Source organism: Shouchella miscanthi (assembly GCF_007725405.1).
GTDB lineage: Bacteria > Bacillota > Bacilli > Bacillales > Bacillaceae_D > Shouchella > Shouchella hunanensis.
The window spans coordinates 576717-1038089 of record NZ_CP042163.1; the positions used below are offsets into that span (position 1 = coordinate 576717).

A 461373-nucleotide genomic window follows, 5' to 3' on the forward strand; every position below is an offset into this window, starting at 1 on the left:
CAACGTTAACTCAACTAAGAGAAGCGAATGAACTACCGGAACTCTTTATGAAATCCAAAGAAGAGGCGCTCATTTGGAAACTACTAAGAAGAGTGTCGGATAAAGTGAAAATAGAATTAACCGAAAATGAACTTGATCAAGCTACAGGAATAAGGCATTTTACGGTTAAGGATATAGAAGTGAAGGTTAAAGGGACTAAGGTTCAATTCAGACGAGCGGGAGTAATAAAGATATTTGAACGAGATGAATTAACCAAATCGCTCTATAAAATATTCCGGAGCCTGGTTACGATGATGAAAGAATAGTGGATCTTGTTGACTACATTCAACTGGAATATGTAACGACACCCATGTAAATGAACGAATGAATTTATAAATTTATAGAATTTGTTAACTGCATTAGGAATGATCTTTTGCGTTACTCTATATTAACTTTTACAATTCTTTTAACGTTGTCTAGCTGTACTTTTGGTAAAGAACAATCGGTTTTTAACTTGGAATTTATCGTATCTGAAAATAAAGCGACTCAAAATGAGTACATGTTAGAAATGATCCTTTTGGAAGAGATGCAAACCTTTATTTAACTGAAAACAGATCTGTAAATGTGCCAGTGGAAATAGATATGCGTTATTCCATCACTGTATTTGAAACCACGTTAACAGAAATAGGGGAGGAAATGAATTTGCATCAAAACAAGGGCAATCCATTATGGGTAGGAGAAGTTCTAATAAATGATGATACGAAACAATTGATAGACTTAAATTGATGCGGGTAGTAAGAATTTAAAGGAACGAACGTGCATGGATAGTCAAAAAAGGTAGACTGTAGAGGGTCTGAAAATAAGATTGCTTGAAAGAGAGAAGGGGTTGTTATGAGGGGAATGCAAATAAGCAATAGAGAGAAATGGATCAAATGCATAGGCTGGATAGCCATTATCCATGTTGTATTTATCCTTATCTGGTTGATCATAAATATCATACTTTCGATTACCGTTCCAGCTACATTTGACCAAGGTGTTCCCTCGATGGAAGCAGGATTAGAGTATCACTCGACATTGGTTGGCTATGTAGCAATGGATCATGGGAGTAAATCAATTGTTATGCTAGTAACAATCCTTGTTCCAATAGGTATGTATTTTCTTTTACCGAACAAGTCCTTTGCCAGTGTGACGGGTCTGATTGCTGGTGTGTCGGGTTTTCTTATCTATTCGGTTTCATTCATGTTACAAGCGGTAAGTGTGGCTTATGCCATTAACCTGTATCAGACTCATACAACGGAGTACGGAAGGCAGTTTGCGATGCACGTATTTGAGTGGACGATGCTGGAAGGTGGGTTTTCAACAAGTCTTTACGTGCTGTCGAATTTGTTACTGGCAGGCTGGGTCATTCTTTATTCAAAACAGCTTTTTAACGAGAACAAACGGTTACGTTTATTTGGTTACATTGTAGGTGGATCACTTATTATTGGTTATCTCACTTCGTGGGTCTTTTTGATGTTCGGGCATCATGCGTTACATCTAGTAACCGAAACCATTGGTATGTTGTTTTTACTCTGGTTAGGATTAATCGGAATGAGGCTTGTCAGAGGTCAAGTGAATTTGAATTCATGACGAATATAGGTAATCATATTTATGATGGCTGCGGGTTTGCTTTAAAATTATGAAAAAGGTTAGAATATAAAAGTAAATCTTATATTCTAATCTGTTAAACCTTTTATCAGCCCAAATAATGCAACTCCTACAATACCCGCAATTAAGAAGGGTATTATTTCGCCGAAACTAAACGACCCAAACCAAAATATTAGAATAAAAACAATGATAATTAAGATTGTTATAATTGATTTCATGATGTTCTCTCCCCTAACTAATATTTTTCTTTATTAATGCTATTCTAAAAAAGAAGATGATGCAAACCATCTTCTTTTTTAGAACGAATTATTCATAGATATTGAAATAATAGAAAACTTCTTCTTCATTTAAAAGATCAGTCAATTGGGCGTCTGAGAATGCTCTAACATCCATTCTATGTTGATCAATTGAGCCGAAGTGAGTACTCCATGAATTAGACCATGCAGTATGGGAAATCCAAATAGAATCGTAGTTAAAGAATCTGTTAGTTACCATTCCAGTAATTCCAGATACTAAAATTGATGCAGTTACACCAAGACCACCGGCTCTACTTGCAACCCCACTTGCTATAGCTGATACCCAACTAACGGCATCGGGTTCAATATAGGATTCAAATGAACCAGTATCGACCATATTCCAAATCGGATTTGGCGGTAGATCTGGATGTTGACCCGAAGCGATAGCCATTATACTAATGTCATCATTTTGGAAATTATTAACAGAACCGGTTTTGAGATTAGTATTTGTTCTATCTGTCATTCTTTCATTTTTATAAGACTCAATAATAACCTCATCTTCTGTAGATCCTTCATAAATTAAAAGATGAGCTTCCTCATTAATTATTACTTTGTTACCTTCAGTTGTTGGTACAATATCCCCAGTTGTTGCTAATTCTTCATCGGTAACTACATTAACGTTTGGGTTATTATAATCTGTGTTAGGTAAATTTTGAGCATTTGCATTATTGCTACTAAAGATCGTACCAGAGATAAGAGCAATAGAACAGAATACGGGTAAGTATTTTTTCATATAATGATCTCCTTTAGAATTTAAATTTGTTGTATTATACAACTATGTAATTTAATACCACAAAAGGATAAATTTAAACACGAAAAGGATCAAAAAATATAAAATTTTAAATTTATATTAAAAATTATGTTAGAGATCAAAACTAAAAATGTATGCCTGCATCACGAATCAGGTTGTGGAAAAGTAGTGAACAGATACATACATTCAGGGGGACACATGAATAAAAGAAATGATATTTTAGATGCATGGATCATGGTCGAACAGCTGTCGGAAGGTTCTATTAATAAAAAAGATTCTTCTTTAGTGCCATTACGTACTCAAGAAGAAGACTGGCATAGCTTTTTCTTACGCTTTTTAGAAAAGCAAAAAGTAGAACGAAACATTACTGAAAAGGGCTTTAAGAAATCGGGTCTCGTACTTTATTTTGGCATTTTCAATTTTGAAGAAGTAATTGAATTGTTGAGAAGTCAATTTAAGATTGAAAAATCGTATGAAGAGGTGAGTAAATCTGACAAGTTCACCTTCTTATTAAGCTTTGATAACGAACTCAATTTCAAAGAAGACGAGTTATTCTTTACAATGAGTGGCTATATTCAACAATACAAAAAATTCCCTAAAAACTTCACCGGGTTTGAAGATAATTTTAAAGCGGATTTGAAAAAGAGATTTGAAGAAGACTTTAATCAAACCATGAAGGAACTTTTTACGAAATACGTGGTGTCTAAGGAACATTTTCGTTATCAATTCGTGAACGATGTCACGAATAGTGATCCTAATCTCCATTCGTTTTTTATAGAGGATTTGAATAAGGCAAAGAAAAAATCGAATCAGAACTTGGATCGCTATTTTAAAGGGTTTGTAGGATCTCGCCAGAATCTTGACAGTAATAAAGAGTCCCCTCACTTTAATCCAAGTGCTTTTGAGAGTATTTTACAGCCGAAATTTTATCCTCTTGGACGTTTCCCGAGTAATCCGAAGTTTGCGTTGTCCTTTATGCAACAGGTTGCGGTTAATCTCGCCTCAAATGATCGTAACCCCATTCGTAGTGTAAATGGTCCACCAGGTACAGGTAAAACCACCTTACTTAAAGATATTTTTGCGGATTTAGTTGTACAGCAAGCATCGGAAATCGTCGCTTTATCTACAAAACGTATAGACGGTAGCTTACCGTACTGGAAAAATGCCAAATTGGGTGTTTTGCCACACATTATTTCTGAGAAGAATCTCGTTGTTGCCAGTTCAAATAACGGTGCGGTTCAAAATATTGTTAGAGAATTGCCGAAGAACGAGCAAATCTCAGAAGAATTTCAAAATCAGCTTGCTGAGGCCGATTATTTTAAGCAATTATCCAACTCTAAAGTAAAGGTGGAAGGGGTTGGAAAGAATCGTGCTCTTACCCTTGAACATGTAGAAGATGAGAATTGGGGGACCTTTTCATTGGAGGGTGGCACCTCAAAAAATATGAATAACGTTCTCTTACATATCGAATCAATTGAGGAAAATTTAGAAGATGACTACCAAACGAATGAAGATGCCTATAAGGAATTTATGCGTCTTACTGAACGATTAAAAAAAGAAAGAGAAACGATACAACAATTCAGTGAAAAGGTATCTCTTTTTCAAAAGGTAACCATTGACTATACTGAGCAACTTGCTGCTTTTAATGAAAAAGAAAAGCAGAAGCATGAAGCCTTAGCGTCCGTTAAGAAAAGAGAGAGAGACGACATGGAAAGAGTCGAACAGGAAATGGCTCATCTTAAAAAGGAACATGATAGCACATCTATCGAACTCGAAGATCTAAAGAATGTACAAGCTCAAGCTGAAAGGAATTATGATGTCATTAGGGCAAAAAAGCCGAGCCTTTTCTGGGTGAAAAAACTGTTAAAGGTGCCGGAAATGAACGAATACATGAAAGAGCTTACAAGCGCAAATGACAAACTGAATCAGATGACTCAACAGCAAACAGACTTAAAAAAGACGCAGTCGAAGTTGGAGAAGCAACTACATAATTATGAAAAAAGAGTAAAGAGCGCAGTGAAAAGGATTGAAGAATCACAGGCTGAATTCAATCAATGGATTAGTACTGAACAAACGATTTTGCGAAATTTAGAGCAGCAAATAACAGCCTTGAGAGAAGATTTGGTGAAAAGTGATAGGAAGGTACTTGATTTTTCACTCTCCTATGATCAACTCCAAAAATCCAACCCATGGTTTTCTGATCATTTCCGTACCTTACAATCAGAGCTCTTTATTTCAGCGTTAAAAGTAAGGAAACAATTTCTTTATGAAAACAGAAAGAATGTAAAAAAGGCGAGGATGATTTGGCAAAAGCAGTCTGATTACATTGCAAAAGAAAATGGGCTTCTAATACTTGCTGAGTCGTGGCAATGGATCAACTTTACGATCCCTGTCATTAGCACAACGTTTGCTAGTTTTGGTCGGATGTTTAAACACCTGAATGAAAACTCAATCGGGAATTTATTTATAGACGAAGCGGGCCAAGCACTGCCGCAAGCGAGTGTCGGGGCCATCTTAAGAAGTAAAAAGGTGATGGTCGTGGGAGACCCATCGCAAATCAAGCCTGTATTAACATTAGATTCGCCTGTTTTGAGCTTGATAGGGAGGCATTACAAAGTAGATGAAACCTTTGTCTCCGCTGATGCATCGACTCAAACGCTTGTTGATGCAACGAGTCAGTTTGGCTTTCAAAAAGACGATGAAGAATGGATTGGTATCCCTCTTTGGGTGCATCGACGGTCAAATTACCCGATGTTTACCATTTCAAATGAGATCTCGTATAACAACTTAATGGTTCAAGGTAAAGAAGGGGATGCCGCACAGGGGAAATCAGATTGGTTTGATTCAACAGGAAATGCCATTGACAAGTATGTGAAAGAACAAGCTCTCTTACTTAAAAAGCTAATTACGAATCGTTTGCAAGATAACCCGGAGTTAGCTGAAGAGATCTACGTCATCACGCCATTTAGAAACGTTGCTTTTAAAGTGGCACGTGTGTTAGATGACATTGATTTTACAAAAAGAGAAAATGGAAAGCCAGTCAATGTCGGTACAGTACATACGTTTCAAGGGAAAGAAGCAAAGATAGTTTACTTTGTGCTAGGGGCAGATTCTACTAGCAGTGGTGCAGCTAGTTGGGCCGTTTCTGAAGCCAATATTATGAATGTGGCAGCAACTCGTGCGAAAGAGGAATTTTACGTCATCGGTGATAAGGACTTATATGGATCTCTCGGAAGTAACGTGGCAGATAGTACTATCTCCATTATTGAGAAGTATAACGAAAAGGCACAACAGCTTACTTAACCTACGTTAGTCTCATTCACATCTGGTTGATAAAAATTTCATGATTTCGATTACGGTTCCATATACATGTACTAGATTGATGTGATTCTCAGTCAACACATAGCTAAGCAAAATATGGATATAAATACTGAGGCTGGGACAAAAGTCGATAGATAGACAGACCAAAATGACGAACATTCCTGAAAATAGGAATGTTCGTCGTTTATTTTATATGAAAAATAGCGGAAGGAGAATCCGAAGACTCCTGGGGGATCAGCACGTGTCTGAAGACTCTGGAGTGGCGGTTTTCCACGGAGGAGGCTGAGGCCGTGTCCCCGGAAAGCGAAGGATTCTCCTGTAGCGGTGCTACTCAGCATATTTTAGACTATTCGTTTTTTCAAATACTACTTTTCGTTATGTCCCAGCCTCTTTTATAAAATGTAAAAAGCTCAAGATGAGCTGTAAACCGATCAAGATTGATTCATATCTGATTTTCCCCGTGACACTCTGAATTGCTTGTACCACTCTGGCTATATCGTTAAGTATACTTATTAAGTTACTTATTCTTTGAGAAATAGAACTAATCCATATTCGTAAATTCTGAATAAACTTTTTATATCAGGGTAAGTGATTCTAAAGACAATTTTTAAAGGGAATGGTGACGATGCCTGGTCATTGGGGAAAGTACGTAGTGTTACTGATTCTATACATTCTTATTGGTATTGGGATGTATTACTTTTTTGATGGAAATCCATTTCCGATAGTCTTTTTATCGTTAGGAATAGCTTTTTGGTTGATAATATTTATATGGATAAAAATAAGCCGAAAAAAGGCTCAAAGAAAGCGTTAGACAATTTGTTTCATTTTAATTTGAACGGCACACACACTAATCAAAGGAGAACATATGACTATATCGATCGTGTATGGAAAGACAGAAAATGTCATGAACAATTTAAGTGGGATGGATATAAGACTGAATCAAGAGGAAATGGAAAACTACAATCGATTCCGGTTTCCTAATGATCAGAGAGATTACCTAGCCGCTCATTTACTTGCTCGTTACTGTATACACCATCTTACGGGTGTAGCGATTCATGAAATAGAATTGACTCAGCATTGTGCCACTTGTGGTGGGAATCATGGCAAACCAGAAGTGATGTATCCTGCAACGACGTTTGTCTCTTGGTCACATACGAGTGGTTATGTGGCAAGTATTTCAGCTCATAAACCAGTAGGCATTGATATTGAGAAAATGGCATCATTGGATAGAGCATTTGGAGACTCATTCTTATCCCCATTGGAGAAGGAAGCGATTTCTTTAGCAGATGGGGATGAAATCAGCTCTACCTTATACAAGTTGTGGGTTAAGAAAGAAAGCATAATTAAGCTAGGGTTGTTTCGAATTGATGAGATGAGAGACATCTGTTTGGCTTCTAGTAACAGTTTTTATTCTCATAATAGAAAGAAATACGCGTTTATTGATATTCATTCGAATCCCTTGATGGGAGCTGCTGTATACGAAATAGAAGATGGTGCCATAGAAAAGGTCTCGCTCACACATTTATAAATCGTCTACCTGACTCACTTCCTGTTCCTTTGCGTCATCGGTAAATGACACATTTCCCAATATCGGTCTAGCATATTGAAAGGTATACTTGTTAAAAGGTACAAATAGAAGCAATGAGATGCAGTATCTTTGGGAACGTGTATGTTAAAAACAAAAAGGAGCTATTTTATGATGCAGCGCAGTCTAAAGGAAATTTTCTCAATGCAGGTAGACGAAAGACCAGAGGATATCGCGTTAACGTTTGGTCATTCGCACATGACGTATGGAGAGCTAGATCAAGCTAGTAATCGTCTCGCCAATTATCTTCTGGATCAAGGTGTGAAGAAGGGTCAATTAATCGGACTGTCCCTAGATCGATCGCCTCAACTGATTGTAGCGATAGTAGCTACAATCAAGATTGGTTGTGTTTATGTCCCTATTGATTCAAAATACCCTCAAGAACGTATTGAATATATGATCGGTGATTCATGCGTCACGACTCTTATCACGACATCTACCACTCTAGCCCAAATGCCTTACCTTCAAATAGCTACCATCTTACTTGATCAAGAAGCAAGTCAAATTGATTTAATAAAAGCAACTCCTCCAGCTATGAACGTTGAACCACTTGATTTGGCTTATATTATGTACACTTCTGGATCGACTGGAACACCAAAGGGTGTAGCGATCCCACATCAAGCTATTATACGACTAGTGAAAGAAACAAATTATTTTCAAATTGATCACCAGCAAACCGTCGGTCACTTTGCGTCCACTTCTTTTGATGCAGCCACCTTTGAGATATGGGGGGCTTTATTAAATGGTGCGAAGTTAGCCATTAGTAACCCGGAACCAATTACACCGGAAAGTGTTGCTAAGGTGGTACGTGATCACAATGTATCGATTCTGTTTTTAACCACAGGCTTGTTTAACCTCATGGTTGATGAAAGGATAGACGATTTAATCGATGTTAAATATTTAATCAGTGGTGGGGAAGTGATGTCGCCTACCATTGCCAAAAAAGCTGTGGAACGATTGCCAAATACTCGGGTTTTTAATGCTTATGGTCCAACGGAAAACTGTGTCTTTAGTACGGCATTTGAATTGACGAATCGAACCAATTTCGATACGAGCATTCCGATTGGTAAGGTTCTCAATGGAACCTCCATGATAGTCGTAAATGAGGAGTTGAACATTGTCGATGATGGTCAAATTGGTGAACTTCTTCTAGGCGGTCTCGGTCTTGCGAGTGGTTATTGGAATCGTGAGGATGTCACAAAAGAAATGTTTATTTACTTGAATCGTGAGCGTTTTTATAGAACAGGGGATCTCGTACGTAAGCTTCCAGATGGAACTATTGAGTATTTAGGTAGGATGGATCATCAAGTTAAAATTCGTGGTTTTCGAATAGAGCTTAATGAGATCGAAAATCACATTATACTAAATGATGAGATTAAGCATTGTTCCGTTAGTATTCAAGAAAATACGCCAGGAGATAAACGCCTTGTGTCCTATCTTGTCCCGTTGAATCAAAAAACCTTTCACCTTAAAAATTTAACAGCCTATCTAAAGCAAAAATTACCTGAATATATGATCCCCTCTAATTATGTCATACTAGATAGCTTACCCTTAACAACTAATGGGAAAGTAGATCGCGCGGCATTGTCGAATACACTGTTCACTCGTCCCAACTTTGGCGTGCCTTATAAAGCGCCACAAACAGAAAGGGAGCAACAGCTGGTACACATATGGCAAGATCTATTACAAGTCGATCAGGTCGGCGTGGACGATGATTTTTTTGAACTTGGAGGAAACTCTCTTCTTGCAGCTCGAGCGATAATTCGTATGAAAGAAGCACTCGACACTTTCTTACCGTCAAGCGCGTTGTATAAGTATTCCACCATTTTCAAGCTAGCTAGCTTCCTAAAGAATCAATCTACAGAAACCGATTTAACTACAGTAAATTTAGCCAATGAGATTCAATTAGACGAACGCATTTCACCATCAACTACATTCAGCCCTTCATTCTATAAACAAAAAGCCATTTTCTTAACAGGAGCAACTGGATTTTTAGGGGCATTTTTAATCAAAGAATTTCTGGAGCATGATGAGGAAGCGAATATTTACTGTCTAGTTCGTGCATCTAGTGTAGCAGAAGGTCTTCGACGCATTAAACAGAATATGGAAAAGTATCATATTTGGTCTGATGCGTATGAGCCGAAGATTCTACCGATTCCTGGTCACTTAGATCGACCAATGTTCGGGCTAACCCGAGAGGAATTCGATCAATTAGCGAAAACCATTGACGTCATTTATCATAATGGGGCAAAAGTAAACTATGTTCAAGCTTACGATTTGCACAAAAGTGCAAACGTAACTGGTACACAAATAATCCTTGAACTTGCATGCACGTCAACTCTCAAACCGGTTCATTATGTATCAACGATTTCTGTATTTGGTCCGATTGGTTATTTTACGGATGTTAAAGAATTAAAAGAGGATAGTCGTTTGGAGATAAGTGAACCTTTTGTTTATAAAGACATGGGTTATGCGCAAAGCAAATGGGTTGCTGAAAGCGTAATGTGGGAAGCAAACAAAAGGGGTATTCCTATGACGGTGTTTCGTCCAGGCTTTATCATGGGTGATCGTCATACAGGTGTAAATAACACCGAAGATTACGTTGCTCGAATGATCAAAGGTTGCATCCAATTAGGGACTTATCCTCATTTACCTAGACAAAGAAAAGAATTTGTACCTGTAGATTTTGTGGCTAAAGCGGTACGAGAAATTTGTCTCGATCCAATTAACTTTGGAAAAGCATACCATCTAACGCCGCCGACAGATAGTATGGATCTTGAAGATTTCTTTGCAGAAATGAATACCACACTCGGCTATTCCCTTAAGGTGGTTCCTTATAAAGACTGGGTTCAGCAACTTATCGAGGAAACAAAGAATTCGAGCGATAATGCGTTGACACCATTTCTTACACTTCTCTCTGAAGAGCTTTATAATGGGAAGACAGCCTTTGAGCTTTATGAAAATATGCCCACGTACAATTCGAACAATGTGGAAAAGGCTCTTAGCGAGAGCGGGCTGACTTTTCCCATAATGGACAAGAAGTTGTTACGCACTTACTTTCATTATATGAAGAAGATAGGGTTTATTCCAGCACCACTAGTACGAGTTTAAAGATCGACTAAAGCCCAATTTGCTTTAGAAGAAGTGTTACGTTAACGACCAGATAAAAGTCTGGTCGTTTTATTGATTTTTGACGTGCTTAAGGAGGATAGATGATTTACTGTTAAGTTTAAACGTGCCAATGAATACACTAGAAGTAACGTAACACTGGGAGGTTTTTTAGAAGGTGATTACGTGGAAGTCTTATAGTATTTTAATCACAAGTCTGTTCTTATTGTTGCATGTCATTTTTTTAGATGCAGTATCCCAAATAAGTTTTATATATGATGGGATCTTGTGGTACTTGTATACCAGTTATATACCGATCTCGGTTATTGTAATGCTTCTATTAATTATTAAAAGCTTGAGATCAAGTAGTGAAAATAAAGTGATCCCCATTATTGGCCTTTCGTTGTTGTTCGTATTAGCCATGATTTTCATGTTTTTTGCCTATCTTGGTGCTAATTTTGCTTAACAAGAAGAGTCCTTTAAGCTACTCTCTAAATGTAAAGAACTGACGTCCACCATTAAACATATTGGGATGGCGTTTAAGACCACCAAGTAGTTCAATTAAATGTGTTTGGAAATGGTATGAATCGTTTGAAAGTGTATTCCTTCATGAAAAATGGTTCGAATTAAAACTTGTTCGATGGTTTGCATGCCCATTTCAATAGGCGGATGAACGTCTTCTAGACGATCTTTATACCTTTCCATGATCAAATCTGGCTGCGAACGAAGCAATTCTTTTAATTCTTGATAGGAAGGGGTTTCAGTAGAAAAATGACTTGGATTTGTCCCATAACCAAACCATTTATGATAAGCATGTGGATAGGGTATTTTTTCCTTTATTAATGTCTCGATCCACACATATTGATCGAGGTAAAGATGCCCCAAATTCCATCTAATATTATTATGAAAGCCATTGGGTACGATGTCAGCCTCTTCTGCACTTACACTGTTTAAACTAGTTAGAGTCTCTTCTCGGTAAGTCTTTAATTGTTTAAAAAGATTTTCATGAAATTTTTTCACTTTATCTCTCTCCTGTCAGATTATTCTGTATTGTTATCTAATTATACCGTTAGAGGAATAAAAAAGCTTCACTTCCTTAAATGCATAAGGTCGCTGAATGGAACGAATGAGCATTAGCAACCCAAAAAACGGCGATGACACGCAAAAAATGAAAAGTGCAACCAGGAATGGCGAGGTTGCAACCGCTGGTAGGTAGAGGGAAAGTGGTCATTGGATTACGATAAGAATGAGGTGAGGAGAATGGAATTTTATCAAAAACTAAAAAAATTGAGAGCCCAAAAAGGATGGTCTCAAGAGGAATTTGCTGAAAAGCTTCAAGTCTCAAGACAGGCAATCAGTAAATGGGAGAATGGTCAAGGGTTTCCAGAAACAGAAAAACTGGTGAAGATGAGTAGGTTATTTCACGTTTCCCTGGATTACCTATTAAAGGAGGAAGATCAATCTTTTGGAGAACAAGGAACGGAAGAAGGTTACTATGCCAGTCAGGAAGTCGTGGAAGCCTATCTTCTAAATAAGAGGCAGGGCGCTAAAAAAATCGCAACTGGAGTGGCGATTCTTATAGCTTCGGTCTTATTACCGATGTATTTTCAACATGCGTTTAGCTATGTGTTGTTTATCGTAGTGATTGCTAGTGGAGTAGCCATCTTGGTATGGCAAGGATTAAGTGTGAAAGCATATGAAGAACTCGAAACACAACCATTAATTTTTGATGATTCGTTTATTCAACAGTTTAAACAGAAAAGCTTGGCTAATCGTAAAAAGTTTGGACTCTTAATTGTCACGGGAATTGTCATCATCATATTAAGTTTTGGGATACCTTTTTTAGCTAGCGACACAAGTCATGCAAACAGAGATCCCCTCTTAGCATTAATGCCGTTAATATGGGCCTTTGCTGTGTATTTGTTTATTATTGCTGGTTCTGCAATGGACGGGGAGCGGTTGGTTACCCACAATAAAGAATACCTAAAGGAATATAAAGAATATGAGGAATCAACTAAACATGAGTGGATTCATGCGGTCATGTGGCCATTGGCAACGGTTGTTTTTTTGGCCATCGGTTTTATTTGGGATGCCTGGCATCCTGGATGGTTAGTATACTTGGCTGCAGCAGTTGTTACAGTCGCTTATACGACTTGGAAAAGTAGTAAAGAGTAAAAGGATTGCACAAATTTTGTTGTTGGTATAAGAATCCCATCTTGCCCATTCGCTCGGGGTGTTGTATAGAAAAGAATCGCACTTTACTCTACAATTAGGTGCTGGAACATGTCTCTACCCTGTGACATCTCCCTTATGAAGAAAAGTAGTTAAAAAAGCTATGAGGAATAGGTTTCCTCATAGCTATGCTAACGTTTCAAGGAGGTTCGGAAATGGGAAATTCATAAGAAAATCGTAATGTCACAGATGTCTTAAGTAACAGTTTGATGTTTATTCTCTATTAATGTCAGCTCTTCAGATTGATTTTCTACTTACTCCAAGATAATTGGATTAGAGAACTATGTTAAATGAAAAATTTAACACTTTATTGTGTAACGTAACTCCATATAGTGTTAACATTAGCTTTGTTGATACTACATATTGATATGGGGGATGGATATGACGAGTGAAGAGTTTCAAAATTGGATTCAAACTTATTATGAAGAACGAGGCTGGCACGATTTAGATATTTTTATTCGAATTGGTTTTCTATCTGAAGAAACTGGAGAAGTAGCTAGAGCAATTAGAGCTCTTGAAATTGGTAGAGATAGACCGGAAGAGGAAAGAGGAGATTATCAACAAAATAAGGTGGCTCTTACTGAAGAACTAGGGGATGTTTTAGGCAATATAGCAGTCATTGCTAATAAATATAATATCTCTTTAGAGGATGTTTTTACAGTACATAGAAATAAATTAGAGGAAAGATACGCGGAAAAAGGCTAACACTAATTGAAAGTTGATCGAGTAAAGGCAAGGAACAAAATAAGGAGGATTTTATTATGGCTCATGTGTCAGGTAACAGGAGAACAGATTCTGCTTCAAGAATAATAGTGGCATCACCACAAACCATTTATCAGTCATTCTTGCATGCAGAAGCACTCGTTTCGTGGCTTCCACCGGAAGGGATGTCGGGTCATATTGACATGTTTGATCCTCGCGAAGGCGGAACGTATCGATTGACCCTCACGTACGAAATGGATCACTCGAACCCTGGCAAGACATCAGAAAACACCGATGTGTCCCAAGTGAAGTTTTTAGAGTTGGTTCCGAACAAGCGAATTGTTCAATCAGTAAAATTCCATTCCGATGATCAAGAATTTTTAGGTGAGATGAAACAGACATGGCTCTTAGAATCCATTTCGGAAGGCACAAAGGTCACGATTATTTGTGAGAACGTACCTGAAGGTATTCGTAAGGAAGATCACGACACGGGTTTACGGTCCACTTTAGAGAATCTAGCTACCTTTACTGAATGACAAACTGTAAAAGCCATTTTTGATACCCTTCTTTATAGAAAGCATTGTTATTAGCAATCAGACGTCCTGAGGAATGATGTAGAGCAAAATCAGCTATTCCTTTGAAAATTTAATTGATTAAATAATTAGACTGATCCATATCGAGTTCAAAAGTTTTGTATAGACGAGAAGAAAGAAGTTCTGATGCTTAAGCTTAATCCCATGATTATAGGTGTTTCACTCGTCTGCTCTACAATGATTTTTGAGAATACGACAACTACAACAATATATACAATGCTAATACAATGATTTCCAACCAACCAGGCTTTGCTTTTTCACTGTTATTCCGCTCCTATTTGCTATTTACTTCTTACCCTTTTTAAAGTTACTCAGTAAAAAGAATATGGCAGGAATTTTTAGTGGAATAGGAAAAGAGCCTAGACAGAGGACTAGGCTCTTTCTTATGATAGCAATCATATGTACGAGTCAACACCATTTGTTATGGAGCGGAGGAGATGTGCTAACTAATTAATCTGGTGCAAACTTAATAAATTCCTTTAATTCACTATCTGAGATAAACCGGCGTTTGTAGTCTAACACTGTGTATTTACTATAATCGTTTCCTGGTATGCGGATTGTCATATGGATTAACGTATAAGGTGGGTTCATAGGTCCTTCATATCCGATCACTCTCAGAGTAATATCATAAAAATCATTGGCTTCATTTCGAGTGATTTTTTCAATACGAGGTGCGAAATAGAGTTGATTATCGCCTTTTGTGGACATGATCTCCAAAATGATATTTGTACCAAGTTCTCTAGGGAAAGCCCGTTCTAAAATGCTTGGTTGCTGTTTCTGATCAATTGTTTGTGTTTCTGCACTTGCGGGGTGAACGTTAGTCATAAATAAGAAACAAATCACAACCATAATTGAAATTGACTTCCACAAAGGACATACCTCTTTTCACTTTAATTAGTTACTAATTTGCTTCAAAACAACATCAATTATGTAAACTTAGTTTTTAGTCAGTCTGATCATTAAAACAATATAACGAAAGAATGCCTTATGTTACTATTAATTGGAAGGGGTGTTAGAATGATTATTCGCAACGTGGTCAGCACAGATTACTATACATTATCGCCATTAATTAATGAATGGTGGGGTGGTAGAGACATGTCTGGTATGTTACCAAAATTATTTTTTAATCATTTCAACAATACAAGTTTTGTAGCCGTAGATAAGGACATGATTATAGGATTTTTAATTGGCTTTCTGTCTCAATCTCACCCAGAGGAGGCATATATCCATTTTGTAGGTGTTCATCCAAACTATCGTAAACAAAGAGTTGGTGAGAGCCTTTATCAAGCCTTTTTTGAAGAAATTCGCAATGAAAACCGTTCAAAAGTTCGATGTATTACTTCCCCAGTAAATAGAACATCTATTGCCTATCATACAAAAATAGGTTTTTCTATTGAAGCAGGCGATAAAATCGTTGATGGGATATCCGTACAATCAAATTATGATGGCCCCGGGCAAAACAGAGTGCTTTTTATGAAAGAACTTACTTAAATGATTTATTATTTGAACTTTTTCAGATAATTAAAGCGTAAGAAGTTAAATTTAGGAGGGATTCTTTGAAGGTTAAATTAACTTTTGATAATGGCATTAATGAGATGATTACACCAAAAGGTAGTAGAGCTGATGTTATAGCCTTCTTATATTTAATGATAACTAAAATTGAAGATAACGCTAGAATTGGAGTCATTGATAGTGAAGATACGTTTTCAGAAACGACATGGCAAAACGTTAAGTCTATAGAAATTGAAATTGATGAAAATGACAAGATGACTTCTTTATTAAGGTAAACGACGAGTTATCAATTATAGAGTATTATACCGAATCTGCTCAGCGTGGAAAGGTTGAAACAAAAGTTGAACCCCCCCCATACGGGTCAGAGATTGTAGGTACACCAGTTTCAGAGGTTGTACGGAAGAAATGCTATGATACATAAGTGATAGCTGTGAGGAAAAATGGTATGGAAGAATTATACTTACTATATATCCCGATGGCAACCTTAGCCTAAGAAAATAAGGTGGGTTTTATTATGTTAAGATATGGCATAATTGCAATTGGTGTTTTTCTGCTAATTAAGCTATCTGATAAATCAAAAGTAACATGGAGAGATACAATTATATGCATGATAGCTTTTAGTGTTATTAATCGTGTGAGAGATGTTTATTTTCGCCTAATATAAATGAAATAGAATAGGCTTAGATACAACAAAAAGGTGCAAGTTAATATTAGAATCGCACCTTTTTAGTAGGGTTAAAAGTTGTAAAAAAATACAAGCTTATACTACCCTATATAGAACTTAAATGAAAAAATCTCAAAACTAAGATTAGTTAAAATTTTGAGATATAATAAAATTTATTTTTAACCTAAGTCTGTTTTACTTTTCGTATCAAGAGTTGAATTGTCACTTGAATTTGCACTTATATCCATTGAGACAGGTGTTACTGTTAACAAAGTAATTGTAAAAAGGGCAATCAAATACTTTTTCATCCTTGACCATCTCCAATCATTTCAGGTTTTAGTTTCGCATTATAAGCAATCTCAAAGTATATTATTACAGCTATACCACTCTACGATCTTAGCACCAACTTGCGATGATGGTATTTTGTCGTTCATATGTTCAACTACTTCACCTATTGTTAACTAACTAGGATAATATTACCATATAAAGGGGATTATGTGTCGAGATTAACTTATTTCCCAACATATAGATATGAGTTGGGAAACATAAAAAATAGATGCCTAAATGCTTATAAGTGTATTTTTGAAATAAATCGCAATACACCTTTTATTTTCCAATAAAGCCGGGTATCTGAACACAAAGGAGATGGTGGCGTGTGTACAAGATGAGTGTATTGTTCTTATTAGTGTTTTTAGTTGCTGGTTGTCAAGGTTCTAATGATGAATTGAATGGGCAAAATCAAGATACGATTGAAACGGAGGAAGGAGAATTAGAAGAACTAGATACTGAAAGTGAAGCCTTGGAGTATAAAAAAATCGAAGTGGACGAAAGATATGTACTTAATACTCATTTGATAGATGAGGATCAGGCGTTTTATACGGCTTTCTCTATTAATCGCAACGAAAGTGAAGAGATAGATTCATTGGAAAAGCAAGTAACAAATTCCCTTACTGATAGCGATCCGTCTGAACAAGATATTTTGAGCTCTTTTACAAGTTTATCTCTTGAATCACGAGAGTTAACCATCCAATTTAATGAAGAGGGAAATCAATTATCCACAACAACAGCACAAACGACGTTGTTTTATGACTCGTTGTTTGGGATTAGTGACCTCTATGGGATAAAAGAGATTGTTTTTATCAATCCTGACGGTGGAACAGATATCATCGTTGCAGAAAGAGAGGTTAATAAACCTCTAGTAGTTGAAGAAGAAAGAGAGGCAACACGTGGGTATTATACAGTCTATGATGAAGCGTTAGAGGAGACTTTATTTTTAGCTGGCCAGGCACTTGAAGAACAGGTTGTAAATGAAGAGGGTGAGCTTTTATCGTTTTCAGACACTGTGGATAAGATGGAAATCATTGATGAAGAAGGTGCATTTTACGCTTCTGCCGTTGTGAAGGGAATTGACATTGTAAATGCAACACTCGTTAATGGAAGGGCATCTGTTCAGTATACAATGGACGAAGATATGGTAACAGACGCGGATCGTGTTGTGTTCGAAAATGCCATCCAGCTTGCCGCACTTGATTTCCAAGCGTCAAAAGTCGAATTGGTCAATGATACGTTAGAAGAGCATGTGATCTATTCATTAATTGAAGAGTGAAAAGTAAGACGAATTAGCTTCTTTAAGTCATTTCATCTTCTTATAGATCTAAATTTCAAGCACATGTATGAACATTAGACACATGGTAAGAATGATGGCTTGGCGCTAGATTTAGTAGATAGTAATAGCGTATTGGGGGCTATGTTAACGCATCTCTATATGGAATACTAGTTGAAACTCTAGTCTTAAGTATATGAAAAAGAAGTGTTGAAAGGGATACCAAGAGTATCCCTATTCGACGTGTTCAAGATTTATTATTGTTTTTATAAGTTAACTCCTTTGGGCACTGGCCCTGTTTTGAAAAGAATCAACAATTGAAGAACCTTAACACAAACCCAAAATATAATGATTAGAAAAAGTTTTCTTCCAACATTGTAAAGGGTGAGTAGGTTGAGTGAATTTCATAACTGCAACAATATCCAATATTTTAGGCGTACGATACGTAATGGTGGATCAGGTCAATTTGAATGTGAGTGTGATTTTAATGGTGCTACGGGTGCTCCTGGTCCAACAGGTCCAACGGGAGCAACTGGAATTGGATTTGATAGCGAAATAGTGGTATATGATCCAGCGTTAGCACCGGGTTACGCAGTTGGACAGTTGGTAAGTTTTGAGGGAAGTTTGTATGTAGTCAATACGGCACCACCGACAGGAGAGCCAGGGACATCAGCGGACTATAGCTTAGTTGCATCAAGAGGGGCGACGGGAGCGACTGGAGCTGGAAGTACGGGAGCCACAGGTCCAACAGGAGCCACCGGAATCGGGTTTGATAGTGGAATAGTGGAATACGATCCAGCGGTCGCGCCAAGTTATCCAGTCGGTCAGCTGGTAAGTTTTGAGGGAAGTTTGTATGTAGTCAATACGGCACCACCGACAGGAGAGCCAGGGACATCAGCGGACTATAGCTTAGTTGCATCAAGAGGAGCGACCGGAGCGACTGGAGCTGGAAGTACGGGAGCCACAGGTCCAACAGGAGCCACCGGAATTGGATTTGATAGCGAAATAGTGGTATATGATCCAGCGTTAGCACCGGGTTACGCAGTTGGACAGCTGGTAAGTTTTGAGGGAAGTTTGTATGTAGTCAATACGGCACCACCGACAGGAGAGCCAGGGACATCAGCGGACTATAGCTTAGTTGCATCAAGAGGAGCGACCGGAGCAACGGGAGCTGGAAGTACGGGAGCGACCGGTCCAACAGGAGCCACCGGAATAACGGGAGCAACGGGAATAACAGGAGCGACCGGAGAAACAGGAGTCACGGGAGTCACTGGGGTAACTGGAGAAACGGGATCCACAGGAATAACAGGAGAAACGGGAATAACAGGGGCGACCGGAGTAACCGGAGCCACGGGAATAACAGGAGTAACTGGAGCAACCGGAGTCACTGGAGTTACAGGAGTCACCGGAATAACGGGAGCCACTGGGTTAACAGGAGTCACGGGAGTCACTGGGGTAACCGGAGAAACGGGAGCCGCAGGAATAACAGGAGCCACCGGAGAAATAGGAACTACGGGAGAAACAGGAGCCACGGGAATAACAGGAGTAACAGGAGTAACAGGAGTAACAGGAGTAACCGGAGCCACGGGAGAAACAGGAGCCACGGGAGCCACAGGAGCAACGGGAGAAACAGGAGCCACAGGAATAACAGGAGCCACGGGAATAACAGGAGTAACCGGAATAACTGGAGAAATAGGAGCCACGGGAGAAACAGGAGCAACCGGAGAAACGGGAGCAACCGGAATAACGGGAGTCACGGGAATAACAGGGGCCACAGGAGCCACAGGAATAACAGGAGCCACGGGAGTCACTGGGTTAACAGGAGTAACGGGAGCCACAGGTGTAACCGGAATAACGGGAGAAACGGGAGCCACAGGAATAACCGGTGTAACAGGAGCGACGGGAGAAACAGGAGCCACCGGAGCCACAGGGCCTGGTACTGGAGCGACTGGGGTAACCGGAGCCACAGGAGCCACGGGGGCCACAGGACCTGGTGCAGGAGCCACGGGGGCCACAGGAGAAACCGGAGCGACTGGGGTAACTGGAGAAACAGGAGCCACGGGAATAACAGGAGCGACGGGGGAACCCGGAGTAACCGGAGCAACAGGAATAACCGGAGCAACAGGAATAACCGGAGCAACAGGAGCCACGGGAATAACGGGAGCCACAGGAGTAACCGGAGCCACGGGAATAACAGGAGCAACAGGAGTCACCGGAGTAACGGGAGTCACCGGAGTAACGGGAGTCACAGGAGTCACAGGAGCCACTGGGTTAACAGGAGCCACTGGGTTAACAGGAGCCACTGGGTTAACAGGAGTCACCGGTGTAACGGGAGTAACCGGAGCCACAGGAGTCACCGGAATAACGGGAGTAACCGGAGCAACAGGAGTCACAGGAGCCACGGGAATAACAGGAGTCACAGGAGAAACGGGAGCAACCGGAGTTACAGGAGTAACCGGAATAACGGGAGCCACTGGGTTAACTGGAGCCACTGGGTTAACAGGAGCTACGGGAGTCACAGGAGTAACCGGAGCCACAGGAGCCACCGGAGTAACGGGAGTAACCGGAGCAACAGGAGTCACAGGAGCCACTGGGTTAACAGGAGCCACTGGGTTAACAGGAGTAACTGGGTTAACAGGAGTAACCGGAGTAACGGGAGTAACCGGAGCAACAGGAGTAACCGGAATAACGGGAGCCACAGGAGAAACGGGAGCCACAGGAGTCACAGGAGTAACGGGAGTAACGGGAGTAACCGGAGCAACCGGAATAACGGGAGTCACAGGAGCCACTGGGTTAACAGGAGTAACCGGAGTAACGGGAGTAACCGGAGCCACAGGAGCCACAGGAGCCACAGGAGCCACAGGAGCCACAGGAGTAACGGGAGTAACCGGAATAACGGGAGCCACAGGAGTAACCGGAGTAACCGGAATAACGGGAGCCACAGGAGTAACCGGAGTAACGGGAGCCACAGGAGTCACAGGAGTAACCGGATCAACAGGAGTAACCGGAGTAACCGGAATAACAGGAGCCACAGGAGTAACCGGAGCAACCGGAATAACGGGAGTCACAGGAGCCACTGGGTTAACAGGAGTAACGGGAGTAACCGGAGCAACGGGAATAACGGGAGCCACGGGAGTAACCGGAGCAACAGGGATAACAGGAACGACTGGTTCAACCGGGGTGGCTGGATCAGGAGCGGTTGTACCATTTGCTTCTGGATTACCAACAACCTTAACAACTATTGCTGGTGGATTGGCAGGAACAACGAGCTTAGTCGGGTTTGGTAATTCGGTTGTAGGCGTCAGTTTAGTGGGTGGAAATGCAATTGATCTTACTGGTGCAGCTGGAACATTATTAAACTTTGCTTTTGTTGTTCCAAGAAGTGGGACGATTACAGCGTTATCAGGGTTCTTTAGTGTGACAGCGGGACTTTCCTTAATTGGTTCCACCGTCACGATTACGGCTCAAGTCTTTCGATCTCCAGGTCCAACACCAACGAACACGTTAACAGCAATTCCTGGTGCAGTCGTAACGTTAGCACCAGCGTTGACTGGAGCGATCACGCTAGGTGCCACATCAAGCGGGATCACATCGGGGTTAAATATTCCAGTCGCGGCTGGCGATCGATTGTTGTTAGTATTTTCGGCGACAGCAACGGGATTAACACTACTAAATACTGTAGCGGGTTATGCTAGTGGGGGCTTAGCGCTAAACTAACGATACCAAACAAACTGCTGGAGATAAGTCCAGCAGTTTGTTTCTTTATGTTTCTGTATGGTTTCATTCTCGTCGTTTAGTGCAATGATCTTTCTTCTATTAATTGCTTGGCCCACTGACACCATTCTATATACATTTTTGCGTACCGAATGCCGTATTCAACAGTTAATAGAGCCCCAAGGTCTTGCTTGTTTTCTTGTTTGAAATGGTCTCTCCACGCTTCTGTCTTTTCTAACGTAATGCGTTCCCTTTCTATCACCTCATCTAAAAGAGTGAGCACTTCTTTGTGAGTTAAGATTGGGAAGATAGTGGTTTTAATAAGAAATTCATCTTTTATTTTGGCTGACTTTAATGGTTCTTCTACAGCCCATCTAATGAGTTCTTTTCTCCCTTTATCGGTAAGGGAATAAATTTTTTTATTAGGCGACGATTCTTGAATCACAAGCTCGTGGTCTACGAGTTCTTCTTTTTCCATTTTGTGAAGCTCTGTATAGATTTGACTGTGGGTTGAACCCCAAAAATGAACCATCTGTTGCTTAAAAATGTGGACAACATCATAACCAGTCACGCGTTGTTTGGAAATGATTCCTAAAAGGGCATATCGCAGACTCATATCTTATTCATTCCTTAAAGTTTGTCAATATAAAGAAACTATACCATATCTTCTTGACCAATGTCTGACGAGTGTTTATTATTACTATAGTTTCATATGTCAAAAAAGACATATGGTGCAGAGGGGAGATTCATATGGATAACGTTCTTTATCAAACGCACATTGGAACATGGGCGATTCTATTATTAGTCGTAATCGTCAGTCTGTTCTATCGTTCTTTCTATTTAAAGATCTTCTTTAGAGTTCTTGCAGTGTTGATGTTAACAAGTGGAATTGGTTTAGCCATTTCTCTTTCTTTCCCACTCGTCTTCGTAATGAAGTTGATTATAGCTGTACTGTGTATAGGCTTAGTAGAAATGTTGTTAAAGCGAGAGAAGCCTATTAAATCCTACGTTCTGTTAGGTTCAACCTTTATCAGCTTTTTATTGTTATGCCTGATCGGTTTTGGGGTGATTCGATTCTAATGAAGAAAAAAAGAATGAAACTCGTATTGCTCATTATCCTCGCTCTTATTATATCTAGTATTCTAGGCTTTTATATCTGGTCACAAAATACGTATAGTGCTATTGGAGACCTTCCTGAAAGCGTAAAGGAACAAGATGGTTGGCTTTTATTTGAAGCGGATGATCCGCAAAATGGGCTCGTCCTCTATCCAGGAGCCAAAGTAGAACCAGATGCTTACGCCTTTTTAGGTGAGGAATTAGCCAGCCAAGGCATCACGGTAGCCATTCCATCTGTCCGCTTGAATTTACCTATTTTTGACCTTTCTAAAGCGGATGAGTTATTTCAAAGGGAGGGCGTTGACTCGTTGAACTGGTATATAGGTGGTCATTCCATGGGAGGAGCGGCAGCTGCTATGTATGCAGATGCAAACTTGGATAAGGTTTCTGGTTTAGTGTTACTAGGTGCTTACGCTGCTGATAATGATTACTTACGAACGTCTCAGCTTCCGGTTCTGTCGATTAGTGGTTCTGAAGACGGCTTAAGTACACCTGAAAAAATCAATCAGTATCGCCCAAATCTTCCTGATACTGCTCAATTTATTGAGATAGAAGGAGGAAATCACGCTCAGTTCGGGGTATATGGGCCACAATCTGGAGATAATGAAGCCGCTATTTCTGTTGATGAGCAACAAGAGATGATTCTAACAACTATTTTAGAGTGGATAGACGATCAGGGGGATGTATGAAGAAGCTACGAATTTTTGCCATCGTAACAACTATTGTTGTACTGTTTGTGCTACTTCAAGGTTCCATTGTCACGAAGACCGGCTCCGGGCAGGGATGTGGAACAACCTGGCCGCTCTGTTTTGGCGATGTTATTCCGTACAATCCAACGTTAGAAACCATTATTGAGTACACACACCGCTTACTATCCAGTATTGCCGGCATGCTTGTGTTCATCTTATCCTTTTGGTCTTGGAAACAGTTATCCTATGTAAAAGAGATTCGCTTTTTTGCTCTTTTAGCTTCAGCGGCTATTTTACTTCAAGGCTTAATGGGAGCTGGTCAAGTTGTTTATGGGCAACCGCCGTTAATTATGGCTCTTCATTTCGGTTTTTCTGCCATTTCATTAGCGGCTGTTTCTGTTATTACGCTGTTTACATTTGAGAAGCGGTGGAATCCAGTTAAGGTGACTGTAGGAAAAGCATTTCTTCGGTATGTGATAGCCCTCACCATTTATTCGTACTTGGTTATTTATACAGGGGCATTTGTGAAGCATATGGGTGCTGCGACGGCATGCTCTGGATTTCCATTATGTAATGGTGAATGGATCCTTTTTAGTGAAGGGACGATTGTGTTTGCCCAAATGTTTCATCGGCTTGCAGGAATGACGTTAGCCTTGCTCGTACTTCTGTTTGCCGTTTGGGCCATTCGTATGTACAAAAAGCAACGATCCCTCGTTATCATTAGTTTGATCAGTATAGGGCTGATCGGCATTCAACTTGCCAGTGGGGTTGGAATGGTACTGACGTATAATCAAAACTTAACAATTGGAATAATCCATGCGCTAACGATTTCTCTTTTATTTGCTTTGTTTACGTATACCATCGTTTTATCGAGAAGAGGATGATTGAAGATGACTGATTTAGATGATGCCTATGCGCTATGCTATGAAAGAATGAAAACACATTCTGCTACGTTTTCGAAAGCTTTTCATTTTCTGCCAGTAAAGCAGAGAAGAGCTGTTTGGGCGATTTATGCTTTTTGCAGACAAGCAGATGACATTGTTGACGATGAAGGCGAGATGTTTACGAAAAGGCGTAAACTAAAAGCGTTTGAGCAACAGTTCGATCAGATGCTTGTAGATAAAGATGTTTCCCAGCCCGAGTGGCTAGCGCTAAAAGATGTGTTTAACCAGTTTCATGTGAATCCATCCGATTTTAAAGATCAACTAAAAGGACAAGCGTTCGATTTGCGAACAAAGCGGATCGTCACTGTAGAAGAGTTGGAGCAGTATTCGTACTTTGTAGCCAGTACTGTCGGGTTAATGCTCTTACCTATTCTTGCGCCAAAGGATCATCACGCATTGAGGGAAAGCGCTATTGCCCTTGGAAAAGGAATGCAGCTTACGAACATCCTACGTGATGTGGGAGAGGACCTTCAAAGAGGCAAAATTTACTTGCCTCTTGATCTGATGAATGAGTACGGGGTGACCGAGGAGCAGTTAAAAGCAGGGGGTGTCGACCAATCGTTTATTGATCTGTGGGAAGCAGTAGCTAGAAAAGCTGAACACTACTATGACCAGTCTTTAGAACAGTTGGATGTGTATCCTAATGAAGCTAGATTTAGTGTATATGGCGCTACTATCATGTACAGAGAAATTTTACAAGCAATTCGAATGGAAAAGTACGATGTGTTTTCCCGTAAGATTTATGTAGATGACCAGCGCAAAAAAGAGATATTAGCCGAGTTACGATTAACGAAAGATGAGCATTCCTTGTGAAGGGGATGCTCTTTACTATTGAAGTCAGCGAATTGATGGGAACATCGTTTTAAGATTTTGTAAAGTTCCTCTTAATAAGAAGGATTTCGTATACTGTCGTGATAGTATTTTAAGATACATTGTAACAAAAAGCTTTCGCAAGAGGTGATTGTGGTTGAATCACAATAAAGAAAAAAGCAAGGTCCATACGTGGTGGGAGATCCTCGTTGTGTCCACAAAGTTAGGGCTAACCTCATTCGGAGGGCCTATTGCTCATTTAGGGTATTTTCACGAGGAATATGTACGGCGAAAAAAGTGGATCAATGAAAAAAGCTATGCAGATTTAGTCGCATTGTCTCAATTCCTTCCTGGTCCTGCCAGTAGCCAAGTAGGGATTGGAATTGGCGTCCTTCGTGGTGGCGTTCTAGGAGGGGTTCTATCGTTCCTCGGCTTTACACTTCCGTCTGTTTTTGTTCTTATTCTGTTCGCTCTATTTATGCAAACAATTGGTGTTGAGTTGACTGGTTGGATTCATGGTCTTAAATTGGTGGCAGTAGCAATTGTAGCTCATGCCATCATAGGAATGGCGAAAAATTTAACCCCCGATTTAAAAAGAAAAGCGATTGCCCTTCTCGCGTTGGTCGTTACCTTATTGTGGCATACACTGGCTGCACAAGTTGGTATCATACTGTTGGCTGCTTGTCTAGGTTATGTGATGTACAAGCATCAAGACGATCATGTGAAGTCTGAGATGTCCTTTCCGTTATCGCGTCGATTTGGCATGATTTGCTTATCACTCTTTGGGGGCTTGCTTCTACTATTACCGCTAGTAAGAGAACTAACGTCCATACAATGGATTGACATGTTTGATCGTTTTTATCGATCAGGTTCATTGGTTTTCGGCGGTGGCCATGTGGTACTGCCTTTACTGGAACGAGAATTGGTGCCAACTGGATTGGTAAGTGAAGAGGCATTCCTTGCTGGGTATGGAGTGACCCAAGCCGTACCGGGACCATTGTTTACGTTCGCTGCTTATTTAGGAGCCACAATGAACGGATGGCTAGGCGGCTTAATCGCAACAGTGGCTATATTCTTACCAGCATTTCTTTTAATACTAGGGGCGATTCCATTTTGGGATCAGTTAAGACGAAATCCTAAAGTAAACGGTGCATTAATGGGTGTAAATGCAGCTGTTGTTGGTCTTTTACTTTCTGCTTTTTATCAACCGATTTGGATAAGTGCTGTTTTTGAACCAATTGATTTTGCGCTTGTAGCGATTTTGTTTAGCATGTTGGTTTATTGGAAGCTACCGCCTTGGGTGATTGTTGTAACAGGGGCAATCTGTGGTGCTATAGTAAGTGTCCTCTAACTAGTGAACACCCTTTTGTCATGTTTAAGTGAAGAGCTGCATCTAAGCCAAGGCTGTGAAGTCTTGGCTTTATTGATGTATTCCTTCTTAATGTGGTCCTAAGAGAATTATTTTTAAAAATAGTATTGACAATAGAAGACGGTTCATCCTATATTATTGATACGTCAATCATTTCAATATCAATGATTGAGTAGTCAAGTAAAGGAGGCCATTAATGAATTCGTGTGCACTTAAAGTAGAGCTGTTCTTAAAGTTACAGTCTGTAAATAAAGAGTTAAGTTCAGGTTTTGAATCTTGTTTTGGAGCCAGTACGTCACGTATTCAAATACTGCATGCCCTTCTTGAAGAAAACGAAATTCTTCAAGCGGACTTGCAGAAGCAATTGAATATAGATCCTGCCGCCATTACGAGACATTTAAAGCAATTGGAAAAATCGGGTGTCATTAGTCGGTATCGAAAAGATAACGACCAACGTGCCACATGGGTTAAGTTAGAAGAGGTAGCAAAGATAGAGATAGAGAAGTCATACAAGGAAAAGAAAGAGTTTATTGATCAACTGTTTGATCGCTTTACAGAGGAAGAATTAAGTTTGTTCCATAAAATGATACAGCGCGTCGAGCTGAACATTGAAGAAGCCGTTCGTGCAAAGGAGAGTAATGAAAATGGATAAAGTGAAAAACGAAATGACAACGAAGGAACACTTTTTAAACGTACTTGAAAGTAGAAAATCCATTCGTATTTATGACGAGAACGTTAAAATCTCAAAAGAAGAAATGACTGAACTATTGGCAGCAGCTGTGAAAGCACCTTCTTCTGTTAACTTACAACCTTGGCGATTTGTTGTAATTGAAAGCGACGAAGCGAAATCAACATTAGCACCACTTGCTTCATTTAACCAAAACCAAGTAAAGACGTCGTCAGCGGTCATTGCCGTTTTTGCTGATATGAATAATTTAGATTATCTTGAAGAGATCTATGGCAAAGCGGTTGAACTAGGGCTGATGCCTGAAGAGGTGAAAGAAAATCAAGTTCCAGCTATCAGAGGTCTTTTATCAGGCATAAGTGACCAACAAAACAAGGAAAGCATCTTAATCGATGGCGGACTCGTTTCGATGCAAATTATGCTAACAGCGAAAGCCTTTGGCTATGACACCAATCCAATTGGCGGGTTCGATAAAGAGAATATTGCTGAAGCATTTGGCTTAGAAAAAGAACGATACGTTCCGGTTATGTTAATTTCGATCGGTAAAGCGAACGAAGCTGGGTATAAATCGTACAGAATGCCAGTTGAACAAGTAACAGAATGGAAATAAGCTTCAATAAAAAGGACGTCCTCTAGGAGCGTTCTTTTTGTGTTAGCGATTAACGTGACGGTAATCTGTAAATGTATAAACATCGGAAAGAAAGGGTACAGACAAAAGAGAACCCTAATTTGTTTAGTGAAAACGGAAGGAGTTACGTGACATGAATACACAGCAGATGGAAAAAATCAAAACCGGTAAAGGATTTATAGCGGCTCTTGATCAGAGTGGCGGGAGTACACCAAAAGCGTTAGCTGAATACGGTGTACCAGAAGAAACGTATGCTTCAGAGGAGGAGATGTTTGACCTCGTTCATGAAATGAGAACCCGCATTATTAAGTCTTCTGCCTTTCATTCTGATAAGATTCTTGGGGCGATTCTGTTTGAACAAACAATGGACCGTAAGATTGACGGTGATTATACAGCCGATTATCTCGCAAATAAAAAAGGCATTGTTCCTTTTCTAAAAGTGGATAAGGGATTAGCAGATGAAAAAGATGGCGTTCAATTAATGAAGCCAATCGATCATCTTGAGGAAACCCTCAAGCGTGCGAATGAGCGGCATATGTTTGGTACAAAGATGCGTTCTGTTATCAAAGAGGCCAATCAAGAGGGGATTCACAAGGTTGTCGAGCAGCAGTTTGAAATGGGGAAGACCATTATGGGAGCAGGACTTGTCCCGATCATTGAACCAGAGGTGGACATTCATAGCGCTGATAAAGAAACGATAGAGAGCCAATTAAAAGAAGAGCTACTCACCCACTTGAACATGCTACGTGACGATGAACAGGTAATGTTGAAGCTCACCATTCCATCAAAAGAGGGATTTTATCAAGAGCTGGTTGATCATGATCGTGTCGTTCGTGTTGTCGTTCTTTCTGGAGGGTACTCTCGTGATGAAGCCAACACGAAGCTGAAACGTAATCAAGGGTTGATCGCGAGTTTTTCCAGAGCTCTTAGCCAAGATCTAAACGCCGATCAGTCTGAATCGGAATTTACCCATGCGCTACAAACAGCTGTTGATTCTATTTATGATGCTTCAGTAAACAAAACACAGTAAAAGGTCGGAACCCCATGCTCTCAGTGCATGGGGTTTTTTCGTGAAGGTTTGAATCTGCTACATCGTTCTTTACGTATAGAGAAATGTATGGATGGAATTGCCCTTAATCCACACCTAAGCCAATGGTTATGTAAAAAAAATATAAAGGCGTTGAAATCTAGAGAAGGAGTGGAACGAACATGATAGTAGAAGCTGCACTATTACAAGTTATCCCAGGGAAAGAAAAGGAGTATGAAGAGGCCTTTCGAGAAGCGTCTGTTCTTATTTCTTCAATGAAAGGTTACCTGTCACATGAATTGCAACGTTGTCATGAAGTAAAAGGTAAATACTTGTTACTTGTGAAATGGGAAACCATAGAAGATCATACCATTGGATTTAGACAGTCGCTTGAATATATTCAGTGGAAGCAACTCCTTCATCATTTTTATGACCCGTTTCCGGTTGTGGAGCATTTTGAGGCTGTCTCGCTAAATTGAAGTAGAAATTTGTGTAAAAAGAGGAGCGAGGTTATGGAAGAAGTGAAACCTTTACAAAAGAGGTCATACCCTTTTTGGTCTACTATTTGTTTTTTGCTGTGTGTAGCTGTTTGGGTTCCTAATATCGTTTTTCAAGTGGCAAGTCCGTTATTTCTCCTAACGTTTATTATTGGACCAGTTGGCATGATTCTAGCTCTGTGGAGAAAGTATTTTTACTAGCTGCTCTCAATCTATTTGGGACGTTAAGTTTTTTTATCCTTATGTTTCTTGTATACTGGTTAAATTCATTCTGAAAAGAAGCATCTTAAAAAACGTATAAGAATGGAACGAATTTACTACCCTGATTTAACAGGGACACTTGTTGGAAGTGTTTAATCGAATTAACAGAATTTACTCGATATGAATAGAAAGATAGTCTGAAAGCAAACAGTGAGGAGCGGGTGATGTTATATTTGAGGTTCGCATCTCCTGTTTGGCTTTACCTGTCAGCATAAACGTCGAAGGGTGGTGAAAAAAGTTCAGGAAGGCAAATAGACATAGATTGAAACAGTATTGAATTTGGCATATCTTTACTCATGCGTTAATCCAATTTTTTTTAAAAAGATAAGTCAATTAAGATAAAAGTAGTCAGCAAATTGATCTTTTTGACAACTATAAATATTTATCATTTTTTTTTTCGCAATAAATTCATGTGATTCATTTTAAATTTTGGAGTGTGTGTAAAATGTTGAAGAAACTAGTTGGTATTTTAGTGTGTGCTTCCTTTCTTACAGCTTGTAGCTCATCGGATGAACAATTATCAATTGGAAAGTACGATAATGAAAATAATGTGGTATTCTCAGATGTGGTTACCAATGAAGAAGATATTAACCAGTTTAAGTCGATTATAAATGAAGCAGAAAGTTTAGGTAATCAACCTAATGAAATACCTAATGAAGAACCTGTTCGTGTTGTTATGGTTAATAATCATGCTGATTCAACAATGGTAATGTATGTATCTATTTGGGAGATCGATGATAATACGGTTGTAATTTCTAGAGGTTTCAATACCAATGAAGATAGTTATTTACTATTGAATGCGGATTCTACAAAACAATTAAATGAGGTAATAAAAATAAATGACTAGTAACCATTATCCACCCGGTAGTTACGCTTCATTAAGTTGTAGGTAGAAGCAAGCACTGCCAAGAAGTTCGTTAGCTGTTCTTGCTGCTACCAGTGGGTTTAGATAGTGAACATTAAATAAAGAAAGACCTATAAAATGTAGTTTTACAGTTTGGTCTAACAGCATATTTCACTCTGTAAGATCTCTTTAACGATGGGAGCTTCGAGGTAGGCTCCTAGCCATAGAGCTCGCACTCATGCTGTGAAGTCATTGGGTAGTTGATATAGAAACAAGTGGATGGGACCGTGAAGAATGAGGAGTGACGATTAAAAAATAGCCCTGACAGCTTACGTTCAGAGGGCTATTTTTCGTGTGTGCGTGGCGTGTTTATGAAGTGGCTAGGGTATCTTTATTGCCATAGTCTTTTTTTACTTTTTGTTTAATGGTAGGGGTGAAGCGGTCTATTCCAAGTTGTCCGGCGTTTTGTTTACTGATAAGAAGGATAATGGCCATAATAAGCATGAGCGGATTCGTTGATACGGTTCCTGCTAAGAGGAAAGAGGTATTCATCATACCACCGAAAAACGCTGCGCTTTTTGTGAAGAGACCAACAATAAGGGCGATTCCGATGAGGACTTCTCCCCACATAACGAGAAAGCTAAAAAGGTCGGCATAAGGGATGGCTACATGTTCTAAAAAAGCGACGTATAGCGGGTAGGCGACATCTTCCCCTTTGAGCACAGGATTTGCTGCAGCAGCCTGTAAAAATCCACCTGCATGAAACTCTCCCCCAACTACTTTTCCAATACCAGAACTAAACCACATCCAGCCAAGTGATACACGAAGAATGGTTAAAAGCAACTGCGCCATTTTAGATGATTGTAAAAAATGTAACATAGGAAACCCTCCTTAGTTTGTGAATGTTTTCACATTATCTTTATACTCTTAGTATACACCTGATTATTTAATTGTGAAGTATTTCACAAACTAATTCACCGATTGTTCATATTTTGAATAGAGCGTTAGTACAAAGAGGCTTAAGTGGTTTCCTACAGACTCCACAGGAGCTGTTTTCAAATAGACGATCTTGCTCCTTTGTGTTATTGTAAACCAAATAATTTATAAGTTTACAATTGAATGGAGAGGCGGTTTTTTCGTGTATATTGGGAAACAGATTCATCATCATGCTTTGGCGCTACCAGACAAAATCGCTGTTATCTACAATAAAAAACAGATTACTTACAGTATGCTTCAAGAAAAAGTGGAGCAATACCGTGGAGAATTATATTGTGAAGCGCTAAAAGATCAGAAGAAAGGTCTCTTATCAGTGGCAATTGATGTGATGCAACAAGATGAGCAATTGTACTGGTTTTTAGCGGTGACAAGCCTTGGCTGGAATGGCGTACTTTGTCATCCGAATTGGTCTGAATGTGATGTGATTAAAATGGCTAAAAAAGCGACAGCAGACGTTATTTTGAGCAATCGTTTCCAAACAGCAGAAGCGGACATCCCCATTTGGAGAATGTCTAGTTTCGCTACGTCAGACGAAAAACAAGCTATTCCGTATGCAAAAGGAACGGAACCGTTTTACACAGGGTTTACCTCTGGAAGCACTGGGGAACCTAAAGCCTTTGTTCGGAACCATTTGTCGTGGTCAGGGAGCTTTGACGATGTGCAACAAGGTTTTGCGCTAAGCCAGTCAGATCGTGTTTGCATACCAGGATTGCTCTTTCATTCATTGTTTTTATTTGCAACCATTCATACACTCCATATTGGGGCAACGGTTTGTTTAGAGCAAGAATTTCAAGTGAAACAAACAAAGAATACAATTGAAGCTTTTAGAGTGAACGTTATTTATGGAGTGCCAACAATGCTGTATGCCCTGTCCCTGGAGGGAATAGATGCACAGCTTGTTGAAAAAGTCATTGTTTCTGGAGCGGAATGGCATGAAACGAATCGAGCTCAAGTAAAAGCGATCTTTAACCAAGCAACGCTTTATGAGTTTTACGGTGCATCAGAACTAAGTTTTGTTTCGTACCTAAACCATTCAAATGGAAAACAGCTGAATGCTGCTGTTGGGGAACTTTTTCCCAGTGTAGAGGTTGAAGTAAAACGAGGTGGCCAACTTGTTGTTCGTAGCCCATATTTATTTACTGGCTATGTAGGACAAGCGCCAATTGGGGAATCATTTTCAGTTGGGGACATCGGCTATTTCGACGAACACAACATCTTACATGTTAAAGGGAGAATAGGGAATATGCTGACGATTGGGGGCCATAATGTCTACCCAGAAGAGACGGAAAGAGTGGTAAAAGCGTTGCCGTTTGTAGAAGAAGCGGTAGCGGTTGGAACGTATCATAGGTATTGGGGTAATCAAATGGTGCTTTTCGTGCAAACTGCTCAAGCTCAGGAGTTTGCATTGGTACAGATAAAAGCAAGACTGAAAGAATGTTTACCTACACTCAAACGTCCAAGAAGGATTTACGTCGTAGAAGCATTGCCCTTATTAGCAAATGGAAAAGTCGATCGACAAGCGTTGGTAGGTGAAACGAGATGAATGCAGTCTATGTGGTGAAAGCAAAACGAACGGTTATTGGCAAAAAAGGGGGCATCCATAAGAAGGTTACACCTGAAAAGTTAGCGGCGGCAGTTTTGGCAGAACTAGGGAAGGCGCTACCAGTTGATGGGGTTATAATGGGTAATGCAGTTGGCGAAGGAGGGAATATCGCCCGGCATTCGTTACTTGAAGCAGGCTTTCATCCTAGCGTTCCCGGATTGACTGTCGATAGTCAGTGTGGAGCAGGATTAGAAGCCATTGTTACCGCTGCTCGTTTTATTCAAGCAGGTGCTGGAGATTGTTATCTAGCTGGTGGTGTGGAAAGTACGAGTTTTGAGCCTGCTCGCTTTCGAGTTGGAGAAAAAACGCCAATTCCCCGGGCCTCGTTTGCCCCTGCCGACATCGGTGATCCTGATATGGCAGCATCCGCTGAAAGAGTGGCCGAGGGATTTCGTATTTCCAGAGCTCAGCAAGATGCGTATGCACTAGAAAGCTATAGGCGGGCTTATGAAGGGGATCTGGAAGGTCGCTTTGACGAAGAAAAAATTTTAGCACATCAAGGGATACGAGATGAAGGCATACGTAAGCTTTCGGAGAGGTTAGTTAAAAGAATGCCGCCTCTTACAATGCCATCTGGTACCATTACGGCGGCAAACTCGTGTGAAAAATCAGATGGGGCAGCAGCAGTGATCCTGATGTCTGAAAAAGCCTGTCGAGAAGCAGGTGTGAAACCGTGGCTTCAATTCGTTGATAGCGTAAGCGCAGGTGATGATCCAAATTACGCTAGTATAAGTCCAATTCGTGCAATTCAAAAACTTCTCTATCGGAACTCTTTGCACATAGATGCTATCGGACGAATGGAATTTAATGAGGCCTACGCGGCGCAACTGATTGCTTGTGGAAAACACATCCCACTCTCATTTAGCCGAGTGAATGTATCAGGCGGTGCTCTGACTCTTGGTCACCCATATGGTGCTTCTGGTGCAATCAATGTCTGTCGCTTGTTTCATGAATTACCCCGCTGTAACATGAAGTATGGCATCGCCACAGTCGGTGCTGCTGGTGGTGTTGGAACGGCGGCTCTTTTTAAGAAGGTTTCAGTTACATGAGCAAAATCGCTAAACATAAAATGAACGCCAAACCAGAAAGCGGCGTCATGACCTTTCTTTCTTTTGCGCTTTTAGAAGCGAAGTTGGCTAATGTATTTACTGCCAGAAATAGTGTAAATAGCCAAGCAAGTAAATGAACAGGCAAAAAAGCAAAGCCAGTTAACACGTTTGTGTACGTTAAAAAGGTGACGGCCATCACGAGCAAGATCAATGCATTGGCAACACTAACAACACGCATGGGAAGTGGTAATACGCGATAGAAACCACCCATTGCATAGGCACCTAGCGGGAAACCTAAAGCTAAGAAGATTTGAAAAACACTAATAATAATGAAGAGAATGCTCACTAATATGGCTAAAATAACGTCCAATGTTTTTTCTGCCTCCTTTAAAAACAAATTGTATTTCCCTTGTCGGTGTGATACGATCATAAGCATTCGAGGTGAGTATGGATGTTACTATACCAAATGAAAATACCTGTAAGCTCACAACTTCATCATCATAACAAGTAGTCTTGCTAGCCGATTTCTAAAAAATCGCACATAGGAAGACTATTTCTCATGAAACCGTATTTGATTAAGTGTACCACTAATCAAGTGCGGTTTTTTATGTTTACTAAAAAAAGGAGGAAAGAAAAATGAAGAAAATGGATTACCAAAATGTAAGAGGCACACAGGATTATTTACCAGCAGCGGAAGGTATACGACGGAATATGAAGAGAACCCTTGAGGACGTGTTTAGTCAATATGGCTGTAAACCGCTAGAAACACCTATTTTGAACTATACCGATTTAATGGCTTCTAAATACGGTGGAGGCGCCGAAATTTTAGAAGAAATGTACACGTTAACAGACCGAGGAAAGCGTGATTTGGCACTGCGATACGATTTAACCATTCCGTTTGCAAAGGTAGTGGCGATGAATCCAACGTTGACCATGCCATTTAAACGTTATGAGATTGGGAAAGTTTTTCGAGATGGTCCTATTAAAGCTGGGAGATTTCGGGAATTTACCCAATGTGATGTCGATATTGTTGGCGTTGACACCCAAGTTGCAGAAGCAGAATGCATGTTAATGGCGGTGGATGCGTGTGAAAAACTCGGATTACCAATGGTGATTCACTATAACAACCGTAAGCTGTTAACAGGTATGCTTGCATGTATAGGAGTAGAAAAGGAAAAACAAAGCAGAGTGATCCTCACTATCGACAAATTGGAGAAGATTGGTGCGAGCAACATTGTGAAGGAGTTACACGCGCAAGGCCTATCTCAACAGGTAACAGCCACGATTGAGGCGTTTTTACAAGCAGGACATTCAATGGACTACTTCAAACGATACGCGGAAGAAAGTGTAGACGTGCAACAGGGAATAGCAGAAATAGAAGCACTACAGTCGTTTCTTACATCTTTAGCCATTGAGAAACAATGTGTCTTTAATCCTTTTCTTGCTAGAGGACTAGAAATCTACACGAGTACGGTATACGAGCTATTTTTAGAAGATGGAACGATTACGTCAAGTATTGGCAGTGGTGGTAGATATGATCAAGCGATTGGTGGATTAATTGGTACAGATGAAACGTTCTCAACAGTTGGCATATCCTTTGGCCTTGATGTTATGTATGAAGCGATTCGTTCTATGAACCAGCCAACTACTCCATTAGTGGATTATTACATTGTTCCATTAGGCAGGCAAACAGAAGCTCTGTTAGTAGCGCGTGAATTACGAGAACAGGGCTACCGTGTTGAATGTGAATGGACCAATAAGAATCTTCGAAAAGCCTTAACGAAAGCGAATAAAGAGGGAGTAAAGTATGTCATTATCATTGGGGAAGAGGAAGTGGAACAGAATCAGTACAAAAGAAAAGATATGCAATCAGGTGAAGAACAGAGGATTGCCTTTCGATTTGCGTAAACTGGACCTACGTATACAATCCATTTGGTCGCTATGGAGACAGAGTTAGATCAATTAGTGTGTATCCATCTAAGAAAAGAATGGTTTTGAAAACATTCTTTTTTAGTGGCTTTTTCCATCTATAAACAACGTAATTGATGTAACTTAATAGTTGCTCAATTTAAAAGCCCATGATTTTAAATTTTCTTGCGTAATACCAATATAATCAAATGCCCAAGTAGTCGTCTCTTTGTTCTCTATTAATAATGCGTCTTTCTTGAAAGAACATCCAAATAGACAGATATGTAATATGAGAACAACAACAGAGAATTTCCTAATTATTCTTCTCTCCTTATCAAATTAGAATATTTCATTGCAAATTCCTTATGTAATTTTTCATCATTAAACAGCAAAAACGCACCTCTATCATCATAAATGTGAAAAATTATACCTTTATCTTTATTAATAAAAAATACTTCTGGATAAGTGCTCAGTAACTTATCGTTAAACCTGGGAGTTAGATCTTTAAAATCTTGATTACAGATTGCTTTTATAATCTTGTTGTAATGTAAAAATTTTTTTTGTGTTTGTAGTGAATACTGTACCAATCTACCAAATTCGTCGTTCTCTTCAAAAGTGTGGAGTTTGTATTGATTAATTCTATTTATAAATTTATTAAAGAGTCCAATTGGTTTAGATATTGCTTTTTCACTTCGAGCAACTGTTACAAAAAACAACTGGTCTTCATTAATAAAAAGATCTTTAAATATGTCCGTTGCGCGGCTATAAATGGTATCAAAGTAATCAAAATTAATATTTCCTGAATCATCTAACTGATATAAGCTTTCTTGAAGTTCGATATGTAAGCTTAAGGGTAGGTCATGAAAAGTTGAGTTAATTAAATCAAGTTCTTTAAATTCATTCCGTAAATAGATTAAATGATTCATGTATACTATCCTTCCAATGTTTAGGTTGATTATTGTCTTAATATTTTACCATCCTTACTCAAGGGGAAGCATACCGATATCTGAGAAAAAACGATTAGAGAGCCGTTAATGGCTGTGATCAAACCTCTAACTGTTTGTAGATAATGGAACGATTGTTTTATTTAAGAAAGAAAATAGAATGAGGACGACATCAATTCAGTAAAAGATGTCGTCTGTATCGTTTAAGCGGAGGTTGTTTTGGTGTCTTGCTCAAGAAATAGATGAATGTGCTTGAGGTCATCATAGGGTAAGCGTTTTCCTTTAACGATCTGATAATTTTCCATGCAAATACCAGTAATGAGGATAAGATCGCCTTCATCTGCTAATGACAGTGCTTTTTGAATGGCTTCGCCTCTTTCTCCTACTAGGTGTAGGTGCTCAGGTTTATTTATAAAACCAGAGATAACATCTGCCATGACGGTTTCTGGGTCTTCATCGCCAGGATGGTCAACAGTTACAACGATTTCATCCGCTTTTCCTTCAACAGCCTTTGCAATTTCTGGTCGTAAATAGGAAGGTCTGACGCCGATACCAGCAATAAGAAGTATTAATCGTTTATAGGAAAAGGGTTTTATGGTATGGAACAGTTTTTCAAAAGCGAAAGGACTATGAGCAAAGTCAAAAATTAACTGCCTTCCTGGATAATCGGTTAGTAATTGGAAGCGACCAGGAGCTCCTTTAACAAGTGGAAAACAACAAATAATTTCCTCTATAGCGTATCCTTTTACCAGACAAGTCGTGACGGCAGCTAAAAGGTTTGCAACATTGTGTTCTCCGAATATCGGTGCCATAACGGAGTAGCGTTTCCCATGGACGATTAAGTCGAATGAGGTACCGGATTGCTGCGTTTGTAGTTTTTGTGCCATGACGGTCGCTTCCTGTTCAATGCTATAGGTCCAAAGCTCTCCTTGAAACGAGTTAATAATGGCAGCTGACATCCCTGCATCATCAAGGTTCACAACCGCTTTGTTTGCTTGTTGAAAAAGCTTCAGTTTTGCGTTTCGATAATGCTCCATAGTGTTGTGAAAATCAAGGTGCTCTGGTCGTAAGTTTGAATGAACCGCGATATCAAACTGTAATCCATGAAGGCGCCCTTGTTCAAGGGCAATGGACGTGGCTTCCATCGCAACGTGAGTTGTTTTGTTTTCTCTAAGTTGATCAAAGAGCGTATAAAGATCAGATGATTCTGGTGTAGTAGGTGTGGTTGTCTCTACATTGACTTTTCCGTATTGATCCCAAACTCCTGCTGTTCCAATGGATGCGGTTGGCTCTCCAAGCGCGTTGACTAATGAGCGTATGTAAGCCGTAATGGTTGTTTTTCCGTTTGTGCCGGTAATTCCCGTTAAGGCAAGTTCCTTATGTTTGTTTTGATAAAAAGCAGATGCAAAGCTAGCCAGCGCTTTTTTGCTATCATGAACCACTACAAATGTACGGTCAGGTCGTTTGAAATACCAATCCATCATAAGTTCTTTTTCACTTCCAACGATAACTTGAGCGCCATTTTTTATGGCAGAGTCTATATATTGATGACCATCCACGTGCTGTCCTTTTATACAAATAAAACAGCTATTGGTTGTGACTTTCCGTGAATCGTACGTGATAGAATGAACGGTGGCAGGGGAGGGGCCGACAACAAAAGCGATGGTTTCAAGCACGTTTGACTGTTTAAATAAATTCTCCAAAAAAGTACCTCCATAATTAGGTAATGAGTGAGTCGTGCTTGTAGTCAATAGACTAGTACCTACTCATACCTTTTAAAAGGTAATTTGAAACCCGATTTATTAAAATAATTATTTATGGAGAGAAAGTAGAGGAAAAAAATAGAGGGAGGTTGAAGAGGATATGGTATCTATTAGGACCTTTCTAACGATACTAGATGTTTCATAATTAGGTTGTTCACCTGTACAGGATTATCAAGATTTGTCGCATGGTGAGCGTTTTCGATGTAAACAAGTGTTGCTTGAGGAATCTTATTTGCCATTTCTTTTTGTTGGCGCGCTGTCATCGTATCATGATCCCCTTGTAGAATAAGGGTAGGGCAGCTTACTTTGTGAAGATCCTCCTTGCTTTCCATTCTGGATACGGCATCCCAAATACGTACCCACTGCTTATGTGGGATAGAAAGAACGGATTTTTTGATATAGTCAGCATTATTCTTATTAAAGGTTGATAGGGTTTTTGCTTGTATAGAAGCCATTAGGCTCATGGGGATGAACCTACTAGAAAGGCGGTTAAGCGGAATAGCTAGTTTTTCGAACCAGTTATACGTATTGGTAAAGGGCGTGCCGATTAATAGTAAGGATTGTACGTAAGAAGGATAACGAATAGCTGTGTGCAACGAAATATGGCCCCCCATAGATAAACCGCAAAGGTGGGCTTGCTTTATACCTAAATGTTGGAGAAGCGCGATTAAATCACTGCTAAATTCTTCAGAGTCCACTTTTCTATCCGGTAAAGTAGATTTTCCATGTCCCCGTACATCCCAAACGATTGTTTTGTAGTCATTAGAGAGGTCCTCTACTTGTGGTCGCCACTGTGCATGATCCCATGAAGCCCCATGGGTAAAAAGAATTGCGTCACCAGAACCAGCGACTTCATAATAAATCTCGCTATTATTATGAGAAAAAAATGGCATAAAGACCTCCTAGATAATGTGTAGAGTAAATGAATAGAGTATGTATCTATCATTACGTTTCGAAAGGGCTTTGTCAACGAGAATAAGCCATTTCAAATCATGATTGAATGAATCAAACGTTTAATTAATCGTGTATAACACCCTTCAAACGAATAAATTGCTAAACTATGAAACAATGTTTCTCATTCAAGGTTTTATTAGCTAATTTCGGGTAACTGAAAATAGCTAGTGGTTTTTTCATTTTTTGTAAATGGTGGGTCATAGCACTAATCATCATTTTGAAGAACTTGTTTTTTTATGATTGGGTATTTTTAAGGTGAACCAGCGGTCATACCCAGTCATTTGAAGCTCGTATTTGATAAGAGCTATTGTCTAGACATTTTTGATCATGCTCGATTACACTGTAGTGACAGTGTAAAGGTTACGTTAAAGTTTGGTTAATGGAATTTCATTACTATAGCGATTTTGATACGCTCTAAGAGTATTTAAGAGTGATTAAAAAATGGATACTTCATTCTTTTTATTAAAATGATTATTTTTTCTTCTCCCTATTGATTGACAGTTTTGGTTTTTATATTTATGATATTTTAAATAGTAGGTCAATTCTTTTTTTTGAAATAACATTTGAGAGGGGAAGCTTATGTGAAAACGATCAATCCTTCAATTTCCAAGATTATGACCATTTTTCATATGGATAAGACCTATATGAAAGGAAGGCGCAATCGGCTTTATGATGCGAATGAAACTGAATATGTGGACTATACCTCACAATACGGAGCACTACCTCTTGGTTACAACCCTGAAGAAATATGGCGGAGTATTAAGACTTTTAAAGAAAATCAATACCCAAGTTTGTGTCAGCCATCAGCCCCTTTTTTTGCAGAAGAATTAGCTATCCAACTAACTAACCTTTTTGTTGATGATCTTAATATTTGTACATTTGCACAAAGTGGTGCGGAATCGGTAGAAGCAGCAATAAAGTTAGCAAGAGCTTATTCGAAAAAAGAGAAAATTCTTTCTTGTCACAAAAGTTTTCATGGAAAAACACTTGGGGCCTTATCCGCTACTGGGCAAAAAGTGTATCAAGAGCCGTTCTTTATTCACCATGAATCCTATCCTAAAATTCCTTACAATGATCTTCAAAGCTTGTTAAAAGTGTTGGAAACGAGTGGGGACGAGATTGCTGCGTTCATTGTCGAACCAATACAAGGTGAAGGTGGCGTTAATATCCCGGACGCTGAATACCTATCAAAAGCCATTGCTTTGTGTCATTCCTACGATGTATTGGTCATTGTGGATGAAATTCAAACGGGTCTCGGTCGATTGGGCAATTGGGCGGTGACATCGGAAGAGAAGCTGTTGCCAGACATTGTTTTGTTATCGAAGGCGTTAGGTGGAGGGTTAGTACCGATCGCAGCTTGTATTAGTCGAGAAGTGCTATGGACGGATCGATTTGGTTTAAATCACAGCTCTACGTTTGCGAATAACAATTTTACCTCATGCGTAAGTTTATCCTTTATTCAAGCGATAAAAAAACAAGATCATTTCTTCGAGAATGTGCTTGAACTAGGGGATGAACTTCGACGAAAGCTTGAGCGAGTAAAGGAAAAGTGGCCGGGTGTCATAAAAGAAATTCGAGGTAAAGGTCTTCTTTCAGCTATAGAGTTTGAGCCAATAGATGCAAGTGATTCCTTCGAAATGGCGAACCTCATTTCATTCGGCGGATATGGGTACATGATTTCAGGCTACTTATTAAATGTCCATCATGTAAGGATCGTTCCTTTTTTAAATGATCCATTAACATTGAGGATGCAACCACCGTTGAACGTTGATCGAACCGATATTGATTTTTTCTGTGAAGCATTTGATCGTTTATGCGAAATCCTATGTAAAAAAGATTTCTATTTATTGTATCGCTATACAGTAGGGGATTGTCGAAAACCAGTTGAAGTAAACGATTATCGAGACCGAAACCTTCCGATTTTGTCATCAATGGTAGATGAGACGAGTCAGCTAGTAGGTTCGTTCGCGTTTCTTTGTCACTATCCTTCGACAAATGATTTGATAAAAAATACACCTTCGTTTGAACAGTTTAGTGAAGAAGAGTTAAAGGCCATTTTGAAATGGGAAGCAGACTTCTCCGGTGCAGGTGTCATTTGTAAATTGCCAGCAATCAAAGGGGCTGATGGCAATTATGCTGAAGGTTGGCTCATTGGCATTACATATGGCGGTGAAGAAATTCTTGAACGCCCAAAAGAAGAAGTCTTGAGCACGATTAAAGATGGTGTGAAGCTGGCAAAAGAGTTAGGGGCTGATGTCATTGGTTTAGGCGCATATACATCGATTGTTACAAGGGGGGGCTATGATCTACTCGATGAGGGTGTCACCTTAACAACGGGGAATACACTCACGATGATTAATGCGACTGAAGCAATGCTAAAAGGAGCGAATTTATTAAAGCATCGTGTTGCAGACTCCACTATTGGCGTAATCGGAGCGAACGGAGCTATTGGAAGAATTGGTTCATATCTATTAGCGAGGAAAACGTCAAAATTGACGCTAATCGGGAAAAATGGCAACAATCCTATTGCAAACTACAAGCGACTAAAGAAATTGGCTAATGGAATTTACCTTGATTGTCTAATGGAATGCAAAGAAAACACAGGAATTCGCAAGCGGTTGTTAGAGGTTCTCCATACTGCCCAACTGACAGACCGATTTGAAGAAGAAGTATTATTCCTGGATAAGTGGCTTGATGGTGCGTCTGTTACGAAATCATCTGTTCCAAATGTGATTGATCCAATCGAACGGCTTTTTGAGGAATTAAATGAACGAATTCCTATTAGGTACAGTGTTTATTTGGAAGAAGAATTAGCTGATATGGATCTCATTCTGACAGCGACGAGTTCAATGAGTGCGTTTGTTCCTGTTCAGTTAATTAAGGCAGGAGCCGTCATTTGCGATGTGTCTCAGCCTCCAAATGTCGGAAGGGATGTGCAAAAAGAACGGAAGGATGTTCTGATTATTGAAGGAGGACTTGTTCAGTATGCTGATCCAATTCGATTCGGACAAAACTTAGGCTATGAAGCAGGTCAGAACTTAGCTTGTTTGTCAGAGACGATGTTGCTTTCACTCGATCAAGCGAGTAAAAGTTATGGGATAGGCGGACGAATTCGAATGGAAGACGTGTATTACATTCAACGATTAGCAGAAAAACATCAATTTAAACTTGCAGATTTACAAAGCTTTGGGAAAAAAGTAACCAATGAAGAGATCTTGAACATTCGAGCAGAAATAGTGCTTCGTCAAGAAGAGATTGCTTATTCGTCTAGTACGATAAAGGAGGCTGGCAAATGAGTGGAGTCGATACTATGCAGCGAACTCAAGCACCATCGGTAGAAGATAAGCTTAAAGAAAGTATTTATCAAGATGAGTGGCTTTTATACACAACGAGTGATGAGGATTCGGATTCGGAAATAAGAGCACTTGATATTCAAAGAGACGATGTTGTTTTGTCTGTTACAGGCAGTGGTTGTCGAAGTTTAGCTCTACTTATAAAGGAACCGAATAAGCTGATTTCAATTGATGCCAATCCTTATCAGAACTTTTTACTCGAACTTAAAATAGCAGCGATTCGGCATTTTAAAAGAGAGGACTGTTTAGCGTTTTTTGGTATAACGGAAAGTGAGAACCGCAAAGAGATGTTTCAACAGTTAAAAGAAGATTTATCCGAACAAGCACAAACATTTTGGGTTAGGCACATTGAAAAGATTGACACAGGATTTATTTACTTAGGTAAACATGAGATGTTCTACAAAAAGTATATGGGTTCATTTTTGTTTCGTTTTAGACGGAAACAATTCAAAGAATTATTGGAATGCGAGACGATTGAACAGCAAAGAGACTATTACGAAAAAAACTGGAATAATTTTTTATGGAAACGAGCGGTTAAGCTGTTGAGTCAAAGAGTGTTCTTTGAAAAATTCTTAGGTGATCCAAGCTATTTTAATCAAGTCAAGAAAGACTTTTCCATAGGTGATTATTTATTGTCGAGGTTTGAACATACCTTTAAACACCATTTGGTCAAAGACAATCACTTTCTTACCTTTCTATTTTGTGGGCAATATCTAAATGAGAAGGGTCTTCCTGTCTATCTACTAGAAGAGAATTATGACATTATCAAACACAATCTTCATCGAGTCGAGATCGTTACTGACCGGATTGATCCTTATTTAGCATCCTTACCAGCGCAATCGATTGATAAGTATTCACTTTCTGATATCTCTGGGTGGATTCCGTTAGAAGAGTTTCGCTCTATTCTTGAGGATGTGAAGCGGACGATGAGTAAGAGCGGAAGGCTATGCTATCGTAATTTTCTAGCGAAGCGTACTCTTAGTGAGGTGAGTATTTCTGGACTACGGCAAGATCGTGCAATGATGAATGAATTAGATGCGGCGGATCGTGCGTTTGCTTTTAGTTTTGAAGTCGCACAAAAGGAGGACACTCATGAATCCGTATTATGAAGTTGAATGGTATGATGATGAAACAGACACTCGGGTTTTTATTGTAATTGATCAATTAATAGGTGGATTAGCTGCTGGAGGCATACGAATGAGTCCAACGGTAACAATGGAAGATATTCGTAGTCTTGCTCATTTGATGACGAAGAAAAACAGTGTGATGGGCATTCCACTTGGTGGTGCAAAGATAGGGATTGTTGGTGACCCGGAAGGTGTTGATAAAGAAGAGAAATTAAAAGCATTTGGTCGCATGGCAGAATCTTTATTAAAAACAAAGCTTTTAATTGGAGAAGATATGGGAATATCCAGCCAAAACGTCAAATCAATCTACGAATCCATTCAATTTAATCCAATTGAACTGGTTGCTCAAATAAGAAAACAACAAGGAATGCACATCCAGATGCCTGAAGGGAAAAGTATTGATGACTTATTAAGTGAAGAGTTTATGGACTACCTTGCTGGCTTTGGTCTAATGGAGGCAATGGAAGAGGCTGCTCAACTGATAAATCTTGATCTGAACCAAGCTCAGGTCGGACTTCAAGGTTTTGGAACGGTGGGTAGTGGGATTGCGATGCTTTTGCTAGAGAAAGGGTCAACTATAACAGCGATTAGTGATGCCCATCGTTGTATGTACAGACAAACAGGTTTTTCTCTTGCTGAACTTCAAGTATTAAAAGAGCACGGAGGAGTCATACAGCCTGAGCTATTTAGAAATGTTAAGATCGTACCATCTAGCGAGATCGTTGGATTACCTGTAGATATTTTTATACCTGCATCGATTTCAAATGCTATACACAGAGACAATGCAGGTAGTTTAAAGGCTAGCCTCATTGTGGAAGCTGCGAATTTTCCAACAACGAATGAAGCAGAGCAAATTTTGTTGAAGATGCATAAGATGATCCTCCCTGATTTTGTTGTGAACGCCGGATCGGCGACAGGTTTTGGCTTACTAATAACAGGGCAAGCAGAGTATCAGGATGTCTTTCAAGCATGTGCTCAGCGAATTAGAGAAACAGTGAGAACAATTTTAACAGAGAGTTTAAAGGGCGAAAAAACGCCGCGGGAGATCGCAGATGAAATGGCTTCTTACAACTTAAACGAAATGGTAACAAACGAGCAAGCTAAAGTGGAGACCAAATAAATCATGTAAGGCATTTGTGTTTCGATAGGCATGATTGACACCTGCTATCGATCATTATAAGCTTTTAGTTATATAACTAACTTAATAATGAGGGGGATAAGCATGGCTGAACCAAATGTGATTACGAAACAAGATTTAATTGAATCTGCGAAAACGTGTATCGTTGAAAATGGCGTCAATAAATTAACGCTTAAAGCAGTTGCGCAAGGAGCAGGAGTAACGCAAGGCACTGTTTATTATCATTTTAAAACGAAAGACCAGCTAATGGTTGAAGTCGTAAGTGATATGTGTCAAACGTCATGGAATCGTTTAGAAAAAATGAAAAAAAACTCGGACCAACAGGCGAAAGAATGGATTCAAACCGGTCTAAAATCTGCAACTGAGAGAAATTCAAGCGATTCGTCCTACCACTCTTTATTTTCATCATTGGTCACAGCTAGTTTGCATAACGATAAGATACGTGAGCAAATCAGTGAACTACTAACCTATGAAAATCAAGTGTTACAAAAACAAATTGAAGCTGTAGTAGGTGAAAGGCTTTATGGTGTATCGGCAGAGACATGGAGTGTGTTAATGAACGCTTTAATTGATGGTTTAGCCATTCAGTCTATGATGATTGAAGATTTCGACGCAGCAAAAGTGTTTAAAGGACTTGAAACACTCCTTCTAAAACAGATGGAAGACAATCAAACATCCTAGTGATTAAAGAATAAAATGGTACACAGGAGGTGATGACGCTTGTTCTTTCTATTTTGGGGTTTCTTAGTATGGTTAGGGGCAACGGCTATCTTTCGATTTTTAGGCCAATTCTTCTTCATCCCGGATAATACCTTTTTTCTAGTGGCAGCGTATGTCATTGTTATTCCGTTAATTCTTGTTATTACGCTACCCCTTTATCGGTATAAAAAGCTGAACGCTTTTAATCAATTGAAAGCAGCAATCTTTATTGCGTTACCAGGAATGCTGTTCGATGTTATTGTGTTAATTTATTTCGCAGAGTTTTTTGTGAATTTGGAGCCGGAAATGGACCGGTTTTTTGCATCGTGGTTATTATTGGCTTATTCTGTCATTTTGCTTACAGGATTGATCCCTAGTGGAAAACAACGTTCTTAAAAATGAGGAGGGATTGGAATGTCATTGTTTTTAGAAAAGGAACGACAAGTATTTCGTCAATATTTTCCAACGATTGATGAAGCGTTTGGAAAAGATTCTTTGTGGGATCGTGAAAAGCATACAGACGAACTTCTTCAACAAGCGAAAGAATCAGGAATGACCGCATTAATGATTCCAAAAGAGTATGGTGGCAAAGGAGCGACGGCTCTGGATGCCATCTATATCCAACGTTGGATTGCGAGTAAATCTCCTTCTCTTGCTGTTTCGTTAATGATGCACCAATTCTCAGTTGCGTCTCTAATTGAAGCTGCAACCATACAACCTAATTTACAAGAAGTCCTTAAACAAATCGCTGAAAACAATCTATTGTTAGCCTCTGCATTTGCAGAAGGGGTAGAGAACACCCTTTTTACACCAACTGTTCAAGCGAAGGGAGTAGATGGTGGCATCGTTGTAAATGGAACAAAAAAACCATGTACGAATTCAAGGACAATGGATCTCTTAACGGCCAGTGTTGGTCTTCCAAACGGAGATTTGGCGGTTATTACCATACCTTCAAACACAGATGGTATTCATGTGAATGACTTTTGGGAACATTGGATTTTGAAAGGTACCCACACGGAAGAGGTAGTATTAAAAGATGTGTTTGTCCCTAACGCTTGCATCTATCGTGCTGGGCCACCTGAAAGTGTAGATTCGACTATTACAAACGGGTTACTCTGGTTCGAACTTTTTATGATTGCTACATATATAGGTGTTACATCAACCCTTGTTGAGAAAGTAAATAAGGCGAATCGTGTGCCTTTGGATCGATTGTTTGAGCTAATGGCTGAGCTGGAAGGCGCGATGACTTCGTTAGAAGGGATTGCCTTTAAGTTTGAGAGTAAGCAGTATGAAGAGTCTATTCTTCAGGAAACCCTTTTTGCTCGCCATGCAATCGACAAGACGTTGGAGCGACTTTCCACAAAAGCCGCAAAAATGCTTGGTGGCCTAAACTACCTAACGTCTAAAGAAACCTCTTATTTGTTGCTTGTCAATCAGTTAATTTCGTTCCATCCGCCTTCTAAAACGGAAACGCTACAGATGTTTGAACTGTATGCACGAGGAATTGAACAGGAAGTGACTGTTCAGTGATAATAGAATGAATCCCTTGCTACTAGGATTTTACTCCTAGTAGCTTTTCTCTTTATAGGAAATCGATCTAGGATACAACCTTTAAACTAATAATACACGCAATAATCCCACCTACTAACGCGAGCTTCTTCCAATTCTTTGGTTCGTTAAACAGAAACATCCCTAAAAGGACACTTCCAGATGCGCCTATTCCTGTCCAAATCCCGTAGCCAATGCTGATGGGGACCTCAACAAGAGAGAGGGACAGAAATAAAAGACTAAGCCCCATAAAGAAAAAGAAAAAAAGAGTAGGCTTTAATTTGGTAAAGCCCTCTGTTAATTTAAGGTTAATGACGCCGCATACCTCAAAGCAACCAGCTAAGACTAAAAACATCCAATACATTAGATTTTGCCTCCAGCTTGAGAGTCTTGCGGTTCGTCTTTTACTAATTTAAGACCAATAATACATGTGATGAGTAGTACGACAATAATCACTTTCGGTAAGCTAACAGGATCACCTAATAATGCCATGCCAATTAGCGCTGTTCCAAACGCTCCAAGTCCGGTAAAAACGGCATAAGCAGTTGATACTGGCAACGTCTTTAAGGTTTTCGCAAAGCAAAAAAAGCTTAAAATAAACAAGATGACGGTTGGTATGACAAATTCTATTTTGGTGAATCCATCTGAGTAATCAAGACCGAGTGCCCAACCTACTTCCAGTATCCCTCCGATGACTAAATACACCCAAGCCATATGAACGCTCCTTCACAACTCTATTTAAGAAAATGACGAATCAGAAACGAAGTCATTACAATTTTCCTAGGTCCTATTGAACCCGAAATTGATTTTATGACAATTAGTCAGTATGTGCAATAGAAAAATGATCCAGTATGTAATGATACCGATTACTTTGTGAACGTTTTGTTGCCAATAAAAAAAGCTGTCTATTAGAATCAGACAGCCTGTTAAAATTTATTTGTTTTCATTTTTTTCATGAACCACCACATAAACACCATTACGACAATGATCATCCAAAGGTAAGGGGTGAGTAAATAAGGCAGTAAGGTGTCGCTCGTTACGCCATAATACAAGTGATAATTGGGAAACACAGCAATCCATTGCATGTAACCTAATTGGTGATTCATAAGCAAGCCTTCGAGAAACAAGTAAAACAAGGCAATAGGAGTACCATACAAGCTCACTTCAATGGTATTTTTTGCTTGTAACCCTATAAACGTTCCAGCAAGTAGCATGATGATAATAATGGGAAAACTAAGAACAAGTAAGTTGAAGCTAATCGTTGGATCGAATCGATAGAAGAGTAAAAAGAGAAAAACAAGAACGGATGTAACGAGAAATGATACAAACATTTTTATAATAAGGACATCTTTAATGGAAAAGCCAACTTGTTGCAAGCGTCTTAGCGTCCCTTGTTCTCTTTCTTCAACTACAAGATTTCCTTGCGTAAACATCGTTACCATAGCAAAGGTAAACCCGATCACAAAGGAAATCGGAAGTTCTTGTCGCGGGTACCATAAGAAAATAAGCGTAACGAGAAGGCAGATGAAAAAGTTAAAGAGAACTTGCCCATTCCAACGTAAATCTAATAGATCTTTGTAAAATAACGCTTTTTTCTGTTCTTTTGTGAGTCTGTTCATAGTTGAATCAACTCTTTCAACTTACTATAATTTCCTTTTGATAATGGAATCGTACTCTTGGACGTGTTATCTAGACTAAGACTATAGCTATTTTTACTCCACACGATAATCTCCCTGACTCGTTGAAGATTAACTAAGTACGAGCGATGACACCTGAAAAACCCTAACGGTTGTAAGCGTTCCTCTAGCGCTTTAATGGTCGTTGAAGAAGAGAACTCCTCATGGTTAACAAATAAATACGTTTGCCCATCCCGTGCTTCAATATAATCAATTTCCATTGGATTAAAGAGCATAATTTTGTCGTCAATCTTGGCACTTACTTTATTGAATTGGACTTGCATATCCGTGCTATCTGGAGAAGGTTTTTCCTCTAGTATTCCTGACTCTTCGTTATCTTGTTCCACTTCATGTAAGCCACGTTCATTGTACCGGTATACTTTGTTCCCTAATCGGATGGCATCTTCTAGCGTTGTGGTGAAGATAAGGATAGTGCCACCGTTTTCAGCTAAATGGGTAAGTAAGGTATGCAGTACTTGCTTTGATTGTAGATCAAGCATAAGCGAAGGATCTTCAAATAGATACACTTCGGCCTGTTGTATCAGAGCTGAAGCAAGTTGTAAGCGACATTTTTCGGAATGTGTCAGGAACTTTGTTTTTTTGTGTGCACATGTTTGCAGTTCACACATCGTTAAAATCGTGTTCAACTCAACGTCTTGTTGATACAATCTGCACCAAAATTTTACGGTTTCGATAACGGTTAACCGCCGATATAAGCCATCATCACGCTGAAAAAGATACACGTTGTGTTCAGGAAATGTTATCGTACCACTCTTTAGTTGTTTTGGATGATGAAATAGCTCAAATAGACGCTGAATGTACTCATTCTCGCTTTGAATAGCAAGGATATCCCCTTTTTCAGCAGTGAGCGTCAAAGGGGGTAACTTTACGATGTTTCCTTCAATTTTTGTTACATTATTAAAAGAAAATGCCATGGTTGATTAAGGCTCCTTTGTCATCTTGTTCTTAGTGTATACGGTAGGGAGGGAAATTCATAATGGTTTGTGCTTATCTCCGCTTCCTAACGTGATTGCAAGAATGACAATTCCTAAGATGCTTATAAAGCCAGCCGGAACGAACCATGAGGGAGAATCGTAGTTTGGCAGGAAAGGGACGGCTTTTGATAATGGATCATAAATGACTAAAAAAGGTAACACAGCTAAAAGAAACATGAGCAATGCTAAAAAAAGTTTAACCGATGCTTTCAAGACGAACAAATCCTTTCGTTTTAAGAGAATGGATTCAAGTTCGGTACATATTCAAGGAGGTTTATGCCATAGTGGAACGCAATGCCTAAAGCAATGGACCATGTACCAATGGCGATTCCTTGCCATAGACTGACATATGATTTTTCAGCTCCTGACGCAATGGAGATTGCTGCGCAAACATGATAACAAATGATCGGACCAGCAAAGGAAAGGCCGGCGACCCCATATTTATTGAAGATTCCTTGTGCCCGTGCATAGCGCTTTGTTGATTTCTTCCCATTCGATTTGCGGAACTTCGCAATGAGCCAGATAAAGATCATAACGGATAACCAGTTGGCGATAGCCGCAATAAGAATGACGGGGATACTCGGAAAGCCAAAAAGAATACCGATTGGTACGGCCACATAGGATTCGAAAAAAGGAATAATTGAAATAACAAATACACTTAGATATTGTACCCACGTATCTGCCTCAATTAAGGTAATTAAAAGATTTTGGAAGGTTTCCATGTTCATCACTCCTGTTTAATTTGTCTTCTCCATCATATTGGCTGCTTGCTTTTACCGCATTCAAATACTGGTGAAAAGAGGCAGAATTCTGATGGAAGGAGAATAATCGGTGTGAATGGTACTTGGTAATGCGGTAAGGCTTGCTTTGGATGGATTCAAACTTACGTTTCTTCGTGAATGGAGTTGTAGGGTTGCTGAATGGAGACGGTGAATGTAATCATTTAGACAATCTCTTAAAGAAAAATTCTGATAAGTACTGTTTTTTTCTTTATACATGATTTATGATAATTATGTAGACTGGTCTAATTAAAAATAGGGGTGTGGGAGGGAAACATGGTCGAAGTATTATGGGGATTGGCTGGCTGTTTTACGATTATCGGCATACTGTTTTTACTATCAGAAAACAAAGCGAAAATTAACTTTTACACAGTAGGGGTTGGTTTTGCTCTTCAGATTTTATTAGGTTTCGCCGTTCTTCGCTGGGAGTTTGGTCGCGAGGCATTACTTGTTGTATCGGATTGGATTATAACGGTTATTGGCTACGGGAACGAAGGCTTGGCATTTGTGTTTGGCCCACTGGCTCAAGGGGGAGAGTTTGCCATCTTTGCGGTAACGGTTCTTGGCATGATCATTTTCTTAACAGTTCTTATTAGTTTGCTTTATCATATTGGTGTTATGCAATGGGTCGTCCGAATTCTTGGTGGTGGTATTGCGAAGCTCATGCGTACATCCTATACAGAATCCGTTGCAGCAGCAGCAAATATGTTTTTAGGTAATACGCAAACGCCATTAACCATCAAACCCTATCTACATACGATGACACGCTCACAAGTATTTTCATTAATGGTTGGCTGTTTATCGTCTGTGTCAGGTGCTGTAATGATTGGTTTAAGCACAATGGGTATTCCGTTAAACTATCTGTTGACGGCTGCGGTCATGTCGGCTCCAACAGGTATTATGCTTGCTAAACTGATGGTTCCAGAAACAGAAGTGACACAAGAACGCTTTTCTGACATTGCCGCAAGTGTAGATGAACGTAACAAAGACACGAATCTTCTTGATGTGATTCAAGAAAGTTCCAGAGACGGTCTTCAATATGCGATAAATGTTGGATTAATGCTAATCGCGTTTATTAGCTTAATTGCGTTATTGAATGGATTCATTGGTGGTTTAGGTGGACTTGTGGGACTGGAAAACGTTACGCTAGAAAAGATGCTAGGGTTTGTATTCGCTCCAATTGCGTTTCTTATTGGCATACCATGGGGGGAAGCGGTGCAAGCGGGTAATTTAATTGCTCAGAAGTTATTAGTGAATGAATTTGTTGCATTTAGCAGTTTTTATTCATCAATGGATGCATTTTCGCCTAAATCCATTGCGATTCTCACGTTTGCCTTAAGTGGATTTGCGAACTTTGGCGCAGCTGGCAGCTTAATTGGCATGCTTTCACGTATGGTTCCAGATCGGAAAAAAGAATTTCAAGGCATGTTTGGAAAAGCGTTGTTTGCAGCCACTTGTGCAAACCTCTTAAATGGCGCAGTGATTATGATTATATTATAATTTTGTTAGCTGACAGAACAATAAGGGATTGGATAAGGTGTCTAAATCGACAAAAACAAATATGATTGAAACAATGGCAAAGCTTTTGCAAAAGCAAGGGTATCATGGTACTGGACTAAATGAAGTCATTCAGGTGAGCGGCAGTCCAAAAGGCTCTATTTACCATCATTTCCCAGGCGGGAAAGAAGCATTAGCAGTGGCAGCAATCCAATGGACGCAGGAGCAAGTGCATACGTATTTAACGACGCAATTAGCAAAAGAAAAAACAGCCAATACCGCTATTGCACAGCTCATTGAGGATAGTGCGAATCAATTTGATGAAGGTACATATTTTCGCGGTGTGCCGATGATTGCTCTAACCCTTGAAAACGCTTCATCAAGTGAAGCGATACGGTTAGCTTGTAAAGAGGCATTTGAAGATTGGGAACGCCTCATTGCCGAAAAATTAATGGAGGATGGTCTTCATGAAGCAGAGGCACTGAGAACGGCATCAGTTATTCACTCCATGATGCAAGGTGCAGCCGCAGTCAGTTTTGCCAAGCAATCAAGTGAACCACTGCGATTAGTCGCAACTCATATTTCTATTTAGGAGGAAGAAACATGAATCTAATTGAACAAATAAAAGAAGCAACAAGCTATATTCAATCAAAAACAAGTACGGTTCCAGAAGTAGGCATTATCCTAGGCTCTGGGCTTGGTAACCTAGCAGATGATTTAACAAATGCGGTAGAAATCCCATATGAAGACATTCCACATTTCTCAAAATCAGCAGCCATTGGCCACGCCAATAAGCTCGTTATTGGTGAATTAAATGGCAAGACGGTTGCGGCAATGAAAGGGCGCTATCATTATTATGAAGGCTACACTCTCGGTCAAGTTACCTTCCCGGTTCGTGTGATGAAGGCATTAGGGATACAGACAGTTATCATTACGAATGCGTGTGGCGCTGTTAACACATCCTTTAATCCAGGTGAACTTATGTTGATTAACGACCACATTAATCTAGTAGGATCAAATCCGTTAATTGGTGAAAATGAGAATGAACTTGGACCACGTTTTCCGGACTTATCAGAAGTATATAGCGGGCGCCTTCGCAGTATTGCGAAAAAAGTTGCTGAAGAACAAGGCACAAAAGTAAATGAAGGCGTGTATAGTTGGTGGAGTGGGCCTGCTTATGAAACCCCAGCAGAAATTCGCATGATTCGTACTCTAGGAGGAGACGCTGTTGGGATGTCGACTGTTCCTGAAGCGACGGTGGCTACTCACGCAGGTATGGAAGTGTTAGGGATTTCCTGTTTAACGAATATGGCTTGCGGAATTTTAGATGAGCCGCTAAGTCATGACGATGTAATCGTGGTTGCGGGTAAAGCGAACCAAGCGTTTACGTCGCTTGTTAAAGGCATTTTAAAAGAACTGTAAAGAAGAGGAAACCTGTCGATTGGACAGGTTTTTTTAATTGGTATGGTTGGAGTGCTTTTCTTTTCGAAGGTGTGAAAGTTCTTCTAAAATGTGCTCTTGGGTCTCTTTTATGGCGGTTAGATCTTGACGAAATTGTGCTTGCTCCGATTGATTCTGTTTAATCGTCTCTGCATGTTTCTTTCGCTGTGTGTTGATTTTTGGGATGAGAACAATAAGGAAAATAAGCGTGAGCAGTAAGGATACGAGCGGGATAAGTAGCATAATGAGGTTAATAGTCATCTTCTCCAAGACCTCCTTTTCTTTCACTTTAGCATAAAGATGGAAAGGTTTTCTATTAAAGGTTGTAACGAATACTAGTTGACATCGGTTACAAAAAGCAGTATGGTGTAATCATAATACAATACGGGATTGTTACTGATTCGATCAGGCATTACCTATGTTAAGAGCACGCAAGCATTTTTTGTGTTTCTTAAGATGGGATTTTTGTTGTTTTTGGATAGGTGGAGGACGTAGTATGAAATTCATAAAAGCATTCAATAACAATGTTGCATTGGTGAAAGATGATTCTGAGTTAGAGTGGATTATCATGGGAACAGGCGTCGGTTTTCAGAAAAGCAAGGGCGACCTCATTCCTGAGGAGGACATTCGTCGTAAATTTGTTGCGGAACAATCTTCTACTCGAAAGCCTATTATGCAAGTGTTGAATGAAATTGATCCTAAAGTCCTCGACGTATCAGTAGAAATTATTAAAAATGCTGAATCCAGTTTAAAGGTTACATTTACGAACTCTATTTATTTAACCCTTGCCGATCATTTAAGTTTTGCAATCAAACGCTCAAATGAACGAATTGATTATGCTGAAGCGAGCCGCTGGGAAGTGAAAAATCTCTATCCTAAGGAATATGAAGCAGCGAAGGAAGCCATTCGTCAAGTATTTGACAAGCTTGATGTGCTGTTACCGAAAAGCGAAGAGACGTTTCTAACCTATCATTTTGTGAATGGTCAGCAAGAAAACAAAACGAAAATGGAAGAAACATTAAAGATGACAGAGTTGATTAATCGTGTGATTGAACTTGTTCAATACCATTTTCAGATTAAATTAGACGAGGATTCTTTGAACTATACAAGGTTTGTTACTCATCTACGCTATTTTTTAATACGACAAATGAAGCAAGACGCACTTGAACAAGAGGAAGTGGATAAAACCCTTCTGGAGCTAGTGAAAACGAAGTATGAAAAAGCGTATCAGGCGGTTGAAAAGATAGCAAAACTACTGGAAACAAAATACGGTTGGACACTTTCATCCAATGAAAGGCTATATCTTACTTTACATGTTTGGCGTGTGACCAAACGTTAATTGAATAATGAAGAGTCATAGAGGATTGTTACTGATTTGATCAGGCATTACCCAAACGGTACGGCATACGTCGACTGTTTGGGTATTTTTTATGCTCAAAATAGGAGGAAAACAATGACAAAGCATAAGGAACTAGCAGAAAAAGTCCTTAGTCATGTAGGCGGAGCAGGAAACGTTTATCAAGCATGGCATTGCGTTACCCGTTTACGCTTTAATTTAACAAACAAAGACAACGTTGACATTGAAGCCATTAAACAAATAGATGGCGTATTAGGCGCTCAATTTTCAGGCGATCAGTTTCAAGTCATTATTGGAAACAAAGTGGCTGATGTTTACGCAGAGTTAGAACCACTAGTAGAAAATGAAGGTGGGGGAAAAAACGACCAAAAGAGTGGAAAGTCAGGCGTCATCTCGTCTGTTATGGACTTTATCTCTGGTGTGTTCACTCCTATTCTTCCGGCTTTAGCAGGCGCCGGTTTACTTAAAGGGTTTCTGGCTTTATTTGTAACCGTTGGCTGGATGACAAATACAGGTGATACGTATGCGGTTTTAAATGCGATTGGCGATAGTGTCTTTTATTTCCTGCCGTTTTTCCTAGCTGTTTCTACAGCTCGTAAAGTAAAGACAAATGAGTATCTTGCTTTAATTGTAGCTGGGACGATGATGTATCCAACATTTATTGATGCTGCTAATGGACTGACGGATCAAACAAGTTTTACGTTGTTTAATCTTTCGTTCATTTCCATCCCTGTCTTAAGTTATGCATCGAGTGTTATTCCCATTATCTTATCTGTTCTACTTTTAAAATATGTTTATAACGGCGTTAAAAAAGTAGTACCGTCTGTTATTTCATTAATGTTCTCGCCTTTACTTACATTCTTAATTGTTTTGCCTATAACGTTATGGATTATTGGTCCACTTGGATCGAATTTAGGGGAAGGACTTTCAACTGTTTTTGTTTGGCTTTTTGATGTCGCAGGTCCTGTCGCAGGGTTGCTACTAGGTGGTCTTATGCCGCTCGTTATCATGACGGGGATGCATTATGCGTTTGTTCCAATTGCGATTCAGAACATTAACTCCAGCGGAACCGATACATTTTTGCAACCTATGATGTTCATTAGCAATTTAGCTCAATCAGGGGCAGCTTTTGGTGTTGCAGTTCGATCGAGAAATAAAGCGTTAAAACAATTAGCTGCCTCTTCAGGTATTTCAGCGATGATCGGTATTACGGAACCAGCCATGTATGGAGTGAACATGAAGTTAAAGAAACCGTTTATTTATGCCATGCTTTCAAGTGGTGTACTTGGTGCCTTTGCAGGGTGGTATGGTTTTAAAGCCTTTGCTCTTGGTGGTTTAGTAGGTGTATTTTCGATTCCTGTTTTTGCAGATCCTAGTGGTGCGGTTGGCGCGATTGTCGTAGCGGTTCTTCTGTTTGTTCTTTCGCTTGTCATTCCGTTTGTGCTCGTATTGGTCTTAGGTTTTAAAGACATACCAGAAGAAAACGATTCAACGCCAGTAGTAGAAAATAAAAAGGAAATCGTTGCTTCAGGTAAAGAAAAAGCAATCAACTCCCCATTAAAAGGAGAATTAGTACCTTTAAAAGACTTATCTGATCCTACGTTTGCCCAGGAAATTATGGGAAAAGGCGTCGCGATTGAACCGACAGAAAATCGGATTATTGCTCCTATATCTGGAGAGGTCATGGTTCTTCCTGACTCTCAACATGCGATTGGGATTAAAGGAGACGAAGGCGAAGAAATTCTCATTCACATAGGAATTGATACCGTGTCCCTCAAAGGAGAGCACTTCGAAGCATTCGTACAAGTAGGGGATCGGATTGAGGTTGGGGAACCGCTCATAACGTTTGATCGTGAGGCCATCAAGGAAGCTGGATTTCAAACGGTAACGATGATCATTGTAACGAATACACCAGATTATCTAGATGTCCTTCCTATGAACGAATCTGGTCTTATCTTTGAAGGGGAACAACTGTTAACCATTATTCGCTAAACGTTTTGGGGGCTGCAGCGCAGTGGCCCCCAAAGAAATGAACAGGAAAGGGACGATGAGAAAATGAAAAACGAAATAACTGGATTTGATTCACATTTTCTATGGGGAGGCGCAACAGCTGCCAACCAAGTAGAAGGTGCATTTGATAAAGATGGAAAAGGCCTTTCAACTGCTGATATGGTCCCGTATATTCCAAAATCAAAACGGGGCATGAATATGGCGATGGATGTCACGTCAGAATACATTGAAGATGTGTTGGCTGGGAAAAGAGAAGATCGCTTCCCGAAACGAGATGGTGTTGATTTTTATCACCGTTACAAAGAAGACATTGCCCTATTTGCAGAACTAGGTTTTAAAGTATTTCGTCTGTCCATAAATTGGGCACGTATTTTTCCGAATGGAGATGATGCGGAGCCGAATGAAAAGGGATTGCAGTTTTATGAAAATGTCTTTAAAGAGTTAAAAAAATACAAGATCGAACCATTGGTTACACTTTCACATTATGAAACACCACTTGCGCTTACGCGAAAGTATAATGGGTGGTACAGTCGTGAAGTCATCGGCTTCTTTACACGTTATGCAGAAACGGTGTTTACGCGTTATAAAGACCTTGTTAAATATTGGCTAACATTTAATGAAATTAACGTTATGACGCATAGCCCTTATACAGGTGGCGGGGTTTTAATTGATCGTGTTCCGAATAAAACAAGCGACCAAATTGCTTACCAAGCGGTTCACCATCAGTTCGTAGCAAGTGCTTTAGCGACGAAATTAGCGCATGAGATTATCCCAGGGTCCCAAGTTGGTTGTATGCTGGCAAGAATGCAGACTTATCCAGTAACCAACCATCCAGACGATATTTTAAAAGCGCAACGAGATAATGATTTGAACTTGTTCTTTACAGACGTTCACGCTAAAGGTGAGTACCCTTCCTATATGAATCGGTTCTTTGCAGAGAATGAGATTGTGATTGAAAAAGAAGCAGAAGATGACACCATTTTGAAGCAGTATCCAGTCGACTTTATCTCATTCAGCTATTACATGTCTATTTCAGTTACGACCCACGGTGATCACGAGGATACGGTTGGAAACCTAGTCAAAGGTGCTGTGAAAAATCAGTATCTTGAATCATCCGATTGGGGCTGGCAAATTGATCCTAAAGGCTTACGTGTTACCCTGCGTGATTTCCACAACCGATATGGTAAACCATTATTTATTGTTGAGAACGGTTTAGGGGCGTACGACACGGTTGAAGCGGATGGCACGATAAAGGATACGTATCGAATTGATTACTTGAAGCAGCACATTGAACAGATGAAAGAGGCTGTTAAAGATGGTGTGAACTTGCTTGGGTATACGGCTTGGGGGCCAATTGATTTAATTAGTATGTCAACATCGGAAATGTCAAAGCGGTATGGCTTTATTTATGTCGATCAGGATGACGAAGGAAATGGTACGTTAAATCGCTCCAAAAAAGCTTCATTTGCTTGGTACAAAAATGTGATTGCAACGAATGGGGAAGAATTATAATAAAAGCGAAAAGGAGATAGAGGCTAATTAGCCCTTATCTCCTTTTTTTATCATCGTGCAGATAGAGAACGGCTAACTGAATGCTAGAACGTCGAATGCCTCTCATTTGTTTGTACATAGATGGTTGCTAAATACTCAAGATAGTCATGTAAGGTGTCTTCGTTTTCGCTCATATTGGTCAAGATAGGGAATAATATCTCCATTTCCTCTTCAGAAGCCGTAATAATTTCATTTACAATGAAAGCTGTATCCATCATGTGAAGATCTTGATCAATAGAAAAGCGATAGCGCTTATGTATAGTAAGTTTTTCTGCAAATAATTGCTGTAACTGTGAAGGTAAACTCATAAAATGTATCCTCCTTTTTAAAACGTAATGATTACGTTTTGTTAAGTAATAGTATACAGAAATGTGCTGTAAGAAGCAAGTAGCCTACAAAAAACAAAAAACTGCCCCTAAAAGGACAGTTTTACTTATTAAATGGCAAGTGTATCTTTATAGGTGTTACCGTCTTTCATCACAAAAGTAATGTGTTCAGGGTTCTCCAAAATGTGTATGTCATCAAGTGGATTACCGTTTACGATAATGACATCAGCCCATTTACCAGCCTCAATCGTACCTACTTTTTCTCCCCAGCCCATACATTCTGCAGCGGTTTTCGTTGACGCAACAATGGCTTCCATTGGCGACATGCCAATTTCACACATCAGACCAAGCTCTCGGAGATTAATGCCGTGTGGAAAAACACCTGCATCGGTACCCATTGCGATTTTCACACCTGCTTTGTACGCTTTTTCAATGCTTTTCTTATGAATATCAATCACTTCTTTTGACTTTTCAATGGCATAAGGAGCCATCGTGTTTGATGTTTCTGCAGCTTCTAAGACGGCGAGAGGAGCAAGCAGGGTTGGGACGAGATAGGTACCATGTTCAAGCATAAGCTCCAAGGCTTCATCGTCAATAAAAATGCCATGCTCGATGGAATGAATGCCGGCACGAACAGCGTTTTTAATCCCTTCTGCACCTTGACCGTGAGCCATTACTTTCACACCTTTACGAAACGTTGCTTCTTCGACCATCACTTCAAGTTCTTCCTGAGAGAACTGAGTGAATTCTGGATGATCGGTAGGGCTTGACACGCCACCAGTCGCATGGACTTTCACAACATCAGCTCCGGCACGCAACATTTCACGAACGGTTTTGCGTACTTCTTCACGACCGTCACATTTTCCATCAGGCATGCCAGGATAAACAGGTGGTGTCGTATCAATTCCTGAAATGTTCCAACTATCGCCGTGGCCGCCTGTAATCGTAAGAGGGTTAATGCTTACTTGCATTCTAGGACCCGCTACTAACCCGTCTTCTACGGCTTTTTTTATACCTGCATCAGCAAAACCTGCGTCGCGAACAGAAGTAATTCCTGTCTGAATCGTCGTTTCTAGTCGCTTGGCTGCTTCAAAGAATCGATACGAGAAAGGTGTTAATAACGATTCTTGCACATTTTTAATTTCAAGTGCCATATGAACGTGAGTATCAATGAGTCCTGGAAGGAGGTATTGACCACCTCCATCGATAATCGTTGCGTCTGAAGGAATGGTAATGGTTTGAGAAGTGCCTACCGCTTTAATGTGATTCTTCTCCACAAGCACAACTGCCTGTTCAATGGCGTCATTGCCTGTACCGTCAATCATTGTTACGTTTGTAATAGCTGTTATCGTCATGTAAACCGTCTCCTTTTAAAGTGTTGATATTAAAATACTTGCGATTGCTACAGAGCCGACTGTTACGGAGGTAAAGCCACCAATTAACATTGGCGCCATTAGCTCATCCATAATTCGTTGACGTTCGGCCTCGGTTCGACCTTCGCTACGACTAATCTCCTCAACGATGAGGTAATCTCCAGGGAAACCATAAAGGGCTGTAAGCACAACCGGAATCGATTTATTCGTATCCCATTTAAAAAGCTTTGCTCCGATAATGGCACCGAGCATGAGCCCAGCAATGCCGACAATCATAATAACCATAACCGGTAGTAGGGAAGCGACAATTTGATCCCAAGTGACACCGATGAGGGAATTAATGACAACGAATATTAACGCAATCATCGTGATACCTGAGCTATTTGCTTTTTCCATTGAACGTTCTGGTAAAAAGCGAAGGGCCGCTGCGGCTACACCGATAGCGAGTGCCCAAAGGCTGGCGTTAATACCTGTAAACTGTCCTAAAAAGACGGCAAGAGCACCACCTGCGAAAAGGAGAAAAATAATGACAAAATGGCTTTGCATCCATTCTTTTGGAAGCACATAGCTTTTTTCTTTTTCTGTTGAATCAGGCGCTAACCCTTGAGCAGCGTCTGCAGCGGTTTCATCCGCTCGAATTTTTTTCGCATAGCGAGCGAGAAAAATAGATGTTAACGGCATTCCAAAGAAATTTTGAATAGTAAAAACAGTAATAGGAATAGCAATAATGGCTGTTAAGCCAGCTTCTCTTAATCCATCTGCCGTTACAATATACGCAATGATTCCGCCTGTAATGGGACCGGCGCCTGCCACAGCCGTTGCATAGTCAAAAAGAAGCGTGACAATAACGATGACACCAATAACAGAAAAGGCTAAACCAATTAATGTAATCAATACAGCTTGATATTGTTTGAACATGGTTTTTAATGGAATCATTGTCCCTAAATGAACAATTAATACAGGTACAAGGACGCCGCCGACAGCAACGAATGTTGAGGCAGCAATGTACTCTTCAGGTAAGATCCCCGTTTGTAACAAAGCGAACACTGTTGCGACAACCACAAGTAATGTTGGAATTCTTGCTCGAGATTTAATGGAAATGACCTCACCGATGGCAATGATCGCGATGAATAAAAGTGCTAAATAAATAGGTTGCAAACCGGTTCCTCCTCTGTCAAAGTCTTGCACTGCTCGTTGACAAAAGAGTCTGAACAAATGCTTACATCTGACTATAGTCTAAAAAGACAGACAATTCTATAGTCTTATTCGACAAAATTCACGGCTTATTTTTGTCTTTTGTGGCTAAATGAATTTATTTCTAAATAGTTTGCGATTTTTAAAGCTAAATGGGTATTAAAGGCTTCTTCTACTGTAAACCCTTTTATTTTAAGGAGTTCATAGATTTTTTTTAACCGGTACTTTACGGTATTTACATGAACGTAAAGCACAAGGGCTGTTTCTTTTAACCGCTGACCTTGTTCCATATAGACAAAGAGAGTGTTGAGTAATTCACCTGATGAGTCATGTGTCATTAGTGTGCCTAGTTTATCAAAAACGTAGTCTGTTAGTTCTTCTTCGTTCATATTCAAAAATAAGCGGTAGGGGCCAAGTGAATCAAAGTCGACCAGTTCATTCGGACGTTGTTTACGCTGCAAATAGTGAATGACCCGAACGGCTTCCATATAGGATTCTTTTAGAGCTGTTGGCTTGGATACATGGCGACCAAGACCTACATAACCAGATAGGTTCCACTTAGACTGTGTATAGGATAGCAATTCGTTCAAAAACGCTCTAATAGTTAAGGGCATGGTTGCGCTTGAAAACGTAAAAAGAAACGTCAAATCAAAATGGCGTTCGTAGACAATGGTGACATCGCTTAGTTTAGATTGTTCATAATACACTTTACGCATAAGCTGTTGCTTCATACGATTATACATCGGAACCGGTACACCTGAATGCTCTAACTGTAGCTTTCCAATCACATAACGCTGATGCGAACCTGTGGGAATGTGCATGAGCAATTCTTGAGTCGGGGCTTCAGGTTCTGATGAATGAATAACCATTTCTAGCAGTCTTGCAGTATACATAAGATCGTCGACATCTTGTTTTTCTCGTTGGTGAAGCTCCATCACGAAAATAGGTAAAGCCTGTTCAATCGCTACTTGATCAAGTGGATTTAACATGGCTTCTTTACTTCCAATGATAATGAGAAGCCCAATTGGTTCTGTATCAATTTGAATTGGAAATGTGTACAGCGCTGTTTGATCGTTATCCATTGTCCATGTTTGTACACCTTGATGTTTTTCAATATAAAGTGATGTTAGCATGCTTTCTAAGAGAGTAGACGGAAGAGCAAATGGTGATCGTTCTGGATAACTAGACAATTCTTCAGCAAATTCGTTCACAACGACGACATGCTTTGATAGTAAATGAGCTAAAGCACCTGTAATGTCATTCAATCCTCCATAAGAAAGGGACACCCGAGAGAGTGCTTGGTGGATTTCTTGCGTTCGCTTATTTTGAGAATACAAGCGCGCATTCTCTACAGCAATAGATGCTTGCCGTGCAAACGTTTCTAATAGGTCGAGGTCGTTTGGCTCGAATGTATGCTTTCGTTCAAAGATATCAACCGTCAATACGCCAATACACGTCCCATCTGATAGATAGAGAGGGACAGAAAGAGCGCTAACTGGGTATGCTAACTCAGGCAAGGATTGTTCATAATATAGGGCATTTTGAGTGCTTAAGTTGGCCATGCCTGTTTTAGTGTCGTGAAGATGAGAATAAATGTTGCCTCGTTTCTGTTGAAACGTTTTACCACTCATGCCTTCCCCTGGCTTTAAGCGGACTTTTCCTAATGTTTCCATGTTGAAGCCGATTGCGCTCTCTGCATAAAGAACGTCTTGTTGTTCGTCATATAAAAATAAAACGCCAGCCGTTGAGCCATCAATGACATGTAAGGCTTCTTGTAAGAGTTGGCGTAAGACATCAGGCAATTCCCGGGTCGAGCTCAACACACGAATGGAAGCCATTAAGCTCGTTAGTTGTCGATCTGTTTTCATAGAGCATCTCCTTACTTTTGTTCTGTTAAGCATAAGGGAAGGATGAGGGATTGGCTAGTGTTTTGGCGGAGAGTAATTGTTTCCAATATCTTAATTCGAGACTACTAGATCTTAAGGGAGCAGGAATATAGAAATGATGCGACCACGCTATACTAAATAGAACAATAAGAGGAGGGATGTCATGAAACGCATTTTGAAAGCGTTTGCTTTTTTGGTTGTTTTTTTATTTGGAAGTTTGATTGTGACGGGTGCTCATGGAAAGACACATGAATTGCCATTATTCTATTATGAACAAACGATCATTGATCCAGATGATTTGGTGTACAATCCCACAGGAGAATATGATTTCCCGACAGTCATTCGAGCTGAAGATTATTTTGACCAACCTCTTGGAACCTATTACATGTACTATGGACCTCATGATAGACCTGGTGGTATTGCGCTTGCTTATGCGGATTCTATCAAAGGTCCTTGGATGGAATACAGTGGGAATCCAATTATCGCAAGAGATTGGCAACCGCATTACAGTGTATCCCACGTTGCTTCAGCACATCCAATATGGAATGAAGAAGAAGAGAAGTTATTTCTCTATTTCCATGGAGAAAATTCAGTGACACGCCTTGCTACATCAGAAGACGGCATTCATTTTGATTATGAGCAAGTGGTCATTCGCACGAGTGATTATACAGGAATTAATGAAGCCTCTTATGCGCGGGTGTTCGAGCATGAACTTGAAGGGAAAGACAATCGTTACGTCATGACGTTAATGGGAAATAACAATGGCACGAGGAAAATCTATTTAGCGTGGTCGAAAGATGGCCGTGAATGGGAGACACAGCAGGAACCGCTAATCTCACCTCAACCGGGCCAAGGAGGGAATCTATCTGGTGCGTATTACTTTCCTTATAACGGCAATCATTACGTAACGGTTCATGGAGGATCCGGCAATCAATATGTAGTCGATGTTGGTGAAAATTTTGATCAAGAAATTCATTTAGGCGCTTATTATCAGCCGGCACAAAATGCTCCAGAGAACGGACGAGCGGCTTCTCGTTCGTATATTTATTCGGAGAATGAGCTTTACATGATCTATGAAGCAGGACAACGCGGGTCAACAAAAATTGCGCTTGCTCGTGCCATATATGATGAAGAAGTACGAGACATGGCTAAAGCCACACTACGTTCCACGGATGTAGTTGTCACTATAGGTAGCGAAATTGAGTTCGAAATAATAGCCGAACGTTACGACGGATCCCTCATTGATAAGCAGGAATTAGACGTTGAATTCACATCAAGTGATCCAACAATTGTGCGCATAGATCAAGGGAGGCTCTACTCAGGTTCAGAAGGATTTGCATCGGTTCAAGCCGAAGTGTATTACAAAGGAAAACGTCTTTCGACAAATTCCGTGTTATTTGAGGTTCGTGAAGGAGAGGTCTGGAATGTCATTGACGAATCCTTTGTCGATTACACGAGACGTTGGCAAGTTGCTAAGGGAAGCGCGGCTCAAGGAACCATTGAGCAAGGGGCTGGGTTCGTTGACATTCAAGAAGAGCGAAGAGGGAGCGGTTCTTTTCATTACCTCACACATAGCGGGTTTTACTTGCCTGATTTTCACTTTACCCTTGAAGCAGATCTCGCTGTTCTGGGACCAAGCCGAGGAAACGAGATGAGTATTAGACATGGCAACCAACAAAAATCAATTTTTATTCAGTATGATGGTGAGAGAGGGTGGATCCAAGACAGACTAAATCAGCCGACTGTTTCAGTGGAAATGAATCCAACTGCTCAAGCACGGTACACGCTTGTTTCAACAGGAAGAACGACGTACGACGTGTATCGTGAGGGTGAGTTTTTATTCCATTCGACATCGATCGCACAAACGGGTCAAGACCTGTTGAAAATTGGAGCGGATTCACAAGGTGATGCTGCCATGCGAGTAGAATCACTTAGAATGCAAACGAATCTTACTGAGTAAGCGAAATGGAACCTTCTGATCAAGAAGGTTCTTTTTCTATAAAAGGGAGGGATGGAAGTGTATAAAGTTGTTATTGCAGAAGATGAGAAAATGATACGAAAAGGACTGGTAACAATTGTGAATCAGCTTGTTAGGGATTTTACCGTTATTGGTGAGGCCGATAATGGCGAGACGGCGCTCCATTTGCTCGCTCATGATTGTCCTGATGTCTTGGTAACGGATATTCGAATGCCGAAACGAGATGGATTATCGTTAATGAAACAAGTCCGTGCTTATTTTCCACAGGTGCGCATTATCGTTGTGAGTGGTCACGAAGAATTTTCGTACGCTCAGCAAGCTATTCAGCACGGGGTGAGTCGCTATTTATTAAAGCCGATTGATCGAACAGAAGTGGTAGCTGCTTTCGATGAAATTAAAGCCGGATTAAGTGAGGTGGAAGAGAGCTATCACGAAGATCCGTTCATTCAGCAAGTGGATGACTATATTAAAGCGCATATAGATCAAGACATTACGTTAACAGATGTAGCTAAGCTTGTGCACTTACATCCGACTTATTTCAGTCAATGGTTTAAAGACAAGAGTGGAAAGAACTTTTCTACGTATGTCACTGAAAGAAGGTTGAAACGGGCTGAGACGTTACTTCATCAAACCAACTTGCGCATTTACGAGATAGCGAGAATGTCAGGCTATCAAAGTCAGAAACATTTTATGAAGCTATTTAAGAAAGAAAAACAGTGTACACCGACGCAGTACAGGAAGAAAACGTTTATGCAACAAAAGTGAGGTGGGAAAAGCATGTCACTGAGACAGAAAATCATCGTGTTGTTTCTCGCTATTGTATTGGTGCCTTTAAATCTACTGGGAATGATTACCTATTCCTATTTTTCGAAAACGTTGGAGGATCAAACGTACCATTACACGGTACAAGTGATTGATCAATTGAATCAGAACGTCAATGCATTTATTGATGAAATGCACCGATTATCCCTTCTTCCTCTATACGATCGAGAAATTTTAACGATTTTAAAGAACCGAACCGAGGATTCTTATTCTTATTATCCACAAACGGAAGAACTTGAACGCATGAGTTCGTTTCTATCTACCCTCTCCTATAATCGAAAAGAGCTTTCTGGGGTTCATATTATTGCAAGAGATGGAAGTTTGTTTAGCGATCTCGGTTCACCTCGAACGGTACATCGTTTTAGTGATGAATCTAGCTTCTGGCATCAGAATATTCAACAAGGAGAAGGTGCTTCTTTGCTCGTGCCTGCTCACGAGCCAGCCTATATGGTTGGGAACGAAAAGACCGTTTTCTCAGTTGGCCGCTTACTCCGAGATCCAGATGGGTTCCGTCCCCTTGGCATGATTAAAGTCGATATCGAAATGAGCTATATTGAATCCCTGTTAACAGATGTGGATTTGTCAGAAGAAGCGTCTATCACAATGGTTGATCGTCATGGACAGCTCATTTATGAAACTGGAAAAGCCATTACGCCTATTTTAAAGAAAGTAGACAAAGAGGGACAACCCCTTGTTGAACGTGAACGAGTGACGGCTGATGGCGTAAATTATTTACCGGTGCTCCGGCAATCGAGTGGAGAGGTTCAGACGATTGTGCTGTTACCAGAAAATGAAATTGTCGGTGCCTCCCAGTCACTCCGAATCGTCACCATTGGATTAATGGTAGCGGTGTCAGGGGTCATCCTTTTATTAGCGCGAGTCGCTGAGCGTTCATTAACCAAGCCAATCTTTGAGCTACGCCAAATGATGGAAAAGGCTGAAAAAGGAGAATTTCAGCACCGTATGACGCCTTCTTCGAAAGACGAGCTGGGTCAACTTGCTCTTAGCTATAATCATATGATGGAGCAGATTAACGAGCTGATTGCAAAAGTGTATCAAACCGAAATACGTGAAAAAGATGCCGAAATAAAAGCACTGCAAACGCAAATGAACCCCCACTTTATTTACAATACATTAGAACATATAAATATGATTGCGATTACAAAACATGAATACGAACTTTCCGATATGGTCGCTTCTCTCGGACGCCTTATCCGCTACAGCATCGATCAGAAAACCCGGTTTGTTCCTTTGCGAGATGAACTGTTATTCGTTAAAGCGTATATAGCCATTCAAGAAAAACGATTAGAAGGAAAAGTAACGTTTGATATCTCCATACCAGAGAAGATGTTGACGCTCTTCATCCCAAAATTGATTCTTCAACCGTTGCTTGAAAATGCCATCGTGCATGGACATCAACATGGTGAAATAAAAGGAAGAATTGGAGTAAAGGGGTGGCAAGATCACACGTTTTCTTACTTGGAAGTGAGAGATCAAGGGCAAGGAATGAAGCAGTCCATGAGTATTGGAACTGGAAACCGTGTGGCGCTTAACAATATCGCAGAGCGACTTGCGCTGCTTTTAGGAGAACAAGCTGTGCTGACCATTAAGAGCGAGGAAGGAATAGGGATGTCCGTCACAATCACTTTACCAAAGACCTGAATAAAAGATACCAAATCAAAAACGAGCACCCTCCCGAATTGTAAGCGCTTTATTTAAACTGAGAATAAGAACAAAAAAGGGGGATCTAAGATGAAAAGATGGGGTGTTAGCGCGGGATTTTTGCTTATTGTGGCAGGCTGTTCTTCCTCTGGTGGGTCGGCGACAAATGATGGAGAAGAACAAATTGAATTGACCTTTTCAACATGGGGCAATGAAAACCACATTGCCGTTTATGAAGAATTATTAGAGGCCTATTACGTCGATCATCCAAATGTAAACGTTACGATTCAAACAACACCATTTCCAGATTACCAGCAAAATATGACGGTATTAGCGGCTGGACAAGAACTTCCAGACATCGGCTGGGCGGCTGAACGGATGGTGCCACAATTTATCGAGAATAACATTCTTGCAGACATTGGGGTTCTTCGACAAGATGAATCATTTAACTTCGATGATATCTTGCCAGGCACGATTACCCAGTACGAAGTGGACGACGCCCTCTATGGTGTGCCGTTTTCTAGTCCACCTCATATCATTTATTACAATAAAACCCTGTTTGAAGAAAAAGGTTTAGACACACCACAAGAACTTGAAAGTCGAGGAGACTGGACGTGGGAGGCTTTTGAAGAAGCCGCAGCTGTTATTGCCGAAGATGAAGGTGTTTACGGTGCCAATTTCTTTCGGGCTTGGGAAACGTGGGAAAACCTACTTGCTCATACGCGAGCTGAGGGAGGCGACCTTTTTAACGAAGAGACAACCGAGTTTACGTGGAACAGTGATGCTGGTATTTCGACATTAGCGATGCTCGATCGAATGATGTTTGAAGATCGCTCTCATCCACGCGCAGGCGATCAGGTTGCATTTGAAGCTGGTAATGTAGGGATGTTCTTTGATGTCTATAGCTATGTATCAACGGCTAGAGGCATTGACGCATTTGAGTGGGATATTGCGCCAGTTCCCCTTGGCTCAGCAGGACGCGCGCCCATTCTTGGTCAGGCAGGTTATGTGATGTTTGAAGGAACCGAGTATCCAGAAGAAGCGCTTGATCTCATTCGCTACTTTGCGAGTGAGACTGGAATGGAAGCAACCTCTACTTATTTTGCACCACCACGCGCATCGGTACTTGAATCGGATGCATTTATTGAACAACCTGGTAATCCTCCTCGGGAAAGCATGGAATCAACGATCTTAAGCTTAAGCGAGGAAGCACGTGTCTTACCGATTCACCCTGAATGGCAAAACATCGACAATCACATTCTACAAGGGTTTGACCGGTTATTTGGGCAGACTGCGGAACCAGCCGACATTCTTGAAAAGATGGAAGCGAGTATTAATCCGCTGGTGCAAGAGTGAGCTGCGGAGGGATTAAGAAATGAATGTAGATACGCAACCTGAACAAAACCAAACAAAACGGCGGAAGCCATTTTTCAAACAAGATACCCTCGCAGGCTGGTTGTTTCTTAGTCCGATGCTCATCGGGTTCACTGTTTTTATGTTCGTGCCAATCGGCTTTGCCTTTTATATGAGCTTTACAGACTGGCCGTTGCTTGGTCAGTCGGAGTTCATTGGAACGGCGAATTATCGAGCTATTGTCCAAGACCCAGAATTCCAACAAGTGATGGGCAATACGATTTTGTTTACTGCCGGGCTTGTGCCTTTTAATATTTTTCTTGCTCTTGGATTGGCACTGCTACTGCGCCATCCGCTACCACTGATGGGCATGTTCCGAACGATTGTCTTTGTACCGGTAGTCACAACACTTGTTGTATGGGCGATTGTCTGGCGCTATATGTTTGCGACTGATTACGGATTTATTAACTCCATCCTTGGTTGGGTTGGAATTGAACCACAAGCGTGGCTCTATAGTAAGGACTTGGCGATGCCAGCAGTTATCGTCACAAGTGTGTTGAAAAATGTAGGACTAAACATGGTCCTGTTTTTAGCTGCATTACAGATGGTCCCAAGAAATCTATATGAAGCGGCAAGAATTGATGGAGCTGGAAGCTGGCGTCAATTTCGCAACATTACGCTTCCCATTATTTCCCCAACCGTGTTTTTAGCAACTATTATTACAATCATTGGGGCGATGAAAATCTTCGCCCAAATCTTTGTGATGACACGTGGAGGTCCGGAAAGTAGCACGAAAGTGATCGTCTACTATATTTGGGAAAAAGCGTTTCGGTTATTTGATATGGGCTACGCTTCGGCAGCTGCATTTATCCTATTCTTTCTTATCTTTGCATTCACATTGATTCAATGGTGGCTACGAAAAAGGTGGGTTTACAATGAAGATTAATTCCATGTCCACAGGTATTCGTTACATGCTCTTAACGATTATCTCAGCAATTATGCTGCTTCCCTTTATTTGGATGGTGACGACGTCATTAAAAGATCCAAATCAAATCTTTTCACTGCCACCAACGTTCATTCCAAACCCAATCCAGTGGGACAGCTATGTCAATGTGTTAACTAGTACGTATTTTTTGAGACAAATGTTCAACAGCATCTACATTGGTGCCGCCGTCACCATTGGGACCGTGTTCCTTGCCTCTCTAGCAGGCTATGCGTTTGCTCGGATCCCTTTTAAGGGAAGAAATCTTGTTTTTCTCGCATTTTTAAGTGTGATGATGATCCCCGGCGAAGTCACGATTATTCCGCTTTTTCTGTTTATGAGAGAACTAGGGTGGATTGATACACATTGGCCGTTAATCATCATTCCAATCTTTGGTGCTGGTGGAGCATTTGGCATTTTTGTGATGCGACAATTTTTTAAGCAAGTTCCTGCTGAATTAGAAGATGCAGCCCGAATAGATGGCTGTTCTCGCTTTCGAATTTTCTTGCAGATTATGCTACCGCTATCAAAACCGGCATTAGCAACGGTCACCATTTTTACCTTTTTAACGAACTGGAACGAGTTTTTGGAGCCTTTAATTTTTATTAACTCAAGGGAGTTAATGACCTTGCCGCTCGCGCTCTCCTTATTTACAGATGAAGCAGGAACCGATTGGAGCTCGCTCATGAGCGCATCTGTTCTAGCGACGTTGCCTGTGCTAGTCATCTTTTTTTTCGCACAGAAGCAATTCATCGAGAGCTTAGCTATGTCTGGTTCAAAAGAATAAGAAAAACGGAGGTCCTATAAATGAGACAGATCACAGAAGTAGAAAAACAAGTGCGCGTACGAGGAGAGGCAGACGTTGTTGTATGTGGAGGAGGTCCTGCAGGAATTGGTGCTGCTTTAAGTGCTGCACGTAACGGTGCCAAAACGATTTTACTTGAATCCCACGGTTTTCTTGGCGGCATGGGAACAGCGGGGATGGTGACATCTTTCGCATATGGCTATCATGACAAAGAGCGCTTTATTACCGGTGGCATCTTTCAAGAAATTCGACAAAAGCTCTATGATAGAGGTGGTCTCATCATGACCGATCGCAAAGGCTGGGAGCCCTTTAATGCAGAGCAATACAAAATACTTGCCTTTGAGCTCCTCGCCGAAGCAGGTGTCGAGCTTCTTTGCCACACGACGATTGTTGATACGATTACGAAAGACGGCACCATCGAAGCGATTCTCATTGAAAGCAAGGCAGGTAGGGAGGCGCTGCTGGCGACTCATGTTATTGATGCAACAGGTGATGGAGACGTGGCGGAACGAGCCGGGGCGACCTGCAAGATTGGTAGAGATAAAGACGGAGGTACCCAGCCCTCCTCCCTCATGTACGTGCTCGGCAACGTTGATACAGCCGCTCTCGGCCATAAGCTTGACGAAGAAGGACGCCGTGGTTATTGGAAAACCGATGATGGCTATCACTATTTAAATGCAACAGGCTTCGCACGGGAAATTGAACAAGCCAAGCGAGATGGCTTTCTAACGAAAGTAAACCGAGATCATGTCGCGGCCATCTTTACCGTTCCATGGATGGACAACGTTGTCGGCATTAACTTTGGCCGAATTCAAGGAAAAAATGCCCTCGATCCGCGTGATCTGACAGATGCGGAAGTGCTCGGACGGGAACAAGTGCTAGACGGAATCGCTTTTCTAAAAGAATATGTCCCGGGCTTCGAGCGAGCAGAACTTCTACAAACGGCGCCACAAGTGGGTATACGTGAAACGAGGCGCGTCATCGGAGACTACGTTATGACACAAGAAGATATTGTCGACTTAAAGCAGTTCGACGACTGCATCGCGCAATCTTGTTATATGATTGACATTCACTCACCAGACTCAGCTACAACCGAAATCTACAAATTACCGAAAGGAACCCACTACGACATCCCCTATCGCTCACTCCTACCAAAGGGACTGAACAACCTTCTTGTTGCCGGCCGCTGCATCTCAGCGACTCACGAAGCCCTCGGCTCTTTCCGGGTTCAAGCAATCTGCCTCGCAATCGGTGAAGCTGCTGGAGCCGCCGCCGCTCTTGCTGTAAAAGAATCTTGCTCTCCACGAGAGATTAACGTGAAGCAGTTGCAAGACACGCTCGTTGGACAAGGTGCGATATTGAGTTAATGGAGGAGCCCCCTGCGCTGGGGAAGTTCTGAAAAAAAAGGGAACCCTTTATATACTATAGGGGGGTTCTTTTTTTTTTGTGTACACTTTTTACTATAGTCTGTAGGGAACAAATAATCTAGTAAACGTAATTTGACTTTAATAGACAGTTTCTTTATGTTCCTATAAAATGGAAAAGGAAAAAGTGAATGGTAGCTATTGAAGGAACATTGCAAAAACCATAAGTAGAAAAGGAGGGTCGTTTTTACTGTGGCTGACTTGACGAAAATTCTTAATTTGCAAACGAAACTTGGCACGATGCGCACACAGCTCGGAAATACAGAAGATAAGATTGAGCGGTTAAAAAAAGCAAAAAATGCCCTAAGCACTGAACAAGAAATGCTCCATAACCATAAAGCGAGAATGAACGAGCCAGAGATTGATGGCAACGCTTGGCGCGGCAATGCAGCATCCGAGCATGAGGATATTCGAAGTGAGTTGCACGCATCGTACGTAGCTGCGCAGGATCGTGCTGAGGGAATGCTTAGCTCTATCGAATCAGAAATTTCCAATCTGCAAGGTGAGGCGTCTAGGTGCTTAACCTCTATACTAACAATGGAAACGTCTTTGCAAACATTGCGGAACCGTCTATCAACGTAAATTGAGAGGTGATCCCCTTATGCCAGAAATTAAAGTGAATGAAGAAGAAGTACTAAGCGTATTAAGTGAAGCAGGTGAAAAAGCAAGTTTCATAGTTTCAGATAGTGAACCGGCGATTGAGACATCATCAATGGCCTTTCTTTCAAAATTGGCCGAGTTCGAAAGTGGATACGCTACTCAACTCAAGGCGTTTTTAGATGTGTTCAAAAGCGTGCAACAAGAAAGTGAGGAGCTTGTTAAAACATACGGAGAAGTCGATCGCTCACTCGCAAGCCATAGATAATGATAGGAAAGGATGCCGAACGAATGAAAGTTCTTGATGTACAAGAAGTGATGGATGCGATTGACAAAATCAAAATTTCCAAGCAACAGGATTCTGACAACATTGAAAGCTTGCGAGCGAGCATCCAGAAGATTGAACAACTAGAGACCTTGCAAGGCAAAGGCGGAGAGGCGTTAAAAGACCATTTTAGGAGGCTTCATTTACCTGTTCTCGAAGCGTTTCATTTACTCATTCGTCAATACATGGAACAATTAGATAGAGTAAAATCGAACTTACTAGGCTTTGAATCAAGCTCGGCCATCGTTAGGGAGGAGTTTCTTTCTGGTGAGCTAAAAAACGGGCTCGATCGCATCGCCACAACGGCAACAGAGGATGCCAACGAAATTGAATCAATCCGCACATCCATCAGTGATATTCTCCCGCTTACGCCTTTTTCAATGGAAGAGGTCTTAAGACAGGTAGACCGTGGCAAAGACCACGCAAAAGAAACGATTGAGACATTACACGCCCTCGACGAACAAAATGAAGCATTGCTAGCCCAAGCTGAAAGCACGCTCCGAGAAGTAACGAACGTCGTCTCTCAAGTCGCAAACTGGTCGAGCGGCGGGGCAATTCTATCAGCAGGAACGCTTGCCGAAGTCGATTCGAATGTAGAGGCTTTATACGCGAACCTCGTTACCGAAGCGATCCAGATGACGCCACCAGATCCATTTGACCTGACAGGACATGAAAGCGTGATGTACCAGACCGCGTTACCACTTGAGTTCCTCTACACGGGTGCCTATGCCAACATCCCAGGTGGACTCAAGGCAATGAGTTGGTATTACATGAATCGGTTCCCAGTTAGTGCGATGATGAATGACGAACAAGCGATTCAGGCATGCGTGGCGCCCCCAATTGAGCAAGATGTGGATGAAGGCGGGGGATGGTTGAATGCAACGTTCAACTTTTTTAAAGGTGTAGGAAGCGGAGCTGTAAATGCGGTAGGGGATGCAGTCGAAGGTGTTGTTAATCTCGTAACAGACCCGATAGGCGTGTACAATGACACGGTCGAATTTATTGGTGCGATTGTGGATGATCCTGCGTTGGTAGGGGAAATCGCAACTGAACTATGGCACGCATTTGAGGACGATGTGATTAATGGAGATGCTCAAAGTAGAGGCGAGTGGACTGGCTATGCTCTGGGCCTTATTGGTACAGCGGTTGTCGGCGATAAAGGAGTCTCGAAAATAGCGAATGCAAGTCGGGTTGGCACGGCGGGCCGACTTGGCGGCGTGCCGGGCTATGGGACGCAGCATCAACTTGGGTTGAGTTTGAGGACAACGCAAGGAATGGATCACTTTAGAATCGGGACGAGCACTGGTCCAGCTCTAGCATTAGTTGGAAATGGGAACAGGGTGATGCCACCATATAATACGTTAAATACCGCGCAGATCCGGTCAGATGTTGGGGATATGAGTCAAACAAATGTCAAAAGAGTTGAAAGCCCTACAGGAGCGACGGAAACGCAAAGAGCAGGTTCTGGAGGTCAAACGAGTACGAGCAGCGGTACCAACCGGGCAAATCAAACGCAAGATGCGACCACCATTAACCCTACGGATAAGGCTAAAATTGATGAGTGGAAGTTTCGTCCTTCGGACGATAAATATTTGTCGAACAAAAAGACATTTGATAATCCTCAATATTATAATCAAGAAACAGGTGATATTAATTGGCCGCCTAATAACGGATTTGATGGGGACGTAGTGAGAACGGAGTTAAAGCCGGGGCAAGTAATTGATCGTTATGGAGAGCCTGGGGGGAATTTTCTTTCTCCAGATGGGACGCCTTACGAACAAAGAGCGTTGGCGTTGCATAGTGACGATGCTAAGTATTATCAATATAGAGTTTTAGAAGCATTTGAAGTTGACAGCGGTAAGATTGCGCCATGGTTTGACCGGCCTGGTGGAGGGATACAATATCATACTGCAAATTCGAGGATTTATAATTCAAATGGTGAGCTTATAAAACCGACTGTAAAGGATTTATTGGACAACGATTATATAATAGAGATTAAATAATAGAGGTGGAATAATATGACTTTCTCAATCAAACAAGCTCAGGAAATATTAGAAAAAGAAAATTTTCCTGTTATTGCGACTACAAATGGAGTGAGAGAAAATAGTCATCCATTTGATAATTATTATCAATTAATAAAAACGGACAAGGGTTGGGAGTACAGTTTGTTCATGCAAGAAAAAACAAATTCACCAGAAAAGGCGGATTTGAAAGAGTTTCAAAATGAATCCGATGGAGCGATGTATTTTCTTCTAAAACAGTTATCGAATGGTTATAGCAGAACATACATTGATTCATATCGTGGAGACCTACCTGACAACCTTTCTATTAATGATCTTATAAAAGGTCTACAAAAAGTAGGCGTTTCGGCTAGGAAGTTCGTGTATGGGAAGAAAGAGCTCAATGGTACATTTATTCAGCTTGAAAAAGTAGATGACGAGCATTGCTCATTTTCTCTCTATGTAGATGGAGTGAAAACGAAATCATCAATTCCATTAAGTAATAGGAGAGGCTTAGGAATTACCTTTAGAAAAGTGATTTTATTGTATTTCTTTGAAACAAAAGTAGAACCTATCCTTAAAAGAGAACACATTACTTATGGAACAGATGAATTAGTTACATTTGTATTTAATTAAATAACGGCCGTAGCTTAATTAAGCTGCGGCTGTTCTATACGGTTAGTAAGATATAACAGAAAAGTATAATAAAATCTCTAAATAAATCGTTTCTCAAAATGAATTGGGACAATATATGATCAAAGGCGATGTCCATACCTTCGATTAAGTGTTATCCGCTTTTCCTATTAAGTAATGTAAAAAAAGGAGTTGAGTTTGAAAGTGGAAAATTTAAACATCAAAGAAATATATTTCTTGGTAGATGAGTATTTTGGTCATAAGTTAACACATAGATCTTTAAATGTAGACGAAAATGAACTGCAAATTTTTTGTAGATTCTTTTGTATTTGAGTTTAGCATTGATGACCGATACGGAGTTTTTGGTGCAGGCTTGAAATTATTGGAAGAGAAATTATTGTTAATTGTGTTTGGAGAATCATTAGCTATTAACAATGACAAAGAATCAATCATTTGTACATTCAAAAAAGCAGACAAGTACTGTAGACTAAGGCTACCAGAGAAATTCCTTACAGCTTACGATGAAGCATACAGGATTTAATAGTTCTCTGATCAAAAAAAATAAATCTTATATGCGTGGGCAGTTGTGCAACTGCCCACGTTTTTCAAATTTCATTAAGGCTATTATTAGTTATAAAACAGAGTAACACGCGAACCAGAGGAGTACAAGCACTCAACACCTATGCAAAAAACATGAAAATGAGCGCTACAATAGCCACTGGCCAAGCGAGCCTTGCCGTAAAAGGCGCCACTGGCCAAGTGAAAAACAGCCTTGCCCGGGGAATGGACAATCTTCAAACCAACCTCAATGGTAGTTCGCCTGCTCTTGCGCCAGCCGGAGGCACAGGGATCGTGTGCCATATAATGCGATGGATTCGCGAAGGATTCAACAAGATGTTGGCGCGGTAAAGCAGGAGCAGTTAAGGAAGATTGAGGTAGGGAGTGGGGTTAAACCTAAACTCAAAGGATCGTTAATTAGAGAGTATATTCGGGATATAGAAGGAAGAACTGGTAGAAAACTTGATAAATTGCAGGTTGAAAATTTAAAAGATGCTCTAAGAAAAAAGATTACACACCTCTTACAAAAGAGCAAACAAGGGTCCATAGACGAGAGTTTAATAAAGTAAAGGACAAACTTGTTAGTGAATGGGAGTTAAACACTGGTCAAAAGTGGCCAACATATACTGAAGATATTTTTTCAGAGAAGACTGGTTTATTGGTAAGAAATAAAGGTGATAAGTATGATGCTCATCATATCATTGAAAATAATTACGCCGTAGATCATATGTGGTGGAATGTACACCCAGCCAAGTTTCCAAATGAGCATCAGGCGGGAATTCATGGATCTGGTTCACCTGCCAGGGAGTTATTTAGAGGAGGGAAATTATGAAATACGAATTCTTAAAAGCGAATAAAAACAATCAATTCTATCCATTAGACGAAACTGTTATTAAACAAGCAGAAAATGATTTGGGCATCACATTCCCAAAGGAGTTAAGAGAATTTTATATGGAGCTAGGTTATGGATTTTTAAAGGGAGACAGTGGAAATATAAATCGTCTGATGGATCCATTGTCAGTTCGAGACTTTAGGTTAAAACAAAATGATTTTGAATATTTTCCTGACATAGATCTTTATGATGACCTTGTTGATGAGTACGTTTTTTTTGAAGTAAATGAAACAGTTCTATTCACAATAAAACGATTAGATGATGGGAACCCTATATTTTACGATGAAATCTTAATTGCAAATTCTCTAGAGGAATTTTTAATACAATTTTCTAAAGATGATTCGTATTACATGGAATTTGTTGACTAGAATGAATTAAACCGTTTTAGTTTTATTGAGAAGGCTATATTGATGCAAAAGTAGCCTTAATAGGGTGAAAAGTAGAATTTAATTGCTTTTCATGGAAGATGCCTGTGATGAATAAACTCAAACATCGTATAGATTACTAAGCATTATGGTGTTTTTGAATCGTTTTAATGGAAAATGAAAATAAACTAAGAGTCATAGTTCCTTAAGGGGCTATGACTTCTTAAATTACTTTCGCCCGAGTATATACAACCTTCAAACCAACCTCAATGGCAGTACGCCTGCTCTTGCGCCAGCCGGAGGCGCAGGGAACCGTGTGCCATATAATGCGAAGGATTCGCGAAGGATTCAACAAGATGTTGGCGCGGTAAAGCAGGAGCAGTTAAGGAAGATTGAGGTAGGGAGTGGGGTTAATCACTATACGAGGGTCGATGGAAAGAAAGCGTTAAGACCGAATGTAAGTTATTTTAATGAATATGGATACAGGTACACGACTGATTCACTAGGAAGAATTGGCAAGGTAGATGCCAACTTACAGGTGGGATTAGCAAATCGAAATAGTTATGCACAAAGAAAAGCCGGCGGACCTGATAGACTCCCTGATGACGATGGTGGACATCTAATTGCTAGCATTTTTAAAGGGTCTGGTGATATAGATAATTTAGTACCGATGAACGCAAACCCCAATAGAGGTGAGTGGAGAAAACTTGAAAAAATTATGGATGGAACATTTACAAAGAGGGGATGAGGTGAGGGTAAGTATAACGCCAATCTACAATAACGAATCATTGAGACCGGGTAGTTTTAATATAAGATATAAAATTGGAAATGACTCATGGTTTGATGAACGCTTTAATAATGTATCTGGAGGGAAGTAAGGATGAATAATGAACGATTAAATCAGTTATATGGAGAAATTGCTCAGATTGTGGCAGAAACAATTCCAGAAAAGTGGGAAAAATTTTATCTGTACGGGGAAGTTTTAGAAGCCAAACACGCATAAGGGGAGGCTCTACGGAGCCTCTTTTATTATGAAAGGAGTGAGGGAATGAGCAAATATGTTATTCCAAATGACATCAAAACGGAATTAAAAATGTATAAAGAAATCTATATGTTCGACTTTTGGATGGCACTCGCAACAGTGGGCGTTTCCTGGGGACTGGCGCGGTTCATTGAACCAGGTTTTAAGATACCGTTTTACCTCTTTATGACGGTTGTAATTATCACGTTATTATGTCGACCGCGATCAAACCCTAAAAAGCGAATGTATCAAGCGATGTCTTACGCGCTGAATCGATCGAGACAGACCTATCAATCCGTAGATGAACCACGGAAGCGAGAGGAGAGCTAATATGTTTGATGAAAAACAAATGAAGTCAAAACGGCCAAAATGGTTCCAAAAGAAAAGAAACCAGGAACAAGCCGTTTGGTTCGATGAATCCAGCAAAGGAACGCGCGAGTGGAACAAACGATTTGGAGCGACAAAAGAGAAAAAAGTAAAACATAAAATTGAGCCTTCAATTCGAGATATATTGCCGATTATTGACTACACAGACGGTGTATATAAGCTGCGCGACAACGGCGGTTATCTTGATATATTTCAAGTGACAAGTAAGGATTTATACGCTCAGAACGAACAAGACACGGACTTGGATGTGTATACGTTTGATAAGCTCATACGATCGAACAGTGAGGATATGAAGATTGTTGGCTTAACGTACCCCGTAGATACGGGAGGACAACAAGGGCATTTGATTCGCAAACGTGATAAAGCGACGGACCCGATACAGATTCAGTTTTTACAACAAAAGATCGACGAGCTGGCGTATCTACAAGAAAACCGAACGAATAAAGAGTTTTTCTTATTCATCTTTGGCGAAACACGCCAAATCCTCCAGGAGCGCGTGAAAGTGGCCAAAAACATTACAAGTGTTAGTTTTCCCTTAGAGGAATTGACCAAGAGTAAGCGCGACAATCTTTTATATAAGCTCGGTAATCAAAATTCTAAACTAGCCATGAGGTGATGATATGAGTCTTTTACAAGAACACAATAATACAATGACACAATCACACAATGATACAAAGAAAAAAGGAAAGAAAAATCAACTTAATCAGTCATTATTAGCGGCTGTACAACCAGCTGGTGGCGTGAAGTTTGAAGAATCATATCTTAAAAAGGGCGATGGATACGAAGCGTGCTTACATGTCTATAAGTATCCCAAGCGCGCGAATGACTTTTGGCTCGCTCCATTGTTTGATTTAGAAAACTGCATTACTACGCTTGATTTTGCCAGGGAAGATACGTTTGAGATTCGCGAAGCGATGAACAAATCAATGGCCGAACAAAACGCCCGGTACATTCAAGAGACGGATAATATCAATAAGATGGAGGCCCGCGATGCGTACGACGAGTTAGCGAGTGTCTATAACTCTATTCGTGACGGTGGGGATGTGATCAAGAGTATTACGCTTAGAATGTACGTGCATGGACGTACACTCGTTGATTTAGAGCAAAATCTAGCTGAAACGCTTAAGACCTTAGAGAACTTAGACTTTCGCGCTACGGTGTTACTCAATGAACAAGAGTATGAATGGAAAGCCCTGTTTCAAGGCTATAGTACACAACTGAAAGAGTACAACAAACGACAAGGTAAGCAACTCCCATCCAGTGTGTTGGCGGGTAGCTTGCCTTTTTATTTTACCCAACTTCATGACCCGCACGGGTCTTACTTTGGTCAAACGAATACTAACGGCTACGTGATTTTAGACATTTTTCATAAGGATAAAAAGCGACTATCGTATAACGGTGTTGTAATCGGAAGTATGGGAAGCGGGAAATCAACACTGCTCAAAAAAATTGCTTCTGATCGCGCCGATCGAGGCGATGTTATACGTGGATTTGACGTGACCGGCGAGTTTCGTCCGATGGTGGAACGTAGAGGCGGAAAAGTAATCAGCTTAGACGGGTCAAGCGGAAGTATTAACCCGATGCACGTCTACAAAACGGACGAAGATCAAGAAACATGCTTCACACAGCATCTATCAAAGATGGCGAACTTTTACTGCTTTATCGCGCCGGATGCCAACGACAAAGAGATCAAGGAATTTGAGAATATCACGAATACCCTTTATGTCGAGTGGGGGTTATGGGCGGATGATCGAAGCGAAGAAACGCCAGTCATTACCGATCGACCCAATGATGCGTACCCGCTTTTACAAGATCTATTAGAGCGTGTGAAGAGAGAATTGTACACGGATGTGGAGGCAAAACAAGTCGATGAAACGTTGAGTTCTAATCGTCAAGATCGTCTAGAAAGTATCATGTTAATTCTTCAAAACACGGTACGCAATTATGGCCGTTTGTTTAACCAGTATACGTCATTGGATAACTTCCAGGCGCAACAGATGGTCTACTTTGAAATCAAGAGTTTGGCGCAAATGAAAACGAATATCTTCCAAGCGCAGCTCTTTAATGTGATCAATCTTCTGTGGGACGAACTGCTGCAGAAAGGCCTTCCTCAATATGAAGCCTTTAACCGAGGCGAACTGTCAGTAGAGGATGTTATGTATTACTTGATTGAGATTGATGAAGCTCATGCGATCGTCAATACCAATGAAGAATCCCAGGAAGCGTTGAAAATGCTAATTAACTTCGCGCGGCAAGCTCGTAAGTATTTTGGTGGCATTATCTTCGCCTCTCATACGATTCGAGATTTCGTGCCGGAAGGCTCGTCGCTCTCTTCAATTACAGCGATTAAAACGTTGTTCAATCTTTGCTCATATAAATTTCTCATGAAACAGGACAGTGAGAACGTCCAGCAGCTGCGAACGGTCTTTAGTGGTGGATTATCCGATCATGAAGTACATTCAATTCCGCTTCTTGAAACAGGAGATACAATCTTGACGATTGCGGGAGCGGGCAATATTCGCTTCTCCATTGAATGTTCGCCGGAGGAGCTGGCCCTATACGGAGGAGGGTTGTAAGTGTGGCTTTTAACACTCATACCACCCAAGTGGTGGGCGGTCATTATTGGGTTAGTCTTGGCTTGTTTGTTCCTTATAGGTGCGACAAGTTTTTTCTTCTTTTCGGCCTTACAAGATGATCAGAACGAAAGTGAATTGGTCAGTGAAGAGGGCGGTCATGATGGGATAGCGCAAGTCAGCGCAGAGCTTGAAGAGTTACGTCCCATCTTCGAGAAATACGCCGAAGAACACGATATGGAGGACCATATTGATGTGTTAATGGCCATGGCGATGCAAGAAAGTGGGGGACGGTTAGAGGACGTTATGCAGTCTAGCGAGTCGCTTGGCCTCCCCGTCAATTCACTCAACCAGGAAGAGTCGATTGAGCAAGGTGTGAAGTATTTTAAGGAAGTGTTAGGCCAAGCCAATGGCGATGTGAAGCTCGCACTTCAAAGTTATAACTTTGGTTCGGGCTTCATTAATTACGCCAATGAACATAACGGAGGCGCGTACTCAAAGGACATCGCGATCGACTTTTCGCGCATGATGTATAACAAACTAAGTCATACAGGAGCCTTTTCATGTATTCGACCGGAGAGTGAATCAACAGGCGCGTGTTACGGAGACATTGGCTATGTCGATGCGATTTTTTCGTACCTATCAACCCATAATATGGGTGGTGGTACTGGCGACGGAGATATGGTGTTTCCGGTCGACGGAGAAGTACGAAAAACGTCTGACTTTGGTTATCGTACCGACCCTTTTGATGAAGAACAAATCGTGTATCACAAGGGAACGGATTATGCGTGTACGGAGCATATCACGCCGATTTTATCCATTGCCGATGGACAGGTAACGAACGTCGAAGTCCAAAGCGGCTACGGGAATATCGTCATTATTGATCATGGAGATTACTATAGCGCGTACGCTCATTTATCATCCTTTGATGTCTCACCAGGTGACAGCGTATCCGCTGGAGATAAAGTGGCCACATGTGGGAATACAGGGACCTCAACTGGAGCACATTTGCATTTAGAAGTGCGTCAAAGTCAGTACGGAGATTTTGTGGACCCGGTTGAATTTATGGGAATCGCGTCTTAAGAAAGGAGAGAAAAATGGATAAACGGTATCTCATTTTTGGGAGTGGACTGGTGGTATTAGCTGGAGTCACGGTCCTTAATTTGTGGGCGATGAATCAAACGAATGACCCCGTTGATGTGGCTCCACTTCAAGAGCAAGTACGAGAATTAAACGAAGATAACGCGCTCCTAACGGAGCGGATGGAACGAATGGAACCGGAGCAAATTGCAGCTGAACGTGAAGCGATTACGAACGTCGCTTATGACTTTATTCAGTTAGCCTACAATCGAGATTTTGACAGGTATGAGGAAGAGAGTGCAGAGGGGCGAACCATCATGAATGATGAATTATATCAACGCTTTTTCCCCGCCGATCAAATCGAAGCCAATGAATATATTGAAACCGATGTAACGATGAACCACTTGTATTTAGAAGATAAAGAACCGACTTCCGATGTGTTATATGCGGTAGCCGACTTTCACCATATCATCGATGATACCGAGATTGATCGCCAGGAAGAGCGCGACGTTCTGATCTCTATTACCATCGAACAGATCGAAGAAAATGAATGGATTGTCACGGATTTAGAGACGATTCAATCCGAGGTTTCAGAGTCATAGAGAGGAGGAAACTCAATGAAATCACTTAAGAAACTCATGCAACAAAAGCTACGAACCAGCCGGAATAAATCCCTTGTTTATATCGTCGTCTTAGGCTTTTTCGTTCTTGGTTTCTCCGTTTTTATGTCCTCTAGGTTATGGGCTGGAGGGGAACACGAAGTGGTCGAAACGCCACACCAAACAGCGATCTCACTAAGCAATACAGGCGATGTGTACGTTGAAGAATGGGTCTATAATCCGACGACTCGTAAGGCATATCTGACTTTACAAACCGATGGGATGCGAGCGGAAGAATCACTTTCATTTGTCCCCCAGGAAGCAGCTAATCCACGGTAAATGTTGCCTCATAACGTGGTCTATGAATCACGTCATGGCTTGGTGCTAGAGATTGAAAACTTAAGTTCTGAATGGGACATTTTGGCGGTTGGTTTGGTCGTGAACCGTCCAACTTACTCAACGATCGATGATGAAAACGAGGACGAAGAATCAACACAAAAAAGTCCTTTGGATGATGTCGTTTATTTCTTACAAACTGATCAGCGCGTCGTTGAAACAGACCCGACGATGGAGATTAAAAGTGATGAAGAATACGCCGTTTCTTTCGTTCAATTTGAAATCGACCAAGCCGAACGAGACGTAGAAGCGGAAGAGAATCAGAGACAAAAAGCACAAGAACATCGCGACAGACTGTATCGTACATTGACTGAATTAGAAAGTGATCAAGAGTATCAAACGGCCGAAGAGAACGAGGACACACAGGTTGAAATTGATCGAATCAAAGGTGACATCCGAACAATCGATGATACGATTTACGATCACAATATAGCGATTCAAAATCATGAAGCAAAGATCGAAAATCTTCAAGAAAAGAAACAAGAAACAGCCGTTTCTTCAACAGAATAGGGTACACACACTGAACACGTAGGGTACACAAGGTAAGCACATTCGGAAGATTTATTCCAGCTTTTATAAAAAAAAGGGTACACACACTGAACACACTTGACGATTTTCTTGTACCCACAGTTTTGTTAGGCTCTGCCTAACTTCCCACGCAATGTGGGAACAAAAACCCCTTATGCTCTTCACTCAATCTTGCTTTTTTCAGCACTAATCACTAGGAGGTTCAACGAATGGAGATACGAGTACGAAAGATGGATGCGGCCGCTGTCAGTAAAATTGATCAACTCGCAAAGGAAATAGGGGTCTCGCGTGAAGAGTTTTTACGCCGTCAATTGAACACGATGGCGTTCCATCACTTTAATCAAGACAAGGAAACGAAGTACAACGAGATCATTCAACAGAACATGTTAATCATGGAACATTGTATTGAAGTGATGCAACAGTATCACGAAACCATTCAAGAGTTGATGGGTACTCATGAGCGTAACTGAACAGGCTCCGGGGGTCGTACTCAAATCACGATTCACGACAGCCGATTCACGATCGTTCCAGAACTACGTGGACTATGTTGATCGTGAAGTCGCCACGATGAAACAAGATGGCGCAAACAAAATGTTTTCACTCTACCAGGACTATATGAGCGACCAGGAAAAAACATCATCTTTGTTCACGAAAGAGAGTGATCACCTATCAAAAGCCGATAAGGGAAAAATGAAATCGCTGTTTGAACAGGCGCAATCGAATGGGAGTGTTATGTGGCAAGACGTGATCAGTTTTAACAATGATTGGTTAGCCGAGAAAGGCATCTATAATCCCAAGACAGGTTCACTGAATGAAGAGAAGTTAAAGGACGTAGTAAGAAAATCCATGCACAATATGCAAGAGAAAGAAGGGCTTTCCGGTAGCGCGGTTTGGTCGGGAGCGATTCACTACAATACAGACAACATTCACATTCATTTGGCGATGGTCGAACCGAACCCGACACGTGAACGAGGCAAGCGCAAACCACTCACCTTAGACAAGATGAAATCAACCGTCGTGAATGAAATATCGAATCGGCAGCCACACCAGGAACGCATCAATGACATGATCAGAAAACACATGGTTCATGGCAAACAAAAGAACTCGACATTGAGGTTTCGCAACCGTGAGTTAAAGGAAGGATTCTTACAAGTGATGAAGCAATTGCCCGCTGATAAGCGACAATGGCAATACGGGTATTCCACGTTAAACCCGGTGAAGAAACAGCTTGATCAATTGACGACGGATTATTTGAAAAAGTATCACGGGCAAGACCTTCAATCGTTGAACAAGATGCTTGATAAAGAGGTCCTAGAAATCAAAAAAGCGTATGGAGCTGGACCAAAAGATTCCTTTCGGTTTGATCGCTATAAACAGACCAAACTTGATGATCTGTATAAGCGAATGGGGAATGGCTTCTTAACCGAAATGAAAGAGTTTGCGAAGGACCAAGAACACATGAAGAAGCTCGCTTATCGATCAGATAAATGGCAAACGGCGTATGAAAATTCACGCACCTATCAATCACTACGACAAGCCTCTTATCACATGGGGCGTGATTATGAGGACTGGAAGGAACAGCGAGCGTACGAACAACTACAACGCGACATTGATCAATCAAAAGAAAGGGAGTAATCAAATGGCCACACGACAACGACGCAATTTGAAATTAACGGAAGAGTGCAGCGAGTATGTTGATCAGTTAATGGAGGATAACCACTTTCAATACCCATTCCAAGCGATTGAAAAGATTGTGTTAGAGCATAAAGAAATGAAAGAAAAAGAATGGAATCTTGAATATGTTTCGCGAGTGTTTGGGGAAACAATGAACGACTTCTTTAAAGAAGAATTGAGTCGTATACGTATGGCGGCTAACCATGCAGATAAGGTGTCGCAGATCAATTTGGAAGTGTTAAACACAATGATGTTATCTCAACGAGAACTAAAAAGTGTAGATGTATGTTATGTAACAGATAAAGACAATGGACTCTTTCAAGCACCAACCGTTAAGTACGCAAAGGAAGCGGTCGAAGAACGCATATCCACGAAGCGTCAGAAGCGCATTGACGCACAGAAAGGAGCCGATTAAATGACACTCATTACTCATGGGGTTGAAGAGATTAATGAGGAACTGCGCTTCATTAAATCACACAGTGGTTTTCCTTATGTGTTTATTCATCCAGGAAGTAATGTGGGGTTAGAGGAGGGGCAAACGGTTCCTGTTTTAAGTGTTTCATCCGATAGTTTGTTAGTTCAAAATGGAGAGAAGAAAGACCACACGAACGCGTTTGATTATGCCTATGGTGAACTACTAAACCCTCACCAATTTGTAGCGGGTGTGTGTTCGTTCTTGCCTGGTCCTGGACCGTATCATATTGGAGAATGTCTCGCTTGCAACAAAGAAAATCAACCACTCGAAACACCAGGTCAAGTGTGCGCGACTCACTGCACACCGTTACGAGATATGAACGCGTATGGTTCCGTGAAGAATAAGAGATTGTAAACGCGTCAACGTGCTATACTTCCTTTAAATAGAAATAAGATAGAAGGGAGACTGATTTCATGGACTATGTAATACCAATTCTTTTAGCGGTCTTACTTGTTGGAAGCGTTACTGTTGTTGTTTGGACGCTTAGAGAGAAAAATACAGAGTTTGTTGTGAATTTAATACCTATTTTCATTTTAGAGTTAGTTGCGGCTGGGTTTATTTTTTACGGTTTAATTGTTCAGAATGATATTAGAAATCCATTTGCGGTACTTGGAATAAGTATGATTTTGTTAGCGTTCTTTCCTTTACTGATTATCGTTAAATCACTCAATAAAAGGTCGAATAGTAACGAGAGAGATTTCAATTGAAATCTCTCTTTATTATTCCATAAAGGAGGTGACATACATGAGTTTATTCTTCGGAGAAGATATGGAAGTGGGGATTGTTCAATCCGTCTATCAAGACGAAACGAAAAACAGTATTGTACTCATGGTCAGAGAAGAAGAGTACACGTTATTTCTATCAGATGAAGAGTTTCGTAAACTACAAATTCATTTTCAAAATCAAGAAAACCTCGTCATTCCTATTAATATGAAAACAAAAGAATTGTTCCTAGATACCGACCAAACGGAACTAGAGGAAGCCCTAGAGGAGCTTGTCGAGGCAGCCGATCGAGGAGGCGAATGAACACATGGCCAAGTATAAAAAGAAAACAGTAGAAGAAAGAAAACAAGAGATTGAACAGATCACAAGTGGGATGCAAGATCGAATCGACTCCTACTTTCATACACCGGACCAGGTGAAAGACTATCTGTCCTTTATGGGGAAATTTCATCAATACTCGTTGCGAAACTCGGTGTTGATCGACAACCAGTTTCCTGGAGCCGAAGCGGTTGGGTCGTTTAAGTTTTGGAAAGATAAAGGCTTTCCCGTCAATAAAGGAGAGAAAGGGTTAAAAATCCTTGTCCCGAATCGATTGGAGAAAGAATTTAAGGACGAAGAGGACCAATGGAAAGGCTTAAAAAAAGCGACCGCTACACAAAAACAGAAGATAGACAAAGGCGACCTTCCAACACGTGAGGGTCGCCTTTACTTTTCCATCGGATCGGTGTTTGATGTGTCGCAGACGAGTGCCGCAGCGAAAGACTTGCCACACATCTTCCCCAATCGGTGGCTAGAAGGCAGCGTTCCCAATATGAATTCGTTGCAGCGTGGCATGGAGGACGTGGCCAAGGAAAATGGCATCAAGATCATTCCACCTAAAGAGGAGCTTGGAGCAGCTAAAGGAGTCAGTTACACACTGACGAACGAAGTGGCCTTGAACCCACGGAACTCGGATAAACAAAACGTGAAAACATTGCTTCATGAGTTGACTCATGCGAAGCTTCACACGAAAGAAACCCATCACAAATACACCGCACCGGAGAAAGAGTTTCAAGCCGAAATGACGGCGTACACGGTAGCCAAAAAGTTTGGAATTGATACAAGCGATTACTCATTGAATTACCTTCATAGCTGGACCAGTGGCCGCAAGATGGAGGATAAGGAACAGCTTTTAAAGGAAGTGCACGAAACGGCGCATAGCTTCATTGATACGATTGAAAAACGATTAATGAGTGATCGAGAGAAGGAGCAAGGCCAGGAGAAACAACAACCCGCCCAGGAGGGCGTGTATTACGATGCTTTTCCGCACCAGTTGAACGAGAACACCCAACCTCAACCAACGAAAGGGAGCGATCAGATGAACACGAACCAACTAGAAGCCATGAGAATGTACGCGTTTGAACGAGTGAAGGCGGTTCACGACCCACGCGATTTAGACCAGGATTATAAACAAGCGACTTCTACTAAGGACACAGAGAAAGAGGCCACATTCCGCCTGGAGTCAAAAGTGAAAAGTCGTCCCGATTTCGAGTTGGTTCATGATAAAGAAACCAACCAGTTGACGGCGTATCAAGTCAACGAGCGAGACGATTCAAGAACGCGGTTAAATCGGAAACCTGTTTCCATGGATTACATTTCAAGTAAGCATGAGCGAGGTACATTTGAGTTACAACAACTAACCCCATTGAAAGAAGAGCCAGTCAAAGAGAAAGCCGAACCGACCCAGGAGAAACAAGACCCGTCCTTATCCAAAGAGGACTATAAAGAGTCGTACAAAGACCAGGTGGCCGCAGCTGTCACGCCAGCCGGAGAAAAGCCGCTAGAACAAGAAACCGACCAACGCGAAGAGTACAAAGCCTTATTTAAAACGAATGTCTTAAACGTGTTGGAAGGAAAGAAGCCGGAGGCTAAAGAGGCCAAAGAGCCGGAAAGGGAACATGGCGAGCGCACCAATCCATTCCCGGCGGTATCGAAGGAGCAGCGTCAACAAATGAAGGACTTTGAAGCGTCTCATTCGTACCATGACGTGTACAAGTTGCGCAAAGAAGCCTTATCCGAGATTAAAGAGATGGATTTGTCACCAAAGGCAGCGGAGAACTTGAAAAAGCTCGAAGCGCAGCTTGATAAGGAGTATAAGCAAGACAAGAAAAAAGACCCGAATGAGAAAGGATTTTTTAAGTTCCGAGGCATGGGTCGTTCAGAGTCCAATGAACAAGAGTTAGAACGAGCGTAACAATGAAAGACCCCCTTCCCCATTTAGGAAGGGGGTCTTTCATACATCAAATCACATGAGAGGATGATGAACATGAAAACGGTCATTTTAGCGGAGAAACCAAGCCAGGCGCGTGTGTATGCGGAGGCCTTTCAGAAAACGAGTAATAAGGGGAAATATATTGAAGTCCAGGACACGGAGCTCTTCCCAAATCAAACGGTGGTCTTAACGTGGGCGATTGGCCATCTTCTTCAACCGCAGCCACCAAGTGGCTATAAAGAAGAATGGGAAAAGTGGTCCCTAGATCAATTGCCGATGTTTCCGGAATCGTTCGTGTTAGAAGTGGCACCGGATAAGAAAGATCAGTACCAGGTTGTTGAGCGCGAACTAAAAGCCGCTGATCATATCATCATCGCGACGGACATCGACAGGGAGGGTGAAAACATCGCCCGCAGCATCATCCATAAAGCGGGCTGCATGACCAAAAAAATCTCACGCTTATGGATTAATTCCCTGGAGGCGGAGGAAGTACAGCGAGGCTTTTTAAACCTTCAACCCGGCGAACAATCAGAACGTTTATATACGGAAGCACAGACGCGTCAGATCAGCGATTGGTTAGTCGGCATGAACGCCTCTCGCTTATACAGTTTGAGCCTACAACAACGCAGCGGGAAGGGTGATCGTTATTCCGTCGGTCGCGTACAGTCGAGCCTTCTCATGTTGATTTATCAACGTCAATTAGAAGTGGAGTCGTTTCAATCGAAGCCGTTCTTTGATGTGAAAGCGGAGATTCAGACCAAGAATGGTTCGTTTGAAGCGAAAGTCCATGATCGTTTTGAGACGAATGAGGAAGCCAAGAAGCTGCTTACTTCTCATGGTGTCACAGCTGATCAAAAACAAAAAGGAGCTATTGACCGTGTTCAACGCGACATGAAAGAACAGAAAGCACCGAAGCTCTTTTCCCTTTCGGGCCTTCAATCAGCGATGGGGAAACGGTACGGCTACTCACCGGACAAAGTGAAACAAATCACGCAATCGCTTTATGATCAGAAGGTTTTATCGTATCCACGAACAGGTTGCGAGTACATTACGAAAAATGAATTGAGCTACTTAAAGGCGCAGCGTTTCGCGTATCAAGAATTACTGAACGTCGTCGTCGACGTGGCGCATCCGGAAGGGCAAAAACGCCATGTGAACGGTGAGAAGGTCCAGGAACACTATGCCATTGTGCCAACGAAAACGATTCCAACGGATGCGCAGCGGGCGAAATGGAGTGAGGAAGAATGGATTGTGTACCAGGAAGTAGTGGCCACAACCCTTACGACGTTTGCGCCACCTTATGAGTATGAAGAAACGAGTGTGGAGGCTTCTATCAACAGGCTTTCCTTCTCTGCATCGGGAAAGGTACCAAAAAAGGAAGGCTGGAAAGAGCTGTTTTCCTTCCGGACATCGCTTGACTCCAAACGAGAAGAATCCGCGGAGCAAGAACCAAAGCTACCTCCTCTCCAGGAAGGGGAAAACGCGAATGTGAAGCCATTCATCCATGAAGGGAAAACGAAGCCGCCTCGTTTGTACACGGAAAGTCAGTTGATTAATGTGATGAAAACATGCGGGAAAGCCGTTGACGATGAAGAACTGACGGGGATTTTAAATGACATTGAAGGCATTGGAACAGAAGCCACACGCGACGAAACGATTAAGAAGATCAAAAAGGGTCGGTACATTGAGATTAAGAGTAAAAAGGTCCATATCACGGCGAAAGGTCGGGTCTTGTGTGCAGCGGTTAAAGGGTCCTTACTCGGTAGTCCGGATATGACGGCCAAGTGGGAACAATACCTGGCCAAAATCGGAGAAGGAACAGGAAGCCAAGACACGTTCCTGGCGAACATTCGCAAATTTATTCGTCATGAGATTAAAGAAGGTAGCTCACGGGTTGTGGGTGACACGCTGGTTGGCCAATATCTTCAAACGATTGAACAAGAGACGTATGTCGGCAAATGCCCGTCGTGCCAGGATGGAAAAATGGTTGATCGTAAGACGTTCTATGGATGCGATCAATACAAAAATGGCTGCAAGCAGACGTTGCCAAAAACGATCTTTGAAAAGAAGTTGACGCAGAACCAAATTCAAACGATTTTATCTGGCCAAACGACCGGAAAGCTCAAAGGCTTTAAAAGCAAGCAAGGCAAGTCATTCCATGCCAAATTGACGTTAGAAAATAACCGCATTAAGCCTGTATTTAACTAATGACAAGGGAGGTGGAGCTGCATGGCCAAGCGTGCTGGTGCAGACCAAATTATGGAGGCTCGAAACGTTGATTTAATCGACTATTTGGAGAGTAAAGGGGAAACGTTCACGAAAGAGGGGAACTATTACCGCCATACCGAACATGATTCGTTGTTGATTCGTGACAATATGTATGCCTGGAACTCCCGTGGCGAAAAGGGTCACGGAGCGATCGATTTTGCGATGATGTATTACAATATGAGTTTTCCGCAAGCCGTCATGGACTTAACAAATGGAGACTACCGATCTGTAGAGAAACAAACACAACAAGAAAAGGTAGAACCCTATAAGTATCCAAAGCATTACGAAGTAGACTCGGCCAAAGAGCTGAAATCCTACTTGATGGAAGAGCGAAAGATTCACCCGAAAGTTGTCCAATGGGCGTTGAAAAACGAATACATTGTCCAGGACCAAAAGAAAAACATCGTCTTTCCCTGGAAGAACGAAAAAGGAGAGATTGTTGGAGCCAATCGTCAAGGAACCGTCGACATGGGAAATGGTCGTCGGTTTAAAGGCGTTGATAAGCATAGCCAGCAACCAGGAGGCTTTCACTTTGATGTCGGAAAGCCGGAGAAACTGATCGTGTTCGAGGACGCGATCGATGCGCTTAGTTACTACTCGATTAAACAAAAGGATGTTCAGAACGCGCGCCTAGTGAGTATGAGTGGGGTCAAACCGGATGTCATTACGCAGCAAGTCAAACAAATGGTAGCCGAAGGCCACCAGGTGAAACAGGTTGTGCTTGCGGTAGATAACGATAAGGGCGGTAATGAGTTCGTTGAGACGATTACAAGTAAAATGCGGCCGAGCGATAAGCTAGTCAAAGACGATGCGGCTAAAGAACAGTTCTTCCAGGTGGAGCAGCCAACTAAGAAGGATTGGAACGAGGATTTAAAAGCCAAAGTGAAAAAGCAAACGGCCCATAAGGAAAAAGAGGCCGAGTATGAGCATCCATAAAACAGTAGGCTACACAATGGTGAAAGTACCATAAAGGGGAATGGTTCTATACTGTTTCCCTTTAATGTTCGTAATGTGTTTGATTGATAAGTTGGAGATTCTCTTTTGGAACCCAACCTTCTTCGTGGTTGTTCATTCTCTTTACCCATAACCAACCGTTTAGTTCTCTATGCTCTAGGACGTATTCGCCAAATCGAACGTTTAGTTCTTTAACAATATAGTCCTCTAGTAGAATACCTTTTTCACCATTTATTCTAATGATTTGTTTTGGAACCCAGCCTGAAATTAAGTTACTTGTTTGACAAAATATCCAGTTTGTCCATTTTGAATTTTATCATAGAGGGTTCCAACTATAATTTGATCACCTTTTTTTAAAGTAATCGGGTTTGGATAATCGCTTTTGCGAGGCTTAATCACTTCGTATAAATTTGTTGATTTCATAAATCGAGCACCTTTCGTTAGGGGTTATTTTCATTTATTGGAAGTATATCATTCGGAAGATATATTTGTACTCGTAATCAAAATTTCACAATAGAAAACATTTCAGAAGGGAAAAAGATGCCGAGCATGAACGCTAATCATAGACTATAGAAGGCGGTAGGATGGTGTTAGAGAGCTTGTTTAGAGTGATTATGTGGGTGTTTTTCCTTTGGGTGGGGTGGAAGCTGGCCAAGTTCCTCTTTCGCACCATCCGTCGCCGTCGTATCCTCAAACGTATAAGTAAATCGGGGACACGGGACATTGATAAAATGGACGGTTTTCAATTTGAGTTTTACCTGGTTGCGTTGTTTAAAATGCTTGGGTATCGTCCGGCTGAAACGCAGCAAAGTCATGATTATGGAGCCGATTTGGTGTTAAAAGGACGAAACAAGATCGTCATTCAAGCCAAACGCTACAAATTTAAGAATCGGGTAATCGGGTAGGGATTGATGCCGTTCAGCAAGTCTACGCGGCCCAAGCGTATTATAAGTCGCAAGAATCCTGGGTGATTACCAACAGTCGCTATACCTCCGGAGCCAAAAACTTGGCCAAAGCGTGTGGGGTGAAGCTGCTTGATCGGGTCGAGTTACAAGAGTTTATCAATAAGGTGAATCCGGAAGTGAAAGCGGCCGACGTGTATCACCACGTCCAGCCGGATGTGCGTGTTTGCCCGGAATGTGGCCAAGCGTTAGTCGTTCGTCATAGCCGAGACAAAGGGAGTCGATTTTTTGGGTGTACATCGTTTCCTCAATGCCATCATACGGAGCACATCAACGCATAACACCCCTTGAATGAGCGTCAAGGGGTGTGTAGAGTAAAAGTAAGAGGAAACACGAAACGCATGTATTAATGTATCGCATGCATTATGTTTCAATTAGGTATAGCGAAGTGCACATTCGTGTAGAAATGGGTCTGAAAATTCCCTGATATAGTATAAGGTATTGTTTATGGTCATGATTCAATTGCGGAGCATTATAAAATGAGTGAAGAGCAATAAAAAGTAAGAGCTATTAAAGCAAATAACCAAGACGGTTAAGCTATTTGAAAAAGTGAATCAGAAACCTAAATTAGAAGTAAACGCAAAATGTTAGTTTTCAACAGATTAATCAGCTCATAATATTCACAAGTAATATTCCATAATATTGAGCTAACTATTATTATTTTTAAAAATAAACCCTCGCATGATTTAGCCCGATGAAACTTTTAGAGTTTCATCAAGTCCTGAGTGTGACCATATCGAACCATGTAGAAATCTATGTCAAGGGAGAGAAGGTCATCATAAAAAATATTCTCTTTCTAGCCAATAATACACGTGAAATATGCGTTGATTACTTAAAATTCGCTCATAGAAAGGTTGTACCCAGTCTCCTGTGGGTGCTAAAAAAATAGAACAGTATTTAAGGTAAAGAAGAGATCATAATTATCTTTCTGTATATTCATGTGTGTTAAGAAGAGTCGAATTCCTTGAATATAGGAATTCGGCTCTTCTTAAATATATTTTGCAGAGTTTAGAGATCGGAAAAAATTTGAAATACATTTTATAACAAGCCACCCTGATGGTATCCAACTTTACTTTGGTCACAATGTATCCATATTTTTACCTGAAATAGATTAGTACATTTGTAAGATGAGAACGATATGACCAGCATATAAATCGGCATTATTATTCTTTATTCACCAATTAAAACAGATAAAAAAAGCATAATTAGTAAAAAAATATGACTGCTATAATAGGTATAAACTACTAACTTGAATTATTTTGTAAAAAAAGAAGGAAAAATGACCGTTTAATATAATATAGTATTATAAGATAAATATGGAAATGAAATAAATTGTAATTTCTGAATAAAAAGGGGTGAGTAAATGGAAGCCTATATGTTTCCAGGTCAAGGTTCTCAAAAAAAAGGTATGGGAGAAGAATTATTTACAGAGTACGCTGATTATGTCCGAGTATCAAATGAAATTCTTGGTTATTCGATCGAAGATCTTTGTCTAAATGATGAAGAAAGTAGGTTACAACTTACACAATATACCCAGCCAGCTTTATACATTGTAAATGCACTTACCTATTTTAAATACTGTCAAGAAAATGAGGAACCAGATTATCTTATAGGTCATAGCCTGGGAGAGTATAATGCTCTATTAGCAGCCGATGTTTTTAATTTCGAAACAGGTTTGAAATTAGTAAAAAAACGTGGTGAGTTAATGTCAAGAGTAACAGGTGGAGGAATGGCAGCGGTTGTAGGAATGTCCCATTCTAAAATTAAGACTATTCTTGAAGATCATGAATTAACGTCAATAGATGTTGCAAACATAAATACCCCTAGTCAAATTGTTCTTGCCGGACCAAGAGAAGATTTACTTCAAGCCCAAACAATATTTGAGAACTCTGGTTCGAAGCTGTTTTTGTCCTTGAAGGTGAGTGGGCCTTTTCATTCTAGGTATATGGAAAAAGTACAAGGTAATTACAAAGAATATGTAGATAATTTTCTATTTAACGAACCTCGTATTCCGATTATATCAAATGTAGATGCACTCCCTTATGCGGAAAAAAACATCAAGAGTAACCTAGTTGAACAATTAGTAAGTTCAGTAAAATGGGATCAGACTGTCCAATATTTAATGGAAAAAGGAGTCTCAGAATTTAAAGAAATAGGGCCAGGTAGCGTATTAACTGGTTTAGTTACAAAAATTAAATCTGAAAAACCTGAAAGAGTTCATCAACTAAAAGAAAAACAAATAGCCATTTCTGATCAAGTGTCTACTAAGCAAAGTCCTGTAAAAAAAAGAGTTTTGATGGGCGACCAAAAATTCTGTGAAGACTATAATGTAGTCTATCCGTATGTAGCTGGTTCAATGCAAAAAGGTATCTCATCTCCTCAACTAGTATCGAGGATGTCTCAGAATGGTTTTTTATCTTTCTTAGGTACAGCATCATTAAAAATTAATGAAATTGAAGATATTATTTTAGATACTAAACGATTACTTCGAGATGGACAGAGTTTCGGCTGCAATTTATCAGCTAATTTACATAATCCACAAAAAGAAAATGAAATTATTGAAATATTCCTTAAATATAATATTAACTCAATAGAAGCGTCGGGATTTTGGGCAATTAGCTCCTCATTAATAAAGTTTCGCGCTAAAGGGTTACATCGTTCTGAAAGTGGAAAAGTAATTGCTAAAAATAAGATTCTCGTTAAGTTATCTAGGTGTGAAACAGCTGTGGAGTTTATGAGTGAGATTCCTCAGTCTTTAATTGATCCTTTACTTAAAAAAGGAGAAATTACATTTGATGAGGCAAAAATGCTTGAGGAGGTTCCCATTGTCGATGATATTTGTGTAATGGGAGATAGTGGGGGTGAGTCCAGTCTAGCTAACTTATCACTTCTTTTACCTACTATTGTTAAGTTAAGAAATGAAGCCTCAAAGGAAAATATATTCGACAGACGAATAAGAATTGGAGCAGGAGGAGGAATTGGGACCCCTGAGGCAGCCTCAATTGCTTTTATACTAGGAGCAGATTTTGTTTTAACTGGTTCTATTAATCAATGTACAGTTGAAGCTAAGACGAGCGATTTGGTGAAAGACATTCTTCAGAATATTGACTTACATGATCTGAGCTATGTTCCTAGCGCGAATGACTTAGAAGTAAGAGGTCAAACACAAGTAGTTAAAAAAGGAATGTTTTTCCCAGCTAGAGCCAACAAACTGCATGATTTATTGAAGCAGTACAAAAAAGTTTCAGAAATCGACTTTAAAACTAAGGAATTGATAGAAGAAAGATATTTAAATGAAAAGATCATAAATATTATACAAACCAATGAACACCAATCTTCTAGTAGTAGAAGAACTCCGAAAAGCCAAATACAGGAGGTTTTGAAATTCTATCTGAAAAATACTGTTCAATTAGCCATAAAAGGCGAGGCTTCTCAAAAAGTTAATTTTAATATTTATTGCGGTCCAGCCCTGGGTGCTTTTAATAGATGGATAAAAGGAACAGAGTTGGAGAATTGGAGAAATAGAAATATAGATGTTATAGCTAAAAAATTAATAACTGAAACAGAAAAAATATTAGAGGAAAGAAGTCCATTATTAGAGACAATTCAAAGGTGAAATAATGACAAAGATGACTATTAATTTAACAGATACTTTGTATAACTATATACTAGAACACTCAAGTCAAGAGCCGTACATTGTAAAAAAGCTAAGAGAAGAGACAGCAAAATTACCTATGGCAGCAATGCAAACTCCTTCAGAGGAAACGCAGTTTCTCGCACTGCTAATTAAACTGATGGGTGCCTCAAAAATATTAGAAATTGGTACTTTTACAGGGTATAGTACTCTATGGTTTGCTTTGACTATACCAGAACATGGGATTGTCACTGCCTGTGATGTTGATGAAGAATGGACTTCAATTGGAAAAGAATATTGGAAGGAAGCAGGGGTATCACACAAAATTGATCTCAACATTGCTCCTGCACTAGAAACAATGAACTCTCTTATAAGTAATCATAAGTCTAATTATTATGATTTAATTTTTATAGATGCAGATAAAGAAAATTATTTAAACTACTATGAAAATGCACTACTTCTAATAAGACCTGGAGGGATAATTGTGATTGACAATGTGCTTTGGGGTGGTAGTGTAGTTGACCCCTTAAATCAATCACGGGATGTAAAAGCAATTAGAGAACTAAATAAGAAGATTATGAATGATGATAGAGTTAGCATTAGTCTCCTTCCTATTGGAGATGGAGTAACATTTGTTCTACCAAAAAAATAAAAATATGATTTGTGAGGAGAAATAATTATGAATTTTCCGTATGAAAGACTAATTTTTAAGAATGAAAACAAACCACTCTCATCTATTCCATTCCACAAGGACGTCCCATGTATTGAAAGATTCTTCTCAGACGAATTTCCTTTTCACTTAGCAATACATCATATAACAAATGCAAATGGATTAGATGAAGACTATACTAACCCCCATATCCATGACGATCTGGATGAAATAAATATTATCGTAGGAAAAGAGAATGAGCTTGAGTATAAAATCCAATTAGGTGAGGAAGAATTTGATGTTTCATCAAATTCTACGATATGGATTCCAGCAGGTGTTAAACATTCAGCAAATGTAATAAAAGGTGACGGTTATTTCATAGCTATTAGGATGGATGCAACACGATTTAATAAAGAATACATGCAAACACAATTCAATATGAATTTTGCATAACAAGAGCTAATGAAAGGAGGGGGAAAATGGATTCTAGACATAAAGATCTTATTTCTCGGCTAAGAGAAAGAGGGACAAACTTATTTCTGGAAAATGGGAATATTACATTTGAAGGAGAATTAACAGCGGAGGAAGAGTATTGGGTAAGGAACTTTTCTGAAGAAATTATTGGAGTATTGATTCAAGAAGGAAAAGAATTTTGGGCCACTTGTTTTTCTGATTCATCGTTAAACTGTGATCTCCCGACCTTTTTAAATAAAAGAAAGAGTGATAGCCCTTCTAATTCTTCTTACAGTTTTAAACTTACTACAAGTGAGCTTAAAGACCTAAAAAATTTAGATGAAAAAGGTACTTGGAGCTATCCTACTATGTTTTTAACAGCTTGGAGTGTACTACTTTCACGCTATACTTCTCAAGAGAAAATAAACTTTGTTACGGATGTACCTTCTAGGCATTCTGAAGGTGGCGCTGGTAAACCTATTAATATTAAGGTAACGAAGGAAACATCTTTCTTAGATATAAATGAAGCATTATTATATATTGATATCCTCTATAAAAAGAATTATTTTCCCGGTGTTGATTGGCTCGAAAATCAGATGCCTGAAGAATACGCCTCTAAATTTAATGTTTCCTTTTCATATTTAAATAACGAAGAAAATAATAACTATAACTCTGATTCAGTAGAGCCTCCTTTAGATTTATCTCTTCAAGTAATTAAACATTCCAAAGGGTTAAAGCTTAAACTTTTATCAAAATATGAATATTTTAAAAAGAAAGACCTTGAAAGAATGAGCAGGCATTTCAGGAATATTCTGATGGAATTAATTTTAGATGATAAAGCGAGAGTCGTGAACTGTTCCATGATGTCTAGTAAAGAGAAAAGAAACTTAGCGCATTACCATGGTGAAAAAAGAGGCTATCAGATCGAGAAGAATATAGTAAGTTTATTTGAAGAAACAGTTGAAAAAAATCCAAACAAGCTTGCTGTCATTACTGATGAGGATAAGGTAGATTATGACACATTAAATAGCATGTCTAATTACATAGGGGAGCAATTGATTGAATGTGGAGTAAAAGAAGGCTCCTCTGTTGGTGTTTATGTTGATAGATCAATACATACTTATATTGCGATGTTAGGAATTCTTAAGATAGGAGGCGTTTATGTCCCTTTAGATGCTTCATATCCAGCGGAATACATCACACAAATAACTGAAGATTTAAACATAAAGCAATTTATTAGTAAAGAGAAACTTTTGAAGTTTCTTCCTAAACAAGATGGAAAGATCATACTTGTTGATAATATTGAAAAAAATAATCTAACACACAAAAAAGGTAATCTAGGTGTGAAATTAAACAGTCATAATCCGGCTGTTATTATGTATACGTCAGGTTCAACTGGTATTCCAAAAGGTGTAATACATAAGCAAGTACAACTCCTAAATCGCTTAAATTGGATGTGGGAAAATTATCCTTTTAATGAGGATGATGTGATGTGTCAGCGTACAGCCTTAAATTTTATGCCCTCCATGTGGGAATTATTAGGTGGACTCCTTCAGGGGATACCAACCGTTATTATCCCTGATAAGATAGTAGCTGATCCTAATAGGCTATTGGAATTTATAAGCGAGTATAAAATTACTTATATGATGACTGTTCCATCATTATTAAAAATGATGTATCAATCTAATTTGGATACCAAACAATTCCTATCATCTATACGTCTATGTATCACTGCGGGAGAACCCCTAACGAGTGATATATTTAATAAATTCCGAGACAAATTCCCTAACGCTATATTACTAAATGATTTTGGTTCAACAGAAACTAATGGAGTTCTATATTACGATTCAAAAGGGCAATCAAATTCATCTACATTACCACACTTTAAAACAATCGCTAATACAGAAATATATTTGTTAGATAAGTATCTAAATCAAGTTCCTGTGGGTGTTTTAGGTGATATATACATTAGCGGAGCTCCTTTAGCCTTAGGATATGTCAACAACATCAATCTCAACAAGCAAAGCTTTCTCACTGTTCCACAAATATCAGCAGAGAAGACACTCTATCGTTTAGGAGATAGAGCAAGGTTTCTAGATGATGGTACGATTCAATTATTCGGAAGAATGGACCACCAAGTCAAAATTAGAGGTAAGCGTGTTGAAATAGGCCATATCGAAACTACTATAAATAAGCATAATAAGGTAATAGAGAGTGCAGTGGTGGCTAAAAAAACAAAAAACAGCAGTAACCAATTGTACGCATATGTAGTTAGCAAACAAGAAGTAAGTGAAAACGAATTAGAAGAGTTTTTAATGAAATTACTTCCTGATTACATGATTCCTTTTAAAATTGAGATAATTGATTCCATACCAAAAAAACCAAATGGAAAGAAAAATCTGACAGAACTAATTAATCGAAGTAGTTCATTAACAAGCACTACGCATAATAAAAATACAATTTTAGAAAGCTTAAAGGGAATTACATCAAGGGTTTTAGAAGTAGATATTAATTCAGTTAATACTACAAAGAAGCTTTATGCAGTTGGATTTGATTCAGTTTCAATAGTTGATTTATCTAATCAAATTACTAAAAAAATGAAGATTTTAATAGAAGTAACGGAACTATACGACTGTAATAACTTGGAGGAGCTAGCCAACCTTATTGTTGAGAAAGAAAACAATACGTATCAAATTGATAAAGACATAAGAAAAACTGATTCATCTTCTAAAGAAATGAAGGAAGTAATAGTAAATCATAAACCGGAAAATCTAAAAATACATAAAGTGGATAACCACTTTGAAACTATTTCACAACATAGCCTTACTGCAAATAAGGTCATAAATTGTGCTGCTTTGATATTAGAAATTGAAAGTAAAAGTATAAACATTAACAAGAAGATATATGAAGTTGGATTTGATTCGGTTTCTATTGTAGAGTTTGCAAGAAAACTAAGCGATATGTTTAATATACAAGTTACTACAACAGATCTTTTCAATACGCCTACGTTACTCGATGTTATCCAACTGTTAGAGAAAGAAAGTCAAGTTTCAGTGTTAAAAGAAAAAGAAGAATTTGTTGTAAAAGTTAAAACTGAAAATAATATGTCAAAAACTGAAAATAATAGCGGAATTCCTTCAATATTAAAAAAACATGCAGCTGATATATTACAATTTGAATTGTCAGATATAGATGATGATCTAAGTTTTGAAGATTTAGAATTTACACCAACAGACTTAACTAAGTACATCAAAGCTATAAGCCATAACAATAATTGGTCTATATCTTTTACTGACATAATTGAACACAACTCTATTGGTTCACTTGCTAAATATCTAGAAGACAAACAAACGAACATTCTTGGATTTATTGACCAGAAGAAAGACGATGTCAATGAGTTCCATTCGAAAGATAAAGAGTCAGTTTCAAAAAAGAATGATAATGGTGTTGAATTAAATAACAGAGAAATCGCTATTATCGGTTTTTCAGGTAAATTTCCAAATGCATTAGATATAAATGAGTACTGGAAAAATTTAACCGAGGGAAACAATGCTATATGCGAGGTACCAGAAAACAGGTGGAGGATAGAGGATTACTTTGACTCAAACCCTCAATCGCCTAATAAAAGCTATAGTAAATGGGGCGGATTTATTCCAAATGTTGATAAATTTGATGCTCAGTTTTTTGATATATCCAAACATGAGGCTAAATTAATGGATCCCCAGCAACGCCTTTGTTTAGAAGAAGCATTCAAGTCTTTAGAACATGCAGGATATTCAGATCGTTCTCTATATTCTCGAAATATAGGAACCTATGTAGGCATAAGGAAAGGTGATTACTCAACAAGATTAATAAGAAGTGGTATTGAGAATAGTTCATTTAATCTAACTGGAAATGACTCAGCGATACTTTCAGCTCGATTAGCATATATCTTAAACCTAAAAGGCCCAACTTTAGCAATTGATACCGCCTGTTCTTCATCGCTTGTCGCTATTCATTTAGCCTGCCAGAGTATCTTAAATGGGGAAGTAGAAATGGCAATTGCTGGTGGAGCTCATATAATGAGCTCATCAGATCTACATGTAACATCTAGTAAAATGGGTATGCTTTCTCCCAAAGGTCTATGTAAAACATTTGATGATGAAGCTGATGGATTTGTTCCAGGAGAAGCAGTAGGATTTGTAGTGATCAAAGAGCTACAAAGAGCTATTACTGATGGAGATTATATTCATGCCGTAATTAAGGGCTCTGGAATAAACCAAGATGGTACCACAAATGGTATTACGGCACCAAGTGTAGATTCCCAGTCAGAACTTATTAGTACAACTCTTGAAAAAATCAAGGTAGATCCAGAGACTATTACTATGGTGGAAGCGCATGGTACAGGGACTAAACTAGGTGATCCCATTGAAGTTAAGGCTTTAACGGAAGCTTTTAAGAGATCTACTAAAAAAGTCCAATATAGCGCTATTGGTTCTGTGAAAACTAACATTGGACATGCAGTGGCCGGTGCTGGAATAGCTAGTTTGCTAAAAGTGATTATGTCACTCAAACATCAGCAAATTCCTAAAACATTGAATTTTACAAATGGAAACGAACATATTAATTTCAAAGAAAGTCCATTTTATGTAAATACTCTTACCGAGAACTGGAGAACTGACGCTCATCTGAGAAGAGCAAGTGTTAGTTCCTTCGGTTTTAGTGGGACAAATTGCTTCATGGTAGTTGAAGAGGCATTGAAAGCTCATGTAGGGAATAAACATCAAGATCCGTATTATTTAATTACTCTTTCTGCAAAAAATGAAACTTCATTGAAACAAAAAGTAAAAGATTTATATCAATGGACTAAAAAAGATGGACATTTGTATGAGATGGGAGACATTTCATATACATTAATTAACGGCAGGAGTTTCTACCAATATCGTATTTCATTTATTGTGTCTAATATAAGTGAATTAGAGAAGTCGTTATTACAAATTATGAATGATAGTTATGAGGAAATTAATTATGCAAAATGTAATGGTGATCATAATTCATTTAAAGAAGAGCATGAAAGTATAGTTAGGATTTTTGAGAGTGTAAAACACCAAAAATATTCCTCTACAGAAGAGTTTAAATTATTACTATCCTCATTATCGAGGGAATTTGTGGAAGATAATGATTTACAGTGGGACAATTTATTTGAAAGGCGCTTTTGGAAAACTATACCATTGCCGGTTTATTCATTCTTAGAAGAATATTTTTGGATTGAAGAACCAGAGAAAGAAGAGATTCTTAGCTATAAGGAAATAAAAAAAGAGGTACAAGACAAACGTTCGTTTGTTACAACTATCAATAGTACTGATGTATGCGTTAAAGAACATAAAATATCGAACAAAAAAATTGTACCAGCAGCAATGTATATAGAATTTATCAGAAATTGTATAGAACATTACTATAAAATAAATACATTTAGAATAGAAAATTTTGTTTGGTTGAGACCAATTGAAGTTCAGAGTCAAGTAGAGGTTATAGTTGAACTGACGCCAAAAAATCAACATTGTTCGTCTTTCATTATTAAAGTTGGCAATGAAAGTCATGCTTCAGGAATAGTCTTCATGGAGAGTATTAAAAGATCAAGTATTGATTTAAATAGCCTTTTATTAACGGATTCAAATACAAAAATTGATAAATTGTCTTGTTACAGGAAGTTTGATGAGAGAGGTATTAATTATGGTAGTTCATTTCAACTGATAGATTCTTTATCGATTGGTGAAGATTATATTATTGGTAAGCTAGCTTCTAAAGATATTGGTTCTAACGCAACTTTTCTAATTGACTCAGTTTTTCAGACTGCAATAGGACACAGTTTTAATCATTTTGATCCATATCCTTATATGCCTTATACCATAGAAAAAATTAAGATTACTGAAGACTTTCGTTCAGGGGTTAAGGTTTTAGTACACAAAGTAGATAGTAAGGAAAAGTCAAAAATGAGAAAGTACAATATTTCTCTTTTAAACAATGAGAATAATGTTGTCATGGAATTTAAGGGATTTACTCAGAGAGAATATAAAGTGGAACCACATACGTCGTCTCAGCAAATGGTTAAATTATATAACCCCAAATGGGAAATTTCTGAATTGAATTATACTGAATTATATTCAGGTAATACACTTCTTATTGATGTTGACAATATATTAACAGGTTTACAAGATAACCACTCAAGCTCTAATAAAGTAGTTCTAGTAAAGCCTGGAAAAGCCTATAAGCAAGTTGGCCAAAATGAGTTCATTGTAGACTTGAACAATAAAGAAGAACTTAGAAACTTATTAAAGAAGACTGGTTTTGTAAAAATAGAAAGCATAGTGTACTTAAGTAAAACATCAATTCAATCTAAATATAATTCAAGATCAATTCTCGATTTGTTTACAGGAATTCAAGGATTATTAGAAATTGGCTATCAACGGAAGATCAAATTTTTATACACCTATGTAAATATTTCGACAATACCGCAACCCCAACATGAAGCTGTTTCAGGATTCTTAAGAGTGTTGGAGAGAGAATATAGTGGATTAAAAGGGAAAGTTATAGAGATTAGACATAACGATGTTCTGAAAACTGAAAATGTGCTGTTTGACATTATTAATCAAGAGCTATCTAACTATGATTCTTCTCATGACATCATATATCAAAAACAAAACAGATTAGTTAAAAGGTACGAAGAGTCAAGTTTAAAAAGATATAATTCGGAGTACTTAAATACCGAATTAATAAAACAAGGAGTCTATATAATTGCTGGTGGGACTGGTGGATTAGGAGAGATTTTCGCGCAATATTTATCCAGAAAAATGGAAGCTAAGATAGTACTAGTTGGTCGGAGACCATACGATAATAGTGTTGCACTAGCAGTTGAAAAGATTCAATCTGGTGGAGGAGAGGCTATATATTATCAATGTGATATTTCTAATCGACAACAAGTAGCAAATCTAATTAACTTCACCAAAAATCGCTTCAATAAAGGCATTAGTGGTATTTTTCAATCTGTTGGAGTTATAAAGGATAGTCTTTTTAGAAATAAAGTTCCAAACGAAATCGATAAAGTGCTTAAACCAAAGATTGAGGGAACTCTTTATTTAGATGAGTTAACTAAAGATGAGGACATAAAGTGTTTTGTTCTATTTTCTTCTATCTCTCCTATAATGGGGAACATTGGACAAAGTGATTATGCTTATGCCAATAGTTTTTTAGATGCTTTCGCTCACAAAAGAGAGCTTATGAGAAAACAAGGGAATCGTTCTGGAAAGACAATATCATTAAATTGGCCTTTCTGGAAAGATGGTGGCATGGGAATCGATAGCAATAAAAAGGATAGCATGGAAAGAGAATTTGGACTATATGATTTAGAAAGTATAGAGGGTATTGAAGCATTTGAAATTGCTATGGGGCTAGAACATCCTCAACTTATTGTGATAAAAGGTGAAGTAAATAACTTAGATATTTTTTTAATGGACAAAGAAGTCGAAAATCCAGTTACGAATATACAGACTAACATATTAGAAATAGAACACGTGCAGAAGGACCTAATCACTTTAGCGCAACAAATCCTTACTTCTAATGAAGTAATAGATGTAAAAACAGACTTGACTGAGTATGGGTTGAATTCAATTACCATAACAGAGTTCAGTGGATTAGTTAGCAATTTCTATGGAGTTCAAATTCCTCCATCGGTATTTTTCGAGTACACTTCGTTAAATTCCATATCAGAGTATTTGTGCGAACAGCATTCTGGAGTGATCCAAAAACGTTATCATGGAAAGCCAACTGAAAACATTAAACATTTCTATTCGCCGGAGCTTATTAGATCAAATGAAGATGAAACTGGGTTAGAAAGTCTTAATGATGAGTCCACAAATACTTCAGCATCTATAGAGACAACAGATATTGCGATTGTGGGAATAAGTGCGAAATTCCCTGGTGCAAATACCTTAGAAGATTTTTGGAACAATTTAATGTCGGGTAAGTCAGCCATTACTGAAATTCCTGCTGAAAGAGGAGATTGGAAACATAGTTATAAGGATCTCGAAGAAGCAGATAAGAATCCAGTAAATATGGGGGGAGTCATATCAGATATAGATAAATTTGATCCTTTATTCTTTAATATTTCACCTAATGAAGCAAAACTTATGGACCCGCAGCAGCGAATTTTATTACAAGAAACATGGAGGGCGTTAGAGGATTACGGTCAAAAGCCTTCAAGACTATCAGGTGAAGATGTGGGAGTATTCATTGGAGCCTTTACAAGCGATTATAACGACTTACTTATTAAAGAAGGTATTAATGAAGGTCATAGTGTTGCGGGTAACGATCATTCTATTTTAGCTAATAGAATTTCTTACTCATTTAACTTCAAAGGTCCTAGTGAGGCAATCGATACGGCATGCTCAAGTTCGTTGGTAGGTCTACATCGTGCTATACAATCATTAAAATTTGGCGAGTGTAAATTGGCTATAGTAGGAGGAGTTAACGCATTACTTTCTCCTGATGGATTTATTCGGGCAACAAATTCAGGCATGTTATCAGAGGGGAATAAAATTAAAAGTTTTGATAATTCAGCTGATGGTTACTTAAGAGGAGAAGGCTGCGGTGTAGTCGTAATAAAACCTTTAAGGAATGCGATTGAAGATAACGATAACATTTATTCTGTAATAAAAGGAAGTGCTATAAATCATAGTGGTAGAAGTTATGGACTCACGACGCCAAATATAAATGGACAATCTGATGTTATAGTCAAGGCGATGAATGTATCTAGAATTCCGCCTGAGTCTATTAGTTATATTGAGGCTCATGGGACTGCTTCTAAGTTGGGAGACTCAATAGAAATCGATGCTTTTAAGAAGGCTTTCAGTCAACTTTCAGACACCACCAACCTTCAAAGTTATTGTGGGGTTGGTAGCGTTAAACCAAACATTGGCCATTTAGAAGCAGCATCTGGAATGGCATCTCTTTTTAAAGCGATATTAGTTCTAAAGCACAAACAAGTACCTCCTACTATCAATTTTGATCAATTGAATGAGGACATTAATTTAGAGCAGTCACCTTTTTATATTGTCGATCAATCGAAGGATTTACGATCAAAAGCAGTAGACGTTAATGGTGAAGAATCGACTTTGAAAATTGGTGTACATTCGTTTGGATTTGGTGGGACTAATGCACATATTATTCTCGAAGAGCATATATCAAAAACTAAACAAAATTTAAATCCTAAGTACAAGCATTTAATACCGATCTCTGCAAAAACAAAGTATTCATTATTCACCTATGTATCTTCTTTTGAAAAATGGTTGGACGGTAATAGAACCATTTCTATAGAGGATATAGCATATACATTACAAAATGGCAGAGAAGATATGCCAGAGAGACTTATCATGATTGTTACTGATATAGAAGACTTAATTGATCAGTGCCAAAAGTATTTAAATGAAGAAAAGTTAGATTATTGGTATGAAGGGCATGTCACTAATAGACAAAGAGATTTAGATTGGATATTAGATAAGGAGATCCTTGAAAAGGTTATACGGAAGGCTATTGAAGAAGAAGACCACAAAAAAATAGCAAGATTGTGGGTTAGTGGATATTCAATCCAGTGGGAGGGATTTTATAAATTCGATTCAGTAAGCAGAATTTCCTTACCTACGTATGAGTTTGCTACCCAAAGTCACTGGTATAAACAACTTGAGGAAGAAATTGAGCGAGATATTAATCATGTTAGTTCTAAAATATCTAATGATCAGGAGACTTTAGTTTATGAAGAGAGTAATAAAAATTTATCTTCGGGAATTAGTCTAGTAAGTAATCAAATTAAACAATTACTAGGAATACAAAGTATAAACCCATCTGAGAAGCTGTTGAACTATGGTTTTGACTCTATTATGGCTATAAAACTTAAGTATCTATTAGAAGAAGAATTATTATTAAGTATTCCTCTAGAGATATTAGGAAAATCAACAACAATACAAGAAATTCAATCTTATCTAGACAGAGAAATTAATAATTTCAATGAATTGGTTAAGACATCTGGTCAAGAGAAACATTCGGCGATTTTTCAAGATGATTTAACAAATGCCGATGAAGAAACCTTAATAGCACTATTTGAAAAAATAACTAATAAGTAAAAATAGGTATAAGGAGAGGTCATGTTGCATAAAGAAAAATTTTTAAAGTTGTCACAAGACCAAAAAAGACAATACCTTTTAGATATTCAAAATAAGGGAATTACAAATGACAATTCTCATTACGAGATTACAAAGCAACATAGATATCCAAAATTAAAAAAGAATGTTAGTCAAAAATTTGATAACTTTCCTTTAACAGATATCCAAGAGTCTTTCCTAATAGGAAGATTTTATGGAGCTAGTCAAGATATGATAGGATGTCACATTTACTGTGAGTTCGAGAAAAAGAACCTTAGTATTAAAAAGATGAAGCATTCGTGGATGGAATTGGTCCGCCACCACGAAATGCTTCATACCATAATACATTCTTCAGGAGAGCAGAGTATTCAATTCGAAGTACCGGAGTTCGACATGCCAGTTCATGACTTTAGAATGGCTGAACATAAGGATGTTGAGGTGCATAAAACAAAGGTTAGAGACGAGCTTTCTCATAAAGTGTATAAAGCAAGTCAGTGGCCTTTGTTTGATCTCCAGTTCACCTTACTTCCCGAAGAGAATGTGCTTATTCACTTGAGTATTGATGAATGGATTGTAGATGCCGCCAGTGTAGATTTACTTTTGGACCAATGGTATCAGTTATACCATGATCCTAGTTATACATTACCAAGTTTAGATGTCTCTTTTCGTGATGTAGTCATGGCTTGGAAAGAATTCGAGGAATCGTCAGTTTTTCAACGAGATCTTACTTATTGGATGGGCAAACTTGAAAATGCGCCAGGCGGACCATCGCTTTCTATTAATAGAGCTCCGAAGCCTAGAGAAGGGTATTCATACTTTCCGCGCTACCGTTTGGCGGGAGAATTAGAAGAAGATCTATGGGATAGGCTTAAAGAAAAAGCCAAGGAACTAGAAATTTCACCAACCGTTCTTTTGGTCACTTTATTTTCTCAGACTTTAGAAGAATATAGTGAGTCGGACTCTTTTTCATTAATTCAGACTTACTTTAATCGCTTGCCACTTCATCCAAAATTGGATCAAGTGGTGGGGCCGTTTATCTCAACGAATATTTTTATCTCAAACCAAGAAACTAATGATTGGAAAAAGCAAGCTCAAGCTAACCAAAAACAAATGTGGGAGGACTTAGACCATAGTTCTGTTAGTGGTGTTCGTGCTATGCGCGAGTTACGAGTAAAATCCAAGAATAAAGCTGTTCCTAATTTTCCAGTCGTATTTACTAGTATGTTAAATAATGTTGGAAAAGCAGGTCAAGGACGTACCAACTGGTTTCACTACATGACATATAACATTACACAAACACCGCAGGTGTATTTAGATCATCAAGTATCTGAACGAAACGGAGTACTTCACTTTAATTGGGATGTTGCGGAGGGATATCTTTCCCGTCAACTAGTAGAGGACATGTTTAAAAGGTATCAAGATCGTTTGCGAGACATCGTAAAGGAGGATGAAGAAGATACTTCTTCCATGATTTTTTCTTCATTTGAGCTTACAGATTTACAACAAACCTATGTCATAGGACGCCTTCAAGATGGAAATGAACAAAGCTGTCAGATATATCAAGAGTTTCAGGTTGAACAGCTAAATGTTTCTCGTCTCCAAAAGGCATGGCAACAACTTATTGAACACCATGAAATGTTACAAGCAGTTGTTCACGAAAATGGGACACAAGAGATTTTAGACCGTGTACCGGTCTATGACATTCCAGTTCATGTTGTGCAAAGCGTTCCAGAGATGGAAGTACGAGTTCAGCAGGTACGAGAGGAATTACAGGAACAAGTTTTCCCATTAGGGAAATGGCCATTGTTCGACCTCCGTGTCACACAAGGTTCAGAGGCCTCTTATGTACATTTGTGTACCGATGCGTTGATTGCCGATGGGGCAAGTCTATCTTTACTATATCAACAGCTTATGAACCTTTATAACAATCCAAAGACCGAGCTTCTGCCACTAGAGATGTCTTACCGTGATTATTGCAATCATATACGAGAAGAGCGTCAGTCAATAAAAGGACAAAAGGCGCGTGAATATTGGGAAAGGAAAATGGACACGATTGTATCGGGTCCTCAACTATCGTCACAAATTGATGCCTCTCGTACCGTCATGCAAGGAGTGGTATCAGACTGGCAAGCCTTGAAGGAAAAGGCGACCCGACGTGACGTAAAACCAGGAACAGTTTTACTTACAGCTTTTCAAGAAGTTCTGGCTGCTTACTTTGGAGAGGCCTTCACTACTGTTGTAGTAAATTGGGACCGTCCTCCTATTCATGAACAGGTAAAGGATATTATAGGAGATTTTACGACGCTTAGTTATGTTGAATCGCGATCAACCGAACAATCATTCACACATAAAGTGCTGTTAAACGAAAAAGAAATAAAAGAAGATCTCTCACATCGCTCGGTTAGTGGAATGCATGGGCTTCGAAAACGTGCGATGAGTCAGAAGAGCGGGGGCTTTCTTTCTTTTCCTATTGTATTCACGAATCTTGTGGATGACGATAAAATAAGCCTCGCTCCTGGATGGGAGATGGGGAAAAGCTTCTCTAAGACACCAGGGGTATACCTAGATATGATCCCTGTAGAAAAAAATAACGCACTTCATTTTCATTGGGACCTAATGGAAGGGCTACTACCATTAAATGTTGTACAAGCGCTTTTTAGTCGGTACAGCGAACGATTAGCTGAGCTAGCTTCAGATGAAGAAAAATGGGAGGAACAGGCGTTGGAAAGACAAACAAGTACCTCCGGTACAATCCATGAGTGGTTTGAGCGACAAGTGACCACGTATTCACAAAATATTGCGCTCAAATGGAATCAAGAAGTGGTGACGTATCAAACGCTCAATGAACGTTCTAATCAGTTAGCTCGTTACCTACAGTCTCAAGGTGTCGGCCCCGAAGTAATGGTAGGTGTTTGTGTGGAACGCTCACTAGATATGATGGTCGGAATATTGGGGATTTTAAAGGCGGGAGGTGCGTATGTACCTCTAGATCCTGCTCAACCGAAGGACCGACTTGCCTATATCTTGGCGGATTCTGATGTTTCTCTAGTATTAACCAAGGAAACCGTTCTTTCCTCTCTACCTGAAACGAAAGCGACTCTTATTTGTCTGGACAAAGATCGTGATCTTTGGTCAACTCGACCAATTACGAATTTGCATGTGCCTATGAATATAGATAACCTAGCCTATGTTATTTATACGTCTGGTTCAACAGGAAGACCTAAGGGCGTGTTAGTGACGCATCAAAACGTCGTTCGTCTGATGCGGGAAACTGAAGAATGGTATCACTTTAATGAATCCGATACCTGGACACTGTATCATTCGTATGCGTTTGACTTTTCAGTATGGGAAATATGGGGAGCTTTATTGTATGGGGGAAAATTAATTATTGTTCCTTATAAGACAAGCCGATCTTTTGAGTCTTTCTATAGGTTATTAATAGAAGAAGGAGTGACCGTCTTAAATCAAACGCCAACGGCATTTCGTCAGCTAATGAGGATAGATGAACAGCAGGATTCCAAATCTCTTTCTTTACGATATATCATTTTTGGAGGCGAAGCGTTAGACCCACGTATCCTTGAAGGTTGGTTTGAACGTCATGGAGACCAAAGTCCTCAGCTAGTAAATATGTACGGGATTACAGAAACTACAGTACATGTCACGTATCGTCGAATGACAAAAGGAGACGTTACTTCACCGACTAGTGTTATCGGTAGTCCTATACAAGACCTGCAGGTCTATATCTTGGATGAAGATCTCCAACCAGTGCCGAGAGGTAGCGTGGGGGAAATGTATATAGGCGGAGCTGGGGTAGCAAGAGGCTATTTGAATCAAGATCAATTGACAAAAGAACGATTTATTTCAAGCCCATTTAAATCGACAGAACGTCTTTATAAAACAGGAGATCTCGCTCATTATACAGAAACTGAGGAACTAGCTTTTGCGGGCCGAAACGATAATCAGGTTAAAGTACGAGGATTTCGGATTGAGTTAGGAGAAATTGAAGCTGCATTAAAAATGAATGAGCTTATAGAGGATGCTGTAATAATAGTAAAAGATGATTTAGATGAACAACATATCATTGCCTATGTTGTCGCTAATAATTTATTATCTACTACTACTATTCGGCAAAAGTTACGTAATTTACTTCCTGAGTATATGATCCCTAATTTGGTTATTCCAATAACCAAAATACCAATAACTTTAAATGGAAAACTAGACTATGCGAGTCTTCCGGATTATGAAATCAAAGAAAAAAAGGCTAAACATTCATTCTACTTAAAAGATGCAGAAATTCTTAATTGCTTTACAGAAGTAATAAATAGAGAAGTAAGTCTTCGCGATAATCTTTTTGATTTAGGAATCACTTCTATTCAAATCGTTAAAATTGCACAAAATATAAAAAATAAATTCGGAGTATCTGTACCAATAGAAATTTTTCTAGACAGTAATGCTATTAATGATATTACTAACTATGTCATGGCAAATAATACACAATGTATAGAAGATTTTTCTACAAGCTCTTCTACTACTCAATACTTAATGCAAATAATTGAGGGGCTAACAGGATGTAGATTGATCAATGAAAATGAAAATATTTTTGATGCAGGCGTTACCTCGCTGACTATTATGAAAATTTCACAAAAAGTAAAAGAGGAGAAAGGTATTGATTTACCTGTAGAAGTATTTTTAGAAAATTCAACAGTTAGTGACATATCTAAATATATCAGCGATAAAAAGTTTAAAGTCGAGAGTGAAATAATTGACAGTGTTCATCAAAATCAATCTGTTGCATTAGAAAATATAGATTTTCAAGACCAACACTATATTTTAAGAAGAAATTCATTAAATGGTAATGAATTCTGTCCAATGTCAATTGATAAGCTTAGTGAGCTGTTAGGACTACTTAAAACAAAAAATTCAAAAGAGAAAAGTCGTTACTTGTATCCGTCAGCAGGAGGAAAGTATGCTGTTCAAACCTATGTGTTTATTAAAAATCGTGGTGTAGAAGGGATAGATCCAGGGATTTATTACTATCACCCTGAGAAGCATGGCTTGGTGTTAATTCAAAAAATAGAAGATATTAAAGAAAGAATATTTGAAGTGACTGATCAAGTTTATTTTGAGGATTCTAATTTATGTTTATTTTTTATAGCCCAGTTAGAATCTCTTACACCTTTTTATGGTGATTTTAGTAAGGGTCTTGCTTTGTTAGATGGAGGATATATAAACCAGCTTTTATTAAGTCGTATGTTTTCTCTAAATTTAAAAGCTAGGGTAATCAACGCTATGGATTTTTCAAGTATAAGAGATCTTTTTAAATTGGATGATACTCATTTGTATATTCATAGTATTTGTATTGGTCATAATAATGAACTGGTAAATGAATACAAATCTGATGATATACAAAGTACATTAAAAAACTATCTACTTAATAAGAAACATGAAATTGTACCTGTTACAGATATGGATAATACTATTCAATATCCGACAATTGATTCTCAAACCTTAGAGAAAATTATAGAGAACAAAGTTCATATTAGGCATGTAAGAGGGTATGAAGATATTATTTTGCTAAAAGAAGATTCTTTGGGAGATGAAGAGTATTACGTCCGAGCTTCTCAAAGGGTTTACGATAAAAGTACGATAACATTCAAGAACTTCAGTAGGTTCTTATCCCTGTTACAGCCTAACAAGTCTGTTAAAGATCAGTATCTCTATTATAACTTGTTACCAGTGGGCTCTATTAAGATGTATTTATACATTAAAAAAGGAGTCGTACAGGATGTAGAGCAAGGGTTTTATCGCTATGATCAAGAAAATCATCAGCTATTACTTGTTAAAAAAGAACTTGAAATTGACCTAGAGCAAACGCATTCTCCATTTAATAGAAAACATTATAGGAATTCTGGATTTTGCTTATTTATAACGACTGATAAGAATGAGATAGCGGATCTTTATATGAATTATGCTAAACAATTTGCTTTATTTGAAGCAGGAAATATTGGTCAATTATTAATGGATCGTCAAGCTGAATTTGATATTGGTTTAGTTCCAATTGGAGGAAACAATTTTGAAAAGATAAAAGAAGATTTCTCATTTACTGGTAGTGATATTTTACTTCATAGTTTCTTTGGAGGTCCTTATAAACATACTTACCTTAGAAAATCAGAAGATCTTTTAAAAGTGAAAACCTCAAACAAAGTGGAACTAGTAGAACCAGAACACAATATAAAGCAACTCCCTACTTCTAAAGGTATTGCCATTATAGGATTAAGTGGACGTTACCCAGAAGCTATTAATATGGATGAATACTGGTTGAATTTAAAGAATGGTAGGCACAGTATAACTCGCCTATCAAAAGAACGCTCTCGTCTTTATGACAACGATGATAGAAGTAGAGAGCAATGGGGGGGATTTGTTCAAGATATTGATCAGTTCGACAGTTTGTTGTTTAATATATCTCCATCCGAAGCAAAAAACATGGATCCTCAAGAGCGTATGGCGCTTCAGACTGTTTGGGAATGCTTTGAAGATGCTGGTTATACAGTAGAGTCATTAAAGAAAAAAGCTCCAGAAGTCGGAGTTTTTGTAGGGGCTATGTGGAATGACTATCAGAACTACGGAGAAAAAGAGTGGGAGAATAATCAGCAAGCCCGAGTAGCATCCATGCATTCCTCAATAGCAAATAGAATTAGTCATTTTTTTGGTTTAATTGGACCTAGCATCTCGGTTAATACATCCTGCTCCTCTTCTTTAACAGCGATTCATTTAGCTCAAGAAAGTATAAAAAGAGGAGAGTGTGATGCAGCTATAGTAGTGGGGGTTAACCTAATTTCTCACCCTTACCACTATGATTCTCTGCAGCAGCAAGGATTGCTCTCTATTAATGATAAGAGCGCGGCCTTTTCGGCTGAGGGTACTGGGTTAATTCCTGGTGAGGGTGTAGGAGCTATATTAATTAAGCCCATAGAAGATGCGATTATTGATAAAGATCAAGTATATGCGCTAATAAAAGGTAGCGTACTTAATCACTACGGAGAAGATTCTAGGTATGGATCACCGAACAAAAAAATGCAAGTGCAATCTATTCAGAAACTGTTGAGTAAAACACAGACACCTGTGGATACAATTGATTATATCGAGTGCGCCGCCACAGGTTCTAGTTTGGCAGATGCTACAGAATATGATGCCATTAAAGAGGTTTTTCAGAAGCAATCTCTGAAAATAGGATCGGTTAAGCCTAATATTGGGCACTTGGAATCAGCATCATCTATGTCACAACTTTCTAAGGTATTACTACAATTTAAAAACGAGAAGATTGCACCTACTATCCATTCTAAGCCATTAAATCCTTTTTTAAAGTCAGAGGATGGGCAGGTAGAAATCATAAATCAGTTAGAGACATGGAAAACAAGCAAGCCTAAGCTTGCCCTCATCAGCTCTTATGGAGCAATGGGATCTATTGGTCACTTACTGGTTAAAGAATATAAGAGAAAGCACACTCGAGAACTAAAAACTTCTCGTCCAGAAGTATTCTTATTTTCAGCAGAATCTAAAGAACAGTTAAAAACATACGCTAAAAAGTTCTTGTCTTACCTGGATCTCTCTGGGATAGATAAAAATATTCATGATATTGCTTTTACTCTTCACGTAGGCAGGAAAAAAATGAAAGAAAGAATGGCCATAATTGCTGAAAACAAAGATGATCTAAAAAACAAGTTAGAAGCGTACATGTCTAATCAATATGTAAATGATGTTTATACTGACAGCTTTGAAGGAGCTGAAGATAGAAACGAATGGACTGGAGAATTCTATAATGCAGAGCAAATTGCGGCTCATTGGATTAAAGGATTGGATGTAGATATTGAAAAGTTTTTTGAAAAAGGACAACGAATATCTTTGCCAACCTATCCATTCGAGAAAGAAAGTCACTGGTACAAAAAAGATACATTGATAAGTCGCAAGGTAGTTGATAAGGATATTTCTAATTATGAAGATATTTCAATGGAAACCTCCAATGAAATTGAAGCCCTAGAGGAGTACCTTTTCGAAATTATTTCTGAGATTACAGAGATCCCTTTTCATCGATTAGATAAAGGAAGTAGTTTTGAAAGTTATGGAATTAATTCGCTTCTAATTACTGCTTTAAATGAAAAATTAGAAAAAGATTTTGGAATAACATCTAAGACCTTATTCTTTGAAAACAGAACTATTGAAGACTTAGCAATTAGTATGAATTCTTTTAAAGAAAAAGCTATCTCAAAAAAGAAGAAATTCAAACCGGCAAACAATGAAAATCAGAACAATTCTCAGATTGAAAATAATGCTGACGAAATGGATAACTACTCTAATAATGATATAGCCATTATTGGAGTAAGCGGAAAATATGCTCAATCAGATGATATAAGTGAATTATGGAAGAATTTGAAGGCAGGAAAAGACTGCATAACTGAAATTCCTTCAGATCGATGGGATAATGAACAGTTCTTTAATAGTGATAAAAGTATTAAAGGAAATATATATGGTAAATGGGGAGGATTTATAAAAGATGTTATTAAATTCGATCCATTGTTTTTTAACATATCTCCTAAAGAAGCGGAGAGAACAGATCCTCAAGAACGATTATTCTTGCAAAACACTTGGGAGTGTATTGAAGATGCTGGTTATACACGGAGTTCTATACAGAGAAAATATCAAGGGGAAGTAGGCGTATTTGTTGGCTCAATGTATCAGGAATATCAATTGTATGGTCATTTAGAAAAGCAGAGCAGTGAGAATGTGGCGCTGGGTTCATCTGCAGGTTCAATAGCAAGCCGTGTATCTTACTTTTTTGATTTTAATGGACCGAGCTTAGCAATTGATACGATGTGTTCTTCAGCTTTAACTAGTCTACATTACGCGGTTGAGAGTGTTAAGCGTAAGGAATGCAAAGTTGCTGTAGTTGGAGGGGTAAACTTACTTTTACACCCTAACAAATACCTTATGCATTCTCAAATGAATATGCTCTCATCTGATGGTCGATGCAGGAGTTTCGGAAAAGGAGGAGATGGTTTTGTACCAGGTGAAGGAATTGGATCTATACTCATAAAACCTCTTAAAGAAGCAATCAAAGATGGAGATAATATTTATGCGGTAATAAAAGGAACAGCTATTAATAATGATGGAAAAACTAATGGCTATACTGTACCTAACCCCAAAAAACAAACGGATGTTATAAAAAAAGCATTGGATAAAGCTCAAGTAAATCCAAGAACTATTACTTATTTAGAAGCACATGGTACTGGAACAGAGCTAGGCGATCCAATTGAGATTCAAGGTTTAACTGATGCTTATAAAGCCTATACAGAAGATAACCAGTTTTGTGCAATTGGTTCAATTAAATCTAATATTGGTCATTGTGAGTCAGCTGCAGGCATTGCAGGATTAACGAAGGTAATTCTTCAACTTAAACACAGTAAATTATTACCTTCCATTCATGCTGATGAAATCAATCCAAATATTGATTTCAAAGAAACCCCCTTTTTTCTTCAAACTAGTTTTAAAGAGTGGGATCAACCTAAAGCTGTAATAGAAGGTGTAGAAGTTCAGTTTCCAAGGAGAGCAGGTATTAGTTCATTTGGTGCAGGGGGAGTAAATGCTCATATAGTTTTAGAAGAATATGTACCAGTTGAACATAATCAAACGAAAATAGAAGATGAACAAGAAGAGCGGTTAATTTTATTATCTGCTAATAGTAATAATGAATTAACAAAGTACGCTGAGAGTCTTTTTAATTTCTTAGAAAGACCATTAAAAAGACTCTCAAAAATTAATAAAGAGGATCTCAGGCAGTATGTGACGGAACAAATTTCAGCCTTGATTGAGGTAGAGTCAACAAGCTTAGATTTTACTGAAGATCTAGGACAAGTACTTGACCCATTTTCTTTCAAGGAATTAGATGAACAACTGAAGAAAAAATATGGTGATGATATTGAGATCCCACTTACTTTTGATGAAGTTAGTATTAATACTATCGTAAATAGTATTTTAGAAGTTCTTGAGCGAGAATGTGAATGGCAAAACGAACTTGAAAATTCTAAGGAAGAGATAACGCGTTTAAAAGATATTTCCTATACTTTAATGGTTGGAAGAGAACCAATGCCTCATCGGTTAGCCCTAATAGTTTCTAGTACAGATGAATTAGCTAAGCAACTGAGTAAATATTTGAGTAATCCAACAGATGTACGCAGCTCGTCGTCTTTACTGGCAGGAGTAAATCAGAATAAGGTAGATGCAATATGGGAAGACAGAGATATAAAAAATGTAGTAACAAAATGGATTAATGAAAAAAGGTGGAAAAAATTAGCGCATTTGTGGATTAAAGGTGTTGATATATCAGGGTCTGAATCGTCACTAGGCTGTAAACGAATTTCATTACCTACGTATCCTTTTATAAATACAAACTCTTACTGGCCATATAGTATAAGAGAAAAAAGAGGAGAACAGGAAAATTTAGAATTAATACATGAGCATAAAGCTAATATGGTAGAGCAATTATCAAGTACAGAAAGCACTCTCACTGCCAAACAAGATACTATAGATACGTGTGTAGAAATAATTTGTGATGCAATAAAATTAACAAAAAGTGATCTCAATGTCTTTAAGTCTTTTAATGAATACGGTGTTGATTCTATACTTATAACCGAAATCTCAGAAAAGATTAAAGATGTTGTAGGTCTAGAAATAAGAGCTGTTGATTTCTTTCAAGCTGCTACTATTGAAGAGTTTTTAAATTCTTTGCCTATAGAAAAATCCATCAAGAAAACCAAAGCTACAATTGTTTGTACTCCAGAAAATATAAGTCCCGAACGACAAGATCGGATAGATGGTGAGTTTTATGAAGAAAAACAACCTAAAGATCATCAAAGTGAGAATGTTCCATTAATTGAGCCTATCGCTATCATCGGGATGAGTGGAAAGATGCCAGGAACGGAGACATTAGATGAATTTTGGGAGTCGATTTGTGACGGAGATTCTCAGATCAGTCTTATACCAAGGGAACGATGGGACTGGGAGCAATATTATGGGGATCCTCTTAACGAAGGGGACTTTACTGATGTTAAATATGGTGGTTTTATCAAAGACATTGATAAGTTCGACAGTAGTTTCTTTGGTATATCCCCTAAAGAAGCTGTATTAATGGATCCTCAACAGAGATTATTCCTAGAAACAACATGGAAAGCCATTGAAGATTCTGGTTACAAATCCTCTGATATAAAAGGAAGTAAAACAGGTGTTTTTGTAGGCGTATCAAATAAAGACTATGATCAATTATTAGCAGAAAATAATGTACCGGTAGAAGCTCATTTGGCTACAGGGAACTCTCACGCTATTTTAGCAAACAGAGTATCATATTTTTATAATTTTAATGGTCCGAGTGAAGCTATCGATACTGCATGTTCTAGTTCAGTTGTTGCTATCCATCGTGCTATAAACTCAATTCACTCTAATGAATGTGATATGGCAATAGCAGGAGGGGTAAACGTTTTATTAACTCCTAAGGACTTTATAACCTATAGAAAAGCAGGGATGCTCTCTCCTACAGATAAAGTGAAAACATTTAACGAAAATGCTGACGGCTATATTCGTGGTGAAGGGGTTGGAGCAATAGTCCTTAAGCCGCTAAGCAAAGCAAAGGCAGATGGAGATAATATCTATGCTGTAATTAGAGGAAGTGCGGTGAATCATAGCGGTAAAGGATATGCTTTGACTGTTCCAAGTGCAGATGCTCAAGCAAAGGTAATTAAAGAATCTTGGCATAAAGCAGGAATTGACCCTTCGACCCTTAGTTATATTGAGGCACAAGGTACAGGAACAAAGATGGGCGATGCAATTGAAATTAATGCATTTAAAAAAGCATTTGAAGGTACGGTTTTTCAACAAAAGTGTGGAATTGGGAGTGTAAAACCTAATATAGGACACTTAGAATCAGCGTCAGGAATGGCATCCATGTTTAAAGTAATTAAATCAATAAACAACAAGGTCATTCCTATGACAGCTAATATTACTGAAATTAATAAGGAAATAGAATTAGCAGATACTCCATTTTATATTTCTGATAAAACGATTCCTTGGGTCACTGAAGTCAATGAAAATGGACAGGACTTTCCAAGAAGAGCTTCGGTCCATTCATTTGGGGTAGGGGGAACTAACGCTCATTTAATTATCGAGGAATATATCCATAGGCAGGAAGGATTAAAAAGTACTAACAATGATGAACATTTACTATTTCTTTGTTCAGCGAAATCAGAAGATCAACTATTGAGTTATGTACGAAAAATAAAAGATCATGTGAAGTGCAATGAAACATTAAGGATCGAGGATTTGATCTATACGTTTCATGTTGGAAGAGAAGATATGGAAGAGAGGATTGCAATAATTATAGATGGCAAAGAGGATTTTCTTAATAAATGCAATCAATTTTTAAGTTCGCCTGATGAAACCTTTGAATCCATTTATAGAAGTTCTCTAGACATGTCTTCATCAAGTTCATTGAATTCTTTAAATAAGCTAACAGTCAGTCCCGACCCTAAATCTTATAATGGTTTAGTAGCTATTGCTAAACATTGGGTACAACTTACTCCTATTAATTGGGATGATTTTTACAACATGAAAGAGGTAAAAAAGGTACCCTTACCTACGTATCCTTTTAAAAAAGTAAAAAGGTGGATTGATTTACCTACCAATAGATCGAATCAACTGGTCAACTCTAATAGAAAGACTGAGGAAATTGGAGATTCCCATAAGATGCATGTTGATACTTCTTTCTTGCGCCATCAATTGGTTAAAGCAGTAGCTGATCTACTTGGATACGATGTTCAGGAAATAAAACCGAATATTTCCTTAGCCTCGATAGGTATGGACTCTGTTAGCGTGATGAAATTACAATACATCCTTGAAAAAGACTTTAATCTCTCTATATCTCTTAAACTATTAAATAACAACTTATCAATTGATGAAATTTTTAAGAACATTTCGGACTTTAAGGTAGATCAAGAACCATTTGACATAGATAAGTTAACTGATAATCAGCTAAATGAGTTATTTTTAGCATTAAATTCCTAAATTTTGTACAGAGAAGATATTCCTTCTCTGTACAAAAACTAGATAAGAAGGAGGGATACGGTGGATTTTATAGAGTTTAAAGACCTCCCTGAGAAAGAGAAGAAACATTATTTAGCTAAACTGCTTTTAGATAATGATAGTGAACTAGATAATAGATTTCCGATAATTAAAAATTCGTTAAAAGATCTGTATAAACCGTTTCCCCTAACCGATATACAAGAATCTTTTTTGGTAGGCAGGAAATTAGTAGACAGTGATAAAATTGGTTGTCATTTTTATTGCGAATTTGAAAAGGGAAATCTTAATGTTAACAGGTTGAAAGATGCTTGGATAAAGTTAGTTCACCATCATATGATGCTTCATACGTCAATTAAATCATCAGGTACTCAAGTTGTCTTGGATGAAGTGCCGGAGTTCGACATGCCAGTTCATGACTTTAGAATGGCTGAACATAAGGATGTTGAGGTGCATAAAACAAAGGTTAGAGACGAGCTTTCTCATAAAGTGTATAAAGCAAGTCAGTGGCCTTTGTTTGATCTCCAGTTCACCTTACTTCCCGAAGAGAATGTGCTTATTCACTTGAGTATTGATGAATGGATTGTAGATGCCGCCAGTGTAGATTTACTTTTGGACCAATGGTATCAGTTATACCATGATCCTAGTTATACATTACCAAGTTTAGATGTCTCTTTTCGTGATGTAGTCATGGCTTGGAAAGAATTCGAGGAATCGTCAGTTTTTCAACGAGATCTTACTTATTGGATGGGCAAACTTGAAAATGCGCCAGGCGGACCATCGCTTTCTATTAATAGAGCTCCGAAGCCTAGAGAAGGGTATTCATACTTTCCGCGCTACCGTTTGGCGGGAGAATTAGAAGAAGATCTATGGGATAGGCTTAAAGAAAAAGCCAAGGAACTAGAAATTTCACCAACCGTTCTTTTGGTCACTTTATTTTCTCAGACTTTAGAAGAATATAGTGAGTCGGACTCTTTTTCATTAATTCAGACTTACTTTAATCGCTTGCCACTTCATCCAAAATTGGATCAAGTGGTGGGGCCGTTTATCTCAACGAATATTTTTATCCCAAACCAAGAAACTAATGATTGGAAAAAGCAAGCTCAAGCTAACCAAAAACAAATGTGGGAGGACTTAGACCATAGTTCTGTTAGTGGTGTTCGTGCTATGCGCGAGTTACGAGTAAAATCCAAGAATAAAGCTGTTCCTAATTTTCCAGTCGTATTTACTAGTATGTTAAATAATGTTGGAAAAGCAGGTCAAGGACGTACCAACTGGTTTCACTACATGACATATAACATTACACAAACACCGCAGGTGTATTTAGATCATCAAGTATCTGAACGAAACGGAGTACTTCACTTTAATTGGGATGTTGCGGAGGGATATCTTTCCCGTCAACTAGTAGAGGACATGTTTAAAAGGTATCAAGATCGTTTGCGAGACATCGTAAAGGAGGATGAAGAAGATACTTCTTCCATGATTTTTTCTTCATTTGAGCTTACAGATTTACAACAAACCTATGTCATAGGACGCCTTCAAGATGGAAATGAACAAAGCTGTCAGATATATCAAGAGTTTCAGGTTGAACAGCTAAATGTTTCTCGTCTCCAAAAGGCATGGCAACAACTTATTGAACACCATGAAATGTTACAAGCAGTTGTTCACGAAAATGGGACACAAGAGATTTTAGACCGTGTACCGGTCTATGACATTCCAGTTCATGTTGTGCAAAGCGTTCCAGAGATGGAAGTACGAGTTCAGCAGGTACGAGAGGAATTACAGGAACAAGTTTTCCCATTAGGGAAATGGCCATTGTTCGACCTCCGTGTCACACAAGGTTCAGAGGCCTCTTATGTACATTTGTGTACCGATGCGTTGATTGCCGATGGGGCAAGTCTATCTTTACTATATCAACAGCTTATGAACCTTTATAACAATCCAAAGACCGAGCTTCTGCCACTAGAGATGTCTTACTGTGATTATTGCAATCATATACGAGAAGAGCGTCAGTCAATAAAAGGACAAAAGGCGCGTGAATATTGGGAAAGGAAAATGGACACGATTGTATCGGGTCCTCAACTATCGTCACAAATTGATGCCTCTCGTACCGTCATGCAAGGAGTGGTATCAGACTGGCAAGCCTTGAAGGAAAAGGCGACCCGACGTGACGTAAAACCAGGAACAGTTTTACTTACAGCTTTTCAAGAAGTTCTGGCTGCTTACTTTGGAGAGGCCTTCACTACTGTTGTAGTAAATTGGGACCGTCCTCCTATTCATGAACAGGTAAAGGATATTATAGGAGATTTTACGACGCTTAGTTATGTTGAATCGCGATCAACCGAACAATCATTCACACATAAAGTGCTGTTAAACGAAAAAGAAATAAAAGAAGATCTCTCACATCGCTCGGTTAGTGGAATGCATGGGCTTCGAAAACGTGCGATGAGTCAGAAGAGCGGGGGCTTTCTTTCTTTTCCTATTGTATTCACGAATCTTGTGGATGACGATAAAATAAGCCTCGCTCCTGGATGGGAGATGGGGAAAAGCTTCTCTAAGACACCAGGGGTATACCTAGATATGATCCCTGTAGAAAAAAATAACGCACTTCATTTTCATTGGGACCTAATGGAAGGGCTACTACCATTAAATGTTGTACAAGCGCTTTTTAGTCGGTACAGCGAACGATTAGCTGAGCTAGCTTCAGATGAAGAAAAATGGGAGGAACAGGCGTTGGAAAGACAAACAAGTACCTCCGGTACAATCCATGAGTGGTTTGAGCGACAAGTGACCACGTATTCACAAAATATTGCGCTCAAATGGAATCAAGAAGTGGTGACGTATCAAACGCTCAATGAACGTTCTAATCAGTTAGCTCGTTACCTACAGTCTCAAGGTGTCGGCCCCGAAGTAATGGTAGGTGTTTGTGTGGAACGCTCACTAGATATGATGGTCGGAATATTGGGGATTTTAAAGGCGGGAGGTGCGTATGTACCTCTAGATCCTGCTCAACCGAAGGACCGACTTGCCTATATCTTGGCGGATTCTGATGTTTCTCTAGTATTAACCAAGGAAACCGTTCTTTCCTCTCTACCTGAAACGAAAGCGACTCTTATTTGTCTGGACAAAGATCGTGATCTTTGGTCAACTCGACCAATTACGAATTTGCATGTGCCTATGAATATAGATAACCTAGCCTATGTTATTTATACGTCTGGTTCAACAGGAAGACCTAAGGGCGTGTTAGTGACGCATCAAAACGTCGTTCGTCTGATGCGGGAAACTGAAGAATGGTATCACTTTAATGAATCCGATACCTGGACACTGTATCATTCGTATGCGTTTGACTTTTCAGTATGGGAAATATGGGGAGCTTTATTGTATGGGGGAAAATTAATTATTGTTCCTTATAAGACAAGCCGATCTTTTGAGTCTTTCTATAGGTTATTAATAGAAGAAGGAGTGACCGTCTTAAATCAAACGCCAACGGCATTTCGTCAGCTAATGAGGATAGATGAACAGCAGGATTCCAAATCTCTTTCTTTACGATATATCATTTTTGGAGGCGAAGCGTTAGACCCACGTATCCTTGAAGGTTGGTTTGAACGTCATGGAGACCAAAGTCCTCAGCTAGTAAATATGTACGGGATTACAGAAACTACAGTACATGTCACGTATCGTCGAATGACAAAAGGAGACGTTACTTCACCGACTAGTGTTATCGGTAGTCCTATACAAGACCTGCAGGTCTATATCTTGGATGAAGATCTCCAACCAGTGCCGAGAGGTAGCGTGGGGGAAATGTATATAGGCGGAGCTGGGGTAGCAAGAGGCTATTTGAATCAAGATCAATTGACAAAAGAACGATTTATTTCAAGCCCATTTAAATCGACAGAACGTCTTTATAAAACAGGAGATCTCGCTCATTATACAGAAACTGAGGAACTAGCTTTTGCGGGCCGAAACGATAATCAAGTTAAAGTACGAGGATTTCGGATTGAATTAGGCGAAATTGAAGCGGTACTAAAAACACATCATTCCATACAAGAAGCGGTAGTAACAGTCATAAATGATAAACCACAAGAAAATAGTATTGTTGCTTATGTAGTCTTAAGAGAACCATTTACTTCAAAAGAAATCAGAAAATTCATGAGGAGAAAAGTTCCTCAATATATGGTTCCAAATATTATTACAGAAGTACAAGAAATTCCGTTGACTTTAAATGGAAAGCTAGACTATAAAGGTTTATCGAAAAAAATGATAGCAAGTGAAGGGAAAGAGAATGATGAAAAGATGAATATCAAATCAATTCTTGACAAAGTTGCTGACTGTTTTAAAGAAATTTTAAACGTTCCTGAAATTGATATAAATGCCGACATTTTTGATCTTGGGGCGACTTCACTTACAATCGTAAACGTTGCAGAAATTCTTAAAGAAAAACACAATATATCATTACCTATTGAGGTGTTACTAGAAAATTCAACTGTAAAAGAGATAGCAACATACTATTCCAAGAAAAAAAGTCCGGAATCTACACGCAAAGTAAAGGAGAAGAACGATAATAGATCACTAATAAATCACGATGTTCAAACTAATTCCACTCCATCCATAATTAATCTTAACGATGCGAATATTCATCCGAGTTATCTTACGGCTTATTCAGCAAAACAAGAATTTACAAACAAATCTGTAAAAATTGACGAACTTAATGAACTTCTAAGTCTACTTCAAGTTCAAAAAATAGGTGGAAATAACAAATATTTATATCCTTCCGCAGGAGGTAAATATCCTATCCAAACTTATGTACACATTAAAGAAAACGGAGTAACTGGTTTGGACGCTGGTGTTTATTATTACCATCCACAGCTTCATAAACTTTATATGATGTCTGAGGGCGATAATATTAAGGGAGATGCTTTTTCTTCTTATCACCGGGATATCTATAAGTCTTCTAAATTTGCTATTTTCTTTATTGCTGAAATGGCTGCAATTCAGCCTTTCTACAAAAAGTTTAGCGATAGTCTCGTTATATTAGACACAGGGTATATGAGTCAACTATTAATGAGCAACCAATTTCATTCTAATATTGGAATTAGTCCAGCTTTTGGTGTGAATTTTGATTCAATATCAAGACACTTTAATCTTAGTCACACTCATAAGTTTGTTCATTGTTTATTAGGTGGTCAAGTGGACTACGAAGAGTATACAAATAAAGAACTACTTAAAATTAATGAGACCACTTTACTTAAACATACCAATACCTCTTTAATTAATCCAAATGATATTAAGAAGTTATACGGGCAAATGGATTACCACAGGTTATCAGAAGAAGAAATTCAAGTCATGTCTAAAGAAAAGCTTCACATTAGAAAGGATATTTCCACAAGCGAACATGTTAAATTAAGGAAAATCGAATATAATGATGCTGATTATCTTGCTCGTTCTAGTCAGAGAGAATATGAAAATAAAAAAATTTCATTAGATAAAATTGGTAAACTATTATCTCTAGTAAAGAATTATGGAAACCAAGGACAAAGACTCTATTCTACTCTAGATCAAGACCCCTTACTACAAATATATATATATGTAAAAGCCAATAAGGTCGAAGGGCTTAATGAAGGGGTATATAAATATAATAAAGATACACACTGTTTAACTGTAATTAACAGCTCTCACAGCATTCCTGTTAATAAAAGTTATACACCTTTTAATAGACCACACCTTAGTGACGCAGCTTTTTGCATGTATCTTACAATGGATTTACATAATAATGTTTTTCCAAAGGTGTCTTTGCATGCTTCACTATTAGAAGCGGGGCAAGTAGGGCAATTATTAATGGATAGACAAGCTGACTTTAATATAGGGTTGGTTCCAGTCGGTGGAGTAAATTTCGATGCTTTAAGTGATTACTTTGAAATTCCCAAATCAAATTTTTTAGTCCATAGCTTTATCGGCGGATATTTTACTTCTGCACATAAAAAAACCAATTCTCTCTCAAGTTTCAAAATGAACAACATTAGCTCAGAAAAAATACAAAATGAAGAAATAACAAATACTAAAGATCATGACGTTGCTGTAATAGGTATGAGCGGAAGGTACCCACAAGCATCTGATTTAGAGACTTTATGGCAAAATCTTATTTCATCAAAAGACTGCATTGAAGAAGTTCCTAAAGAACGTTGGAATTCAAATGAATTTTATAATAGCGGTGAGAAGAATAAAAATTCTAAGAGTAAATGGGGAGGGTTCTTGGAAGATATTGATAAATTTGATTCTTTATTTTTTGCAGTACCACCCAGTGAGGCAAAGTATATGGATCCTCAAGTACGTTTGTCACTTGAAATGGTATGGCATACACTGGAGGATTCTGGATACACAGTTAGTAGGTTGAGGGAACTACAAGAAAAGGGTGAGAAAGTAGGAGTTTTTATAGGAAGCATGTACCAACATTATCACCTACTTGCAGATTCTAACGATCTTAAAGCTATGTTGTCTATTCAGTCCTATTCTGCAATAGCGAATAGAATATCACATTTTTATAATTTTCAAGGACCTAGTGTTGCAGTCGATACAGCGTGTTCTTCTTCATTAATGGCTCTTCACTTAGCAAAGGAAAGTATTCAAAGAGGCGAATGTACGACAGCTATTGTGTTAGGGGTAAATTTAAGTCTTCATGCTGGTAAATACGTATCCCTATCTGATTTAGGTTTACTAGGAAGTAGTCCACAAAGTAGGAGCTTTCACAATGGCGATGGATTTGTTCCAGGGGAGGGGATTGGAGCCGTTCTCTTAAAGTCTTTACCAACAGCAGAAAGTAGACGAGATCGTATTTACGGTGTCATTAAAGCTTCTGAAACAAATCACAGTGGAAACGCGGGTGCATATTCTTCTCCTAGCGTTACTGCACAACATAACCTAATCAGAGAAACTCTCCTCAATAATAACCTCTTACCAGAGAGTATTAGTTATATTGAATCTGCTGCTAATGGTTCTCCTATAGGAGATGCCGCAGAAATGGAGGCCTTAACAAAGGTATTTTTAGAAACTAAAAATGAAAAGCAATACCCAATAGGAACCATTAAGTCTAATATTGGACATTTAGAGGCTGCTTCAGGAATATCACAATTAACAAAAGTCATGTTGCAGTTAAAGCACAAAAAAATTGTTCCTACTCTTCAATTTGAGAAACTTAACCCGTTTATTGAATTAGAGAATAGTCCTTTCTATTTTCAGTCTGCAGTCGAGGAATGGAAAAGACCAATTATAGAAGAGGATAGTACGAAAGAATATCCTTTACGAGCAGGTATATGTTCATTTGCTGCTGGAGGTACAAATGTTTTTATGGTTGTAGAAGAATATCAGCAATCTGCACTAACACAAATAAAATCTGGAGACATTAGTGATAGACTGGTTGTTCTCTCAGCTAAGAGTGAACAGCAGCTTATACAGATAGCAAAACAACTTCAAGTCCATTTAGTTTCTAATCCAAATATACAATTAGAAAGTCTAGCTCATACTCTTCTATATGGACGGGAGCACATGGAGAATAGAATAGCTTTTATTGCAGATTCTATCACCACACTTACTCAACAATTAGAATTTTTCCTCTCGGAATCGTGGGAATCAAAAAACATTTTTAAAGGAAGTTTTGCTTCTCAGAAAAGCGATCTGGAATTATTCGAAGATGATTCTGACTATCAATCACTTCTAGATATATGGATGAAAAAAGGAAATTTAGAAAAAATAGCTACACTATGGGTTAAAGGTATTTCATTAAACTGGGAAATTTATCGTTATGTTAAGGAAGGTACAGTCATTTCACTTCCAGGTTACTCATTCTTAAGGGAGTCACATTGGATTACTGAGGATTACTCTTCTAAAGAACTTATGGACGTAGATTTCGATAAATCTAAAGAAGTCATTTCAGTAATTGAAAAAAACAATACGCTTAATTCTATTCATAAAGGAGAAGAATTCCCTAAAAAAAATCTCCAAGAAATAGTGACAAATGAGGTATGTAAGCTATTAGAAATAAGTAAAGAAAAACTTGATTTTAATAGACCTTTAATGCAGTACGGGTTTAATTCTTTATATGCTATGAAGCTAGTTAACGTACTTAAAGAATCTAATATTAATGTAACGGTTAAAGAGCTTTTTGAAAAATCTACTTTAGACAATATTGTTAATTCGTTACCTCAACAAAAATTTGAAGATGATTTGGTTATTGCTTATAAAGAATCGGCAGCTGTTTCAGAAAGAGAGTCGCTGGAAGACAGAATTATTTATACGTTAACTTCTGAAGTCGCAAAAGGTACATTTACTGCAGAAGAGGCAGCAGAAATTGACCGTAAAATCTTTAATAGTGATTGGAGAGAAGACAATGAAATATCCAAGTCGCGAAGGAATATATAAAAAAGTTGAGCATAATGAGATGGAAATAGGTACTGCTATTAAGCATTTAAATACTAAATTTCCCTCTGCTTCTAATGCGGAAAGTAGTCAACTAGCAAATTTTGATCTGTCTAAAGGGCAACAAGCCCTTTGGACTGTTTATAAATTATTTCCTAATGCCACAGCTTATAATATCCCAATGGCATATCAATTAAATTTAGATTTTGATGCAGAGGCATTTTTTCATGCTTTACAGTCAGTAGTAAATAAGCACCCTTCATTACGAACTATATTCAAGGATGATGGTGATAACTCGAGTGTTCAGCAGTATATCCAAGAATCTCTGGAGGTTCCAGTTCATCATGTGACTATAAATGATGATAGTAACGAAGCTTTAATGAATAATATGAAAAGAGAGGCATATAAACCTTTCATTTTAGAAGAAGGTCCATTAATTAATGCTTCCGTATACTATGTTGAAAAAAAACCAGCAGCAATATTAATCAATATTCACCACATTATTTTTGATGGAATGTCCATGCAAATTTTAATGAAAGACCTACAAGACTTCTATGTACAATGGAAAGCCAATAATGAAATACCACAATTTCAAAAAGAATCAAAGTCCTTTAAAGATTTTGTGATTTGGGAGGATGGTTTAATAGGTAGCGATAATGGAAAGAGTTCAAAGGAATACTGGTTAAATTCTTTAAAAGAGACTTTACCCCAAGTCGATCTTCCATTTACTAAGAACGAAAAAGAGACTATAAAATTTAAGGGAGCTAATTATTCTATACCGATTGAAAAAGACTTGCTAGAAGACCTTAAAGACTTTTCTTTTGGTCATTCTCACTCCTTATACAGCATAATGTTGTCTGCATATTCATTATTATTAAAAAAGTATACAGAGGAAACCATTGTAATTGGTATCCCAATGGCAAATAGAGTAAAAGCAAAATTTGAAGACGTAATAGGATTATTCATGAATATGACTATATTGGAGAATAGAGTGGAGAATGAGGATACATTTCTTTCATTAGTAAAGAGAAATGAGTCTAAGTTATATGAAGTTATGGAGCATTGTTCTTATCCGTTACATCAGTTATCGATTGATGCAAATAAATCCAAGTTATTTAACACTGCTTTTTATTATCAAAATTGGGTTGGAGATATAGAAAAAATTAATACAAAAGAAAATTCTTTTTTAGGAGAACCAATTTTAGATATCCATCAACAAGGAGAGTTTGACTTAACGTTAGAGATAATTGAATCGGATGAGAAAAGTAGTATTTGTTTTAAATATAACCCTTCAGTATACGATAGATTGATTATTGAGAAATTAGCTCAACATTATATAAATTTACTTAAGAACGTTCTTGTTAGTCCAGATCATAAACTGTCTTCTTTTCAGGTTTTAACACAAGAAGAAATAACAAACACTATATATAAATGGAATGATAATGAATTCAATTATGATTCTAATTGTTGTACACATGAGTTATTTGAAGAGATGGCTCTCTTACACCCTAATGCCAAAGCTATTTCTGTTGGAGAAGCAACTATGACATATAGTGAACTTGATAATTATTCCAATCGATTGGCCAACCATTTAAATAGACTTGGAGTTAAACAGGGTGACCTAATTGGTGTCTATTTGACCAGAAATCCTAAACTACTTGCCTCATTGTTTGCCATACATAAAGCAGGAGCTGCATATGTTCCTCTAGATCCCATTTATCCAAAAGATCGTTTGGAGTATATGATAAATCACAGTGAATTAAAATATGTTATTACTGAGTCGCAATTATCAAAAGATCTAAGTATAGATGGAATAACGCAAATAAAATTGGATTCGAGTAGTATAGACATTGATACTGAGAGTGCGATTGTCTTAAATAAATATTCAATTGCAATGGAGGATACAGCCTATGTTATATATACTTCAGGATCAACTGGTCAACCAAAAGGTGTAGAAGTTTTACATAAAGGCTTGTCAAATTTTCTGTCCTATATGAGAAAGAAGCTTGACATCCATCCAAGTGAGAAATTCTATTCTTTGACTACCATATGCTTTGATATCGTAGGCTTAGAATTATTTTTACCTTTAATAAGTGGAGCTTCTGTAGAGGTAGGTACAGATGAGGATATTAGAGATGGTTTAGCTATAAAGAAGATAGTTGAAGAAAAAAATATTGATGTAATGCAAGGGACGCCATCTAATTGGCGAATGATTAAAGAGTCAGGATGGATACCAAAATCTCACATGAAGTTACTTGTGGGTGGGGAAAGAGTAGATGAAGATATTAAGCAATTCTTAACTCAACAAAATTCGAAAGTATGGAACGTCTACGGACCTACAGAGACAACAATCTGGTCTACCATTAGCTCTCTTACAAATCATAGTCCTATCACTATAGGTCGTCCAATAGGCAATACCAAAGTCTATATATTGAATTCTAGCTTAATTCCAGTTCCAAACGGAGCGGTAGGTGAGCTATATATTGCAGGAGACGGCTTAGCAAAAGGATACTATAAAAATAATGAGTTAACACAAAAGAATTTCATCCCAAATCCAATGATCCCTAATTCGATTATGTATAAAACGGGTGATTTAGTACGCTATTTAAAAAATGGTGAGATTGAATACATCGGTAGAAGCGATCAACAAGTTAAGCTAAGAGGATTTCGTATGGAATTAGGTGAAATAGAAACATTAATAAAATTAAATTCAAACATAAACGAAGCTGTTGTCGTATTAAGAAATAACAAACAAAATGTACCTCAACTAGTAGGATTTATAAAGCAGGAAAAGATCGGATATAAAGAGTTTGTAGAACAACTACTACAAAGTCTATCCTCCAAGTTACCTGAATATATGATTCCTTCAAAAATTATTACAGTTAGTCAATTCCCTCTTACTCTGAATCAAAAAATTGATCGAAAACTATTAAGAGATTTAGATGAAGACACTATCAGATCGACTTTCGAGATAAATACAGATTTAGAGAATTTAACATCTGAGGCTCCAGAGGTTATTACAGACAGTTATCTTCAAAAGGCTATGGAAAATTCATTAGTTGAAATAATCTCTTCTACGAACAATATAGAGCGGCTTGATGTAGATACTTCACTGAACATAGGTGAATATGGTTTTGACTCTATATCATATACAAAATTGGCTAAGATAATTTCTGAAAAATATGAGATAGATATAAAACCAAATATCTTTTATCAGTATTCAACTATTGAATCTTTAGCTCAGCACTTTGTCAGTCACTATCAAGAGAAGCTAGAAGCCCCATTATCGCTATTACTTAAAAGTGAGGCAAGAATAGGGTCAAATAGTAAATTAAAAATGAAAATAAGTAAAAATGCGCCGACTTTTACAGATGAACCAATTGCCATTGTAGGAATGTGGGGGAAAATGCCTAAGAGTCACGACCTTGATGAGTTTTGGGATTCACTTATTAAAGATAAAGATTTGATCGAGGTAGTACCCGCTTCAAGATGGGATTGGAGAGTGTACGAAGGAAATCCATTAAAAGAAGAAAATAAAATTAGTTCGAAGTGGGGAGGATTTATACCCGACATTGATAAATTTGATCACACTTTTTTTGGGATTTCTCCTTATGAGGCCAATTCAATGGACCCACAACAAAAACTAATTTTAGAAAGCGTATGGAAAACAATTGAAAATGCAGGTCATAAACCATCAGATCTTTCGGGCTCTGCTACTGGTGTCTTCATAGGTTCCAGTGGTTCTGATTTTATGGGTAATATCGGAACCGAAATAGGAAACTACACCTTAACTGGGATCGCACGAAGTGTTTTAGCTAATAGGGTCTCCTATTTATTAAATTTAAGTGGTCCTAGCGAACCCGTTGATACTGCCTGCTCTAGTGGCTTAGTAGCTATACATAGAGCTATTACAGCGATCCGGAACGGAGAGTGTGAGCAAGCAATTGCAGGAGCAGTTAATGTAATCACAAGTCCATTTGCAAGTATAGCAGCTAGTAAAGTAGGTATGTTAAGTGTAGATGGTAGATGTAAAGCTTTTGACTCTAGCGCTAATGGTTATGTTAGGGGTGAAGGGGTAGCAACTGTACTTTTAAAACCACTTTCAAAGGCTTTGGAAGACCATGACTATGTTTACGGTGTTGTCAGAGGTTCTGCGGTTAACCATGGAGGAAAAGCTAATTCTTTTACTGCGCCAAACCCTAATGCGCAAGCTGATTTATTACTAAAAGCTTATCAAAAAGCAGGTGTTAATCCGTCTACTGTTTCATACATTGAAGCACATGGAACTGGTACAGAGCTTGGAGATCCTATCGAAACAGATGGGTTAAGATCTGCTTTCAATCTGTTGTATAAAGAATGGGGTATTGAAGGCTCTAATCAACCGCACTGCGGAATTGGATCAGTAAAGAGTAACATAGGGCATTTAGAAGCGGCAGCTGGAATGGCTGGTTTCATTAAGATCTTATTAAGTATGCAAAATGAGATGTTGACATCTAATATTCACTTAAAGGAGAAAAATCCTTATATTAATTTAGACCAGAGCCCATTTTATTTAGTAGGTAAAAAAGAAAAATGGGATGCACTAAAAGACGATAATCAAAATGATGTTCCACGTATTGCCGGAGTAAGTTCTTTCGGTTTCGGAGGAAGCAACGCACATATTGTTCTTGAGGAGTACGAGCATAAATTGAAACTTAATAATGACGAAAATTCATATATTGTACCAATTTCTGCTCAAAATGAAGATGAGTTAAGAGTTGTAGCTAGTGACTTAAGGAATTTTTTAACGAATGAAAAACCTGCTAAACAAAAGACTCTCTATACTATTAGAAATATATCGTATACCCTTACGGTTGGTAGGCAAAGTATGAAGTCAAGGTTTTCTACCGTTGTATCCACTGTGGAAGAGTTAGTAGATCGTTTGGATCAATTTTTAGAATCAAAAGATAACGATTTATTTTTCACTTATACTCTGAAAAAAAGAGAGTCCCATACAGGTCTACTAAAGAAGCAAGAAATAGACGATTTGGTATCAGAGAAGAAACTAGAAAAGATAGCTTATCAGTGGACAAAAGGTAACTTTAATTTGAACATTCTTTATAAAGTAGAAGAAAACAAATCATTTCAGAGACTTCCATTGCCAGCTTATGCTTTGATGGGGGAACCATATTCTTTAGTACGAAGTAATCAAAAAAATGAGAGTGTAGAACGTCATGATGCAAAGCATCCAATGTTAAATCAATATGAATTATTAACTGAGAATGTTTATTCACTTTCTCTTACTGGAGATGAATACTTTATAAGAGATCATGTTGTTAATCTCCAAAAAGTTATGCCTGGAGTAGCTTATTTAGAGACGTCCTTAGCAGCTTATAAGAATATATCTCCCCAAAATAAAGTTAACTTAATTAAGAACATTGTTTGGTCAAAGCCCCTTATTTTTAAGGGAGAAAGTCATCAAAATTTAGAAATTCATTTTGATGAAAATAAACAAGCAGATTTTTCTTATATTTTCAAGTCACAAGAAGATATTCTTACAAGTGGAAAACTCGCTTATAAAGAGAATTTAGAAAAACACCCTCCTTTAGATCTAGCGGCTATTGAAGAGCGTTGTACACATAAGAAGAATGGTGATGACTGTTATCAATTATTTAAAGAAAATGATTTTGACTACGGTCCCTCATTCCAGGTAATTGAAAACATAAATCATAGTGATACTGACTCATTAGCGCTTATTAATTTGCCAGCTGATAATAAACAAATAAAAGGTTATACGCTACACCCTTCTATAATGGATGGGGCTCTACAAACCATTATTTTATTGTTAGGGGAAAGAGATAACCAGGAGTTACTTCTGCCTTTTGCAATAGAAGAAGTACAAATACACCAATCACTCTTAGAGAAATGTTATGTCTATGGAGTCTTAAGAAAAGATACAGGTATGGTTCGTAAATATGATATTTATCTAACAGACTTATCTGGGAATATATTAGTGTATATCAAAAATTACTCACTACGTATGCTTAAAAAACCGGAGAAAGATAAAGTACAACCAATCCATTACTATCAGCCAACTTGGATAAAAAGTATCGGAGAGACGAAACAAGATGCTTACACAAAAAATGAGATAGAAATTGTCTTTGATAATAATCCATCTCGATATTCTGAATGGATAAGCAAGGATAACGTTATATTAGTTAAATGGGGGGATAATTTTAATCAAGAAGATTCAATGATTTATTCTATTGACCCTATGAATTATAAGGACTATGAACTTCTAATAGAAAATATAAAAAAAGAACTTTCGTATATACCTGAGAAGATAAGTATTTTTTGGGCGTTGTCTTCAGCGGGTTTTACACTTGATCAAAAATTGACTTATAGTGCTGAGGGGGTATTTTTACTAGCCAAAACAATTATAAGTCGAGGGGTTAAACGCGCTGATATTTCATATGTTTATGATTGCGAATCTAGTGATCAAAGCGTTTTATTTGATCAGGCATTGAGTGGGTTAGCAAAAACCATCAATATTGAGCAACCAGGAGTCAGTGTTAGGTGCATAGGAATCGAGAGTATTACTGAAAATGCAAATAAATTATATGCATTAATACAAAAAGAAAGAGCACTTAAATCTAAAGAGGTTCGATATATAAATGGCGAGCGGTATATAAGTTCTATTGTAAAGGTTAAAAATCAGAAACCTCTTAACAATGATTCATTATTTATTGATGATGGTGTATATGTTATTTCTGGCGGTACAGGAGTGATAGGGTTATTCTTGGCAGAAAATATAGCTCAACAAGCCAAACGTCCAAATTTATTTTTATTAGGTAGATCAGAACTATCTTTAGAGCTTAAAGAGAGACTCGAGTATCTAGAAAAATTAGGTGCGAACATAAATTATCTACAAATTGATGTATCAAAAAGCGAAGAGGTTCAACGTGCTTTTGAGATTATAAAGGATAAGCATGAGCAAATAACTAGTGTTTATCATGCTGCGGGCATGATAAAAGATTCTTTTATTTTGAACAAGCCTTTGAAAAACTTTAGACAAGTCATAAAACCAAAAGTGTTCGGTGTTATAAATTTAGAGAAAGCAATCAAAGCTTTTAATGTAGAGTATTTTATTCTTTTTTCCTCAATTACAAGTATTACAGGGAACATAGGTCAGAGTGATTATGCATATGCAAACAGTTTCCTTAACGAGTTCGCTGAATGGATGGAAAATAGGAAGGATACCACAGTAAAGACAATCTCAATTAGTTGGCCATTATGGAAAAATGGAGGCATGAAAGTTGATAACACTATAACTGAGATGATGGAGAAAGAATGGGGCATTTTACCTTTAAGTGACGAACATGCATTAAATACGATTAACATTGCAACTAAACAAAATATGAATCACATAATACCAATGGAGGGCGATGCAATGAAAATTGAAAAATCTTTGCAAATAGAAGAGGTTAAAGAGGATAAAAAGAATGAAACTCCTGACATAAATCATGAACCAGTGTTTAATCAACAAGAATTACAAAAATTAACGGTAGATTATTTAAAAGAAATTATTTCTAATGCTACAGAAGTACCGAAATTTAAAATAGATGAAGAAGAACCTTTTGAAGTGTACGGTATTGACTCTGTCATGATCCTAAAGCTTAATTCAGAGCTTGAATCATTATTTGGTGATATTTCAAAAACACTATTTTTTGAGTATCAAAATACTGCTGATCTTGCTAATTATTTTATTGAAGATCACAGTACTCAATTAGTTGAACTTTTAGGTCTCAATAACAGTAGTGAGAAAGTGAGTGAACAGATAGAAAGAGCTGAACAAGAAGGCCACTCTAGAGACAATAAGACTACTGATGTAATACAAACAAAAAAGACAGAGAATCTAGAAAGCGAGCAAATAGAAAAACCTAAAGAGCATGTAGAAAATAAGAGTTCTTCTAGTTTTAATCATCAAACACTCGATGATGATATTGCTATCATTGGGATTGACGGTCAGTACCCAATGGCAAAGAATTTAGATGAGTTTTGGGAGAATTTAAAAGAAGGAAAAGATTGTATCACTGAGATACCAAGCGATAGATGGGATTACAAAAAATATTACACTGAACTAAAAGGGGAGAGAGGAAAAACATATTCAAAGTGGGGAGGTTTTTTAGAAGATATAGACAAGTTCGACCCGTTATTTTTTAATATTTCACCTTTAGAAGCCCAAATGCTCGATCCTCAAGAAAGATTATTTATTCAGACGGTCTGGCATACAATTGAAGATGCGGGATATACACGAAAAAAATTAGTGAATAAAAATGTTGGTGTATATGTAGGCGCGATGTGGGGACAGTATCAATTATATGGTGGAGAAATTGAAGAAGGTGTTGTAGTAACACCAACTTCTTCTTATGCGTCCATCGCAAATAGAGTATCGTATTTCTTTGACTTTAATGGTCCTAGTCTCACTCTAGATACAATGTGTTCATCATCTCTAACTACTATTCACTTAGCATGCGAAAGTATTCGAAATGGTGAAATAGATATGGCTATTGCTGGTGGTGTTAATCTAACAGTGCATCCTAATAAACATATTTTCCTCAGCCAAACCAAATTTGCTTCTTCAGATGGATTATGCAGAAGTTTTGGGGAGGGTGGCGATGGTTACGTTCCAGGTGAAGGAGTGGGCGCTGTTTTACTAAAGCCTTTAAAAAAAGCTATTGAAGACAACGATCAAATTTATTCAGTTATTAAAGGATCTGTAGTCAATCACGGTGGCAAAACGAATGGCTATACAGTTCCTAATCCTAAAGCACAGGAGAGTCTCATAGAAAAAGCATTAATTAAATCTGGTGTTGATCCGAGAACAATTAGTTATATTGAAGCCCATGGAACAGGGACAGCTTTAGGGGATCCTATAGAGATAAATGGTATTAGTAAAGCTTTTGGTAAATACACAAACGATAAAAATTATTGTGCAATTGGTTCTGTAAAATCAAATATTGGGCACTGTGAATCTGCTGCAGGAATTGCTGGTATTACAAAAATGATTCTTCAATTAAAACACAAGCAATTAGTTCCATCTATTCACTCTGAGGTTCTGAACCCTAATATTAATTTTAAGGAAACACCATTTAGCGTTCAACAAAAATTAGAGGACTGGATCCAGCCTGTGGTTACTGTGGATAATTTAGAAGTATCGGTTCCTAGAAGAGCAGGGATTAGTTCGTTTGGAGCCGGCGGGGCCAATGCTCACATTATTCTAGAAGAATATGTACCAAGCATTGTAGAAATTGAGGAGGAACCATCGCGACAGCTATTAGTTCTCTCAGCACGGAATAAAGAACAACTTAACGAATATGCGAAAGAAATGGTTGATTTTTTATCACAGCAACAAAATCCGATTAGACTTTTCCAGTTTTCTGAAGAAAATGATTCAAAAGGACAGGCTATTCTTAACATTAAAAATGCGATATTTGAGGAATTATCGAATGTTTTAACAGTCTCACAGTCAGACTTAGACATTTACAGCTCTTTTAATGAATATGGGATGGACCATTTCGAACTAAAGGCTTTAAGCAAAACACTCAAAGCAAAGTACAATCTTAATTTAGATATTAATATAGAAGACAATATTTCTTCCATATTAGAACAAGTAAATCCGCCTAAGACTATGTCACGTAAAAACTCTTCTTCTAAGGTCTTATTTTCTGATTTAGCTTACACTTTACAAAGTGGTCGTGAAGAGATGGAAGAAAGGCTAGCTATTGTGGCATCTTCTGAAGACGAGGCAATAGAAAAATTATTAGAGTACTATAAGGGGAATAAAAATAGTACTGACTTCCATCAAAATAATATTAATCAATCCATTGGAGAAACAGGATTTTTATTTTCTGGAAAAGAAGGTATGAACTTCATTAAGGATTTAATTCTAAATAAAAAACTAGATAAATTAGCACATCTTTGGGTGTCAGGTATTCAGATTGATTGGGATTTACTGAATGGGAAATTACCAAAAAAGAAGGTGACAGCACCAAAATACCCTTTTGCTAAAGAAAGGTGCTGGGTAACAGATGACTTCCCATTAATAAAAGGTAATACCAATATTCATCCATTTGTTCATGAAATTGATGCGAATCAAAGTTTAATAAAAGGTGGGGTCGTTTACAAAACATCGTTATCAGACGGTATTAAAGAAAAGATAACCAACCGTTACAGTTTTAAAGTATTAATATTAGAAACAATTAAAGCTTCTCTTGAACATGTTAACGAAAACGTTGCAATACAAGATCTAGAGTTATTTCAACCCAACATAGTAAGTAGTGAAGACAACTATCTTTACATTCATCTAGAAAGAAAGGATGGACTAACGAAATTCAATATAAGTCTATATAAAGAGGAAAAGACACTTGCTAGAGGTATTGCTAAGTACGATGGACAATTGCTTGCTGATAATCCCATTGCTATTTCTAATCTGTTCGATAGAACAAAAGATGGGATTACAGAAACTTACTCTAAAGACGGTTTAAAAATTGAAAGTAAATACACCGATCGAGAAATGGTAATAGAATGGAAAATTGATAATAAATCTCAAGATTATTACTATGACTCTACTGTCGTATCTGAGGTACTGAAAATTATCGAGAATTGTTTTGGTATGAATATAGAGGAAGGATTAAGAAACATAAATGCAATATCCTCCTTCCGTGATCTAGGAACCAAGGGCCTAATATACGTTCAAAAAGAGCGAGATCAAATTGTCAATATCACATTCATTAACGACAATGGTGATATTTGTTCGAAGTTTGATAAATGTTCGTATAAAGACAACAACAACCTAGTACTCGAAAGATTTTTCTACAAACCTACCTGGAAAGAAATTGAATTAGAATCTGAAGTTAAACCAGTCCAAGAGAATAAAAAGGTTCTCATTATTGAACATGAAAACAGTTTTAATGACTTAGTAAAAGAACTAAAAAAGAACCATTTAAACGATTTAGTTTATACAGCTAGACCTTCAGATAAAACTGAACTTTTAACAGATAATAGTTGGGAGATGGAACCTACATTAGAAGGAATTACTCACTTATTAACTAAGACAGAGGATATTAATGTGATTTACTTCTTGGGGGGATTGTCTTCAAACCTTGAAACAGATAGCAAAGATATCAGTACTTTTGAAGAGTCTCAAGATAAGGGAGTCATTCAACTTTATAGGGTTGTTAAAGCATTGGAAATGGTTCTTCCTGATAAAGCAGTGGAATTAAAAGTCATTACTAATAATGTTCATGCTATTACTGAGGGAGAGGCTATCTACCCTTATAGTGCCTCCTTGATTGGTTTTTCTAAATCACTAGCCAAAGAGTACAAAAGTATTACAGTAAGTTGTATGGATATTGCCTTAGAGAGTGGTCATGAAGAAAATGCAAATTTTATTACTAGAGAAGACACATCTACTAGAGTAAAGGAGGTTGCATTCCGTAAAGGTACTCGATATGAAAGAAGCCTAATTCCAGAAAATATAATTCACAGTTCAACATCAGCTTATAAGGAAAATGGAGTTTACTTTATTGTAGGTGGGTTAGGAAACGTAGGACACAAGTTATCTATGTACTTAGCTGAAAATTATAAAGCTAGATTAGTACTAACGGGAAGGTCCACCTTAAATGATAAACTACGTAAAAAAATTAATGCAATTGAGGAACTGGGTGGAGAAGTTCTATACGTTCAAGTAGATTTAATGGATCATAAAAAGATGGAAATCGCTGTAGAACAAGCAACTCTTCAATTTGGAAAGATAGATGGTGCAATACATTCAGCAATGAACTTTGAATACAAAACTATCTCAGATACTACTGAAGAATTACTTAGAGAAGAACTCGGTTCTAAAACAATTGGTAGTTTGATACTCTTTAACGTACTTAAAGATCAAAATTTAGACTTTTTACTATTTTTCTCATCAGGAGAATCATTTACAGGAAATGTCGGTTGGTCTAGTTATGCTGCTGGATGCACCTTTAAAGATGCATACGCATCTCACATTTCATCACTTGTTAGTTTTCCTGTTCAAATAATAAATTGGGGTTTTTGGGATAATGAGCAAGATGAATTCACGGGTATGCTTAGGTCTAAGGGTATACACCCTATTCAGACAGGCATAGGTATGAATGCATTAGAAAGGGTACTTATTAATAAAACTAAGCAAATTATGGCCTTGAATGTAGAGGATAAAGTTTTGAGCCTAATGGGTGTGGAGCTACCGAAGAGTGAAGATAAATTAAGTGAAAAAAGCTTGGAGACAGTGATCACTCCTAAAAAACCTACAGTTAATAATGCAGTAGAGTTTGACTTAGACACATTACAGAAGAAAGTAGAATCTTTTGTTAAAGGTATATTTTCTAAGGTATTAAAGTTAGACGTGGAGAAGATAGATAGTAACAAGGAATTTAGTTATTATGGTGTTGATTCTTTAATTGTTACTGATATTCATCAAGCTTTTGAAGAGGAGTTGAATGAGAAATTACTAGTAACACTGCTATTAGAAAATACAACTGTTGCCGATGTTACAGAGTACTTACTAGAGAATAACAAAGAGGAGATTGTCGGACATTTTGGAGGGGGTGTTACTGAAAAACAGCCTAATCTACCAAAATCTACATCAGAAAATGAAAAAAGCGAAAGTCAGGTAACTAAAGAAGTAGAAGCGCCTATTGAAGCTACAGGTGCCACAAACATTTCTACAAGCAATTTAGATGACCATAAAATTGAAATACTCAGCGTGACTGCTCGAAGCAAGGTTAATGACATGCTCACTGAATATGGAGATAAATATACAAGTGGAACTTTAAAAGCTATTAAAGAAAATGTTATTAATAAATCTGATATGAATTATGATCCTAGTAATATGTATCATATGATGGTCAATACTTCATTTAATAAGAAAATTGAGGTCTTTAGCATTGGAGAAGGTATACCAATTCTTTTGGTGCCAGCTATAGGTTTAACAGCGCCAATTTGGACAAATCAATTAGAGGAGTGGTCCGATAAATATCAATTGATAGTTATCCATCACCCTGGCTATGGTATTAGTGAAGTACCAAAACAAATTACAAATGAAGTAGTAGCAACAATTTTTAAAGAAGTAATACAAACTCTAAATATTAATAGAAAAATCCATATCATTGGATCATGTTTTGGTGGGGTCGTCTCACAGTATTTCGCGAAGGAATATCCAGAATTAGTTGCTTCTTTAACTTTGTCAGGAAGCTTCTATAGAAACTTTGGTTTACCTGATGTTCAAATGGAAGACCTGACAATTGAACAGATGATTGAAGGAGCGAGCATGATTTCACAGGGGGTAAATCGTGACTTTGATGTAGTAGTAGAAAATACAGTGGAGGATAGTCGCCTCTCATTTATTGAGCATGCTCGAGAGCTCATAAATAAAAGTCAGTGTGTCGATCCACTTGTAGTCATGCGTTATGTTACACAAATCCTAACTTTATCTGGTAAAGAGTGGTTAGCTGATATTAAAGCTCCAACGCTTTGTATAGCAGGAGATTTTGATACAATTGTAGATCCTAACATCTCTCAAGAGATAAGCGAGTTGGTATCTAACGGAACTTATTTGGAAATTGAGGGAGCGGGACACTATCCATATCTCACTCATACAAAAGATTTTGATAAGCGAGTATTACCTTTTATTGAAAAACAAGAAAATATGATCTTAGTATAATTAGTAAACCCAGCCTAATTTAAATGGGCTGGGTTACTTATTAATTACAGTTTTGGGGGGGTTGCATGATCTGAGAAATTATAGGAAGATGATGATTAAGAAGTGAAATTTTAGGGAGGAAAGGTAATTAATAATGAGTAAAAAGAAACAAGATGAGCGTCCCATTTTAGATGAGAATATTTCTGTAGAGGATTTCCTGGATTTTTACTGGTTGAAGGAAGAATTACAAGCTTTTTGTAAAAAAATTGGGATGAGTGCTTCTGGCCCAAAAATAGAAATTGCAGAACGAATTGCGCATTATTTAAAGACAGGGCAACGGTTAAGAGTCAGTAAAGCGACTTCCGTATCTTATAGACAAACAAGCCAGCAAAAAAAGTTTGCGAATAATATGAGTTTAGAAACTGTAATTGAACCAGGTTTTAAATGTACTCAAGAACATAGAGAGTTTTTCAAGAGTGAAATCGGGCCGAAATTTCACTTTTCAGTTGGTTTGCAGAACTTTATTAAAGAAAATGCAGGAAAGACTTACAAAGATGTAGTAGACCACTATTATAAGATGCTAGAAGATAAGAAAAATGGGAAACGTACTACAATTTCTAAGCAGTTTGAATATAACACGTTTATTCGTGACTATTATGACGATCCAGCTAATAAAGGAAACCCACTAGACGAAGCAATAGCTTACTGGAAAGAAGTACGTAATCAACGTGGGGATAATGTATACAGACCCAAAAAATGAAGTGGGTGAATGAAAATGAACATCCGTAAAATTATACATATAGATATGGATGCATTCTATTCCTCTATAGAAGTTCGAGATAACCCCAAATTAAAAGGAAAGCCTATAGTAATTGCTCGAGATGCTAGGGAAAGAGGAGTAGTTACTACTTGTTCATATGAAGCCAGAAAATACGGTATTTACTCATCCATGCCTTCTTACAAGGCTCGTAAGCTCTGTCCTCATGCTATTTTTATTCAACCAAGACTTGATTATTATAAAAAAGTTTCTAAAGAAATAATGGAAATTTTCAGTCGGTATACAAACGTAATTGAACCAATAGCATTTGATGAAGCTTATTTGGATGTTACAACAAATTTTCTTGGTACATCGTCGGCAACGATAGTTGCAAGAGAAATTCAACGCACCATCTACCAAGAACTGGGTTTAACTTCTTCTGCAGGGGTTTCTTACAATAAATTTTTGTCTAAAATAGCATCAGATATTCAAAAGCCATGTGGACTAACCGTTGTACCACCAGATAAAGCTTTAGAATTCATAAGGGAATTACCAATATCAAAGTTTTTTGGTGTAGGTAAAGTTACGCTAAAAAAAATGAATGAATTGGGTATCTATACAGGAGCTGATTTAATCAATTGGAGTGAGGAGGATTTAATTAGACATTTTAATAAACGAGGTCATATACTGTATCGAAATGTCAGAGGAGAAGACAACTCTCCGGTTGTAAATGAAAGAAAAAGAAAGTCTTTGGGAAAAGAATATACATTTCACAAGGATATAAATGACGAAGAAGTAGTCTTTAAAAAAATTAAAGAACTATCAAATATTTTGTCCCACAACCTTAATGACTTACATTTAACAGGAAAAGTAATTAAGCTGAAAGTCCGTTTTGGAGACTATTCTTCAGTAACTAAGCAAAAATCAAAAGACCTAAGAGAAACACTAGATATATATAACACAGCATTGGAATTATGGGATAAACTCGAAAAACAAGGACCAATTCGTAATGTAGGAATTTATGTTTCAAGTCTGAAGGAAGAGATAAAAGAAGAAGGTTTTCTAGAAGGTTTTAATTAGAGAAAGGAGACTGTATATTGAAATTAATTTGTTTGCCTTATGCAGGAGGTTCCTCTGTGGTTTTTAGTAAATGGAAGGAACATTTCGAACCCGAAATAGAGATCTTAAATATTGAATTAGCAGGTAGAGGAAGAAGATTCCAAGAAGACTGTTATGAACAGGTAGAAGAAGCAGTATCGGATATTTATCATATACTAAGACCTATGCTTTTGAGTAATGAGCCGTATGCAATTTTTGGACATAGTATGGGAAGCTTACTAGCTTTTGAGCTATGTCATAAGATTCAAGAAGAAAATCATAAATTACCGATAGCTGTTTTTTTCTCTGCCAAATCAGCGCCACATCTTCCTCCTAAAGAACAGGTCCACCTTCTTGAAAAAGAACGTTTTATACAAAAAGTTTTTAGCCTAGGAGGTACTCCTAAGCAATTGCTTGATAATAGAGAACTTCTTGATCTATATCTTCCTTCCATCCGAGCTGATTATAAATTAGTTGAAACATACAAATTTAAGGAGAGAAAAAACTTATTAGACATTCCATTCTATATCTTTTACGGTGATAAAGATGATATCAGCATGGATAAACTGAAAGGTTGGGAATTACATGGAAGCAAAGAATGTAGATGGTATGAATTTATAGGGGGACATTTCTTTATTCAATCGCAAGAATATAGAGTTACTGCTTTAATTGATTCGTTATTAAATAATCTTGTGAAGTTAAAAATCTAAATGAGTACGAATGTATACGCATTTGAGATATCTAAACCTTTTTCGGAATCTCAAAAGGAGCTGTTCCTTCATCAAATTCCATTAGACAGGCAAGAAAGAGTTCGAAGTTATGTAAGAGAGGAAGACGCTATACGCTCTTTATGTGGATCACTTCTCATCAAATATATTTTATGGAAAGAACTACAAATAACGAAATTCAACCTTAACTATAACAAATATGGAAAACCATCCATAGCAGAGTTCCCTAACTTTCATTATAATTTGTCTCATTCTCATAATTGGATAGTATGTGCAACAAACAATAAAGAAGTAGGTATTGATATTGAGAAAATAAAAGAGATTGATTTAGGAATTGCCGAGAGGTTCTTTACTTCAGCTGAATTTGACGATATAAAAAAAATGCCTACTCTAAACGATAAGTTAACGCGTTTTTATGAGTTTTGGACAATGAAAGAAGCTTTTATAAAAAATTTAGGCAAAGGTCTATCGGTTCCTCTAAATTCTTTTTGTATTAGGCAAGAAAATAATTTGTATGTAACAAATGATAAGAGTTCTAAATTATATTATTTCAAACAACCACTTATTGATACAGGATATAAACTAGCGGTTTGTACTCAGCAAGAAATATTAGATATTAACATTAAATATATTGATATTAAGGATTTTAACATTTTACTATAGAAATAAGAGATATTCTTGAGGATATCTAAATGAAGAATAGAATTTCACGTACTATAATATTTAAATAAGTATACAATCAAAAATCAATTACATATGTATAAATTATTATGTTAAAGGCGCGGATTCAAGAAAATTAAAGACTATTAAGGTACTTAGCTACCTTAATAGTCTTTCTTGGAACAGTGGTCTACTCAAAACAGACTCTTTAAGTAAAACGAAACACACTGAAATAAAATCGAATATTTATCATTTACAAAGATCTCCCACGGGAACCATTACCGTAGGAAATCCTTAAAAATTATCGCTTATATCGATTCATTAATTTTTTTATTATCCCTTTTTCTTTGCTTGCTAGTACCCACTTTACCTGCTCAGTTTCTTGCTCTTGTAACACATTCTTTTTATTCAATATCTCTCTTTGTATACGTTTACTATCATCATTTAATTTGATTAGTGTTTGATCCTTTTTATCAATTTCTTCTACTAACATTTTCATTAATAACGCGCAATCTCCTTTCGTGATCGGCAAATTTTTAATAATACTAATATGGGGTAGCGTCAGGAAAATACGGATTTACAACGTTAAGCAGCATTGCACATAGAAAAATCGGTTTTATCACAAACCACTTTAGTTCAAGAAACAGGAATCAGTAAAGTTAGAATAAGTAGGCTATGTATACCACCGGTAGTAACTTCATCAGCATAACTCAAAATAATTCTTTTATCTATACTGACCTTTTTGCTTGTTGCTTTAAAACGAGCGTGTCCCTCATAATGATTATTCTTACCGTGACTATTTGGTATTTTAAAACTATGACCAGAGTAATTAGAACTTGATGCTCTATCATACTTAAACCTATCCGTATTACCTGGTATAGCGTTTACCAAACGAACATTTAATCCCACATTACCCGCTACTGTGTCCCAATTTGAATCATGTAATACAAAACCAAATGAATACCCTTTTAATCTATTCGATGTTTTCCAAATAAAACTAGGATAGAAAGTGTGAGTCAGAAGAATTGCCCGAATTAAAGGCTCTTATTTTACGCAGCTTAGGGTTGAACCGAGTGAGGCAAAATCGTTCTTTGTACAAGCCCTAGACATTAAGGAGCATGAAACGACCAAAGTGGGGAGAAAGACGAAAGCTGATCTAGCTTTTAGTCACCCACGACTAGGAAGCTTTGAACCAGCAAAGATCATACTAAGAGAAATTGAGGAATGGACGCAGCAAGACAACGAGTATCACGCAAAGACACTTATCTATCAAAACATATATATCGTTGCAAATGTACAAGGATTCGGCGAATTAATACAGCATGAGTTGTTATATTTTGACGCTGGTGAGGTCGCAGTCGAACTCGTTAGTTATTACGAGGAACATAACAATATTTCGATGCGCTCTATTATACAAAATTAGCTCTAGATCTGAAAGTAAAAAATCATCTATTAGGGAGTGTTGAGCCTGAAAATCCTAAGTAATTTTTTTGTTGCAGCTGTGGCTAGTATAATTTTCCTTTAAGTATCAAATATTAACGAAGATGAAACGGTTTTTAGTCCAACCGGAAAAACTGATTTACAGACTTAATAACATATATGTTTCTTGTTTAACAGGCTTATTTTGCACCTTTGAAGATTCATTTATCGGCGGAACATAAGGTTAAGTTCTTAGCCAGTATTTATGCTATACTTGTCTGTAAGATAAAGCAGAACAGCTCGAAGGGCGGCGACACCTCTACGAAAGGAGGTGTTTGCTTTGACGATTTATGAAGCACATTCGTTAGCCAATCAACAAGTGGCTAATCTAATAGCAATTGGTGGTGTATTTGTAGCCTTTTTGGCCATTGCTGTTACAGTCGTGCTCTATATCGTTAGAAACACAAAATAGCCCCTTGAGCGACCAACTCGAATAAGGGCTATTGTAGAAATCCTATAAGCGCCAACCTTTGAGTTGACTAAACTGTTTTACGCCTGTATTTGTGTGTCCAGCACAGATACAGGTCTTTTTAGTATTCCTAAGTACTCTAAATATATACTCGTAGTATAAGTCAATTAAAGATGAACTGTCAACAAAACAGATTGTCTTTTAAAGACCTAAATTTATAATTTCACGTACCGTATTTTTTAATTAATAAATATAACAACCACCATCAAGCCTTGCTTAGCTGTACTGATAATATAATTCCTCTATTAAATATAGTCATGAAGAACAGCAAGATTTATATAGAAGCGCAAAAAAAACCGAGTATCCTGTGAGTAAAAGTGACCTACAAGGAAATAAAATCTGCCTGGGGGTATTTTTAATATTATACACACGTATGAAGAAATAACGAGAAAAACAGAATAATTACTGTTCAGTATTACGTAATATTTATACTTTAACGGTAACATCTATATTAAATAGGACAATGAAATACATATTTCATTGTCCTTTTTAAACTAACTACCTTTAATTATTCTCATTGTCTCAAAGGTTAATCACTCTGAATGTTACAAATTTAGCACGAATATTGCTCACAGATACTTCAGTACACATATGGATTAAATGGTATAATTGTGGAAGTAATGTAGTTTGAACGTTATCATAGTAGCAATCTATTATAGATTAAATTAAGCAGCAAGAAAACGGGAGTGAATACATGAAAATTAGAGATCAATTTTTTGAAATAGCCATGGAAGGAAGTACATCTAAGATTGAGAATGAGTTAAATAGTATTAATGAGTCTTCTGAAACAAAGAAAAAAGAAATAAGAAGGAGATGGATATGGGAGTTAATCCAAAATGCATCCGATTGTACCCCAAAAGATAGTAAAATAGATATAATTTTAAATATTACTAAAGATAGCGTTGAGTTTAGTCATAACGGAAAACCTTTTACCTACAACGATTTACTTTCACTAATAACACAATTTTCGTTAAAACAAAAATCTAAAGATAAACTCACTGGAAAATTCGGAACTGGTTTTATGTCAACCCTTTTGCTATCAAAAATTGTTAATATTGAAGGGACGCTTATTCGTCAAGATGGTGCGTACACTAATATGAATTTTATTATTGATCGATCTAAATCAGACCATCTAGGTATTCAAGAACAAACTGAAGCAATGATAGATAAATTGGATGAATTAGATTTATCGACGGAGATCTCACATAGAATATCTACTACAAAGTTTATATATAATGTAAGTAGTTCTGAGGATTCAAGAGAAGCAGTTGTATTAGGTGTTAAGGATCTGTTATCAACAGTATCATATCTAATTGCTTTTAACCAAAATATCAATACTATTAGTATTAATGGGAAGGTTTACTCAAAGGAACAAGACTATTTTATTAATAATGGTCAAATAAATGTTTTTAGTGTTAAAGAGGAGTACCAAGATAATATAAAGTATTTTCATTTATGGAAGCTTGAAAGAAATAACGTAACTATTGCATGTCCTGTTGATTACAACCATGAAACAAGTATATTTAACTTTTTACCTATCGATGAATCGACACCAAAATTATTTTGTAACTTTCCATTAATTGGTACTGAATCTTTCTCATTTCCAATTATTTTGAATTCTGACTTGTTCCAAGTTCATATAGATCGCAATGCAATTCGAGATACAAATCCTAAAAACAAAGAATTAATTCAAGAAGCTATTTCTTTGTATAAGTTATTAATAGAATTTTGTTCAAGCACCATTACTAAAGATGAATTTAATATTTGTATTATTGAAGAGAACAATCATGATGAACTGCCTATGATTTGCTATAGTGAAATTATGAGTTACATCAAGAAAATTGACTTAATACCAATCATTGATAATGAAGACAATATTCCTAGAAGATATGCATTTAATTATGGTCCAAAAAAGAAAGTTGTTCTTCCTAAGACCGATAAAGAAGAAAATGAAATTCCTTTATGGGAACTAATCTTTGAAGCTGGAGGTAAGATACCAACTAAGGAAACTTTTTTTGGTTGGCGAAAAGTTTTTGATTCTAACTTTAATTTCACCAATGTAAACTTACGATTCAAAGATAAAGAAATTGAAACTTTTTCTAGTAAACTTAAGAACGAAAGAAAAGCCCTAGAATGGTTAGAGCGATTTTATTCTTATTGGATTAAAGATATTGGTATAGAAAAGGTAATTAAACTGGCAATTGTACCTGCCCAGGACAGAAAGTTTCATGATTTCAATAATGTACTATTTGATTCAGGTATAGACCCCGATTTAAAAGATATACTATTTGAATTAGAACCATCTAAAAAAAGTAAGCTTCTAAGTAGTGAAATTAAATCTTTTGATTCATATTATGATAGTCATAAGGACGAACAAGAAGACAATGTCTCAATTGCTAATTTAATTGAAAAACGAGTAAACCAAATTCTTGCTAATGAACATTTAGGTGATTCTGAACGAAAAGCAGAGGTACAAGCTACATTTACTAAATTAAATTATTTTATTTTGAAGGAACAGGAATTATCAGAAGAGATTTTCCCTAAAATTATGAATAAAAGATTTCGGTTAACTTCAAATGAGGAATCTCTTGAAATGTTGGAAGTGGCCAATAAGGTTAAACAGCATAATTTAAATTTAGACGAGATTATAACCAACCAAACGAAAATAGATTATTTACTTGATAATTTGGATAATCCCTCTTTCTCGAAAGAAGAAATACTCGATCTTCTAAGGCATAAAGTTAAATCAACTAAAGAAAACTTCGAGTATTTAATTAATAGAAGTATCGATAATGTTTATGAGCACTTAAATAGTAATCCATTATACGACCTCCCTGATACAGTGGATGAATGGAAAGAAAGTAGTCATTCAAGTACTGTATTTGAAGTATTAAAAGAATCAGAAGTAGTTTTTATTGTTATACGACCTAGTGATGAAAATCAAATATTCTTTTACTACGAAGAAGAATTAGAAGCGCTTGATAGTAACAACTATGAATTATGGACAGATAATGGAAATGAATGCAACGAACTAACTTTAGGCGAATTATTGAAAACAACCGGAATTACGAGAATTCCATTAAAAAATTTATTCTGATTAAGGAGTTCTAAACTTGAGTAATAAAAATCAAATTCTTGATGCTATTAGTACGTATGATAGAAAAAATAAAGTGTACGTGCATCCAATCCTTACACCAGATATGGCAGCTAAGTATATTTCTGCTTTTGCCAACGGAAGTGGGGGAGATATCGTTCTTGGAGTAAAAGATGATGGATTAAACTTAAAAGTAAAGAAATATTCGTTTCAAATTAAAATTCAGTTTCAGAAAGCTCTAGAGCTTCTAAATAGAGAAGTGGATTTTGTATTGGATAGTATAGAATACAACGGAGTAAATCTTCCTTTTATTTCTATTAGTAAATCGGAGCATTTAGTTAAAGCAAGTAATAAGCCATACAAATTCACTAATCAGGGAGAATTAATTGAAATGAAAATTAATAAGGTATTTCTTTCATATGCACATGATGACAGTGATCTTGCAGATATAATAGAGACAAGTCTAAATAAGTCTTATGATATTGATGTGACAAGAGATGTTAGAGTAGTTGATTTTGGGGAAGATCTTGAAGAGTTTATGAGGACTATTCGTAAGCATGATTATGTCCTATCTGTTGTTACAAAGTCTTATCTAGAATCTGTAAACTGTATGTACGAAATAACGCAAGCTATGAAAGATGAAAATTTTAAAGAGAGACTGTTGTTTATTGTCGTTGACTCTAAGAAAGATCTTGTATTCTACAAGGAAGAAAAAGATCCTGAAGATATTAATTCTCAGGTGTATGACGCTGATAAACGGTTTGATTATACTATCAAATGGAATACAAAAATTAAAGGCATGAACGAAAAACTAAGAGATGCTAATATTCCTGCTCAACTCACTACGGAATATACCTTATCCATACGAAAACTAGATTCAATAGTTGTTTCTTCAAACGAATTCATGGAACTTGTTAGTCGTAAGTTAGGCGATTCTTTTTATAAGATGCAAGAAGATGATTTTAAAATATTTAGAGATAGAATTAGAAATAATTAATTTAGTTAAAGCCCTGCTAATGGTGCTGCACCCCAAATGTTAGAGTAAAAATCTAGCACTTGGGGTGTTTTTTCTATGTCAAAATATAGTGACGAATTTAAACTGAAAATCATTAAAGAATATGTAGATGGATACCTGGGGTATCAATTACTCGCTAAAAAATATAACATCCCTGATACAAAAATCATTCGAAGGTGGGTACGCGCATTTCAAGCGTTTGGCGTAGATGGGATTAAAAGAAAACGTAAAAAGGCAACTTACTCTGTTTCATTTAAACTCGATGTATTACACTATATGGAACGGACTGGCGCCTCGTTCCAAGATACAGCGATTGAATTTGGGTTAACTAACCCACCTTTAATTTCTAATTGGAAAAAGAAGTATAGAGAAAAAGGCGTGGAAGGTCTGAATCAGCCGAAAGGACGACCTCCCATGACGAAAAAGAAAAAACAACTAGTAAAGAAAGAAGAATCACGCGAAAAACAATTAGAAACGGAGATCGAAGAGCTTCGTTTGGAGGTTGCTTATTTAAAAAAGTTGAACGCTTTTCGGGAGAACCCGGACACCTTCCTCGAAAAGCACAAGCAGCGCTGGCATTCGAACTCAAAGAAGAAGGATTCCCATTAAAAAGCGTATTGGCCAAGGTCGGTATACCATCAGCAACTTATCACTATCATATGAACCAATTCAAGAAATCCGACCCAGATCAAAAGTGGAAAGCACTGATTCGTGAACTTTTTCAAGAGCATAAAGGAAGGTATGGCTATCGTCGCATTCATTCAGAATTAAGAAAGAGAGGATACGTCATCAATCATAAAAAAGTTCAGAGGCTTATGAAAGCATTAGGGTTGATGTGTGCAAAGTTTACACGTAAGTCACGGTATCGCTCCTATAAAGGGACGGTCGGGAAGGTAGCCAAAAACCGCTTAAATCGCCGATTTAAGACAAGTATTCGTCTCCAAAAAGTAGTGACGGACGTCACTGAGTTTAAATGTACCGAAGGTCAAAAACTGTATTTCAGTCCGATTATGGACTTGTATAATGGGGAAATCCTTTCGTTTGGGCTAACGAAAAAACCAACGCTCGATTTAGTTTTAAAACCACTTGACCAGGTCATTACGATTATGAAAAAAGATGCTCGATACCGAACAACCATCCACTCGGATCAAGGGTGGCATTATCAACATCAACGATGGGTAAGCACGTTGAAAGAAAACAAGATTTATCAAAGTATGTCTCGTAAAGCGACGTGTGCAGACAATGCGGCTATGGAGAACTTTTTCGGCATCATGAAACAGGAAATGTACTATGGTGAAGTTCTTGTGGACTTTGAGATCTTAAAACAACGAATCAAAGCGTATGTCGAATATTACAATACAAAGCGAATAAAACAAAAATTGGCTGGACTAAGCCCGGTACAATACCGAACTCAGTTTAGCCAATTAACTGCATAAATGAAACTCTAACTATTGGGGGTCACTACCTAATTCAGGGCTTTTTGTTTGTACTTTTCCATGCCTAACCGTTTATATAGTATCACGGTTTAGAGTGTGTTTTATCTACATAACATACGATACGATGGTTTGCTTTGTATTAATACATAAATATACATATATTTGTGTATTTATTACATCATTATCGAGCCGAATCGTATACAGTTACACTAAATTCTTTTACCCAAAAATCTCTTAAATCTAAATCAAGCATATTGTCTTCACCATGTTTAGCATTGTAATGTTTTACTAGGGCGTCATGGTTTTCTTCTATAAAATACTGAAAATCTTGTAACATGTAATGGACCTTCTCCACTTTAGGATGATCTTTATTTAATTCATATGCATTATAATCCTCGATAAAAAATATTTCTTTTCGATTAACAGCTGCTTTTAAATCAGACGTATGAAAACCATCTTCTGAAAAGTAACCACTGTGAATGTATTGTTCATAGAAAACACTAGCTGTTATGAAGGATAATGAATTAAAACTGGATTTTATATTACCAGCAAAGGACTCGAATTTTTCCCATACATTGCTGTTTTCCAAGTCATATTGCTCTAATTCCTTGAAATCTTTCATACTTCTAATTCTTTTATTTTCTTTATTTAGCTTATCATTTTCTTCAATTAGGCTTTCTAAACTTAATTGTTGTTCTTGATTTTCCTTTATCAAGGATGCTTTACTACGTGTAATTATATCTCTATTTTTATTAATAAAAGGATTTAAAGATTCTCTGAAAAACCGCTTAATTCTCACACTTTCAGTTCTATCATCAAAAGCAACCTTATAATTTAGCTTAATTAGATTATCTCTAATGTCTCTAAGTAATGTTCTTAGTGATTCTTCTGACTCTAATATAGTCATTTGTACATGAGAAAAATTGAAGGGTGTATCTGCTAAAGAATCCTTATTAGTTGGTGGAACCATGATTGGAACGACTTTAAGTTCTTTAATCCAACTGGCACCTAATTCAATATGGCAATAACTACTTTCTAGGAAATTAGGTGTCACAATAGCAACTACTAAGTCACTTTTATCAAGTTCAACCCTTATTCTGTCTAACCATTTATCACCACTTCTTATTTCTCCTCCAGAGGTATAAAAGAATTCATCTCTTTTAAGTTCTAAAGTTACTTGTATAAGATCTATAAGTGATGTAACAAATGATTCATCTTTAGAAGCGTGACTAAAAAATATTTTCATGAGTACCATTCCTTTGTTTTTTATAATAAGTAGTCATAGATAGCATATCAAAGTTAATTCATAAATTGTGGATTTTATGACGACATCGCTTATAAAGGTATACCTTTATAATGTAACCAGTCTCCACTTGTATTGAGTCTCCGCATGAGTATAAAGGCCTTCGAATTGTTAGTAGAGCAGAAAAGAACTTAGAAAATTCAGGCTGTGGAATCGCTGTAGCTAGACGCAATGGGAGACATTTAGGTTTACCAAAACAGGGTAATAGTATAGAAAGTTAACCGCAGAACTAATGATAGATACCACAAGTACACTTATACCTGGTCTAGGAGGTGCTATATCATCGTATAAAAGACTACGAGCAGAGAGAAATCTAAAAATACTTATTTACCAACTTCATAAAAGACAAGGTGAAATTATAAGCAACTTAAAAAAACAAAGTGACGACAACAAAGATAAACTAGATAAATTATTAGAAATAGTCTTAATAGCAACTGAAGAATTCCAAGAAGAAAAAATAAATTATTTGGTTAATGGTTATGTGAATTTGACAAGGCACATTGAAATAACATCTGATTTTGTAATGTACTATTATGAAACTTTAAAACAATTACGACTGGTTGATTTATCGGTCTTGCGTTTATATTATAGAAATTCTTATTATTACAGCAATGATGAGAGTTATGAAACCTTTCAAACTGTTATGAATAAACATGGTATGTCTTATGATCAATATACTTCGGTCAGAGAAAACTTGATTAGAAATGGGTTGTTAGAAAGAGAAATTAAGGATGAACAAGAAAAAGATAGGAAAGCTTTAGAGGATGGGATTAACAGAATAATTGGTTACATCAAACATATTAATGGTAAAAGTAAGATGAGTCCTCCTAAGCTAACACCAACTAAAATAAAACAGAAATCAAAAGAAGTAATAAAAATAAATAGGTTTGGGAAGGATTTTTATAAATTCTTCTGTGAGTTATAATAACTTATTAACTTTAATCACTAGCAAAAAGGTAAACCAATCATTTTAGTTTACCTTTTTATTGTATTTCATTTTTTCTCCTAATTAAGGTGCGTTTTTGAATTCCAGTCATTTCTTCAACTTGTTTATAGGTATGTGTATCTAAAAGTTTTAAAGCATGCAACACTTGGTGCTTTGAATGCTTTCTCGGTCGCCCCTCACGAAAATCTGGTCGCTGCTTCTATGAAGAAAAGGATATAGTAACGTTTGTATTTAGTTGATCAATTCCCAGAACCATAGTAGTTAGCTTTGGTTTTTTTACTATAAATCAACCAAACAAACCGGATAATGACTAGAATTGTAAGCTATACGAGGTTGAGGAAGTTTCTTTTACCATTGGCTTTGCATAACGGGGTGAAGCATAAATATAAGGTTTAGTAGCCAGTTGAAAAAAAGTAGCGACATTTATCCTTATTTGATTGTCTCTGCAACGTAACTCAATATGTGCCACATCATACTAATGCTAAACAGCACTTGCTCTTGTTTCAGATGACACTAACTATAAGCTCATCGAATTTCAAAGAGGTAAAGGTTTTACTCTAGCGAACTTTGATAAGAAAGTTGTTGCAATAGCCGCATTCTATGTTCTAGTTATGGAGAAATTTCAACGCCCTGCAATAAATGAAACTATTAAAAGTAAAATTAGAAATTTGTAGCAAACCTCCTTTGGAAATAATGTAGTAGAAATGGAGTTAAAAATATTTTTGGATCCTAAATATTTCTCGTGTAACTCGTTAAAGAGAGCAACGATAAATCTAACAAGAAACACTAATGGATATATTATTTGTTATATTAATGATACAGGGGAACAAATTCCTATAACAAAAGGAAGGAAATACTATTTGGCAATTGTAGTGCTATTAAACTATGGATTTATCTTGTAAAGTTTCGTAGAAAATATACTTCCTGTTTTAATAAAGGAAGATAAATTTTCTAATACTGAAATTGAAAGTTTTAAGAGGTTATATTTAGGTAGATGACATCACGTAACTTAGTTTTATTGAGAAGGCTATATTGATGCAAAAGTAGCCTTAATAGGGTGAAAGGTGAATAGAATTTAATTGCTTTCAATGGAAGATGACTTTTATGAATAAACTCAAACATTGTATAGATTACTGAGCATTATGGTGTTTTTGAATCGTTTTAATGGAAAATGAAAATAAACTAAGAGTCACAGTTCTTTAAGGGGCTATGACTTCTTAAATTACTTTCGCCCGGGGATGGATAATCTCCAAACCAACCTCAATGGCAATACGCCTGCTCTTGCGCCAGCCGGAGGCCCAGTGAACCATGTGCCATATAATGCGATGGATTCGCGGAAGATTCAACAAGATGTTGGCGGGGTAAAGCAGGAGCAGTTGAGGAAGATTGAGGTAGGCAGTGGGGTAGAAGGTCCTAAAATACTCAACAATGGTAAATCATTGGACGAAATGGCTAAAATATACGCAGGAATGGTTATGTCCAATAAGAAGTGGTCATGGAATAAAGATGTGGAGAATGGTAAATCTTTATCGATTAAAGAGAAAAAGCTTATAAAAGAAAAAGCGATTGTGATGAATGCTATACCGAAAGTAGAAGTGAAGAGAGTTCATGGAATGAAATTTGGTTTTGCGGATTTTAAAAGTGCAGGATTGGTTTTAGAAACTAAATATCTACCTGAAAAATTATGGAAAACTTCTGACGTTGAACAATTTAATTGGTTGGATTCAGCTGTAGGTGGAAGAATTGCTGGAACGACATGGCATCATTCTGAAATTCCAGGGGAAATGCAGCTTGTTGAAACTGGTATACACGATATAATACCTCATAACGGGGGGAGAACAAAAGGAATGTGGGCTGATGCACCTAGGTAAGTGTTGTGTTAAATCTTTGTTATTTAAATTTACAGTTTTATAAACCTATAGTTAAGGGGTGTTTCATGTGAAGATTAAAGAAGAATCAATTGTAAAGCCTAAACCAACATTAGATCTACTAAATGAGGAGGAGAATATCTGGAATGTGGAACTTCCTAATGATTATAAGAAATTCTTAATCAATTATAATGGTGGTATTCCAGAACAAAATTCATTTAATGTTCAATCTCGTACCTATGCTATTGATCGATTTTTATGTGTTCTTGAGGAAAGTGATGAGAATGTTGAAAGTATTTACGATATAGATGTAACCTTGACAAGAATTGAAGAACGTTTAACAACAAATGAAGACTTGGTTGGGGTTGAACTTTTACCAATTGCAATTTTGTTTAATGGTGACTATGTATGCCTAGACTACAAAAATGTTAATAAGGAACCTCGTGTTTGCTTATGGAATCATGAGGAATCTGGGGAGCTTGATCCGATAACTTATCATGTCGCAAATAATTTTAATGAATGGATTAATTCATTAAAATAGCAGGAAAAGGGTTTGTTTTTTACAGGAGTAAGCGAAATACTTATGCCCAAAGAAAAGTTGGTGGTCAATGAATGAAGAAGAGTATTCTAGATTATGGAACAATCTTTTAGATACAATGCAAGAGTTAAAGAAAGCGTTTGTTGCAAACAAGCAGGAACCTAGGACAAATTTCACAATGCTTGTAGATAATACAGGAAAAATGAACATTGATTCTAGTTATGAAGATTTGTCTAATAGAGATCCTCATGTTAAAGCTCGACCTTTTACAACCATTGCTTCTAGTAGCAATGGTTGTTTCTCTTGACACCGTAGCTTGCAAAGCTTGGACAAGTCGGTGGCAAGGACGGCTACAAAACCCGGCATGAAATGGAATTACGATTGGCTGCGCAGACAACGTTTTTGATATCTTGGAAGGGGAAATACCAAAAGAGTTCAATTCGATTCCAAATGACCATGGTGGGAATGAAATTCTGATTGGAGTAAGTGGCGAAAGTAATCTTAATACGATCTTAAGCCATAGCCAAATAGCTCTAGGCTATGGCTTTTTCTGACGTACTTGTAGCTTAGAACACAAACGTGTTTAAAATTCGTGGAGGATAGCCCTTTCTGAAGGTAAATCTGTTGAAGTTCAAATCACTCCTATTTACAATGAACGTTCAAAGAGACCTACCTCTTTCGATATTGAATATAAAATAGATGGCAAAAGATTTGAAGATAACCTAACAAACTATTGATAGTGGAGGAATCACAATGAACGAGAAAATGTCTCGAGTGTTTATCGGAATAATGGCTTATGAGTAAAAGAGTCCACATAAAGAAGGTTGTAAATCAAGACTATTCATAACCACAAAGAAAAGCAGCCATTGGCTGCTTTTCTGTTGCGTTCATTTTGCTTGTTCTTTTGATTTCTTTGACTTTCTCGTAGTTCAGAACCAGCTTTTTATCCTCCCGCCCAAACCGTTACTCCTGCAGCATCTTTTTTAAGAAGCGTTCCGAACCCGCGCCACTCCGCTAATTATCAAAAACAACACATCCACAACATAATCAACATATCGGAATTGTTAAATCCACATAAATGAAAGCGTATTCAAAGTCTGGATCCCAGGTGTGAGAATGTTACATATTGATACAATTTCAAACGGAGTGCTACGATTGGAACAATTTAAGACGAAGGAGGAAATGGATGGGACTACAAACAAAAAAGCTGGTTTCTCAACAGACGAGCGCTCCGCCCCCGATCCTAAAGAGGAAAAAGAACAGAAAAATTTTGCAAAATTGGCAACTATATATTTTTATACTGCCAGCTTTTTTATATTTTTTTATCTTCCATTATATACCTCTTTACGGTGTGCAAATTGCTTTTAAGGATTTTACACCAACAGCAGGCATAACAGGAAGTGAATGGGTTGGCTTTAAGCATTTTATCCGCTTTTTTGATTCCTATTATTTTTGGGATTTAATTCGCAATACACTAGGCATTAGTGTGTACGAATTAATTGTTGGTTTTCCACTACCAATTATTTTGGCGTTATTATTAAATGAGGCAAAGGATAACTTTTTTAAACGTTCGGTTCAGACCGTCACGTATGCTCCGCATTTTATATCCGTGGTTGTCATTGCGGGAATGGTCATTGCTTTTCTTTCACCTGTTACCGGTGTTATTAATCATTTTGTTCAATTTCTAGGGTTTGAGCCAATTGCCTTTATGACAGATCCTGCTTGGTTTAAAACCGTATATGTATTATCTGGCGTATGGCAAAGTACGGGCTGGGGAACGATCATTTATTTGGCAGCGCTTTCTGGAGTGGACCCCCAGCATCATGAAGCGGCTATCGTGGAAGGGGCAAATCGATTACAGCGCATTTGGCATATTAACATCCCATTTATTTTCCCGACAATGGTTATTTTACTAATCATGAACGTTGGTAGCATTATGGCAATGGGCTTTGAAAAAATTCTCTTACTTCAAAATCCTTTAAATCTAGAGTCTTCAAATGTCATCGCAACGTTCGTTTACAAAGCAGGTTTACTTGATGCGCAATATAGTTTTGCATCTGCGGTAGGTCTCTTTAACGCAGTGATCAATGCCATTTTACTTATCGTTGTGAACCAAATTGCGAGAAAAACGAGTGAAACAAGTCTGTGGTAGGAGGGTACAGTCATGAATACGAAAATCAGAGAAACCAAAGTTGATAAAGTATTTAAAGCCTTTGTTTACTTCTGTTTAACAGTGGCGCTGGCTGTTGTTCTTTATCCTCTTATCTATATTATTAGTGCATCCATTAGTAGTCCAACTTCCGTCAATAGTGGGCAGATGTGGCTTTTCCCCATTGATATAACGTTTGCTGGGTACGAGATGATTTTTCAAAATAGTGAGATTTGGAGAGGGTATTTAAACACGATACTTTACACAACCCTTGGAACGTTTATTAACCTAGCTGTGACAATACCAGCGGCATACGCCTTATCAAGAAGAGATTTTTTTGGCAGAGGCTTCTTTACAGGGATGTTTGTTCTGACGATGTTTTTCAGTGGCGGACTAATCCCAACGTACCTTGTTGTTAGGGATCTTGGTATGATTGATACGATTTGGGCGATGGTCTTGCCGAATGCCGCAGCAGTATGGAATATTATTATTGCCCGGGTGTTCTTTCAAATGACCATACCGAAAGGGTTAGAAGAAGCAGCGAAGATTGATGGCGCTTCTAATTTCAAACTATTCTTCAAAATCATTCTGCCTCTATCTGCTCCTATTATTGCGGTCATGGCGTTGTTTTATGGAGTCGGTCATTGGAATGGTTACTTTAATGCACTCATTTACTTATCTGATCGGAATTTATATCCCCTTCAGATGGTATTAAGGGAGATTCTTGTGTTAAATGAAATGTCTTCAAATAATACAGAAATAACTGGCGAGATGGCTCAAGCTTTACACAGCCGACAACAGCTTTCTGCCATTGTAAAGTACGGTGTGATGATCGTATCTACACTTCCAATCATCATTGTTTACCCGTTTCTACAACGTTATTTCGTAAAGGGTGTAATGATTGGGTCCTTAAAGGGTTAAAAGCAATTGTTTTTATAAAAAACGAGAGGGGTTTTGAAATGAAGAAAACATTAAAGCTGTGCTTAACAGGACTTTGTTGTGTAGGATTTGTTGCTGCTTGTAGTTCGACTGATACGGGTGGAGACTCGACCTCTAATACGAATCCTGATGTTGAAGTAAGTAAAGAGGGCTTTCCTATCGTTGAAGAGGAAATTACATTATCGCTCATGGCACCTGGTACAGGACTTGCTGAGTGGAAAGACATGCCGACTTTGCAAGAGTACTCAGAAATGACGAATATCTCGTTTGAGTACACGACGCCCCCAATGAGTGATTTTGCAACACGATTAAACCTTGCGTTTGCCAGTGGCGATGTGGCTGATATTATTTATGGCGCAGGCACATCGAACTTAACACCAGGAATGGAAGTGGATTATGGGAGACAAGGAATCCTAATTCCACTTGAAGATCTTATTGCTGAATATGCGCCAAATATTCAACGGTTATTAGATGAAAATCCTGACATTGCTCGTTCAATTACAACGGTTGATGGTCATATTTATTCGTTACCGGTCATTAATCAGCACCCGAATTCAAGCTGGGCTGTGCCAATGTGGTACAACGGTGAGTGGCTAGATGCCCTTGATGCAGAAGTGCCTACAACAACAGATGAGTTATATGATTTGCTTGTCCGTTTTAGAGATGAAGACCCGAATGGTAATGGAGAAGCCGACGAGATTCCGTTGCTTGATGTTCAAATGAATAGTACGCGTTTAGCATTTCTCGGGGCATTTGGTATGAAGGCTTGGGGAATTGAAGAAGTGGACGGGGAAGTACGGTATGCCCCTCATACGGAAAACTATAAGGAATACTTGACGTACATGAATAAATTGTTTGAAGAGGGACTTCTTGATCCGGAAACATTTTCTCAGTCTGATGAGCAAAAGAAAGCAAAAGGACAAGAAAACAGACTTGGTTTATTCCCGGATTGGTTCTCGTTCTTTACGACTGGTCAATCAGAAGATGAAGCTATGAACAATCCAATGTTTCATGCGTTATCTAGTCCTATAACTGATGAACCACTTATTCCAATTAATCCAGGCATTACAAGAGGGACGTTTGCGATTACAAGTAATAATGAATACCCAGAAGCTTCTATTCGATGGGTTGACTACTTCTATTCGGATGAAGGATCTGAATTCTTAGATCATGGACCGGAAGGCTATCTTTTTGAGCGTGATGAAGATGGAAATAAAGTGAAGCTTGATCCGCCACCTCAATTCGATAGTGCAGAGGATTACCGTGGGACATTAACTCCGGCCTATGGTATCCCAACACCAACACTAGTAAAACGAGTCGAAGGTGTTGAAGTGAGCGAATTTGATCAGTTTCTCGATGCTGAAACAGAAGAAAAAATTGGACCTTATGGTGAAGTGCCGATTCCTCTCCTTTATTTAACGAATGAGGAGCAAGAAATCGTCAATACGATTGAAGTAGACCTTAAATCATATGTAGAACAGTTAGAGGCACGGTTTATTACGGGCGTGGAGCCTCTATCAAACTGGGATAAATATGTGGATACCATTGAAAGTATGAACATTGAAGAATACATTGAGATTTATCAAGTTGCCTATGATCGTTGGGCAAGTAGCTAATTAAAAATGAAGCTCGTATTAAACTTGAGTTCAAGTCGTATACGAGCTTTTTCTCATAAAAAGGAGGAATGGAGATGACGGATAACCTCGACGAATTAACAGAAGGTGTACATCATTACAGTAAAGAAGAGAGCTATGTGGAGCCGAAAGAGGTAGCGTTACAAGCGCAATTGGAATGGTTTCAAGATCAAAAGATTGGACTGATGATGCACTGGGGACCGTATGCACAGCTTGGTGTCGTTGAGTCATGGGCACTAAGTGATGAGGATGCGGAGTGGTCGAGAGAAGAAATTGATTGGGAGCACGATCCAAAATCATTAAAGCAACAGTACGTTGCGTTAAACAAAACCTTTAATCCAATTCGATTCCAGCCTGATGCTTGGGCGGATTTAGCAAAGGAAACTGGATTTAAATATCTTGTGTTTACAACAAAACATCATGATGGTTTTGCGATGTGGGATACAAAAACAACAGAGTATAAAATCACAGGTTCAGCTTGTCCGTTTCATCGGCATCCTTATGCTGACGTATGTAAGCAGCTTTTTGATGCGTTTAGAGCTAGAGGGTTGGGAATATCAGCGTATTTTTCAAAAGCTGATTGGCATGTCCCATCGTACTGGACTCCGAATAAGACAGGTGATGCACACACGAGGCGGGGACCTTCTTACGATCCACAGGATCATCCAGCATTATGGGAACAATTTGTCCAATTTACCCACGAACAAATCCTAGAACTGTTAACGAACTACGGGAGAATCGACATGCTTTGGCTGGATGCAGGATGGGTATCGCCCAAAAACAACCAAGACATTCGATTAGGAGAAGTGGTAGAGAAGGCGAGGGAATCCCAACCTTGGCTTCTTGCGGCTGATCGCACAGTCGGCGGCCCATATGAAAATATATTGACGCCTGAACAAATGGTTCCTAAGGACCCAATTCATGTCCCTTGGGAAAGTTGTATAACGATGGGGAGTGCTTTTTCATTTCGATATGAAGATGACTATAAATCAGGTAGAGCGCTTGTTCATTTATTAATAGAGATCGTGTCTAAGGGTGGGAATTTAGCGTTAAATGTTGCACCACAGCCGGATGGCCGCCTGCCTAGAGGTGCAGTTAAGCGTATGAAGGAATTAGGTGCTTGGCTACAGCAATATGGTGAGGCTATCTATGAAACAAGAACAGTGTCCCCCTACTATTTAGAAAACATGGCCTTTACAGCGAAGGGGAATATCGTTTATTGCTTTGTTCTCATTCATACGAAAGAAGATCTAAACGGTGGTTCATTAACGATTCCTTATGAAGGTGCTGTTGAACAAGTAGAGTTGATGAATAACGGTCAAGTATTGTCTTTTCATAGAGTTGAGAACGAGTTGGTTGTAATCCGACCAAAATGGGAAGGCGATCATGACCTTCCATACGCATACGTATTTAAATTAACGATCGATCTCTAATAAAGCGAGAGAAGGAATGGTAGATATGCAGCGCTTACGAAGGTGTTTAAATCAAATGCAAGAGTGGACCAATCACGATCGTATCGACATTAAAGAGTGGGTGGGAAAACGTAGTTACTATAAAAATCCAGGTGAATATGAACAAATGGATGAAGAGCCGTATGCCATTCAAGTTGGAGATCGGTTACTTGAATCTGGAGAAACGCTGATCATTGAAAAAGAGCTTTTAGTTCCAGAAGTGTTTATAGATGCAGAGATTGATTTTGTTTTTAACGTAGGTCAGCATGGGGTGAAAACAAATCATGAAGGGTTAGTGTATCTCGACGGTGTTCCCTACCATGGTATTGATCGGAATCGACATGAATTTCCCCTTCCTAAAAGAGCAAATGGTCAACCTTCGTATAGGATAAAAATTGAGCTGTTTAATCCGACGGCTCAAGTCATTGATCCATTAAATAGGCAAAACGAGCCAGCAGAATATGCGCCGGCGCCATTGTATTTATTGGAGAGTGCTTTCGTTCGGAAAAACAAAGGGTTAGAGAAGTTGTATTACACGATGAAGGTCTATTTGGAAGCCGCTATGTTGCTACCAGAATCCGATTTAAACCGAATAAAGATTGTTAACGAGCTGACGCTAGTAAAGAAATGGCTAATGAATACAGAAGTAGCCACGCTTATGAAAGAGAGTGCATTGGTCAATGAGAAAGAAGCTGCTCTTTCGCACGCTTTAACAGAGATAGATGTAAAGAATCGCGGATCTCTCCATATGGTCGGGCAATCCCATATTGATTTAGCCTGGTTATGGCCAATGAAAGAGGCTGTTCGAAAAACAAGTCGTACGTTTTCGACGATGAGTACGTTGTTAGATCGTTATGACCATTTTCGCTATGCTCAAAGTCAACCTCAAGCCTATGCGTTTGTTAAAGCCCATTATCCTGAGCTTTATAAGCGGGTGAAGCAGCATATCCGTAGTGGACGTTGGGAAGTCGTTGGAGGCATGTGGGTAGAGCCAGACTTGAACATTCCATCTGGTGAATCGCTCGTACGACAACTTTTGTATGGGATGACCTTTTATAAAGAAGAGTTTGGTAAGCAGCCTCGAATTGAGTGGTTGCCGGATACGTTCGGTTATTGTGCGTCTCTACCACAACTGTTGAAAAAAGCAGGCTTGGATTATTTTATGACAACGAAAATGAATTGGAATGACACCAACCCGTTTCCATATGATCTCTTTAATTGGGTGGGAATCGACGGTACAAGCATTCTTTCTTACATCAACCACGGCGTTAATGAGCATACACACCCAAAGGAAATAGCTGAACATTGGGGAAGCTATAAGCAAAAGGCGGTCCATCCAGAGCAAATGCTTCTCTATGGCCATGGTGATGGAGGGGGCGGTGTAACGAAGGAAATGCTCGAATACGTAGAGCGATCTGCTAGCTTACCAGGACTTCCAGCTACATCCTATAGCACGGCACATCAGTTTTTTGATCGCGTTGTAGATGCAAATCCTGTCCTTCCTACTTGGGTTGGAGATCTTTACTTGGAACTTCATCGAGGTACATATACGACACATGCGCAAGTAAAACGGTGGAATCGGAAAGCAGAAGTTTTATACCGTGACGCCGAAATTTGGTCCAGTCTATTAAACTTCCAAACGAGTAAGTGGGAAGTCACGAGTCTTGATGCAGGATGGAAGCTCTTATTGTTTAATCAATTTCACGACATTATTCCTGGTACTTCGATTCCAGAAGTATATGAAAGAGCAGAAGCAGATTATAAAGAGCTTATGTGTATTGGAAAAGATGTCAAGCAACTAGCCCTGCAGTCGCTCGCTCAAGAGATTGAAACAGAACGAATGGGTCAGCCGCTTGTTGTGTTTAATAGTCTCTCGTGGGAGCGATCCGAAGTCGTAAAGCTAGTAGGGAAAGAAGAGCTGTTGAAGCTTGACGTAGTGGATGAGAACGATCAGTCGTTAAAGAGTGACTGCTTTATAGAAGAAGATGGGCAAGTGAATCGGCTAATTTATGTGCCAGCTATTCCGCAAATGGGCTATCGAACAATATGGCTACGACCAGAAAAACAGAAGATGAAAGCAATCCAAGAGCAGCCCTTTATTTGGAAGTGGGAAACCGATTTTTATCAGATCGAATGGAATGCAAATGGCGAAATGACGCGATTATATGATAAAAAGGCATGTCGGGAAGTACTGAAGCAAGGTGAATGCGGCAACCAGTTTCAGCTCTTTCATGACCAGCCCACTTATTGGGATGCGTGGGATATTGACCCTCTATTTGCTGAGCAAGAGGCATATCGCCCTGAGTTATTGTCAGTGGATGTTGTATTAAAAGGAAAGACGATGGATCGAATTCGGTTTAAATGGAAGATCTCTAACTCGTTTATTGAGCAAGACCTTGTGTTGTACCATCATTCAGGCAGATTAGATTTCGAAACAAAGGTAAGCTGGCACGAAAACCACAAGTTGTTAAAAGTGGCTTTCCCAGTTCATGTTCAAACGAGTAAAGCCACATTTGAAATTCCGTTCGGTGTCGTTGAGAGAGCGACTCATTCTAATACAAGTTGGGAAAAGGCGCAATTTGAAGTGTGTGGACATCGTTTTGCAGATGTCTCGGAAGGAAATTACGGTGTCAGCTTGTTAAACGACTGCAAATATGGCTACGACGTTAAAGGTAGTCAGCTCCGTTTATCGTTACTAAGAGCACCCAAATGGCCAGATCCCAATGCTGATCAAGGAAATCACTTGTTTACCTATTCACTTCTTCCTCACCAAGGCACGTGGAATTCGGCAAACGTTGTACGGAGCGGCTATGAATTAAACCATTCCGTCACTTCTATACAGGTGGATGCTCATAAAGGAACATTGCCAGCTCGACACAGCTTTATCGAGTTAAATGCGACACATGCAATTTTGGATACCGTGAAGCGATCGGAAAAGGATGAAGGCGTTACGATGCGATTCTATGAATCGAGTGGAGGACAGGAAGCGATGGAAGTGAAACTCTCACAAACCGCCTTTCAACAGGCAATTGAAACAAACTTGTTAGAAACGCCCCTTGCTCCGCTGTCTATGGAAGCAGGCGTTTTGCGTACAACAATCAAGCCTTTTGAAGTGAAGACAATTACATTCAGTAACAAGTAAGGAGTTGGATGGTCGATGAGTTATAAAGACCCGAGCTTGCCAATTGAGATGCGCGTTGAAGCGTTGCTGTCGCAGATGACGTTAAAAGAAAAAGTTGGGCAGCTTAATCAAAAAATGTACGGATGGGATGCGTATGACAAAACAAACGAAGGGATTGAGCTAACAGAAGCATTTAAAGAGCAGGTTCGCTTCGGGGAAGGAATGGGTGCTCTTTATGGTTTGTTTCGCTCTGATCCTTGGTCTGGTGTAACGTATGAGAACGGAATCCCGACAGAACAAAATGCTTCAATAGCAAATACCATTCAACGTTATGTTATGGAACATACAAGGCTAGGTATTCCTATTCTACTATCTGAAGAGTGCCCTCACGGCCATCAAGCATTAGACGGAACAATGATTCCAACCAATATTGGCGTTGGCTCGACGTGGAATCCAGAGCTAATGGAACAGGCATACAGTCATATTGCGACTGAAATCCGTTCGAGAGGAGCACACCTTGGTTTAATTTCTACTTTAGACATTTTACGAGATCCGAGGTGGGGCAGATCAGAGGAATGTTTTAGTGAAGATCCCTTTTTAGCGGCGGAAATGACGAAAGCGGCAGTATATGGCTTACAAGGTAGGGCGGATAGACCAGGTAAAACTCATATTGGTGCGGTATTAAAACATTTTGCTGCTCAAGGTGCTGGAGAAAGAGGGCTTAATGCGGGTCCTGTTCCCATCGGTGAACGAGAACTGCGTGAAATTCACTTGCCCGGTATGAAAGCTGGAGTAGAAGCAGGTGCGCTTGGTTGTATGGCTGCGTACAACGAAATCGACGGTATTCCTTGCCATGCAAATGAGTCATTATTGACAGGGATTCTTCGAGACGAGTGGGGATTTGAAGGGATTGTGATGGCAGATGGCGTGGCAAACGATCGGCTTCAGCAATTAACAGGAAGTGTTGAAAAAGCTGCTGCCTTGGCGCTTTCTGCAGGCGTTGATTTAAGTTTATGGGACGTTGCTTTTACGAGATTAAGTGAAGCCGTTACGAACGGTGATGTGAAAGAGGAGCTTATAGACAGAGCCGTTCGTCGTGTGTTACGGCTTAAATTCCTACTCGGCTTGTTTGAAGAACCATTTGTTGATGAGAGCCGTTCAAAAGAAGCAGTTGGCCATTCCTCTTTTAAACAGCTAAACGAGCAAGTGGCCCGTGAAACCATCGTTTTACTTAAGAACGAATGTGCCATACTACCATTGGAGAATAAAACGAAAAAAATCGCTGTTATTGGACCGAATGCGGATCAAATCGAACATCAGTTAGGAGACTATACCTCGTTTCGACGAATGGATAAAGGGACGACCATTTTAAAAGGGATTCAACAACGAAGTGCTGGAGAAGTAATTTATTCTAAAGGATGTAGCGTACGTGGGTATTCGAAAGAGGGGTTTGAGGAAGCCATTACCGCAGCTACCGATGCAGATGTTGCGATTGTTGTTATTGGTGGAAGTAGTGCAAGGAATGTGGAGTTGTCTTTTGATACGAATGGTGCTGCTATCATTGATGATCATCGAGCAGAAATGGACTGCGGAGAAGGTGTAGATGTAGCCAATTTACAGCTTGGTGGGGTTCAGCAAGAACTATTGAGTGAACTAGCCAAAACAGGTACTCCCTTAATCGCAATTGTCATCCAAGGAAGGCCTCATGCGCTCACCGAAATTGAGCCCTATTGCAACGCTATACTATGTGGTTGGTATCCTGGTGAAGAGGGAGGAACAGCCATTAGCGAGGTGTTATTTGGAGACGTCAATCCGAGTGGAAAGCTAGCGGTATCCATGCCCCGCTCAAGTGCACATTTACCGATTTATTACAATTATAAGGACCAGGGAAGAGCTCCTACCTACTTGGATATGGAAGCAACGCCGCTTTTTTCTTTTGGATATGGTCTAAGCTATACGACGTTTGTGTTACAACAGATACGTGTACAAAACCCAAGTATTTCTCTAGCACGTTTACGAGAGGGTGAAATGATTTCCATACAAGTTGATGTTGTAAATACTGGTTTAGTAGAAGGCTCTGAGGTGGTTCAATTGTATATAAAAGATGTGGAAGCATCGACAACCCGTAGAATAAAAGAATTAAAAGCCTTCAAAAAAATACTACTGGCACCGCAAGAAAAAAAGACGGTGACATTAACAGTAGGAGAAGAGGAGCTTTCCATCTGGAATAAAGACATGGAGTTTGGTCCTGAGCCTGGAAAGGTGAACGTAATGGTCGGAAGTGATTCTCAGAAAACAGAAGAGGTAACGATTACTATACTTGAACAATAAGTCGTAAATGGATAATAAAGGGATTTATATTCTTTCATTTCGAAAAAATGAAAAAAGAATGTAAATCCCTCTTGCTTGTGGTGAGGTTTTATCGCTATCATAGAATAAATACATAGCAGAACGTGTTAGGTCCTTTTTTGAAAGGGCTTACGAAAAGGATGGTTTAAGAGGAGGTGGATAGGTGCTGACTAAAAGAGGTTCGAAATTACTATACAAATATATCATCTCCTATCTTCTCGTATTCCTTGTTCCATTTACGATTATGAGTATTGTCATTTACTATAATGCTGTAACGAGTTTAAGAGAAGAAATTGAGCAATCGAATATTAATAATCTTGAACAGGTTAGGAATTTAACGGATGAACGTTTGTCCGAGCTCGTTACATTATCAGCAAGGATTTCTTTAGATCCACGGCTTACCCCTTATATGATTAGTCATCCCTATTATGGGGGAGAGGCGACGGATGAGTTAAGAAAGTATCGAGCAAATAGTGCGATAGTCGAGGAATTATTTGTTTACTATAAACAGCAAGATGTTCTCTATTCGACAAATGGCTCGTACTCGATGAATGCGCTTTTACAAAATAGTGAGGAACTTCAGCGAGTAGGGAGAGAAGAGTTGCTCGCTGACCTACATACAGACGTACCGCTTATACGAGTAGCCAGCAACCGTATTCTTTACCATGTACCGATTTCACCGAACTCGGAAAAGCCGCATGGAACCGTCATGTTTTTTATAGAGGAATCAACGATCATTAATATGATTCGCAATCTTCTAGGTGAAATAGAAGGGAATGTGTACATCTTTAACAAAGATCGTGAAACCGTCGCATCTGTAACAAGTGATGAGTTGGTTCAAACAGAGGATATTCAATCGTTATCAAACGGTTTTACAGGTGTAGAAACGGTTCAACTACATGGAAGTGATTATTCAATGGTTTCGGTGGAGTCAGATGTGAGTGGTTGGACATTTGTTACAGTAATGGATCAAAATCAATTTTTTATTAAGCTCAATAACGTACAAGTCATTATGATCTCTTTTTTAGTTGTCTTGTTTGCCGTAGGGTTAGTCTTAGCCGTTCTTTTAGGTAGAAATCAATACAAGCCGATTAGTCAGCTCATCGCCATCACACACAAAGGAAAGCATTCCCCACCTTTTGTTAAAGGTGAAAATGAATTAGAGAATCTAGGCAAAACCGTTACATCCTTGTATGAGAATCATGAATTGTTAAATGAAACCATTGATCTACATCAGCCATTTGCACGTGACCAATTTCTAATTCGTCTTTTAAGAGGACATTACCATGACTCTGAAGAGATTGAGTTGATTATGGATTCGCTGAAATTGTCTTTGAAAGGAGATCGTTTTTTCGTTGTTATTGCGCAATTTGAACTCGAATCGTTTTCAAATACAAAGGACAAAGACAAGCTTTTACAACTGGTTTCAAAGAAGACGTTAGAAAACGCTACTGCTTATGCTGTTGACTTTCTTCATTCTGATTCAATTGTTGTCATGATTTCAATGGATGTTTTGGAGGAGAAAGTGAACAGAGGTTTTCTTGATAAAATGGTTCATGACATTCAAAAGGAAATGAAGGACTTTACCGTTTACAAACCAACGATCGGTGTTGGTCAACTGTACGACGATAAGACAAAGATTAATCGCTCTTACATTGAAGCGCTCGCTACAATGGAATATAAATTTTCCGCTCCTCAAGGAAGCGTTCTGTTCTTTGAGGATTTAGAGACAGAAACCCATCATTTGCTAGGTTATTTAAAGGAAGAGCAAATGAAGTATGTACAAAGTATCAAGCAAGGCGATTTTACTGTCGCAGACGAAATGCTCGGCGATATGTTTGAAGCGTTAGGAAGCAAGGGGCTTTCAATTAATGAAATCAAATGTATTTGTTTTGACATTATTAATACGACGCTACGAACCGTATCTGAATTAGGCTTTGATCAATATATGAAGCAAGTTGACCAATTAGTTGAATTCAAGTCCATTACACAATTGCATAAGCAGCTGCAATGTGTTGTTGAAGTTATTTGCAACGAAGTGGAAGAAAAGAAGGATAGTCATAACAATAAATTGAAAAAGGATATCCTTACTTATATTGAGCAAAACTATAAAAATTACGAGATATCATTAGAAGTGGTTGCACAAGAATTTTATCTCTCTGTTTCCTATTTAAGTCGGTTTATCAAAGAACAAACAGGTGAAACGTTCACTCAATTAATACAACGGTTGCGTATTCGTTATGTAAAAGAACGGTTAACTCGTACTGACCAGCCGATTAAAGATGTTGTGAGTGATGTTGGGTATAAGGACGTAGCTAATTTCATTCGTAAATTTAAGAAAATTGAAGGCATGACACCAGGTGAATACCGAAAAATTCATAAAGGATAGTAGACGATTTTTTAGTTGAAAGATCGTCTAGGTGTCATACTAGTAAAAGAACACGGTTTCTCTTAACCGTGTTCTTTTTTATTTTCATCTCTCTATTCAGTTTTCGTTAAAAGAGCGAGAAGGCGGCTAACTTGAGAAAAGTGGCGTCTTAACTCCACGGTGTATAAAAATTTTTATAATTTGTTCTTTTTATAAAGAATGCTTATTTATAGGGGTTTTTTACACTTATTTTACCGGTGAGTGCTTAAAGAAAAAAGGTGTATGTAAAGTACAAATTTTTTTAAATTATTAGACTTGTTATACTTTTCGAAGACAAACATCGAGGTTTTTATACACCATAGAACAAGATTTTAGTAGAAAGGAGGTTTAAGTAAGTCAAAACGTACGAATGAAGTCGAATGGTCATATTACAGGGAGGTTCTAAGTGAGAAATAGGAAGATTGATTATAAGAAGAAAATGCATGCGCGGAACAGAAGGGTTACTAAAAAAACAACTGCTATTATTGCTGCTTCATCTTTACTATTCACAACGACTCAACTAGCATTTCCTGCAACAACTAGCTTAAGTCCATTAACGAATCCATCTGTTGCTTTAGCGGCACCCATTGAACAAGCGTCGTTACTTAATGTTTCGATTTTAGAAAATACATCACTTGTCTCAAATAATGGGGAGAGACAAGAAAAGAACGAATCTGGAAACTATGATCTTGATTTAACGTTTAGTGGAACGGGTCTTGCAAACGTTGGCTTGGCGGATAACAAAGTAGTTGTTTTCACCCTACCTGAAGAACTTCAAGGAAAAGTAGTGGGAAATACAACCGTTACGATTAACGCGCAGCTAACAGCAGTGACACCTGGGGATTTGCCTGGTATATCACCCATTATTAATACGGTAGGTACTGCAGTGGAGGCGTTGACAAGTATACCTGGCATTAACAATATCCTGGACTTGAATCCACTAAACACTGCGTTTGATTCGGTGCGTAGTGTACAAGATTTAGGCGCTTATGAGGTCGAGGTAGCTGGGATTGTCTCTGAAGATGGAACCACGATTACGGTTGATTTCACAGAAGGTCTTGGTGAATATGTTCGTGAAGCCTTTGTCGAATTCTTAACACCACTTAGGGATGCGATTAATGAACTTGAATATAATGGGCTTGTACCTGGTGTAAGAACAGCCATTGAAGCACTTAAAACAGCTGCAAATCCTTTATTTGATTTAATTGACGCTATTGTGGATGGATCTAGTGATCTCTTAACGTCTGCATTAGACGTCAATTTATTGGGAAGCACGCAATTTAGGCTACAAACAGAAATAAGCGATCCAATGGTACCAAACGCTGTTGTGAGTGCAGCAGCAATCAATGAAACGTTCATTGACATTGATTTACTGAATGCCATTCGTACTGAAGGAGCAAGACAAAATTTAATTTTTGATGATGAATCTGATGCTGACGCCGATGCTGACGCTGACGCCGATGCGGATGCTGATGCCGACGCCGACGCGGATGCTGACGCCGACGCTGATGCGGATGCTGACGCCGATGCTGACGCCGATGCGGACGCCGATGCCGACGCTGACGCTGATGCGGATGCGGATGCCGACGCTGATGCGGATGCCGACGCAGATGCTGACGCTGATGCTGATGCGGATGCGGATGCCGACGCAGATGCTGATGCGGATGCCGACGCTGATGCGGATGCCGACGCAGATGCTGACGCTGATGCTGATGCGGATGCGGATGCCGACGCAGATGCTGACGCTGATGCTGACGCTGACGCTGACGCTGACGCTGATGCGGATGCTGATGCCGACGCTGACGCCGATGCGGATGCGGATGCCGATGCGGATGCTGACGCTGATGCGGATGCGGATGCGGATGCGGACGCAGATGCTGATGCTGATGCTGATGCTGACGCTGATGCGGATGCCGATGCGGATGCCGATGCCGATGCGGATGCTGACGCCGATGCTGATGCGGATGCCGACGCTGATGCTGACGCCGATGCTGATGCTGATGCTGACGCTGATGCGGATGCTGATGCCGATGCCGATGCGGATGCTGATGCGGATGCCGACGCAGATGCTGACGCTGATGCGGATGCTGACGCCGATGCGGATGCTGATGCGGATGCGGATGCCGATGCAGATGCGGATGCTGACGCTGATGCGGATGCTGACGCCGACGCTGATGCTGACGCTGATGCCGACGCTGACGCAGATGCGGATGCGGATGCCGACGCTGACGCAGATGCTGATGCGGATGCCGATGCAGATGCGGATGCTGACGCTGATGCCGATGCTGACGCTGATGCGGATGCTGACGCCGATGCGGATGCCGACGCTGATGCGGATGCTGACGCCGATGCTGACGCCGATGCGGATGCGGATGCTGACGCTGACGCTGATGCCGACGCTGACGCAGATGCTGATGCCGATGCGGATGCCGACGCTGATGCTGACGCCGATGCGGATGCCGACGCTGATGCGGATGCTGACGCCGACGCGGATGCTGACGCTGATGCCGACGCTGACGCAGATGCTGATGCGGATGCCGATGCAGATGCGGATGCTGATGCCGATGCAGATGCTGACGCTGATGCCGATGCCGATGCGGATGCTGATGCCGATGCTGATGCGGATGCGGATGCCGACGCTGATGCGGATGCGGATGCTGACTCAGACTCAGATTCTGATGATGATGATCCGGCTGAAGGAGTATTTCCAGACGCCCCGAGATCAACACCAATCTTTGAGGATGATTTGATACTAACTGGTGAAGGGCTCGTTGGATCAACTGTCTACGCACTTGTTAACGGTCAAATTATTGGTTCAAGTGAAGTGTCAGCAATCAGAGCACTTGGAATTATTATTGACAATAACGGTACGTTCTCAATTGAGCTGGATGAGCCGTTACCAGCTGGAACAATTATTGAATTTTATCAAATTGATGAAGATGGTCAGCAAAGTGAATCTTCTTATGCAAGGGTTTTACCAATTAGCGACGATGGTGACGCTGATGCGGATGCTGATGCCGACGCTGACGCGGATGCTGACGCCGACGCCGATGCGGATGCCGACGCTGATGCCGACGCCGATGCGGATGCTGACGCTGATGCGGATGCTGATGCCGACGCTGACGCGGATGCTGATGCGGACGCCGATGCGGATGCTGACGCTGATGCTGATGCGGATGCTGATGCTGACGCTGATGCGGATGCCGATGCGGATGCGGATGCGGATGCCGATGCGGATGCTGACGCTGATGCGGATGCTGACGCCGATGCGGATGCTGATGCGGATGCCGACGCTGATGCTGACGCCGATGCTGACGCCGATGCCGACGCTGATGCCGATGCGGATGCTGACGCTGACGCCGATGCTGACGCTGATGCGGATGCGGATGCTGACGCCGACGCTGACGCGGATGCCGACGCTGACGCCGATGCTGATGCGGATGCCGACGCTGACGCCGATGCTGATGCGGATGCCGATGCAGATGCTGACGCCGATGCAGATGCTGACGCTGACGCTGACGCCGATGCGGATGCCGATGCGGATGCCGATGCGGATGCTGACGCTGATGCCGACGCTGATGCTGACGCTGACGCTGATGCGGATGCCGACGCTGATGCTGACGCGGATGCGGATGCCGACGCTGATGCGGATGCTGACGCCGATGCGGATGCGGATGCTGACAAAGATAGAGACTATGAGCGAATTGATAATCGTTATGGAGGGGACTCTGGCAAAGGCTATGATGGCAGTGGCGATAAGCTGCCGAAAACAGCTACCCATGCTTGGGCTTATGGAGCTGCTGGAGTTGTTGCACTTCTTTCAGGTCTATTTGCAAGAGTGTTCGGTCGAAATAGGAAGAATGGATAAGCGTTACCAATAAGAATGCGTTAGAGGGGAGAATCTTCTCCCCCCTAACCTATTAATTAGGAGGAATGTACATGGAAACATCGCAATCGAAATTAGCAGACTCATTAGAAAAAAAGCTAGATCTTTTTTATGAGACTCTTCAAAAAGAAGGGCATTTAGGTTTTCTGAAAAACACAACACGAGTCATTCTTTTTCTATCGATTGGAAGTCCAAAGCGCAGGGCAGATGTTTTCCAGGCTAGTGAGACGCTTCCATTAAAAGCATGGCGAGTTGTTAAGAGACAAGCGCTTCAGCATTATAAAGAAAGTCATTATGATTGGGTGAAATTGGATATTGTTGAAAATGAAGAAAGCCATAGCGTAAATGAATTCGTGAAGATCATAACAGAAACAAAGAAAAACTATTATCGAAAAGGAATTTCTTTCGACAAACAGTATCGGTTTGCTTTTTTAGAGCAGGAGATAAACGGAAACGCCATAGTGCAAATTGATAAGCATACAGGAAGAGGTTTTATCCAAGAAAAGAATTTAAAAGAGTATGCTAAGAGTCATCGTCCTTTAATGCCTAAGCTTGATCTTAGTAGGATCGATAAGATTCGAACGTTTACTACACGTGGATTCTTTTTTGAGGAAAATCGCCTATTCCCTACGCACAACACAAATTTAGATAATGGACGGAGAAAGACCCCGTTAACAATAGATGAAGTAGAACGTTTGGTACGAGAAAGCGCCACTTTTCTAGCAAACCAAGTAAAAGATACAGGGGCATTTGTATATGGGTATTTTTCTTGTTTTGATAAGGAAATTCAGTTCTATAATGTGCTAAGACATGCGAGTACGTTGTATTCCATGTTAGAGGCTTACGAGCTTTACCCCGATGACGTTTTGGAGAAAGCTATAAAAAGAGGGCTACATTATCTCGTCAATCACTGTACACGTAACTATACCATTCAATCCGTTCGAGTTGCTTATATGATCGACGGCGTCGGAGAAAATAAAGAAATTAAGCTTGGCGCAAATGCGGCTGCTATATTGGCATTAACAAAATTTCAGGAAGTTTTTAAACAAAATCAGTATGTAGAGATAACTCGTTTATTAGGGGAAGGTATAGTACAGATGCAAAAACGTGATGGCAGTTTTAATCATGTTTTGTACCCCGAAGATCTACAGGTGAAAGAAGATTTTAGAATTATTTATTACGACGGGGAAGCGGCATTTGCACTAATGCGTCTTTACGAACAGGATCCACAATCAAGATGGATCGATGCAGTTGAGCTCGCCTTTCGTTATTTTATCGAAAAAAAATATTGGAAGCATCATGATCACTGGTTGAGCTATTGTACCAATGAGCTAACTAAGTATCGACCACGTAAAGAGTATTTCGAGTTTGGCTTACATAACGTTTTGAAAAAGCTAAACTTCATTAAGAAAAGAGAAACAACGTATCCTACGTTTCTTGAACTTACGTTAGCCGGGTGGAATATGGTATCACGATTAAGGGCGCATGGATTGGAAGGATTGCTTACCCAAAAAGAGATTCAGCGATTAGAAGAAACATTTCACATCCGAGCAGAATATCAAAGAAATGGCTTCTTCTATCCAGAGGTAGCCATGTACTTCAAGAAGCCGAGCAGGATTTTAGGTAGCTTCTATATTCGTCATCACTCATTTCGTTCACGGATTGATGATACCGAGCATTATTTGTCAGGGTATGTAGCCTATTACAAGCTCTTGAAAAATCGCTCTGGCTATAAAGAAAGGGGGGTTTCGTAATTAAAGCGTGGAGAATCATAGGCAATAGCTTAATGGTAGTTGGCATCTGTTTGCTGGTTTGGTTTGGGTATGATCACTATCAGACGAAGTCTATGCAAAATCAATCATTGGCAGAAGCTCAAGAGCGACTATTTGTTGATTTGGGAAATGATCATTTATTAGATCCATCGAACTTGACGATGACAAATAAAGATGAACCACAGCAGCGATCATTTCTCTCGCCAAGTAGCGAGCAAGCAAGGGAGTCCTTCCAATCGATAGACATCAATCAAGGTGAGTCTTTCGCTATTTTAGAGATTGAGTCTTTAAATCGACAGCTTCCTATTGTAGAAGGGACGAATCCAGAAGAGTTGCAGCGTGGGGTTGGTCATTATCGTGATTCTGTTTTACCAGGTGGCAATGAACAAATACTTTTATCTGGGCACAGAGATACGGTCTTTCGCGATTTCGGTCAATTAGAGATAGGTGATCTATTTATTATGCATATGGAATATGGTTCATTCCGGTATAAAATCGAGGAAACTGATATCGTAGATGCCGATGATCGAACGGTCATTCGGGAGATGGGTGAAGAAGTATTGGTAGTCACAACATGCTACCCCTTTGACTTCATCAACCACGCCCCGGAACGATTCGTTATCTATGCTTATCCCATTGATTAATGTTGAAAGGTCTTCGTCCTATAGTCGCTGAATAACGCTTCTACTAGCTCATCTTGATTTGTTAACAAATCAGAAAGCGTGTATTGATCAAGCACATTCAGGTAGGCATCGAGCGCTTCTTGAAGCGCTCGTTTTAATTTACAGGCGGGTTCTAAAGCGCAAAAACCGTCTTTTTTCATACACGTAACAAGCTCCAAGTTTTCATATTTTCGAATGATGTTTCCGATTTGTATATACTCCGGAGCTTGCGCTAGTTTATACCCACCGTTTCTTCCGTTTACCGAATCAATATAGCCTGACTTGTTTAATTCCCACGCAATTTTTTTTAGATGATTAATAGAGACGTCATAGACGCTAGAAATCTCATTTAATGTAATAATTTCATTCTCTTTTATCCCTAGGTACATGAGCGTACGTAAAGATGTATCGGTGAAAATGGTCAATTGCATGGCTCTCCCTCTTTTCTTTGTTTGTGTTTTTTCTCTCTTTTTAAAATTCTGTTTCTATTAACAATGTAGCATCTTAACACATCGCAAAAAACTTGTATGTGGCATACACATTTAGAGCTGGTGAAACAGAAGAGAGTGAAAAAGGTTAGAGTGACAAGGGTTTGGTAGAGTTTACTGATCAATGTGAGGACAGGTTGGGAAATATTTAGTCTATTAATGAGGGGAAGCGATGAATGGTTGTAAAGAATCTAAAAAACAGCCCCCTTTTAAGGAGCTGCTGCTTCATTACATATAGTGAATTTGGTTTTTATAGTTTGTCATCATCTGTTCGTTATAGCTATCTCCACCATCGATGTTTGCGCTGCGGAAAATGGGGATCTCTTTTCCCTTCGCTTCAAGCTTCTCAATAAATTTGAGTACGATGGAATGAATAACAAAGCTTCCAGAAATCGTCGAAGTTGGAGCCACTTTCTGTGAGAGAGACTGAATGGAGACTGCTGCATCTCCAGGTTCTCCATAATTATCAATCACAAGATCACTCACTTCAAATAACCGTTTCCCAGAAGAGTGACGAGAAGTAACGCCCATTGAATAGGTGAGGTTCGTCAACGAAATAACGTTCATTCCCCGTGCTTTCGCTTCTATAGCTAGATCAATTGCCACAGGGTTTCGACCGGATACAGAATGAATAAAGACAACATCGCCTTGTTGAACAGGCTTTGAATCAAGAATAATTTGCCCAAACCCTTCAAGTCGTTCCAATTTAGAAGTAAGTGTAATTGGTTCGACATTTAGCATTAATGCAGGACTGAAGAGCGGGTTAAAGAGTGCAAGCCCTCCTGCGCGGTAAAACGCATCTTCAGCCACAATGCCTGCGTGGGAAGCGCCAAAGATATAGAGAGAGCGACCATTTTCGACTGCCTCCTCCATAAGTGTTGCTGCTTGTTCAAGAGTGGATTCTTGTTCTTGTGAAATCCGTGTAAGGATTTGCTCAATGGATTGGTAATACTGTTTCATATAAGACATTTCGTTATCCTCCTGGAAAAAGACGTGCAATCAGATCACCTAAGAAACTCCAGAGTGAAAAGTCGTTTCCACCGAAAATGACAATCCAATCTGCGGCTGTTCCACTCAAAATAGGGACAGACAGACCGACAAGCAAGATCATAACAACACCAGCTACAGCAGAACCAGCAATGGCACCTCTTAATCCACCTTGTCCGTTGGCAATAATGGCGGCAGTTCCAATTTCAAAGAAACACGTAATCGTTAAAGGAACGATAACAAAAGAGAAGACCCCCATACTACCTGTAATAAAAATGGTTGCAACCGATGTAATCATCGAAACAACAAATCCAATTAAGACAGCATTAGGTGCATAAGGGAATAAAATAGGTGCGTCTAGTGCTGGTACAGCATTTGGTATCCATTTTTGTGAAATCCCTTGAAAGGCTGGAATGATTTCAGCAAGCATCATTCTTACACCAAGCAATAGAACGGTTAACCCAGCCCCGAAAAGAATCCCTTGCATGACGCTATAAATGATCAAGTTTTGTTCTACACCAAAAGCTGTTGAAGCCGTATCAAAACCAATAATCATGCTAACCACAATGTAAACAAAGAACATGACAATGGAAGAGGTGATGCTGATTTCACGAAGAAATTCCGTTGAACTCGGAAATTTAATATCTTCAGACGATTTTCCTTTTGTCCCAAAAAGTTTCCCAACCATCCCTGCAATTAAAGAAAGTATGGTTGTTGGATGCCCAATAATAAAATCATCTGACTGGGTTACTTTTCGAACGAAAGGTCGTAACAATGCTGGAGCAATAATAATATAAAGAGCTGTTAAAATAGAAGCAAAAAGAACGAGTTGCGTATTTGATAAATCGTTTTCAATACCGACTGCAACAAAGATAAAAGGGAACCAAAACAGCATATGCCCTGTTAAGAAAACGTGCTTAATAGGTGTAAAGCGTGCAACGACTAAATTAATAAGAAAGGCAATTAACATGGCAAGACCAATTTGTGTACCATATTGACTCAGAATGGTATCGGCACCTAGAGCAGGTGCAACCTCCGGATTATCAATGTTGTACATGACGTTAAAGCCTTCTGTTAATGGTGCAATGGAGTTCATTAAAATATTCGTACCTTGAGTAAGAATAACAACGCCAATGACTGTTTTCGCAGTACCTGAAACAACTGAAGAAAAATCTTTTCGAAGCAGCAGCAGACCTGTGAGAGCGATGAGACCTAAGAAGATAGCTGGTTCACGAATAACTTCAATAAGAAAATCCATTACTGTTTGCATAAAGAACCCCCCTTTTTATAGATAGAAGGAACTTAGGCATTATGCCTGAAGTTCCGCCTCAACTTTTTCTTTGATTTCTGCTTTGTTAACAAAGCTATTGATAATAATAACTGGCTTATTGACTGTTTTTTGCAGTTTTTCGCCTAATTCTTTACTCGTAAAAATATAATCTGCTGGAGTGCTTTGGGCAGAGCCAACATCACCTGTAAATACATCCGCTTGAATGCCGAGGTCTTTTAATACCCCATCTAAGTTCATTTTCAAAACCATAGAAGATCCGAGCCCGAAACCACATACTGTCATAATTTTTACTTTAGCCATTCTTGTATCTCTCCTTTACATTAAGTTAAAAATGTCTTCTTTTGTTTGAGCATGGCGCAGTTGTTCGACTTTTTCTTCGTTAATGAGTACGCTTGAAAGCTGTTCAATAAGCTTCAAATGTGCTTCTGTTCCAGTTGCAGAAAACGAGAACACAAGATCAACAGGGTCGTTTTGTTCGCTTCCAAATGATACAGCCTCGTCAAGTATTGCCAGTGATATTGCATCTTCATGTACAGCTTTACTTGGCCTAGCATGTGCCATTGCAATACCAGGACCGATTACAATGTAGGGGCCATTTTCTTTTACAGAATGAATCATTTGAGCAATATACTCTTGCGTAATGGCGCCTGTTTTTAAAAGCAAAGACCCAGACGCTCGAATGGCTTCTTCCCAGTTGCTTGCTTTTACGTTAACGGCAACATGTTCTTTTCGTATCCATGTAGTCATCATGTCGCGTCCTTTCTTCCAATCCATTTTTGTAACAGCTGTGTGCGAGATGTTTCATTTTCTAGATAGTGAAAGAGCTGTATAAAATCTTGGTTATGCGCTTCCTTCATAGCTAGGACGATAATCATCGTGACTTGTTCAGGATTAAGGTCTCCAAATTCAATCTCGTTTTCTAGTATTGTTAAACTAATGCCTTCTTTTTTTACATACTCGGGGCTTGCATGAACAAAAGCCACTTTCGGAAGGAAAACCATATAGGTTCCATTTCGTTCTACAGACATAATCATTTCTTGAATATAGCTTTGTTCAATATAGCCTGCTGCGAGAAGTGGTTCGGACGCATGTGCTATTGCATCTCGCCAATCTCTTGTCTTAATCGTGTGTATTTTTTCATCAAACAAAGAGGGTTCCACTAATGAAGCGTTCCCGTAGACTTCATTGAAAGAAGCTAATTGTTTTCGATTCACAATTTTATGGGCCTCGTGTTGAATCAATCGCTTATCTTGATCACTGAGTAATGGACTGACATGAAAACGTTTCGTCTGATGCCAGTGTGGAATTGAAATTTCCTGAGTCGTCAAGATAAAATCAGGACTCGTTTCTTGGAGTACCTGCTCAAGATCTTGAGTACGGACAACATGAATAATGTGAAATCCAGGTTCAATTTGCTCTAGCTTTGTTGTTAAGATGGACGATGCTGCAAGTCCAGATGAACAGACGACCATAACGGTTGGTAAAAAGTCACGGCTTTTGCTACGCTCGTAAGCGGCGCTAATGTGCATCGTAATATAGGCGACTTCGCTTGCTAATAGATGAATCCCCATATTGTACGTTAATTGAAAAACCATTTCATAAATGGCGCGATACCGAACTTTAATTTCTTCGGTATAGGGATTTTCAATTTCCACACCTTGTGACATTCGCATAAATGCAGCTTTGATGTGGTGTGTTAAATCATTCGTTAGTTTTTCATCTGCAAGAAAGTTTGTATGCAGAACGGTTGATAGTTGAGACAATAAATGCTCGCAGAACTGACTCTCTCGGCTGTTTTTTTTGAAATGCGACGTTCCTTTTTGATACGAGACGACTTTAGCTTGGTCAAATAAATCGTCAAGGAAGGCGGATTCGTGTAAAACGGAACGCTCGTCTTCTACATGATCTTTAATAAACGTGCCAATCACACCTAAATGAAAATGGCGCTTATGCCGGTGTTCTTTTGGTACAAATACATAGCTTTTGGCGGCGATTTGTCTTTTCCACCAAAATAAGAAAAGCGAGAAGACATCGATGGAGGATTCACTATAATGTACACCTCGCTCTGTTTGCACAAGCGAAAGCCACGTTTTCATGAGCTCCATCTCACGTTCATTTACATCTAACCAGTCCTCAATTCGATCCAAATCGGCTCGTTTATCACCGAGCATCTGGTAACATGCAAATCGCAAGCTTCGTTCAGTACCAATGACTTGTAATCCTTTCCATGCTTGTTTGACAAGTTGCAAATCAAAGTTGTCAAGCCATTCTTCCACATCAACCAAGTATTTGTGGACACTTGAGCGACTTAAAAAGAATTGATCGGCAAGCTCTTGAATTGTAAACGTTCCTTTAATTGTGACGAACAGACTCATCATTAGTCTTTGAGTATGCTTGTCTGTACTTTCTTGCTTTCCTTCAATAAGCTCGAACAGGTAAGGGCGTTTGTCGTCCCCAACCCTTAATCGAACGCCTTTTCCAGGCATTCTTGTCGTTGTCACCTGAATGGGTTCTAAGCTGGTATCGATCGCATCTAAGTCATAGCGAATGGTTCGACTACTAATATTTAACCATTTGGCTAAGAATTCAATAGTGACAAAGTGATCGCTTTCAAGTAATTTAAGCAAAATCGTTTTTTGTCTAGAGGTCAACATAGGCATCACCCTTGTCTCTATAGTAGCGTTTAATGAGATTCTTCCAAAGACTGAAAAATAGCACATATGTGGCAACTGGCTGACAGAGTAGGTAAAAGACTCTTTTAAAAGCATTATAGCGGTTTTTGATGTAAATAAAAGGGAATAGGAAGATATAGGAATAAAGAGGAAGGGAATGGTGTCAGTTGGATTTTTTAGAAGAGGAAAAGCTCCGCAAAAAAGTATTGGTGAAAACGTTTGTACTCTTACCTTTTGCGGTAGTAACGGGTATTATCTTAGCAAATGTTGCTATGGACAATGGTTTCCCTAGCATTCGCCACCTTACGATTACGCTTCTAGCTAGTTATATCGTAACGATAGTGATGTGGTTGTTGCAATCAGAAGATAAACAGATTGAAAAGGAGAGGAAGATACAGAAACATTTAGCGAAAAAATCTAAAATGAGACGAGTGCTTGAAGGGATTGGCGCTATCCTAGTAACCTACTTCATCATTAAGCTTGTTTATCTTGTATTATAAAAACCGCTCTACTGAAAGAGCGGTCTATTCATTATGAAAATAAATCAAACTCCATTGTGTCTCGAACGGTCATTCGAGCATAATAGGTTCCTGATACATCAACTCCGACGCTAAAACCAGCCGCTTCAAAGCCAGCACGCGCACTAGCATCAATTTGAGTAACGATGGTTGTTTGTCCTGTTACAGTAAACTCTCTTACTGGGAAATCACCGTGGAGAATATCTGTATTTGAATCCTCTAATGTATGTGGTCCGCTTCCGGTTGTCCACCATGCATCTCGAATGTCGACAACTTCTTCATAAATACCTTCTGCATTTTTTGTGACGACAAACCGTACATTTAAAACAACTTCAAGCCCGTTGTATTCCCTTGTCGAGAACATCTCCATAAATTCTTCAGTCGGTGGTACCGTTATCGGTGGAGGTAAAAGCGGATGATCATCTGCTGCTTGGACGGTATTTCGTATAGTAATTTGTTCCAAAAGATCATTGGTTGTGAGATCCCTAATAAAGAGTGTTTCGTTTTCTTTTTCAACACTTACGTGATCCGCCTCATAAGGTAACTCAATGAACAGCCCGTTTAATTCTTCATAGTACACATTCTCTGGTGGAGTAGCGTGAATTTTTGCGGCGTCTGTCGATGCGTATGCATAAGAACTTCCTCCAGCCACAAGTAAGATAAATAGAAGTGAGGTCGTAAGACTGTAAAACCAGGTTTTCATAATGAAAACTCCCTTCAGAATTTTGTTGTACATGAAGAGAGTTACCCGGCAACCAACGTAAATAAGCGTAAATGATATTGGGAAATATAACGGTCATTAAGCCGTTATAATGGGATTTGTAGCATGGAATAAAGGAGCACTTGTAACATGCGGATACAGGAAACGCCTGTTACAAATGCTCTTAATTGTCGATGATCATTATCGATTTTTTGGGAAATCTAGTAGACCATACCCATTTTTAGGGCGAAAAAAAGAATGGGAATTAGTAAAGCTGGTACTAAATTCAACGTTTTAAAGGAAGAAATGCCGAGAATGTTTAGTCCTGTGCTAAGTATTAGCAGCCCACCAATAATTGAAATCTCTGTAAGTAATTCAGGTGTGAAGAATAGGGATGCAAAACTAGCTAAAAAGTAAATACTTCCTTGCCAAAGAAGCAAAACAAAAGCAGAAAAAGCAATGCTAAATCCGAACGTCGCTGCAAGTACAATGGAGGTAAAGCCGTCGAGTATCGCATTAGAATATAGATACGTATATTGACCATTTAAAGCAGCTTCTATTGGGCCAACAATGGATAGTGTACCGACACAGAAAAGGAGAATAGCAGTCGTTACCCCTTCATTTGCTTGTCCTCTAAGTATAAAAGATAAGGCGCTTCGAAACCGTTCTTCAAAGCGAATCCACTCCCCGATAATGCCACCAAGTGCCATACTAATAATAAACAAGACAGGGTATGTGCTGTTTGGTAAATTCGTCGTAAGGGCGCCGATGCCAAGGCCAATTACGGCGAGCCCCATCCCTTGAAGAAGAATCGTATGAAATCGATCAGATAACCCCTTCTTTAACGTAGTTCCAATGAAACTACCAATAAGAATCGTTGCTACATTTACAAACGTACCAATCATAGAAAAGCCTTCTTTCTTTGTTTCGAAATCGTTTTTTTTACTAGTATACTAATACAACTCAATGTAAAGTCAATGTGAACTTTATGAACAAAATAAATAAAATGAATAAAATTCGGATCTATTATCTAAATTCTCTTGCAATTACCGGTGTATATACATAAGATAAAGAAAAGGTGTTTGCAGGAGGACCTATGAAATCAATGGATCATAACATGTATGGGTTAATTATTGATTTTGAAGAGAAGCTTGGTCGGAAGGTTAACGAGAAAGAGCGGATATTCCTTCAATGGGTGACTGCGAAGGCAAGAGAGCAGAATGAACTGAATTTTATACAGCAATGCGATAATTAATGACAGAATAAGGAATATCTAGCCGTTTAACAACTGGAGAAGTTTTTCTTGACGTCATAGGTTATCTCCTTTATAGTAACACTAACTTTACTGATAGGAGGAATGTTAAGAATGTTACCAGCAAGATTACGCCAGCAAACTTTGAACAAACAGTAATTCTATATGTTCAAAGGCTCTGTTTTCATAAACAGGGTAAACGGGAGTAGTCTGCACATTTTTAACAACCTTCACCGGTTATATAAAACGGGGAGAAAGGCAGATTAGGCTGTCTTTCTTTTTTTTGCGAAAAAGGGAGACCTGTCTTTGTTCTACCCTCGTTTACCCGCAACCACAGACGCCGTTTGTCTGTGGTTTTTTATGATGATACGCCTTTTATCTCATCATAAAAAGGACGTGTAAAAATGGAACAATTAGTAGTAGAACTTAGCGGTGTCCATGTAACGCATGGAGATCAACTTATTTTGGAAATAGATCGCTTGCCTATCTACCAATTTGATCGAATTGGCATTGTTGGGGAAAATGGAAGCGGAAAAAGTACGCTTTTAAACGTGCTAGAGGGGCGCGTTCAGTCAAATAGAGGTCATATTCATCGGCATATTCACTTTGCTTATTTCGCTCAAAAAGAAGCCTATGAAAAAGAAAAAGTGGAGGGTGAATGGATTAGTAGGCTTGAGGTTCCCAATCGTAGTCAAGCAGACATGAGTGGAGGTGAACAAACACGTCTCAAATTAGCACAGCTGTTTAGTACCTATCAAGAGGGCATGCTATTAGATGAACCAACAACTCACCTCGATGAAAAGGGAGTGGATTTTCTCGTTGAAGAACTTCGCCATTATTATGGGGCGCTTGTGATCGTTAGTCACGATCGGTATGTATTAGATCAGCTCGTGACGACGATTTGGGAGTTGAAAGACGGTCAAGTAAAAGAGTACAGTGGGAATTATTCTGCTTATGAAGCGCAAAAAAGGATGGAACAAAAGGTTCAACAAGAGCAGCATGAACGGATAAAAACGGAAAAAAAGCGGCTCTTAGCTGCCGCTGAAGAGAAAAAGAAAAAAGCCAGACATCTAACGAGTGGGAATCGGTCGATGTCAAAGAAAGAAACAAAAGCGACAGCGAATCGCATGTTTATGACAAAATCAAAAGGAACAAGTGAAAAGTCTATTCAACGCGCAGCGAAGGCACTCGAACAACGTGCTCAGCAACTCCCAGAAGTAGATGCCGTCGAGAGTGAAAGACCGATTGTGTTTCACCAGCCAGCGTATTTACAAATCCACAATAAAGTGCCGATCTTTGCCAATCAATTAACCGTAAAAAAACAAGACCGTGTGTTAATAGAAGACGCCAGCTTTCAATTTCCTTTAGATAAAACCATTGCAATTACAGGCAAGAATGGCTCAGGAAAAACGACGTTGCTACAATCGATCGTAAATCGAAATGAAGGGATAACGGTTTCACCGAATGTTCGGTTTGGCTCTTATCAGCAATTTAATTTTCAACGGAAAGAAAGGATGTCTATTTTAGAGTCGATGAAGCAGAATAGCGAACAGGAAGAGGGACAGATTCGCTCTGCATTAGCTGCAATGGGCTTTGTTGGGAACGATGTGAAGAAAAATGTGAGTGACTTGAGTGGAGGGGAGTCTATCCGACTACAGCTTTGCCATCTTTTCTTAGGTGCATGGAATGTTCTTGTATTAGATGAGCCAACAACTTTTCTTGATGTACAGAGCATTAAAGCATTAGAGAAGTGTATAAAAGCATACAAAGGAACGGTTATTCTTGTTAGTCATGATCGAACGTTTCTACAAGAAGTAGCGGACGTTCTCTATACAATTGAAAATCGCAAACTACTAAAGGGAGATGGAAAGAATGAATCCAGCAGAAATCATACAATTAGCTAGACGTTATCAATTACAACTAGAAGAGAACTCAATAAAAGTGAACGAATCTGGGCTTGATTTTCGTGTAGCGCACGCAAAGGACTCGACAGGTGAAAAGTGGATTTTACGCATTCCTCGTAGGGAGGACTCTTTAAAACATGGTGAAAAAGAACAAGCCGCTTTAATGATTCTTAACAAACAAGTAAGCTTTCAAGTGCCTCAGTGGACTATTTTTTCAAAAGAATTGATTGCCTATAAAGAGCTAAATGGTACGCCAGCAGCGACGATTGATATGGAAAAGCAAGCGTACGTATGGACCTTTGATGAAACAAAAGTGCCCTATTCCTATCTTCAATCTTTAGGTAAGGTGATGGCGGATCTACACAATGTTCCAAGCGATCAAATGGCGCTAACAGGTGTTGACATACTAAATGGAGTATCACTTCAATCTCATATGGAAAAACGAATGAACAATGTAAAAAACCATTTTGATATTCACCCAAAACTGTGGGCGCGCTGGCAAGCGTGGCTAGGAAATGATACGATTTGGCCGACTTTTTCAGGTGTGAAGCATGGAGATCTGCATCCGGGACACATTTTGTTAAACAAGGAATTAGAAGTGACCGGTATAATCGACTGGACGGAAGTATCTGTTGGCGACGTGTCCGATGATTTCGCTGCCCATTATCAACTCTTTGGAGAAGAAGGGTTGGATCAATTACTTGTCACGTATGAGCAGGGAGGCGGACGTGTGTGGCAAGGGATGAAACAGCATATTATTGAACTTCGTGCTGCGTCGCCGGTGCTTGTCGCTGAATTTGCGTTGTCATCAGGCTTAAACGATATGGTGGAAATGGCGAAAACGATGCTTTCATCTGATGGATGATAGCCGGATCAAATTGCTTTACTGACTGTTAATGAGCGGGGTAAAGTAGAAGCAGAATAAGAACATTGAGGTGAAGGATATGGGTGAGTGGATTCGGAATGTGCGTATGGAAACAGGGTTCGAAACAGAAGGTGACTTTATTTATGGAAGCAAAACCCTATCGTTTGATATAAAAGTGGAAGCCGGTAAAGTAGCGGAGATTCAGCCATCAGGAAAAAGAGATGGCTTTAATGGGAACGGACAGTTGCTATTACCAAGTTTACAGGAGATGCATTGTCATTTAGACAAAAGTAAGCTTGGTGTGCCATGGCAACCAATTACGCCAGCGAATTCGATTGTAGAGCGTTTTACGCAGGAAATAAACGAACTCGATCAGTTAGACCTCTCGTTAAAAGAACGTGCACGCAATTTAATTAATCTTGAATTGGCAAATGGCGTTACGTTCTTTCGATCGCATATTGACGTTCACCCTAAAGTTGGACAACGATATTTAGAAGAAGTACAAGACGTGTTACGCAATTATAAAGGGAAACTTGACTATGAACTAGTAGCGTTCCCCCAGCACGGTATGCTGCGTTCAGATGCCTATGAAGAAGTGAAGCAAGCTCTTCTAGCCGGTGTTGATCTGATTGGGGGAGTAGACCCATCTTCTCTTGATGGTGATGTTGAGAAGTCGCTTTCTAAAACCTTTGAGCTCGCTACAATGTTTCATGTTCCCATTGACATTCACGTTCATGACCGTGGGGAGCATGGGCGAAAAACAGTCAAGACGCTCCTTGATTACACAAAGCAAAGCGGTTGGCAAGGTAAGGTGGCGATTAGCCATGCATTTGGGTTGAACGACTTTGTTGAAGAAGAAAGAGCTGAGATCTTTACGGATTTAGCGGAGACTGGTATTTCAGTTGTATCAAGTGTTCCCATAACAGGTGTTATCCCGCCTTTAGAAGAATTACGTTCGTATGGTGTACATGTAAGAATTGGCTGTGACAATGTTTACGATTCTTGGTCTCCTTTTGGAACAGGGAAGGTAACTGAAAAGCTTAATCGTTATGCTGAGATGTTTCGTTTAACGAAGCAGGATACGTTAACACACGCGTTAGAACTCATTACAGGTCAGCCTCTTTTGATAGAAGAAGGTCAGCCGTGGCTTAAAGAAGGAATGGACGCCTCGTTTATTCTTGTTGACAGCTCGTCTACAGCAGAATTTGTTGCCAGACAAAATGATGTGAACGCTAGCTTTTTTAAAGGAGCGCTTGTTTATCAAAAGGAGGATGTATAATGATTACGAGTGAAGATAAAGCCTACTTAATTCAATGTATTGAATTGGCAAAGAAAGCGCTAAAGAATGGAGACGAACCGTTCGGATCTATACTCGTTTCAGCAAATGGTGACATACTAGTTGAAGATCATAATCATGTCTCTGGCGGTGATCAAACGCAACATCCTGAATTCGCAATCGCGAGGTGGGCTGCTGCTCACTTAACAGCCGAAGAACGGAAGACTACAACTGTCTACACGTCCGGTGAACATTGCCCAATGTGTGCAGCTGCTCACGGTCTAGTAGGGCTAGGCAGAATTGTTTATGCAAGCTCATCAAAGCAATTGCGTGAGTGGAAAAAGGAGATGGGATTGGCACCGGGCAATTTGCACCCGTTAGGGATAAAGGATGTAGTTAAAACAATTTCTGTTGATGGACCTGACGAAGAATTAGCAGGCGAAGTGAAACGTCTACACGTCCAAAAGCATACACGATAGAAAAAGCGCAGGTTCACCAACCTGCGCTTTTTTTGACGATACGGGTAGAGGGAGAAGTGTTATTCTCTTGCCTACTTCGTCTACTCGCTCACTCGTGTCCCTTGGTGAAAATAAAGCTTCCACTCCGTTCCGTCGTGTGTCCAAATCGAACTTCTTAGCGTTTCTCTGTTTAAGCTATGGTTTTTCACTCGATAAGTAGTAAGAACCGCTTGATCACCAAGTGGATGCATGGTCCAATCATGCAAAGTTAACGTGTGGGGGCTTGCGCCATCGACGAAATCTTGTCGAGTGAAGACCTTCCCTGAACTTCCGAATTCAAAAAAATCATCTGCTAGGACATGACCAAGGGCTTCACCCGATTTCCGGACGGCTCCACTTAAATGTAATTCCTCTAATCGTTTGAGATGCGTTTTAAGCTCCATATACATCTAACCTCCTTTATGACCAGCTCTGATAATGATGAAAAGTGACGAAAACAATCACGGGGGAACGCATTCTATCGTGTATAGAATTATCGTACATCATTAAACATCTAAGGTGTCAGTTGAATGTAGTCAAATACGAAAAAAAGAACTCTACCAATAAAAACGGTAGAGCCTTTATGCACATAGAATAAGCCCATGCGCCTGAGATGCACAGATTTAAATGAAAGCAGAAATGGCGTTACGTCTTCTCTTCAATAACCGTTAGTTCTTCTAGCTTTGGATGTTGTGAACCAACGAAAGTAGCACCGCTATTGCGTTGATTTAGAATAAAGTCCATGTGCTGTTGAGTAATTCTTTCACCTGGAATGAGAATCGGTATTCCTGGGGGATAAGAAATAACGAATTCTGTATTAATTTTACCGAGACTAGCTGTCAGAGGGATAAGTTGTTGCGGTGAGAAGCTGGCTTTTCTTGGTGTCATGCTCATTATTGGTGCTGGTGGTTGTACCACAGGGTGAGTCGATGGTTGCGTTTCTTGATAGCGAGCGACTAGTTTTTTTAGCGCAGTATATAGTTTCTTTGCGTCTTTTTTCTTTGTGCCGATTGTGAATACAGCTAAAGCGTAGCGAGTGTCAGCTAGTTCAAGTAGGATAGTATATTCTTTTTCTAACAGGTCCTTTAATTGGTAGCCAGAGAGAGGGAGTGTATCAATTTTTATGATGACTTTTGACCGATCAAGATCAAATGAGGCACCTGAATGAAGTAGTTCTTTTTTAGTTGGGCATGAAATGCCTGTTAGTGTATTTACTTTTGAACGAAAGTCATCAGCAAGTGCTAATGTTTTTTGAAGCTGCAGCCTTCCCTGTCGCTCTAGCTGATAGCGAGTTGAATCAAGGGAAGCAATGAGTTGAAAAGGACGCGAAGTAGACAATAAATAGTTCATCGCATGTTGAACTCTACTAAAGTCAACCAGCCCTTCTCGATATAGAAGAATGGACGTTTGGTTCATTGAGCCACCAAGCTTGTGCAGGCTTGTTGCTGCTAGGTCAGCACCTGCTTCCATTGCGCTAACAGGTAACTGAGGATGGAAAGGCAAATGGGCTCCGTGTGCCTCGTCTACAATGACAGGTATACGTTTTTCGTGAGCAATGGATACAATCGTTTTTAAATCTGTACAAACACCGAAATAGGTGGGGTTTATTAGCAGGATAGCTTGAATGTTTGTATACTGATTGACAGCATGTAGGAGGGATTTCGCTGAATAATGATTGGATATACCAAGGTCGTTATCAAATTCAGTTTCAAGAAAGAGAGGCTCAGCCCCGGCGAGAATGATTCCGGCTATCACGGAGCGGTGTACATTCCGCGGAACAATCATTCTTCCGCCATCGTTGCATGTTGCCAGAATCATAGCCATAATAGCGGTGCTCGTCCCTTGAGTAGATAAAATGCTTCGATCCGCTTTATAGGCTTTTGCCATCTCGCTTGTGACATCGTTTAAAACGGATGATTCTAATACGTTAACGTCAATCATATCAAGTTCTAACAAGTGGCTTTTGGCTAATTTTCTAAATGTAGATTCGGTTCCCCTCTTACGGTGACCTGGTGTGTTAAAATGAGTTCGGTTTTGAGCGAGAAATGTTGCTGCGAACTGGTTAGTAGGGTAACTTTTTTTACCCAAGGTGCTCACGTCCTTTATTTGTATAAAGTGGCAGTGACTTTCTCTATTATGTATAAGCGGGAGTATGGTAAGGGTGACAAAAACAGACGAATATGCGTGCTAGACGAACAAAGAATACGGCCTTATGGATAAAGATTTGTTGGAAAATAGATAAGTGCAGGTTTGAATCCATGACAAATAATCGAAATTATTAGGCATTTTTAGCGTATAATCCTAAACTTGAGCGTGGTACCCTAATAATAAATAAAGTGATACAGGCACGATTCTTACAGTGACATAAAGAAGCGGAAAAAGTGTTTTTAAGTAAATGAAAACGCTTACTCATAAGAGGGGGGTACAAGTTTTGTCAGTCATAAGAGGGAGAGGACATTGGGTTTTTCCTAGTTTGACAAGTGTTGTTGTTGTTATGGTGTTAGCGGGATGTTCAGCAGAAGAATCCGATGCAATTGAAGAAACGATTACGATTGAAGGAAAAACGACTGTTACCTATTGGCACAATCACACTGGTAGAGGGCTTGAGGCTATTCGCCAAGTTGTATCCGATTTTAACGAGAGTCAAGATGATATTTTTGTGCAAGAAATCTATAGTGCTTCAACAGAAGGAGATGACCAACGATTACTTACTGCCATTGCAGGAGGGAATCCACCCGACCTTGCTCACTTTGACCGTTTTAAAGTTGCCCAATATGCAGCAGAAAACTCACTAGAACCACTTACACCGTTTATTGAACAAGATCAATACGATATGAACTTGTATTACGACTATGCTGTCGATGAAACGACTTATGACGATGACATTTATGCCATGCCCATTACGACGGATTCACGTCTACTATTTTATAATAAAGACCGCTTTCAGGAAGTCGGACTTGATCCAGAAAACCCACCTACGACAATAGAAGAATTGGAAGAGGCTATCGAAAAGCTGTCTACGATAGAGGACGGGCGAGTTGAGGAATTAGGAATGGTTCCGTGGACAGCTCAAGGTTGGTTGTATACGTGGGCTTGGACTTTTGGTGGTGATTTCTATGATATGGAAACGAATACGTTAACCATTGATCATCCTAAAAATGTGGAGGCACTGGAATGGCTCGTTTCCATCGCAGATCAATACGACGCAGCAACTGTAACGAGTTTTGATACGGCTCAAGGAAGTAATGAAATGGATCCTTTTATTCAAGGAATTTATAGTATGAAAGTCGATGGCCCGTTTTCCATATCAACGATTCAGCAATATAAACCGGATCTGAATTATGGTGTCACACCGATACCAACACCAACTGGAGATGATTTCGCTACATGGTCAGGTGGGACATCTGTCATTATTCCAAAAGGTGCCCATCATGCTGAAGAAGCGTGGGAGTTCATGAAGTACTTTGGTAGTTACGAGGGGCAAATGACCTACAGTGAAATCAATAATCAAATGTCTGTGATTGATAAAGTGAACGAAGATTTGTATCATGATGATCCAATAATGACTGAATTTATTGATATTTTACCGAGCTCAAATGCACGACCACCTATTCCTAGTGGCCAATTATTGTGGAATGAATTAGACAGAGCGGTAGAGTATGCCATTCATGGAAGAGGAGAGCCACAAGAGCTTTTAGAGCGTGTTCAGAAAAGGGTAAACCAAGCAGAGGCTGAGGAATAGGAGGGGTTCATATGGCGCAACTTGAAACGAATAAACCACCTAAAGTTAGAGTGAATAAACGACGGTCAAACGAAAACCTTACAGGCTGGTTGTTTGCGATGCCTTGGGTAATCGGGCTACTACTCTTTTTTGGTTACCCGTTGCTTTCGTCTATGTATTACAGCTTTACAGACTTCAGTATTCTTCAAAGTGGTGAATTCATAGGATTAGCTAATTACCGTGAGCTGTTTCAAGATGATTTATTTTGGATTTCCATTTATAACACCATATATTTTGCTGTCTTTTTTGTACCACTTAGTATCATCTTCGGTGTTGCTCTTGCAATGGTGCTGAACATGAAGGTAAAGGGAATGGCGGTCTATCGCACGATCTTTTTCTTACCGACCCTTGTACCACATGTGGCTTTAGCGATTTTATGGGTGTGGCTCTTAAACCCTCAGTTTGGGTTAGTCAATGCGATGCTTGATTTTGTCGGCATTCAAGGACCACCGTGGCTAGGAAGTACGTTCTGGTCAAAACCAGCCCTGATTTTAATGTCGCTTTGGGGAATTGGGCAAGCGGTAATCATTTATTTAGCTGGATTAAGTGATATCTCTCAAGAATATTACGAAGCAGCCGAAGTAGATGGCGCAACATTCTTACAAAAGACCTTTAAAATTACGTTGCCTTTATTAACACCGGTTATCTTTTTTAACTTAGTAATGGGTTTTATCGGTGCTTTCCAACAGTTCACGTTGCCTTATGCCATGACGAATGGAACAGGAACACCGGCTGATTCATTAACCTTTTACGTCATGTATTTGTACGATAATGCGTTTAGTTATTTTAGAATGGGCTATGCCTCGGCAATGGCGTGGATTTTGTTTCTCATTATTCTAGTACTAACGAGTCTTGTTTTCTGGAGTTCAAAAAAATGGGTTCACTATCAAGGTGATTGAGGAGGAATGAGAAGTGGAAGCAACTGCTAAGAAGCGTTTCAAAAAAATTTATGCACATACTGTCTTGATCATCGCGTCTATCATCTTTCTCGTTCCGTTTATTTGGATGGTGTCGACATCGTTTAAACCAATAACGCAAGTGTTTAGTTTTCCGCCAGAGTTTATTCCTCGTCCTTTTCAATGGGAAAATTATATTGAAGCGACTCAATATATCCCATTTTGGACGTACACATATAACACCGCAGTGATCACAGGATTAAGCACTTTAGGAGTTGTCATTTCTTGCCCAATCGTTGCTTATAGTTTCGCCAAGTTACGATGGCGTGGACGGAACATGATGTTTGCCATTACGATTGCCGTAATGATGATACCGGCTCAAGTAACGATGATACCGTTGTTTTTACTTTTTAATCAGTTTGGTTGGGTTGGAACGAATTTACCTCTCATTGTACCAGCATTCTTTGGGGTTCCGTTCTCTATTTTCCTTTTACGTCAGTTTTTTAAAGGATTGCCAGATACATTAAGGGAAGCAGCAAAGATTGATGGAGCAAGTGAATGGCGGATTTACTGGCAGATTATGTTCCCTTTAGCAAAGCCAGCCATTCTAGCCATTGCGTTGTTTCAATTCATGGCCTCGTGGACAGATTTTCTTGGGCCGCTCATTTACTTAACAGAAGAAGCGTCTTACACGCTTTCATTAGGATTACAACAATTCCAAAACCAGCAAGGATCTCAATGGCATCTAATGATGGCTGTATCTACCATGATGACATTACCCATTATCGTCCTCTTCTTCTTTATGCAAAAAACGTTTATTAACGGTATCACTTTTACAGGAATAAAAGGATAGCGAAAAAACAAAAGACGAATGCCCAATGTAATAGGCTCCCTCCTATGTTTTCACGTTTTATCGTGTCTTCTAGTCAGGGAGCCGATCACGGGAATCATTCGTCCTTTTGTTGCATTCTAAGCTTCTGATTTACTTTGTTTTAAAGCTTAAGAAGCCGTCGTCAACTGGAATGGTTTGACCGTTTACAGCATTGGCTGCGTCTGTAAATAAAAACGTAACGACATTTGCGACTTGCTCAGGTTTAATTAATTGTTGACGCATGTGAAGTTGGGCAAGTTGTTCTTTCGCTTCATCAGAGTCGCCTAAAATGGGGGTATCAATAAATCCTGGCGCAACGCCAACAGAACGAATTCCGTAATCAGAAAGTTCTAAGGCTGCTGATTTTGTCATCATCACAACGGCTGCTTTCGCTGCATTGTAATTAAAACTTCCTAAGGCAGCAATAGAACCATAAATGGATGCTGTATTCACAATTGTTCCTTTTACACCTAATTCAACCATTTTCTTCGCAGTATAGTAAATACCGTAATAAACACTATGCTGATCAACGTCTATGACTTTATGATAAGATGCAGGATCTAGTTCAAGCAGTGGCTTTACAAGCCCGATACCGGCATTGTTAAAAATCCCATTAATTGTATTGAATTTTTCTACGGTCCAATGAACCATTGCTTCTACTTCTTCTGCTTTTGAGACGTCGACTTTATAAGAAACAACTTTATCTGCAAGATCCATTTCTGTTGCGAGTGATGCTGCCGCTTCACTGTTAAAATCAGCAATCACAACTGACGCTCCCTTAGCTGCAAGTTGTTTAACGGTTTCTTTACCAATACCACTTGCGCCACCTGTTACGATAATTGCTTGTCCTTCCATTTCCATAAGAATCCCTCCTATATCGTTAGCGATTGCACGCTTTACTAAGCTTACCTTGATTGAAGCTCATTATACGCTTTCCAATTTAAGCCGTAAGTAGGCACCTTCATGTGACTTAGTAGCATGAAGGATAGTGAGCATAAGAAAATAGTGTCGTTATAAATATGAAGCATAAAGCTGTACAAATCTTTTTCTTTTTATTATAGTTATTAAAGAGTTGTTATATCTATTATCTAAGGGGATAAAAAATGAACAATCGGATCCAACGTAAAATAGCAAATTTAGAAGGGTTACAACGGTTTCCTGCTGAAGACTTATTTTCGTACTTTACAATTAATAAAAAGGATACGATTTTGGATGTTGGTACCGGAACAGGCTACGTGGCTCGTGCCGTGGCAACTAAAGTCGATAAAGTGTACGCACTTGACTCAGACAAAGACATTTTAGCGTACCTCATGAAAACAAGTGACGAAAGCGGCATTCGAAACATTGAACCTATTGTTGGAGATTTTAAATCAATACCGATTCCTAAAGATCATGTCGATACAGCGATTGCCTCTATTTCTTTACATGAAGTGAAGCCGTTATCTGCTGTGTTAGACCAAATTCGATCGACTCTAAAGCAAGGTGGGGTATTTGTCTGCATTGATATAGAGAAAACGGAAAACGCGTCAGGACCAAGAGTCTTCTCTGGAGAAATGGAACAGGAAATGATGAATGCTGGGTTTACCATTGTTACTAAATCATTTCCTGGAATGAAGCTAGGTAAGGAGCCACTTTATGTAATTGTAGGCAGAAAATGAAGAAGATATGCATGTAAGCGTGGTGGGCTTCTTAACGAATCCACTACGCTGTTTACATTCAATGAAGGGCATTGGAAAACGGAAGTGGATTAACGGGTACAGTAGCTTCTTTTGTCATGGTACAATGAAAAAAAAGGAGGAGATGCCTGATGAATTTGCCAAGTTGTTGGTCGTGTCAATATACTTACTCCTATAAACAAGCGTACGTATGTACATTTGCAAAAACTAAATGCCCATCCTGCTGAGAGAAGCAGTACCAGTCAAAGCGAAGTAAGCTAAATTTTGGTTTGATCTTTCTTATGGCATTTATTCCATTGTTTATTGTTAGGACGTTTACCGCTATTTCATTTCTAGCGTATATAGGTATGATGTTGCTCTTGTTTGTCGTTGTTTCTTTTCTTTTGCCTTTTTGTTATCGCTTTACAGAGGAACAGAAAAGTTATTTTTAGAATGGAACGGGCTGCATGATTGGAAGCGTTTTATTAGAGGAGTCGTTGCGAATGAAATATATTGAGTGCGGGTGGGGGAATCGTTGGTTGTTGCGAACCGAAGTCGAGTATAGAGATGGAACCGAAATGGAATATAGGGGCTGGAAAGGCCCGGTATCGGTTCGCTCTCTCTATTTGCGACTGTGGGTTGGTCACACCATTCTCATCCTAGATAGCAAAGAAGGGGTAAAGAAGCAACAAAAGACGCAATCGCGATTTAAATGTGTAGTTGGACTTGTGAGTGAGTAGAAGAATTTAAATAGAACCCTTGTGGTTCTATTAGTACATTTAATGACCGGTATCAGCTTTAGAATGTGCGTCTATAGGAGGATCAATAAGCTCACCGATACTTGTGGTTGAGGGAAAAGAAAAGAACAATATGGTTAGTAAGGCTATGGGAGCCCATTTTTTCATATTAATCAACTCCTAATTTTAATAGGTTTTTCTTTGAAGAATAAGCTTCGCGTAAATATTTTAGAGAGAGATCAGTTCGCTTCTGTTTTTCAAAATAGATCGCTAATTCATCTGCCATTTCTTCAATTTCGAAGTGTAGGTCATGGTCTTTTAACATTTGGAGAGACCGGTCAATGAGATAATGGTTCTCGTCAACGTACAAGCCCTTTAATATGGAACAATTTGCAATGAATTCTGTCATATTAAAATACTTTGCCTCTTGTAATCCTTCTTTTAAGAAGATAACTGCGGTTTCCATTTCATTAAGCTTGAATAGCGTTAAAGCTAAATTATATTTTGTTTTTGTGATGAGTGGGTTTGTTTCTGTCCCCATCTTTTCTAAGACCTTCTCATAATATCCTCTTGCGGCAGAATAGTTTTTGTAACGATATTCATTAATACCGAGCATACGAAGAACAATGACTTCAGCAACGGGGTAGTTACGTGCACTTACAAGATTTTCTTGCAAGATGTCATTTGCTTTTTCATAATTATCTGTTTCAGAAAATAAACCAGCTAACAAGTTATAACTGAAAATGGTTTTTTCCGTGTACTGAAGACGTTTGAACGTAACAATTGCATCTTCTAAGTATGAGCTAGCAAATACATATTGATTTATTCTGTATAAACTTGACCCCATGTAATAATGAAATTCTGCCTCTTCTGCGTCATCTTTTACATATTCTAGCAATCGCTCTGCTTTACGAAATAATTTAATTGCACTGCGATAATGCTCTTGAAGAAATTCATGCTGACCACTAATAAAATAATAGTAATAATGTAGGAGATTATCCATGGAACTTTTTACAATAGGGTCAATGCGATTAAACATTTCGTCGCCTGCTTCTCTATCTGTTGTTTGATCCATCATCATGTTAAAGCGGTACTCGACAAGGGAGTAATAAGCAAGAATTTGGTCACTTTCCTCCATTTTATTAAGCATGTCCTTAATTTCAGCTTGCAGATGAATCGCTTGATCAACGGATCGAGCAATAATGCAACTGTACCATTCTACAATCTTCGCCCCGACAATTTCTGAGCGAATGAAGTCCGACATATGTAACCCCCTCCTTTCTTCGTATATGGCTTATTTTACTAATAAAAGGGAATTCATGTAAGAACTATTTGATATTTCCCAATACGCTATTTGTTTATTTTTAGGTAACGTGCATTCATAAAAATACACCACCAGTAACTGCTCGACAGCTACCGATGGTGTTAGACGCGTTGTTCAGACATTCGTAGTGATTTTCTCATATACAGCCGATCTAGCAACCCAATGATGTGAGGCTTGTTCAACCAATTCATGATCTGCCTCTTCTTCAATAAAGGGTAATGGCAGCGTCGGAACTGGCTCATAGCGACGCAGGCTAGGATTGGTAATCGGTATGGCAGCCAACAAATTTTTTGTGTAAGGGTGGTGGGGTTGTTCGAAAATCTTTTTTGTCGATCCCATTTCGACTATTCTCCCCTTGTACATAACAGCGACGCGATCGCAAAATTGCTGGACCATCGAGAGATCATGGGCAATAAAGAGATATGTTAGCCCAAGCTTCTGTTGAAGGTCTTTGAGTAGCTCGATCATTTGGGTCTGAATGGATGCATCGAGTGCAGAAAGAATTTCATCACACACAATAAGCTTTGGTTGAACTGCCAGTGCCCGCGCAATGCCAATTCGTTGTCGTTGCCCACCTGAGAATTCGTGAGGGTAGCGATAAGCCATGTCACGGTCTAAGCCTACTAATGTTAGGAGTTCAACGACACGGGTGTAACGCTCTTGCTTCGTCTGTACTAATTGATGCAAATCAAGTGCTTCGCCAATACTATCAATAATTTTCAGGCGTGGATCTAATGAGGCATATGGGTCCTGAAAGATAATTTGAATATGGCGACGCATGTGTTTTAATTCGTTTGGTGTCAGATGCCCTAGGTCAAAGCCTTCATATAGAACTTCTCCACTAGTCGGTTTATGCAAATGAAGCAGCGAACGACCAGTTGTTGATTTTCCAGATCCAGACTCACCGACAAATCCAAATGACTCGCCTTCATAAATGGTAAAGGAAACATCGTTGACTGCTTTCGTTACATGCCCTTTTGCTAATTGAAAATACTGTTTTAAGTTGCGAACTTGAAGCAGCGGCTTGTTATCTGAAAAAGTAGGTTCTTCTTTATCCGTCATCATCTTAGGAAAAGCATCCAGTAAGCGCTTCGTATAAGGATGTTGTGGGTAATCAAAGATGTCTGTTGCCTGATTTTCCTCTACAATTTCTCCTTCTTTCATTACGATTACTCGATCACACAGTTCTGCTACGACACCGAAGTCGTGTGTAATAAGCAAAATGGATGTACCTGTCTCAGCTTGAATGTCTTTTAATAAATCTAATAGTTGAGCTTGCACCGTTACATCGAGTGCGGTAGTTGGTTCATCTGCAATAAGGAGGCGAGGTTTGCATGCAAGAGCGATGGCAATAACGATGCGCTGCCTCATTCCGCCTGAAAATTCATGAGGGTACTGTTTAAATCGCTGTTCAACTTCTGCAATGCCGACTTTTTCCATTAGTACCAATGCTTCTTGTTTAGCTTTATGAGGGGTAAGCTTCTGATGTTTCCGAATGCTTTCTGTTATTTGTTTGCCAACTGTCTTAGTCGGATTTAAAGATGTCATTGGATCTTGGAACACCATTCCAATTTCTTTACCACGAATACGCTGCATCTTTTTCTCAGGTAAATCTAGTAAATTAGTTGATAAGAATTCAATTTGACTATCATCACCATAGACAGCAGAAGGAGAAAGTAGTTGCATAATCGCTTTCGCTGTGACGCTCTTGCCACTACCTGATTCTCCAACGATGCCAAGGGTTTCTCCTTTATTAATCGTGAAACTTATCTGTTTGACCGCTTCAATATAATCATCACCATTTATAAAGCCAACTGATAAGTCTGAGATGCGCATTAATTGCTCCATTGAAAATCCTCCGTTTACGTTCTATTTCTTATCATAAAATTAAATCCCGATTAAATCAATATACTTAATTGACTTAACAGGCAAGCGGTGCTATATTCATACATACATTTATAGATTTTTTTATAGTTGGAGGTGATGAGAGATTGTCCACGTTGCGAGTCACAGCCTTTATCGCTTCTCAATATGATAAAGCGATGCAGCAACCATCGTATCGTTTTTTACTGTTGTTGCTCGGATTACCACTACATATCATTCGGTTGGTCGTTGTGCTAGTACAACCTTCGACAACAACTGTTTTTGCGGAATCCGAACGTCGACGGCAAGAATTAGTTGATCAAGAAAAGAAAAAACAAGCTTTTTTTAAGCAAGAGAAATCAGTACAAGTAACAAGCCAAATTGTGGATGCACGACTTAAACAAGAATTAAATGGCCAAAACGAAGGAGAGCTGCTTCAACGACTACGAAGAGATGTGTCAGCTTTTTTAACAAAGCCAGTTGGCTTTACAGTGGGCCTTGTTCTTGCATTGCCTATGTACGTACTGCTTATGATTTATGCGAATCCATACGTTAAATACATTGCTGAGCGCTTGCTAATGATGGTGTACGTTGTGTTCGGCGTAACCGCACTCGTATTTACGATCCTTTATTTATCACCATTTGATCCAGCAATAAATTTATTAGGAGAGCAAGCGTCAAAAGAGCAAATTGAAGCATTTAATCGGGTTTATGGGCTTGATCAAGCATACTTTACTCAGCTGTGGCAAGCGGTTCAAGGCGTATGGACATTTGATTTAGGCCAGTCGTACGAAGGAAATGAAGAGGTTGTTCAAACCATATTTCGTAGGTTTCCAGTGACACTACAGTTAACGCTTTTATCCCTTATTTTAGCGATTGTGATTGCGGTACCAGCTGGTATTTATGCAGCTGTAAAACGACATTCATTTTATGATCAGTTCTTTATGTTTGTTGCATTAATTGGGCTTTCAATTCCTAGTTTTTGGCTAGGTCTAGTCATGATATTGCAGTTTTCGATTCAACTAGGCTGGCTCCCGGCAACTTACAGTAGCACGAACAATCTTTCGTTGCTGATGCCAGCAATTGTGCTTGGAACGAGTTTAACAGCTGCGGTTGCGCGAATGACACGTTCCTCAACACTGGATGTCATACAGGAAGATTATATGTTGCTAGCAAAAGCTAAAGGACTGTCTGGATGGACGGTTATCGTAAAGCACGCAGTACCGAATGCGTTAATTCCTGTTGTCACCATCATTGGTCTTCAATTTGGTGGAATGCTTGGTGGTGCTGCCGTTGTGGAGAAGGTCTTTAACATTAGTGGATTAGGTAGTTATATTGTGGATAAACAATTTATTCCTGATATACCAGCTGTACTTGGCGGTGTTATTTATATAGCGATTGTGATTTCGATTATTAATTTATTGGTTGATTTACTTTATGCATTCCTTGATCCACGGATACGAGCAAAAATGAAAGAATACTAGTTAGGGGGTGAGCGTGTGGATCGAGCTAGAAAACAGTTTACATTTCGTCAGGTTCGCTTCTTCTTCTTTTTATCGACTGGATTTTTTCTTCTGTTAACGTTAGTGAATCTAAACGGTAGGGGCGAATATGGTGGCTTCTTTCTTTATACATCTATCCAATTTATCATACTGATGTTGCACGGCTTCCTTCTTTTTCTTGTTCATAAACGTCGCTATAAAGACAATGAAAGAGATGGCGTTAGCAAAGGCTTAGCGTGGGTACTGTTATTCGGTGTTTTTACAGGGAATGTCTTTGCGTCATTAGCTGCATTCTATGTCGTGAAAGAAAAACGAACTGCAACGACGATTCTTGCCTTTTATATGATTCTTGCAGATGTGCTCGTCATTCTTGTGTCGTTAGTGAATTTATTTAAGCCCTACGTGGCAAATACATTTATCCCATCTATGATTCTTTTATTTAGTGTATTGCTTATACACCTGTTGTTCTTTTTTGCACTTCCATTCATTCAGAAGTCAACGAGGAATAGAAAGCGGGGTCTAGGAATTCTCCTGTTACTAACAGTTGTAACAGGAAATCTATTCGTCTTATTCGTTCTCTATACAATGTTCATTCAAGAACAACAGAAGAGAGGGCTACTAGAAAAATTAATTTCTTACCCAGCGCCGATGATTGGATTATTTTTCATTCTATTTTTATTTATGATATCTGTTAGTAGTTATGGTGTTTTTGATTACGGAGATGCTATTACCAATAATTACAGTACGATTCTAGCTGAACCAAGCCTTGCCCATCCGTTCGGCACAGATAATTATGGGCGTGATGTATTTTCACGCGTCATATTTGGGGCACGGATTTCTTTAATTGTAGGGTTTGTTGCAACCCTTGTTCCGTTTGTCATTGGAGGGATTTTAGGAGCTATTTCCGGTTATTTCGGCCGTCGTTCAGATAATGTGATTATGCGTTCTCTCGACGTTTTGTATGCTATTCCTGATATCCTGCTTGCGATTACCATAATAGCGGCCTTCGGTGCAAGTACAGTCAATTTAATTTTGGCTTTAAGTGTAGGAGCGATTCCCGGTTATGCACGAACGATGCGTGCCAATGTATTACAAGTATCCAATCTAGAATATGTTGAATCTGCTCGTGCTTTAGGAGCAAATCATATAAAGGTTTTAGTGAAGCATGTCATTCCAAATGCCATGTCTCCAATGATAATTCGGTCAACATTAACAGTTGGCACCGCAGTTTTGGCGACAAGCAGCTTAAGCTACCTTGGTTTAGGCGTTGAACCACATATACCAGAATGGGGCAATATTTTAAGGTTAGGAAGCTCCTATTTAGAAAGTCAGCCTCATCTTGCTTTATTTCCAGGTCTAGCAATCATTTTACTCGTATTGTCGTTTAATTTTTTAGGAGACGGCTTACGTGACGCAACCGATCCACGTTTATCGTAAAACAAATCTAAGGGGGATGTAACATGAAGAAACAATGGGGACTAACACTCGCGGCTTTTGCTTTGGTGGCACTAAGTGCTTGTAATGTCACAACACGTGACGATGTGGAGGGAGAGGCATCAGACGTTGAACCGCCAGCAGAAGCAGTTGACATAGAATTACTGGCAATGAGTAGCAACGAACAAGATATCAACATTTTACGTGATCAGTTAACGTCTAATGGATTTACGGTTTCAATTAACCAACAGCCTGATTATGGCAGCTTTGTTTCGCAGCGAGATGCTGGCAATTATGATATTGCTATCTCTAGCTGGACGACAGTGACAGGAAACCCTGATTATGCGATTCGTTCATTATTTAAATCAGATGGTGACAATAGTTTAATAGACGATGCCGATATTGATGCACTTATTGAACAAGGTTCAACCGAATCACCAGAAGAGTATACCGATACGTATCGTGAATTAGAAGAAACTCTAGTAACCGAGAATGCCTATATCGTTCCACTCTATACGTCTATGAAAAACCAGGCGTTTAATCAAGATGTGCTACAAGAGGAATCGGTTCGTCTATCAAAATCACGCGCATTTGCTTGGGACAGTGTTCGGTATGTAAATGAAGAAGACCAAGAGGAAAGACCGCTTGTACTGACTCAAGCGATTTCAGAATTAACATCCCTTGACCCGATTAAGGGGAATGACGGTTCAATTAATCAACTGAATACGAATATGTATGTTCGTTTAGTGAATTTAACCGATGATGATGAGATTACAGCGGATGCCTCTCTTTCATATGAATACGCCATTGCAGAGGGAAATGAGGATTACTATTTCGTTTTACGAGATGATCTCTTCTTTGCGGCGGTAGAGGGTGAAGATGTGGTAGAAACAGAGGAGCGTGTAGGAATTGAAGACGTTATTTTCTCTTTAGAGAGAGCGTCTAATCGCGATTCTGTGCCAGATCATCGGACGTATACCCTTCATGAACATATCGGTGAAGTGACGGCTGTTTCCGATATAACCGAATTAGAAAACGCGACATTGGCTGGAAGCTCAGATTCAATTCTTGAACAGTTGGAATCTGGTCTTGATCAATCGATTGATTCCCTTGTCACAGACAAAGATGCTGCGAATTCAGAGGAGGGGGCTTATCAAGTTGTGAAATTGACGACAACTGAGCCGTTCCCTCAAGTATTAAATTACTTAGCTCATCAATCAGCTGGCATTGTATCGAAGTCGCAAGTCGAATCAGTGAACACCTATAACGTTGAAGAGTTTGATGTTAATACAGACATTCCTTATGGCGATCAGCGTTTAGTGACAGAAGGCAGTGGTTTAGAGAATAGTTTGTATGCAAGCGGTCCGTATATCATGACGCATAAGAACGACTATGAAGCAGTATTTTTGAAGAACCCAGGTTATCAAGCAGGAACAGAGTATGAGCCAACAATTGAAGAAGTACGGGTTCGATTTATAAGTGACTCTGATTCAGCACTTTCGGCTTTACGTAGTGGGGAAATTGATATGTATTACGGCGTACCGGAAAATAAAATGGATCTTGTTGAAGGTGATGAAAAGCTTCAACTACAAAGTATTCCAAGTAACGGTGTAACGTATCTCGCGTTCAACACTTCTAACCGCGATGTAGCAGAAAGCGTTGATTTACGAAAAGCGGTTCTTTATGCAATTAATCAGGATGAAATTATTCAAGTATACAATAATGATAAATTGCCAGCGTACTCAACGCTCAGCCCACTCGTTGATACAGGGAATAAGCTTGAAGCAGATCAAAACAAAGTCTATGAGCATTTAAATGCTTATCTTGAAAGCAAGGATGAATAAAAAAACGAGCCTTTCAGTCGGTAAAGATGAAGCGCTAAAGCGCAAAAGAGGCTGGGACATAACGAAAAGTAGTAGTTGAAAAGACGAATAGTCTAAAATATGCTGAGTAGCACCGCTACAGGAGAATCCTTCGCTTTCCGGGGACACGGCCTCAGCCTCCTTTGTGAAAAACCGCCACTCCAGAGTCTTCAGACACGTGCTGATCCCCCAGGAGTCTTCGGATTCTCCTTCCGCTCATTTTCATATAAAACGAACGACGAACGTTCCTATTTTCAGGAATGTTCGTCATTTTGGTCTGTCTATCTACTTTTGTCCCAGCCTCTATTTTTTAAAAATTCTCTAGGACTTTAGGTGTAACGATAACCTTGTTTTACCAATATGCTTATGGTATGTTTTAATGTGTGTAAATATTATGATTGTTTTTAAAAAAATATTCATTTAAGCGTTGAAAAGAATCAATTTAGATGAATGTACAGAACTTTACAAACTAATAGGGGGCAACGATCTTACAAATGAAGTATACGAAATTACTGAACACAACATTGGAAAAATATAAAACAAATGGAGCGGAAGAAGCCTATCACTATATTTCTAAACATGCGAATGAGGTTGAAGGAAACCATGCTCAAATTTACAACTTTCAGTACGCTTTGGCTGCTGCATCTGGACACGAAGATGAAGCCTTAGCAATAATGAAAGAGGCGATCATTGAGAACGGTCATTGGTATTCTTATACCTACCTTTTGGAAGATGAGGACTTGGATTCCCTTCGTAAGAACGAGGAATTTCAATACATGATTGATCTATGTAGAAATAGAGAAGAAGAAGCGAAAAAAAATGCTGAATCGACATTGGAAGTGATTGTTCCAGATAAAGATCGTACAAAAGAGGGTTTATTCATCGCCCTGCATGGAAACCAAGAAAACACTTCGTTTACAAAAGTCAATTGGCAAACGGTTACATCAAATGGTTTCGTGTTAGGATTGCCACAGTCTTCTCAGATAGAATTCTCAGGTGGTTATAATTGGGATGATGTAGAAAAAGGATCAATGGAGTTGCAAACTCATTATGAAACAATGAAACAGAATGTTCAGGTGAATCATGGACCTATCATTCTTGGAGGCTTCTCTGCTGGGGCAGGTGTTATTTTAAACACCATTTTAAAACGTGATATGCTAGTACAAGGGTTTATTTTTGTGGGACCTTGGTTACCAGATGTCGAGCAGTATGCTGATGAATTAGCTATGATGGCAGACAAAGGCATAAAAGGGTACATTATCTGTGGTGATCAAGATGAAGATTCTCTTGACTGTACGAATACGTTTATTGAATTGCTAGAGAAAAAGAACGTAAAGCATGTGTTTGAATTAGTAAACGGATTAGACCATGATTATCCTAAAAATTTTGATCGGTTCTTGAACAAAGCGATTGACTATTTAACAAACCAACACTAAATCTTCTTTGTTTTCGTTGGAATGAAAACAAGCAACTTGGAGCTGGCATAAGGAATAAGCCAATTTCGTTTTGGACTTTATTGACTAAACAACCCCATCGATAAGCTGGTTAGCGTTTATCGTTGGGGTTTTATCTTAGGTCTAAGAGCTTTGAAGCAAGAGTTCCGTTCATTAGGATTTCGATGTTTCCGTAATTTCAACATGTGTGACATTTTCAGAGCGCACGAGTACTTCGTCTTCTTTCATGACTCCGAATGAAACAATCTTGTTTTCTGTTAATGCACCATCAATCGATTTAGCTGCTTTATTCACGTCTCCATCATCCCTTATTGATTCATAAATGGGCTGTTCTCTACCTATAACATAGACTTTGATGTGATATGGCATGTACATTCTCCCCTCAATTGATTTAAAATGTCTACTACAGAAAAGATAACCGTTAAGGCTAGATGTAAAACTAAAATACGAAGAATTTTTCAGGGAAACTTGATAAGGTTCAGCCTGTGAAGAGAAACACAAAAAACACTCTCATGAACGAGAGTGCTTTTGCTTCTTATACGACCCCAATAATAATAGCGATTACGACCATGACAATACTGAAACCCCAAAACCAGAAGAAGGAGTAACGAATGTATTTACCCATATCGATCCCTGCAAGTCCAACAGCTAGCCAGACAGCCGGAGCTAAAGGGCTTACAAATGTACCAACCACGTTTCCGATGAGCAATGCATAGGCAGTTGAAGTACTTGCAACACCAACCTCTGACGTAATTCCTTCTACAATAGGTAGAAGAGCAAAGTAGTAGGCATCTGTACTTGTGACAATATCAAACGGTACGCCAAGTAGACCAATGATAATATGGAGAAACGGTAAGACGGCAGCAGGTAGAATAGCAACGCTGTCTATCGCAATAGATTCTAACATCCCTGATCCTGTCAAAACCCCTAGAAATGTACCAGCTGATAAAATAACCGCAGCCATTAACAAGGCACTAGGAGAGTGTTCTTTAATGCGATCCATCTGTGTTTGGACGTTAGGATAGTTGATCATTAGTGCCAACACAAGCCCAATCATAAAAATATAAGCAGATGGGAGAGGGTTCCAAACTAATACACCGATTAAAGCTACAAATAAAATGGCATTTGGCCAAATAAGATGATAGCGCTTTAATGCGGGATCTCCAGAATTGCTAATTGAATCAAGCGCCTCTTTCATATCCGCATCGGTCATTGCTGTTGCTGCGGCTTCAGAATGAGCGGTTTTTTGGATGCGTTTTTTCTCTCGTATTCCCAACACGTACCCGAGGATTAACACAAGAACAACACCAATGATTTGCATAGGAATAAGTGGTAGCCATATTTCAACGGGATCACCGCCAATGACACTAGCTACTCGACCAGTTGGACCAGCCCAAGGAACCATATTCATAATACCTGCACTTATACCAACAAGCATCACGAGTAAATATGGACTCATACCAAGACGCTTGTACAACGGTAGTAATGCTGGAATAGTTAATAGAAAAGTCGTTGCACCGGCACCATCGAGATGAGCAATAGTACCAATTGCAGCTGTCCCAACCGCGACAGTAACGACGTTCCCTTTAGTCAGCCGAACCATCCCGCGAATAATAGGCTCAAAAAAACCAGTATCTTGTAAAACACCGAAGAACAGTATCGCAAAGATGAACATAATGGCTACATTGAGTACGCGGTCAATCCCTATTTCAAAGAAATCCGTAATTTCAGTAAATCCAAAACCTGCAACAAGTGCACCAACAAGGGGCACAATAATCATGGCAACAATTGGACTCGCTTTTCCCCATATAAGTAAAGCAACAGTAATAAGAATAATGGATATACCTATAATACTTAACAAGCTAAACCCTCCTGATGTAAAAACAAAATGTTTGCGCTTACATAATCTTATATTTTGATAAGCCTATCATATTAACATAGACAACGGAGGTTGTGATGATAAAGAAAATTACGTTCATATTGTTCATAGGGAGATAAGGTGGAGTAGAGAAATGCTAAAAGAAATAGAGGGGGAGACATAGTGCCAACTGTGCATGAGTCTTGAATAAAGCAGAGAAAGACTTAGCCCCTTTTTATTATAGAGGCTGTTCGTCTTCTTTCAATTCAGCAATAATCGTTTGAATAGGGATAAAGGTAAGATGACTAGGTTTTGCTTGTTTTAAGTGTTGGATTTTCGTTTCATCTCGATAGACAAGAACATATTCCCATTCGACATTTGGGATAAGTTTTTCTCGTGCTGCTCGTTTTTTAAAAGAAGTATACGTTCGATTCATCCAGTGTTCAATTTGGTTGGAAATCGTAGGACGGTGATCATTGCTCTCATGGTGATCTGTAAAGTTTGGGTGTTCATCAGGTTGAATACAAATCTCACAATGAATATAGCGCCATGAAGCGTCTTGTTGATGCTGAATAGCTAGAAGGTCGTATTGATTCTTTTCACCTTTCATAGTAAAAAAGCCTTGCTGATTATACCAATATTCAACTAATTTATTTGTAGGTAAAGTCATTACATCCCCTCCGTAGAAGCTTTTGAACTCCTTTATTATAGCAATCATTTCATAAATAAACGAACAATTAGACGTAGGAAAAAAGAAATCATTCCTTTCATAAAGCAAATCATAGGATGATCGATTTATAAATCGGTGAATCCAAATTTAACTAGTCTTTGCCGTTGTTTCATTTGGAAAGATATGATGCGCTCAATTAAAAAGTTCCGTTATATGGTTTTTTGAACTGATTAGTGAAACTATTGGAGGCGGTCAGATGAGTTTATCGAATGGACCGCTAACAGGTATTCGTATTGTTGATGCTTCAACTGTGTTAGCGGACCCTTTTGCGGCAAGTTTGTTAGGGGATATGGGGGCAGAGGTGATAAAGGTGGAGCTTCCACAGACTGGTGACCCATTACGTGGTCTCGGTCCTTATAAGGAGGAGGAACCATTGCGCTGGCCAGGAATGTCTCGAAACAAACAGTTATTGACATTAGATATTCGTCAAAAAGAAGGACAGGAAATCTTTAAAGATCTACTAAAAGACGCTGATGTTCTCATTGAGAATTTTCGTCCGAAAACGCTAGAGCGTTGGGGTCTCGGGTATGAGGAATTGAAACAAGTTAATCCTAAGCTTGTGATGGCGAGACAATCTGGATACGGACAGACAGGCCCTTATGCAGAAAAGGCTGGCTTTGGTACTCCTGCTACGGCGTTTTCAGGTTACACGTATTTACAAGGGTTCTCTGATCGACATCCAGTAAGCCCTGCATTCTCGTTAATGGACTATATTTCTGGTGTGTTTTTAGCCCTTGGCGCAGTGAGTGCGCTTTACAATCGCAATGCAGCTGAAACAGGTCAAGGACAAGTAGTGGAATTAGGATTGTATGAGGCCATGTTCAGGATGATGGATTTTCTAGTGGCGGAATACGATCAACTAGGGAAGGTACGCGAACGTGCGCCGATGCTGCACGGTCATTCCAGTCCAGCAGGAACGTATCGTACAAAGGATCACCACTGGGTCGTGCTAGTTTGTAGTACACAACGAACATGGGAACGTCTCGCAAAAGCAATGAAGCGAGAGGCGTTACTTGAAGATCAACGCTATCGAACAAATGCTGATCGAATGGAACATGATAAAGAATTGTAAGAAATTGTAAGTGATTTTATCTCTTCGAACAATCGTGATGAATTACAGGAAAAGCTTGATCAATTCGGAGTGCCGGTTTCGCCAATAATGAATATTAAAGATATCTTTGAAAATGAACAGTATGAAGCACGAGAAAACATCCTTGAAGTAGACCACCCTCGCTTAGGAAAGGTTAAGGTTCCTGGAATCGTTCCGAAGTTCTCTGAAACTCCTGGTCGTATACGGCATCGCGCACCTGATTTAGGTGAGCATACCGAAAGCATTTTATACCGATTGGGTTATTCAAAAGAACGTATTACTAAGCTGAAAGAAAGCGGGGTCGTGTAAATGGAAAGACGGTATCCAGAAGAAGTGACGATATGGGAAGTATTACCGAGAGATGGATTCCAAATGGAAACATGGGTGGAAACCGAGACAAAAATTAAGCTCATCAAAGCTTTGGCAGCATGTGGTATTCGTCATATCGAAGCGACTTCTTTTGTTCACCCACGGGCTATTCCTCAACTGAAAGATGCAGAAGCGGTTGTAAAGGGCATTCAAAGCTTAACAGACGTTTCATTTCGAGCGCTCGTACCAAATCTAAAAGGAGCTGAGCGTGCAATCGGTGTTGGGATCAATCAAATAAAATTGCTTTTATCAGCAACGGATTCCCATTCATTAGCGAATTCAAATTGTACCCGTGAAGAAGCAGTCGAGAAACTGCTCCCTGTTGTAGAGCTTGCTAACCAAAAAAATGTGTATGTTGGCGGCGCATTAACGGTGTCATTTGGGTGTCCCTATGAAGGCGAAGCGAACGAAGAAGAACTGATGAAGCTCATTCAACAATATAAAGACATGGGAATTCGCGAGATTTCGCTAGCAGATACTGCTGGCATGGGCAATCCAAAACAGGTGTCACTGCTTTTACAAAAACTAAAGCGATCTTTCCCGCTCCTTTCATTTTCATTACACTTGCATAATACAAGAGGCATGGCGTTCGCGAACGTTGTGGCAGGACTTGAAAACAGTATTACTTCCTTTGATAGTTCGACAGCAGGACTCGGTGGCTGTCCTTATTTTCCAAAAGCCGCTGGGAATATTGCAACTGAAGATTTAGTCCATTCTCTCCACTTGATGGGAATAAAAACAGGCATTGATGTGGATCAATTGATGACTGTGGCGAAGGAGGTAACCGACGTAGTCGGGCACGAAGGTAGTAGTTTTCTTCTAAAAACTGGACAAAATAAAGATCTTGCTAAAAAACCAACAGGACAGAAAAAACTGGGATAATAAGAAGCGTTTGCTAGCTTACACGCTAGTAAACGCTTTTATGTATGCGCCCATCCTACTAAATTATTTTGAAAAGAGAGGGTGACTTCATGTAATGTAAAGATAGAGGAATAAGGGATAGGAGTGTGTGAAGTGGAAGGACCAGTAAAAGAATTGCAAACTGTACATCGAGCTGTACGCTTGTTGAAATGTTTTACAGTTATTGAGTCAGAGTTGTCTTTGCCCAAGTATGCGTTTTACTGAAGAGAAAATGAAACGTTGGCAGGAGTATTTGCTTGAAGAAGCGAACAAGCTGTCACAAGAATTAGGCTACGTCATGCACTAGAAGAGAACGTTCACTTTGAAAAGGTTGCCGCCACACGTCGCATAACGTGTACGGGAGCCTTTTTTCTTTTCTATTGCTAATCATGGAAGACAATTGTTTTAAAGAATACTCACACACATTTAACTAAAAACAGCCTAAAAAGAGCTCGGTGGTGAATGATAATGGTGAAGAGTGGTTAACAAGCCTGCCGTTCCTTTTTTCGATCTCATGGTTCAGGAGTTCCGGGTGCATCGATTTAAGTATGTAGAGCATTTACACTTAATGATTAATGTAAGAGGCTAGACTTATTTAGCTAAAAAGAAAAAATAATAAAAGCTCTTCCAAAACGGTTAAATTTTTAAAAGGTGCGACTTTTTTACAAACAACTCAACTTTGTTTTAAACCAACATCTTCAATCCTCGAATCGATTCCGTCCCCCTAAAAGGAAAAGAATATAAGAAAAACCAGATCAAGCCTTTCAATGCCGCTCTGAGTTTAAGGAGAAAGAGAAAGAAGAAGTTAGTCATCTCGATGAAACCCTTTTCTTTTTTTATGAAAACGGTTGACAAAAGTGTGAACGGTTGATAAGATCCGTAATAGATATAACATAGATCTAAGATAGATTCTTGGTGGTGAAGAGAAATGAGTAGATTATCGTTAGGGTTTTATGGTGATGATTTTACTGGTTCAACGGATGCGATGGAAGCGCTTGACCAGTATGGTTTAAAGACTATATTATTTTTAAGAATTCCAGATAAAGAAATGCTAGCAAGATTTGAAGGTGTCGATTGTATCGGTGTAGCTGGTACTGCGCGTGCGAAAGGAAAAGTAGGGATGAAAGCAGAGCTTGAGCCTGTGTTTTCCTTCTTACAAGAAATGAATCCATATTTTGTCCATTACAAAGTATGTTCAACTTTTGATTCTTCTCCCGAAACTGGGAGTATCGGTTTTGCAAGTGATCTTGCAAGACAATACTTTATGACAGGAAGCTACCCGCTTTTAGTCGCTGCACCGAAGTTAGGCAGATTTACAGTGTTTGGTAGCCATTTTGCTAAATTCAAAGAGGATGTTTATCGTCTTGATCAGCATCCGGTTATGTCGAAGCACCCTGTAACGCCAATGAACGAAGCCAATTTGGCAACTCATTTACAAAAGCAAACGAAACAGACGATCGGTAACGTGACGGTACAGTCGCTAGATAGCCAATCAGCAGCTACGATTATAGAGGAAGAACCTGAGAGCGATATTGTCGTTTATGATGCGCTACAAGCGAGTCATATGGAAAAGGTGTCTGAAGTTCTGTGGGCTAAAAGAAAAGAAGAGACACAATTTCTCTTAGGGTCTTCTGGTGTAGAATATGCGATTGGTGACGCGATGAAGCGTGAAGGGCTAGTAGACAGAAAAGAGCGAGAGAAAAAGTCAACACAAGTAGACCAAATCTTTGCTGTTTCTGGAAGTGTATCTGAAGTGACGAAAACTCAGCTCATCGCCGCGGAAGAGGCAGGCTTTCATTCAATTAAGATTTCTGTCGACTTGTTTACCGATGAGCAAAAAGCAGAAGCTTTCTTAAGAGAAATTATGGAACAATTGAAATTAAAAAAGAAAGTGGTTATTTATACTGCGAAAGGTGCCGATGATCCTGCGATTCAAGAAACGAGAGATCATTTAGCACAGGCAGGAATAGAGAAAGAGAATATCGGTATTTACATTGGTGAGAAATTAGGAGCATGGACAAAACACATCCTTGATCATACAAATCTAAGACGTGTCATCATTTCAGGAGGAGATACATCAGGCTTTGTTACCTCGAATCTTGATATTTATGGCTTAGAAGTTCTAGATTCTGTTGCACCTGGGGCTCCTTTATGTTTAGGATATTCTGAGAGTGCGAAATATGATGGACTGGAACTTGCCTTAAAGAGTGGTCAGCTAGGTGGCGAGCATTTCTTCGAGAAGGTCTATCAATCCGGCGCTAAATAAACTAAAGGAATGGTAGAGAGCATGTTATTGAAAGATGTGGCGTATGAAAAGATCAAAAGTAAGATTTTAGAAGAGCACTATGAGCCGGGGCAGTTCTTGTCCGAGCGAACGCTAATAGACGAGCTAGGGATGAGTAAGACTCCGATTAAAAATGCGTTGGTGCGCCTAGAATCAGAAGGGTTTGTCACCGTATCTTCCAAACAAGGCATCATTGTCATTGATATTTCGATTGAGCGAATTAATGATATTTATAATCTTCGAATTGCGCTGGAGACTTACAGTTGTCAAGAGATTTACCAGCGCATCACCGAAGAACAAATCAAAGAGTTAGAAGAAAATATAGAGGCAACGAAACTAGCTGCCATGAACAAAGATGTAAAAGCGTTTGCGACACTCGATCATGAGTTTCATTTAGCGATTAGTGAGGTTGCTGGAAATAGCGAAATTACAAAGATTTTATTGAACTATCAAGATCATCTTCGCCGAATTACATTACGTCACTTAAAGAAAGACCCAAATCGAGTACAGAAATTCTATGCTGAACATGTAGACATCTTAGAAGCTTTAAAGAATAAAGATGGAGACTGCTCAAGCTTAATGAAAAAACACCTCTATGAATCAAAGATGATGTATTTCCAATGATTTGTAGTGTTTAAGGGGAGAGGACATCCATGAAAGCGGTTTTTGTAGAAGTAGCAGAATCAATTAATGTAAAAGAAATTGACGTACCAGCGTTAAAAGCAGATGAGGTCTTAATTAAAGTAGCAGCTGCGGGAATTTGTGGCTCAGATATTCATACGTATAAGGGGTTACATCCGTTTCGCAAACCACCTGTGGTGATTGGTCATGAAGTAGCTGGAGAAGTTGTGGAAATTGGTAGTAATGTACAGCATGTCCAAGTCGGGGACCGCGTTACGGTGGAGCCACAAATCGGTACGGGTGAAACAGAAGGTGTGATGACAGGCCAGCCGAATCTATCGGATAAGCGTTTGGCGCCAGGAATGGGCGACTGGCTTGGAACAATGGCAGAATATTTTACATCTCCAGAGTCACAAGTCATCCAACTTCCGGATCATGTTAGTTATGATCAAGGTGTGCTTGTTGAACCGCTTGCTGTAGGTGTGCATGCCGCACGTAAAGGAGATATTCAGCCTGGTGATCGTGTAGCGATCCTTGGAGCAGGTCCGATTGGCTTACTGACATTAATTGCTGCGAAAGCAAAAGGAGCAACCGACATCGTCGTCACTGATGTGCTCGATTATTCCTTAGATTATGCGAAGAAAATGGGAGCCACTTCAACGCTTAATATCAGAAACAACCCGGATTGGATTCAAGAAGCGAAAGCCGGTCGTTCTTTTGATAAAGTCTTTATTACGGCTGGCGTCCCGGGAATTATCAATGATTCTTTGAATCTATTAAAAAAAGGTGGACGTGTCGTGACCGTCGCCATGTTTCATGGACAGCAAGACTTTGACGTAGAACAGTTGCAACAGAATGAAAAAGAAATCGTCGGTTGCATGACCTATAATCGTCCGGATACAGAAGAAGCGTTAGAGATTATTGCAAAAGGTGAACTGCCAGTAGATGCCGTTATTTCCCATACGCTTTCTTATGAAGAGGCTAATCGTGGCTTTGAAATGGTAGACAAGAAGCAGGATGAATCAGTGAAAGTTATTGTCACTTTCAATCAGGAGGGCTAATAGATGAGATTAAAACATACATGGATACCTGTTTCAGCCATGATGATTGCTTTAGCTGGCTGTAGTTTTGGCGAAGGTGCGGAAGATGAACCAAAATTATTGCGTCTAGGTCATATTCAAAGTGAATCGAATGCTTGGCATCAAGCTTCAGTTGAATTTGCTCATTTAGTTCATGAAAAAACAGACGGAAGTGTCAAGGTAGAGGTTTATCCAAGCTCTACTCTTGGCGCTGATCGCGATCTAGTAGAAGGAATGCAAATTGGTTCGGTTGACTTTGCTTTAGTAGCAGGGGTAATGTCCAATTTTTATGACCCATATGCGGTGCTTGAGCTTCCGTACTTATTCGAAAATTTGGATCATTTGGAAAGTTTTCTCTATGGGGAAGATGGAAAGCGGTTGCAGGAAGATACTTTAGAAGCAACTGGTGTGAGAGGGCTGGAATTCTGGCTGCGTGGCGCAAGACAATTAACAACGAATCGATTGGTGGAGAGCCCAGCTGATTTACGAGGAGTGAAGATTCGTGTACCCAATATTGAAGCTTCTGTAGATGGTTGGCAAGGAATGGGAGCAAGTCCAACACCGATGAACTTTGGTGAAGTTTATTCTTCTCTGCAGACAGGCGTAATTGACGCGCAAGAAAACCCGATTGAATTTACAGCGAGTGCTCGAATTCATGAAGTACAAGATTATCTGGTGATGACCGACCATGTATTCGGATATGTACAGTTGCTTATGAGTGACTTAACGTTTGAAGAGTTAACCGAATCGGAGCAACAAGCGGTTCTGGAAGCTGCGGAAGAAGCACGTATTTTTCAAAATGAAATCGTTGCCACGCAAGAAGAAAATGCGTTGCGAATGATGCTTGATGAAGGTGTCGAGCAAATTGAAGTAGATCAAGAGCCATTTCGTGAGGCGGTTCAAGATGTGAACGAACGTTTAGCGGACAAGTACGGAAGAGAGCTATACGACACGATTCAAGGGATGAGGGAGTAGAGCTTATGAATGCATACATTCGATTTATTGACTCAGTAAATACAGGCGTTAAATATATCGTTTCTATTATGCTAGCTGTTTTGGCTATCCTAGTTGTCTTGCAAGTAACGACTCGTTTTGTTATTAATGTCCCGCTTGCATGGACAGAGGAGATTGCCCGTTACTTAATGATTTATGTTGTCTTTTTAGGATCTGGATTAGCGATGCGCTATAACCAGCATATTGCGATCGACTTTCTGTTAGATGTCATGAAAAATGTGAAGAACAAAGCAAGATTACAGACAGTCATTTTATGGATTAGTGCCTTTTTCTGTGTGTTACTTGCATATTATGGCACGCAATTAACAGTTATTGTTGTTGAACAATCGACACCAACCCTAGGGTATTCAATGACATGGGCGTATGCAGCGGTTCCGCTTGGTTCTTTACTAATGCTGTTAAATATTATTGCCCTACTGATTGAACCGAAAAAAGTAGAAGACAGTATTGATAGAATAGTTGGTGAGAACGAATGATTACTATTTTACTTGTTTCCTTAGTTATTTTGTTTTTTATTGGTGTCCCAGTAGCGATTGCTTTAGGTTTATCGACAAGTCTGGCGATGCTTCTCGCAGGAGATATTACCTTATTAACATTAGCGCAACGAGCGTTTGTATCACTTGATTCCTTTCCATTGTTGGCAATCCCATTATTCATCTTAGCTGGAGTTATTATGGAATACGGTGGAATCTCACAACGTTTAATTAATTTAGCCAACTCTTTAACGGGTCATTTAGTCGGTGGATTAGCGATCGTTACGGTTGTGACAACGATGTTTTTCGCAGCCATTTCAGGTTCAAGTGTTGCAGCAACAGCAGCATTAGGAGCGATTTTAATTCCAGCGATGATTAATAGAGGATATGAAAAAGAATTTGCTGGAGGAGTACAAGCGGTTTCTGGAACTCTTGGTATTATTATGCCACCGAGTATTCCGTTAATTTTATACGGAACAGCAGTTGGGGCTTCAATCGGAGATTTATTTATCGCTGGTATGGTGCCGGGAATATTAATTGGTATTGCTTTAATTGTGACGGTGGTTATTATTGCGAAAAAACGTAACTACCCGAAAGAAGAAAAGAAAAGTGGTAAAGAAATTGGCGAAGCCTTTGTTAAAGCGATTCCAGCTCTTATTATGCCTATCATTATTTTAGGTGGTATTTATTCTGGTATATTTACAGCTACAGAAGCTGCCGGTGTAGCGGTTGCCTATGCCTTCATTGTTGGTGTCTTTGTTTACCGAGCGATTAATTTTACGAAGCTGAAAACAATTCTTTCTCAAGCATCAATTACAACAGCAACGATTATGTTAATTCTTGCGACGGCTGGTTTGTTTAGTTGGGTACTCACGATTGAAAATGTGCCACAACAAGTCGCAAGCTTCATTACATCTATTTCAGAAAATCCTTGGGTCTTCTTAGGTATTGTCATTCTCTTGTTACTACTTATTGGGATGTTCATGGAAACAAACGCATCGATTATTATTCTGGCACCAATTCTTGTACCGGTAGCATCTCAACTAGGTATTGATCCAGTTCACTTCGGGATTGTGATGATCGTTACGCTTGCAATTGGTATGGTGACGCCACCAATGGGTCTGAACCTGTTTGTCGTCTCGAAAATTGGTAAGTTGCGATTAGATAAATTAACGTATAGCTTAATTCCATTTTATATTGCAATATTAATTGTCCTTGTGATTATCGCATTTATCCCAACAATTACGACCACATTTGTAGAATGGGTAAAATAAAGGAGGGGTCCTAATGACCAAAGAAATCATCTTACAAGACTTACAAAAAACAGGTAAGTACATGATGGATAAAGATCTTGCTTGGGGAACCGCAGGTAATATTAGCGCTCGCTGTGAACAAGGGTATTTTATTTCAGCAACAGGCACGTATTTAGGTGAACTAGAGATAGAGGACTTTTCTTATTGTGAGAAGGGCGAACACCTTGTTGGGAAGAAACCGTCGAAGGAATTCTTGATGCATGAAGGCATTTATGAAGAGCGCAAGGAGATTGGAGCGGTGCTTCACTCCTCCCCTTTTTACAGTACGTTGATTGCGAATACAAGTCTTGATCTGCCGTCTAACTACTTTGTTGAAGCAATGTATTATCTGGAGAAAGTCGTGCGTATTCCTTATTACCATCCAGGCAGTAAAGAGCTGGCTCAAGCGGTGAAAAGCAAGGCGAAGGAAGGAAATGTATTTCTTCTAGAAAATCATGGCGTCATCGTTTGTGATGTCAATATTAAAGAAGCAAGAACGGCGCTACAAACATTGGAATACACAGCAAAAATGTTTATAACAGCCATGGAAAAAGGAATTCAAATAAATGGTCTTGATGAGAAGACAGTTTATTCCTTCCTCCACGAAGCTGGTTACAAACCTGTACGCCAGTGGAAGAAATAAGAATGAAAAACCCACTTGAAATCCATCTCGATAATGAGCGTATTATCTCAAAGAGATACAATCCTAATAGCCAATACATGGTCATAAGCGAGGCCTACGTCAGAATATCAGTCTTGACAACGGAGAAATTGTTTTAAGGAAGGGTCAGCGGAAGTACTTTGCCAATTGCAATTGATACACTATGTAAAAAAGGAAGAGGCTGTTAATTCTCTTATTTTTGACGGCTAATACTAAAAGGAGAGCACCAATTCGCTCTCCTTATCCTGAATCCCTTTTATTAAATTTAATAAAATTTATCACTGTTATCTCGGATTTATTATTTGGCTTTCAAAAGCAGTATTCCACCAATCAAATGTCAAAAAAAATGAATGTGTAGTGAGTCGCCCTCTTCTTTTAATAGGTGCGAACCCGAAGCGAACATAAAATCCCTAGAAGACCCGCACCACTTTTTCGGATGAATGTGTGAGAATATGTAACGGATATGGAGCGTGGGTTCTTTTTCTTAATCAATTTGTGGTACTGTTTAATAGGAAAAGGTAGTTTTAAGCCTTTTTCTCGCTGTCGCACTCTATATGAGTGCGTGGATTGAAATGTTTTAAATTTGCCATTGTGACACTCTCCTATTGTCGCACTCTATATGAGTGCGTGGATTGAAATATTATTCCACTAATAATGAAAAACAGTGGCAATAGTCGCACTCTATATGAGTGCGTGGATTGAAATATCAAGTCGTTCATTTGATCTCTCCTCTACTGTGTCGCACTCTATATGAGTGCGTGGATTGAAATAGTTTGCACTATGAAATGAATCGCGGTGTATCTCCGTCGCACTCTATATGAGTGCGTGGATTGAAATTTTGATGGTGAAAGAAAAAGGCTTTCTACTTTTATCGCACTCTATATGAGTGCGTGGATTGAAATAAAAGGAAAAAGATGATCCTAATTTTAGGGTTAATCGCACTCTATATGAGTGCGTGGATTGAAATATTGCTAAATGTCTGCTACTCATTGGCTCATATCATCGCACTCTATATGAGTGCGTGGATTGAAATCAAAAGAGAAACCATGTATCTGTCTTGCTCATCTCATCGCACTCTATATGAGTGCGTGGATTGAAATACAGGTCTAACGCTAACTTGTACTTCACAATGTAATCGCACTCTATATGAGTGCGTGGATTGAAATATTTCTTCTTTTGTCTTAATACCTAACACATGAAATCGCACTCTATGTGAGTGCGTGGATTGAAATTTACAAAATATTACCGTTGAAAGAGCACAAGAAAATCGCACTCTATGTGAGTGCGTGGATTGAAATGGGTACGACAGGTGCGCTTGTTTAGACGCCTCGCCATCGCACTCTATATGAGTGCGTGGATTGAAATCCTTCGAATGACGAAAAAGCAGAAGGAATTGTGATCGCACTCTATGTGAGTGCGTGGATTGAAATATTTATACATCCTCCTCAAATAATTTAACCGTGCTCATCGCACTCTATAAGAGTGCGTGGATTGAAATCTGTTGAACGAATTGACCATTAATTTTAAACCAATCGCACTCTATATGAGTGCGTGGATTATAGAGTGCACGAATTAGAATGATGACCATATCATCCTAGAAAATCGGACTATGTATCCCTCTCGCTATGTCTGTACTTGTAAATGTCTAGACAAAAACCCCCACTTGTAAAGTAGGGGTTTTCAAGTTTACAATCCAAACACAATTGGCATCCAGAAGTACACGGCTCCGGTAATGACGATAATAGAGACGATGTTGAGCCATACACCAGCTTTCGCCATGTCACCGACAGCGAGATAGCCTGCGCTAAATACAGCTGTATTCGGAGGTGTGGCCACTGGGAGCATATAACAGGAACCAGCAGCTAGTGCAGCTGCAGCCATAAGAGGTAGAGGATCAACACCTAAGGCAATACCGAGTCCGACAGTAAGTGGTAGAATTAAATTTGAAACGGCTGTATTCGAGAGAATTTCAGTAATCCCGAGTACAAATACGACTAAAAGCAATAGGACAAAAATGTATTCCATCCCTTGAAGCATTTGTAGTAAATCTCCAATCGATTCATTCAGCCCAGATTCTCCAAAAGCGGCTGCGATGGACATCCCTCCGCCAAATAGAATGAGAATTCCCCATGGGAGGTCTTTCATATCTGTCCATTCGAGCACCCGCTCACCTTTTCTCGAACTAGGAAGAAAGAATAGTAAGACAGCACCAAATACGGAAATGGTGGCATCATTGAGATTGTCGAAAAACTCACCGACTTGACCAGGAATAAACCCAAGGGCGGAAACAAATGGAGACAATGTCCATAGTAAGACTGTAATGCCGAATACAACAGCCACTTTTTTCTCATCGGATGTAAAGTTTCCTAGTTTCGTTATTTCTTCTTTAATAAAGGCCATTGTACTTTCTGTGTCTTCATCATTTGAATCTACTTTGAATTGTATTTTTGTTAAATAAAAGTAAACAACAATTAGTAAGATGATGGCTACTGGACTCGCGAATAATAACCATTCAGCAAATGTTACAGTGCGATCAAGCTGAGAGGATGCAATCCCTGCAAGTAGGGCATTCGGGACTGCTGCAACAAGGGTTGCAAGTCCACCAATTGTAGCTGCATAGGCGACTGCCAGTAGTATGCCTTTTGAGAAATAGTCGAAATTCTGACCTTTAAGGATGTTTTTATCTTTCACTTCGTTAATTAAAGCGATTGCAACGGGAAGCATCATCAATGCGGTAGCAGCATTTGATACGAACATGGAAATGGCAGCGGTTGCGATTAAGATACCGAGAATGATTCGGTTGCTTTTCGTTCCGATCATCTTAATAATATTTAACGCGATGCGTCTATGTAGATTCCATTTTTGAATGGCAAGGGCGATGACAAAACCACCACCGTACATGAAAATTACGGAGCTGCCGTATGCTGGTGCAATTGAACCGATCTCGACTCCGTTAAATGCAGGAAATAAAACAAGAGGGAGTAGAGACGTTACTGCCATATGGATCGGCTCTGTTACCCAGTATGTTGCAACGAGGAGGGTTACCCCTAATACGATTTTTGGTTCATGGGATAAAACGCTTTCAGGAATGAGGAAATAAACTAAGGCAAAGAATAGAGGACCTAAGAATAGCCCGACTAAGTTGCGCGTTGTGTACTGCTTGTTGTTATCTGTCTCTTTGTTTGCCTCCATAAAATAAGACTCCTTTTTCAAAATATATTCCAAAAAACTAGTATAATGTTTCGATCCGTAGATTGTCAAAACGATAGAGAGAGAATGCTAAGGGGAAATCCTAGCAATAATAATAAGAGACGGAAGAAGAACTCTTCCTGTCTCTTATGTCTTCATTATGATGTAATAGACGCAAAACGTAGCTTCGCCATTCTCTGAATCGCTTCTTCTAATCGATCTTCCTCTGCAAGTAAGCCAATTCGAACGTAGCCTTCGCCATATTGACCGAATCCATTTCCAGGTGCTACAACGAGATGTGCTTCTTTTAGTAAATAGTCAGCGAACGATTCGGATGTGAACCCTTGTGGAACAGGCATCCACACAAAGAAGGAGCCTTTTGGTGCTTCCACTTCTAAACCGATGCGTTTTAATCCGTTAACAAAGACATTTCGTCGTTTTTCATAACGGGCAACTAGTTCTTTTACTTCGTTTTGATCGGATAAGAGTGCGGTTGCTGCAGCTTGTTGAATGGCACCGAACAGGCTGACGTACAGGTGATCTTGTAGTAAATTAATAGACTTTATAACCGACGCATTTCCAACCGCGAAACCAACACGCCAGCCAGCCATATTATATGTTTTTGAGAGAGTGTACATCTCGACGCCGGTTTCTTTTGCGCCAGCTGCTTGTAAAAAGCTCGGCGGTTTCACACCATCATAACCAATCGCACCGTATGCAAGATCGTGAACAACACAAATGTTATTCGCTGATGCAAACCGGACCGTTTCTTCGAAGAAATCGTGTGTGGCGACGCCAGCAGTTGGGTTATTTGGATAATTTAAAAACAAGAGCTTAGCTCGTTCGGCTGTTTCTTTTGAGATGGACCTGTAGTCTGGTAAAAAGTCATTTTCCGCAAGCAACGGAAAGAGTGACGCTTGAGCTTGTGCCAATGCAATACCGGACGTGTAATCAGGATAGCCTGGATCTGGTAGAAGCGCTACGTCGCCTGGATTTAGCAAGCATTGACTAATTTCTACAAGTCCTGTTTTGGCACCGAAAAGAACGGCGACTTCCGTTTCTGGATCGATGGTGACGTTGTATTCACGTTTATAAAATGTGGCAACAGCTTCTTTTAAAAAAAGATGACCACTAAAAGGAGAATATTGCTGAAATTGTGGCTCGCTTGCCGCTTGCTGAAGCGTTTCAACAATAAAGTCTGGTGTCGGTAAATCAGGATTGCCCTGACCTAAATTAATGATGTCGTGACCTTGTGCTAGGTGTTTTCTTACAGTCGCTGTTAAACGGGCAAAAAATTGATCGGGAAGGCCTTGCAAAAGTGCTGATTGTTCAAATTGGGTCATCATTTCCCCTCCAAAAAATAGGGCTTAGGACAAAGGTGCCATAAGCCTGAATAAATCGATTATACTTCTTTAGAGTTCTTAAAGGCAGGATCATCATACTTGTGCGCAACCCAACCTTCGGAATCAATGAAAAGGCGCACTGCAACAACTTGACGTTCGTCAGAAAGAGTGAAGAAGTGAGGTGTATCTACGGGAACGCTAATCACATCACCTGGCTCTAGCTGGACATCGAAGTACCCAACGTCAGCCCCTTTTATCACAAAGCTTCCTGAGCCTGCGGTAATAGCACGAACTTCGTCTTCGGTATGGGTATGAACCTGTTCAAACTTTTTCAGGAGCGCATCTAAATCAGGTGTATGTTCGTTTAATGCGATAACGTCCCAATTTTTGTAGCCGCGGCGTTCAGCAAGGGACCGAATATCGGCATCATACGTAGTTAAAATCTGTTCTTTGTCCTCATTACTGATTTGGCAGTTTCCTTGTAGGCTACTCGGTAATTTTGTCGGGTCCCACTGTTCATATAGTACGTCTTGACTGTCTAAAAAAGCTTGTACTGCTTCTTGTCCTTTAATGATTTCCTCTGTGTCTCGAATAACGATTGTTGCCATTGTCCATTCCTCCTCAAAGTAGATACTAGGCGACGTAGTTAACGTGCCAACAGCTCTTTTTTTAGTTGATATGAAAATAAAAATTCAAAGGCTTCTAAATGTTTTTTAGCTTCAAACCCATTTCGTCCCCACGCAGTAATGCCATGGTTACGAATTAACACCCCATAAATGCCAGGGTGAATTCGATTGGCAACGGCATCTGCAAGCTTAGTAAGATCGGCGTAATTTTCAACAATTGGAACGGTTAATGCACCGTCTTCCTCCCAAATTTGAAAGGCTTTAATAAGCTCTTGGTTTCGAAAAACAATTTCACCTTTGTCCCCGTAAAGATCGGAAATAAGGTTGTTATCAACTGTGTGGATGTGAAGGGAGCACCCTGCATCTGTTTGCTCATAAATGCGTTGGTGAAGCACCGTTTCAGCTGATGGTTTTAGTAAAGTTGTTTCAACTGGCTGGCTATCTCTTCCAACAAGAAGAAAGTCTTCAGATGTTCGCTTACGTTTGTCTTTGCCACTAGCTGTCACAAGAAAAGTGAGGGGATCAGTGGATACTTTGATGGATAAATTTCCACTTGTACCAGGAAACCAATCCCGTTCAGCAAGCTCATCTTTAATGGCTGCTAATTCATCCCATTTTTGTGTAAGAGAAAGTTGTCCAGTAGTCATCGCGTCACTCCTAACGTTTGTAAGGCATCTACAACGGTATGGAACTGTTCAAAGCGCGTATAAGGGAGATGAAGAGCTTTGCATTTGTCTTCCAGATAGTCCCCACATACAAAAACATGGTCGGCGATTTTTGCTGCTTCAAGATCGGTTATGGAATCCCCAATAACAATTCGATAATAGGAATCTTCTGGGTACTGACGTAAAATAGATGGTTTGCAGCAACCGCAGTCATTTCCGCAATGTTGGTCACAGGCATGGGGCCACGTAATGTGAATTGTGTCACCACTAAAATCGCTGCCATTGCAATAAAGTTCCCCGTTTAATGAATACCCCCTCAACATCGGTTCTACAAAAAAATCAATTCCGCCGCTGACAATGTGAAGGGGAATGTTTTGACGGTTGGTTTCATCGACAAAGGCGGCAAATCCAGAACGAATGGTTGCTTGTTGAACGAACGCACGAATCTCTTCTTTTTTTGAAGAAGGAATTAAATGAAACATGTCGCCAACACCAGAGCGAATGGAACGCTTTTGCGCAAGTATGTCATCTTTTATCTTTTCCCATTCAGGTGGAGCAAAAGCAGCCATAATGGCCATGATGTTGTCTTTCGTTGTTATGGTTCCATCAAAATCACAGAATAGGACAGGTTGGCGTTGCGTCATCCTTTTCCTCCCCACTGTTCAAGAGCTGCCGCGAGTTCAGTTTTTTCATAGGCGGCATCCGTTAACTGGGAATTCGTTAGCACTGCATCAATGGCTTGGCGAAAAGCTGTTGCACCAGCGGCAGCTCCTTGAGGATGCCCGTGAACACCGCCTCCAGCATTAATAACAGATTCTTTTCCGAAATCTTCAACCAATTGAGGAACGAGCCCTGGATGAATTCCTGCGGATGGAACAGGAAAAGAAGGGCGATAAACAGCTGATTCAGTTAATGCAGATGCAATGGCGATTGTCTCGTTTTTCTTTAAGGCAACATTTCCGTATGGGGATGGAAATAGGACAAGGTCAGCGCCTGCCGCCCGTAACAGTGTACCTAGTAATACTTTGTTAGAAATGCCGTACTGATCTGAAGCCGTTAACGCTCCAGATACTGCTGGATGAGCCATAATCGGTAGTTGAATGTCAGGGTCTTCTGCGAGGGCTTGCAGCACATCTAGTCCATACGCGAACACATTAAGCAAGAGTGCTGATGCACCGAGCTGCTTAGCTTGACGTGCTTTTTCTCGTAACTCATAGGTACGGCCACTTAGATTAACAGCGTATAATACCCGCTTGCCGGTTTCCTGTTCAACTTGGTCGAGTATACGTTTTCCTCGTTTAACACGCTCTTCAAACGGTGTAAGAGGGTTATCAAACAAAATTTCATCATCTTTAACAAGGTCAACGCCACCACAGGCTTGCGCATAAAGCTGTTGTTCAAATTCATCAAGCCCCTTGCCGATCATTCCTTTAAAAATACTCATGACGAGCGGACGGTCATAAACACCAATTAGCTCACGAATACCTTCTATTCCAAAGGATGGTCCGGGGAATTGGCGAGCAACATCTTCGCTAAACGAGAGATCAATGAGCTTAATTGTGCCATCTAGTGACAGTTTCCCAAAAACGGTTGTTAATATAGCGGGAATGTCATGGCTAAAATTGGCTGAGGGGTAGCGCACTGTAAGAATTCCACTTTTACCGTCGTCTTGAACATCTACAACTACACCTTTATGCTTGTGAAGTTGTTGCTTTTCAAGTGTTGGCAAGTTCGTCCATGAACCAACCGTTAGTCCAAGAGCAATGTTTTCTGCTTTTTTATGTAAATCTCCACCACTTGGAACAAGGTAAGTCGCTGTCACATCGCTCATCGAAGTAGCCCCTTTCGTTATGCTTACAAATAAAAACGTCCCCTTCGTATGAGGAAGAGGACGTGTCGCGTGTATACAACAAAAGTCGTGTCCTCTTATCTGCCACGCACAATGCGCGAGAGAATTAGCACCTTGAATCAGTCTAGGGACTGAAACAGGTTGCCGGGCTTCAACGGGCTCGTCCCTCCACCTGCTCTTTATAAGAGTTGTATCTTTCATTCAATTATGAATCGTTGGAATAGATTATGACAGGGTTCTTGTGGCACGTCAATCTTTTTTTCTTCTTTATTAAGATTCCAACAGACGGTTCTTTTGTAAACCGTTTGGATTTTTTTGAAAAAAGAGTATTGACAAATAACGGAGCTGCATTTTATGATTACTCCCAACACAATAAAATATTGCTCTTATCGAGAGTTGGCTGAGGGATTTGGCCCTTTGACGCCCAGCAACCGACCTTCCGTATATTATTTTATGGAAACCTCTTAGAAGGTTCAAGGCACGGTGCTACATCCAACAGGTTATCACCTGAGAGATAAGAGACGGATCAAGTATGCTACCGCCTCTTTCTTGTACATGAAAGAGGCTTTTTATATGAAATGATGGCGTTAGGTGCAAGGAGAGTTGATACAAGCAAACGAATGAGGAGGAAAAAAGATGACGAAACAAGAATGGCCGGCAGCCATTATGACAGAAACAGAAGTGGTTACGTATGTAAAAGAAGCGTTTGGTTTTTTTAATAAGGATGCTCGCCTTGTCTGCAAGGAAATTGGAGATGGTAACTTAAATTATGTGTTTCGTGTGCATGATGAAGAGAGTAAGCAGTCATTAATTGTTAAGCAGGCAGGACCCGTTTCGCGTCTTTCGGATGAATTCGTTGTCTCTCCAGATCGCAATCGAATTGAGACGGATATTCTTCGGTTGCAAGGAGAGCTTGCTCCTGGCTTTGTTCCGAAAGTATACCACTATGATCGGGACAAGAACTGTGTTGTTATGGAGGATTTATCGGATTATACAATTTTACGAACCGCTTTATTAAACAGGCAACAATTCCCTCAGCTTGCTGAACACCTCTCAACGTTTCTTGTGGAAACCCTTGTTTCGACGTCTGATCTTGTTCTTGATCACAAAGCGAAAAAAGAGCTAGTGAAATCTTATACAAATCCAGAATTATGCGAAATTACAGAAGATCTTGTTTACACGGAACCATTTTTTCCACATCCCCGAAACGATGTTTTTCAAGGAACAAAGTCTTTTGTTGAAAAAGAAATTTGGGGAGATCGACAATTAGCTCTGGAAACAGCGAAGCTTAAATTCCAGTTCCTGACGAATGCGCAAGCGTTACTCCATGGTGATTTACACACAGGCTCCATTTTTGTTACATCATCAGAAACAAAAGTCATTGACCCTGAATTTGCTTTTTATGGACCAGCTGGCTATGACATTGGCAACATTATCGCAAACTTTATTTTTGCGTATACGAACAGTGTCTACACAAGTGAAGGAGAAGAAGCATTTCAACACTATCTTTTAGACACAATTGAAACATTAGTTGATCAATTTAAAAAGAAGTTTATTACGGCGTTTCAGGAGAAAACAACAGAAAGAGTGGCTCACTATGAAGGGTTTCTAGAACATTACTTACAAAGTGTTTTAGAAGATGCGGTAGCGGTTGTTGGTTTGGAACTATGTCGCCGAATCATTGGCATTGCAAAAGTCGTTGACATAACAAGTATTGATGACAGTCAAGCCCGTAGTGAAGCTGAAATCGCATGCTTAACTCTAGGAAAGACGTTTATTTTGAATCGTAGCGATTATCAAACAGGCCATGGGATTGTCGAAGCGATTAGAGGAGTCGGAAGCTATGTCAGCCATTGAATCAGTGAAGCTAACGAGTGAAGATACACTCGTCATCCTTGATCAAACGCTTCTGCCAGGTGAAATCGTGTATCGAACATTAACAACACAAGAAGATGTTTGGCAAGCCATTGTTGCCTTGCAAGTGAGAGGAGCACCAGCCATTGGGATTGCCGCGGCTTATGGTGCCTACGTGGAACTTGTCCGGCATCCTTACGATACAGTGGCTGAGCTTCGGCAGACGTTTGCTAATGTAAAAGCATACCTTCTTTCATCTCGTCCGACTGCGGTAAACTTGGCATGGGCGCTAGAACGGTTGGAGAAGATTGTTCAGCAGTCGTGGGGAAGAGTAGAAGACGTACTACAAGCGGTTCGTGCAGAAGCGGAAGCCATTCGTACAGAAGATGCACAAGTTTGCGAAGCCATTGGCAGGCATACCCTTACACTACTAAAAAAAGAAGATGGGATCTTAACCCACTGTAATGCAGGTGGCATTGCAACAGCAAAATATGGAACTGCCCTTGCACCACTTTTTCTTGGGAATGAACAAAACTATTCCTTTCGTGTGTATGCTGATGAAACACGGCCACTCCTTCAAGGAGCACGGCTTACCGCTTGGGAACTTCAGCAAGCGAACATTGATGTGACATTAATTTGTGATAATATGGCGTCAATTGTTATGCAGCAAGGCAAAATTAATGCTGTACTTGTCGGCTGTGACAGAGTCGCTGCTAATGGGGACACAGCAAATAAAATCGGCACGTCAGGATTAGCGATACTCGCCAACCATTACGGCATCCCCTTTTACGTCTGTGCACCCACATCCACCATTGATTGGAGCTGTCGAACAGGAGCGGACATTGAAATTGAAGAGCGTTCAGGTATAGAAATAACCGATTCTTGGTATGAACAGCCGATGGCGCCACCGGCTGTAAAGACATACAACCCAGCTTTTGACGTAACAGACAACGCGTTAATTACAGCCATTATTACGGAGCATGGCATTGTTCGACCGGCATATAAAGAAAACCTTGCCGGACACCTTCAAGTGACCTGATAGGGTGTATGATAGAGAAAAAGCACAAATAAAAAATACGTAGCACTGTGAAAATGGTGCGGGCCCGAAGCAAACATAACATGCCTAGGAGACCTGCACCATTTTTTTCGACTCAACATGTAACAATGTGTATAGCTATTGCTGGAAAGCCTTTCTGAAGGATGAATGTATGGTAATATTTAGGGGTATGAAGATGACGTTAGCCTTTTTTCGTGATCGCAATTAATAGAAGTGCGTGAATTGAGATAAGAGATTTTTAAGGAGTTGAGCAGAATGAACAAAAGCAAGCTATTGCTGGTGGTTGTTCTTTCCATGCTGGTAGGAGGATGTGGCCAAATGGATAGCTCACTAGAAGAAGAAGCAGAAAAAACGCCAGCGGAAATGGATCCCGCAGATGTGCCACAAATTGATGCGTTTCAAAATGAGTATTCCCGAGAACTGATGGTGTCGACAGAGCCAGTAGCGGAAGGCTTTTATTTAATGCGTTCAAAAATTGACGCCTTTACAATATGGGCTCCAGAAGAGGCTGTGTTTATGGACAATGCTTCTGGTGTGGATGGGGATCATTATGAAAAAATTAGTTTTGCTTATGAAAGTGAAGAGGAAAACAGAGGGTATTTAGTTGGTTTTCAATATAATTATAGTGGGTATGCAGAGAGGCCAGATATGATACTGAATAATTTAAGAGGCCGTTGGGATTATGAAGAGGAATGGAAAGAAGCTGAAGATGAACATGGTCTCACGTACTTTGGTTCAAAAGTTGAAGACATGGATGGTTACCAGCGATATGTCGTCATAGGCTATAAAGTTTCTTCCAAAGAAGCGCCTCAAGGAATGGAATTTCTCTATATCGCATCATGTGTGGATAAAGAGTCTGAAAGTTGCCAGATGGATCTTGAAGAGGAAGAAAGTTATGTACTACAGTGGGTGAAGTCGATTCAGTTTTCAGGTACTCGTGGCCACGGAGATGAGACAAATGGTGACTGATGAACTGTTAAAAAAAGACATATCGATAAGAAAGCAGAATCTAGTAGTTTTTTCACTCTCTAATCACTTTCCGGTAACGTCCATAGGAAAAGTGATAGCGGAGATCTAAGGAAGTTGTAAGGAGTCGAGCAGAATGAACAAAAGCAAGCTATTGCTGGTGGTTGTCCTTGCCATGCTGGTAGGAGGATGTGGCCAAATGGATAGCTCACTAGAAGAAGAAGCAGAAAAAACGCCAGCAAAAATGGATCCGACAGATTTGCCGCAAATTGATGCGTTTAAAAGCGAACATTCCCGAGAACGGATGGTGTCGACAGAGCCAGTAGCGGAAGGGTATTATTTAATGCGCTCGAAAATTGACGCCTTTACGATTGGGTTTCCAGAAGAGGCTGTGTTTATGGACAATGCTTCTGGTGTGGATGGGGACCATTATGAAAAAATGCGTTTTGCTTATGAAAGCGAAGAAGAAAATCGGGGATATTTGGTTGACTTCCAATATAATTATAGCGGGTATGCTGAAAGGCCAGATTGGATACTGGATAATTTAAGAAAGCGCTGGGATTATGAAGAAAACTGGAAAGAAGTTGAAGATGAACATGGTCTCACGTACTTTGGTTCAAAAGTTGAAGACATGGATGACTACCAGCGATATGTCGTCATAGGCTATAAAGTGTCATCTCAAAAAGAACCTCAAGGAATGGAATTTCTTTATATTGCATCATGTGTGGATAAAGAGTCTGAAAGTTGCCAAATAGATTTAGCGGAAGAAGAAGAATACTTGCTCCAGTGGGTAAAGTCGATTCGATTTTCCGGAACTCGTGGCGACGGAGATGAGACAAATGGTGACTGGTGAATTGTTAAAAAAACACATACCGATAAGAAAGAAGAATCTAGTATTTTTTTCAATCTCTAATCATTTTTCGGTAACGTCCTTAGGAAAAGTGATACGGAGATCTAAGGAAGTTGTAAGGAGTTGAGCAGAATGAACAAAAGCAAGCTATTGCTGGTGGTTGTTCTTGCCGTGCTGGTAGGGGGATGTGGGCAAATGGATGGCTCACCAGAAGAAACAGAAAAAACACCAGCGGAAATGGATCCGGCAGATTTGCCGCAAATTGATGCGTTTCAAAATGAGTATTCCCGTGAACTGATGGTGTCGACAGAGCCAGTAGCGGAAGGGTATTATTTAATGCGCTCGAAAATTGATGCCTTTACGATTTGGTTTCCAGAAGAGGCTGTGTTTATGAACAATGCTTCTGGTGTGGATGGGGACCATTATGAAAAAATTAGTTTTGCTTATGAAAATGAAGAGGAAAATCGGGGATATGTAGTCGGTTTTCAATATAACTATGGGGGAAATGCAAAAAAACCAGAACGACTTTTGGATAACTTAAGAGAACGCTGGGATTATGAGGAGGAGTGGGTAGAAGCTGAGGATGACCACGGTCTTACATACTTTGGGTATACAATAGAAGATTTTAAAGGCTATCAAAATTACGTTTTTATGGGGTACAAGGTGTCATCCCAAGAAGAGCCTCAAGCAATGGAGTTTCTTTATGTCGTTTCATGTTTAGATAAAGAAGCCGAAAGTTGCCAAATAGATTTATCGGGAGAAGAAGAATACTTACTCCAGTGGGTGAAATCTATTGAGTTTTCCGGAACCCTTAGCAATGGAGATGAGACCGATGGCAAATGACGAACTATTAAAGAAAGACAAACCGATAAGAAAGCAGATTCTAGTGATTTTTCCAATTGCTTTCTAGTTAATTTCATTACCGTAATAAGAAGAGAATATAAAAAAACACCAATAATTTATTGAAAAAATTTCTGTATCTACAAATGCGTAATCTTCATTGCTATCGGCTTCATAACGAGATTACGTAATTTATTAATATTATTAAAAGGAGATATTCACGATGGAAGAGTGTTTTATTTGCAAAAAGCACGTTGGGAACATTCAAACTTCAGGAATGAAAATCTTTGAAGATGATTTTGTATATGTTGGTCATATTGATAGAAATGGAAATAATGTTAATGAATAATCCTGTTGAAGACTTTAGCTGGATAGGAAGCCAAGAAAATTTCGTAGATAAACCAAATATTCTTCAAATCAATCATATAGAAGTAGGACGATATGGTGGTAATTCGAATGTAGGACAATACAAGAATGAAGATGGGTGTTTGGTATGGGTAAATGAAAAGGAAGATTGGGAATTCGTTATTCTTTTGGATGCGCACAATACATCCGAGAGTGCTGAAATCATTTTAAAACAATTCAAAAATGAAAGTTCTCAGATAAAACATTTATTATCTTTGCCGATAACTCGACAAACTTTTAAAAGTGTAGAAGAAAAGACATTAAATATGCTTCAATCTGAAGAATTTTTATCTGCTTGCCAAAATGTTAATGGAGAAGCTGCTTGTTTAATTGTGGTAAGAAAAGATAAATATGTATGGTGGTTTTCAGTTGGGGACTGTATTCTTTATTTACTGCACCCAGAACTAGCTGCACTAGGACAGTATCAGTTAAATCAAAGACAATTCTCCGAATGGATAGGACAAAATAATACTTTTGAACAGGAAGTTCCATGTTACAGTGTGGGGATAAAGGAACTAAGAAAAGGAAAAAGTCGCATTTTCCTAACTACTGATGGTTTAATTGAATGCCCTAATGAACCGTATTCAAACCCGATAAACATTTATAATACTTTCTTTAAATCTAATGATGATGAATGTATTGTTTGGTCCATGCTAAAGAATATCCAAGGTAATGATGTCAGAGATAGCACTACCATAGTTTCTTGGAAAGTAAATATTTTGAAGGAAGCGACAAGACCAAGCGACCATTAAGCAAAAAGATAAGGAGGTACTGTCCAATGATGAAAACATAGTAAAAGAAAATCTACAATTTAATTAACCTAGGTATTAAGTATGTAGATTTTCTCTATGTTCTATTAATTGAATAAATGATAGAGGTTATATAAAAAAATGATTCTACTTATTATCAACTAGTTATAATATTCATGAATACTAACCTTAATAGGTATAAACTCACAAGCCTTATGTAGGTGTCGCTATTTTCATAATTATGTTAAGAATGATAAAAAAGCGGTAGTGAGGCCTAAGGAGTCGAGTAGAATGGTCAAAAGCAAGATATTGTTGGCAATTGTTATTGCCTTGATAGTAGGAGGATGTGGCCAAATGGATAGCTCACCAGAAGAAGAAACAGAAAAAACACCAGCGGAAATGGATCCGGCAGATTTGCCGCAGATTGATGCGTTTCAAAATGAGTATTCCCGAGAACTGATGGTGTCGACAGAGCCAATAGCGGATGGGTATTATTTAATGCGCTCAAAAATTGATGCCTTTACGATATGGTTTCCAGAAGAGGCTGTGTTTATGGACAACGCATCTGGTGTGGATGGGGACCATTATGAAAAGCTTAGAATTTCCTATGAAAATAAAAATGAAAATCGAGGATATACAGGGAATTTTCAATACCAGTATGGAGGAAACGCTAAAAAACCTGAACGTATCTTAGATAATTTAAGGTGGAGATGGGAATTTGAAGAAGAATGGAATGAAGTTGAAGAAGAAGAGGGTACGATATTTTACGGAATAAAAAAAATGGCCACAAATGAATATGTTGTAATGGGATATAAAGTCTCTATAAAACAAGCCCCCCAGGTTATAGAATTTGTGTACGATGTTAGCTGCGTAAACAAACAAGCTGATGGATGTGAGATTAATCTAGAAAAGGAAAAAGAATTTGCTCTTGAATGGGTGAAATCCATTCAGTTTTCCGGAACTCGTGGCAACGGAGGCGAGACGGATGACGAATGACGAATTATTAAAAAAAGACGAAGTTTGGCTTCGTATTACTCAGTTGGAATACAAGATGAAAGATGGAATGTCAAAAGAGGAATTTGAAAAAGAAGTGCGGCGAATTTATATAGAGGAAACGGGCGAAGAGCTCCCAGCAGACATGAAAGTGTACACTTCAAATGAAAGTAACGATTTGGAATCAGATTACGATGGAACAGCAATTTATTTTGAGAACGAAGAGAAAAACATCAATCAGCTTTACGTAATATCACAAGGCTCTAATGATCAGGGGGATTGGCTGTATAATGCGATTGGCCTGTTCCAAGGAAAAGACGCATCTCAGGCAATTGATACCGATACTTTTGTTGATGAAGCAAAAAGGGCGTTTAATATAAACGATGAAGAAATGTTGACAGTCGGTCTAGGTCATTCGCTCGCCAATAATAATAATTTAACGGCTCAAGTGTTGAATGAAAGTTTTGACAAGATTTATGGGGTTAATGGCGCGCAAATAAATGCATATCAACTTTACAATATTGATGACCATTTTTATAGAGAAGTCAATCAAAACTTCAATCTACCAAGAACAAACAAAAATGCCATCTACACCCTTCCCCCTCATGAATTCGAACAATTTGCCATCGAGTACATAGAAGAAAAAATCGACACCGGTTCCATTTACCAACTTCGTTCGATTAATGACCCCCTTTATGCGTTGATGGAAAATACGCGAGGATTTGTGACGGTTCCGATCGACGCGAAAGAGGGGATTGTAACGAACAACAATTATGCAGGGCTGTCGCCGCTTTTTGCCAATTTGCCAGATGAGGAAATCGCTAAGTGGCAAACGATTTTTATGCCGGCCGCTGATGCGTATGTAACTGATGGGGTAGATGGTGCACTTGGAGTGCTAGAAGACATGACGGGTCTCAAACGGACGGTGTTTGATGATGTTAGCGAGTTGCAAGCTGATTTTCAAAAGTTAATGGAATCGGAAACGATTGATTTAGATGAGTACCCTGCCTTTATGCGGGGAGAGATGGCTCGTTCCCATGCGCTTGGGCAAGTAGGGGCGAAAATTCCACAAGCTTTTGATTTGTTAAGCAAGGCATTGACAGAGTTTGACCATATCAAACAATTCCAGCGGAACATAGGGCCGATCATAGAGACAGTTCAAGGCTTAAACGATTCGGCTGAAGAGGTGTTCGGGTATTTGGTTGAGGCTGGCTACATTGATGAGACTTCGAAAGACAACATTGTCAAAGAATTGAATGGATTGACCGAGTCTTTGGAAATCCTTAATGATTATGAGCATCTTGAAGATGTGTATAAAGAATATCCGCATTTAATGCGAGATGGCGGAAGTGGGCTATTAGGAAGTGACTTGGCTTTTTTGCTGCTCTTAATTGAACATGGCGAAAAATTATCTGGCCATTGGCAGGCGCTAGAAAAGGAATTGCAGGAAGTCATGAGTGAAATTGGCCATAGCCACAGTATCCATGAATTGTTGAATGCGCTGAATGCAGAAAACGGAGTTTCGTACTCGAACAATGAAATGATCTTGAGCACTCAGCATGGAGGCGAGGAGATCCGTGTTAATTTAAGTACTACGGTCGAAGCGTATTACAACGGTCTAACGATTGTTGAGCAACAACAAGAACAAGTACAAGCGTTTGTGCGTCTGTATGAGCATGAGGTCGTAGAGGATGTCGAAACCCGAAAAAAGGTGCTTGTCCAAGCGTTTGATGATATGGAAAGCAATCCTAAGGGCTATCAGCACTTGTTAAATAAAAGCCATGCGCCTGTAGGCAGCCGTATGGAGCGAATTGTCGTGCATGACCAAATTGGCGGAATCGCATTACCTGAAGGACCAGTGTGGGAAGCGGCTTTGGTGGAGCAACTGGAAAAGCAACGCACTTTCCTTGAAAAGATGCGCGAAGGGATCGAAGAGATTTTTGATGAAGAACATAACGTTGCCGCGATTTTTACACTTTCGGGGTAATTAGGAAGGAGGATGAGTCATGATTCCTGATGATACAGGAGTGGTTGTGATATCACACCAATTTAAAGAACCACCAAGCTATATGTGGAAACGACTTCAGCTTGAACTATCAATAAATCAGCTTTATTTCCTTCAAGCCACTTTAGGCCAATCCCTTCGAGCCAGCTTAGGTACGAGCAGCGGCGCGTTTATTGACGCCCTTGAAGAGAAGGAAACAGAATTGACAAGAGATATGACAACACGAATTGAAATGGTTTCTTCTGAAGCAAAACAAGCGACACAATTAGCTGAAAACTATTTGGAAAATATCTCTACGCAGCGAGTATCCCTCCATTATAGGCGCATGCTTACCGATTAAAAGTAGGTCTTTAAAACGCGCTGGTCGTGATCAGGGTGTTTTTGTTTTAAAGCAGTCTTTTTGATGTATGTAGATGATGCACGTTTGTCTAACTTAATGTAATAAAACAAATAATAATACTTAGCATAATTAAATTCTTTATTTATTTAATGAATGTCATAGAATAAAAATATTACTTGTTACCGTTCTGAAAAATGGTCGCTGTCATCAACCACGCGCCATATGACCTTTTTTACAATTAGATGAACTCTATTAAATTTTCTTTTATAAAGATCATCTATCAGAGGTCAAATAATAGATTTTTATTGTATGAAAAAAGGAAATCAGTGAATTTATTCAAACAATTAATAAAGAGCCAATTTCAAGTCAAAAGCTACAAAGAGGTTATCTTCATTTAGGAGAACCTTTTTTGAGAGTAATTTCACAATTGGTGCGAACCCTAAGCGAACATAAAAACCCTGGGTGACCCGCACCGCTTTTTTGACTTAATATGTAACAATGTGTAATTGGTTTTGCTGAAAATCTTTCTTGAAGGCTAATTTGTGGTAATATTTAGGGGGAGAAAGGTGCTTTTAAGCGTTCTCCCGCTATCGCACTCTATATGAGTGCGTGGATTGAAATCCAAATGTCCTTATAATGAATTGGTGTATGTGCATCGCACTCTATATGAGTGCGTGGATTGAAATAGCCTCTTCCTGCTCTTTTGCCACTATATACCCTTATCGCACTCTATATGAGTGCGTGGATTGAAATTTTTAGGCACATTACTAGGGACTTTAACACCAAAATCGCACTCTATATGAGTGCGTGGATTGAAATAATTAAATCACATTGGCTTGAACAAGGTTACGGAATCGCACTCTATATGAGTGCGTGGATTGAAATCCTGACGGTCCGGGCAATCGAAAGCCGTTTTATATCGCACTCTATATGAGTGCGTGGATTGAAATTTGTGAAGGTTGGCGAAGAAACAATTTATAAAAAATCGCACTCTATATGAGTGCGTGGATTGAAATATAGAACCACATCTCCAATTTTAATATTCATTATATCGCACTCTATATGAGTGCGTGGATTGAAAACTCTTTGATCTTAGTCTCAATTGCTAGCACCGAGTCATCGCACTCTCTAGAAGTGCGTGAATTCATACTGCAGAAATTAAGGGAATATGTTTAAAAAGGGTGGAAGGTATGTCTACAACTGACATGAAAGCAAGTATCAATCAAGATACGCTAGTGAAATGTGTGAGTCAGAAGCTTAAGCGCTCTTTAACAAAAGGAGAGCTTGAATGGAACGTACAAGCTTTATCGGGAGAAGTGAATTTTACAACGCAAGGCATTTACCGTGTTTTTGGCTCGGCCCTTAAAAAGATAAAATGGTCGCTTATAATAAAAGTGATTCAAGAAGTAGAGGATAAACGGAACCCGCAGCACCATAATTATTGGAAACGAGAGGCTCTTATCCATCAAACTGGTATTCTTAATCGTTATTCGAATGTCATAAAAAGCCCAACCTGTTATGAGGTCGAGGACAAAAGTGATGGTACGATTTGGATTTGGATGGAAGAAGTGAATGGGGCTCATAAGCAGTTCTCAAAGGAAGATTTTGCTGTTATAGCGAAATCAATCGGACACTTTAACGGAACGTACGTAAATGGTCCTGCTCACGACGAGGAATGGATTTGTCGGTCTTGGCTGGCATCTTGGATTAAAAGCAGTCAGAAGTACGCAATGCAGGTGGACGGTTTTGTCGATTCAAATCGGTTGAGTGAACAGGTGAACGATAGGTTACGAGCGTACCTCTCATTAACTTCTAACATGGATAAACAGTTGAATGTATTGAAAGCGCTTCCTAGAGTGCTTGCCCATCAAGACTTGAGTAAAGGAAATATATTTGTTAATCAGGAGCAAGTGACACTGATTGATTGGCAGTTTATGAGTCTTTCAGGAGTAGGAGAAGATTTAGGGAAGTTGTTTGGCGTTATGCTGAGTCAAGAGGCTATTCCTATTCAAGAAGCGGAAGAATACCAAAAGCTTTTGCTTCGTTCTTACGTAGATGGATTGGCAGAGACAGGTAATCAACTAAACGAAGCACTTATTCGATATGGCTTTTTTACGTCATTTGCTTTGAGATGTGTATGGGAAGTACCGAAACTTGTTGAACTTCACATAAAACAGCAAAACAACTGTAGCGAATATGAGCGTTTATTGAGCCTAACGAGCTATCAGCTAAAGGTTTATAGAGAGATTATGCGATTTCCTCTAGTCATCTAGTATCACTGGTGGAAATAGGGTGAGAATGCACGATGACTCCCCCTACTTCCTGGTAAAACAATCTGAGGGTTACCAACAATGTCATGAAGGAATAAGGGAAAAATACTTTAATGCATGCTCAATACCGTTTTCTGAAGAAGACTTAGTAATGTAATCGGCAACTTGTTTTATCCCATGAGAACCGTTTTCCATTGCAACTCCAACGGAAACATAAGATAGCATTTCTATATCATTGTCCCCATCTCCAAAAGCAATTGCACGAGAACGGTCAAGGTGAAAGTAATGTAACACGCTTTCGATAGCCCGTGCTTTACTAATATCTGTTTCCAACACATTTAAAATGTAAGGATGCCAGCGCTTGAACTGCAGCAATGGGAACGCTGTCTTGTAGAGCTGTTCAATTCGTTCATCTCCAAATAGACAAAGCAAATGGACAGGTAAAAGAGTATCTTTTTGTCGGATTGGTGGATTGGTAGCGAGTGATAGAGTTTCCTGTAAGGCTTGTGTTATTTTCTCATTTTGAAAACCATTCATATGAAACGTGTGACTGTAAAACGACAAGGCGTGCTGGTGTTGCCGTGCGAAGTTTTCAATCGCCTGCACCGTCTTTACATTCATGCATTGACTGTAAATGACGTCGTTTTGATGTGTAACAAGCCCTCCATTTGCAGTGATAAACGTCGTGATACCGAGCTTCTTTAACTCTTCACACATAGATAATGGTCGACCAGTGGCAGCCACGACGCGTGTCCCTTGATTTAGTAATGTGTGAATTGATTTTTTGGAAGACTCAGGTATGCATCCGGTTTGATTGTTCGTGAGCGTCCCATCAACGTCAAAAAAGACGATGTCGTAAGTCATTTAAACCCTCCCAATTTTTTTAATTTAAGAAAACGGTTAACAAAAGGGCTAGCTTTGTCTAGCTCTTTTTGTTCGTGCAAGTAAAGTAGATGGTGGAAAAGTGGTTGAAGTCCATAAAACCGTTTTACTCGTTCAACGATGCCTTGCTTGCATTCATCTGTTTTGTAATAGCGTAATACAGAAAGAACCGTATCAAGACCATATGTCCAATAAAGACCAGCAAAATCAAAAGCGGGATCACCTATTTGCGCATCTGTATAATCAATGATTCCGACTAACTTTTGTTCGCTTTGGCTATAGATCATGTTAGCCGTTGTAAGGTCTCCGTGAATGGGCACTAATAGCCGAGTGTCTGTTGATAATGTTTCTAAGAAAGTCTCAAATACAACGTCTATCGCACGGATGATGTTGGTTTCGAGCTGTGGAAAGATGATCTGTTGCAAGTGATTATACAGAGTCTTCCAAAACGAATGACTATGAATGGCATGTAAATTAGGCAGTTCATCAACAGTGATATGATGTAAAGCTGTTAAAAAATTCCCTATGTGCTGACAATCCGTTGTTGAAAGTGTGACTTGTTCTTCAATGGTTTTGACTGGAACACCAGCAATAAGAGGATAGGAAAGGCCAACTAAAGTCTCTTCTATAAAGAGTGGAGTCAGTTTTGGAACAGACAAGCTAGGTTGTCTTGCTTGTAAAGCGCGGTTTAACTCTAACTCCTTATGTAGTGCCGTCTCTAAACCTCTTTTTTTAGGAAAACGAAATACAAGGTTGTCGTTTACAATCAAGATGGTATGATCCCACCCTGATTGTATATGTTCTAGCTTATGAATTAGTAGGGTAGGAACGCATTGTCTAATGCGTTCCTTCCATATGGATTCAGTCATTTTTGAATGGTTCCTCCCAGTCTTCTAGAAATCTCTATAGAGCTTTAAATGGCCACCGATCGGTACGCAATGATTGAAAAGTAAAGTTCTTATTCAGCAAAGAAAGCGGTGGCAAGCTGTTTGAGTTTCATAAAACATCCTTCTTAAACGTAATTTCGACATTTATGCTTTAAATCCTCGTTGAGCGATGGAAAAGAGACAATATAAAACGGTTGACATTGTATATATAGTATATGTACAATAGTTACAAAGATAACAATTGAGAGGTACCTATGAATATTATCTTATCAAATGCGTCACAAGAACCAATCTATGTGCAAATTAAAAATCAAATTAAACAAAGCATATTGAGAGGGGAGTTGATGGAAGGCGACCCGCTACCTTCCATGCGAAAACTAGCTAAAGAATTACAAATTAGTGTCATCACGACAAAGCGCGCATACGAAGAATTAGAGCGAGACGGCTTTATCATTTCGTATGTTGGAAAAGGGTCATTTATAGCAGGACAAAATCAAGATCTCATTCAAGAGAGGCGTTTGCAAATGGTTGAACAAGGCTTGGCGGAAATTGTGAAAGAAAGTAAAAATCTAGATATTTCTCTTCATCAACTTCAAGAATTACTGGTAATGCTATATGAGGAGGAAGAGTAAATGGAAGAAGTCGTCACGTTTCATCATGTTCATAAAACGTATAAAAACTTTTTGTTAAGAGATATCTCTTTCTCCGTTAAAAAAGGGTTTATTACGGGGTTTATTGGACCAAATGGTGCGGGGAAAACAACAACAATTAAACTGATGCTTGATTTAGTGCAACCTGATTCAGGCGAAATCAAGTTGTTTAATCAGACATATCAGTCTAATAGGGAAGAATTAAAGCAACGGGTAGGAGTTGTTTTCTCCGATCACCATCTTTACCAGCACTTGACCATTGAAAAAATGAAGAAAATTGTCTCGAACTTCTACATTAAATGGGATGATGATCGATTTGAACACTACTTAAAAAAGTTCAACTTGCGTTCCAATCAAAAGATTGGTCAATTGTCAAAAGGGATGGGAATGAAGCTTTCGATTGCGATTGCGTTATCCCATCACGCTGATTTGATTGTATTAGATGAACCAACAGCAGCCCTTGATCCAATAAGCCGCAGAGAAATTTTGCAGCTGTTAATGGACATCATTCAAGATGAAGAAAAAGCCGTATTTTTTTCAACGCATATTACGACTGACTTAGAGCAAATTGCCGATTATATCCTGTTTCTCCATAATGGAACGGTCATTTTAAATGATGAAAAAGACGCGATTCTTGATCAGCATGTTATTGTAAGAGGTGCTATCGACTTGCTTGATCCAGATACTCGGAAATTGTTTTTACAAGTGAAAGAGACATCGGTTGGCTTTGAAGCGTTGACCAATCAAGCTAGTCTTGTAAGACGTCTAATGGGAGAAGAAGTGGTGATGGAGAAGGCGTCTTTAGAAGAGATTATGGTGTATACGATCGGTGACATGTCTTAACTATGTATAACCATAGTTGTGAAAACAACGAAGATACAAAGAGACTATTGTTAGAATATTAGGGTAAAAGGAGATTGCAATTGTGAATGCTTTAGTGGAAGTAAATGAACTAAATAAAACATTTAAGCAAGGTGGCTTTGGTTTAGAAAATATTTCGTTTACCATAAAACCAGGCTCTATTGTTGGCTTTATTGGGGAAAATGGTGCAGGTAAATCCACAACCATTGGTTCTATCATTGGTTCCATTCGTAAGGACCATGGTGTTGTGCGTATATTTGGTCAGGAAATGCAAGATGGAAAAGACTTTGTTAAAGAAGATATTGGGGTTGTGTTCGATACTGTTCAACTCCCCGAAGAACTAACCATTGTGAAACTAGAACGTGTGTTTAATGGAATTTATCGCAATTGGAATAAAGAGATGTTTTATTCATATGTAGAGCAATTCTCTTTACCAAGGAAAAAGAAAATACGCTCTTTTTCAAGAGGGATGTCGATGAAAGTATCGGTTGCTGTGGCGCTCTCCCACGATGCAAAGTTGCTTCTTTTAGATGAAGCAACGGCAGGGCTTGATCCCAGTGGACGCGATGATCTTCTGAACGTATTACGTACGTTTGTCAGTGATGGAAAGCGATCCATACTTCTTTCTTCTCATATAACGAGTGATATTGAGAAGATTGCCGATTCGCTTATTTTCATTAAAGGTGGCAGGATTTTATTTGATATTGAGAAAGAATCATTGCTTTCGACTTACCGCATACGATCGTGTACGAAGAAGGAATTTGATTCTTTACCAAAAGCGGAGATTGTCGCGTATCGAGAACAAGAGACGTTTGTTTCCGTTCTTGTTAAAGGGAAAGAGGGCAAGGCGCCATCTATTGATGAAATCACAGTATTGCTAATGCGAGGTGTTCATGTATGAAAGGGTTATTATTAAATCAATATTATAGTGTGCAAAAATCGATATGGGTATATGCGTTGCTTGCATTCGTCATTCCGGTCGTTATCCTTATATTTTTTGAAGGGGGTATGCTCGATCGATTAGCGGCTTTTGTTGCGATTGGTTTTATGGTTTCACCGGCGTTAGAGGTGTTAAAGCATGAAGGGAAGTCAGGTTGGAGTAAATATATGGCTACACTTCCAATAAGTCGCGCCAAAGTTGTTCAAAGTCACTATTTATTCTTTGTTCTATTACTTCTAGTTGGTGTTGGTCTTGCTGGAGCCGCTTATTTCATCGCAACTCAATTATTTAACCAGGTGCCTACTGATTATTTCTTTGTTGGAATCTTGTCGATCATTGGCATTGTGTTAACCTCTGGAGTTATTACGTACCCCTTAACCTACATCCTTGGTGCCGAAAAAAGTGACATGATTTTGCTTTTAGGAATGGGTGGCTCAATTGGTGTTTACTTATTGACTTTTACGGTTTTTTCAATGGTATTTAATAAAGAGGGAACTTATTTTGGATCCGATGCCGATTTATTTTTTGGCTTATTGTTTATTGGCATCACCCTCATCGTGTTTGTCCTTTCCTATATCGTGTCACTCATCCTGTACAAACGAAAAGAATTTTAAAGGAAGCGCATCTAATGCAGATGCGTTTTTTCATGTGAAGTGGGTATACAATGGATAGTGACGCTCAACTTGTATAGGGAGGCGAACAGAGTGAAGGTGCTAGTATTTTGTGAGAAATGCGGAAACCCTAAAAGGTTATCAAATTATGTGTTAAAGGCGTATATTGCAACCGCTCATCATGTTTATTGTGACGTGTGCCAGCACGAAAACGAAGTAACCTCAAACTTAAGACGCTATGCGTTTCAATTAAGGAGAAAACAAGGGTATTAATCATTTTAAAGCCTAAAAGGCTTTTTTTATTTTGCCTATCGTTCATGATAGAGTAAGGGTGAGTGAATAGAAAGGGAGGGGAAATTGGAGTGGGAAAAGTAGTTTTTTCAGAAGCAGAATTCGATTTAGCAGAAGTGGTTTATGAAGATTGGAAAGACATTCATAGTTATGCGTCTCTTCCAATCGTTAGTCAATACCAACCATGGGAAACGATGAGGGAGAAAGATACGACCGGTTATGTAAATGGAATTGTAGAGGCTGCTCAGCAAGTGCCACGTACCCGTTATGCGTATGCCATTCAAAAAGGTGGTCGAACGATTGGCGTTACAGAATTAAATGTGCGAGATAAAACAAATGGCGAGATTTCGTACATTTTACATCCTGATTACTGGGGACAAGGTTTAGCAACGAAAGCAGCAAAAAAGATGCTTCAATACGGATTTGAAGCACTAGATTTACATCGTATTTATGGAACATGCGATCCGGAAAATCATGCCTCAGCTAAGTTACTACAACGTCTTGGCATGCAACAAGAAGGGAGATTACGTGAAAACCTCTGGTCAAAAGACCATTGGCGGGATTCATTATTGTTTAGCGTGCTCGTGCATGAATGTGGATAACCATCACAGACAATCAGGAATTGATAAGCAAAGAGGTTAATATGTGTATAAAAAATGTAGATAAGTCGGAAAACTGTGGAAAATGAATTCGCTTTCGTTTAGTTATCCACAGATCTTTTGAAAAGTAACAGCCTTACGAGCATTCGGAAGGCTGTTGTGTTCGTTACTATACTTTTGTATGAGCAAGCACATGCTTTTGCGCGTCCGATAACTGACTACGAAGTGAGTCAAGATTATTGAATAACAGCTGACCGTGTCGTTTAACCGCCTTACCAGCAACGAATACAGAATCAACATTGCCTGGATGAGCTGTTTGGACGACAGCACCGATTGGATCCGTAATCGGACTTAAGTTTAGATCACTCGTGTTTAGTAATAGAATATCTGCTTCTTTTCCTACTTCAAGACTACCAATTTTGTCGTCAAGTAAGAGTGCTTTAGCTCCTTCGATCGTTGCACACTCTAGTATTTGGTTGGCAGAAAGATGGAGTTCTGGTCCGGGCATGACGCCTTCATCAAGAAGTTTTTCATTGACTCGCGCTCTCTCTGCTTGTAAGGCAAATTTCATTTGAGCAAACATATCTCCACCTGTAGAAGTAACGACATCAACACCGAGAGTAGGCTTCACACCATTTTCAAGAGCGAGACCTGTAGCCGGGTAGCCGTGGCCCATCATCATTTCGACTTCTGGTGTGACGGATACACTTCCTCCTTTAGCGGCAATCCGTTTCATTGCCTCATCGGTTACTCGATTCATGTGCGTGAAATTCAAGTCTTTTCCAAGAAGATGCTGCTCGTCTAGGCGTTCGATGGAATGGGCTGTACGTCCCCAAGTACCAAACCCTAAATGCATGGTAGCCAAGATTCCCATTTCTCGAGCGGTGTTGATTTCTTTTACCGCTGTATCCCATGAACTAAATTCAGGGCCGCGAATAGCAAGACCTAATGTAAGCAGCTGGTTTGGAGATTGGAAGTAAGCCGATTGAATGGTTTTCGCATCATCGGTATGCGTTAATGTACTATCATTGTTCCAAAATGCCTCGTCTCCAGGTGCACCATATGCAAATACAGCTCGAATCCCAGCATCTTGTAATCCGCGAATGCCTTCTTCAGCGTGTTCAATCGAATTAATCATGGTCCAATCAAGGATGGTTGTCACACCAGCATCTAATGCTTCTAACGCGCCAAACAAATTGCCTATATAATCGTCTTGAGGTCTGCGCTTTGAGCCGATCCCACCGTAATAGAGTTGACCCAAGTAGGTTTGTAAGGACCAATCAGCACCAATATTTCGAATCATAGATTCCCAAGTATGTCGATGACTGTCAACAAAGCCAGGCATCACAATCCTATTACTCGCATCAATGATGTCGGCATCTTCATCGTGTATAGAAGGTTCAATTTTACTTATTTTCGTCCCCTCTATTAAAATATCAGCTTCTATGTAAGAAGTTCGCTTGGTTACTGGTAGGACTGTCCCACCTCTAATAAGTGTCTTTTTCATAATCATCATCCTTTCCCATTTAGTTTCTTTTCCATTTCAATGAGGGTGACTGGATAACCAAAAAAATCGCCAGTACGCTCACCAGTTATCTCAAACCCTTCCTTTGTGTAAAAGTAAACGCTTTTATTGCCTTTATAAACAATCAGACGGCAGTGGTCGGGCTGTTCAAAACGTCTCAGCCCTGTATGAAGCAAGGATCTGCCAATACCTCGACCCTGTTCAGCAGGATCGACATAGAGTGATTCAAGGTAAGCATTGTGCTCAGAATATTTTTCGGGTGAAAAGAACGCATACCCATGAATGCGACCATTTTCCTCGGCAACAAGTGTAATAGAAGACCGAAAACGACGATTCATCTCATGAGAAGAATAGGCATCGCGAATGACTTTTTTCTGGATGTCATCTGGAATTTGCGGTGTATAGGTTGCTTTCCACGTCTTAGCTGCTAGTGCACGGATAGCGTGAAGATCACGTCTTTTCATATCTCGTATGTGCATCACACATTCCTCCCTTAGTGAAGGCTCTAGATGGTTATTACTGTTAGCTTACCAAATAGTTTCAAAAAAGCGTATAATAATGCTTACTTAGATTCAAAGAGGTGAAAGAATGAAAAATGACGTCCTTGAATATGAAAAGCATGGCATGACCATTACAATTCGCTTAGCCGAAATGGAAGATGCTACCACGCTTGGTAGATTACGAGCAACCTTAGACGGAGAAACAGACCATTTTGATCGAGTATATGGAGAAAATGTATTAACAGAAGAAGAATGTAAGGCGATGATTGAAGCGTGTACATCACCTGAAAACTTGCTTCTCGTTGCTGAAGCAGAAGGTCGTATTGTGGGATATTTACGAGCACAAGGAAGTCAGCTAAGGAAGCTTGCACATCGGGTTGAATTCGGTGTAGGTGTCAGTAAAAAGTATTGGGGTTATTCAATCGGCAAGTCGCTCATTATTAAGCTACTACGTTGGGCAGACGAAAAACAAATACATAAGGTAATGCTACAGGTTCTTGAAACAAACGTAACAGCTATTCAATTGTATGAGAAGCTTGGTTTTAAAAAAGAAGGACTGTTAATCGACGATAAAAAACACGGGGACACCTATCAACATACAATTATAATGGGGAGAGTGAAGCAAGAAGGGGAAGCTTTACGGTTCCCCTCCCTTTAAAACAGCACAGCTGACAAAGCAATAACAGCTGTAACCGTAAGGCAGCTAAAGAGTGTTGTATAAAGGACAACTTGTGCATGTAAATCAGGCTCAATATTGTATTGTAGCGCAAGTGTTGCTGTATTCCTTGAAGTCGGAAAAGAGCTGGCAATAAATAGAGATTGTGCAACAATGCCATCCAGGTTTAAGAGTAAGATAATACCTAATGCAACGGAAGGTCCAACGAGCAGCCGACCAATAATAGAAAAGAGAACAACACGATGAAACAAACCAAATTGAATGGTAGCTAATTGCGCTCCTAAAAGGATAAGAGCAAGCGCAATGAAACCATTTGCAAGATAACTAAGAGGTGTTTCAATAAACGTAGGAAGTGGAATACGAAACAATTGAAAAAGCAGACCAAGAATAAGCGCATGAATAATTGGCATTTTTAAGAATGAGAGAAGAATACCCTTAAGGGATTTAGTCGCTGATAAAAGATTATACAATCCATATGAATAGGTAAGTAAATTTTGAAAGATTAGTACAAAGATTTGAATAGTCACGCCAAGAGGGTTAGCGCTGAAGATCATTTGACTGACAGGTAAACCATAGTTTCCTGAATTCATTAAGGAGACACTGTTTTTCAAAACGGCTGCTTCGCCACCTGAAAGGTGAAGCATTTTAGTAATCACTGTACTAAATAGGATCATCACTAGTGTAAATAAAAGAAGATAGCCAAGAATTTGCGATAGAACCACTATATCCATTTCAACGTAATAGAGATTTAAAAAAATAGATGCAGGCATAAAACATACAGTTAAGAGAGTGGAAAAAGGTTTTAGCTTAAATTCATAATGGCGTTGTAAAAAGAGACCTAACGTCATAAGGGCAAGAATAGGAAAAATGACTTCAAGAAAGATGGCACTAAACATGTGGAATCACTCCAATCGTGATGAGAATCAATCTTTATTGTACCGTGTAAACAGTGATTAACCTAATACACCTTTTTGATCCTATATGATAAGAAATTCAAATCACGATAAAAAAGGATGGTTTCTCCATCCAATTATTGCACGTACCGCATATTTCGTTTAAAGACAAAGATAGCCATTATACTCGTACCTATTGCGTAAAGAAACACCCAGCCTAAGTGCGGAAATGTACTGGTGAGATGACCAGATAGTGCCTCTCGGCTCGCTTCAACTGCATGTAGAAAAGGAAGAGAGTAGGCAACAGCTTCAAACCAGCCACCAATAAGAGAGACATCAAACCAAGCACCACTAAGCCATGCACATAGGTTCGTCAAAAGAGCCCCACAAATACCCCCAACTTGCTTATTCGTAAAGACGCTGCCAGTCAGTAACCCAATCGCAATAAAAAGTAGAGCCGCCGGAAGTAGAGTTAGAATAGACCAAAAGGTGTTACTAGAAAGTGGGAGACCAAGAAAGAAAGCGACAAGATAGCAAAGAGTCATTTGCACGATGGCAAATAAAAGGAGCGGTAACGCGTAACCAAGAATAAAGTGCTGGGAACGTAAAGGCGTTGTAAATAATCTAAGCAAAAAAGAACTCTCCCGATCGCTTGCTATCAGCATTCCCGAGAATAGAGAAATAAAGGACAAGCCGAACATAGCAATGCCTGGGGTCAGACGTTCAATGTGAAATTGTTCATTTGGAATATTCGATTGTATAAGCGAGAGTAAGAAAAGAAGAAGCAGAGGAAAAGCAAGCCCGAATAAAAGCGTGAGCCAATCTCGCGTCATTTCTTTATAATTTCGAGATGCGAATGCCATCGTCTTCATTCATATCCCTCCTCTAATTGTACAAAGGATACGAATGCATCCTCTAAAGAGTGTGTATGCTTCTGCTTTTTTAATTCGGCAGGTGTACCTGTTTTAATAAGTTGTCCATTTGCCATAATACCAACCCGGTCGGCAAGTGCATCCGCCTCTTCCATGTGATGGGTTGTTAAAACAATCGTCATACTCCCTTTTAATTCATTAATGACGTTCCAAAGCTCTCTACGAGCAATCACATCAACTCCTGCAGTTGGTTCATCAAGGAAAAGTACGTTTGGTTTCGTGACGAGGGCCATTCCCATACTTAAACGTCTCATCATGCCGCCAGATAAGTGCTTCGCTTTTTTTGTTCTCTCCTTTTGTAAATCCAATTGCAAGAGTATTTGATTACACTGTTTCGTTGCTTCTTTATTAGATGCTCCATAAATAGTAGCAAGTAAAAGAATATTTTCTTTAACGGTCAAGTTAGGAGCAACCGCACTTTCTTGTGGTGAAACACCAATGAGTGGTTTTATTTGTTGAGGATTCGTTTGAATTGAAACGTGATGAATGGTTGCTTCACCGCTTGTTGGGGAAAGCACGGTGGTTAGCATGTTAATCACCGTTGTTTTTCCTGCCCCGTTTAAGCCAAGCAAGGCGAAAAGCTCTCCTTCTTTAATGGAAAGATTAAGCTGATTGACAGCTATATGTGTAGAATAATGCTTGGTTAAATCGACCGTCTCAATCGCCTTCATTCGTCGTCGTTCCTTTCTTTTTGTGCGGCGAAGATGTCGTCTGCAAATGTTAAAAAATGCTCATTTTTAACAAGGGCTAATCCTTGCTCTTCATCACCAAGAATTAATAGTTTATCACCAGCTTGCAATTGAAAAAGGTCACGGGCTTTTTTAGGTATCACAATTTGACCACGTTCACCAATCGTTGTTAAGCCGAAAATATGTTTACCTTTTGGCCCAATACCGTACTCGGTCGCTTCACCAGCCAGGTCGTCTAAACGAACGTTAAATAGACGTGCAAGAGCAATCGCATGGTTCAAGTCAGGGACCGTATCGCCACTTTCCCACTTTGCGACGGCTTGCCGGGATACATGTAGCTGTTCCGCCACATTTTCTTGTGTGAGCTTGTTTTTCTTTCTTAGATTCTTTAAATGCTCATTCATCCTATTTTTCATCCTCCTTTTCTTTCATTATAGCGGGATTAACAGGCTTTTCTACCAACTAAAGGTAACGTAAGATGTTAACGAAGGTTAACATCATTAATAAAAAGGGAAGGGATTACATTGAATGCTTTCTAGTAAACATTGAATTCGATTGTACACACGTTTAATTAGAGAACGCTTGTAATGGCTGTTTGTCTAAATGACTATTAATTAGACGTGAAGTGAATAGGGGTTCAATGTGTCATTTATTTTTGTTGTTTAACCTCATGCTATAATGCGTTAAAAGGGGTTGGGCTTGTGAATGGTAGACGAATTATTTACCGACAGTTTGGTTCTCCTGCTTCTGTTCTATCTGTTGAAGAAAGACCGTCTATGGCATTAAAGAAGGATGACGTACTTGTAAAAATGACGATGATGCCGATTAATCCGTCTGATCTTATTCCAATACGTGGGGCATATGCTCATCGCATTTCACTGCCTGCTATACCTGGATATGAAGGTGTAGGTATTGTTGAAGAGGTAGGGAGCAATGTGTCATCTACTCTTATTGGAAAGCGCGTTCTTCCGTTAAGAGGAGAAGGGACTTGGCAAGATGCTGTTCAAACAAAAGCAGCTCATTTAGTTACAATTCCATCTACAATCAATGACCGAACTGCTGCTCAGCTTTATATTAATCCATTAACAGCCTTTGTCCTATGTACAGACATTTTGGATCTTACACGAAAAGATGTTGTTGTGATGAATGCGGCTAGTTCGGCACTCGGAAAAATGGTCGCACAGATGTCAAAAATAAGAGGGTTTTCATTCATTGCCGTCGTACGAAATGACGTTTACAAAGAAGAACTTCTGCAATTAGGTGCAGCAACCGTTGTGAACGATGTCGATGAATCCGTGTATGATGCAGTGCGGGCATACACAGCAGGAGCTGGTGCTACGGTAGCGATTGATTCCATTGGTGGTGAAGCAGGGAACCGGCTTGGTGCTTGTGTGCAAAGAAATGGGGTGTTTTTGGCTGTTGGCTTGCTATCAGGACAACAGGTAAATTGGCAAGGGTTATCAAGTCGTTTACAGACAAAGCTTTTTCATTTAAGGCAGTGGAATAAAACGGTTACTGTCACCCATTGGCATCAAGTGTTCAATACACTGATTACGTATGTAAGTGAAGGTATACTGACTATTAGTAATCATGGGACGGCTTATGAATTGGCAAATGTTCAACAAGCAGTCAAGGTAGCAGAACAAACGCCGAGTTTTAATGGGAAAGTGTTTTTACTAGGTCAGAAATAGCGATAGAGCAAGGGGATAAATGGACTGATAATCAATAGTCCAATAAGAACCGGAATAGAGAATAGTAAACTGAAGAGAAAAAGATTTTGTAAAAATGGATGGTCAATAAATAGGAATGTGAGCGTTGAGAAGATCATAAAGAGAATGAGAGAAAGGGTTATTCCTTTTATGAGTCCTTTTAAAAAAGAGTTGAGGGCAGACATACGAATCCTCCATTTTGCTATTTTTTTCAATTTATTTCTATTTAACTAGAATAGATCTTGCAAGAGAGCAGTCGTTAACCTTAAACAGAGACTTTACAAACGGAAGGGAGCTTTTAATGTTACCGTTTGATCCTCTTGGTGTAGATCTGATTTTAATTTATTTACAACCCCCCCCTGAAAATTCACTATGTTCCAAAATGACAAAAGACCTTTCTCTGAAGACGACACTATTAAAGCTCGCTTCCCCCTCTCACTACGAGGTCATGCACCTCTATAGCTAGGAATTGTTAAATTAATTAGTTTGAAATAAATCCCAGAAGTTGAGGCTATTAAAATGACAATTGAAATAAATGGTCTATTGCTAGTAGTCATTATGGCAGTGTTCTTTCTCTTTCTATTTATGGTCGTGGAAAAAGCCGTTCAAAGAGGAGTGGACGCATCAAAACTAAAAGAAGATGTTGAAAAGATTGCCAATGAGAACCGCAAGGAATAAAGAGAGTCATTCTTATTTGTAAGGTATGTATGAAGATGTTGTAACCTAAGTATGGATGATATCATCGTTTAAAGTTCATTTCCTATATCTGATTTAGGAAGCAAGACAAATGATGTTGTTGGTGCATTCTGGTTGTTTGATTGCATTCGCAGAAGGATTTCCTTTTTAAGAATGAGAACGAAATCCTCAGGCAGAGATAGCGAGAGAGCGTGAGTGTAAGCTTCTAAAAGGCAATGGTTCGGTAAGCTTTTTAATGACATAAATGCACTCCTTATCGACAGTATTTCACTTATATCCCTTAATTTCTAGAATAACGTTGCAAATCCCTACACAAATTGTCTTTTTTTCTATAAAATTTGTAGAAAAGAGAGTTGGCGAAGATGTGTGGAGAGGTGAGAAGATGGCAGAGCCATTAAAAAATATGTATAGTAGACCACTATTAGAGGATTTGGCTACGCGAATAAGCGCTAAAGATGATCATTTCGATAAAGTAAGTTTTATTGAAGCCGTCTTTAATGGGCAGTGGGAATCACTGTCTTTAAAAGAACGAATGCGAAAGATTACATTGGCTCTTGGTCAAACCCTGCCTAAGGATTATCGGAACGCACTTCGTATTTTACAGTCATTAGGAAATGATGCTCAAAAAGGGTTATTTGTACTATTTCCCGATTTTGTCGAAGTGTATGGATTAGAGCATTGGGAAGAGTCCATCCAAGCGCTTGAATATTTTACGAAGGGTTCAACAAGTGAGTTTGCCGTGCGACCATTTATTAAGAAAGACCCTGATCGTATGATGGAACAAATGAAGAGATGGGCAACAGATAAGGACGAGCATGTTCGTCGTTTGGCAAGTGAAGGCTGTCGTCCTCGCTTACCGTGGGGAGCGGCATTGACAGACTTTAAGCGCGATCCAAGCCCGGTTTTGGAAGTGTTAGAGCTCTTGAAAGAAGATCCTTCTAAATACGTCCGAAAAAGTGTCGCCAACAATCTAAATGATGTTTCGAAAGATCATCCTGATGTTGTGCTAGCAGTTGCCAATCGGTGGAAAGGACAGCATGAGCATACTGATTGGATTATTCGCCATGGTTGTAGAGGGTTATTAAGGCTAGATGTACCTGAGGCTTATGCGCTATTTAATTATGTAAACAGTAAAGAATGCCCTCAAATTTTTGTAGACGCGAACTTAGAGGCTTCTGCAAACGAAATTAAGATTGGTGACTCTGTTACGCTATCTTGGGGTGTGGCGATTAAAGAGCCTGTGAATGGAAGAGTTCGGTTTGAATATGCAATCGACTTTATGAAAGCTAACGGAAAAAGTTCACGAAAGAAATTCCTTCTTCTTGATCGAACATTCACGAAAAAAGAGACGTTAACGCGTCATCGAATGCACCACTTTGCTGATCTATCCACTAGAAAGCATTACCCTGGTGAGCATGCCGTTTCCTTATTAGCAAATGGTGTTACGCTAGCACAAACGACAATAAATGTAACATAATGGATGCGAAACGAACAGATGAAGAATAGGCTAATGTTCCTGTTTTTTGCCTTTTTTAACAAATTGATTTTCATTCTCAAGTCATTTGTACTATAGTGAAGATACTAGGCAAAAGGAGGGTATTAGCATTTATTCTTCAGACGTTTTACAGAGACTAATAGATGATTTTGAAAACGGTCTCAATCGCCCCCTGTTAGAGGAAGAACGTATTTTTTTAGAACATATTCTTATGGACATGGATGATAGAGAGATATTCATGCCTTAAAATGCTTTTTAATGAAAACAACCTTATATAAAGATCGATCAAAGGAGCTCCTATCATACTAGAGGGCTTCTTTTTTATGCGTGAAAAACCGCTAATGGTAGGGCTTTATCCCGTTGACTATGACACTTATCATAGTTGGTGAATGACAGTTGTGTCTTACGCTTGCAAAGGTCAGTCGGTACAATAACGTTTGAGGTGGTCGGAGATGAGTAGGGAAAAACAACGAGCGTTAAAACAGAGTGTCGCACCGTATGCTAAATCGAATACAAAGATTGGCGTCTTTCAATTAGTAAATACACTATTACCTTTTTTTATCATGTGGTTCTTAGCGTATCAGAGCTTAAAGCTTTCTATTGTATTAAGTCTTGTTTGTTCCGTGATCGCAGCAGGGTTTGTGGTTCGAACGTTTATTATTTTTCATGATTGTACCCACGGAAGTTTTCTGAAATCACCTAAATGGAATCGATTAATAGGAAATATAAGTGGCGTGCTGACGCACTTTCCATTTGAAAAGTGGAAGCACAGTCATTCGATTCATCACGCGACGAGTGGGAATTTAGACAAACGTGGCACAGGGGATATTTGGGTAATGACCGTAGATGAATATAAAGAAGCATCATCATTCGAACGTTTGAAGTATCGCTTGTACAGAAACCCATTGGTTTTATTCGGATTAGGTCCGCTTTATTTATTTTTAATCGAAAATCGCATTAATTGTAAGGGTGCAAAACGGAAGGAACGGTACAACACGTATCTAACAAATGCATGCATTTTACTGCTCTATGTAGGAATGGGTATGCTTGTTGGTTGGGAAGCTTTCTTAATTGTTCAACTTCCTATTATGTATGTATCAGGCGCAGCAGGAATTTGGTTATTCTATGTACAACATCAATTCGAAGATTCTTACTTTGAAAATGATCATGAGTGGGACTTTGTAAAAGCAGCTGTTGATGGAAGTTCTTACTATAAATTACCTAAGATCATACAATGGTTGACTGGGAATATTGGGTATCACCATGTGCATCATTTAAGTCCAAAAGTGCCAAATTATTATTTGGAAAAAACACATGAGAATACACCACCGTTACAGACAGCAACGACGATTACACTGAAAAAGAGTCTTGAATCCATTTCTTTCCGGTTATATGATGAAGAGAACCAAACGTTCATTAGCTTTAAAGAAATGAAAGTTGCTGATCGATTACAGTCCATTCGACGTTCACGAGGTAGAACAAATCGAGTAGGATAAAATGAAAATGGGGAAGCTCTCGGGAAAGAGAGCTTTCTTTGCTGTATACCAAATCGGATGTAAGGAGTCTTTAGGATGTACCATTGGTTTCATATTTTCCCGAAGAATACGGGGTTAAGTCTCTATGCATGGATTGTCTTTTGCTTATTGCCTTTTTACTTTATTATTCGTTCATCTACTCTTTATGAAATCATTGTAGGTGTGGCAATGATTATGCTTTTTTTCACTACCTATCGGTTGTCTTTTATAAAAAGAGGCTGGACTGTTTATGTGGCGCTTAGTATTGAAATGCTTATTAGTGTTGGCATGACCATTTATTTTGGCTATGTCTACTTCGCCTTATTTATCGCCTTTTTTATAGGGAATTTAAAAAGCCGAGCAGGTTTTATCAGTTTATATGTGGTGCATCTTTCTACGACTGTCATTGCGTTTACCATTGGTTCCTTATTAGAGAATGAAGGGTTCATGGCTCAACTTCCTTTTAATGTACTTAGTATATTAGGCGTTATTTTGTTACCATTTACCATTTACCATCGTAATCGTAGAGAAGAGTTAGAAAGTCAGCTTAAGGTAGCAAATGAACGAATTTCCCAGCTGATGGTTGTGGAGGAGAGGCAGCGTATTGCCAGAGATCTACACGATACATTGGGACAAAAGCTATCTTTAATCGGGTTGAAAAGTGACTTGGCACGTAAATTATTAAAAGTAAAGCCAGATTTAGCTGAGCAAGAGCTTGAAGACATTAATCAGACGTCAAGAACAGCACTTCGTGAAGTGAGAGAGATCGTTTCAGATATGAGAACAGCGCGATTGAAAGACGAAATTGGGCATGTTCAAGCACTCCTAGCTTCGAGTAATATGACGTGTGAGATTTCAGGAGAAGGGTCATTCAAACACCTCCCTCTGCTAATTGAAGACGTATTTTGTATGTGTTTAAAAGAATCTGTGACAAATGTAGTCAAGCATAGTGACGCTACTACGTGTACCATTCAATTAGAAAATCATCCGAATGAATGGCGAATGATTGTAAAAGATGATGGCGTCGGATTGCAGCATGAGCTACCGGTAAGAAAGAAAAGTGGATTAATTGGGATGAAAGAAAGACTAGAATTCGTTAACGGGGAATTGGACATAACGTCTAGTCAGGGGACAGTACTGACATTTGCTATACCAAGAATTATTTATCAAAATGAAGGAGAGGTACTATGATTCGAATTGTGATTGCAGAGGATCAAGGAATGGTATTAGGTGCACTTGCATCCTTGTTAGAATTGGAAGCGGATATGACGGTTGTGGGAAAAGCCAAAACAGGTGTTGACGCCGTTGCGCTTGTGAAGCAGGTCCAACCTGATATTTGTATTATGGATATTGAAATGCCACTTATGACCGGAATAGAGGCTGCTGAACAATTAAAAGAAGAAGCATGCAAAATTATTATTCTCACGACATTTGCACGAACCGGTTATTTTAATTATGCCCGGGCTGCTGGAGTCAGTGGGTATTTGCTAAAAGATAGTCCAAGTGATGAATTAGCACGAGCCATTCGGACAATCCTAGATGGACGCAAAGTCTATGCACCTGAACTAATGGATATGATCGACGACAGCACAAACCCGTTAACCGATCGAGAAGGTCAAGTGATTCAACTAATCGCAGAAGGAAAGAGCACAAAAGAAGTAGCCGATCATTTAAACATAAAAACAGGAACCGTCCGAAATTATGTATCGGTTATTTATGAGAAGTTAAACGTTACTAATCGGATTGAAGCCATTTCGCTTATCCAAGAAAAAGGCTGGTATAAATAAGATCAAATAAATGTGCATAGTTAAGTAAATGAGTTTTTTTAAGTTGTGAACCAAAGTGAAAAAATGATCTTGTTGGAAGGGGCTCATGAATGGAAACGAAAAAAGCTTCTACAGTATGTGGCGTTAATCGTTAGCATTGTTTGTTTCCTTATGACGTTCATCACCCCAACAAGAATAGTAGGGTCGTTAGTGGGTGACTATAGTGTATATGCACTTACAGCAGTTGGTGTCGTTCTATCCAGTTATTCGTTACGCAAAGCGAAAAGAAAACATGTGCCAACCCTGTCGTTAGTTTTCTCCTTATCTTTGCCTATCTATATCGTGCTTACAATGGTTTTATTGTTTACCGGCATCATTGATGTTGCTCCTTGATTGGTACCTCGAAAGAACAATTACATTCCAAGAAGTAAGCTTGCCATTACAGTAATGATGAAGGCAATAACGATTGAAGCGACAAACCATGATTTTACGGTTCCTTCGTTTTTTAACAAAGCATCAAATATCCCATTGAGAATAAAAACAATAACAAACACAATGATAAAAAGTAAGATAATGATCACAGTGTTATCCTTCTTAAAAAAAATAGCGGTTTCTTTATTATAAAGTAATGCAAAAGGATACATAAACCTATTGTCGAAATGAATTTCTTCTTTCTCACATTTCGTTTTGAACAACTTGCTTTCTTATCAGGAAGAAAGCTTTTTTGAGTTTAAGGGTTAGTAACAAAAAAATGAATGTAATAGTGCTTAAACAATGTCAATAAAGCACAAAAGAACCTATCACTTTGCATAGGTTCTTTGGCATGAAACTTAATTTGGCTAAATGACATAGTCATTCACGTGGAAAACGCCAATTTTTTCAGGTCGAATATAAGCTGTATCGCCAACTTGTAGGCCAAGCTCGGCAATCGTTTTTTTCGGTTGTTGAATGTCAATCATCTCCGGGTGACCTTCATGTTTCGCTTCAATAAAAACAATGGGTCCAACTGGATGAATGGATGTGATCGTTATTTTTAAGTCGGCTTTTCCCTCATAAGTCGTCGAAATGGAAAATTCGTGTGGGCGAGCAAATCCGATTGCTTCCACTTCTTCCAGTGTTGAAGCGGTTTCCCAGTCAGCGCCTTGAATGTGCAACGTTCCTGCTTTAGCTTGACCGGAAAAGCGGTTTGCATTTCCTAGAAATTCATAGACAAATGGTGTCCGAGGTTCTTCATAGACGTAAGTAGGTGTCCCCACTTGTTCGATTGTACCATTCCGCATGACAACTACTTTATCAGCTACATCAAGTGCTTCTTCTTGGTCGTGTGTAACAAAGACAGTTGTAATACCAGTCTGTTTGTGCAACGTCCGTAACCACCGGCGTAGCTCTTTACGTACTTGAGCATCAAGTGCCCCGAACGGTTCATCTAGTAGTAATACATCTGGATTAATAGCTAAGGCACGAGCGAGTGCTACACGTTGCCGCTGTCCTCCTGATAATTCAGATGGATACCTTTGCCCAAGGCCGTCGAGCTTCACAAGAGAAAGAAGTTCATCGACACGCTTTGTAATCTCTTGCTTAGAGGGCCGTTCGCTACGTTTTAAAACCGTTAAGCCGTATGCAATGTTCGCTGATACCGTCATGTGAGCAAATAGGGCATAGTGTTGAAACACGAAGCCAACTTTTCGCTCACGTGGGGATCGGTGAGTGACGTTTTTTCCTTTAATTTCAATTTCGCCACCATTGGTTGTCTCTAATCCAGCAATCATGCGCAGTAGCGTCGTTTTACCAGAACCAGAGGGGCCGAGTAAAGCGAACAATTCTCCCTGTTCCACTTCCAGATTAATATCCTTTAAAATCGGTGTGGTACCGAATGATTTATAGAGGCTCGTCATTTTAATGGTCATTTCGTTTTTACCTTCCTTTGACGGGATTCCACCAATTGTTTTACAACGATGGTAACAATGGCAAAGAGGGACATTAAAGCAGCAATGGCAAACGACGCCGTGAACTGGTATTCGTTGTATAAAATTTCAACGTGAAGCGGCATCGTATTGGTGCTGCCCCGAATACGGCCTGACACAACAGATACTGCACCAAATTCACCAATTGTGCGGGCTGTACAGAGAATGACGCCGTAGAGAAGTCCCCATTTAATAGCAGGTAACGTCACACGAAGAAAGGTTTGCCAGCCGCTGGCACCAAGGGTAACGGATGCTTCTTCGGCTTCTGATCCTTGTGCCTCCATTAGTGGAATGAGTTCTCTCACTACAAAAGGTAACGTGACGAACATCGTCGCGAGAATGATTCCTGGTAAGGCAAAGATCACTTGAAAACCATTCGCTGTAAGCCATTCACCAAAAAAGCCATAAACACCATAAAGCAAAATAAAGAGTAGCCCTGCAATAACAGGAGAAACCGCAAAAGGGATTTCAATAAGCGTTATGAGAAACTGTCTACCTTTAAATTGAAATTTGGTTAATGCCCAAGCGGCAGCTAGACCAAACAATGTATGTAAAGGAACGGTAATGACTACGACTAATAGTGTTAATTGAATCGCAGATAATGCATCGGGTTCAGTAATGGACGCAACAAACACTTGAAATCCTTGTGCAAAAGCGCCGGAAAAGATGACAATTAGTGGAAGAAACAGAAACAACAATAAGAATAAAAACGCAACACTAATTAATGCATAGCTTAACCATGTTTTTTTTGTTTGCATTACGTTATCCTCCTTTGTCCAAGTTTCCTTGAAATAAGCCACTGAAGCGCGTTAACAGACAAAAGAAGTGCAAACGAAAGTGTTAGCATGACAACGGCAATAGCTGTAGCGCCACCATAATCAAATTGCTCGAGCTTCGTCATAATAAGCAAAGGTACGATCTCGGTTTGCATCGGCATATTACCGGCGATGAAAACAACAGAACCGTATTCTCCGAGTGCTCGTGCAAATGCCAGCGTCATTCCTGCTAGTAACGCAGGAATGAGCACAGGGAAAATCACGGTCCGAAATGTTTGGAAAGGTGTAGCACCGAGCAGTGCTGAAGCTTCTTCCGTTTCTTTATCAATTGTTTTTAAAACCGGTTCCACCATACGAACGACAAATGGGAGTCCGATAAAGGTTAACGCAATGGTAACTCCAATTGGTGTGAAAGCGACTTGAATGCCAAGAGGAGCAAGTAGTGACCCAATCCATCCACTTTCTGTGTAAAGGCTTGTCAATGCTATCCCTGCTACCGCAGTAGGTAAGGCAAAGGGTAAATCAATCATGCCGTCCATGATCCGTTTACCTGGGAACGTGTAACGCACCATGACCCAAGCAATTAAAACGCCGAACACACCATTTATTAATGCAGCAATTAACGAGGCTGTAAAAGATAAGCGAAACGCTGCGTATACACGTGGGTCATTTAGCGCGTTCCAAAACGTATCCCAGCCATTATAAACAGTAAAAACAATCAATGCGGCAAGGGGAATGAAGACAATAAAACTCATATAGAGCATCGTAAAGCCTAAGCTTAACCCAAAGCCAGGTAATATTCGTTTCATAATCGACTCCTACGTATTAAGGTTGATAAATCGTATCGAAAATGCCTCCGTCAGCGAAATGTTTTTCCTGTGCTTCTTGCCATGAACCAAATTTCTCGTCAATGGTAAATAGCTCAAGTTCAGGGAAGGAATCACTATATTCAGACAAAATCTCCTCGTTTCTTGGACGATAATGATGCTCCGCAATTAACCGCTGTCCTTCATCGGTATATAAAAATTCTAGGTAAGCCTCAGCTACGTCTCGTGTTCCTTTTCGATCTACAACTTTATCAACAATGGCTACTGGTGGCTCTGTTAAGATCGATATGGAAGGTGTTACAATATCGAACTCATCTTCACCCAATTCGTTTGCAGCAAGAATCGCTTCATTTTCCCAAGCAAGGAGAACATCCCCAATATTTCGCTCAACAAATGAAGTGGTTGCCCCGCGTGCACCTGAGTCTAAGGCGACCACATTTTTATAGATGTCACTCACAAATGCTTGTGCTTCTTCTTCAGAGCCATACGCTTCTTCTGCAAACCCCCATGCAGCTAAATAATTCCATCGAGCACCACCAGATGTCTTCGGGTTTGGCGTGACGACTTCAACGTCCTCACGAATTAAATCATCCCAATCTTGAATGTCCTTTGGATTGCCTTTTCGGACGAGAAAATTAATAGTTGATGTGTAAGGGGAAGAGTTATCGTCGAACTGTGATTGCCAATCCGAGTCGAGCAATTCTCTTTCCTGTAGAACATCGATATCGTAAGCCAGTGCTAATGTAACAACATCTGCATCAAGACCATCTAAAACCGAGCGTGCTTGACTTCCAGAACCACCGTGAGATGCGTTAATTTTAATTGTTTCACCAGTTTCTTCTTCCCAATAAGCAATAAAGGCATCATCCACATCCGTATACAGTTCGCGAGTAGGGTCATAGGAAACATTCAATAACTCCACTGTCGATCCAGAACTAGAGGTGGTATTGCAAGCCGCAAGCACACCTAATGATAGTAGGGGAAAGAGAATTTTTTTCATGTCAACACTCCTTTTATGTATTCCTATGTATTTAGTTGGAATTAAGACTAAAAAAATAGTGTGCTAATGTGTTCTTATATTATTCTTATAATTCCGATCTGTCAATAAGTTTTTTGTGAATGAAACATCCTTTTAATTGGAATGATTGATAAGGAGAAGAAAGTGAGTACAGCTTCATATGGGTTAAAATAGCGGGGCACAAGGAATGGTGATCAAAAAGAGCTTGTCTCGAATCGAAACAAACTCTGGGCATTCTAGTTTACATTGTGATGCTCTGAACGAAATTAAGATGTTAAAATCCTATCAATCGTTTCTAGTTCGCTCTTGCTAAACGCTAAATGATCAAGCGCTTTTACGTTCTCTTCAATTTGTTCCACCTTACTTGCGCCAATTAATGCTGATGTGACTTTCTCTTCACGCAGTACCCAAGCTAAGCTCATCTGGGCTAGGGACTGGTTGCGAGTTTTTGCTAGTTCATTTAATTGATTTAGCTTTGAGATGGTAGCATCTGTGATCTCTTCTTGAGACAAACTTGTCCCTTTAGTAGCGCGAGATCCTGTAGGAATTCCATTTAAGTACTTGCTTGTTAGCAAACCTTGGGCAAGCGGTACAAATGCAATGGAGCCAACTCCATTCTCCTCTAACACTTTTTGCAGACCGTCTTCAATCCAACGGTTCAACATGGAGTAAGCAGGTTGATGAATGAATAATGGTGTACCCAAGTCATTGAGTATCTTCACGGCTTCAGAGGTTTGCTTTGCATCATAGCTCGAAATGCCAATATATAAGGCTTTTCCTTGGCGAACAAGCAAATCCAATGCATGCATCGTCTCTTCAAGTGGTGTATCAGGATCAGGACGATGGTGATAGAACACATCCACATACTCTAAGCCCATTCTTTTTAAGCTTTGATCCAAGCTGGATACGAGGTATTTTTTTGAACCCCAGTCTCCATAAGGGCCGTCCCACATCTTGTAACCGGCTTTGCTGGAAATAATGAGCTCGTCTCTGTAAGGCGCCAAATCTGTCTTGAGCATCTCTCCAAAAAATTCTTCTGCAGAACCTGGTGGCGGTCCATAATTATTTGCCAAATCAAAATGTGTTATCCCTAAGTCAAAGGCTTTTCGTATCATTTCTTTACCCGTTTCCCTTGCATCGACACCGCCGAAATTATGCCACAAACCAAACGAAATAAGTGGAAGTTTTAAACCAGAATGTCCAGACCGACGATACTGCATGTGTTCGTATCTATTACTAGCTGCTACGTATACCATAGAATCTCTCCTTTATCGTCATTCTTCACATTGTAAACGTTTTCTTCGTTTCCTTCCACTTTTAGAATCACGAGTTATATTGTAAGCTAAATGATAATGGGACATGTTTATTTTGTATAAGAGTTTACTTACTCTTAGCTAAGAAGACTCACACAGACTATAAACGAAAATTTCTTTCCCCCACGTGAGAATACGCTTTTCTCTAGTCATGCCTATTCGCTCAGCGACTCGAATGGAAGGGGAATTGAGTGGAGCAATTAAGGAAATGAGTCGTTTCTGTCCTAAATCATGAATGGCAAAATCGCGACAAGCCGATGCTGCTTCGGTTGCATAGCCATTCCCCCAGGCATGTCTTGCGAACAAATACCCAATTTCTATTTCATCTTTTCCGTCTATATGTTGGGGGACTAGACCACATTGACCTAAAAACGTTTTTGTCTCTTTCTCTTCAACGATCCAAAGACCAGCTCCGGTTTGTTGATAAAGATCTAGCTGCCAATGAATCCATTTTTTTGTCTCACTTTCATTTTTGGTTGCAGGGTAATGAGCCATTGCTTCTGGATCAGCAAATATGGTCATTAAATGATCTACATCAGCAAGTGTCATTTGTCGTAAGGCTAGTCGATCGGTTACGAGTACATGCTCCTTCAATTCGTTTCCCTCCTCCGTGATTTCAACGATTCACACTTACTAGTCTAGCCCAGCATTTGTTCCAGTTTGAAGCCTATTTTTCTTGTCATGCTTGTGATCGTTTGTTTGTTAGTTGTATAGGAATTACATTCTCTTTTTCTATCATTTCTTTAAAAGTGTAGAAAGTGGGTATTGGTAATAGAATTCATTCTTTTATGGATAAATCCTGCGAATAAAGTTGAACTCACTCAAAATTGTAGCTACATGGTGAGTTGTTGTCATGATTATAGAAACTTAAACGAGGTTAGTTACACAATATATAAGCAAACGCTTAGTTGGTCAACCAACACCCGTTCTAGACACTCACAAAAGTCTAATGAGATGAGACACTTTGCATTTTTTTACGTAAAACGAGTGGAGGTGATTAAGTGAAAAAATGGATCGTAGGAGCTGCTACTTTAGGTACAATTCTTATCGTAAGCCTATTCTTTTTCCAAATTCAAACCATAGCACCTGAAGAAAATGAGCAGTTCCAACAGCCGCTTCTAGAAGCGATTGTACAAGCGCGAGAAGATGTCGCTGCTATAGATGGACTAAGGGACAAAGGAATTGAGAAATGGGCAATAAGGCTAAGAATCAATCAACTTACTACTGGTGATGTGCAGTCTGAAGAGGATTTAGTCGCACAAGCTAAACAGGCGTATGCAAAAAGAAACGATCTGCTGATCGTAGCGGAAGAAGTGTACGATGTGGATATGAGCGAAATTCAAATTCACACCTTCATAAATGAAGAATTGGAACAAGTCGACGACGCGTTTATGGAACCCATTGCTTCCGCTCATGGGATGTCACTTGAAGCATTTATGTTTGAATGGGAATATGACCATTTTGCTTACAATTATGCGTGGCGTGAAATCGGGAGCCAGCTTGAAGAAGAATTTCCTATTCAAGAGGGAGAAACAACAGAGGAATACAATGAACGCTTACGTGAAGAATGGCGTTCGAAAATAGAGAAGATGTAGCGCATCGTTGCTACATCTTTTTTCTTTACATTTGTTTCATAAGTTGGCGAAGATTTCTCTAGAAACAGAGAACTGAAGTCGGAATGAAAGTTTGAACGGAAATGGCTGGAGACGTGCACGAGGCTAGTAAACACGGCAACTGGCATATCCCAGCTTTAAGCCCTGCCCTTATGCACGTTGTGAGCGTTCGCCAATCTAATGAAAGCTGTTATAAAAGGGGCGTTAGTATGAATGAACATAATACCAGATCATGTTAATAAACGTTTGAATAGCGTCTTCCATTGTCGTGTCTTGGGCTGATGCTTGAAACGGTTTTAATAAGGGTAAAAGAACGCCTTTTCGTATGCGCTCTTTCTGAAGCTCCTCTAAAATGGCGTCAAATAAGTCTTTTTGCTCTTCGTAAAAGTGTGCTACATCAAATGACTCTGCGTAAGACAACACATCTTTTTTTGTAATCGTTCTATGTTCAACTTGGGAACGGAATTGCTGAATGGCACCATCGTTCAACAATAGATGCTGATCTTGCTCCATTTTTTCCAGAATGTCTTCTAAATAGGAAAGAAGGATGTCTATGACTGTCTCAAGATGGTAACTACTATTTGTATAGCGATGAACAAATAGTGTGTGTTGCATCATACCTGTAAAAAGAACGACTCCTTCAAATGCATATGGGCGCACGGATTCACCTCTTACTTCAATTAAGCGTTGGGTGAGCCATTCCATATCATGTACGCGATGCTTGAGAACTAACTTCTTTAAATCGGCTTCGTTTGAATGAAGAATGGCTTCAAATAGCCGGTAGAGGTGTTTTTCTTCTTGCAATTTAATGAAAATCGCAATTTGCTCTATAAAAATTGTTCGATCATTTCGCGCTTTACCGATTTGAGCAGCAATGCGGCGTTGACTAGCTTCATATCGTAGATCCTCTAAAATTTCAGCCACACAATCATTTTTAGATGTAAAATAATTATAAAACGTACCTTTTGAAATAGATGCAGCTTTTACTATATCTTGAATCGATGTATGTTGAATACCTTTCTCTTGAAAAAGTTTTAAAGCCGTTTCTGCGACATGTTTCTTCCGTTCGTTCATTGGAGCCTCCTCGATAGATTCCGATGTGCTTAGTATAAATTCTAGAACGAAAAAAAACAATTTATACAGTGAGTATAAATATATTGACTATATTGTACCATAGGTATAATATAGCGTAGTGTTGAATTTCTGATTAGAGGTGACGATGCATGAACGAAAGCATGCAGCTAAAAAGACCTCCCTACTTGATGATAGGGATTTTATTTGTTGGTGCGTTTGTAGCATTCTTAAATAATTCATTATTAAATGTAGCTTTACCAAGTATTATGGTGGATTTAGGCATTGAAGATTACTCCACAGTTCAATGGCTAGCAACTGGCTATATGCTTGTCAGTGGTGTACTCATTCCGGCTTCTGCCTATTTATTAACGCGGTTTACAAATCGGAATCTTTATATAGCAGCAATGGCCATTTTTACAATTGGAACAGCTCTTGCGGCATTTGCGCCAAACTTTGGTCTTTTGCTAACAGGAAGAATGGTGCAGGCAATCGGAGGCTCCGTTATGGGACCATTGCTGATGAACGTGATGCTTATTAGTTTTCCTCGAGAAAAGCGGGGGACGGCTATGGGTGTATTTGGTCTTGTTATGATTACGGCACCTGCGATTGGGCCAACGTTGTCAGGTTTTATCGTGCAAAACTACGATTGGCGCTTACTATTTGAAATGATTTTGCCACTCTCTATTATTAGTCTTGTTTTGGCGATATGGAAATTAGGGAATGTGATGCCTCAAAATAAAGAGGCTCACTTGGATTACACGTCAGTGGTTCTTTCTAGCTTAGGGTTTGGTGGGTTGCTTTATGGATTCAGCTCAGCAAGTTCAGATGGATGGACAGATTTTTGGGTATTGGTGACATTAATTGTTGGTGTGATTGCGCTCACTGCCTTTATAATAAGGCAATTACGAATGGATGAGCCGCTCTTAGATTTACGAGTGTATAAGTACCCCATGTTTGCATTAGCATCGGTGATCGCTGCTGTCAATGCAGTGGCCATGTTCTCAGGTATGATTTTGACACCTGCATATGTACAAAGCGTACGAGGCATTTCACCGCTAGACTCTGGGCTACTTATGTTACCAGGAGCCATTATTATGGGATTAATGTCTCCTGTAACAGGGAAGTTATTTGATAAATTTGGGCCACGAACCATCTCTGTACTTGGTCTCGTTATTTCGGCAATATCCACTTATATGTTGGCGAACCTTCAACTTGATACACCATATGCTACGATCGTTGTGATTTACAGCATACGAATGCTTGGGATGTCTCTTGTTATGATGCCCATTATGACGAACGGATTAAATCAACTACCAACACGTCTGAATCCGCATGGAACCGCAATTAACAATACGGCTCAACAAGTATCTGGATCCATTGGAACAGCTATTCTTGTGACGATTATGAACAGTGTTGCTGCTAGCGAAGCAGAAAGTATTTTAAGTCAAACCGATCCGGCTGCTGTCAATGAAGCTGTATTAATGCAACAATCGCTATTAGCGGGAATCCAGTTTTCTTTCTATGTCGCATTTGGGATGACACTTATTGCATTACTGCTCTCGTTCTTTGTGAAAAGAGTTGATACAAGTATGGAAGCTGTACGGAAAATCGAAGAGGAATAAAGGAAAAGAGTATGGATGAACACATCCATACTCTTTTTTCTTATAAATCATTTACCCGTTCTTTACACTACCTTAACCAAAGGGCTTTACAGTGTAAGAAAGGAGTTGAGATTATTGGCGCTATTTCTCTTATCCGTCTGTCTTTATTTATGTGTGACAACTGTTGCATTGCGAAGGGTACAATCACCGTTTGGGGAGAAAGACAGAAGCTAAACCGGGTGCCCGGTTTGGTTTCTTAAAGAATTTGTGACAAAAATAACTTTGTCCGCTCGTGCTTAGGATTTTGGAAAAGTTCAGTCGGTGTACCTGTTTCAATAATTTCGCCTTGATCAAATAAAACGATTCGATCCCCAACCTCTTGCGCAAAATTCATTTCATGCGTCACGACAACCATCGTCATACCCGTTTTAGCGAGCTCTTTCATAACATCTAGCACTTCCTTAATCATTTCTGGATCTAGTGCAGATGTAGGTTCGTCAAACAACATGATTTTTGGCTCCATCGCAAGAGCTCTAGCAATCGCAACACGCTGTTGCTGTCCTCCTGAAAGTTGGCCAGGATATTTGTTCGCTTGTTCAGGTATGCCGACCCGCTCAAGTAATGCTAACGCCTTTTTTTCCACTTCAGCTTTAGGCCATTTTCTTACCCACATGGGAGAAAGCATAATGTTCTTTTTAATGGTCATGTGCGGAAACAAATTAAATTGTTGAAAAACCATACCTGTTTCCCGGCGAATTTTGTCCATTTCTTTAATGTCATCTGAAAGACTTGTGCCGTCGATTGTAATCGTACCTTGTTGGATATCCTCAAGTCCATTTAGCGTTCGGATAAAAGTTGATTTCCCTGAACCCGATGGTCCAAGGACGCAAATTACTTCTCCCCGCTTTACTTCTAAATTGACATCTTTCAGTACATGTAAATCTCCAAACCATTTATTCATACTGTCACATGTGATAATCGGTTCTCTCTCAACTAAAGGGATATCCGAATCAAATGCATCAAGCGCTGTTGTCGTTTCTTTCGTCTGTGACATAAATTCATATCCTTTCTATTTTTAAATTATCGATCTCCTACACCAAGGGAATGTTCAATTCGTCTTGAGGCGTAAGAGAGTATAGAGCAAAAGATAAAGAAGACGAGAGCGACGAATAGAAAAAGCTCCATTTGATAGCCAATAAATTCAGGGTTTGCAGCAATATTTCGTGCCATACCAAGTAAATCAATTAAGCCAACAATGGCAACAAGAGAGGTATCTTTGAAGATGGCGATGAACTGCCCGACCATACTTGGAATGACCGCTTTCAACGCTTGCGGTAAAATGACAAAGCATGTGGTGACAGGTGTTCCTAGGCCAAGTGCATGAGCCGCTTCAAATTGCCCTCTTGGTATGGATTGAAGACCACCCCGAATATTCTCTGCAAGGTACGCAGCGTTAAACAGAGTCAACCCAATCATGGCTCGAACGATATGGTCAATCGTTACCGACCCACCTAATAAGAGTGGTAGCATGATTTGAGCAACGAATAAAATCGTAATAAGTGGTACACCACGAATGAGTTCAATATAGAAGATACAGAAGTATTTAATGGCTGGTAGCTTACTCCGTCGTCCCAACGCAAGGAGCAAGCCAAGCGGGAACGAACAGATAATGGCGACGGATGCGAGTAATAATGTCAGTAAGAAACCACCCCATAGATTCGTGCCAACACTAGGCAATAGACCGAATCCATGTAGTAGAAATCCAGCAAGAGGTATAAAACCAATCCACAACAGAAGAGTAGGTTTTTTTATTTTAAAATAATGTCCAAGCCCAAAACCAGCTCCCATTATGAGGATGGCACCACTAAGCCAAAGCCTTGTTTCAAACGCGACAAAAGGAAGAACGAGACAAACAAGAAAAATAAGACTGAGAAAAAAGGCTACATGTTTCATCACACCTTTCCAGCTGCCTGCACTCAGGCCGAGGAGGAGTGCAAAAAGGAGTATTCCTGTCCATAATCGCCAAAGCTGATCTACTGGATATTGACCAGAAAGAAGGAGCTTAAAGTTTGGTGGGATGACAGACCAATCCGCTGTGATGAAAACCCAATGACCAACTTGGTATAAAAGCCAGCTGGCAAAGCTAAGTAAGGCTAAAGTGAATAACGTTTGCCGCCAGTTCGTAAATAAGTTTTCTTTTAACCAGTTTGCTAGTGACGTTGTATGTTTAGGCGGAGGAAGGGGTGTCTTCAATCCACTAGGCTGTATGTCTGACTGTGCCATGAGCTCACCTCTCTTTTAGTTGCGTGAATTTGTTAAATAGATTCATAAAAATAGAAGTTAGAATGCTAAATAGTAAATAGCATGCAATCATTACGATAATCATTTGTACAGCACGACCAGATTGGGATAACGTAATGTTTCCAATCGTTACAATTTCCGGATACCCTACGGCTACGCCGAGGCTTGAGTTTTTGGTCAGATTTAAATACTGGTTCGTCATCGGCGGTATAATAATGCGATAGGCTTGTGGAAAAATGACAAGACGCAGCGCTGTTGACTCTTTTAAGCCAAGGGAATAAGCAGCTTCTCGCTGACCTTTATTCACACCGAGTATGCCTGCCCGTACAATTTCGGCAATAAAAGCGGCTGTATACATTACAAGGGCAATGAGAATGGCGCCAAAACTAGGTGAGAGGATAAAGCCCCCTACATAACTTCGACCGTTTTCATTTATAGCTGGAATGCTAAGTTGAAACGGTCCTTGCATAGTGATAAGAAACGATGCGATCCCGGCAAAGAGAATGGCACCGATCAACCAGAGATACGGTCGCTTATTTTGTCCAAGTGCCATCTGTTGTTTTAATTTAAATCGATAGAGTAAAAGACCGACAATAAATCCGATCAGGAGAACAGAGCCCCAGATCCATGTGGCAGAAGTGGCATCACCTACCCAAGGAATGGCGACACCTCGATTACTGAAATAGAGTGCGTTGCCGAGAGTGACTTCTGATTCAATGAGCGGCAACGTAAGAAATACAGCTGAATACCAAATAATCATTTGGACGAGCAATGGCGTGTTTCGAAAGATTTCAACATATACTTTAGCGATCGTGCGAGCGAGCCAGTTTTTACTTAACCGGGCAATGCCAATGATTGTTCCTAAAACTGTTGCGAGTATGATACCGATAAAGGCTACTCGCAATGTATTCAAAATTCCTACTAATATAGCTCTCGCGTACGAATCAGTTGCTGAATAAGAGATTAACTTATCGCCTGAAATATCAAACGATGCCGTACGGCTAAGAAACGAAAAATCAAGAGACATGCCAAGTCGATTCATTCCAACAATGACGTTATTGACAATAAATGCGATCGCTGCAAAAACAACGACGAGAAAAATCACTTGGATGGTCGTATCTTTAGCGCGTCGGTTGTTCCAGATTCGCTTCATTGTTTCCATAAGTTCACCTCAAATATGTGAAGGCCTGACTGATGAGACAGGCCTTGTTAATAGTATTAACGAATTAACGGAATGGTGGGGAATAATGTAGACCGCCATTTGTCCATAAATGATTCATTTCTCGCTCTAAGCCAAACGATGTATCTGGTCCGATGTGGCGATTGTAAATTTCCTCATAGTTGCCGACTTGCTTAATAATGTTTACAGCAAAATCATTCTCTAAACCAATCTGTTCACCGAGAGCGCCCTCCAAGCCTAAGAATCGACGAATCTCTGGGTCTTCTGAATCCATAAAGGAATCAATATTGGTGGAATCAATACCGAACTCTTCCGCTTGAATGGTCGCATAAACAGACCAATTCATAATGTCAAACCAAGTAGCGTCTGTTGATTTTACGACAGGTGCAAGAGGTTCTTTTGAAATGACATCTGGTAAAATAACATGATCATCTGGATTCGATAATGTGTCTAAGCGAGAGGCAAGCCCCGATCGATCCGTTGTCCATGCATCTGCACTCCCGCTTTCGTACGAATCAACAACTTGATCTTGGCCGTCGAATGGAAGGGGTTCATACTCAATGCCTAATAAGCGGAATTGATCGGCTAGGTTCATTTCTGTGGTCGTGCCAGTGTCAACACCAATTCGAGCACCTTCAAGATCTTCTAATGATGTAATGCCGCTATCTGCACGTACCATAATGCCTTGTCCGTCATAAAAGATCGTTGGTCCAAAGTGTAAGCCCATAGCATCTCGCTCTAACGTATTTGTAGTATTTCGTACTAGAATATCGACTTCGTCTGTCTGTACAGCGGTTAAGCGATCTTGGGCAGATAATGGGCGAAAGGATACGGCATCTGCATCCCCAAAAACGGCTGCGGCAATGACCCGTGCAAAATCAACGTCAAAACCTTGGTAGTCTCCATTGGAATCTAAGTACCCGAACCCAGGTAAGTCTCCGTTGACACCAGCAATGACTTCTCCTCGGTCTTTGACACGATCTAGAATGGGCGTACCTCCACTATTTTCATCTGCATCTGCGCCTTCGTCACTACATGCTGTAAAAGCTAGAAGAGACAGTACGGCCGCTGAGCCGATTAGATATTTTTTCATAAACATCCCCCTGATTGAATATTTTCAAAAATTAAAATAGATTGTACATACGTTTCATCATACAGAAAGTAAGGACCAAATTAGTGATGATCGGTACATTATCTGACAAATTTTTTGATTTGTACGTTGTACGTGTTGCCTTTCAGCATCCTCCCTGTGTGTTTGTCTTACTCGTATTTATGCATATCTCGATCAAAATATTCCGTTAAGATTTGTATTTTCTAGCACAATAAAAAAACCGTAAATCCAAGGGTTTACTTGAATTCACGATTCTATAAACATAGCATTACCGCTCATATACGCGCACATAATCAACTGCCATAGAGGATGGAAAAGGCGTTGAACCGTCTGGGTTCCCACCATACCAGCCACCAACAGCTAGGTTGAGAATTAAATGGAAATCTTGATCAAATGGAGCAGGGTAAGATCCGCCGGTAGAGTACCAGTCGTTAATCGTTTGATAGTGATTTCCGTCAACATACCAACGAATTTCTCCTGGCTCCCACTCTACTGCATATTCGTGGTAACCTGTCGCATCAGTACCAGCAGGAAAATAGTAATCACCAGCTTGGAATTGATTCTCTGGCCAAGGACCACCGTAATGAATAGCGCCGCCTATTTTGTAAGGCGACCCCCCTGCGTTTTCCATAATATCAATTTCGCCAGACGCTGCCCACCCACCATACCGGTCATTTTCAGGCATCATCCAAAAAGCTGGCCAGAACCCTTGTCCAGCCGGTAAACGCATTCGCGCTTCAAATCGACCATAGGTTTGACTAAAGCGACCTTCCGTTAATACTTTTCCAGATGTATACCCGTATGTTCCATATTGATCCGAAACCGATTCTTGGTGTGCTTCAATGATTAATTCCCCATTTTGCACACGAACGTTCTTCGGATCATCACTATAGTACTGAAGTTCTTCATTTCCCCAGCCAGGCAAATTCGGCTGTCCATTGCCAATATCATGCCGCCATTTAGACGGATCAAGAGAATTTCCGTCAAATTCATCACTCCATACTAAGTTCCAACCTTCTTGTTCAATGGATGGTTCACCTTGAGTCTCTTCTGCACTAGCATATGAAGTTGCGAACAAAGTGGCGCATGCAGCCATCGATAGTGCTCCAATTACTTTCTTCATGTCGTCTCCTCCTTAATGAAATAAGGTGTCTGCTTTCATGAGAAGTTGTTCTAGTTATAAGTATAAAAGCTAGAGGTTTCTTGCACAGTTGGGAAAAAAAGAACGAGGTTGGGAAAATCATGGCGAATCAGAATGGCTAATGTAGAAAAATGGTTTTTGTCTGTTCGATCGTTAGATTTTATAACGTACTTGTAGTTTGGATATAACAAGGTGCGCTACTATTAGTGAAACTTCCTAAGAATGAATCGATAAATTTGGAAATGGTTCACCATTACTTCGTTTCCTCGTGTTGCTAGAATGAAAGAAATTCAACCAACAGCTAAAAAAGAGGTGACTGGAATGAACTACGATATGATTCGATGTGATATGAGACATCCAGGAGATGTGACGGCTTTAGAAGCGTTACTTGATACAAATCAGGTAAATGCGAAAGAGATTAAAGCGATCATAGCTCAAACCGAGGGAGATGGCTACGCACGAGGCTATGCAACCCTTGCTTTCCAACAATTATTATCAGAACGTTTAGACATTAGCAAGGAAGAGGTATTTGCTTCCATTCCTATGATGATGATTGGAAAGACAGGGGGGTTAATGACGCCGCATTTTACCCTTTTCTTAAAGAAAGAAAGTGAGCAAGTAGGTGACGGTACGAAGCGATTTAGCTTTGGCGTCCAATCAACACGACCACTACGTAAAGAAGAAATTGGAACATTAGCCCAAGTGGATCTTGTATGTGAAGCAGTAGAAGCGGCTATAAAAGAAGCGAATATTGAACAGCTAGAAGACGTTAAATGTGTTGAAATTAAATGCCCCTGGGGCGAAGGTGGAAGCTTGTCAAAGGCTGCTGCAGCATTAGGTTCTGCCGTCGCACTAGGTGAGGTTGACCGTTCCAAATTAACAGAAGCAAGTGTAAACAGGGATCATTCACTTTATTCAACAAAAACAAGTGTCTCTGCAGGACAAGAGCAAGTCGCGGCAAGAGTGATTGTCATGGGGAATTCAGTCACTTCTGTAAGTGAGCTAAAGATTGGTGCCGGTGTGATGGATGATGCACTTGATTTAGTCGGCTTGCAACAGGCATTTGAAGATGTTGGATTAAAAGCAGACGGGTTTCTTACAAAAGCACAGCAAGAAAAAGTGATACAGGTCTTTGTGAATGCTGGAGCAGATGCGCTTCCAGATATTCGTGGTCAACGCCATACCATGCATACCGATGCATTAAGCATGCATGCCGGAATTTTAGCAAAAGCCGTTGCCAATGCGGTTGTCGGCAGCTATGTAGGCGAAACGAGAATTCTTTGTTCAGCAGGATCAGAGCACCAAGGTCCTCAAGGTGCTAATCTCATTGCCCCCATTGTTCGAATTGTAGGAGGTGTAGCATGAAGACCATTCAAACAGGCTGGAAAAACTATCATGCCCATCTTGATAAAGGCTTTCTTATTCCACCGAATCGGTACGAAGATGCACCTGCCTCAGTAAGGGCGGAGTGGACACGTGACGCAAAGGTGATGATGACGAAGCAAGATATGAAACGAGCGGCAAATCAAGCGCTAGAAAAAATGATCGCACACGGCACTACGTACGTGCGAACCCATGTAGATGTCGATCCGTTAGTTGAGCTTCGAGGGATTGAGGCGATGCTAGAAGTACAGCAAGAATGGAAGGATCGAGTGGTTCTCGACATTATTGCATTTAACCAAGAAGGATTTGATCGCTTTCCTGAAACAAAGTTGTTGCTAGAAGAAGCGCTTAAGCTAGATGTGAATGGCATAGGCGGCCATACGAGCATGGATAAGGATGCAAAAGCTCATATTCATAACATTTTTGCACTAGCAGAGAAGAAGAATCTTAATTGGATAGAATTCCACACTGATGAAACAGGCAATCCGCAAGATTTTAATCTTCCCTATTTAGCAGATATTACGAACCGCCTCGGCTATAAACAGAAGGTGACAGCTATACATTGTTGTTCGCTTGCAAATGTAGAAGATGAGCTCGCTAAACAAACGATTGAAAAGGTAGCGGATGCTGGTATGACGGTGACCACTTGCCCAACGGCTATTGCGACTAGGAAATTGACAAGAGTAAAGGAGTTGGCAAAAGCAGGTGTACCCATACAGGTTGGTTCTGACAATCTACGAGACTACTTTAATCCTTTAGGTAGCGGGAATATGTTGCAATACGGCCAATTGCTTGCTTATGTTCAGCGTTTCTACGAAAAAGAAGAAATCGAACAGTTGCTATCTTGGTTAAGCGCTAATCCAATGAATCAACAGGTAGCGCTAGCGATTGAGGGGCTTAATCGGAACGTGGCTTACGAGGTGGACCGCCTCAGTGATTTGCTCGCAGATGTGCCAGTGATTACGTCAACGGAAAAAACGATTTACTCATGAGAGGTGGAGTGACGATGCAATCAAAAACAGAGACAACGTGGATGAAACAAGCAAAACCAAAAAGCGTCAAACGTATTCAAGTACCACATTCATTGTGGGCAGGATTTACATTAATCGGTTTCTTCCTTGTTTGGCAGTTAGCAACGATGCTGTTAGCCATTCCCCAATACTTACTGCCATCGCCAATAAGTATCTTCACGCGTGTGCTAAGCGAATCACAATTATTACTCTCTCATGCGCTGACAACACTTGCAGAAGTAGGATTAGGCTTTGCACTAAGTCTATCTATTGGCATTCCTCTCGCCATTGCAATTGTGTACTCTCGTTATTTGGCAAACGCCCTATACCCAATTTTGATTGCGATTCAATGTATTCCTATGGTATCGATTGCGCCCATTCTTGTCATCTGGTTTGGCTATGGGTTAACGACAAAAATTTTGCTCGCTTGTCTAATCTCTTTTTTTCCTATTGTCATAAATGCTGTAACTGGCTTTCGTTCATTAGATAAAGACATGCATGATCTCGGACGTTCAATTGGCATTTCAGAGTGGAAAAATTTCTTCTATTTACGATTACCGAATGCTCTTCCTCATCTATTCGGAGGAATAAAAGTAGGCGTCACATTAGCCGTTGTGGGAGCCGTTGTCGGGGAGTTTGTCGCTTCGGAACGGGGTCTTGGTTATTTGCAACTCACTGCAAACGCAAGACTTGATACACCCCTTGTGTTTGCGACATTATTTACCCTTGCGCTTATAGGAATGTTGTTGTTCGGAGCAGTTCAATTACTTGAAAGATGGATAATGCCTTGGTATAGCGCCAATAAAGCGGGGAGTGAGCGGTAATGACTACGAGCCTTGAACTAAATCATATCGGTAAAGTGTATCAAACGAGAACAGGTGAAGTACAAGCGCTATCTCATGTGCATCTGTCGATTGCCTCTCGTTCGTTTGTTTCCATTGTTGGTCCGAGTGGTTGTGGGAAAAGCACAGTGATGCGTATTATCGCAGGCCTTGAACAGCCGTCAACAGGATCCATTAAAAAGAATGGAGCAAATCTTGAAAACCATCGTGACGATATGGCGGTCGTATTCCAAAAAGATGTCTTGTTAGCTTGGCGATCGGTTCTTGATAACGTGTTGTTTCCAATTGAAATCAAGCATGGGAAGAAACAAAAAAAAGCAACTGTTGATAAAGCCATGCAGCTACTGAAAAGCGTCGGGTTAGCAGGGTTTGAACAGAAATATCCGCATGAGTTATCGGGTGGAATGAAACAGCGAGTAGCGATTTGTCGGGCACTTATTCAAGATCCACAGCTATTGCTAATGGATGAACCCTTTGGTGCTCTTGATGCATTAACACGAGAGCAAATGATGTACGATTTGTTGCGCTTGTCCGATACGTATCAATTTACAACCGTTTTTATTACTCACAGCATTGAGGAAGCTGTGTTTCTATCAGATAAAGTGGTTGTGATGTCTGGACGACCGGGTTCCATTGTAAAAGAAATTCCATCTACACTTTCTCGTCCACGGAATGGTGATACAAGAAAAGAGCCTGAATTTACTGGACAGGTATCCACCATCCGATCCATTTTCCAAACGCAGGGCATTTTGGCGGAAGCTTAAGCAGAAAAGGAGGAAAAAAATGAAACGATTTATTCCTTATACAGTAGCAGGGTGCTTCGTAGGCTTACTGGCGGGTTGTGGAAATGAAGGAGGGAGCTCCTTAGCTAATCCAACGGTAAATGCTGACACAGGTGAAATTGGAGAGCCAGAGGTGGAAGATATTACGCTCCGCTTAAACTGGCGTTTTAAAGGGGAGTTTGCTCCTTTCTACGTTGCACAAGAAAAAGGTTTTTTTGAAGAATACGGGTTAAATGTCGACGTACTTGAAGGAAATGGCTCGACAAGTGTGATGCAAACAGTGGCTCAGGGTCAAGATGATTTAGGAATTACATCAACTGTTGAACCAGCTCAAGGAGTAGAAGAAGGGATGCCTATTACAATGATTGCAACGTACATGAATTCTTCTCCGATAATGATTGCTTCACACCCAGATGCCCCAGTGGAAACTCCGACAGATTTAGAAGGAAAATCAATCGCAATGGCCATTGCATCGACCTTTACGAATATTTTTCCGCGCTTTTTGGAAGAAGAGAATGTAAATGCCAGTGAAGTAGAGGCCGTGCAAGTAGAAGCTTCTGCTCGGAACGGTCTGTTCTTAGGAAAAGAAGTCGATGCTGTAGCGATCTTTTCAACAAATGAACTGCCGGTATTTGAGAAAGAACTGGGCTATGAATTGACTTCACTTTATTTAAGTGAGTATCAATTTGATTTAGCGGGATTAACAGTGATCGGCAATAATCAGTTTCTGAATGACAATCCAAATACGGCAGCGCGTTTTCTTGCAGCGATGGATGAGGCATTCCGTTATACATTGGAACATATAGACGAAGCTGTCGCCATATCTGCAGAGCGATTTCCAGATGCTGTTGATGAAGAGATCGTCAGAGAACAATTGACGTTGCTTGAAGAAATTGCTCAATTTGACTCAGTACCGTTTGGCTGGATAGCAGAAGAGAATATTGCTGAAACATTAACCATTTTAGAGGGCAGTGGGTTAATTTCAGACAAACAAGAAGCAGAAGCGTATTTTACGAATGAATTTTTTCAGCTTGATTAGTAGCGGGGTGGATAAAGATGAGCACCTTTCATAAAAGAGGACTAACGATTGAGCGCCTGCTTGAGCTTGAGCCTTTACATGGTGCTCAGTTAATAACGGGTGAACAAAATAAGCGAAACCGAATTTCAAGAATTAACATCATGGGTTCACCGGATATTGATCAATTTGTGCGTCCAGAAGAATTTGTTATGACAACAGGCTATTTGTTTAAGGACAATACCATCCATTTAAAGAAGCTGATCGATGCCCTTCATGACAGAGGGGTAACCGGAATGGGTATTAAAGTGGAGCGTTTTATTGATGTCATTCCAGAAGATCTTTTGAGCCGTGCGCGCGAGTTGTCTTTCCCAGTCATTGAAATCCGTCCACAAACCATATTTTCTGATGTCGTGAGGGTAGCAATGGAAGAAGTGTTTTATCAGGAATCTGAGCATCTAGTCACTTTGTATCATCGCGTACAAGTCTTTATGGATCAACTAAATCGTGATCATTCTTTACCTGATTTATTGGCAGGAATTGAACAGATGATTGGCAATCCAATTGTGGTACTGGATTTTGAGGAACAGCTTACTGCACCACTGTTTGAGCAAGTGTTAGAACCGAAAGAGTGTCTCCACCTTAACCATACGTTAGAAGCAAAAGCAGGCATTGGTAAAACAACGATTACGATTAGAGACGAATCGTTTCAATGTTACTGTGTGCCTCTTGTATCGGAAGGTCTTATTCACTTTGTTCCCTATATAGCATGTATTGAGACGAATGTTGATCTCACGGAAGTGGATTGTATGACACTAGATAAAGTGAGTTCAATGTTAAGTATCGAGCTGACCAATCAAACGGCTAGAAAACGAATTGAACAAAAATATTTAAACCAATTTGTTAAAGAATTAGTTGTTGGAGACATTGTTTCGGATTATGAAATTGATCTACGCGCCCATTCATTCGATTTAGATTTAAAAGATAAGTGGTTCCAAACCGTTATTTTAGATCTGGAAGGAGGAGTATTTTCTGATGTTACGGCATTTCAACTTTTCTTAAAGAAAATGACAATGCAGTCACACGGTCAAGTAGTAGGAACATCATTAGATAAGGCGTTTGTCATGCTGCTATGTGTGAAACAAAAAGCAAGCATACCGAACATGCTTCAGATCATCGAAACGGCTGTTAACCGAATCGTCAAGAAAGACGGTCAACGCCCCCTTTATCAACTTTACGGGGGAAGAGCTGTTCAAGACATTGCTCACATTAAGCAAAGCTTTAATGAAGCTTATCATGTAAAGACCATCGCAAAACATAATCAGTTAACAGCGCCTGTAGTGAACTATGACGATTTACATGTCTATCAGCTCCTATACCATTTACCACAAACGCCTGAAGTCGCTCATTATCTTGAAGAAATAATTGGTCCATTACGAAGCACAAGAAATGATGCCCTTTATTTCGAAACATTAGATGTTTTTTTTAAGAATAACAAGAATGTTCGCGCCACTGCTGACACCTTATATGCTCACTACAATACGATTGTGTACCGTTTGGAGAAAATTTCAACATTACTTGGAATCGATTTGCAAGATGCAGAAGCATGCTTAGAACTTCAGCTAGCTTTAAAACTTCGATTTACTCATTTATTTAAAGGAGGATGATGATGAAATGATGGAATCACGAGCATTTATACAAAGAGGTTGGAGCGTGAAGGAGAACAAAAGGGAAGGAAGTTTACATACGTATACATTTGCTGTGAAGGATGTGTTTGATATTCAAGGGCACACGTCTAGTGCTGGGAATCCTGACTGGCTTGCTACGCATGAAACAGCGACCACCTATGCCCCGGCTATTAAGCAACTCTTACATGAAGGGGCAACCCTTGTTGGTACAACGTTAACAGATGAATTAATGTTTAGTTTAAATGGAGAAAACGTTCATTATGGAACGCCAATTAATCCTGTGGCAAACGACCGTATACCAGGGGGATCTTCTAGTGGATCGGCTGTTGCTGTAGCAGACGGTTCCGTTGATTTTGCTCTTGGTACAGATACAGCTGGTTCGGTTCGTATTCCGGCAAGCTATTGTGGTATTTATGGTTTTCGGCCTACTCATAACGCTGTCTCGATAGAAGGTGTTATTCCACTTGCTGCTCGTTTTGATACAGTTGGATGGTTTGCACGCTCTGCCTCTTTGCTAGAAAACGTAGGAAACGTCCTGTTACCAAAAAGTGATAAACAGCCAACGGCCTTTTCAACCGTATATGTACCTGAAGAAGCATTACAACTTGTGCAGCCTCAAGTGGCAGAAGCCTTCTTAGCAGCGTTAAAAGCAATGGTAGGAGAGTTAACCATTGTCTCAATTCGTTTAACAACAGATCGGCTAGACACTTACATGGAGACTTTTCGCACGTTGCAAGGCTACCAAATATGGCAAACACATAGGGAATGGATCGAAACGCAGCAGCCAACATTTGCAGATGACATTGCTACTCGATTTCGGTGGACTAGTACGATAACGATAGAAGAGCAAAGGCGTGCAGAAGAACAAGCCCTCATCATTAAATCCCAGCTACAAGAACGATTAAAAAACGGTGGTTTGTTAGCAATTCCAACTTCACCAGATGTGGCGCCGCTGGTTGGGACAGACCCGAGCGACCTAGAAGTGCATCGGACGAATACATTTAAACTGACGGCTATTAGTGGGTTGGCTGAAAGTCCACAAGTAACAATGCCGCGCTTAACCGTTCATGGCTTACCAGTAGGTCTGTCTTTTCTAGCACACAAGCACAATGATTTGGCACTTTTGCAATTTGCACGAAGCGTACAAGAAAAAGAAGAGGTGTTGTTATGAAACTTGTATCCTATAAAACGAATGAAGAAGAGCAAGGAGCGATTGAGCTTGATGGGAAACTAATTCCGCTCCTTGCCTTGAACGACCATTTTCAATTTCATTACGAAACAACGGTTTTTTCCTTACTGGAAAAAGGACAGTATGAGTCTCTGAAAAACTGGTATGTACATGAGGGAAAAGAAGCGCTAGCAAATTCTTCTTTGCCTTTTCTAGAAGAATGGGCACCTGCCCCCCTCTATAGACATCCACGAAAAATATGGGGAATTGGTATGAACTACAGGAAAGGTGATGAGGATCAATTTGCTTCAAATACGGTTGCTCCTGTTAGCTTTATGAAACCAGACACTAGTTTAATAGGGGCGGGAGATCTCATTCAAATACCTCCTTTATCTAAAAATACGACGGCAGAAGCAGAACTGGCACTCGTCATAGGAAAAACGTGCAAGGAAGTGTCAGAAGCTGATGCACTTGACTATGTAGCTGGGGTTGCAGCCGCCCTTGACATGACTGAAGCAGACATCCACGCCGAAAACTTACGCTATCTGACACGAGCAAAAAGCTTTAACACGTTCTTTAGCTTCGGTTCAGAACTTGTTAGTTTAGATGAATATCCATGTTTAGATGATATTCACGTTACGACACTACAGGACGGGGAGGAGCAGCATACCAATCGGATAGGAGCCATGCGGTATAGCCTAGCCTATATTGTTTCTTTTCATTCAGAAGTGATGACCCTTTTGCCAGGTGATATCCTACTAACTGGTACACCTGGAGCGGTCGTCTTGCGGGATGGCGTTGTAGTGTCTTGTCGTATTAGTGGGTTCAGTAAGGAGTTAGAAAACAAGGCTGCGAGCAAAGGGATACTTTCTTAATCCTCATCTTTCTTAGCTATGTATAAAGAATACTAAAGTGGCAAATGACAAACTTCACAGAAAAAGGAAGGTAGTCCTGATTTCTATGAAGTTTGTGTCATCTCCCTGTTATGAGAAATAGGGATCTCCTAAGTGCTTGTACGATTAGCGCTTCGTATATGTAATTTTTGCGACTGCATCATGCAGATGGATGGATTCTTGATTTTGACAGGTGACCTTAAAGGCGGTTACCCAGTCATACTCATAAAGATCGGCAGCAACAAGTCTTACTAAATCTTCAACGAAGCGAGGATTCTCAAATGCTTGCTCCGTGACTACTTTTTCGTCTGGCCTCTTTAAAATGGGGTGAATCTTCGCACTAGCATTTGATTCCGCTGCTCCTAACAATTCATTCTTCCAATCTATTTTGGCTTCGTCAAAGTCTTCACATAGTTCCACACTCATTTTTACTTCCCCACGCTGGTTATGAGCGCTATACTCACTGATTTCTTTTGAACAAGGGCAAAGAGTCGTTACTAAGCATGTTAGGGTTAATTCTGTTTTAAACCCTAGTGTTTTAGAGTAGTTTAGCGAGATCTCGATCTCAGAATGATTATAAGCAGATTGTAATGAGGTCGGCGCCTCTCTTGAATAAAACCATGGAAAAGCAACGTGAATATCAATCATGTCTTGATTTAAACGATCAGCTAACGATCGTGCTAGATTTTTTAGTGACTCAAGAGATAAGGTTTTGTGTTGACCATTGAATTCTTCAAGGCCTGTTATCAAACGACTCATATTGGTGCCTTTTGCATATCGATCTAATTGTGCACCTATTGAAAAAGTAGCTACGGTTGTTTGAATGCCTGGGCTTGATGTGCTTTTTATTTGTATAGGTTGTTTAACATTGGCAACCCCTACAAAATGAACGTCGAATAGAAAGTCCTTATGTGTATTTTGTATATCCTGCATATGTTCTTTTTCAGTTGGCTTGGTTTTAACGCTTGGTGAAACAGAACCAAATAACTTATGACGTTCTGCTTTCAAAGGTATTTTCATAATAAGCGCTCAACTCACTTTCGTTCTACATTGTTTGTTTCTTAATTGTATCTACAGACATCCGTTCGTTCGAAGGTTATGTCTCTATCGTATCATTAACCATGGAGGAATCTTAATTGTTAGCATGTCATAAATGCACCTTTCAAACCGTAATCGTTACGATTTAATTATAGGATAAGTCTCTTTGGAAAAGCAAGAAGAATCTAGATTTTTCGAAGTAGAGAAAGAAATAGATGAAATAGACTACTAGAATATGGGGAGGACGTCTGTTGCTTGGATCATAACCGTTTGAAGCACAAAAGGTTTTACCATATTTTTTAGCTATCTACAGGGTAAGTAGTCTGCTAATGGTTCTAGAGGGAACGATCATCTCAAAAAAATGGTACTTCTTGCTTTCAGACGGTTTAATCCAATTCATTCAAAAGAAATAGTGATGAATCGAGTGACAAATAAAATTAAAAAACGATCTTGACAAAGTGTATGCCAACAATATAATCTATAAAACGTAATGATTACGATTAATATTGAAAAAGGGAAGGGTGATGAGGTTGAAGAAGTCATTTATATTGGTTAGTGTTTTAGCGCTAAGTACAACTTTAGCTGCTTGTCAGGATTCAACTGAACAAACAAATAATACTGGATCCAATCAAGAAGATACTACAAACAATTCTTCTGATGATGCTGAGGCAAATGAAACAGGAGAGATTGCTATAGAAGGTTTAGGTCATCACTATCATACAGGTGACACCATCGAATTAACGGCATCAACTTCTGAAAATGTTGATTATGACCATTGGCACTGGTATACAAAAGAACCTGGTCAAACAGAATGGGAAGTAGCGTCTGGACAACAATCTGAAACATTTAGCGATGAAGCAGCTACTGATGGCTTAGAGATTAAAGCAACTCTCTATGACGATGATCACAATGTGTACGCAGAATCAGAAGCTGTAACCATTGTAATTGACGACCACCACGGTCATGACGAGGAGAGTCGACAAATTTATCAAGGCTATTTTGATGATGAGCAAGTTCAAGATAGAGAATTATCAGATTGGGATGGCGATTGGCAATCCGTTTATCCGTATCTTGTGAGCGGTGATTTAGATGAAGTCTTTGAACATAAAGCAGAAGAAGGAAGTATGACTGCAGAAGAGTATAAAGACTACTATACAACTGGATATGAAACAGATGTAGAAAGAATTATTATTGATAATGGCCACGTTACATTCTTTGAAAACGATGAAGAATACTCTGGTGAGTATGAGTATGATGGATACGAAATTTTAACTTATGAAAAAGGAAATCGTGGTGTTCGTTTTGTATACGAACTAGCTGAAGGGGATGACGAGATGCCTCAATACATTCAATTCAGTGATCACATTATTTTTCCAACACCTTCAAGTCATTTCCACTTGTATTGGGGAGATGACAAAGAGGAACTCTTCGAAGAGGTAACCCATTGGCCAACGTATTACCCGTCTGAATTAGATGCGGATGGCATTGTACGTGATCAACTAGCGCACTAATAATCTTTGAGAAGAAAAGCGTTTCGCTTTTCTTCCTATTTTTGTTTAAAAGGAGTAGCAGGGATGAATAAAAAAGTATATCGACCGATACTGGCAAGTTGCGCAGCAATAGCGGTTCTCTCCGGTTGTCAATCGCAAGACGGGCAAAACAACACTAGTGACGATTCTCGAATTTCAGTAGTAGCCTCTTTTTTGCCAATGTATGAGTTTACAAAACAAGTGGCTGGTGACCGTGCGAACGTTCAATTAATGGTATCAGAAGGCCAAGATGCGCATCATTATGAACCAAGTGCTCAAGATGTTGCAACCATGAACGAAACAGATGTGTTTGTTTATAGCAGTGAGGAAATGGAATTCTGGGTTAATCGTTTATTTAATGCGATAGAAAATGATGATCTAATCGTTGCTCGTGCAGCAGATGGGCTTGATTACGGAGAGCAACATTACGAAGAGGCCGAGGTGACGATGAACGGCATAGCAGATCACTATCACACAGGAGACACGATTGAAATCACGGCCACTCTTTCTGAGGATGTAAACTTGGATCACTGGCACTGGTATGAACGAGAGTCTCCTGATGAGGAATGGACTGCTTTGTCGGGTCAATATTCAGAAACTCTAAATCTTGATGCGCCTGAGGAGAGTTTTGAAGTAAAAGCAGTAATCTATGATAATAACCACAATGTGTATGCTGAATCGCAACCGGAAGAGATTCGTATTGATAATCATGAAAATGACGATTCAAACCACGAGGACCACAATCACGACCATAGTGAAGAAGATAATGAGCAGGTAAATTCGAACGAAGAGATTGATATTATCGGTTTAGCAGATCATTATCATACTGGAGATGTGGTTACATTAGTAGCAGACGTGCATAAAAACACAAGTTTTGATAAGTGGAAATGGTTTATTAGGGAAGAAGAAAGTCAGGATTGGGAAGCTGTACAAGACCAAGATACCGATCATTTCGAATATAAGACAACTGGGGAAAGTTTTGAAGTGAAAGCTGTTCTCTATGATGAGGAAGACAATGCTTATATAGAATCACAACCTGTTTCTGTATTAATTGATGATCACGATGATTTGGATCCACACATTTGGCTTGATCCAGTGTTAGCCCAAGATCAAGTTCTTGTCATTCGTGACGCATTGATTGAAGCTGATCCTGATGGTCAGAATGTTTATGAGGAAAATGCAGAGGCGTTTATTGAGGAGCTGAAAAGCTTGGATGAAGATTATCGCTCCACCTTGGAAGGGGCTGAAAATCGTGTTTTTGTTGTACAGCATCAAGCATTTGGTTATCTTGCCGAACGCTACAATTTAGATCAAATTGCCATAGGGGGATTATCTACTGAAGTTGAGCCGAGCCCTTCCCGTATGTCAGAAATTGCTGACTTAGTACAAGATCATGGTGTGCCAGTTATTTATTATCAACAAGGAGCTAGCTCTGCAATTGCGCAAACCGTAGCGACTGAAACAGGAACAGATACGGCTGTACTTTATGACTTAGAAGTGTTATCAGAGGAATTACTCGAAAATGACTTAGGTTACATTGAAGCGATGCGACACAATTTAGAGTCATTGCAAATAAGTATCTACTAATCTTGTGAAAAACGAAACCATTCTAGCGTATGGATTTTTGTAAACAATCGTGGAGTCAGTAAATGGATAATGCGTCTGCCTCTTTTTATACCGATGTTCCTCTTTTGCAAATCCATTATTCTAGAATGGTGTTTCTGTACGCCGTTACTGAAAAAAGAAAGGTAGATAAGCATGGTCTATATTAAAGTCGACAACCTCACTTTTCATTATGAGAAAGAACCAGTGTTAACCAACATTTCATTCGAATTAAGTCCAGGAGATTTTGTTATGCTTACTGGAGAGAATGGTGCTGCGAAAACCACGTTAATTCGCAATATGTTGGGCTTACTAAAACCATCGATAGGCAACGTAACGTTATCTCCTACTAACCATTTAGGGGAAGAATTAATCGTTGGCTATGTTCCTCAGCAAGTCGCCTCCTTTAATGTTGGGTTTCCTAGTACAGTATGGGAGTTAGTTAGTTCGGGTCGATATCAAAGAGGCAAATGGTTTACAAGGTTAACTAAGAACGATAAAGCCCAAGTTGAACGTTCCCTTAAATCAGTTGGAATGTGGGAGATGCGTCACAAAAAAATAGGAGAGTTATCTGGAGGGCAAAAGCAACGCATATCGATCGCTCGTGTTTTTGCTACCGATCCAGATCTATTTATTCTTGATGAACCAACTACGGGAATGGATAGTCAATCAAGAGAAGAATTTTATAAACTGCTTAAGCACAATTGCGAAAAACATGGTAAAAGTATTCTAATGGTTTCGCATGATCATGAAGAACTTAGGAAATATTGTAACAAACATATTGAGTTAGTTCGGAAGGAGGGATTACCTTGGAGATGTTTTTCTATGGATTCATGCAAAGAGCTTTCCAAGCCTCACTTCTCATCTCATTAATTGCACCACTATTAGGTCTCCTTCTTATTTTAAGAAGGCAATCTCTAATGGCAGATACACTTGCTCATGTTTCTTTAGCGGGAGTCGCATTAGGCTTATTACTTAGCATTAATCCAACATGGACGAATATATTCATGGTAATGGTCATTGCGATTGTTTTAGAGTATTTGCGAATGCTTTATCGTAGTTATTCGGAAGTCTCCATTGCGATTTTAATGTCTGCTGGAATGGCGTTAGCTCTATTTTTAATGAGTCTCAATCAAGGTGGTACCACGTTGAACATCAATCAATTTTTGTTTGGATCGATTGTAACCATTAGTTCACAACAAGTATGGATGTTAGTGGCGTTGGCAAGTATCATTTTAATTCTATACGCTTTACTGCGCAAAGCCATGTACGTAATGGTTTTTGACGAAGAAACCGCCTTTACAGCAGGGCTACCAGTGAAAACAATGTCTATAATGTTTAATGTCTTAACAGGAGTTACGATTGCTATTATTATGCCTATCGTTGGAGCTCTATTGGTGTCGGCAATCTTAATTTTACCAGCTGCGATTTCTATGAGACTAAGTAAACGTTTTTCAAGCACCATCTTATTAGGTATTCCTGTTGCTTTAACAGGAATGCTTAGTGGTCTGTTCACTTCATATGAATATGGAACGCCTCCAGGAGCAACCATCACGTTAATTCTCATAGCAATATTAGGATTCGTGATTGTTTTTCAGCGAGCTTTAAGGCTTTTTAGATCTAGTCGTCATTCACTTCGTCGTTAAGTTGTTACGTAACCTAAAGAATGGACTTGTATGCGTTCATTCTTTGGGTTTTTCTTTTCTTACAGGTATAACGTGTTTTTTTGAAGGGGATTCTTATTGACTCTCATTGTAAAAGAATAAGAAGTGTGGTGAAACTAGTTTATCTATTGGACCGTATAAGAGGTTGAAAGAGGGTGCTATAGATGAAACGAACGGTTGTTATTGTTCTTATCGTTTTTTTTATTGTTCTTGTTGGCTATTCTCAATATTTAGAGAGGGGGCCAGGACCGACAACGATTGGTGAAGAAATGGCTGAGCTATTTAACGAAATCCAGATTGAGCAAATTGAGATTAATCACTACAAAGATAACGTCATTCATGTAGGTTATTTGCGCAACGCCAACGATATTGGAACATTGCTTGAAAAAGTACATGCGTTAGATGTACAAGAAACGAGACAAGTAGTAAATCAAAAAGCGCTAGACTCTTATTTGGTCTATGTAAAAGTTGATGGAGGAGGGAGCTTTTCGATCGATTTTAATGATCCGAGAGTGACATTGCCGTCAGGTGTTTATACGTTACTTGAGGATAACGAAGCGACCGCTTACATCGAAAGTTTAGGTTCGATTGAATGGTATTAAAATCACTAAATCTTTGACTCTCGTTATATATGTTCTAACCCGAGAAAGGCAGCCGATTTGGCTGCCTTTTTACATGCTTATAATAAATTGATTTATTCACTCATCTCATTTTAACTTAGTGAAGAAGAATCAATAATGAAAATCATAAAGAGACCGTAAAGCCCATAGAAAAAAGCTTGCTCAGGGGGAAGAGCAAGCTTAAAGAGTAAGTATGTAGTACTATTCCCATTCTGTCATGATTTAAACCCCGAATTAAATAGGTCGTACATTTTCTCATCTTTTTTCATTAGTAGCAGTACGAATGCTTATTTTGCAATCATTCTTTAAGATTCTTAAGGTTTTCTTTTCTCCTTCTTATGGTTTGGTAGGTAGACTTCTTTTAGAAGGAGTTGATGGAAATGATGAAAAAATGGGTAGCAGTTGGAATGATTCCTATTAGCTTATTTTTACTAGCCTATAGCCTTTTATTTTCTACAGTTGAAAAAACATTGCTATTAGATGTAAATCAGAATAAATTATTAATTGACTCAGGCATTGATGAAGCTGTTCCTGTTGCAAGCATATCAAAGATGATGACAGAGTATCTCATATTGGAAGAGATCGAAAAGGGTACCGTTGATTGGAATGATCTTGTCCAAATAAGTGGTGAAGCAGCAGCGAAAGAAGGTGCGAACATTTCTCTATCAAAAGGAGATAACGTCCCCGTTCATGATTTATACATGGCGATGCTACTTCCATCCGCTAATAATGCAACAGTTGCGTTAGCTGAACATTTAGCAGATAGTGAAAAAGAGTTTGTGAAAAAGATGAACGAAAAAGCGAAAGAAATTGGGTTAACAAATTCCACGTTTGTTAACGCAACAGGACTGACAGAGTCAAATACAAAGAGCAATCAAATGAGTGCGCGGGATATTGCTGTGTTGGCGCAGTTGTTAATTACTCAATTTCCTGAGGTTCTGCAAGATACAGCAAAGTCATCTCACACCCTTACATTTTCAGGTGAACGTGTTCATACAACCAATCATATGTTGACGACACCAGACCTTGCTTTTGATGGGTTGGATGGTTTTAAGACAGGCTATACCAATGAAGCGGGATATTGCTTTGTAGGGACGGCAAGTAGAGATGGACAGCGGTTTATTACAGTTGTATTAGGAACTGAAAACTATAATGCGCGTTTTGTAGAAACACAGAAGCTCTTATCTCTTGCTTTTGATGAGCCGTATACACCTCCTTTAGAAGCATCTCTTGACAGATAATGGCATGTGTAGCAAGCAGTATGGTACGAATCGCTACATGCTCTATAAAGTGAAAAACAATGCGTTCGTAATGGTGAGCGTGATTAAGGTTATAATGAAATATGCTGGTGTCTTGGACACAACGGATCTAAAAGGAGGAAAATGGCGTTGACTAGTCGGTATGTGGCTTTAGTTTTTAAAATGGTGATGTTGTTATTTATAAGTGGTTTTCTTACAAGCGTAGCTATTGCAGGGCTTTACTTCACGTATCAAGTGTCAGATTTAAACTACTATATAAATGTATTTGATCGAATTGCAGCAGCTTTTAACGCAACACTTAATTTTTATAGTTATGAATTATTCAATCTGATAAATGTATTATTCTTTGTCGGAATCGTCCTATCTATATGGTTCATTGGACACAGGTACATACACTACTTCGTGAAGATTGAAAAAGATCTTGGGCAGATGGCAGGTGGCGAGCTTTCGCAACGGATCGAGGTAAAAGAGAATCATGAACTAGGTCAATTAGCTAGACAAGTGAATCAATTAATTGAAAGGCTAGAAAACACTGTGCATGAAGAAAGAATTGCTGAGCAATCGAAAACAGAATTAATTACAAATGTATCACATGACTTACGAACACCTCTTACTTCTATTATGGGCTACCTCGATTTAATCGAGAGAGATCAATATAAAGATGAAGTAACCTTACGCTATTTTACAGACATCGCCTATGATAAAACGAAGCAAATGAACTCAATGGTCAACGACTTATTTGAATACATCCGAACGAAAAACCCGAAGCTCATGTTAAATAAAGACTACATCGACCTGAAAGAAGTGATCAAGCAAATTGCTTCTCATTTTCATTTGCAAATGGAAGAAGCGAAATTAAGCTTTAGAATGGATTTGCCAGATCAGGAAGTGAAGCAATATGTGGATGGAGAAAAGCTTTCGCGCGTACTTGAAAACATTATCGGAAATGCAATCAAGTATGGAGCTGACGCACCGTTTATTGACATTACTCTTCATCAAGGCACGAAAGAAACGGAAATGGAAATTCGAAATTACGGGGAACCTATTGCTCAGTCTGAGATTCCGTTTATCTTTGAAAGATTCTACCGAGTGGATCAATCTCGTTCAAAAGACACTGGGGGTTCTGGATTAGGATTAGCCATTGCAAAGAATATTGTCGAACTACACGAGGGTGAAATTCGTGTAACTAGTGATTTAGAAGGAACGGCATTTTCTATCACCTTACCTATTGTACATAAGGAAGCGTGAAAATTCTCCCATAGACGAAGGAACATCTCCTATATGGAGAGGACAAACATGCATGCACCCTTACGAACGACCTAGCCTGTCAACTCGTATGGAGTGCTTGTAGACGATATCCATCAACCCGCAAAAAGGATGTGAGCGAATTTGTCTAAACAGATTTTAATTGTAGACGACGACCAAGATATAGCAAATCTCATTAACTTTTCTTTGAAAAATGAAGGCTTCAACACGGTCATGGCTAGCAATGGTGTGGAAGCAATGAAACAACTGGAACAGCATCCTATTGATTTAATCGTCTTAGATGTAATGATGCATGAAATGAATGGGTTGGAATTTTGCCAAGCCGTTAGACGGAGTCATAGCCTACCTATTCTGATGATTAGTGCAAAATCGGAAGACATGGATAAAATTACAGGAATTATGACTGGTGCCGATGATTATGTTAGTAAGCCTTTTAACATTCTTGAGCTCGTTGTTCGTGTGAAGGCGTTAGTACGAAGAGCGTACTACTATCACGGCGCTCCAAAAGAAGGTGGCATCCTTGAGTTAGGCGATTTAACCATTGATAAAAAGAAATATCAAGCTAGAGTGCATGGAAATGAACTGAAATTAACTTCTAAGGAATTTGATATACTATATCTCCTTGCTAGTCAAGCGGGCCAAGTGTTTGACTCAGAGACCATTTTTCAAAGCGTTTGGAAGGAAAAGTACTATGATTCAAATAACACTGTGATGGTGCATATAAGCAACTTGCGAGACAAGCTTGAAAAAGCGTTAGGGTATAAAGTCATTCAAACCGTCTGGGGAGTCGGCTACAAAATTGAATCTGTTTAAGGCTCAATAAAAAAAGAAGTCCCTTGACTTCCACATAAGAAAAGATCTATAGTAGGTGTGTATTAACTATTGCACGTATAAAGGAGACAACTTTTATGTATCTGGTGGTTCTTAACTAATCCATGAATTGGATAGCTTGAAATGCGATTTTTTAGCGTACTGGTGACGCTTATTTTGTCATGGCATTTCAAGGAGTTAAGAACACGTTTACTAGTAAGAGTTGTCCTACTTGAAGTCTACCTACAATAGGTAGGTACTTTTTAAAGAGGCCGCTGTGAACGAGTGTTCAGAGCGGTCTCTTTGTCGTCTCTGGATAATCGTTCGCACAGTTCCTTATACAAGCAAAAAAGGAGGAAATGCACATGAAACAACAAACCTTAGAAGCGATAGGGTTTAATGATGTCCTTAAGGAGATGGCTGAGCATACGCGGATGAATCGAGCACGTGAAACGATTCTTCAGATGAAGCCTCTACTGAATCAAAGTCAAATGGAGCACAGGATGACTGAAATAGAAGAGGCTATCCGTATTCTGACCCGTAGCGGCAGTGTACCGATACACGTTGTAGATGATATTGCCCAAATGATTATGCAAGCAAAGAAAGGATTGTTTATTCGCGCGGATCAATTTACAAGGGTGATTTCTTTTTTAGAGCATTGCGGCAAGTTAAAGCGGTTTATGAATGATAAACAGGAGATTGCGCCATTGGTGAGTAGCTATGCGTTTTCGATTGATGATCTTTCACAACTAGAGGAACAACTTACCTCAGCCATTCGTAATGGTCAAGTTGATGAGTATGCGTCAAAAGAATTAAGTTACCTTCGTCGTCAGAAGAAAGTGGCTTTAGAACGATTAAAAAATAAAGTGGAGCACCTTGTAAATGGAGGGAAATACAAAAGCTTTTTGCAAGATAAGATGGTCTCCACACGCCAAGGTCGATACGTACTATCAATAAAAAAAGAATACCGTAATAAAGTAAAGGGTACGGTCCTTGATACATCAGCTTCCGGCTCAACATTGTTTATGGAACCGTCTGAAGTGAGCGATATTCAAGAAGAGGTGAGTTTGTACACCTATGCAGAGGAAGCAGAAGTAGAACGAATTTTATTCGAACTAACAGAAGCGTTATTAGCACAAGAACAGACCATTTCTATTGCAATGGATGTCATGCATGAGTACGATGTGTTGTTTGCTAAAGCAAAATATTGTCGGGAAATAGAAGGAACAAAACCTTCTTTATCAGTCGATCGAACGATTAAGCTCATACGTGCTAGACACCCGGCCTTAGGTCGAAAAGCGGTTCCTTTGACGATAAGCTTTGGTGGAGCTGTTGATCGTGCGTTAGTCATTACCGGACCGAATACAGGTGGAAAAACCGTAACATTGAAAACCGTTGGATTAGTAACTGCAATGGCACAGGCAGGATTGCTGATTCCTGCTGAAAAGGGTAGTCAGATTGGTATCTTCCAAACCATTTTTGTTGATATTGGTGATGGGCAAAGTATGGAGGATAATTTAAGCACGTTTAGTTCAAGAATGGTTTCCATTATAGAGATATTACGAGAAGCTAATGATCGATCACTCGTCTTGCTTGACGAACTTGGCTCTGGTACAGATCCAAATGAAGGAATGGGCTTAGCCATTACAATTTTAAACCAGTTATATAAAAAAGGTTCCACCTTATTTGCTACGACCCACTATAGCGAAATGAAGAGCTTTGCTGACGACACAGACGGCTTCATTAACGGCTCAATGGAATTTGATGTAGAAAGTTTACAACCAACATATCGGTTATTAATAGGTGAAAGTGGTAAAAGTCAGGCTTTTGAGATCGCACTTAAATTAGGCTTACATCCGAGTATTGTTGATGAAGCGCATCAAATTTCATATGGACAAAAGAGTTCCTATCAAGACCGCTTTTCTGCTGAGGCGCTTCAAAGCGAAGCGTTTCGCAAGCAAGTTATTTTTAATCGTCACGCAAATAAACAAAAAAAAGTCCTCGCTTCTGACGTGAAAACATTCCAGCAAGGGGACAATGTGACGATTCAAGCGACGAATGAAACCGCAATTGTTTATAAAGGCCCTGATGAAAGGGGGAACTATATCGTACAAGTTAAAGATGACAAGCGAACGATTAATCATAAGCGCTTGACATTGCATATTTCAGCGGAAGAGCTGTATCCAGAAGACTATGACTTTGATATTATCTTTAAAAGCAAAACCTATCGGAAAGTCAAAAATGATCAGAGCCGCAAGCATATGGACGGTATTTGGTTAGAGGAATAAAGCCAACTCTGTTGAATGTGCTTGAGGAAAGACTGCAACAAGAAATGTTCAAAATTAGAACGAAGAGAAAAAAACGAAAGACGAATGACCATAGTGATAGGCTCCCTTCAATGTTAGGGTGCTGTTCATAGGAGTCATTCGTCTTTTTTAGTTGCATCAAATGCTTCTGTTTACGTCTTGTTTTTTTATTGAGTTTGTAGTTGAATCTGATCTTGTTCAGCCAATGTTTTTAACGCAACGGTGTTAAGAAGGTTAACAGGCTTGTTATAGTGTGGTTGAAAGAAGAAATCGCTAAAAGCCAGGTCTTCAACGGTCATACCTTGTTGGATACAGACAGATAAGGTATTCATGAGTTGAGTCTGGTCATTTTTACTCATAATCTGACCGCCAATTAGACGCATTGTCTCGTTTTCATACACAAGCTTAAGTCTGACTTCTGTTGCAGTTGGCATAAAGGTTGGTCGCTCATGATCAATAAGTGTTGTAGAGCGAACATCTAAACCGTACGTTGCCGCTGCATCTTCTGTAAGACCGGTTGATGCCATATGAAGGTCATAAAGCTTTAAGCCAGATGTTCCTTGTGTACCACGGTAACGAATGGTGGGTTGCATAATATTATAAGCAACAAGTGTGCCCATTTTAGTTGCGTTCGTTGCAAGTGGTATATAGGCATGGTGCTGCGCAGCATTGTGAAATACTGAGCAATTGTCCCCAGCCGCAAAGATCGAAGGGTCACTCGTTTGCATATAGTCATTTACGAGTAGTGCCCCATTGGATAACGTATCTAGTTCGTCTTTTACTAATTCCGTTTGAGGTCGAAAGCCAACACAGAGAATAACCAGGTCAACATCATGGGTAGCCTTGCTTGTTTGAACAGACTTTACATAACCGTCATCATCGCCAACGAATGATTCTACTTTCTCATTAAGTGCCAATTGAATACCGTGATTCGTTAACGTTTGTTCAACTTCATCTGTAAATTCACGATCCAAATACTTGTTTAAAACGCGATCAGAACCCTCGATAAATGTCACGTGCTTTCCGTAAGCTTCAAAGGCTTCAACTAGCTCTACACCAATGTAACCAGCCCCGATTACAGCAATGTTAGTAGCATGAGCCGCTTTCTTAATAATGTCTTGTGCTTGTGCATAATTTTTGCAAAGCTGAATATGTTTTAACCCAATCCCTGAAATAGGTGGGACAATCGGCGTTGATCCGGTCGTATAAACTAGTTTGTCATAATGATCTTGCTTCGTTTCATTTGTTTCAAGGTTTTCAACAACAATGGTTTTTGCTTGTCGATTAATCGACAAAACGTTGTGATGAACGTGCATCGTTGCACCAAGGGCTTCTAACTCTTCTGGAGACGAATAGAATAGGTCTTCTGCATTCTTTACAACACCGCCAACATTTAGTGCAATCCCACAGGAAAGAAAGGAAACGTTGTTGTTTCGTTCGTAGACTGTAATGTCTGCATCAGGATGAAGACGGAGCAAATTTTTGACCGTTTGTGTCCCGGCATGTGTACAACCAATAACAATAATTTTCATAGAAATAGCCTCCTAAAATATATTGTGAAATACTGAACAATCGTTTTTACACAGGAAGGAGAGAAACATTCTCTCCAACAATTTAACTTTGTGAAAAAGTGAGCAAATAGAAGTGATGTTCATTTCAGCTGCTTACAATGTAAGAATAACATATTGTGAAATGGTGAGCAAGTAAAAGTTTGAAATGATTTAGTGGAATGATTTATAGCCTGTATGTTCGATACGATCGTTTAATAGATGTGAAAACAGCTGTTGTTTTGGTACACTGGAGGAAGAGAATACTGTAATAAACTACATACACCTACCACTAGGGGTGCGTCATGCTGAGAGAGACGATGAAGTCTTAACCCTTATGAACCTGATCTAGATGATGCTAGCGGAGGGAAGTGGTTGAGCAATAGGTATGGTCTGTTCAACACTTCTTTTCATTAAGAAGTGTTTTTTATTTAAGGAGGCTGAGAAAAAATGAAGGAACTATTGGAGCAAGTCGACTTACGCGAGGATGAGCTTATTGAACTAGTGAAGGCGTTAATTTCATTTCAAACACCAGCACCACCAGCACGAAATACAGTAGCCATTCAAACGTATATTGCCAATTATTTAAAAGAAATGGGGATGTTTATTGACCAGTGGGATGTGTATGAAGGCGATCCTAATGTTGTCGGAACGTTAAAAGGAACAGACAGGGAGGCCTTTCATAGCTTGATCTTAAATGGACATGTAGATGTGGCTGCTGTTGAAGAAGATGAAGAATGGGAGATGCCACCTTTTGCTGCAAAAGTAAAGGATCGGTCGATTTATGGTCGTGGGGCTGCAGATATGAAAGGCGGACTTGCTGCCTGTTTGTTTGCGTTAAAGCTAGCTTCTGATCATGGCATTGAATTAAAAGGGGACGTCATTTTACAGTCGGTTATCGGAGAAGAAGTAGGGGAAGCAGGGACAAAGCAATGCTGTGAACGGGGGTATAAAGCAGATTATGCCATCGTAGCGGATACGAGTCACTGTTCGATTCAAGGTCAGGGTGGTGTCATAACTGGATGGATTACGATTAAAAGCCCGACTACACATCACGACGGGACAAGACGCCAGCTTATTCACGCCGGTGGTGGTGTAAATGGGGCGAGCGCCATTGAGAAAATGGCAAAACTCATTACTGCTTTACAAGAGTTAGAGCGACATTGGGCAGTCACAAAGTCTTATCCTGGTTTTCCGTCAGGGACAAACACCATTAATCCTGCGGTGATTGAAGGAGGAAGGCACCCCGCATTTATCGCGGATGAATGCCGGTTATGGATGACGGTTCATTTTTATCCGAATGAGTCGATTGAAGAGGTAACAAAAGAAATTGAAACACATCTTCTAGCGGTAGCAAAAGGAGATGTTTGGTTACGTGATCATTTACCACAATTTGAGTGGGGTGGAGAGTCAATGATTGTTGATCGAGGAGAAGTGTTTCCAGCGTTCTCTGTTGATGAAAAGCATCCAGGGTTTGCAGTCATTTCAGAAGCGCATACAGCGGTCTTTAAAGAGCAACCGAAGGTCGATATGTCACCAACTGTGACAGATGGTGGGTGGCTGGCGGCTTATGGTATACCAACGATTCTATACGGCCCGGGGAAATTAGCACACGCCCATGCAGTAAATGAAAAAATCGACATAGACGAACTGATTATGTACACAAAATCCCTTTTATCCTTTATGGTACGTTGGTGCAACACACAAAAAAAGTAGCGATTTTGCTACTTTTTTTATGTCCATAATGTCGTTAAAGGACCGTGCTCCCCAAATATAGGATCGTGACTTGGTTTAGGAATGGCTGCAATTTGTTGAATATGTTTCTCTTTCTCTATAGGATCACCTGTACAAAGATTACAGGCAGCCCCGTTTGGATAGGCCCCAACAACTGTAAATGAATGACTACCCCGAAAGGTTATTCCTTTCGTAATACAATTGACTGAAAGGCCAAGTCTCCACCAATGACGTTACTTGGAATTACGTTGAACGATTCAATGGAAAAAAAGGCGGATAAAAGAGATTGGAGAGGCTCATGTTCATAAAACGAGAAAAAGCGTTTAGGCTCATAAACATCCTCTTCCCATATTCCTTCAGATGTTCTCCCGCCATACACACCTAAATAAAACAGACCATTTGGTTTTATCACCCTCTTTAATTCACTTAACACCTCACTTAATTCTGCTTTCGGAACGTGTAACAGGCAATTGAATGCATAGAGAGCATCAAACTGTTCATCAGGAAACTGGAGTTGATAAAAGCTCATTTCTGCTGCCTCAAGACCTTTGCTTTTACAAATGGCAATCATTTCAGGGGACAAGTCTGTACTAAATGTATGGAACCCATGTTGATGAAAATACAAACTATCATGTCCAGGACCTGCACCGATCTCTAGTAAACTTGTCTTCTTTTCTCGTTGCAACACTCGTAGAAACCCTTCTCTTTCATTTGTTTTCCAATCATCTGTTATAGCAGAATCTCGGTATTTCGCTTGTTTGTTGTAGGCTTCTTTTAATTGTTGTTGTGTGTTCATATCATGGCTCCTGGGAGGAACTGCGTGTCACCTATGACCGCAAATCCAGTGCGCATTCGTGCCATCACCATCGGATTTTGGTGTTGTTGTGCTGCTCTAATGCGATTTTGTTTCCAATGATTCATAGTGTCATCTCCTTTATTTACGATGAATGAAATGAAAGGCAACATAAACGGCTAACAAGAAATAGTGTTCTTCCTTATTTCCTTTTGAAGAGAGCGACAGTTCATATTGATAACGACTAACATGTTTGCCGGTTCCGATTAGAAAATCGTTACAGGTGATGCGCAATTCCTGACCAATAAGCTCGGTTGTCAATTGAAATGTGCTGTCATTCTGTTGAACAAACATCCAACTCTTTCCATTCTTCAAAGCAGATAGAGCTGAGTCAAGCTGAGCAGTTCCTACCTTGGTATTATTTTGGTAAATAAGCCATTCTTTTCGTTTATCATGTTGTTGGAAAGACAGGTACGTGCCGTTTTCAAATGAAAAATGAAGTTGGAGGTGGTGACTACCTTGTCCACGAGCAAGTGATTCGAGGAGCCGGTGCCATTTCTTTTTGTACGATCGTTCGACATATCCAATTTTTTCGCCTTGAAAGAAAAGCGGCTTTTTATTCGTTGATACGCGATCAAACAATCGAACAGAAAAGACAGCTTTATTGTGATGTGGGACATAGTCTTGATCTTTTCTGCCTTGCCACCGAAGAAACAAGGTTAATAGGAAGGCAACAAGCAGAAAGAATCCTGTGGCGAAAACTTGGAGCCACTCAAGCTTCCCAGTGAAAGCGAAGCGAATTGGAATAGCGACTACACCTACAAGGAAAAATACGTAAAGAATATTCATAACAAATGGTGCCCTCCTAGGCTGAGGAATGCTTCTTACCAGTATACATAAAAAAGACAGGTAAATGATAACATTACGAATAGTGAATGTTATACTAAAGTAGGAGGGATGATGGAATGCATGATGAGTATGAGGATAAACGAGTCAAAGAGATAAATGAAGAGATTTGCGCTTTGCTACACAAACGTAAGGTGATGACAAACAATAATCCAGGCTGTCCGCCTATGGATCAAATGGAAGAATGGGCACAAACCTATCAACTTGAAAAGGAAATGATTGCGAGTATTTTTCATGTCGCCGCTAACGAGGAAGAGTATAGGCCAATGATTCAACCTAAGGGCTATGTAAACACCATTCCTCAATCGTTGTTACATGAAGAGGACGACATCCTTTATAGCATACCAGCGTTGCAAACCTATCAAAATGCAACAGTGTTACTACTGCAAATGGTCTGTCGTCCAGAGAAGGTCAATTTTCATGAGCGGACGAGGATTTTTACAATCAACGTAAAAGGGTCAAAGCCATACAGAGCCCAAATGACAGAGGGAAGTGGTGGGGATGCGATGCAAGGCTATCGGTTTGTTGTTAGCCCTGCGATACAAGAAGAGGTAACGATTGTAGTAGAGGAAAAAGAATGGAGCAAAAAAACACCGCTGACAACTTTTGAGTGGATCGTAAAAGCTTGAACAAAAGGAGAACAATCGAATGCCATTTAAGCGAGAAACGTTGCCATTGCAGAATAAAACCGTGTTGATAACAGGGGTTAGTCGTAGAAAAGGGATCGGATATGCCATTGCTAGGCAATGTGCTGCTTACGGTGCATCCATTGTCATCCAGCATTACCGCATTCACGACAAAGAGCAAGACTGGGGAGCCGATTCATTAGAAGCTGTTTTAGGTGGCATAAAAGAACAGCTGACAGAAGGTGCGACGCTAACGGAGTTTTCAGCAAATTTTGAGGAAGCGAGTGCCCCTGCACAACTTTTCGAGAACATCGAGCATGTACATGTTGATGCACTCGTATGTAATCATGCCATGAGTGGGAGTGATGGTTCTTTAATGGCGATAAATAGTGAATCCCTTTCTCGTCATTACGTGGTCAACACCCAATCTAGTTTGTTGCTTGCCCAGCATTTTACAAAGCAGTTTAAACCGGAGACGGGAAGGGGAAAAGTGATCTTTATGACGTCTGGACAAGAGCTAGGTCCCCTGCGCGGCGAAATTGCGTACGGATCTGCAAAAGGTGCCATTGCCGGGATAACTGAGACCATTGCCGATGAATTAGCCGATTACAACATTACAGTAAACACAGTCAACCCAGGCCCTGTTGATACAGGTTATATGACGGCCGAACTTTGGCAGGCCTTGAAGCCAAAATTTCCATTTGGGCGTATGGGTGAAAATGATGATCCAGCAAGACTCATTGCGTGGTTATTAACAGATGAAGCCAACTGGATTACCGGTCAAATTATTAATTCAGAAGGCGGCTTTCGTAGAGGATGAAAATGTAGAAAAAATTTCGAATGGTTGCGCATCTAATCGATTATAATGATTAAAAATAGGAAAAGAGGCACGTACATGAACGATAAAGTTGTCTGGTATGGTCGCTGTTTGTTTATAATAGGCATTGTATTATTTGGTCTTACTCAAATTGCGTTGGCAATGGACATACACGATCCCACCTTATTTACAGGAGCGATGATTGCTTATTATGCGAGTATTATCTTCTTTATTGTTGGTCTTATTACTATACTAACGGATTTATTTCAAAGCCAAGATGAATAGCCCTTTCCCCCTTTTAGTAAAAAAGGGGATTTTGTTTAGTTTTTAAAGCATTCAATGCTACAATAAAAAGAAATTGGAAGGTATGAAGCTGGAGGAGTTTGTATGCAATCAGTCCCAACAAATGCAATTAAAGTAGTGTCGCGCGCTAAGAAGGAAACCATTCCTAAAGCTCATGAAGAGCTACGTCATTGGAAAAGTGAAGCCATGAAGATACAAGACGAATCGATCCGTGAGCAAGCAACATGGACTGTTAGCGATAAAACGTTTCACGCTGAAGGAGGCAGTATTATCGGTCTTCTGTCTGGCGCAAATAAAGATCGCTATATTCAATTTATGGTAGGGTATCAGTCGATTTGTGATTTTTTAGATACGCTTTGCGATAAAAATGACAGCACGAACCCGGACGATTTTCGTTCCATTCACAATGCGCTATTAGATACATTAGAGCCTGAAAAAGAGTTTAGTGATTACTATCAATATCGATCAGGCTTTCATGATGATGGGTATTTACAAAAGCTGGTAACACGATGCCGTGAAGCGGTGCAGCAATTTCCTGGTTTTGATGTAATGAAAGAAGACATGAAGGAAGTTGCGCGTTATTATATTGATTTCCAAGTGTACAAGCATGTGGAAGAAGAGAAGCGTGAACCGTTGTTAAAAGCGTTTTATGAAGAAAATCAGCACCTTGTTCCAGGGATGCGTTGGTATGAGTTTGCTTGTGGTGCGGCATCAACCCTCGCACTCTATACACTTGCAGCATACGCTGCTGCCTCTGAGCGGACAAAAGAAAAGTCGAAGCATATAAAAGAAGCTTATTTTCCTTGGGTCCAAGGCTTACACATTATGCTTGATTATTTTATTGATCAAGAGGAAGATCGCTTAGAAAATGAAATGAATTTTGCTGCATACTATGAGTCAAAGGAAGATATGATGGAGCGGTTTCGCTTTCTAGATGAACAAGCGAACGCGAAATTGAAAGGCTTGCCTGACGAGAAATTTCATATGCTTTTGAAGAAAGGCTTGTACGCACTTTATTTATCTGATGGAAAAGTAGCGAATAACCCTGAACTGAAAAAAGATGCAAAGGAAATTATTAAGCTAGGCGGAAAATCAGCGGCGTTTTTCTTCCAGAATCGCTGGATGTTTAAGCGTGCGATTTAACAATGAAGGCATCTCGGAATCTGACGAGGTGCCTTTTTCAAGGAGGAACAAAATGAGAATCAGAGAAATAAAGGAAGACAATCGAACAGACGTTGAAGCGTTTTTTAGCCAACAATGGGGTTCTCCACTAATGGTCGTTGCCAGCGGTGTCTATGATTGTAGTGAACTTGATGGCTATGTTGCGCTAAATGAAGCTGGAGACATCATTGGTTTACTAACGTTTGCGTATCGCAACGGACAAATGGAAGTGATGTCGTTAGATAGTGTGAAGGAAGGCGTTGGCGTAGGGACTGCTTTACTGGAAACCTTAGAAAACGGTGCCAGAGAAAAGGGCATAAAAGCGATTCATCTTGTGACAACAAATGATAATGTACATGCACTAGCATTTTACCAAAGAAGAGGCTATGTGCTACATAAGCTTTATAAAGAAGCCGTAAAGAAAGCACGTTTGCTTAAGCCTGAAATTCCGCACGTTGCAGAAAATGGCATTCCTATAAGGGATGAGATTGAGTTAATCAAGTCACTTGTATAAGGAGGAAGAAACGATGCGATCAGAAAAGGAAATGATGAATCTTATTCTTTCAATCGCCAGCGAAGATGAACGTATTTTGGCTGTGTATATGAATGGGTCTAGAACAAACAAGAACGCACCGAAAGACCTTTTTCAAGATTATGACATTGTTTATGTGGTAGAGAATACGGCTCCATTTGTACAAGAGCGAGCGTGGTTAAATCAATTCGGTAAGCGTTTACTTATGCAAGAGCCAGCTCAACACGATGAAGCTTTAGGGAGAAACGTGAATGTCGATCGTTCTTATACGTACTTAATGTTGCTTGCCGATGGCAACCGAATTGATTTACATGTTGAGACGATTGCGTCAATGAAAGAAGGGTACAGAAACGATTCTTTAACCATACCGTTACTAGATAAAAGGGGGATTTTGCCTGATATCGCACCAGCTTCCGATAAAGATTATCGAGTGAAAAAACCATCGGAAGCGGAATTTTTAACTAGCTGTAACGAGTTTTGGTGGTGTCTACAAAATGTTGTGAAAGGGATTTGGCGAGATGAGCTCCCTTATGCTAAAGAAATGTTCGATGGTGTTGTAAGAATACCGTTAAATCATATGACCTCTTGGTGGATTCAACAAAATCAAAGCGAACCAGTGGCTACAGGAAAAATGGGTAAGTATTTTAAACGGTTCTTACCTGAGCCGTTATGGGAGCAGTACAAACACACGTATAGCGGCCCTTCACATGAAGACTTCTGGCGCTCTCTTTTTACCGCATGTGATTTATTTAGTACGTTAGCGAGAGATGTAGCTAGCCAATTAACCTATCCTTATAACGAAGAAGAAGAAAAGCATATGCTCCTGTATATACGCCAAGTTCAGTCGTTGTCAAAAGAGGCGACGGAGATTTTCTAAAGGGACGGTTAGTGAACAAGAGTAGTAAAAAGAACTAAATTTTTGATTGTTCTGTTTTTAAAAGAGCGTTACACTTGTGTACATATAAGAGTGTGAGGAGATGGTTTATAGGGGATGAGTTCAAAGTCTAGAGTTGTGGCAATCGCGCTTATCACAGCAGTAGCCGTACTAGGAGACGCAATGTTGTTTATTGTGTTACCGTTAAATTGGGAGGAATTTGGTTTAACAGCGGTATGGCAAGTTGGTGTACTTTTATCCATTAATCGCTTCGTTCGCTTACCGATTACACCTCTTATCGGTCTTTTTTACAAAAAATTTGATGTGCGTGTTGGTATGGTAGTAGCCGTATGTCTAGCAGGGATCAGCACGCTGTTCTATGGCTTATCAAGTGGGTTTATTGTTTTATTAATCATGCGAATTTTCTGGGGGATTGCATGGTCTTTTATCCGTCTTGGCGGTTTATTGACAGTTGTTTCATTGTCTCAAGATACGAACCGGGGCAATTTAATGGGTCTCTACAATGGTCTTTGGGGATTAGGTGGTTTAACAGGAATGTTGGCAGGTGGCGTCTTTGTAGATGTTTTTTCGATAACGGCTGTTACGACGATTTTTGCCTTCGGCTCGTTTTTACTTCTCCCATTTATTTATATGCTTATTCCGAAAACAGAAGGAAAAGAGGCGGCTCAGGAAGCGGCTGATAAGTATAAAAACCTTGATCTGACATTCCTCACTCCTTACATTCGTTTAGTCATCGCAACAAGTGCCACAATGGGTTTTATCGTTTTAGGTATTTTTGCTTCTTCTTTAAGTACACTTATTGGTCGAAGCTATGATGAGCAATGGTCGATTTTGGGTTTAACCATTGGCGTTCTTGGATTAGCAGGCGCAATACAGGCATTTCGCTGGGCGTGGGAACCATTTATTGCCCCTCTATTTGGCCGTATGGTTGATCGCTCAACCAATAAACAAACCCTCATACTTGTACCTTTACTCATTAGCATTGTCACGTTTTGGTTTTTAGGTTTCCTTGACAAGGTTGTTCCTCTGCTAATCGTTATTTTTGTCTTTCAGTTTGCATCAACCATGTTTGTGACCGTTACGGACACACTTGCTGCGGGAGCCGCTTCTAAAACAGACTCTGTCAAGATGATGACTGTTCACACCGTTATGGTTGATCTTGGGGCTGCAATAGGACCACTGTTATCGTTTTTAATTCTTTTCTGGTTTGATTTAAGTATGGTGTTCTATGTTGCGAGTATTCTTATGGCAGTGTTAGCGGCTGCTTGGATTCTATATGGCATAAAACAAAAAAAGACCTTGAGTCGTGTATAGTTCTCAAGGTCTTTTTAGCTTCTTTTCCTCTAATTATCGCAATTTCTGTCATTATTTCCGGGGCAATAAGAGAAGGGAATAGATGAAATTGACAAGATCTTCGCTTACATTACAGCAATCGCGCTTCAATCAGAAATCGATGCTGAATAAAATCAATATAGCCTTTACACTGAATATGCTCATGCATCTGCTGAAGTGGCCGTATATATTTCTCAACAGAAAAATCAGGAATTTGCCAAGGAATGGCTTTTAAATAGTAAATCACCGCACCTACATCATAAAATCGTTGCACACCGATCTTTTCTAGTGCTTTTTGAATGTGAAACGGCTTATTAGAGAAAGCTGCTAGTGCATGGTCTAAATCCCATTTTGAATACAAAGGATCTATCTGGGCTCCCAGAGCTTTATTTAAGTCAGAACAGTCTTTTCCACCGACTTGTTGAGTTAAGAACGTTCCGCCTGACTGTAACAATCGTTCTAGCTCGCTGACAGAATAAGAATCATGTTGATTTAAAATAAGATCAACATGAGAAGATGGTATGGGAATGTTCTCATCGGTTTGAGAAAAAACAACCGTAACGCCAAGGGGACGTAAGCGTTGACGAGCGATCGTTAGATTAGGTTCGTAGCCTTCTGTTGCGTAAGCAATAGGTGGATAAGGATGAAGTCCAGAAAAAAATTCTCCACCACCAGTCCCCATATCGAGGACGGCGTTTGCTTGTTGCATGGCGGCATACGCTAGTCCTCCATACGACCATGGTAATAAACTACTATTAAAGCGATTTAATGAGGTTAAACGGGAAAAATCCCAACCATTAAAAGCTTCTTCTTGTTCTTGTAAATAAACATCAAATAATGATTTGTCCATTTCTTTTATCCTCCATTCCGTTCACTAAACGTCTTAACTGAATAGAGGGAGGTCCGCGGATGATTCCATAAAGTTGTTAGGTTGGATGAGAGTAAGGGTACATGGTTTGGCCTCCAATAGAGTAAGTATGTCAAGTTGGAAACTATATTGTCAAGAATAATCTGAATAAATCAACTTGTGTATTATACCCCTATGAGGTATATTGATCATAGAGGTGAGTTTATGAAGCGAACGTATCAAGTTGCCATACTGTTATTTGATTATGTCGATGCATTAGATTTTGCTGGACCGTACGAAGTATTTACGATGAGCGTTTTTTCAGAAAGTGATGTTAAAAAGCTTTTTATGAATCAGTTAGCGTTAAAAGACAAGCCCTTTCAAGTATTTACAGTATCAAAAGAAGGGGAGTCTATTACGGTCCATAATGGGTTAAAAGTGATACCTGATTATTCATTTAAAAACTGCCCTGCTTTTGACGTCCTACTCGTTCCAGGTGGTCCTATAAAAGCAATGAAAAGTGTAATGGAAGATCAACAGATTATTGGATGGATAGGGGCTCAACCCAATGCACTGATTGCTTCTGTCTGTACAGGAGCGTTTTTTCTAGGTGAGGCGGGACTACTGGACGGTAAAGATGCTACTACAAATCAATCCGCTCTGTCTTTATTTGAAAGAACGTTCGAAAAGATAAAGGTTGTAAAAGGCGTGCGCTATATTGATGCTGGTTCCGTGATTACATCAGCTGGCATAACAGCAGGAATCTCGATGACGCTGTCTCTGGTTGAAAGGTTATACGGAAAAGAAATGCGAGATAGAACCTTACAGACGATCGAATGGGAATAACCAAGGGGAAACTCCGCTACAATCTTTTTTACTTGTAAAGACATTACATGGCATATGAGTAATGATTGTATCTTATAAGAGCAGGGAGTATGATACATGCAAATGATCATTACTTGAAAAAGGGTGAAAGCATGTCAAAGTCAACAAGGTTAATTGAATTATTGCTCTACATAAATAAACGACATAAGTTTACAGCGCGTGAGCTTGCCCAGGAATTTAACGTTTCTTATCGAACGATTCTTAGAGATTTAGATGAATTGAGTGGGTTAGGGCTACCTTTTTATTCTGAAGTAGGTCATGGAGGTGGCTATTATGTGATCGCTGAAAAGATGCTTCCGCCGTTATTTTTAAAAGAAACGGAGGCGATGGCACTCTATTTTTCTTTTCAATCGCTGGAATTTGTTCCTACTCTGCCATTCAAAACCGAAACGGACTATGCGCTTGAAAAACTGTATCAGCATTTTTCTCAGGAAGCTCGAAAGAGGATTAAAAAAATGAATGGTCGGATTGCGTTTTGGAATCCTCCTCGTCAGAAACAGGCGCTTCATTTAGACGAGTTATTAGAAGCAGCAGTGGAGCACACGCCGATTACAATCGTCTATGAAAAAGAAGATGAGCTAATGGAAAGAATCATTCAGCCGATTGGGCTCTACAGTTCTCATGGATTTTGGTATTGTCCGTCCTACTGTTTTACGAGAAATGCGATCCGTTTATTTCGAGCAGATCGTATTAAACAGGTCGAGAAAACGAGGAAGGAAGCTGTAGATCTTCCGTTCCAGTCTGTTCAAGAATGGCTGTCCGAAGCGGAAGAAACAGGTGAAAAGTCAGTAAATTTTTTAGTGGAACTGTCGCGAACAGGGGTAAGAAAAGCCCAATCGATTGTTGATGTAGAGCGGTTTATTAAAGTAGAAGAAGATGGTAGCGGTTGGATTGAAGCGGTTGTTCCAGAACAGGAGCTTCCTTATTTTGTTCAAGTAATCTGGACGCTAGGCCCAGAAGCCGTTATTAAAGAACCGCAAGTAGCCATTAATCTGATTAAAGAAAAAGTGCAAGCAATGTGGACAAACTATGTGTAACGTGACAGTCGTTGTCACTATTATGAGCTAAACTAAAAGAAAGATACGAAAGGAGTTTGATAAGAATGAATGCTGTTAGCCAAATGAAAGAAACCGCATTTCACGAGTTAGAGGTTGGAATTCGGTCGATTGAGGGATTACTACATAAAGTAAGAGAGGACGACTATTCGTATCGACCATCTGAACAGATGCGCACGTTAGAAGAATTGATGCGCCATCTAGTAGCCATTCCCGAAGTCGATTTATGTATTATGCAGGAGCAAACACAGGAGCAGGTGCAACAAATAGAAAAGAAATACAATTCGCTTCCTACTAGTCAAGCAATGGTTGATGAAATGTATAAAGGGTTAGAAGCCTATAAGACGTATGTGTTTCAATTAAGTGATGACGACTTTTTGACAAGAAAAACGACAGCTTTTTATCTTGAAAAAGGAACGACACAGATTCAGTGGTTAATGGAAGTAGTCACTCACGTCTTCCATCATCGTGCGCAATTGTTTACTTATTTAAAGCAAAAAGGCTATGAGGTAACGATGTTTGATCTATATGTGTGATGGTAGGAAAAAGCAATGAAGAACCCGTCATTGCTTTTTCCACATGACGCTACACAAATTTGTGTTTAATAAAAAGTGAGATGACTTTTGTCATTTCGATAGTAGTTAAGTCGATCTTGCAATGTTCCGGTGTGATATTCGAATTTATGACCATCAGGATCGGTGAAATAAATGGACTGCTTGTCTTGTTCATCTCGCGTTCTTCCTTTTAAGATGGAGACTTTTAGTGATTTTAGTCTACGAACGGTGCTTTCAAATGCTTCTTCTTCAATTGAAAAAGCAATATGAGTGTAGGATTGAGCAATCTCGTTACGAGGGATTGCTTTTTCGACGTTCAGGGCGAGCCATATACCGTCTAAATCAAAGTAAGCCAGTTTTTCGCCTTTAACAAGTAAAGTGGCACCTAATACTTGTTCATAAAAATCAATCGATTCTTCAAGATTCGAAACAGAAAAAGTAAGATGATTAATTGGCATAAGAACCTCCAAGTCAATTGTTTTCCTAAATGGATCAATTTACAGTATACTGTAAATTGATTTTTGTGAATCTTCATCATTATAAATGCATACTTGTGATAAATACAATGGAGGGTGTAAAGTGACTGAAATCGTACGTGAATTGACTGAGGATGAGTGGGGTTCCATTGTGCACCTTTCAAAGGCTGTTGGGTGGGATTACCATAGAAAAGAAGTGGAAATGATTTTTAAAAACGGCACAGTGTTTGGAATTGACGACAATGAAAAACTTGTTGCTTGCGCGGCTCTTATTTCCTACGATGAAAAAAAGATTGGGTCGATCGGTATGGTCATTGTTCTTCCGTCCCATCAAGGAAAGGGACTTGGTCGTAAACTAACAGAAGCGTGTATGAATAGAAAAGCACAAACTCAATCACTTATGTTAATTGCAACAAAAGAGGGTGAATCTCTTTATCGAAAAGTAGGCTTTCAAACAACGGATACGATCGTGAAATATACAAGTAGTTCATTTGAATCCTTTAACGATTTCGTACATGCCCAGTCCTTTGAGCAATTCATGCTTAAAGATGTGGTCGATCTAGATGCGGCAGCATTTGGAGAGAGAAGAGAAGGATTTTTACAGGATCGTATTAAGCAAGCTAGTAAAGCCTATGTACGATACAAAGATGAAAAAATTGATGGCTATGGGTTAGCCTTCGATACCCCTTACAATCGAATAATCGGTCCACTCATTTGCAAAACCGATGAAGGGGCTATTGATATCATTCGTGCATTGCTAATAGGCTATTCGGGTCGGGTTCGAATCGATCTGCCTAAAAAGCGAGAACGTGTGGAGGCTTTTTTACAAAAATCTGGCTTTTCTCTCTCTGCTACGCCACCTTTAATGGTGAAAGGAGAACTTCCCGATCGCAACGGAACATTGATTAGTATTGCGGCACAAGCCTTTGGCTAACAGAAAGAGTCTTAAAGGAGAGAGTACGTAAATGAAAGTGAAAACGCTAAACGATTACCTTTCTTGTATAAATGTTGCACAGCAAAGCCCAACCCTTGCCTTTTTAAAAGAAATTTGTTTCTCTCATCTACAAACATTTCCATTTGAGAATATAAGCAAAATTTATTTTCATAAACAACAGATACCTCAATTCCTTGGTGACGTTGAAACCTTTCTTACTCATTATGATCGCTATGGATCTGGTGGCACTTGCTACATTCAAAATTCGATTCTCTATACGGTCTTGCAAGCACTCTCTTTTCATTGTTATCTTGTGAAATTAGGCGAGATTCATATGGGGATCATTGTAATAGTGAAACGTAAACACTATTATGTTGATTGTGGAGCTGCCGCACCTTTCTTTAACCCCATTTTGCTAGAAGATAAAGATACTCAGTCCCCGTCATTTGGGAGTGATGTCATTACCTTTTCTTATCAAGGGGATGGACACTATCACTACCAACGCTATCTAGATGGGAATAAAAGTGGAGATTGCTGGTCATTTAACGTAACTAAGTCAGCTAACTTCACTGATTTTGAGCAGCTCTTTCAAGACTCATTTAAAAAAGAAGCAACCTTTATGAAGCTATTTCGATGTCAGCTTTATCAATTAAATCAGAGACGTAGTGTATCGATTGTAAATAATATCTTCTCAATTCGATATGAATCAGGGAAAAAGCAGACGAGAACATTGGACGATCTAGACGAGTTAAAGCACGTACTCAATGAAGAATTTCATTTACCGCAATTACCGATTCAGCAATGCATTGAATTTCTGCATCAACAGAATCTAGTACTCTTTAAGTAAAAGGAAGGAACCTCACAAATGCCACTAGTGAAAAATATTACCGGAAAGCGTTGAACAAGGAATGATAATTGCAAGTGGGTGACTATGATCAAGTCGTTTCTTTTCATTTGTGCATGGCTTTTAATCCTTTTCATGGAAAAAAGGGGACAATTGAATCATGGATCGAATGTAAACTAGAGTTTCGGCTGATCATTAGAAAATGTTGAGCGTGTCAAGGTTATCATAGGAGCCACTCATCCATACGAAAAATGAGATGTTTAAGGAATTGACAGCCCCTCCGTTCACGTGCTACTGTATATTACAGATAAATAAGGTCTGTAATAACGTTTAAGGGTGAGAGGTATGAAATATTCAAAAGCAACGAATTACGCTTTGCATACAATGGTTTATTTAACAACGATGCCTCGCGGTAAGGCAACGGGTGTAGATGTACTAGCGAAGCAACAAGATGTCTCACCAACCTACTTATCGAAAATTTTAACAAAACTTGTAAAAGCAGGGCTAATTGAGTCAACACCTGGAGTGAACGGCGGCTATACCCTGAGTCGGAATGGCAAACAAATCTCTTTTTTAGATGTCATTCATGCGATTGAAGGACAGTCCGTTCTGTTTCGATGCTCTTCAGACCATGAAGATGCGATTCAAAGGAAAGGTTGTTTGATTGAAAAAGCAATGACGCGAGCAGAAGATCGGTTGAAAGAAGAGCTAGACAAAACAACAATTGCAGATATCGCTGATGAGGTAGGGAAGAGCCGCGAGTAGCGGTACTCTTTTTATTTAAATTAAAGATAAAACTAGTCTTTAATATCTACAATATCTATATAGGGAGATGAAGGAATGATTGATACAGTTATTATAGGTGGCGGTCCAGCTGGATTAAGTGCAGCGTTAGTTTTAGGAAGAGCAAAACGGAGCGTTTATCTGTTTGATGATGCTAACCCACGGAATCAAGTTACACAGCATTCACACGGGTATCTAACTCAGGACGGTGTGACGCCAACGCAGTTTAGACAAAAAGCCCTAGCAGATCTACGGAAATACCCTTCCATTAAATGGGGACAACAACGAGTGGAGACAATTAAGAAGCAAGACGATGGAACGTTTCGGGTTAATTCGGAAGGAACTGAGGTGATAGCTCGCAAAATTCTGCTTGCGACCGGGTTAAAAGACGTCTTGCCTGATGTTCCAAACATCCATGATTTTTATGGCACGAGTTTATATCCATGTCCGTTTTGTGACGGATGGGAGCTTAGGGATCAACCTCTGATTGTCATTTCTGAAAACGATCATGTAAGCATGTTTACGACACTAATCACGAATTGGAGTAGAGATGTTGTCTTAGCGACGAATGGAAAAAGCGTACTTTCAGCTGAACAAAAGGCATCATTTGCTTCAAGAAACATTCAAGTAGTAGAAGAGAAGATTCAAGCGCTCGAAGGAAAAGATGGTCAGCTGAAACAAATTCAGTTTTCAAATGGACGTGTAATAGAGCGGGCGGGAGGTTTTATTACGAGTACGCTAACGCAAGCTTCCCTTCTTGCTGATCGGCTTGGTTGCAAAGAAAATGAAAATGGTGGGTATGATACAGATGGTTTTGGTCAGACAACTGTATCAGGGGTGTATGCAACCGGTGATATGACAATGAATCAAGCCCCGCAACTTTTACTAGCCGCTGCAGATGGAAGTATGGCAGCAGCAGGCATTGTAAAAGCGTTGGCAGTAGAAGACTTCGAAATGAACTGATTCGTTTGTTAGGAAAGTAAAGTGCGAAAAACAATGCCACAGACAACACCGAGAATAACCGATAATAGGAAATGTTTTGTTAAAAAATAGACAATGCCTGTGGAAAGACATACGAGTAACGTTGGAACAGAAAGCATGGCAGTAGATTGAGGATTGAGCACTTGCTGTGCCAGTAAGGTTGTCAAAATGGCAATCGGCACATAATGAAAATATAGCTTTGCAAAAGGTGAAAATGAAACCCGTCCTAACCATTCCAAGCCAATGTAGCGGATGCTAAAGACTAAAAGACTTATTAGCGCAATTAATAGCCATTGATCAAGCATGAGCCTGCTCCCCTTTCTGAGTGAAAATGCCAACGAGTGGGGCAAGCAAGCCGACAAGTATAATGGTAAAGCCATTATTCGGAGCAATCCATTCAGCAATAATTGTAATGATGATAGCCGTGCCAACGGTTAACCAAGCTGCTTTATGTGTCAAAGCAGGGACAAGTAAAGCAGTGAACGCTGCTGGAAATGCTAAATCAAGCCCAAAACGAATGGGATCTATTTGATCGCCAACCCATACACCAATAAAGGATGAACTTACCCAAGCAGCATAAAATAGGAACGTCACAGTTAGGAAATAGCGGATATCAGTTCCATATTTAATAAATCGAGCTTTGGCAAGAAGGTAAGGTTCATCGCTTATACCAAAGATGCCGAAAAAACGCCATGGTTGCTTCACTTTTTTTAAATCTCTTGCTAAATCCATTCCATAAAGAAAATCGCGCAAGTTTAATAGAAAAGCAGCGAATAAAATTGCTGGTATGGTAGCACCAGCGGCATACATGGCGACTGCGACCAATTGAACAGAACCGGCAAAAATAAGCATAGACATGACGGTAGCGGTTAAAATGGTGAAATCTGCTTGATGAGCGAGAACACCGTATGATATGCCATACGAACCGATCGCAATAGCGATCGGTAGCCCGTCAACGATAGCGGCTTTTGTTGATGAATTCTTCATAACCTAGACCCCTTTAGGTGAGATGTTATATACTTAAAGTAACCTTATTGTATATTATAATATACTTTAAGTCTATTATAATTATATGGTGGCGATAAAGTTGGAAGAAAAAGTTGCTCAACAGATTGGCGAGCGAGTTCGTCAGTTACGAATGAAACAGGGCTATAGTCTTGAGGCGTTTGCTAATAGAATTAATGTAAGCAAGTTAACGTTGATGAAGGTTGAAAAAGGAGAGGGCAACCCTACACTATCTGTTGTTTGGAAAATAGCTAACGGGCTAAGTGTGCCGATTGCTTCATTATTAATGGTTGAAGAAGGAGTTGAACTTTCTCGAAAAAAACAATCACTTGAATTAGCAAGTTCTGATAATCAGTTTATTGTTGAACCGATGTTTCAAAAAAACCATTATGAGCTTTACCGTGGCTATTTAAAACCAGGCGCGATTTACCAGTCAGACGCCCATCCTAAAGGGGTAAATGAATGTATAACAGTCATGACGAATGAACTCATTGTACGTATAGAAGATGAAGCTTATCATTTACAAGAACATGACGCCATACGCTTCAGTGGAGATAAGATTCATCTGTATGAGAATCCAACCGATCAACTAACAGTACTTCATTTTGTTATTTCTTATGAAGGATGATAATCGAAATCATCCTTTTTGACATGTGCAGGGGAAATAAGAATCATGTCGAAAAGATAATAATGGAGAGATCGCTTATAAAAATGTAAGTAGTAGAGAGGAATTAGACAAATGATAAAAAATGTAGCTGTTTTTTGTGGGTCTGCCAGTGGGATAAATCCCATTTATATAGAAGAGGCAAAGCGCTTAGGAACATTGCTTGCAGCGCAAGACCGTGGACTTGTTTATGGGGGTGCACAGGTAGGATGTATGGGAGCGATTGCCAATCAAATGTTAGAAAAAGGTGGTCATGTGCATGGCGTTATTCCTAAGAAATTAATGCGTGTAGAGGTTGCACATCATCATCTCAATCAATTAGATGTTGTTGATACTATGCATGAGCGCAAAGCAAAGATGGCAGAGCTATCTGATGCATTTATCGCTTTACCTGGGGGAGCCGGGACGCTAGAAGAATGGTTCGAAGTTTTTACATGGGCTCAACTTGGCTATCACCAAAAGCCTTGTGCCGTTTTAAATGTAGCAGGGTTTTATGATCCGTTTCTTACAATGATTGATCATACGATTGAGCAAGGCTTTATGAATCCCAAATATAAAGAGTTAATCATTGTCGCTAATTCCCCAGAAACGTTATTAAAACAATTGGATGCTTATGAGCCAATCTCTATTTCAAAATGGAGTGAAGGATGAGCACGAGTGTCATCGCTTTTCAAGAAACAGGAGATCCGTTGCAACCATTACTTTTTTTTGTTCATGGTGGAGGGGTTAGCAGTTGGATGTGGGAAAAGCAACTAGCTGCTTTTTCCTCAGCCTATCATTGTCTTGCTGTAGATTTACCTGAACATGGAAAGAGTAAAGGCGCGTTTTCGATCGAAGAAAGTGCCATGTCTTGTCTACAGCTAGCAAAAGAGAAAGCAAAGGGACAGCCCGTCCATCTTATTGGATTTTCTCTTGGTGCGCAAGTTGTTATCGACATGTTAAGTAAAGACCCTCTTTTTTTTGAAACGGCGATGATTAACAGTGCGCTTGTTAACACGACTCCTTTCGTTCGTATAGGGGGATTACTAGCGTTGCAAGCATCTTATCCACTTGCGAAGTATCGTACATTCGCGAAAGCACAGGCAAATGTGCTCTACATACCAGAGGAACAATTTGATCGCTATTTCGAAGAATCAAAGCAACTGAAACGTTATACATTGATACGAGTGATGCGAGAAAACTTATCTTACCTATTACCAAGCTCTTTCTCATCTGTAAAAACAAAAATGCTTGTTACAGTCGGCGAAAAAGAAAACCGAATGATGAAGCGATCATTAACGGAAATAAAATATGCGAATGAATTCTGTCAAGATCAAGTGTTTAAAGGTGTCGGCCATGGCTATAGTTTGGCAGATCCACAGGCCTTTAATACCGTCTTACTTAACTGGATAACAGGTGAAAGGTGGTAGAGAGTGAACATTGAAAAGGGAAAACAAAATTGTAACTTTGATTGCCGCTAAAACAGAAGAGCAATGGAAGCGACAAGGTGTTTATGATGTATTTGAACGATATGAACAATGGGGCCACTCTGACAGAAGTGGGGACCTTTATACGTTTTTTATGAATAAGAAATGAGCATGTTCCTTCCCGTTCGTTCTTAAGGAACGGGCTCGTTTTAGTTGAAATAGAGAGTCTAAAATCCCATCTTGAACATCGACATACGGTCTTTGACAGTCGTTAACTGGATTTAACAGATAGCCAATGATGATCATGGAAATTTGCTGGAACGTAAAAAGGGTTTTTATCTTTTGAAGCGAATAGTGTAGTAAAGAATGAATGTTGATTCAATATATTCTTATTAGCTAAGCAAATAAAATTATTTAACAGGGTGGATTTATTTACTTATGCATATCGAAATTATGGAACGATATCAGTTGGATCGTAAAAAGATTGAGGATGATGGAATCGAGTATTTAACTAGTCTAGAAAACAAAATGGATTTTGAACAAGTGGTTTTGTTAGTAGGTACTTTTTTTGATGAAAAGGAAGCAAGGAAACAAATGGCAACCTATTGTATGAAGGTAACAGATTATGCATGTGTGAAAGCAGCTTTTGAATACACATCACTATACAACTTGGAAGAAGAACAAGGAATGTTATTTGAACGGTACCAGGATGATCCGTTATTAAAAGGTCATATCCTAGTCTACGACCTTGCCAGAGAATCGAAGAAATCGAAAGGCAAAACGTCACACATTATGGAAGCAGCACGAACACTATACGGACAAGTTCATGATGATTCGTTAAAACTTAAACTTGATTTAATTTTACAATATGAATTATTAATTAATGATCAGCATACTGTGGAGAAGTTTTATGAAAGCATGGTAATGAAATTAAGAAACTTGGATCCGAGCTATGTAAAGACCGTTTTACTAACAAGGCTCGTTCATTATTATTCACGTTCATTGTTCATGGATTCAGATGATTGGGAGGAAGCAGAAAAGAATTGCCTTGCCAACATTGTCAATCCATTGGCACCACCATTTTTCAAAGGAAGCGCCCATCAAATCGCTGGTTATATTTTGGCGTTTTCAAGTAAAATCGAATGCAGTTTGAGTCATCTATGGAAAGCAATTCATTACTATGAAGTGTCAGAAAATTTCGATGCTGCAAAGAGAGTAACGACCACTGTTATCCCTTTTTGCTTAAACTTACATAAAAAGCAGATGCCTAGTAAAATTAATTTTCATGAAATTGATAAAGTAGAACAGGCACATTATTTTATTTTGCATAATGAGAGGAGTAAAGCCGTTTGTCTGTTACAAGACATTATAACGTCTGATTCATCTCATTTTAAAGCGAATCTGTATTGGGCTTTTCTAAAGCGAGATCTTTCTCATCTGATGAGGCTTGCATGTGACTACAATCGAAATGCGTTTGAATTAAACTTAATTAAGCTTTTTGCAAATAGACTGTAAGCACGTTCTAGCTTGTCGGCATAACGATGAGCTTTTTTGTTTAATTATGATTAGAAAAGTGTGAAACGGGAATTGGTAGGTTGAAAAAGATGAAAAGAGAGGTTTTGCTGATGGAAATCGTTCTTCTATGTGGAAGTCTTCGCAAGCAATCATATAACCGAAAATTGTTGAACACGATTAAGGAGCATGCCCCAAGTCATTGGACGTTTACTGAAATAGCCATTGACCGTATTCCTTTTTACAATGCTGATGTGGAAGAACGTCGCGTTCCAGACGAAGTGACAGTACTAAAAGAAGGATTGACACGTGCTGATGGTGTGATCATTGTTTCACCAGAATACAACAACGGTATGCCAGCGGTTGTGAAAAATGCGTTGGATTGGGCAGCCAGTCCGCCACAGGAATCGCCTCTCCCTAAAAAGCCGATTGCTCTTGCAGGAGCGTCACCACAAGGAGCAGGGACAGTGCAGGCTCAAACTCAGCTAAGACAAACTCTAATTGCCATTGATGCTTATGTGATGTCTGGTCCGAAACTATTAGTTGGACAAGTGCATACGCGTGTTGAGGTTGAAGACGAACAAATCACAGAAGAGGGAACGGTTAAGCGTATTAAGAAATATGTAAAGGCATTTGATGAGTGGATAACCACTTTAAGCGAATAAGGAAAAGAAAGTCTAACGCACTCGTAGTTAGGCTTTTTTTTTTTCAGATCGACGAAGTCATCAATCATCCATTCGCATAAAGCGAGTTTCACAATACTTTCATAAAAAACGGTATTACTGCGACATGCTTCATCCATAAACAATAAACGAATACTATTCCTTTACCTTTGGCCATAGGACATGACCGACATAACAATGTTAAATGAAGTGGTTCATAGGCGTGACCTAAGGATGGTTTTTTAGGAAAGAACATACGTATGTTCGTGTTTATGGTAAAATAAGTCGTTGTTAAGAAAAGGAGGTCAAGATGACAGGAAAAACACATCTTATTGGTGGAGTCGTTGCTTGTCAAGCAGCTGACATCTTTTTGTTTCAGAACGAAGGGCAGTTTAGCTATTATGCTGCTGGACTTATTGGGGCTCTTATACCCGATATTTGTCATACTCACTCAAAGATTGGGCGGAGGCTTCCAGTCTTATCAAAGGTTGTTAGCACACTGTTTGGTCATCGAACGTTTACACACAGCTTGCTCTTTCTCTTGCTCATCAATCTAGTGTTTCTTTATTTTTTCCCGGAACAAGAAGGATTGCGTATGGGTTTTTTAATTGGTATGATCTCGCATTATGTACTTGATGCACTCACGGTTAGAGGCATCCGTCTGCTTTATCCAGCAAATTTCCGCTTCCGTCTTGCTCGTCTTAGAACAGGTGGTGTAGTAGAAAGTATCTTACTTGGGCTATTCGTTTTAACGATTTGCTTCCTATACATCGGCTATCAATAAAATTCTTGTAAACTTCTTATTTATATTGATTATTAATTAATATTTGTTATAATTAATTAAGTGTCAATCGTATAGAAGTAAGAAGATTGGAGAATAGTATGGATAACTCCTTTGAAAGGAAGCAGTCAATGAGCGGCGAAAAGGTAATGGAGCTTAAAGGCATTACATATAAGGTTGATGAGACAATTATTCTTAAGGAATTAACAGGATCGTTGAATAAAGGGAAAATTACGAGCATCGTGGGGCCATCAGGAGCTGGGAAAACGACTCTATTTCGCTTATGCAATGGAATGAGAACACCAACGACTGGAACTATTTTATTCAATGGCGAAAAGCTTGAAACATACGGACCTTCCGCATTGCGTAGAAAAATCGGCATTGTTATGCAACAGGCTACGATGCTAACGGGCACAGTAAAAGAAAACTTACTACTGCCTCTTACGCTAGCGGGTCAACAAATAAGTGATGTAACGATAAAACAATCATTAGAAGAAGTAGGGCTGTCAACGACGTTAATCAATCAACAGGCAAAAGAATTATCAGGTGGTCAACAACAGAAGCTATCCATTGCCCGCACGTTGTTAAATCAACCAGAAGTATTGCTATTAGATGAAATTACGTCGTCGTTAGACCGTGTATCGGTTCAAGAAGTTGAACGTCTGATTGTAACGATTAATGAAAGCTATGGCACAACCATCTGTTGGATTACACATCAAATTGAACAAGCTAAGCGTTTGTCTCACGATAGCTGGGTCATGATGGACGGGGAATTAGTCGAACAAGGAACGGTGGAGTTGTTAACAAATCCTAAAGATGACCGGGTGAAGGCGTTTCTCCAGGAGGAGTTTGTATGAATGTAACAACCCTGGCTCTTACTCTTATTTTTGTTCTGATACCGTTACTATTGTCTCAAGTGCTAAAGTTAGGCTTAAATCGTGACATCCTTGTGGCTACAATACGTTCAATTATTCAACTACTTGCTGTTGGCTACATTTTACAATTCGTTTTTGATTCAGAAAGCTATCTGTATATATCACTGATGATTGTGTTAATGATTACAGCTGCAACACAAAATGCAAGAAAAAAAGGGAGAGCGATTCGTGGAATTACTTGGAAACTAATTGTGACGTTTCTGACGATTCAAACTCTTACTCAAGGTATCTTATTAGGGTTACACATTACACCTGCAACGGCTCAATATATTATACCGATTAGTGGAATGGTTATTGGAAATTCCATGGTGCTAGGGATCTTATTTTTAAATCGATTTACTGCGGAAGTGGAATCGAAAAAAGATGAGGCTGAACTGATTCTAAGTTTAGGTGGGACACCAAAACAATCCATTCAGAAGCAATTAATTTCTTCCATTCAGGCTAGTACAATTCCTACAATAGAAAGTCAAAAAACGATTGGGCTTGTCCAATTACCAGGAATGATGAGTGGACAAATTATTGCTGGGGCTGATCCAGTTCAAGCCGTACTGTTCCAATTGCTCATTTTATTCCTATTGTTAACAACTGCAATTGTCACAAGCATTATGCTTGGTTTCTTATCCTACCCTACATTGTTCAACGAACGAATGCAGTTCATGCGTTAAAGAATAAAAAGACACGGCATCATGCCATGTCTTTTTATTCTGCTTGTCGCTTAAACGATTCAATTAACTGTAAAGTCGGTTCTAAATCTTCAAGCGTAATTTGATGCGCGTCTTTCTTGTGTTTCATGATTGCTTCTAAGGCATGGTAAAAGTTACTGTAAATATACAAATGCTTGTTTTCATCAATAGAGTAACTATTCATGTACTCTTTGATTCTTTTTTCCATTGTCTTTTCGAGAAAGTGTAAACCGTCTGATTTCGTTTGGAACTCATTTACATCCCTCCTACTTATCCACTTCCCATAGTAGCGAGTGTTGAAACAAAAGGGTGGGTGCTCATTTACTTCTTATTAAAGTGAAATCCTTGGTTATTGAGTGACTTACTTGTTTGTGGAATTCCTTTATCGTGACTATAATAACGAGCCACTGTTTCCGTCCATGTTTTTTGAATAGGGCGAGACTGCATGTATGTTTTCATTTTGTCTTCATAAGCTCGGATGTGTGGCAATTGATCGTGTTGATAGGCGTCTTGATGGTAAAACGAATCAATGGGCAAACGTGGTTTTAAGTCATTTTCTTCAGCAGGGTGACCAATGACAAGCCCAACGATAGGAAAAACGTATGTTGGTAAATCTAATACGTCAATAATTTGATCTGATTTTGTTCGAATGGCTCCAATTGGAACAATACCGAGGCCAAGAGATTCAGCAGCGGCAATGGCATAGCCCATCGCAATTCCCACGTCAGTTGTGCCTACAAGCAAAGTATCGACATTTTCTGTAGCCTCAAAGGTTTGTCCATTTTGTTCTAACGCTTGATGTATTCGATGAAAATCTAAATTAAATGAGAGAAAAACAGGTGCCTGGTCAATCCACGGTTGACCAATGATGTCAGAAATCTGCTTTTTTTTCTGTTGATCGGTCACACCAACAATGCTGAGTTGTTGTCCATTTCCCCAAGTAGGCGCCGCTTGAGCCGCCTGAATTATAGTTTGAAGCTGTTCTTCTTCGATAGGATTTGGTAAGTAGTTTCGAACAGAATAGTGATTAGTCAATACAGATATGGTTTCATTCATTTGTTATCCCTCCTATAGCTGTTATACCAAAAAAAGAGAAGCGACGCATGCAATGAGGATTCTATGCTATGATTTCAGTAATTTATGAACGAAAAAAAACGACGAAGCGTTTATTTCGTCGTACTAGTGTGATTGTCAAGAATGGCGGCTGTGAGGATGGTTAGTAACTCTTCTGATAAAGGTGTGTCATGACTCATGGCTGCAATGCTTTCTTCTTCTATATCGTCTGAGACATTACGCAGTCCATGTCCCATTTGATCAATTAAGTAGAGCTCGCTATCCTGATTCGCTTCATGTAGTAGATAAGCATCATCAACTGGTATTTGCTGGTCGTTGTTTCCATGAATGATGTATGTGGGAAACGTAGCCTGTTCAATTAATTCAACTGGGCTGACCGCCATCCATGAGGACAAAAACGGTTGAACATTTTGGTTGAAAAGGGATTCAAGCTCTAGGCTAACCTCTTGGACAAGATCTCCCTGTACAAGCTGTTCAATAATATCTGCAGATTCTTGTAGGAGCTCTGGTGTAATAAACGGATCATTTTCTAACTGCTCAACTAATATTTCATCAATGGTTCTTCCAGCACCAGCAACGGAAGAATACGACTGAACTCCTTCTTGGAGTGCTGCTCCTAAGCCAACTAGTGCTCCCTCGCTATGTCCGATCAGATGGACAGAAGAAAACGATTCCTGTTCTTGTGCATAACGGAGCCAAGCTTGTGCATCAGTAATATAATCATCAAAGCGGGTTTCTATACTATTTGGCGCAAGGGAGAGATTATCGCCTATACCTCGTTTGTCATATCGAATGGTTGCGATACCATGGTCATTTAAGTGCTCTGCCATACGCTTTAAATTATCATTTCGTCCAGGCATTAAATAAGAGTTTCCGTGTTTATCTGTCGGTCCAGAACCAGGAAGGATAAGTGCAACAGGTATGTCGCTCGAATCGTTCTCTGGTACATCTACCTTTGCTTTTATAAGCTCAGTTGACTCAAGCGAAATCTCTGTTAATTGCTCTTCTTCCATGTAACGCAGTTGGAAGGGGAGGTTTTGGCCAAGTTGAGTAAATTCTCCTTGGATGTTATCGCCATCCCGTTCACCAGAAAATAGAATCGTTTGATCTTGTATGGTTGTCTCCAATGAAAGTGTATCATGGTCTGCATTGACCACGTTAAAAGGTTCATCAAATATCCCTTGAATTGGAATCGATAACGTTGCTGTCTCATTTTCAACAGATATTTCAATTGGGAGCGGTTGCATAGGAATGACAATTTCGCCTTCCCATGTACCTGCAAATGCCTCCAGTGGGTTGATTCCAGGCTCTTCAATCGTTTCTTGTTGACAGGCAGTGAGAAAAACAAATAAAAAAACACAAGATGTGTAGAAATAGGATGGTTTTTTCATCCACAAGTCCTCCTTCACATGTTCTAATGGCTTTATGTACAGAATTAAAGCGTAATCAATGAGACGTTACTTCGTCAAGTGTCTAGTAGATAGATTCGGTGCGTATCGGTAGAGTCCTTGAAATTTACTAAAAGTTTACAGAAAAAAGATACAGGTAATAGTCTAAGAAAAGAGGGACTAACATGAAAATTCCTTTTAGGGTCGGTGTAGTAAGCTGGATTGTCTTGCTCAGTTATTTCGTTTATGAGCCGTTTGCCATTCGAGCTTCTCTTGCCCCGTATTCTTATTTATCTCAACCAATGAGTGACTTAGGAATAACAGAGTGCGGTGTGGGCACTTATCCGTGGGCTGACTATTTTATTTGCTCACCGCACGCACCAATTGTAAATAGTCTTTTTCTTTTAACTGGAATGGTTCTTTTAATAGGGTTGTGGAGTGTGAAAGAAAGACTAGAGTTGAGCAGAATAGGAAGAGTTGGGTTTGCCTGCCTGTTCCTTTTTGCAGTGGGCTATAGCTTTAGCGTTATACCAGCAAATGTAAGTTTTGAATGGCATACGTATCCGGCGTTAGTAATGATCGTAGTGGCACCTGCTCTTTTTTGTATCAGTGTAAAACTAAATAAAGGAAAAATGCTAACCATTATAAGTGCAGGACTATTGACGATAATCAAAGTAGGCATTATAGCTGTCGCTTTTCTTCCAATTGAATGGGGTGGGTTACTCCAACGCTTATTCTACTTCGTCTTTTATTGTTGGGGCCTTGGAATGATGGTTCGATTGAAAGGAAAATAAGAAAAATGAAAAAACCAAAGGCCTCAAGTAAAGTAGACCTTTGGTTTTTTTTATTTTTTGCGAAGCAGGATAAAGACAACCAGCGCAAGTTGGATGGCAATACAAAGGACGGTTACGACGATAATACTTGGCATACTGTTCTCTACTACAATCGCTGAATAAGCCCATATGAACACGAGAGGATAAAAGATATCTCGATATGAAAAAGCAATCATGACAGCAAGTAATGTCCCAACGAGAAGCATAATGATCGTCCATGGTACTTCACTCAATCCTAAAAAGGTTGTGGTATCGCTTTGTACAAACCATGTAAATACATTGACAATGGTAGCAACAGATACCCAGCCGAGATAGATGGAGAAAGGCAAGCGATCGTACCAGCGAAAATCAAGACGATTGATCTTGAAGTAAATGACAATTAATGTGAGTAGCAATCCAATAATAATAATGACCGACAGGAAGACCCATTCCTGTGTAAATGCAATAATCCATAAACCATTTAAAAGAAAGTTCGCTGGCAACCAATAACCAATGCGGGTGTAAATCTCTCCGCTCCAGCGATTCACAAAGAAGATTCGCATAATCCAAATGAATAAGAGAAAATAAATAATTCCCCAAATGGAAAAAGCAAATCCTGCGGGTTGAATCAATGCTTGGTCTTGATTCGCAACAGTGCCAACATTTGTCGCAGACATATAATTTGTCACAATCATAAAAGCAAAAAAGAGTAAATAGATAACGCCTAAGCGTGTGGTTTGTTTCATGGTGGCCCTCCTTCTACTATTCCTATTTATCTCTATTCACCCTTTTATTTCGACATAAACGTCGGATTGTAAATATTTTTTAATGAAACAGCCATAATTGTTCTATTAAGTTACTTTTCATTCATCCACCTATGTAATTGTTCCTTGGAATCAGAGGCAACATTTTCAGATAAACGTGCACACGCAAGGATGGGAAGCCAATTTAATACTTCTTCTTCATTTAAATTCCCTTTCGCACAGTAAAGGTATAAGTAAAGTGTGGCCAGCGCTTTAGAAATGCTTGCGTACAGTAAGTAAGAGCGACAGGCATCAGCGCAGGGAAAGCCAATACTCGCATCTACCCAATCGATCATACTTATTCCTTTTTTTGTTTTAATCAGATTAAAGAAATGAAAATCTCCATGACAGAGACTCTGGGAAGTCGATGATTCGACGAGCTGTTGTAAAAGATTTAGGAGATGATGCTTTCTGGAGGAAGAGAGATCATCTACTTGATGAATTTGGCGTTCTATCTTTTGTGGCATTAATTCTATTTTTTCTGTCTTTTTTAGTGGGATTCTATGTAGGTGATGTTGTTGCTTAACTGCGGTTAACATACATTGATCCAATGTGTCTAGAGCTTTCCAGCAATCTGTACCCAATGGTTCTCCATCCACATAGTCAAGAATTAAAGCGTGTTGTAGTTGATACGAAGTAATGCGGTGAACACCAGGAACAAAGAGATTAAGTTGATGTGCAAAATGATGATTTCGATATTCTTTTTCAACTTCTTCAGCGGGTAAATGAGGATGGTATAATTTGATAGCGAAATTTCCTTGGCGGTAGAGAGTAGCTGTATTCCCAAACGCAAACGGCTTCCCTAACGTTGGGTGTGTAAAATCAGTCTCAGCATTTGGTTTCTTTTTTCATTAAAAAGCAAAAGATCTTCTCTGGCTTGTGTTAATAAAGCAGCATAGGTATTGTCCATAATGTTGCACTCCTTTCGACTTATCTTCAGTTAATCACATAGCAGGTTATTTGGACATGGTTGTCGACTACTGTTTCTACGTATAAAGCAGACCATGTATCTTCTGAAATAATTGTAAAAAGAAACAGCCAAGCTAGCTACCTCGGCTGTTTGTATTATTGGGAAAGCATAGGATCAATTTTTTTAGTAAGTTGAACGCGATCTACTTTTTTGTCGTCCATATCCAAGATCTCGAAGCGTAGTTCCTTATAATCAAGTTGTTCTCCAGCTGTAGGCAAATAGCCGAATTGCTGAATCAGGAAACTGGCTAGATTATCTTCTTCTTCTGGGATGTTGACATGAAAGACGTTATTTAATCGACGAAGGGAGATTTTGCCGTCGCAGACAAGACGTGAGTCTGACTGTTCTTCAATTAAGACATCGTCAACATCTGTTTCATCTTCAATATCTTGGCCAATCATCGCTTCAATTAAATCTTCATGTGTAATGATCCCTTCTGTCCCACCGTATTCGTCTAATACAATGGCAAAATGCTTCTTTTCTTGTAACATTTTTTGGAAGACACGGTTGACTGGATGAAATTCATAGACATAGAGTGGCTGTAAATCTGCCATTTCTTTAAGGGGTTTTGTGGGTTCTTGGCTCCATTTCAATACAAACTTTGAATGGAAGACACCGATTATATGGTCAATATCCTCTTCGTAAACAGGGTATCGTGTATATTGGTTGTTCAATATGATTTCTTTTGCTTCTTCAAATGTACTGTCGGCTGGTAATCCTTGTACGTCAATTCGTGGTGTTTGTAGAACATCTGCCACATTTAGCTGTTCAAAGTCGAGCATCCCTTTTAAACGATACACTTCATCATTTTTGAACGTACCTTCTATATGACCAATATCCACCATTGCACGCATTTCCTCTTTCGAAAAAGTCGCTTCTGTCCCGGCATTTTTGCCAAGCAATCGAATGACAAGACGTGTAAATGCATTAAGAAGAAAGGTAAAAGGCTTTAAAATTTTCAATAATAAATTGGTAAGCGGGTATACAGCATAGGAAATTTTCTGTGGGTAAGCCGCAGCCACAGATTTAGGGAGTACTTCTGCGAAAATGATAATTAAGACTGTTAATACACCAGTCGCAATACCGACATTTAACCCATAATCAATGGCAACAATGGTTACAAGTGATGGAAGAATAATATTTGGGACGTTATTTGCAATAAGGATGCCTGGAATGAATTCTTCCGCGTTATTTACTAGCTTTAATAAACGCTCGGATTTTTTATCTCCTTGAGCCGCTTTCGTTTGTAGTTTAATTTTGTTTGTTGCAGTTAGAGCCGTTTCACTACCAGAAAAGAAACTTGATGCAATAAATAAAAGGATAATCGCAACGAATATCAAGATGTTTCCTCCAATTTTAAGTTGTCAGTTGTAACAGACTTCAGTAATGAACCATTGTACCAAGAAAACAGGCAGATGAAAAGAATGAAGAATAGAATGTTTTCGTTAGTGTTCGTTATTTAAAAACGTTTATACGTAATGTAGTTGTGGTTAAAAGGGATATAGTGTTGAAGTAGATTCATGGTAAGATGAAGAAAAGTTTGAAACGAAATGGAGTCGGTAGCGTGATTCACTTTTATCTCGGAAGAAGTGGCAGTGGTAAGTCGACGAAACTTAAAAAAGAAGCGATCGACCAGCTAAATCGCTTTCCTATTGAAGGGCCTGAACAGCTGTTTCTTGTTCCAGATCAAATGTCTTTCCAAGTTGAATATGAGCTTGCAAAAAAGTCAGGAGGATTTTCTAAGTTAAGTGTTCTAAGCTTGCAGTCATTAGCAGAAAGAATTCTTGTAGAAACGGATCAACAAGAGCTACCGTTGCTTGACCGAACAGGCATGCATGTTTTGCTTAGGAAAATCGTTGAAGAACAAAAGGAAAAGTTGCGGATTTTTAAGCGTTCAAGTCATGCAACCGGTTTTGTTCAAGAGATGGAACAAGTCATTATAGAGCTCCGTCAGCAAGAACTAACCGCAGATGCGTTTTATAAAGCAAGTAGGAATCAGTCACCATTGATTCAAGACAAAATGCATGATATCTATATCGTCTATAAAGGGTTTGAACAAGCTTTTCAACAGCGGTTTACGGACAAAGAAAATCAACTTAAGCATGCTACGGACGTATTGGCAACGTCAAATGTTGTAAAAGATGCGGTCATTTATGTGGACGGGTTCTATGATTTTAATAAGCTAGAGCGTCGGTTTTTAACGACACTGTTTAAAGAGGCATCGTCTGTACAGATTGCATTAACGTTAGACAAGGATGCAACATTGGATACGTTTTTCTACACGAATGAGACCTATCAAAGGTTAGTAGAAACGCTTCAACAACAAGGTTTATCTTATAAAACGAGTTGGTTTGAACCGAGCTTGCGATTTAAGAGAAAAGGCATTGCATCATTAGAAGAAGCGCTCGTGTATCAAGATCACGAAAAGCGAGAAAATGACGGCAGTGTCCAGTTAGTAGAAGCGGTAAATCGACGGGTTGAAATAGATGCACTTGCCCGTTCCATTCGGTCTTATGTACGAACGGAAGGCTATCGATATTCAGACATTGCCGTTGTAACCAGGGACTTAACTCTTTACAGTGATTTAATTGAACGAATCTTTCCGATGTATGACCTGCCGTTTTTCGTTGACCAGACAAAGCCAATGATTCATCATCCATTAATTGAGTTTATTCGCTCTTCCTTAGAAGCTATCATGCAGCGTTATCCTTATGAAGCGCTTTTTCGTGCTTTCAAAACCGATTTATTTATTCCACTTGATGAAGATTCGATACGCTTTCGCGAACAAATTGATCAGTTAGAAACGATTGTTCTCGCGCAGGGAATAAAAGGAAAGTTATGGTCAACGGATGTAGAATGGCGAGTGAAAACCGCACGACATGGATATGAGGATGAGCCAACAGAGGAAGAAATGGAAACGAATCACGCTGTAAATGAATTGAAAAACCAATTAATCGCACCTCTTAATCAGTTAGAGAAGCAGATAAAGCAAAGTAAAACTATTTTCGAGATGAGTCGAGCCCTTTATACCTTCTTTGAAGCTTTATCTATTCCTGACAAGATAAATCAGGTAAAAGAACAAGCGGAAGCGGAAGGGGCTATTCAACTAGGTAGTGAATATCAACAAGTGTGGGACGGAGTCATACGAATTCTAGATCAGCTTGTTGAAATTGGTGGAGACAATGCCACAACGCCCCAAGCGTTTCTTAAGACATTAAATGCTGGTTTTGAGAATATGAGCTTTCGAATGGTGCCACCGGCGATTGATCAAGTAACAGTCGGTGATATGGAGCGATCCCGCTTGCCAAAAGTACGCGTAACATTTGTCATCGGTGTAAATGAAGGTGTGATTCCATCAACGCCTAGAGACAAAGGGATTGTTAGTGCACAGGAGCGCCATGAACTTAAAGAAAAGGGCGTCTCTTTCGGTTATAGCTCGTTTGATCGAATTTGGCATGAACATTTTTATGCGTATATAGCGCAAACAAATGCGGAAGAAAAACTGGTTGTCTCTTATGCTTTAGCTGATGAGGAAGGGGCAGCCTTATTACCTTCCCCGCTCATTCGCTATATAAAAGACACACTTGATTCTGTTCCATTCACCTTTGTCCAAAATGAGGCCGATGCAGTTAATGAGAATCATTCGATTGAATATGTATCACATCCGAAGCAAGCTTTTATGGAACTCATCCGTCAGCTTCAAAAATGGAAGCAGGGTGAAACAATTGATTCCATTTGGTGGGACGTGTACCACTGGTTCATTCAGCAGGAACATTGGCAGAGTCGTTTGAAAATGGGGTTGCAAAGCCTAGATTATGCATATAAAGAAGTGCCATTGCCCATCGAAAAAGCAAGGGACTTATATGGTTCGGAGCTCGTGATGAGCGTAAGTCGTATGGAATTATTTAAGCAATGTTCGTTCCGACATTTTAGTCAATATGGGTTGAAATTAAAAGAAAGAGATGTTTATAAATTAGAAGCATTTGACATCGGTGAGTTGTTTCATATGGTGCTGAAATTGATGTCCACAAAGCAAAAGGATCGTAATAAGACATGGAAGAAGCTATCGTACGACGAGTGCCGTGAGATGACAATAGCGGCAGTGGAAGAAGTCGCTCCTATTATTCAAAGGAAGATTTTACTAAGTACAAGTCATTATCAGTATATTACTGACAAATTAAAAGAAATTGCGCTAAACGTAACAGAAGCACTACGTCAGCAAGCGTTACTCTCGAAGTTTGAGACAATTGGGCTAGAGGTTGCCTTTGGTCCACAGACGAATTTGTCCCTCCCTTCGTATTCACTTGAACACGGTATGAATATGACCGTACGAGGGAGAATTGATCGGATTGATCAAGCAAAAGTTGATGGACAATCTTACTTAAGTATCATTGATTATAAATCAAGTGCAACAGCGCTTGCTTTCTCTGACGTAATAGAAGGGCTATCCTTGCAAATCCCTGTTTATTTAACGGTTGCATTAAAGGGTTCCAAAGCATGGTTAGACGAACCGTCACAAATTGGCGGCATGTTCTACTTCCATATTCACAACCCGGTGCTAGAAGATGCAGAACACGCAGAAGAAGAACGCCTAAAAGCATTTAAGTTAAGTGGGTGGATGCCTAAGGATCGTCAACTAGCAACGCTCTTTGATCAGTCGCTAGAAGAAGCAGCGAAGTCGAAAATTGTGCCAGTAGAATTTAAAAAAGATGGCACCTTTCATAGTCGCTCAAAAGTCGTAACAGAGGATGATTTTCGCACACTCTTTGCATACACGGAACAAAAGATTGTTGAAATTGGCAATGACATTGTTAGTGGAAAAACAGAGGTGAAGCCGTTTCAACGTGAGAATGGTCATGTCGCTTGTAGCTTCTGTCCAATGCAAGCAGTGTGTCAATTTGACCCGACGTTACCTGGCTATGACTATAACGAAATTTATAAGAAAACGCATCGAGATGCACTTGAAGAGATGCGCGACATTCTTGATGAAGGAGAGGGTGAAGATGCCTAAATGGACGTTACAAGAAAAGCCAGCAGATGTTAGCTGGACGGATGAACAGTGGCAGGCGATCTCTCTTAAAGGTGGAAATATTCTTGTCGCAGCAGCAGCAGGTAGTGGGAAGACTGCTGTTCTAGTTGAACGAATTGTTAAGCGAATGATTGATCCAAATGATGAAGCTGAGATGGATCGATTACTAGTTGTAACATTTACAAAAGCAGCCGCAGCAGAGATGAAGGCACGTATTGGTAAACGGATAGAAGAGGAGTTAAGTGTTCGTCCTACACCTTATTTAAAACGCCAGTACCGTTTATTAAACCGAGCCACAATATCCACCCTACATTCCTTTTGTTCTGAACTCATTCGTGCCCATTATTATGAAATTAATGTTGATCCGACGATTCGATTGGCAAATGATACGGAAAGAGAATTGCTTAAAGAAGAAGTGCTAGAAACGTTACTAGAGCGTTATTACGCCTTGGATAAAGAGACAATGCCCGACTTCTACACAATGGCAGAAGCATATAGTGGAGATCGCTCAGATACAAGTCTAAGAGCGCTCCTTTTACAACTATATACGCGTTCCAGGTCCCATCCTGATCCAGATAGGTGGCTTAATGAGAGTGCGAGGATGTATGAACATCCGTATGACGATGTAGGCGAAAGTCCATGGGGGAAAATCATTTTAGAAGAAGTGTTTAGCTTTGTGTCAGGGGCCATTGCCAATCATACACGAGCTCTTCAACTCGCTGAGCGAGGTGATGGACCTGCTTTTTATCATGAACGACTAACAGAAGAGGTTGTAGCACTTGAAGGGCTTACCAAGTGTCAATCTTGGGATCAGTTGTATCAACAGCTGCATGATTTTACTTGGAAACGTCTACCTAGTAAGAAAAAAGATGATCCAACCGATCCTCAATTAATGGAACGAGTAAAAGGACTACGGGATGATAGTAAAAAATTAGTGCAAAAAGCCCAAGAACTTTTAATGACTGATGCACAAGAGAACCGGTTGCGCCTACAACAGATGCAAGGTCGTGTCCGTATGTTAACAACCCTTGTAAAAGAGTTCGCTAAAGCGTACCGAGAAGAAAAAGCAGAACGTTCGTTGATGGATTTTGATGACCTTGAACACTTTGCTCTCGACATTCTTAGTGAAGAATCAATTGCAGAACCGTCTGCCATTGCACTGCAATACAAAGCCCGGTTTCAAGAAGTGTTAACGGATGAATATCAAGACACCAATCAAGTCCAAGAAGCAATCTTGCAATTAGTCGCAAATGGCGAGAACCGTTTTATGGTAGGAGATGTTAAACAGAGCATCTATCGCTTTCGGTTGGCGGAACCGGGTTTGTTTATTGAGAAACAAACAACGTATGCGAAGATAGAGCGCCCTCTGGATAAACTGAAAGAAGCAAAAGGAATTCGGATTGATTTAGCGCATAACTTTCGTAGCCGTAAAGAAGTGCTTGACGCTGTTAATTACGTGTTTGCACAGACGATGGACAAGCATGTAGGGGAAGTAGAGTATGATCAAACGCAAGCGTTGCAATACGGTAACCTTGACTATGGAATAGAAGACGAAGGTTATGACGTTCATGTTGCTTTACTTGAAAAAGAGGATGAGGACGACGCCAGTGGTTTTGAATTATCCGCAGAAAAAGAAGCGAAATGGACAGCGAATAAAATTAATGAATTACGAGCGAGTAAATACCTCGTTTATGATAAAAGGCAAAACCAAATGCGTCCAATTGAATATCGGGACATAACGATTTTAATGAGATCCCTTCCATCGGCTCCTGTTTTTGTGGACGTATTTAAAAGAGCGGGTATTCCACTTTTTTCAGATCGAGATGAAGGCTATTTTCGGCATGTAGAAGTGCAAATTATGCTGTCATTATTGAAAATTATTGATAATCCTTTTCAAGATATTCCGTTAGCGTCGGTACTGCGTTCACCAATTGTCGGACTCCAAGATGATGAGCTAGCAAGTATACGCCTACATGATCAAGAAGGGTTCTTTTATGAAGCCATGCAGGCCACTCTTTTAAATGAAAAGCAAGAAGGAAATTGGTTGGAGAAGCTTGCTCATTTTAATAAGCAACTTCAAAATTGGCGGACGAGAGCACGAACGACTGCGTTATCTACATTTATTTGGGAACTGTTTACGGAAACTGGGTACGATGTATTTGTAGGTGGTTTGCCTGGAGGAAAGCAACGACAAGCCAACGTGCGAGCCTTGTACGATCGTGCAAAGGCGTTTGAAGATACATCGTTTCGCGGCATCTTTCGGTTTCTGCGTTTTGTTGAGCGGATGGAAGAGCAAGGAGACGATTTTGAGAGTGCACGTACCATTAGTGAGCAAGAGAATGTTGTTCGCTTAATGTCGATCCATAAAAGTAAAGGGCTCGAATTTCCAGTAGTCTTCGTAGTAGATATGTGGAAGCAATTTAACTTAATGGATACGAGACGACAAACCCAAATTCACCAAACATTAGGATTTGGCTCGACCTACTTAGATGTAGAACGACGTGTGAAGTACCCTACAATGGCAGAGGCGGCAATAAAGAAATTGCAAGAAAGAGAGCAAATATCGGAAGAACTTCGTGTGCTGTATGTAGCTCTAACGAGAGCGAAGGAAAAGCTGTTCCTACTAGGAAGTGTTAAAGAAAGAGAAGCAAAGTTGGAAGCATGGATAGAACAGGCGGAGTCTTCTCTTTCACTACATGAGCGCAAGCAGGCTCGTCGGTTCTTTGACTGGATCATGCCTGTTGTTCTCCGACATGAAGATGTGAATCGTGTTTCTAACAAGAAGGAGCATCCGTCAAAGTGGACGCTCGATGATATGGTGGAAGTACCTTCATTAGCACGTACTCAACCTCAGTCAACAAATACAACAGTTCAATTGCTACAGCAATTAGAACGATTAGATGGACGAACTGCTGGAATGGAGTGTGAAGTGGAGCGTCGACTTGCTTTCAATTATATATATCCTGTAGCTACCAAAACAGCGGCGAAACAAAGCGTGACCGAATTAAAACGAAAAACCAACTGGTATTCTCTTGATGAGGAAATGAATACGTCTCGGAAAAACGTCATGCATGCGATGAAGGAGCCACGTTTTTTAAAAGGGGATCAGAAGCTAAGTTCTACTGAAAAAGGATCGCTTATGCATCGTATTATGCAGAGGCTATCATTTCAGACAAAGGATCCGTCTCATATTAAGCAAGAGATTGAAGCCATTTCAAATCGGCTTGCGTTGAAAAAAGAAGAAAGAAGCGCCATCTCATACCAACGCATTATTGATTTTCATCAATCATCAGTGGGAACTCGTTTACTCAATTCGAAAAAAGTGAAAAGAGAGGTGCCTTTTTCCTATGTTCAACCTAAGCAGCAATTCTCCTCTCAAGAAGAGGGAGCAGAAGAAGACGACGTGTTAATTCGAGGAATTATTGACGTGTTATGGTGGGATGAGAACGGTGAGTTGTTTTTACTTGATTATAAAACCGATCGCATTCAATCTTCTGGCTTAGAGAAACAAGAGGTCGAAAAGGTCTTGAAGGAACGTTATGAGCACCAAATCGCGCAATACAAGCAAGCAATTGAAGCCATTTGGAATGTACCGGTAAAGGAATGCTGGCTGTATTTCTTTGATGGCGGTATCGACATTCAACTATTCAAATAAAGGCAACTGTATGTACAAAGGTAAAAGCGCCTGACTCATTGAGAAAGGCGCTTTATCATTTAAGAAGGTGTAGGATTGTCAATTTTTCGATCCTTGCCAGCAGCATAACCAAATAAAGAAATGCCGATAGCCGCAGCCATAAGAATCAGGAGTGGCACAGTCCAACTTTTTGTACTGTCCGCGATGAATCCAAGAAGGAATGGTCCTGTAGCGGCAATCATATAACCAACTGATTGTGCCATACTAGAAAGCTGTGAAGATTGCTCGACAGTATGGGTACGCAAGACAAAAAACATCATTGCTAAACTAAAAGTCGTCCCCATCCCCATACCTGTAACAATAAGAAATAGGATAGTGAACGAAGATGCGGTTAGTGCGACACCAGCAAGTCCTATTAAAAATAATAGTCCTGACGCAACAGCAAGCCACGTTTGACTCTTTAATTTAGCTGCAAAAATCGGAACAAAAAACGTAGCTGGGATGAGTCCTACTTGCATTAACGCCATAAACCAGCCTGCCTCACTTTCTGTAAACCCTTTATTCAGTAGGATGTCTGGTAGCCAAGTAAACAAGCTATAAGGAATGAATGATTGAAGTCCCATAAACAACGAAACGCACCAAGCGAGCTTCGATTTAAAGATGGAAGGAGAAGGTTGGTTATCTACTTTTCCAGGAACTTTTTTTCGAGACGACAACATAACAGGTAGTCGTAAGCAAATAAAAAAAACAGCAATAGCCGATAATATGGCCCATAAAAGCAAAGCCTGTTGCCAGTTGAAAGCGCTTGATTCAGCTATCGGTACGGATAAGCCGGATGCAAATGCACCAAAGAGATTCATAGAAACAGAGTAGATGCCCATCATAACACCAATTCGTAATGGAAAACTAAGCTTAATTAAACCAGGCATTAAGACGTTTCCGACTGCTATACCAAGACCGAGAAAAAGGGTACCTACTAACAATAACGGTGTATATCCGAGGGAGCGGAACACAATGCCAATGGTTAATACAATCATAGCGAATAAAAGCATGAATTCCATCCCTGTTTTCCGAGAAATTCTTGGTACAAGAGGTGAGAACAAACCAAACATAAGCAGTGGTAATGTATTGACTAAGCCAATAGTTACATTTGAAATGCCTAAATCTTCTCTTATAAAAGGAATTAACGGTCCAAACGAAGTCATTGGTGATCGTAAGGTAGCAGCAATTAATAAGATAGACACGAGTAATAAAAACGTGTAATAGGATTCTTTGTTGTTCGTTTGCAGCTTTTGCATATCAATCTCCTTCATAGTGAGTAAAACGTCTTTGAATTACAATGCTTCATTTTACTCCTGTGGAAGAACGGAAATCAAGCTTTCTTTTAGCTCATCCATTAATAGGAAATGTCAGTGGTTCATGATAGAACGAGTAGATCAGATTCATTGAAAGCGCTATCAATGTTCGCTCGTTTAATGAAATGAACCGAGTCAACAAATGATAAGGGTACTTCTTTTATGTTATAATTAAAACTATTCAGTCTAAAAGATTCAGCAGAGGTGCGGTTAAACAATGAACACAGTGAGTATCGCTGGCTGACTTTTGAAGACGCAAAGAGTATGTTGTCAATACCAGGGACAGGAGATGTTCTATCGTTTATTGAAGACCATTTTGTGTATAAAAAGCCAAAGAATTTTTTGAGAATTGAGGAAAAGGAATGTTCATTGTAAATGTAGAAGGGGCAGTTTGGAATGATGGAAAATGGCTTGTTATTGAAAGAAGCTCAAAGGAAGCACATGCAGGAGGACTACTGTCATTAGTAGGTGGTAAAGTCGATGCATCTGGAATCGATAAAGATGTATTAGAAAAAACGATACAGCGTGAGTTTTTAGAAGAAGTTGGTTTGAAATTGAAAAACGATATGGTCTATGTGCGCAATACGACTTTTGCAGTGAACGGAAAACCTGTCATTGACCTTGTGTTTCTATGTGAACGAGAAGAAGGAAGTCAACCTTCAATCGTAAGTGCAGATGAGGTTGCAGACATTCATTGGATGACCTTTGAGGAGATCCAATCACATAGCAAAGCACCAGATTATTTTATAGAAAGTATTTGTATGGCAGAGAAAGTACGATTACGCCAAAGGGAGTGATACATTTGGAAAAGCTGTTAAAGCAAGCATTAAGGGAATCGTATGAACTGAATATGGATCAGGTGAAGGCCGTTACAAACGAAAACAACAACATAATAACCGCGATTCGGTTCTGGCTCAATTGCAATCGGTTCTTCCCAAATACTCTCAGCAAAAACAAGTCCTCTTTCCCCGTCTTGATTAAAGAGATTCACTTCACTGATGCCGTACCTGAAACCAGGCTCATGCAGCACTTCCCAAAATTGATTCGATTCGGTCGAAGCCATACTCAACACATCATCTTCATTGAAGTAGAGATTTAAGATAGTTCCATCAACTTCAAAATCAGTCATGTTCGAGAAATGTTGTCGTTGTGGGGTTATTGCTGGAGAGATGGGAAGAGTAATGTTGTGTGCTTGAAAAAAATAGTATACGAGATAGCCATCCAGTCTTATAAAAAGAGATTTAGACGAATTATCATTGTTATTTCTGATAAGACCAATTTTGGGGATTAAATGATACGGTTTATTTTTTAGTAAAGAAACGAGGGTTGCAATTGGTCTGCAACCCTCGTTTGAGGGAAAGGTAACACATTTTTCACAATCAATTTTAAGCAGTCGGTCTGACGATTATTTCGTTCACATCGACATTTTCGGGTTGTTTGATTGCATAAAGAATTGATTGGGCGATTGCATTCGAAGGTAAAGAGATCCTTCTGTACTCTTTCATGACCTGTTTCGCTTCTTCATCGGAAATACTTTCGGCAAGCTCAGACTCCGTTACGCCTGGCGCAATGTTTGTGACACGAATGTTTGGCCCAGTCTCCATTCGAAGTCCTTCAGAGAGCGCTCGAACTGCAAATTTAGTAGCGCAGTAAACTGCTGCGGTAGGGGAAACTTCATGCGCACCAATGGATGATACATTGATAAAGTGACCGAATTTTTGTTTATTCATGATTGGGAGTCCAGCTGCAATGCCGTGAAGAACACCACGAATATTCACATCAACCATTTGATTCCATTCATCGGTTTTTAAGGCTGCTAGCTTTGAAAGGGGCATCACTCCGGCATTATTAATAAGGACGTCGACTTGTCCATAGCGGCTATTCACATAGGTGACAAATTCATTCATTTCTTCTTTGTTTGTGACATCTAACCGTCGATAATCGGCTGATCCACCCTCACGAATGATATCGTTCGCGATCGCTTTAAGATTGTCAGTGCGCCTTGCTCCTAAAACCACATGTGCGCCTTCTTGGGCAAGTAGGCGTGCTGTAGCTTCACCAATACCGCTGCTCGCTCCAGTAATCATGATGACTTTCTCTTTAATTGTAGACATCTTCTTTGCACCTCATTTTCTGTTAGTCTCCCGGTATAAAACCATTCCAGCGTGATAGAGAATTCCATTTCGAAATTCTCCATCAGCGGTAAACCCCGTATCATCGATGTAATCAATCTGATTTCCATTAACCGTATAATGACCTTGATAGGCACTTTGTTTCGAGCCACGGGCCTCATCATAACGTCCATTGGCTAAAAGCTCATGGCGAATGTATCCGTCTTCTGTGACCCAAATCCCAATATAGGCGCTGCTATTTAATGATTGAGACAAGCTTAATCACCTCCTACTCGTTTCATCGTATCTTAATGAGGAACAGACCCGGTAGCCTATTCGGGTTGGGTTATTGCCTAATCCTCCAGAAATAATTATTGTACGAGTTTGAATAAAAGGAATATAATTTAAGTAATTACTTAGCGGTAGGAGTTGTTTGGATGAACAATCATATAAAAGAACAACAGGTGGAACTCTCACATATCATTCACCGACATTGTGAGAATGACGGGGTTCATTTTACGGGGATTCCTCAACTTTATTTCATTCGATCTTCTTTTAAGTCAACACGAATCCATACCATTCATGAACCAGCTTTATGTATTGTTGCACAAGGAGAGAAAATCGTGGTGCTTGCACAAGATCGGTATCAATATGATGCTTCTCATTACTTAGTTGTATCATTTGATTTACCTATTTCTGGTGAAATCATTACTGCCACTCCGGAAAGCCCCTATTTGTGTCTTCGTTTAGATTTTGAACAAAAGCAAATCGTTGATCTAATGATGAATACAGATCAAGCGCTCAGTAAAAAGTCAAACTCTAAACCAGGACTATTCGTGAATCAGACAAAAGCCGAAATGTTTGAAGCTGTTTTAAGACTTGTGCGTTTGCTCGATACGCCAAAAGACATTCCGGTTCTTGCCCCTCTAATGATTCAAGAAATCCTTTATCGGTTACTTGAAGATGATAATAGTGATTCGATTAAACAGATTGCCATCGTTGGGGGACACGGACAAAAGATTGCGCAAGTTATTAACCGGATAAAACAGGATTTTACAAAGGCGTTATCGATGGAAGAACTAGCTTTGTCTATTAATATGAGTTCTTCATCGCTGCATGACCATTTCAAAAGAGTGACGAAATTAAGTCCCTTGCAATATCAAAAACAGTTGAGGCTACAAGAGGCTCGGCGTTTAATACTATCTAGCGAAACCGACGCAGCAACTGCTGGATTTCGTGTTGGTTATGAAAGCCCTTCACAATTCAGCCGTGAATATTCCCGATTATTTGGTCAACCACCAATGAAAGATTTAAAACGATATTTAAGTGCTAAAAAATAACGGATGAACATGCTACCTAGCATTTCATCACTTAGTTAGTCATCATTTCATCGATGACCTTTGAGGAGATCCAATCACATAGCAAGGCACCAGATTATTTTATAGAAAGTATTTGTATGGCAGAGAAAGTACGATTACGCCAAAGGGAGTGATACATTTGGAAAAGCTGTTAAAGCAAGCATTAAGGGAATCGTATGAACTGAATATGGATCAGGTGAAGGCCGTTACAAACGAAATGTTTTCATGTTCAAGTGGTCATAAGCGTTATTTTGTTCGCGTAACAAATTATAAAACGATAGTAGAGCAGCAAGCAGAAGTAGACTGGACCGTTTGGCTACATGATAAAGGGCTGGCTGCACCGGAAGTTCTGTTTTCGAAAAGAGATCGTTCAATTGAATCAATCACTTATAAAGATAAAGAAATACGCATGGTTGTATATCGGGCAGCACCAGGTGAGCATGCAAAAAAAAAAGGAATGGAATAAGGAGACGTTTGAACGATTAGGAGAAGAGATTGGACGGATTCATTCAATGTCTAAATTGTATCAAGGAAATACGCGGGCCATTAATGATTGGCACATGAATGATGAATACAATTGGAGGAAATACATACCGAAAGTAGAAAAGAGAGTACGAGAGACAATGGAAAGCATTTTTCGTGATCTTGAAGCAGTGCCAAAAACGAACGATACATACGGACTCGTTCATGGAGATGTATGGTTGGAGAATGTTTTGGTAGAGAGTAATAAACTCACCCTTATTGATTACCAAGATTGTGAGAAGCATTTTTTACTGTTTGATTTAGTTGTGCCGGTTTATAGTGCAATGGAATATTCCTTTGATGGAAATGGAAGCATTGTGGCATATGTTCATGAGCTAACAAAAGCAATCTTTCAAGGATACGCTCGAGAATGCTCGCTACCGCCTTCTTATCTAGACCATCTGCTGCTTATGTTCCGATTAAAGGAAGTAGCGGATTACTTGCTCATGCATATCTATGGCCATGAGGTGCGAGGTGAAGAGGAAGAGCGTCTGTTTAATCTGTATCGCATAAAGATTGAACAAAATCATCTTCAGTACTTGATTACAAAGGAGCTTGTTGAGGAATTAAAAGCGTTAGCTGTCTAAGAGAAAAGGATCAGTCCCTTCTCTCTTAGAAGTTCAATAGCCACGTTTGTTGCCTTTTTTCACTTCATTCCAGTCCACATCAATATTTTTACGCACGGTTTGAAGTAGGTTAAAGAGGGTTTCTACTTCGGTAGATGATAACCCCTTTAAAGCGACCGCCTCTGAATGGTTATTTTCTCTAAGTAAAAATTGATACACCTCTTTTCCTCGCTTAGTGGGGAAAAGCTTTTTTATTTTTCGATTAGATGGATCTTCTTGTTTATAGATAAATCCTTGATTTTCCAGTTTCGTAATCGCTCTGGCTGCAGTCGTTCGATCCACTTTTAACATTTCGGCAATCTTTTCTTGAATAGACCCAGGGTGTTCATAAATTCGAATTAAGTAAAGGTATTGGCCCTTAGTGAGATCAATCTCTTTAAATTCAATATTGCTTATTGAATCAAGCGCACGAGCAATGGTTCCTATTTCGCGAAGAATTTCTTTCATAGAAAAACTCCTTTCATTTTTTGTTGCAAATACAACAAAAATACGGTACGTTAGATTGAGAGTACATGAGAAAGAAATGAGGATTCGATTATGACTAAACACATTATTGTTAATCAAGAACAGTTAGAGCTTGCTTTTTCTATTAGAAAGACCGTTTTTGTTGACGAACAACATTGTCCAATAGAAGATGAATTTGACTCCTTTGATGATTTAACGTCCCCTTGTACACATGTTTTAGTTTATTATAACGAAAAACCAGTAGGTACGGGAAGAGTTCGTCAAGTAGAAGGAAAAGCGAAGTTAGAGCGAATTTGCCTGCTTAAAGAATACCGGAAGCACGGGTTAGGAAAAGAGATTATTGCGCTACTAGAGGAAATCGCTAGAGAAATGGGTTGTGTGAGAGCGCTTTTACATGGTCAAACACATGCAGAAGGATTTTATGAAAAGCTTGGTTACGTAACAACCTCTGACGTGTTTAAAGAAGATGGCATTCCTCACGTGAAAATGGAAAAAACGTTTCAATGAATGAAAAAAGGAGGGGGGATGTATGTCAGTTGAGTTCCTAACGCCCTTTCGAAAAAAGATGCTTGTTGTTTCCATTCTTTCAGCATCTTTTTTGTTTTTGCTCAATCAATTTTTGCTTATTACGGCATTTCCGCAAATTATGGAAGATTTCTCGATTAACGCGACCCAAGTACAGTGGTTAACCACGTCCTTTCTGTTAACGACAACAACGTTAATCCCAACAATGGGTTATTTCATGGGAAGATTTCAAGCCCGTACGTTAACGTTCGTAGCCATTTCGTTCTTTATAATGGGAACCCTGTTAGCGATTTTCGCACAAACGTTTACGCTTCTCATTGTAGCAAGAGTCATTCAAGCAGTTGGTGCTGGGATGATGCTTCCTCTCGTACAAACCATTCTCTTGCTCGTTTACCCAATTGAAAAACGTGGCTATGCGATGGGCCTTATGACCATGGTTGTGAATGTAGCACCTGCAATAGGGCCGTCCATTGCAGGCTATGTCGTTGATTTATCAAGCTGGCGGTTTTTATTTTGGCTCGTGCTTCCCCTAGCGATTGCCCTTTTCGTCTTAAATAGTATATTCATGCAAAACATTACAGAGAAAGGGCAGGCGAGGTTAAGCATACCGTCGCTGTTTTTCTCAGCCATTGGCTTTGCCGGTACCATTCTGGCGATAAGCAATTTCAGTGTGTACGGACTAGCCAGTATGTATGTGATCATACCTGCAGTAATCGGCATGCTAGCCCTAACGACGTTTATTTGGATACAACTTATATCTGATCAGCCGATGTTAAATTTGCGGCTATTTCGTTTAAAATGGTTTGTCCATGGTACGTTATTGTCGTTTGTCATTTCGATCTTACTGCTATCAACAGAAACCCTACTCCCGTTATTCATTCAAGATGTTCAAGAGCGGTCTGCTTTTATTTCTGGTATGACCCTGTTGCCTGGCACATTGCTCCTATCAGTAACATCTTTTCTAGCTGGAAAGTGGTTTGATCAATACGGTGGCAAAGTACTCGGAATCATTGGCTATTCTGTTATGGCCGTGACATTTATGTGGTTTGCGATAATGGGGGCAGACACAACTGTAATTGCTATGATTGTTTGTTTTAGCTTATTTATGGGAGCCGTTGGGATTGTGATGACACCGGCAACTGCTATCGCCATGAATGCTTTAAAGCAAGAAGATCTTCCACATGGTACAGCTATCGTAAACACAGTCAAACAATTTGCAGCCGCTCTTGGCGTTACAATTTTAACTACTGTTGTAAGTATTCGAGCGGCACAGCCGGAATACTCTTATATTGAGGGAACATTAATGGGTCTCTCAATGGCTTTTGCTACAATGGGTGTTCTTTCCCTTATCGCTTTACTGCTTGTCCTCTTCACAAAAAATCGTAGTCGATCAAACAATACACTTTTGTAGGAGGGTACCCCAATGATTTTGTTGGGGTAATTTGTTTAATTAAAGATCGTTACAGGTGCGAGCTAATCTATTATAGTAAGTAGTGAAAGGGGAGAAATAGAGTGAAGGAAAATGGAAATCGAGGCCTTTTAACGGCCATTTTAGTTTGTTTGATTTTACTTGTACTCGGCTTTGGTAATGGAGGGGCTGACTCTAGTTCTGAGTTCCCTCAGCAAATTGAAACATTCGCAAATGAAGATCAAGTGCTATCATTAGGGGAGGATAAAATCATTATACACACCAGCTACAATGAAATCATTGTGCTACAGTGGAACCTTGATACGCAAACGTTCGAAAAGATTCAAACCTATGACTATTTCTTGGAAGAATAAAAAGGTACACAAAGAAGTCGTTTCATAATTGGTTTGAATGGGCGCTTGGATGACCTTTTCATCTGCGAAGAATTGGCGGAGAACGCTCCCGCATTAAAGCGTTACTCATCTAGATATCTGTTCGTTCTAAAGTCTTATTTTAGCGTCAACCTATTCGTTGACATGCGAATTGTCCGCTATCTTGTTTAAAAAAGGAACAAAAAGGGTATAAAAGTTAATTATTTTTAAAATATACTGTCTTTTTTTCTAGTTGTGTGCCACAATGTAGATACAGCAATTACTATCGGCTGAATAAATAGTAGGGAGGTCCCGTACATTGTATAAAATTATACGAATGTTAAACGGGGCAACAGAAACCCTTAAAGACACGAACAGCCAACTAGATAAGGTTTTTATTGATCCTGTTGCCGCGCAATCTTTGGCAAGTAAACTGAACAATCATCTTTACTCGAATGCTGAACGCTGGAAAGTAACGACTATTAATGGCGTTGATTATTAAGATATAGAAGCAATTACAGTCTTATGTGATTGCTTTTTTTGTTTCACTGAAAAAGATTGTTTGTATAAAAAAAGCTAGCCCTTACACAGGCTAGCTTTTTGTGATGAATTTATTCATAAACGTGGATCGTTACGTTTTGACGACCGAAGTTTAATGCATCTTGACGTTCAGGCATAAAGAGGTCAATTTTGTTGCCATTAATTGCGCCACCAGTGTCACCAGCAATCGCTTCTCCGTAGCCTTCCACATATACTTTGCTACCAAGTGGAATGACGTTTGGATCAACAGCAATGACTTTTTGATTCGGATTCGCTCTTAAATCAATGCCAGTAGCCGTTACGCCAGAGCAACCTTCACAAAATGCAGTATAAGCCGTAGCTTCCACACTCATTGTTGTTGTGCCCTCTGATTGTGTCGGCTCAGAACTAGTGGATTCAGTTGAATTCGTTGTTTCAGTTGTTTCATTTGACGCTTCTGAAGAACTTGTCTCACTTGAAGCACTAGTCGATTCTGAATTCGTTGACTCAGCTGTAGCTGGTTCATTTGAAGCGGTTTGAGGTGCAGATTCATTTGATTGAATTTCACCTTTCACTTGACCTTGTTCACCTTCACCAGGCATTGTTAATTGTTGGCCGATAAAGATTAAGTTCTTATCGTAAATGTCTGGATTTAATTCTACTATATTTTGTACGTCTGTTTGATGCTTGTTAGCAATCTGACTCAGTGTGTCTCCGCTTTTGACTTCATATGCAAATGCTGGAGTGGCAACAAGTATTGATCCTAAGACAGCAAGTGACGTTACTAATTTTTTCATACTGTAAAACTCCCCTTATAATGTAGTATTCATCCCCAAGTAATGGAACTATGAAAATGTGTAAGATGAGTCGTTCTTGTGTGTAATTCCATTTTTATGCGGAATGTCTCTCGCAAGATCAAACTATACAGAACATAGATAACTCTTTCAACCCATTTTCCGCGAAGTAATGAACTTGTAAAATGACTGTAATCCGCATAGGTACAGGGATTATCCGTATTTGTACTGGGAACTATACTAGCAGTAGGACGTTCAGCGTGTTCGACAAAACCTGATATTACATAGATATTACAGGATAAAAGTCATGGGAACGTGTAATTTCGACTTAAACTGGCAAAAAGAAGAGTATGCCACAAATACGATTTAATCGAGGCGTGTTTATACGATAAAAAAGTAAAAATGAACGTAGTAATGATGAGGTTACAGAAATGCATGTGAGACTATTATTGAAGAAAAAGGAAATAAGCGAGAGTGAAGAGTAAACGAAACAGTCTTGAAAAATGACTGTGGATGAAAGTGGGGAATACCCTTAGTTACGTGTCTTCTTACTAAAAAGGCAAAAAAAACACAACTCAGAAGAATTGTGTTCGATCCTTACATAAGAAACCGTTGAAAAGAAACAACTAGAACGACAACGATAACAAGACTTGGGAGCAAGTTAGCAATTTTAACATTAATGACGTTTAATAGATTAAGCCCTATTGCAAGTATGAGAATACCTCCAATACAAGTAATCTCTGCGATAATCATATCCATTAGCATATCAGGTACAAAAGCATCGATTTGATTGGCCAACAACGTAATACTAGCTTGATAAAGAAATACAGGAATGGCTGCAAATAATACGCCGATCCCTAATGTTGAAGAGATAATAAGCGCAGAAAAGCCATCAATAGACGACTTTGTAAATAATAAACTATGGTCACCTCGAAGTGCTGCTTCAAGTGGTCCAATAATAGCCATTGCTCCTGTTGCAAAAATAAGTGTAGAGCTAACAAAAGCTTGAGCTACATTACCTTGGCTGTTTTTACCAATTTTAGTACCTAACCATTGACCGAGCTGATTTAAACGTTCATCAATTTGGAGCCAGCAACCGAGTAATGCCCCACTTGTCAAGCTTATAATGATAATAAGGAAATTCTCCCCTGTTACAGCCATTTGAATCCCAATGACAATTAAAGCAAGAGAGAGTGCTTGCATAACGAGCTTACTTATATCCTCGGGTACGTTTCGAATTCGTACACCAATTAATGAAGCAACAGCAATGGCTGCTGCATTAATAATCGTTCCTAATAACATTTCACGCCTCATTCCATCTAGCAATGCTTCATTATAGCAAATTCGTTTAGCATGTTAAAGTGATTCTGAATGCTAAAGAGTATTCAGTTAATTAGTAGAATGAAGGGCAATTTTTTGGAACACTAGAAGATGCGTTTACTGTAACTGAATAAAAAAATCTCTCCTGCAATCAACAGTTTTTATGATTGGCCATGGTCATTCTGAACGTTCGGATAAAAAAGATATTGCTAAATAGAAACCTGCCCTATATAATTATTTACGAAAGCGGTTTCGTAAAAGTTTTACAGCGATTATTACTTATTAAGTAGTTTCACGGCTGTAGATAGACTTTCATTGTAAGCGCTTAATTAAAACTCTTTTCCGAAAGCGCTTTCTGACGGTCTTTTATACAGTAATCAATCAATGAATAGAGGGGGAAATGGCAATGAAAAAATGGTTAATGTACAGCGCAGCACCTTTATTATCAGTAACTTTATTAGCGGCTTGTGGTGGTTCAGACGGTGATGATGGCAGTAGTAGTGAAAGTGTAGAAGGAGAAACAACGAGCGAAACGATCGGCTCAGGGGATATTGAATTGGTTTTTTGGGAGTTTGGAAATACTGGCTACGATAAATTAATTGAGGAATATGTAGAAGAAAATCCAGATATTACCATTAATCTTCAAAATAGCGATATGAATGATATGCATGATAATTTGTTTACATCGATTTCTGCTGATACTGGCGCACCTGATATTGCGATGATCGAGGAAGCGCAAATTGAACGCTACCGTACAGCGGAAGATTCATTCAACAACTTGTATGACCTAGGTGCTGGAGATGTCCAAGATGAATTTTTAGACTGGGTCTGGAACAATAGTGAAAATGCATCTGGTGATTTTGTGTTTGGTTTGCCAACTGACATTGGTCCGACCGTTATGTTTTATCGTACAGACGTGTTTGAAGAGGCAGGTTTTGACTCTTCTCCTGAAGCTGTTTCTGAATTAATTCCAACGTGGGATGCTTATAAAGAAGTGGCTTTGCAAATCTATGAGGAAACTGGAAAGCTTATGACAGATGCAGGTGAGCTTATTTACAATGCGAGAAGAGACCAAGCTTCCCAGCAATACTTCAATACTGATGAAGAATTAATTATAGATGATCATCCAGAGATACGTGAAGCTTATAACTATACAGCTGATTTCTTTGATCAAGACTTAGCAGGAGATATTCCGCTATGGACACCAGAGTGGTTTGCAGGTATGGCTGATGGTTCTTATGCAACGATGCTTGCTCCAGCTTGGATGCAAGGGGTGATTAAAGACAACAGCCCTGAAGAAGGTGTGTGGTCGATTACAACGATGCCAGAAGGTGCAGGAAACTGGGGAGGATCGTTTTTGACGATTCCAAGTGAATCTGAGCATGCAGAAGAAGCATATGCGTTTATTTCGTGGTTAACAGCTCCAGAGCAGCAACTAAAATCATTTTTGGATTATGGACTGTTCCCTTCAGCCCCAGCGGTGTATGAAATGGACGAATTCATTAATTATGAAGATTCATATTTCGGAGGAATTCCAACAGCACAAGTATTCTCAGAAGCAGCTCAGCAAGTTATTCCGGTTTATAAAGGACGCAACTATTATTCGATTGATGATGTCATAAAAGAAGCATTAGATAACGTATCTGCTGGTGATGATCGCGATGAAGAATGGTCGGCTTCTTTAGATACGATAGATCGTATTTTAGCCCGTTAATCGTTGCGATTTTAGGGTGGCTCTCATGTTAATGAGTCATCCTTTTTACTACTCTTAAAAAACCAGTAGGGAGGTTTAACGTTGAAGGCAGCTCAATCAACTCAAATAGACCCAAGTAAAAAGCCAAAAGGTAATCGAGAGAAAAGACGTACAGCATTAGCTGCGTACTTCTTTGTTTCACCATTTTTTATTTTGTTTTTAATTTTTGGGCTTTTTCCGATGGTGTTTAGCTTCTACTTAGCTTTTTTCCGGTGGGATGGACTTGGAGAGATGACGTATGTGGGTCTAGCGAATTTTCAATTTATTTTCAATGATCCTGTTTTTTACTCTTCCATTTTAAATACCTTTATTATTGGACTATTAGGAACGCTACCCCAAATTATCTTTGCTATATTAATTGCATTTGCCTTAAATTCTGCGTTAATAAAATTCAGAAATACGTTTCGAACGATTATTTTTCTACCGTACATTACCTCTGTCGTCGCAGTAGCGATTATTTTTGGAGTCGTTTTTAACAACCAGCCTTTTGGTTTTGTGAACTATCTTTTAAGCTTGGCTGATATTGAACCAATCAGGTGGAACGCGGAATATTGGCCAGTGAAAATAGCGATTGCAACTATGGTGTTCTGGCGTTGGGTAGGGTACAACACGATTATCTTTTTAGCAGGTATGCAAAGTATACCGAAAGAATTATACGAAGCTGCCAAAATTGACGGAGCAACAATTAGTCAGCAAATTCGATTGATTACATTGCCAATGTTAAAACCAATTACGTTATTTGTCGTTTTCACTGCAACCATCGGAAGCTTACAATTGTTTACTGAGCCACTTATCTTCCTTGGTCGTAATTTAAGAGAAGAAGGTATTACAATGGTTGCTTACTTATGGCGCGATGCGTTTGTCTATAATTCGTTTGGCACTGCTTCTGCAGCGGCAATTGCTTTATTCTTTATCATTATTGTGTTAACGGTTGTGAACTTACTTATTACAAGTCGAATGGGACGGTCTAAAAAAGTCGGATAGGAGGTTAGGCAATGGGAAAGGAAAAGAATCATGGAAAAAAGAAGTTTTCTGTTCAAAAGCTGTTTGTTTATCTATTTTTAATTGCTGGTTCACTTGCGTCTTTGTTTCCATTTTATTATATGTTCGTTATGGCGACCCGTATTAATCGTGAAATTAATCAAGTGCCACCTCCTTTTACACCGGGGGCGGATTTAGTATCGAACTTTCAAAAGGTCCTGAACAATATTGATTTCTTTGGTGCCATGTGGAATAGTTTTTTTGTCGCCACAACTGTTACGCTTGGGACGTTGCTATTGTGTTCTCTCGCTGGGTACACATTTGCAAAGCTTGAATTCAAAGGGAAAGCATTTCTCTTTACAGCTATATTAGTTACGATGATGGTACCACCGCAACTTGGATTAATTCCGCAGTATTATATTATTACGTCCTTAGGATGGTTGAATGACTTTAGAGCCATTATTATTCCAGGGCTTATTAATGCATTTGGGATCTTTTGGATGAGGCAGTATATTAAGGAAGCCGTACCGTTTGAAATTATTGAAGCGGCTCGAATTGACGGTTGCTCGCATTTTCGTACTTACTGGAATATTGTAGTACCCACCGTGTTACCAGCATTTGCAACATTAGGTATTATTGTGTTTATGACTGTGTGGAATGACTTCCTCTGGCCGTTAGTGGTACTGAGAGATCCATCTATGCAGACGCTACAAGTAGCGCTTCGTTCATTAAATGATGCCCGTCAATTAGATTATGGTATGTTAATGTCAGGAACATTTTGGGCGACGGTTCCGTTACTAATCGTCTTTCTACTCTTTAATCGCTTGTTTATTCAAAGCTTGTCTGAAGGTGCCGTTAAAAGTTAAGTTGTGTGAGGCTGGCTACTTGTCAGCCTCGCTAATGGAGGTGAAAAGCGTTGACAAGTATAATAATAAAAGTGGCAGAACGTATCTATGCATTCGTCGCATTAAATGTGTTATGGTGCGTTTTTGTTTTACTTGGACTCGGTGTTTTCGGTTTTATGCCAGCTACTGTTGCGCTTTTTAGGATGATGAGAGAATGGAATAGTGGAAGAAAAGAACTACCTCTACTGAAAAGCTTTTTAACATTTTATAAAGAATCGTTTATACGGGCAAATCTATATGGTGCACTGTTTTTAGTGGTGTTCTATATTATCTATGTAAACTATCAGTTCGTTTCATACTTTTATGAGGCGTCTATTCATTTCTTTTTGTATGTAGTCATTTTTAGCATCACCGCAGTAGCGGTCATGACATTTGTCAATTTATTTTCCGTTATGGCCCACTTTGATCATCGTCTCTTTCATTATCTTAAGCTTGCTTTTGGAATGGTGTTTGCGCATCCATTTAAATCATGTTTGCAACTTTTTTGGCTCATTGCGTATGTGTTGGTTGCACTGTTTTATCCAAAAGCATTTTTACTTATTGGCGTAAGTGTCTTCGCTTATGTGATAATGAGCATTAATTTTTCAACTTTTAATCTATATAAAAAAGATACCCCTGTCCCGTGAAAAAGGTAGGAAGGAGAAGCAATGATAACGATATACGACATCGCAAAGAAAACGGGATTCTCTATTAGTACCGTTTCTAAAGTATTAAATAAACGAAGTGACGTAAGTGAAAAAACAAAAAAAATTATTAATGAAGCCGTAACAGAATTAGGCTATTTACCGAGTTCAAATGCTCGTTCTCTTTCAACTAAGAAATCATGGACGATTGGGGTTGTATTTGTCGAAGATGCTGGAAATGGTCTTGAGCATCCTTTTTTTAATGCAGTTATTGAAAACTTCAAGAAAACGGTTGAAATTGAAGGCTATGATTTATTATTCGCATCAAGGAAAATTGGTAAAGAAAAGCGATCGTATTTAGATCACTTCATGTATCGTGGTGTTGACGGCGTTGTTGTTGTTTGTTCGAGTCATACACCAGAACTTCAAAAATTAATCGATTCCGATATACCATCTGTTGTCATTGACCTAGATACACGAGGGGTCAGCGTGGTCTATAGTGATAACTTTCACGGTGCTGAATTAGCTGTGGATCATCTTATTTCACTAGGTCATGAAAAGATTGCCCACATTTCTGGTCACAAAAAGCTTTATGTAGGGGAGGAACGGCTTCAAGGTTATAAACAAACGATGAAAAAACACGATTTGTTTATTCCAGATGAGTACATTGTGGATGGCGGCTATTTTACATACGAGGGAGGTAAAGCGGCAATGGAAAGATTGCTCGCTGCAAAAGACACTCCAACAGCCGTATTTGTAGCAGGGGATTTAATGGCAATTGGAGCGATGGCAGCGATTTACGATGCAGGTTTAACCATTCCAGATGATATCTCCATTGTCGGATTCGACGATATCCAAATTGCAGAATACGTGCATCCAGCCTTGACGACGATACGACAAGATACGAAATTGATTGGTAAAACAGCCGCAACATTAATTATGGACCAAATGGCAAATAAAAAGAAAGCGCATATGTCGGTGAAAATTCCTGTATCACTCGTTACGAGACGCTCTTGTAGAGAGCGAAAGTAAAAACGTTCTCGGACCAATATTCTTTTAGGTTGGCATTCTATGAGAATAATGTGCATGTCTTCTTATAGTGACGGTGTTCCAATCCACTCATAATGCTCCCATCCGCTTGTTGCTGGATCGTTTATGGTACCACTTGTCACTCTGAAGTCGAGCCGAAGCTTCCATCTACTGTAGAAGCGGTACTGGAAGGGCATTGTAAGTAGAAGAGATTGACATTGTTAGACGATTCCAGAATCTAACACCGTATAGCCAAGGTATTGCACCGCTCGCATCAGTTCCATGACAGCTATTTAATTAGCGTTAGCGTCTAGCGCAGATGTACTTGGCGTATAGCGAACCCATTCGTACGTTGCTTGGGTAGCTTCACCTGTATACCTACCTGCCCATTCGTCAATTCCGTATGTGTTCCATAAATTCATCATTATTTTTCCTGGTGTAGTTGGGATGTTTTCCGTTCTGGTCGCAATTGGCTCCCCATTGACATACCACGTAATAGAATGCGGTTGCCAATCAAATGCGTACGTATGAAAATCTTGAGAAGCATCAAAACCTAGATCGTGCAAGATTTCGTTGTTTCCAACGCCGTTCGTGTAATAGTTAAATTGCACTTTTGTTGTATCTTTTCCTAAAAATTCAATGTCAATCTCATCCCACGGATCCCCATTATACGATGGACCTGTATAGGTGAAGAAAGAAGAAATCATGCCAGACACATTGGATGGTTTCATTGATACTTCATATAAACCATAGCCATAAAAGTCGTGAGTGGTGTACTCGGCGCATTCATAAGAATAGGGCGCAGGCAAAGAAGTGTTACTTCGAATGGATAGTTCCAACTGCCCGTTAGGGAAATTGACTCGATCTGCCCGCCAGTGGCAGCCGAAAAATGGATCGTTATTTCGCCAACCGTTTGACATTTGCCAATAGTGTTGATCATGTTGGTTAAAAACAGTAAACAACCCTTGTTGCTGAGCAGTTGCATTTGTAGGTGGAAGAAGAAGGAAACAACAAAAAATGAAAAATAAACTGACGAAGTAGTGCTTCATACGGATCATCCTCTCAATAAAATAGTGACACTCAATCAGTGTACGGAGTGGCTAAACAGAATATGAGTAAAAAAAGCCTCCAAAACCAGAATAGGCATTGGAGACTCGATTCTTACGCTTATAATTGATCCAACAAGTTAAGAGATTCTTTGTTAAATGCCGGAATATCATCCGGAACTCGACTCGTTACTAAATGACGTGAGACGACTACTTCTTTATCAACAACAGTAGCGCCTGCGTTTTCTAAATCTTTTCGAACCGAAACAAAACTTGTTACTTCGTGTCCTTTTAATAAATCTGTATCAACGAGAAACTGTGGTCCATGACAAATAGCAAAGACTGGCTTTTCCTCTTTCATAAAGTGTGCGGCGAATTCAGCATTCTTAGGATCTGCCCGAAGCATATCTGGAGAAAACCCACCTGGCACAAGCAATGCGTCAAAGTCTTCTGGCTTCACATCACTCACGTTTTTATCGGTTTTAAATGTCTCACCGTTTTTACCGGTAATTTTGCTGTCTTCATTTGAGTTAAGTAACGTAACCGAATGACCAGCTTCTTCATACGCTTTGACTGGGTCTGTTAATTCAACCTCTTCTACCATATCTGTAACAAGTACTGCTACTTTTGCCATAAAACAATCACTCCTCACTAAATCTTGTCTACTTATTGTGTACCCGAATGGGATTGTTAAAAACATCAATTTCTGAAAAAATTAGTCAGGGTCTTTGTCTGAAGGCTTCATTTTGCCTGTATGGAAGACGCCTAAGCACCAAAAGGCAATCATAAGAATGATAGCGGCGATGAGCACAGGAACGGAACCGAACTGAATAATGAGTGGAATAGCTGCTGCCGTAACGAGACCGCCTCCCACCATTGGTTCAAAAAGAATTTGCTTGTAGCCGAATGCATCAAGGGCTGGTGTTTTATTTTCAGGGTCAACAATTCGCATGAGCATAATACCGGTTGCGGCAACACCCATACCTTGTCCAAAGTCACCGATCCCTCGTTCAAACCAATAGGTTGGGATCATTTTAGGGCCTAGCCAAAGAAAGAAAACAATATTACTAATAATGCCGGCCAGCGCCAATAAGATAAACGGGACGATATGATCGCCGATGACCGTTAACGAGAGAGAGGCAATCGCACTAATAATTAAGAGATCAAGTGCAAGTCCTTGAATACGTGATATGGTCTTGCGATCGACTAATTTTCGTTTATCAAATTTAGCTAGAAATACCTGTAGAATGATGCCCCCAATCATGGCCATGGGAAATAAAGGAACATAATCAAATAGGTAAATGTCAAATGCTTGTCCATACGTTACATCTTCGAGCCAAACGAATGCTTCGAGAATGGTATAGCCAATAAAAATGGCAATGGCAATAAAGCCAAGGTGAAGAGCTAACGGTTCAATAGAAACTGGAGACGTTGTTTGGATACCGGAAGCTTCCCGATTATGTTCTTCAATGACACCACTCTTTTGATCAACAGAAATATCCTTTGGGTGATCAAGGGTTGTTGTTTTTCCTTTACGAGCTGCCCAATTTACTAATACCATTCCAAATAGTACCCCTGAAAGCATGCCAATGGTAGCTAAACCAATAGCGAGGTCATAGCCTTCTTCAAAGCCGATGTCAGCAAAGGTTCCCGATAAGCCAGCTGCTGTACCGTGACCTCCAACAAAGCTAATTTCAATTAAGGCCCCTGCTGCTGGATTAAGGCCGAAAAGTGGCGTGAGGATCGTAATAGCAAGTAAAAGTCCAATCACATAATGTGCCCAAGACATGGTATAACCTAAAGCGATTTGAGGTCCACCAGTTTGCCAAATTTCTTTTGGTTTTGGTAATACAAAGCCAATAAACAAAGAGGCAAAGACGACATTTATTAATAGGCCAGGAAGCTCTCCCCAAATATCAACAATAGAAGCTGTAAATAATCCACCGTCACTAAGAAAATCTCCCCCAAAACGCCCAATGACTTCCGGTCCTATTATGAGGGCTAAAAAACCACCGATTAACGAACTAGGAAGAAATAAAGATTGAAACAAAGGTACCTTCAGCCGTATCCACTTTCCGATTACGAGCATGATCGCTATAATGACAATGGCCATTCCGATAACCTCAATAGTCATGTACATATCTCCTATACTGAAAAAATTAGCTCCAAAAAATGCTCTTAATTCGTGAAAAAAAGGAGGCGTGATTTTAAAGCCCGCTAAGGATGTTTTTTACCCTTAATGGATGGCAGGAAAACCTATACGCCATTAAAGAGAACGAACATTCACAGAAAATTTATTTCATCTAGATGCGTCGAATACTGGAGGTAGATACGTTGTTTCATAGGGTAGATAGTGGGAAAAAGGGCGATTATGCAGTGGTTACTTGTAGTCAGTTTCTTGCTTTAGGAAACGTAACGCGTTGGCTTCGACAGCTTTAGTTACTTTTTCGTAGGGCTTGATTGCGGCAATTAGGGCCCCAATCACTGGTGGAACGGTAGGTGTTAAAATGGACCAAGAAGAGGTTTCCTTTGACAGCGCACACTTAATCATCGAGACAATAGCCGTTTGATTCATGACACCCCCTGCTAAAACGATCGTCCCATCCCCATGGTTGTTGATTCTGTTTATAAGAGAAACAAGTTGTATGGCAATCCCATTTGCTGAGTCCACGATAATGTCTTCTGCTAGGGGATCTCCTTCCTCAAAGGCTTGAAAGACGTACGGACAAAGCTGAGCAACTGCATCGCGACCATTCTCTTGATACACTGCAGGAATAACGTTCTCGATCACATCTGCTGAAAAGTGTTGGAGAATTAGCTTTTGTAGTGGTGTATTCCTTTCTTTGTGAGTCAAAGCTGCACGGATGGCTGAACGACCAATGGCAAATCCACTACCTTCATCCCCTAGCAAATAACCCCAGCCACCTAAACGGTGCTCATTCCCCAATGCATCAATTGCGTAAGTGACAGAACCAGTTCCTGAAATGTGAATGATTCCTGGTTGCCCAAGTGTGGCGGAATAAAGTGCTGCAATCGCGTCATGATGAACGGTAATAAAACTATGTTCTGGTAAAGCAGGGCGTATTGAGGCTATTATCGCTTGCTGATAAGTCGAAGAACTACCCCCAGCTACGCCACAGTAGATCGAACGGACGTTGGCATAGGCGGTGGGATGCTGTGTTTTCAAATCAGTAAGCAAATCATGTAACCTCATTAGGCATCTATCCAGTCCAACTCGATTAGGATTTGTGGCAGCAGTTTGTTGATACGCTAAAATATGACCCTTTGAAGTACTTAAAACTGCTACTGTTTTCGTGCCACCACCATCAATTCCAATATAATACATGACCATCATCCTTTCTCTTCTTTTAGTAAGTGTTTTGGGGAAGTGATGAGGGTGTAATCCATTAGCGTTCAAGCAAAGCAGAGAACATAAAAGCCCGGATCGATGTGATTACCAATCCAGGCTGCATGGTACAACTAAAAAGGGAATGGGGTCTACTCATTCCTAGCGTAAAAATTCAATGGCTGCTCGGGTTTCATGTAAGTGGGTCACTGTCTTTTCATATTGATGAGAAGCAACACACATAAAGAGAATATCAATGACTTGCAGTTGCGCAATTCTTGAAGAGGTGGCTCCGCTTCGAAATGTTGGTTCCTTTGTGGCAGATGTATATAAAGGAATGTCTGCTTGCTCAGAAACAATCGATTGTCCGTATTTACATAAACTAATCGTCGTCATTCCTCTCGAATTAGCAATCTCAAGAAACTGTTTTACTTCTCTTGTTTGACCTGAAAAAGAAATTCCCACAGCGACGTCTTGCTCATCGCCTGTAGAAACGAGTGTTGCCGCCATATGAAGGTCGGAAAAGGCGTGTGCGGTCTTGTCGATGCGGAGCAATTTTTGCATGGCATCTTGAGCAATGATGCTCGAAGCACCGATTCCAAAAAAATGAATCTTACGTGCTTTCCTTAATGTTTGAACAGCCTTTTCAAGCTGATGTGTGTCAAGAAGTTCTGCAGTTTCTTGAATTGTCTGGATGGTGTTGGTTGTCATTTTATCAATTATGGAAGCAGCCGATTCGTTCGGTTCAATATCACGTAAACCAGACTCCTTTGTTTTCTGAAGATCACCGGCAATTCGAAGCTTTAAATCAGGTAATCCTTTTAGCCCTAATGATTTACATAAACGGATGACAGCGGCGCCACTAGTATCGCTTCGTTTCCCAATTTCATTTGCTGTAAGTGAAATGACTTCTTTTGGATGTTGAATCATGTAATTGGCAATTTTTTTCTCGGATGGTGGAAGGGATGAACGCATTTCGGTAAGCATGACTAGACCGCCGGTCATAAAGGCCATTAAAATCAACTCTTTCTATTTTAACTGATGCCTCTAGTATACTAAATTTTGATTGAGGAAGCATACAATCGCTGAGGACTTAGGAATAGAGAAGGTAGTGACTTCGTTGTTTTAAGAACGCTTTGGATTGTTTTTTACTTGTAGCGAAAAAGGATGTAAGATCTCCGTTTCGTATGGCTTTCCGCAAGGTGTCGGTACCGGCAAGGAGATCAAACATATAATGACCATTTGTAGGCTTAGTAAAACTGAAATGCTCAGGGTAACGCTCAGCGATGAGTTGGATGATTTTAATTCCGCTTGAAAAGGGTTCATAGAGACTCGTATCGGTTAAATGAAGTTGAACCCCATGACATTGTGCACCATTATACTTTTGATAGGTTGGAACAAAGGAGGCTTGTCTGGCAATGACTCCCGGTAGCCGAAGATGATTTATCGCTTGAGCAAGTTCAAATCCATTTATAAATGGGGCACCGAATTGTTCAAAAGGTTTAACTGTCCCTCTGCCTTCTGATAAGTTTGTGCCCTCAATCAAGCAGGTTCCTGGGTAAAGGAGAGCCATGTCAAGGCTTGGAGCATTTGGTGAAGGTGGTACCCAAGCGTATCCTGTATCGTTGTGAAGCATATCTCGTGACCAACCTTCCATTTTTACAATATGAAGGTCGCATTGGTAACTAAACTCATGCTTAAATAATAAGGCAAGTTCACCAACGGTCATGCCGTGACGATTAGGGATAGGCAAAAGACCTACAAAGGATTGAAAAGCTTCTTCAACTAGATTGCCTTCAACATTAAGGCCACCAACTGGATTTGGTCGATCGAGTACAATAAAGGTTTTATTGTGTTCCTGACAAGCCTCCATCATATAAGCCATTGAATAAATGTACGTGTAATAGCGAGAACCAATATCTTGTAAATCAAAAAGAACGACATCAATGTCTTCAAGCATTTCAGGAGTGGGTTTTCGAGTTTGACCGTAGAGGCTATAGACTGGTAAACCAGTATGAGGGTCAATGCTAAACTCAATGTGCTCGCCTTCTTTTGCATCTCCTCGAATGCCGTGTTCTGGAGCGAAAAGAGAGACCAGGTTTACTTTTGAGTGTTGATAAAGAAGGTCGATCGTCGGTTGTAGCGATTGATTCACTCCTGTTAGATTGGATAGAAGACCAACCCGTTTTTTTTCAACTAATGAATAATCCTTTTCAAGAAAACAATCTAAGCCGAGTTTCATTTGTATCCCTCCATAGCGTTTTAACGTGTATTCCCTATCTAAAAGTAAACAATCATCCTGGTATCCATACTCTCTCTTTCTAATCTATGCAGCTAATCGCTTCATCATTTATAAAATTAAAGTGACGTAAGAGAGTAAGACAATGTATAGTAGTACTGTATTCATGCGAAATGATCGGAGAGGTTAGAATGGAATCTATTATTTCATTTAAAAATGAAAACAATCAGAGTGCATCTGGTTACCCAGCTTTATCAATGACAGTAAAAGGCATATTAGATCGGTTAGAATCTACATACAATGAAACCTATGAGGTATTCACAATAAATGAATATCATTTTGAATTATGGTCTCTATTTGAAGAGGATCTCATGACGAATCATGATCAGTTGGATCATGTAGCGATGATTGTTGAAAAAATGGAGCGTTACTCGTTTACTTATGATTCAGAAGGTGATGAACCAATTTATAAAGTGAAGCAGGCGTTAAGCAATAACGTGTATGCCTATCGCAATCAAGGCATTGCTTTTGCACAAATTCCAATAATGGATGGCGCACATTTAACAAATGTGGAATGTGTTTTTGCTACAAGCTCACTCGCTATGGAACGTTTTTTAGAAACAATAAAAGGACGATTATGGCAAAAGAGTCGTAACGAGCTGCTCATTTTTACAGATGGAATGGATGGTCTTAATCATGAGCATCAACCAATCACAAAGCGAGTAAAGCGGGAAGATGTGTTATTGAAACACGAGATAAAGGAAGAAATTTATCAAATGCTCGATTGTTTCTTTGAAGAAGATCGATCCTTTTTTGAAACCTATCAGATTCCTTATAAACGCGGCATTTTACTTTACGGACCTCCAGGAAATGGAAAAACAACTTTAGCAAAGTCCATTGCTCATACTGTAGATGCCCCAGCTGCTTACTGGCAAATTACAGAGTTCACGTCTAGTGAGTCCATTGCGCAAGTATTTCAAATGGCGAATCGTTTAGCTCCTATTATATTAATTATTGAAGATATCGATTCTATGCCAGATGGAGTTCGTTCCTATTTCCTTAATACTTTAGACGGGGCTACATCTAAAGAAGGCATATTCTTAATTGGGACAACAAATTATCCCGAAGAAATTGATCCGGGATTGATGAATCGCGCTGGCCGATTTGACCGAGGATACGAATTTGCGCTCCCGGATGAATCACTGAGAGAACAGTATGTTCACGAGAAGAAGTTCGACAAACTCTTGTCACCAGAGGAAATTGCTGCAGTGATCAAGCATTCTGAAGGTTTTTCTTTTGCTCAATTAAATGAGCTTTTTGTAAGTTGTGCACTAGAAAGCCACCAAAAAGGAACCGTTGATCTCTACCGTTTGATCAAGCGGATGAAAGAAGATCATAAGAAGAGTAAGACGGGTAAGTGGCAAGAGGAAGATGGTCAATTAGGATTTTATTAAAAGATACAATGCTTTGGCATAAATGAGCCAAAGCATTTTTTTGTTGACATGTCACATTTATGCTGATACGGTTATATACATAACTATATAACCATATATCGATTATGGAGGTGCAAATGAATCATCTAACAAATAGCGATAAACCACTTTATTTGCAAATTAAAGCGTTAATAGAGGACCAAATCGTAAACGACCAACTAAAAGAAGGGATGCAAGCCCCGTCAACCAATCAACTTGTGAAATTTTACGGCTTGAATCACGTTACGGTTGCAAAGGGAGTGAACATGTTAGTCGATGAGAACATTCTTTTCAAAAAGCGAGGCATTGGTATGTTTGTTTCAGAAGGAGCGAAAGAAAAATTGCTTTATAGCCGTAAGTTAGATTTTGTTGATAAATATATTCTTAAAATGGTGCAAGAGGCCAATCGTTTAGGCATTAGTGAAGAAGAAATTATTCAATATGTAAAAGAAATAAAGAAAGAGGAGTTGTGAAAAAATGATTACGATTGAAAACCTTTGCTTCTCTTATGGAAAAACGCAGATCTTAACGAACGTATCTAGCCAGTTCGAAGAGGGGAAAATTTACGGTCTATTGGGAAGAAATGGTGTAGGGAAAACAACGCTTCTTTCTTTGCTGGCAGGTGCTCAAGAAGCAAAAGAAGGTATGATTTTATTTAACGGTAAGCCCCTATTTGAAAACCAAGACGCTATTTCGGGAATAGGATTATTCTATCAGCGAAATGATTTAGATCGCGAAATGGATCACTCAAAAGTAGAGGATTTATTTAAAAAGGCTAAGCAATTTCGTAAACATTTTGACTTGGATTATGCCAATGAACTAGCACAAAAATTCAACTTGAAAACATCAAAACGAATGAACAAATTATCAAAAGGAAATGAAGCCGTTATCCAAGCGATTTTAGGGCTTGCCAGTCGTGTACCTGTTACGATTTTTGATGAAGTCTACCTTGGGATGGATGCGCCTTCACGAACACTTTTTTACAGTGAACTGTTAGACGAACAAGAGCGATTTCCTAGAATGTTTATTGTATCCACTCATCTTGTTTCGGAAATGGAGCATTTGTTTGATGAAGTGAAAATCTTGGAAAATGGTCAATTCTCTCTCGATGAATCCTATCAAACGGCAGTGGAGAAAGGGAATACACTGACAGGAGATGCGGAAGCCGTATCCAATGTGACAAAGGGATTGAAGGTCATAAGGGAACAAGTACTAGGTCCAACAAAAGCCGTTTCTGTCTTTGGGGAATTAGGAGAGCAAGTTCGTGAACAATGTGTTAAGCAAAATATAGCGATTAGTCAAATGCCTTTACAAGATTTATTTATCGCTTTAACTGCAGAAAGAGGGTGACTAGAATGAATCAATTGACAAAAGTCCTTTATCAAGAACAATTTAAGTGGTTTTCATGGTTTTTGCTATTTGTACTATTGTTTCAAGGCGCATTGCTATTTTTAGCTTCTTATTTTGGAGGATCAATCCAGCAGTTCACACTGCTTTCATTTGGACCCTCAAGAATTTTTATGCTCGTTCTTGGGATTATTTCGGCATATGCGTTTTTAGGCTACTATTATCAGCTTGGTCAAACACGAAAAAGGTACTATAGAAGTACACTTGTCGCTGCCATTTTGTTAGCTGGCACAATGGTGATTTCAGTAAAACTGTTCTCTTTAATAGAGGCATTGGTAGTTGGAAATCAAGCATTTATTTCAGATCGAACTGATGGAACAACTATAGTCAATGACAGTCAATCCATTACGATAACAATTGATATTTTTTCAGAGGGGCTCCAATTCATTGACTCAACTGTTTTGTTTATGCTCTTTTTTGTCTTACAGCTCTTGTTGTATTATGGAGTAGGCTGGTTTATCAGTGTAGGCTTTTATCGGTACGGATGGGTCATTGGCTTACTATTTATTGTGCTTGCTATCGGATTCTTAGGGCTGAATCAATTTATGTGGTCTAGTTCTTTAATGGATCACTTGCCTGCTCTTCTACTAGTTGGAACGGTTGTTTTAACGACCATTGTGTTCTACTTTGTTTATCTCATTGTAAAACGCACACCTATTAAATTGAAATAAAGGTAAAGAACCCCCCTTTGTAACGTTTGTTTACAAGGGGGATTGTTATGTGGGTTAAAAAGTGTATGAGAGACAGCTTACTGACAGTGAAAAATGCACCCGTAATGGTCATGAACTGCTAATAAGTGTCTAATGATAACGTCATGTAGTAGCGAGGATGAGATTCTATCTATTGACATGTATACTAGTACCCATATATAATTTAGATTATTCAGGACAAATAGTGAGTTGAATATAATGAAAAGATTATCTGTTGAACGAAAGACGTTAGCTAGTGAGGCCTATCATTACCTTTATAAAGACATTATTACGCTGAAATACAAGCCTGGGCAAATGATTTATGAAAATGACATTGCCAAGGAATTAGGCATTAGTAGGACACCTGTAAGAGAAGCGATTCATTTGCTCGCATCTGAAGAATTTCTTGCTATTAAGCCACAGAAAGGCATTCAAGTTCAATATATTTCAAAGAAAAAAGTACAGGACTCTTATCGCGTTCGAGAGAGTTTAGAAGTGACAGCCTTTAAAGAAGTGGCAACCCTTTGGGATAGTAGCAGTCACATCTATAAAGCTGCCAAAAAAGACTTGATAGCGATCATAGCTGAGCAACGTTATGCTGCTGAAAACGATCAAGTGGATGATTTTTATCAGTACGACGAAGTCTTCCATGACAAGGTGCTGGACATATGTGGGAATCAAACGTTAACAACCATTGTTCGTCAAGTGCGGGGACATGTGAATCGAATGCGTTATCTTGAATTTTTTGAGACGCGAGAAATGGATCGAATTATTGATGACCATGACCAGCTTGTCACATTAATTGAGCAAAACAACGTTTTAGAAGTGGAGAAGCTATTAGTAAACCATTTGCGAAACGTTTCCAATTATTACGATGATATTATGAGGAAATATCCAGACTATTTTAATGCCCAATCATAGTTGGGTTTCCTTTTTACATATACTTGTATACTAGTATTGGATGGTGGTGTAAGAAAATTGAAATTAGCTGTATTTGGATTGAATCATGGTTTTCAATTTGCTGAGGCAATCGTAAAAATGAAAGGGGTTTCTTTAGTTGCGGTAGCTGGCAATGATGCTCTGGCGAAGCAACGTGCAACTTGTTTAAATGTTCCGTTATACGAAGATTATAAATGGTTAATCCAAGAAGAATTGATAGACGGGGCTATCATTACATTACCGAATCAACTACATCATGAAGCTGTAAAGCATTGTGCAGATGCAGGTGTACATTGCCTAGTGGAAAAACCGATAGCTGACTCAACTGATCAAGGTGTTGAAATGGTTCAGTATTGCAAGAAAAAGAAGGTGAAACTGCTAGTAGGCCATCATCGTCGTTATTCGAGCAAAATAAATCTTTTGAAACAAACCCTTCAAAAAAAGAAAATCGGAGACCTTATTGGTGTAAACCTTATGTGGGCATTAGCAAAAGATCGGCCTTACTATGATGAGAAATGGCGATTGAATGAAGGCGGCGGTCCGTTACTAATTAACGGTATACATGATATTGATAATTTACGATATGTTACTGGCGGAGAAGTTGAAAGCGTTTACGCGATGGCTAAAAGTCTAATACGTGGCAACCATGTAGAAGACTCGGTATCGGCCATATTGCATTTACATACAGGTGCGACCGTCAATTACTTTTTAACAGATGGTGTTCCGGCTCCTTGGTCGTATGAGTTTACAATGAGAGAAAATAGCAAATATCCATTTTACAAGGAAGATTGCTATTACTTTTTTGGAACGAAAGGAAGCATCGCCTTTCCTAGCATGCGTACGTATCGATATGATGAGTCAGCGTATGGGTGGGAGCATGCATTAGTTGAAGAAACATTGACAATAGACCAGTGCGTTGATCCTATTGTCGAAGAGCTTAAGCACTTTATCCTTGTTATAAAAGGGATTGAACAAGCGCGGGTTTCTGGTGAAGACGGAGTAAAAACGTTGGAAGTAATTGAAGCAATGCATTTATCGATTAAAGAAGAAAGAAAAGTGAATATCCTTACGAATACGGTAATAAAGTAGTCCGTTAGAAGGGGGAACAGGTATGAAACGTCAATTGTTGTTAGTCAGCTGCTTCATTCCTCTGGCTGCGTGCAGTGTAGCTGGTCATGCTGAAGAGCCAAAGATGATGCGAATTGCCAACACAACACCTGAAGATCGGTCTTTAAGTCAAGCACTCTATCAATTTGCTGACCGCTTAGAGGAAGAAACAGACGGGTCCATTCATGTAGAGGTTTATACAAATAGCCAAATAGGTGGTGATCGAGAGTTATTTGAAGGGATGCAATTTAACACCATTCAAGCAGCAACTATGTCAACGGGTCCAATTGCACAATTTGCACCATTGTTTAATGTGTTAGAGCTACCCTTTTTGTTTGAAAACGAAAGTGAAGCGTATGAATTACTAGATGGTCCAATCGGCGAAGAGCTTTTACTCGAGTTAAAAGCGCAAAAGGTAGTAGGTATTAACTATTTTGAAAACGGATTCAGAGTATTGACGAACAATGTAAAGGAGATTAAGGAGTTAGAAGACGTAAAAGGACTAGACCTTCGTACACTTGAAAATCAGTGGCATATGCAAATTTGGAGTGAGTTAGGTGCTAATCCAACACCGATGAATTATAGCGAATTGTACATTGGCTTAGAGCAAGGGACGATTGCAGGGCAGGAAAATCCAATTGGAAACGTTGTAAACAGTCATTTTTATGAGGTTCAGCAATACTTAACGATGACCAATCATATCTACAATGCCAGCCCTTTTATGGTCAGTGAAGCGTTTTGGGAGATGCTTACGCCTCAAGAAAGACAAGCCATTGAAGAAGTTGCAGACGAAGTACAAACCGCTCAACGTTTAGCAAATCAAGAAGAAGCACGCGTAAGTCGTACTTATCTGGAAGAGAAAGGTATTACGATCTCTGAATTAACAGATAAAGAACGAGAACGTTGGATTGAAGCGAGCCATCCAGTTAGAGAACGGTTTGGAAATCAAGAAGATCATCATGGTTGGGTTCAGCGTATTGAGCAAGCATTACAAGCTGACCGCCAGGAATAGGAGGGGCTATGAAGGTCTTCCGGTTAATTGAGCGTCATGTAGAAGAAGTTCTGTTGGTGATTATTTTATCTACAATGGTGATAGCCATTTTTCTCCAGATTGTTATGCGGTTTGTTTTAGGAACCTCTTTAGGATGGTCAGAGGAATTAGCTCGCTATAGCTTTATTTACCTTGTCTTTATTGGAGTTAGCTATGGTGTCAAACAGGAAAAGCATATAAGGATTGACACGATTTTGTCGTTTTTAAATGAGAAGAAGCAAGTCATCTTAAGCTTCATTGTCTATAGTCTTTTTCTGCTATTCTCTATATTCATCATCGTTTATGGTGGTGCGATGAGTATTGAAATCTTTCGGCTTGGACAAGTGACCCCGGGTCTTGGAATAAAAATGGGGTATGTCTACATGGCAGCGCCCCTAGGCATGGTGTTAACAAGCTTAAGAATTAGTCAAAAGATGAAGGCAGAATTTCAGCATTACTTACATGCTAGACCATACACACTGAATGAGAAAAGGAACCATCAGGAGGTTCACAATGAACAATAGGGGGCAATAATCGTGACGGCAGTGGTTTTATTTGGTAGTTTTGCAAGTTTGCTCGCTTTAAGCGCTCCAATTGGCATTGCACTCATCCTAGCATCTTTACTCGCTTTACTAGTAGCCGGAAATATGCCGTTTGAGTTTGCTATTCAGAGTTTTATTACAGCGATAGACTCATTTCCGATTATGGCTGTACCATTCTTTATTTTGGCTGGAGAACTTATGGCTAAAGGAGGATTGTCACGACGACTATTTGTGCTTGCAAAAACCCTTGTCGGTAACTTTACAGGCGGATTTGCGATGGCTGCAGTCATAACGTGTCTGTTCTTTTCCGCTATTTCTGGTTCTGGACCGGCAACCGTAGCCGCCGTAGGTGGGATTATGATTCCAGCAATGATTGAAATGGGGTATGATAGGCGATTCGCGACAGCCTTGATTGCTGCTGCCGGTGCACTTGGTGTCATATTGCCGCCGAGCATTCCGTTAATTGTCTATGGCGTAACAAGTGGTGTTTCTGTCGGAGATTTGTTTATTGCGGCGGTAATCCCAGGACTTATCGTCACAATTAGTTTATTAATCTACTCGTTTCTCTATGCAAAAGCAAAAGGGTATAAGGGATCAAAGGAAGGCTTCTCTATAAAAGAAGTAGGAAAAGCGTTTTGGGATGCGAAATGGGCGTTGCTCGTCCCATTTATTATACTGGGTGGGATTTATAGTGGCTTTTTTACGCCAACAGAGGCAGCTGCTGTTGCTGTTGTCTATGGCTTATTGGCTGGATTCTTTCTTTACAAAGAATTAAAATGGCACCAACTTTATGATATCTTAAGAAATTCAGCGCTAACAACGGCAACCATACTCTTTATTATAGCTGCAGCGACAGTGTTTGGCCGAGTGATGACAATTGAACAAATGCCAGGCCAAATTGCTTCTAGTATTCTTAGTATTTCAGATAACCAACTAATAATTATTCTGTTAATTACAGCGATGTTGTTAGTAGTTGGAACCGTAATGGATACAACAGCTGCGATCATCATATTTACACCTCTTCTTGTGCCAGTAGGTATGGAGCTAGGTTATGATCCGATTCATTTCGCCATGCTCGTTGTTTTAAATCTGGCAATTGGCTTTATTACTCCGCCAATCGGTGTCAATCTTTTTGTAGCGTCGAGTATCTCAAACCTTTCAATTGTCACGCTATCAAAAGCGGCGCTACCTTTTGTCTGTATTTTAATTTTCAATTTATTGCTTGTTATTTTCATACCGCAGCTCTCGTTGTTTTTACTCGGTCGATAGTGGATCAAAAAGAAGAAGGTATGATACACTTATACTTGTATACAAGTATAATCTAAAAATTTAGTTAAAAGGTTGTGTGGATATGGCAGGACGGAGCGCATTAGAAACGTATAAAAAAGGCGGCGCTTGGTGGGAAACGGAGATTAGCGATAGTAAGAAAAACGAAATTATCATTAGAGGAAAGAGAGTAGAAGACTTAATTGGAAACGTGACATACAGCCAAATGCTCTATTTTCTTTTAGTCGGTGAAGAGTTAAACGAACGTAAAGCAGCATTATTTGAAAGCGTTCTTGTCGCAGGCTCTGATCATGGTCCGCGTGCGCCATCCATTGCAGCAGCGAGAATGGCAGCTACATGTGGCGTTACGTTTAATTCAGCAGTTGCAACTGGGATAAATATGCTAGGAGATGTACATGGTGGTGCGGTGGAAGATTCTATGGCCATCTTATATGCCACGAAGGAGGCGATTAACGAAGGACGGGGGAGCGTTACCGAACAGCTAGATCGTCTTTTACAAGCAGGAAAAAAACTACCAGGCTTTGGCCATCAATTGCATGATGATGATCCGAGGGTGAAGCGACTTTATGAATTATCTCAATTACTGATTGAGGAAGGTGACATTTCAGGGGTGTATTTACGCTTGTTAGAAGACTTCCGTCTACACATTTCTGATCGAAAGAAACGTAGCTTCACTATTAACGTTGATGGTATTTCAGCAGCCATTCAGTGTGAGCTAGGCATACCAGCTGAAGCAGCGAAAGGAATTTTTGCTTTATCAAGAGGTATGGGTATTGTTGCTCATGCGTACGAGGAGTTACAAAACGGGACGTTAATAAAAGGACCGTGTCCAAATGAAGAAACGCTTGTACGCTATACAGGAAAGAGCGTAAGGGAGGAAGGAGAATGATAGCAGTGAAATCCGCACAGTCGTTTATAGATGGACAATGGGGTGCAATCGAAGAAGGGCAAGGTTTAGAAGTAAGAAGCCCTTATTCAAATGAAGTAATTGGCTATCAATATGAAACAAATGAACAAGGTGTAGAAGAAGCGTTGGCATCGGCATTTCGATATAAAAAAGAGTTGGAAAAACTAGAAGCGATTGATCGCTCTGCCATTCTTTATAAAGCGGCAATGTTAATGGAAGAGCGTCAAGAAGCGTTTGCCCAATTAATTTCTTTAGAAGTAGGAAAAGCGTTAAAAAATACCCGAGATGAAGTGGGGCGTTCAATAGAAACCCTCATTCAGTCAGCAGAAGAAGCAAAGCGCCAGTTTGGTGAAACAATTCCAGGTGGCGCATCTTCAAGAGGGAAAGGTTCGACTGCACTTACATTTCGTGTGCCAGTTGGTGTGATAGCAGCGATTACGCCATTTAACGCACCGTTAAATTTAATTTGCCATAAAATTGGTCCAAGCTTTGCTGCAGGGAACGTAACCGTATTAAAACCTGCACCACAAGCACCTTTTATTGCGAAAGCACTTGTAGAGCTATTAATTGAAGCTGGTATGCCGGCAAAAGCTATTCAAATGGTGCTCGGTGGGAGAGAAGTAGGCGGAAAAATTGTTGCCGACTCACGAACAAATCTTGTTTCTTTCACAGGTGGTGTGCCTGCAGGCCAACAAATTAGTAAGCTAGCTGGGATGAAAAAAGTGTTATTAGAGCTTGGTGGAAACGCTGGCACGATTGTCCATGAAGATGCGGATATAGAGCGGGCAGCAACGCTTGCAACAAAAACCGCTTTCAGTAACTCAGGTCAAAGTTGTATTTCTGTGCAGCGTGTCTATGTGCATGAATCGGTCTTTCAGGAATTTAGCGCAAAGGTAAAAGAAAAAACAGAAGCTCTTCATGTAGGAGATCCTCGTGATGAGGCAACGGATATCGGCTGTGTAGTATCAAAGGAAGCAGCTGAACGTATCACGAGCTGGATAGAAGAGGCTGCTGCTGACGGTGCGAATATTCTCTGCGGTGGGTCTGCAAATGGAGCACAGGTACAACCGACGATTCTTGTCAATCCAAAGAAAGAAAGCAAAGTGGTTTGCCAAGAAGTCTTTGGTCCGGTGGTTAGTTTAATTCCTTATCGTGACGTAGAGTGGGCCATTCATGAGGTTAATGAGTCAGCGTTCGGTTTGCAAGCAGGTGTGTTTACGCAGTCATTAACGGTTGTAAGAAAAGTTGTTCAAACCCTCGATATGGGAGGGATCGTTGTAAATGGAACCTCAAATTTCCGTTTGGATCATTGGCCGTATGGAGGCGTCAAGCAGAGTGGAATCGGTCGGGAAGGTCCCCGCTTTGCTATTGAAGAAATGAGCGAAACGAAGATGGTTGTTCTACAAGATTTTTTGACACTATAAGGAGAGATGTACGGTGAAAGAGATCTACTTAGATCAACCACAAGTGATGCACGTTCGCGAGGCTTCACCGCTTCCGTTATTGCAAGATGAGGAAGTCAGAATAAAACTGCTTTATGGCGGCATTTGTGGATCAGATCTGTCTGTTTTTAAAGGCAGATTACCACACGCCCAGTATCCGTTACGTCCTGGCCATGAGGTAGTTGGTGAAGTAATAGATAGTCGAGCAAGCCACATAAAAGAAGGTAGTCGTGTCGTGATTACACCAAACACGTTTTGCGGAAAGTGTGAGTTTTGTTTAAAAGGAAAGCCGAATATTTGTCTAGAGAAACAGTCAATCGGCATTACATGTGATGGAGGATTTGCCGAGGAGATCCATATTCATTCTCGTTATTGCCTGCCAATACCTGATGAATTATCAAATGAAGCCGCTGTTCTAATCGAACCATTATCCGTCATTGTCCATGGTATGAAACAAATTACGATTAAGCCAGGTATGAGCGTATTAGTTGTTGGGTGTGGTACGGAAGGGTTACTTGCGGCTGCATTAGCCAGATATGTTGGTGCTGAAGTGACAGCAATTGATATTAATGCAAGCAAATTAGCTATGTTAAAAAGCTTTCATGATATGACGTTAGGCCATCCAATGGATATAGCAGGCAAACAATTTGATGTTGTCATTGAAGCCGCTGGAACGAAACATTCAGTAGAATCGTGTTTTTCTCAATTGAAGCCAGGAGGAGAGCTATTGCTTATTGGCATTACGCCAGAAGCAACAATTCCAGTAGCACAAGTTGTGAGAAAAGAGCAAAAAATAGTCGGAAGCATTATTTATGAGTTTCCGGCTGATTTCCAAACTAGCGTTACGTATCTTCTGGACGAACAGTTTGATCCAACGGTCTTTATATCAAAAATAAAACCGTTTTATGAATATGAAGAAGCGTATCAAATGGCGTTAAGCGGGAATTACGCCAAAATCGTATTACAATTTAAAGGAGCTGCTGTCTCATGAAGAAACTAGTATCTGAACAACTTGTAAAGTATCTAGAGAGTCGTGGAGTAGAGTACGTATTTGGCTTATGTGGACATACGAATATTGCCGTTTTAGCTGAACTTGATAAAAGTCCGATTACATTTATTAATGTACGTCACGAACAAATTGCGTCTCACGCAGCTGATGGTTACGCACGAGCAAAGCGGAAAACATCTGTGGTTCTTAGTCACTTAGGTCCGGGTTTAACTAATGCGGCTACAGGTGTAGCCAATGCAGCCCTCGATTCTATTCCAATGGTCGTTATTGCAGGAGATGTGCCTAGTCATTATTATGGCAAGCATCCACATCAAGAGGTGAATATGCATGCCGATGGCGCGCAGTGGGAGATTTATCGACCGTTCGTCAAGCGTGCATGGCGTGTGGATCGGGAAGACTTATTCCCGGAAATTATCCAAAAAGCATTCCAACTAGCAGAGAGTGGCCGACCTGGGCCTGTTCTTGTATCGGTACCGATGGACATCTTCTCAAAAGAAGTAGATGAAGAGAAATTTGCTCTTTTACATCATCACACGCAAGTAGTTGAGAAACCTTCATTAGATGAAGAAACGGCTGAACGCATTGTTGAAACCTTAGCAAATGCAGAACGTCCTGTTATTTATGCAGGCGGAGGCGTTATCCTATCCCGTGCAGAAGAAGAGTTAAGGAAATTTGTTGATCATATGAATATTCCGGTTGCCCACTCGTTAATGGGAAAAGGTGTTTTACCGGATGACCATCCGTTAACAGTCGGGATGACAGGTTTCTGGGGAACGAAATTTATTAATGATCAAACAAAGAATGCGGATTATTTATTCGGTGTGGGGACACGTTTTTCAGAAGCAGATTCAAGCTCTTGGTATCAGAACGTCACGTTTAATTTTCCAAAAACAAAACTAATTCATATCGATATTGATCCAAGTGAGATTGGTCGAAACTATCCAGTAGAAATTGGTGCAGTAGCAGATTTGAAGCGCGCGCTTGTTGCTTTGAATCGAGTTGCGAAACGATTGTATCCAAATGGAATTGACCGCAATGAGAAGTTAAAAGAAGACATTCAAGAATATCGAAAGTCATTACGCGCTTCGATTCAGGAAAATGTAACGAGCGAAGCTTTCCCAATGAAACCTGAACGAATTTTAGCGGATGTACGTGAAGTGTTACCACGAGATGCCTATATTACAACTGACGTTGGCTGGAATAAAAATGGTGTTGGACAGCAGTTTCCAATTTATACACCAGGTTCCATTCTAACACCAGGTGGCTATGCAACAATGGGATTTGGATCTGCCGCCGCACTAGGAGCTAAACTTGCACAACCAAATAAAGTAGTTGTTTCCCTTATTGGCGATGGTGGGTTTGGTCAAAATCCGTCTGTGCTTGCGACTGCTGTAGAAGAAAAGATTCCAGTTGTATGGGTTGTCATGAATAATAGCGCATACGGAACGATTGCTGGTTTAGAGATGGCGCATTACGACACAACCTATGGCACATTGTTTAAGAAAGACGGTGAGAGCTACTCACCTAATTTTGCCGAAATAGCAAAAGGCTTTGGTGTAAAAGGCGTTAAAATTACGTCTGCTGCTGAATTTAAGCATGAACTGAAGGCAGCAATTGAAGCAAACGAACCAGTCGTTCTTGATGTAGCAATGCGAAACGAGCCCGTACCAACCGATGGGCAATGGAACATTAATGATATTTACTCACCTGATAGTGAAAAGTCCCACGTAAGTATTCCATAAAAAAGAGATAGGGGAGTGTATGAGAATGAAAACACCATTAGAGGGCGTTAAAGTGCTTGACGTCTCCACAATGATTGCTGCTCCTTATGGAACCGCGCTACTTGGAGACTTCGGAGCTGATGTGTTGAAAGTGGAGATTCCAGGCAGAGGAGATACGTCTAGAAGTGTCGGACCCTTTAAGGAAGATGAACCGCTTCGCTGGCCTGGTCTGTCACGCAATAAGAAATCGTTAACCCTTGATCTTCATCAAGAAGAAGGGGTGACGATATTAAAGAAGTTGGCTACTACTCATGATATTCTCGTTGAAAATTTTCGGCCGGGGACATTAGAGAAATGGGGAGTTGGCTATGATGTATTGAAGGAATTAAACCCAAACTTAATTATGATTCGGGTTTCTGGGTATGGGCAAACAGGTCCTTATAAAAGTAAAGCTGGATTTGGAACACCGGCAACGGCGTTTAGCGGGTATACGTATTTGCAAGGATTCACGGATCGCCATCCAGTTAGTCCTCCTTTCTCATTAACCGATTACATTTGCGGAATATACGTAGCGTTTGCTGCGGTAACAGCTCTTTATCACCGTGATGCCCAAGAAGATGGGGAAGGACAAATGGTTGATATTGCGCTTTATGAGACCGTTTTTCGGATGATGGAATTTCTTGTAGCAGAATATGACCAGCTAGAGAAAGTACGTGAACGTGCACCTGGATTGGCAGGTCATTCTTCCCCCTCTGGAACGTTCCAAACGAAGGACGGTCATTGGGTTGTTCTCGTAACAAGTACAGATACAACGTTTAATCGTTTAGCAAAAGCGATGGATCGTGAAGATATGCTAACAGACCCGCGTTATCATACGAATGCGCGTAGACTAGAACATAACGATGAAACGAACGGGATTGTGGAGAAATGGATTCAAGCGCAGGAGCGAGAATACCTGCTTGAAAAACTGGACCATTTCGGTGTTCCAATAAGTCCTGTTATGAGCATTGCTGATATTTTTGTAAATGAACAGTATAAAGCGAGAGAGAACATTGTCGAAGTAAAGCATCCTCGTTTAGGTTCAATTAAAGTGCCAGGAATTGTACCGAAGTTTGAAAAAACACCAGGGAGTATTCGTTCCATTGCACCAGACCTTGGTGAAAATAATGAAAGTGTTTTAATGGAGCTTGGCTTCTCTAAAGAAGACATTAAAACGTTTGAACAAAACAACGTTATTTAACGAACGGCAGAAAGGACTATAGCGAGAGCCTTTTTTGAGTAAAGTGTACTCGCTAGTCATTCAAGCGCTTACGAAAAAAAAGAGAAGCCTCCTTGGGGCTTCTCCTGTTTTGTTATTTTTTTTCAACGCCGCACCAGTTGGCTAAAAAAGTGGCATACACTTTTGTAACATCCTTTATGCTGTTTAAATCAACCCATTCATTGACTTCGTGGAGTTGACCGCCAACCGGGCCGTAACAAATTGTATCGATGTCATAATAGAGTTGAAAGTGGCGTGCATCTGTTGTAGACGGAAGTGTACGTCGTGTCGGTTTCGTTTTTGTCACACGTTCGTGAGCGGCATCTAGTTCTTGAAACAATGGAGAGGTGTCATCACTTAACGTACCTTCGGCATGAAAGCCGTAGAACTCAATAGTTGGTGGATTCTCTTTGAACCACATGTCATTTTTCGTCTCTTGCTTAATCCAGTCAAGTAATTCTTGTTTTCGTTCACTAATCTGTTCCCCAGGTAATAAAGCGACGCGTCCTTCTATCGTTGCATGCACCGGTTCATTCGAAGCGAAATCACCTGCTGTTACTTTGCCGATATTTAAATCAATTGGGTTGTCTTGATCAGAAAAGGCAAGATGAGAACGAGTTTGGTTCAGGTAGCGTTCAAATGCCATTAGTGAAGAGGTAATGGTATGAAGTTTTTCAATGACGTTTGTTTGTGTTTGCTTGTAGTCATCTTTTTTTATGGTACGTAAAGAAATTTCAAACCAAAGCGCACCAACTTGACCAACCGATGCCTGTAAGCCAAATGGTTCTGGGATAAGCGCTGCATCGGCAGTATAGCCAGCTTCAAGCGCTGCTAAAGCGCCATTTCCTGTACGTTCTTCATCAGGAACCACTTGGATCATAAAGTCATTTTTAGGTACGTAGCCACATTCAATAATAGCCCGATAGGCAAAAATCATAGCGGCAATACCACCTTTCATGTCTGCACTTCCCCGACCGTAAAGCCGACCGTCTTTTTCAAGTGGTTCCCAAGGTGAAGAATCCCACTCTGTGGCAGGTTCAGCACTAACAACATCGGCATGCCCTTGGAAAATGAGCGTTTTCCCTTCTGAGGGATTAATACCTTTATGCGTTCCGATCACAATGTCACTGTACTCATATGTCCACTTTGGTGGGGAGAAGCCGGGATGTTTTTCAATCTGCTGAATCGCTGGCGTGAACCGATCGACCTGTAATTTTAATTTCGTTGTTAAATAATCCGCTAAAAACAGCTGTAAGCGGTGTTCTTTTCCACTTAAAGAAGGGAAGCGAATCATTGTTTTTAAAAATTCAAGCTCTTCTTGCCATAACTCCTCTACTTTGCGGCTAAGTTGTTCGTGTAATAAACGCGAATCGACCATTTTAATTAATATCCCCTTTATATATAAACGTTATCATTTTCTTAATACGCGTAATAAAAAAACTTGCCAGCTCATTCATTCGCTTGGCAAGTTAATAAAGCAATTATGATGTGCGTTTTAATTGTAACACGCGGAAGCTTTCTTGTTCTAATGAGAAGGTAGGGGAAATGGTCGTTTCACTAAAAAGATCAATCCATTGCTCTTGGTTTTCTTTAGGAAGGGTAATCGATTTGGTTTCTAAACTACGATTGAACACGAAATATAAGGTTTCATCGGCTGTTGACGTTTGATAGTGAAGAACTGCTGGATCTTCCGAATGAAGAAAGCTAAGCTCGTCATACGTACCAAACGCAGAATGGCGTTTTCTTAATGCAATAAGTTGCGTTAAAAAAGCAAGCATGTCTTTGTCTTGCTTTGTTTCATCCCAAATCATGCAAGCCCGACAGCCTGGGTCGTTTTCTCCAGCCATGCCAATCTCATCTCCGTAGTAGATACAGGGGGATCCAGGAAATGAAAATAGCAGAGTATATTGTAGCTTCACTAACGCTTTATTTTCATTGCTTGTCGTTAAGACTCTAGCTGTATCATGACTGTCCAGCATATTGAATTGAACGGCGTTGACGGAAGCCGGATAGCTCATTACATGTTTGGTTAATGCAATTTGTGCGTCTTGACTCGACTGTTGATGTAAAGCATATCCCTGTATGGCGTCGGTTAAAGGATAGTTCATGACCGCATCAAATTGATCCCCTTGCAACCATGGACTTGATTGATGCCAAATTTCCCCGAGAATGTAAACGTCCTGTTTCAAGTTCTTAACTTCGTTTCGAAACGAACGCCAAAAGTCATGATCAACTTCATTGGCAACATCAAGTCTCCATCCATCAATATCAAACTCTTCAACCCAATACTTTGCTACTTTCAAGAGATATTGTCGCACTTCTGGGTGTTTCGTGTTTAATTTAGGCATAGAGGACACGAACGCAAATGTCTCATAGTTAGGACGGTCTCCTTCTGGTTGAAGTGGGAGCTCAAAAGGATGGAACCAGTCTTTGTAGCGAGAGTTTTCCCCGTGCTGTAGCACATCTTGAAATGATGCAAAATAATACCCACTGTGATTAAAAACGGCATCAAGCATCACGCGAATGCCTCGCTTATGACTTTCTTGAATAAGCGTGCGGAGCGTGTCTTCATCTCCAAAATGGGGGTCAACAGATAAGTAATCGATTGTATCATATTTATGATTTGAAAACGCTTCAAAAATAGGTGTGAAATAAATGCCAGTAATGCCTAGTTGTTGTAAGTAATCTAAATGCTGAATAACACCTTCTAAGTCACCGCCAAAGAAGGAGTCTGGTGTTGGTGATTCACTCCCCCATGGTAACGTCGTATCTGGGTTTCTAGACGCATCTCCATTAGCGAAACGTTCAGGGAATATTTGATACCAGACTGTGTTTTTTACCCATGTAGGTGGTGAAAAGACTTCTGTTTCATGTGCGTAAGGAAGGCAAAAGTAAGCAGAAATCTCGGCAGGTCGCTCAGTATAAAAGCCACGTTCTGTATAGAAGAAAGCCTCTGTCGTTGTTTCAATTTTAAATCCGTAGCGCATGCGGGAATACGGCATGGAAACGCTAGTAGACCAGTAATCATAAAGGTCATCGGTTTGAAGAAGCTTCATTTCTGTATGCGTTGCTTGCCAGCTACCGTCTTTCCAATTGTAAGGATCTCCGTGAATGACGGTTACGTTTACGCCTTCCCCTTTTGGTACTTGTATTCGAATAATCGCTTCATGAGAGGACGTTAAATAAAGGTGATGATGTTGTTGTGTATGAATAATGCCAGCTCGATTCATCGTATACCTCCTATTTGGTTTTAGTAAATCATATAGTTGGTTTAGGATATGTGTCAATCCTTTTTGCAAACGATTTCCTATTAGAAAATTTAATTATTGCCTATTGCTGAAAATACCCGTATACTATGGATGTAAATTGATATGTAAACGGTTTAACTTTTGTGCAAACGTTTGCCTTTGTTAACGATAGAGTAGGGGGGATTTAAGATGAAAAAATGGCAGTACCCAATTAGTACAATGGCAGTTCTTGCTGTATTAAGTGCATGTGGTCCCGATCGAGAAGGGGTCATGGAAGAGCTCGAAACAGAGCCGGCTACAGAAGAAAATAAACCAGAATCGCTTCATATATGGGTCAATGATGATGAACGTGAACTTGTTGCCTATCGTGAAATTGGCGAGAACTTTGAAAGAGAGACTGGAATTGAAGTTCGGATTACGCCGTTTAGTATGGGTGATCAACTAGAAGCAATGTCGTTAGATGCACCTGCTGGTGGAGGACCTGATTTATTTTATCAGCCAAACGACATGGTTGGGAGTATAACACTTCAAGGGTTGGCAGCTGATATTGAGCTGACGCCTGAGCAAGAAGCTGGTTATTTAGATGGAACGTTGGATGCGCTTACGTATGAAGGGGAGCTTGCTGGCGTACCTGCAGCCGTGGAAACCTACGCTCTTTTTTATAATACGGAGATTCTTTCGGAACCACCTACAACGATAGAAGAACTTGAAGCCATTGGTGAGGAATATACGAATGCAGGGGCAAATGAATTTGGTTTTCTACTAGAGTCGAAAGAAATGTACTTTGCCTATCCATTCTACGAGGCGTACGGAGGATACATTTTTGCTGAAGACGGTGGCGATTACGATACCCTTGATATAGGCTTAGCGAACGACGGCGCCGTTGAAGGCGGGGAAGTGTTGCAACGGTTTCGCCAAGAAGGTTACTTGCCTCAAAACCTGAATGCAGATATTTTAAATGGCTTATTTTTAGACGGTAGTGTTGGTGCAGTCTTTTCAGGACCATGGAATATCGCTGAGTACGGAGAAAATCTTGGAGATTCATTAAAAACGGCACCACTTCCAACGGTTAATGGAAACCCGATGCGCTCTCTTGGTGGTGTAAAAGCGTGGATGGTCAATGGATATAGTGAGCACATTAGTTGGGCAACAGAGTTAGCTGTATTTATGACGAATGATGAAAGCGCTCAAATCTTCTTTGAGAATAAACGGGAGATCCCAGCACGAGCAGAAGTGAACTTAGATGATGAACTTTATGAAGGGTTCCAAGAACAGTTAGAACATGCCTATTTCATGCCGAATGTTCCAGAAGTTTCGGCAGTTTGGGGACCAATGGGGGATGCGAATGTCTTTATATCTCAAGGTCATGATGTAAGAGAGGTATTAGAAGAAACAGTGGAACTGATTGAAGATGAAATACAAATTATGGGGGCTGGTCGAGAATGAAAGAAGTAGCACCGATGAAAAATCATAACCCCAAGCTAGCTAGTATGTTGTCCATTGTGCCTGGCATTGGACAACTTTACAATCGTCAATGGTTGAAGGGGAGTTTACTTCTCCTTGTTACGGCTGCCTTTATCTTTGTGTTTTACGATATTTTCAATATGGGCTATTGGGGATTGTTTACCCTCGGCACGTTAGATGGTGTTGATGATTCAAGGGTTTTAATTGGACAAGGAATTGTAGCTGTCTTTCTAACGGTTTTTGCAGCCATCATGGTGTTTTTAACCATGAAAGATGCTCGTCGTGTCGCGAAGATGCGAGTGGAAGGAGAAGCCATTCCGTCTTTGCGTGAGAGAACGAAGCATTCTTGGGACAAGGGATTTCCGTATTTACTTGTATTGCCGGGTTTAGCATTGCTGCTGCTTGCGGTAGTATTTCCACTTCTTTATATGATTGTACTTGCGTTTACTGATTACAATCTCTTTAATTCACCACCAAGAAATGTATTGAGCTGGGTAGGGTTTCAAAACTTTATTGATTTAGCGACAATTCCGATTTGGCGTCAAACGTTTATCTCTGTACTATCTTGGACGATCGTTTGGACAGTTGTGGCGACAACTCTTCAAATTGCACTCGCGCTTTTTCTTGCAGTTATTGTGAATGATAAGCGAATTAAGTATAAAAAGCTTATCCGTACCGTACTGATTTTACCTTGGGCTGTTCCAAGTTTCGTAACAATTCTTATCTTTGCTGCTATGTTTAATGATGGGTTCGGTGCTATTAACAGCGACCTTTTTGTTCCGTTATTTGATTTCGCGGTACCGTGGTTGTCTGATCCTTTTTACACGAGAATTGCGTTAATAATGATTCAAGTATGGCTTGGCTTCCCATTTGTTTTTGCACTCTTTACTGGTATTTTACAAAGTGTATCAGATGACTGGTATGAAGCTGCCGATATGGATGGAGCAAGTCGTGTACAGAAGTTTCGCTTTATCACGTTACCCCACGTCTTATTTGCGACAGCGCCATTATTAATTATGCAGTATGCTGGTAACTTTAATAACTTTAATCTTATTTACTTATTTAACGAGGGTGGCCCACCAGTACGTGGCCAAAGTGCAGGGAGCACCGATATTTTAATTTCGTGGGTGTACAGCCTTGCATTCGAAAACTCTCAATATAGTATGGCTGCAGCAATCTCGATCATTATTGGCATTCTCGTCGCGCTCTTTGCCGTCTTCCAATTCCGTCGTAGCGCGTCATTTAAGGAGGACAGATAAATCATGAACCTTAAAACAAAGTCGAAAATTGAAGTCTTTCTTATGTATGCGTTCATCTTCTTTATGTTTGTGATTATTGCATACCCATTACTTTGGACGATTGGTTTATCCCTTAGCCCAGGAACGAATATATATGGGGCAAGTTTGTTACCGGAAAATTGGTCATTAGAAAACTACCGTTGGCTATTTTTTGATGAACAGAGTCAATACACTACGTGGTACATGAACTCGTTGTTTGTTGCAACGATTACATCTATTTTATCAACGATTGTAGTGTGCTTTACAGCCTATGCGTTTTCACGTTATCAATTTGTCGGCAAGAAAAACGGGTTGTACTTGTTCCTTGTCTTGCAAATATTCCCGGTTATTATGGCGATGGTGGCCATTTATGTATTGTTAAATACGATTGGTTTGCTTGACAGTTTATGGGGGTTGATCCTTATCTATGTTGGTGGATCAATACCGATGAATGCGTTCTTAGTGAAAGGATACTTTGATACGCTACCAAAAGAACTGGATGAATCAGCCAAGCTAGATGGCGCAGGGCATTTCCGGATTTTCTTCCAAATTGTTTTGCCACTGGCCAAGCCAATTTTAGCGGTGGTTGCCTTATTTAACTTTATGAATCCATTAATGGACTTTATTTTACCGAGAATCGTTTTAAGAAGTCCGGAAAATTATACATTAGCACTTGGTCTCTTTAATTTCGTAAGCGATCAATTTGCGACAAACTTTACCCGATTTGCGGCTGGAGCGGTATTAATCGCTGTGCCGATTTCCATCGTATTCCTATTCTTGCAACGCTACCTCATTTCAGGGCTAGCGTCAGGTGCAACAAAAGGATAACAAAAATTCAAGAAGGTGCAGAATCATTTTGCACCTTTTTCTACACAAAGAGAGAGAGTAGATAGGAGTCGATTAACATGTCCAAGCAATGGTGGAAAGAAGCTGTATGCTATCAAGTGTATCCTCGGAGTTTCTATGATGCGAACGGAGACGGAATAGGGGATTTAAGAGGGGTCATTGAAAAACTAGATTATTTGCAGTGGATGGGAATTGATGTTATTTGGATGAGTCCAATGTACGATTCGCCCAATGATGATAACGGCTATGACATTCGAAACTACAAAGAAATCATGGCGGAGTTTGGTACAATGGCTGACTTTGACGAGTTGTTGGAGCAAGTGCATGCGAGAGGGATGAAACTCATCATCGATCTTGTCATCAACCATACGTCTGATGAGCACGAATGGTTTGTTGAGTCTCGTTCTTCAAAAGAGAGTGAAAAGAGAGACTGGTATATTTGGCGTGACGCTAAGGAAGATGGAAGCGAACCGAATAATTGGGCGTCGATTTTTAATGGGTCTGCATGGGAGTGGGACGAAAAAACAAAGCAATATTACATGCACATTTTCTCGACGAAACAGCCCGATGTAAACTGGGAAAATAAAGATGTGCGCGCAGCTCTTTATGAGACGATGAACTGGTGGATGGATAAAGGAATTGATGGTTTCCGTGTTGATGCGATTAGCCATATTAAAAAAGTGGACGGTTTCCCCGACCTGCCAAATCCGAATCGTGAGCGCTATGTAGAATCCTTCGATGGTCATATGAATCGTCCAGGTATTCATGATTATTTGCAAGAAATGAAAGAAAACACTCTTGACCGTTACGACGTCTTTACAGTTGGTGAAGCAAATGGTGTCCGGATGGAAAATCCTGAAGATGTGGCAGCTTGGGTTGGTGAGCAAAACGGTGTTTTTAATATGGTGTTTCAATTTGAACATCTTGGATTATGGAACAAAGAGAATGAACAGAAGTTAAATGTACCCGCTGTGAAAGAGGCGCTATCTAAGTGGCAATATGGTCTTGAAGGTGTTGGCTGGAACGCTTTGTTTATTGAAAATCACGATCAGACTCGGGTTGTATCTTCTTGGGGAAATGATAAGGAATATTGGAAACGCTGTGCAAAAGCACTTGGTACCATGTATTTCTTCATGAAAGGCACACCGTTTATTTATCAAGGTCAAGAGATTGGGATGACGAATGTCCGATTTGATTCAATTGATGAATACGATGATGTGTCCATGCGTAACTATTATAAACAAGAAATTGAAAAGGGGGTTCCGCACGAAGACATTATGCACGTGATTTGGGAATCAGGCCGTGACAATTCCCGAACGCCATTGCAGTGGGATGCTTCCAAAAACGGAGGCTTTAGTTCAGCCGATCAAACGTGGATGAAAGTCAACCCGAATTATGAAACCATTAATATTAAAAGTCAGCAGAGCGACCCACATTCTATCTTGCACTACTATGTAAAAATGATTGAAGTTCGTAAACAATTTGATACACTAGTATATGGAAACTACCAATTGCTTGAAACGGCAGATAATCTAGTTGCCTATAGTCGTACGAGTCAAGATGAAACATTTTATGTAGTTGTTAATTTATCGGAGAAGGAGCAACCCTTTTCTACCATTAAGAATGCTGAACTTGTTTTATCAAACGTAGATTCAGATGTGAGTGATACACTTAAGCCGTATGAAGCCCGTGTGTTTCGTACAAATCATTAAGTGTCACAGCTGGACAAATGATAAAAGGGATGAAGTCTAGTGAGTACAATTAAAGATGTTGCAAAATTAGCAGGCGTGGCACCGTCAACGGTTTCTAGGGTGATTGCCGATAGTCCAAAAATAAGCAAACGAACAAAAGAGAGAGTAAAAGAGATAATGGACGAACTAGGATATTATCCAAATGTTCATGCCCGCAATCTCGTAAATAAAGAAACGAATGTAATTGGCGTCATTATGCCAAGTGCATCCTATGCGCCTTTTCAAAATCCTTTTTTTCCAGAAGTGCTGCGAGGCATTACAGCACAAGCAAATAAAGATAAATATGGCTTATATTTATCAACAGGACAAACGGAAGAAGGGATTATGGAGGAAGTAAAGGAAATGGTGTACAGCCGTCGTGTTGACGGAATAATCTTATTGTACTCTACTACGTCTGATCCGGTTATTCCTTTCTTACTTAGAGAGAAATTTCCATTTGTTGTGATCGGTCGACCACCTGAAGACTATAAAGACGTTGTTTCTTATGTAAATAATGACAATGTGAAAGCTGCTAAAATGCTGACTGAGTATGTGTTGCTATTAAAACATGAACGCATTGGCTTTATTGGTGGAAGAAAAGATGCTTATGTCACACTTGATCATAAGCATGGATACGAGCAAGCACTTGAGACAGCTGGTATTGAAGTAAATCCAATGTATTTTGTTTATCATGATGAAGTGTTTGAAGGTGGAGAACAAGCCGTTATCGAGTTAATGGCACAAGCAACGCCACCCACAGCCCTTGTTGTAGCAGATGATCTCATGGCTCTTGGTGTACTGAAGATGTTAACGAGCATGGGCTATCGCGTGCCAGAAGATATATCTGTTGTAAGCTTCAACAATGTGTTAATGTCAGAGCTTTCGGCACCACCATTAACAACAATGGACATCTTCATTTATGAACTAGGCTTTCAAGCAGCAACGCTTGTTCGCGAACAAATTGCCGCACCTCCACTAGCTGCTCAAGCAAGAATTGTTGGACACAAGCTCGTTCGTCGTTCATCAACAAGTAGAAGAATCATAAAAGAAAGCACGCCTTAAGCCGCGTGCTTTCTTTTTATTCATCCATTGTCTCTTTGTAATAATCAGCTAACAGATCTGCTACAGCGTCTGCGCTTCGCAAGCTTTCTTCCATTGTATTATCAACCCCACCAAATTCAATCAGCATAGCAGTGTTTGCTAAGTCTTGATTGTAAATACCATTCCCCTGTGATTTGTCCTTTGTAAATACACCACGACTTAAGCCGGGATAGGCTTCTTCAATCCGGTTATGAAGTTCTGTTGCGGCAGCTAATTGAGCATCTGAATTCGCGTGTGCGGTACCGACAACAAAAAGAATGCGTGCGAACGTTTCATTGTTAATAGTCACCGCTGTAAGATCACGACGTGCAGAATCACGGTGAAAATCGAGCAGTAAATCATATTGCTGTGTCTCTAGTTTGCCTTCGATTATCTGACGAGAAGCCGAATAATAATTGGTCATACTGCGCTCTTGCATATAGGCATTCATATTGGTTTTGTCTACATCAGCAACAATTCCATGGGTGGAGAGCCTGTCCGCAAAGTGCTTCCCAACGTTAATGATGTTTAATTCAGGGTTACTTGAAATGGCTTGGTCTGCATTTTCAGCACCTTCTAATCCTAATTCAGGCAGAAAGGACTCATAGCTGTGCGTATGATAGATTAACACAGACGGATCGGTATTCTCAGATTCTTGCCCAGGCGATTCTTCGTTTTCTTCATTTGTATGTTCTTTGGCAAGTTCTGCTAATGCTTCTTCAGGGGGCAGTGTTTCTCTTGGCATATTGGTCACATCTGTCCCTTGTCCAGCAACGGCGATGGTTGTATCAAATGCCGCCATAGCTGGAATTCCTTGCGAGAGCAATGAAAGAGGGTGACTGAAGTCTAGGTTTGTTGCGGTAGATACCATAACATGGCTGAACGATTTTGCTTTAAATTCAGAAGGGAGTGCTTCTTTGAAGATGGGATTTTCAAGTGAAATCAAATGGAGTAAATCAACGCCCTCTAAAGGCGATACAATCGTATTCAGTCCACGGTTATACCAGGTTTGATTTGTTGCTAGTATGCTAATAATAAGAAGTGTGGATAGAAGCATAATAGAAATACTTCCTAACCATTTAACGACTACGTTCACAACACAATCACCTTCCTCTACTCTACTCTATGAAACTAACAATTAAATTAGCACTAGGAATTAAAAAGGTAAGAGCAAAGGAAAATTTTTATTGCAATCCTGTTACGTAGCGCCTAGTATAAGACGTATCTTTCAACGTGAACGAGAATGAGGAGTCCATTATGAACCGAAAAAAGAGTAATCCCTTTCGTGTAATTCTCTTCGCTTATTTACTTTCAATGTTCGTGTTTAGTGTTCTGTTTTATTTGCCTGTTTTTCATGAGCCTGGCGTTGAACTGACGTATCGAGATGCATTATTTACATCGGTTAGTGCGGTCAGTGTAACGGGGCTAGTGACGATTAATGTGGTCGAAACGTTTAACTGGGGTGGAATACTCGTTCTCTCGCTCGCAATACAACTAGGTGGAATTGGTATTATGACACTTGCCACCTTTGCTTGGATGATGCTAGGAAGACGAATTAACCTTTCGCAACGTTTGCTTATCATCGTCGACCAAAACCGAGTACAAAATCAGTTTTCAGGCCTTGTCCGTTTGATGAGCAGTCTCATAGTCATTGCACTATGTATTGAAGGGGCAGGCGCCCTTATACTAGGGACCTATTATTTACGTTTCTTTGACGGGGCATTTGAAGCTTACTTACAAGGTGCCTTTGCCTCGTTAAGTGCTTTTACAAACGCTGGTTTTGATGTAACAGGTCAATCGCTAGCTCCATTTGTGGATGATTACTTTGTTCAATGTATAACCATTTTACTTGTTTTTGCGGGTTCAATTGGCTTTCCAGTTATTTTAGAATGTATTGAATACATAAAGAGCCGAAAACGCACATTTAAATTCAGTTTATTTACGAAACTCACGACAACTACTTATTTTCTTGTGTTTTTTATAGGGGCCTTTGGGATTTGGTTTTTAGAAAGAGACTTAGCGTTTGCTACCTTAAGTTGGCACGAACAGCTATCACAAGCGGTCTTTTTTTCGGCAACAACAAGAAGCGCAGGCCTATCAACAGTTGATTTAGCTGCATTTCACATTCCTGTTCTCTTATTTATGTCGCTATTAATGATGATTGGAGCGAGCCCATCGAGTGTTGGTGGAGGTATACGAACAACGACGCTAGCAGTTATGATGCTTACGCTACGTAGCTTTGCGACTGGGAAAAAACATGTGCATGTATTTGGTCGGAGAATTCATGAAGAAGACCAACAAAAGTCATTTGTGGTGCTATCCATTTTTACAGGTCTTTTGTTTCTGGCCATTTTGCTTATCATGACCTTTGAACAAAATACATCGGTTACGCTGCTGCAAGTCTTAGTTGAAACGGCTTCAGCGTTTGGAACATGTGGCTTATCTTTAGGGATCACATCTGAGTTGTCCTTGCCGAGCCAAGTCGTTCTGATGGTCTTAATGGTAATCGGTCGAGTCGGAATTATCGCCGTGCTCTTTTCATTTAGAGGGGATAGAAGAGGGGAACACTATCAGTATTCTACGGAACGGATCTTAATTGGATAATAAGGAAAGGAGAACATGGAAATGCGAAGAAAACAATTTCTAGTCATTGGTCTTGGTCGTTTTGGAACGAGCGTTTCGAGAGAGCTCTATAAACATGGGCATGATGTTGTTGCCGTTGATTCAGATGAAGAACGAGTAGAAGATGCAGACGGATTTACAAGCCGAGCCATTATAGCTGATACCACTCATGAAAAAACGCTGCGCTCCCTTGAACCGGAAAGTTACGATGCGGTCATTGTTGCGATAGGAGATCATATTCAAGAGAGTATATTGACGACTCTTTTGTTGAAAGAATTAGGGGTTCAGAAATTATGGGTCAAAGCACGTAACCAACAGCATCATCGTGTGCTTGAGAAAATCGGCGCTGATCGCATTATTCATCCTGAGCTCGATATGGGCATTCGCATTGCTCATAGCTTAGATTCTGACAAAGTGATTGATTATGTGGAGATTTCAGTGGATCACAGCATTGTGGAGCTTGTCGCCACAAAAAAAATCGCTGGAAAAACGCTGGCGAAATTAAATATTCGCAAGCGCTACAAGTGTAATGTGCTGGGAATAAAATCAGGCGAAAACCTTACCATTACACCGATGCCGGACGATATGCTGACTGAAGGAGATGTGATGATCGTTTTAGGTGGGAACCGTGATTTAAAAAAGCTTGAAGCGGAATTGCTCTAAGTCTTTAGTGACTGGTAGTGAAGGCGATACAAGGAAAAAAAGGCATTCTATATGGATGTCTTTTTTAGCTGTATACAAACTGTAATTGGTAAATGACATTGATTTCATTTCCACCGTGTAGTAAAGTGAACGTTACGTAAAGCTTACTTTACTAAGGAGCAGGTATAAAAATGAAAAACAATATAAAACGATTACGGGTAAACTATGGTTTAACCCAAGATGAATTAGCTGAGCAATTAGCTGTTTCAAGGCAAACGATAATTTCATTGGAAAAAGAACGCTACAATCCTTCTATTAAGTTGGCATTCAAACTGTCACGTATCTTTAGCTGTACGATTGAAGATATATTTATTTATGAGGAGGACTAGTTCATGAAGAAAAACAGAAAAACAATGGAAAACCAACTACTATTTTTACTTACAGGTCTATTTGTAACTGGAGTGGCCATTTACATAACGATTAATCAGCTACTGAATCGTCAGTTTCCGATGGGATTGGCGTTAATGGCGTTAGGGGTTAATCAGTTATTGATGGTTTATTTATCTCCTCACTTATTCCCAAAAGATGAACGGGCAAAAACAATAATAGGAAAATCAATGGTGGTAAATTATTTCGTTATTTTCGGTAGCATCTTTTTGTTATTTTTTGTAGCCGGATTTAGTGGAATTCATTGGGGCGCCCAACAAGTCTTACTCTTTTTAGCGGCTATTTTGTTGGTAACGATTCCATCGACGATGGTTTTTTATGCAAGACGAATCTAAGTTGGGCTAATGAAAGTCTTCCTGAAAGCGCGCTAGTTGTGATAGCTGTCATGTGTATGAAGTGACATCAATGAATAGGGAATGAAGGGAAACATCTGTAAACTAAGATCAGCGACATCGTGTAGAGTGAAGTACAAAAAGACGGTGTGCAAGGAGCTTAGGGATGGAGCAAAGTGAAAAGCGAATTCGTTTGATAGACGTCTTAAGAGGTTTTGCCATTATTGGCACATTAGGGACAAATGTTTGGTTGTTTGCGCAACCGGGAAATCTTCTTGCTGTCTTTGTAAATGCAAATTGGTGGGAGGATATACAGTCTTTCATACAGGCGTCTCTTTCTGTGTTTATAAATGGGAAGTTTCTAAGTCTGCTGACAATTTTATTTGGAATAGGCCTAGAGTTAAAATACCGTAAAGCCAAAAGAGAAGAATTACCATGGATACCGTTGTATCTATGGACGATGGCTCTCCTCTTTATTGATGGTTTTTTACACTTTGTTTTTGTTTTTGAATACGATGTGCTCATGAGTTATGCCCTCACAGGAGGAATCGTAGCGTTCATGATAAGTAAGCGTGAAAAGCTTCTAAAGAAGATAATGATGATAACAGGATTTATGCATCTTTTTGGTGTGGTACTAGTGTCGATTCTCTGGTTTTTTATTTTAAGAGATGATTCATTTCTTTTTGAAATGGAGCGTATGGGTGAAGAGATAAGCTCAGTCTATCAGAATCAACCCTATTGGCAACAAGTCTACTATCGCGTGGTTCATTTTATAGGATTGCGAGCAGAAGCCATTCTGATTATTTTTATGAATATCACACTATATTTAGTTGGCATTTTCTTGCATCGTGCAGGGGCTTTTTTAAACAATGAACGTGGAAGAGTCATTCGTAAGAAACTAATGATCTATGGTTTAGGTATAGGAATACCCTTAAATCTATTGGCGCTTGTGCCCGGTGGTTATTTTGACCTTGCGACGAGGTATATCTTTGCCCCTGTTTTAGCATTAGGTTATATTGGACTGTTTGCTTGGGTTCTTCATAAAAAGATGGTTCCGTGGATCATGAAACGGTTTGAAGCTATAGGAAAAACAGCATTGAGCTGTTATATCTTACAAAACATTGTCGCATCTCTTATTTTTTATGGTTGGGGCTTCAATCTTGCTCCCGTTTCTTCTGTCTATGTTGTGCTTCTATGTTGGTTGTTCATAACAATAATTATGATGGTGGCAGCAGAGCTGTTTGTTACATACTTAGGTACGGGTCCTTTGGAATATGTATGGAAAAAACTATCGTCTGCCCCGTTCAAAAATAGAGACTAGCGCTCAGAAAAAGAAAAGTAATTACGTTTCCATAATCGCGTGCAGTAAGGTTGCATAGGGGGAGAGCAAGGAATGATGACCTTGAGATTTCATGAAAACGATACAGAGGAAGTGGTTTCGCTCTTTTATGAAACCGTTCATTCTGTTAATGCAAGAGACTATTCGCGAGAGCAAGTAGAGGCTTGGGCGGCTTTAGAGGATAAAAGTGAAAGAATCAACCGGTGGAAAAGATCATTAAATGAAAACCTAACGTTTGTTGTAAAAGTGAACGATCGAATCGTCGGCTTTGCTGATCTAACGTTTAATGGTTACTTAGACCGATTGTTTGTTCATAAAGAGTATCAAAGACAAGGGGTAGCATCTCTGCTAGTTGATAAACTTGAGAGCGAAGCAAAGCGATTAAAACTGCAAGCGATTGAAACAGAGTCAAGTATAACAGCAAAGGCATTTTTTACACAAAGAGGCTACGTGACTGTTCGCCAACAAACCGTTGAACGAAAAGGTGTTTATCTGACAAATTTAAAAATGAGAAAAGAACTATGTGCGACTTCGTTCACGAGAACGATTCATGAATAATTATTAAGCAAGGAAAGTTTCTTTTTTAACTAGTGGATGTAAGGGAGAGGTGTACATGGGAATTAGAAACTCAGCAAAAGGAATTATCATTAGCGAAGATAAGATCTTAGTAACAAAAAATCGAGACTCAGAAGGGGTTTTTTATCTTTTTCCTGGAGGTGGACAGGAGTGGGGGGAAACGTTGCATCATACTTTAATAAGAGAGTGTTTGGAAGAGGTGGGAAAAGAAGTAGATGTGAAAGAACTCCTTCACATCCGTGAGTATATAGGGAAAAATCACGAGCATGCTGCATTTGATTCCGCTGTTCACCAAGTTGAAATTTGTTTTGTTTGTCATGCAGTAAATGAATGTGGTAATCAAGCACCTACTCAACCAGACCAAAATCAAGTGGGGATGGAATGGCTTCCTATAGAGGCGTTGCTTGAGTATAGAATATACCCGAAAAGTTTAAGAAAATCTATTATTGAGTACCACAATGATAAGAAATCGTTCGTTTATCTAGGAGACATTAATTAGTCAGCAAATTCCTAAGAACAGAAGCGGTTAGATTTGATTTGACGGAGATCCTCTCGGAAAAGCAACATATTGAAAATCCGAGAGAGTATGTTGGTTAGAAGCCGCCTTCTGTTACAGATTATATAGGTGCAAGTTGTTTAAGTCGTTCTTTCTGAAGGTGTTCTGTCTTGGCTACAAATGATTCGTCTGTTGATGGAGCATTCGGGGTGCATCTTTTGTAAGCGACCGATATTCAGATCGTCCAATATACATTGGAATCGATAGTTGCTCAAAGTCAATTGTATTGCTTGAAGTAAATGCCTGCTCATTTCGATAGCTTTGCATGACTTCGCCGACAATCCACTCATGAGTACCGTAGGTGTGCTCGCCCACTACGTTACATTCATAAGCAAAATAAGCATCTTCAATTATAGGAACGTTACACAGTTCACTTAAGTGATAAGGAATATTAAAGAGATCAAATTTATTCTGTTCTCTCCCACTATATGTGCCGCTAAGTTGAATCCACTTGGAATGTTGGCTAGGGAGAAACTGGACCGCGAAGGTTTTGCTTTGTGAGATGAGCTCATATGTATACGTTTCTTTTCGTAAGGCGAACCCGTAATGCCCTGGGTTTGTTCCCATAAAGGTGTGCCATCCAGACGCCATTACATTGACTTGTTCATTTGATTTACTCGTTATGACAGCTACCATGCTTGGGTAGGTATGCCATGAAGCTTTTGAAATAGGTTTTAACATATGTAGTACTCCTTCTTTTTGGTTGGTATAAAGAAACGACTGGTTTCATCATAAAAGGACTTTGTGTTTCGGGCAACAAAAAACGCTACGATCAGCTTTTATTTTATAATAAAAGAAAATGAATCGGATGATTTTCTTAACAAGAGGGGCATTGGATGAGCCTTCTTTGGCGTATGGATCAACAACAATGCCTCGAACTAGTCCCTGCTCTATATGAATGCTAAAATGGGTGAAAAGGAGTTGGTAGACGATGGCAACCTTTTATAAGGAACCTTTTTCACTTGAAGAGACGGATAAGCTTGAAGCACGGTACAATGAGTTGTTGAACATTCCGCTTGATTCAGTGGAGCAGGTGGAAGTATTTCTACAAAAAGAATCGGACCTATCCGATGAACTGGAAGAAATGATGACAGGTCATTATGTTGAATTTAATAGCTATAACGACTCTAAGGAAGCGAAGCGTGTATTTGAGCATGATCAGCAAGTTGTGTTGCCGATTGTAAAGAAATACTCCGCTTTATTGGATGATGCGTTTCTCTCATCCAACGTTTTAGCTCAATTACCAGAGGAACAGTATGGCTATTTAGTAAAAAGACGAAAAAGCGCACAGGCATTATTTCAAGAAGCAACGATTCAACTAGAGGTAGAAGAAGATCAACTGGCGACTACTTATTTCGAACATACTGGATCAATGACGGTTGATTGGAATGGGGAAGAATTAACGCTACCTCAATTAATTGCTTATTATGAAAGTGTTGACCGTGATCAACGAAAACGAGCCATGACGAAATTGCGTGAGGCTTACATAGAAAAAGAAGAGCCTTTGCAGGAGATTTTGTCAGAGCTTATCCGACTGAGGCAGAAAAAGGCTGAAAACGCAGGATTTACGAATTTTGCGGATTATATGTTTCAGAAGTATGATCGGTTTGACTACACACCAGCGGATTGCAAACGCTTAGCAGAGAATGTCGCGACGTATGTGAAGCCGGTTGTTGAAAAAATTCATAAGCGGCATCAGCAAGGATTAGGGTTAGATTCGTATTTGCCATGGGATCGTAGCGCCATCAAGCCTGGGGAAGAGCCGTTAAAACCATTTGACACAACAGAAGAGCTTATTTCAAAGACAGAAAAAGTGTTAAATCAGCTTGACCCTTCTTTTGGTCAGCTTCTTTCTCAGCTTAATGAAGGGAACACGCTCGATCTTGAAAGCAGGAAAGGGAAATCGCCAGGTGGGTTCTGTTCGTCACTGCCACTTTCGCAGCTTTCTGTTATTTTTATGAACCATGCGAAACAGCATAAGGATATGATTACTCTTATTCATGAAATGGGGCATTGCATTCATAACGATAGGAAGAAAGATCTTTCTCTAGCTGCTTATCGTGATACGCCAATGGAATCAAGTGAACTAGCAAGCATGTCAATGGAGTTATTTACGCTGCCGTTTTGGAATGTCTACTATGAGAATCACGAAGAGTATGAGCGTGCCAAACAGAAACAATTAGAATCGATTGTAACGTTCTTACCAATTGGGATGGTGATTGATTCGTTTCAACATTGGCTGTATGAGCACCCGAACCATTCAAAGGAAGAGCGCAATAAGAAGTATCAAGAATTGCTGACAAAACTTCAGTCGAATGTCGTTGATTGGTCTGGTTATGAAAAGTGGCAAGAAACCCAGTGGCTTAGCGTGCTTCATATTTTTGAAGTGCCATTTTATTATATCGAATATGTCATTGCCCAGCTTGGAGCCATGCAGCTATACAAGCAATATAAAGAACATCCAGAAGAGACATTAAAACGGTATAAAGCCGCACTTGCCCTAGGCAGTTCAACGTCATTAACGGATGTCTATAAAGCAGCGGGGATAGCGTTTGATTTCTCAGAAGACATGATTCGTTCGCTTATGGCATTTATGGAAAAAGAATTAAAGTTATAAAAAGCCTACCCCATAAAAAGGTAGGCAAAGAAGATCGTTCTACTACTAAGAACGATCTTTTTTCATATGTATATGTTTCAGGAGACCTCGACGCCGAAGTTCTTGTTTAATAATGGAAATAAAGTCAGCATTTAAACAATGTTGGATCGCACGATCATATGCTTCTAGAAGAAGATCATCGGATAGTTGCTGTAACATGACGAGGCTCCCCTTTGTTTTAGGATTCTGCTTGTATACATGTAATTTATCACAATATATAGTGTTAATCAATATAATCTCACACTATATATACTTATTTTTTGTGCTTAATCGAAGTTCGACACAAAGCGACTGTCTTCCATCATAACAGTCAGATAGGGGTTAATGTTTTCGACAAACATCTTTGATCATACGAAGGTTTAACCATTCGTAGTCGTCTGATAAAAGGAGTTTAATACGCTTGTTCAAATCATCATACTTCGTGACCTTTCCATCTAGTGAGTGGTAACGACCATCATGCCAGAATGTTACGGTAGTGTCGTACTGTTGCTTAATCGCATCCATAATGGTTTCACCTAGCTCCTGCCAGCTGTCTTCGGATAACGGCTCATGTAGCGGAATATAGCTTTCCTGTTGTTGTAGTTTAAGCCATCCTTCTTTGTGCTCTGGCAGCATCATCCGACTGCCTTCCCACAGTAAATTCCCTCGTTTGACAAACAATTCTTCTTTACGCATGGCGAACATCCTTTCGTCTTTTTCTTCTTATTATAGACGAATGTGCGTTCGTTATTCAATGGGGATTGTTGGATAATCATGAAATAGAATGTTTTTCAAGATCCGATAAAGGGTATGAAGTGGTGATACTTACTTAGAAAAGAGGGAATATATGCGCTGGATTATTGATCGACCAAAGCTAATGGTCTTATTCTTTACAATGCTAACGGTTGTCGGAGCGATTAGCTTTACGCAGCTTTCACAACGAGAAATACCAGAATTTGAACCGCCAATTGGTCAAATTATTACCGCTTACCCAGGCGCTTCATCAGAAGAAGTGGAGCGACAAATTACAAGTCAAATCGAAGATATTTTAAGTGGGTATGAAGAAATTGCTTCCTATGAATCGGTTTCTGCACCTAGCTTATCTCTTATTACGGTCGAACTCGACGAAAGTGTCGGAAAAGAATCGACTATTTGGAATGACGTATCTCAACAAGTAAATGGGCTCTCTTCCACGTTACCGGACGATGCTCTAAATCCTGAGGTAGAAACAGATCTAGGGGATCAAGGGCTCGCTACGTATCAAATCACCTATAATGAAAATGTAGACGTTGATGAGCTCATACAGCTCATTGATCTGTATGAAGAAAAGCTGTCTTCACTTGTTGATATAACAGGTGTTGACGTACAGGGAGTCGTAGAGCAAGAAATAGCGGTTAGGCTCGATGCGGAAGCAATGGAAGAGAACAACCTTTCATACGCACAAGTACTCGGAGTCTTGCAAGGTGAAGAAACTACATCACCGATAGGCGAATGGGAAACAGAAGGAGCCGTCGTTCCTGTTAATATGGAAACGTATCAGGATGTGTCTTCCTTTAATAATCTGCCTGTTGGTGTAGATGAAGAAGGCAACATTGTTCGACTGCAAGATGTTGGAGTGATGGAAAAAAGCTATAAAGCACGTGAAGAAGCTGTACAATTTAATGGTGAGCGAGCGTTGTCGTTAACCTTTACGTTACAGTCAGGTAGTAGTGTACCTGCCGCACAAAATGAACTCGACGGGTACGTTGATGAACTCGAAAGCGAGTTACCCGCAGGAGCAGAAATGGAGCTGTTATATTCCCAAAGTGACCTCGTATCAGAGCTTTTTGCAGATTTAGCGTGGTCATTTGGATTTGCTTTTCTAGCTGTTCTCATTGTGTGTTCATTAGGCTTGCGAATAGGGTCTGCCATCAGTGTGGCGATTGCCGTTCCTGTATCGCTTAGCATTGGCTCACTGGCACTACCATTTGCTAATGTTGATTTAAATCAAATTTCTCTTATTGCCTATATCCTTGTGCTAGCCATCTTAGTCGATGATGCCATTGTCGTCAATGATAATATTGAGCGTCAATTAAAGCTAGGCAAACCAGCAAAAGAGGCAGCGAGAAAAGGTACGACAGAAGTACTCGGTTCTGTTATTACGTCAACCATTATTGTGGTGTTTACATTCTTTCCGATTTTATTCTTACCAGGTGGAGCAGGGGAATTTATTCGTCCGCTACCTGTTGTTGTTATTAGTGCCATTGTTGCATCGACGGCCGTTGGCTTAATCGGTGTCCCTGTTTATCGTGTATGGAGAGAGAAACGAAAGCCAACAAAGCAAGATGGGCGATCAGCAGGTCTTGCAGGACCGCTTTTAGAAAAAGGTGGAAACTGGTATGGGCGGAAATTAATGAAAGGCGTTGTAAACCATCCCTTTATTGTTGCTTTCACGGGTTTAATTGTTGGGACGGCTGCATATGCTCTTATTCCATGGATTCCGATTGAGTTCTTCCCAGATTCTGATCGAGAAGAGGTGTTTGTTGAGACGACGTTAGCGGATGGTACACCACTTGCACAAACAGAGGAAGAAGCTGAAGCGATTGCCTCTTGGCTAGGAAGGCACGACTTTGTTCGGTCTGTATCTACCTATTCAGGAACATCCATTCCGCGTTTGTTTAACGCCAATGGTGGTGGCGAAGAAAGTCAAAACCAAGCAAATTTCCTAGTGTTTATTGATAAAGAGGAGATTGAAGCAAGAACAGCAATGGATCTATGGAGTGAAACGTTACCTGAAGCTTTTTCAGTTATTGAAACGTACGAGGTATCCATTATTGAATCCGGTCCTCCAGTAGGTGCACCCATTGCGATTGACATCAGTGGGCCATCTATTGACGAATTAATGGTGAAAAGTGCCGAGGCTAAGGAGCTTTTACTTAACGTAGACGGTGTGTTAAATGTTGATGATACCATTGGGAATCCCGTTCAATCGTATGTAGTTGAATTAAACCGAGAGGCAATGGAGGAGAATGGATTAACAAGTGATGAGCTTTCTCAGTCGTTGGCAGTACTTGGCGAAGGTATCCCGCTTGGAACATTTGATGAAGACGGAGAGTTACTTGATTGGCGTCTTGTCTTTGAAGGGGATGAACGTGAACTACTTGATACGGTAACGATAGCTGGTGAAACAGGAAATCGAGTTCCGTTAACTGACGTTGTTTCTCTCTCAGAGGAAGAAATCCAACCACGAATTCCTCGTCAACAAGGAGAGCGCTCTGTCACCGTTCGTGCTTTTCCAGCAGAGAACCAATCAGCTGATGACATTATTGCAGAAGTTGAAGACGAGCTTCTTGCGTTAGAAGAAAGTGACTACAGTGTTCAAATCGGTGGAGAAACGTCTGAGCGTACAGAAGTTTTTGTACAGATTGGCCAAATTTTTCTTATTGTCGTCTTTCTTATTCTAATTGCGATGGTCATTCAATTTTATTCATTAACGATTCCGTTCATTGTTCTTAGTGCAGTGTATTTGGCTTTTTCAGGAGCGATGATCGGACTGTTTCTAACACAAACAGGTTTAGGTTTTATGTCATTAATGGGTGGTGTTAGTCTAGCTGGGATTGTCGTTCGAAATGGGATTGTGCTCATTGAATTTATTGAACAGCGAAGAAGAGAGGGACTTCTACCTAAAGAAGCGGTGATGCTTGCAGCGGAACAACGTTTTCGACCGATTGTATTAACCTCGCTTGTAACGATTGCTGGTTTAATCCCAATTGCGTTTGGGAACAGCACGTTGTTTCAACCATTAGGCATTACCATTGTGTCTGGAGCACTATTTTCAGCGGTATTAACGTTATTTGTTGTACCGGCGCTTTATTTAGTGAGAGTACGTTTGAAAGAGGGTAAATTAGAGTAAAAGAAATTAATAAAAAAGCTGTTTTAGAGGGTTTACCCCACTAAAGCAGCTTTTTTTGGTTTGCGCCTTATTCAACTCGGTTTGAATCCGGTCGTGATTTTGAACTTGAGCGGTTATCTTCAAATTCTTCACGTGTAAAAACGTCGTCTACATTCATATTAAATTCAACAAGCTCTAATCCAGTCATTTGGTGAATATTTCTTGCTACACTCTCTTTAATATCCTTATAAATAGCTGGAATGCTCTTTCCGTATTCAACATATACTTCAAGGTCAATGGCTACTTGCTTTTCGCCGACGTCTGCGCGAATGCCTTTTGTAATACTTTCTTCTCTGCCGAATGTCTCTTTCATTCCTTGGAAGAAGCTTCCGCTCATACCGAGAATACCGTCTGTTTCAATTGTTGCTAATGCGGCAATTTTTTTTATGACTTCATCATCGTAGGTTAAGTGATTACGATTTTCTTGTTGCGTATTCTGTTGTTCCTGTTCTATTTGTTCAGTTGTTTTTTCTGTTGAACGAATTGTTGTGGCCATTTTGTATCACTCCTTTTTATCGTTAATCCTACCGAGTAGGAACGATGACTTATCCTGTGTGTAACCGTTCTTTAACAAGATTAAACATTTGCGTTACGAAACTTCCTACAATTCCGCTGCTAACAAAAGTGTGAGTGAAGAAAAATAGTCAGCTTACAGAAAGAATTATTAGAAAATAAGTAGTTGACAGTCTATTTAATCAAGAGTAGAATTTTCTTAAATCATATTAAAATACAAGGGATTATCGGAATAATACGAATGATAGAGAAGGAGGAGCGCGATTGAGCTATCTCTATAAAGAAATGCAAAATGGGGATTATGCGATTCTTAATTCGAAGTTGAAGAGTCGGGATAGTATTGATATTTTACGTTTTGCTCACGAAACTTATGGAAAGAACCTTGTCTATGCGTGTAGCTTTGGGGCAGAAGCAATGGTCATGCTTGATTTACTGTCCAAAGTCCAAAAAGACGCACAAATCCTTTTTTTAGATACAGACTTCCATTTTAAAGAAACGTATGACCTTATTGAAAAAGTCAAGCAACGGTATCCTCATATGAAGATCAAGTTAGCGAAATCATCCCTTACACCAGAAGAGCAGGAGAACCAATTTGGAGCGAAGCTTTGGTTAACAAATCCCGATCAATGTTGTCAAATCCGGAAATTAGATGTGCTGGAGCGGGAAATGGCACCGTTTGATGCGTGGTTGTCTGGCTTACGCAGGGAGCAGTCACCTACAAGAGCGAATACTGAATTTATTAATCAAGATAATCGATTTAAAAAAGTGAAGATTTGCCCACTTATCCATTGGACAGAAGAAGAAATTTGGATGTACATCGAGCTCCACAGACTTCCTTACAATCCGCTTCACGACCAGCATTATCCAAGTATTGGCTGCACCTATTGTACGAAACCGGTTATGCCAGGTCAGGACAATCGTAGTGGGCGCTGGCAAGGCAACCAAAAGACAGAATGTGGACTACACGCACCGACGAAAGGGGAAAAATAATGGTGGTAAAAGAGAAGGAACTTGTACAGCTTTACGATCCAACTTACGCAATAAAAGGGATAGAGGCAGAGATTGAACTGGATGGTTTTGCTCTGTCGGATTTAGAGTTAATTGGAATTGGGGGGTTTTCACCGTTAACAGGTTTTTTAAATGAAGAAGACTATCAATCAGTTGTTGACAGCATGCGTTTAGTTAATGGCGCACCATGGAGTATTCCCATCACATTACCAGTTAATCAGCAAAAGGCAGAATTATTGAAAAATCATACAAAAGCCAAGCTTGTGTATAAAGGCGACGTTTATGGTGTGATTACGATTGAAACCATCTATCAACCTGATAAAAAGCGAGAAGCGAAGCACGTGTACCAAACCGAGGACACGGAGCATCCAGGAGTTGCAAAGCTCTTTTCTAGACCGAGTGTGTACGTCGGTGGCGATATTGTACTAATAAAACGATTAGAACGGGAGCAGTTCGGTTCTTATTATCTTGATCCAGCGGAAACCCGGGAACAGTTTGCTGAAAAGGGTTGGAAAACCGTTGTTGGTTTTCAAACACGCAATCCGGTTCACCGTGCTCATGAATACATACAAAAAGCAGCGCTAGAAACGGTGGACGGGTTATTCTTAAATCCACTTGTTGGAGAAACGAAGGCAGGAGATATTCCAGCAGACGTTAGAATGGAAAGTTATGAGGTTTTGCTAGCAAACTACTATCCTCAAGAGCGTGTTCATTTGTCTGTTTTTCCAGCTGCTATGCGCTATGCAGGCCCAAGAGAAGCAATCTTCCATGCGCTTGTTCGAAAAAATTACGGCTGCACGCATTTTATCGTTGGGCGTGATCATGCTGGTGTAGGAAATTATTATGGAACCTATGACGCACAGGAGATTTTTAAGGAATTTAAGCCGGATGAATTAGGCATCAAACCCCTTTTCTTTGAGCACAGTTTCTTCTGCAAAGCATGCGGTAACATGGCATCGTCTAAAACGTGTCCACATGAGCGTACTCAGCATGTCATTCTATCTGGTACAAAGGTTCGTGAGATGTTAGCAAAAGGGGAACTGCCACCAGCGGAATTTAGTCGGAAAGAAGTCGTTGAAATTTTAATTCGTGGTCAGCAGGAGGCAGGTGCATGAGTAAATCGGTTGACAATCTTGTTTGGCATGAAGCAACGATTACAAAAGAAGACCGCCAAACGAAAAACAATCATAAAAGCTGTTTACTTTGGTTTACTGGCTTGTCTGGATCAGGTAAATCAACGTTAGCCAATGCTCTTGATCAAGTGCTATATAACAATCACTTAAACAGCTACGTGTTAGACGGGGATAACATTCGCCAAGGACTGAATCAAGATTTAGGATTCACTGATGCTGATAGAGTAGAGAATATTCGTCGTATTGGCGAAGTGAGTAAATTGTTTGTTGATGCGGGCACCATTGTATCAACAGCTTTTATTTCGCCATTTGAAAATGATCGTCAACGTGTACGGGAGCGTTTTGCTGAAAATGAATTTATTGAAGTGTATGTCAAATGCGATTTAGAAGAGTGTGAAAAGCGAGATGTAAAAGGCTTGTATAAAAAAGCAAGGGCAGGAGAAATTCCACACTTCACAGGTATTAGTTCGCCTTATGAAGCACCGAGTCATCCAGAGATTGTTGTAGACACGGCAAAGGAAACCATTGAACAATCGGTAGAAAAACTGGTGAACTATTTAAAGGAAAAACAGATTGTAAGGTAAGGGGGCAACACATGAGTAGAGGAACCGTTTACCTTATTGGAGCAGGTCCCGGGGATATTGGGCTTATTAGTTATAAAGGAATGAAGCGATTGCGACAAGCTGATGTGGTACTGTACGACAGGCTTGTCAACCCTTTACTTCTAGAGGAAGTAAAAGATGGAGCCGAGTTGATTTATGTCGGTAAGCTCCCAAATCGCCACATTTTAAGGCAAGAGGCCATTCACGATGAACTGGTACGTCAAGCCGATATTCATCAAACCGTCGTTCGGTTAAAGGGAGGCGATCCTAGTGTATTTGGCCGGGTAGGAGAAGAGGCAGCGTTTTTAGAGCGTTATCAAGTCCCGTTTGAAATTATACCAGGTATCACATCTGGCATTGCGGTACCAGCTTATGCAAATGTTCCAGTTACCCATCGAACGAAGGGTACGAGTTTTGCGGTCGCAACCGGGCACAGTCAAAAAGAGAATTCACTTGAACTGGACTGGTCAGGGCTTGCTAAAATTGACACGGTTGCTTTTTATATGGGGGTAAAAAATCTTCCGCGAATTGTTGAGAACTTTATTCAACATGGTCGTCTTGAAAATGAAAGCGTCTTATGCATTCAATGGGGAACGACGAGCAAGCAAAAAGTGGTGAAAGCAACGTTAGCGACTATTGTTGAAGAAGTAAAGAGTCACGGTATTGGGAACCCAGCCATTACGCTTGTCGGTAAAGTAGCTGAGCTTTATGAGGGGAAAAGTTGGTTTGAGGATCGGCCTTTATTTGGGCATTATCCACTTGTGTTAACAGAAGATGCCTCAACCTTAGTAAGCGATTTAAGACAAGCAGGTGCGGAGGCATTCGCTCCTAAAGTAGCGCTTCGAAGGGATGGAAATGGCGTTTTCTTTTATTCTAGCGATGACGTAGAAGTGTTTATTCAACAGTTAAGAGAAGATATGGTGGATATTCGGACGGTTTCGCTCAACCTTGTGGCTATGACGGCAAGCGCCCAGGATGCGCTTAAGCACTATGGTCTTTTATCCTCTCCGTTAGAGGAGGAAGTAGAGGAGTGGTCTTCGTTTTTACATTTGGAACGAACGTGGACAACTGCAACAAAAGTTATTCTAGAACGTTTACAAGAGGAGCAATCGATTACAGCTATTATTCTATCGTCTTCTCAACAACTACCAAGCTTACTTAAGGTCGTTGAACAGTACCCTGAATTAAGGGAACTTCCAATCTATAGCAACAAAGAGGAAGTGGTAAAAGCGTTGCTGACACTAGGGTTTCATGGAGTTCAAGTGAGCGCTCCCACCTCCAGCGTGTTAGGGCAGTGGTTATATGCAAGGCAAGGGAAGGTGATAAACCGTGCAAGCCGTTCTTTACGTCGGTCATGGCAGCCGAGTTCAAACGGGTAATGAGCAGTTTAAAACGTTCATTGATCGTATAAAGCCATCCTTTTCTCATTTTCAAACGTTCGCCTTTATCGAGTTAACCGCGCCGACGATTCAAGAAGGCATTGACCGTTGTATACAGGCAGGGGCGACAAAAATTGCTGTTGTTCCGGTTCTGTTATTAACGGCGTACCATGCCAACAAAGATATTCCAGATGAATTGAGAAAAGCGAAGAGACGGTACCCATCGATAGCATTTACATATGGGCGCCCTTTTGGCATTCATCAGGATGTCATTCAAGTAGCTATTGATCGTCTTCAACGGGCAGGGTTACAAGCAATGAACGGTATACGTGAAGAGGGGACGACTATTTTAGTCATTGGACGAGGATCAAGTGATGGAAACCAACCGAGTGATGTAGCAAAAATTGGACGACTTTTATATGAACGTCTAGCGTGTGATAACGTGGAAATAGCCTTTCTTGCTGCGACAACACCAACTGTAGAGCAAGGGTTATTGAAGTGTGAGCAATTACGTGCAAAGAACGTTTACGTGTTGCCGTATTTATTATTTACAGGTGTACTAATGAATGAACTAGAAGAACGAATTGGAGTACGAAATGAAGGAACAGATACAAACTACATTCTCTGTGATTTTCTAGGATTCGATTTTGGTTTAGAAGGTGTACTAGAAGCACGGGCAAAAGAAGCGATCGAAATGGAGCCGGTTATCCTATGAGCCATGCCCTTCCTTACATGATTCAAGTTTCGCAATTATCAATAACGGTCGTTGGAGGAGGAATGGTTGCGAAGAAACGCACGCAATCGCTCGTTGATGCTGGAGCGCACATTCATCTCGTTACCCCGCGTTTGGAGGGTGATTGGGATGAACTTCTTCGTTCACACAAAGTTACGTGGGAAGCACGTGAAGGAACATATGAAGAATGTTTTTTAGCGGATTGGGTTTTTCTTTGTACCAATAATTCCGCTTTACATGATGGGTTTAAGCGAAACAAAGCACCTCGCCAAATGATTTATCGTTGCGATGTAGCACAAGATGGCAGTTTCTATGTACCAGCATCCATCCAAAAAGGGTTATTAAGTGTGAGCGTATCGACAGCCGGCGCAAGCCCATCGTACACAAAACAATTAAAAGAAACACTTGAAGCCGTCTTGCCTACACATGCAGCTGAGGATTTACAATTTTTACAGCAAGCGAGAAAAAGAATACTCGCTCAAAAAGGAGAAAGGCAAGCTAAGCTAAAGCTGTTAAAAGAATTAGCGTCAAAGGACCGTTTGAGAAACCCTAACCGGGAAGAGTGGTTAAACGAGGCGTGCGCGTTAGTAGAAAAAGAGAGAAGATAAGAGGTGGAAGAATTTGCAGTTGCAACCAACGAATAGTCCATTTACTCAACAACAAGTTGAATGGCTAAATCAATTACTACCAACCTTAACGCCAGAGCAAAAAGTTTGGCTGAGTGGTTTTATGGCAGCGTCAGGAAGCTCAGCGAGTACAGAAGTAGCGGCTAGTGCGGAGGTGAAGAGCGAGCCAACAAAAGAAGACGCGATCGCAGCGAAGGGTGAGGTAACGATTTTATATGGTTCCCAAACAGGGAATAGTCAACAGCTAGCAGAGCTTGCAGCAACTCAGTTAAAAGAACAAGGCGTAGACGTGATTTTGTCGTCTATGCATACATACAAGCCAAAACAATTAAAAGATGTTAAGCAGTTGCTCATTGTTGTTAGTACACATGGAGAAGGTGAACCACCAGATCATGCAATTACCTTCCACGAATTTTTATATAGTAGAAAAGCGCCTAAATTAGAAGGGTTGGCCTATTCAGTCCTTGCGTTAGGAGACTCATCTTATGAATTTTTCTGTCAGACAGGAAAAGACTTTGATGAGCGTTTAACAGAATTAGGTGGAACCCGGTTATATCCTCGTGTTGATTGCGATCTTGATTTTGATGAAGAAGCAAATGAATGGATAACAGGGGTGGTGAAAAGCTTAGCTGAACAAAGCGGAGAACCGGAGGGTGTGGTTCAAACAGAAACACAAGCAGCATCCGCAACAAGCACGACTTATTCTCGTTCAAACCCGTTCCAAGCAGAGGTGCTTACCAATCTGAATTTAAATGGACGAGGCTCAGCCAAAGAAACCCGACATCTAGAATTGTCACTTGAGGGATCGGGACTATCTTATGCACCTGGAGATAGCGTTGGTATTTTTCCGGAGAATGATCAAGCGCTTGTGGAAGCATTATTAGAGACAACAGGCTGGGATGAAGAAGAGGCAGTTACCATTAACAAAAAAGGCGATGTAGCACCATTAAAGAATGCACTTTGTTGTCACTTTGAAATTACGGTGCTCACAAAGCCTCTATTGGAAAAAGCCTCATTGCTGACAGATAATCAAGCATTAAAGACATTGCTTCAACCAGATCATGCAGAAGAATTAAAAGCTTATCTAGAAGGACGTGATCTTCTGGATTTGTACGAAGACTTCGGCCCTTGGAACGCAGGAGCAGCAAATTTTGCTGCGATTCTAAGAAAGATCCCACCTCGCTTGTATTCCATCGCAAGTAGTTACGAAGCAGAACCAGAAGAAGTCCATTTAACCATTGGGGCTGTACGCTATGATGCAAATGGACGAAGTCGATCTGGGGTATGTTCTGTGGAATGTGCAGAGCGGAAAGAACCAGGTGATACAGTATCTATTTTCATACAAAAAAATGAAAGCTTCCGTTTGCCAAGTGAAGAAGCACCCATTATTATGATCGGTCCAGGAACAGGTGTAGCACCGTTTCGTGCCTTTTTAGAAGAACGAGACGAGCGTGGTAGTGAAAGCCCAGCTTGGTTGTTTTTCGGCGATCAGCACTTCACAACGGATTTTCTGTATCAAACTGATTTTCAACGCTGGTTAAAAGACGGTGTTCTCTCGAAAATGGATGTGGCATTCTCGCGGGATACAGCGGAGAAAGTGTATGTACAGCACCGGATGAAAGAGCATGGGTCTGAACTATTCACATGGTTAGAGGACGGTGCTTATGTGTATGTATGTGGAGACGAAAAACACATGGCAAAAGACGTACAAGATACACTGATTGAAATTATACAAGACGAAGGTCAGAAAACAGAGGAAGAAGCAGTCGCGTATTTAACGACAATGCAGCAGCAAAACCGCTACTTGCGAGACGTATATTAATGGAGGGATATAATTGACGAATAAAGACGCAATTCAGGCACAGGATGGACCTCCGAGTGACGTAGAGCGGATAAAACGCGAAAGCAATTATTTACGTGGAACGCTAACAGAGGCGCTGGCAGAACCGATTTCGTCAGGTATTAATGATGATGATAACCGCTTAATGAAATTCCACGGCAGTTATTTGCAAGATGATCGTGACTTAAGAGAGGAACGAAGACAGCAAAAGCTTGAGCCTGCTTACCAATTCATGGTTCGAGTTCGATTACCGGGAGGGGTGGCAACACCTGAACAGTGGCTAAAAATGGATGAACTTGCGCACGAGTATGGAAATGGCACATTACGGTTAACGACGCGACAAACGTTTCAAATGCACGGCATTTTAAAATGGAATATGAAAAAGAGCATTCAAGGCATAAACGAGGCTTTAATGGACACGATTGCAGCGTGTGGAGATGTGAACCGAAATGTCATGATTACGCCGAACCCTTATCAATCGGAGTATCACCAAGAGGTATATGAGTATGCGCGGAAATTAAGCGATGACTTGTTACCGAAAACACGAGCTTATCATGAAATATGGCTCGATGAAGAGAAAGTGGCAGAGACACCGAAGCAAGAAGAATTGGAACCGATGTATGGAGCGCTCTATCTCCCTCGAAAATTTAAAATTGGCGTAGCCATTCCACCAGCGAATGATGTGGATGTCTTTTCTCAAGACATTGGCTATATTGCCGTTATTGAAGATGGGAAGTTACAAGGCTTTAACGTTGCTGTCGGTGGAGGCATGGGGATGACCCATGGCGATAAACAAACCTATCCTCAGCTTGGGCGTGTCATTGGCTTTTGCAAACCAGATCAAATGGTAGAAATTGCAGAAAAGCTCATTACGATCCAGCGGGACTACGGTAATCGTTCCGAGCGGAAATATGCGCGCTTCAAATATACAATTGATAAGCGTGGCCTTGATTGGTTGGTGTCTGAACTTCGTGATCGCTTAGGTTGGCAGCTTGGCGAAGCAAAATCGTTTCAATTTGATCATAATGGGGATCGTTATGGGTGGACAAAGGGCATTCGTGGACGGTGGCATTTTACATTATTTGTACAAAACGGCCGAATTAAAGACGACGCTGACTATCAACTGATGACTGGTTTGCGAGAAATTGCCAAGGTTCATACAGGGGATTTTCGTTTAACAGGAAACCAAAACGTCATCATTAGCAATGTGACAACGGCGAAGAAAAAACAACTAACAGCGTTAATTGAACAGTATGGGTTATCAGATGGTACGTATACATCGGGATTACGAAGAAATTCAATGGCGTGCGTAGCCTTCCCTACATGTGGCTTAGCGATGGCAGAATCAGAACGGTATCTCCCCTCTCTTGTGACAAAGCTTGAATATGTACTAGATGATGCAGGCTTAAAAGATGAAGATATTACCATTCGAATGGCTGGCTGTCCTAATGGCTGTTCCCGTGCGGCAATAGCTGAAATTGGTTTTATTGGAAAAGCGCCAGGGAAGTACAATCTTTATTTAGGTGCAGGTTTTGCCGGAGAGCGTCTCAGTAAAATGTATAAGGAAAACATCGGCGAAGCGGAAATTCTCGATACGTTGTCTCCAATCATTCATGATTATTCAAAAAGACGTACAGAAAACGAGCGCTTTGGCGATTTCGTCATTCGTTCTGGTTACATTAAGAAGACAGAATCAGGAACGGATTTTCATAACTAGTGAGCCGACGCTTTCTTTTCCTAGGATAAACTGTTGTCTTGGCATGTTTTGGCTTAGCTGTTGGACAAAGCTAGTATGAAAGAGAGCCATTAAGAAACGAAAACAAAACCCCGACACAATAAACGGTGTCGGGGTATCGTTATTTTCGACCTTTCACAAGCTGAATGATTAATACAATTAATGCAACAATCAGAAGTAAATTAATAAAGCCACCAGCAACATCAAGCACAAGTCCGACGAGCCAGACAGCAAGGATAATACCAAGAATGGTCCAAAGCATAATGAATTCCTCCCTATTTAACATAATGTAATACTAGTATCATCCCCTATTGTTTAAGCAGATAAACATTTGCTGCAATTCATTCGAATCTCCATGTGAACAAGTACCCCCTTTAAAAGAAAAAAGACATATTATGAACATTCCTTTCATAGAATACTGACACAGCACTTTTTTGCAAGGGGGACGAGTTGTGCACAAATGGTTGATAACGAGTCTGTTAATTATGCCTTTGTTTTTAGGCGGAGAACGTGAACCTGGAGACAGCATAGAAGTAGATTGGACAAGCTCTATATTAGAAGTAGATTATCGAGTAGGAGAAGAACAGTTATCAAAAGCGTACTCTACTTTGGCTACGAAAGAAGGTAGCCAAGCGAGAATCCTTATTGAGATTGATACGGCTTCTGCGTATGGTGAAGAATTGCTTTTGTTGGCAGAAGAACTCCACTTGGAACTGGAAGAAAGGGAACCCGGTTTAAGTCGAGGGATTATCGCTAAAGCCGATTCATCTCTACAGCAACGTCATGTGAAATTGAATATTGGGGGCGTTGATAACACAAGTGAAGAATTAGAGAACTCGTTGTCATTAGTGAAAGAACTAATCGATCAGCTCGAGCAGTAGGCGTTTGTCCGTTTAGCGACAAGCGTTTTTTGGGCTTGCTCTGTTGACGATTGACATTTCTCTATTCTAGGTACAAACTCAAATGGTAGAAAAAGGAACAAGGGATCTTTAAATGAGGTGAATACTAAAAATGGAACCGAAATGGTTGTTATGGGCGAAACAAATCCAAGGGATTGCACAATCAGGAAGAGCTTTTTCAAAGGATCCGTTCGATCAAGAACGATACAATGAATTACTTGATTTAAGTGCAGACATTCTAGCTACTTATGGAGATGTAGATACAGAGGTGGTTAAAGCGTTATTTGCTAAAGAATCGGGTTATCAGACCCCAAAAGTGGATGTTCGTGGCGTTATCTTTCAACATGGAAAAATCTTGTTAGTGCGTGAAAAAGCAGAACAAAAGTGGTCATTACCTGGAGGTTTTTGTGATGTGGGACTGTCGGCAAAGGAAAATGTCGAGAAAGAGATTTTTGAAGAAGCAGGGTTTCGTACGAAGGCAAGCAAGCTTTTAGCGCTTTATGATATGCAAAAGCATGGACATCCTCCCCAGCCCTTTCACTATTATAAAGTGTTCTTACAATGCGACATTATGAACGGAACTGCTTCAAGAGGTCCTGAAACCGATCAAGTGATGTTTTTTTCTAAGAGCGAGTTGCCTGAACTATCAACGAGCCGTAATACGGAAGAACAGATTTTATCCATGTTTGCTTTTATGAGTGAACCGAATCGACTACCGTATTTTGATTGAATAAGTCGTGACAAAACTTGGAACAGCATTTACAAAAACGGTGGCGCCTGTCTAAAATAAAATGAAACCTTTTTCATAGAAACAAAGTAAAGAAAGTAGATTAATGTGACATGGAGTGTGAAAAAATGAAAAAAATGGTCAATGTGACACCCTCGCATTTCATAGAGAACTTACAACAGAAAGACTATGGATCTATTTATCAGCAATTAAGTGCGGATTACCAAGCAGAACTAAGCTATGAAGCGCTTGAAGCTATTTGCGAAGAGGTTATGGAGAATAATCCCACGTTCGAATTGGTTTCTAAGATGACTTTACAGGAGTTTGTGGAACACCAATGGTTGGCGAGAGAAGAACGACTTGGCATTCGCGCTTGGTTTACAGAAGATGGACGTATTCATCTCCTTCATTTTATGCCCGTAAACATGAATGCTAACAGCGACAATGTTGTTACAGCGAACACCTATCAATTTCCTTTTAAAGGAGAATGGCTGACATTTTGGGGTGGACAAAATGAAATCGTCAATTACCATTACCCAATTGAATCACAGCGTTATGCGTATGATTTTGTCGTTAACCGTAATGGCTTTACATTCGATGGTTCACCTGATCAAAATGAAAACTATTATGCGTTTGGCAAAGAAGTATTTGCACCTTATAAAGGAACGGTTGCAACCGTTGTATCGAATCAAAAGGATGTGACGCCGGGGACGATGACAAACGAAACAGAACCGTTTGGAAACTATGTGATTCTAGCCCATGAGCAGGATGAATACAGCCTCATTTGTCATTTAAAAGAAAATAGCATAACCGTAAGAGAAGGAGATGTAGTAGAGCAAGGGGCTTTACTTGGACAATGTGGCAATTCTGGTCATACTTCTGAACCTCATATCCATTTTCATGTGATGAATGGTCTTGACCCGTATCGTGCGGCATCTATTCGAATAAAAAGCGAAAAGGAACCTGTAAGAGGTACGTTCGTTTGCGTGTAGGATGAGGAGTCCTTTCTTTTAAAAAACTGAAAGTTAAAATGATTCTATCCAATGGAAATAGAAGGAGCGATGGACATGATACCATTTAAAAAGCCAGACGTACGTGCATTTCTAAAAACGTATTCCATTAAAACATTTGCGGTTAGTCCTGATACGAAAACCATTGTCTTTCAAGCTGATTTCACAGGAGCGCCAGAACTATGGGCGCTGGAAATAGAGAAAGGGTTTCCATACCAATTGACAACGATTGGTCAAAGTGTGTACGATCTACGCTTTAGTAAGGACGGTAGCTACATCCTTGCCAGTTTTGATTATGACGGTGATGAAAAACCACAAATCTATGCACTGCCTTTAAAAGGTGGGGAACTTACGCCAGTCCGAACCCTTCCAGGCACACATTTTTTTGTTCATGCCCAGTCCGAAGATGGAAAACGATTGTATTACACATCTGATGAGTCGAACAAAACGTATTTTGATATTTGTGCGTACGACATTGAAACAGAACAAGAGCGTACGTTGTTAAAAGGAGACGATGCAAGACTTTATCTATCGGCTTTGAGTGAAGATGAACAGGTATTTACATACGCTAAATTTTACAGCAATACATCGATTGTTGGGTACTTATGGAAAAATGGAGAAAGTGAGCCATTGATTCCTGGTGCTGATAATGAGCATGTGACAGGGGATAGTACGTTAGGAAAAGATGGAACCGTTTATTTCTCAACGAATGCAGGAGAAGAGTTTAGCTATCTTGCTCGGTACAACCGAAAGTCAAAGACATTCGAAAAAGTGTTCCAACTCGATCAAGAATCGATAAAAAGCGTACTTCTATCAAAGGATGAATCCAGCTTATACGTCGTGGCTTCAGCGGGTGTACAAGATAAATGTTATTCTTTTGACATTGAAACAGGTACCTCTAATGAGGTTTCATTGCCCGTCACTATTGTGGAAAAGCTGACAATGACAAATTCAGGAGAACTCATTGTGCTCGGTTCAACACCGACTAAACCGAAAAATATCTATCGATACATGCAAAGCGAATGGATGCAGCTAACAGATGTACGGATTATGGGCTTAGAGGAAGAGCAATTAAGTGAGCCTGAAGTCATTCGCTATCCCTCATACGATGGTTTAGAAATTGAAGCGCTTCTATATCAACCACACAAAGAAAATAAGAATGGCTATACGGTGTTGCTTCCACACGGAGGGCCTCAATGGGCAGACGTATTAAGCTATGATGCACAGGCTCAAATTCTTGCTTATGAAGGCTACCAAGTATTCTCGCCAAACTATCGAGGATCGACTCGTTATGGAGCAAGCTTTACGAAGCTAGTAGAGGGGGACTGGGGAGAGGGTCCACGTCTTGATATCCTTGAGGGATTAGATTATTTAGAATCAAAGGACCAACTACAATCAGACAAGGTTATCGTCTTAGGTGGGAGTTACGGTGGATACATGACTTTATTGCTTCACGGACGCCATCCAGAACGGTTTCAAGCAGCGGTGGATATTTGTGGGGTTTCCAATTTATTTAGCTTTATTGAAACGGTACCTGAATCGTGGAAACCAATCATGGATCGTTGGGTTGGTCATCCAGAGCGAGATAAGGACCGTTTGGTAAAAGATTCACCTATTACCTATCTGGAGAAAATGACAAAACCTATGCTCGTTGTGCAAGGTGCAAACGATCCTAGAGTAGTGAAGGAAGAATCAGATCAAATTGTAGAGGCACTTCAAAAACAAGGTACCGAAATTGAATACTTGGTATTTGATGATGAAGGGCATGGATTTACGAAAATAGAAAATCGCATTTCCCTCTATGAGACGGTAATTCGGTTTTTAAAGGAACATCTTCACGTATGAAGAGCTGGAAGCAACCAGCTCTTCTTTTAACGACAACGGGGCTTTCTTCTATTGGTGACTTTATTTATTTAATTGTTATGAACATCCTTCTTTTATCAAAATCATGTTCCTGTCACGATGATGGGGCGAGTCACAAGTATGATTCAACTTGGACAAAGTATCGGTCAAATTTTTCTCGTAATCGTAACGGGGATAACCATTGATATTCTTTCACTTCGTACAACGATTGTTGTGCTCTCTTTATTAATGGCATTTGTTGCGATAGGTTTTGCTATTCAAGTTCTTCGAAAGAAGCATCAACGCTATTTTGTTGAACAGGAAGCGGAATAGTTGGACAACCTCAAAAGGGGTTGCTGTTTGCGTTTAACCAGAATAAAAAAAGGGGAGAAGGTGTAGAAACGAGCGAAGGAGGTCGTGTTTTATGACTACAATAAAAAAGCAAGATGCCAAAGCATATGTTGACCAGGTTATTGATCAAGTGAAAGAAAAAAATCAGAGTCAGCCTGAATTTTATCAAGCGGTGCAAGAAGTAGCGAAGTCTCTTATTCCATTGTTCGAGCAATCACCTCACTATATGGATTATGCCATTTTAGAACGAATGGTGGAACCAGACAGACTGATATCATTTCGGGTGGCGTGGACGGATGACGATGGAAAGATTCACGTAAACCGTGGCTATCGCGTTCAGTTCAACAATGCGATCGGTCCCTATAAGGGCGGTCTACGCTTTGATCCATCCGTAAATGAAAGTGTTGTGAAGTTTCTTGGATTCGATCAAATTTTTAAAAATGCGTTAACCGATCAAGCAATTGGTGGTGGAAAAGGTGGGGCAGACTTTGATCCAAAAGGGAAATCTGATATGGAAATTATGCGCTTCACACAGAGTTTTATGAACGAGTTGTCCAAGTATATTGGACCAAACGTGGATGTTCCTGCTGGAGATATTGGGGTGGGAGGACGTGAGATTGATTATATGGTCGGTCAATACAAGCGACTACGTGGTGCCTTTGAAAAAGGAGCTTTCACAGGTAAAGGAATAGAGGTAGGCGGGAGTTTAATGCGTACCGAATCTACAGGATATGGTGCGGTTTACTTTGCTGAAGAGATGCTGAAAGATGAACAGGACAAGCTAGAAGGAAAGCGCATCATCGTCTCTGGGGCTGGTAAAGTCTCTTTATATGCAATGGAAAAGGCAGTTGACTTAGGGGCAGTTGTTGTAGCTTGCAGTGATTCAAGCGGGTATATTTATAAGGAAGAAGGATTAGATGTTAAAACGATTAAGCAAGTAAAAGAGCAAGAGCGCAAGCCCATTTCGGCTTATCTTGATCATGATCAAGATGCAACCTATAACGAGGAAGACCGTATGTGGAACCTGTCCTGTGACCTTGCTTTTCCTTGTGCCACTCAAAATGAATTAGATGAAGACGATGCAAAAGCTCTTGTTCAGAATGGCGTCATAGCTGTGATAGAGGGTGCGAATATGCCTTGTACAGAAAAAGCCATTACGTATTTTCAGAAACACACGATTAAATTCGGTCCTGGTAAAGCAGCGAATGCTGGTGGCGTGGCGGTTTCCGCTTTAGAAATGGCGCAAAACAGTTCAAGAGTTTATTGGTCTTTCGAAGAGATTGATAACATGTTACAAGAGATTATGGCAAGTATTTATGAGAAAAGTGCTACTGCTGCAAAGGAATTTGACTTAGAAGGAGATTTCATAGCTGGTGCAAATATTGCCGCATTTAGAAAAGTCGCTGATGTGATGGTCGCCCAAGGAATTATCTAATTTTATCGGAAGCAGGAGATTAATGATACCCATCATCATTAATCTTTTTTAATGTGACATGAACTGTCATCATTTTCGGATAGACTAAACGTATCGAACAAAAGGAGTTGGTAGAAAGTGACTAAACGGAAGGTGATTTTGTTTATTGCGACAAGTTTGGATGGGTATATAGCGACAAAAGAAGAGAAGCTAGATTGGTTATTTGCAGTAGAAGGAGAAGGTGATAATGGTTTTTCGAATTTTTACCAAACTGTAGACACTGTTGTGATGGGGCGTAAAACGTTTGATTGGATAAAGAACGAGATGGACGAATACCCTTATCAAGATAAAGAAAGCTATGTATTTACTCGTTCGAAAACTCTCGCGCATGCGCATGCTCAGTTTACAAACGAGAAAGTCAAAACGTTTTTAACGACATTGAAGCAACAAGAAGGGGAGGCCATTTGGCTAGTAGGGGGAGGCGATCTGCTTAAGACTTGCTTAGAAGAAAAATTAGTGGATGAAATCATTGTCACTGTTGCGCCAAAAATGATTGGAGAAGGGATAGCGTTGTTTCAAGAAGGGGACTATCATGTGAATTTGAACTTGTTAGGAGTGCAGACCTTTAATCAATTTGTTGAATTGCATTATAAAGTAGAGAAAGAAGCGTAAAACGTAGTGAAGAAGACTTGAACGTGTATTGTCTTCTTCTTTTTGTTTCTAACTAACTCATTTAAGTACACTTTTTAGCTACCAAAAAGGAAAAGGATAAATTGACAGCGTTTTCATTAAGTGTTATCTTCATTAATATAACGAATATTTGTTTTCCGTTTTATAAGTGTTAGTTAATAACGACGCTAGGGGGATGAGAAACAAATGTATACGCCTCACATGGAAGCCGCTAGCGAAAAGAATGACAAAAATGGCAAACAGGTGCCCTCGTAAGGACTGTAAGAGCAGTCTTTGAGAACGTCCCTTTTTACCGTGACAAATTCATACACATGGGCATTCAACCTCGAGACATTCAAACCATCTCAGACGTAACGAAACGACCATTCACAACTAAGCAAGATTTACGACATCATTACCCATTAGGCTTACTAGCTGTTCCAAGAGAGAAAATGGCACGTATTCAAGCTTCATCAGGCACAAGTGGAAAACCGACCATTGTAGCGTATACACAAAACGATCTAAACCACTGGGCTGTAATGACTGCTAGAGCAATTGTCGCAGCAGGTGGGAGGAAAACTGATTTTATACATAACGCTTATGGTTATGGTTTATTTACCGGAGGATTAGGCTTACACCGAGGGATTGAAGCCCTAGGTGCTTCTGCAATTCCGGCTTCAGGAGGTCATACAGCACGGCAGATTTTATTGTTAAAAGATTTAAAGCCAGACGGAATTTGTGCCACGCCGTCCTACATGATTAACTTGGTCGAGAACATGAAGAATTTAGGAATTGATCCAGCCTCAATTGGTTTAAAATACGGAATATTCGGTGCTGAGCCTTCCCTTCTGAAATGGAACGTGTGCTCATTGAATTAGAAAACCTTACCCCTCATTATCAAATTCACCGATTGTATGTTGGCGCATTAGAAACAGTCCGAATTCACGTAGAGGTGTGTGTTTCTCTTTATCAACAAGTGAACCACAATATGCTCATGCTCATGCAAAGGCGTTAAAGCTCGAACTTGAAAAAAAGCTGAAATCAGCCTGTCTCATTTCAATTGAAGTTGTATTGGAAGTGCCGAATGCTATACCAAGGTCAGAAGGAAAAGCAATTCGTGTAATTGACCACCGAAAGAATAAAAAGGAAGGCATTATAAAATAGTACCTTTCAAAATGGGAAGGCAAACCGAATGTTCAAGCAAATAATGTGAACAAAAAGGGTGATGAACATGTATGTTTTATCCAATGACATGACAGATGAGAATAAAATGGTTCGATTTATGCAGCGTATAGAGGCAGGTGAGAAGGTTGAAGCGAGTGATTGGATGCCTGAAGAATACCGCTTAACCTTAATTAAACTGATTTCCATGCACGGGATAAGTGAAGTTATGGGGGCGCTGCCGGAGAAAGAATGGGTACCTCGTGCACCTTCTTTACAGAGGAAGCTTGGGATTATGGCGAAAGTTCAAGACGAGATGGGTCATGGCCAATTGTTAATACGTGTCGTCGAAGATTTGATGAAGCCATATGGACGAAACCGAGCTGATTTAATGCATGATTTGTTCACCGGTAAGCTTAAGTTCCACAATGTTTTTCATATGAAAACAAAAACATGGGCAGACGCTGGCATGATTGGTTGGCTCGTAGATGGGGCAGCAATTATCACACAAACAAATATGCTAGGTGCATCTTATGGTCCTTATGCTCGCGCGTTGAAGCGGATTTGCGCTGAAGAGGTCTTTCATGCTCAACATGGAGAAGCGATTATTTTGGCTTTGGCAGAAGGAACAAAGGAACAGCGTCACATGATTCAAGAAGCTTTAAATCGCTGGTGGGAGCCGTTACTTATGTTCTTTGGGCCAGCTAGTAAAGAAACAACAGGGTCCTCTAAACAAGATGTCACCATCAAATATAAAATTCGTACCGATACAAATGAGCAGTTACGGCAACGTTTTTTAACAAAGTATATTCCTCGAGTACGGGCGCTAGGTCTTACGATACCAGACTCCACACTTGCATTCCATGAAGATAAAAACGGCTGGGTTTATAAACAACCTGACTGGAATGAATTTAAGAAAATTACACGGAATGAAGGCCCGTCTTCACAAGAACGATTGAATTTACGACGAGTATCATACGACAATCATGCATGGGTTAGACGTGCACTAGCCCAATAGGGGGTCCATTTCATGAGTGACGAAAAAGGGTTTTACAAGGAGTTTGAAGTGTTTAGCAAACGAAGCGAAACGTCCCCTTTTACCCATCAGTTCAGCCTGACTGCGCCAACAAAAGAATTGGCACTCGTGATGGCGCAGGAGAACTTTATGAGAAGAGAGCCTGTTTCAGATATTTGGATTATTGAAAGAATGCATATTTACGGGCTCTCAGAAGAAGAAAAAGCCAGCCTTCAACGACTGGATAACAAAGATTATCGGAACACAAAGGGCTACGGCTATTTAAAAAAGAAATGGCATCAATATGAGCAACAGGTTTTGGATGAAAAAGAAATACTGTCTTGGCAAGGAGGAAAAAAGGAATGAGCGAGCATGAACTCAGTGATGTGGAAAGAGAAGCACTAACGGAGCTCCTTCTTCAGCTAGGTGACGATGATTTTATTTACGCATTTAGAGGAGCGGAGTGGTTAGGGCTTGCACCTCATATTGAAGAAGATGTCGCATCTGCTTCCATTAGTCAGAACAGTATGGGTCACGCAGTTATGTTTTACGAATTAGCAGGAACATTAGGGCTTTCGGAAGCAAATGTTCTAGCACACGGCAGAGAGGCAAATGAAAGAAAAAACAGTATATTGCTGGAACGGGTAAATGGAGAAGGCTCTTATATGGGTACACCGACATTCGACTGGGCGTACACGGTCGTCCGTAATTACTTTTATACTCTTGCTAAAAAATTGAAAATGGATGCCCTTCAACTAAGTACGTACGGTCCTCTTGTTGATGTTGCGAAAAAAGTAAACATGGAGCTTCACTATCACCTGCTGCATTGGCGCACATGGTTCATTCAGCTTTCGCAATCAACAGATGAAGCAAAAACGAGAATGACACTGGCGATAAAGAAGGTAATGCAAGATTTCGGTGATCTTATTCATTACGGTGACTGGACTGTTGAAATCGAAAAGAAAGGATACAGTGCTTCTGCAAAACAGTTGGAACAGAAATGGTTATCAATGATGAATCCAATCGTAACCTCTCTTGGTTTTGACGAGACGATTCTAGAGTATGAATTGAAACAAAACGGTCGGGATGGGCAGCATACGGAAGATTTACATCTTGCTATAGCCACATTTTCAGAAGTGTATCAAACGGATCCAGTTGCCACTTGGTAACAGTCAAAGGAGGAGGGGCTAGATGACAGCGATAATCGAAAAGAACACGGTACTCGAACAGCTGCAAAGAGTAAAAGATCCAGAGATTGATACCGTCAGTATTATCGATTTAGGCATGGTCGAACGAATCGACATATCCGTCACAACGATTGAGATTGAAGTGTTACCAACTTTCTTAGGTTGCCCGGCATTGCCGATTATACAAAAGGAGATTGAGCTCGCTCTCCTATCATTACCTGGTATCTTGTCGGTTATGGTTCGATTTGTTCACACCCCACCGTGGACGTCTGATCGGATTACGAAAAAAGGGCATGAAGGGTTGAGGGCATTTGGAATTGCCCCACCACCACTGTTTCTTGAAGCTAATGGTACATGGCATATTGATTGCCCTTATTGCATGTCCACCTATGTCACAATCGAAAATTTATTTGGGCCGACAGCTTGTCGAAGTATCGTCTATTGTAAATCATGTAAAAACCCGTTTGAAGCGATGAAGCCAGTATCAACATTGTAAGAACATGTTGTAAACATAAAGGAGAGAGATAAAGATGGCAAAATTAGTAGCATTATACAAGCAACCTGAAGATAAACGAGCATTTGATGATCACTATTTTAATGTGCATGCCCCTTTAACAGAAAAGATTCCTGGTTTAACAGAAATGAAGGTCACTACATTTACGGGTACCCCGATGGGAAAAGAGTCTCCTTATTATCTAATGTGCGAGATGACTTACAACAGTATGGATGATTTAAAAAAAGGAATGGGCTCTGATGAAGGGAAGGCATCTGGAAAAGATTTAATGTCTTTTGCTGGAAACCTTGTCACATTAATGATTAGTGAGGAACAATAATGTTGCCGTCTTTTACCTATATTCGCCATGAAGTAAAGGACGGAATTGGTTGGATTGAATTACATCGTCCAGAGCGATTAAATGCCCTTAATCGAGAGATGGTAAAAGAGATTGTTATGGCTATGGAAGCTTTTGACCACGATGATACCGTTCGGGTCGTTCTTCTGACCGGGAAAGGAAAAGCATTTTGTGCTGGAGCGGATATTGAAGAAATGGCAGACCAAACCCCAATGAAAATGGAGGTAGCGAACCAGTTTGCTGATTGGGATCGATTGGGATTGGTCAAAAAGCCAATTGTATGTGCGGTGCAAGGGCTCGTGCTAGGTGGTGGCTTTGAATTGGTTTTAAGTTGTGATTTAGTCATTGCAGAAGAACAGACAATGTTTTCCTTTCCAGAAGTTCAGCTTGGAGTTATGCCAGGAGCTGGAGGAACGCAGCGGCTCACTAAGCTTGTTGGGAAGACGAAAGCGTTAGAATGGTTATTAACAGGAGATCGAATAACAGCGCAGGAGGCAATACAACATCGCGTGATAAACAAGGTTGTTCAATCAGAACAGCTTGAAGAAGAAGCTTTTCGCTTCGCTCATACGATTGCAAAGCAGCCGGTTCTTTCCCTTCGCCTAATTAAAGAAGCGGTAGAAGTTGCTCAACACGCGTCTATCTATGAGGGGATGCAGTTTGAACGTAAGAATTTCTACTTATTGTTTGATTCATATGACCAAGAAGAAGGGATGAGCGCTTTTTTAGAAGAGCGAAAGCCTATCTTTAAAGGAAACTAGCCTATGTTACGGAGGAAGGAGCGTCGAACTAGTGGAATCCATTGCCGTTATAGGAGCTGGCATAATGGGTCGTGGCATTGCATATGTAGCCGCAAAGGCAGGTTTTGACACGAACCTTGTTGATACGAACGCAGCTAGCCTCTATCAAGCAGAAACTGCCATAAGAGAACTTATCCAAAAGGGGATTGCACGTGGCAAAATAATGGAGCACGAACAAAAGCAACTTCAACATAGGTTCACATTTACAACATCAGTCGAAGAGGCGGTAACATCTGTAGACTTAGTAATAGAAGCCGTACCTGAGAAAAGAGAGCTGAAGAAACAAGTCTTTGAACAACTAGAACGTTATGCTCCAAAAGCTTGTTTATTTGCATCCAATACATCAACAATAAGTCCAACGGAAATGGGGTCTTATGGAAATCGACCAGAAAAAACAATTGCGATGCATTTTTTTAACCCAGTTCACCAAATGAAGCTTGTTGAAATTGTTCGTGGCTTAGAAACAAGTGATGATACAGTAGCTCGTATAAAAGCGATAGCGGAAAAATTAGGCAAGGAGACTGTTATCATGAATGAGTTTCCGGGCTTTGTTACAAGTCGAATGAGTGCGCTTATCGGTAATGAGGCATTTTGTATGCTGCAAGAAGGACTTGGTACACCTGAAGAAATTGATAAAGCAATAAAGCTTGGTTTAAATTTTCCGATGGGACCATTTGAATTAGGTGACCTTGTTGGGCTTGATACGCGTTTAAATAACTTACGCTATTTACATGAGAAACTAGGAGAGAAATACCGGCCGGCACCACTACTAGAACAGTATGTGCAGGCGGGGAGGCTTGGACGAAAAACAGGAAAGGGTGTCTATAATTATACGGTGACGACATGAAAGAAGTAGTCATTGTTGATGCTGTGCGCACACCGATTGGACGTTATAAAGGATCGTTAAAAAATGTCCGTCCAGATGACTTAGGAGCTATTGTGATAAAAGCACTCATTGAACGAAATTCTTCTCTTGACCCAAGTACAATTGAAGAAGTGGTTATGGGTAACGCGAATGGCGCTGGTGAGGATAATCGGAATGTAGCCAGAATGTCTACTCTTCTGGCTGGACTGCCAGAAGAAGTGGCTGGAACAACGATTAATCGCCTTTGCGGGTCTGGTTTGGACGCCATTTTGTATGCAGCTAGGTGTATTGCTATCGGTGATGGAGATGTCTTTATTGCAGGAGGAACCGAAAGCATGACGAGGGCACCGTATGTCATGGCAAAACCGGAAGTTGACTTTCCGAGAGGACCAATGGAATTGCTTGATACTACCATCGGCTGGCGGTTTACAAACCGTTTATTGGATGAAACTTATGGCACCGATTCAATGCCAAAAACAGCTGAAACTGTTGCAGAGCGCTATAAGATTTCCCGGGAAAGACAAGATGAATTTGCTTTGATGAGTCAGGAACGAGCTCAAAGAGCACTAACTAGCAATCGATTCGCCGATGAACAGATTCCTGTTTGTTCTAAAAATCATAAAGGACAGCTGATTACAGTGAAAGAAGATGAACATCCGCGTGCCCGTACAACCATTCAAACATTACAGCAATTAAAGCCACTCTTTCCAAATGGAACGGTAACAGCCGGAAATGCTTCAGGCATCAATGATGGGGCAAGTGCGGTTTTACTAATGTCTGCGGAAAAGGCAAGAGCTTTAAAACTTACGCCTATCGCTCGTTACCGTAGTGGTGGTGTTGCTGGGGTAGAGCCAGCCGTAATGGGTATTGGCCCCATTACAGCAACAAAAAAAGCGCTTGTTCGTGCTGGTTTGAAGATGGAAGATATCGGATTAACTGAATTAAATGAGGCGTTTGCTGCTCAAACACTAGCCTGCATCAATGAATTACAACTAGACCCTAATAAAGTGAACGTAAACGGTGGAGCGATTGCACTTGGACATCCACTTGGTGCAAGCGGTGCTAGATTGGTGACGACATTGGTACATGAAATGAAACGTTCAAATGTCCAGTATGGTCTCGCCACCATGTGCGTCGGAGTTGGTCAAGGGATCGCTGCCGTATTTGAACGAATGGAGGGATAGCAGGAGAAAAGATTCACTTTTCTAACGTTTCCATAAGCGATACAATAGGAAAAAGAATCGGTTTTAAAACGGTTAGAAAGAGTGAAGTGCATGGGTGCAAATACACAATCAATGATTTTTACAGTCTTTGGTGATTACATACGCCACTATGGAAGTAAAGTGTGGATTGGTAGTTTAATTCAGTTGTTGAAGGAATTTGGCCATAATGAACAGGCCGTTCGTGTGGCGGTTTCCCGCATGGTGAAACAAGGATGGCTTCTCTCAGAAAGACGAGGTGCGAAAAGTTACTATTCATTAACTTCGAGAGGCATCGATCGAATGGATGAAGCAGGTCATCGTATATTTAAATTTGAAGATCACACATGGGATGGAAAATGGCGTATGTTGCTCTATAAAATTCCAGAGGAACAACGCCAATTACGTGATGAGCTACGAAAAGAACTCTTATGGAGTGGCTTTGGCAGTTTTTCAGCGTCGTGCTGGATCTCGCCAAATCCATTAGAAGAGCGTGTCCAAACGATGATCGACAAATATGATATTCGTGAGTATGTTGATTTCTTTGAAGCCGTTTATAAGAGTGAAGAAAACGAGAATTTAGTAGCAAAGAGCTGGCCGCTTTCTGAGATTGAAGAGAAGTATCAAACGTTTATTGAACAGTACTTACCCTCTTATCTTGAGCACCGACAAGCGATGCAAGAACAAAGACTGACAGATGCAGATTGCTTCGTCGTGCGCACGAATCTCGTGCATGAATACCGAAAATTTTTATTTATTGACCCAGGCCTTCCACGGGAACTATTGCCAGCTAGTTGGAGTGGAAGAGAAGCGAAACAATTATTTGGGCAATACTACCGCTTACTAGCGAAACCTGCAAGTCGTTTCTTTGAGTCCATCTTTGAAGTAGACAATGATTTAACTTCTAAAGAATCAAGCTATGATGCAAGTAGTCATCCATTCATTGCTAAAGAGTAGGAGGCTGTCAATGATTACAGAACGGTTGAACATTCAGTATCCCATTATTCAAGGGGGAATGGGGAATAGTAGTGACCCCATTCTCGCCGCTTCAATATCTGAGGCAGGTGGTTTAGGTACAATTGGTTGTGGAACAGACAGCGCCGATACCGTTCGTGAAAAAATTAAGGAAACAAAGCGACGAACCGCAATTCCCTTTTCTTTAAATATTCCACTCTCAATGAATGAAGAAAAAGAGCAATTGTTGGCATTAGCAATAGATGAAAGAATTCCGATCGTGTCATTATCAGCTGGTAACCCTAAAGCGTATATCCCTGTCTTAAAATGTCACGGCATTATCGTACTCTGTGTTGTTGCCTCTTTAAAACAAGCTATAAAAGCAGAGGCAGCAGGCGCAGATATTCTCGTTGTAGAGGGATTTGAGGCAGCAGGAATTAATGCTTCGACAGAAATGACAACGCTTACATTAGTTCCTTTGATTTGCGAACGTGTAGGTATTCCTGTTGTGGCGGCAGGAGGCATTGCAGATGGTCGAGGCTTAGCAGCTGTCGTCATGCTCGGAGCTGCAGGTATACAAATGGGCACTCGTTTTATTGCAACAAAAGAGGCACCTTATAGCACTAAATATAAAGAAAAGCTTTTACTGGCTGCCGATGATGCGACGGTTATCGTTGGACGCTCTCATGGTCAGGTAAGGCGAATTTTAAAAGGCTCGTACGCAGAACGACTATTACAGAATGAATCAAGGCTCAGCTTACATCATTATAAACAATGGACTTCTGAAGAGATCCATCGAATTGGTGCAATAGAGGGTGATGACGATAGAGGCTTTATGAACGGGGGCCAAATTGCAGGGATTATTAATGATCTACCGAGTGTTCAAGACTTGCTCCATCAAGTAATGAAAGAAGCACAAGAGACAATGAGAGTGAAACAGTCATGGTTTGACGCATTTAGCGTTAATTAAAAAGGTAGAAGTGCGCCGATTTGTGGAATGGAATGCTTGTTGCTCTTTTTACAGCCATAATGGTAGGCTTAATGACAAGAGAAAAGTTTTTAATAACTCTTGTTAGATAAGAAGGGAGCTTAACTATGGAAAAACAACAATGGTCCTCAAAATACGGCTTTATCTTAGCCGCTGCAGGATCAGCAATTGGGTTAGGAGCGATTTGGAAATTTCCGTACGTTGCAGGAAGTAATGGGGGAGGCGCTTTTTTCCTCATTTTTATCTTGTTTACATTACTCGTGGGATTACCGTTACTCATTGGTGAATTTGTCATCGGACGTAGTACACAAAAGAATGCCGTTGATTCATACAAAACGATAGCACCAGGAACTGCGTGGCATCGTCTAGGAAACCTTGGTATGATTACAGCGTTTTTATTGCTGTCTTTCTATAGTGTAGTAGGTGGCTGGATTGTCATTTATATATGGAAAGTAATAACTGGTGAGTTAGCAGGGTTAGACGGCGAAGCATACGGCGCCATTTTAAATCAAACCATAGCAGACCCATTTCTTGTAATTGTCGGTCATTTGTTCTTTATGCTATTCGTCATTATTGTTGTAGCGAAAGGTGTTCAAGCTGGAATTGAAAAAGCAAGTGTGATTATGATGCCGGCATTATTTATTTTATTCCTTGTAATAGTCGTTCGCTCCGTGACGTTAGACGGTGCAATGGAAGGAATTGAGTTCCTACTTATTCCTGATTTTAGTCAATTAACGAGTGATGGTGTGTTATTCGCAATGGGGCAGTCATTCTTTGCCTTAAGCCTAGGGATTTCAGTAATGGTCACGTATAGCTCCTACTTATCGAAAGAAGAGAATTTAATACAGTCCGCCAGTGCAATTGTTATTATGAACTTTATCGTTGCACTTCTTGCAGGGTTAGCCATTTTTCCAGCTGTATTTTCTTTCGGTCTAAGTCCTGATGAAGGTCCAGCACTAATCTTTGCCGTCTTGCCAACTGTATTTAGCCAGATGCCTTTTGGAATGGGCTTTCTCCTTATTTTTCTTATCTTGTTTTTATTCGCTGCCCTTACTTCTGCATTCTCCATGCTTGAAATTATCGTGGCAGCACAAACAAGAGGTGATGTAAATAAGCGTAAAAAGTCTGCTTGGATCATTGGTCTTGCGATCTTTATTGTTGGCATACCATCTGCTTTATCGTATGGCATCTGGTCTGAATTCACGATCTTCGGCCAAATCTTTTTTGATGCGGTAGATTTTCTAGTGAGCAACATTCTATTACCAGTAGGAGCATTATTAATTGCGATCTTTATTCCGTTACGTATGAAAAAAGAAGTACTCTATGCAGAGTTTAGCGCTGGGAATGGAGCGGGTCGTAGATTATTTGCTGCGTGGCTACTGTTTATTCGAATCGTTGTACCATTTGCGATTGTGCTAGTGTTTCTGCATGCTTTAGGCATTTTTGATTGGTTAATTGACGTAATGAAAGGATGAATCATGATGGAATTAACTAGAGATCAAGCACGAATGCAATGGGATATCTTTCATGAAATGTCTGAACACGAACAGGTTGTTTTTTGCAACGATAAGGAAAGTGGATTAAAAGCAATTATTGCCATTCATGATACAACTCTCGGCCCCGCCCTAGGCGGGTGCCGAATGTATCCTTATCGAACGACTGAAGAAGCATTAGAAGATGTGCTGCGTTTATCTAGAGGTATGACGAAGAAATGTGCAGCTGCCGATGTAGATTTTGGTGGTGGGAAAGCAGTAATCATCGGCGACCCTGCTAGTGATAAATCACCAGAATTATTTCGAGCGTTTGGTCAATTTGTTGAATCCCTAAATGGTCGATTTTACACGGGGACAGACATGGGAACAACAATGGAGGATTTTGTCCATGCGATGAAAGAAACCCGCTGTATCGTTGGTGTGCCCGAAGAATTTGGTGGGAGCGGTGATTCTTCCGTACCGACAGCAGAAGGCGTAATGAATAGTTTAAAGGCGGTTAATCATGTGTTAGTTGGGCATCAAGATTTAACAGGTAAAACGTATGCTATACAAGGGTTAGGGAAAGTAGGCTATAAAGTCGCAATCGCATTATTGCGAGCAGGTGCTAATTTGTACGTCTCAAATTTACAGCCGGAAGCGTGTTTAGACATACAAGCGGTTGGCAAGACCCTCGGACAACGTGTTGATATTGTCACTGGTGATGCCATCTTTGATGTCAAAGCGGATGTGTTCGTTCCATGCGCACGAGGAGGTATTATTAATGATCAAACCATTCCTCGATTTAATGTTCTTGCAATTGCCGGTTCTGCCAATAATCAGTTAATGGATGTACGACATGCAGATATGCTCAATCAAAGAGGTATTCTTTATGCACCTGATTATATTGTTAACGGTGGTGGTCTTATTCAAGTGGCTGATGAATTGTATGGTAGTAATAAGAAACGAGTTCAAGTCAAAACACATGCCATTTTTCATACATTGGTTGATTTGTTAACGACGGCAAAAGAAAAGCAACTATCGTCAGAAACAGCAGCCGAACAATTTATTAAACAAAGAATCGTGTGCCGATCAAAGCGAAATCATTTCTTTACAGGACATTTACGTCCAAAGTGGGCTATTCGTCAAGAGAAAGGGATGTTTTAAATGAATCGATTTCCACTCGTCCAGTCAGTTGATCAAGATGGAAAATGGGTAAGTCAAGAAGAGAAGATAGAGGGTACTTTAATAAAGTCGTTTTACCGTCATATGCTACGGGTTCGGACATTCGATAAAAAGGCAGTCACCTTACAGCGGCAAGGAAGATTAGGCACCTATGCTTTATTTGAAGGACAGGAAGCGGCTCAAGTTGGAAGCGCTCTCGCCTTAAAAGATCACGATTGGCTATTTCCAACGTACCGTGATCATGGAGCGACCTTGACGTTTGGCGCCGATATGGTTCGAACATTTTTATACTGGAATGGACGAACAGAAGGCTGTGTTCCTCCTGAAGGGAAACGAATTTTTCCACCTGCAGTTCCAATTGCAACGCAAATTCCTCATGCCGTTGGCGCAGGGATGACAGAAAAACGAAAAGGATCTGAGGCTATTTCAATTGCGTATTTTGGAGACGGTGCCACATCAGAAGGCGATTTTCATGAAGGGCTTAATTTTGGAAGCGTTTTCAAAACACCAACACTCTTCTTTTGCCAAAATAATGGATATGCAATTTCAGTTCCAATCGAAAAGCAAATGAACTCAGAGACTATTGCCCAGAAAGCTGATGCTTATGGGATACCTGGTGTACGTGTTGATGGAAATGATTGCGTCGCTGTTTATCAGACAGTTAAAAAAGCGGCAGAGCGAGCTAGAGCAGGGGAAGGACCAACGTTAATTGAAGCGTTGACGTGGCGGTATGGAGCCCATACAACGGCAGATGACCCAAGTAAATACCGGGATCAATCGATAAGTGATGAGCGAAGAGTAACAACAGACCCCTTAACAAGGCTTGCACTTTATATGAAACGAGAGCGCATTTGGGATGAACAATGGGCTAGTCACATCGAGAAAGAGCTGAAAGAAGAAATTAATGACGCAGTTGATAAGATGGAGGCGTTTGCAAAACCCGATATCAATAATGTATTTGACCATGTGTTTGCAACTCCAGTTTGGCCCATTACAGAACAGAAGGAACGCTATTTAAAGCATGTAAAAGGGGTGAGCAGTTGATGGAAGCGACGAAAGCGCAACAGACACGGTCGATGACGATGGTGCAGGCGGTGAATGATGCATTAAGAGTTGCTCTTGAACAGGACGAAACGGTTCTGTTACTTGGAGAAGACATCGGCCGCAATGGAGGTGTTTTCCGTGCAACAGATGGGTTACAAGCACAATTTGGTGAGGAGCGCGTCATTGATACGCCTCTAAGTGAAGCAGGGATTGTAGGGACGGCTGTTGGTCTAGCTGTATCAGGATCAAAACCAATCGTGGAAATACAGTTTATGGGGTTTGTCTATCCGGCTTATGAGCAAATCATGACACATGTATCCCGAATTCGCATGCGTTCTCTCAGTCATTACACTGTACCAATGGTCATTCGTGCTCCTTATGGCGCCGGTATTCGTGCTCCCGAGATCCATTCGGATTCAATGGAAGCATTGTTCACTCATATGCCAGGAATAAAAGTCGTCTGTCCATCAACACCAACAGAAGCAAAAGGATTGTTGCTTGCAGCTTTAAGAGACCCAGATCCAGTTTTAATGATGGAACCTCTTCGATTATATCGAGGTGAAAAAGAAGACGTGGCTTTGAATCATTATGAAACCGACATTGGAAAAGCAACTAAACTTAGTGAAGGGAAGGATGTCACGTTACTTGCATGGGGAGCCATGGTTGCTGTAGTGAAAAAAGCAGCTGCAGCAGTTGCTGAAGAAGGGATAGCCTGTGATGTCATTGATCTACGCACACTCTTCCCGCTAGACAAGGACACGATTGCAGAGTCGGTTCAGAAAACAGGCCGTGCAGTTGTTGTTCATGAGGCTCACGCAACAGGAGGGTTAGGGAATGACCTTGTAAGTGTAATAAACGATACCTCCTTTCTGTCAATGCGCTCTCCTATAGAGCGAGTTACAGGATTTGACGTACCTGTTCCTATTGGGTCTTTAGAGGATCATTATATTCCGAGCGTTTCGAGGGTAGTGGAAGCCATTCATAAAACGGTTCAGTTTTAAGAAAGGAGATGCAGCGATGATTGAAGTGAAGCTCCATGATATAGGTGAAGGAATGACAGAAGGGGAAATTCTTACGTTTTTTGTTAAAGTGGGCGACGTTGTAAAAATGGATCAACCGCTAGTAGAAGTGCAAACGGATAAAGTTTCAGCTGAACTTTCCGCTCCTAAAGCTGGTATCGTGAAAGAAATTTTAATCGAACAAGGTGAAACCGTTATGGTCGGTACGTCGATTCTAATGATAGAGGAAATAAGAGACAAAGAGGAGCTAGAGCAACGTCAAGAAAAATCGACGGTCAAGAATTACCGGAGTGAAGCAGTTCGTTCACAACGACGCGTATTAGCTTCTCCTTACACGAGAAAAATTGCCCGGGAAAACCAGGTGAACATTGAAGATGTCCTAGGAACAGGTGAAAAGGGGCGCGTGATCGATCAAGATGTATATGCTGTATTAGAAGGATTTAAGAAAAAACCTGAACAACAATCGAAGAAGCCTTCACCAGAATTACGATCAAGTTCCTATTTCACAGGGTCAAAACCATCATCGGTACGCACGATTCCTTATGAAGGAAGACGAAAGCAAATTGCCACTAAGATGACTGAATCGGTTTACACAATTCCGCACGTCACCCATTTTGAAGAAGCGAACGTAACCAGCTTACTTGAATGGAGAACGGCGTGTAAAGAAGTGGGGATGCCGTTTTCTTTAGGTGCGTATTTTATAAAAGCACTTGTCATTACATTAAAAGAACATCCGCTTTTTAACTCCGTTTTAGACGAAAAAAATGGTGTTATACGGATTCAGGATTTCTATAATATTGGCCTTGCTACAAATGCTCCAGATGGTTTAATCGTACCAGTCTTAAAACAGGCCGATCGCAAATCCATTTTAACCATTGATCGAGAAATGAAAGAATTGACGCGTAAAGCGCAGGATAATGAATTAAAAGGCGATGATCTTCGTGGAGGCACATTCACGGTCAGTAACGTTGGACCACTTGGAAGCACAGGAGCGACGCCGATCATCAACGCACCACAAACGGCATTGCTTGCGATTCATAAGACAAAGCGTAGACCCATTGTGACGAAGGACGATCAACTTGCTATTGGTGACGTTATGACCATGTCAATGTCGTTTGACCACCGGATTGCAGACGGAGCACAGGCTGTTGCTTTCACGAATCGATGGGTTGAATTGCTAGAAGAACCAAAGCGTCTTATACTGGAGTTGATGTAAATGGTTGTCGGAGAGTTTGTACAAGAACGTCAGTTAATCGTTATTGGCGGTGGGCCAGGGGGGTATCAAGCGGCTATCCGGGCAGCACAGCTTGGTTTAGATGTCACCCTTGTAGAGAAAAACGAGCTCGGTGGTATTTGTTTACATGAGGGCTGCATGCCTTCGAAAGTCGTCACAGAAGCGGCAGAACGGTGGCAACAGACAGTAAAAGGCTGCAAGCTTGGTATTCCTGAACAACGAGAGCCCTTTAAATGGGACGTCCTCCGCAGGTATCAAACAAACGTCGTTGAGCAGTTAAAGCAAGGGATTGTGCAACTATGTAAGGGAAATAAAATTGAATACGTTGTTGGCGAAGCGAGTTTTCTATCCGCGGAACGTATCAGCGTCACAAATGGACATCAGTATGAGATTTATTCGTTTCAGCACGTTATCCTTGCAACAGGTCAATACTATGTATCAGTAACAGAAGAAAATGAGCGCTTGCTCACCCCCTATTCTTTGTTTCAATTAGAGAAGCTTCCACCATCACTCGTTATCGTTGGTCACCAAGGATACGAAATAGAAGCAGCGTTTGCTTATCAATCCTTGGGAGTAGAGGTGACGCTGCTGCTAGATGGTGCGCCTCCTATTGAAAAGGTGATTGAAAAAGAATGGTTTCGTTCAGCAAAGAAAGCTGGTATGAAAATAAAACAAGACATCGAATTTGAATCTGTTCAACTAAAAGATGCCAGCGTGGCGGTGGTATATAGTCTAGCTGAGAAACGAGAAGAAGTGCAAGCCACACTCGGGTATGTTTCACCAAATTGGAAAGGACAGACAGGAGCCCTCTCACTAAAACGGGTCGGGATCGAAACCGATCAGGATGGCTACATAACTGTAACATCAGAATTGAAAACAACTAAAAACAACGTTTACGCCATTGGCGATGTAAACAAAGAATCCTTCCTTGCGACAGCAGCGATTCAACAAGGAAAAGTAGTTGCTGAATTGTTAGCTGGCCATGCCTCAAGGTGGGACCCGACTATATTGCCTACGGTTTACCGTACCCAACCTCCTCTAGCTATGGTAGGATTAACACAAGAACAAGCAAAGAAAAGTGGCATCGATACAATTGTAGGTACAGCGTCATTCCGAAGTAATGGATTTAGCTTGCTGTCCCATGCGCAGGACGGCATTATAACCATTTTGAAAGACAAAGAAAGAGACGATATTATTGGTGTACAGATGGTTGGCACTGGTGCTACAGAACTAATTGTTAGTGCTACAATAGGAATGGAGCTAGGCATGCGAGACGAAGACCTCATTTTTCCGATGTATCCACACCCATGTGTAGGAGAAGTACTAATGGAAGCAGCTGAAGACTTACAACACACTGCGATTCATAAGCCACGCGCAACCAAGCAAACGCAAAAATGAAAACGCTTTATAAACGGAGGATTGTTTATGTCAAACCCTTTAATGGATGTCATTCATTTTAAAAAAGAACCGCCACCGTGTGACACCTATACCGGAGTTAAAATGGTAGAAGCGCATGATGGGATGGCTCATGCCATTTGGCGGCCAACGGAACACATGCTTAATGGACATGGTGTCGTGATGGGTGGGTTTGTTTCATCAGCTGCTGATGTAGCAATGGCGTATGCAATCTCTTCCTTAATGAACGATAAGCAACTGTTTGCTTCTGTTACTCTTAATGTTGCTTTTCACCGCCCGGCTCTTCCTGGAGAAATTGAAGTAAAAGCAGTCGTTGAAAAATTTGGACGAACGATGAGTTATGTGACGGCTGATTTATATCAAAACGATAAACTGGTTGCAAGCGCTGTTTCATCTGTTTTGGTACATGAAGTAAACGATTAAGTCTATTAAAAAAGAGTCGTGCTTGTCGCGACTCTTTTTTAATAGAAAATGAAATAAAACAATGCAACTGCACCACCGATGATTAAGTAGATTACGCGCATGTTCCCTTTCGGTTCTTTAAAAAACAAAAATAAGAAATAGGCCACGATGCTAGCAATGAAGAAACTAATTAATGTGGAATCATTATACAAAACGGCAATAACGCCGATGACAAGAAGGAACGCACGAAACACATAGTCAATCAATTTCAAGGAAGACCACCTACTTTCTGTTACCAAGAGATATGGTATCAAGAAGAGGAGAAAGTGTCAAAAGAGGGTGGTCTATTTAAATGGTGATTGATACACTTGGAGTAAATAAAAAAGGTTAAAAACGGAGGAAACATGACTCAAAAATGGATGTTCCCTATAGTATGCCTCTTACTAGTAACGGCTTGTGCAGGAGCTGATACGCCATCTACATCACTCGCAGCGGATGCGCCAATTTTGGCTGTACATTACATAGACGTAGGTCAAGCAGAAGCCACTCTCATTACATGGGAACAGGATGAACAAGCATTCAACATGCTGATTGATACAGGAGACTGGAATGACCAGACTACCGTTGAGTACTTACATGAACAGGGCATCGAAGAGCTAGATCTAGTGGTAGGCACTCACCCCCACGCTGATCATATCGGTCAAATGGCAGACGTCATCAATGAATTCACTGTGTTGGAGGCTTGGATGTCTGGAGATGAAACAGATACCCTTGTATTTGAACGGACATTAGATGCAGTGCTAGAACATGAGGTGGATTACCACGAGCCAAGAGCCGGTGAGCAAGTTGAAATAGGTGATGTTACCATTGATGTACTTCACCCTGAAACCCTTAATGGCGATTTAAACAACGGATCCATTGTGATGAAATTGACATATGGAGAGGTGTCTTTTTTGTTTACAGGTGATGTAGAGCTACAAGGGGAAGAAGACATGCTCGATCGAGGTCAACATTTACAGGCAACGGTCTTAAGCATGCCGCATCATGGGTCAAATACATCGTCATCAGAGCCGTTTATAGAGGCTGTTCAACCTTCCTATGCGATTTACTCTGCAGGTGTTGACAACGCCTATGACCACCCAGGGGAAGAAGCTCTTGAAGTAGTGCGAGGAACAGGTGCAACGATTTATGGTACGGATGAAGTCGGAACCATTATTGTTTCTACAGACGGAACTACTGTAGATATACAAAGTGAACAAGAAGAGGCAGATTGTGTCAATATCAACAGGGCAAGTGTAAAAGAGCTAGAGCAAATTGCGGAAATTGGACCAAGTCGGGCACAACAAATAGTAGACCTTAGACCGTTTGCAGCCCTTGATGAATTAACAGATGTAGATGGAATTGGTGAAGCAAGACTAAAGACCATTAAGGAAGAAGGAATTGCTTGTGTCAGACAGTAAGTATCATGGTGTTGTCGATCGCGTGACGAATGGTATCGCAGTCATTCTCGTTGACTCCTTACAAAAACAATTTGAAATGAGACAACAGGATTTACCAACTGATGCAAAAGAAGGCACTTGGCTTTCGCTCACTTTAGATAAATCCCACGCACATGTTTTAAACGCTACCGTTGACCATACTCAACAAAAAAAGAAACAACAAACCATTCGAGAAAAATTAAGTCAAGTAAGAGAACAGTCTTCTAAAAATAGCAAACGAAAGAGAAAGCACTAATGCATGAGCCTCAAAGGAATAAGCCTTTGAGGCTTTGTTGTGTATAGGCAACATTTTGTCGAACAAATGTGCTTGTCAAAAAGGAGAAGAACACATATTATAAAAATGTTACAAATGTAACCAATTTGTTACAAAAATTGAGAGAAAGTGGGTTTGAAGATGAGGCGAAAGGTACAAAAGCTTTTTATTTGGTTGCTTACTTTGCTTATTGTGGTTGGTGGCATGCCACTACAAGCAGTTGCAGAACAGGTTGGTGGACAAGACCAACCAGAGCAACAAGAGATGGAGAATCATGAAGACGAACGAGAAGAAGTAGTAGAAGAAACGAATGACGAAGAAGAAGATGGAGACGATCACCTTCTTTATGAAGATGTTGAACCAGACTTTGAGTTCGTCGAGGGTGAAAGTGATAAAAATTCTGAATTGGAAGATAATGATGACCCTGGGTCACAAGAAGAGCTAGTTGATGATCGTACAGAGAATACGAAACTTTTCTTGAATGAGGATGGCTCTTATACCCAAGAGGTGTATTTTGAACCTATTCATACGCTTGATGATGCAACAGAGGAATGGCAAGACATATCAAGTGAGCTAGAGAAGGTTTCGTCTGACGAAATTACGACGGAGAACACAAACCTCGCCTCAAGCTTCAAACCTATCATGGAAGATGGAGAGTATGCCACATACACCCAAAATAATAACACCATTACGTTTTCGCTTCTTTCGGCAACGGATGAAGATGGAGAAGTGATTCCAGTTGAAAACCAACATGCCTCTTTTAATGAAAATGAAATTACCTACCAAAATATCTTTTCTAATATTGATTTAAGACATTTTACATTTGATCAAAGTACGAAAGAAGATCTTGTATTACATGCCTATAATGGCCTTCATACATTTACGTATCATATTAAAACCGAACTAGTGGCACAAGAAAATGAAGATGGTTCAATCACTTTTTCTACGACAGAAGGGGAAGCGACGTTTGAACTGCCAAAACCCTATATGGCAGATTCACAGTACGATGATGCAAAAGGAGAAACCGCTGAATCACAGGATGTGCGTTATACGCTAGAAGAAATGGAAGATGGCTATGAGCTAACAGTGGAAGCGGATCGTGACTGGTTAACAGACGAAGCTCGTGTTTATCCTGTTTATATTGATCCAACAACCTCTGTGAACGTGAGCTCAGATGCGTTTGTCATGAGCGCCTATCCGACAACGAACTATAGTTCAACGAGTAGTAAGTGGGATTCCTCTCAGAATGCCCACGTTTTAAAAGTCGGGAAATACGATAACACGACAGGAACAACGTATGGCTACTTAAAGCAAAACATTAATGCTGTTAAGAATATGACTGTAACAAAAGCGACATTTAACGCCCATGTCATTCACCATTACTACGGCGACAATCCAAACGGCTTGTGGTTAGATACCGTTAATAGTGATTGGACACCGAGCACACTGAATTGGAACAATAAGCCTGGCTCTACAAATATTGCGAAAGTAGATGTTGGTCGAAACAAAAGAGCTAGTTTTGACGTAACAAATACGGTAAAAGCCTGGTTGAACGGGTCAAAAGCTAACAATGGCTTTAAGCTACACACAAATGGGAACGGAAAAGAATTTTGGAAAAAAGTCGTATCGACTACAAATTCAACAAATAAACCGCACATCAGTATCACATACACCATTCCAGCACCAGCAGCACCAACGTCTAAAACCTATACAACTGGGGATGGTGCAGGTCATGTGAACCTAAGCTGGAAGAAGATGCCGGGTGCAACAGGCTACAAAGTATGGGTGTACAACGGAAAGGATTATCAAGCCTTTAACGTTGGCGATGTAGCAAGCTGGTCAACAGAAGGAAAGAAAATTTGGCCAACAGCATCAGACATTGCGGCAGGAAAATTTGCGCTTTATACAAACGGAAAAGGGGCAGAGCTTGCAGTGGACCCTTCGCCTGTCTACAAGAACTCTGGCGGGAGTTATCCAACGAGTAAAAATTACTGGTTTCGAGTTAGCGCAATTTACGGACAAGGTGAAAGTGCTATGTCAGACGCACATAAGCCGAACATTCCAAACTTAAAGAAACCAGACAAACCAGCCTCAAAAAGCTATAGTAACGGAAACGGTACAGGCTACATTGATTTAACGTGGCCAGCCATAAGTGGTGCAACAGGCTATAAGCTTTATCTTTACAATGGCACTAAGCATGAGATGGTCGATGTTGGAAATGTGACCTCCTACACTACAAAAGGAAAGAAAATTTGGCCAACGGCAGCAGAAATTAAAGCAGGCAAGTTTGCTCTGCATTTAACGGATAATGCTGGAGCAGAGCTACCGGTTGATCCTTCACCTGTATACAAAAACTCTGGTGGGAATTATCCAAATGCAAAAGACTTTAATTTTAAGATTCAAGCATACAATGCTCATGGTGAGACGGTCCGCTCGGCAAGCGCCTTACCGTATATTCCTGATTTAGAAAAACCAAAAGCACCAAATGGTGTGGCCTACACGAATATTAAAGTGGAAAACACAGGCTACATTATGCTGGATTGGGAAGAAGTCGAGAATGCGACAGGCTATAAAGTGTGGATGTCAAATGGTAAATCGTTCACGAGCTTCGATGCCGGGGACGACACCCAATGGACGACCCAAGGAAAAGGGATCTGGCCAACTGCCGCAGACATTGCCGCTGGTAAATCAGCCTTATACACGAATGGGAAAGGATCAGAACTTGCAATTGATCCGTCACCTGTTTACAAGAACGCAGGCGGTAACACAACAGCAAAGAACTACTTTTTCAAAATAACCGCTTACAACAAGCATGGCGAAACGATTCAATCACCTGAATTCAAACCATCTATTGGACAGCCGACGGAATTTTTTGGTGAAGAAGATTATTGGTCGATTCTTTCTGTTCCATATGGAAAAGTGAACGCCGCAACAGGAAACTTGATCGTTTCGGAAGAAGACCTTTCTATTGGTGGTCGTGGACCGGGATTAGGGTTTTCACGAACGTACAACAGTCTAGCACCGACAACAGGCATGTTCGGTTACGGTTGGCATGCTGATAGTGAAATGACACTGAAGCTTTCTGGTAACCAAGCGCTATTCGTTGATGATGACAGTACGCTACACATTTTTACAAAACAAAGCGACGGCACGTACAAGCCACCAACAGGCGTATACCTTGAGCTAGAAGATAAAAACAACGCGTTGATTTTGACGACGAAAGACCAAACAAAAGCCCACTTCTCAAAAACGACAGGTAAGCTTGAAAAACTTGTTGATGGGCATGATAATACGACGACCTACACGTATAAAAACAATCGTTTAGAGACGATGAAAGATGCTTCAGGTCGAACCGTTACCTTCGTTTACAACGCTGATGGCACAGTAAAAGAAGTACAAGCACCAGGCTCTCGTAAACTTTTATACAACTATGAAAATGGGAAACTCGTAAGCTATACTGATTTTGATGGTGCGGTTACGAAGTATGAGTATGCAGCAGATGGTAAATTACTAGCGGTGTACGAACCAACCCACACCGATGCAAAACCAGTAGTCAATCGTTTCCTTTATAACGGTGATATGCTGAAAGAAGCGATTAACCCGAGAAACGAATCATTCAAACTTGCTTACGATTTAACGAAACGGACGCTTCTTTTTACGCAGCCAAACAATCGTAAACTATCCTACACGTACAACGCAGCTGGGAACCCAATTCAGTATGTGGAAGATGTGGACAGCTTAAAGCTAACAACGAATTACAAGTACGTTGGAAATAATTTAACAGAAACAACCGACCCGAATGATATTGGATCAGGTAAGCCAACGGAATCCTTCCAGTATGATAAAGATGGCAATGTGATTAAAGCCGTTGATGATTACGGAACAGAAACGTATACGTATAACGACAACCATGACGTCACATCAATGATTGATACAGAAGGTGACGAAGTAACGATTGCGTATGACGGTCTTGATGCTGTATCGGAAACCGATCAAAGTGGGAAAACCGCATCGGCGTCTAAGTATGCGAAAAACGGAAACCTAACCGAAGAAAGCCATGAACTCGCAACGGCAGCCAATCTTCTAGCAAACAGTCGCTTTGAAGACGGTACGACGAGCTGGACACGTATTGATAAACAGTCAAACGGTACGTATGTAGTTGAAAAGCAGTCTGCTGGAAAGCTGGCAGGTCCGAATTCGTTGAAAATGACGATGCAATCCGATGTGACCGAGCATGTGTATCAAGCAGCAACTCAAGTCGTTGATGCCTTACCAGACGTTTCCTATACATTAAGCTCACTAATTAAAACGGATACAGTAAACGCGCGTGCATTTCTAAATGTAGAAGCGCTAGATGCCAGCGGCAAACGAATTAAATGGATTGATAACCGTCACAGTCACCTTGTCGGTAAACAAAACTGGGCAGAGCGTCAGCTTTCATTCGTAACGCCAGCAAATACGGCAAAACTTCGCGTTTATTTAGAGCTAGAAAAAGTAAAACCAACAGCAAGTGGAAGCGCATGGTTTGACCAAGTACAGCTAGAACGAGCAGAAGTATCATCAAGCTACAACCCGATTCAAAACTCAAGTTTTCTAAACAATTTAACAAGCTGGAGCGGTTCTGGTGGCTCAGTTGACAGCGCTGGATTTGATGACAAGAAGTCCGTTAAAATTGTTAAAACAGCAGGACAAGCAGTCAGTGAATACAAACAAACGGTTACGTTAAACCAAGCAGCCAATGAACAAGCAATGGATTTAACGTTCACAGGTTTATCAAAAGCAGACAATGTAAAGTCAACGAACTACGGCTTAAAAGCAAAAGTATTTTATACAGACGGTACGACTGCAGACTTTGGCCCAGCGACGTTCCCAGAAGGAACGAACGACTGGAATCGAACGGCATTAAAACTAACGAAGAGTAAGCCAATCACAAAAGTAGATGTTTCTTTCTTTATTCAAGGTAGTGGAACGGCTTGGTTTGACGACATGCGTTTGCTTGAAGGCAATGTCATTAAGAAACAAACGTTTGACAATCAAGGAAACTATGTCACGAAAGTAGAAGATGAATTAGGTTTCACGACATCAAGTGTATTTGACACGTACGGAAACGAAACAGAATCCACCGACGCCCTTGGTAAAAAGAAAATATTCACTTATGATCTAGCCAATCAATTAAAGCAGCTAAAGCTTGAAAACGGCACAAGCATTTCGTACACCCATGATAAAAACGGCAATATGCTGACAAAGTCGATTGCGCCATCATCAGGACAAGCACAAGTCTTTAAATACGAGTACGACACAGCTGGAAAGCTGATGAAAACCGTTGGGCCGTTTAACGATGTCGTAACGAACCAATACGATGCCAACAGCAATCTCATTAAAACAACAACACCGAACGGGCACACAACCGAATTAACGTACGATGGCACAGATCGAATGGCGACGAAAAGCTACAACGGTCAAATCGCCTACCGCTTTACGTACGATAAAAACGGCAACGAGCTAACGGTGAAAGACGAAAAAGCAAACGGAACGAAAGTCCGCACGTTCGATAAAAAAGACCGCATGGTTACGCTTGCCGAACGAACAGGAAAGCAAGAATGGAATTACTCAGATACATCCGATAAACTAAATACGTTCGTGTTCACCCACGGAACATTCAAACAAACGAACACGTATGAGTACAACAAAAAAGAACAAAACATTCGCATGAAAGATGGGGACGCGACGTACCATTTTGATTACGATGAAAAAGGTAACGTCAAAACGTTCTCATCTGGAAACCGCACAGGCGCAAGCTTCACATATGACCCACGCGGCCTCGTTACGGCTCTAACAGTCGGATCTGAAGCTGGCGCACCATTTTTAGAGGAATTCATGACGTACGACGCGAATGGAAACCGTACATCCATTAAAGATGGTAGCGGTAAGGCGATTTCGTATACGTACGGCGCTCTTGACCAGCTCATGAGCGAAACGTTACGCGACGGCACGAAAAACGAATTCACTTATGACGGCTTCGGCAACCGAACATCAGTCAAAACAACAAAAAATGGGCAAACAACCGAAACAAAAGCAAGCTACAATGTCTATAATCAGCTGACAAGCATGGGCAACGAATCGTTTACGTACGATAAGAACGGCAACCGACTAACAGACGGCACGTACAGCTACACGTGGGATGCAGCCGATCAAGTGACAGCGGTCACGAAAAAAGGCGAAACCAAACCATTCGTCACATACACATACGATGAAGACGGACGCCGAATCCAAAAAGCGGTTGGTTCCACCATTACGAACTACCATTACGACGGCGACAGCCTCAACGTCCTTTATGAAACGAACGGTTCAAACGCCGTGACAAAGTCGTACACGTACTCCGACGCAGGTCAACTCGTCGCGATGAAAAAAGGAAGCGTCAAATACTACTACCACTACAACGCTCATGGCGATGTCATTGGTATCAGTGACAAAGACGGCAACCGACTCGCAACGTATGAGTACGATGCGTGGGGCAACCCATTAAAAGCTGACGAAACCGCAGCGGTCAAAGACAACACGTACCGCTATGCCGGCTACCAGTACGATCACGAAACCGGCATGTACTACCTCATGGCCCGCTACTACGAGCCAAAGCACGGCGTGTTCTTATCCCTAGACCCAGATCCAGGCGATGAAGACGACATCATCACGCAAAATGGCTACACGTATGCGAATAATAATCCGGTGATGTTAGTTGATCCGGACGGGCATTGGGTGTGGCTTGCGGTAAACGCAGGATTTGCGGCATATGACGGATACAAAGCGTATAAAGCAGGTAAGGGCTGGAAAGGCGCTGCTTGGGCAGCCGCATCCAACTTCGGACCAGGAAAAGTATTCAAAGGTGCGAAAAAGGCGTTAGGGTTTGCGAAGAAAGGGCGTTCAGGTAGATTAAAGAAGCAAAAATCTTCTATAGACGATAAAAGCTTACCAAAACATGCAAGAGGTTTTCTTAAAACTCAAAGAAGGCACTTGTATAAAAAGAACCCAACAACAGGAAAGCGCAGAGGACATATGAAGAACCCTCCTGGATATGAAATGACACATATACGAGGAAAGGAAGCTGCCAAAGGGTTTTCTTATAAATATACTATATGGAATCTGGCAAGTAATCATAAATTACAACATAAGAAAAGAAGGAAATAAACAAAAGGGGTTAAAGTAAAGATTAATGATTCTACTAGTAGAATCATTAATCTTTATAAAATTGAAGGAGGAAAAGTAAATTGAGCAATTTATATAAGGTTTATTTAGATCAGATTGTGAAGCAAGACAAAGTATGGACGTTAAGTAATAACGATGGATGGGTTACATTAGCTAGTGAAAATAATGAGTACAATGTGAGCTTTTGGGTTGAAAAAGAACAGGCAAAATTGGCTGCAACCAAATTTTGGGAAGGTTGTGAACCAGAAGAGATAAAAGTTGAAGAGCTATTAAATGGAATACTAGAAGAACTTGTTGAAGATAATGTTGGAATTAGTTTTTATATAGATGAATCTTCTTCAATAAATGTTTCTCCGTCAGATTTATTAAATAATTTATTATTTGAGAAGGAAATTATTAACAGAGATATACAAACTACAAACAAGTCGGAATATTGGAGAGAGTATATAGAGGAAAAAGATATAGTTGAGAGAAATAAAAATGTAATAATGCTAGATGTTTATAAATATTCTGGTGCTATAAATGAAGAATATTTCAACAGTCTATTTAATGCTTCTAAAAAAAAGCGTTATGAGGCTTTTATAAAAATCATTTGTCGAGAAGAAATGCTCTACACAATTTCAATTGCTGGGAAGTTTACAATATTGCAGGAGGATGGTCAATTCTATTTTCCTGTATGGCCAGTAAAAGATTTTGCTGATAAGTGTTTAACCGGTAACTGGTTAGAAGGGAAAATAGTATGCATAAATTTTGAAGAGTGGGTTAGTTTGATTTTAAACTACTTTGAAAAAGAGAACATTAAAGTAGCAGTTTTTCCAAATGATTCCACTTATTTAGCGGTAGAAGCTAAGAAATTGCTCATTGATATAGAGAAAGAACTTGATTTTTATTGAATTGAAATAATTTCATAACAATAAGTCACAGAGCAGTGAGGCTTTTTAAACACATAAAAAGTCACTAGTGTTGTAGTAATATTGAAGAATGATTAAAAAGACTTCAAATATTCATTTTATGTCTATATAAGCATAAAAAAATCCTTTATACTAGATTGGTCAGGTGGTTTCCTGTCCAAATCCAATAAAAAGGACCTTAACATGGACAAGAATACACAAAAAACATCGTTTGGTCAATGGGTTTCACCCATTTCAAGTTTATTTATTGAAGCAATTGCCGCAGATATGAAGACCGACCGCTATATTAAAAAGTTAAATACGCGATCTTTTCTTCAATTGTTGTTATTTGCACAGCTTGAGGAAGTAGAAAGTCTTCATGCATTAAGCGATTCTTTGTTTAACGATTAACTCCAAAGAGAAATTGGACTCCATTCGATCAGTGTGTCACAACTCTCTCGTCGGTTAAATCACTTTGATCCAGCGTTTTTTGAAATGATTTTCTATGACTTAGTGGCGCAAATTCATACGAAAACGCACCTAGCTAAGCATCGGATGCCGCTAAAAATGATTGACTCAACCACGCTACCTTTGTCATTAACTAACCATGAATAGGCAGTGTTTCTGCAAACAAAAGCGGGTGTTAAGGTTCATTTACGCCTTGTTTTTATGGAAAGAGGCACATCGTATCCAGAAAAAGTCGTGCTAACTGAAGCGAAAGCACATGATCGCGGACAACTAGAAGTGCTTGTTGGTGACAACCGATGCATGTACGTGTTTGATCATGGGTATCTCGACTATGAACAGTTTGATCGTATGTCCGACGATGGTTTCTTTTTCTTAACACGATTACGAAAGTACGCTGTAATACGCGCGTTGACGCGTTTGAGGTGCCGTACGAAAGTGCGGTTTAATCTGATGAGATGATCTATTTAGGTTCACCTAAATCCCGTACTGAAAACGTGTTCCGGCTTTTACGAGTCAAAACAACTGATGGAAACGTGCTTTCGCTATTAACCAATCGTTTTGACTGGAGCGCTGAAGAGATTTCAAACATGTATCGCTCGCGTTGGGCGATTGAGTTGTTCTTTAAGTGGATCAAACAACACGTTCGCATCAAGACATTTTACGGACAGTCGCAACGTGCCGTATACAATCAAATTTTCACAGCTTTAATTGTCTTTTGTCTCAACGTACTTGCGCAGTTGCACACGACAAGCCGCTACTCGATTCTACGAATCAGCCGTTATTTAAGAGCAGCATTATGGAAAAGTGCACACATATGGATAAGGAAAATCGCAGGAAAAACAGTCCCTTGAGTTGTTGAAGTCGTTAATGCATCAGTCACTGGTATATCTATATACAATTATTCCTAAATGGATAGAGCTACCTTCTGCTTAGGGTATGCCTTTTTTTAATTTAACAGAGAATGTTAAGGTCTGAACATTCTGTTTATATTTATGTAACACTAGTGATAAAAAGTACCTCTCTTATATTCAGTATCCCTTGCTTTTATAAGAAGGTGTTTTATGAAGACGACATACTTAAATAAATTCTGCAGAACTGATATTTTGAAGAGAGTAGATGGAGGTCTTGTTCTTGAAACACTATAATAAAATGTTGGTAGCAATAAATAATAAAGAATTAAAATGTCATTCGGAAAAAGGGGATTGGCTTTATATTGCTGGAACAAACGATACAAAAAAAGGACTGTTTAGAATAGCTAAAGAACATCATTATTTCGTTTCTCTAACAGCGGAACGTATGCCATCCGAGTTGGGTGTAGTAAAAAAAATAAAAGAAGGTATAACTGCTTATGATTTAGCGAAGTTAGATTTTTATTCAAGAGGTATCGAAGCTGAATTAATAGATGAAATTGTTATAAAAGAGTATGAGAGTTTTCTGATAACCATAAATTCACAGCCTGAACATACACCAATGGCTGTTACTTGGTTAGAAAAGTTAGTTGGTTTTGAAAAGAAAAAAGAACTTAGGGTACATAAAGTTTTCTTCTTAGAAAGAACAAAGGAAGAAAAAGACAGGCTGTTTAAGGATTAAGCTTGGTAGCGTCAAGAATTTTGTGTGAATAGAAACCCTAATCGATAGCATAAGTCACCTGTTAGGCTTCGACCTGAACAAACATCTGCATGATTTCAGCCGATTTAGAGCAAGAATTAGAAAATTATTAAGTTATACTAATCATTTATGGTGGAATACTGTTTGTAATTAATGAATTTTGTCGTTTAAAAGTAAAGGTCCGCATGAAGATGCGGGCTTTTGTTAATTAAGGTGTTTTTTCACGTACGGCTCCCTTGACCAGCTCATGAGCGAAACGTTACGCGACGGCACGAAAAACGAATTCACCTATGATGGCTTCGGCAACCGAACGTCAGTCAAAACAACAAAAAATGGGCAAACAACAGAAACAAAAGCAAGCTACAATGTCTATAATCAGCTGACAAGCATGGGCAACGAGTCGTTTACGTACGATAAGAACGGCAACCGACTAACAGACGGCACGTACAGCTACACATGGGATGCAGCCGATCAAATGACCGCTGTCACGAAAAAAGGCGAAACCAAACCATTCCTCACGTACACATACGATGAAGACGGACGCCGCATTCAAAAGCGGTTGGTGCCACCATTACGAACTACCATTACGACGGCGACAGCCTCAACGTCCTTTATGAAACGAACGGTTCAAACGCCGTCACAAAGTCGTACACGTACTCCGACGCAGGTCAACTCGTCGCGATGAAAAAAGGAAGCGTCAAATACTACTACCACTACAACGCTCATGGCGATGTCATTGGCATCAGTGACAAAGACGGCAACCGACTCGCAACGTATGAATACGATGCGTGGGGCAACCCATTAAAAGTTGACGAAACCGCAGCGGTCAAAGACAACACGTACCGCTATGCTGGCTACCAGTACGATCACGAAACCGGCATGTACTACCTCATGGCCCGCTACTACGAGCCAAAGCACGGCGTGTTCTTATCCCTAGACCCAGATCCAGGCGATGAAGACGACATCATTACGCAAAACGGCTATACGTATGCGAATAATAATCCGGTGATGTTAGTTGATCCGGACGGGCATTGGGTATGGCTTGCAGTAAACGCAGGATTTGCGGCATACGATGGATACAAAGCGTATAAAGCAGGTAAGGGCTGGAAAGGCGCTGCTTGGGCAGCCGCATCCAACTTCGGACCAGGAAAAGTATTCAAAGGTGCGAAAAAGGCGTTAGGGTTTGCGAAGAAAGGAATAAAAAGCAAACGTAAAAAGGCCTCGACTGGATCCTATACAATACATTTTAACAATGGAAAAAGGTATCATGGTAAAGGGCCTTATTCTAGAGCTACCAAATCAGCTCAGAGAATAGAAAAGAAATATGGGGTTAGATATCAAAATATTAATTGGACAAGGGCTAAAAATAACGATGCGGCTTTTAGGCAAGAATACCTTAGGTTGAAAAGAGATGGTGGTAAGAGAAATAGTAAAAATTATAACAAAATAGAAAGTCCAGGAAAAAAGAAAAGACGAGGCATTTAAAATTTAGAAGCGCATGAATCTTTGTGCGCTTCTCCCATAAGCTTAGAGGTGATTAGAAGATGTGTTCTCCGTATAAAATTTATAACGATATAGAATTTTGTGTAAAAGAAGTTAATCATTTAAAAATAAAAAGTATAGAGATTAATGATGCATTTTATGGAGGTGATTCTATTGAATTCCTAGAAAATATGCCTTTAATTGAGGATTTAAGCATTGTATCAGAAAAGCATTTAGATCTTTCAATATTAGATAAATTATCTTCTTTAAAAATATTGAAGTTAGATCTCTCGATAAAAAAAACCTTAAACCTCGGTTCACTGCAAGTTGAAGAATTATCTTTAAACTGGTCAAAGAATGTCAAAGGTTTAGGTGATCTAACTAGTGTTAAAAAGTTAAGTCTCACAAATTATAAGTCTGTTAATAAGGATTTAAGGGAACTTGGAAATTTAAAAAATCTAAAAGAATTAGAGTTAATAAAAGGGAACATAGAGTCATTATATGGTATAGAAAATAATTATAATTTAAGTAAAATATCTATATTTTATATCAAATCTCTTCGTTCTCTGTATCCAAATGAAAACAAGAATTCAACAATCTCAGATATTGAAATTAATGGTTGTACTAACATAGTTGATCTTGGGGATTTAGTTACTTTTAGAAATGTTCGTAAGCTTATTTTGGATAATATTGGAAATTTAACTTCTGTTAAATTTATTAGTGAATTTAAAGAGTTGAATTATTTCGTTTTGCTAGGAAGTGTTATTGAAGATGGTGATGTATCTCCGTGTTTTGGAATAGATTATGTTCAATTTGAAGAAAAAGATTGGTATTCTCATACTTTTTCAGAGTTTAAGAAGTTAAATGGAATAGAAAAAAGAAAGCGTAAGATAAGTAGATAATTTTTAAAATGACAAGAACACACAAAATAATAAATTGTGGTTAATAATACCTATATGACTCATATTTTTTTAAGTAAGAAAAAATAAATCATGTGGGTGTATCTACTCCATAGGTGAAAGATAAAACAGTTTGAAGAAGCGCTTGCGCAGAAACTATACAAGCTTGATACAGAGAAACATGCAAGGTCTATTGGTGAAGCAGCTTACGTGGATGAGAAGACGTTTTTTTTTCGCCCGATTTCTTTCTCTATGCGCGCTGTCTCGCTGTCGCAAAGGGCAAAGATTTTTATGAACATGTTGTAAAACATCCAGAGGCAATGCCGAAAGATGATGAATTCGAAGAATTGTTGATACTAGCAGCGGAAGCGATTGAAGAAAAGACGGAAGACGAATGGGATTATGTTCCGTCAAAGGATTACGAGACGTTTCAAATGAACGTGGCTGGCGCTAAAGTTGTTTCATGAACAAGCAATATGGAGTTACAAAGTCCGCATGAACGTGCGGGCTTATATTTCTTCAATAGAGAAAAATAAATGATCGGTCTTAAGAAACCGGCATGTACTATCTGATGGCCCGCTACTACGAGCCAAAGCACGGCGTGTTCTTATCCCTAGACCCAGATCCAGGCGATGAAGACGACATCATTACGCAAAATGGCTATACGTATGCGAATAATAATCCGGTGATGCTAGTTGATCCGGACGGGCATTGGGTATGGCTTGCAGTAAACGCAGGATTTGCGGCATACGATGGATACAAAGCGTATAAAGCAGGTAAGGGCTGGAAAGGCGCTGCTTGGGCAGCCGCATCCAACTTCGGACCAGGAAAAGTGTTCAAAGGTGCGAAAAAGGCGTTAGGGTTTGCGAAGAAGGCGGGAAGAAGCGGTAAGTTAGCAAAACAGAAATCATTAATTGCCGATACAAAACTTCCAAAACATATACGTGGTTTTATGGCTAACCAGAAAAGACAATTGGGTAAGAGGAACAAACGTGGGGGAAAGAGGACTCACATGAAAAATCCTCCGGGTTACGACTTAGCCCATTGGAGAGGTAAAGAAGCTAGAAAAGGTAACAGTTATTTATATTCTAGTTTGCAACTTAGAAAAGACCATAGACGACAGCATAGTATTGAGTTTCGAGCAAAGAGAAGAAGGTAATAGATTAAGAATGTTAGTGAAAAATACATTTGGGAAGAGTTTTGAAGACTCTTCCCTTATAAAAGGAGAGATATACAACGGTGCGAACGTACACAAAAATGTTAATAGGTTTTTATAATGAAGAATTAAATAGTTATGCAAATAAAGGGGACTGGTTATATTGTGCACAAAAGACGGACAGTAAAAAAGGATTGAAACGAATGCCTAAAGGTTATCATTTTTTCGTGTCTTTAAATGAGGAAAGAACGCCATCAGAAATAGGGGTTGTTAAGAGACTCAGTACACCCATAACGGCTAAAGAACTTGCAATACTTGATTATAAAAGTAGAGGGAAAAGTGTTGAGGATATACCTGAAAGTGAGTTATTACAATATGATAAATTTCTCAGAACAATAAATTCATATTCTGAACATACCCCAGTTGCTGTTGATTGGTCTGATCGATTAACAAATGATATGAAGAAAGAGAAATACTTATGGATACACAAAGTGTTATTCAGAGATTGGTCAAAAGAAAAAAAGAAAGAGGTTTTCGAATGGGATTTTTAGTGATCATTTAAAAAGGCTTAACTTACTATCATGCTTGGTTAATAATAATAACTCTATAAACAGGAAGGTTAATATGGAAAAAGCAGAGAGATATAAGGAATTTTTAAGTCAACTCATTCTAGAAGAAGGAGTTTGGGTTTTAGTTGACAATGATGACTGGGTTGTTTTAGCAAGTGATGATCCAAATTACAAATATAGTATTTTTTTATGGAATAAAATGGAGAAAGCAGAAAAGGGTGCAAATAATTTTATTAGTGGTTTGCCTGAAAAAATAGAAATAAATGAGTTCTTAAAAGAAGTACTACCACAATTTATTAATGAGCAAATTGAGATTGGAATTTATGTTAATGAATCTCAGTCTATTTTTATAAGCGCAAAAGATTTTAGAGATAATCTTTTATATGAGATTGCTAATAAGAAAGACGAAAAAAAACAGATGTAAATTACAAAGGTTATGTTGAGGAGAATATTTTAACAAATGATAAAAAATCGAATGGTTCACTCAATTTTTATCATCTCCTAGAAAGAATTGATGATCGCTATTTTAATAACCTTTTTTATGCCGATAAAAATAAAAGATATAGTTCATTTATAAAAATAATTTGCCGTGATGAAATAATTTACACTATTAAACAAGGAAGTTTGTTTGCCTTTATTAGTGAAGAGAGCGATTACTACTTACCTGTTTGGCCAGAAAAAGAATTTGCTGAAAAAAGTTTAACAGGTAAATGGGAAAACTATGAAATTGTTAGCTTTAATTTTAGTGAGTGGTGTTCCATTATATTAGATTACCTCAAGGTAACTGGTTATAGTGTCGCTGTTTTTCCAAATAACGAGTCATATATAGCAGTAAAGCCTGAGAAGCTACGTATAGAAATGGATGAAGAGTTAGAATTTTACGAGTAGGAATGGAGATTAAAACCTATAAGAAAACCGAGTTACATGCATATTCTAAGAGCTGAAATTCATAAAAGACCAATGCCTAGAAAACGTTAAAAAGGAGAAGGGATTATGGAATTTAACAGTGGAGATATTTATATATATCAAACACCTAATGGTTATTATTCAGCAATAAGAGTACTTATAACTCAACCAAAAGAAGAATATAAACTCCTTGTTTATTCAACCCGTTACTTTAATGAAGCAAAGCCTGATATAAATAACCCACAGTTATATAAACCTCTAGACGAATATTCAGTCGAGTGGATTAAAGTTATGAAAGTTTGCGACATATATTTCGTTGGAAATCAACCCTTAGAGCCATGGGAAGAGGGCATTTATCTAAGGTCAAGGAAGCTTGGTTTTGGATATGATCTACATTCATTATTTCTAGGACCCTATTATCGATGGTTAGAAAAAAAGGATCCCGAAGCATTCGAAAAGGTACTTGAAGAGGATGAAACTGGCAAACTAAATGAATTTGAAAAATCCCTCCCTAGCAAAGCATTTTGGGAGATAATCAGTCTGATAGATTTTGACGCAGATGATCCGCTGGAAAAGGCGAGAGATAAGCTTGCCTCCATGACAGAGAAGCAGATAAAACAATTTGAAGAAGCGCTTGCGCAGAAACTATACAAGCTTGATACAGAAAAACATGCAAGGTCTATTGGTAAAGCAGCTTACGTGGATGAGGAGACATTTTTTTCACCCGATTTCTTTCTCTATGCGCGCTGTCTCGCTGTCGCAAAGGGCAAAGGTTTTTATGAACATGTTGTAAAACATCCAGAGGCAATGCCGAAAGATGATGAATTCGAAGAATTGTTGACACTAGCAGCGGAAGCGTTTGAAGAAAAAACGGAAGACGAATGGGATTATGTGCCGTCAAAGGATTACGAGACGTTTTCAAACGAACGTGGCTGGCGCTAAGATTTTTTAGTAAAGTAGCAATATAAGGTTATAAAGTCCGCATGAATGTGCGGGCTTTTATAGCTTTATTCATATTTGAAAATTATTATAAAGATGACTACATAACAATAAGCGAGAAATCATTACCGCTTGCCTAAAAAAGATTCCTATAGAGAGTACGATGTTAACCCTTATGTAAAGGGTAGAAATAGAGGTAAAGAGAGAGTCGTTATTGGTTCTAAGGGAAGGGCTTATTATACTAAGAATCATTATAAATCATTTAAAAGAGTGAGATGAGCTAAATGAACTTTAACTTAATGAAAAAAGAACAAACTGAGATAGTTTGGAATACCATTGGTGAGAATTTTGGTTATCCTGAAAGTCAAAGAAGTTTTAAATTACCAAAACCTTATATAATATTTGACATAAGTTCTAAATACTCATATGAAACGGATGAGTTAGAAGATATGGTGTTAACAGCAATGAGAGCTTGTACAAGAAAAAATGAGTTGATTTATGCTATGGATTGGCAACATGAATGTTATGAATTCGATCCAAGAAAGCCTATTGAACGAGATGAATGGAAAGAATGGCTTGTGCCTTTATTTCCAAACGGTGATTATTACATCTTTATACAAAAGGATCTAAAATGGGGCTATTTTGGGCATCCATGGAAAAAAGAAATTGGGATTTTCGGAGATTGCTTTATTAAAAATTTTAATGGAAAGAATAAAGTTTTGGATACTATAATTAAAAAGAAGGATAAACAGTAAAAAGTATTCTTAAGACAAGCACTATAAGCATTATTGATTTCAGAAATTAAATTACTAAAAATTTCTCAAAGTAAAGCAAATTGTCGGGATGATAAAAGCCATATATGAGTAGATATTGAACGTCAGAAGAAATTAAAGGAGAATCCTATGAATAAGTTAGAAATTGAAAAAACCATGCAAATGAATTCACAAAAAAGATATGAGTACTTTATAAAAAAGGTTTCTGATTATGAAGAAGTATGGTCTCTAAGAAATGAACAGGGGTGGGTGACTTCAAAATTAGATAATGGAAGTACAAGCTTAAATTTTTGGCCCACAAAAGAACATGCTGAATTATGTGCAATGAAAGAGTGGAAGAAGACAGTTGCTGTTTCAATTGATTTAGAAGAATTTATTGATAGTTGGCTACCTGGAATAGACAACGATGGAGTCAGTGTTTCAATTTTTTTTAACAATAAAGATTCTATTACTGTTCCCGTAAAAGAAATTTTAAACAATTTAGAGCAAGAATTAGAGAATTATTAAGTTATACTAATCATTTATGATGGAATACTGTTTGTAATTATTAAATTCTGTCGTTTAAAAGTAAAAGTAAAGGTCCGCATGAAGATGCGGGCTTTTGTTAATTAAGGTGTTTTTTCACGTACGGCGCTCTTGACCAGCTCATGAGCGAAACGTTACGCGACGGCACGTACAGCTACACGTGGGATGCAGCCGATCAAATTACCGCTGTCACGAAAAAAGGCGAAACGAAACCATTCGTCACGTACACGTACGATGAAGACGGACGCCGCATTCAAAAAGCGGTTGGTTCCACCATTACGAACTACCATTACGACGGTGACAGCCTCAACGTCCTTTATGAAACGAACGGTTCAAACGCCGTTACAAAGTCGTACACGTACTCCGACGCAGGTCAACTCGTCGCGATGAAAAAAGGAAGCGTCAAATACTACTACCACTACAACGCCCATGGCGATGTCATTGGTATCAGTGACAAAGACGGCAACCGACTCGCAACGTATGAATACGATGCGTGGGGCAATCCGCTGAAAGCCGACGAAACCGCAGCGGTCAAAGACAACACGTACCGCTATGCTGGCTACCAGTACGATCACGAAACCGGCATGTACTACCTCATGGCCCGCTACTACGAGCCAAAGCACGGCGTGTTCTTATCCCTAGATCCAGATCCAGGCGATGAAGACGACATCATTACGCAAAATGGCTATACGTATGCGAATAATAATCCGGTGATGTTAGTTGATCCGGATGGGCATTATGTATGGGCTTTAGTTGGTGGCGCTATTGGAGGAATAAGCTCTTATAAAGCAGCGAGAGCAAAAGGTGCCAGAGGTTGGAAACTGTTTGGTGCAACAGCTGGAGGTGCAGCGCTTGGTGCTGTAGGTGGTGGTGCATTTAGAGTTGGAAAAATATTCTCAGGGGTCACAAAAAAGAGAAAAGCAGTAGCAGGTGTAATAAGAGGGCATACAAAACATGGTCTACATCAATCAATTGGTAGAGATGGTGGAAGAGGAGTGAGCATAAAAGCAAAGTTGGATGCTGTAAGAAATTCAAAGAAAACTATTAAACAATCAGGTGGTAAAACCAGATATTATGGAAAAAAAGCAAATGTTGTAGTCAATAAAAGAGGACAAATTGTTACGGTTTTTGGTAAATCAAGAGCAAAGGGACCAAAACAAGTTTTTCACAAGTATGGTAAAAGAGAGTGGTATCAAAAATAAATAAGGTAAATTACAAGAGAAGCCTTTCTCTTGAATTCTTATTCATAGGAGTATGATATGTCTTTAATCAGAGACGAATTTTTAGAATTTGAACTTACCCCTAGAAAATATTATGAACATGGAGAAGATCCATTTATTGTTTCAAGTTGTAAAATAAGTGATCAAGATAAAGTTATCTTTAAAGACTTTTCTGTACATCTTTTAGAAAGCGAATATAAAGAAATAGTCAGGGGGTTACGTAAATTATTGGTAGGTTGGTCTAAAGAGTTTCAATTTGAATCAGTTGAGCCATTATTAAGGCTAACTTTTTCGAGAATGAAAAAATCAATTATAGTAATTGTTGAAATACTTCATGTGACAGAAAATGATATAGAAGTTGTAAGAGAATTTCAATTAAGAGGTAGTAGTGATTTATTGAAATTATTTAAGAAAGTGCTTCAAAAAGAATTAAAGTTGGTCGAAGATCCCTCCAGCTTACCGTAACAAATTTAGGGATTTTATCAATTTGGTTTTTCGTATGTAAGAAATTATTCATTTTGTAAGTCCGCATGAACGTGCGGGCTTATGTTTCTTTAATAGAGAAAATTAATTAAACGGTATTAAGAAACCGGCATGTACTACCTCATGGCCCGCTACTACGAGCCAAAGCACGGCGTGTTCTTATCCCTAGATCCAGATCCAGGCGATGAAGACGACATCATTACGCAAAACGGCTACACGTATGCGAATAACAATCCGGTGATGTTAGTTGATCCGGATGGGCATTACTTCTGGCTAGCGGTAAACGCAGGATTTGCCGCATATGACGGATACAAAGCGTATAAAGCAGGTAAGGGCTGGAGAGGTGTTGGCGGTGCAGTTGCGTCAGCATTTGGACCAGGGAAATATGTTAAAGGTGCGAAAGCGGCGCTAGGTTTTGCGAAGAAGGTGCACGGTAATAGTAAAAAATCAAAAAAAATTCACCATGGCTATAAAATTGTTGATTCTAAGACTGGTAAACCTGCAAAAGTAGGAATTAGTGGTGGAAAACTTAATAAAAACGGTAGCTCCAGAAGAGCAAATAGTCAAATGAATAGGCTAAATAAACAGGTTGGTTATAACCGTTATAAGGCTGTGGTAATAAAGAAGAACTTGAAAGGAAGAGAACGTGCTCTAGCATGGGAACGTGGAAGAGTTTCTGGAATTAAAAAAGCCAGTGGTGGTAAAAGGATGTCTCACCATAGTCGCCCATGGTAGCAAGGTCCACATAATTCTATTGGCGTGTCCTTCATAAGTTGATAAGAGGACACACCAATATAAGATAGACTATAGGGGTGTAGCAATGTATCTAAAAAATATTGTGCTGTGTGATGAAAGCAACGAAACTAAAATAAGTGTAGAGTCATTATGTATAACTGAAATGTTTCAATGGGAGCTAAAGAAAAAAATTAAGACAAATAATATTGAAGGAGTTTTTATCCATTGCGGTAATTATAAAGAGATATCAATTCTTAGAGAAGAACAAGAAGAGTATAGCGTGTTAATGCCTAAAAAAAGTCTAGATTTATTATTGCCCTTTAACAAAAAAGAGTACAATCTAGCTTCAAATGAAAAGAAAAAAGAATTGTTAACTGAAGCATTAGTCAGAGGTGTAAACTTTTTAATTAAAAATAAGCAATGGGATGCAGAATATATTGAAGGCGCATTTAAAAGTATGTATAAGAAAAAATTTATTCATCACTTTAGACCGTGGAAAAAGACGCCATCTCCGAATGCTAATTACAAAGCATATCCAATGTTAAAATTTGAACTAGATTACTTTGAATTAGAAATTGTTATTGAAGCAAGGGGTAAAATTGTGCTAAAAAAGTTAATAAAAACGATTGATCCAGACCTTTATAAATTGTGGTACTATATGAAAGAATTACGGTGGATAAAAAATGATGAGGTTGCATTATACACTAGAGCGCACAAAGAAACATATATGAGTGTAAAGATTTAATAATAGGAAGATAATGCAAATGAAAAACTAAGCTTATGTTCCAGCTAAAGAATATTGCGCGTTTTCAAACGAACGTGGCTGGCGCTAAGATTGTTTCATTAACAAGCAATATGGAGTCATAAATACAAAGGTCCGCATAAAAATGCGGGCTTTTGTTAATTAAGGTGTTTTTTCACGTACGGCCCCTTGACCAGCTCATGAGCGAAACGTTACGCGACGGCACGAAAAACGAATTCACGTATGACGGCTTCGGCAACCGAACGTCAGTCAAAACAACAAAAAATGGGCAAACAACCGAAACAAAAGCAAGCTATAATGTCTATAATCAGCTGACAAGCATGGGCAACGAGTCGTTTACGTACGATAAGAACGGCAACCGACTAACAGACGGCACGTACAGTTACACGTACGATGAAGACGGACGCCGCATTCAAAAAGCGGTTGGTTCCACCATTACCAACTACCATTACGACGGTGACAGTCTCAACGTCCTTTATGAAACGAACGGTTCAAACGCCGTGACAAAGTCGTACACGTACTCCGACGCAGGTCAACTCGTCGCGATGAAAAAAGGAAGCGTCAAATACTACTACCACTACAACGCTCATGGCGATGTCATTGGTATCAGTGACAAAGACGGCAACCGACTCGCAACGTATGAATACGATGCGTGGGGCAATCCGCTGAAAGCCGACGAACCCGCAGCGGTCAAAGACAACACGTACCGCTATGCTGGCTACCAGTACGATCACGAAACCGGCATGTACTATCTCATGGCCCGCTACTACGAGCCAAAGCACGGCGTGTTCTTATCCCTAGACCCAGATCCAGGCGATGAAGACGACATCATTACGCAAAATGGCTACACGTATGCGAATAATAATCCGGTGATGTTAGTTGATTCCGATGGGCATTGGGTATGGCTTGCGGTAAACGCAGGATTTGCCGCATACGATGGATACAAAGCGTATAAAGCAGGTAAGGGCTGGAAAGGCGCTACTTGGGCAGCCGCATCCAACTTCGGACCAGGAAAAGTGTTCAAAGGTGCGAAAAAGGCGTTAGGGTTTGCGAAGAAAGGTAAAAAATATTTTAAACCAGGAGCATACGCTAAAAAGTCTATACCTGCAAGGAGTACAAGTAGTAGATTAAATAAAAAAGAAAGGCGGGTGCTGAATAAAATAGGAGATAAATATGGTTGTCACTCTTGTGGTATTAAAAATCCAGGTACTAAGTCGGGAAACTGGATAGGGGATCATCAGCCAGTCACTGCCCTAAATCAATATCGCAAAAAACAAAAATTATATCCTCATTGTAAAGCATGTTCTAGTAAGCAAGGTGGGTAAGCTAGTGCTTATTCAAGAAAAATGAATAAACGTAGGTGATAGTAATGTGTTCAAAAAATCTAAGTGTGTTTGAGGTTTTGGATAACTCAATTAAGGCAGGAGACATAAGTTTATTAGATAATTTTAACTTTGATTTTGCTAAAGGTAAGCTTTCTGTATTTGTGAATGAAAATCATTGGTTAATTACATTTCAATTTCTGGGAATTTCAAAATTAGGGCCAAGCATTGATGTGCAAATTGTTGGTACTGATGTAACTAGCGGTAGTGATGGAATCTTGTGGGAAGAACCTTTTATTTTTTTAGACAAACAAGGTAACTATATTGACATTGAAGACGTAGAGGCTGGTTTTACGAAAGATAACTTTGAAATTTCAGTGAGAGATAAGACATTTAATTTTAAAGTCGGAAAAGATCTAAAAGAACGAATTAATGACAAGAATGAGTGGATAACTGCATTGCGTGAAATGGTAAAGAACAAGAATTTTTTAGAGTTGGTATGGTTAACTGAAGAGGAGCAGCTTGAACAAGCTGCTTTATCTTCCAGTTATTATTGTATATATTCAACTGAAAATTGGCCCCATCCTGTAAGTGATACTGATTCAACACAAAATTATTCTTTTTTCAAATCTGTTGCTCATGCAATCTCTAAGAATAATGCAGACTATATAGTGGATAATGAAGAAAGTAATACTTATTGGGAAATATGGGAAAAATTCGATTCTGTTAATTTTTGGTAATTTCAATTACGCAAGCTATTTAAAGGCGTTTGTCAGAATCAGTTTGGAGTTTTGTTATTTACAGGTGTGTAAGTTAAGCTTTGTATCTCTTTATTGTTTATTGTAAACTGTATAAGGGTCATATGGCTTGCCTTATGGTATGTTTTTATTGGTATAAAAACAGTGTACCGTATCGTGCTTGTCATATGACCTTTTTACACATTTAAATGGACTCTACCCAGTTTCATCAAAAAAAACAAAATTTAATGTTTATAATTAGTTAAAAATCAAGATCTGTAGTGATTTAATATTTTTAGATAAGGGAGAGCTTAATTGATGATTCGTGCTGAAGAGGTACTCGAAATATTAGATAGAGAATTTGATGAATTTAATCGACCGATTTTTGAGTGGAGATATACTAATTATATTGGTAGTAGGTGCAGTATTATTAAATTAAGTAATGATGGATGGGTAATTTTAATACAGTCATTTCTTTTAAATAATAAGGGACCGTTCATTTCTCTCGACATTTACAGTAATTCACTATCAAAATCTTATAAATCTGTTAATGTGGGAGTTAAACTAAAAGATAGGTTTGGACTTGAAATAAATTATAAGCATAGTGAGGTTTCTGAATTATTGAAAATGGACAAAGTTAGCTTGATAAACAAAATCTACAAAGTTAATCAATTTGCACCTCCAACTAATAATTTGAAAGGTGAAAATAAAGAAAAGGTCCTTACATCTTTTTTCAGACATTTATTTGATACTACGTCTTTAAGTGATTGCCTATGGTACAAACCTAATGAATTACTTAAAGAGATTGGTCTAAATAGCAAGGTCAAAACCTATCTTGAAATTGACGAATGGGAATATCCTGATTATTTGACCGATGCAAGTGAGTCAAAATCATTTCAGTCCTTTGTAAATTTTCTTGAAACAGGTGAAGTACCAGTGGATTTAGGAGAAATAAATAGTGGATGGGAGCAATGGAAAGAGTTTGACATAAATTAGTAGTAGCGTAAAACAACACTTCCATATTGGCGATGGTAAGGGTAAAATAGGTACTAAAAAACATGCTGAAATATGTGTAATGATAGAGTGAAAGAAGATGGTTACTAATTCAATTAATTTGGAAGAATTTATTAATAGTTGGCTACCTGAATAGAATACTGTTTGTAATGATTAAATTATTAAATTCTGTCGTTTAAAAGTAAAAGTAAAGGTCCGCATGAAGATGCGGGCTTTTGTTAATTAAGGTGTTTTTTCACGTACGGCGCCCTTGACCAGCTCATGAGCGAAACGTTACGCGACGGTACGAAAAACGAATTCACTTATGACGGTTTCGGCAACCGAACGTCAGTCAAAACAACAAAAAATGGGCAAACAACCGAAACAAAAGCAAGCTATAATGTCTATAATCAGCTGACAAGCATGGGCAACGAGTCGTTTACGTACGATAAGAACGGCAACCGACTAACAGACGGCACGTACAGCCACACGTGGGATGCAGCCGATCAAATGACCGCTGTCACGAAAAAAGGCGAAACGAAGCCATTCGTCACATACACATACGATGAAGACGGACGCCGCATCCAAAAAGCCGTTGGCACAACGATGACCAACTACCATTACGACGGCGACAGCCTCAACGTCCTTTATGAAACGAACGGTTCAAACGCCGTTACAAAGTCCTACACGTACTCCGACGCAGGTCAACTCGTCGCGATGAAAAAAGGAAGCGTCAAATACTACTACCACTACAACGCTCATGGCGATGTCATTGGCATCAGTGACAAAGACGGCAACCGACTCGCAATGTATGAGTACGATGCTTGGGGCAACCCATTAAAAGCTGACGAAACCGCAGCGGTCAAAGACAACACGTACCGCTATGCCGGCTACCAGTACGATCATGAAACCGGTATGTACTACCTCATGGCCCGCTACTACGAGCCAAAGCACGGCGTGTTCTTATCCCTAGACCCAGATCCAGGCGATGAAGACGACATCATTACGCAAAACGGCTATACGTATGCGAATAATAATCCGGTGATGTTAGTTGATCCGGACGGGCATTACTTCTGGCTAGCGGTGAACGCAGGATTTGCGGCATACGATGGATACAAAGCGTATAAAGCAGGTAAGGGCTGGAGAGGCGCTGCTTGGGCAGCCGCATCCAACTTCGGACCAGGAAAAGTATTCAAAGGTGCGAAAAAGGCGTTAGGGTTTGCGAAGTCAGGTAAAAATTTCAATTGGAGGCATATTAAAGAGGATCATGGCCCGAAATCGAGAAAAAAAATGCCTAACGGATCCCCGAAAAGCAAATTTAAGAGCATAAGGTCACTAAAAAAGACTACACGTGCTACAGGGCGTGCTCCAATTGCTTACAGACAGAGTGACGGAAGGACGGTACATTTTAAGAAATTCAAGAAACCAATTGGCAGGAATACACGAGGTAAATTGACAAAAACAGTTAAAGTAGTAAAAAACGGTAATTTTGTAGTGGCTAGTTATCCTTATTAAAAATATGAGAGAGAATTTAATTCTCTCTCTGCACATAGGTGAAAACATTGAAAAATAATATTAAAATAGAGATGTCCGATTTAGGTATTGATTATCAAGATAACAGTTATTTAAATCTGAGTGATAATAAAATTGTAGTTCTTACAAATGTAGAAGAAAATCAAATTGTTAGAACAAATATCATGATTCATAGCTTAAATGGTGAGATATTAGAGAAACATCAACTTTGTTTCGAAAAAAAAATAATGATTTGTATACCATTTCAGAACAATCTCATTCTCGTAGAAGATGTCGATTATGAAGATTTTGTCCCTAACATAGAACCAAACGTATTAATATGGAATACTGATAGAGGAGTAATAAATAAATTCTTTGGAGGAAGATTTATTAATTCGTTAGCTGTAGATTTAGACAATTCAATATGGATTGGTTATGATGAGATGGGTATCTTCTCATGCTTAAAAAATGATATTAGTATGAGAGGAATAAATCGATTTCACGTTAATGATAATTTAGTTTCAATCGGTCAAATAGATGCAGCTATGGATCTTATAGATTCCTACAGTTTTACATATATAAATCAGCGCAAGATTTTCGCGTGCTATATGTCGAAAGGAAACTATAATGTTTGTGAAATAAATGAAGGTGGATTAATTGTAAATAAGGAAATTTTAAGTTTCGTTCCTGTTTCTTTATTCATAGAAAATGATATAAAGTATTATTTCTATAACGATTCTGATGGATACATTAGAAAGGTTGCAACTAATAATGATGATTCATTTAATTTGATTGATTCAAATGACCATAAGATTATAAAATTCTCATATGTTTTTTCTCAGGGAAGAAACTTGGTCGGTGTGGTAAATGGGAGATTATTCTCTTTGAAAATTCAGTCAGAAAAATGATGAATTAATATTATTTAATGATAGTGGACACTAATTTATAGTAGACGTCTTAAAAGTAAAGTCCAGATCTCTGTTTAAAATCACGATACACTGCTTTTATAATTTGTTTAGGTCTGTCTAAAAATATCATCCTTTATCCGAAAATGAAAACACTCACTTCAAGTAATATTCATTACATAGCGCCGATGGACGCATTCCCTGGGCAACGCCTCAACTCCCTCGAGGAAACCACACTTGGATTTTCAGACTGTTGCTGTTCCCAAGGGAGTCGCCATCGGCGCTAATGAGTGAGACATGAGCGAAGAATAAGGTTTACATACACCCTAGTTCCATTCACTATATTTTCTAGAAGAGCCAATCCAGTTTTCATGGATGTCCATGAGTACTGCACCGATTAAACGATTTGCGGACGCCTAATTTGGAAAAATACGAATGACGAATGGGATTATGTTCCGCCAAAGGATTACGAGACGTTTTCAAACGAACGTGGCTGGCGCTAAAATTGTCTCATGAACAAGCAATATGGAGTTACAAAGTCCGCATGAACGTGCGGGCTTTGGTAGCTCATTTTGTATTTGAGGACTACTGTCTAAAAGACTTTAAGGGGAAGCTTTTATGGCAAATGTAACAGTTACTATAGGGGAGGTGGACGTCTACTTTCCAGAAATTGATAACAAGGACTATTGGATTTATGAAGATTTTGCTGAATTGTTTTCTACAGAAACAACGGTTGAAGCAGTGAGGCTCTTAAAAAAAGAAATTAAACAAGCTGGTATTAAAGGTCGAATAATCATTGATGATGAGGCAGACGGTGCTTCTATCTCCACAAGAAAAGGCGAGACCATGCTGGCAGTGGTACTGCTTATTAATCAATTAATAGATGTGTCTTTTTCACATGATGAACAAGTTTTGCAAGAAATAAAAGATCGAATGAAAAAGCACAAAGTACCAAAAGCGCAGTCTTTTGAAATAGGAAATATTTTAGCTATTCCTCTAAGAAACAACCAATATGGACCTGCACAGTTAATAGAGATAAATGAAAATTATGGTCTAGTATGTTTATTCTTTGACGGGACGTATGCATCCATTGAAGAAATGAAGAGGGAAATGAAGCTTACGAGGGAAAATGTATTTGCAGGAGCTACGTTTTCAGATACTTCCGTTTTAAATTATTCTTTTCAAGTGGTTGATCGGGAACGAGAAATCATTGGTAAAGTTATTCACAATGGTAGGAGAAATCGGTTGGTTGAAGAAATTTTAGCTGATGTAAGCGTAATTGAGCTATTTGAGGATAGGATTAATGGTACTGTAAATGAAGAGCTAGAATATAACATGAGGAAATTAAAGTATATAGAATGGTTATAAGAAACTTTATTAATTATAACTAGCTTGACTAGATCGACAGAATGGCCCGCATGAACGTGCGGGCTTTAGTAGCTCATTTTGTATTTGAGATCTACTATAAAGATGACTACAGCTCAAGCAATGCTTAAGCAGGTAAAGGCTGGAAGGTTGTTGCTTGGGTAGCTGCATCCGACTTCGGATCAGAAAAAGTATTAAAATGTGCGTAAAGGCCTGGGGGTTTGCGAAGGGTGCAGGTAGACAAGGAAAGCATGCTAAATTAAAGTCTTTGTAAAACGATAGAGTACCGAAGGGGCATGAGTTAGCTCACAAAAGAGGGCATGAGGCAAGAAAGGGTTCAAGTTATAAGCAAATTATAAGAAACCATAGATTACAACACTTTCATGATGGGTACGGTAAAGGTAAAACAGGTACTAAAAGATGGAAATATAGAAGAAATGAAAGGAGAATTCTATGCTCTATGAATAAGTTAGAAATTGAAAAAACCATGCGAATGAATTCACAAAAAAGATATGAGTACTTTATAAAAAAGGTTTCTGATTATGAAGAAGTATGGTCTCTAAGAAATGAACAGGGGTGGGTGACTTCAAAATTAGATAATGGAAGTACAAGCTTAAATTTTTGGCCCACAAAAGAACATGCTGAATTATGTGCAATGAAAGAGTGGAAGAAGACAGTTGCTGTTTCAATTGATTTAGAAGAATTTATTGATAGTTGGCTACCTGGAATAGACAACGATGGAGTCAGTGTTTCAATTTTTTTTAACAATAAAGATTCTATTACTGTTCCCGTAAAAGAAATTTTAAACGATTTAGAGCAAGAATTAGAGAATTATTAAGTTATACTAATCATTTATGATGGAATACTGTTTGTAATTATTAAATTCTGTCGTTTAAAAGTAAAAGTAAAGGTCCGCATGAAGATGCGGGCTTTTGTTAATTAAGGTGTTTTTTCACGTACGGCGCTCTTGACCAGCTCATGAGCGAAACGTTACGCGACGGCACGAAAAACGAATTCACTTATGACGGCTTCGGCAACCGAACGTCAGTCAAAGCAACAAAAAATGGGCAAACAACCGAAACAAAAGCAAGCTACAATGTCTATAATCAGCTGACAAGCATGGGCAACGAGTCGTTTACGTATGATAAGAACGGCAACCGATTAACAGACGGCACGTACAGCTACACGTGGGATGCAGCCGATCAAGTGACAGCGGTCACGAAAAAAGGCGAAACCAAACCATTCGTCACGTACACATACGATGAAGACGGACGCCGCATTCAAAAAGCGGTTGGTACAACGGTTACCAACTACCATTACGACGGCGACAGCCTCAAGCGAAAAGAAGGAGTGGGATACCGGTAAGTTCACAGCCCACTAAAGTTACTGGAGCTAGATACAAAAGAGGGAACCATATGCCTGGTAAAACTTATCATTTTGGGAAAAAGAAAATTTTATGGCACCCTGCGGGACATTATTATGGAGTTGGCTCAAAACAAAATAGGGGAAGGCATTTTAACGATTCAAAGAAAAATCATTACAATTACTATAATTTAAGGTGGTAGCAATGAAAATATGGACAGAATTTCGGGATCGTATATTTAAAAGCGATGTTTATGTTTTAGGGAATAAAATTTTTACTGAGAAAGATT

The 461373-nt window shown here is 39.7% G+C and carries 400 protein-coding genes, 17 pseudogenes, 2 CRISPR repeat arrays and 3 riboswitches (2 of these 422 running past the window's edge); of the genes and pseudogenes, 309 read left to right on the forward strand and 108 right to left on the reverse strand.

Annotation, left to right across the window (positions count from 1 at the left end):
- On the forward strand, positions 1 to 305 hold the 3' end of the coding sequence (locus FPV17_RS02970; RefSeq protein ID WP_144557903.1) for a restriction endonuclease-like protein. The gene continues 2155 nt to the left of window position 1, outside the view; 305 of the gene's 2460 nt are visible here — the last part of the coding sequence; its start codon lies off the left edge, out of view; its stop codon occupies positions 303 to 305.
- Between the two features lie 718 nt (positions 306 to 1023).
- Positions 1024 to 1608, forward strand: a complete 585-nt coding sequence (locus FPV17_RS02975) for a hypothetical protein (RefSeq protein WP_144557905.1) — start codon at positions 1024 to 1026, stop codon at positions 1606 to 1608.
- A gap of 324 nt (positions 1609 to 1932) precedes the next feature.
- On the opposite strand, the gene FPV17_RS02980 is transcribed toward FPV17_RS02975, so the two are convergent.
- On the reverse strand, positions 1933 to 2655 hold the full coding sequence (locus FPV17_RS02980) for a hypothetical protein (protein ID WP_060704099.1): 723 nt from the start codon (positions 2653 to 2655) through the stop codon (positions 1933 to 1935).
- 216 nt (positions 2656 to 2871) lie between these two features.
- Between FPV17_RS02980 and FPV17_RS02985 the strand changes: the two genes are divergently transcribed.
- The 4 genes from FPV17_RS02985 to FPV17_RS03000 all read left to right on the forward strand — a co-directional run bounded on the left by FPV17_RS02985 (position 2872) and on the right by FPV17_RS03000 (position 11153).
- Positions 2872 to 5976: a DEAD/DEAH box helicase gene (locus FPV17_RS02985; protein WP_144557907.1), complete on the forward strand. Its 3105-nt coding sequence runs from the start codon at positions 2872 to 2874 to the stop codon at positions 5974 to 5976.
- A gap of 883 nt (positions 5977 to 6859) precedes the next feature.
- Positions 6860 to 7522, forward strand: a complete 663-nt coding sequence (locus FPV17_RS02990; RefSeq protein WP_144557908.1) for a 4'-phosphopantetheinyl transferase family protein — start codon at positions 6860 to 6862, stop codon at positions 7520 to 7522.
- A 168-nt stretch (positions 7523 to 7690) separates the two neighbouring features.
- Positions 7691 to 10690 (forward strand): amino acid adenylation domain-containing protein, encoded by a 3000-nt coding sequence (locus FPV17_RS02995; RefSeq protein ID WP_186370714.1) that lies wholly within the window; start codon positions 7691 to 7693, stop codon positions 10688 to 10690.
- A gap of 175 nt (positions 10691 to 10865) precedes the next feature.
- Positions 10866 to 11153, forward strand: a complete 288-nt coding sequence (locus FPV17_RS03000; protein ID WP_144557912.1) for a hypothetical protein — start codon at positions 10866 to 10868, stop codon at positions 11151 to 11153.
- 95 nt (positions 11154 to 11248) lie between these two features.
- Here the strand turns inward: FPV17_RS03000 and FPV17_RS03005 are convergent, their stop codons facing one another.
- Positions 11249 to 11707 (reverse strand): DinB family protein, encoded by a 459-nt coding sequence (locus FPV17_RS03005; protein ID WP_035398776.1) that lies wholly within the window; start codon positions 11705 to 11707, stop codon positions 11249 to 11251.
- Between the two features lie 240 nt (positions 11708 to 11947).
- Here FPV17_RS03005 and FPV17_RS03010 point away from each other — a divergent pair, with 240 nt between their 5' ends.
- From FPV17_RS03010 to FPV17_RS03020, 3 genes are all read left to right on the forward strand, one after another.
- A complete protein-coding gene (locus FPV17_RS03010) occupies positions 11948 to 12862 on the forward strand; it encodes a helix-turn-helix domain-containing protein (protein ID WP_144557914.1) in 915 nt (304 codons plus the stop codon).
- A 438-nt stretch (positions 12863 to 13300) separates the two neighbouring features.
- Entirely contained in the window at positions 13301 to 13624 is a 324-nt protein-coding gene (locus tag FPV17_RS03015; RefSeq protein WP_035398778.1) for a MazG nucleotide pyrophosphohydrolase domain-containing protein, read from the forward strand.
- A 56-nt stretch (positions 13625 to 13680) separates the two neighbouring features.
- Positions 13681 to 14157, forward strand: coding sequence for an SRPBCC domain-containing protein (locus tag FPV17_RS03020; protein ID WP_134258961.1), 477 nt, complete (start codon positions 13681 to 13683; stop codon positions 14155 to 14157).
- 507 nt (positions 14158 to 14664) lie between these two features.
- Here FPV17_RS03020 and FPV17_RS03025 read toward each other — a convergent pair.
- Positions 14665 to 15084, reverse strand: a complete 420-nt coding sequence (locus FPV17_RS03025; protein ID WP_144557916.1) for a hypothetical protein — start codon at positions 15082 to 15084, stop codon at positions 14665 to 14667.
- Positions 15085 to 15231: 147 nt separating this feature from the next.
- Between FPV17_RS03025 and FPV17_RS03030 the strand changes: the two genes are divergently transcribed.
- Both FPV17_RS03030 and FPV17_RS03035 read left to right on the forward strand, forming a co-directional pair.
- Positions 15232 to 15705, forward strand: coding sequence for a GNAT family N-acetyltransferase (locus FPV17_RS03030; RefSeq protein WP_144557918.1), 474 nt, complete (start codon positions 15232 to 15234; stop codon positions 15703 to 15705).
- Positions 15706 to 15770: 65 nt separating this feature from the next.
- Positions 15771 to 16001 carry a hypothetical protein gene (locus tag FPV17_RS03035; protein WP_144557920.1) on the forward strand — a complete coding sequence of 77 codons (231 nt, stop codon included), beginning with the start codon at positions 15771 to 15773 and terminating at the stop codon, positions 15999 to 16001.
- Positions 16002 to 16569: 568 nt separating this feature from the next.
- Here the strand turns inward: FPV17_RS03035 and FPV17_RS22335 are convergent.
- Positions 16570 to 16698, reverse strand: a complete 129-nt coding sequence (locus tag FPV17_RS22335; RefSeq protein WP_281284322.1) for a hypothetical protein — start codon at positions 16696 to 16698, stop codon at positions 16570 to 16572.
- A gap of 347 nt (positions 16699 to 17045) precedes the next feature.
- Here FPV17_RS22335 and FPV17_RS03040 point away from each other — a divergent pair, with 347 nt between their 5' ends.
- Both FPV17_RS03040 and FPV17_RS03045 read left to right on the forward strand, forming a co-directional pair.
- Positions 17046 to 17996 carry a hypothetical protein gene (locus FPV17_RS03040; protein ID WP_144557922.1) on the forward strand — a complete coding sequence of 317 codons (951 nt, stop codon included), beginning with the start codon at positions 17046 to 17048 and terminating at the stop codon, positions 17994 to 17996.
- 390 nt (positions 17997 to 18386) lie between these two features.
- Positions 18387 to 21710, forward strand: a complete 3324-nt coding sequence (locus FPV17_RS03045; RefSeq protein ID WP_281284323.1) for a collagen-like repeat preface domain-containing protein — start codon at positions 18387 to 18389, stop codon at positions 21708 to 21710.
- Positions 21711 to 21786: 76 nt separating this feature from the next.
- Here the strand turns inward: FPV17_RS03045 and FPV17_RS03050 are convergent, their stop codons facing one another.
- On the reverse strand, positions 21787 to 22323 hold the full coding sequence (locus FPV17_RS03050) for a PadR family transcriptional regulator (protein WP_144557923.1): 537 nt from the start codon (positions 22321 to 22323) through the stop codon (positions 21787 to 21789).
- Between the two features lie 134 nt (positions 22324 to 22457).
- Between FPV17_RS03050 and FPV17_RS03055 the strand changes: the two genes are divergently transcribed.
- The 10 genes from FPV17_RS03055 to FPV17_RS03100 all read left to right on the forward strand — a co-directional run bounded on the left by FPV17_RS03055 (position 22458) and on the right by FPV17_RS03100 (position 30580).
- Positions 22458 to 22787, forward strand: coding sequence for a DUF1516 family protein (locus FPV17_RS03055; protein WP_144557925.1), 330 nt, complete (start codon positions 22458 to 22460; stop codon positions 22785 to 22787).
- On the forward strand, positions 22787 to 23512 hold the full coding sequence (locus FPV17_RS03060) for an alpha/beta family hydrolase (RefSeq protein WP_186370715.1): 726 nt from the start codon (positions 22787 to 22789) through the stop codon (positions 23510 to 23512). The genes FPV17_RS03055 and FPV17_RS03060 overlap by 1 nt, the downstream gene beginning before the upstream one ends.
- Positions 23509 to 24396: a COX15/CtaA family protein gene (locus tag FPV17_RS03065; protein ID WP_144557929.1), complete on the forward strand. Its 888-nt coding sequence runs from the start codon at positions 23509 to 23511 to the stop codon at positions 24394 to 24396. The genes FPV17_RS03060 and FPV17_RS03065 overlap by 4 nt, the downstream gene beginning before the upstream one ends.
- Before the next feature lie 6 nt (positions 24397 to 24402).
- A complete protein-coding gene (locus tag FPV17_RS03070; RefSeq protein ID WP_144557931.1) occupies positions 24403 to 25269 on the forward strand; it encodes a phytoene/squalene synthase family protein in 867 nt (288 codons plus the stop codon).
- 154 nt (positions 25270 to 25423) lie between these two features.
- Positions 25424 to 26617 (forward strand): chromate efflux transporter, encoded by a 1194-nt coding sequence (chrA, locus tag FPV17_RS03075; protein ID WP_144557933.1) that lies wholly within the window; start codon positions 25424 to 25426, stop codon positions 26615 to 26617.
- Positions 26618 to 26831: 214 nt separating this feature from the next.
- Entirely contained in the window at positions 26832 to 27287 is a 456-nt protein-coding gene (locus FPV17_RS03080; protein WP_060705834.1) for a MarR family transcriptional regulator, read from the forward strand.
- 13 nt (positions 27288 to 27300) lie between these two features.
- A complete protein-coding gene (locus FPV17_RS03085) occupies positions 27301 to 27930 on the forward strand; it encodes a nitroreductase family protein (RefSeq protein WP_437183322.1) in 630 nt (209 codons plus the stop codon).
- A 151-nt stretch (positions 27931 to 28081) separates the two neighbouring features.
- Complete coding sequence (locus FPV17_RS03090) at positions 28082 to 28978, forward strand: fructose bisphosphate aldolase (protein WP_144557935.1); 897 nt, start codon at positions 28082 to 28084, stop codon at positions 28976 to 28978.
- A 179-nt stretch (positions 28979 to 29157) separates the two neighbouring features.
- On the forward strand, positions 29158 to 29454 hold the full coding sequence (locus FPV17_RS03095; protein ID WP_055735524.1) for an antibiotic biosynthesis monooxygenase family protein: 297 nt from the start codon (positions 29158 to 29160) through the stop codon (positions 29452 to 29454).
- Positions 29455 to 30178: 724 nt separating this feature from the next.
- Positions 30179 to 30580: a hypothetical protein gene (locus tag FPV17_RS03100; protein WP_035396221.1), complete on the forward strand. Its 402-nt coding sequence runs from the start codon at positions 30179 to 30181 to the stop codon at positions 30578 to 30580.
- Positions 30581 to 30946: 366 nt separating this feature from the next.
- Here FPV17_RS03100 and FPV17_RS03105 read toward each other — a convergent pair whose 3' ends face one another.
- A complete protein-coding gene (locus FPV17_RS03105; RefSeq protein ID WP_035396224.1) occupies positions 30947 to 31456 on the reverse strand; it encodes a DoxX family protein in 510 nt (169 codons plus the stop codon).
- Positions 31457 to 31715: 259 nt separating this feature from the next.
- Between FPV17_RS03105 and FPV17_RS03110 the strand changes: the two genes are divergently transcribed.
- Entirely contained in the window at positions 31716 to 33116 is a 1401-nt protein-coding gene (locus FPV17_RS03110; protein WP_144557937.1) for an AMP-binding protein, read from the forward strand.
- Positions 33113 to 34225, forward strand: coding sequence for an acetyl-CoA C-acyltransferase (locus FPV17_RS03115; RefSeq protein ID WP_144557939.1), 1113 nt, complete (start codon positions 33113 to 33115; stop codon positions 34223 to 34225). The genes FPV17_RS03110 and FPV17_RS03115 overlap by 4 nt, the downstream gene beginning before the upstream one ends.
- Here FPV17_RS03115 and FPV17_RS03120 read toward each other — a convergent pair.
- A complete protein-coding gene (locus FPV17_RS03120) occupies positions 34218 to 34595 on the reverse strand; it encodes a hypothetical protein (protein WP_186370716.1) in 378 nt (125 codons plus the stop codon). The two genes, FPV17_RS03115 and FPV17_RS03120, sit on opposite strands and share 8 nt — an antisense overlap.
- Before the next feature lie 266 nt (positions 34596 to 34861).
- On the opposite strand from FPV17_RS03120, the gene FPV17_RS03125 reads away from it, so the two are divergent.
- Positions 34862 to 36133, forward strand: coding sequence for a histidine--tRNA ligase (locus FPV17_RS03125; protein ID WP_144557941.1), 1272 nt, complete (start codon positions 34862 to 34864; stop codon positions 36131 to 36133).
- Between the two features lie 317 nt (positions 36134 to 36450).
- On the opposite strand, the gene FPV17_RS03130 is transcribed toward FPV17_RS03125, so the two are convergent.
- From FPV17_RS03130 to FPV17_RS03140, 3 genes are all read right to left on the reverse strand, one after another.
- The gene (locus FPV17_RS03130) at positions 36451 to 37059 is read right to left on the reverse strand and encodes a DUF3885 domain-containing protein (protein ID WP_144557943.1); all 609 of its coding nucleotides are present in this window, start codon (positions 37057 to 37059) and stop codon (positions 36451 to 36453) included.
- Positions 37060 to 37280: 221 nt separating this feature from the next.
- Positions 37281 to 38780, reverse strand: a complete 1500-nt coding sequence (locus FPV17_RS03135) for a UDP-N-acetylmuramoyl-L-alanyl-D-glutamate--2,6-diaminopimelate ligase (RefSeq protein ID WP_186370717.1) — start codon at positions 38778 to 38780, stop codon at positions 37281 to 37283.
- A 170-nt stretch (positions 38781 to 38950) separates the two neighbouring features.
- A complete protein-coding gene (locus FPV17_RS03140; RefSeq protein WP_144557947.1) occupies positions 38951 to 39733 on the reverse strand; it encodes an alpha/beta fold hydrolase in 783 nt (260 codons plus the stop codon).
- Between the two features lie 642 nt (positions 39734 to 40375).
- On the opposite strand from FPV17_RS03140, the gene FPV17_RS03145 reads away from it, so the two are divergent.
- The 6 genes from FPV17_RS03145 (at position 40376) to FPV17_RS03170 (ending at position 47641) form a co-directional block, all read left to right on the forward strand.
- Entirely contained in the window at positions 40376 to 43090 is a 2715-nt protein-coding gene (locus tag FPV17_RS03145) for an aminotransferase class III-fold pyridoxal phosphate-dependent enzyme (protein ID WP_144557949.1), read from the forward strand.
- Entirely contained in the window at positions 43087 to 44256 is a 1170-nt protein-coding gene (locus tag FPV17_RS03150; RefSeq protein ID WP_144557951.1) for a DUF3419 family protein, read from the forward strand. Before FPV17_RS03145 ends, FPV17_RS03150 begins: the two co-directional genes overlap by 4 nt.
- Positions 44240 to 45394, forward strand: a complete 1155-nt coding sequence (locus tag FPV17_RS03155; RefSeq protein WP_186370718.1) for a Glu/Leu/Phe/Val family dehydrogenase — start codon at positions 44240 to 44242, stop codon at positions 45392 to 45394. Before FPV17_RS03150 ends, FPV17_RS03155 begins: the two co-directional genes overlap by 17 nt.
- A 102-nt stretch (positions 45395 to 45496) precedes the next feature.
- Positions 45497 to 46093 carry a TetR/AcrR family transcriptional regulator gene (locus FPV17_RS03160; RefSeq protein ID WP_144557954.1) on the forward strand — a complete coding sequence of 199 codons (597 nt, stop codon included), beginning with the start codon at positions 45497 to 45499 and terminating at the stop codon, positions 46091 to 46093.
- Positions 46094 to 46132: 39 nt separating this feature from the next.
- Entirely contained in the window at positions 46133 to 46507 is a 375-nt protein-coding gene (locus FPV17_RS03165) for a DUF5367 domain-containing protein (protein WP_035396249.1), read from the forward strand.
- A gap of 18 nt (positions 46508 to 46525) precedes the next feature.
- On the forward strand, positions 46526 to 47641 hold the full coding sequence (locus FPV17_RS03170; RefSeq protein WP_144557956.1) for an acyl-CoA dehydrogenase family protein: 1116 nt from the start codon (positions 46526 to 46528) through the stop codon (positions 47639 to 47641).
- Between the two features lie 67 nt (positions 47642 to 47708).
- Here the strand turns inward: FPV17_RS03170 and FPV17_RS03175 are convergent, their stop codons facing one another.
- From FPV17_RS03175 to FPV17_RS03200, 6 genes are all read right to left on the reverse strand, one after another.
- Positions 47709 to 48023, reverse strand: coding sequence for a DMT family transporter (locus tag FPV17_RS03175; RefSeq protein ID WP_035396257.1), 315 nt, complete (start codon positions 48021 to 48023; stop codon positions 47709 to 47711).
- A complete protein-coding gene (locus FPV17_RS03180; protein WP_144557958.1) occupies positions 48023 to 48373 on the reverse strand; it encodes a DMT family transporter in 351 nt (116 codons plus the stop codon). The genes FPV17_RS03175 and FPV17_RS03180 overlap by 1 nt, the downstream gene beginning before the upstream one ends.
- A 212-nt stretch (positions 48374 to 48585) precedes the next feature.
- A complete protein-coding gene (locus FPV17_RS03185) occupies positions 48586 to 49278 on the reverse strand; it encodes an ABC transporter permease (protein WP_144557960.1) in 693 nt (230 codons plus the stop codon).
- Positions 49275 to 50270 carry a LytTR family transcriptional regulator DNA-binding domain-containing protein gene (locus tag FPV17_RS03190; protein ID WP_035396262.1) on the reverse strand — a complete coding sequence of 332 codons (996 nt, stop codon included), beginning with the start codon at positions 50268 to 50270 and terminating at the stop codon, positions 49275 to 49277. The genes FPV17_RS03185 and FPV17_RS03190 overlap by 4 nt, the downstream gene beginning before the upstream one ends.
- Before the next feature lie 57 nt (positions 50271 to 50327).
- Positions 50328 to 50543 carry a hypothetical protein gene (locus FPV17_RS03195; RefSeq protein ID WP_144557962.1) on the reverse strand — a complete coding sequence of 72 codons (216 nt, stop codon included), beginning with the start codon at positions 50541 to 50543 and terminating at the stop codon, positions 50328 to 50330.
- A 20-nt stretch (positions 50544 to 50563) separates the two neighbouring features.
- The gene (locus FPV17_RS03200) at positions 50564 to 51052 is read right to left on the reverse strand and encodes a hypothetical protein (RefSeq protein ID WP_035396268.1); all 489 of its coding nucleotides are present in this window, start codon (positions 51050 to 51052) and stop codon (positions 50564 to 50566) included.
- Between the two features lie 333 nt (positions 51053 to 51385).
- On the opposite strand from FPV17_RS03200, the gene FPV17_RS03205 reads away from it, so the two are divergent.
- Genes FPV17_RS03205 through FPV17_RS03215 form a run of 3 tightly spaced genes read left to right on the forward strand, consistent with a single transcriptional unit; the run spans position 51386 to position 54028 of the window.
- Positions 51386 to 52609, forward strand: a complete 1224-nt coding sequence (locus FPV17_RS03205; protein ID WP_035396271.1) for a NupC/NupG family nucleoside CNT transporter — start codon at positions 51386 to 51388, stop codon at positions 52607 to 52609.
- Positions 52610 to 52646: 37 nt separating this feature from the next.
- A complete protein-coding gene (locus FPV17_RS03210) occupies positions 52647 to 53198 on the forward strand; it encodes a TetR/AcrR family transcriptional regulator (protein ID WP_144557964.1) in 552 nt (183 codons plus the stop codon).
- An 11-nt stretch (positions 53199 to 53209) separates the two neighbouring features.
- Entirely contained in the window at positions 53210 to 54028 is an 819-nt protein-coding gene (locus FPV17_RS03215) for a purine-nucleoside phosphorylase (RefSeq protein WP_144557966.1), read from the forward strand.
- Positions 54029 to 54061: 33 nt separating this feature from the next.
- Here FPV17_RS03215 and FPV17_RS03220 read toward each other — a convergent pair whose 3' ends face one another.
- Positions 54062 to 54307: a hypothetical protein gene (locus FPV17_RS03220; RefSeq protein WP_035396274.1), complete on the reverse strand. Its 246-nt coding sequence runs from the start codon at positions 54305 to 54307 to the stop codon at positions 54062 to 54064.
- 235 nt (positions 54308 to 54542) lie between these two features.
- Here FPV17_RS03220 and FPV17_RS03225 point away from each other — a divergent pair, with 235 nt between their 5' ends.
- From FPV17_RS03225 to FPV17_RS03235, 3 genes are all read left to right on the forward strand, one after another.
- Positions 54543 to 55385, forward strand: a complete 843-nt coding sequence (locus FPV17_RS03225; RefSeq protein ID WP_035396276.1) for a PRD domain-containing protein — start codon at positions 54543 to 54545, stop codon at positions 55383 to 55385.
- A 114-nt stretch (positions 55386 to 55499) separates the two neighbouring features.
- Positions 55500 to 57395 (forward strand): beta-glucoside-specific PTS transporter subunit IIABC, encoded by a 1896-nt coding sequence (locus FPV17_RS03230; protein WP_144557968.1) that lies wholly within the window; start codon positions 55500 to 55502, stop codon positions 57393 to 57395.
- A gap of 63 nt (positions 57396 to 57458) precedes the next feature.
- Positions 57459 to 58925, forward strand: coding sequence for a glycoside hydrolase family 1 protein (locus FPV17_RS03235; protein WP_055735543.1), 1467 nt, complete (start codon positions 57459 to 57461; stop codon positions 58923 to 58925).
- An 83-nt stretch (positions 58926 to 59008) separates the two neighbouring features.
- Here the strand turns inward: FPV17_RS03235 and FPV17_RS03240 are convergent, their stop codons facing one another.
- The 4 genes from FPV17_RS03240 to FPV17_RS03255 form a co-directional block, all read right to left on the reverse strand.
- Entirely contained in the window at positions 59009 to 59272 is a 264-nt protein-coding gene (locus tag FPV17_RS03240; RefSeq protein ID WP_035396283.1) for a hypothetical protein, read from the reverse strand.
- Between the two features lie 128 nt (positions 59273 to 59400).
- Positions 59401 to 60645 (reverse strand): metal-dependent hydrolase family protein, encoded by a 1245-nt coding sequence (locus tag FPV17_RS03245; RefSeq protein ID WP_144557970.1) that lies wholly within the window; start codon positions 60643 to 60645, stop codon positions 59401 to 59403.
- Positions 60646 to 60660: 15 nt separating this feature from the next.
- The gene (locus FPV17_RS03250) at positions 60661 to 61821 is read right to left on the reverse strand and encodes a hypothetical protein (RefSeq protein WP_144557972.1); all 1161 of its coding nucleotides are present in this window, start codon (positions 61819 to 61821) and stop codon (positions 60661 to 60663) included.
- Between the two features lie 125 nt (positions 61822 to 61946).
- On the reverse strand, positions 61947 to 63725 hold the full coding sequence (locus FPV17_RS03255; RefSeq protein WP_055735547.1) for a helix-turn-helix domain-containing protein: 1779 nt from the start codon (positions 63723 to 63725) through the stop codon (positions 61947 to 61949).
- 181 nt (positions 63726 to 63906) lie between these two features.
- Between FPV17_RS03255 and FPV17_RS03260 the strand changes: the two genes are divergently transcribed.
- The 32 genes from FPV17_RS03260 to FPV17_RS03410 all read left to right on the forward strand — a co-directional run bounded on the left by FPV17_RS03260 (position 63907) and on the right by FPV17_RS03410 (position 93050).
- On the forward strand, positions 63907 to 65703 hold the full coding sequence (locus FPV17_RS03260) for a glycoside hydrolase family protein (RefSeq protein WP_144557974.1): 1797 nt from the start codon (positions 63907 to 63909) through the stop codon (positions 65701 to 65703).
- 57 nt (positions 65704 to 65760) lie between these two features.
- Complete coding sequence (locus tag FPV17_RS03265) at positions 65761 to 66486, forward strand: response regulator transcription factor (protein ID WP_035396290.1); 726 nt, start codon at positions 65761 to 65763, stop codon at positions 66484 to 66486.
- A gap of 12 nt (positions 66487 to 66498) precedes the next feature.
- The gene (locus FPV17_RS03270) at positions 66499 to 68205 is read left to right on the forward strand and encodes a cache domain-containing sensor histidine kinase (RefSeq protein ID WP_144557976.1); all 1707 of its coding nucleotides are present in this window, start codon (positions 66499 to 66501) and stop codon (positions 68203 to 68205) included.
- Between the two features lie 90 nt (positions 68206 to 68295).
- Entirely contained in the window at positions 68296 to 69561 is a 1266-nt protein-coding gene (locus FPV17_RS03275; protein ID WP_144557978.1) for an ABC transporter substrate-binding protein, read from the forward strand.
- A gap of 19 nt (positions 69562 to 69580) precedes the next feature.
- A complete protein-coding gene (locus FPV17_RS03280; protein ID WP_144557979.1) occupies positions 69581 to 70504 on the forward strand; it encodes a carbohydrate ABC transporter permease in 924 nt (307 codons plus the stop codon).
- Positions 70494 to 71327, forward strand: a complete 834-nt coding sequence (locus tag FPV17_RS03285; protein WP_144557981.1) for a carbohydrate ABC transporter permease — start codon at positions 70494 to 70496, stop codon at positions 71325 to 71327. The genes FPV17_RS03280 and FPV17_RS03285 overlap by 11 nt, the downstream gene beginning before the upstream one ends.
- 20 nt (positions 71328 to 71347) lie before the next feature.
- Positions 71348 to 72712, forward strand: a complete 1365-nt coding sequence (locus FPV17_RS03290) for an FAD-dependent oxidoreductase (RefSeq protein WP_144557983.1) — start codon at positions 71348 to 71350, stop codon at positions 72710 to 72712.
- Positions 72713 to 72961: 249 nt separating this feature from the next.
- Positions 72962 to 73351: a DUF5082 domain-containing protein gene (locus tag FPV17_RS03295; RefSeq protein ID WP_144557985.1), complete on the forward strand. Its 390-nt coding sequence runs from the start codon at positions 72962 to 72964 to the stop codon at positions 73349 to 73351.
- A gap of 19 nt (positions 73352 to 73370) precedes the next feature.
- Positions 73371 to 73634: a YwqI/YxiC family protein gene (locus FPV17_RS03300; protein WP_035398307.1), complete on the forward strand. Its 264-nt coding sequence runs from the start codon at positions 73371 to 73373 to the stop codon at positions 73632 to 73634.
- Positions 73635 to 73657: 23 nt separating this feature from the next.
- Positions 73658 to 75694 carry a T7SS effector LXG polymorphic toxin gene (locus FPV17_RS03305; protein WP_186370719.1) on the forward strand — a complete coding sequence of 679 codons (2037 nt, stop codon included), beginning with the start codon at positions 73658 to 73660 and terminating at the stop codon, positions 75692 to 75694.
- Between the two features lie 15 nt (positions 75695 to 75709).
- The gene (locus FPV17_RS03310; protein WP_144557988.1) at positions 75710 to 76327 is read left to right on the forward strand and encodes a hypothetical protein; all 618 of its coding nucleotides are present in this window, start codon (positions 75710 to 75712) and stop codon (positions 76325 to 76327) included.
- Between the two features lie 851 nt (positions 76328 to 77178).
- Positions 77179 to 77451, forward strand: coding sequence for a hypothetical protein (locus FPV17_RS22340; protein WP_144557990.1), 273 nt, complete (start codon positions 77179 to 77181; stop codon positions 77449 to 77451).
- 259 nt (positions 77452 to 77710) lie between these two features.
- On the forward strand, positions 77711 to 78142 hold the full coding sequence (locus tag FPV17_RS03320) for an SMI1/KNR4 family protein (protein ID WP_055735555.1): 432 nt from the start codon (positions 77711 to 77713) through the stop codon (positions 78140 to 78142).
- Positions 78143 to 78455: 313 nt separating this feature from the next.
- Entirely contained in the window at positions 78456 to 78887 is a 432-nt protein-coding gene (locus tag FPV17_RS03325) for a DNA/RNA non-specific endonuclease (protein ID WP_281284325.1), read from the forward strand.
- A complete protein-coding gene (locus FPV17_RS22345; protein ID WP_281284342.1) occupies positions 78862 to 79017 on the forward strand; it encodes a DNA/RNA non-specific endonuclease in 156 nt (51 codons plus the stop codon). The genes FPV17_RS03325 and FPV17_RS22345 overlap by 26 nt, the downstream gene beginning before the upstream one ends.
- Before the next feature lie 2 nt (positions 79018 to 79019).
- A complete protein-coding gene (locus FPV17_RS03330) occupies positions 79020 to 79142 on the forward strand; it encodes an immunity protein YezG family protein (protein ID WP_144557992.1) in 123 nt (40 codons plus the stop codon).
- Positions 79143 to 79187: 45 nt separating this feature from the next.
- The gene (locus tag FPV17_RS03335; protein WP_144557994.1) at positions 79188 to 79490 is read left to right on the forward strand and encodes a DUF5592 family protein; all 303 of its coding nucleotides are present in this window, start codon (positions 79188 to 79190) and stop codon (positions 79488 to 79490) included.
- A gap of 1 nt (position 79491) precedes the next feature.
- Positions 79492 to 80163, forward strand: a complete 672-nt coding sequence (locus FPV17_RS03340; RefSeq protein WP_144557996.1) for a TraC-like domain-containing protein — start codon at positions 79492 to 79494, stop codon at positions 80161 to 80163.
- 4 nt (positions 80164 to 80167) lie between these two features.
- A complete protein-coding gene (locus FPV17_RS03345) occupies positions 80168 to 82123 on the forward strand; it encodes a VirB4 family type IV secretion system protein (protein WP_246117116.1) in 1956 nt (651 codons plus the stop codon).
- On the forward strand, positions 82124 to 83203 hold the full coding sequence (locus FPV17_RS03350) for a lysozyme family protein (RefSeq protein WP_144557998.1): 1080 nt from the start codon (positions 82124 to 82126) through the stop codon (positions 83201 to 83203).
- Positions 83204 to 83217: 14 nt separating this feature from the next.
- Positions 83218 to 83802 (forward strand): hypothetical protein, encoded by a 585-nt coding sequence (locus tag FPV17_RS03355; protein ID WP_144558000.1) that lies wholly within the window; start codon positions 83218 to 83220, stop codon positions 83800 to 83802.
- A 15-nt stretch (positions 83803 to 83817) separates the two neighbouring features.
- A complete protein-coding gene (locus tag FPV17_RS03360; protein ID WP_144558002.1) occupies positions 83818 to 84138 on the forward strand; it encodes a hypothetical protein in 321 nt (106 codons plus the stop codon).
- A gap of 15 nt (positions 84139 to 84153) precedes the next feature.
- Positions 84154 to 84705: a hypothetical protein gene (locus FPV17_RS03365; protein WP_144558004.1), complete on the forward strand. Its 552-nt coding sequence runs from the start codon at positions 84154 to 84156 to the stop codon at positions 84703 to 84705.
- A 227-nt stretch (positions 84706 to 84932) separates the two neighbouring features.
- A complete protein-coding gene (locus FPV17_RS03370; RefSeq protein ID WP_144558006.1) occupies positions 84933 to 85193 on the forward strand; it encodes a hypothetical protein in 261 nt (86 codons plus the stop codon).
- On the forward strand, positions 85180 to 86358 hold the full coding sequence (mobP2, locus tag FPV17_RS03375; RefSeq protein WP_144558008.1) for a MobP2 family relaxase: 1179 nt from the start codon (positions 85180 to 85182) through the stop codon (positions 86356 to 86358). Before FPV17_RS03370 ends, mobP2 begins: the two co-directional genes overlap by 14 nt.
- Positions 86359 to 86362: 4 nt before the next feature.
- A complete protein-coding gene (locus FPV17_RS03380) occupies positions 86363 to 86812 on the forward strand; it encodes a hypothetical protein (RefSeq protein WP_144558010.1) in 450 nt (149 codons plus the stop codon).
- Positions 86813 to 87226: a hypothetical protein gene (locus FPV17_RS03385; RefSeq protein ID WP_144558012.1), complete on the forward strand. Its 414-nt coding sequence runs from the start codon at positions 86813 to 86815 to the stop codon at positions 87224 to 87226.
- Positions 87227 to 87285: 59 nt separating this feature from the next.
- On the forward strand, positions 87286 to 87579 hold the full coding sequence (locus tag FPV17_RS03390) for a hypothetical protein (RefSeq protein WP_144558014.1): 294 nt from the start codon (positions 87286 to 87288) through the stop codon (positions 87577 to 87579).
- 37 nt (positions 87580 to 87616) lie between these two features.
- The gene (locus FPV17_RS03395) at positions 87617 to 87898 is read left to right on the forward strand and encodes a hypothetical protein (RefSeq protein ID WP_144558016.1); all 282 of its coding nucleotides are present in this window, start codon (positions 87617 to 87619) and stop codon (positions 87896 to 87898) included.
- Between the two features lie 4 nt (positions 87899 to 87902).
- Positions 87903 to 89828 (forward strand): ArdC-like ssDNA-binding domain-containing protein, encoded by a 1926-nt coding sequence (locus FPV17_RS22580; protein WP_144558018.1) that lies wholly within the window; start codon positions 87903 to 87905, stop codon positions 89826 to 89828.
- Positions 89829 to 89900: 72 nt separating this feature from the next.
- The gene (locus tag FPV17_RS03405; protein WP_144558020.1) at positions 89901 to 92054 is read left to right on the forward strand and encodes a type IA DNA topoisomerase; all 2154 of its coding nucleotides are present in this window, start codon (positions 89901 to 89903) and stop codon (positions 92052 to 92054) included.
- Positions 92055 to 92075: 21 nt separating this feature from the next.
- Complete coding sequence (locus tag FPV17_RS03410) at positions 92076 to 93050, forward strand: DUF3991 and toprim domain-containing protein (protein ID WP_144558022.1); 975 nt, start codon at positions 92076 to 92078, stop codon at positions 93048 to 93050.
- 285 nt (positions 93051 to 93335) lie between these two features.
- Here the strand turns inward: FPV17_RS03410 and FPV17_RS22145 are convergent, their stop codons facing one another.
- Positions 93336 to 93491: an SH3 domain-containing protein gene (locus FPV17_RS22145; RefSeq protein WP_246117117.1), complete on the reverse strand. Its 156-nt coding sequence runs from the start codon at positions 93489 to 93491 to the stop codon at positions 93336 to 93338.
- 161 nt (positions 93492 to 93652) lie between these two features.
- Between FPV17_RS22145 and FPV17_RS03420 the strand changes: the two are divergent.
- The 12 genes and pseudogenes from FPV17_RS03420 to FPV17_RS03475 all read left to right on the forward strand — a co-directional run bounded on the left by FPV17_RS03420 (position 93653) and on the right by FPV17_RS03475 (position 147426).
- A pseudogene (locus tag FPV17_RS03420) lies at positions 93653 to 94311 on the forward strand (restriction endonuclease).
- A gap of 1082 nt (positions 94312 to 95393) precedes the next feature.
- Positions 95394 to 97646, forward strand: a complete 2253-nt coding sequence (gene fabD / locus FPV17_RS03425) for an ACP S-malonyltransferase (RefSeq protein ID WP_144558024.1) — start codon at positions 95394 to 95396, stop codon at positions 97644 to 97646.
- 4 nt (positions 97647 to 97650) lie between these two features.
- Positions 97651 to 98316: a class I SAM-dependent methyltransferase gene (locus tag FPV17_RS03430; protein ID WP_144558026.1), complete on the forward strand. Its 666-nt coding sequence runs from the start codon at positions 97651 to 97653 to the stop codon at positions 98314 to 98316.
- 27 nt (positions 98317 to 98343) lie between these two features.
- Entirely contained in the window at positions 98344 to 98766 is a 423-nt protein-coding gene (locus FPV17_RS03435) for a cupin domain-containing protein (protein ID WP_144558028.1), read from the forward strand.
- Positions 98767 to 98792: 26 nt separating this feature from the next.
- On the forward strand, positions 98793 to 108920 hold the full coding sequence (locus tag FPV17_RS03440) for a non-ribosomal peptide synthetase (protein WP_144558030.1): 10128 nt from the start codon (positions 98793 to 98795) through the stop codon (positions 108918 to 108920).
- 21 nt (positions 108921 to 108941) lie between these two features.
- Complete coding sequence (locus FPV17_RS03445; protein ID WP_144558032.1) at positions 108942 to 122045, forward strand: non-ribosomal peptide synthetase; 13104 nt, start codon at positions 108942 to 108944, stop codon at positions 122043 to 122045.
- Between the two features lie 60 nt (positions 122046 to 122105).
- Positions 122106 to 130472, forward strand: coding sequence for a non-ribosomal peptide synthetase (locus tag FPV17_RS03450; protein WP_144558033.1), 8367 nt, complete (start codon positions 122106 to 122108; stop codon positions 130470 to 130472).
- Positions 130441 to 144201 (forward strand): non-ribosomal peptide synthetase, encoded by a 13761-nt coding sequence (locus FPV17_RS03455; RefSeq protein ID WP_144558035.1) that lies wholly within the window; start codon positions 130441 to 130443, stop codon positions 144199 to 144201. Before FPV17_RS03450 ends, FPV17_RS03455 begins: the two co-directional genes overlap by 32 nt.
- 133 nt (positions 144202 to 144334) lie before the next feature.
- Positions 144335 to 144940 (forward strand): DUF6434 domain-containing protein, encoded by a 606-nt coding sequence (locus tag FPV17_RS03460; RefSeq protein WP_144558037.1) that lies wholly within the window; start codon positions 144335 to 144337, stop codon positions 144938 to 144940.
- A 15-nt stretch (positions 144941 to 144955) separates the two neighbouring features.
- On the forward strand, positions 144956 to 146017 hold the full coding sequence (gene dinB / locus FPV17_RS03465) for a DNA polymerase IV (RefSeq protein ID WP_210244252.1): 1062 nt from the start codon (positions 144956 to 144958) through the stop codon (positions 146015 to 146017).
- 17 nt (positions 146018 to 146034) lie between these two features.
- The gene (locus tag FPV17_RS03470) at positions 146035 to 146745 is read left to right on the forward strand and encodes a thioesterase II family protein (RefSeq protein ID WP_144558041.1); all 711 of its coding nucleotides are present in this window, start codon (positions 146035 to 146037) and stop codon (positions 146743 to 146745) included.
- Positions 146746 to 147426, forward strand: a complete 681-nt coding sequence (locus FPV17_RS03475) for a 4'-phosphopantetheinyl transferase family protein (protein ID WP_144558043.1) — start codon at positions 146746 to 146748, stop codon at positions 147424 to 147426.
- A gap of 298 nt (positions 147427 to 147724) precedes the next feature.
- Here the strand turns inward: FPV17_RS03475 and FPV17_RS03480 are convergent, their stop codons facing one another.
- Positions 147725 to 147922: a hypothetical protein gene (locus tag FPV17_RS03480; RefSeq protein WP_144558045.1), complete on the reverse strand. Its 198-nt coding sequence runs from the start codon at positions 147920 to 147922 to the stop codon at positions 147725 to 147727.
- A 137-nt stretch (positions 147923 to 148059) separates the two neighbouring features.
- On the reverse strand, positions 148060 to 148332 hold the full coding sequence (locus FPV17_RS03485) for a hypothetical protein (protein ID WP_144558047.1): 273 nt from the start codon (positions 148330 to 148332) through the stop codon (positions 148060 to 148062).
- A 223-nt stretch (positions 148333 to 148555) separates the two neighbouring features.
- Between FPV17_RS03485 and FPV17_RS03490 the strand changes: the two genes are divergently transcribed.
- The 6 genes and pseudogenes from FPV17_RS03490 to FPV17_RS03510 form a co-directional block, all read left to right on the forward strand.
- Positions 148556 to 148846 (forward strand): hypothetical protein, encoded by a 291-nt coding sequence (locus tag FPV17_RS03490; protein WP_144558049.1) that lies wholly within the window; start codon positions 148556 to 148558, stop codon positions 148844 to 148846.
- Between the two features lie 336 nt (positions 148847 to 149182).
- Positions 149183 to 149314, forward strand: coding sequence for a hypothetical protein (locus FPV17_RS22350; protein ID WP_281284326.1), 132 nt, complete (start codon positions 149183 to 149185; stop codon positions 149312 to 149314).
- 751 nt (positions 149315 to 150065) lie between these two features.
- Positions 150066 to 152468, forward strand: a complete 2403-nt coding sequence (locus tag FPV17_RS03495) for an ATP-binding protein (RefSeq protein WP_144558051.1) — start codon at positions 150066 to 150068, stop codon at positions 152466 to 152468.
- A gap of 16 nt (positions 152469 to 152484) precedes the next feature.
- Positions 152485 to 153462 (forward strand): TIR domain-containing protein, encoded by a 978-nt coding sequence (locus FPV17_RS03500; protein ID WP_144558053.1) that lies wholly within the window; start codon positions 152485 to 152487, stop codon positions 153460 to 153462.
- A 75-nt stretch (positions 153463 to 153537) separates the two neighbouring features.
- Positions 153538 to 154089 (forward strand): helix-turn-helix domain-containing protein, encoded by a 552-nt coding sequence (locus FPV17_RS03505; RefSeq protein ID WP_035399113.1) that lies wholly within the window; start codon positions 153538 to 153540, stop codon positions 154087 to 154089.
- Positions 153972 to 154916 (forward strand): annotated as a pseudogene (locus tag FPV17_RS03510) (IS3 family transposase); the annotation flags it as partial. The gene FPV17_RS03505 and the pseudogene FPV17_RS03510, both read left to right, overlap by 118 nt.
- A 181-nt stretch (positions 154917 to 155097) precedes the next feature.
- Here FPV17_RS03510 and FPV17_RS03515 read toward each other — a convergent pair.
- Positions 155098 to 156162: a toll/interleukin-1 receptor domain-containing protein gene (locus tag FPV17_RS03515; protein ID WP_186370720.1), complete on the reverse strand. Its 1065-nt coding sequence runs from the start codon at positions 156160 to 156162 to the stop codon at positions 155098 to 155100.
- 289 nt (positions 156163 to 156451) lie between these two features.
- On the opposite strand from FPV17_RS03515, the gene FPV17_RS03520 reads away from it, so the two are divergent.
- A complete protein-coding gene (locus FPV17_RS03520) occupies positions 156452 to 157144 on the forward strand; it encodes a hypothetical protein (protein ID WP_144558058.1) in 693 nt (230 codons plus the stop codon).
- A gap of 58 nt (positions 157145 to 157202) precedes the next feature.
- On the opposite strand, the pseudogene FPV17_RS03525 reads toward FPV17_RS03520, so the two are convergent.
- Positions 157203 to 157364, reverse strand: a pseudogene (locus FPV17_RS03525) (recombinase family protein); the annotation flags it as partial.
- A 1102-nt stretch (positions 157365 to 158466) separates the two neighbouring features.
- Between FPV17_RS03525 and FPV17_RS03530 the strand changes: the two are divergent.
- The 16 genes and pseudogenes from FPV17_RS03530 to srtD all read left to right on the forward strand — a co-directional run bounded on the left by FPV17_RS03530 (position 158467) and on the right by srtD (position 179923).
- Positions 158467 to 159036, forward strand: coding sequence for an HNH endonuclease signature motif containing protein (locus FPV17_RS03530; protein WP_186370721.1), 570 nt, complete (start codon positions 158467 to 158469; stop codon positions 159034 to 159036).
- A gap of 67 nt (positions 159037 to 159103) precedes the next feature.
- The gene (locus tag FPV17_RS03535; protein ID WP_060705785.1) at positions 159104 to 159574 is read left to right on the forward strand and encodes an SMI1/KNR4 family protein; all 471 of its coding nucleotides are present in this window, start codon (positions 159104 to 159106) and stop codon (positions 159572 to 159574) included.
- A gap of 67 nt (positions 159575 to 159641) precedes the next feature.
- Entirely contained in the window at positions 159642 to 159878 is a 237-nt protein-coding gene (locus FPV17_RS03540) for an immunity protein YezG family protein (protein ID WP_052008293.1), read from the forward strand.
- A 292-nt stretch (positions 159879 to 160170) separates the two neighbouring features.
- Positions 160171 to 160308, forward strand: a complete 138-nt coding sequence (locus FPV17_RS22480) for a DNA/RNA non-specific endonuclease (RefSeq protein WP_081762420.1) — start codon at positions 160171 to 160173, stop codon at positions 160306 to 160308.
- 449 nt (positions 160309 to 160757) lie between these two features.
- Positions 160758 to 161723 (forward strand): ABC transporter permease, encoded by a 966-nt coding sequence (locus tag FPV17_RS03550; RefSeq protein ID WP_035398315.1) that lies wholly within the window; start codon positions 160758 to 160760, stop codon positions 161721 to 161723.
- A 12-nt stretch (positions 161724 to 161735) separates the two neighbouring features.
- A complete protein-coding gene (locus tag FPV17_RS03555) occupies positions 161736 to 162641 on the forward strand; it encodes a carbohydrate ABC transporter permease (RefSeq protein ID WP_038476892.1) in 906 nt (301 codons plus the stop codon).
- Between the two features lie 38 nt (positions 162642 to 162679).
- A complete protein-coding gene (locus FPV17_RS03560) occupies positions 162680 to 164275 on the forward strand; it encodes an extracellular solute-binding protein (RefSeq protein ID WP_144558062.1) in 1596 nt (531 codons plus the stop codon).
- 74 nt (positions 164276 to 164349) lie between these two features.
- Entirely contained in the window at positions 164350 to 165726 is a 1377-nt protein-coding gene (locus FPV17_RS03565; protein WP_144558064.1) for an alpha-L-fucosidase, read from the forward strand.
- 55 nt (positions 165727 to 165781) lie between these two features.
- Positions 165782 to 168886, forward strand: a complete 3105-nt coding sequence (locus tag FPV17_RS03570) for an alpha-mannosidase (protein WP_367614624.1) — start codon at positions 165782 to 165784, stop codon at positions 168884 to 168886.
- A gap of 15 nt (positions 168887 to 168901) precedes the next feature.
- Positions 168902 to 171196, forward strand: a complete 2295-nt coding sequence (locus tag FPV17_RS03575; RefSeq protein ID WP_144558068.1) for a glycoside hydrolase family 3 N-terminal domain-containing protein — start codon at positions 168902 to 168904, stop codon at positions 171194 to 171196.
- Positions 171197 to 171377: 181 nt separating this feature from the next.
- Positions 171378 to 173603, forward strand: a complete 2226-nt coding sequence (locus FPV17_RS03580) for a helix-turn-helix domain-containing protein (RefSeq protein WP_144558070.1) — start codon at positions 171378 to 171380, stop codon at positions 173601 to 173603.
- A gap of 457 nt (positions 173604 to 174060) precedes the next feature.
- Positions 174061 to 174948 (forward strand): annotated as a pseudogene (locus FPV17_RS22485) (adhesive domain-containing protein); the annotation flags it as partial.
- A 103-nt stretch (positions 174949 to 175051) separates the two neighbouring features.
- A complete protein-coding gene (locus tag FPV17_RS03585) occupies positions 175052 to 176371 on the forward strand; it encodes a hypothetical protein (protein WP_186370723.1) in 1320 nt (439 codons plus the stop codon).
- A 21-nt stretch (positions 176372 to 176392) separates the two neighbouring features.
- Positions 176393 to 177502: a hypothetical protein gene (locus FPV17_RS21710; RefSeq protein ID WP_186370724.1), complete on the forward strand. Its 1110-nt coding sequence runs from the start codon at positions 176393 to 176395 to the stop codon at positions 177500 to 177502.
- Between the two features lie 58 nt (positions 177503 to 177560).
- On the forward strand, positions 177561 to 179261 hold the full coding sequence (locus FPV17_RS03590; protein ID WP_144558072.1) for a glycoside hydrolase family protein: 1701 nt from the start codon (positions 177561 to 177563) through the stop codon (positions 179259 to 179261).
- A gap of 32 nt (positions 179262 to 179293) precedes the next feature.
- The gene (gene srtD / locus FPV17_RS03595) at positions 179294 to 179923 is read left to right on the forward strand and encodes a class D sortase, LPxTATN-specific (RefSeq protein WP_060704993.1); all 630 of its coding nucleotides are present in this window, start codon (positions 179294 to 179296) and stop codon (positions 179921 to 179923) included.
- On the opposite strand, the gene FPV17_RS03600 is transcribed toward srtD, so the two are convergent.
- The 6 genes from FPV17_RS03600 to FPV17_RS03625 form a co-directional block, all read right to left on the reverse strand.
- Positions 179920 to 180372, reverse strand: coding sequence for an Rrf2 family transcriptional regulator (locus FPV17_RS03600; protein ID WP_144558074.1), 453 nt, complete (start codon positions 180370 to 180372; stop codon positions 179920 to 179922). The two genes, srtD and FPV17_RS03600, sit on opposite strands and share 4 nt — an antisense overlap.
- Before the next feature lie 285 nt (positions 180373 to 180657).
- Positions 180658 to 181398 (reverse strand): SIS domain-containing protein, encoded by a 741-nt coding sequence (locus FPV17_RS03605; protein WP_144558075.1) that lies wholly within the window; start codon positions 181396 to 181398, stop codon positions 180658 to 180660.
- Positions 181399 to 181402: 4 nt separating this feature from the next.
- On the reverse strand, positions 181403 to 182686 hold the full coding sequence (gene ulaA / locus FPV17_RS03610) for a PTS ascorbate transporter subunit IIC (RefSeq protein WP_060704991.1): 1284 nt from the start codon (positions 182684 to 182686) through the stop codon (positions 181403 to 181405).
- Between the two features lie 39 nt (positions 182687 to 182725).
- Positions 182726 to 183007: a PTS sugar transporter subunit IIB gene (locus FPV17_RS03615; RefSeq protein ID WP_035397400.1), complete on the reverse strand. Its 282-nt coding sequence runs from the start codon at positions 183005 to 183007 to the stop codon at positions 182726 to 182728.
- Positions 183008 to 183022: 15 nt separating this feature from the next.
- Positions 183023 to 183457 (reverse strand): PTS sugar transporter subunit IIA, encoded by a 435-nt coding sequence (locus FPV17_RS03620; protein WP_035397398.1) that lies wholly within the window; start codon positions 183455 to 183457, stop codon positions 183023 to 183025.
- Positions 183454 to 185361 carry a BglG family transcription antiterminator gene (locus tag FPV17_RS03625; RefSeq protein ID WP_144558077.1) on the reverse strand — a complete coding sequence of 636 codons (1908 nt, stop codon included), beginning with the start codon at positions 185359 to 185361 and terminating at the stop codon, positions 183454 to 183456. Before FPV17_RS03625 ends, FPV17_RS03620 begins: the two co-directional genes overlap by 4 nt.
- Positions 185362 to 185546: 185 nt before the next feature.
- On the opposite strand from FPV17_RS03625, the gene FPV17_RS03630 reads away from it, so the two are divergent.
- A complete protein-coding gene (locus FPV17_RS03630) occupies positions 185547 to 185879 on the forward strand; it encodes a hypothetical protein (protein WP_144558079.1) in 333 nt (110 codons plus the stop codon).
- Between the two features lie 31 nt (positions 185880 to 185910).
- On the opposite strand, the gene FPV17_RS03635 is transcribed toward FPV17_RS03630, so the two are convergent.
- Both FPV17_RS03635 and FPV17_RS03640 read right to left on the reverse strand, forming a co-directional pair.
- The gene (locus FPV17_RS03635; RefSeq protein ID WP_035397393.1) at positions 185911 to 186600 is read right to left on the reverse strand and encodes a hypothetical protein; all 690 of its coding nucleotides are present in this window, start codon (positions 186598 to 186600) and stop codon (positions 185911 to 185913) included.
- Positions 186601 to 186818: 218 nt separating this feature from the next.
- Positions 186819 to 187502 carry a DUF554 domain-containing protein gene (locus FPV17_RS03640; protein WP_144558081.1) on the reverse strand — a complete coding sequence of 228 codons (684 nt, stop codon included), beginning with the start codon at positions 187500 to 187502 and terminating at the stop codon, positions 186819 to 186821.
- 191 nt (positions 187503 to 187693) lie between these two features.
- On the opposite strand from FPV17_RS03640, the gene FPV17_RS21715 reads away from it, so the two are divergent.
- The 5 genes from FPV17_RS21715 to FPV17_RS03660 all read left to right on the forward strand — a co-directional run bounded on the left by FPV17_RS21715 (position 187694) and on the right by FPV17_RS03660 (position 192373).
- Complete coding sequence (locus FPV17_RS21715; RefSeq protein WP_186370725.1) at positions 187694 to 187852, forward strand: hypothetical protein; 159 nt, start codon at positions 187694 to 187696, stop codon at positions 187850 to 187852.
- Positions 187853 to 188253: 401 nt separating this feature from the next.
- Positions 188254 to 189753 (forward strand): ribosomal protection-like ABC-F family protein, encoded by a 1500-nt coding sequence (gene abc-f / locus FPV17_RS03645; protein WP_144558083.1) that lies wholly within the window; start codon positions 188254 to 188256, stop codon positions 189751 to 189753.
- Entirely contained in the window at positions 189722 to 190618 is an 897-nt protein-coding gene (locus FPV17_RS03650) for a macrolide 2'-phosphotransferase (RefSeq protein ID WP_144558085.1), read from the forward strand. The genes abc-f and FPV17_RS03650 overlap by 32 nt, the downstream gene beginning before the upstream one ends.
- Positions 190619 to 190697: 79 nt before the next feature.
- A complete protein-coding gene (locus tag FPV17_RS03655) occupies positions 190698 to 191897 on the forward strand; it encodes an amidohydrolase (protein WP_144558087.1) in 1200 nt (399 codons plus the stop codon).
- Complete coding sequence (locus tag FPV17_RS03660) at positions 191897 to 192373, forward strand: nucleoside deaminase (protein WP_144558089.1); 477 nt, start codon at positions 191897 to 191899, stop codon at positions 192371 to 192373. The genes FPV17_RS03655 and FPV17_RS03660 overlap by 1 nt, the downstream gene beginning before the upstream one ends.
- A gap of 80 nt (positions 192374 to 192453) precedes the next feature.
- On the opposite strand, the gene FPV17_RS03665 is transcribed toward FPV17_RS03660, so the two are convergent.
- Complete coding sequence (locus FPV17_RS03665) at positions 192454 to 192795, reverse strand: nuclear transport factor 2 family protein (RefSeq protein ID WP_035397384.1); 342 nt, start codon at positions 192793 to 192795, stop codon at positions 192454 to 192456.
- Between the two features lie 241 nt (positions 192796 to 193036).
- Positions 193037 to 194479, reverse strand: coding sequence for an aminotransferase class I/II-fold pyridoxal phosphate-dependent enzyme (locus tag FPV17_RS03670; protein ID WP_144558091.1), 1443 nt, complete (start codon positions 194477 to 194479; stop codon positions 193037 to 193039).
- A gap of 343 nt (positions 194480 to 194822) precedes the next feature.
- Here FPV17_RS03670 and FPV17_RS03675 point away from each other — a divergent pair, with 343 nt between their 5' ends.
- From FPV17_RS03675 to FPV17_RS03685, 3 genes are read left to right on the forward strand one after another with little or no spacing between them, the layout of a single operon-like run.
- Entirely contained in the window at positions 194823 to 196133 is a 1311-nt protein-coding gene (locus FPV17_RS03675; protein WP_246117119.1) for an ABC transporter substrate-binding protein, read from the forward strand.
- Between the two features lie 11 nt (positions 196134 to 196144).
- Complete coding sequence (locus tag FPV17_RS03680) at positions 196145 to 197071, forward strand: carbohydrate ABC transporter permease (protein ID WP_035397382.1); 927 nt, start codon at positions 196145 to 196147, stop codon at positions 197069 to 197071.
- Between the two features lie 13 nt (positions 197072 to 197084).
- The gene (locus FPV17_RS03685) at positions 197085 to 197921 is read left to right on the forward strand and encodes a carbohydrate ABC transporter permease (protein WP_035397380.1); all 837 of its coding nucleotides are present in this window, start codon (positions 197085 to 197087) and stop codon (positions 197919 to 197921) included.
- Between the two features lie 129 nt (positions 197922 to 198050).
- Here FPV17_RS03685 and FPV17_RS03690 read toward each other — a convergent pair whose 3' ends face one another.
- Complete coding sequence (locus FPV17_RS03690) at positions 198051 to 198800, reverse strand: SDR family NAD(P)-dependent oxidoreductase (RefSeq protein ID WP_038476964.1); 750 nt, start codon at positions 198798 to 198800, stop codon at positions 198051 to 198053.
- Positions 198801 to 199042: 242 nt separating this feature from the next.
- On the opposite strand from FPV17_RS03690, the gene FPV17_RS03695 reads away from it, so the two are divergent.
- The gene (locus FPV17_RS03695) at positions 199043 to 199597 is read left to right on the forward strand and encodes a class I SAM-dependent methyltransferase (protein WP_144558092.1); all 555 of its coding nucleotides are present in this window, start codon (positions 199043 to 199045) and stop codon (positions 199595 to 199597) included.
- Between the two features lie 500 nt (positions 199598 to 200097).
- Positions 200098 to 200334: a DUF3977 family protein gene (locus FPV17_RS03700; RefSeq protein ID WP_038476969.1), complete on the forward strand. Its 237-nt coding sequence runs from the start codon at positions 200098 to 200100 to the stop codon at positions 200332 to 200334.
- Positions 200335 to 200500: 166 nt separating this feature from the next.
- Here the strand turns inward: FPV17_RS03700 and FPV17_RS03705 are convergent, their stop codons facing one another.
- Both FPV17_RS03705 and FPV17_RS03710 read right to left on the reverse strand, forming a co-directional pair.
- Entirely contained in the window at positions 200501 to 201595 is a 1095-nt protein-coding gene (locus tag FPV17_RS03705; protein ID WP_144558094.1) for a response regulator aspartate phosphatase, read from the reverse strand.
- Positions 201596 to 201769: 174 nt separating this feature from the next.
- Positions 201770 to 203503 (reverse strand): ABC transporter ATP-binding protein, encoded by a 1734-nt coding sequence (locus FPV17_RS03710; RefSeq protein WP_144558096.1) that lies wholly within the window; start codon positions 203501 to 203503, stop codon positions 201770 to 201772.
- 143 nt (positions 203504 to 203646) lie between these two features.
- Here FPV17_RS03710 and FPV17_RS03715 point away from each other — a divergent pair, with 143 nt between their 5' ends.
- From FPV17_RS03715 to FPV17_RS03730, 4 genes are all read left to right on the forward strand, one after another.
- Positions 203647 to 205002 carry an ABC transporter permease gene (locus FPV17_RS03715; protein ID WP_246117120.1) on the forward strand — a complete coding sequence of 452 codons (1356 nt, stop codon included), beginning with the start codon at positions 203647 to 203649 and terminating at the stop codon, positions 205000 to 205002.
- Positions 205003 to 205017: 15 nt separating this feature from the next.
- The gene (locus tag FPV17_RS03720; protein ID WP_144558098.1) at positions 205018 to 206457 is read left to right on the forward strand and encodes an ABC transporter permease; all 1440 of its coding nucleotides are present in this window, start codon (positions 205018 to 205020) and stop codon (positions 206455 to 206457) included.
- A 23-nt stretch (positions 206458 to 206480) separates the two neighbouring features.
- Positions 206481 to 208298 carry an ABC transporter substrate-binding protein gene (locus FPV17_RS03725; protein ID WP_144558100.1) on the forward strand — a complete coding sequence of 606 codons (1818 nt, stop codon included), beginning with the start codon at positions 206481 to 206483 and terminating at the stop codon, positions 208296 to 208298.
- A gap of 512 nt (positions 208299 to 208810) precedes the next feature.
- Positions 208811 to 209752 carry an alpha/beta hydrolase gene (locus FPV17_RS03730; RefSeq protein WP_124741389.1) on the forward strand — a complete coding sequence of 314 codons (942 nt, stop codon included), beginning with the start codon at positions 208811 to 208813 and terminating at the stop codon, positions 209750 to 209752.
- A gap of 171 nt (positions 209753 to 209923) precedes the next feature.
- Here the strand turns inward: FPV17_RS03730 and FPV17_RS03735 are convergent, their stop codons facing one another.
- The 3 genes from FPV17_RS03735 to FPV17_RS03745 all read right to left on the reverse strand — a co-directional run bounded on the left by FPV17_RS03735 (position 209924) and on the right by FPV17_RS03745 (position 212298).
- Positions 209924 to 210139, reverse strand: coding sequence for a hypothetical protein (locus tag FPV17_RS03735; RefSeq protein ID WP_038476988.1), 216 nt, complete (start codon positions 210137 to 210139; stop codon positions 209924 to 209926).
- Between the two features lie 166 nt (positions 210140 to 210305).
- On the reverse strand, positions 210306 to 211631 hold the full coding sequence (locus FPV17_RS03740) for a CitMHS family transporter (RefSeq protein WP_124741390.1): 1326 nt from the start codon (positions 211629 to 211631) through the stop codon (positions 210306 to 210308).
- Between the two features lie 235 nt (positions 211632 to 211866).
- Positions 211867 to 212298 carry a hypothetical protein gene (locus FPV17_RS03745; protein WP_144558102.1) on the reverse strand — a complete coding sequence of 144 codons (432 nt, stop codon included), beginning with the start codon at positions 212296 to 212298 and terminating at the stop codon, positions 211867 to 211869.
- 256 nt (positions 212299 to 212554) lie between these two features.
- On the opposite strand from FPV17_RS03745, the pseudogene FPV17_RS03750 reads away from it, so the two are divergent.
- The 9 genes and pseudogenes from FPV17_RS03750 to FPV17_RS03790 all read left to right on the forward strand — a co-directional run bounded on the left by FPV17_RS03750 (position 212555) and on the right by FPV17_RS03790 (position 222123).
- Positions 212555 to 213757: pseudogene (locus tag FPV17_RS03750) on the forward strand (CaiB/BaiF CoA transferase family protein).
- Entirely contained in the window at positions 213758 to 214699 is a 942-nt protein-coding gene (locus tag FPV17_RS03755) for a hydroxymethylglutaryl-CoA lyase (RefSeq protein ID WP_144558104.1), read from the forward strand.
- 946 nt (positions 214700 to 215645) lie between these two features.
- Positions 215646 to 216983: a four-carbon acid sugar kinase family protein gene (locus FPV17_RS03760; protein ID WP_144558106.1), complete on the forward strand. Its 1338-nt coding sequence runs from the start codon at positions 215646 to 215648 to the stop codon at positions 216981 to 216983.
- Between the two features lie 21 nt (positions 216984 to 217004).
- Positions 217005 to 217625, forward strand: a complete 621-nt coding sequence (locus tag FPV17_RS03765; protein WP_144558108.1) for a GntR family transcriptional regulator — start codon at positions 217005 to 217007, stop codon at positions 217623 to 217625.
- Between the two features lie 29 nt (positions 217626 to 217654).
- Positions 217655 to 218683 carry a zinc-dependent alcohol dehydrogenase gene (locus tag FPV17_RS03770; RefSeq protein WP_144558110.1) on the forward strand — a complete coding sequence of 343 codons (1029 nt, stop codon included), beginning with the start codon at positions 217655 to 217657 and terminating at the stop codon, positions 218681 to 218683.
- 3 nt (positions 218684 to 218686) lie between these two features.
- On the forward strand, positions 218687 to 219676 hold the full coding sequence (locus FPV17_RS03775; protein ID WP_144558112.1) for a TRAP transporter substrate-binding protein: 990 nt from the start codon (positions 218687 to 218689) through the stop codon (positions 219674 to 219676).
- Positions 219677 to 219681: 5 nt separating this feature from the next.
- Positions 219682 to 220191 (forward strand): TRAP transporter small permease, encoded by a 510-nt coding sequence (locus tag FPV17_RS03780; protein ID WP_144558114.1) that lies wholly within the window; start codon positions 219682 to 219684, stop codon positions 220189 to 220191.
- Entirely contained in the window at positions 220188 to 221462 is a 1275-nt protein-coding gene (locus FPV17_RS03785) for a TRAP transporter large permease (protein WP_144558116.1), read from the forward strand. Before FPV17_RS03780 ends, FPV17_RS03785 begins: the two co-directional genes overlap by 4 nt.
- 13 nt (positions 221463 to 221475) lie before the next feature.
- Positions 221476 to 222123 carry a class II aldolase/adducin family protein gene (locus tag FPV17_RS03790; RefSeq protein ID WP_144558118.1) on the forward strand — a complete coding sequence of 216 codons (648 nt, stop codon included), beginning with the start codon at positions 221476 to 221478 and terminating at the stop codon, positions 222121 to 222123.
- 560 nt (positions 222124 to 222683) lie between these two features.
- Positions 222684 to 223704: a CRISPR direct-repeat array (repeat unit 32 nt; unit sequence ATCGCACTCTATATGAGTGCGTGGATTGAAAT).
- A 123-nt stretch (positions 223705 to 223827) separates the two neighbouring features.
- Here FPV17_RS03790 and FPV17_RS03795 read toward each other — a convergent pair.
- The 6 genes from FPV17_RS03795 to FPV17_RS03820 all read right to left on the reverse strand — a co-directional run bounded on the left by FPV17_RS03795 (position 223828) and on the right by FPV17_RS03820 (position 229795).
- On the reverse strand, positions 223828 to 225333 hold the full coding sequence (locus FPV17_RS03795; RefSeq protein ID WP_124741398.1) for an SLC13 family permease: 1506 nt from the start codon (positions 225331 to 225333) through the stop codon (positions 223828 to 223830).
- Positions 225334 to 225488: 155 nt separating this feature from the next.
- Complete coding sequence (locus FPV17_RS03800) at positions 225489 to 226673, reverse strand: pyridoxal phosphate-dependent aminotransferase (protein ID WP_144560408.1); 1185 nt, start codon at positions 226671 to 226673, stop codon at positions 225489 to 225491.
- A gap of 59 nt (positions 226674 to 226732) precedes the next feature.
- Positions 226733 to 227281 carry an AraC family ligand binding domain-containing protein gene (locus tag FPV17_RS03805; protein WP_144558120.1) on the reverse strand — a complete coding sequence of 183 codons (549 nt, stop codon included), beginning with the start codon at positions 227279 to 227281 and terminating at the stop codon, positions 226733 to 226735.
- A gap of 38 nt (positions 227282 to 227319) precedes the next feature.
- Positions 227320 to 227946 carry a methylthioribulose 1-phosphate dehydratase gene (locus FPV17_RS03810; RefSeq protein WP_038477031.1) on the reverse strand — a complete coding sequence of 209 codons (627 nt, stop codon included), beginning with the start codon at positions 227944 to 227946 and terminating at the stop codon, positions 227320 to 227322.
- On the reverse strand, positions 227943 to 228608 hold the full coding sequence (locus tag FPV17_RS03815; protein ID WP_144558122.1) for a 2-hydroxy-3-keto-5-methylthiopentenyl-1-phosphate phosphatase: 666 nt from the start codon (positions 228606 to 228608) through the stop codon (positions 227943 to 227945). The genes FPV17_RS03810 and FPV17_RS03815 overlap by 4 nt, the downstream gene beginning before the upstream one ends.
- The gene (locus tag FPV17_RS03820) at positions 228605 to 229795 is read right to left on the reverse strand and encodes a 2,3-diketo-5-methylthiopentyl-1-phosphate enolase (protein ID WP_144558124.1); all 1191 of its coding nucleotides are present in this window, start codon (positions 229793 to 229795) and stop codon (positions 228605 to 228607) included. Before FPV17_RS03820 ends, FPV17_RS03815 begins: the two co-directional genes overlap by 4 nt.
- A 92-nt stretch (positions 229796 to 229887) precedes the next feature.
- Positions 229888 to 230001: riboswitch (SAM riboswitch) on the reverse strand.
- A 195-nt stretch (positions 230002 to 230196) separates the two neighbouring features.
- Positions 230197 to 230334, forward strand: a riboswitch (SAM riboswitch).
- Between the two features lie 115 nt (positions 230335 to 230449).
- On the opposite strand from FPV17_RS03820, the gene mtnK reads away from it, so the two are divergent.
- From mtnK to FPV17_RS03875, 11 genes are all read left to right on the forward strand, one after another.
- Entirely contained in the window at positions 230450 to 231670 is a 1221-nt protein-coding gene (mtnK, locus tag FPV17_RS03825) for an S-methyl-5-thioribose kinase (protein ID WP_221620904.1), read from the forward strand.
- Positions 231657 to 232706, forward strand: a complete 1050-nt coding sequence (gene mtnA / locus FPV17_RS03830) for an S-methyl-5-thioribose-1-phosphate isomerase (RefSeq protein ID WP_144558126.1) — start codon at positions 231657 to 231659, stop codon at positions 232704 to 232706. The genes mtnK and mtnA overlap by 14 nt, the downstream gene beginning before the upstream one ends.
- Before the next feature lie 273 nt (positions 232707 to 232979).
- On the forward strand, positions 232980 to 233693 hold the full coding sequence (locus tag FPV17_RS03835; RefSeq protein WP_144558128.1) for a YvcA-related protein: 714 nt from the start codon (positions 232980 to 232982) through the stop codon (positions 233691 to 233693).
- Between the two features lie 133 nt (positions 233694 to 233826).
- Positions 233827 to 234543 carry a YvcA-related protein gene (locus FPV17_RS03840; RefSeq protein WP_144558130.1) on the forward strand — a complete coding sequence of 239 codons (717 nt, stop codon included), beginning with the start codon at positions 233827 to 233829 and terminating at the stop codon, positions 234541 to 234543.
- Between the two features lie 129 nt (positions 234544 to 234672).
- Positions 234673 to 235383, forward strand: a complete 711-nt coding sequence (locus FPV17_RS03845; protein ID WP_144558132.1) for a YvcA-related protein — start codon at positions 234673 to 234675, stop codon at positions 235381 to 235383.
- Between the two features lie 220 nt (positions 235384 to 235603).
- Positions 235604 to 235729: a hypothetical protein gene (locus FPV17_RS03850; protein ID WP_367614625.1), complete on the forward strand. Its 126-nt coding sequence runs from the start codon at positions 235604 to 235606 to the stop codon at positions 235727 to 235729.
- Complete coding sequence (locus FPV17_RS03855) at positions 235722 to 236537, forward strand: PP2C family serine/threonine-protein phosphatase (protein WP_144558133.1); 816 nt, start codon at positions 235722 to 235724, stop codon at positions 236535 to 236537. Before FPV17_RS03850 ends, FPV17_RS03855 begins: the two co-directional genes overlap by 8 nt.
- 288 nt (positions 236538 to 236825) lie before the next feature.
- Positions 236826 to 237530 (forward strand): YvcA-related protein, encoded by a 705-nt coding sequence (locus FPV17_RS03860; protein WP_144558135.1) that lies wholly within the window; start codon positions 236826 to 236828, stop codon positions 237528 to 237530.
- Entirely contained in the window at positions 237520 to 239514 is a 1995-nt protein-coding gene (locus FPV17_RS03865) for a DUF6792 domain-containing protein (protein WP_144558137.1), read from the forward strand. Before FPV17_RS03860 ends, FPV17_RS03865 begins: the two co-directional genes overlap by 11 nt.
- 19 nt (positions 239515 to 239533) lie before the next feature.
- Positions 239534 to 239872, forward strand: coding sequence for a hypothetical protein (locus tag FPV17_RS03870; RefSeq protein ID WP_035396556.1), 339 nt, complete (start codon positions 239534 to 239536; stop codon positions 239870 to 239872).
- Positions 239873 to 240461: 589 nt separating this feature from the next.
- A CRISPR array of direct repeats spans positions 240462 to 240954; the repeat unit is 32 nt; unit sequence ATCGCACTCTATATGAGTGCGTGGATTGAAAT.
- Positions 240955 to 241062: 108 nt separating this feature from the next.
- On the forward strand, positions 241063 to 242145 hold the full coding sequence (locus tag FPV17_RS03875) for a phosphotransferase (protein WP_144558139.1): 1083 nt from the start codon (positions 241063 to 241065) through the stop codon (positions 242143 to 242145).
- An 81-nt stretch (positions 242146 to 242226) separates the two neighbouring features.
- Here the strand turns inward: FPV17_RS03875 and FPV17_RS03880 are convergent, their stop codons facing one another.
- Positions 242227 to 243006 (reverse strand): Cof-type HAD-IIB family hydrolase, encoded by a 780-nt coding sequence (locus FPV17_RS03880; protein ID WP_035396543.1) that lies wholly within the window; start codon positions 243004 to 243006, stop codon positions 242227 to 242229.
- Positions 243003 to 243893 carry an aminoglycoside phosphotransferase family protein gene (locus tag FPV17_RS03885; RefSeq protein ID WP_144558141.1) on the reverse strand — a complete coding sequence of 297 codons (891 nt, stop codon included), beginning with the start codon at positions 243891 to 243893 and terminating at the stop codon, positions 243003 to 243005. The genes FPV17_RS03880 and FPV17_RS03885 overlap by 4 nt, the downstream gene beginning before the upstream one ends.
- A 272-nt stretch (positions 243894 to 244165) precedes the next feature.
- On the opposite strand from FPV17_RS03885, the gene FPV17_RS03890 reads away from it, so the two are divergent.
- The 6 genes from FPV17_RS03890 (at position 244166) to FPV17_RS03915 (ending at position 247866) form a co-directional block, all read left to right on the forward strand.
- Positions 244166 to 244543 carry a GntR family transcriptional regulator gene (locus FPV17_RS03890; protein ID WP_035396541.1) on the forward strand — a complete coding sequence of 126 codons (378 nt, stop codon included), beginning with the start codon at positions 244166 to 244168 and terminating at the stop codon, positions 244541 to 244543.
- Complete coding sequence (locus FPV17_RS03895; RefSeq protein ID WP_035396535.1) at positions 244544 to 245404, forward strand: ABC transporter ATP-binding protein; 861 nt, start codon at positions 244544 to 244546, stop codon at positions 245402 to 245404.
- Between the two features lie 82 nt (positions 245405 to 245486).
- On the forward strand, positions 245487 to 246323 hold the full coding sequence (locus tag FPV17_RS03900) for an ABC transporter ATP-binding protein (protein WP_035396534.1): 837 nt from the start codon (positions 245487 to 245489) through the stop codon (positions 246321 to 246323).
- On the forward strand, positions 246320 to 246976 hold the full coding sequence (locus FPV17_RS03905) for an ABC-2 transporter permease (protein ID WP_144558143.1): 657 nt from the start codon (positions 246320 to 246322) through the stop codon (positions 246974 to 246976). The genes FPV17_RS03900 and FPV17_RS03905 overlap by 4 nt, the downstream gene beginning before the upstream one ends.
- Positions 246977 to 247066: 90 nt before the next feature.
- On the forward strand, positions 247067 to 247246 hold the full coding sequence (locus FPV17_RS03910; RefSeq protein WP_144558145.1) for a hypothetical protein: 180 nt from the start codon (positions 247067 to 247069) through the stop codon (positions 247244 to 247246).
- An 89-nt stretch (positions 247247 to 247335) separates the two neighbouring features.
- Positions 247336 to 247866 (forward strand): GNAT family N-acetyltransferase, encoded by a 531-nt coding sequence (locus FPV17_RS03915; RefSeq protein ID WP_246117121.1) that lies wholly within the window; start codon positions 247336 to 247338, stop codon positions 247864 to 247866.
- Between the two features lie 166 nt (positions 247867 to 248032).
- On the opposite strand, the gene FPV17_RS03920 is transcribed toward FPV17_RS03915, so the two are convergent.
- Positions 248033 to 249370 carry an amidohydrolase family protein gene (locus FPV17_RS03920; RefSeq protein WP_144558147.1) on the reverse strand — a complete coding sequence of 446 codons (1338 nt, stop codon included), beginning with the start codon at positions 249368 to 249370 and terminating at the stop codon, positions 248033 to 248035.
- Positions 249371 to 249375: 5 nt separating this feature from the next.
- Entirely contained in the window at positions 249376 to 249867 is a 492-nt protein-coding gene (locus tag FPV17_RS03925) for a GNAT family N-acetyltransferase (RefSeq protein ID WP_144558149.1), read from the reverse strand.
- Between the two features lie 109 nt (positions 249868 to 249976).
- Here FPV17_RS03925 and FPV17_RS03930 point away from each other — a divergent pair, with 109 nt between their 5' ends.
- The gene (locus FPV17_RS03930) at positions 249977 to 250546 is read left to right on the forward strand and encodes a GNAT family N-acetyltransferase (protein ID WP_144558151.1); all 570 of its coding nucleotides are present in this window, start codon (positions 249977 to 249979) and stop codon (positions 250544 to 250546) included.
- On the opposite strand, the gene FPV17_RS03935 is transcribed toward FPV17_RS03930, so the two are convergent.
- The 4 genes from FPV17_RS03935 to FPV17_RS03950 all read right to left on the reverse strand — a co-directional run bounded on the left by FPV17_RS03935 (position 250543) and on the right by FPV17_RS03950 (position 253482).
- Positions 250543 to 251460 (reverse strand): AEC family transporter, encoded by a 918-nt coding sequence (locus FPV17_RS03935; RefSeq protein WP_035398390.1) that lies wholly within the window; start codon positions 251458 to 251460, stop codon positions 250543 to 250545. The two genes, FPV17_RS03930 and FPV17_RS03935, sit on opposite strands and share 4 nt — an antisense overlap.
- 134 nt (positions 251461 to 251594) lie before the next feature.
- A complete protein-coding gene (locus FPV17_RS03940; protein ID WP_144558153.1) occupies positions 251595 to 252329 on the reverse strand; it encodes an ABC transporter permease in 735 nt (244 codons plus the stop codon).
- A complete protein-coding gene (locus FPV17_RS03945; RefSeq protein WP_144558155.1) occupies positions 252326 to 253060 on the reverse strand; it encodes an ABC transporter ATP-binding protein in 735 nt (244 codons plus the stop codon). Before FPV17_RS03945 ends, FPV17_RS03940 begins: the two co-directional genes overlap by 4 nt.
- Positions 253057 to 253482 carry a helix-turn-helix domain-containing protein gene (locus tag FPV17_RS03950; protein WP_201769522.1) on the reverse strand — a complete coding sequence of 142 codons (426 nt, stop codon included), beginning with the start codon at positions 253480 to 253482 and terminating at the stop codon, positions 253057 to 253059. The genes FPV17_RS03945 and FPV17_RS03950 overlap by 4 nt, the downstream gene beginning before the upstream one ends.
- Positions 253483 to 253779: 297 nt before the next feature.
- Here FPV17_RS03950 and FPV17_RS03955 point away from each other — a divergent pair, with 297 nt between their 5' ends.
- Positions 253780 to 254769: a zinc-dependent alcohol dehydrogenase family protein gene (locus FPV17_RS03955; RefSeq protein WP_035398398.1), complete on the forward strand. Its 990-nt coding sequence runs from the start codon at positions 253780 to 253782 to the stop codon at positions 254767 to 254769.
- A 537-nt stretch (positions 254770 to 255306) separates the two neighbouring features.
- On the forward strand, positions 255307 to 255465 hold the full coding sequence (locus tag FPV17_RS21720; RefSeq protein WP_158332075.1) for a hypothetical protein: 159 nt from the start codon (positions 255307 to 255309) through the stop codon (positions 255463 to 255465).
- A gap of 68 nt (positions 255466 to 255533) precedes the next feature.
- Here the strand turns inward: FPV17_RS21720 and sda (FPV17_RS03960) are convergent, their stop codons facing one another.
- The gene (gene sda / locus FPV17_RS03960) at positions 255534 to 255725 is read right to left on the reverse strand and encodes a sporulation histidine kinase inhibitor Sda (RefSeq protein WP_035398402.1); all 192 of its coding nucleotides are present in this window, start codon (positions 255723 to 255725) and stop codon (positions 255534 to 255536) included.
- 140 nt (positions 255726 to 255865) lie between these two features.
- On the opposite strand from sda (FPV17_RS03960), the gene FPV17_RS03965 reads away from it, so the two are divergent.
- From FPV17_RS03965 to FPV17_RS03985, 5 genes are all read left to right on the forward strand, one after another.
- Positions 255866 to 256960, forward strand: coding sequence for a DNA alkylation repair protein (locus FPV17_RS03965; protein ID WP_144558157.1), 1095 nt, complete (start codon positions 255866 to 255868; stop codon positions 256958 to 256960).
- Positions 256961 to 257430: 470 nt separating this feature from the next.
- A complete protein-coding gene (desA, locus tag FPV17_RS03970) occupies positions 257431 to 258474 on the forward strand; it encodes a Delta(5) desaturase DesA (RefSeq protein ID WP_144558159.1) in 1044 nt (347 codons plus the stop codon).
- Between the two features lie 75 nt (positions 258475 to 258549).
- Positions 258550 to 259683: a sensor histidine kinase gene (locus FPV17_RS03975; protein WP_144558161.1), complete on the forward strand. Its 1134-nt coding sequence runs from the start codon at positions 258550 to 258552 to the stop codon at positions 259681 to 259683.
- Positions 259680 to 260279, forward strand: coding sequence for a response regulator transcription factor (locus FPV17_RS03980; protein WP_038477113.1), 600 nt, complete (start codon positions 259680 to 259682; stop codon positions 260277 to 260279). The genes FPV17_RS03975 and FPV17_RS03980 overlap by 4 nt, the downstream gene beginning before the upstream one ends.
- A gap of 45 nt (positions 260280 to 260324) precedes the next feature.
- Positions 260325 to 260651: a hypothetical protein gene (locus FPV17_RS03985; protein ID WP_144558163.1), complete on the forward strand. Its 327-nt coding sequence runs from the start codon at positions 260325 to 260327 to the stop codon at positions 260649 to 260651.
- Between the two features lie 20 nt (positions 260652 to 260671).
- Here the strand turns inward: FPV17_RS03985 and FPV17_RS21725 are convergent, their stop codons facing one another.
- The 7 genes from FPV17_RS21725 to FPV17_RS04015 form a co-directional block, all read right to left on the reverse strand.
- Entirely contained in the window at positions 260672 to 260839 is a 168-nt protein-coding gene (locus FPV17_RS21725) for a hypothetical protein (protein ID WP_158332076.1), read from the reverse strand.
- A gap of 258 nt (positions 260840 to 261097) precedes the next feature.
- On the reverse strand, positions 261098 to 262165 hold the full coding sequence (locus FPV17_RS03990) for a sulfate/molybdate ABC transporter ATP-binding protein (protein ID WP_144558165.1): 1068 nt from the start codon (positions 262163 to 262165) through the stop codon (positions 261098 to 261100).
- A complete protein-coding gene (cysW, locus tag FPV17_RS03995; RefSeq protein ID WP_144558167.1) occupies positions 262162 to 262980 on the reverse strand; it encodes a sulfate ABC transporter permease subunit CysW in 819 nt (272 codons plus the stop codon). Before cysW ends, FPV17_RS03990 begins: the two co-directional genes overlap by 4 nt.
- The gene (cysT, locus tag FPV17_RS04000; protein WP_035398410.1) at positions 262980 to 263807 is read right to left on the reverse strand and encodes a sulfate ABC transporter permease subunit CysT; all 828 of its coding nucleotides are present in this window, start codon (positions 263805 to 263807) and stop codon (positions 262980 to 262982) included. Before cysT ends, cysW begins: the two co-directional genes overlap by 1 nt.
- A gap of 16 nt (positions 263808 to 263823) precedes the next feature.
- Positions 263824 to 264825 carry a sulfate ABC transporter substrate-binding protein gene (locus FPV17_RS04005; RefSeq protein WP_144558169.1) on the reverse strand — a complete coding sequence of 334 codons (1002 nt, stop codon included), beginning with the start codon at positions 264823 to 264825 and terminating at the stop codon, positions 263824 to 263826.
- 284 nt (positions 264826 to 265109) lie between these two features.
- Positions 265110 to 266099, reverse strand: a complete 990-nt coding sequence (gene mgrA, locus FPV17_RS04010; protein ID WP_144558171.1) for an L-glyceraldehyde 3-phosphate reductase — start codon at positions 266097 to 266099, stop codon at positions 265110 to 265112.
- Positions 266100 to 266237: 138 nt separating this feature from the next.
- Positions 266238 to 266750 carry a GNAT family N-acetyltransferase gene (locus FPV17_RS04015; RefSeq protein ID WP_035397108.1) on the reverse strand — a complete coding sequence of 171 codons (513 nt, stop codon included), beginning with the start codon at positions 266748 to 266750 and terminating at the stop codon, positions 266238 to 266240.
- A 407-nt stretch (positions 266751 to 267157) separates the two neighbouring features.
- On the opposite strand from FPV17_RS04015, the gene FPV17_RS04020 reads away from it, so the two are divergent.
- Positions 267158 to 267751, forward strand: coding sequence for a hypothetical protein (locus FPV17_RS04020; RefSeq protein ID WP_144558173.1), 594 nt, complete (start codon positions 267158 to 267160; stop codon positions 267749 to 267751).
- A gap of 222 nt (positions 267752 to 267973) precedes the next feature.
- Here FPV17_RS04020 and FPV17_RS04025 read toward each other — a convergent pair whose 3' ends face one another.
- Complete coding sequence (locus FPV17_RS04025; protein ID WP_035397112.1) at positions 267974 to 268843, reverse strand: TetR/AcrR family transcriptional regulator; 870 nt, start codon at positions 268841 to 268843, stop codon at positions 267974 to 267976.
- A gap of 149 nt (positions 268844 to 268992) precedes the next feature.
- On the opposite strand from FPV17_RS04025, the gene FPV17_RS04030 reads away from it, so the two are divergent.
- The gene (locus FPV17_RS04030) at positions 268993 to 270465 is read left to right on the forward strand and encodes a DHA2 family efflux MFS transporter permease subunit (RefSeq protein ID WP_144558175.1); all 1473 of its coding nucleotides are present in this window, start codon (positions 268993 to 268995) and stop codon (positions 270463 to 270465) included.
- A gap of 235 nt (positions 270466 to 270700) precedes the next feature.
- Here the strand turns inward: FPV17_RS04030 and FPV17_RS04035 are convergent, their stop codons facing one another.
- From FPV17_RS04035 to FPV17_RS04055, 5 genes are all read right to left on the reverse strand, one after another.
- On the reverse strand, positions 270701 to 271405 hold the full coding sequence (locus FPV17_RS04035) for an amino acid ABC transporter ATP-binding protein (protein ID WP_206777775.1): 705 nt from the start codon (positions 271403 to 271405) through the stop codon (positions 270701 to 270703).
- 119 nt (positions 271406 to 271524) lie between these two features.
- The gene (locus tag FPV17_RS04040; protein ID WP_144558177.1) at positions 271525 to 272727 is read right to left on the reverse strand and encodes an amino acid ABC transporter permease; all 1203 of its coding nucleotides are present in this window, start codon (positions 272725 to 272727) and stop codon (positions 271525 to 271527) included.
- 4 nt (positions 272728 to 272731) lie between these two features.
- A complete protein-coding gene (locus FPV17_RS04045) occupies positions 272732 to 273907 on the reverse strand; it encodes an amino acid ABC transporter permease (protein WP_035397118.1) in 1176 nt (391 codons plus the stop codon).
- Positions 273908 to 273971: 64 nt separating this feature from the next.
- Positions 273972 to 275018 (reverse strand): amino acid ABC transporter substrate-binding protein, encoded by a 1047-nt coding sequence (locus FPV17_RS04050; protein WP_144558179.1) that lies wholly within the window; start codon positions 275016 to 275018, stop codon positions 273972 to 273974.
- 286 nt (positions 275019 to 275304) lie between these two features.
- Positions 275305 to 276159, reverse strand: a complete 855-nt coding sequence (locus tag FPV17_RS04055) for a glycoside hydrolase family 16 protein (RefSeq protein ID WP_246117122.1) — start codon at positions 276157 to 276159, stop codon at positions 275305 to 275307.
- A gap of 297 nt (positions 276160 to 276456) precedes the next feature.
- On the opposite strand from FPV17_RS04055, the gene FPV17_RS04060 reads away from it, so the two are divergent.
- Genes FPV17_RS04060 through FPV17_RS04095 form a run of 8 tightly spaced genes read left to right on the forward strand, consistent with a single transcriptional unit; the run spans position 276457 to position 284940 of the window.
- Positions 276457 to 277542 (forward strand): ring-opening amidohydrolase, encoded by a 1086-nt coding sequence (locus tag FPV17_RS04060; protein ID WP_246117123.1) that lies wholly within the window; start codon positions 276457 to 276459, stop codon positions 277540 to 277542.
- Positions 277539 to 278552, forward strand: coding sequence for an amidohydrolase family protein (locus FPV17_RS04065; protein WP_052008186.1), 1014 nt, complete (start codon positions 277539 to 277541; stop codon positions 278550 to 278552). The genes FPV17_RS04060 and FPV17_RS04065 overlap by 4 nt, the downstream gene beginning before the upstream one ends.
- Positions 278553 to 278566: 14 nt before the next feature.
- Positions 278567 to 279394, forward strand: coding sequence for an ABC transporter permease (locus tag FPV17_RS04070; protein WP_144558181.1), 828 nt, complete (start codon positions 278567 to 278569; stop codon positions 279392 to 279394).
- Positions 279394 to 280176 carry an ABC transporter ATP-binding protein gene (locus FPV17_RS04075; protein ID WP_144558182.1) on the forward strand — a complete coding sequence of 261 codons (783 nt, stop codon included), beginning with the start codon at positions 279394 to 279396 and terminating at the stop codon, positions 280174 to 280176. Before FPV17_RS04070 ends, FPV17_RS04075 begins: the two co-directional genes overlap by 1 nt.
- 19 nt (positions 280177 to 280195) lie before the next feature.
- The gene (locus FPV17_RS04080) at positions 280196 to 281233 is read left to right on the forward strand and encodes an ABC transporter substrate-binding protein (RefSeq protein WP_144558184.1); all 1038 of its coding nucleotides are present in this window, start codon (positions 280196 to 280198) and stop codon (positions 281231 to 281233) included.
- Between the two features lie 17 nt (positions 281234 to 281250).
- Entirely contained in the window at positions 281251 to 282876 is a 1626-nt protein-coding gene (locus tag FPV17_RS04085; RefSeq protein WP_144558186.1) for a PucR family transcriptional regulator, read from the forward strand.
- 7 nt (positions 282877 to 282883) lie between these two features.
- Positions 282884 to 284068 (forward strand): amidase, encoded by a 1185-nt coding sequence (locus FPV17_RS04090; RefSeq protein ID WP_060704926.1) that lies wholly within the window; start codon positions 282884 to 282886, stop codon positions 284066 to 284068.
- Positions 284065 to 284940, forward strand: coding sequence for a fumarylacetoacetate hydrolase family protein (locus tag FPV17_RS04095; RefSeq protein WP_144558188.1), 876 nt, complete (start codon positions 284065 to 284067; stop codon positions 284938 to 284940). The genes FPV17_RS04090 and FPV17_RS04095 overlap by 4 nt, the downstream gene beginning before the upstream one ends.
- 144 nt (positions 284941 to 285084) lie before the next feature.
- Here the strand turns inward: FPV17_RS04095 and folE2 are convergent, their stop codons facing one another.
- Positions 285085 to 285978, reverse strand: coding sequence for a GTP cyclohydrolase FolE2 (gene folE2, locus FPV17_RS04100; RefSeq protein ID WP_144558190.1), 894 nt, complete (start codon positions 285976 to 285978; stop codon positions 285085 to 285087).
- Positions 285979 to 286520: 542 nt separating this feature from the next.
- Between folE2 and FPV17_RS04105 the strand changes: the two genes are divergently transcribed.
- The 9 genes from FPV17_RS04105 to FPV17_RS04145 all read left to right on the forward strand — a co-directional run bounded on the left by FPV17_RS04105 (position 286521) and on the right by FPV17_RS04145 (position 297034).
- A complete protein-coding gene (locus FPV17_RS04105) occupies positions 286521 to 287507 on the forward strand; it encodes a ZinT family metal-binding protein (protein ID WP_144558192.1) in 987 nt (328 codons plus the stop codon).
- Between the two features lie 63 nt (positions 287508 to 287570).
- Positions 287571 to 289112, forward strand: a complete 1542-nt coding sequence (locus FPV17_RS04110; protein ID WP_144558194.1) for a metal ABC transporter solute-binding protein, Zn/Mn family — start codon at positions 287571 to 287573, stop codon at positions 289110 to 289112.
- Between the two features lie 171 nt (positions 289113 to 289283).
- Positions 289284 to 290000 carry a metal ABC transporter ATP-binding protein gene (locus tag FPV17_RS04115; RefSeq protein ID WP_035397136.1) on the forward strand — a complete coding sequence of 239 codons (717 nt, stop codon included), beginning with the start codon at positions 289284 to 289286 and terminating at the stop codon, positions 289998 to 290000.
- Complete coding sequence (locus FPV17_RS04120) at positions 289937 to 290773, forward strand: metal ABC transporter permease (RefSeq protein ID WP_060704923.1); 837 nt, start codon at positions 289937 to 289939, stop codon at positions 290771 to 290773. The genes FPV17_RS04115 and FPV17_RS04120 overlap by 64 nt, the downstream gene beginning before the upstream one ends.
- Positions 290774 to 290955: 182 nt before the next feature.
- Positions 290956 to 291393: a hypothetical protein gene (locus FPV17_RS04125; protein WP_144558196.1), complete on the forward strand. Its 438-nt coding sequence runs from the start codon at positions 290956 to 290958 to the stop codon at positions 291391 to 291393.
- Between the two features lie 398 nt (positions 291394 to 291791).
- Positions 291792 to 292652: a D-alanyl-D-alanine carboxypeptidase family protein gene (locus FPV17_RS04130; RefSeq protein WP_186370726.1), complete on the forward strand. Its 861-nt coding sequence runs from the start codon at positions 291792 to 291794 to the stop codon at positions 292650 to 292652.
- A 147-nt stretch (positions 292653 to 292799) separates the two neighbouring features.
- Positions 292800 to 293918, forward strand: a complete 1119-nt coding sequence (locus FPV17_RS04135; RefSeq protein ID WP_060704921.1) for a sensor histidine kinase — start codon at positions 292800 to 292802, stop codon at positions 293916 to 293918.
- 141 nt (positions 293919 to 294059) lie between these two features.
- Complete coding sequence (locus FPV17_RS04140; protein ID WP_144558202.1) at positions 294060 to 294749, forward strand: response regulator transcription factor; 690 nt, start codon at positions 294060 to 294062, stop codon at positions 294747 to 294749.
- 362 nt (positions 294750 to 295111) lie between these two features.
- Entirely contained in the window at positions 295112 to 297034 is a 1923-nt protein-coding gene (locus FPV17_RS04145) for an endonuclease MutS2 (RefSeq protein ID WP_144558203.1), read from the forward strand.
- A gap of 185 nt (positions 297035 to 297219) precedes the next feature.
- On the opposite strand, the gene FPV17_RS04150 is transcribed toward FPV17_RS04145, so the two are convergent.
- Positions 297220 to 298584, reverse strand: a complete 1365-nt coding sequence (locus FPV17_RS04150) for an FAD-dependent oxidoreductase (protein WP_060704920.1) — start codon at positions 298582 to 298584, stop codon at positions 297220 to 297222.
- 299 nt (positions 298585 to 298883) lie between these two features.
- A riboswitch (TPP riboswitch) is annotated at positions 298884 to 298986 on the forward strand.
- Positions 298987 to 299049: 63 nt separating this feature from the next.
- Here FPV17_RS04150 and FPV17_RS04155 point away from each other — a divergent pair.
- A complete protein-coding gene (locus FPV17_RS04155) occupies positions 299050 to 300315 on the forward strand; it encodes an acetylornithine deacetylase (RefSeq protein ID WP_144558205.1) in 1266 nt (421 codons plus the stop codon).
- Between the two features lie 199 nt (positions 300316 to 300514).
- Here the strand turns inward: FPV17_RS04155 and FPV17_RS04160 are convergent, their stop codons facing one another.
- Genes FPV17_RS04160 through FPV17_RS04165 form a run of 3 tightly spaced genes read right to left on the reverse strand, consistent with a single transcriptional unit; the run spans position 300515 to position 301975 of the window.
- Positions 300515 to 301129: a class I SAM-dependent methyltransferase gene (locus FPV17_RS04160; protein WP_060704919.1), complete on the reverse strand. Its 615-nt coding sequence runs from the start codon at positions 301127 to 301129 to the stop codon at positions 300515 to 300517.
- Entirely contained in the window at positions 301126 to 301254 is a 129-nt protein-coding gene (locus FPV17_RS22355) for a hypothetical protein (protein ID WP_281284328.1), read from the reverse strand. Before FPV17_RS22355 ends, FPV17_RS04160 begins: the two co-directional genes overlap by 4 nt.
- A 13-nt stretch (positions 301255 to 301267) precedes the next feature.
- Entirely contained in the window at positions 301268 to 301975 is a 708-nt protein-coding gene (locus tag FPV17_RS04165) for a tubby C-terminal domain-like protein (RefSeq protein WP_144558207.1), read from the reverse strand.
- 116 nt (positions 301976 to 302091) lie between these two features.
- Here FPV17_RS04165 and FPV17_RS04170 point away from each other — a divergent pair, with 116 nt between their 5' ends.
- From FPV17_RS04170 to FPV17_RS04200, 7 genes are all read left to right on the forward strand, one after another.
- On the forward strand, positions 302092 to 302661 hold the full coding sequence (locus FPV17_RS04170) for a hypothetical protein (RefSeq protein WP_144558209.1): 570 nt from the start codon (positions 302092 to 302094) through the stop codon (positions 302659 to 302661).
- 19 nt (positions 302662 to 302680) lie between these two features.
- Positions 302681 to 303478 (forward strand): SDR family oxidoreductase, encoded by a 798-nt coding sequence (locus FPV17_RS04175; protein ID WP_060704915.1) that lies wholly within the window; start codon positions 302681 to 302683, stop codon positions 303476 to 303478.
- A gap of 75 nt (positions 303479 to 303553) precedes the next feature.
- Complete coding sequence (locus tag FPV17_RS04180; protein ID WP_144558211.1) at positions 303554 to 303760, forward strand: hypothetical protein; 207 nt, start codon at positions 303554 to 303556, stop codon at positions 303758 to 303760.
- Positions 303761 to 303862: 102 nt separating this feature from the next.
- On the forward strand, positions 303863 to 304921 hold the full coding sequence (locus tag FPV17_RS04185; RefSeq protein WP_144558213.1) for a tetraprenyl-beta-curcumene synthase family protein: 1059 nt from the start codon (positions 303863 to 303865) through the stop codon (positions 304919 to 304921).
- Positions 304922 to 304973: 52 nt separating this feature from the next.
- Positions 304974 to 305453 (forward strand): GNAT family N-acetyltransferase, encoded by a 480-nt coding sequence (locus tag FPV17_RS04190; protein WP_035393112.1) that lies wholly within the window; start codon positions 304974 to 304976, stop codon positions 305451 to 305453.
- A gap of 13 nt (positions 305454 to 305466) precedes the next feature.
- Positions 305467 to 306348, forward strand: coding sequence for an aminoglycoside 6-adenylyltransferase (locus tag FPV17_RS04195; protein WP_144558215.1), 882 nt, complete (start codon positions 305467 to 305469; stop codon positions 306346 to 306348).
- 114 nt (positions 306349 to 306462) lie between these two features.
- Positions 306463 to 307680: an MFS transporter gene (locus FPV17_RS04200; protein ID WP_144558217.1), complete on the forward strand. Its 1218-nt coding sequence runs from the start codon at positions 306463 to 306465 to the stop codon at positions 307678 to 307680.
- Positions 307681 to 307789: 109 nt separating this feature from the next.
- Here the strand turns inward: FPV17_RS04200 and FPV17_RS04205 are convergent, their stop codons facing one another.
- A complete protein-coding gene (locus tag FPV17_RS04205) occupies positions 307790 to 308548 on the reverse strand; it encodes a class I SAM-dependent methyltransferase (protein ID WP_144558219.1) in 759 nt (252 codons plus the stop codon).
- A 222-nt stretch (positions 308549 to 308770) separates the two neighbouring features.
- Between FPV17_RS04205 and FPV17_RS04210 the strand changes: the two genes are divergently transcribed.
- The 3 genes from FPV17_RS04210 (at position 308771) to FPV17_RS04220 (ending at position 311021) form a co-directional block, all read left to right on the forward strand.
- Positions 308771 to 309391, forward strand: coding sequence for a DJ-1/PfpI family protein (locus tag FPV17_RS04210; RefSeq protein ID WP_144558221.1), 621 nt, complete (start codon positions 308771 to 308773; stop codon positions 309389 to 309391).
- A gap of 131 nt (positions 309392 to 309522) precedes the next feature.
- Complete coding sequence (locus tag FPV17_RS04215) at positions 309523 to 310467, forward strand: helix-turn-helix transcriptional regulator (protein WP_035393142.1); 945 nt, start codon at positions 309523 to 309525, stop codon at positions 310465 to 310467.
- A gap of 65 nt (positions 310468 to 310532) precedes the next feature.
- Positions 310533 to 311021: a DinB family protein gene (locus FPV17_RS04220; protein ID WP_144558223.1), complete on the forward strand. Its 489-nt coding sequence runs from the start codon at positions 310533 to 310535 to the stop codon at positions 311019 to 311021.
- Between the two features lie 65 nt (positions 311022 to 311086).
- Here FPV17_RS04220 and fosB read toward each other — a convergent pair whose 3' ends face one another.
- Positions 311087 to 311497, reverse strand: coding sequence for a metallothiol transferase FosB (gene fosB, locus FPV17_RS04225; RefSeq protein WP_144558225.1), 411 nt, complete (start codon positions 311495 to 311497; stop codon positions 311087 to 311089).
- A gap of 121 nt (positions 311498 to 311618) precedes the next feature.
- Here fosB and FPV17_RS04230 point away from each other — a divergent pair, with 121 nt between their 5' ends.
- The 4 genes from FPV17_RS04230 to FPV17_RS04245 all read left to right on the forward strand — a co-directional run bounded on the left by FPV17_RS04230 (position 311619) and on the right by FPV17_RS04245 (position 315039).
- Positions 311619 to 312449 (forward strand): GNAT family N-acetyltransferase, encoded by an 831-nt coding sequence (locus FPV17_RS04230; protein ID WP_186370727.1) that lies wholly within the window; start codon positions 311619 to 311621, stop codon positions 312447 to 312449.
- A 31-nt stretch (positions 312450 to 312480) separates the two neighbouring features.
- A complete protein-coding gene (locus tag FPV17_RS04235; RefSeq protein WP_035393108.1) occupies positions 312481 to 313296 on the forward strand; it encodes an arylamine N-acetyltransferase in 816 nt (271 codons plus the stop codon).
- Between the two features lie 342 nt (positions 313297 to 313638).
- Entirely contained in the window at positions 313639 to 314058 is a 420-nt protein-coding gene (locus FPV17_RS04240; RefSeq protein WP_035393107.1) for an Rrf2 family transcriptional regulator, read from the forward strand.
- 75 nt (positions 314059 to 314133) lie between these two features.
- Positions 314134 to 315039: an NAD(P)/FAD-dependent oxidoreductase gene (locus FPV17_RS04245; protein ID WP_144558229.1), complete on the forward strand. Its 906-nt coding sequence runs from the start codon at positions 314134 to 314136 to the stop codon at positions 315037 to 315039.
- 8 nt (positions 315040 to 315047) lie between these two features.
- Here FPV17_RS04245 and FPV17_RS04250 read toward each other — a convergent pair whose 3' ends face one another.
- A complete protein-coding gene (locus tag FPV17_RS04250) occupies positions 315048 to 315362 on the reverse strand; it encodes an AzlD domain-containing protein (RefSeq protein ID WP_035393139.1) in 315 nt (104 codons plus the stop codon).
- The gene (locus tag FPV17_RS04255; RefSeq protein ID WP_144558233.1) at positions 315355 to 316044 is read right to left on the reverse strand and encodes an AzlC family ABC transporter permease; all 690 of its coding nucleotides are present in this window, start codon (positions 316042 to 316044) and stop codon (positions 315355 to 315357) included. The genes FPV17_RS04250 and FPV17_RS04255 overlap by 8 nt, the downstream gene beginning before the upstream one ends.
- A gap of 100 nt (positions 316045 to 316144) precedes the next feature.
- Here FPV17_RS04255 and FPV17_RS04260 point away from each other — a divergent pair, with 100 nt between their 5' ends.
- From FPV17_RS04260 to FPV17_RS04295, 9 genes are all read left to right on the forward strand, one after another.
- Positions 316145 to 316690 (forward strand): helix-turn-helix domain-containing protein, encoded by a 546-nt coding sequence (locus FPV17_RS04260; protein ID WP_246117125.1) that lies wholly within the window; start codon positions 316145 to 316147, stop codon positions 316688 to 316690.
- Between the two features lie 111 nt (positions 316691 to 316801).
- Positions 316802 to 317377, forward strand: coding sequence for an LOG family protein (locus tag FPV17_RS04265; protein WP_035393105.1), 576 nt, complete (start codon positions 316802 to 316804; stop codon positions 317375 to 317377).
- Positions 317374 to 318135: an alpha/beta fold hydrolase gene (locus FPV17_RS04270; RefSeq protein WP_035393104.1), complete on the forward strand. Its 762-nt coding sequence runs from the start codon at positions 317374 to 317376 to the stop codon at positions 318133 to 318135. The genes FPV17_RS04265 and FPV17_RS04270 overlap by 4 nt, the downstream gene beginning before the upstream one ends.
- 10 nt (positions 318136 to 318145) lie before the next feature.
- On the forward strand, positions 318146 to 318301 hold the full coding sequence (locus tag FPV17_RS21730; protein ID WP_186370728.1) for a hypothetical protein: 156 nt from the start codon (positions 318146 to 318148) through the stop codon (positions 318299 to 318301).
- A 269-nt stretch (positions 318302 to 318570) separates the two neighbouring features.
- Positions 318571 to 319647, forward strand: coding sequence for a hypothetical protein (locus FPV17_RS04275; protein WP_144558237.1), 1077 nt, complete (start codon positions 318571 to 318573; stop codon positions 319645 to 319647).
- 89 nt (positions 319648 to 319736) lie between these two features.
- Positions 319737 to 320309, forward strand: coding sequence for an NADPH-dependent FMN reductase (locus FPV17_RS04280; RefSeq protein ID WP_081762014.1), 573 nt, complete (start codon positions 319737 to 319739; stop codon positions 320307 to 320309).
- A 307-nt stretch (positions 320310 to 320616) separates the two neighbouring features.
- A complete protein-coding gene (locus tag FPV17_RS04285) occupies positions 320617 to 321090 on the forward strand; it encodes a metal-dependent hydrolase (protein ID WP_035393099.1) in 474 nt (157 codons plus the stop codon).
- A 128-nt stretch (positions 321091 to 321218) separates the two neighbouring features.
- Complete coding sequence (locus tag FPV17_RS04290) at positions 321219 to 321944, forward strand: ABC transporter ATP-binding protein (protein ID WP_144558239.1); 726 nt, start codon at positions 321219 to 321221, stop codon at positions 321942 to 321944.
- Complete coding sequence (locus tag FPV17_RS04295) at positions 321941 to 322687, forward strand: ABC transporter permease (RefSeq protein ID WP_144558241.1); 747 nt, start codon at positions 321941 to 321943, stop codon at positions 322685 to 322687. The genes FPV17_RS04290 and FPV17_RS04295 overlap by 4 nt, the downstream gene beginning before the upstream one ends.
- Positions 322688 to 322721: 34 nt before the next feature.
- Here the strand turns inward: FPV17_RS04295 and FPV17_RS21735 are convergent, their stop codons facing one another.
- From FPV17_RS21735 to FPV17_RS04305, 3 genes are all read right to left on the reverse strand, one after another.
- A complete protein-coding gene (locus tag FPV17_RS21735; protein WP_186370729.1) occupies positions 322722 to 322889 on the reverse strand; it encodes a hypothetical protein in 168 nt (55 codons plus the stop codon).
- 137 nt (positions 322890 to 323026) lie between these two features.
- Positions 323027 to 323761 carry an NADPH-dependent oxidoreductase gene (locus tag FPV17_RS04300; RefSeq protein WP_144558243.1) on the reverse strand — a complete coding sequence of 245 codons (735 nt, stop codon included), beginning with the start codon at positions 323759 to 323761 and terminating at the stop codon, positions 323027 to 323029.
- 110 nt (positions 323762 to 323871) lie between these two features.
- Positions 323872 to 325170 carry an alpha/beta hydrolase gene (locus tag FPV17_RS04305; RefSeq protein WP_144558245.1) on the reverse strand — a complete coding sequence of 433 codons (1299 nt, stop codon included), beginning with the start codon at positions 325168 to 325170 and terminating at the stop codon, positions 323872 to 323874.
- Positions 325171 to 325352: 182 nt separating this feature from the next.
- Between FPV17_RS04305 and FPV17_RS04310 the strand changes: the two genes are divergently transcribed.
- Positions 325353 to 325961: a hypothetical protein gene (locus tag FPV17_RS04310; RefSeq protein ID WP_144558247.1), complete on the forward strand. Its 609-nt coding sequence runs from the start codon at positions 325353 to 325355 to the stop codon at positions 325959 to 325961.
- A 50-nt stretch (positions 325962 to 326011) separates the two neighbouring features.
- Here the strand turns inward: FPV17_RS04310 and FPV17_RS04315 are convergent, their stop codons facing one another.
- From FPV17_RS04315 to FPV17_RS04325, 3 genes are all read right to left on the reverse strand, one after another.
- A complete protein-coding gene (locus tag FPV17_RS04315) occupies positions 326012 to 326725 on the reverse strand; it encodes a TspO-related membrane protein (RefSeq protein WP_144558249.1) in 714 nt (237 codons plus the stop codon).
- Between the two features lie 110 nt (positions 326726 to 326835).
- Positions 326836 to 327528: an aminoglycoside phosphotransferase family protein gene (locus tag FPV17_RS22490; RefSeq protein ID WP_144558250.1), complete on the reverse strand. Its 693-nt coding sequence runs from the start codon at positions 327526 to 327528 to the stop codon at positions 326836 to 326838.
- A 319-nt stretch (positions 327529 to 327847) separates the two neighbouring features.
- Entirely contained in the window at positions 327848 to 329089 is a 1242-nt protein-coding gene (locus FPV17_RS04325) for a hemolysin family protein (RefSeq protein ID WP_035393132.1), read from the reverse strand.
- Between the two features lie 227 nt (positions 329090 to 329316).
- Between FPV17_RS04325 and addB the strand changes: the two genes are divergently transcribed.
- Positions 329317 to 332763, forward strand: coding sequence for a helicase-exonuclease AddAB subunit AddB (addB, locus tag FPV17_RS04330; protein WP_186370730.1), 3447 nt, complete (start codon positions 329317 to 329319; stop codon positions 332761 to 332763).
- Positions 332756 to 336436, forward strand: coding sequence for a helicase-exonuclease AddAB subunit AddA (gene addA, locus FPV17_RS04335; protein WP_186370731.1), 3681 nt, complete (start codon positions 332756 to 332758; stop codon positions 336434 to 336436). Before addB ends, addA begins: the two co-directional genes overlap by 8 nt.
- 59 nt (positions 336437 to 336495) lie before the next feature.
- Here the strand turns inward: addA and FPV17_RS04340 are convergent, their stop codons facing one another.
- On the reverse strand, positions 336496 to 337713 hold the full coding sequence (locus FPV17_RS04340; protein WP_144558256.1) for a CynX/NimT family MFS transporter: 1218 nt from the start codon (positions 337711 to 337713) through the stop codon (positions 336496 to 336498).
- Between the two features lie 419 nt (positions 337714 to 338132).
- Between FPV17_RS04340 and FPV17_RS04345 the strand changes: the two genes are divergently transcribed.
- Complete coding sequence (locus tag FPV17_RS04345; protein WP_144558258.1) at positions 338133 to 338567, forward strand: NUDIX hydrolase; 435 nt, start codon at positions 338133 to 338135, stop codon at positions 338565 to 338567.
- A gap of 29 nt (positions 338568 to 338596) precedes the next feature.
- On the opposite strand, the gene FPV17_RS04350 is transcribed toward FPV17_RS04345, so the two are convergent.
- The 3 genes from FPV17_RS04350 to FPV17_RS04360 all read right to left on the reverse strand — a co-directional run bounded on the left by FPV17_RS04350 (position 338597) and on the right by FPV17_RS04360 (position 340157).
- Positions 338597 to 338899: a hypothetical protein gene (locus tag FPV17_RS04350; RefSeq protein WP_144558259.1), complete on the reverse strand. Its 303-nt coding sequence runs from the start codon at positions 338897 to 338899 to the stop codon at positions 338597 to 338599.
- Between the two features lie 256 nt (positions 338900 to 339155).
- Positions 339156 to 339884 carry an SDR family oxidoreductase gene (locus FPV17_RS04355; protein ID WP_144558261.1) on the reverse strand — a complete coding sequence of 243 codons (729 nt, stop codon included), beginning with the start codon at positions 339882 to 339884 and terminating at the stop codon, positions 339156 to 339158.
- 12 nt (positions 339885 to 339896) lie between these two features.
- On the reverse strand, positions 339897 to 340157 hold the full coding sequence (locus tag FPV17_RS04360; protein ID WP_060704886.1) for an Atu4866 domain-containing protein: 261 nt from the start codon (positions 340155 to 340157) through the stop codon (positions 339897 to 339899).
- 161 nt (positions 340158 to 340318) lie between these two features.
- On the opposite strand from FPV17_RS04360, the gene FPV17_RS04365 reads away from it, so the two are divergent.
- From FPV17_RS04365 to FPV17_RS04370, 3 genes are all read left to right on the forward strand, one after another.
- Positions 340319 to 341221: an AraC family transcriptional regulator gene (locus tag FPV17_RS04365; RefSeq protein WP_144558263.1), complete on the forward strand. Its 903-nt coding sequence runs from the start codon at positions 340319 to 340321 to the stop codon at positions 341219 to 341221.
- Between the two features lie 157 nt (positions 341222 to 341378).
- On the forward strand, positions 341379 to 341705 hold the full coding sequence (locus tag FPV17_RS21740) for a hypothetical protein (RefSeq protein WP_052007510.1): 327 nt from the start codon (positions 341379 to 341381) through the stop codon (positions 341703 to 341705).
- Positions 341680 to 342348: a phosphotransferase enzyme family protein gene (locus FPV17_RS04370; protein WP_052007509.1), complete on the forward strand. Its 669-nt coding sequence runs from the start codon at positions 341680 to 341682 to the stop codon at positions 342346 to 342348. The genes FPV17_RS21740 and FPV17_RS04370 overlap by 26 nt, the downstream gene beginning before the upstream one ends.
- A 33-nt stretch (positions 342349 to 342381) precedes the next feature.
- On the opposite strand, the gene FPV17_RS04375 is transcribed toward FPV17_RS04370, so the two are convergent.
- A complete protein-coding gene (locus FPV17_RS04375; protein ID WP_144558265.1) occupies positions 342382 to 342834 on the reverse strand; it encodes a MarR family winged helix-turn-helix transcriptional regulator in 453 nt (150 codons plus the stop codon).
- Positions 342835 to 342924: 90 nt separating this feature from the next.
- Here FPV17_RS04375 and FPV17_RS04380 point away from each other — a divergent pair, with 90 nt between their 5' ends.
- From FPV17_RS04380 to FPV17_RS04395, 4 genes are all read left to right on the forward strand, one after another.
- A complete protein-coding gene (locus tag FPV17_RS04380; RefSeq protein WP_035393084.1) occupies positions 342925 to 343359 on the forward strand; it encodes a GNAT family N-acetyltransferase in 435 nt (144 codons plus the stop codon).
- Positions 343360 to 343381: 22 nt separating this feature from the next.
- Entirely contained in the window at positions 343382 to 344788 is a 1407-nt protein-coding gene (locus tag FPV17_RS04385; protein ID WP_144558267.1) for a DHA2 family efflux MFS transporter permease subunit, read from the forward strand.
- 101 nt (positions 344789 to 344889) lie between these two features.
- Positions 344890 to 345159, forward strand: coding sequence for a hypothetical protein (locus tag FPV17_RS04390; RefSeq protein WP_035393083.1), 270 nt, complete (start codon positions 344890 to 344892; stop codon positions 345157 to 345159).
- Between the two features lie 316 nt (positions 345160 to 345475).
- A complete protein-coding gene (locus tag FPV17_RS04395; RefSeq protein WP_035393082.1) occupies positions 345476 to 345658 on the forward strand; it encodes a hypothetical protein in 183 nt (60 codons plus the stop codon).
- Positions 345659 to 345767: 109 nt separating this feature from the next.
- Here FPV17_RS04395 and FPV17_RS04400 read toward each other — a convergent pair whose 3' ends face one another.
- On the reverse strand, positions 345768 to 346472 hold the full coding sequence (locus FPV17_RS04400; protein ID WP_060704880.1) for a 3D domain-containing protein: 705 nt from the start codon (positions 346470 to 346472) through the stop codon (positions 345768 to 345770).
- A gap of 594 nt (positions 346473 to 347066) precedes the next feature.
- Positions 347067 to 347771 (reverse strand): DUF554 domain-containing protein, encoded by a 705-nt coding sequence (locus FPV17_RS04405; protein WP_035393081.1) that lies wholly within the window; start codon positions 347769 to 347771, stop codon positions 347067 to 347069.
- A gap of 424 nt (positions 347772 to 348195) precedes the next feature.
- Between FPV17_RS04405 and FPV17_RS04410 the strand changes: the two genes are divergently transcribed.
- From FPV17_RS04410 to FPV17_RS04430, 5 genes are all read left to right on the forward strand, one after another.
- Entirely contained in the window at positions 348196 to 349503 is a 1308-nt protein-coding gene (locus FPV17_RS04410; protein WP_144558269.1) for an ABC transporter substrate-binding protein, read from the forward strand.
- 81 nt (positions 349504 to 349584) lie between these two features.
- Positions 349585 to 350526: a carbohydrate ABC transporter permease gene (locus FPV17_RS04415; protein ID WP_246117127.1), complete on the forward strand. Its 942-nt coding sequence runs from the start codon at positions 349585 to 349587 to the stop codon at positions 350524 to 350526.
- Positions 350527 to 350537: 11 nt separating this feature from the next.
- Positions 350538 to 351389, forward strand: coding sequence for a carbohydrate ABC transporter permease (locus tag FPV17_RS04420; RefSeq protein WP_035393069.1), 852 nt, complete (start codon positions 350538 to 350540; stop codon positions 351387 to 351389).
- A gap of 50 nt (positions 351390 to 351439) precedes the next feature.
- Positions 351440 to 352054, forward strand: coding sequence for a YesL family protein (locus FPV17_RS04425; RefSeq protein WP_035393068.1), 615 nt, complete (start codon positions 351440 to 351442; stop codon positions 352052 to 352054).
- A 21-nt stretch (positions 352055 to 352075) separates the two neighbouring features.
- The gene (locus tag FPV17_RS04430; RefSeq protein ID WP_144558271.1) at positions 352076 to 353083 is read left to right on the forward strand and encodes a LacI family DNA-binding transcriptional regulator; all 1008 of its coding nucleotides are present in this window, start codon (positions 352076 to 352078) and stop codon (positions 353081 to 353083) included.
- Positions 353084 to 353373: 290 nt separating this feature from the next.
- Here the strand turns inward: FPV17_RS04430 and bglS are convergent, their stop codons facing one another.
- The 6 genes from bglS to FPV17_RS04460 form a co-directional block, all read right to left on the reverse strand.
- Positions 353374 to 354138, reverse strand: a complete 765-nt coding sequence (bglS, locus tag FPV17_RS04435; protein ID WP_437183307.1) for a beta-glucanase — start codon at positions 354136 to 354138, stop codon at positions 353374 to 353376.
- A gap of 109 nt (positions 354139 to 354247) precedes the next feature.
- Positions 354248 to 354760 carry a type 1 glutamine amidotransferase domain-containing protein gene (locus FPV17_RS04440; RefSeq protein ID WP_035393066.1) on the reverse strand — a complete coding sequence of 171 codons (513 nt, stop codon included), beginning with the start codon at positions 354758 to 354760 and terminating at the stop codon, positions 354248 to 354250.
- Positions 354761 to 354841: 81 nt separating this feature from the next.
- On the reverse strand, positions 354842 to 356260 hold the full coding sequence (locus FPV17_RS04445) for a sodium/glutamate symporter (RefSeq protein ID WP_144558274.1): 1419 nt from the start codon (positions 356258 to 356260) through the stop codon (positions 354842 to 354844).
- A 246-nt stretch (positions 356261 to 356506) separates the two neighbouring features.
- On the reverse strand, positions 356507 to 357472 hold the full coding sequence (locus FPV17_RS04450) for an N-acetylglucosamine kinase (protein ID WP_186370732.1): 966 nt from the start codon (positions 357470 to 357472) through the stop codon (positions 356507 to 356509).
- A 162-nt stretch (positions 357473 to 357634) separates the two neighbouring features.
- Positions 357635 to 358486 (reverse strand): MurR/RpiR family transcriptional regulator, encoded by an 852-nt coding sequence (locus tag FPV17_RS04455; RefSeq protein ID WP_035393063.1) that lies wholly within the window; start codon positions 358484 to 358486, stop codon positions 357635 to 357637.
- A 79-nt stretch (positions 358487 to 358565) separates the two neighbouring features.
- Positions 358566 to 359714: an exo-beta-N-acetylmuramidase NamZ family protein gene (locus FPV17_RS04460; protein ID WP_144558278.1), complete on the reverse strand. Its 1149-nt coding sequence runs from the start codon at positions 359712 to 359714 to the stop codon at positions 358566 to 358568.
- A gap of 188 nt (positions 359715 to 359902) precedes the next feature.
- On the opposite strand from FPV17_RS04460, the gene FPV17_RS04465 reads away from it, so the two are divergent.
- The 14 genes from FPV17_RS04465 (at position 359903) to FPV17_RS04530 (ending at position 374503) form a co-directional block, all read left to right on the forward strand.
- Positions 359903 to 361165 carry an AAA family ATPase gene (locus FPV17_RS04465; protein ID WP_144558279.1) on the forward strand — a complete coding sequence of 421 codons (1263 nt, stop codon included), beginning with the start codon at positions 359903 to 359905 and terminating at the stop codon, positions 361163 to 361165.
- A 116-nt stretch (positions 361166 to 361281) separates the two neighbouring features.
- On the forward strand, positions 361282 to 361656 hold the full coding sequence (locus FPV17_RS04470; RefSeq protein WP_035393062.1) for a GntR family transcriptional regulator: 375 nt from the start codon (positions 361282 to 361284) through the stop codon (positions 361654 to 361656).
- A gap of 4 nt (positions 361657 to 361660) precedes the next feature.
- Positions 361661 to 362533 (forward strand): ATP-binding cassette domain-containing protein, encoded by an 873-nt coding sequence (locus FPV17_RS04475; RefSeq protein WP_060704877.1) that lies wholly within the window; start codon positions 361661 to 361663, stop codon positions 362531 to 362533.
- A gap of 5 nt (positions 362534 to 362538) precedes the next feature.
- Entirely contained in the window at positions 362539 to 363261 is a 723-nt protein-coding gene (locus FPV17_RS04480) for an LTA synthase family protein (RefSeq protein ID WP_144558281.1), read from the forward strand.
- A 237-nt stretch (positions 363262 to 363498) separates the two neighbouring features.
- Entirely contained in the window at positions 363499 to 364200 is a 702-nt protein-coding gene (locus FPV17_RS04485; protein ID WP_144558283.1) for a GntR family transcriptional regulator, read from the forward strand.
- A 57-nt stretch (positions 364201 to 364257) separates the two neighbouring features.
- Positions 364258 to 365307, forward strand: coding sequence for a Gfo/Idh/MocA family protein (locus tag FPV17_RS04490; RefSeq protein WP_186370733.1), 1050 nt, complete (start codon positions 364258 to 364260; stop codon positions 365305 to 365307).
- 22 nt (positions 365308 to 365329) lie between these two features.
- On the forward strand, positions 365330 to 366337 hold the full coding sequence (locus FPV17_RS04495; RefSeq protein WP_144558287.1) for a TRAP transporter substrate-binding protein: 1008 nt from the start codon (positions 365330 to 365332) through the stop codon (positions 366335 to 366337).
- Between the two features lie 8 nt (positions 366338 to 366345).
- Positions 366346 to 366879 (forward strand): TRAP transporter small permease, encoded by a 534-nt coding sequence (locus FPV17_RS04500; RefSeq protein ID WP_144558289.1) that lies wholly within the window; start codon positions 366346 to 366348, stop codon positions 366877 to 366879.
- Positions 366880 to 366891: 12 nt separating this feature from the next.
- Positions 366892 to 368166 carry a TRAP transporter large permease gene (locus tag FPV17_RS04505; protein WP_035393056.1) on the forward strand — a complete coding sequence of 425 codons (1275 nt, stop codon included), beginning with the start codon at positions 366892 to 366894 and terminating at the stop codon, positions 368164 to 368166.
- Positions 368167 to 368248: 82 nt separating this feature from the next.
- On the forward strand, positions 368249 to 369073 hold the full coding sequence (locus FPV17_RS04510; protein ID WP_035393055.1) for a citryl-CoA lyase: 825 nt from the start codon (positions 368249 to 368251) through the stop codon (positions 369071 to 369073).
- Entirely contained in the window at positions 369070 to 370515 is a 1446-nt protein-coding gene (locus FPV17_RS04515; RefSeq protein ID WP_144558291.1) for an aldehyde dehydrogenase family protein, read from the forward strand. The genes FPV17_RS04510 and FPV17_RS04515 overlap by 4 nt, the downstream gene beginning before the upstream one ends.
- Before the next feature lie 13 nt (positions 370516 to 370528).
- Positions 370529 to 371524: a zinc-dependent alcohol dehydrogenase gene (locus FPV17_RS04520; protein ID WP_144558294.1), complete on the forward strand. Its 996-nt coding sequence runs from the start codon at positions 370529 to 370531 to the stop codon at positions 371522 to 371524.
- Positions 371521 to 373284, forward strand: coding sequence for a thiamine pyrophosphate-binding protein (locus tag FPV17_RS04525; protein WP_144558296.1), 1764 nt, complete (start codon positions 371521 to 371523; stop codon positions 373282 to 373284). The genes FPV17_RS04520 and FPV17_RS04525 overlap by 4 nt, the downstream gene beginning before the upstream one ends.
- A gap of 19 nt (positions 373285 to 373303) precedes the next feature.
- The gene (locus FPV17_RS04530; RefSeq protein WP_144558298.1) at positions 373304 to 374503 is read left to right on the forward strand and encodes a CaiB/BaiF CoA transferase family protein; all 1200 of its coding nucleotides are present in this window, start codon (positions 373304 to 373306) and stop codon (positions 374501 to 374503) included.
- A gap of 112 nt (positions 374504 to 374615) precedes the next feature.
- Here the strand turns inward: FPV17_RS04530 and FPV17_RS04535 are convergent, their stop codons facing one another.
- Positions 374616 to 375899: an ArgE/DapE family deacylase gene (locus tag FPV17_RS04535; RefSeq protein ID WP_144558300.1), complete on the reverse strand. Its 1284-nt coding sequence runs from the start codon at positions 375897 to 375899 to the stop codon at positions 374616 to 374618.
- A 103-nt stretch (positions 375900 to 376002) separates the two neighbouring features.
- Complete coding sequence (locus tag FPV17_RS04540; protein ID WP_144558301.1) at positions 376003 to 377751, reverse strand: alpha-glycosidase; 1749 nt, start codon at positions 377749 to 377751, stop codon at positions 376003 to 376005.
- A gap of 207 nt (positions 377752 to 377958) precedes the next feature.
- On the opposite strand from FPV17_RS04540, the gene FPV17_RS04545 reads away from it, so the two are divergent.
- The 5 genes from FPV17_RS04545 to FPV17_RS04565 all read left to right on the forward strand — a co-directional run bounded on the left by FPV17_RS04545 (position 377959) and on the right by FPV17_RS04565 (position 384148).
- Positions 377959 to 379215: a sugar ABC transporter substrate-binding protein gene (locus FPV17_RS04545; protein WP_144558302.1), complete on the forward strand. Its 1257-nt coding sequence runs from the start codon at positions 377959 to 377961 to the stop codon at positions 379213 to 379215.
- Positions 379212 to 380492 (forward strand): sugar ABC transporter permease, encoded by a 1281-nt coding sequence (locus FPV17_RS04550; protein ID WP_035393053.1) that lies wholly within the window; start codon positions 379212 to 379214, stop codon positions 380490 to 380492. The genes FPV17_RS04545 and FPV17_RS04550 overlap by 4 nt, the downstream gene beginning before the upstream one ends.
- Positions 380493 to 380495: 3 nt before the next feature.
- Positions 380496 to 381338 (forward strand): sugar ABC transporter permease, encoded by an 843-nt coding sequence (locus FPV17_RS04555; protein WP_035393052.1) that lies wholly within the window; start codon positions 380496 to 380498, stop codon positions 381336 to 381338.
- 77 nt (positions 381339 to 381415) lie between these two features.
- Positions 381416 to 383068 carry a glycoside hydrolase family 13 protein gene (locus FPV17_RS04560; protein WP_144558303.1) on the forward strand — a complete coding sequence of 551 codons (1653 nt, stop codon included), beginning with the start codon at positions 381416 to 381418 and terminating at the stop codon, positions 383066 to 383068.
- Positions 383069 to 383107: 39 nt separating this feature from the next.
- The gene (locus tag FPV17_RS04565) at positions 383108 to 384148 is read left to right on the forward strand and encodes a LacI family DNA-binding transcriptional regulator (RefSeq protein ID WP_144558304.1); all 1041 of its coding nucleotides are present in this window, start codon (positions 383108 to 383110) and stop codon (positions 384146 to 384148) included.
- A 16-nt stretch (positions 384149 to 384164) separates the two neighbouring features.
- Here the strand turns inward: FPV17_RS04565 and spoIIP are convergent, their stop codons facing one another.
- On the reverse strand, positions 384165 to 385262 hold the full coding sequence (gene spoIIP, locus FPV17_RS04570; protein WP_035393050.1) for a stage II sporulation protein P: 1098 nt from the start codon (positions 385260 to 385262) through the stop codon (positions 384165 to 384167).
- 161 nt (positions 385263 to 385423) lie between these two features.
- Between spoIIP and FPV17_RS04575 the strand changes: the two genes are divergently transcribed.
- From FPV17_RS04575 to FPV17_RS04605, 7 genes are all read left to right on the forward strand, one after another.
- Complete coding sequence (locus tag FPV17_RS04575; protein WP_144558305.1) at positions 385424 to 386770, forward strand: TrkH family potassium uptake protein; 1347 nt, start codon at positions 385424 to 385426, stop codon at positions 386768 to 386770.
- 21 nt (positions 386771 to 386791) lie between these two features.
- The gene (locus tag FPV17_RS04580; RefSeq protein ID WP_246117128.1) at positions 386792 to 387451 is read left to right on the forward strand and encodes a potassium channel family protein; all 660 of its coding nucleotides are present in this window, start codon (positions 386792 to 386794) and stop codon (positions 387449 to 387451) included.
- Positions 387452 to 387621: 170 nt separating this feature from the next.
- Positions 387622 to 387819, forward strand: coding sequence for a helix-turn-helix transcriptional regulator (locus FPV17_RS04585; RefSeq protein WP_035393048.1), 198 nt, complete (start codon positions 387622 to 387624; stop codon positions 387817 to 387819).
- A 3-nt stretch (positions 387820 to 387822) separates the two neighbouring features.
- Positions 387823 to 388212 carry a hypothetical protein gene (locus FPV17_RS04590; protein WP_144558307.1) on the forward strand — a complete coding sequence of 130 codons (390 nt, stop codon included), beginning with the start codon at positions 387823 to 387825 and terminating at the stop codon, positions 388210 to 388212.
- A gap of 163 nt (positions 388213 to 388375) precedes the next feature.
- Positions 388376 to 389530 (forward strand): DUF418 domain-containing protein, encoded by a 1155-nt coding sequence (locus tag FPV17_RS04595; protein WP_144558308.1) that lies wholly within the window; start codon positions 388376 to 388378, stop codon positions 389528 to 389530.
- Positions 389531 to 389602: 72 nt separating this feature from the next.
- Positions 389603 to 390106, forward strand: a complete 504-nt coding sequence (locus tag FPV17_RS04600; RefSeq protein ID WP_144558309.1) for a GNAT family N-acetyltransferase — start codon at positions 389603 to 389605, stop codon at positions 390104 to 390106.
- A gap of 55 nt (positions 390107 to 390161) precedes the next feature.
- Complete coding sequence (locus tag FPV17_RS04605; RefSeq protein ID WP_144558310.1) at positions 390162 to 390623, forward strand: NUDIX domain-containing protein; 462 nt, start codon at positions 390162 to 390164, stop codon at positions 390621 to 390623.
- 171 nt (positions 390624 to 390794) lie between these two features.
- Here FPV17_RS04605 and FPV17_RS04610 read toward each other — a convergent pair whose 3' ends face one another.
- Complete coding sequence (locus FPV17_RS04610) at positions 390795 to 391361, reverse strand: flavin reductase family protein (RefSeq protein WP_052007499.1); 567 nt, start codon at positions 391359 to 391361, stop codon at positions 390795 to 390797.
- A 250-nt stretch (positions 391362 to 391611) separates the two neighbouring features.
- Between FPV17_RS04610 and FPV17_RS04615 the strand changes: the two genes are divergently transcribed.
- Positions 391612 to 393297, forward strand: coding sequence for a M3 family oligoendopeptidase (locus tag FPV17_RS04615; RefSeq protein ID WP_144558311.1), 1686 nt, complete (start codon positions 391612 to 391614; stop codon positions 393295 to 393297).
- A 45-nt stretch (positions 393298 to 393342) separates the two neighbouring features.
- Here FPV17_RS04615 and sda (FPV17_RS04620) read toward each other — a convergent pair whose 3' ends face one another.
- Positions 393343 to 393495: a sporulation histidine kinase inhibitor Sda gene (gene sda / locus FPV17_RS04620; protein ID WP_078440228.1), complete on the reverse strand. Its 153-nt coding sequence runs from the start codon at positions 393493 to 393495 to the stop codon at positions 393343 to 393345.
- A 162-nt stretch (positions 393496 to 393657) separates the two neighbouring features.
- A complete protein-coding gene (locus FPV17_RS04625) occupies positions 393658 to 394011 on the reverse strand; it encodes a YolD-like family protein (RefSeq protein ID WP_144558312.1) in 354 nt (117 codons plus the stop codon).
- Between the two features lie 151 nt (positions 394012 to 394162).
- Here FPV17_RS04625 and FPV17_RS04630 point away from each other — a divergent pair, with 151 nt between their 5' ends.
- Positions 394163 to 397207: an efflux RND transporter permease subunit gene (locus FPV17_RS04630; RefSeq protein WP_144558313.1), complete on the forward strand. Its 3045-nt coding sequence runs from the start codon at positions 394163 to 394165 to the stop codon at positions 397205 to 397207.
- A 67-nt stretch (positions 397208 to 397274) separates the two neighbouring features.
- Here FPV17_RS04630 and FPV17_RS04635 read toward each other — a convergent pair whose 3' ends face one another.
- A complete protein-coding gene (locus FPV17_RS04635; RefSeq protein WP_052007498.1) occupies positions 397275 to 397742 on the reverse strand; it encodes an Asp23/Gls24 family envelope stress response protein in 468 nt (155 codons plus the stop codon).
- Between the two features lie 302 nt (positions 397743 to 398044).
- On the opposite strand from FPV17_RS04635, the gene FPV17_RS04640 reads away from it, so the two are divergent.
- The 8 genes from FPV17_RS04640 to cysI are packed head-to-tail and all read left to right on the forward strand — an operon-like array spanning position 398045 to position 406797.
- Positions 398045 to 398749: a phosphoadenylyl-sulfate reductase gene (locus FPV17_RS04640; protein ID WP_144560414.1), complete on the forward strand. Its 705-nt coding sequence runs from the start codon at positions 398045 to 398047 to the stop codon at positions 398747 to 398749.
- Positions 398749 to 399882 carry a sulfate adenylyltransferase gene (gene sat, locus FPV17_RS04645; RefSeq protein WP_144558314.1) on the forward strand — a complete coding sequence of 378 codons (1134 nt, stop codon included), beginning with the start codon at positions 398749 to 398751 and terminating at the stop codon, positions 399880 to 399882. Before FPV17_RS04640 ends, sat begins: the two co-directional genes overlap by 1 nt.
- A complete protein-coding gene (gene cysC / locus FPV17_RS04650; RefSeq protein WP_144558315.1) occupies positions 399879 to 400484 on the forward strand; it encodes an adenylyl-sulfate kinase in 606 nt (201 codons plus the stop codon). Before sat ends, cysC begins: the two co-directional genes overlap by 4 nt.
- An 11-nt stretch (positions 400485 to 400495) precedes the next feature.
- The gene (gene cobA / locus FPV17_RS04655; protein ID WP_144558316.1) at positions 400496 to 401881 is read left to right on the forward strand and encodes a uroporphyrinogen-III C-methyltransferase; all 1386 of its coding nucleotides are present in this window, start codon (positions 400496 to 400498) and stop codon (positions 401879 to 401881) included.
- A complete protein-coding gene (locus tag FPV17_RS04660) occupies positions 401832 to 402596 on the forward strand; it encodes a sirohydrochlorin chelatase (RefSeq protein ID WP_035393038.1) in 765 nt (254 codons plus the stop codon). The genes cobA and FPV17_RS04660 overlap by 50 nt, the downstream gene beginning before the upstream one ends.
- Positions 402593 to 403222, forward strand: coding sequence for a precorrin-2 dehydrogenase/sirohydrochlorin ferrochelatase family protein (locus FPV17_RS04665; RefSeq protein WP_144558317.1), 630 nt, complete (start codon positions 402593 to 402595; stop codon positions 403220 to 403222). Before FPV17_RS04660 ends, FPV17_RS04665 begins: the two co-directional genes overlap by 4 nt.
- A 13-nt stretch (positions 403223 to 403235) precedes the next feature.
- Complete coding sequence (locus tag FPV17_RS04670; protein ID WP_144558318.1) at positions 403236 to 405062, forward strand: assimilatory sulfite reductase (NADPH) flavoprotein subunit; 1827 nt, start codon at positions 403236 to 403238, stop codon at positions 405060 to 405062.
- A gap of 13 nt (positions 405063 to 405075) precedes the next feature.
- Positions 405076 to 406797, forward strand: coding sequence for an assimilatory sulfite reductase (NADPH) hemoprotein subunit (gene cysI / locus FPV17_RS04675; RefSeq protein WP_144558319.1), 1722 nt, complete (start codon positions 405076 to 405078; stop codon positions 406795 to 406797).
- Between the two features lie 139 nt (positions 406798 to 406936).
- On the opposite strand, the gene FPV17_RS04680 is transcribed toward cysI, so the two are convergent.
- Positions 406937 to 407077, reverse strand: coding sequence for a lmo0937 family membrane protein (locus FPV17_RS04680; protein ID WP_144558320.1), 141 nt, complete (start codon positions 407075 to 407077; stop codon positions 406937 to 406939).
- A 190-nt stretch (positions 407078 to 407267) separates the two neighbouring features.
- Between FPV17_RS04680 and FPV17_RS04685 the strand changes: the two genes are divergently transcribed.
- From FPV17_RS04685 to FPV17_RS04805, 27 genes are all read left to right on the forward strand, one after another.
- Positions 407268 to 407696: a stage II sporulation protein P gene (locus FPV17_RS04685; RefSeq protein WP_035393036.1), complete on the forward strand. Its 429-nt coding sequence runs from the start codon at positions 407268 to 407270 to the stop codon at positions 407694 to 407696.
- 130 nt (positions 407697 to 407826) lie between these two features.
- Positions 407827 to 408444: an NUDIX hydrolase gene (locus tag FPV17_RS04690; protein ID WP_144558321.1), complete on the forward strand. Its 618-nt coding sequence runs from the start codon at positions 407827 to 407829 to the stop codon at positions 408442 to 408444.
- Positions 408445 to 408569: 125 nt separating this feature from the next.
- Complete coding sequence (locus FPV17_RS04695) at positions 408570 to 409433, forward strand: peptidoglycan DD-metalloendopeptidase family protein (protein WP_052007495.1); 864 nt, start codon at positions 408570 to 408572, stop codon at positions 409431 to 409433.
- 75 nt (positions 409434 to 409508) lie between these two features.
- On the forward strand, positions 409509 to 411296 hold the full coding sequence (locus FPV17_RS04700; RefSeq protein ID WP_186370734.1) for a S9 family peptidase: 1788 nt from the start codon (positions 409509 to 409511) through the stop codon (positions 411294 to 411296).
- 138 nt (positions 411297 to 411434) lie between these two features.
- Entirely contained in the window at positions 411435 to 411626 is a 192-nt protein-coding gene (locus FPV17_RS04705) for a hypothetical protein (RefSeq protein WP_035393034.1), read from the forward strand.
- Positions 411627 to 411717: 91 nt separating this feature from the next.
- Positions 411718 to 413079 carry an NADP-specific glutamate dehydrogenase gene (gene gdhA, locus FPV17_RS04710; protein WP_144558323.1) on the forward strand — a complete coding sequence of 454 codons (1362 nt, stop codon included), beginning with the start codon at positions 411718 to 411720 and terminating at the stop codon, positions 413077 to 413079.
- Positions 413080 to 413196: 117 nt separating this feature from the next.
- Positions 413197 to 413730: a dihydrofolate reductase family protein gene (locus FPV17_RS04715; RefSeq protein WP_035393032.1), complete on the forward strand. Its 534-nt coding sequence runs from the start codon at positions 413197 to 413199 to the stop codon at positions 413728 to 413730.
- A gap of 329 nt (positions 413731 to 414059) precedes the next feature.
- Positions 414060 to 414605: a phenylacetate--CoA ligase family protein gene (locus tag FPV17_RS22160; protein ID WP_246117129.1), complete on the forward strand. Its 546-nt coding sequence runs from the start codon at positions 414060 to 414062 to the stop codon at positions 414603 to 414605.
- Positions 414581 to 414742, forward strand: coding sequence for an acyl-CoA synthetase family protein (locus FPV17_RS22360; protein ID WP_281284331.1), 162 nt, complete (start codon positions 414581 to 414583; stop codon positions 414740 to 414742). The genes FPV17_RS22160 and FPV17_RS22360 overlap by 25 nt, the downstream gene beginning before the upstream one ends.
- Entirely contained in the window at positions 414682 to 414891 is a 210-nt protein-coding gene (locus FPV17_RS22165; RefSeq protein WP_281284332.1) for an acyl-CoA synthetase family protein, read from the forward strand. Before FPV17_RS22360 ends, FPV17_RS22165 begins: the two co-directional genes overlap by 61 nt.
- Positions 414892 to 414952: 61 nt before the next feature.
- Positions 414953 to 415906 (forward strand): 1,2-phenylacetyl-CoA epoxidase subunit PaaA, encoded by a 954-nt coding sequence (gene paaA / locus FPV17_RS04725; RefSeq protein ID WP_437183308.1) that lies wholly within the window; start codon positions 414953 to 414955, stop codon positions 415904 to 415906.
- Between the two features lie 12 nt (positions 415907 to 415918).
- Positions 415919 to 416269, forward strand: a complete 351-nt coding sequence (paaB, locus tag FPV17_RS04730; RefSeq protein ID WP_144558325.1) for a 1,2-phenylacetyl-CoA epoxidase subunit PaaB — start codon at positions 415919 to 415921, stop codon at positions 416267 to 416269.
- A complete protein-coding gene (paaC, locus tag FPV17_RS04735; protein WP_144558326.1) occupies positions 416266 to 417072 on the forward strand; it encodes a 1,2-phenylacetyl-CoA epoxidase subunit PaaC in 807 nt (268 codons plus the stop codon). Before paaB ends, paaC begins: the two co-directional genes overlap by 4 nt.
- Positions 417073 to 417094: 22 nt before the next feature.
- Complete coding sequence (gene paaD, locus FPV17_RS04740) at positions 417095 to 417586, forward strand: 1,2-phenylacetyl-CoA epoxidase subunit PaaD (protein ID WP_144558327.1); 492 nt, start codon at positions 417095 to 417097, stop codon at positions 417584 to 417586.
- Positions 417587 to 417620: 34 nt separating this feature from the next.
- The gene (locus FPV17_RS04745; protein ID WP_035393030.1) at positions 417621 to 417923 is read left to right on the forward strand and encodes an EthD family reductase; all 303 of its coding nucleotides are present in this window, start codon (positions 417621 to 417623) and stop codon (positions 417921 to 417923) included.
- A gap of 2 nt (positions 417924 to 417925) precedes the next feature.
- The gene (locus FPV17_RS04750; RefSeq protein ID WP_437183323.1) at positions 417926 to 418702 is read left to right on the forward strand and encodes an enoyl-CoA hydratase/isomerase family protein; all 777 of its coding nucleotides are present in this window, start codon (positions 417926 to 417928) and stop codon (positions 418700 to 418702) included.
- 31 nt (positions 418703 to 418733) lie between these two features.
- Entirely contained in the window at positions 418734 to 419588 is an 855-nt protein-coding gene (locus FPV17_RS04755) for a 3-hydroxyacyl-CoA dehydrogenase (protein WP_274272056.1), read from the forward strand.
- Complete coding sequence (locus FPV17_RS04760; RefSeq protein ID WP_144558329.1) at positions 419585 to 420790, forward strand: acetyl-CoA C-acyltransferase; 1206 nt, start codon at positions 419585 to 419587, stop codon at positions 420788 to 420790. Before FPV17_RS04755 ends, FPV17_RS04760 begins: the two co-directional genes overlap by 4 nt.
- 90 nt (positions 420791 to 420880) lie before the next feature.
- Positions 420881 to 421762, forward strand: coding sequence for a phenylacetic acid degradation operon negative regulatory protein PaaX (paaX, locus tag FPV17_RS04765; RefSeq protein WP_144558330.1), 882 nt, complete (start codon positions 420881 to 420883; stop codon positions 421760 to 421762).
- Positions 421763 to 421772: 10 nt separating this feature from the next.
- Entirely contained in the window at positions 421773 to 422729 is a 957-nt protein-coding gene (locus tag FPV17_RS04770) for an NAD(P)H-dependent flavin oxidoreductase (RefSeq protein ID WP_144558331.1), read from the forward strand.
- 125 nt (positions 422730 to 422854) lie between these two features.
- The gene (locus FPV17_RS04775; RefSeq protein ID WP_060704842.1) at positions 422855 to 424222 is read left to right on the forward strand and encodes a sodium-dependent transporter; all 1368 of its coding nucleotides are present in this window, start codon (positions 422855 to 422857) and stop codon (positions 424220 to 424222) included.
- Between the two features lie 6 nt (positions 424223 to 424228).
- Positions 424229 to 425383, forward strand: coding sequence for a Leu/Phe/Val dehydrogenase (locus FPV17_RS04780; RefSeq protein WP_144560416.1), 1155 nt, complete (start codon positions 424229 to 424231; stop codon positions 425381 to 425383).
- Complete coding sequence (pdhA, locus tag FPV17_RS04785; protein WP_035393027.1) at positions 425384 to 426445, forward strand: pyruvate dehydrogenase (acetyl-transferring) E1 component subunit alpha; 1062 nt, start codon at positions 425384 to 425386, stop codon at positions 426443 to 426445. It begins immediately after the preceding gene.
- Entirely contained in the window at positions 426445 to 427446 is a 1002-nt protein-coding gene (locus FPV17_RS04790) for an alpha-ketoacid dehydrogenase subunit beta (RefSeq protein WP_035393026.1), read from the forward strand. The genes pdhA and FPV17_RS04790 overlap by 1 nt, the downstream gene beginning before the upstream one ends.
- A 16-nt stretch (positions 427447 to 427462) precedes the next feature.
- Positions 427463 to 428680, forward strand: coding sequence for a dihydrolipoamide acetyltransferase family protein (locus FPV17_RS04795; RefSeq protein ID WP_186370735.1), 1218 nt, complete (start codon positions 427463 to 427465; stop codon positions 428678 to 428680).
- A complete protein-coding gene (locus FPV17_RS04800) occupies positions 428681 to 430096 on the forward strand; it encodes a dihydrolipoyl dehydrogenase family protein (RefSeq protein ID WP_144558332.1) in 1416 nt (471 codons plus the stop codon).
- 27 nt (positions 430097 to 430123) lie between these two features.
- Positions 430124 to 430537: a PaaI family thioesterase gene (locus tag FPV17_RS04805; protein WP_144558333.1), complete on the forward strand. Its 414-nt coding sequence runs from the start codon at positions 430124 to 430126 to the stop codon at positions 430535 to 430537.
- A gap of 38 nt (positions 430538 to 430575) precedes the next feature.
- Here the strand turns inward: FPV17_RS04805 and FPV17_RS04810 are convergent, their stop codons facing one another.
- Positions 430576 to 430788 (reverse strand): hypothetical protein, encoded by a 213-nt coding sequence (locus FPV17_RS04810; protein WP_035393023.1) that lies wholly within the window; start codon positions 430786 to 430788, stop codon positions 430576 to 430578.
- A 132-nt stretch (positions 430789 to 430920) separates the two neighbouring features.
- Here FPV17_RS04810 and FPV17_RS04815 point away from each other — a divergent pair, with 132 nt between their 5' ends.
- The 27 genes and pseudogenes from FPV17_RS04815 to FPV17_RS04940 all read left to right on the forward strand — a co-directional run bounded on the left by FPV17_RS04815 (position 430921) and on the right by FPV17_RS04940 (position 458359).
- Positions 430921 to 431976 (forward strand): MBL fold metallo-hydrolase, encoded by a 1056-nt coding sequence (locus tag FPV17_RS04815; protein WP_144558334.1) that lies wholly within the window; start codon positions 430921 to 430923, stop codon positions 431974 to 431976.
- Positions 431963 to 432250: a DUF3006 domain-containing protein gene (locus tag FPV17_RS04820; protein WP_035393022.1), complete on the forward strand. Its 288-nt coding sequence runs from the start codon at positions 431963 to 431965 to the stop codon at positions 432248 to 432250. Before FPV17_RS04815 ends, FPV17_RS04820 begins: the two co-directional genes overlap by 14 nt.
- 159 nt (positions 432251 to 432409) lie before the next feature.
- On the forward strand, positions 432410 to 439453 hold the full coding sequence (locus tag FPV17_RS04825; protein WP_144558335.1) for a DNRLRE domain-containing protein: 7044 nt from the start codon (positions 432410 to 432412) through the stop codon (positions 439451 to 439453).
- 80 nt (positions 439454 to 439533) lie between these two features.
- Positions 439534 to 440364: a DUF2750 domain-containing protein gene (locus FPV17_RS04830; RefSeq protein WP_144558336.1), complete on the forward strand. Its 831-nt coding sequence runs from the start codon at positions 439534 to 439536 to the stop codon at positions 440362 to 440364.
- Positions 440365 to 440565: 201 nt separating this feature from the next.
- Positions 440566 to 441680: pseudogene (locus FPV17_RS04835) on the forward strand (IS4 family transposase).
- A gap of 280 nt (positions 441681 to 441960) precedes the next feature.
- Entirely contained in the window at positions 441961 to 442419 is a 459-nt protein-coding gene (locus FPV17_RS04840; RefSeq protein WP_144558337.1) for a hypothetical protein, read from the forward strand.
- A 238-nt stretch (positions 442420 to 442657) separates the two neighbouring features.
- A pseudogene (locus FPV17_RS04845) lies at positions 442658 to 443760 on the forward strand (RHS repeat-associated core domain-containing protein); the annotation flags it as partial.
- A gap of 221 nt (positions 443761 to 443981) precedes the next feature.
- Positions 443982 to 444821, forward strand: coding sequence for a hypothetical protein (locus FPV17_RS04850; protein WP_144558338.1), 840 nt, complete (start codon positions 443982 to 443984; stop codon positions 444819 to 444821).
- A gap of 239 nt (positions 444822 to 445060) precedes the next feature.
- Positions 445061 to 445285: pseudogene (locus FPV17_RS22170) on the forward strand (DUF4240 domain-containing protein); the annotation flags it as partial.
- An 83-nt stretch (positions 445286 to 445368) separates the two neighbouring features.
- Positions 445369 to 445695 (forward strand): annotated as a pseudogene (locus FPV17_RS22585) (RHS repeat-associated core domain-containing protein); the annotation flags it as partial.
- A gap of 45 nt (positions 445696 to 445740) precedes the next feature.
- Positions 445741 to 445977 (forward strand): annotated as a pseudogene (locus tag FPV17_RS22590) (polymorphic toxin type 8 domain-containing protein); the annotation flags it as partial.
- Between the two features lie 80 nt (positions 445978 to 446057).
- Complete coding sequence (locus FPV17_RS04865) at positions 446058 to 446525, forward strand: hypothetical protein (RefSeq protein WP_095149732.1); 468 nt, start codon at positions 446058 to 446060, stop codon at positions 446523 to 446525.
- A gap of 73 nt (positions 446526 to 446598) precedes the next feature.
- The gene (locus tag FPV17_RS04870; protein ID WP_144558341.1) at positions 446599 to 446967 is read left to right on the forward strand and encodes a DUF2750 domain-containing protein; all 369 of its coding nucleotides are present in this window, start codon (positions 446599 to 446601) and stop codon (positions 446965 to 446967) included.
- A gap of 149 nt (positions 446968 to 447116) precedes the next feature.
- Positions 447117 to 447431 carry a DUF2750 domain-containing protein gene (locus FPV17_RS22180; protein ID WP_281284343.1) on the forward strand — a complete coding sequence of 105 codons (315 nt, stop codon included), beginning with the start codon at positions 447117 to 447119 and terminating at the stop codon, positions 447429 to 447431.
- Positions 447432 to 447536: 105 nt separating this feature from the next.
- Positions 447537 to 448391 carry a DUF4240 domain-containing protein gene (locus FPV17_RS04880; protein ID WP_246117131.1) on the forward strand — a complete coding sequence of 285 codons (855 nt, stop codon included), beginning with the start codon at positions 447537 to 447539 and terminating at the stop codon, positions 448389 to 448391.
- A gap of 129 nt (positions 448392 to 448520) precedes the next feature.
- Positions 448521 to 448667: a ribonuclease domain-containing protein gene (locus FPV17_RS04885; RefSeq protein ID WP_144558343.1), complete on the forward strand. Its 147-nt coding sequence runs from the start codon at positions 448521 to 448523 to the stop codon at positions 448665 to 448667.
- A gap of 5 nt (positions 448668 to 448672) precedes the next feature.
- Positions 448673 to 449143 carry a DUF2716 domain-containing protein gene (locus tag FPV17_RS04890; RefSeq protein ID WP_144558344.1) on the forward strand — a complete coding sequence of 157 codons (471 nt, stop codon included), beginning with the start codon at positions 448673 to 448675 and terminating at the stop codon, positions 449141 to 449143.
- A gap of 147 nt (positions 449144 to 449290) precedes the next feature.
- Positions 449291 to 449668, forward strand: coding sequence for a DUF2750 domain-containing protein (locus tag FPV17_RS04895; RefSeq protein ID WP_144558345.1), 378 nt, complete (start codon positions 449291 to 449293; stop codon positions 449666 to 449668).
- A 158-nt stretch (positions 449669 to 449826) separates the two neighbouring features.
- Positions 449827 to 450888: pseudogene (locus tag FPV17_RS04900) on the forward strand (RHS repeat-associated core domain-containing protein); the annotation flags it as partial.
- A 57-nt stretch (positions 450889 to 450945) separates the two neighbouring features.
- Positions 450946 to 451371 (forward strand): WapI family immunity protein, encoded by a 426-nt coding sequence (locus FPV17_RS04905; RefSeq protein WP_055735635.1) that lies wholly within the window; start codon positions 450946 to 450948, stop codon positions 451369 to 451371.
- Positions 451372 to 451491: 120 nt separating this feature from the next.
- Positions 451492 to 452124 (forward strand): annotated as a pseudogene (locus FPV17_RS04910) (RHS repeat-associated core domain-containing protein); the annotation flags it as partial.
- An 85-nt stretch (positions 452125 to 452209) separates the two neighbouring features.
- Positions 452210 to 452869, forward strand: coding sequence for a hypothetical protein (locus FPV17_RS04915; RefSeq protein ID WP_144558347.1), 660 nt, complete (start codon positions 452210 to 452212; stop codon positions 452867 to 452869).
- 161 nt (positions 452870 to 453030) lie between these two features.
- Positions 453031 to 454212, forward strand: a pseudogene (locus FPV17_RS04920) (RHS repeat domain-containing protein); the annotation flags it as partial.
- Between the two features lie 44 nt (positions 454213 to 454256).
- Complete coding sequence (locus FPV17_RS04925; RefSeq protein ID WP_144558349.1) at positions 454257 to 454949, forward strand: DUF7003 family protein; 693 nt, start codon at positions 454257 to 454259, stop codon at positions 454947 to 454949.
- Positions 454950 to 455264: 315 nt separating this feature from the next.
- Positions 455265 to 455942 carry a DUF7003 family protein gene (locus FPV17_RS04930; RefSeq protein WP_144558350.1) on the forward strand — a complete coding sequence of 226 codons (678 nt, stop codon included), beginning with the start codon at positions 455265 to 455267 and terminating at the stop codon, positions 455940 to 455942.
- A gap of 252 nt (positions 455943 to 456194) precedes the next feature.
- Positions 456195 to 457454 (forward strand): annotated as a pseudogene (locus FPV17_RS04935) (RHS repeat domain-containing protein); the annotation flags it as partial.
- A 47-nt stretch (positions 457455 to 457501) separates the two neighbouring features.
- Positions 457502 to 458359: a hypothetical protein gene (locus FPV17_RS04940; protein ID WP_144558352.1), complete on the forward strand. Its 858-nt coding sequence runs from the start codon at positions 457502 to 457504 to the stop codon at positions 458357 to 458359.
- Positions 458360 to 458682: 323 nt separating this feature from the next.
- Here the strand turns inward: FPV17_RS04940 and FPV17_RS21755 are convergent.
- Positions 458683 to 458796, reverse strand: a pseudogene (locus FPV17_RS21755) (transposase); the annotation flags it as partial.
- Between the two features lie 178 nt (positions 458797 to 458974).
- On the opposite strand from FPV17_RS21755, the gene FPV17_RS04945 reads away from it, so the two are divergent.
- The 6 genes and pseudogenes from FPV17_RS04945 to FPV17_RS04970 form a co-directional block, all read left to right on the forward strand.
- On the forward strand, positions 458975 to 459724 hold the full coding sequence (locus FPV17_RS04945) for a hypothetical protein (RefSeq protein WP_144558353.1): 750 nt from the start codon (positions 458975 to 458977) through the stop codon (positions 459722 to 459724).
- A 289-nt stretch (positions 459725 to 460013) separates the two neighbouring features.
- Positions 460014 to 460091: pseudogene (locus FPV17_RS22365) on the forward strand (polymorphic toxin type 8 domain-containing protein); the annotation flags it as partial.
- Positions 460092 to 460181: 90 nt separating this feature from the next.
- On the forward strand, positions 460182 to 460559 hold the full coding sequence (locus tag FPV17_RS04955) for a DUF2750 domain-containing protein (protein ID WP_144558354.1): 378 nt from the start codon (positions 460182 to 460184) through the stop codon (positions 460557 to 460559).
- Between the two features lie 113 nt (positions 460560 to 460672).
- Positions 460673 to 461056: pseudogene (locus FPV17_RS04960) on the forward strand (RHS repeat domain-containing protein); the annotation flags it as partial.
- 20 nt (positions 461057 to 461076) lie between these two features.
- The gene (locus FPV17_RS04965; protein WP_281284344.1) at positions 461077 to 461286 is read left to right on the forward strand and encodes an HNH/endonuclease VII fold putative polymorphic toxin; all 210 of its coding nucleotides are present in this window, start codon (positions 461077 to 461079) and stop codon (positions 461284 to 461286) included.
- Between the two features lie 2 nt (positions 461287 to 461288).
- Positions 461289 to 461373, forward strand: partial view of a hypothetical protein gene (locus FPV17_RS04970; RefSeq protein ID WP_144558357.1) — the start only. 743 nt of this gene lie beyond the right edge of the window; 85 of the gene's 828 nt are visible here — the first part of the coding sequence; the start codon lies at positions 461289 to 461291; its stop codon lies beyond the right edge, outside the window.

Coding starts and splice junctions, on each gene's coding strand:
- fabD (WP_144558024.1), top strand. CDS start 95,394: ATGGAAGCCTATATGTTTCCAGGTCAAGGTTCTCAAAAAAAAGGTATG.
- FPV17_RS04280 (WP_081762014.1), top strand. CDS start 319,737: ATGAAAAGAGAGGTTTTGCTGATGGAAATCGTTCTTCTATGTGGAAGT.
- FPV17_RS03935 (WP_035398390.1), bottom strand. CDS start 251,460: ATGTTTAGTGCCATCTTTCTTGAAGTCATTTTTCCTATTCTTGCCCTT.
- FPV17_RS04630 (WP_144558313.1), top strand. CDS start 394,163: ATGCGCTGGATTATTGATCGACCAAAGCTAATGGTCTTATTCTTTACA.
- FPV17_RS03815 (WP_144558122.1), bottom strand. CDS start 228,608: ATGACGCAACGCCAACCTGTCCTATTCTGTGATTTTGATGGAACCATA.
- FPV17_RS03175 (WP_035396257.1), bottom strand. CDS start 48,023: ATGTATTGGATGTTTTTAGTCTTAGCTGGTTGCTTTGAGGTATGCGGC.
- FPV17_RS04070 (WP_144558181.1), top strand. CDS start 278,567: ATGCAATCAAAAACAGAGACAACGTGGATGAAACAAGCAAAACCAAAA.
- FPV17_RS02980 (WP_060704099.1), bottom strand. CDS start 2,655: ATGAAAAAATACTTACCCGTATTCTGTTCTATTGCTCTTATCTCTGGT.
- FPV17_RS03515 (WP_186370720.1), bottom strand. CDS start 156,162: ATGAAAATATTTTTTAGTCACGCTTCTAAAGATGAATCATTTGTTACA.
- folE2 (WP_144558190.1), bottom strand. CDS start 285,978: ATGAAAATACCTTTGAAAGCAGAACGTCATAAGTTATTTGGTTCTGTT.
- FPV17_RS04380 (WP_035393084.1), top strand. CDS start 342,925: ATGACTAAACACATTATTGTTAATCAAGAACAGTTAGAGCTTGCTTTT.
- FPV17_RS04705 (WP_035393034.1), top strand. CDS start 411,435: ATGATTCAACTTGGACAAAGTATCGGTCAAATTTTTCTCGTAATCGTA.
- FPV17_RS04285 (WP_035393099.1), top strand. CDS start 320,617: ATGACAGGAAAAACACATCTTATTGGTGGAGTCGTTGCTTGTCAAGCA.
- FPV17_RS03755 (WP_144558104.1), top strand. CDS start 213,758: ATGGAAAGACGGTATCCAGAAGAAGTGACGATATGGGAAGTATTACCG.
- FPV17_RS03280 (WP_144557979.1), top strand. CDS start 69,581: ATGAATGTAGATACGCAACCTGAACAAAACCAAACAAAACGGCGGAAG.
- abc-f (WP_144558083.1), top strand. CDS start 188,254: ATGGAACAATTAGTAGTAGAACTTAGCGGTGTCCATGTAACGCATGGA.
- FPV17_RS04240 (WP_035393107.1), top strand. CDS start 313,639: ATGAAATATTCAAAAGCAACGAATTACGCTTTGCATACAATGGTTTAT.
- FPV17_RS03810 (WP_038477031.1), bottom strand. CDS start 227,946: ATGACTACTGGACAACTTTCTCTTACACAAAAATGGGATGAATTAGCA.
- FPV17_RS04470 (WP_035393062.1), top strand. CDS start 361,282: ATGAATCATCTAACAAATAGCGATAAACCACTTTATTTGCAAATTAAA.
- FPV17_RS03335 (WP_144557994.1), top strand. CDS start 79,188: ATGAGCAAATATGTTATTCCAAATGACATCAAAACGGAATTAAAAATG.
- FPV17_RS03865 (WP_144558137.1), top strand. CDS start 237,520: ATGACGAATGACGAATTATTAAAAAAAGACGAAGTTTGGCTTCGTATT.
- FPV17_RS03520 (WP_144558058.1), top strand. CDS start 156,452: ATGATAGATACCACAAGTACACTTATACCTGGTCTAGGAGGTGCTATA.
- FPV17_RS03215 (WP_144557966.1), top strand. CDS start 53,210: ATGAATCTAATTGAACAAATAAAAGAAGCAACAAGCTATATTCAATCA.
- FPV17_RS03890 (WP_035396541.1), top strand. CDS start 244,166: ATGAATATTATCTTATCAAATGCGTCACAAGAACCAATCTATGTGCAA.
- FPV17_RS04610 (WP_052007499.1), bottom strand. CDS start 391,361: ATGTTAAAACCTATTTCAAAAGCTTCATGGCATACCTACCCAAGCATG.
- FPV17_RS03550 (WP_035398315.1), top strand. CDS start 160,758: ATGGGACTACAAACAAAAAAGCTGGTTTCTCAACAGACGAGCGCTCCG.
- FPV17_RS03585 (WP_186370723.1), top strand. CDS start 175,052: ATGCTGACGCCGATGCTGACGCTGACGCCGATGCGGATGCTGATGCCG.
- FPV17_RS04680 (WP_144558320.1), bottom strand. CDS start 407,077: ATGCTTTGGACCATTCTTGGTATTATCCTTGCTGTCTGGCTCGTCGGA.
- FPV17_RS03125 (WP_144557941.1), top strand. CDS start 34,862: ATGAAGAAAATGGATTACCAAAATGTAAGAGGCACACAGGATTATTTA.
- FPV17_RS04510 (WP_035393055.1), top strand. CDS start 368,249: ATGGCAGGACGGAGCGCATTAGAAACGTATAAAAAAGGCGGCGCTTGG.
- FPV17_RS03285 (WP_144557981.1), top strand. CDS start 70,494: ATGAAGATTAATTCCATGTCCACAGGTATTCGTTACATGCTCTTAACG.
- FPV17_RS04125 (WP_144558196.1), top strand. CDS start 290,956: ATGAAACGAACGGTTGTTATTGTTCTTATCGTTTTTTTTATTGTTCTT.
- FPV17_RS03590 (WP_144558072.1), top strand. CDS start 177,561: ATGGAAACATCGCAATCGAAATTAGCAGACTCATTAGAAAAAAAGCTA.
- FPV17_RS04915 (WP_144558347.1), top strand. CDS start 452,210: ATGTATCTAAAAAATATTGTGCTGTGTGATGAAAGCAACGAAACTAAA.
- FPV17_RS03835 (WP_144558128.1), top strand. CDS start 232,980: ATGAACAAAAGCAAGCTATTGCTGGTGGTTGTTCTTTCCATGCTGGTA.
- FPV17_RS03245 (WP_144557970.1), bottom strand. CDS start 60,645: ATGACGATAACAGCTATTACAAACGTAACAATGATTGACGGTACAGGC.
- FPV17_RS03800 (WP_144560408.1), bottom strand. CDS start 226,673: ATGACCCAATTTGAACAATCAGCACTTTTGCAAGGCCTTCCCGATCAA.
- FPV17_RS04055 (WP_246117122.1), bottom strand. CDS start 276,159: ATGAAGAAAGTAATTGGAGCACTATCGATGGCTGCATGCGCCACTTTG.
- FPV17_RS03680 (WP_035397382.1), top strand. CDS start 196,145: ATGGCGCAACTTGAAACGAATAAACCACCTAAAGTTAGAGTGAATAAA.
- FPV17_RS03395 (WP_144558016.1), top strand. CDS start 87,617: ATGAGTTTATTCTTCGGAGAAGATATGGAAGTGGGGATTGTTCAATCC.
- FPV17_RS03540 (WP_052008293.1), top strand. CDS start 159,642: ATGAATGAAGAAGAGTATTCTAGATTATGGAACAATCTTTTAGATACA.
- FPV17_RS04800 (WP_144558332.1), top strand. CDS start 428,681: ATGGTTGTCGGAGAGTTTGTACAAGAACGTCAGTTAATCGTTATTGGC.
- FPV17_RS04770 (WP_144558331.1), top strand. CDS start 421,773: ATGATTACAGAACGGTTGAACATTCAGTATCCCATTATTCAAGGGGGA.
- FPV17_RS04295 (WP_144558241.1), top strand. CDS start 321,941: ATGAATGTAACAACCCTGGCTCTTACTCTTATTTTTGTTCTGATACCG.
- FPV17_RS03710 (WP_144558096.1), bottom strand. CDS start 203,503: ATGGAGCAATTAATGCGCATCTCAGACTTATCAGTTGGCTTTATAAAT.
- cysT (WP_035398410.1), bottom strand. CDS start 263,807: ATGAAACGAATATTACCTGGCTTTGGGTTAAGCTTAGGCTTTACGATG.
- FPV17_RS04365 (WP_144558263.1), top strand. CDS start 340,319: ATGAACAATCATATAAAAGAACAACAGGTGGAACTCTCACATATCATT.
- FPV17_RS03660 (WP_144558089.1), top strand. CDS start 191,897: ATGATTACGAGTGAAGATAAAGCCTACTTAATTCAATGTATTGAATTG.
- FPV17_RS03275 (WP_144557978.1), top strand. CDS start 68,296: ATGAAAAGATGGGGTGTTAGCGCGGGATTTTTGCTTATTGTGGCAGGC.
- FPV17_RS03130 (WP_144557943.1), bottom strand. CDS start 37,059: ATGAATCATTTAATCTATTTACGGAATGAATTTAAAGAACTTGATTTA.
- FPV17_RS03380 (WP_144558010.1), top strand. CDS start 86,363: ATGGCCACACGACAACGACGCAATTTGAAATTAACGGAAGAGTGCAGC.
- FPV17_RS04780 (WP_144560416.1), top strand. CDS start 424,229: ATGGAATTAACTAGAGATCAAGCACGAATGCAATGGGATATCTTTCAT.
- gdhA (WP_144558323.1), top strand. CDS start 411,718: ATGACTACAATAAAAAAGCAAGATGCCAAAGCATATGTTGACCAGGTT.
- FPV17_RS03700 (WP_038476969.1), top strand. CDS start 200,098: ATGAAATATATTGAGTGCGGGTGGGGGAATCGTTGGTTGTTGCGAACC.
- FPV17_RS03150 (WP_144557951.1), top strand. CDS start 43,087: ATGAGTGGAGTCGATACTATGCAGCGAACTCAAGCACCATCGGTAGAA.
- FPV17_RS04850 (WP_144558338.1), top strand. CDS start 443,982: ATGTGTTCTCCGTATAAAATTTATAACGATATAGAATTTTGTGTAAAA.
- FPV17_RS03060 (WP_186370715.1), top strand. CDS start 22,787: ATGAAGAAAAAAAGAATGAAACTCGTATTGCTCATTATCCTCGCTCTT.
- FPV17_RS03560 (WP_144558062.1), top strand. CDS start 162,680: ATGAAGAAAACATTAAAGCTGTGCTTAACAGGACTTTGTTGTGTAGGA.
- fosB (WP_144558225.1), bottom strand. CDS start 311,497: ATGCCAATTAATCATCTTACTTTTTCTGTTTCGAATCTTGAAGAATCG.
- FPV17_RS03640 (WP_144558081.1), bottom strand. CDS start 187,502: ATGATTGGTACGTTTGTAAATGTAGCAACGATTCTTATTGGTAGTTTC.
- FPV17_RS03795 (WP_124741398.1), bottom strand. CDS start 225,333: ATGGAGGCAAACAAAGAGACAGATAACAACAAGCAGTACACAACGCGC.
- FPV17_RS22360 (WP_281284331.1), top strand. CDS start 414,581: ATGGAACGTGTGCTCATTGAATTAGAAAACCTTACCCCTCATTATCAA.
- cobA (WP_144558316.1), top strand. CDS start 400,496: ATGAGTAGAGGAACCGTTTACCTTATTGGAGCAGGTCCCGGGGATATT.
- FPV17_RS03975 (WP_144558161.1), top strand. CDS start 258,550: ATGTACCATTGGTTTCATATTTTCCCGAAGAATACGGGGTTAAGTCTC.
- FPV17_RS04085 (WP_144558186.1), top strand. CDS start 281,251: ATGAGCACCTTTCATAAAAGAGGACTAACGATTGAGCGCCTGCTTGAG.
- FPV17_RS03270 (WP_144557976.1), top strand. CDS start 66,499: ATGTCACTGAGACAGAAAATCATCGTGTTGTTTCTCGCTATTGTATTG.
- FPV17_RS03085 (WP_437183322.1), top strand. CDS start 27,301: ATGACAACGAAGGAACACTTTTTAAACGTACTTGAAAGTAGAAAATCC.
- FPV17_RS02975 (WP_144557905.1), top strand. CDS start 1,024: ATGGAAGCAGGATTAGAGTATCACTCGACATTGGTTGGCTATGTAGCA.
- FPV17_RS03225 (WP_035396276.1), top strand. CDS start 54,543: ATGAAATTCATAAAAGCATTCAATAACAATGTTGCATTGGTGAAAGAT.
- FPV17_RS03730 (WP_124741389.1), top strand. CDS start 208,811: ATGAAGTATACGAAATTACTGAACACAACATTGGAAAAATATAAAACA.
- FPV17_RS04485 (WP_144558283.1), top strand. CDS start 363,499: ATGAAAAGATTATCTGTTGAACGAAAGACGTTAGCTAGTGAGGCCTAT.
- FPV17_RS21720 (WP_158332075.1), top strand. CDS start 255,307: ATGACAATTGAAATAAATGGTCTATTGCTAGTAGTCATTATGGCAGTG.
- FPV17_RS03405 (WP_144558020.1), top strand. CDS start 89,901: ATGAAAACGGTCATTTTAGCGGAGAAACCAAGCCAGGCGCGTGTGTAT.
- FPV17_RS04190 (WP_035393112.1), top strand. CDS start 304,974: ATGAGAATCAGAGAAATAAAGGAAGACAATCGAACAGACGTTGAAGCG.
- FPV17_RS03480 (WP_144558045.1), bottom strand. CDS start 147,922: ATGAAAATGTTAGTAGAAGAAATTGATAAAAAGGATCAAACACTAATC.
- FPV17_RS03305 (WP_186370719.1), top strand. CDS start 73,658: ATGAAAGTTCTTGATGTACAAGAAGTGATGGATGCGATTGACAAAATC.
- FPV17_RS04580 (WP_246117128.1), top strand. CDS start 386,792: ATGCGAAGAAAACAATTTCTAGTCATTGGTCTTGGTCGTTTTGGAACG.
- FPV17_RS04815 (WP_144558334.1), top strand. CDS start 430,921: ATGACTCAAAAATGGATGTTCCCTATAGTATGCCTCTTACTAGTAACG.
- FPV17_RS03230 (WP_144557968.1), top strand. CDS start 55,500: ATGACAAAGCATAAGGAACTAGCAGAAAAAGTCCTTAGTCATGTAGGC.
- FPV17_RS03200 (WP_035396268.1), bottom strand. CDS start 51,052: ATGGAAACCTTCCAAAATCTTTTAATTACCTTAATTGAGGCAGATACG.
- FPV17_RS03170 (WP_144557956.1), top strand. CDS start 46,526: ATGTCATTGTTTTTAGAAAAGGAACGACAAGTATTTCGTCAATATTTT.
- FPV17_RS03205 (WP_035396271.1), top strand. CDS start 51,386: ATGGTCGAAGTATTATGGGGATTGGCTGGCTGTTTTACGATTATCGGC.
- FPV17_RS04560 (WP_144558303.1), top strand. CDS start 381,416: ATGTCCAAGCAATGGTGGAAAGAAGCTGTATGCTATCAAGTGTATCCT.
- FPV17_RS04545 (WP_144558302.1), top strand. CDS start 377,959: ATGAAAAAATGGCAGTACCCAATTAGTACAATGGCAGTTCTTGCTGTA.
- FPV17_RS04535 (WP_144558300.1), bottom strand. CDS start 375,899: ATGGTCGATTCGCGTTTATTACACGAACAACTTAGCCGCAAAGTAGAG.
- FPV17_RS03180 (WP_144557958.1), bottom strand. CDS start 48,373: ATGGCTTGGGTGTATTTAGTCATCGGAGGGATACTGGAAGTAGGTTGG.
- FPV17_RS03705 (WP_144558094.1), bottom strand. CDS start 201,595: ATGTCGGACTTCATTCGCTCAGAAATTGTCGGGGCGAAGATTGTAGAA.
- FPV17_RS04180 (WP_144558211.1), top strand. CDS start 303,554: ATGAACGATAAAGTTGTCTGGTATGGTCGCTGTTTGTTTATAATAGGC.
- sat (WP_144558314.1), top strand. CDS start 398,749: ATGGTGGTAAAAGAGAAGGAACTTGTACAGCTTTACGATCCAACTTAC.
- FPV17_RS03765 (WP_144558108.1), top strand. CDS start 217,005: ATGTTATTGAAAGATGTGGCGTATGAAAAGATCAAAAGTAAGATTTTA.
- paaA (WP_437183308.1), top strand. CDS start 414,953: ATGAACATGTATGTTTTATCCAATGACATGACAGATGAGAATAAAATG.
- FPV17_RS04030 (WP_144558175.1), top strand. CDS start 268,993: ATGAACGAAAGCATGCAGCTAAAAAGACCTCCCTACTTGATGATAGGG.
- FPV17_RS03055 (WP_144557925.1), top strand. CDS start 22,458: ATGGATAACGTTCTTTATCAAACGCACATTGGAACATGGGCGATTCTA.
- FPV17_RS02990 (WP_144557908.1), top strand. CDS start 6,860: ATGACTATATCGATCGTGTATGGAAAGACAGAAAATGTCATGAACAAT.
- FPV17_RS04255 (WP_144558233.1), bottom strand. CDS start 316,044: ATGAAGAATTCATCAACAAAAGCCGCTATCGTTGACGGGCTACCGATC.
- cysC (WP_144558315.1), top strand. CDS start 399,879: ATGAGTAAATCGGTTGACAATCTTGTTTGGCATGAAGCAACGATTACA.
- FPV17_RS04370 (WP_052007509.1), top strand. CDS start 341,680: ATGCAAAAAAAAAAGGAATGGAATAAGGAGACGTTTGAACGATTAGGA.
- FPV17_RS04890 (WP_144558344.1), top strand. CDS start 448,673: ATGAACTTTAACTTAATGAAAAAAGAACAAACTGAGATAGTTTGGAAT.
- FPV17_RS03255 (WP_055735547.1), bottom strand. CDS start 63,725: ATGAAAACAGATCGACAACTAACGAGCTTAATGGCTTCCATTCGTGTG.
- FPV17_RS04760 (WP_144558329.1), top strand. CDS start 419,585: ATGAAAGAAGTAGTCATTGTTGATGCTGTGCGCACACCGATTGGACGT.
- FPV17_RS03355 (WP_144558000.1), top strand. CDS start 83,218: ATGGATAAACGGTATCTCATTTTTGGGAGTGGACTGGTGGTATTAGCT.
- FPV17_RS03155 (WP_186370718.1), top strand. CDS start 44,240: ATGAATCCGTATTATGAAGTTGAATGGTATGATGATGAAACAGACACT.
- FPV17_RS04115 (WP_035397136.1), top strand. CDS start 289,284: ATGGTCTATATTAAAGTCGACAACCTCACTTTTCATTATGAGAAAGAA.
- FPV17_RS03475 (WP_144558043.1), top strand. CDS start 146,746: ATGAGTACGAATGTATACGCATTTGAGATATCTAAACCTTTTTCGGAA.
- FPV17_RS03385 (WP_144558012.1), top strand. CDS start 86,813: ATGACACTCATTACTCATGGGGTTGAAGAGATTAATGAGGAACTGCGC.
- FPV17_RS03870 (WP_035396556.1), top strand. CDS start 239,534: ATGATTCCTGATGATACAGGAGTGGTTGTGATATCACACCAATTTAAA.
- FPV17_RS04695 (WP_052007495.1), top strand. CDS start 408,570: ATGAAAAAAATGGTCAATGTGACACCCTCGCATTTCATAGAGAACTTA.
- FPV17_RS03300 (WP_035398307.1), top strand. CDS start 73,371: ATGCCAGAAATTAAAGTGAATGAAGAAGAAGTACTAAGCGTATTAAGT.
- FPV17_RS22355 (WP_281284328.1), bottom strand. CDS start 301,254: ATGAATCATTGGAAACAAAATCGCATTAGAGCAGCACAACAACACCAA.
- FPV17_RS04355 (WP_144558261.1), bottom strand. CDS start 339,884: ATGTCTACAATTAAAGAGAAAGTCATCATGATTACTGGAGCGAGCAGC.
- FPV17_RS04595 (WP_144558308.1), top strand. CDS start 388,376: ATGGAGCAAAGTGAAAAGCGAATTCGTTTGATAGACGTCTTAAGAGGT.
- FPV17_RS03690 (WP_038476964.1), bottom strand. CDS start 198,800: ATGGAAATGGAAGGACAAGCAATTATCGTAACAGGTGGCGCAAGTGGT.
- FPV17_RS03965 (WP_144558157.1), top strand. CDS start 255,866: ATGGCAGAGCCATTAAAAAATATGTATAGTAGACCACTATTAGAGGAT.
- FPV17_RS03840 (WP_144558130.1), top strand. CDS start 233,827: ATGAACAAAAGCAAGCTATTGCTGGTGGTTGTCCTTGCCATGCTGGTA.
- FPV17_RS21735 (WP_186370729.1), bottom strand. CDS start 322,889: ATGAATAGTTACTCTATTGATGAAAACAAGCATTTGTATATTTACAGT.
- FPV17_RS03440 (WP_144558030.1), top strand. CDS start 98,793: ATGGATTCTAGACATAAAGATCTTATTTCTCGGCTAAGAGAAAGAGGG.
- FPV17_RS04625 (WP_144558312.1), bottom strand. CDS start 394,011: ATGCGTAAAGAAGAATTGTTTGTCAAACGAGGGAATTTACTGTGGGAA.
- FPV17_RS03980 (WP_038477113.1), top strand. CDS start 259,680: ATGATTCGAATTGTGATTGCAGAGGATCAAGGAATGGTATTAGGTGCA.
- FPV17_RS03895 (WP_035396535.1), top strand. CDS start 244,544: ATGGAAGAAGTCGTCACGTTTCATCATGTTCATAAAACGTATAAAAAC.
- FPV17_RS03015 (WP_035398778.1), top strand. CDS start 13,301: ATGACGAGTGAAGAGTTTCAAAATTGGATTCAAACTTATTATGAAGAA.
- FPV17_RS04450 (WP_186370732.1), bottom strand. CDS start 357,472: ATGTATTATATTGGAATTGATGGTGGTGGCACGAAAACAGTAGCAGTT.
- FPV17_RS04065 (WP_052008186.1), top strand. CDS start 277,539: ATGAAGACCATTCAAACAGGCTGGAAAAACTATCATGCCCATCTTGAT.
- FPV17_RS03820 (WP_144558124.1), bottom strand. CDS start 229,795: ATGAGCGATGTGACAGCGACTTACCTTGTTCCAAGTGGTGGAGATTTA.
- FPV17_RS04075 (WP_144558182.1), top strand. CDS start 279,394: ATGACTACGAGCCTTGAACTAAATCATATCGGTAAAGTGTATCAAACG.
- FPV17_RS03505 (WP_035399113.1), top strand. CDS start 153,538: ATGTCAAAATATAGTGACGAATTTAAACTGAAAATCATTAAAGAATAT.
- FPV17_RS04045 (WP_035397118.1), bottom strand. CDS start 273,907: ATGGAAACAATGAAGCGAATCTGGAACAACCGACGCGCTAAAGATACG.
- FPV17_RS04195 (WP_144558215.1), top strand. CDS start 305,467: ATGCGATCAGAAAAGGAAATGATGAATCTTATTCTTTCAATCGCCAGC.
- FPV17_RS03445 (WP_144558032.1), top strand. CDS start 108,942: ATGTTGCATAAAGAAAAATTTTTAAAGTTGTCACAAGACCAAAAAAGA.
- FPV17_RS03100 (WP_035396221.1), top strand. CDS start 30,179: ATGTTGAAGAAACTAGTTGGTATTTTAGTGTGTGCTTCCTTTCTTACA.
- FPV17_RS04605 (WP_144558310.1), top strand. CDS start 390,162: ATGGGAATTAGAAACTCAGCAAAAGGAATTATCATTAGCGAAGATAAG.
- FPV17_RS04350 (WP_144558259.1), bottom strand. CDS start 338,899: ATGACTGATTTTGAAGTTGATGGAACTATCTTAAATCTCTACTTCAAT.
- FPV17_RS04590 (WP_144558307.1), top strand. CDS start 387,823: ATGAAGAAAAACAGAAAAACAATGGAAAACCAACTACTATTTTTACTT.
- FPV17_RS04540 (WP_144558301.1), bottom strand. CDS start 377,751: ATGAATCGAGCTGGCATTATTCATACACAACAACATCATCACCTTTAT.
- FPV17_RS03310 (WP_144557988.1), top strand. CDS start 75,710: ATGACTTTCTCAATCAAACAAGCTCAGGAAATATTAGAAAAAGAAAAT.
- FPV17_RS03885 (WP_144558141.1), bottom strand. CDS start 243,893: ATGACTGAATCCATATGGAAGGAACGCATTAGACAATGCGTTCCTACC.
- FPV17_RS04600 (WP_144558309.1), top strand. CDS start 389,603: ATGATGACCTTGAGATTTCATGAAAACGATACAGAGGAAGTGGTTTCG.
- cysW (WP_144558167.1), bottom strand. CDS start 262,980: ATGCAAACAAAAAAAACATGGTTAAGCTATGCATTAATTAGTGTTGCG.
- FPV17_RS03160 (WP_144557954.1), top strand. CDS start 45,497: ATGGCTGAACCAAATGTGATTACGAAACAAGATTTAATTGAATCTGCG.
- FPV17_RS03600 (WP_144558074.1), bottom strand. CDS start 180,372: ATGCAATTGACCATTTTCACCGATACATCTTTACGTACGCTCATGTAC.
- FPV17_RS04475 (WP_060704877.1), top strand. CDS start 361,661: ATGATTACGATTGAAAACCTTTGCTTCTCTTATGGAAAAACGCAGATC.
- FPV17_RS03880 (WP_035396543.1), bottom strand. CDS start 243,006: ATGACTTACGACATCGTCTTTTTTGACGTTGATGGGACGCTCACGAAC.
- FPV17_RS03665 (WP_035397384.1), bottom strand. CDS start 192,795: ATGGAGCTTAAAACGCATCTCAAACGATTAGAGGAATTACATTTAAGT.
- FPV17_RS04690 (WP_144558321.1), top strand. CDS start 407,827: ATGGAACCGAAATGGTTGTTATGGGCGAAACAAATCCAAGGGATTGCA.
- FPV17_RS04905 (WP_055735635.1), top strand. CDS start 450,946: ATGTCTTTAATCAGAGACGAATTTTTAGAATTTGAACTTACCCCTAGA.
- FPV17_RS04175 (WP_060704915.1), top strand. CDS start 302,681: ATGCCATTTAAGCGAGAAACGTTGCCATTGCAGAATAAAACCGTGTTG.
- FPV17_RS04305 (WP_144558245.1), bottom strand. CDS start 325,170: ATGAAAAAACCATCCTATTTCTACACATCTTGTGTTTTTTTATTTGTT.
- FPV17_RS04160 (WP_060704919.1), bottom strand. CDS start 301,129: ATGAACACACAACAACAATTAAAAGAAGCCTACAACAAACAAGCGAAA.
- FPV17_RS03360 (WP_144558002.1), top strand. CDS start 83,818: ATGAAATCACTTAAGAAACTCATGCAACAAAAGCTACGAACCAGCCGG.
- FPV17_RS04205 (WP_144558219.1), bottom strand. CDS start 308,548: ATGGACAAATCATTATTTGATGTTTATTTACAAGAACAAGAAGAAGCT.
- FPV17_RS04440 (WP_035393066.1), bottom strand. CDS start 354,760: ATGGCAAAAGTAGCAGTACTTGTTACAGATATGGTAGAAGAGGTTGAA.
- FPV17_RS03090 (WP_144557935.1), top strand. CDS start 28,082: ATGAATACACAGCAGATGGAAAAAATCAAAACCGGTAAAGGATTTATA.
- FPV17_RS04955 (WP_144558354.1), top strand. CDS start 460,182: ATGAATAAGTTAGAAATTGAAAAAACCATGCGAATGAATTCACAAAAA.
- FPV17_RS04050 (WP_144558179.1), bottom strand. CDS start 275,018: ATGAAAAAATATCTAATCGGCTCAGCGGCCGTACTGTCTCTTCTAGCT.
- FPV17_RS03725 (WP_144558100.1), top strand. CDS start 206,481: ATGAAGAAACAATGGGGACTAACACTCGCGGCTTTTGCTTTGGTGGCA.
- FPV17_RS04615 (WP_144558311.1), top strand. CDS start 391,612: ATGGCAACCTTTTATAAGGAACCTTTTTCACTTGAAGAGACGGATAAG.
- FPV17_RS04665 (WP_144558317.1), top strand. CDS start 402,593: ATGAGCCATGCCCTTCCTTACATGATTCAAGTTTCGCAATTATCAATA.
- FPV17_RS22145 (WP_246117117.1), bottom strand. CDS start 93,491: ATGAAATCAACAAATTTATACGAAGTGATTAAGCCTCGCAAAAGCGAT.
- FPV17_RS03020 (WP_134258961.1), top strand. CDS start 13,681: ATGGCTCATGTGTCAGGTAACAGGAGAACAGATTCTGCTTCAAGAATA.
- FPV17_RS03905 (WP_144558143.1), top strand. CDS start 246,320: ATGAAAGGGTTATTATTAAATCAATATTATAGTGTGCAAAAATCGATA.
- FPV17_RS04480 (WP_144558281.1), top strand. CDS start 362,539: ATGAATCAATTGACAAAAGTCCTTTATCAAGAACAATTTAAGTGGTTT.
- addA (WP_186370731.1), top strand. CDS start 332,756: ATGCCTAAATGGACGTTACAAGAAAAGCCAGCAGATGTTAGCTGGACG.
- FPV17_RS04530 (WP_144558298.1), top strand. CDS start 373,304: ATGAGAATGAAAACACCATTAGAGGGCGTTAAAGTGCTTGACGTCTCC.
- FPV17_RS04555 (WP_035393052.1), top strand. CDS start 380,496: ATGAACCTTAAAACAAAGTCGAAAATTGAAGTCTTTCTTATGTATGCG.
- FPV17_RS03345 (WP_246117116.1), top strand. CDS start 80,168: ATGAGTCTTTTACAAGAACACAATAATACAATGACACAATCACACAAT.
- FPV17_RS04150 (WP_060704920.1), bottom strand. CDS start 298,584: ATGAAAATTATTGTTATTGGTTGTACACATGCCGGGACACAAACGGTC.
- FPV17_RS04340 (WP_144558256.1), bottom strand. CDS start 337,713: ATGCAAAAGCTGCAAACGAACAACAAAGAATCCTATTACACGTTTTTA.
- FPV17_RS03220 (WP_035396274.1), bottom strand. CDS start 54,307: ATGACTATTAACCTCATTATGCTACTTATCCCGCTCGTATCCTTACTG.
- FPV17_RS04210 (WP_144558221.1), top strand. CDS start 308,771: ATGAAGCGAACGTATCAAGTTGCCATACTGTTATTTGATTATGTCGAT.
- FPV17_RS03875 (WP_144558139.1), top strand. CDS start 241,063: ATGTCTACAACTGACATGAAAGCAAGTATCAATCAAGATACGCTAGTG.
- FPV17_RS03785 (WP_144558116.1), top strand. CDS start 220,188: ATGATTACTATTTTACTTGTTTCCTTAGTTATTTTGTTTTTTATTGGT.
- mtnA (WP_144558126.1), top strand. CDS start 231,657: ATGTCAGCCATTGAATCAGTGAAGCTAACGAGTGAAGATACACTCGTC.
- sda (WP_078440228.1), bottom strand. CDS start 393,495: ATGTTACAGCAACTATCCGATGATCTTCTTCTAGAAGCATATGATCGT.
- FPV17_RS04275 (WP_144558237.1), top strand. CDS start 318,571: ATGCATATCGAAATTATGGAACGATATCAGTTGGATCGTAAAAAGATT.
- FPV17_RS04060 (WP_246117123.1), top strand. CDS start 276,457: ATGAAAGAAATTCAACCAACAGCTAAAAAAGAGGTGACTGGAATGAAC.
- FPV17_RS03080 (WP_060705834.1), top strand. CDS start 26,832: ATGAATTCGTGTGCACTTAAAGTAGAGCTGTTCTTAAAGTTACAGTCT.
- FPV17_RS03735 (WP_038476988.1), bottom strand. CDS start 210,139: ATGCCATATCACATCAAAGTCTATGTTATAGGTAGAGAACAGCCCATT.
- FPV17_RS03655 (WP_144558087.1), top strand. CDS start 190,698: ATGGGTGAGTGGATTCGGAATGTGCGTATGGAAACAGGGTTCGAAACA.
- FPV17_RS22335 (WP_281284322.1), bottom strand. CDS start 16,698: ATGAAAAAGTATTTGATTGCCCTTTTTACAATTACTTTGTTAACAGTA.
- FPV17_RS04930 (WP_144558350.1), top strand. CDS start 455,265: ATGATTCGTGCTGAAGAGGTACTCGAAATATTAGATAGAGAATTTGAT.
- FPV17_RS03775 (WP_144558112.1), top strand. CDS start 218,687: ATGAGATTAAAACATACATGGATACCTGTTTCAGCCATGATGATTGCT.
- FPV17_RS03990 (WP_144558165.1), bottom strand. CDS start 262,165: ATGACCATTAAAATGACGAGCCTCTATAAATCATTCGGTACCACACCG.
- FPV17_RS03570 (WP_367614624.1), top strand. CDS start 165,782: ATGCAAGAGTGGACCAATCACGATCGTATCGACATTAAAGAGTGGGTG.
- FPV17_RS03850 (WP_367614625.1), top strand. CDS start 235,604: ATGGAAGAGTGTTTTATTTGCAAAAAGCACGTTGGGAACATTCAAACT.
- FPV17_RS04265 (WP_035393105.1), top strand. CDS start 316,802: ATGATAAAAAATGTAGCTGTTTTTTGTGGGTCTGCCAGTGGGATAAAT.
- FPV17_RS03495 (WP_144558051.1), top strand. CDS start 150,066: ATGAAAATTAGAGATCAATTTTTTGAAATAGCCATGGAAGGAAGTACA.
- FPV17_RS04245 (WP_144558229.1), top strand. CDS start 314,134: ATGATTGATACAGTTATTATAGGTGGCGGTCCAGCTGGATTAAGTGCA.
- FPV17_RS03140 (WP_144557947.1), bottom strand. CDS start 39,733: ATGCCATTTTTTTCTCATAATAATAGCGAGATTTATTATGAAGTCGCT.
- FPV17_RS04945 (WP_144558353.1), top strand. CDS start 458,975: ATGGCAAATGTAACAGTTACTATAGGGGAGGTGGACGTCTACTTTCCA.
- FPV17_RS03625 (WP_144558077.1), bottom strand. CDS start 185,361: ATGTTGACCTCTAGACAAAAAACGATTTTGCTTAAATTACTTGAAAGC.
- FPV17_RS04495 (WP_144558287.1), top strand. CDS start 365,330: ATGAAACGTCAATTGTTGTTAGTCAGCTGCTTCATTCCTCTGGCTGCG.
- FPV17_RS03920 (WP_144558147.1), bottom strand. CDS start 249,370: ATGAAAAAGACACTTATTAGAGGTGGGACAGTCCTACCAGTAACCAAG.
- FPV17_RS04005 (WP_144558169.1), bottom strand. CDS start 264,825: ATGAAAAAAATTCTCTTTCCCCTACTATCATTAGGTGTGCTTGCGGCT.
- bglS (WP_437183307.1), bottom strand. CDS start 354,138: ATGATCCGTATGAAGCACTACTTCGTCAGTTTATTTTTCATTTTTTGT.
- FPV17_RS03235 (WP_055735543.1), top strand. CDS start 57,459: ATGAAAAACGAAATAACTGGATTTGATTCACATTTTCTATGGGGAGGC.
- FPV17_RS03940 (WP_144558153.1), bottom strand. CDS start 252,329: ATGAAGACGATGGCATTCGCATCTCGAAATTATAAAGAAATGACGCGA.
- FPV17_RS03320 (WP_055735555.1), top strand. CDS start 77,711: ATGAAATACGAATTCTTAAAAGCGAATAAAAACAATCAATTCTATCCA.
- FPV17_RS04825 (WP_144558335.1), top strand. CDS start 432,410: ATGAGGCGAAAGGTACAAAAGCTTTTTATTTGGTTGCTTACTTTGCTT.
- FPV17_RS03065 (WP_144557929.1), top strand. CDS start 23,509: ATGAAGAAGCTACGAATTTTTGCCATCGTAACAACTATTGTTGTACTG.
- FPV17_RS03925 (WP_144558149.1), bottom strand. CDS start 249,867: ATGCACATACGAGATATGAAAAGACGTGATCTTCACGCTATCCGTGCA.
- FPV17_RS04215 (WP_035393142.1), top strand. CDS start 309,523: ATGTCAAAGTCAACAAGGTTAATTGAATTATTGCTCTACATAAATAAA.
- FPV17_RS22580 (WP_144558018.1), top strand. CDS start 87,903: ATGGCCAAGTATAAAAAGAAAACAGTAGAAGAAAGAAAACAAGAGATT.
- FPV17_RS03555 (WP_038476892.1), top strand. CDS start 161,736: ATGAATACGAAAATCAGAGAAACCAAAGTTGATAAAGTATTTAAAGCC.
- FPV17_RS04315 (WP_144558249.1), bottom strand. CDS start 326,725: ATGAAACAAACCACACGCTTAGGCGTTATCTATTTACTCTTTTTTGCT.
- FPV17_RS04790 (WP_035393026.1), top strand. CDS start 426,445: ATGGAAGCGACGAAAGCGCAACAGACACGGTCGATGACGATGGTGCAG.
- FPV17_RS04805 (WP_144558333.1), top strand. CDS start 430,124: ATGTCAAACCCTTTAATGGATGTCATTCATTTTAAAAAAGAACCGCCA.
- FPV17_RS03070 (WP_144557931.1), top strand. CDS start 24,403: ATGACTGATTTAGATGATGCCTATGCGCTATGCTATGAAAGAATGAAA.
- FPV17_RS04465 (WP_144558279.1), top strand. CDS start 359,903: ATGGAATCTATTATTTCATTTAAAAATGAAAACAATCAGAGTGCATCT.
- FPV17_RS04775 (WP_060704842.1), top strand. CDS start 422,855: ATGGAAAAACAACAATGGTCCTCAAAATACGGCTTTATCTTAGCCGCT.
- FPV17_RS04185 (WP_144558213.1), top strand. CDS start 303,863: ATGCAATCAGTCCCAACAAATGCAATTAAAGTAGTGTCGCGCGCTAAG.
- FPV17_RS03435 (WP_144558028.1), top strand. CDS start 98,344: ATGAATTTTCCGTATGAAAGACTAATTTTTAAGAATGAAAACAAACCA.
- FPV17_RS03635 (WP_035397393.1), bottom strand. CDS start 186,600: ATGAAAACCTGGTTTTACAGTCTTACGACCTCACTTCTATTTATCTTA.
- ulaA (WP_060704991.1), bottom strand. CDS start 182,686: ATGCAAACAGTAATGGATTTTCTTATTGAAGTTATTCGTGAACCAGCT.
- sda (WP_035398402.1), bottom strand. CDS start 255,725: ATGTCATTAAAAAGCTTACCGAACCATTGCCTTTTAGAAGCTTACACT.
- FPV17_RS03565 (WP_144558064.1), top strand. CDS start 164,350: ATGACGGATAACCTCGACGAATTAACAGAAGGTGTACATCATTACAGT.
- FPV17_RS04165 (WP_144558207.1), bottom strand. CDS start 301,975: ATGAATATTCTTTACGTATTTTTCCTTGTAGGTGTAGTCGCTATTCCA.
- FPV17_RS03390 (WP_144558014.1), top strand. CDS start 87,286: ATGGACTATGTAATACCAATTCTTTTAGCGGTCTTACTTGTTGGAAGC.
- FPV17_RS22160 (WP_246117129.1), top strand. CDS start 414,060: ATGGGCATTCAACCTCGAGACATTCAAACCATCTCAGACGTAACGAAA.
- FPV17_RS03790 (WP_144558118.1), top strand. CDS start 221,476: ATGACCAAAGAAATCATCTTACAAGACTTACAAAAAACAGGTAAGTAC.
- FPV17_RS03615 (WP_035397400.1), bottom strand. CDS start 183,007: ATGGCTAAAGTAAAAATTATGACAGTATGTGGTTTCGGGCTCGGATCT.
- FPV17_RS04445 (WP_144558274.1), bottom strand. CDS start 356,260: ATGACTATTGAGGTTATCGGAATGGCCATTGTCATTATAGCGATCATG.
- FPV17_RS02995 (WP_186370714.1), top strand. CDS start 7,691: ATGATGCAGCGCAGTCTAAAGGAAATTTTCTCAATGCAGGTAGACGAA.
- FPV17_RS04550 (WP_035393053.1), top strand. CDS start 379,212: ATGAAAGAAGTAGCACCGATGAAAAATCATAACCCCAAGCTAGCTAGT.
- FPV17_RS04130 (WP_186370726.1), top strand. CDS start 291,792: ATGATGAAAAAATGGGTAGCAGTTGGAATGATTCCTATTAGCTTATTT.
- FPV17_RS04235 (WP_035393108.1), top strand. CDS start 312,481: ATGAAAGTGAAAACGCTAAACGATTACCTTTCTTGTATAAATGTTGCA.
- FPV17_RS03330 (WP_144557992.1), top strand. CDS start 79,020: ATGAATAATGAACGATTAAATCAGTTATATGGAGAAATTGCTCAGATT.
- FPV17_RS03190 (WP_035396262.1), bottom strand. CDS start 50,270: ATGGCATTTTCTTTTAATAATGTAACAAAAATTGAAGGAAACATCGTA.
- FPV17_RS04200 (WP_144558217.1), top strand. CDS start 306,463: ATGAGTTCAAAGTCTAGAGTTGTGGCAATCGCGCTTATCACAGCAGTA.
- FPV17_RS03845 (WP_144558132.1), top strand. CDS start 234,673: ATGAACAAAAGCAAGCTATTGCTGGTGGTTGTTCTTGCCGTGCTGGTA.
- paaX (WP_144558330.1), top strand. CDS start 420,881: ATGGGTGCAAATACACAATCAATGATTTTTACAGTCTTTGGTGATTAC.
- FPV17_RS03010 (WP_144557914.1), top strand. CDS start 11,948: ATGGAATTTTATCAAAAACTAAAAAAATTGAGAGCCCAAAAAGGATGG.
- mtnK (WP_221620904.1), top strand. CDS start 230,450: ATGACGAAACAAGAATGGCCGGCAGCCATTATGACAGAAACAGAAGTG.
- FPV17_RS04870 (WP_144558341.1), top strand. CDS start 446,599: ATGGAAAAAGCAGAGAGATATAAGGAATTTTTAAGTCAACTCATTCTA.
- dinB (WP_210244252.1), top strand. CDS start 144,956: ATGAACATCCGTAAAATTATACATATAGATATGGATGCATTCTATTCC.
- FPV17_RS04635 (WP_052007498.1), bottom strand. CDS start 397,742: ATGGCCACAACAATTCGTTCAACAGAAAAAACAACTGAACAAATAGAA.
- FPV17_RS04410 (WP_144558269.1), top strand. CDS start 348,196: ATGAAAAAATGGTTAATGTACAGCGCAGCACCTTTATTATCAGTAACT.
- FPV17_RS03695 (WP_144558092.1), top strand. CDS start 199,043: ATGAACAATCGGATCCAACGTAAAATAGCAAATTTAGAAGGGTTACAA.
- FPV17_RS03575 (WP_144558068.1), top strand. CDS start 168,902: ATGAGTTATAAAGACCCGAGCTTGCCAATTGAGATGCGCGTTGAAGCG.
- FPV17_RS04925 (WP_144558349.1), top strand. CDS start 454,257: ATGTGTTCAAAAAATCTAAGTGTGTTTGAGGTTTTGGATAACTCAATT.
- FPV17_RS03455 (WP_144558035.1), top strand. CDS start 130,441: ATGAAATATCCAAGTCGCGAAGGAATATATAAAAAAGTTGAGCATAAT.
- paaD (WP_144558327.1), top strand. CDS start 417,095: ATGACAGCGATAATCGAAAAGAACACGGTACTCGAACAGCTGCAAAGA.
- FPV17_RS04290 (WP_144558239.1), top strand. CDS start 321,219: ATGAGCGGCGAAAAGGTAATGGAGCTTAAAGGCATTACATATAAGGTT.
- FPV17_RS03860 (WP_144558135.1), top strand. CDS start 236,826: ATGGTCAAAAGCAAGATATTGTTGGCAATTGTTATTGCCTTGATAGTA.
- FPV17_RS03855 (WP_144558133.1), top strand. CDS start 235,722: ATGAATAATCCTGTTGAAGACTTTAGCTGGATAGGAAGCCAAGAAAAT.
- FPV17_RS04880 (WP_246117131.1), top strand. CDS start 447,537: ATGGAATTTAACAGTGGAGATATTTATATATATCAAACACCTAATGGT.
- FPV17_RS04095 (WP_144558188.1), top strand. CDS start 284,065: ATGAAACTTGTATCCTATAAAACGAATGAAGAAGAGCAAGGAGCGATT.
- FPV17_RS04375 (WP_144558265.1), bottom strand. CDS start 342,834: ATGAAAGAAATTCTTCGCGAAATAGGAACCATTGCTCGTGCGCTTGAT.
- FPV17_RS02985 (WP_144557907.1), top strand. CDS start 2,872: ATGAATAAAAGAAATGATATTTTAGATGCATGGATCATGGTCGAACAG.
- FPV17_RS04170 (WP_144558209.1), top strand. CDS start 302,092: ATGCATGATGAGTATGAGGATAAACGAGTCAAAGAGATAAATGAAGAG.
- FPV17_RS21715 (WP_186370725.1), top strand. CDS start 187,694: ATGAAATCAATGGATCATAACATGTATGGGTTAATTATTGATTTTGAA.
- FPV17_RS04110 (WP_144558194.1), top strand. CDS start 287,571: ATGAATAAAAAAGTATATCGACCGATACTGGCAAGTTGCGCAGCAATA.
- FPV17_RS04250 (WP_035393139.1), bottom strand. CDS start 315,362: ATGCTTGATCAATGGCTATTAATTGCGCTAATAAGTCTTTTAGTCTTT.
- FPV17_RS04460 (WP_144558278.1), bottom strand. CDS start 359,714: ATGAAACTCGGCTTAGATTGTTTTCTTGAAAAGGATTATTCATTAGTT.
- FPV17_RS03930 (WP_144558151.1), top strand. CDS start 249,977: ATGAAAAATGACGTCCTTGAATATGAAAAGCATGGCATGACCATTACA.
- FPV17_RS03260 (WP_144557974.1), top strand. CDS start 63,907: ATGAAACGCATTTTGAAAGCGTTTGCTTTTTTGGTTGTTTTTTTATTT.
- FPV17_RS04455 (WP_035393063.1), bottom strand. CDS start 358,486: ATGGCCTTTATGACCGGCGGTCTAGTCATGCTTACCGAAATGCGTTCA.
- FPV17_RS04155 (WP_144558205.1), top strand. CDS start 299,050: ATGAAGGAACTATTGGAGCAAGTCGACTTACGCGAGGATGAGCTTATT.
- desA (WP_144558159.1), top strand. CDS start 257,431: ATGAGTAGGGAAAAACAACGAGCGTTAAAACAGAGTGTCGCACCGTAT.
- FPV17_RS04270 (WP_035393104.1), top strand. CDS start 317,374: ATGAGCACGAGTGTCATCGCTTTTCAAGAAACAGGAGATCCGTTGCAA.
- FPV17_RS04345 (WP_144558258.1), top strand. CDS start 338,133: ATGTTCATTGTAAATGTAGAAGGGGCAGTTTGGAATGATGGAAAATGG.
- FPV17_RS04640 (WP_144560414.1), top strand. CDS start 398,045: ATGCAAAATGGGGATTATGCGATTCTTAATTCGAAGTTGAAGAGTCGG.
- FPV17_RS04090 (WP_060704926.1), top strand. CDS start 282,884: ATGATGGAATCACGAGCATTTATACAAAGAGGTTGGAGCGTGAAGGAG.
- FPV17_RS03760 (WP_144558106.1), top strand. CDS start 215,646: ATGAGTAGATTATCGTTAGGGTTTTATGGTGATGATTTTACTGGTTCA.
- FPV17_RS04700 (WP_186370734.1), top strand. CDS start 409,509: ATGATACCATTTAAAAAGCCAGACGTACGTGCATTTCTAAAAACGTAT.
- FPV17_RS03780 (WP_144558114.1), top strand. CDS start 219,682: ATGAATGCATACATTCGATTTATTGACTCAGTAAATACAGGCGTTAAA.
- FPV17_RS04105 (WP_144558192.1), top strand. CDS start 286,521: ATGAGGTTGAAGAAGTCATTTATATTGGTTAGTGTTTTAGCGCTAAGT.
- FPV17_RS04025 (WP_035397112.1), bottom strand. CDS start 268,843: ATGAACGAACGGAAGAAACATGTCGCAGAAACGGCTTTAAAACTTTTT.
- pdhA (WP_035393027.1), top strand. CDS start 425,384: ATGAATCGATTTCCACTCGTCCAGTCAGTTGATCAAGATGGAAAATGG.
- FPV17_RS03770 (WP_144558110.1), top strand. CDS start 217,655: ATGAAAGCGGTTTTTGTAGAAGTAGCAGAATCAATTAATGTAAAAGAA.
- FPV17_RS04575 (WP_144558305.1), top strand. CDS start 385,424: ATGAACCGAAAAAAGAGTAATCCCTTTCGTGTAATTCTCTTCGCTTAT.
- FPV17_RS03460 (WP_144558037.1), top strand. CDS start 144,335: ATGAGTAAAAAGAAACAAGATGAGCGTCCCATTTTAGATGAGAATATT.
- FPV17_RS03030 (WP_144557918.1), top strand. CDS start 15,232: ATGATTATTCGCAACGTGGTCAGCACAGATTACTATACATTATCGCCA.
- FPV17_RS04895 (WP_144558345.1), top strand. CDS start 449,291: ATGAATAAGTTAGAAATTGAAAAAACCATGCAAATGAATTCACAAAAA.
- FPV17_RS03620 (WP_035397398.1), bottom strand. CDS start 183,457: ATGATGACTACATGGATACGAAAAGAACATGTTGCCGTTAACGTAAAA.
- FPV17_RS03410 (WP_144558022.1), top strand. CDS start 92,076: ATGGCCAAGCGTGCTGGTGCAGACCAAATTATGGAGGCTCGAAACGTT.
- FPV17_RS04405 (WP_035393081.1), bottom strand. CDS start 347,771: ATGTTATTAGGAACGATTATTAATGCAGCAGCCATTGCTGTTGCTTCA.
- FPV17_RS03050 (WP_144557923.1), bottom strand. CDS start 22,323: ATGAGTCTGCGATATGCCCTTTTAGGAATCATTTCCAAACAACGCGTG.
- FPV17_RS03095 (WP_055735524.1), top strand. CDS start 29,158: ATGATAGTAGAAGCTGCACTATTACAAGTTATCCCAGGGAAAGAAAAG.
- FPV17_RS04040 (WP_144558177.1), bottom strand. CDS start 272,727: ATGGCACAGTCAGACATACAGCCTAGTGGATTGAAGACACCCCTTCCT.
- FPV17_RS04585 (WP_035393048.1), top strand. CDS start 387,622: ATGAAAAACAATATAAAACGATTACGGGTAAACTATGGTTTAACCCAA.
- FPV17_RS22345 (WP_281284342.1), top strand. CDS start 78,862: ATGGAACATTTACAAAGAGGGGATGAGGTGAGGGTAAGTATAACGCCA.
- FPV17_RS03745 (WP_144558102.1), bottom strand. CDS start 212,298: ATGACTTTACCTACAAATAAATTAGTTGAATATTGGTATAATCAGCAA.
- FPV17_RS04420 (WP_035393069.1), top strand. CDS start 350,538: ATGGGAAAGGAAAAGAATCATGGAAAAAAGAAGTTTTCTGTTCAAAAG.
- FPV17_RS04500 (WP_144558289.1), top strand. CDS start 366,346: ATGAAGGTCTTCCGGTTAATTGAGCGTCATGTAGAAGAAGTTCTGTTG.
- FPV17_RS03650 (WP_144558085.1), top strand. CDS start 189,722: ATGAATCCAGCAGAAATCATACAATTAGCTAGACGTTATCAATTACAA.
- FPV17_RS04430 (WP_144558271.1), top strand. CDS start 352,076: ATGATAACGATATACGACATCGCAAAGAAAACGGGATTCTCTATTAGT.
- FPV17_RS04400 (WP_060704880.1), bottom strand. CDS start 346,472: ATGAAAAAATTAGTAACGTCACTTGCTGTCTTAGGATCAATACTTGTT.
- FPV17_RS04310 (WP_144558247.1), top strand. CDS start 325,353: ATGAAAATTCCTTTTAGGGTCGGTGTAGTAAGCTGGATTGTCTTGCTC.
- FPV17_RS04385 (WP_144558267.1), top strand. CDS start 343,382: ATGTCAGTTGAGTTCCTAACGCCCTTTCGAAAAAAGATGCTTGTTGTT.
- FPV17_RS03115 (WP_144557939.1), top strand. CDS start 33,113: ATGAATGCAGTCTATGTGGTGAAAGCAAAACGAACGGTTATTGGCAAA.
- mobP2 (WP_144558008.1), top strand. CDS start 85,180: ATGAGCGTAACTGAACAGGCTCCGGGGGTCGTACTCAAATCACGATTC.
- FPV17_RS03945 (WP_144558155.1), bottom strand. CDS start 253,060: ATGAAGGCGATTGAGACGGTCGATTTAACCAAGCATTATTCTACACAT.
- FPV17_RS03605 (WP_144558075.1), bottom strand. CDS start 181,398: ATGTCTTATATGAAACAGTATTACCAATCCATTGAGCAAATCCTTACA.
- FPV17_RS03340 (WP_144557996.1), top strand. CDS start 79,492: ATGTTTGATGAAAAACAAATGAAGTCAAAACGGCCAAAATGGTTCCAA.
- FPV17_RS03805 (WP_144558120.1), bottom strand. CDS start 227,281: ATGGCAACAATCGTTATTCGAGACACAGAGGAAATCATTAAAGGACAA.
- FPV17_RS04220 (WP_144558223.1), top strand. CDS start 310,533: ATGAATGCTGTTAGCCAAATGAAAGAAACCGCATTTCACGAGTTAGAG.
- FPV17_RS04300 (WP_144558243.1), bottom strand. CDS start 323,761: ATGAATGAAACCATATCTGTATTGACTAATCACTATTCTGTTCGAAAC.
- FPV17_RS03290 (WP_144557983.1), top strand. CDS start 71,348: ATGAGACAGATCACAGAAGTAGAAAAACAAGTGCGCGTACGAGGAGAG.
- FPV17_RS04035 (WP_206777775.1), bottom strand. CDS start 271,405: ATGAATAAATGGTTTGGAGATTTACATGTACTGAAAGATGTCAATTTA.
- FPV17_RS03430 (WP_144558026.1), top strand. CDS start 97,651: ATGACAAAGATGACTATTAATTTAACAGATACTTTGTATAACTATATA.
- FPV17_RS03950 (WP_201769522.1), bottom strand. CDS start 253,482: ATGAATGAGCATTTAAAGAATCTAAGAAAGAAAAACAAGCTCACACAA.
- FPV17_RS03370 (WP_144558006.1), top strand. CDS start 84,933: ATGGAGATACGAGTACGAAAGATGGATGCGGCCGCTGTCAGTAAAATT.
- FPV17_RS04795 (WP_186370735.1), top strand. CDS start 427,463: ATGATTGAAGTGAAGCTCCATGATATAGGTGAAGGAATGACAGAAGGG.
- FPV17_RS03105 (WP_035396224.1), bottom strand. CDS start 31,456: ATGTTACATTTTTTACAATCATCTAAAATGGCGCAGTTGCTTTTAACC.
- paaC (WP_144558326.1), top strand. CDS start 416,266: ATGAGCGAGCATGAACTCAGTGATGTGGAAAGAGAAGCACTAACGGAG.
- FPV17_RS04745 (WP_035393030.1), top strand. CDS start 417,621: ATGGCAAAATTAGTAGCATTATACAAGCAACCTGAAGATAAACGAGCA.
- FPV17_RS03185 (WP_144557960.1), bottom strand. CDS start 49,278: ATGAACAGACTCACAAAAGAACAGAAAAAAGCGTTATTTTACAAAGAT.
- paaB (WP_144558325.1), top strand. CDS start 415,919: ATGAGTGACGAAAAAGGGTTTTACAAGGAGTTTGAAGTGTTTAGCAAA.
- mgrA (WP_144558171.1), bottom strand. CDS start 266,099: ATGGTATACGTAGCAGCTAGTAATAGATACGAACACATGCAGTATCGT.
- FPV17_RS03240 (WP_035396283.1), bottom strand. CDS start 59,272: ATGAGTTTACCTTCACAGTTACAGCAATTATTTGCAGAAAAACTTACT.
- FPV17_RS04080 (WP_144558184.1), top strand. CDS start 280,196: ATGAAACGATTTATTCCTTATACAGTAGCAGGGTGCTTCGTAGGCTTA.
- FPV17_RS04515 (WP_144558291.1), top strand. CDS start 369,070: ATGATAGCAGTGAAATCCGCACAGTCGTTTATAGATGGACAATGGGGT.
- FPV17_RS04525 (WP_144558296.1), top strand. CDS start 371,521: ATGAAGAAACTAGTATCTGAACAACTTGTAAAGTATCTAGAGAGTCGT.
- srtD (WP_060704993.1), top strand. CDS start 179,294: ATGGTAGTTGGCATCTGTTTGCTGGTTTGGTTTGGGTATGATCACTAT.
- FPV17_RS04145 (WP_144558203.1), top strand. CDS start 295,112: ATGAAACAACAAACCTTAGAAGCGATAGGGTTTAATGATGTCCTTAAG.